326 protein-coding genes, 16 tRNA genes, 12 rRNA genes and 2 riboswitches (1 of these 356 only partly in view) are annotated in these 380,062 nt (G+C 55.8%); of the genes, 138 read left to right on the forward strand and 216 right to left on the reverse strand.

Annotation, left to right across the window (positions count from 1 at the left end; genetic code table 11):
- Positions 1-62, reverse strand: the start of a protein-coding gene (ecpA, locus tag MMW58_RS26890) for a common pilus major fimbrillin subunit EcpA (protein ID WP_133601235.1). The gene continues 523 nt to the left of window position 1, outside the view; the window shows 62 of its 585 coding nt (coding positions 1-62); it begins with the start codon at positions 60-62; the stop codon falls past the left edge of the window.
- A gap of 140 nt (positions 63-202) precedes the next feature.
- The gene (locus tag MMW58_RS26895) at positions 203-778 is read right to left on the reverse strand and encodes a LuxR C-terminal-related transcriptional regulator (protein ID WP_133601236.1); all 576 of its coding nucleotides are present in this window, start codon (positions 776-778) and stop codon (positions 203-205) included.
- 470 nt (positions 779-1,248) lie between these two features.
- Here MMW58_RS26895 and MMW58_RS26900 point away from each other — a divergent pair, with 470 nt between their 5' ends.
- A complete protein-coding gene (locus tag MMW58_RS26900; protein WP_241722461.1) occupies positions 1,249-2,127 on the forward strand; it encodes a winged helix-turn-helix domain-containing protein in 879 nt (292 codons plus the stop codon).
- A gap of 21 nt (positions 2,128-2,148) precedes the next feature.
- Positions 2,149-2,616 carry a hypothetical protein gene (locus tag MMW58_RS26905; protein WP_241722462.1) on the forward strand — a complete coding sequence of 156 codons (468 nt, stop codon included), beginning with the start codon at positions 2,149-2,151 and terminating at the stop codon, positions 2,614-2,616.
- An 11-nt stretch (positions 2,617-2,627) separates the two neighbouring features.
- Here MMW58_RS26905 and iraM read toward each other — a convergent pair whose 3' ends face one another.
- Together iraM and bamA are read right to left on the reverse strand one after the other, a co-directional pair.
- Positions 2,628-2,978 carry an anti-adapter protein IraM gene (gene iraM, locus MMW58_RS26910; protein ID WP_133601238.1) on the reverse strand — a complete coding sequence of 117 codons (351 nt, stop codon included), beginning with the start codon at positions 2,976-2,978 and terminating at the stop codon, positions 2,628-2,630.
- Between the two features lie 441 nt (positions 2,979-3,419).
- The gene (gene bamA, locus MMW58_RS26915; RefSeq protein ID WP_241722463.1) at positions 3,420-5,843 is read right to left on the reverse strand and encodes an outer membrane protein assembly factor BamA; all 2,424 of its coding nucleotides are present in this window, start codon (positions 5,841-5,843) and stop codon (positions 3,420-3,422) included.
- Positions 5,844-6,491: 648 nt separating this feature from the next.
- Here bamA and MMW58_RS26920 point away from each other — a divergent pair.
- Together MMW58_RS26920 and MMW58_RS26925 are read left to right on the forward strand one after the other, a co-directional pair.
- Positions 6,492-6,842, forward strand: coding sequence for a helix-turn-helix transcriptional regulator (locus tag MMW58_RS26920; RefSeq protein ID WP_115193780.1), 351 nt, complete (start codon positions 6,492-6,494; stop codon positions 6,840-6,842).
- A gap of 83 nt (positions 6,843-6,925) precedes the next feature.
- Positions 6,926-8,476, forward strand: a complete 1,551-nt coding sequence (locus tag MMW58_RS26925) for an MltF family protein (protein ID WP_241722464.1) — start codon at positions 6,926-6,928, stop codon at positions 8,474-8,476.
- A 69-nt stretch (positions 8,477-8,545) separates the two neighbouring features.
- On the opposite strand, the gene MMW58_RS26930 is transcribed toward MMW58_RS26925, so the two are convergent.
- Positions 8,546-9,448: an AraC family transcriptional regulator gene (locus MMW58_RS26930; RefSeq protein ID WP_241722465.1), complete on the reverse strand. Its 903-nt coding sequence runs from the start codon at positions 9,446-9,448 to the stop codon at positions 8,546-8,548.
- Between the two features lie 206 nt (positions 9,449-9,654).
- Here MMW58_RS26930 and MMW58_RS26935 point away from each other — a divergent pair, with 206 nt between their 5' ends.
- A complete protein-coding gene (locus MMW58_RS26935; RefSeq protein WP_241722466.1) occupies positions 9,655-10,464 on the forward strand; it encodes an SDR family oxidoreductase in 810 nt (269 codons plus the stop codon).
- Positions 10,465-10,504: 40 nt separating this feature from the next.
- Here MMW58_RS26935 and MMW58_RS26940 read toward each other — a convergent pair whose 3' ends face one another.
- The 3 genes from MMW58_RS26940 to MMW58_RS26950 form a co-directional block, all read right to left on the reverse strand.
- Positions 10,505-11,848, reverse strand: a complete 1,344-nt coding sequence (locus tag MMW58_RS26940; protein WP_241722467.1) for a carbohydrate porin — start codon at positions 11,846-11,848, stop codon at positions 10,505-10,507.
- A gap of 274 nt (positions 11,849-12,122) precedes the next feature.
- Positions 12,123-13,517 carry an MFS transporter gene (locus tag MMW58_RS26945; RefSeq protein ID WP_133601243.1) on the reverse strand — a complete coding sequence of 465 codons (1,395 nt, stop codon included), beginning with the start codon at positions 13,515-13,517 and terminating at the stop codon, positions 12,123-12,125.
- 45 nt (positions 13,518-13,562) lie between these two features.
- Positions 13,563-14,651, reverse strand: a complete 1,089-nt coding sequence (locus MMW58_RS26950; protein ID WP_241722468.1) for a cellulase family glycosylhydrolase — start codon at positions 14,649-14,651, stop codon at positions 13,563-13,565.
- Positions 14,652-14,721: 70 nt separating this feature from the next.
- Between MMW58_RS26950 and MMW58_RS26955 the strand changes: the two genes are divergently transcribed.
- Positions 14,722-15,069, forward strand: coding sequence for a hypothetical protein (locus tag MMW58_RS26955; RefSeq protein ID WP_241722469.1), 348 nt, complete (start codon positions 14,722-14,724; stop codon positions 15,067-15,069).
- Positions 15,070-15,448: 379 nt separating this feature from the next.
- Here MMW58_RS26955 and MMW58_RS26960 read toward each other — a convergent pair whose 3' ends face one another.
- The 4 genes from MMW58_RS26960 to MMW58_RS26975 form a co-directional block, all read right to left on the reverse strand.
- Positions 15,449-16,450, reverse strand: a complete 1,002-nt coding sequence (locus MMW58_RS26960) for a hypothetical protein (RefSeq protein WP_241722470.1) — start codon at positions 16,448-16,450, stop codon at positions 15,449-15,451.
- 15 nt (positions 16,451-16,465) lie between these two features.
- Positions 16,466-17,428 (reverse strand): hypothetical protein, encoded by a 963-nt coding sequence (locus MMW58_RS26965; protein WP_241722471.1) that lies wholly within the window; start codon positions 17,426-17,428, stop codon positions 16,466-16,468.
- Positions 17,429-17,741: 313 nt separating this feature from the next.
- Positions 17,742-17,987, reverse strand: a complete 246-nt coding sequence (locus tag MMW58_RS26970; RefSeq protein ID WP_241722472.1) for an AbrB/MazE/SpoVT family DNA-binding domain-containing protein — start codon at positions 17,985-17,987, stop codon at positions 17,742-17,744.
- A 656-nt stretch (positions 17,988-18,643) separates the two neighbouring features.
- A complete protein-coding gene (locus tag MMW58_RS26975) occupies positions 18,644-20,008 on the reverse strand; it encodes an anti-phage deoxyguanosine triphosphatase (protein ID WP_241722473.1) in 1,365 nt (454 codons plus the stop codon).
- 526 nt (positions 20,009-20,534) lie between these two features.
- Between MMW58_RS26975 and MMW58_RS26980 the strand changes: the two genes are divergently transcribed.
- Entirely contained in the window at positions 20,535-21,101 is a 567-nt protein-coding gene (locus tag MMW58_RS26980) for a DNA adenine methylase (protein ID WP_241722474.1), read from the forward strand.
- On the forward strand, positions 21,098-21,943 hold the full coding sequence (locus MMW58_RS26985; protein ID WP_241722475.1) for an 8-oxoguanine DNA glycosylase: 846 nt from the start codon (positions 21,098-21,100) through the stop codon (positions 21,941-21,943). The genes MMW58_RS26980 and MMW58_RS26985 overlap by 4 nt, the downstream gene beginning before the upstream one ends.
- Here MMW58_RS26985 and MMW58_RS26990 read toward each other — a convergent pair.
- From MMW58_RS26990 to ssb1, 14 genes are all read right to left on the reverse strand, one after another.
- Positions 21,887-22,561: a nitroreductase family protein gene (locus MMW58_RS26990; protein WP_241722476.1), complete on the reverse strand. Its 675-nt coding sequence runs from the start codon at positions 22,559-22,561 to the stop codon at positions 21,887-21,889. The genes MMW58_RS26985 and MMW58_RS26990 overlap by 57 nt on opposite strands.
- On the reverse strand, positions 22,539-23,144 hold the full coding sequence (locus MMW58_RS26995) for a 7-cyano-7-deazaguanine synthase (RefSeq protein ID WP_016236833.1): 606 nt from the start codon (positions 23,142-23,144) through the stop codon (positions 22,539-22,541). The genes MMW58_RS26990 and MMW58_RS26995 overlap by 23 nt, the downstream gene beginning before the upstream one ends.
- Positions 23,141-24,382: a PfkB family carbohydrate kinase gene (locus tag MMW58_RS27000; RefSeq protein ID WP_241722477.1), complete on the reverse strand. Its 1,242-nt coding sequence runs from the start codon at positions 24,380-24,382 to the stop codon at positions 23,141-23,143. Before MMW58_RS27000 ends, MMW58_RS26995 begins: the two co-directional genes overlap by 4 nt.
- A complete protein-coding gene (locus tag MMW58_RS27005) occupies positions 24,379-24,711 on the reverse strand; it encodes a hypothetical protein (RefSeq protein WP_001514826.1) in 333 nt (110 codons plus the stop codon). The genes MMW58_RS27000 and MMW58_RS27005 overlap by 4 nt, the downstream gene beginning before the upstream one ends.
- Positions 24,712-25,196: 485 nt before the next feature.
- Complete coding sequence (locus tag MMW58_RS30380; protein WP_371822955.1) at positions 25,197-25,316, reverse strand: IS1 family transposase; 120 nt, start codon at positions 25,314-25,316, stop codon at positions 25,197-25,199.
- Positions 25,317-25,471: 155 nt separating this feature from the next.
- Positions 25,472-26,644: a response regulator gene (locus tag MMW58_RS27010; RefSeq protein ID WP_001514825.1), complete on the reverse strand. Its 1,173-nt coding sequence runs from the start codon at positions 26,642-26,644 to the stop codon at positions 25,472-25,474.
- Positions 26,641-27,099: a response regulator gene (locus tag MMW58_RS27015; protein ID WP_001514824.1), complete on the reverse strand. Its 459-nt coding sequence runs from the start codon at positions 27,097-27,099 to the stop codon at positions 26,641-26,643. Before MMW58_RS27015 ends, MMW58_RS27010 begins: the two co-directional genes overlap by 4 nt.
- Positions 27,089-30,397, reverse strand: coding sequence for a hypothetical protein (locus MMW58_RS27020; RefSeq protein ID WP_241722478.1), 3,309 nt, complete (start codon positions 30,395-30,397; stop codon positions 27,089-27,091). Before MMW58_RS27020 ends, MMW58_RS27015 begins: the two co-directional genes overlap by 11 nt.
- Before the next feature lie 95 nt (positions 30,398-30,492).
- Entirely contained in the window at positions 30,493-30,912 is a 420-nt protein-coding gene (locus tag MMW58_RS27025; protein WP_032142156.1) for a hypothetical protein, read from the reverse strand.
- Complete coding sequence (locus tag MMW58_RS27030) at positions 30,905-32,746, reverse strand: integrase (RefSeq protein ID WP_241722479.1); 1,842 nt, start codon at positions 32,744-32,746, stop codon at positions 30,905-30,907. The genes MMW58_RS27025 and MMW58_RS27030 overlap by 8 nt, the downstream gene beginning before the upstream one ends.
- A gap of 103 nt (positions 32,747-32,849) precedes the next feature.
- Positions 32,850-33,970 (reverse strand): IS3 family transposase gene (locus tag MMW58_RS27035; RefSeq protein ID WP_241722119.1). Its coding sequence is split into 2 segments (ribosomal slippage): positions 32,850-33,712 and positions 33,712-33,970, totalling 1,122 coding nucleotides; the frame shifts between segments, so codons are not numbered across the junction.
- Between the two features lie 185 nt (positions 33,971-34,155).
- Positions 34,156-35,715 (reverse strand): site-specific integrase, encoded by a 1,560-nt coding sequence (locus MMW58_RS27040; protein WP_241722480.1) that lies wholly within the window; start codon positions 35,713-35,715, stop codon positions 34,156-34,158.
- Complete coding sequence (locus MMW58_RS27045) at positions 35,705-36,952, reverse strand: tyrosine-type recombinase/integrase (protein ID WP_241722481.1); 1,248 nt, start codon at positions 36,950-36,952, stop codon at positions 35,705-35,707. Before MMW58_RS27045 ends, MMW58_RS27040 begins: the two co-directional genes overlap by 11 nt.
- Positions 36,953-37,110: 158 nt before the next feature.
- Positions 37,111-37,647, reverse strand: a complete 537-nt coding sequence (gene ssb1 / locus MMW58_RS27050; protein WP_123709998.1) for a single-stranded DNA-binding protein SSB1 — start codon at positions 37,645-37,647, stop codon at positions 37,111-37,113.
- A gap of 252 nt (positions 37,648-37,899) precedes the next feature.
- Between ssb1 and uvrA the strand changes: the two genes are divergently transcribed.
- Entirely contained in the window at positions 37,900-40,725 is a 2,826-nt protein-coding gene (gene uvrA, locus MMW58_RS27055) for an excinuclease ABC subunit UvrA (RefSeq protein ID WP_159237609.1), read from the forward strand.
- Here uvrA and MMW58_RS27060 read toward each other — a convergent pair whose 3' ends face one another.
- From MMW58_RS27060 to dnaB, 5 genes are all read right to left on the reverse strand, one after another.
- Complete coding sequence (locus MMW58_RS27060) at positions 40,726-41,082, reverse strand: MmcQ/YjbR family DNA-binding protein (RefSeq protein ID WP_045853451.1); 357 nt, start codon at positions 41,080-41,082, stop codon at positions 40,726-40,728. It abuts the gene before it with no gap.
- 238 nt (positions 41,083-41,320) lie between these two features.
- Complete coding sequence (gene aphA / locus MMW58_RS27065; protein ID WP_241723785.1) at positions 41,321-42,034, reverse strand: acid phosphatase AphA; 714 nt, start codon at positions 42,032-42,034, stop codon at positions 41,321-41,323.
- Between the two features lie 288 nt (positions 42,035-42,322).
- Entirely contained in the window at positions 42,323-43,516 is a 1,194-nt protein-coding gene (gene tyrB, locus MMW58_RS27070) for an aromatic amino acid transaminase (RefSeq protein WP_159237608.1), read from the reverse strand.
- Positions 43,517-43,735: 219 nt separating this feature from the next.
- On the reverse strand, positions 43,736-44,815 hold the full coding sequence (alr, locus tag MMW58_RS27075; RefSeq protein WP_133601248.1) for an alanine racemase: 1,080 nt from the start codon (positions 44,813-44,815) through the stop codon (positions 43,736-43,738).
- Between the two features lie 143 nt (positions 44,816-44,958).
- On the reverse strand, positions 44,959-46,374 hold the full coding sequence (gene dnaB / locus MMW58_RS27080; RefSeq protein WP_241722482.1) for a replicative DNA helicase: 1,416 nt from the start codon (positions 46,372-46,374) through the stop codon (positions 44,959-44,961).
- Between the two features lie 63 nt (positions 46,375-46,437).
- Here dnaB and MMW58_RS27085 point away from each other — a divergent pair, with 63 nt between their 5' ends.
- A complete protein-coding gene (locus MMW58_RS27085) occupies positions 46,438-47,421 on the forward strand; it encodes a quinone oxidoreductase (protein WP_133601249.1) in 984 nt (327 codons plus the stop codon).
- Positions 47,422-47,761: 340 nt separating this feature from the next.
- Here MMW58_RS27085 and pspG read toward each other — a convergent pair whose 3' ends face one another.
- The 3 genes from pspG to MMW58_RS27100 all read right to left on the reverse strand — a co-directional run bounded on the left by pspG (position 47,762) and on the right by MMW58_RS27100 (position 49,731).
- Positions 47,762-48,004 (reverse strand): envelope stress response protein PspG, encoded by a 243-nt coding sequence (gene pspG / locus MMW58_RS27090; protein ID WP_041143599.1) that lies wholly within the window; start codon positions 48,002-48,004, stop codon positions 47,762-47,764.
- Between the two features lie 138 nt (positions 48,005-48,142).
- Positions 48,143-49,141, reverse strand: a complete 999-nt coding sequence (gene dusA, locus MMW58_RS27095; protein ID WP_115193785.1) for a tRNA dihydrouridine(20/20a) synthase DusA — start codon at positions 49,139-49,141, stop codon at positions 48,143-48,145.
- 101 nt (positions 49,142-49,242) lie between these two features.
- Complete coding sequence (locus MMW58_RS27100; RefSeq protein ID WP_045853456.1) at positions 49,243-49,731, reverse strand: cupin domain-containing protein; 489 nt, start codon at positions 49,729-49,731, stop codon at positions 49,243-49,245.
- A 114-nt stretch (positions 49,732-49,845) separates the two neighbouring features.
- On the opposite strand from MMW58_RS27100, the gene zur reads away from it, so the two are divergent.
- Entirely contained in the window at positions 49,846-50,361 is a 516-nt protein-coding gene (gene zur, locus MMW58_RS27105) for a zinc uptake transcriptional repressor Zur (protein WP_045853457.1), read from the forward strand.
- Between the two features lie 106 nt (positions 50,362-50,467).
- Here the strand turns inward: zur and MMW58_RS27110 are convergent, their stop codons facing one another.
- From MMW58_RS27110 to MMW58_RS27125, 4 genes are all read right to left on the reverse strand, one after another.
- A complete protein-coding gene (locus MMW58_RS27110; protein ID WP_041143596.1) occupies positions 50,468-50,677 on the reverse strand; it encodes a CsbD family protein in 210 nt (69 codons plus the stop codon).
- Positions 50,678-50,803: 126 nt separating this feature from the next.
- Positions 50,804-52,120: an MATE family efflux transporter DinF gene (dinF, locus tag MMW58_RS27115; RefSeq protein WP_241722483.1), complete on the reverse strand. Its 1,317-nt coding sequence runs from the start codon at positions 52,118-52,120 to the stop codon at positions 50,804-50,806.
- A 70-nt stretch (positions 52,121-52,190) separates the two neighbouring features.
- Positions 52,191-52,799 carry a transcriptional repressor LexA gene (gene lexA / locus MMW58_RS27120; protein WP_123710004.1) on the reverse strand — a complete coding sequence of 203 codons (609 nt, stop codon included), beginning with the start codon at positions 52,797-52,799 and terminating at the stop codon, positions 52,191-52,193.
- A gap of 255 nt (positions 52,800-53,054) precedes the next feature.
- Positions 53,055-53,423 carry a diacylglycerol kinase gene (locus MMW58_RS27125; protein ID WP_045853460.1) on the reverse strand — a complete coding sequence of 123 codons (369 nt, stop codon included), beginning with the start codon at positions 53,421-53,423 and terminating at the stop codon, positions 53,055-53,057.
- Positions 53,424-53,552: 129 nt separating this feature from the next.
- Between MMW58_RS27125 and plsB the strand changes: the two genes are divergently transcribed.
- Positions 53,553-55,976: a glycerol-3-phosphate 1-O-acyltransferase PlsB gene (gene plsB / locus MMW58_RS27130; protein WP_159237604.1), complete on the forward strand. Its 2,424-nt coding sequence runs from the start codon at positions 53,553-53,555 to the stop codon at positions 55,974-55,976.
- A gap of 63 nt (positions 55,977-56,039) precedes the next feature.
- Here the strand turns inward: plsB and ubiA are convergent, their stop codons facing one another.
- The 5 genes from ubiA to malK form a co-directional block, all read right to left on the reverse strand.
- Positions 56,040-56,909, reverse strand: coding sequence for a 4-hydroxybenzoate octaprenyltransferase (ubiA, locus tag MMW58_RS27135; RefSeq protein WP_041143591.1), 870 nt, complete (start codon positions 56,907-56,909; stop codon positions 56,040-56,042).
- A 12-nt stretch (positions 56,910-56,921) separates the two neighbouring features.
- Positions 56,922-57,419: a chorismate lyase gene (gene ubiC, locus MMW58_RS27140; RefSeq protein WP_133601254.1), complete on the reverse strand. Its 498-nt coding sequence runs from the start codon at positions 57,417-57,419 to the stop codon at positions 56,922-56,924.
- A 187-nt stretch (positions 57,420-57,606) separates the two neighbouring features.
- The gene (malM, locus tag MMW58_RS27145; protein WP_241722484.1) at positions 57,607-58,551 is read right to left on the reverse strand and encodes a maltose operon protein MalM; all 945 of its coding nucleotides are present in this window, start codon (positions 58,549-58,551) and stop codon (positions 57,607-57,609) included.
- 109 nt (positions 58,552-58,660) lie between these two features.
- The gene (locus MMW58_RS27150) at positions 58,661-59,971 is read right to left on the reverse strand and encodes a maltoporin (protein WP_133601256.1); all 1,311 of its coding nucleotides are present in this window, start codon (positions 59,969-59,971) and stop codon (positions 58,661-58,663) included.
- Between the two features lie 97 nt (positions 59,972-60,068).
- On the reverse strand, positions 60,069-61,178 hold the full coding sequence (gene malK, locus MMW58_RS27155) for a maltose/maltodextrin ABC transporter ATP-binding protein MalK (protein ID WP_133601257.1): 1,110 nt from the start codon (positions 61,176-61,178) through the stop codon (positions 60,069-60,071).
- Between the two features lie 369 nt (positions 61,179-61,547).
- Between malK and malE the strand changes: the two genes are divergently transcribed.
- The 3 genes from malE to malG all read left to right on the forward strand — a co-directional run bounded on the left by malE (position 61,548) and on the right by malG (position 65,453).
- Positions 61,548-62,738, forward strand: a complete 1,191-nt coding sequence (malE, locus tag MMW58_RS27160) for a maltose/maltodextrin ABC transporter substrate-binding protein MalE (RefSeq protein WP_123710012.1) — start codon at positions 61,548-61,550, stop codon at positions 62,736-62,738.
- Positions 62,739-62,861: 123 nt separating this feature from the next.
- Positions 62,862-64,406 carry a maltose ABC transporter permease MalF gene (gene malF, locus MMW58_RS27165; RefSeq protein ID WP_123710013.1) on the forward strand — a complete coding sequence of 515 codons (1,545 nt, stop codon included), beginning with the start codon at positions 62,862-62,864 and terminating at the stop codon, positions 64,404-64,406.
- Between the two features lie 156 nt (positions 64,407-64,562).
- On the forward strand, positions 64,563-65,453 hold the full coding sequence (gene malG, locus MMW58_RS27170; protein ID WP_041143584.1) for a maltose ABC transporter permease MalG: 891 nt from the start codon (positions 64,563-64,565) through the stop codon (positions 65,451-65,453).
- 194 nt (positions 65,454-65,647) lie between these two features.
- On the opposite strand, the gene psiE is transcribed toward malG, so the two are convergent.
- The gene (gene psiE / locus MMW58_RS27175; protein WP_045853514.1) at positions 65,648-66,058 is read right to left on the reverse strand and encodes a phosphate-starvation-inducible protein PsiE; all 411 of its coding nucleotides are present in this window, start codon (positions 66,056-66,058) and stop codon (positions 65,648-65,650) included.
- 145 nt (positions 66,059-66,203) lie between these two features.
- Here psiE and MMW58_RS27180 point away from each other — a divergent pair, with 145 nt between their 5' ends.
- Positions 66,204-66,722 (forward strand): GNAT family N-acetyltransferase, encoded by a 519-nt coding sequence (locus tag MMW58_RS27180; RefSeq protein ID WP_241722485.1) that lies wholly within the window; start codon positions 66,204-66,206, stop codon positions 66,720-66,722.
- Entirely contained in the window at positions 66,722-67,180 is a 459-nt protein-coding gene (locus MMW58_RS27185) for an acyltransferase (RefSeq protein ID WP_041143581.1), read from the forward strand. Before MMW58_RS27180 ends, MMW58_RS27185 begins: the two co-directional genes overlap by 1 nt.
- A 44-nt stretch (positions 67,181-67,224) precedes the next feature.
- Here MMW58_RS27185 and pgi read toward each other — a convergent pair whose 3' ends face one another.
- Positions 67,225-68,874: a glucose-6-phosphate isomerase gene (gene pgi / locus MMW58_RS27190; RefSeq protein WP_045853470.1), complete on the reverse strand. Its 1,650-nt coding sequence runs from the start codon at positions 68,872-68,874 to the stop codon at positions 67,225-67,227.
- 463 nt (positions 68,875-69,337) lie between these two features.
- Positions 69,338-69,570, forward strand: a riboswitch (Lysine riboswitch).
- A 173-nt stretch (positions 69,571-69,743) separates the two neighbouring features.
- Here pgi and lysC point away from each other — a divergent pair.
- From lysC to MMW58_RS27205, 3 genes are all read left to right on the forward strand, one after another.
- A complete protein-coding gene (gene lysC, locus MMW58_RS27195; RefSeq protein WP_241722486.1) occupies positions 69,744-71,093 on the forward strand; it encodes a lysine-sensitive aspartokinase 3 in 1,350 nt (449 codons plus the stop codon).
- A 144-nt stretch (positions 71,094-71,237) separates the two neighbouring features.
- Complete coding sequence (gene panS / locus MMW58_RS27200; RefSeq protein WP_133601261.1) at positions 71,238-72,161, forward strand: ketopantoate/pantoate/pantothenate transporter PanS; 924 nt, start codon at positions 71,238-71,240, stop codon at positions 72,159-72,161.
- A 145-nt stretch (positions 72,162-72,306) separates the two neighbouring features.
- Entirely contained in the window at positions 72,307-72,579 is a 273-nt protein-coding gene (locus MMW58_RS27205) for a YjbD family protein (protein ID WP_041143578.1), read from the forward strand.
- Here MMW58_RS27205 and rluF read toward each other — a convergent pair.
- Entirely contained in the window at positions 72,576-73,445 is an 870-nt protein-coding gene (gene rluF, locus MMW58_RS27210) for a 23S rRNA pseudouridine(2604) synthase RluF (RefSeq protein ID WP_041143577.1), read from the reverse strand. The two genes, MMW58_RS27205 and rluF, sit on opposite strands and share 4 nt — an antisense overlap.
- A gap of 469 nt (positions 73,446-73,914) precedes the next feature.
- On the opposite strand from rluF, the gene MMW58_RS27215 reads away from it, so the two are divergent.
- The 9 genes from MMW58_RS27215 to pepE all read left to right on the forward strand — a co-directional run bounded on the left by MMW58_RS27215 (position 73,915) and on the right by pepE (position 81,448).
- Entirely contained in the window at positions 73,915-74,868 is a 954-nt protein-coding gene (locus MMW58_RS27215; RefSeq protein ID WP_133601262.1) for a sugar-binding transcriptional regulator, read from the forward strand.
- 69 nt (positions 74,869-74,937) lie between these two features.
- Positions 74,938-75,741: an SDR family oxidoreductase gene (locus MMW58_RS27220; RefSeq protein ID WP_241722487.1), complete on the forward strand. Its 804-nt coding sequence runs from the start codon at positions 74,938-74,940 to the stop codon at positions 75,739-75,741.
- A 9-nt stretch (positions 75,742-75,750) separates the two neighbouring features.
- A complete protein-coding gene (locus tag MMW58_RS27225) occupies positions 75,751-76,158 on the forward strand; it encodes a mannose/fructose/sorbose PTS transporter subunit IIA (RefSeq protein WP_133601264.1) in 408 nt (135 codons plus the stop codon).
- Entirely contained in the window at positions 76,158-76,652 is a 495-nt protein-coding gene (locus MMW58_RS27230; RefSeq protein ID WP_241722488.1) for a PTS sugar transporter subunit IIB, read from the forward strand. Before MMW58_RS27225 ends, MMW58_RS27230 begins: the two co-directional genes overlap by 1 nt.
- A gap of 134 nt (positions 76,653-76,786) precedes the next feature.
- Entirely contained in the window at positions 76,787-77,584 is a 798-nt protein-coding gene (locus MMW58_RS27235; RefSeq protein ID WP_241722489.1) for a PTS mannose/fructose/sorbose transporter subunit IIC, read from the forward strand.
- 11 nt (positions 77,585-77,595) lie between these two features.
- Positions 77,596-78,420: a PTS system mannose/fructose/sorbose family transporter subunit IID gene (locus MMW58_RS27240; protein ID WP_041143571.1), complete on the forward strand. Its 825-nt coding sequence runs from the start codon at positions 77,596-77,598 to the stop codon at positions 78,418-78,420.
- 76 nt (positions 78,421-78,496) lie between these two features.
- Positions 78,497-79,726: an L-sorbose 1-phosphate reductase gene (sorE, locus tag MMW58_RS27245; RefSeq protein WP_241722490.1), complete on the forward strand. Its 1,230-nt coding sequence runs from the start codon at positions 78,497-78,499 to the stop codon at positions 79,724-79,726.
- Complete coding sequence (locus MMW58_RS27250; protein ID WP_241722491.1) at positions 79,719-80,531, forward strand: shikimate 5-dehydrogenase; 813 nt, start codon at positions 79,719-79,721, stop codon at positions 80,529-80,531. Before sorE ends, MMW58_RS27250 begins: the two co-directional genes overlap by 8 nt.
- Before the next feature lie 227 nt (positions 80,532-80,758).
- Complete coding sequence (gene pepE, locus MMW58_RS27255) at positions 80,759-81,448, forward strand: dipeptidase PepE (protein WP_241722492.1); 690 nt, start codon at positions 80,759-80,761, stop codon at positions 81,446-81,448.
- Positions 81,449-81,541: 93 nt separating this feature from the next.
- Here pepE and MMW58_RS27260 read toward each other — a convergent pair whose 3' ends face one another.
- Together MMW58_RS27260 and metH are read right to left on the reverse strand one after the other, a co-directional pair.
- Positions 81,542-83,173, reverse strand: coding sequence for a Na/Pi cotransporter family protein (locus MMW58_RS27260; protein ID WP_133601268.1), 1,632 nt, complete (start codon positions 83,171-83,173; stop codon positions 81,542-81,544).
- Positions 83,174-83,384: 211 nt separating this feature from the next.
- A complete protein-coding gene (gene metH, locus MMW58_RS27265; protein WP_133601269.1) occupies positions 83,385-87,068 on the reverse strand; it encodes a methionine synthase in 3,684 nt (1,227 codons plus the stop codon).
- 195 nt (positions 87,069-87,263) lie between these two features.
- Here metH and iclR point away from each other — a divergent pair, with 195 nt between their 5' ends.
- The 5 genes from iclR to MMW58_RS27290 all read left to right on the forward strand — a co-directional run bounded on the left by iclR (position 87,264) and on the right by MMW58_RS27290 (position 90,839).
- Positions 87,264-88,091, forward strand: coding sequence for a glyoxylate bypass operon transcriptional repressor IclR (gene iclR / locus MMW58_RS27270; RefSeq protein WP_045853483.1), 828 nt, complete (start codon positions 87,264-87,266; stop codon positions 88,089-88,091).
- A 10-nt stretch (positions 88,092-88,101) separates the two neighbouring features.
- On the forward strand, positions 88,102-88,521 hold the full coding sequence (locus MMW58_RS27275) for an ASCH domain-containing protein (RefSeq protein WP_159237628.1): 420 nt from the start codon (positions 88,102-88,104) through the stop codon (positions 88,519-88,521).
- 98 nt (positions 88,522-88,619) lie between these two features.
- On the forward strand, positions 88,620-89,282 hold the full coding sequence (locus MMW58_RS27280) for a CDP-alcohol phosphatidyltransferase family protein (protein WP_045853485.1): 663 nt from the start codon (positions 88,620-88,622) through the stop codon (positions 89,280-89,282).
- Complete coding sequence (locus MMW58_RS27285; RefSeq protein WP_133601270.1) at positions 89,279-89,914, forward strand: lysophospholipid acyltransferase family protein; 636 nt, start codon at positions 89,279-89,281, stop codon at positions 89,912-89,914. The genes MMW58_RS27280 and MMW58_RS27285 overlap by 4 nt, the downstream gene beginning before the upstream one ends.
- Positions 89,907-90,839, forward strand: a complete 933-nt coding sequence (locus MMW58_RS27290) for a phosphatidate cytidylyltransferase (RefSeq protein WP_045853487.1) — start codon at positions 89,907-89,909, stop codon at positions 90,837-90,839. The genes MMW58_RS27285 and MMW58_RS27290 overlap by 8 nt, the downstream gene beginning before the upstream one ends.
- A gap of 1 nt (position 90,840) precedes the next feature.
- Here the strand turns inward: MMW58_RS27290 and aceK are convergent, their stop codons facing one another.
- The 8 genes from aceK to MMW58_RS27330 all read right to left on the reverse strand — a co-directional run bounded on the left by aceK (position 90,841) and on the right by MMW58_RS27330 (position 102,391).
- Positions 90,841-92,583: a bifunctional isocitrate dehydrogenase kinase/phosphatase gene (gene aceK, locus MMW58_RS27295; RefSeq protein WP_241722493.1), complete on the reverse strand. Its 1,743-nt coding sequence runs from the start codon at positions 92,581-92,583 to the stop codon at positions 90,841-90,843.
- Between the two features lie 50 nt (positions 92,584-92,633).
- Entirely contained in the window at positions 92,634-93,938 is a 1,305-nt protein-coding gene (gene aceA / locus MMW58_RS27300; protein WP_095104812.1) for an isocitrate lyase, read from the reverse strand.
- A gap of 34 nt (positions 93,939-93,972) precedes the next feature.
- Positions 93,973-95,574 (reverse strand): malate synthase A, encoded by a 1,602-nt coding sequence (gene aceB, locus MMW58_RS27305; protein WP_045853490.1) that lies wholly within the window; start codon positions 95,572-95,574, stop codon positions 93,973-93,975.
- Between the two features lie 260 nt (positions 95,575-95,834).
- Complete coding sequence (gene metA, locus MMW58_RS27310) at positions 95,835-96,764, reverse strand: homoserine O-acetyltransferase MetA (protein ID WP_041143560.1); 930 nt, start codon at positions 96,762-96,764, stop codon at positions 95,835-95,837.
- Positions 96,765-97,352: 588 nt separating this feature from the next.
- Positions 97,353-97,468 (reverse strand): 5S ribosomal RNA (gene rrf, locus MMW58_RS27315).
- 96 nt (positions 97,469-97,564) lie between these two features.
- A 23S ribosomal RNA gene (locus tag MMW58_RS27320) occupies positions 97,565-100,472 on the reverse strand.
- A gap of 216 nt (positions 100,473-100,688) precedes the next feature.
- Positions 100,689-100,764, reverse strand: a tRNA-Glu gene (locus tag MMW58_RS27325).
- Between the two features lie 85 nt (positions 100,765-100,849).
- Positions 100,850-102,391: ribosomal RNA gene (locus MMW58_RS27330) — 16S ribosomal RNA — on the reverse strand.
- The 16S, 23S and 5S rRNA genes sit together here with 1 tRNA gene alongside, the layout of an rRNA operon.
- A gap of 626 nt (positions 102,392-103,017) precedes the next feature.
- On the opposite strand from MMW58_RS27330, the gene purH reads away from it, so the two are divergent.
- Together purH and purD are read left to right on the forward strand one after the other, a co-directional pair.
- Entirely contained in the window at positions 103,018-104,607 is a 1,590-nt protein-coding gene (gene purH / locus MMW58_RS27335) for a bifunctional phosphoribosylaminoimidazolecarboxamide formyltransferase/IMP cyclohydrolase (protein WP_045858039.1), read from the forward strand.
- 15 nt (positions 104,608-104,622) lie between these two features.
- Complete coding sequence (gene purD / locus MMW58_RS27340; protein WP_045858038.1) at positions 104,623-105,912, forward strand: phosphoribosylamine--glycine ligase; 1,290 nt, start codon at positions 104,623-104,625, stop codon at positions 105,910-105,912.
- A 172-nt stretch (positions 105,913-106,084) separates the two neighbouring features.
- Here the strand turns inward: purD and MMW58_RS27345 are convergent, their stop codons facing one another.
- From MMW58_RS27345 to nudC, 6 genes are all read right to left on the reverse strand, one after another.
- Positions 106,085-106,777 (reverse strand): DUF1481 domain-containing protein, encoded by a 693-nt coding sequence (locus MMW58_RS27345; RefSeq protein ID WP_045858041.1) that lies wholly within the window; start codon positions 106,775-106,777, stop codon positions 106,085-106,087.
- A gap of 12 nt (positions 106,778-106,789) precedes the next feature.
- Positions 106,790-107,062: a nucleoid-associated protein HU-alpha gene (gene hupA / locus MMW58_RS27350; RefSeq protein WP_004097675.1), complete on the reverse strand. Its 273-nt coding sequence runs from the start codon at positions 107,060-107,062 to the stop codon at positions 106,790-106,792.
- 185 nt (positions 107,063-107,247) lie between these two features.
- Positions 107,248-107,838 carry a YjaG family protein gene (locus tag MMW58_RS27355; protein WP_133601482.1) on the reverse strand — a complete coding sequence of 197 codons (591 nt, stop codon included), beginning with the start codon at positions 107,836-107,838 and terminating at the stop codon, positions 107,248-107,250.
- A 42-nt stretch (positions 107,839-107,880) separates the two neighbouring features.
- Positions 107,881-108,552: a deoxyribonuclease V gene (gene nfi / locus MMW58_RS27360; RefSeq protein WP_241722494.1), complete on the reverse strand. Its 672-nt coding sequence runs from the start codon at positions 108,550-108,552 to the stop codon at positions 107,881-107,883.
- A 9-nt stretch (positions 108,553-108,561) separates the two neighbouring features.
- A complete protein-coding gene (gene hemE / locus MMW58_RS27365; protein WP_241722495.1) occupies positions 108,562-109,626 on the reverse strand; it encodes a uroporphyrinogen decarboxylase in 1,065 nt (354 codons plus the stop codon).
- 41 nt (positions 109,627-109,667) lie between these two features.
- Positions 109,668-110,441, reverse strand: a complete 774-nt coding sequence (nudC, locus tag MMW58_RS27370) for an NAD(+) diphosphatase (RefSeq protein ID WP_133601479.1) — start codon at positions 110,439-110,441, stop codon at positions 109,668-109,670.
- 94 nt (positions 110,442-110,535) lie between these two features.
- Here nudC and rsd point away from each other — a divergent pair, with 94 nt between their 5' ends.
- The 10 genes from rsd (at position 110,536) to MMW58_RS27420 (ending at position 119,429) form a co-directional block, all read left to right on the forward strand.
- On the forward strand, positions 110,536-111,033 hold the full coding sequence (rsd, locus tag MMW58_RS27375; RefSeq protein WP_095105623.1) for a sigma D regulator: 498 nt from the start codon (positions 110,536-110,538) through the stop codon (positions 111,031-111,033).
- A 363-nt stretch (positions 111,034-111,396) separates the two neighbouring features.
- A complete protein-coding gene (thiC, locus tag MMW58_RS27380) occupies positions 111,397-113,292 on the forward strand; it encodes a phosphomethylpyrimidine synthase ThiC (protein WP_159237968.1) in 1,896 nt (631 codons plus the stop codon).
- Entirely contained in the window at positions 113,292-113,927 is a 636-nt protein-coding gene (thiE, locus tag MMW58_RS27385) for a thiamine phosphate synthase (RefSeq protein ID WP_241722496.1), read from the forward strand. The genes thiC and thiE overlap by 1 nt, the downstream gene beginning before the upstream one ends.
- Positions 113,920-114,675, forward strand: a complete 756-nt coding sequence (locus tag MMW58_RS27390) for a HesA/MoeB/ThiF family protein (protein ID WP_241722497.1) — start codon at positions 113,920-113,922, stop codon at positions 114,673-114,675. The genes thiE and MMW58_RS27390 overlap by 8 nt, the downstream gene beginning before the upstream one ends.
- Positions 114,659-114,859 (forward strand): sulfur carrier protein ThiS, encoded by a 201-nt coding sequence (gene thiS / locus MMW58_RS27395; protein WP_045858019.1) that lies wholly within the window; start codon positions 114,659-114,661, stop codon positions 114,857-114,859. The genes MMW58_RS27390 and thiS overlap by 17 nt, the downstream gene beginning before the upstream one ends.
- Before the next feature lies 1 nt (position 114,860).
- The gene (gene thiG / locus MMW58_RS27400) at positions 114,861-115,631 is read left to right on the forward strand and encodes a thiazole synthase (RefSeq protein WP_133601474.1); all 771 of its coding nucleotides are present in this window, start codon (positions 114,861-114,863) and stop codon (positions 115,629-115,631) included.
- Positions 115,628-116,761 carry a 2-iminoacetate synthase ThiH gene (gene thiH / locus MMW58_RS27405; protein ID WP_241722498.1) on the forward strand — a complete coding sequence of 378 codons (1,134 nt, stop codon included), beginning with the start codon at positions 115,628-115,630 and terminating at the stop codon, positions 116,759-116,761. The genes thiG and thiH overlap by 4 nt, the downstream gene beginning before the upstream one ends.
- Before the next feature lie 341 nt (positions 116,762-117,102).
- Positions 117,103-118,635, forward strand: coding sequence for a sensor domain-containing diguanylate cyclase (locus MMW58_RS27410; protein ID WP_241722499.1), 1,533 nt, complete (start codon positions 117,103-117,105; stop codon positions 118,633-118,635).
- A gap of 173 nt (positions 118,636-118,808) precedes the next feature.
- Positions 118,809-119,114: a PTS sugar transporter subunit IIB gene (locus MMW58_RS27415; protein ID WP_041143545.1), complete on the forward strand. Its 306-nt coding sequence runs from the start codon at positions 118,809-118,811 to the stop codon at positions 119,112-119,114.
- A 3-nt stretch (positions 119,115-119,117) separates the two neighbouring features.
- Positions 119,118-119,429, forward strand: coding sequence for a PTS lactose/cellobiose transporter subunit IIA (locus MMW58_RS27420; RefSeq protein WP_041143544.1), 312 nt, complete (start codon positions 119,118-119,120; stop codon positions 119,427-119,429).
- 49 nt (positions 119,430-119,478) lie between these two features.
- Here the strand turns inward: MMW58_RS27420 and MMW58_RS27425 are convergent, their stop codons facing one another.
- The 15 genes from MMW58_RS27425 to MMW58_RS27495 all read right to left on the reverse strand — a co-directional run bounded on the left by MMW58_RS27425 (position 119,479) and on the right by MMW58_RS27495 (position 135,804).
- Positions 119,479-120,819: an anaerobic C4-dicarboxylate transporter gene (locus MMW58_RS27425; RefSeq protein WP_241722500.1), complete on the reverse strand. Its 1,341-nt coding sequence runs from the start codon at positions 120,817-120,819 to the stop codon at positions 119,479-119,481.
- A 410-nt stretch (positions 120,820-121,229) separates the two neighbouring features.
- Positions 121,230-125,453 carry a DNA-directed RNA polymerase subunit beta' gene (gene rpoC, locus MMW58_RS27430; protein WP_123706644.1) on the reverse strand — a complete coding sequence of 1,408 codons (4,224 nt, stop codon included), beginning with the start codon at positions 125,451-125,453 and terminating at the stop codon, positions 121,230-121,232.
- A gap of 76 nt (positions 125,454-125,529) precedes the next feature.
- Positions 125,530-129,558, reverse strand: coding sequence for a DNA-directed RNA polymerase subunit beta (gene rpoB / locus MMW58_RS27435; protein WP_123706645.1), 4,029 nt, complete (start codon positions 129,556-129,558; stop codon positions 125,530-125,532).
- A 320-nt stretch (positions 129,559-129,878) separates the two neighbouring features.
- Complete coding sequence (gene rplL / locus MMW58_RS27440; protein ID WP_004118416.1) at positions 129,879-130,244, reverse strand: 50S ribosomal protein L7/L12; 366 nt, start codon at positions 130,242-130,244, stop codon at positions 129,879-129,881.
- Between the two features lie 66 nt (positions 130,245-130,310).
- Positions 130,311-130,808 carry a 50S ribosomal protein L10 gene (gene rplJ / locus MMW58_RS27445; RefSeq protein ID WP_241722501.1) on the reverse strand — a complete coding sequence of 166 codons (498 nt, stop codon included), beginning with the start codon at positions 130,806-130,808 and terminating at the stop codon, positions 130,311-130,313.
- A gap of 417 nt (positions 130,809-131,225) precedes the next feature.
- Entirely contained in the window at positions 131,226-131,930 is a 705-nt protein-coding gene (gene rplA / locus MMW58_RS27450) for a 50S ribosomal protein L1 (protein WP_133601470.1), read from the reverse strand.
- A 3-nt stretch (positions 131,931-131,933) separates the two neighbouring features.
- The gene (gene rplK, locus MMW58_RS27455) at positions 131,934-132,362 is read right to left on the reverse strand and encodes a 50S ribosomal protein L11 (protein WP_041143538.1); all 429 of its coding nucleotides are present in this window, start codon (positions 132,360-132,362) and stop codon (positions 131,934-131,936) included.
- A gap of 155 nt (positions 132,363-132,517) precedes the next feature.
- Positions 132,518-133,063 carry a transcription termination/antitermination protein NusG gene (gene nusG, locus MMW58_RS27460; RefSeq protein WP_041143537.1) on the reverse strand — a complete coding sequence of 182 codons (546 nt, stop codon included), beginning with the start codon at positions 133,061-133,063 and terminating at the stop codon, positions 132,518-132,520.
- A 1-nt stretch (position 133,064) separates the two neighbouring features.
- On the reverse strand, positions 133,065-133,448 hold the full coding sequence (gene secE, locus MMW58_RS27465; protein ID WP_041143536.1) for a preprotein translocase subunit SecE: 384 nt from the start codon (positions 133,446-133,448) through the stop codon (positions 133,065-133,067).
- Positions 133,449-133,677: 229 nt separating this feature from the next.
- The gene (tuf, locus tag MMW58_RS27470; protein ID WP_041142972.1) at positions 133,678-134,862 is read right to left on the reverse strand and encodes an elongation factor Tu; all 1,185 of its coding nucleotides are present in this window, start codon (positions 134,860-134,862) and stop codon (positions 133,678-133,680) included.
- Positions 134,863-134,978: 116 nt separating this feature from the next.
- Positions 134,979-135,054: transfer RNA gene (locus MMW58_RS27475), tRNA-Thr, on the reverse strand.
- A 5-nt stretch (positions 135,055-135,059) separates the two neighbouring features.
- Positions 135,060-135,134 (reverse strand) — tRNA-Gly (locus tag MMW58_RS27480).
- Positions 135,135-135,254: 120 nt separating this feature from the next.
- Positions 135,255-135,339 (reverse strand) — tRNA-Tyr (locus MMW58_RS27485).
- A 10-nt stretch (positions 135,340-135,349) separates the two neighbouring features.
- Positions 135,350-135,425: transfer RNA gene (locus MMW58_RS27490), tRNA-Thr, on the reverse strand.
- 85 nt (positions 135,426-135,510) lie between these two features.
- Positions 135,511-135,804: a hypothetical protein gene (locus MMW58_RS27495; RefSeq protein ID WP_241722502.1), complete on the reverse strand. Its 294-nt coding sequence runs from the start codon at positions 135,802-135,804 to the stop codon at positions 135,511-135,513.
- A 121-nt stretch (positions 135,805-135,925) separates the two neighbouring features.
- Here MMW58_RS27495 and coaA point away from each other — a divergent pair, with 121 nt between their 5' ends.
- Complete coding sequence (gene coaA / locus MMW58_RS27500) at positions 135,926-136,876, forward strand: type I pantothenate kinase (protein WP_128879336.1); 951 nt, start codon at positions 135,926-135,928, stop codon at positions 136,874-136,876.
- A 26-nt stretch (positions 136,877-136,902) separates the two neighbouring features.
- Here the strand turns inward: coaA and birA are convergent, their stop codons facing one another.
- The 11 genes from birA to pepQ form a co-directional block, all read right to left on the reverse strand.
- Positions 136,903-137,865, reverse strand: coding sequence for a bifunctional biotin--[acetyl-CoA-carboxylase] ligase/biotin operon repressor BirA (birA, locus tag MMW58_RS27505; RefSeq protein WP_041143533.1), 963 nt, complete (start codon positions 137,863-137,865; stop codon positions 136,903-136,905).
- On the reverse strand, positions 137,862-138,890 hold the full coding sequence (gene murB, locus MMW58_RS27510; RefSeq protein WP_241722503.1) for a UDP-N-acetylmuramate dehydrogenase: 1,029 nt from the start codon (positions 138,888-138,890) through the stop codon (positions 137,862-137,864). Before murB ends, birA begins: the two co-directional genes overlap by 4 nt.
- 368 nt (positions 138,891-139,258) lie before the next feature.
- Positions 139,259-139,374: ribosomal RNA gene (gene rrf / locus MMW58_RS27515) — 5S ribosomal RNA — on the reverse strand.
- A 96-nt stretch (positions 139,375-139,470) separates the two neighbouring features.
- Positions 139,471-142,378 (reverse strand): 23S ribosomal RNA (locus MMW58_RS27520).
- Positions 142,379-142,584: 206 nt separating this feature from the next.
- Positions 142,585-142,660, reverse strand: a tRNA-Ala gene (locus MMW58_RS27525).
- Between the two features lie 110 nt (positions 142,661-142,770).
- A tRNA-Ile gene (locus MMW58_RS27530) sits at positions 142,771-142,847 on the reverse strand.
- A gap of 70 nt (positions 142,848-142,917) precedes the next feature.
- A 16S ribosomal RNA gene (locus MMW58_RS27535) occupies positions 142,918-144,457 on the reverse strand.
- A gap of 403 nt (positions 144,458-144,860) precedes the next feature.
- Positions 144,861-145,394 (reverse strand): menaquinone-dependent protoporphyrinogen IX dehydrogenase, encoded by a 534-nt coding sequence (hemG, locus tag MMW58_RS27540; RefSeq protein WP_045853578.1) that lies wholly within the window; start codon positions 145,392-145,394, stop codon positions 144,861-144,863.
- Positions 145,395-145,405: 11 nt separating this feature from the next.
- Positions 145,406-146,857: a Trk system potassium transporter TrkH gene (gene trkH, locus MMW58_RS27545; protein ID WP_076948014.1), complete on the reverse strand. Its 1,452-nt coding sequence runs from the start codon at positions 146,855-146,857 to the stop codon at positions 145,406-145,408.
- A 40-nt stretch (positions 146,858-146,897) separates the two neighbouring features.
- Positions 146,898-147,512 (reverse strand): IMPACT family protein, encoded by a 615-nt coding sequence (locus tag MMW58_RS27550; RefSeq protein WP_133601404.1) that lies wholly within the window; start codon positions 147,510-147,512, stop codon positions 146,898-146,900.
- Positions 147,512-148,843 carry a Xaa-Pro dipeptidase gene (gene pepQ / locus MMW58_RS27555; protein ID WP_045853581.1) on the reverse strand — a complete coding sequence of 444 codons (1,332 nt, stop codon included), beginning with the start codon at positions 148,841-148,843 and terminating at the stop codon, positions 147,512-147,514. The genes MMW58_RS27550 and pepQ overlap by 1 nt, the downstream gene beginning before the upstream one ends.
- A gap of 192 nt (positions 148,844-149,035) precedes the next feature.
- Between pepQ and fadB the strand changes: the two genes are divergently transcribed.
- Positions 149,036-151,225, forward strand: a complete 2,190-nt coding sequence (gene fadB / locus MMW58_RS27560; RefSeq protein WP_159237874.1) for a fatty acid oxidation complex subunit alpha FadB — start codon at positions 149,036-149,038, stop codon at positions 151,223-151,225.
- 9 nt (positions 151,226-151,234) lie between these two features.
- On the forward strand, positions 151,235-152,398 hold the full coding sequence (gene fadA, locus MMW58_RS27565) for an acetyl-CoA C-acyltransferase FadA (protein WP_041143527.1): 1,164 nt from the start codon (positions 151,235-151,237) through the stop codon (positions 152,396-152,398).
- A 258-nt stretch (positions 152,399-152,656) separates the two neighbouring features.
- Here the strand turns inward: fadA and fre are convergent, their stop codons facing one another.
- Together fre and ubiD are read right to left on the reverse strand one after the other, a co-directional pair.
- Positions 152,657-153,358 (reverse strand): NAD(P)H-flavin reductase, encoded by a 702-nt coding sequence (gene fre, locus MMW58_RS27570; RefSeq protein ID WP_123710435.1) that lies wholly within the window; start codon positions 153,356-153,358, stop codon positions 152,657-152,659.
- 55 nt (positions 153,359-153,413) lie between these two features.
- A complete protein-coding gene (gene ubiD, locus MMW58_RS27575) occupies positions 153,414-154,883 on the reverse strand; it encodes a 4-hydroxy-3-polyprenylbenzoate decarboxylase (RefSeq protein ID WP_041143525.1) in 1,470 nt (489 codons plus the stop codon).
- A gap of 177 nt (positions 154,884-155,060) precedes the next feature.
- On the opposite strand from ubiD, the gene rfaH reads away from it, so the two are divergent.
- Positions 155,061-155,549, forward strand: a complete 489-nt coding sequence (gene rfaH / locus MMW58_RS27580; protein WP_041143524.1) for a transcription/translation regulatory transformer protein RfaH — start codon at positions 155,061-155,063, stop codon at positions 155,547-155,549.
- Between the two features lie 8 nt (positions 155,550-155,557).
- Here rfaH and tatD read toward each other — a convergent pair whose 3' ends face one another.
- From tatD to udp, 9 genes are all read right to left on the reverse strand, one after another.
- Positions 155,558-156,352, reverse strand: coding sequence for a 3'-5' ssDNA/RNA exonuclease TatD (tatD, locus tag MMW58_RS27585; RefSeq protein ID WP_241722504.1), 795 nt, complete (start codon positions 156,350-156,352; stop codon positions 155,558-155,560).
- Positions 156,353-156,379: 27 nt separating this feature from the next.
- A complete protein-coding gene (gene tatC, locus MMW58_RS27590; protein ID WP_045853586.1) occupies positions 156,380-157,153 on the reverse strand; it encodes a Sec-independent protein translocase subunit TatC in 774 nt (257 codons plus the stop codon).
- A gap of 2 nt (positions 157,154-157,155) precedes the next feature.
- Entirely contained in the window at positions 157,156-157,692 is a 537-nt protein-coding gene (gene tatB, locus MMW58_RS27595; protein WP_045853587.1) for a Sec-independent protein translocase protein TatB, read from the reverse strand.
- Positions 157,693-157,695: 3 nt separating this feature from the next.
- On the reverse strand, positions 157,696-157,947 hold the full coding sequence (gene tatA, locus MMW58_RS27600) for a Sec-independent protein translocase subunit TatA (RefSeq protein WP_041143520.1): 252 nt from the start codon (positions 157,945-157,947) through the stop codon (positions 157,696-157,698).
- Positions 157,948-158,078: 131 nt separating this feature from the next.
- Positions 158,079-159,719, reverse strand: coding sequence for a ubiquinone biosynthesis regulatory protein kinase UbiB (gene ubiB / locus MMW58_RS27605; RefSeq protein WP_076948006.1), 1,641 nt, complete (start codon positions 159,717-159,719; stop codon positions 158,079-158,081).
- On the reverse strand, positions 159,716-160,321 hold the full coding sequence (gene ubiJ, locus MMW58_RS27610; RefSeq protein ID WP_133601408.1) for a ubiquinone biosynthesis protein UbiJ: 606 nt from the start codon (positions 160,319-160,321) through the stop codon (positions 159,716-159,718). Before ubiJ ends, ubiB begins: the two co-directional genes overlap by 4 nt.
- A gap of 13 nt (positions 160,322-160,334) precedes the next feature.
- Positions 160,335-161,090, reverse strand: coding sequence for a bifunctional demethylmenaquinone methyltransferase/2-methoxy-6-polyprenyl-1,4-benzoquinol methylase UbiE (ubiE, locus tag MMW58_RS27615; RefSeq protein ID WP_041143517.1), 756 nt, complete (start codon positions 161,088-161,090; stop codon positions 160,335-160,337).
- 70 nt (positions 161,091-161,160) lie between these two features.
- Positions 161,161-162,606, reverse strand: coding sequence for a DNA recombination protein RmuC (gene rmuC / locus MMW58_RS27620; protein WP_241722505.1), 1,446 nt, complete (start codon positions 162,604-162,606; stop codon positions 161,161-161,163).
- Between the two features lie 141 nt (positions 162,607-162,747).
- Entirely contained in the window at positions 162,748-163,509 is a 762-nt protein-coding gene (gene udp, locus MMW58_RS27625) for a uridine phosphorylase (RefSeq protein WP_041143515.1), read from the reverse strand.
- Between the two features lie 267 nt (positions 163,510-163,776).
- Between udp and MMW58_RS27630 the strand changes: the two genes are divergently transcribed.
- Positions 163,777-164,592, forward strand: coding sequence for a dienelactone hydrolase family protein (locus MMW58_RS27630; RefSeq protein WP_123550846.1), 816 nt, complete (start codon positions 163,777-163,779; stop codon positions 164,590-164,592).
- 122 nt (positions 164,593-164,714) lie between these two features.
- Here the strand turns inward: MMW58_RS27630 and metE are convergent, their stop codons facing one another.
- Positions 164,715-166,979 (reverse strand): 5-methyltetrahydropteroyltriglutamate--homocysteine S-methyltransferase, encoded by a 2,265-nt coding sequence (gene metE / locus MMW58_RS27635; RefSeq protein ID WP_241722506.1) that lies wholly within the window; start codon positions 166,977-166,979, stop codon positions 164,715-164,717.
- A 232-nt stretch (positions 166,980-167,211) separates the two neighbouring features.
- On the opposite strand from metE, the gene metR reads away from it, so the two are divergent.
- Positions 167,212-168,165, forward strand: a complete 954-nt coding sequence (metR, locus tag MMW58_RS27640; RefSeq protein ID WP_133601411.1) for an HTH-type transcriptional regulator MetR — start codon at positions 167,212-167,214, stop codon at positions 168,163-168,165.
- Here the strand turns inward: metR and MMW58_RS27645 are convergent.
- The 3 genes from MMW58_RS27645 to pldB form a co-directional block, all read right to left on the reverse strand.
- A complete protein-coding gene (locus tag MMW58_RS27645; protein ID WP_133601412.1) occupies positions 168,053-168,952 on the reverse strand; it encodes a carboxylate/amino acid/amine transporter in 900 nt (299 codons plus the stop codon). The two genes, metR and MMW58_RS27645, sit on opposite strands and share 113 nt — an antisense overlap.
- Before the next feature lie 88 nt (positions 168,953-169,040).
- Complete coding sequence (gene yigL / locus MMW58_RS27650) at positions 169,041-169,841, reverse strand: sugar/pyridoxal phosphate phosphatase YigL (RefSeq protein WP_045853595.1); 801 nt, start codon at positions 169,839-169,841, stop codon at positions 169,041-169,043.
- A 191-nt stretch (positions 169,842-170,032) separates the two neighbouring features.
- Positions 170,033-171,025, reverse strand: a complete 993-nt coding sequence (gene pldB, locus MMW58_RS27655; RefSeq protein ID WP_133601414.1) for a lysophospholipase L2 — start codon at positions 171,023-171,025, stop codon at positions 170,033-170,035.
- A 109-nt stretch (positions 171,026-171,134) separates the two neighbouring features.
- Here pldB and rhtB point away from each other — a divergent pair, with 109 nt between their 5' ends.
- Entirely contained in the window at positions 171,135-171,755 is a 621-nt protein-coding gene (gene rhtB, locus MMW58_RS27660) for a homoserine/homoserine lactone efflux protein (protein ID WP_133601415.1), read from the forward strand.
- A 42-nt stretch (positions 171,756-171,797) separates the two neighbouring features.
- Here the strand turns inward: rhtB and rhtC are convergent, their stop codons facing one another.
- From rhtC to pldA, 3 genes are all read right to left on the reverse strand, one after another.
- Positions 171,798-172,418, reverse strand: coding sequence for a threonine export protein RhtC (gene rhtC / locus MMW58_RS27665; protein ID WP_045853598.1), 621 nt, complete (start codon positions 172,416-172,418; stop codon positions 171,798-171,800).
- Between the two features lie 160 nt (positions 172,419-172,578).
- Positions 172,579-174,405 (reverse strand): ATP-dependent DNA helicase RecQ, encoded by a 1,827-nt coding sequence (gene recQ, locus MMW58_RS27670; RefSeq protein WP_123710424.1) that lies wholly within the window; start codon positions 174,403-174,405, stop codon positions 172,579-172,581.
- 68 nt (positions 174,406-174,473) lie between these two features.
- Entirely contained in the window at positions 174,474-175,346 is an 873-nt protein-coding gene (gene pldA, locus MMW58_RS27675) for a phospholipase A (protein ID WP_133601416.1), read from the reverse strand.
- Positions 175,347-175,502: 156 nt separating this feature from the next.
- Here pldA and yigI point away from each other — a divergent pair, with 156 nt between their 5' ends.
- Positions 175,503-175,967: an acyl-CoA thioesterase YigI gene (yigI, locus tag MMW58_RS27680; RefSeq protein WP_041143499.1), complete on the forward strand. Its 465-nt coding sequence runs from the start codon at positions 175,503-175,505 to the stop codon at positions 175,965-175,967.
- A 49-nt stretch (positions 175,968-176,016) separates the two neighbouring features.
- Complete coding sequence (gene rarD, locus MMW58_RS27685) at positions 176,017-176,910, forward strand: EamA family transporter RarD (protein ID WP_133601417.1); 894 nt, start codon at positions 176,017-176,019, stop codon at positions 176,908-176,910.
- Positions 176,911-176,968: 58 nt separating this feature from the next.
- Here rarD and MMW58_RS27690 read toward each other — a convergent pair whose 3' ends face one another.
- The 9 genes from MMW58_RS27690 to lptM form a co-directional block, all read right to left on the reverse strand.
- Positions 176,969-177,871, reverse strand: a complete 903-nt coding sequence (locus tag MMW58_RS27690) for an endonuclease/exonuclease/phosphatase family protein (RefSeq protein ID WP_241722507.1) — start codon at positions 177,869-177,871, stop codon at positions 176,969-176,971.
- A gap of 216 nt (positions 177,872-178,087) precedes the next feature.
- The gene (gene corA / locus MMW58_RS27695) at positions 178,088-179,038 is read right to left on the reverse strand and encodes a magnesium/cobalt transporter CorA (protein ID WP_041143496.1); all 951 of its coding nucleotides are present in this window, start codon (positions 179,036-179,038) and stop codon (positions 178,088-178,090) included.
- Between the two features lie 148 nt (positions 179,039-179,186).
- Positions 179,187-179,243, reverse strand: coding sequence for a YsgD/CorL family protein (gene ysgD / locus MMW58_RS30385; RefSeq protein ID WP_350028775.1), 57 nt, complete (start codon positions 179,241-179,243; stop codon positions 179,187-179,189).
- A 148-nt stretch (positions 179,244-179,391) separates the two neighbouring features.
- A complete protein-coding gene (gene uvrD / locus MMW58_RS27700; protein WP_241722508.1) occupies positions 179,392-181,554 on the reverse strand; it encodes a DNA helicase II in 2,163 nt (720 codons plus the stop codon).
- A gap of 78 nt (positions 181,555-181,632) precedes the next feature.
- Entirely contained in the window at positions 181,633-182,349 is a 717-nt protein-coding gene (gene yigB, locus MMW58_RS27705) for a 5-amino-6-(5-phospho-D-ribitylamino)uracil phosphatase YigB (RefSeq protein WP_241722509.1), read from the reverse strand.
- On the reverse strand, positions 182,349-183,251 hold the full coding sequence (gene xerC, locus MMW58_RS27710) for a tyrosine recombinase XerC (protein ID WP_133601421.1): 903 nt from the start codon (positions 183,249-183,251) through the stop codon (positions 182,349-182,351). Before xerC ends, yigB begins: the two co-directional genes overlap by 1 nt.
- Complete coding sequence (locus MMW58_RS27715) at positions 183,248-183,955, reverse strand: DUF484 domain-containing protein (protein WP_241722510.1); 708 nt, start codon at positions 183,953-183,955, stop codon at positions 183,248-183,250. Before MMW58_RS27715 ends, xerC begins: the two co-directional genes overlap by 4 nt.
- Positions 183,952-184,776 carry a diaminopimelate epimerase gene (dapF, locus tag MMW58_RS27720; protein ID WP_123710446.1) on the reverse strand — a complete coding sequence of 275 codons (825 nt, stop codon included), beginning with the start codon at positions 184,774-184,776 and terminating at the stop codon, positions 183,952-183,954. Before dapF ends, MMW58_RS27715 begins: the two co-directional genes overlap by 4 nt.
- A gap of 64 nt (positions 184,777-184,840) precedes the next feature.
- A complete protein-coding gene (lptM, locus tag MMW58_RS27725; RefSeq protein WP_041143491.1) occupies positions 184,841-185,044 on the reverse strand; it encodes an LPS translocon maturation chaperone LptM in 204 nt (67 codons plus the stop codon).
- A gap of 138 nt (positions 185,045-185,182) precedes the next feature.
- On the opposite strand from lptM, the gene cyaY reads away from it, so the two are divergent.
- On the forward strand, positions 185,183-185,503 hold the full coding sequence (gene cyaY, locus MMW58_RS27730; protein ID WP_133601423.1) for an iron donor protein CyaY: 321 nt from the start codon (positions 185,183-185,185) through the stop codon (positions 185,501-185,503).
- A gap of 83 nt (positions 185,504-185,586) precedes the next feature.
- Here cyaY and cyaA read toward each other — a convergent pair whose 3' ends face one another.
- On the reverse strand, positions 185,587-188,139 hold the full coding sequence (gene cyaA / locus MMW58_RS27735; protein ID WP_045853607.1) for a class I adenylate cyclase: 2,553 nt from the start codon (positions 188,137-188,139) through the stop codon (positions 185,587-185,589).
- A gap of 348 nt (positions 188,140-188,487) precedes the next feature.
- Here cyaA and hemC point away from each other — a divergent pair, with 348 nt between their 5' ends.
- From hemC to hemY, 4 genes are read left to right on the forward strand one after another with little or no spacing between them, the layout of a single operon-like run.
- Positions 188,488-189,429: a hydroxymethylbilane synthase gene (gene hemC, locus MMW58_RS27740; protein WP_133601424.1), complete on the forward strand. Its 942-nt coding sequence runs from the start codon at positions 188,488-188,490 to the stop codon at positions 189,427-189,429.
- A complete protein-coding gene (gene hemD, locus MMW58_RS27745) occupies positions 189,426-190,166 on the forward strand; it encodes a uroporphyrinogen-III synthase (RefSeq protein WP_159237866.1) in 741 nt (246 codons plus the stop codon). Before hemC ends, hemD begins: the two co-directional genes overlap by 4 nt.
- A gap of 21 nt (positions 190,167-190,187) precedes the next feature.
- Complete coding sequence (gene hemX, locus MMW58_RS27750) at positions 190,188-191,375, forward strand: uroporphyrinogen-III C-methyltransferase (protein WP_241722511.1); 1,188 nt, start codon at positions 190,188-190,190, stop codon at positions 191,373-191,375.
- A 3-nt stretch (positions 191,376-191,378) separates the two neighbouring features.
- A complete protein-coding gene (gene hemY, locus MMW58_RS27755; RefSeq protein ID WP_133601427.1) occupies positions 191,379-192,575 on the forward strand; it encodes a protoheme IX biogenesis protein HemY in 1,197 nt (398 codons plus the stop codon).
- Between the two features lie 490 nt (positions 192,576-193,065).
- On the opposite strand, the gene MMW58_RS27760 is transcribed toward hemY, so the two are convergent.
- The 17 genes from MMW58_RS27760 to trxA all read right to left on the reverse strand — a co-directional run bounded on the left by MMW58_RS27760 (position 193,066) and on the right by trxA (position 208,419).
- A tRNA-Pro gene (locus MMW58_RS27760) sits at positions 193,066-193,142 on the reverse strand.
- Positions 193,143-193,184: 42 nt separating this feature from the next.
- Positions 193,185-193,270: transfer RNA gene (locus tag MMW58_RS27765), tRNA-Leu, on the reverse strand.
- A gap of 22 nt (positions 193,271-193,292) precedes the next feature.
- A tRNA-His gene (locus tag MMW58_RS27770) sits at positions 193,293-193,368 on the reverse strand.
- A 65-nt stretch (positions 193,369-193,433) separates the two neighbouring features.
- Positions 193,434-193,510, reverse strand: a tRNA-Arg gene (locus MMW58_RS27775).
- A 102-nt stretch (positions 193,511-193,612) separates the two neighbouring features.
- Positions 193,613-194,998, reverse strand: a complete 1,386-nt coding sequence (gene thrP / locus MMW58_RS27780; protein WP_133601428.1) for a bifunctional threonine/serine APC transporter ThrP — start codon at positions 194,996-194,998, stop codon at positions 193,613-193,615.
- Positions 194,999-195,335: 337 nt separating this feature from the next.
- The gene (gene wecG / locus MMW58_RS27785; RefSeq protein WP_133601429.1) at positions 195,336-196,076 is read right to left on the reverse strand and encodes a lipopolysaccharide N-acetylmannosaminouronosyltransferase; all 741 of its coding nucleotides are present in this window, start codon (positions 196,074-196,076) and stop codon (positions 195,336-195,338) included.
- Between the two features lie 11 nt (positions 196,077-196,087).
- Positions 196,088-197,434 carry an ECA oligosaccharide polymerase gene (wzyE, locus tag MMW58_RS27790; protein WP_241722512.1) on the reverse strand — a complete coding sequence of 449 codons (1,347 nt, stop codon included), beginning with the start codon at positions 197,432-197,434 and terminating at the stop codon, positions 196,088-196,090.
- Entirely contained in the window at positions 197,431-198,510 is a 1,080-nt protein-coding gene (locus MMW58_RS27795) for a TDP-N-acetylfucosamine:lipid II N-acetylfucosaminyltransferase (protein ID WP_241722513.1), read from the reverse strand. Before MMW58_RS27795 ends, wzyE begins: the two co-directional genes overlap by 4 nt.
- A complete protein-coding gene (wzxE, locus tag MMW58_RS27800) occupies positions 198,507-199,757 on the reverse strand; it encodes a lipid III flippase WzxE (protein ID WP_159237862.1) in 1,251 nt (416 codons plus the stop codon). The genes MMW58_RS27795 and wzxE overlap by 4 nt, the downstream gene beginning before the upstream one ends.
- 1 nt (position 199,758) lies before the next feature.
- Positions 199,759-200,889: a dTDP-4-amino-4,6-dideoxygalactose transaminase gene (rffA, locus tag MMW58_RS27805; RefSeq protein ID WP_133601442.1), complete on the reverse strand. Its 1,131-nt coding sequence runs from the start codon at positions 200,887-200,889 to the stop codon at positions 199,759-199,761.
- Between the two features lie 4 nt (positions 200,890-200,893).
- Positions 200,894-201,568 carry a dTDP-4-amino-4,6-dideoxy-D-galactose acyltransferase gene (gene rffC / locus MMW58_RS27810; protein ID WP_241723786.1) on the reverse strand — a complete coding sequence of 225 codons (675 nt, stop codon included), beginning with the start codon at positions 201,566-201,568 and terminating at the stop codon, positions 200,894-200,896.
- 78 nt (positions 201,569-201,646) lie between these two features.
- Positions 201,647-202,909, reverse strand: coding sequence for a UDP-N-acetyl-D-mannosamine dehydrogenase (gene wecC / locus MMW58_RS27815; RefSeq protein ID WP_241722514.1), 1,263 nt, complete (start codon positions 202,907-202,909; stop codon positions 201,647-201,649).
- Complete coding sequence (gene wecB / locus MMW58_RS27820) at positions 202,906-204,036, reverse strand: non-hydrolyzing UDP-N-acetylglucosamine 2-epimerase (protein ID WP_241722515.1); 1,131 nt, start codon at positions 204,034-204,036, stop codon at positions 202,906-202,908. Before wecB ends, wecC begins: the two co-directional genes overlap by 4 nt.
- Before the next feature lie 56 nt (positions 204,037-204,092).
- Entirely contained in the window at positions 204,093-205,139 is a 1,047-nt protein-coding gene (wzzE, locus tag MMW58_RS27825) for an ECA polysaccharide chain length modulation protein (protein WP_133601435.1), read from the reverse strand.
- A gap of 13 nt (positions 205,140-205,152) precedes the next feature.
- Complete coding sequence (wecA, locus tag MMW58_RS27830; protein ID WP_041143476.1) at positions 205,153-206,256, reverse strand: UDP-N-acetylglucosamine--undecaprenyl-phosphate N-acetylglucosaminephosphotransferase; 1,104 nt, start codon at positions 206,254-206,256, stop codon at positions 205,153-205,155.
- Positions 206,257-206,496: 240 nt separating this feature from the next.
- A complete protein-coding gene (gene rho / locus MMW58_RS27835; protein ID WP_002883293.1) occupies positions 206,497-207,756 on the reverse strand; it encodes a transcription termination factor Rho in 1,260 nt (419 codons plus the stop codon).
- Between the two features lie 333 nt (positions 207,757-208,089).
- Positions 208,090-208,419 carry a thioredoxin TrxA gene (gene trxA, locus MMW58_RS27840; RefSeq protein ID WP_045853623.1) on the reverse strand — a complete coding sequence of 110 codons (330 nt, stop codon included), beginning with the start codon at positions 208,417-208,419 and terminating at the stop codon, positions 208,090-208,092.
- 342 nt (positions 208,420-208,761) lie between these two features.
- On the opposite strand from trxA, the gene rhlB reads away from it, so the two are divergent.
- Together rhlB and gppA are read left to right on the forward strand one after the other, a co-directional pair.
- Positions 208,762-210,027: an ATP-dependent RNA helicase RhlB gene (rhlB, locus tag MMW58_RS27845; protein ID WP_041143474.1), complete on the forward strand. Its 1,266-nt coding sequence runs from the start codon at positions 208,762-208,764 to the stop codon at positions 210,025-210,027.
- A gap of 199 nt (positions 210,028-210,226) precedes the next feature.
- Positions 210,227-211,717, forward strand: a complete 1,491-nt coding sequence (gene gppA / locus MMW58_RS27850; RefSeq protein WP_166646245.1) for a guanosine-5'-triphosphate,3'-diphosphate diphosphatase — start codon at positions 210,227-210,229, stop codon at positions 211,715-211,717.
- A 14-nt stretch (positions 211,718-211,731) separates the two neighbouring features.
- On the opposite strand, the gene rep is transcribed toward gppA, so the two are convergent.
- Positions 211,732-213,753, reverse strand: a complete 2,022-nt coding sequence (gene rep, locus MMW58_RS27855; RefSeq protein ID WP_241722516.1) for a DNA helicase Rep — start codon at positions 213,751-213,753, stop codon at positions 211,732-211,734.
- A gap of 112 nt (positions 213,754-213,865) precedes the next feature.
- Here rep and ppiC (MMW58_RS27860) point away from each other — a divergent pair, with 112 nt between their 5' ends.
- Both ppiC (MMW58_RS27860) and ppiC (MMW58_RS27865) read left to right on the forward strand, forming a co-directional pair.
- On the forward strand, positions 213,866-214,147 hold the full coding sequence (gene ppiC / locus MMW58_RS27860) for a peptidylprolyl isomerase PpiC (RefSeq protein ID WP_045853627.1): 282 nt from the start codon (positions 213,866-213,868) through the stop codon (positions 214,145-214,147).
- A 50-nt stretch (positions 214,148-214,197) separates the two neighbouring features.
- On the forward strand, positions 214,198-214,479 hold the full coding sequence (ppiC, locus tag MMW58_RS27865; protein WP_024555327.1) for a peptidylprolyl isomerase PpiC: 282 nt from the start codon (positions 214,198-214,200) through the stop codon (positions 214,477-214,479).
- A 37-nt stretch (positions 214,480-214,516) separates the two neighbouring features.
- On the opposite strand, the gene MMW58_RS27870 is transcribed toward ppiC (MMW58_RS27865), so the two are convergent.
- Together MMW58_RS27870 and MMW58_RS27875 are read right to left on the reverse strand one after the other, a co-directional pair.
- Entirely contained in the window at positions 214,517-214,879 is a 363-nt protein-coding gene (locus MMW58_RS27870; protein ID WP_045853629.1) for a hypothetical protein, read from the reverse strand.
- Entirely contained in the window at positions 214,876-215,316 is a 441-nt protein-coding gene (locus MMW58_RS27875) for an Rrf2 family transcriptional regulator (protein WP_076947982.1), read from the reverse strand. Before MMW58_RS27875 ends, MMW58_RS27870 begins: the two co-directional genes overlap by 4 nt.
- 182 nt (positions 215,317-215,498) lie before the next feature.
- On the opposite strand from MMW58_RS27875, the gene MMW58_RS27880 reads away from it, so the two are divergent.
- Positions 215,499-216,122 carry a class I SAM-dependent methyltransferase gene (locus tag MMW58_RS27880; protein ID WP_241722517.1) on the forward strand — a complete coding sequence of 208 codons (624 nt, stop codon included), beginning with the start codon at positions 215,499-215,501 and terminating at the stop codon, positions 216,120-216,122.
- An 83-nt stretch (positions 216,123-216,205) separates the two neighbouring features.
- Here MMW58_RS27880 and ilvC read toward each other — a convergent pair whose 3' ends face one another.
- Positions 216,206-217,681: a ketol-acid reductoisomerase gene (gene ilvC, locus MMW58_RS27885; protein WP_123710403.1), complete on the reverse strand. Its 1,476-nt coding sequence runs from the start codon at positions 217,679-217,681 to the stop codon at positions 216,206-216,208.
- A gap of 149 nt (positions 217,682-217,830) precedes the next feature.
- On the opposite strand from ilvC, the gene ilvY reads away from it, so the two are divergent.
- Entirely contained in the window at positions 217,831-218,727 is an 897-nt protein-coding gene (gene ilvY, locus MMW58_RS27890) for an HTH-type transcriptional activator IlvY (protein ID WP_045853633.1), read from the forward strand.
- Here ilvY and ilvA read toward each other — a convergent pair.
- The 6 genes from ilvA to ilvL all read right to left on the reverse strand — a co-directional run bounded on the left by ilvA (position 218,724) and on the right by ilvL (position 225,377).
- Positions 218,724-220,268 carry a threonine ammonia-lyase, biosynthetic gene (gene ilvA, locus MMW58_RS27895; RefSeq protein WP_045853634.1) on the reverse strand — a complete coding sequence of 515 codons (1,545 nt, stop codon included), beginning with the start codon at positions 220,266-220,268 and terminating at the stop codon, positions 218,724-218,726. The genes ilvY and ilvA overlap by 4 nt on opposite strands.
- A 2-nt stretch (positions 220,269-220,270) precedes the next feature.
- Entirely contained in the window at positions 220,271-222,121 is a 1,851-nt protein-coding gene (gene ilvD / locus MMW58_RS27900) for a dihydroxy-acid dehydratase (protein ID WP_241722518.1), read from the reverse strand.
- 170 nt (positions 222,122-222,291) lie between these two features.
- On the reverse strand, positions 222,292-223,221 hold the full coding sequence (locus tag MMW58_RS27905) for a branched-chain amino acid transaminase (protein ID WP_041143466.1): 930 nt from the start codon (positions 223,219-223,221) through the stop codon (positions 222,292-222,294).
- 16 nt (positions 223,222-223,237) lie between these two features.
- Entirely contained in the window at positions 223,238-223,495 is a 258-nt protein-coding gene (gene ilvM, locus MMW58_RS27910) for an acetolactate synthase 2 small subunit (protein WP_041143465.1), read from the reverse strand.
- A complete protein-coding gene (ilvG, locus tag MMW58_RS27915; RefSeq protein ID WP_241722519.1) occupies positions 223,492-225,138 on the reverse strand; it encodes an acetolactate synthase 2 catalytic subunit in 1,647 nt (548 codons plus the stop codon). The genes ilvM and ilvG overlap by 4 nt, the downstream gene beginning before the upstream one ends.
- A gap of 140 nt (positions 225,139-225,278) precedes the next feature.
- Positions 225,279-225,377, reverse strand: coding sequence for an ilv operon leader peptide (ilvL, locus tag MMW58_RS27920; RefSeq protein ID WP_001311244.1), 99 nt, complete (start codon positions 225,375-225,377; stop codon positions 225,279-225,281).
- Positions 225,378-225,730: 353 nt separating this feature from the next.
- Here ilvL and MMW58_RS27925 point away from each other — a divergent pair, with 353 nt between their 5' ends.
- Complete coding sequence (locus MMW58_RS27925) at positions 225,731-227,251, forward strand: YifB family Mg chelatase-like AAA ATPase (RefSeq protein ID WP_241722520.1); 1,521 nt, start codon at positions 225,731-225,733, stop codon at positions 227,249-227,251.
- Positions 227,252-227,274: 23 nt separating this feature from the next.
- On the opposite strand, the gene MMW58_RS27930 is transcribed toward MMW58_RS27925, so the two are convergent.
- Complete coding sequence (locus tag MMW58_RS27930) at positions 227,275-227,613, reverse strand: MaoP family protein (RefSeq protein ID WP_041143462.1); 339 nt, start codon at positions 227,611-227,613, stop codon at positions 227,275-227,277.
- Positions 227,614-227,731: 118 nt separating this feature from the next.
- Here MMW58_RS27930 and hdfR point away from each other — a divergent pair, with 118 nt between their 5' ends.
- Positions 227,732-228,553: an HTH-type transcriptional regulator HdfR gene (hdfR, locus tag MMW58_RS27935; protein WP_133601441.1), complete on the forward strand. Its 822-nt coding sequence runs from the start codon at positions 227,732-227,734 to the stop codon at positions 228,551-228,553.
- Positions 228,554-228,647: 94 nt separating this feature from the next.
- Here hdfR and MMW58_RS27940 read toward each other — a convergent pair.
- From MMW58_RS27940 to btuB, 8 genes are all read right to left on the reverse strand, one after another.
- Positions 228,648-228,723, reverse strand: a tRNA-Trp gene (locus MMW58_RS27940).
- A gap of 54 nt (positions 228,724-228,777) precedes the next feature.
- A tRNA-Asp gene (locus MMW58_RS27945) sits at positions 228,778-228,854 on the reverse strand.
- A gap of 54 nt (positions 228,855-228,908) precedes the next feature.
- Positions 228,909-229,024: ribosomal RNA gene (gene rrf, locus MMW58_RS27950) — 5S ribosomal RNA — on the reverse strand.
- A 96-nt stretch (positions 229,025-229,120) separates the two neighbouring features.
- A 23S ribosomal RNA gene (locus MMW58_RS27955) occupies positions 229,121-232,028 on the reverse strand.
- 216 nt (positions 232,029-232,244) lie between these two features.
- Positions 232,245-232,320: transfer RNA gene (locus tag MMW58_RS27960), tRNA-Glu, on the reverse strand.
- Between the two features lie 85 nt (positions 232,321-232,405).
- Positions 232,406-233,947: ribosomal RNA gene (locus MMW58_RS27965) — 16S ribosomal RNA — on the reverse strand.
- Between the two features lie 380 nt (positions 233,948-234,327).
- Positions 234,328-235,179, reverse strand: coding sequence for a glutamate racemase (gene murI, locus MMW58_RS27970; RefSeq protein WP_241722521.1), 852 nt, complete (start codon positions 235,177-235,179; stop codon positions 234,328-234,330).
- Positions 235,124-236,992, reverse strand: coding sequence for a TonB-dependent vitamin B12 receptor BtuB (gene btuB / locus MMW58_RS27975; RefSeq protein WP_133601325.1), 1,869 nt, complete (start codon positions 236,990-236,992; stop codon positions 235,124-235,126). Before btuB ends, murI begins: the two co-directional genes overlap by 56 nt.
- A 67-nt stretch (positions 236,993-237,059) precedes the next feature.
- Positions 237,060-237,239: riboswitch (cobalamin riboswitch) on the reverse strand.
- A gap of 115 nt (positions 237,240-237,354) precedes the next feature.
- Between btuB and trmA the strand changes: the two genes are divergently transcribed.
- Complete coding sequence (gene trmA / locus MMW58_RS27980) at positions 237,355-238,455, forward strand: tRNA (uridine(54)-C5)-methyltransferase TrmA (protein WP_159237688.1); 1,101 nt, start codon at positions 237,355-237,357, stop codon at positions 238,453-238,455.
- A gap of 55 nt (positions 238,456-238,510) precedes the next feature.
- On the opposite strand, the gene MMW58_RS27985 is transcribed toward trmA, so the two are convergent.
- Positions 238,511-238,870: a YijD family membrane protein gene (locus MMW58_RS27985; RefSeq protein ID WP_128879367.1), complete on the reverse strand. Its 360-nt coding sequence runs from the start codon at positions 238,868-238,870 to the stop codon at positions 238,511-238,513.
- A gap of 15 nt (positions 238,871-238,885) precedes the next feature.
- Positions 238,886-239,521, reverse strand: coding sequence for an HTH-type transcriptional repressor FabR (fabR, locus tag MMW58_RS27990; protein WP_045853644.1), 636 nt, complete (start codon positions 239,519-239,521; stop codon positions 238,886-238,888).
- A 195-nt stretch (positions 239,522-239,716) separates the two neighbouring features.
- Here fabR and sthA point away from each other — a divergent pair, with 195 nt between their 5' ends.
- A complete protein-coding gene (sthA, locus tag MMW58_RS27995; protein ID WP_076947970.1) occupies positions 239,717-241,117 on the forward strand; it encodes a Si-specific NAD(P)(+) transhydrogenase in 1,401 nt (466 codons plus the stop codon).
- Here the strand turns inward: sthA and oxyR are convergent.
- From oxyR to argC, 4 genes are all read right to left on the reverse strand, one after another.
- Positions 241,100-242,017 carry a DNA-binding transcriptional regulator OxyR gene (gene oxyR, locus MMW58_RS28000; RefSeq protein WP_041143454.1) on the reverse strand — a complete coding sequence of 306 codons (918 nt, stop codon included), beginning with the start codon at positions 242,015-242,017 and terminating at the stop codon, positions 241,100-241,102. The two genes, sthA and oxyR, sit on opposite strands and share 18 nt — an antisense overlap.
- Positions 242,018-242,298: 281 nt before the next feature.
- Positions 242,299-243,672: an argininosuccinate lyase gene (argH, locus tag MMW58_RS28005; RefSeq protein WP_241722522.1), complete on the reverse strand. Its 1,374-nt coding sequence runs from the start codon at positions 243,670-243,672 to the stop codon at positions 242,299-242,301.
- A 70-nt stretch (positions 243,673-243,742) separates the two neighbouring features.
- Positions 243,743-244,519 carry an acetylglutamate kinase gene (gene argB / locus MMW58_RS28010; protein ID WP_133601322.1) on the reverse strand — a complete coding sequence of 259 codons (777 nt, stop codon included), beginning with the start codon at positions 244,517-244,519 and terminating at the stop codon, positions 243,743-243,745.
- A 6-nt stretch (positions 244,520-244,525) separates the two neighbouring features.
- A complete protein-coding gene (gene argC, locus MMW58_RS28015; protein ID WP_133601321.1) occupies positions 244,526-245,530 on the reverse strand; it encodes an N-acetyl-gamma-glutamyl-phosphate reductase in 1,005 nt (334 codons plus the stop codon).
- 179 nt (positions 245,531-245,709) lie between these two features.
- On the opposite strand from argC, the gene argE reads away from it, so the two are divergent.
- On the forward strand, positions 245,710-246,861 hold the full coding sequence (argE, locus tag MMW58_RS28020; RefSeq protein ID WP_045853649.1) for an acetylornithine deacetylase: 1,152 nt from the start codon (positions 245,710-245,712) through the stop codon (positions 246,859-246,861).
- A 255-nt stretch (positions 246,862-247,116) separates the two neighbouring features.
- Positions 247,117-249,768 carry a phosphoenolpyruvate carboxylase gene (gene ppc / locus MMW58_RS28025; RefSeq protein WP_045853650.1) on the forward strand — a complete coding sequence of 884 codons (2,652 nt, stop codon included), beginning with the start codon at positions 247,117-247,119 and terminating at the stop codon, positions 249,766-249,768.
- A gap of 62 nt (positions 249,769-249,830) precedes the next feature.
- Here the strand turns inward: ppc and zinT are convergent, their stop codons facing one another.
- Complete coding sequence (zinT, locus tag MMW58_RS28030) at positions 249,831-250,481, reverse strand: metal-binding protein ZinT (RefSeq protein WP_241722523.1); 651 nt, start codon at positions 250,479-250,481, stop codon at positions 249,831-249,833.
- A gap of 151 nt (positions 250,482-250,632) precedes the next feature.
- On the opposite strand from zinT, the gene MMW58_RS28035 reads away from it, so the two are divergent.
- From MMW58_RS28035 to gldA, 3 genes are all read left to right on the forward strand, one after another.
- Complete coding sequence (locus MMW58_RS28035) at positions 250,633-251,496, forward strand: helix-turn-helix transcriptional regulator (protein ID WP_241722524.1); 864 nt, start codon at positions 250,633-250,635, stop codon at positions 251,494-251,496.
- Positions 251,497-251,698: 202 nt separating this feature from the next.
- Positions 251,699-252,361 (forward strand): fructose-6-phosphate aldolase, encoded by a 663-nt coding sequence (gene fsa, locus MMW58_RS28040; RefSeq protein ID WP_041143446.1) that lies wholly within the window; start codon positions 251,699-251,701, stop codon positions 252,359-252,361.
- A 54-nt stretch (positions 252,362-252,415) separates the two neighbouring features.
- The gene (gldA, locus tag MMW58_RS28045; RefSeq protein WP_241722525.1) at positions 252,416-253,519 is read left to right on the forward strand and encodes a bifunctional L-1,2-propanediol dehydrogenase/glycerol dehydrogenase; all 1,104 of its coding nucleotides are present in this window, start codon (positions 252,416-252,418) and stop codon (positions 253,517-253,519) included.
- 31 nt (positions 253,520-253,550) lie between these two features.
- Here gldA and metF read toward each other — a convergent pair whose 3' ends face one another.
- Both metF and MMW58_RS28055 read right to left on the reverse strand, forming a co-directional pair.
- Positions 253,551-254,441, reverse strand: a complete 891-nt coding sequence (gene metF, locus MMW58_RS28050) for a methylenetetrahydrofolate reductase (protein WP_041143444.1) — start codon at positions 254,439-254,441, stop codon at positions 253,551-253,553.
- A gap of 188 nt (positions 254,442-254,629) precedes the next feature.
- Positions 254,630-255,535 carry a LysR family transcriptional regulator gene (locus MMW58_RS28055; RefSeq protein ID WP_241722526.1) on the reverse strand — a complete coding sequence of 302 codons (906 nt, stop codon included), beginning with the start codon at positions 255,533-255,535 and terminating at the stop codon, positions 254,630-254,632.
- Positions 255,536-255,623: 88 nt separating this feature from the next.
- Between MMW58_RS28055 and MMW58_RS28060 the strand changes: the two genes are divergently transcribed.
- A complete protein-coding gene (locus MMW58_RS28060; protein ID WP_241722527.1) occupies positions 255,624-256,031 on the forward strand; it encodes a carboxymuconolactone decarboxylase family protein in 408 nt (135 codons plus the stop codon).
- A gap of 8 nt (positions 256,032-256,039) precedes the next feature.
- On the opposite strand, the gene MMW58_RS28065 is transcribed toward MMW58_RS28060, so the two are convergent.
- Together MMW58_RS28065 and metB are read right to left on the reverse strand one after the other, a co-directional pair.
- Positions 256,040-258,472, reverse strand: a complete 2,433-nt coding sequence (locus tag MMW58_RS28065) for a bifunctional aspartate kinase/homoserine dehydrogenase II (protein ID WP_133601315.1) — start codon at positions 258,470-258,472, stop codon at positions 256,040-256,042.
- 2 nt (positions 258,473-258,474) lie between these two features.
- Positions 258,475-259,635 (reverse strand): cystathionine gamma-synthase, encoded by a 1,161-nt coding sequence (gene metB, locus MMW58_RS28070; RefSeq protein WP_041143440.1) that lies wholly within the window; start codon positions 259,633-259,635, stop codon positions 258,475-258,477.
- 268 nt (positions 259,636-259,903) lie between these two features.
- On the opposite strand from metB, the gene metJ reads away from it, so the two are divergent.
- A complete protein-coding gene (metJ, locus tag MMW58_RS28075; RefSeq protein ID WP_004869405.1) occupies positions 259,904-260,221 on the forward strand; it encodes a met regulon transcriptional regulator MetJ in 318 nt (105 codons plus the stop codon).
- A 114-nt stretch (positions 260,222-260,335) separates the two neighbouring features.
- Here the strand turns inward: metJ and rpmE are convergent, their stop codons facing one another.
- Positions 260,336-260,551, reverse strand: coding sequence for a 50S ribosomal protein L31 (gene rpmE / locus MMW58_RS28080; RefSeq protein WP_045853658.1), 216 nt, complete (start codon positions 260,549-260,551; stop codon positions 260,336-260,338).
- 246 nt (positions 260,552-260,797) lie between these two features.
- Between rpmE and priA the strand changes: the two genes are divergently transcribed.
- The 7 genes from priA to rraA all read left to right on the forward strand — a co-directional run bounded on the left by priA (position 260,798) and on the right by rraA (position 268,781).
- A complete protein-coding gene (gene priA, locus MMW58_RS28085; RefSeq protein WP_241722528.1) occupies positions 260,798-262,993 on the forward strand; it encodes a primosomal protein N' in 2,196 nt (731 codons plus the stop codon).
- A 151-nt stretch (positions 262,994-263,144) separates the two neighbouring features.
- Positions 263,145-264,173, forward strand: coding sequence for a DNA-binding transcriptional regulator CytR (gene cytR / locus MMW58_RS28090; RefSeq protein ID WP_041143437.1), 1,029 nt, complete (start codon positions 263,145-263,147; stop codon positions 264,171-264,173).
- 91 nt (positions 264,174-264,264) lie between these two features.
- Positions 264,265-265,242 (forward strand): cell division protein FtsN, encoded by a 978-nt coding sequence (gene ftsN, locus MMW58_RS28095; RefSeq protein ID WP_133601313.1) that lies wholly within the window; start codon positions 264,265-264,267, stop codon positions 265,240-265,242.
- Between the two features lie 91 nt (positions 265,243-265,333).
- Entirely contained in the window at positions 265,334-265,864 is a 531-nt protein-coding gene (gene hslV / locus MMW58_RS28100) for an ATP-dependent protease subunit HslV (RefSeq protein ID WP_041143435.1), read from the forward strand.
- Between the two features lie 9 nt (positions 265,865-265,873).
- Positions 265,874-267,208, forward strand: coding sequence for an HslU--HslV peptidase ATPase subunit (hslU, locus tag MMW58_RS28105; protein WP_041143434.1), 1,335 nt, complete (start codon positions 265,874-265,876; stop codon positions 267,206-267,208).
- A 68-nt stretch (positions 267,209-267,276) separates the two neighbouring features.
- Positions 267,277-268,203: a 1,4-dihydroxy-2-naphthoate polyprenyltransferase gene (gene menA / locus MMW58_RS28110; RefSeq protein WP_045853663.1), complete on the forward strand. Its 927-nt coding sequence runs from the start codon at positions 267,277-267,279 to the stop codon at positions 268,201-268,203.
- 92 nt (positions 268,204-268,295) lie between these two features.
- Positions 268,296-268,781, forward strand: coding sequence for a ribonuclease E activity regulator RraA (gene rraA / locus MMW58_RS28115; protein ID WP_041143432.1), 486 nt, complete (start codon positions 268,296-268,298; stop codon positions 268,779-268,781).
- Positions 268,782-268,838: 57 nt separating this feature from the next.
- Here the strand turns inward: rraA and pfkA are convergent, their stop codons facing one another.
- From pfkA to cpxP, 3 genes are all read right to left on the reverse strand, one after another.
- Entirely contained in the window at positions 268,839-269,801 is a 963-nt protein-coding gene (gene pfkA / locus MMW58_RS28120) for a 6-phosphofructokinase (protein WP_045853664.1), read from the reverse strand.
- A gap of 203 nt (positions 269,802-270,004) precedes the next feature.
- Complete coding sequence (fieF, locus tag MMW58_RS28125; RefSeq protein WP_133601312.1) at positions 270,005-270,901, reverse strand: CDF family cation-efflux transporter FieF; 897 nt, start codon at positions 270,899-270,901, stop codon at positions 270,005-270,007.
- Positions 270,902-271,059: 158 nt separating this feature from the next.
- Positions 271,060-271,563: a cell-envelope stress modulator CpxP gene (gene cpxP, locus MMW58_RS28130; protein ID WP_095105372.1), complete on the reverse strand. Its 504-nt coding sequence runs from the start codon at positions 271,561-271,563 to the stop codon at positions 271,060-271,062.
- A 149-nt stretch (positions 271,564-271,712) separates the two neighbouring features.
- On the opposite strand from cpxP, the gene cpxR reads away from it, so the two are divergent.
- Both cpxR and cpxA read left to right on the forward strand, forming a co-directional pair.
- Complete coding sequence (gene cpxR, locus MMW58_RS28135; RefSeq protein WP_004203671.1) at positions 271,713-272,411, forward strand: envelope stress response regulator transcription factor CpxR; 699 nt, start codon at positions 271,713-271,715, stop codon at positions 272,409-272,411.
- Positions 272,408-273,781 carry an envelope stress sensor histidine kinase CpxA gene (gene cpxA / locus MMW58_RS28140; RefSeq protein WP_041143428.1) on the forward strand — a complete coding sequence of 458 codons (1,374 nt, stop codon included), beginning with the start codon at positions 272,408-272,410 and terminating at the stop codon, positions 273,779-273,781. The genes cpxR and cpxA overlap by 4 nt, the downstream gene beginning before the upstream one ends.
- Before the next feature lie 39 nt (positions 273,782-273,820).
- Here the strand turns inward: cpxA and yiiM are convergent, their stop codons facing one another.
- Together yiiM and sodA are read right to left on the reverse strand one after the other, a co-directional pair.
- Entirely contained in the window at positions 273,821-274,495 is a 675-nt protein-coding gene (yiiM, locus tag MMW58_RS28145; RefSeq protein ID WP_133601311.1) for a 6-hydroxyaminopurine reductase, read from the reverse strand.
- A gap of 71 nt (positions 274,496-274,566) precedes the next feature.
- The gene (sodA, locus tag MMW58_RS28150; RefSeq protein ID WP_041143426.1) at positions 274,567-275,187 is read right to left on the reverse strand and encodes a superoxide dismutase [Mn]; all 621 of its coding nucleotides are present in this window, start codon (positions 275,185-275,187) and stop codon (positions 274,567-274,569) included.
- Between the two features lie 291 nt (positions 275,188-275,478).
- Here sodA and rhaT point away from each other — a divergent pair, with 291 nt between their 5' ends.
- Positions 275,479-276,513, forward strand: a complete 1,035-nt coding sequence (gene rhaT / locus MMW58_RS28155) for an L-rhamnose/proton symporter RhaT (protein ID WP_133601310.1) — start codon at positions 275,479-275,481, stop codon at positions 276,511-276,513.
- 4 nt (positions 276,514-276,517) lie between these two features.
- On the opposite strand, the gene rhaR is transcribed toward rhaT, so the two are convergent.
- Complete coding sequence (rhaR, locus tag MMW58_RS28160) at positions 276,518-277,366, reverse strand: HTH-type transcriptional activator RhaR (protein WP_208113329.1); 849 nt, start codon at positions 277,364-277,366, stop codon at positions 276,518-276,520.
- A gap of 73 nt (positions 277,367-277,439) precedes the next feature.
- Positions 277,440-278,276 carry an HTH-type transcriptional activator RhaS gene (rhaS, locus tag MMW58_RS28165; RefSeq protein ID WP_133601309.1) on the reverse strand — a complete coding sequence of 279 codons (837 nt, stop codon included), beginning with the start codon at positions 278,274-278,276 and terminating at the stop codon, positions 277,440-277,442.
- Between the two features lie 313 nt (positions 278,277-278,589).
- Between rhaS (MMW58_RS28165) and rhaB the strand changes: the two genes are divergently transcribed.
- The 9 genes from rhaB (at position 278,590) to rhaM (ending at position 288,423) form a co-directional block, all read left to right on the forward strand.
- Positions 278,590-280,056 (forward strand): rhamnulokinase, encoded by a 1,467-nt coding sequence (rhaB, locus tag MMW58_RS28170; RefSeq protein WP_241722529.1) that lies wholly within the window; start codon positions 278,590-278,592, stop codon positions 280,054-280,056.
- Positions 280,053-281,312: an L-rhamnose isomerase gene (gene rhaA / locus MMW58_RS28175; RefSeq protein WP_241722530.1), complete on the forward strand. Its 1,260-nt coding sequence runs from the start codon at positions 280,053-280,055 to the stop codon at positions 281,310-281,312. Before rhaB ends, rhaA begins: the two co-directional genes overlap by 4 nt.
- A gap of 77 nt (positions 281,313-281,389) precedes the next feature.
- The gene (gene rhaD / locus MMW58_RS28180; RefSeq protein WP_241722531.1) at positions 281,390-282,220 is read left to right on the forward strand and encodes a rhamnulose-1-phosphate aldolase; all 831 of its coding nucleotides are present in this window, start codon (positions 281,390-281,392) and stop codon (positions 282,218-282,220) included.
- A gap of 141 nt (positions 282,221-282,361) precedes the next feature.
- Positions 282,362-283,348 (forward strand): rhamnose ABC transporter substrate-binding protein, encoded by a 987-nt coding sequence (gene rhaS, locus MMW58_RS28185; RefSeq protein WP_123710466.1) that lies wholly within the window; start codon positions 282,362-282,364, stop codon positions 283,346-283,348.
- A 50-nt stretch (positions 283,349-283,398) separates the two neighbouring features.
- A complete protein-coding gene (locus MMW58_RS28190) occupies positions 283,399-284,910 on the forward strand; it encodes a sugar ABC transporter ATP-binding protein (RefSeq protein WP_241722532.1) in 1,512 nt (503 codons plus the stop codon).
- Positions 284,910-285,914, forward strand: a complete 1,005-nt coding sequence (locus tag MMW58_RS28195; protein WP_241722533.1) for an ABC transporter permease — start codon at positions 284,910-284,912, stop codon at positions 285,912-285,914. The genes MMW58_RS28190 and MMW58_RS28195 overlap by 1 nt, the downstream gene beginning before the upstream one ends.
- Positions 285,911-286,912, forward strand: coding sequence for an ABC transporter permease (locus MMW58_RS28200; protein WP_115193842.1), 1,002 nt, complete (start codon positions 285,911-285,913; stop codon positions 286,910-286,912). The genes MMW58_RS28195 and MMW58_RS28200 overlap by 4 nt, the downstream gene beginning before the upstream one ends.
- Before the next feature lie 51 nt (positions 286,913-286,963).
- Positions 286,964-288,112, forward strand: coding sequence for a lactaldehyde reductase (fucO, locus tag MMW58_RS28205; RefSeq protein WP_241722534.1), 1,149 nt, complete (start codon positions 286,964-286,966; stop codon positions 288,110-288,112).
- A complete protein-coding gene (gene rhaM, locus MMW58_RS28210; protein ID WP_241722535.1) occupies positions 288,109-288,423 on the forward strand; it encodes an L-rhamnose mutarotase in 315 nt (104 codons plus the stop codon). Before fucO ends, rhaM begins: the two co-directional genes overlap by 4 nt.
- A gap of 53 nt (positions 288,424-288,476) precedes the next feature.
- Here rhaM and MMW58_RS28215 read toward each other — a convergent pair whose 3' ends face one another.
- From MMW58_RS28215 to MMW58_RS28240, 6 genes are all read right to left on the reverse strand, one after another.
- Positions 288,477-289,856, reverse strand: coding sequence for a carbohydrate porin (locus MMW58_RS28215; protein ID WP_241722536.1), 1,380 nt, complete (start codon positions 289,854-289,856; stop codon positions 288,477-288,479).
- Between the two features lie 106 nt (positions 289,857-289,962).
- Entirely contained in the window at positions 289,963-290,556 is a 594-nt protein-coding gene (locus MMW58_RS28220; RefSeq protein ID WP_159237707.1) for a maltose acetyltransferase domain-containing protein, read from the reverse strand.
- 60 nt (positions 290,557-290,616) lie between these two features.
- Entirely contained in the window at positions 290,617-291,882 is a 1,266-nt protein-coding gene (locus MMW58_RS28225; RefSeq protein WP_241722537.1) for an MFS transporter, read from the reverse strand.
- Positions 291,883-291,923: 41 nt separating this feature from the next.
- On the reverse strand, positions 291,924-294,047 hold the full coding sequence (locus MMW58_RS28230) for an alpha-galactosidase (RefSeq protein ID WP_241722538.1): 2,124 nt from the start codon (positions 294,045-294,047) through the stop codon (positions 291,924-291,926).
- 113 nt (positions 294,048-294,160) lie between these two features.
- Positions 294,161-295,156 (reverse strand): substrate-binding domain-containing protein, encoded by a 996-nt coding sequence (locus MMW58_RS28235; RefSeq protein ID WP_095105332.1) that lies wholly within the window; start codon positions 295,154-295,156, stop codon positions 294,161-294,163.
- Between the two features lie 95 nt (positions 295,157-295,251).
- On the reverse strand, positions 295,252-295,800 hold the full coding sequence (locus MMW58_RS28240; protein WP_045853684.1) for a helix-turn-helix domain-containing protein: 549 nt from the start codon (positions 295,798-295,800) through the stop codon (positions 295,252-295,254).
- A 100-nt stretch (positions 295,801-295,900) separates the two neighbouring features.
- On the opposite strand from MMW58_RS28240, the gene MMW58_RS28245 reads away from it, so the two are divergent.
- Both MMW58_RS28245 and MMW58_RS28250 read left to right on the forward strand, forming a co-directional pair.
- Entirely contained in the window at positions 295,901-296,560 is a 660-nt protein-coding gene (locus MMW58_RS28245; protein ID WP_095105330.1) for an AzlC family ABC transporter permease, read from the forward strand.
- Positions 296,560-296,883: an AzlD domain-containing protein gene (locus tag MMW58_RS28250; protein ID WP_045853686.1), complete on the forward strand. Its 324-nt coding sequence runs from the start codon at positions 296,560-296,562 to the stop codon at positions 296,881-296,883. The genes MMW58_RS28245 and MMW58_RS28250 overlap by 1 nt, the downstream gene beginning before the upstream one ends.
- 41 nt (positions 296,884-296,924) lie before the next feature.
- Here MMW58_RS28250 and MMW58_RS28255 read toward each other — a convergent pair whose 3' ends face one another.
- Positions 296,925-297,137, reverse strand: a complete 213-nt coding sequence (locus tag MMW58_RS28255) for a YdgH/BhsA/McbA-like domain containing protein (RefSeq protein ID WP_237376354.1) — start codon at positions 297,135-297,137, stop codon at positions 296,925-296,927.
- Positions 297,138-297,366: 229 nt separating this feature from the next.
- Here MMW58_RS28255 and MMW58_RS28260 point away from each other — a divergent pair, with 229 nt between their 5' ends.
- Together MMW58_RS28260 and MMW58_RS28265 are read left to right on the forward strand one after the other, a co-directional pair.
- Positions 297,367-297,789, forward strand: a complete 423-nt coding sequence (locus tag MMW58_RS28260) for a Crp/Fnr family transcriptional regulator (protein ID WP_371823025.1) — start codon at positions 297,367-297,369, stop codon at positions 297,787-297,789.
- 58 nt (positions 297,790-297,847) lie between these two features.
- Entirely contained in the window at positions 297,848-298,354 is a 507-nt protein-coding gene (locus MMW58_RS28265) for a YgjV family protein (protein ID WP_045853689.1), read from the forward strand.
- Here MMW58_RS28265 and fdhD read toward each other — a convergent pair.
- The gene (gene fdhD, locus MMW58_RS28270; RefSeq protein ID WP_133601293.1) at positions 298,321-299,157 is read right to left on the reverse strand and encodes a formate dehydrogenase accessory sulfurtransferase FdhD; all 837 of its coding nucleotides are present in this window, start codon (positions 299,155-299,157) and stop codon (positions 298,321-298,323) included. The two genes, MMW58_RS28265 and fdhD, sit on opposite strands and share 34 nt — an antisense overlap.
- Positions 299,158-299,313: 156 nt before the next feature.
- Here fdhD and fdnG point away from each other — a divergent pair, with 156 nt between their 5' ends.
- The 5 genes from fdnG to MMW58_RS28295 all read left to right on the forward strand — a co-directional run bounded on the left by fdnG (position 299,314) and on the right by MMW58_RS28295 (position 305,947).
- Positions 299,314-302,364: a formate dehydrogenase-N subunit alpha gene (fdnG, locus tag MMW58_RS28275; RefSeq protein ID WP_133601292.1), complete on the forward strand. Its 3,051-nt coding sequence runs from the start codon at positions 299,314-299,316 to the stop codon at positions 302,362-302,364.
- A 12-nt stretch (positions 302,365-302,376) separates the two neighbouring features.
- Positions 302,377-303,279, forward strand: coding sequence for a formate dehydrogenase subunit beta (gene fdxH, locus MMW58_RS28280; protein ID WP_045853693.1), 903 nt, complete (start codon positions 302,377-302,379; stop codon positions 303,277-303,279).
- Positions 303,276-303,911 (forward strand): formate dehydrogenase cytochrome b556 subunit, encoded by a 636-nt coding sequence (gene fdoI / locus MMW58_RS28285; protein ID WP_133601291.1) that lies wholly within the window; start codon positions 303,276-303,278, stop codon positions 303,909-303,911. The genes fdxH and fdoI overlap by 4 nt, the downstream gene beginning before the upstream one ends.
- Complete coding sequence (gene fdhE, locus MMW58_RS28290; protein WP_045853695.1) at positions 303,908-304,837, forward strand: formate dehydrogenase accessory protein FdhE; 930 nt, start codon at positions 303,908-303,910, stop codon at positions 304,835-304,837. Before fdoI ends, fdhE begins: the two co-directional genes overlap by 4 nt.
- A 189-nt stretch (positions 304,838-305,026) precedes the next feature.
- Positions 305,027-305,947 carry an alpha/beta hydrolase gene (locus MMW58_RS28295; protein WP_241722540.1) on the forward strand — a complete coding sequence of 307 codons (921 nt, stop codon included), beginning with the start codon at positions 305,027-305,029 and terminating at the stop codon, positions 305,945-305,947.
- Between the two features lie 15 nt (positions 305,948-305,962).
- Here the strand turns inward: MMW58_RS28295 and fabY are convergent, their stop codons facing one another.
- From fabY to typA, 5 genes are all read right to left on the reverse strand, one after another.
- Positions 305,963-306,904, reverse strand: a complete 942-nt coding sequence (gene fabY / locus MMW58_RS28300; RefSeq protein WP_045853697.1) for a fatty acid biosynthesis protein FabY — start codon at positions 306,902-306,904, stop codon at positions 305,963-305,965.
- A 44-nt stretch (positions 306,905-306,948) separates the two neighbouring features.
- Positions 306,949-307,386 (reverse strand): D-aminoacyl-tRNA deacylase, encoded by a 438-nt coding sequence (gene dtd / locus MMW58_RS28305; protein ID WP_241722541.1) that lies wholly within the window; start codon positions 307,384-307,386, stop codon positions 306,949-306,951.
- Positions 307,383-308,243, reverse strand: coding sequence for a virulence factor BrkB family protein (locus MMW58_RS28310; RefSeq protein WP_133601287.1), 861 nt, complete (start codon positions 308,241-308,243; stop codon positions 307,383-307,385). The genes dtd and MMW58_RS28310 overlap by 4 nt, the downstream gene beginning before the upstream one ends.
- A gap of 2 nt (positions 308,244-308,245) precedes the next feature.
- Positions 308,246-308,836 carry a glucose-1-phosphatase gene (yihX, locus tag MMW58_RS28315; protein WP_041143389.1) on the reverse strand — a complete coding sequence of 197 codons (591 nt, stop codon included), beginning with the start codon at positions 308,834-308,836 and terminating at the stop codon, positions 308,246-308,248.
- 134 nt (positions 308,837-308,970) lie between these two features.
- The gene (typA, locus tag MMW58_RS28320; RefSeq protein ID WP_133601286.1) at positions 308,971-310,794 is read right to left on the reverse strand and encodes a ribosome-dependent GTPase TypA; all 1,824 of its coding nucleotides are present in this window, start codon (positions 310,792-310,794) and stop codon (positions 308,971-308,973) included.
- 379 nt (positions 310,795-311,173) lie between these two features.
- On the opposite strand from typA, the gene glnA reads away from it, so the two are divergent.
- The 3 genes from glnA to glnG all read left to right on the forward strand — a co-directional run bounded on the left by glnA (position 311,174) and on the right by glnG (position 315,238).
- Positions 311,174-312,583: a glutamate--ammonia ligase gene (gene glnA / locus MMW58_RS28325; protein WP_041143387.1), complete on the forward strand. Its 1,410-nt coding sequence runs from the start codon at positions 311,174-311,176 to the stop codon at positions 312,581-312,583.
- 187 nt (positions 312,584-312,770) lie between these two features.
- The gene (glnL, locus tag MMW58_RS28330) at positions 312,771-313,820 is read left to right on the forward strand and encodes a nitrogen regulation protein NR(II) (RefSeq protein WP_041143386.1); all 1,050 of its coding nucleotides are present in this window, start codon (positions 312,771-312,773) and stop codon (positions 313,818-313,820) included.
- An 8-nt stretch (positions 313,821-313,828) separates the two neighbouring features.
- Positions 313,829-315,238, forward strand: coding sequence for a nitrogen regulation protein NR(I) (glnG, locus tag MMW58_RS28335; RefSeq protein ID WP_041143385.1), 1,410 nt, complete (start codon positions 313,829-313,831; stop codon positions 315,236-315,238).
- A 69-nt stretch (positions 315,239-315,307) separates the two neighbouring features.
- Here glnG and hemN read toward each other — a convergent pair whose 3' ends face one another.
- Together hemN and yihI are read right to left on the reverse strand one after the other, a co-directional pair.
- Positions 315,308-316,681: an oxygen-independent coproporphyrinogen III oxidase gene (gene hemN, locus MMW58_RS28340; protein WP_159237712.1), complete on the reverse strand. Its 1,374-nt coding sequence runs from the start codon at positions 316,679-316,681 to the stop codon at positions 315,308-315,310.
- Positions 316,682-316,869: 188 nt separating this feature from the next.
- Positions 316,870-317,376 (reverse strand): Der GTPase-activating protein YihI, encoded by a 507-nt coding sequence (gene yihI / locus MMW58_RS28345; RefSeq protein WP_133601284.1) that lies wholly within the window; start codon positions 317,374-317,376, stop codon positions 316,870-316,872.
- 593 nt (positions 317,377-317,969) lie between these two features.
- Between yihI and yihA the strand changes: the two genes are divergently transcribed.
- Positions 317,970-318,602, forward strand: coding sequence for a ribosome biogenesis GTP-binding protein YihA/YsxC (gene yihA / locus MMW58_RS28350; RefSeq protein WP_041143382.1), 633 nt, complete (start codon positions 317,970-317,972; stop codon positions 318,600-318,602).
- Positions 318,603-318,749: 147 nt separating this feature from the next.
- Here yihA and spfP read toward each other — a convergent pair whose 3' ends face one another.
- Positions 318,750-318,797 (reverse strand): small protein SpfP, encoded by a 48-nt coding sequence (spfP, locus tag MMW58_RS30465; protein WP_071892919.1) that lies wholly within the window; start codon positions 318,795-318,797, stop codon positions 318,750-318,752.
- Between the two features lie 165 nt (positions 318,798-318,962).
- Complete coding sequence (polA, locus tag MMW58_RS28355) at positions 318,963-321,749, reverse strand: DNA polymerase I (RefSeq protein WP_133601283.1); 2,787 nt, start codon at positions 321,747-321,749, stop codon at positions 318,963-318,965.
- 395 nt (positions 321,750-322,144) lie between these two features.
- Here polA and MMW58_RS28360 point away from each other — a divergent pair, with 395 nt between their 5' ends.
- Complete coding sequence (locus tag MMW58_RS28360) at positions 322,145-323,044, forward strand: acyltransferase (protein WP_241722542.1); 900 nt, start codon at positions 322,145-322,147, stop codon at positions 323,042-323,044.
- A 51-nt stretch (positions 323,045-323,095) separates the two neighbouring features.
- On the opposite strand, the gene dsbA is transcribed toward MMW58_RS28360, so the two are convergent.
- The 3 genes from dsbA to MMW58_RS28375 form a co-directional block, all read right to left on the reverse strand.
- Positions 323,096-323,719, reverse strand: coding sequence for a thiol:disulfide interchange protein DsbA (gene dsbA / locus MMW58_RS28365; RefSeq protein ID WP_241722543.1), 624 nt, complete (start codon positions 323,717-323,719; stop codon positions 323,096-323,098).
- A 27-nt stretch (positions 323,720-323,746) separates the two neighbouring features.
- Entirely contained in the window at positions 323,747-324,733 is a 987-nt protein-coding gene (locus MMW58_RS28370; protein ID WP_241722544.1) for a serine/threonine protein kinase, read from the reverse strand.
- A 75-nt stretch (positions 324,734-324,808) separates the two neighbouring features.
- Positions 324,809-325,078 carry a YihD family protein gene (locus tag MMW58_RS28375; RefSeq protein ID WP_045853708.1) on the reverse strand — a complete coding sequence of 90 codons (270 nt, stop codon included), beginning with the start codon at positions 325,076-325,078 and terminating at the stop codon, positions 324,809-324,811.
- A 71-nt stretch (positions 325,079-325,149) separates the two neighbouring features.
- On the opposite strand from MMW58_RS28375, the gene mobA reads away from it, so the two are divergent.
- Both mobA and mobB read left to right on the forward strand, forming a co-directional pair.
- A complete protein-coding gene (gene mobA / locus MMW58_RS28380; protein ID WP_133601280.1) occupies positions 325,150-325,740 on the forward strand; it encodes a molybdenum cofactor guanylyltransferase MobA in 591 nt (196 codons plus the stop codon).
- Positions 325,737-326,249, forward strand: coding sequence for a molybdopterin-guanine dinucleotide biosynthesis protein MobB (gene mobB, locus MMW58_RS28385; protein WP_241722545.1), 513 nt, complete (start codon positions 325,737-325,739; stop codon positions 326,247-326,249). The genes mobA and mobB overlap by 4 nt, the downstream gene beginning before the upstream one ends.
- A 132-nt stretch (positions 326,250-326,381) precedes the next feature.
- Here the strand turns inward: mobB and rrf (MMW58_RS28390) are convergent.
- The 5 genes from rrf (MMW58_RS28390) to MMW58_RS28410 form a co-directional block, all read right to left on the reverse strand.
- Positions 326,382-326,497: ribosomal RNA gene (gene rrf, locus MMW58_RS28390) — 5S ribosomal RNA — on the reverse strand.
- 97 nt (positions 326,498-326,594) lie between these two features.
- Positions 326,595-329,502: ribosomal RNA gene (locus tag MMW58_RS28395) — 23S ribosomal RNA — on the reverse strand.
- A gap of 206 nt (positions 329,503-329,708) precedes the next feature.
- Positions 329,709-329,784 (reverse strand) — tRNA-Ala (locus MMW58_RS28400).
- A 110-nt stretch (positions 329,785-329,894) separates the two neighbouring features.
- Positions 329,895-329,971 (reverse strand) — tRNA-Ile (locus MMW58_RS28405).
- A 70-nt stretch (positions 329,972-330,041) separates the two neighbouring features.
- Positions 330,042-331,581 (reverse strand): 16S ribosomal RNA (locus MMW58_RS28410).
- 492 nt (positions 331,582-332,073) lie between these two features.
- Between MMW58_RS28410 and MMW58_RS28415 the strand changes: the two genes are divergently transcribed.
- Both MMW58_RS28415 and mdtD read left to right on the forward strand, forming a co-directional pair.
- On the forward strand, positions 332,074-332,775 hold the full coding sequence (locus tag MMW58_RS28415; RefSeq protein ID WP_241722546.1) for a FadR/GntR family transcriptional regulator: 702 nt from the start codon (positions 332,074-332,076) through the stop codon (positions 332,773-332,775).
- A 10-nt stretch (positions 332,776-332,785) separates the two neighbouring features.
- Positions 332,786-334,183, forward strand: a complete 1,398-nt coding sequence (gene mdtD / locus MMW58_RS28420) for a multidrug transporter subunit MdtD (protein WP_133600277.1) — start codon at positions 332,786-332,788, stop codon at positions 334,181-334,183.
- Here the strand turns inward: mdtD and rbsR are convergent.
- From rbsR to kup, 7 genes are all read right to left on the reverse strand, one after another.
- Entirely contained in the window at positions 334,180-335,163 is a 984-nt protein-coding gene (rbsR, locus tag MMW58_RS28425) for a ribose operon transcriptional repressor RbsR (protein WP_166646206.1), read from the reverse strand. The genes mdtD and rbsR overlap by 4 nt on opposite strands.
- 12 nt (positions 335,164-335,175) lie before the next feature.
- Complete coding sequence (gene rbsK / locus MMW58_RS28430; RefSeq protein WP_166646198.1) at positions 335,176-336,108, reverse strand: ribokinase; 933 nt, start codon at positions 336,106-336,108, stop codon at positions 335,176-335,178.
- Positions 336,109-336,210: 102 nt separating this feature from the next.
- Entirely contained in the window at positions 336,211-337,101 is an 891-nt protein-coding gene (rbsB, locus tag MMW58_RS28435; RefSeq protein WP_241722547.1) for a ribose ABC transporter substrate-binding protein RbsB, read from the reverse strand.
- A gap of 27 nt (positions 337,102-337,128) precedes the next feature.
- Positions 337,129-338,094, reverse strand: coding sequence for a ribose ABC transporter permease (gene rbsC, locus MMW58_RS28440; RefSeq protein WP_041143370.1), 966 nt, complete (start codon positions 338,092-338,094; stop codon positions 337,129-337,131).
- Positions 338,095-338,099: 5 nt separating this feature from the next.
- Positions 338,100-339,605 (reverse strand): ribose ABC transporter ATP-binding protein RbsA, encoded by a 1,506-nt coding sequence (gene rbsA, locus MMW58_RS28445; protein WP_133600275.1) that lies wholly within the window; start codon positions 339,603-339,605, stop codon positions 338,100-338,102.
- Between the two features lie 10 nt (positions 339,606-339,615).
- A complete protein-coding gene (gene rbsD / locus MMW58_RS28450) occupies positions 339,616-340,035 on the reverse strand; it encodes a D-ribose pyranase (protein ID WP_045853722.1) in 420 nt (139 codons plus the stop codon).
- Positions 340,036-340,220: 185 nt separating this feature from the next.
- Positions 340,221-342,089 carry a low affinity potassium transporter Kup gene (gene kup / locus MMW58_RS28455; protein WP_133600274.1) on the reverse strand — a complete coding sequence of 623 codons (1,869 nt, stop codon included), beginning with the start codon at positions 342,087-342,089 and terminating at the stop codon, positions 340,221-340,223.
- Between the two features lie 338 nt (positions 342,090-342,427).
- Here kup and ravA point away from each other — a divergent pair, with 338 nt between their 5' ends.
- Positions 342,428-343,927: an ATPase RavA gene (ravA, locus tag MMW58_RS28460; RefSeq protein ID WP_133600273.1), complete on the forward strand. Its 1,500-nt coding sequence runs from the start codon at positions 342,428-342,430 to the stop codon at positions 343,925-343,927.
- On the forward strand, positions 343,924-345,372 hold the full coding sequence (gene viaA / locus MMW58_RS28465; protein WP_241722548.1) for an ATPase RavA stimulator ViaA: 1,449 nt from the start codon (positions 343,924-343,926) through the stop codon (positions 345,370-345,372). Before ravA ends, viaA begins: the two co-directional genes overlap by 4 nt.
- Before the next feature lie 8 nt (positions 345,373-345,380).
- Here viaA and asnA read toward each other — a convergent pair whose 3' ends face one another.
- Entirely contained in the window at positions 345,381-346,373 is a 993-nt protein-coding gene (gene asnA / locus MMW58_RS28470) for an aspartate--ammonia ligase (protein WP_159236687.1), read from the reverse strand.
- 151 nt (positions 346,374-346,524) lie between these two features.
- Here asnA and asnC point away from each other — a divergent pair, with 151 nt between their 5' ends.
- The 14 genes from asnC (at position 346,525) to MMW58_RS30230 (ending at position 358,304) form a co-directional block, all read left to right on the forward strand.
- The gene (asnC, locus tag MMW58_RS28475) at positions 346,525-346,983 is read left to right on the forward strand and encodes a transcriptional regulator AsnC (protein ID WP_045853727.1); all 459 of its coding nucleotides are present in this window, start codon (positions 346,525-346,527) and stop codon (positions 346,981-346,983) included.
- A gap of 91 nt (positions 346,984-347,074) precedes the next feature.
- On the forward strand, positions 347,075-347,515 hold the full coding sequence (mioC, locus tag MMW58_RS28480; protein WP_133600271.1) for an FMN-binding protein MioC: 441 nt from the start codon (positions 347,075-347,077) through the stop codon (positions 347,513-347,515).
- A 381-nt stretch (positions 347,516-347,896) separates the two neighbouring features.
- On the forward strand, positions 347,897-349,786 hold the full coding sequence (gene mnmG, locus MMW58_RS28485; RefSeq protein WP_045853729.1) for a tRNA uridine-5-carboxymethylaminomethyl(34) synthesis enzyme MnmG: 1,890 nt from the start codon (positions 347,897-347,899) through the stop codon (positions 349,784-349,786).
- A 109-nt stretch (positions 349,787-349,895) separates the two neighbouring features.
- Positions 349,896-350,519, forward strand: a complete 624-nt coding sequence (gene rsmG / locus MMW58_RS28490; protein WP_241722549.1) for a 16S rRNA (guanine(527)-N(7))-methyltransferase RsmG — start codon at positions 349,896-349,898, stop codon at positions 350,517-350,519.
- Between the two features lie 616 nt (positions 350,520-351,135).
- Complete coding sequence (gene atpI, locus MMW58_RS28495; protein WP_133600269.1) at positions 351,136-351,516, forward strand: F0F1 ATP synthase subunit I; 381 nt, start codon at positions 351,136-351,138, stop codon at positions 351,514-351,516.
- An 8-nt stretch (positions 351,517-351,524) separates the two neighbouring features.
- Positions 351,525-352,340, forward strand: coding sequence for a F0F1 ATP synthase subunit A (gene atpB, locus MMW58_RS28500; protein WP_041143359.1), 816 nt, complete (start codon positions 351,525-351,527; stop codon positions 352,338-352,340).
- Positions 352,341-352,387: 47 nt separating this feature from the next.
- Positions 352,388-352,627, forward strand: a complete 240-nt coding sequence (gene atpE / locus MMW58_RS28505) for a F0F1 ATP synthase subunit C (protein WP_000429386.1) — start codon at positions 352,388-352,390, stop codon at positions 352,625-352,627.
- A 54-nt stretch (positions 352,628-352,681) separates the two neighbouring features.
- On the forward strand, positions 352,682-353,152 hold the full coding sequence (gene atpF, locus MMW58_RS28510) for a F0F1 ATP synthase subunit B (protein ID WP_041143358.1): 471 nt from the start codon (positions 352,682-352,684) through the stop codon (positions 353,150-353,152).
- A gap of 14 nt (positions 353,153-353,166) precedes the next feature.
- On the forward strand, positions 353,167-353,700 hold the full coding sequence (atpH, locus tag MMW58_RS28515; RefSeq protein WP_045853731.1) for a F0F1 ATP synthase subunit delta: 534 nt from the start codon (positions 353,167-353,169) through the stop codon (positions 353,698-353,700).
- A gap of 12 nt (positions 353,701-353,712) precedes the next feature.
- Positions 353,713-355,254, forward strand: coding sequence for a F0F1 ATP synthase subunit alpha (gene atpA / locus MMW58_RS28520; protein WP_041143356.1), 1,542 nt, complete (start codon positions 353,713-353,715; stop codon positions 355,252-355,254).
- Positions 355,255-355,304: 50 nt separating this feature from the next.
- Positions 355,305-356,168: a F0F1 ATP synthase subunit gamma gene (gene atpG / locus MMW58_RS28525; protein WP_041143355.1), complete on the forward strand. Its 864-nt coding sequence runs from the start codon at positions 355,305-355,307 to the stop codon at positions 356,166-356,168.
- 26 nt (positions 356,169-356,194) lie between these two features.
- Positions 356,195-357,577 carry a F0F1 ATP synthase subunit beta gene (gene atpD, locus MMW58_RS28530; protein WP_041143354.1) on the forward strand — a complete coding sequence of 461 codons (1,383 nt, stop codon included), beginning with the start codon at positions 356,195-356,197 and terminating at the stop codon, positions 357,575-357,577.
- Positions 357,578-357,597: 20 nt separating this feature from the next.
- Positions 357,598-358,017 carry a F0F1 ATP synthase subunit epsilon gene (locus tag MMW58_RS28535; RefSeq protein ID WP_041143353.1) on the forward strand — a complete coding sequence of 140 codons (420 nt, stop codon included), beginning with the start codon at positions 357,598-357,600 and terminating at the stop codon, positions 358,015-358,017.
- A 158-nt stretch (positions 358,018-358,175) separates the two neighbouring features.
- Entirely contained in the window at positions 358,176-358,304 is a 129-nt protein-coding gene (locus tag MMW58_RS30230) for a hypothetical protein (protein WP_256464594.1), read from the forward strand.
- Between the two features lie 123 nt (positions 358,305-358,427).
- Here MMW58_RS30230 and MMW58_RS28540 read toward each other — a convergent pair whose 3' ends face one another.
- Complete coding sequence (locus MMW58_RS28540; protein ID WP_241722550.1) at positions 358,428-360,611, reverse strand: right-handed parallel beta-helix repeat-containing protein; 2,184 nt, start codon at positions 360,609-360,611, stop codon at positions 358,428-358,430.
- Between the two features lie 346 nt (positions 360,612-360,957).
- Between MMW58_RS28540 and glmU the strand changes: the two genes are divergently transcribed.
- From glmU to phoU, 7 genes are all read left to right on the forward strand, one after another.
- Positions 360,958-362,328 carry a bifunctional UDP-N-acetylglucosamine diphosphorylase/glucosamine-1-phosphate N-acetyltransferase GlmU gene (glmU, locus tag MMW58_RS28545; RefSeq protein ID WP_241722551.1) on the forward strand — a complete coding sequence of 457 codons (1,371 nt, stop codon included), beginning with the start codon at positions 360,958-360,960 and terminating at the stop codon, positions 362,326-362,328.
- A gap of 205 nt (positions 362,329-362,533) precedes the next feature.
- Positions 362,534-364,363 (forward strand): glutamine--fructose-6-phosphate transaminase (isomerizing), encoded by a 1,830-nt coding sequence (glmS, locus tag MMW58_RS28550; RefSeq protein WP_159236680.1) that lies wholly within the window; start codon positions 362,534-362,536, stop codon positions 364,361-364,363.
- 337 nt (positions 364,364-364,700) lie between these two features.
- A complete protein-coding gene (pstS, locus tag MMW58_RS28555) occupies positions 364,701-365,741 on the forward strand; it encodes a phosphate ABC transporter substrate-binding protein PstS (protein ID WP_123709472.1) in 1,041 nt (346 codons plus the stop codon).
- 125 nt (positions 365,742-365,866) lie between these two features.
- The gene (gene pstC, locus MMW58_RS28560) at positions 365,867-366,826 is read left to right on the forward strand and encodes a phosphate ABC transporter permease PstC (protein ID WP_132512443.1); all 960 of its coding nucleotides are present in this window, start codon (positions 365,867-365,869) and stop codon (positions 366,824-366,826) included.
- Positions 366,826-367,716, forward strand: a complete 891-nt coding sequence (gene pstA / locus MMW58_RS28565; protein WP_045853737.1) for a phosphate ABC transporter permease PstA — start codon at positions 366,826-366,828, stop codon at positions 367,714-367,716. The genes pstC and pstA overlap by 1 nt, the downstream gene beginning before the upstream one ends.
- A gap of 46 nt (positions 367,717-367,762) precedes the next feature.
- A complete protein-coding gene (gene pstB / locus MMW58_RS28570; RefSeq protein WP_041143344.1) occupies positions 367,763-368,536 on the forward strand; it encodes a phosphate ABC transporter ATP-binding protein PstB in 774 nt (257 codons plus the stop codon).
- 137 nt (positions 368,537-368,673) lie between these two features.
- Complete coding sequence (phoU, locus tag MMW58_RS28575) at positions 368,674-369,399, forward strand: phosphate signaling complex protein PhoU (RefSeq protein WP_004107251.1); 726 nt, start codon at positions 368,674-368,676, stop codon at positions 369,397-369,399.
- 86 nt (positions 369,400-369,485) lie between these two features.
- On the opposite strand, the gene yieH is transcribed toward phoU, so the two are convergent.
- The gene (gene yieH / locus MMW58_RS28580) at positions 369,486-370,151 is read right to left on the reverse strand and encodes a 6-phosphogluconate phosphatase (RefSeq protein ID WP_133600266.1); all 666 of its coding nucleotides are present in this window, start codon (positions 370,149-370,151) and stop codon (positions 369,486-369,488) included.
- Positions 370,152-370,320: 169 nt separating this feature from the next.
- Between yieH and adeP the strand changes: the two genes are divergently transcribed.
- Positions 370,321-371,658 carry an adenine permease AdeP gene (gene adeP / locus MMW58_RS28585; RefSeq protein ID WP_133600265.1) on the forward strand — a complete coding sequence of 446 codons (1,338 nt, stop codon included), beginning with the start codon at positions 370,321-370,323 and terminating at the stop codon, positions 371,656-371,658.
- A 44-nt stretch (positions 371,659-371,702) separates the two neighbouring features.
- Here the strand turns inward: adeP and MMW58_RS28590 are convergent, their stop codons facing one another.
- From MMW58_RS28590 to MMW58_RS30470, 10 genes are all read right to left on the reverse strand, one after another.
- Positions 371,703-372,269 (reverse strand): NADPH-dependent FMN reductase, encoded by a 567-nt coding sequence (locus MMW58_RS28590; RefSeq protein WP_241722552.1) that lies wholly within the window; start codon positions 372,267-372,269, stop codon positions 371,703-371,705.
- A 37-nt stretch (positions 372,270-372,306) separates the two neighbouring features.
- On the reverse strand, positions 372,307-373,044 hold the full coding sequence (locus tag MMW58_RS28595; RefSeq protein ID WP_133600263.1) for a 4'-phosphopantetheinyl transferase family protein: 738 nt from the start codon (positions 373,042-373,044) through the stop codon (positions 372,307-372,309).
- A gap of 158 nt (positions 373,045-373,202) precedes the next feature.
- The gene (gene yidZ / locus MMW58_RS28600; protein WP_045855384.1) at positions 373,203-374,162 is read right to left on the reverse strand and encodes an HTH-type transcriptional regulator YidZ; all 960 of its coding nucleotides are present in this window, start codon (positions 374,160-374,162) and stop codon (positions 373,203-373,205) included.
- Complete coding sequence (locus MMW58_RS28605; RefSeq protein ID WP_159236677.1) at positions 374,131-375,315, reverse strand: MFS transporter; 1,185 nt, start codon at positions 375,313-375,315, stop codon at positions 374,131-374,133. The genes yidZ and MMW58_RS28605 overlap by 32 nt, the downstream gene beginning before the upstream one ends.
- Before the next feature lie 178 nt (positions 375,316-375,493).
- Complete coding sequence (gene mnmE, locus MMW58_RS28610; RefSeq protein ID WP_045853742.1) at positions 375,494-376,858, reverse strand: tRNA uridine-5-carboxymethylaminomethyl(34) synthesis GTPase MnmE; 1,365 nt, start codon at positions 376,856-376,858, stop codon at positions 375,494-375,496.
- A gap of 194 nt (positions 376,859-377,052) precedes the next feature.
- Positions 377,053-378,702 carry a membrane protein insertase YidC gene (yidC, locus tag MMW58_RS28615; RefSeq protein WP_041143337.1) on the reverse strand — a complete coding sequence of 550 codons (1,650 nt, stop codon included), beginning with the start codon at positions 378,700-378,702 and terminating at the stop codon, positions 377,053-377,055.
- A gap of 2 nt (positions 378,703-378,704) precedes the next feature.
- Positions 378,705-378,962, reverse strand: coding sequence for a membrane protein insertion efficiency factor YidD (yidD, locus tag MMW58_RS28620; RefSeq protein WP_071844869.1), 258 nt, complete (start codon positions 378,960-378,962; stop codon positions 378,705-378,707).
- Entirely contained in the window at positions 378,926-379,285 is a 360-nt protein-coding gene (gene rnpA / locus MMW58_RS28625; protein WP_071844868.1) for a ribonuclease P protein component, read from the reverse strand. Before rnpA ends, yidD begins: the two co-directional genes overlap by 37 nt.
- A 15-nt stretch (positions 379,286-379,300) precedes the next feature.
- Positions 379,301-379,441 carry a 50S ribosomal protein L34 gene (gene rpmH / locus MMW58_RS28630; protein ID WP_002220736.1) on the reverse strand — a complete coding sequence of 47 codons (141 nt, stop codon included), beginning with the start codon at positions 379,439-379,441 and terminating at the stop codon, positions 379,301-379,303.
- Between the two features lie 218 nt (positions 379,442-379,659).
- Positions 379,660-379,740 (reverse strand): hypothetical protein, encoded by an 81-nt coding sequence (locus MMW58_RS30470; RefSeq protein ID WP_421673008.1) that lies wholly within the window; start codon positions 379,738-379,740, stop codon positions 379,660-379,662.
- Between the last annotated feature and the right edge of the window lie 322 nt (positions 379,741-380,062).

Below are 380,062 nucleotides of genomic sequence, written 5' to 3' on the forward strand. Positions count from 1 at the left end.
GCCTGAACAGCGCCAACACAGAGAGTAGTCATCAGAGCTGCTGCCAACATTTTCAATTTCATATTTATCACCTGATAAAGATAAGAGGCTTTTTATGGCCCGTACTGTTCCATAGTTCTTTATGGAATGATCGCCTTTAAGAACCCTGAGTCCTTAAAAACAAATGCCTTAATAAATCGACAGAATGCGCTTCGGCGGCAGATTAAATAAGCCGCAGGCCGTTCTTTGATGCCGGCAGAATAAAACGCATCAGGGCCAACATCGTGATATTGTTATTATTGAGCAAACCAACTTTATTGCTGGTATTGCTTTTATGTAAACTGACCGTTTTAATGCTTAAGCCGAGCGTTTGCGAAATGTCATTAATTAAATTACCAATAATCATTAAGGACATTATTTTCTCTTCGCGCGGAGTCAGGCTTCGCTTTCTGATTTTATACTTTTTAAGCTTAAACATGTTCTCTACCGCCTTGACGCTGGCATTGGCCGAGAGAAAATAAATATCATTAATGTCCGAAACGTCGCTAACAAATTTTGCATCCGGAGCGACAACAACTTTCGCCTGGCTGTTAGACAGATAGTATCGGTAGAAACATAATATATGATCTAAATGTGCAAAATGGATAATCACATAGTCGTCAGCGCTCAGCGCCGCACACTGCCTGCGGGCCAACTCGCTATCAAAACTGCCGGCACAACCGATATAACAGAAGTCATCGGCCATATGGCTCAGGCCTTGTATAAAGAAATAATTATCAGTTACAATCAGTACAGCCATAATAACCAGCCTCTGTTCCATTGGGCCACCGGTCCGGAAAAAACACCTCCACGATGCCTTCGCTACTGATTATGACGAGGTGCGTAACAACAACCCGGCACGCCCCTGCCATTCATTAACATTGTTATCGCAGAACAACCACATCCTTTTATTAAGCTTGTTACGTCACGGCCGCAACATTTTGTGCAGCAATAATAATCGTAGTGCTCATATTTTATTACTCATAAAGTTATGAAGCGTAAAGAAATCACATTTGTTGATTTTATGTAAAATCATAACTCACTGAAATTACTGAGATAAACACATAAAAATTAACAAACAGAAGCCTTTTTACAACAAACATCTTATTGGATTAAGATAATTCTTAGTTATGAATGAATGCCGGGAGTAAGCTTTAATGCTAGTATCTCAATATCAAATCTTAGGCAAACTTTATTAGCGGTAACTATTCTCACGATAAGACACGATATATGGAAACTATTTACGTTATCGAGAACACGCTCAGGTTCAATCCTACGGCGCATACTCTCCATTCTATAGAAAGCAATGAGCGTATCACTCTGGCAATACCGGCAAGCCTTTGCTTTATTTTATTAATTAAAAACCACGGCAGAATAGTCACTCAGGCAGAGCTGTTGCATAATGCCTGGGGAGAAAGAGGGATGAACGTTACGCCAAATACTCTACACCAAAACATCTCCCTGCTGCGTAAATCATTAAATCGCCTGCACGTTAACGGCAGCATAATTCAAACGATCCCGAAACGGGGATTTATGATTGCCGACGACACCACCATTTTGGCCCGGCATATTGAAAGCGACCCGGGGTCCGAAAACGATAGTGGACCGAACGTTGAAGAAAATGTTAATAACCCGCATCAACCTCCGGCAGTAGAAAGTATCGCACCGCAGCAGCCAGACCCGGAACCGCCCAGGGATAACCTGTCGACGTCGCCGCCGGTGAACGAAGACCAGTTCACCCAGCGGATGCTTTCCGGCCTCAGGTTCGCTGGCAGTGAAAAAGGAACCTGTAGAGTTGCGGGTTTCGCCAGCCTGCTGGCGATCGTTCTGTTGGTCTATGTTTATTATTTTCCGCAGACCAGCGCGCCTTTCTCCTCTTACACCGAGCTGGCCGCGCCAGGTACCTGCAAGGTGTTTCGTAATGATGATTTAAGATTTGATGAATTTTTTATTAACTTTATGCAGGAGAAGCATATCAGCTGTTCCGATGGCCACACGGTATATATTACCAACCACTATCCGTCGAGCAGAACGTCGCTGATCGTTTGTCGCTATCCGATCACATCAAGCAAGAAATCATTCTGTACCTCCTCCTACTACTTAAAATAAAAGATAATATCGGCATATAAAATGAAGAAAATAATAACTCTCATCATCATTATTCTTATGATCGGCGGTGCTGTATATTACACTCACTTCCGCGAAGAGGATGATAGTATTGACTGTACGTCGGCCTTTTCGATTATCAATGATGACGAAGCCTTCTCGTTTTCAGTTACATTCTTCACTAAAAATGGCAATGGTCTAATGACCTTTACCGGCAATTCCGGAAATAATCAGGATAACATCAGCATTCGCAAATATTTCTCCTATACTAAAAACAAGAGCGATATTTTTATTTTTAAAAATAATGATTCCAACATGCGAACCAGTTCACCAGCATTCTCCGAAAAGTTCGATGACATTCTCCCACCGTTCTTTACTGAAATGAGCAAGGAAGATAACTTCATTATTAAAATAATCAAGATAAAAGCTGGCTCGTGGGTATTTATGTCGACAAACACGCCCTATTTTGTCTGTGAAAACACCCGTTCTTAACAGCCACTAGCTTAGCATAAAGCGTGGCGATGATAGCTGCCGGGGCATCGCTTAATGACGCAGTGCGGCTGGTAGCAGCACCCCTCTGCGGTGGTTGCGCTAAAGTCATGGGGGCAGGATGGCCGCTCTCTCAGCGACTCCCACTGCGTATCGCTATAGGTTGCAATATTGTAAACCTTAAAGAAATGATATTGATTATTTATCAGAACTTTAGATGAATACAGCTTCATTGATTCACCGGGAATCAACAGAATGTCCGCTTCATACCAGATGATAAACTTTAAAAAACGCAGCCCGCAGATACTGGAGAACGCGACGCCAGAATGCGGGCATATGATTGTATTAAGCACCGTCCATTTCATGTTTCATCCTTGTATCTCTGGCCAGCAATCATGACTTCAGAAATAGCAAATATTATAATTAACCGCAAGTCCTCAGCGCAATAATGTGATATGGGACAGCCATCGACCATATCCGTTCTAGCTATTTAGAAGTAATCGCCATAATATTTAATACGTATATTTCGCTCCTGAAAATACATATTTATATGTAAAGTCAAAAAAGCATAAAATAGCCCTGCATAACTTTACAAAAAAATATCGACGCGGAATTCAGATTAAACAACGACATAACGGCAAAATAGACTATTTTGCCGTCCATGCTCACGCTTCCCCCTGGCGGACAGCTCGCCGCCGGGGGTTATGGGAGTAGAAAGGCCTCGGCGCCCACGGCGTGAATGATAGATATCAAAGCGTCATCTCTCACGCGGCGACGCGGCGGTAATAGCGCGCTCTTGCCCCCGCTTACCAGGTTTTGCCGATATTAAACTGAAACTGCTCGGCCTTATCGCCATCGTACTTTTTAAAGGGCTCAGCCCAGGAGAAGACCAGCGGCCCCAGCGGCGACATCCACTGTACCGCAATCCCCGCCGACATTCGGATATGCAGCGGGTCGCTATAGTCCGGGATCCCCGCCGCCAGGGTTTGGGCGTTATTCTGCCACGAGGTGCTCCATACCGTGCCCGCATCAACAAAGAGCGAGGTCCGCAAACTGTCGGCATATTTGTCGCTAATAAACGGCGTAGGAATAATAAACTCGCTGTTCAGTACCGCCATCGCATTTCCTCCAACCGCGTCGGAAGAGCTCTCCAGCGGGCAGCCGCTATAGCTGCTTTCAGAGCCATTACAGCGATAGTAGGCCGCCTTCGGGCCGATAGTATTGGAAGAGAAGCCGCGCACCGATGACGATCCCCCGGCGTAGAAATTATCGTAAAAGGGCACCGTGCTCCCCTGCAGGCCGCCGGCATAGCCCGCTTTCAGATGCTCCATCCATACCCAGCTTTGGCCTTCATTTAGCGGCACATACTGGGTGCTATCAAGGGTGAGCTTGTAATAGCGGTTATCCGATCCCGGGACGGTCACTTTGCCGCTCAGGCTGCTTTTATTGCCGGAGCGGGGGAAAAATCCGCGATCGAGATCGTTATAGCTCCATCCGAGGCTGACAAAAAAATCGTTGGCGCTGTATTCCGCCCCGCTGTCGCCATCTTTGGTCACCACCTGCGGATAAATGCCTCGTGAGTTAAGGTAATTCCAGGTCGTGAGCTCCGGATCCATATTGGTCAGGCGGTTGTGGACATAATCAACGCCCAGATTCAGCGAATTATTTTCGCTAATCGGGAAGCCGAGATTGCTGCCAAGTCCGTAGCTTTGCTGGTTGTAGCTGCCGGAGTCGGCATCGGAGGCGTCGTAGCTGTTATAGAAAATCTTGCCGCCGAGGCTTACGCCGTCGACGGTGAAATAGGGGTTAGTCGCGCCGAGCTCAACGTAGGACTGATAGCTATTGCGGGTGCCGTTAAAGCTGACGCTGTTGCCGGTGCCCAGCCAGTTATCCTGGGTCACTCCCAGCTGGTAGCTGACGCCGCTATCGGTACCAAAGCCCAGGCCAACGTTAAATGAGCCGGTATTGCGCTCTTTCACCTTATAGACGACGTCAACCTGGTCCTGGCTGCCGGCAACCGGGGTTATCTCTTTATCAACGCTCTCGAAATAGCCCGTGCGGTCAAGACGCTCTTTTCCCTGCTGCACCTTTTCATCGTTGAGCCACGCGCCCTCCATTTGCCGCATTTCGCGGCGTAAAACGGCATCGCGCGAGGTATCGTTGCCGATAAAACGAATCTGGCGTACGGAGTAGCGGCGCCCGGCATCGACGCTAATGCGCAGCGTGGCGCTTTTCTGCCGATCGTCAATTTCGGCGTGCGTCGTCACCTGCGGCCAGGCATAGCCATATTTACCGAAGCGCTTTTTAATCGCATTTTCGACGGCGGTAATCTCGGCTCCGCTATACCACCTGCCGGACAGCGGCTGGGCCAGCGCCTCAATTTCCTGGCCATGCGTGGCCATCTCACCCGCCACCACGGTGCGGCTGACCTTGTAGCGTTCTCCCTCTGCAAGGTCGATCGTAAGATAGAGCGATTTTTTATCCGGGGTAATACTGACCTGGCTGGAATTAATGGCAAAACGCGCATAGCCGCGATCGAGATAATAGCTGCGCAGCGTTTCAAGATCCGCCGCCATTTTTTGTTTTTGATATTTTTTATCACCGATAACGTTCCACCACGGAACCCGGTCGCGGAGCTGAAGCTGGTCGAGCAGCGTTTCTTCGCTAAACGCTTTATTGCCAATAATATTAATCTGGGCAATGGTTGCCGACTTCCCTTCCTGAAAGACAAATTTTAAATCCACGCGGTTGCGCGGCAGCGGCGTCACCACCGCATGGACCGTGGCGCTATATTTTCCGACGCTGTAATAGAAATCCTGCAACCCCTTTTCTATTTCGCTGAGGGCGTTACGATCCAGCGCGCTACCCGCATCAACGCCGCTGGCGGTGAGGTTCTCTTTCAACATCTCGTCCTTCACCGATTTATTGCCGGCGAAGCTGATACTGGCAATAGTCGGGCGCTCTTTAACCTGCACCACCAGCGCACGGCCATCGCGCAGGATCTGCACGCTCTCAAAGTTGCCGCTGGCGTACAGGCCGCGTATCGCGTCGCTGATATCGTCGTTCGAGACCTCTTCTCCCGGATGAACGGGCATGTTCAACAGTGCTGCTCCTACGGTAACGCGCTGCAGGCCATCAAAGCGAATATCATTAATCGTGTACGAAGTCGCGGCATAAAGCGTTAAGGGTGAAATCAATAATCCGGCAATGATATTTGTTTTCTTTAGCATGGGCGTTTTATTTAAGAGAGATTTAGAAATAGCAGGAGTCTGCTGGGATTAACCTAAGCGAGGCGCAGAATTGCACTTAATTATGGTGAAACAATGGAGAAAAAATGGATCTTAAAGAACCGTAAATAAAAAAATTTATCGCCGGAACTTGAGCCTGTTTTTTCTGTCTGAGAGGGTCGAGAAGTAATATATAGCGTATTTTTAATTAATTAAAAAAACAAAAAGCCCCCTTTCGCATTGGTTGAAAGGGGGAAAGATCTTGTTAGGAATGATGCTCTCTGGGGTTGACCAGGAACACGCAAAAGTTAGCTTAAAATACCGCAGATAAAATGAAGAGATATTGAAAAAATTATGCAGAGAGACCATCACGTATGCGCAAAATATATCTGCAGGGATATTAATCCAGATTCTTCATATTTTCCTCAAAATGACAGGATATGGTCGCAGAGGCTTATGGGAGCATCATCGAAAGCCGATTGCGATATCTAAAAGCAAAGTAGTGGCGCCTTGCCAGGGACGGTAAGGCATTTTCCCGCGGCGGCGCTGGACACCGAGGCCCGGCAGAGAGCCATGCCGGGCGGCAACCTGACCGTGACGCACCCTCTGCCCGCGCCATGAAGCGACGGGCAGCATCGTTCTGGAACCGGCATGAATCAGCGTAAAAATGGGATCCAACAGGCCGTGCTGCACGAACTGGTGCGCTGGATAAAAAATAATCTTGAGAAAAAACTCACCGTCAATGCGCTAAGCGTTTTTTCCGGCTATTCAGAGTGGCACCTGTTTCGCCTCTTCCAGCAATACTTCCAGATGTCACCGATGGAATTCATCAGGCGGCAGCGGATGCTGCTGTGCCGGGATTTGCTGCAGATAAAGCCGGCCTTTCGCATCGTCGATATCTGCATCATGGCCGGCTATGAGGACATCAGCGCATTTAACCGGACCTTTAAAAAATACTATTCGGTCACGCCCAGCCAGTTCCGTAAAATTTCAGCGGCATAAAATCACAGTCCAGGCGCCTGGCCGACACGCTAACCCGGCAGAGTTGACTAAAATAAAAGGATGTCCCTGCGGAGCACCGCGCCATGAACATCCTCTGTTTGCCGCGATTATTTATCGCCTGGTCTACCTGCCTCCTCGCGATGCTGTTGGTTGGCTCCGTTTATGCCGCTTCCGCTGAGAAAAAACCGCCGGCGCCCGAGCCACGGGAGACCCTGGAGGTCAATACCGAAGAGATGCTAAAACCCTGGCAGGGGGATCTCTCCGGCATGCTCGACCGGCGGACCATCCGGGTTTTGACCACCTACAGCAAAACCTTTTTCTTTATCGATAAGGGCACCCAGCGCGGCGCCACCCACGACATTTTCATGGAGTACGAGCGCGACCTGAATCGTCAGCTGATGAAGGAGAAAAAGCTCCGGCACCGTCATCTCAAGGTGCGGATCGTTTTCGTTCCGGTGGCGCGCGACCAGCTGATCGAGGCGCTCAATGCCGGTAAGGGAGATATCGTCGCCGCGAACCTCACCATCACCCCCGAACGCCAGCAGCAGGTCGCCTTCAGCGCGCCGATTTATACCCGCGTTCAGGAGCTGCTGCTTTCGGGGCCGGGCTCTCCCGCGGTCGCCGACATCGACCAGCTTTCGGGCAAGACGGTGTTCGTGCGCCGCTCCTCAAGCTATTACCAGAGTCTGATCGCGCTAAACGCGCGCTTTATCAAAGAGTCGCGCCAGCCGGTGATCGTTGATGCCGCTCCGGAATCGCTTGAGGATGAGGACCTGATTGAGATGCTCAACGCCGGCCTTATCCCCCTGACCGTTGTCGATCGCCATAAGGCGCTGTTCTGGAAACAGGTATTCCCTAAAATCGAGGTACACCAGAATATCGTCCTGCGCGACGATGGCAGCATCGCCTGGGCGGTGCGCAAAGATAGCCCCCAGCTGCTCGCTTCGCTTAATCAGTTTGTGAAGACGAATAGCCAGGGCAGCAGGCTGGGGAATACCATCCTGCTGCGCTACCTGAAAGACGCTAAATATGTCAAAAATGCGGCGGCGAAAAAGGAGCGGCAGAAATTTTTAGCGATGGTGGAGATCTTCCGTAAGTACGGCGATCGCTATGACGTCGACTGGCTGCTGATGGCGGCCCAGGGCTATCAGGAGTCGCGCCTCAATCAGTCGGTGCGCAGCCACGTCGGGGCGATAGGTGTGATGCAGGTTATGCCGCGCACCGGTAAGGAGCTGAAGGTCGGTGATATCAGCAAGCTCGATCCCAACATCCACGCCGGGGTGAAGTATATGCACTGGATGATAGACCAGTACTACGGCGACGAGCCGATGACCCAGCTCGATAAGGCGCTGTTCTCCTTCGCCTCCTACAATGCCGGACCGGCGAGGATCGCCCGCCTGCGGGCTGAAACCAAAAAGCGCGGCTTTGACCCTAATATCTGGTTTGGTAACGTGGAGTACCTGGCCGCGGAGAAAATCGGCTCCGAGACCGTCACCTATGTCAGCAATATCTATAAGTACTACATCGCCTATCGGCTGATTATCGATGAGATGACGCGCAAGCAGAAGGCCACCGCCGACGCCCGGCGCGAGGAGACGCCGCTCAAGACGGGCGACGTCCCGGCGGCGCAGTAAGGCCGAACGGCGCGGTTTTCGTCAGCCGGGAGGCGGTCTGAGATCGGCTTCCTTCTCTCTCAATCTCGGCTACGATTCGCCCTGCTGAAGCAGCGCCGTGCGCATGTGCGCCACATCGCGCTTCGGCGGCGCGCCGAACATACGGGCATACTCCCGGCTGAACTGGGACGGACTCTCATAGCCGACGGAAAAGGCCGCGCGCTCGACATTCATATTTTCCAGAAACATCAGCCTGCGGGCCTCAAGCAGTCGGAGCTGCTTCTGATACTGAATCGGTGACAGGGAGGTGAGCGCCTTAAAGTGGCGGTGAAACGCTGAGGGGCTCATCCGCGCGCGTTCTGCCAGCTCGTCGAGCCGCATGGCATGACGGAAGTTCATTCTGAGGTGGTGCATTGCGGCGATAACGCTTTGCGATGGGTTAGCCAAAGCCAGGCGCGCGATTTCGCCGCCTTTTGGGCCGGCCAGCAGCCAATAGCACATCTCCCGCATGATGAGCGGGTAAAGCGTTGGAATGGCCCGCGGAGTATCCAGCAGGGCGACCAGCCGCAGCGCGCAGTTGGCCAACGGCCCTTCGATGTCCGCGACAAACACCCCGCAGCCCGGCTCGCCGACGGGCGCCGGCGGATCGTCAAGCTCTTCGACAACGCTGCGGATGACCCCAAGATCCAGCTCAAGGGCGAGAACTAAACAAGGCTTACCCGGGCTGGCCTCAAAAACCCGCCCCACGGACGGAGTTTCGACCCCCACCACCAGCGCCTGGCCGGTTTTATACTCCAGCTGGCGGGTTCCAAAGGTTGCCCATTTGGCGCCTTGCGCAACGATACATATGGCCGGACGCGTGATGATGTGCACGGGCGGCTTTGGGCGATCGGATCGCAAAATTGCCATGCCTTCGATCGCCGTCGGGATAATCCCCTCCCCGGCCATTCGCCCGGAGTAGCGCAGAAGTGCCGCGGCTAATAAATCGATCATTGCTCCGCCTGCTGCGTTGAATAAAAACTAAAAATTACCCTTTCAGCTGGGATCGGGCAAGAATTTGACCATTTTTGGCATTCACGCCCGGGGCCCGGCTCCCTATGCTGCAAACAAGAGGCTGGCACGCAGAAGCCCGGCTACCGCGCACGCTGGCCTCGGTGAAAAAGCGGCATGCGGGCTATATGGGAATATGGAGAAGCGCTGTGAATTTATCAGGTAACACAATACTTATCACCGGTGGGACCAGCGGGATAGGCCTCGCCCTTGCAAGAGCGCTGCTGGCCCGGGGCAACACCGTGCTGGTAACCGGTAGAGCGGAAGAGAGGCTTGCGGACGCCCGCAGGTCGGCGCCCGGTCTGCATACGTTTGTTTGCGATCAAAACGATCCGGCTTCGATTAAGCGTCTCTGCTTTGTCGTTACGCGAGACTTCCCGCAGGTTAATATTCTGATCAACAACGCCGGCATTGGCCGCAGGCTCGATCTGAACGATACTCGCGGCGATCTGGAAGATCTGGAAGATCTGGAAACAGAGATACGCACGAACCTTATCGGTCCCCTGCAGCTGATCGGGCAGCTTCTTCCGCACCTGAAACAGCAGGGCTCCGCCACCATCATCAACGTGACGTCTGGCCTGGCGTTCATTCCTCTCCCCCTGAAGCCGATCTACTGCGCGACCAAGGCCGCAATGCACTCCTACACCCAGTCGCTTCGGGTGCAGCTCAGGCAATCGAACATCAAGGTTATCGAGCTGGCGCCACCCGCAACGAGAACAAATTTCAACAAGGGGCAGGAGGAGATGAACACCGCCCGCCTCATGGACGTAGACAAGCTTGCCCAGGCTGCTCTTCGCGATCTGGAGCGCGATCGCGAGGAAATTCTGCCCGGAATGGCCTGGCTCCTTCGCTTGATCGGACGGCTCAACCCGCGCGCGACGCTGAGGCGCGCGGAGGCCGAAGAGATGGGCCGTCGCGCCCGCTCGTTGCCGTCCAGGCCTCCGCAGCAGCCGCGCTGACGACTGCGGCCCGGGAAATCCTCCCGGGCCGTTTTCCCTATCAGAAGAAGTATTTGAAACGCACCCGCGCGCCGTAGCGTTCATCGGTATTGCCGGTTTTGGCTGCCGACGAGTCCAGCCACGACGCGTAGGCCCCGAGGTAGATATTAAAGTTCGGCATATCCATGATATTCGGCAGCTGCCACGAGGTATGAAGGGTGTGAATGTCATAGCGTCCCGGCGCCAGAATCGCGCAGTCGCCGTCGCACTCCGCGCTCACGCCGGACATATTGAACTGGTCGATTTTGTTGTGCGCGTAGATATAGCCTAGCTCCACGCGATGCCATAGCGCATTAATACCGGCGCTAAAGTCCTTTTCGTCCGCCGCATCCAGATAGGCGCTGCTCAGATTGACCACCGCCCCATCCTGCGGATCGGCCTTCTGCGTATTCCAGCTGAGGGTCATACCGTAGCCGGTACGGCTGGACTGATCGACCCAGCGCCCCTCCTGGTTCTGGTAACCGTAGGCGTTATTCACGAGGTTGCTCTCCAGCGCCGCCGCGACCGACCAGGCGCCGGAACGCCACGCCGCCACCGGACGGACGTAAACCGCGTTTTTCCGATTATCCAGCGCATTGCCGTGATAGCTCTGGTCAACAAACAGCGAGCTGCCGTCCTCCACCAGCGTATTGACCTCAAAATACCAGTTATCGAGGGTTTTACTGAGCAGGAAGTTACCGCCGCTGCTGCTGCGCCCGCGCCCTTCTTTCATCATGTAGATATAGCCGTAGCCGTCGCTGTACAGGTCGTTGGCCGTGTTGCCGGAATATTCAATAAACGTATCCTGATTAAGCGGGAACATATCGTAGGCTTCGAAGCGACCAATTTTAATTTTCCAGTCATCCTCCTGACCAAAGAAGAACGCCGCGTCATCAAGATTCATTTTGCCGTTCATATCCGCCAGCGGCTGCACGCTAAACCCGGCGTATTTACCGTTAGCGCCTTTCCGCAACCCATCAAAGCCCAGAAGAATTCGTCCGTTAATATCCCAGCGCTCTTTATCTCCCGGAGCCCAGTTTTTATTGGCGCTGGTTTTTATCGAGGTCAGGCTGCCGGTGCGGCTGGCGCCGTCCATATTAAACTCAACGTCGCCGTAGAATTTGATATCGCCATAATCATTAAGCTGTAACGCGGGTTTGGCCGGCGCGGCGCTGGCGACCGCCGCCGGCGTATCCTGACGTTTTAACTCGTCGATCTCCGCCTCCGCGCTGGCCGCCCGCTGCTCGGTCGCCTTCAGCCGTTGTTCCATTTGTGCCAGACGCTCCTCAAGGGATAACGGCGCCTGCGCATTGACCACAGGGGTAAATAAAGACGTCAAAAAACAGCCGACCCAGAATTTATTCATCGGTAGAGCCTTTTATTATTTAATTAAATAGAGTTTATTTTTAGGGTTTATGAATAAAGCATGACGATGATGACAATAATAACCCGCCCATCGTCACGGACGGGTTATTAACAACAGTAGCAATATTATTCGCGCGACCGGACGGCGGCGCCAGCACCCCACGGCGATATAATCGCAGGACTATTCAGGCCTGCCGGTCTATTTTCTCCTGAGGATCTATCCCGCACAGGAGTATTCTCAATGATTCCCCGGACGGTATATTTTATCGGCGTAGCTAGTTTATCGGCAGCGGCTGCTTCAGATTGTCCTCACTATCGTTTTCCGGACGCGCAGCCTGTCGGCGCTCCGCCAGTAACGCACAAATCTCCGCGTGCTTATCTTCCGTAAAGGTGTAGCGTGACATACAGCCCATACGAATCAGCGAGCCAACTGCGGGCAGCAGGCAGATACCGAAGAACAGCCCGTTCAGCACGCTCTCGCTCTGGCTGGCCGCCTGCGGCACGTAGCCTATCAGGGTCAGAAATACGCCGATTAATCCGCCGCCGACGGCCACCGACATTTTGCCGGTAAACGTTTGTCCGGAGAAGGTAATCGCCGCGCAGCGTTTGTTGGTGTGATATTCGGCGTATTCAATGGTATCGGCAATCATTGACGAGGTCAGAATATTGGACATCATCACAAACAGCGTACTTAAACCCAGCAGAATAAAGAGCAACATCGCGTGCTGATAGCCGGCAAACCACATCACCACGCGCACCAGGATATCCAGCCCGCAAAGGATCATGAACAGCTTTCGCTTCTGCATTCTGCGCGTCAGCATCGGGGCGACGAGGCACAGCACCGCGGCGACGATCCCCATAATACCGATCGCCATCTGCAGCCCGCCGTCGCCCATATTGTAGATAAAGAAATAGATGTAAATCCCGCCGGCGACGTTGTGGAATATGCAGAAAAAGAACGACAGCAGGACAATAAATAGCGGCTTATTTTGCCGCAGATTATGGAAGGTATCGCGCATGGTGACCTTTTCCGGTCCGGCCTGCACGCGCTCTTTAATCTGGAAAAAGCCGTTAAGCATCAGCGGCAGGCCGACCATCATCATCACCAGCGCCGCCATAAAATAGCCCTTATCGTTGCTGTACTGAGCAAAGAAGGCCGCAAGCTTGGGGAAGAAGATATTGGCGCAGGCAATCCCGGCATTAACGCCGAGCATTGCCGCCGTCACCGCGCGGGTGCGCTGACCGGAGTCGTTGGTCATCACCGAGGACATCGACCAGAACGGAATATCCGATATCGCGTACAGCGTGCCCCACAGGATATAGGTCACCCCGGCGTAGATAATCATGGTGGTCATGTCGGCTTCGATTTTATAAAACGCCAGCAGCGTGACCCCGGTAATTAACAGCGGCGCAATCAGCAGGAAATGACGAAACTTGCCAAAGCGGCTGTTAATAGTATCCATGATACTGGCGAACAGCGGGTCGTGAACCGCATCCCACGCGCGTGCGATAAGGAAAATCGTACTCGCCGCCAGCGCCGATATTCCCAGCACATCGGTATAAAAATAGTTAATAAACGAGCCCACTAAACCAAAACTAAAACACTGACCTAAACCATAGCCAAAATAAGACCACAACTCGCGAGACGGTATTTTCATTGTCGTTGCCATAGTGCGTACCCTAATCCCGGCGGCGCACCGCCGGATATATTATTATTATGCCCGTGACGGCTGGGCAATGTGACGAAGCCTGCGCATAAGCGCAATCTCTTTGCGGGAGAACGGGATCCCATTCTCTTCAAAGACGTCGTGGAACCAGAGCCGGCAGTAATCGACAGACTCCTTCATCACCACCGGCCACGGCAGCCAGGTTTGGGTTTTACCGCGCACCAGGCCCCACTGGTAAGGTGCGACTTTCGCTATATACATCAGCGGCAGCTGCTCTTCGATGGTGCTGCCGACGTGGCGAGCCAGCCATTCGGTGCAAAAAAGCGGCCGCTCCAGCTGCTGGAGCTGCTGGATAATCGCCGTCATGCGGGCGGTATTGGTGTAGGCGTGATAGCTGATCACGTCCGAAAGCGCCAGCGCGGCCCGATCCAGCGGGTGCTGGTAGAATGTCTCTCCTTCAACTTCCTCCGGCAGGCGCCACGCGCAGACGGTGAGCGGCTGCGTCGGGTCCTCTTCCCTCGCCCAGCGGAAGGCAAGCTCCATCAGCTCCTGAGCATAGGTTTCCAGCTTTTCGTCGTACAGCACTTCAACCGTGCCGGTGGCAAAGATGCCGCGATTGCCCGGCTCGTTATAGAGATCCCAGAGCAGAACGCGCTTATCGTCGCGGAACTGGCGAATAACGTCGCGGATATAGCATTCGATCTGCGGCCAGCTGTCGCGGTCGCACACCTTGTCCCGCCCGGGGCTCGCCGCCGCCTGGCTGTTGTGCTTGCCGGGTACCGGCGGTTTTTGCGGCCCCAGATAGGGTTCGTCACCCGAAAAGCCGCAGTCGTCCATCAGCGTCAGCATGGTGCTAAAGCCGCGGCTATCCGCAATTGTCAGGAAACGCTCGATGCGCGCCATCAGGCCATCGCGATCGGCCTCCCAGACGATAAACGGCAGATTGATGCGCAGCGTGTTGTAGCCCGCCTCTGCCGCCCAGCCCAGTTCACGTTCGATGGTTGGCGCATCGAACGTCTCCTCCTGCCAGATATCGGTCCAGTTGACCGCCGTCGAAGGCAGATAGTTAAACCCGCAAAGCCAACCCTGCTGCTGATACCACGCCTGCGCCTGCTCTTTGCTCCACTGCTGTTTCATCACTGCTCCTTACCGCTGATAATAATTAGCTAATAAATATTAGTTACGGCATCAATGAGCAAATAGCGGCATGCAGAAAAGAGATAATCCTCACAAACCTGGCGCGCTGATATCGATGAAACGTGATCGACTGCGCAGAAGACGCTGGCCGGATAAGAAGGCTGTTTCGCAAGACGGTGAGCAGAGTACGGGAAAGCGGCTGAACGAAGATAGAATAGTTAATCCGTTGTTTATTAAACTAATTTATTTAAATATGGCGTCAGGCGCGGCGGTCTGTTCAGTCCGGAAATGGGAGCAGGAAGCAGAAGAAGAAGAAGAAGAAGAGGCAACGGGAAACGAGAAACGGGAAACGGAGAGCAGGAAGGCGAAAGGCGGGCCTCGCCAGGACAAAAAAACCCTGCCGAAGCAGGGTTTATGATTCCAGGACTACCGTTCTCAATACGTACTGATTAGAACGGTTCTGATTACCTGAGAATAAAAATCCAATAAAAAATATATTAAAATCATTATGTTAATTTATTTTTTTAATTTTTTTGTAATGTTTTTCAATGGATTTAATGCTGCAACATGGAGAAAACTTTACATTTTTGAACTGTAACTGGCGTTAATGGGATGGTTGCCCTCCCCCAATTGGCATCTGAGTGCCAAAGTGGTAAATGAAAGTTACCACTGATGAGAGAGGTGACGAATGGGGTACTTTTGAGATTTTTAGCATGTTAGAAATCTGCATAGCATCACATTAAGACAGTTACCCCACTTGTTCACACCTTCCCTAACTTCACAGGCTGATTCATACATTAGTAATCTGCGTGTTTCACGCTTTTCAAAAATGCTTTCATATTTGCATTAGGTTGCTCAATTCCGAAGTTACTACCATACCGCTCTTGTAATTTTGGCCATAAATCACTTAATAACTTTCTCCTACGATAAAATGGATGTATCCAAACAGTAGATAGGTACGGGAAGTTTACATTTGAATTGTTTATTGTGACTAGCCCAACTAAACATTGTCGCCGACCGCTATTATCTATTGACTGTATTTCCTCGATAAATGGATATGCGACTACATCAATCCAACCATCATCGGTTGTATCCCATTGCATTCCGTCATGGCATTCACTTGACTGATAGCGGCGTAAAGCTACACACGCGAGCTTCTGCCAATCTGGAGAGGTAATTGTGATCTCTTCATCAAATGATGCTCCTACTGGGGCGGGTATTGGTCTGATTAATCCAGCATGGCATTCATTATAGAACTTCATGCCTGCATCAAAAACGTTGGTTGCGTTGGTTTTCTCTATGTGCTCGACATTCAAAAATAGCTCTGGTAGTAGAGTATCTGCGCTGTACTCTTTTTTTATTATTGTCAGCTTAGAATTTTTCTTATTAAGGCCACGAGTAACGGTGTTTTGATCAATGCTAACAACATGGAATAATCCGTCGGGGAGGTTAGCGAACCACGATGGGGCATCTGCCCAGAATAGTATGCCTGTCATACGCCTTAAGAGTTTAATTAAGTTAATACAGGCTTCCTCACTAGTCCTACCATTAATGTGAAGAATATTAGGATTAAAATAAAATTTCTCTGTATTGGGGAACGCAGCTTCGCAAAATTGCTGTACAGAATTTAGTACTTGATCCCTACAGAAGTCATTATAGCTGGTAATAACCAAGGGGGTATCATCATCGTTAATATTATTTTCAATTATGCAATCAATTGCGAGGCTTACCGCCTTGCGGATCACTTCAGTTGAATGTAACGACTCTAAAAACATTGTCTTTCGTGTACGAATATCCATATATGACCTGCTCTATTAAAAATCATGAATGAACGATTTTTCATCTGATTGTAGCACGGTAATTTTATTCGTTGCTACATCTAAGCTGTTGTAGAGCGCATTTACTAGATTCAATGCATTCTCAATCAGCGTTTCAAGAGTCTGATCCGTTATCACTACTGGGTTTCCTTCTTTATCCTTTCCACCACGATGTACTAAGTGATTTCGATTGAGGGTTGCCAATTCAATAGCTTCTATCGGCCAGTCTTTTTGCACCTTGATGTCGAATGTAGCTTTATAGCGATCGATTACCTTTTTAGTGCTATGCCAGCTTGCACTGATCAAGTATTCCTTGATTGACCTGATTAGCTCTTCTCTTATTTTCTCGATGGATTCACCCTTGAAAGGCAACGCAGCAATCTCTTTGCTTACTCTAAATTCAGTCTTACCTTTCTCTATACAATCCGCTATGTAAACATCATCTTTCTCTATAGAGTTAATGAATAGTTCAACATAAAGCGTTTCCAAAGCTGTAATAACATTCGTGTAGAGCAAACTAAGCAAGTGGTCTTTTTGCTGTTGTTCAGTTTTATCTTTTGCAAGTTTTTTGATTTTATCGATATTGTCAATGAATTTCATATACGGATTGCCGGAAGAAGTTACAGCATTGTAGATATCATCATCATACCAATCATCTATATTATTTGAGTTTCCAGACCAGTCAAAGCATTGTATTTGTAATTCATCTACTAACTCCTCGATATACTCAAACTTGATGTATTGATCGAACATGGCTTGTAGTTCTTCGCTTGCATCATATGGCCCGCCATATATGTAAGCATAGCCACCTTCTCTACCATCATACGGACAAGAATTTGTCGGATCCTCGTAATTTGCAAAGAACCAGTTTCTCATTACTTCGAGCTGATTTTCTTTGCTTTTATATTTTAATGATTTTAGCGGGACTTTCTTTCCATTCACCTCAAAAACAATTTTCACGATGCAACGCCTCCTTGTATGAAATGCGCATCTATTGTACCACATCTAAATACAGGGCAACCGCATATATGCTCAGTTTTTGTTCGTACCATTGATACCAGCCAGTATGGCTTATTCCAGATAGGTGCTATTCATCACCGCAATCTTCTGCTTACGCTCGGTACTGGCCTTTTTACTGCAACATATTGAGCTCCATGTGCCGCACAGTCGCCAAATTCGGCATACCATTATTCTGGTAAATTGGTTTACCGTCTTCTCCCAGAGACGGCTCACCGCAACCATACCAACTTGCTGGAATTGGACTTGCAGAAAATCAGAGCAACTCTTTGCCTATTGGCGGCCTGAAGTCAACTCTGTTTTGAAGATTAATCTCAGAAATTCCCTCAATAAGATTTTCAAGGGAATATGTAACCAGTTCCGCTAGGAAAATAATGATGCAGCCATTTTTGACTTCAATATCAATAACATCACCGATACTGAAGCCAGCTTTTTCCATAATTTCTTCTGGTATTTTGAGTACCGGGCTATCCCCACATTTCTCAATAATTACCTGGATCATTAGAGTGCCTCCACATAGTACCATCATACATAATTCGATTATTATATATATCAAAAACTTGACCTGCAGGATTTCAAACCATTTAGTATGCATCATTCCACTAATCAGTATTAGTATAAATAATTCAACTATCTTTTATCACTAGATAATTGATACATCCCGCTACAGCACATCGTCCGAACCAAATAGTATCTAATTGATTAGAAATGATTTTAAGTTAAAACAGATGAAAAAAATCAGATGTGCTGTAGTGGGAAAATGATTTTTAATGGAGTGGCTTGCAGTGCCGAAACCTCCTGATCGATCACCATTTAACAAATGAAAATTTACACAAAATTACAGACAGGCTCAAAAATTTGTATATATAGCGCAGTTGAGGTTAGGATAATCAAAGCTTCCCGCCTCCGGGTTGCTACTTACCAAAAATACCAAAGCGGGGTGCTACCCCCGCTTTTTTTGCATCTGACACTTATTCAGTAACCGTGACTTTCCGGCCCAGTGACGCGCAGTATGCTGAGTTAGCAATGGAGCTTATGCTACCTCAAAAAAAGCCATAGAACCCGACAATACTGATAAGGATTGAGCCCCCTGAAAACAGGGCCAGTGCCAACTTCTAATGCATCGTGCTCACGGTTTTGCCATGTACAGGGGGAACATCAGAGTCTGTCAAAGATTGATCCTTTGCGCGGAACAAAGATTTTCTCATACATCCGGGTCGCGTACTCGTCCGTCATACCTGAAACATAGTCGCTGATGACCCGCATTTTTTTATCGTCAGCTTTTTCAGCTTCTCTATACTTCTTACACGTCTCTGCCGGGAGAAAACGTGTGGGGTCGCTTGCCAGCACATTGAACAGCTCTACAATCAACTTCTGGCCTTTGAACTCCAGTAGCTGAACGTTTTCGTGCCGGATAACCTTGTCCTCAACCAGACTGAAAATGGCCTCACGCAGGGCTTCGACTTCGGCAGGTAGTGCCACTTTATAGCGAAGCATTCCGCACTTGAAATCAGGATGCTGCACCTTAAGCGTGACACTTGTGATCATCAGATGAACCAGCGTTCCGATGCATTCCTTGCGAAGGTAGCTTCTGCCGAACAGCTTATCGGCTACGTCTTCAGCGGTCAGGTCAAACGAGCTACGTTGACATGCTTCAAACAGATGCGACTTGTCACTGAAGTAGTCCATCCACATGCTTTTGTCGATCATTCTCAGTGAAATCGCGTCCTCAAGATCATGGAGTGAGTAGGAGATCTCATCCGCTAAGTCCATGATCGTTGTGTCCAGCGCTTTATATTTCGTTTTCCTGTGCTCAACTGGCTCGGTGGTCTTTCTTCCGGATCTGAATAACAGCGCATCATCATTATCAAAAGGTTGGAGTGCGAAGCTGACAATATCCGCTTCGGAGTCCAGATAGCATTTCGGGGGCTTAAAGCCGGAGGATTTAAACAGCCATTCACGGCTTCCTGACTGTGACTGGCCGTAAGCGCTCTCGTTGACTACCTCAGAGTAGCTTGCCGGGTATTTCAGCACGCCTAGAATAAGCCTGCGCGTCGGATCCAGCCCGTTGGACTCGGTGTACTTATCCAGTTGGGTGAGTATACGCAGCGTCTGTCCGTTACCCTCAAAGCCTCCATAGGCTCTCATGCAGTAGTTAAGCGCAACTTCACCGCCATGACCGAAGGGGGGATGGCCGATATCGTGGGCAAGGCAGATAGCCTGCATAAGGCTTGGGTGAGGCAGGAATTCCGCCTCAGTCGCTACCCCAACGGGATAGCGTATATTCAGCTGAGACAGGATGCCGCTGCCAATCTGCGCTACCTCCATAGAGTGAGTCAGCCGTGTGCGGTAGAAGTCGCTCTCGCCCAGCCCCAGCACCTGTGTCTTCGACTGTAATCGCCTGAACGCGGAAGAGTGGATTAGTCGGGAAAGATCACGTTCGTATTCCGACCTTATTTCATCTGGCCTACGGGTATTGTTCCCCTGACGTTCAGACCAGAGCTGTTCTTTGCTGCGTGTCATACAGGCTCCTGTGGGCAGAATATAGCAATCAGCCTGCTTAAGCGCAGACGTGAGAAATGTAAACCCGGGGCTGAGATTCGTCCCTGTTATTCGGAATGAATCCTCTGTGCCAGCAAACTACCCAGGTTTTATCATCGTTAAAGAGTTCCGGGCGAGTGCTCGTCCGTGCTGCACCCTGGAAGTGAAAATGCATCCGTCGCATCCATCATTGAGCAGAATAAATTATCTATCGCATCTATTCCTGTAACGAGACAATATATTTTTTAAATCATCACGTTGCTATGCGTTAGTGCGAACAGCTATGCAATAGAGTTTACATAAAACGAACTATCAAGTTATTGATTATGTACCTTGTAGTAAAGGAGCGCGTACACCAATACCGATTGTAATTGACATCATCGTCAGAAATGACGATGATTAGCGCATGAGATATCCCGGTGGTAAAGGCAAGTGCTATCAGAGACTCATCAACCTGATGCCAGTGCACGAGACATATATTGAAACCCACCTTGGTGGAGGAGCTGTGATGCGCAACAAACGGCCAGCAGCCCGTAATATTGGAATCGATATTGACCAACAGGTTATTGATGTATGGCGCGGCGGGGATATTCCCTGCGAACTCATTCAGGATGACGCTATAGCGTATCTCAGTACGTTTCCGTATCAGGGTAGTGAACTGGTTTACGCCGACCCACCCTATGTTCATAGCACGCGTAAACGTAGCAAAATCTATCGTCATGAATATTCAGATGACGATCATCGCCGGTTGCTGCAAGTGCTTGCCAGGTTGCCCTGCATGGTCATGATATCCGGTTACGGAAATCCTATCTATGACGAAATGCTGAGCGGATGGCGCTGCGAGCGATTTAACGCCAAGACTCATACGAGCGTGCGTGAAGAATGCGTATGGATGAACTTTGATGTTCCTGACAGGTTGCATGACGCGCGATACATGGGCAGCAGTTATCGGGAAAGACAGACTCTGGCCCGCAGACGCACTCGGCTTTATGATCGCATAGAACGAATGGAACCCGCAGAGCGCAACGAACTGATCAACTGGCTGAACGAAACTTATGGTCTGGAGACTGTATGACGCAGCGCGGAGCGGTCTTCATTGGACCGACAATTATCAATCTTGACTTTCCAGCTCCGGAACAGGATATCCTGCCGGGTGTTCGGTGGGGAAGAATTGAGGCGTTCCCATCGCCAGCGTACTGGGCCTATCAAATACTCGCCCGTCGTCTGGAAGTCAATGCCGTCAATTTCAAGCTTGGGCGAACGCTCAAAGAGGAAGTGGGTGCCTGCCTGCTGGGTGGACACGGCATACCAGCTGCGATAGGCCTTGCCGCATTCAATAAGCTGAAGGATTGCGGTGCGTTTGATGCTCAGCCACCATCTGAAGCCACTCTTTACGAATGGCTATCAGAGCCCATTAAAACTGGTAACAAATCAGTGCGTTACCGCTTTGCTCGGCAAAAATCGCGCTATCTCTCGGTTGCACTAAACAGGCTGGATGTAGAGATGCCGCCGACGGATTCGGGCCGTGCTCTCAGAGACTGGCTGACCTCCATTCCCGGTATTGGTCATAAAACGGCATCATGGATAGCACGTAACTGGCTCTGTGCAGATGATGTCGCTATTCTGGACATTCACATCCTTAGGGCGGGATTACTTGCAGGTTTTTTCCCGGGAGACCTTACTGTTGAACGTGACTACCTGAAGCTGGAACAAATATTTCTGGAGTTCAGTGAAGCTATGGGCGTAAAAGCATCCGAGCTGGATGCGCTTATCTGGTATGAAATGCAGGCCTCTTCCAGTACGGTGTTCAGTCTCATCGAAAACATGCGCGGCCAGCCTCTTGCGAAATTGCGCCCTCGTTCATCGCGAGCCAAAAACCGCCAGTCCGGTACCAGCCAGACGACCTTCCAGTTTTAATCCGGAGCACCAGTCATGGCCTGTAATGCCCAGCGGGCAAAAATTGCATTCCAGCGCTTCGGCAACAAGCGCCATCTGCCCAACAAGAACACCAGAATCGCGCCAAACAAGGCTATCAGCATCTAAATATTTTGCTGACGTTTTTCCCGGCTCAGCGATAAGTCTGACAATAATTCCGCTCTGGATATCAATTACCGGCAAAAGCTCATCGCGTATTTCGAATCGGGTCTGCTCAGGGATCCGAAGCGGTGCCAGCGCGTGCATGTCAGGCAGATACAGCTGCCACCCATCCCGTTCAGGGAGGGAAAGAATAATGTGAATAGGATGTATGGCCCCAGCGGAGGGGACGGGGCGTTGAGTTAGTGGAAAGCCATAGCTTGAATGTCCCACAGCCATCACTCTGCCGGTTAGCCATAGCCAGTGAGATAGCTGGGCCTGACTGACGTGGCTGAAGTTTCGCTGTGTTCTACGGGTTTCGATCACATCATTCAATCCGGGAAGCACTGCATTCTCCGAAGGAGACGGCAGAAAAAACGGATCTCCGGCGGGCCAGTTAACGGGTTGATAGCTGAGTGGCTGTTCACGAGGAACAGGACTAGCGGGAACGGTCCAAGTCATATCCGACATCATCCAGAACCTGAAAATACTTATTGCACCCCCGGCAGTTGCCGCATGGGATGTTTGCCTTATGGCAGCTATGGGCCCAAGCGAGGCCACCTGGCGTAACATCTGAAATTCTGATCAACTCAGAGGTTGATAACGTAATTGCCGGAGCTTCGACAACCATGCCTCCTTCCTGAAACGACATAAGCTCACTGATTCTGCTGATAAAGCCTATGGTACCATCTAGATGCGTTTCATCTGACTTCACTGTGCCGATCCACAGGTGCGTGACGCCAAGCGTTATTGCCTTCATGGCCGCCAGCGAGATGAGCATCTGGTTACGATACGGCCACCAATCGCTCGATGGTGCATTCGGATCCATAGCGGTACCAGCCATATCCCCTGATCCCAGCGAACGGCAGTCAATGCGTATAATGTGATGCTCAATTCCAAGGGCCTCACAGGTGGCAGTGGCAGCTTTAATTTCGGCATTGGCGGCTTGCTGACCGTAGTCGAGTGTCAGTGCTATATCCGGGCGCTTCCACCAGGCAATAGCAATGGAGTCCATTCCGCCAGAAAGTAAAAGTGCGGTTTTCATTTTTGAGCGGCCACCCAGAGCGTTTTATAAATTGCTGTGACGTAATCTTTGCTCAAGATACATCCTGATCCTTCCATCATTTTCTGATCCTCTTCCGATTCGTTCTCGGCATAGAACACCACCGGGGTGCCTAGCGCCCGTGCGTAACCGACTTCATAGATGGTGCCGGAGTCGAGTGCATCACCTATTGCAAAAACGATGTCGGCCTGCCGTATCGCATCAAGATCCTTTTCGACTACTTCTTCTGCGGGTCCGTGTCCAACCATGTGGTAGGGGGAAAAAACGTCCAGCCCAAGATCGCTCAGGTTCCGTCGCGCTTGCTCAACAAGCCAGAGCTGTGCCAAGGTAAAGAAGGGGCCAGCCAGATAGACTTTTCTGTTGCCACCCTCAATGAACGCCTGAGAAAGCTTGATGGGGCTGGAACTGAAAGCAGCCAGCCCTTCTGCTGAAGGAAAAAGTCCGCTTTCGCAGTAGCATGCGGTGGCAAGTGAGGCATAATTCGCAGCATCGTGGGCTGTTTTTTTGTTCAGCATCCACTCACGGGAAAAATAGGCTACGAATGCGTCACCAGATCCAATTTTGTTGACCCGACTTGTCTCATAGGCAGGGATATAGGATATTTTCCCTTTATCGCAGATGAGTGCACCGGCTGGGCCCTGCTTGATAATGATGACTTCGGCATGACCACTTTCGTAGAGAAACTCTGCATGCTCTCTGTCGGATAATTCACTCTGACCACTAAGGGTCTTCGCCTCATAGCGATTAAGGATCAATGCGAGGTGCTTTGCTCTGGATCCGTTTGCTGTGAATGGCTCCGGATTGGTCACATTCTGGGGATCATATACTGCGTATTCCGCGTCGATTACAGCGGATCCCTCCAGCATTCCATAGCGTAGAATACAGGGCGCTTTCACTGTAATGGCCGGGTAAGGGGTGTCCGGGTAATTGAAAATTCGAGGTTCCGCCAGCCCATGCTCATAATGGAATATGACGGATTCACGTACTTCATTCGTATGAAGCGTGAAGTTTTCAAAACAGGCGCGTTCTCGAAGAACCGAATTGACTACTTCATCAGCGTAGGTGTACAAATCAACGTTTACACCGAGCGTTGCCAGTGCTGATGCCGCCCTTCCCGCTGAACCGTAAACCTGGTGATTTCCTGGATAAAGGATAATTTCATGATAGGTACCGCCTGCAATAGTTATGATCTCCGTACTGACCGTTTTGCTGTTGCTCATATCGCGTACACACTGACCCTGACCTGACCACCGTTAATGGCGGTCACTTTAGCAACATAGGTAGTACCATTACTCATACAGTCACGGAGGCGCTGGATGTAGGGAGAAGCGATACCCCCAGCCTGCATACCGTTGTGCATAGCAACCGTTAGCAGAGTCCCATTTGAATTGATTTGCATAATCCCCATAATCACGCCGATTGACAGCTGCGCTACGACATGCGGATCAGGCGAACTTAACTGAGTATCAATCGTAAGTTTTTCACAAGTCACTTCAAAATCATCCTGACCGAACTGGCCGCCAAAGCTACCCCCACCAGAGCCTGACATAGACACCTCATGTTACAATTATTAATATATTTGATATTTGTATATCAATAAATTTTGTCGGTGTATAGAAAAATTGTTTGCTTTATGTGCAGGTATCAGGTGCTATTTTTTTAACTAACATTAGTCATGATTTGTCTTGATAGTCATCTCGGTAGCGTCAGCCTAAGGTCCTTCGAGCAGACCTCGTCGTGAGGACAGAAAGTGTCCATAATTACGGCACCACCTCAATTAACGTATTGAATAAATTACCTATTACAGATAAAACAATCGTTCTTAGGGATAAAACTTCCGTTACCCTAATTAAACATGTACTTAAACATATACTCTACCTGGTTGGGCTTTTTCCAGCGAAAAAACGCGGAGTTAGCACACATGAAGCGGAAACACAGAGTATTCACCTCCCTTTCGCGACGTAAACGCCGCGCTAAAACCCGAGAAATCAAAAACCTTATCCACCGTGAACGGCATCACTGTGGTGGTATATTCTATGACGAGTGCGATATAGATGAGACATTTGCATGCGGAAATTGGAAGTGGAGCAACATACTTTTCTTGGGAACCTCATCAGAATCACAGCGGGGACAATGGATAGTTACAGTAGCCATGGGAATACCTCAAATGAGGGCAGGATATCATAAAATCCAACTATTCAGAGGCATCACCGCCTATTGATTAGTAGAACTCATTCTTTTTATAATCTTAATCGCATTCTAATTAACTCCACAGAAACATTAAGAACCGCGGAGTTAAATTGCGTAAATCATTTCATGCAAAAATAATAAAAACAAAAAAACAAGGCTGTGAGATATATTATACCCTTAACTTTCCCAAGCCCAGATGTAACTTTCTCAATAATACCAGAGGTAACAATACTGTCACATCTCTGATCTATCACTTCTATATTAGAATCGCCATAGAATAGAGGCAGCCAATATTTTTCCATGAATCCACTACCTTCATCAAAATAATGACTATGTCCACCTTTAAAAAATCTATTTACAAACCTTGCATTATTAAGCCCATAGAATCCTACCCTTCCTGCCATACCTGTATTTGGTACAAGCCCTTCAGAAAGAAGAAGAATTCTATCATCACAGCCACAATCGTTTATCAACTTCATATCTGTCAAAGTCATTATCTTATGAAAATCATAGTTTGATGGAAGAACGCTACCAGATAAAACCAGCATCTTGATATTGACTGTAGTTCCTTCGGACAATAATTTGGAGATAGCATTAACAGTAATATATGTCCCAAAGCTATGGCAAAATATAAAAATTTCTTTACCTTGAAGATTTATCCTTTTTAGTTCTTTACTGAATGAATTGACTTTTATCTGTCTTAAGAATGGTATCATAAAAGACAATACAGTAAAGTATCCATATTTGTAGCTTTCAAAACTGACCGTGTCAACATTGGACTCTACAATTTTCTTGAATTTTTGCTGCCACTCACCTCTGGTTCTTATTCCGTGAACGGATAAGCAGGTGACATTTCTTTCAGTAGTATACTTCGATATAAGTTTCGAGTTTTCAAATTTAACAGCTTGTAAAATCTTACCTTTCCAATCTTTTGAGCGAGTAGATGCTTCGATTAATACTTCACAATGAGAATCAAATTGTGTTCTAAAAGACTCAAGATCTTCAAATTGGGCTGTAATACCAACAATTTTACCAGGCTTTTTAATTGTAGGCCTTTTCTTAATATCATTTAATAGGGCAAGGCCAAATTCAGCACATGGTGGCTCATCTCTCTTTGGCAAAACCACATCTAAAATCAAGAAATCGAATCTAATACTTCTCATCAAAGTTTTAGCCGATTGTGTGTTATATGCTGTATAAATATCAGGCTCGCCAATTCCTAGTTCTTCTTGTAAAAGAGCCTTAACTTCTTCACATCTTGCAGCATTATCATCAACTATTAAAATTTTCACTTTTCTAACTCTTTTATTGACTTAACAAGTTCATCACGCCATTCACTTTTAGTATTACTGTAGAGTATGAAACCTAGGCAATTAGAACTGTACTTACACAATAGTTCTGACTTCAAATCGTCATAAGAATAAGAGTTAATATTATCACTAAAACTCTTATACTGCGTAATAAAAATAAACTTTGATTTTACATTTCTTTTTCCCATTTTCCGGGCTAACTCTTTCCCTCCAAAAATTCTAAAAACTCCTCCAGGGTCAGAGTCTGTTTTATCAAAAGTAGGCAAGCTCATATCTAATAAAATAACATCAAAAACATGTTCAGATATAAACTTCCAAGCTGAAGTAAAGGAGTATGATTCAGTCACAATGCAATCATTGAAATCAGATTTGATAACTTCAACAATTCGTTTCCGTTTGTATTCATTATCTTCAACAACAAGTATATCAATACCCATATGTAACCTCTACACAGAACTTATCATTAACAATCATTGGCTGCAAATTATATTTACTTGAAACAGTTTTCAACCCATGAAGTGATTTGTATAACCCTGAACCACCTTCTTTTGTTAGTAAATCATTATTGTCAGCATCTGCTAACTTACTTATCAAAAGATCAATTCCTCCATTCTGCAGATACTGCAACGTGCTATTACTTATCTCATTAAGTATTTTAATGGAAAAACACTTACTCTCTTCACCAGTGATTTCAACATATATATCTCTATTTTCACTTGAATATTTATATGAGTTATTAAAACAATTAAGGATACAAAACACAAGCGCATATAATTGACCGCCATCAATTTTATGATTCAAGTGCGATTCAACATGAATTTCAATATCACAACTATTAATTTGTTTGAAGCAACGCTCTGCTAATCGAATTAATTTATCTAATTCGATACTTTCGAAATCTACGGATTTTTTAAGGGAAAACCACTCGCATACAGTTCGTATATTCTCTTTAACCTCGGTATTTGCCAATCTGATTTCCTCCAACAAATAATTCATACCGGTTGTACTTTTCGCGGCATTTATATTATCGATAAGGTCAGTAAACAAATCATCCACCTGAGAAGCAAAAACCTCATTTAATTTTGACTTCATGGTATCAAGGCAACTTAGCAGCTTTTCATTAAATAAATGAAACATACTATTTGTAATTTCATCAACACTGACAGAGGCATCTGCCAGATCTCTTATCATATTAAATTCTTCAACAGTAAAGTTGAACACAAAAACTCTATCAGTATCATCACTGTTAAGAGATACTTTCATCCACTGTTCTGCTTTTTCTATAATTTGATTAAAATCCTCACTAAACTTAACTAACAAGGCATCAACTTTATTTAATATTTCTGAACTTATCATTTTATAGTATTCCAACCAATATTGATTGGATTTATATTTACCACTTCCATCTAATTCTGTAAGCAGGTGTCTGTTTTGAGGTCCTGAACAAATTAAATTACCAAAAAAACCATGTCTTATTTCTGAGCTTAAATTTTTATCCAAGCCGACCTCTTTATTATTAAAATATTCAACAAGAAGTATGTTCATCATTCTTGTTAGAATTTCATTTTTGCTGCCTTTAAGTATTGCCATAGATTCAATTTCATATTGTACATTGTCATTAACTTGATCCTCTTCTAAGCTATTTTTATACTTATGAAGTAACGACTCTATATCATTCTTTCTTTTATTTAAAATAGATCTAGTATCAATATATATTTTAGCATCATTAAATTTTGCTGCTTCATTTTCGATGAGAATGTCGTCTACGATCATTTTACATTCACCATCAACATTTGTTTGAGATAAAAAACCTGCGGACACGAGTTTATTTAAAATTTTCATCCTTTCTATTTTCAAATCATTATCATTATCGAAACAACCTAAATAATCCATTACGTCAATTTTAGAAATCTCATTTAAAAGTATTATTTCTTTTTTAGATAATTCACCAGTAACTAATTCACTTGGACGAAAAACATCGCGAGAAATTATATACTCTTCAAAAACCTCATTCAAAACAGAGCTGTTATCCTCTGATGAAAACTTATTATAATAATAGCTGCAAATTACAGAATCAATAGTATATAAGTTATTTTCGCTAACATAACCAACAATATCTTTCAAAGGCAAGCATATATTTGAGTTTGGATTTATAATCAATTCATTTGAAGCGTACTCAATTAACGATTTTTTATCACTGCATCGAATAAAGCATTCAACCATAAGCTCAATTGCATCTTTCTTAATAGGTGCAACCTCATAATAGTCTTTAACTTTATCCAACATTTTTTCATCATTATTTAAAACAGCAAAAATTGCAGTTTTCTTCCTTATTAAATGTTCGACATTTAAATCCAAGGAGTAGTTTTCATATAGTGAAGGTGATTCATCAAGGTGGCATGCAAGCGGGGTAAGCTGTTTTTCCAGAAACTTTAATTTAAAGATAATTCCATCTTTCTGCTGAGCTGAAAGGAAATACGGTGCAGATTTTAAAACACTTATCATTAAATGATCGGAAATATCTAGCACTGAATATTTTACAATCAACCCAACCTGCTGCATTATCGCCTGATTTGCATCCTTTAGAGAGTATATGCTAATGAGATTATTGATGACTTCATTCAGGAAAATAGGTAGCCCATTTGGTTTCCTATTCGAATGGATGTATGATTTAGCAAAAATATTAATTTTTGTTATAATATCATCAAGGCTATTTAGTCTTGTTTCCACTGCATCTATAACATATTTGTAATTTCCCTCGCTATAATTTAATATGATATCATCAGTTATTGGCAAAGTACTCTGAACCGAATTTTCTGAAGAAATTGCAGTTACTATCTCTCGTAAATCACGTAAGTTCAACTCCTTATTCAAGGATGCGAACAGATCTCTTAAAGAATTTTTTTCAATCTCACTTAGGCACCCATTACCCATTCCATATACTGTGATTTTTTTTACAGCATTAAATAAATCTATAGTAGGTAATAGTTGCAACCATTTCATACTATGCATTAAATCAACATCGTTGTAGAGTGGATAATGAAGACATGTAAGTGAATAAAATGCAGCTATAATAAAAGCATTTCCATCTATAAACTCTTTATTTGGCCTACGAACCATAGTTTCCATAATAAGACTAGGATCGACGCTTTGAGATTTCCATGCTATTACCCTTGCAATATCCCGTAGAAACTCATCATCTGTCTCACCTTTTATTTTTTCAAGATATTCAGTTATGGCACTATATTCTTTTCTAATTGTGTATATTGCAAACCTGACTTCCATTTCCCAAATGGAAAAGCCTAAATTTTCATTTAACTCATCCAGTATATTTATTGCTTGATTAAGGTCACCATGGACAAACAACTCTTCCACTTTTTGCTTAGCATCAATATATAATCTGAGACTATCAATTTTACTCAAAAGAATAGCATTATATAATTTTATTATTCGTGCATTACTAACATTATTCGCTGAAACAATAGTTCTAGAAAACGCCTCTTTAATAAATTTAACATTCTGATTTAACGCGTTTGATATTTCTTCATCCCGAAGGATTATATTTATAGCCCTGTTAAAGTCTTCATCATTTGAACGGCAGACAAAATCGCTAAAACAGGCCTTCTTTGCATCAATTTTACTACCTAAAAAGCGGCTTGGGTTCAAGACAGAACTTACAATTTCATGCGTTGGTTTTATTTTAAATCTTTTTTGTTTATTTAACAATTTAGTCACCAATTCGGATTTTTTAATTAGATAATGGTATAAAGCACAATAGTCATTATTCAGAAAAACTGTATCTAGTTTTTTAGCACCGCTAAGTTGAAAAGTTAACGTTTTTCACCATCAGTTCTCTCCCGGTCAATCTTCGTCAACTGCGCATTAAGTTGATGCTCCTTCATTCCATGTTTGTATGCATTGTATTGCCAGATCACAAACTGTTGTTTGTACATCCGGTTCTCTTCCTTCAGCTCTTCGATTTCGTTCTCAAGCTTCACAATCCTAGCGGCTGCAATGTTCAAACTAGCTGGACGCGGATTTTTGGGGCCACGGCCTTTAAGCGCTTCTTTCTTTGTTTGATAGGCAGTCACTATTGCCTCATGTGCATTAAGGGACTGTCTTGACGGCAACTTTCCGACCAATGGTTCTGCCGCCTCACAGATTGCTGACCAGGACAGTTTTGGTTCCTGCCATCCTCGAATTAGATTCACGATGGCGTTAATGTCTCGATTGTCCAGATGCTTAGCCAAGGCCCCCCCCTAACAAAGTTGTCAAATTATCTAACATCACAGCTTCTTCACTTTCTTTGCCTTTTTGCTCGATGGCCTCAATAGAAGTCTTTGCGACAACACGGCGAAGCTGGCTGAAATCATTGCCCAAGAGCTTAATCTGGGTACCATTTTCAATGTTTGGATCTTCTAAAATGGCGACTAGTTCCCGAAGCCTGGTAACGGTCTTCTTATGGTACTGATACCAGCGGTCAGCCCCCATCTCGCCGCTTGCCACAGCCGTTTCAGCAAGCGAAAATAATCGTTCCGACTTCACCAGCCGCTTTTTAATTCGGTCTGATTTTTCTGTATCATCGCCCTTGATACAAACCTGCTCAGTACAGTTGACGCAATCTCGGAACTTCTCACAAGGACTCATGGTGTAATCATGCACACAGTAGCCATACTCCGTCACATGGACTGCGGCATGCTCTAAGGTATTCAACTCCTGCATAGTCACGGGCAGATGCTTTGCCACTTCGCCAACAGGCCCAAATAGCGCTTTTGTGGGATCAAGGCGTTCAGCCATGCCAACCAGTTCGTATTCAGTCATGTGGTTGTAGGTTCGATTCTGCTTCACGTCTGCCCGTCCAGACCACTTGGCAATTTCCAAGTTTGACAGTCCTCCACGCTGGGCAATGGTGTTGAGCAGGTGTCGAGCCTGATGCGAGGTCAATTTGACCCGCTCTCCATTTTCAGTACGATAACCATGGCGATCAAAGATACTGGCATGTTTTCCTTCAATGGCCTCACGAGGCGTAAGATCATTGTTAAAAAAATTATGGGTTGGTTTGTGCAATTCAACCGGCAGGCAGCCTCGGTTTCCATGAAACTGATTAGCATTCAGTGCAAACAAAGCATTACTGTACATAATACCTTTGTCTTTATCGAACCACGGAAAACTATCAGGCAAACGCGCCAAAGTATGCTGCCACAAACTATTTAGCGTGTGCACACCATCTTTTTGGACTAGTCCTCGATTATAAAGAGAAGAATGACATTGCTTTTTGGATTCACAAGCAAGACCGAGAGCTATACAAGACTCCTCCATCGTTAATGGCTTATCATCAGCAACATCAGGACAGTCAATATGACGGTAAAACTTGTTAGGGTTATTCTCAATCCACTTGGCTAGGCTTCGGGCATTCTGTGATAGAGTTTTCACTCTGGCGATGGCAGTTTTGGCTACTTCGACCATAACGCTTGGTATCCACTTTATATCACCCTCGTAACCTTTCCCGGCAAAGAAACGCCAGCCATAACGTTCTATACCTTCGCGATCAGTTTCAAATACCTCGCAATCCGCAGGTAGAGCCAAAACTTCAGTAATGCGTGATGGTGCTGACATCAACATCGCAAACACCGATGATGTGAATATATCCCTCTCATTAATTGGATTAGTGGCAAAAATTTCGGCCAGCGCATTGAGAGCAATATCACAGGGCAGTTTCTCCTCTCTATTTTTCTTCGCCTCTCTGCCTGTTTTATTCTTATCACTAGCACGCTGAATTGGATTGACCCAATCTTGTATAGCGTTTGGTACAAGCTGGTTTTCAGCTACAAACTTAGCCAGCCGCTCAATCTCACGGCCGCAACTATATGCTGAGCCATCTGAGTAGTGCTGCCTTGCCAATTCAGCTGCTTCATCAAGCACAGTAATTGACAGGCCATCAATATTTGCACTCCCGTTTACTTGAAGCAAAGACGCCTCAACCGCTCGGAGGGCCTTACTTTCATTTTTTGTCCCCGTGGGATGATGCCCCTGCTGGTAACGGAAATAAGCTTTAGCGAAATCGATGAACTCTGGATCTTGCATCTCTTGGGGTTTTGGTTTGCGAGTAGTAACGCCCAACTTGGCGAACACAGTTATGTTTGGCCACACAGGCGCATTGACCTGCCCCCAGTATTAAACACAATCGTCAGTTAGTAATGTCGGTTTGTTTACCTTCAATTTTTCCATTTCGCCAGCCCGCTGCAAATTCCGCTGGCGTCCGATAATTCAGTGAGGAATGAGGCCGGCACTCGTTATAGTCCTGCCGCCAGTCGTTAATGATTTTCCTGGCGTGAACGATATCGCTGAACCAGTGCTCGTTCAGACACTCATCCCGAAATCGACCATTAAAGCTTTCGATAAACCCGTTCTGTGTCGGCTTACCCGGCTGAATAAGCCGAAGCTCAACGCCATGCTCAAAAGCCCACTGGTCCAGTGCCCGGCAGGTAAATTCTGGTCCCTGATCTGTTCTGATCGTTGCCGGATAGCCACGAAATAACGCAATACTGTCCAGAATGCGTGTGACCTGAGCTCCTGATATACCGAAGGCGGCAGTGACTGTCAGGCATTCCTTCGTGAAATCATCGATGCAGGTCAGGCACTTTATTCTGCGTCCGGTAGCCAGTGCGTCCATGACGAAATCCATCGACCACGTCAGGTTAGGAGCAGCCGGACGGAGCAGTGGCAGACGTTCTGTTGCCAGTCCTTTACGACGTCGTCTGCGCTTAACACCCAGGCCACTGAGGTGATAAAGGCGGTACACGCGCTTGTGATTAACATGCAGGCCTTCCCGACGCAGTAGTTGCCATATACGGCGGTAACCGAAACGCCTGCGCTCAAGCGCCAGCTCAGTGATGCGTCCGGATAAATGCACATCAGCCGCCGGACGCTGCGCCTCATAGCGGCAGGTCGACAGGGACAAACCAACCAGCCTGCAGGCTCGGCGTTGCGACAGACCCGTCGCTTCACACATCACTACAGCAGCTTCCCGCTTGTGGTCTGTCGTCAGTACTTTCGGCTCAACGCCACCTGTAACGCCTCCTTATCCAGCATGGCTTCTGCAAGCAACTTCTTGAGACGGGCGTTCTCTTCTTCAAGCGACTTAAGGCGTTTTACTTCCGGTACTTCCATGCCACCAAACTTCTTACGCCAGGTGTAAAAGGTCGCGTCAGAAATAGCATGCTTACGGCAAAGCTCACGGGCGGGAATGCCAGCCTCGGCCTCGCGGAGAATACTGATGATCTGTTCGTCGGAAAAACGCTTCTTCATGGGGATGTCCTCATGTGGCTTATGAAGACATTACTAGCATCGCAGTGTGTTAATCAACAGGGAGCAGGTCAGCATCCCAATTGAGTTCGGATCCGAATACAGTCAGTTGATCTCGGCACTTGGCTATGAATGCTCCAAGGTTTTCTGCTGCCGTCAGAATAGCCTTTGGCTTGAACTGGAAAATCTCAGCCATTGGTAATTAATCCCTCTTTACCAAGCTCTTCACGACGTTTAGCGCAACGCATAATCACATCTGCCACCGCGATGATGCTACGATCAAGCACGGCAGCAATCTGGATGTCGCCAGTTATCTCTTTCACCCGCTCACGCTCATTAAGCAAGCCCTGATAGACATCCTCATGTGGGCCATCCAGCCAAGGCTGGAAATGCATGCAGGTGTAACAAGGAATAGGAACATTGGCACCACAAAAGCCATGTTCTCCACAAGTACCAACGCCCTGTCCCATTTCGGTCCGAATACGACTAGTAGGGTCATTACCTCGATGCGCGTCCCTCTCTGAATCGACAAGTACCCCGACAAAAGCCTGAGCGTATGGTGCCAATTGGAAGCCAACCGCTTCATCCAGCTTTTTCACATGTTCGGGGATATTTTTGATATAAACGCCTGCGTTTTGGGTGTCCGTATGGTCGAGCAGTTCCGCAATCACCAACTCGCCAAAGCCCTCCCGAGCAGCTCGTGTGCCCGTGGTATAACGAAAACGACGAGCATTGATATGCAATAGCTCGCCGGTCCGTTCCGACCGGATATCGGACTTTTCTACGATGTACTGGAGTGTCTCGGTTATATCTGCTGCTGGTATGTGGAGTTTGTCAGTGGCAAGCAGTTGGCAGAATTCATAAGGGGATTGGATAGTCGCTAGCACATCAAGATCAGGAAATAGAGGGATCTGCTGCCGGTCAGCTTCCTGCAATTCAATCCCGAGACGATTCTCAACCAGAGTAACTGCATTTCTTGCCTGAGCACTCAGGACTGCCCATAGTTCGAGAGTCATAGCATAGGGTTTGAAGCTTTCGCGAAAAAAGCTGCTACGTTGCTTAGCTCGCGGCACATTCAACACATAGAAGGGTTCACCCTTTTCATTTTCTCCGCAGAGAATATCAACCACGCGCAGCTGCGAGATCTGGATTGAGCGACGTCCCGTATGACTGATGCTGAGAGCCATAGCCAACTGAGCGATGGTTATTACGCTCTTTTCATAAGCTCGTACAACCGCTTCGTTAAACGCTTGAAGTTCATTATCCGTCAGCGGCCCCTCTAGAGGATCCAATCGCTTAACCGCATCCCCCTTACGCCCCCCTTTTAATCTCCACCCCTCCAGCAAACACGCCACGTTCTTGCTAACACCGGGATAGCCCAGCTTGTGCCACTTTCGCAGTAGAACACTAACGCTGCCTAACTCATGCTCATGAGCCGCATCCAAAGAAGACCTGTATCCAATCAACATGATATCGTCAATACGAGTAGCTTTAGTTGCACGAATCATGTCTAAGAAACACAAGAAAATATGTCTCGTGTATCCCGCGGACAGGTTCCTGGCATAAAATGACAGGGTATGAAGAAACCCACTCAGAGTCTCAGGATCCAGAAGGTCATGTATCATACCAACCGAAATATTGTTGTTTTTATCTAATCTCCACATAGTTTCATGCAACATGAAAAAGTATCCATTTGATTTTGCAGGTATTTTATCGGTAGGCAATGCTGGTAAGATGTTATTCATCATCAATCTTCATGTCCTTTGGTAAGCGAGTGCCATTTCCCTCTTGTAAAGCCAAGGCGGCCTCAAAACCTTTTCGCTGAATGAAACGCTTGTTGTAAGTCGCTGCGGTTCCTGAGCCCGGTTTCCAACCTTGTAAGTACGCACGGATTTGCTCTTGTCGTTCTTCGCTGACTGGCTCATCCATGGCATCCATTCTTTCTGAAAACTTACGATTCCATGTATGGCGGAGCGAGTGTCCAGTCACTGTGTACAATTGCGGCGATACATCTTTGACCAAGGAAAATATTTTGTGATAACCCGCCTTGGAGATAGGGTTTCCGACAGTTGGCCCACGCTTGTAAGTCACAAACAGATAGTCATTTTTCTTTGCATTTTGGACTTTTCGGCGATCTTTGGTGATATAACTGTGCAGTTCTTGAGCTAAGGATTCAGCCAACGGTATGAGCCGTTCTCTGGTTTTGGCATTAGGCTCATTGGTTCTAGAATCAGCTCGTTCATCTGCTCGCCTAACGATACGGATCCTGTTAGAGCTAAAATCTATGTCCTGTATTCTGATGTTTAACAATTCGCCACCTCGGATGCCCAGATGATACAGAAGCAAGATCATCAGCCGATTGCGGCGCTGCACATCAATTGAAAAAGGATTCCACTCTGAATCGAGCTTGATCGTCTCAAATAGCACATCCAATTGAACATCACTCAAAGACCTGTCTTGCAATGTACTGTTTCTGCTCTTTTTAGACGGTCGGCGCACCTTTATTTGCGTCGCCATAGTCTTGATCTGTTCGACAACATCCTGCTCAGGCATCTTTAAGATATGCATAGCATACCAGCGTAAATAGTTGGCAAACGTTGTTAGGCGGGAATGTTGTGTTCCGTTATCCACGATATTGACCAACTCATCATCCAGCCAAGGGTTGGAGAACGCTTTTGATGGTATCCTGCCTTGCTTGCGCTGAGCAAAATCTCGCAGATCGTCCATCTCATGTGGCTTGAAGAAATCTTTGGTCAATAACCGTTCTTCAAGGTTAATGTCACGACTCTCTAGAAAGCGTAACAACAAGACTAGGTTGTTAGCAGCAGCTAGCGTCGTTGAGAAGGCATTGCCTTTATTGCGGATTTGGGTTGTTAAAAACAAAGTTGGATAATACATAGGAAGGCCAGAAGCACGATCCACTACCATGCAATAGCGCTCGCCACTATCCATGACAAATGTTGTAACTCTGTAGTTCTTTTCCATGCGCCCACAACCCATAAACATTACATAATTACAAGGTAGACTATATGTGAAAAATTACCAATTTATACAAGACACTTTTCCCGGCGCTAGAAACAAAAAACCCCTGAATTAACAGGGGCCTATATTTACATTCTTTACAGATAACTCTAAGGTCATCTTCAGAACGGGATGTCGTCGTCGAAATCCATCGGCGGTTCATTAGAAGGTGCTGCCGGAGCCTGCTGCTGCGGACGAGACTGCGCGCCGCCGCTGAACTGGTTGCCACCCTGCGGCTGCTGCTGTGGCTGCTGAGGCTGACCCCAACCGCCCTGCTGCTGGCCGCCGCCTGCCGGAGCGCCGCCGCCCTGACGGCCACCCAGCATCTGCATGGTGCCGCCAACGTTGACCACGATCTCAGTGGTGTACTTCTCAGTACCGGACTGATCGGTCCATTTGCGGGTACGCAGCTGGCCTTCGATATAAACCTGCGAACCTTTACGCAGGTATTCGCCGGCCACTTCAGCCAGCTTGCCGAACAGCACAACGCGGTGCCATTCGGTCTGTTCTTTCATTTCGCCGGTCTGCTTATCGCGCCAGGATTCGGAAGTCGCCAGCGTGAAGTTGGCGACGGCGCCGCCACTTGGCATGTAGCGTACTTCCGGGTCCTGCCCCAGATTACCGACGAGAATCACCTTGTTTACGCCTCTGCTGGCCATGATCGAATCTCCTGAATACGTTTCTTAATAAGTGTAAACCGGTAATTCTAACACCACAAAGGCCCTTTTAGATAGCTGGGACGTCGATTCCAGTAAACATCTTATCGCTATACAATTTTTCACCATCAACCCACGCTGCCATTCCAATACTGTATATTCAAACAGGTCGGATTGTGCCATAATTAGCCGTTTCCGCCGTTTGTTCTTCATACAAACCAGGCAATCCGTGTATCTACCTACCGGGAAAGGTGAATGGATAAGATCGAAGTTCGGGGCGCCCGCACCCATAATCTCAAAAACATCAACCTCGTTATCCCCCGCGACAAGCTGATTGTCGTCACCGGGCTTTCAGGGTCAGGCAAATCCTCACTGGCTTTCGACACGCTGTATGCCGAAGGGCAGCGCCGCTACGTTGAATCACTCTCCGCCTACGCGCGTCAGTTCCTGTCGCTGATGGAGAAGCCGGATGTCGACCATATCGAGGGGCTGTCGCCGGCGATTTCCATCGAACAGAAATCAACGTCCCATAACCCTCGCTCTACGGTAGGCACTATTACCGAAATTCACGACTATCTGCGTCTGCTTTACGCCCGCGTCGGCGAACCGCGCTGCCCGGACCACGACGTCCCGCTGGCGGCGCAAACCGTCAGCCAGATGGTCGATAACGTGCTTTCCCAGCCGGAAGGCCAGCGCCTGATGCTGCTGGCGCCGATTATCAAAGAGCGTAAAGGCGAGCATACCAAGACCCTGGAGAACCTGGCGAGCCAGGGCTATATCCGCGCGAGGATCGACGGCGAAGTTTGCGATCTCTCCGATCCGCCAAAGCTTGAGCTGCAGAAGAAACACACCATTGAAGTGGTTATCGATCGCTTCAAGGTGCGTGACGATCTCGCCCAGCGGCTGGCCGAATCGTTTGAAACGGCGCTGGATCTCTCCGGCGGAACCGCCGTTGTTGCCAATATGGACGACCCGAAAGCGGATGAGCTGCTGTTCTCCGCCAACTTCGCCTGTCCGATTTGCGGCTACAGCATGCGCGAACTGGAACCTCGCCTGTTCTCCTTCAACAACCCGGCCGGCGCCTGCCCCACCTGCGACGGCCTTGGCGTGCAGCAGTATTTCGATCCCGAACGCGTGATCCAAAACCCGGAGCTGTCGCTGGCGGGCGGGGCGATCCGCGGCTGGGATCGGCGTAACTTCTACTATTTCCAGATGCTGAAGTCGCTGGCCGAGCATTACCAGTTCGATATCGAAGCGCCCTGGGGCACCCTCAATGCCGACGTGCAGAAAGTCATTCTGTTCGGCTCCGGCAAAGAGAATATTGAATTCAAGTACATGAACGATCGCGGCGACACCTCCGTGCGCCGCCATCCGTTCGAAGGCGTTCTGCACAATATGGAACGCCGCTACAAAGAGACCGAATCCAGCGCGGTGCGCGAAGAGCTGGCGAAGTTTATCAGCAACCGCTCCTGTACCAGCTGTGATGGCACCCGTCTGCGCCGCGAAGCGCGCCACGTCTTCGTCGAAAATACGCCGCTGCCGACAATCTCCGATATGAGCATTGGCCATGCGATGGACTTCTTCACCAACCTGAAGCTCTCCGGCCAGCGGGCGCAAATCGCGGAAAAGGTGCTGAAGGAGATCGGCGATCGCCTGAAGTTCCTCGTCAACGTCGGCCTGAACTACCTGACGCTCTCGCGTTCGGCGGAGACGCTGTCCGGCGGCGAAGCCCAGCGTATTCGTCTGGCCAGCCAGATCGGCGCCGGGCTGGTCGGCGTCATGTACGTGCTCGACGAGCCGTCCATCGGCCTGCATCAGCGCGACAACGAACGCCTGCTTGGGACGCTGGTTCACCTGCGTAACCTGGGCAATACGGTCATTGTCGTTGAGCATGATGAGGACGCGATTCGCGCCGCTGACCACGTGATCGATATCGGCCCCGGCGCTGGCGTACACGGCGGGCAGGTGGTGGCTGAGGGCACGCTGCAGGATATTATGGCGGTGCCTGAATCCCTGACCGGGCAGTACATGAGCGGCAAGCGCAAGATTGCGGTGCCTGAGCAGCGCGTAGCCGCCGACCCGCAGAAGGTGCTGAAGCTGACCGGCGCGCGCGGTAACAACCTGAAGGACGTTACGCTGACGCTGCCAGTGGGCCTGTTTACCTGCATTACCGGCGTCTCCGGTTCCGGTAAATCAACGCTGATTAACGATACGCTGTTCCCGATAGCCCAGCGCCAGCTCAACGGCGCGACTATCGCCGAACCGGCGCCCTATCGCGACGTGCAGGGGCTGGAGCATTTCGATAAGGTTATCGATATCGACCAGAGCCCCATTGGCCGTACGCCGCGCTCTAACCCGGCAACCTATACCGGCGTGTTTACGCCGGTACGCGAACTGTTCGCCGGCGTGCCGGAATCACGTTCACGCGGCTACACGCCGGGGCGCTTTAGCTTTAACGTTCGCGGCGGCCGCTGCGAAGCCTGCCAGGGCGATGGCGTTATCAAGGTCGAGATGCACTTCCTGCCGGATATCTACGTGCCGTGCGACCAGTGCAAGGGCAAGCGCTATAACCGCGAAACGCTGGAGATTAAGTACAAGGGTAAGACTATCCATGAAGTGCTGGATATGACCATCGAAGAGGCGCGCGAGTTCTTTGACGCCGTCCCTGCGCTGGCGCGTAAGCTGCAAACCCTGATGGACGTAGGCCTGACCTATATCCGTCTTGGCCAGTCGGCGACCACGCTCTCCGGCGGCGAGGCTCAGCGCGTGAAGCTGGCGCGCGAGCTGTCGAAGCGCGGAACCGGCCAGACGCTGTATATTCTCGATGAGCCGACCACCGGTCTGCACTTCGCCGATATCCAGCAGCTGCTGGACGTTCTGCATCAGCTGCGCGATCAGGGCAACACCATCGTGGTCATTGAGCACAACCTGGACGTCATCAAAACTGCGGACTGGATTGTGGACCTCGGCCCGGAAGGCGGCAGCGGCGGCGGGGAAATTCTCGTCTCCGGGACCCCAGAGACGGTTGCCGAGTGCGAAGCCTCGCACACCGCGCATTTCCTCAAGCCGTTGCTGAGCTAATCACTGCGAAAGCTGCTGTCGGGTCGGCTCCGACAGCAGCCTAATCGCCTGCTGATAAGAGGCGTCGACCAGGTAGTAAATCTGCGAATCCGGCAGCGAACCGTCAAGGAATACCGTACTCCAGTGGGCCTTGTTCAAGTGCCGGCTAGGGCGCACGTCTACGTGCTGCTCCCGCAGAAGCTCGGCAAGTTCCGGGCTGGCCTTCAACGACACCGCGGGGCGCTTATCCTCCACCTCCTTGACCATCGCAAACAGCACGTCCGACACTTTAATCTGCGTCGCCTTCCAGTCGCTGTGTACGCTTTGCTCCGCGCCAGGCTTGGCCATGCAGTAGAGCAATAACTCCGAAATTGTCATCTAATATTCCCCCATGAGCGTCCCGACGCGATGGCGCGAACCGCCGTGAATGCGATATTCCGCGAGCCGCACCGCGGCCCGACTGTCGATGTCAGATAAGCCATTCATGCTGCGAATGAATCTTTCTAAGTGTGCAGCAATAAGCGAAAAGGTAAAACCTTCCGGAGCGGATTTTGTACAAAAAAACGGCAGCCCTCCGGCTGCCGCTGTTGCTGGCTGCTATTTCGCCCGCAGGCGATCAGTAATCGGAGTTCACAATAACCTCTTCCCCCTGGGCCCCGGCCATCGGTAAAGGCTTGTAAGAGGAGTTGGAGGCGCGCAGAACGCGAATGCCCCGCGCGCCCGCCTCTCGGGCGGCGGAAATATCGTTATCCGAGTCGCCGTAGAAGACCTTGATGTTTTTCTCCTGCAGCCACTGGGTTTTCGTGTTCTGTCCCGGCTTATCGCCGGCAAAAATGACCGGATTCATGTTTGCCGCGGGGATCAGGAAATCATCCTGCAGGGTTTTCGAGACCGTTTCGGTTTTGGTCTGACTGCGGCCGGTCACAAAATAGATGCTATCGCCGCGCTTAACGTGCATCGCAATCAGCTGACGTGCGACCTCTTTCGGCATGCTGAAATCATCCCAGCCGTTGTTCATTTTTTCCCAAAACTCGGGGTTTTTCAGGTAAGCATCGCTGCCGGGAGAGAATGTTTTCTGACCGCGCCAGAATCCAGGGCTGGAAAACAGCACGGTATCGTCAATATCAAAGCCCACCGCAATCGGCTGGCGCCCCAGCAGGCTATTTTCAATCTGCGCCACCGAGACCCAGTGAATCGGCGCCTGTTCAGCGAGCTTAGCGACGTTGGTTCCCGTCGAGAGGGGCTGCGGCGTCGAAGCGCGGGCAACGACGGCGCTATTAAGCGTGAACAGCAGGCAGACGGCCCCGAAGGCCAGGGTGATTTTGCGCATATTTATCCCTATAAACGTCATCATTCAAACGGCCTCTTTGACGGCTACGGTTAGCCGAACGCTCCCTGGGGCTGAGACGCATTTTGCATGATGGCGAGTGTAAATAACCGAATCATTATAATTTTCAATAATGTGGGTGCTTATAAATTCACCATGACCTTAACCCCGGCATCCGGTGATGAAAAGAGGTTTCTGCTCGAATGTCATAGAAAAAGAGAATGATCACACTTCAGGAAGGGAATTGCCCTCTCCTTTATACGTCGGAAAGGGCCAGATATTGCTGGGGGGTTATATCACTGCAGAAAATGCCTGCGCAACGCGCTGAACGTTGCCCGAGTTAAGGCCCGCCATGCACATCCTGCCGCTGGAAATCAGATAGACGCCAAACTCTTCGCGCAGGCGATCGACCTGAGCGGCGCTCAATCCCGTGTAGCTAAACATCCCGCGCTGCTTGAGCAGGTAGTCAAAGTTAACGCCGGGGACCGCCTCTTTCAGGACGTTCACCAGCTCCTGACGCATCGCCAGAATGCGCGTGCGCATCTCTTCGACTTCCGCCAGCCATGAGGCCTTCAGCTCCGCGTCGTTCAGCACGGTGGCAACCACCTGCGCCCCGAAGTTCGGCGGGCTGGAGTAGTTACGGCGTACGGTCGCCTTCAGCTGGCCGAGCACGCGTCCCGCCGTTTCGCTATCTTCGCAAACCACCGACAGGCCGCCCACGCGCTCGCCGTACAGGGAGAAGATTTTCGAGAAGGAGTTGCTGACCAGCATCGGCATCCCGGCGCTGGCAATCGTGCGAATTGCCCAGGCGTCATCTTCCATGCCCGCGCCATAACCCTGGTAGGCGATGTCGAGGAAAGGGATCAGGCTGCGCGCTTTCAGCACTTTTGCCACTTCATCCCACTGGTCATGGTTCAGATCGGCGCCGGTTGGGTTATGGCAGCACGGATGCAGCAGCACGATATCGCCTTCAGGGAGGGTGCGCAGCGTCTCGAGCAGCGCCTCAAAGCGCACGCCGTTGGTCTCATTATCAAACCAAGGGTAAGCACTTACTTCGAAGCCAGCCCCTTCAAAGATAGCGATGTGGTTTTCCCAGGTCGGATCGCTGACCCACACGCGCGCCTGCGGGAAGTAGCGCTTGAGGAAATCCGCCCCCACCTTCAGCGCGCCGGAACCGCCCAGCGTCTGAATGGAAGCCACGCGCTGCTGCTGCAGTACCGGGTGTTCGGCGCCAAACAGCAGCGGCGCAATGGCGCTACGGTAAGCATTCAGACCCTCCATCGGCAGATACAGCGAGGCGCCGTGCGGCTGCGCGTTAAGGCGCGCTTCCGCTTCCGCCACCGCCTTCAGCTGCGGGATAATTCCGGCTTCGTTGTAGTACAAACCAATGCTGAGGTTTACTTTGTCGCTGCGAGGATCTTCTTTGAAACGCTCCATTAAGGAGAGAATGGGGTCGCCAGCGTAGGCGTCAACTTTCTGAAACACGCGATGTTTCTCCAGGTTTACAAAAGGCAGGTCATAACACAATAAACCGGAAGCCGTGGCAGGTCGAGAGGATGTTAGCGGATTGCCGATGACGATCGCCCTATAGGGCGCCGGCGGGGCTTTTCCCGGCCGCAGCGCTGGCGCCGTAGCCGGGCTGTCGGGTAGCGCCCTGGCCCCGGCGGCCGCGACGCTGCCGGGGAATATTGCGGTAAATCGGGGCTAATCGACGTATTTCATCGAAACGCGTGAAGTCAGGCGCGTGATAAGTTCGTAAGCACTTACTTTTGTAATTTCTGCAATCCGTTCAACGGGTAAACCTTCTCCCCACAGCACCACCGGATCGCCGGACCTCTCCTGCGCCTCGGGGCCGAGGTCGACGCAGATCATATCCATCGCCACGCGGCCGACAATCGGCACTTCCCGACCGTTAACCAGCACCGGCGTACCGGACGGCGCAGCGCGCGGATAGCCATCGCCGTAGCCCATCGCCACTACGCCCAGCCGGGTATGGCGTTCGCTAATCCAGGTCCCGCCGTAGCCCACCGGCTCGCCCGCTTTATGCTCGCGAACGGCAATCAGACTCGAGGTCAGCGACATCACCGGCTGGCAGCCAAAGTCGGCGCCGGTGGATTGATTCTCTAACGGCGACACGCCGTAGAGAATAATGCCCGGCCGCACCCAGTCAAAATGCGACTGCGGCCACAGCAAAATCCCGCCGGAGGCGGCGATAGAGCGCAGGCCAGGCTTGCCATCGGTAAAGGTGGTGAAGATATCCAGCTGCCGCTCGGTGGCGCCGCACTCCGGCTCATCCGCGCGGGCAAAGTGGCTGACGACGTTCACCGGCTGGCGGACGTTTTTACAGCGGCTCAGGCGCTGGTAGAAAGCCTCCGCCTCTTCCGGCAGCACGCCCAGCCGATGCATGCCGGTATCGAGCTTCATCCAGACGCTGACCGGTTCGCTCAGCTCGGCGCTTTCCAGCGCGGCCAGCTGTTCGGGGCTATGCACCGCCGTTTGCAGGCGCTCGGCGGCAATCACCGGCAGATCGCTGGCCTCAAAAAAGCCTTCCAGCAGCAGGATCGGCTGCGTGATGCCGCCCGCCCGCAGGCGTAGGGCTTCTTCAAGCCGGGCGACGCCAAAGGCGTCGGCATCAGGGAGCGTTCGCGCGGTCTCGATAAGACCGTGTCCGTAAGCGTTCGCTTTCACGACTGCAACCAGCTTGCTGGCAGGCGCCAGTTCACGCAGACGTTGCAGGTTGTGTCGCAGAGCGCGGCGGTTAATGACTACAGTTGCCGCTTGCATTTAAGTTCCTTAATAAAAGAGTCGCCGGTATCCATCGCGCTGCGGGAAGGCGACAGGTCCGGGCGCCCCGGGAGCTTAACAGGCTAAGTGACCGAGGCGGGCGGGCGCGTCAACGTACCAGCGGCGTGAAGGACTACGGAGATTTACTCATCATCATACTGAGGGCCGGCATAGTTATCGAAGCGCGACCATTGCCCGTTAAACGTCAGACGTACCGTACCAATGGGGCCGTTACGCTGCTTACCAATAATAATTTCGGCGATGCCTTTCAGGTCGCTGTTCTCGTGATAAACCTCATCACGATAGATAAACATGATTAAGTCAGCATCCTGTTCAATAGAGCCTGATTCACGGAGATCGGAGTTTACCGGGCGCTTATCGGCGCGCTGCTCCAGGGAGCGGTTAAGCTGCGACAGGGCCACCACCGGCACCTGCAGCTCTTTGGCCAGCGCCTTCAGCGAGCGGGAGATTTCGGCGATCTCCAGGGTACGGTTATCGGAGAGCGACGGCACGCGCATCAGCTGCAGGTAGTCGATCATAATCAGGCCAATGCCGCCGTGCTCGCGGGCGATACGGCGGGCACGGGAGCGCACTTCCGTCGGCGTCAGGCCGGAGGAGTCATCGATATAGATATTGCGTTTTTCCAGCAGAATGCCCATGGTGCCCGAAATTCGCGCCCAGTCTTCGTCATCGAGCTGGCCGGTACGGATACGCGTCTGGTCGACGCGCGACAGCGAGGCCAGGGTACGCATCATAATCTGCTCAGAGGGCATCTCGAGGCTGAAAATCAGCACCGGCTTATCCTGCAGCATCGCCGCATTTTCGACGATGTTCATCGCAAACGTCGTTTTACCCATCGACGGACGCGCCGCGACGATGATCAAATCCGACGGCTGCAGACCCGCGGTCTTTTTATTCAGGTCGTCATAGCCGGTATTCACGCCGGTGACGCCGTCGTGCGGCTGCTGGAACAGCTGCTCGATACGCGCCACGGTCGCATCGAGCACTTCGGCGATATTTCTCGGACCTTCGTCTTTATTCGCGCGGCTCTCGGCGATCTTAAAGACCCGGGACTCCGCCAGATCGAGCAGGTCTTCGCTGGTGCGACCCTGGGGGTCGAAGCCCGCTTCGGCAATTTCGTTCGCCACCGAGATCATTTCGCGGACAACGGCTCGTTCGCGCACGATGTCGGCATAAGCGCTGATGTTCGCCGCGCTTGGCGTATTTTTTGAGAGTTCAGCCAGATAGGCGAAACCGCCTACGCTGTCCAGCTGCCCCTCGCGCTCAAGCGATTCCGCGAGCGTAATAAGGTCAATCGGGCTGCCGGTTTCCTGCAGGCGGGCCATTTCAATAAAGATATGACGGTGCGGACGCGTGTAAAAGTCTTCTGCAACAACGCGCTCGGCGACGTCGTCCCAGCGCTCGTTGTCCAGCATTAAACCGCCCAACACCGACTGTTCCGCTTCAATCGAGTGCGGCGGTACTTTCAGCCCGGCGACCTGCGGATCGCGAACTCGGGGTTCAGTCTGGGGTTTGTTGAAGGGTTTATTTCCTGCCATATTGAATGGAATTCCCGGAATAGAAATTGGCTCGAAAGGTTACCACATAGTTCAGGAGGAAGCATGGCAACACGTATTGAATTTCACAAGCACGGTGGCCCCGAAGTTCTGCAGGTGGTGGAGTTTGTGGCAGGGGATCCGGCAGAGCACGAGATACAGGTAGAGAACAAAGCTATTGGTATCAACTACATCGATACCTATATTCGCAGCGGCCTCTATCCGCCCCCTTCACTTCCGAGCGGATTAGGTACCGAAGCCGCCGGCGTGGTGACAAAGGTCGGGCGCGGCGTCACCCATATTAAAACCGGCGATCGCGTCGTCTACGCCCAGTCGGCGCTGGGCGCCTACAGCTCGGTGCATAACGTCCCCGCCGATAAGGCCGCTATTTTGCCTGCGGCCATCTCCTTCGAGCAGGCGGCGGCCTCCTTCCTTAAGGGGCTGACGGTCTATTATCTGCTGCGTAAAACCTACGAAATCAAAGCCGGTGAGGCGTTCCTGTTCCACGCCGCGGCCGGTGGCGTCGGGCTGATAGCCTGCCAGTGGGCGAAGGCGCTGGGGGCCAGGCTCATCGGCACCGTCGGCAGCGCGCAAAAAGCGCAGCGCGCGAAGCAGGCCGGAGCCTGGGAGACGATCAACTATCGTGAAGAGAATATCGCCGAGCGGCTAAAAGAGATTACCGAGGGTAAGAAGGTGCACGTAGTCTATGATTCCGTGGGCAAAGACACCTGGGAGGCCTCGCTTGACTGTCTGCAGCGTCGAGGGTTGATGGTCAGCTTCGGCAACTCCTCCGGTCCGGTTACCGGCGTTAATCTGGGGATCCTCAACCAGAAAGGTTCGCTGTACGTTACCCGCCCTTCTCTGCAGGGCTATATCACCAGCCGCGAAGAGCTGGTAGAAGCCAGTAACGAGCTCTTTTCGCTGATCGCCAGCGGCGTGATAAACGTCGACGTTGCCGAGAGTCAAAAATATCCGCTGGCCGACGCCCGACGCGCGCACGAGGTGCTCGAAAGCCGCGCCACCGAAGGCTCAAGCCTGCTGCTGCCGTAATAGTTAAACGCCCCTGCTGCCTGAAGTATGGCGGGAAACCTCCCTAAATAATTCGGGCTACAGGAAGGCGGCAAGATAGCGAATCCCCGGGAGCTTACTCCGGTAAGTGACCGGGGTGAGTTAACGCAGCCAACGCCCCTGTAGTCTGAAGTATGACGGGAGAGACGGGAGGGGGAAAAGTTTAGGGCTTCCAAATGGAAGCCCTTACTTTTTTTAGTTCGGCTGTATGTAGGGTACAGCGCGATGAATTCGTTAACGCGCTAATAGTGACAGATTTAATAAGCAAAACCTACGCCGTTTTATGCAAAATTCCTCAGGTTGTGACCTACCACTCACTCCCTTAATAACGCCAGCGGTTGTTGCTACGGTAGCGGGTGATTTTGGGCTTATTTATCGCCCGAATCACCCATACCACCGCAACGGCCAACAGCAGCCACGGCAGCAGTTTAATCATCATCGCAAACAGGCCGCCGACGAACATCAGCGCCGTCGCCGCGACAATCGCAGCAATAATGCCCAGCAGCGACACGCCGGTCACCAGCAGCATCACAAAAAACCCAATAATAAATAGCAGTTCCAGCATCGTCTTCTCTCCCCGGCAATAACCCTCTGTACTCAGGCATTACAAGAAGCGTGCCAATTATAATTTATTGAATTTAAAGCAAAACGCCCTGAAGTTAACTTCAGGGCGTGGCGTATTTGACTAAATTTTAGCGAAACGTTAACGCTTATCGGCTACCAGCTTCAGCGCGTGTTCCAGGACGTTAATATCCGCCCCGGCCTTGTGCGCGTTTTCACTCAGGTAGCGACGCCACTGGCGGGCGCCGGGGATCCCCTGGAACAGGCCCAGCATATGGCGGGTTACATGGCCAAGATAGGTCCCGTTGCTCAGCTCACGCTCAATATACGGATACATGGCGCGCACCACGGCAACCGGGTCAGCATCCGCGCCACTGGCCGCAAAAATCTCCCGGTCAACCGCGGTCAGCATGCCTGGATTCTGGTACGCCTCGCGGCCAACCATCACGCCGTCCATATGCTCAAGGTGCAGCTTCGCCTCTTCCAGCGAGCGGATCCCACCGTTGATCGCCATCGTCAGATGCGGAAAATCACGCTTTAGCTGATAGACGCGCGGGTAGTCCAGAGGCGGGATCTCGCGGTTCTCTTTCGGGCTCAGGCCGGAAAGCCAGGCTTTGCGGGCGTGGATGATAAACATATCGCATTCGCCTTTCCCGGATACGGTATCAATGAAATCACACAGGAACGCATAGCTATCCTGGTCATCAATGCCAATGCGCGTTTTTACCGTTACCGGAATCGAGACCACGTCGCGCATCGCCTTAATGCAGTCGGCAACCAGCTGCGCATTGCCCATCAGGCAGGCGCCGAACATCCCGTTCTGCACCCGGTCAGACGGGCAGCCGACGTTGAGGTTGATCTCATCGTAGCCGCGTGCTTGCGCCAGCTTCGCACACTGCGCCAGCGCAGCCGGATCGCTACCGCCCAGCTGTAGCGCAACGGGATGCTCCTCTTCGCTATAGGCCAGATAGTCGCCTTTACCGTGAATAATCGCCCCGGTGGTCACCATTTCGGTGTACAGCAGCGTATGGCGCGACAGCTGGCGCAGGAAGTAGCGGCAGTGCCTGTCGGTCCAGTCGAGCATCGGTGCGATGGAAAAACGGTGGGCAGCAAAAGCGGTAGAAGTTGATTCTGGCATCATGGCGAATAAACAGGCATCCGGGTAAAAAGGGGCGCTACTATAGCACAAAGATAAACCACAGGCGCATAGCGCCAATGGTCATATCCTGGGGTGGAAAAATGCTATTTCCTGCGCGGCTTGCCGTCGTGAGGACCGAAGAACTGCGGCGGATGGTCAACCCAGCGATCCTGGCGCGTCGCGGCGTAGCTGGGGTTAAGCGGATAGTAGATCCGGTTAAATTTTTTATTCGCTTCGCCGACCACCAGCAGGCACACCTCCTCCTCGGTGTTGTTCAGGAAGGTATGGCATACCCCGGTACCGGCGGGAAAACCAACGCTATCCCCGGGCTCGAGCTTCCACAGATAGCCGTTTATCCACACTTCCGGATACCCTTCCAGCACGTAGATAAACTCTTCTTCATCGCTTTCCGCATGCGGATAAGAGGTGCGACGCCCCGGCAGCAGGCGTTCATGATGGATCCCCAGCCGGTTTAGTCGTAAACCTCGGGCCAGCGGCGCGCCGATGGAAAAGAGCTCGTTGCTGTCAGGGTAGGTGGCATCATCCGGCCCCTCCAGCTCGCGCCAATGTCGAATGCAATCAGGTCGTTTCATCGTTTTCTCCCGAAAATGAGATGCATCAGGTATAGCACAAACCGTGGGTTCTCGGCGTTTTGCCTGGATCGTGATAAAGTAACAACTTCATCGTTACACAACCAGAGGATGCTCATGGATAAGTCCACTTCGCAAGACATGTTAGCGCATGCTGAAAAGCTCTGCGCGCAGCGGGGCGTGCGCCTGACTCCGCAGCGCCTGGAAGTGTTGCGCCTGATGAGTCTGCAGCAGGGGGCGATCAGCGCCTACGATTTGCTCGATCTCCTGCGCGGTAAAGAGCCGCAGGCCAAGCCGCCAACGGTCTACCGGGCGCTGGAGTTTCTGCTGGAGCAGGGTTTCGTGCACAAGGTGGAATCAACCAACAGCTACGTGCTGTGCCATCTGTTCGATCAGCCAACCCATAGCTCAGCGATGTTTATCTGCGATCGCTGCGGCGTGGTGAAAGAAGAGTGCGCGGAAGGCGTAGAGGACATCATGCATACGCTGGCGGCAAAAATGGGCTTCGCCCTGCGCCATAACGTGATTGAAGCGCACGGACTGTGCGCGGGCTGCGTCGAAGTAGAAGCCTGCAACACGCCGGGGCACTGCCACCACGACCACACCATCCAGATTAAAAAGAAAGCCCGCTGAGGCGTTAGCCGCAGCGGGAATCAGGGGATTTTAGTACATCCTTGTACCCTTCGGGCAGGCAATAACAATGCTTTAAAACAAAGGGTTAACGCTTTATGTCCGATCGCTACCAGCGATAGTCATTTTTGGTTTCCCAGTCAGACACTTCTTTCTCTGCCTGATCTTTAGCGTAGCCGTAACGCTCCTGGATTCTACCGACCAGCTGGTCGCGCTTGCCCTCGATGACGGTCATATCATCGTCGGTAAGCTTGCCCCATTGTTCTTTGGCCTTACCTTTTAACTGTTTCCAGTTACCGCCGATTTCGTCTTTATTCATAATTCAATCCTCATCGTTCGGTGAGTGAACAGCCCGCTGTGTGCCGGACATATGATTAACTATAGATGAGAATTCTGGGTTAATTTTATTATTCGGAATCTTTAACCACCTTTATGACAAAACACGTTATGAAAACCAGGTTCCGCGCCGCCAGTGCCGCCGCCAGATCAGCGCCAGCGACAGGCCCCGCAGGGCCAGGAACACCGCCAGCGCCAGCCACAGGCCGTGGTTACCGAGCACCGGTAGCGTCAGCAGGGTTAAGGCAAAGCCCACGGCGGCTACCGCCATGCTGTTACGCATTTCGCTGCCGCGCGTCGCGCCGATAAACATCCCGTCCAGCAGATAGCACCAGACGCCGATCGTCGGCAGAATCATCTGCCACCACAGATAGCGGTCGGCGAGCTGCTGGAGCGAGGGTATCGAGGTCAGCAGAGCGATAATCTGCTCTCCCGCCACGCTGTAGATCAGCGCAAAAGCCAGCGCGACCATGCCGGACTGCCGACAGGCCGCCCGCCATACCTCCAGCAGCTTGCTGCCGTCGCGCGCGCCGTAGGCCTGCCCGGAGTGGGCCTCCACGGCGTAGGCAAAGCCATCCAGCGCATAGGCGGTGAAGGTTAGCATGGTCATCAGAATGGCGTTCACCGCCACGATATCGCCTCCCAGACGCGCGCCGCAAACGGTCACCGCGCCAAAGCAGAGCTGCAGCAGCAGCGAACGCAGCATGATGTCGCGGTTGAGGGCCAGCAGCCGCCGGATGTCGCCGCGCCAGGCGCCCTTGAGCATAGCGAACGACACGCCGCGAAGCTTCAGCACGCGTTTCGCCATCAGCAGGCCAATGATAAAGGTGGCGTATTCGGCGCTCACCGTCGCCAGCGCCGCGCCCTGCACGTTCATATGCAGACCCATCACCAGCCACAGATCGAGGACAATATTCAGCAGGTTGCCGACAATCAGCAGGATCACCGGCGCGCGGGCATACTGGACGCCCAGCAGCCAGCCCAGCAGCACCAGGTTAGCTAACGATGCCGGAGCGCTCAGCCAGCGGATCTCGAGGAATCGCCGGGCCTGCTCCAGCACCGCTTCGCTGCCGCCGACGATATGCAGCGCGAGGTTAATGAGCGGAATACGAAACATAACGATCAGCAGACCGGCGGCCAGCGCCAGGGCAAGCGGCTGCACCAGCGCGCGCGCCAGGCGAACGGGATCCTTTGCGCCAAACGCCTGAGCCGTCAGGCCGGTGGTACTCATTCGCAGAAAGAGCAGCAGCATGAACAGGAAGCTGGTCGCCGTCGCTCCGACCGCCACGCCGCCGAGGTAAACCGGGCTATCAAGATGGCCAATGACCGCCGTATCCACCAGACCCAGCAGCGGGACGGTGATATTGGAGAAAATCATCGGTAGCGCCAGGCGCCACAGGGCCTTATCAGCAGCATTAAAAAGCATGGGGGGGAGCCTGAGCGAAGAGAGATAGCGCAGCATCATGCATCAGACGATGCTGCGTTAGAGAAGGCGCTTACAGCCACTCGCCGTTGCGGATGACGCCGACGGCCAGACCTTCAATGGTAAAGCTTTGCTCGCGTAGGTTCACCACGATCGGTGAAAACTCGCTGTTTTCCGGCAGAAGTTCGACGACGTTACCCTGCTTTTTAAGGCGTTTAACCGTCACTTCTTCATCGATGCGTGCGACCACAACCTGCCCGTTGCGCACGTCCTGCGTTTTGTGTACCGCCAGCAGATCGCCGTCCAGAATACCAATGTCTTTCATCGACATACCGCTGACGCGCAGCAGGAAGTCGGCGCTCGGCTTGAACATTGCCGGGTCGACCTGGAAGTGGCCTTCGATGTGCTGCTGCGCCAGCAGCGGCTCACCGGCAGCGACGCGGCCAATCAGCGGCAGGCCGGGCTCTTCTTCAGTTAGCAGACGAATACCGCGGGAGGCACCGGAAACGATCTCGATTGCGCCTTTACGCGCCAGCGCTTTCAGATGTTCTTCCGCCGCGTTTGGGGAACGGAACCCCAAGCGCTGAGCAATTTCCGCACGCGTCGGCGGCATGCCCGTCTGGCTGATATGATCCCTGATGAGATCAAACACCTCTTGCTGCCTGGTCGTTAACGCTTTCATTCCGCCCCCTGGGTGTATATACAGTTATGCTGTGAGTATATACAGCTAACGGTGATTTTGGAATCAAATTTCACACATAAATCAGGAGATTCTTTTGTTTTGATGCCCGCCGAAGCCGGTTAACGCAAAGGGGATAGTGGTGAGGCGCTGCGGCTCCACGCGGGACAAAAAAACGCGTGGAGAGAGGCTCGCCGGCCCGTGGACGCGAAACCGGGGCGGCGGACGGCAAAGCAAATAGCCTGATGCGACCGGCGCTTAGCGATAGTGCGCCCACAGCAGCGTAACCCAGACGATCAGCGCGATGGCGATCGCCAGAAATACCGCCGCAGAGCCCATATCCTTCGCCCGTCCGGAAAGCTCATGGTGCTCGGAGCCAATCCGGTCCACCACCGCCTCAATCGCGCTATTAAGAATTTCGACTATCATCACTAACAGGACCGAGCCTATCAGCAGCACGCGCGTAACGGCGTCAACATCCAACCAGCAGGCGATCGCAATGGCAATAACGGTGGCGATCCCTTCCTGACGAAAGGCGGCCTCATTTATCCATGCCGCACGAAAACCTTTCCAGGAATACCCTGCCGCTTTAATAATTCGGGTTAACCCGGTGGTATTATTGGCCATCAAAAGAACCTTTTTATGTAAATGACGTCAATGAGTGTACGCGTTTGCCGCGTGGCGACGGAAATTTTGCGCACTTTCTGTTATTCTTGCCGCGCATTTGCATGATTAACCAGAGGCTTCACATCGTTTATGTCCGGCTGGCAACGAATTTACTATAAATTACTTAATTTACCATTACGGCTGCTGGTAAAAAGCAAGTCTATTCCCGCAGAGCCTGCTCAGGAATTAGGGCTGGATACCTCGCGTCCGATTATGTACGTTCTGCCCTATAACTCGAAGGCAGACCTGCTGACGCTGCGCGCGCAGTGCCTGGAGCACGATTTAGCCGATCCGCTCGAGCCGCTCGAAATCGACGGCACCCTGCTGCCCCGCTACGTCTTTATCCACGGCGGCCCGCGCGTATTTACCTACTACACGCCGAAAGAAGAGTCCATCAAGCTGTTCCACGACTACCTGGATCTGCACCGCAACCACCCTGACCTCGATGTGCAAATGGTGCCGGTGTCGGTGATGTTTGGCCGTGCGCCCGGGCGCGAAAAAGGCGAGCTCAATCCGCCGCTGCGCATGCTTAATGGTATTCAGAAATTCTTCGCCGTGCTGTGGCTGGGCCGCGACAGCTTCGTGCGCTTCTCGCCGCCGGTGTCGCTACGCCGAATGGCGTCCGAGCACGGAACCGACAAAACCATCGCCCAGAAGCTGGCCCGCGTGGCGCGTATGCACTTCGCCCGCCAGCGCCTGGCCGCCGTCGGCCCGCGCCTGCCCGCCCGTCAGGATCTGTTCAACAAGCTGCTGGCGTCAAAAGCCATCGCCCGCGCGGTGGAAGACGAAGCCCGCAGCAAGAAAATCTCCCACGAGAAGGCGCAGCAAAACGCCATCGCGCTGATGGAAGAGATCGCCGCCAACTTCTCCTACGAGATGATTCGCCTGACCGACCGCGTGCTGGGCTTTACCTGGAACCGTCTGTATCAGGGCATAAACGTTCACAACGCCGAGCGCGTGCGGCAGCTGGCGCACGAAGGGCACGAGATCGTCTACGTTCCGTGCCACCGTAGCCATATGGACTACCTGCTGCTCTCCTACGTGCTCTACCACCAGGGGCTGGTACCGCCGCATATCGCCGCCGGCATCAACCTCAACTTCTGGCCGGCAGGGCCGATTTTCCGCCGCGGCGGCGCGTTCTTTATTCGCCGTACGTTTAAGGGCAACAAGCTCTACTCAACGGTATTCCGCGAATATCTTGGCGAACTGTTCAGCCGCGGCTACTCGGTAGAGTACTTCGTCGAGGGCGGACGCTCCCGTACCGGGCGCCTGCTGGACCCGAAAACCGGCACCCTGTCGATGACTATTCAGGCGATGCTGCGCGGCGGTACCCGGCCAATCACGCTGGTTCCTATCTACATCGGCTACGAGCACGTGATGGAAGTCGGAACCTACGCCAAAGAGCTGCGCGGCGCGACGAAAGAGAAAGAGAGCCTGCCGCAGATGCTGCGCGGCCTGAGCAAGCTGCGTAACCTCGGCCAGGGGTACGTTAACTTCGGCGAACCGCTGCCGCTGATGACCTGGCTCAACCAGCACGTACCGGAGTGGCGCGAATCTATCGATCCTATCGAAGCCATTCGCCCGTCCTGGCTGACGCCGTCGGTAAACAGCATCGCCGCCGATCTGATGGTCCGCATCAACAACGCCGCCGCGGCAAACGCCATGAACCTGTGCTGTACCGCGCTGCTGGCATCGCGCCAGCGTTCACTGACCCGCGAGCAGCTGACCCAGCAGCTGGAGTGCTATCTCGATCTGCTGCGTAACGTGCCCTACTCTCCGGACGCGACCACGCCGCCGGCTTCCGCCAGCGAGCTGATTGACCACGCGCTGAAGATGAATAAGTTCGAGGTCGAGAAGGACACCATCGGCGACATCATTATTCTGCCGCGCGAGCAGGCGGTGCTGATGACCTACTACCGCAACAACATCGCTCATATGCTGATGATGCCTTCGCTGCTGGCGGCTATTGTCACCCAGCATCGGCGGATCACCCGCGTGGAGGTGCTACGTCACGTCGAGATGTTCTATCCGCTGCTGAAGGCCGAGCTGTTCCTGCGCTGGGAAAAAGAGGAGCTGGCGAGCGTTATCGATGCGCTGACCGCTGAGATGCAGCGCCAGGGCCTGCTGGTACTGAGCGATGATGAGATAAGCATCAACCCGTCGCACTCCCGCCTGCTGCAGCTGCTGGCCGCCGGCGCGCGCGAAACGCTCCAGCGCTACGCCATCACCTTCTGGCTACTGAGCGCAAATCCTGCGATTAACCGCAGTTCGCTGGAGAAAGAGAGTCGCACGATGGCCCAGCGCCTGTCGGTTCTGCACGGGATCAACGCGCCGGAGTTCTTCGATAAGGCGGTATTCAGTACTCTGGTACTGACGCTGCGTGATGAAGGCTACATTAGCGATACCGGCGACGCCGAGCCGGAAGAGACGCTGAAGGTTTACCAGATGCTGGCGAACCTGATTACGTCGGATGTGCGTCTGACGATTGAAAGCGCCGCGCAGGATGAAGCGTAGCGCCTGAGACCTGCCCCGGCCTGCGCATCGCTGGCCGGGGAGTCATAACCAGGACTGGGGAAACTACGCCATGTAGCCCATCGCCAGGCCGAGGAACAGCACCAGCCCAACGTAGTTATTGTTTAAAAACGCTTTGAAGCAGTCGTCGCGTTCACGACGGAAAATCAGCTTCTGCTGCCAGAAAAACAGCCCCGCCGCGATAAACAGCGACCAGTAATATTCCCAGCCCAGGCCGTTCAGCCAGCCTACCGCCCCCATTAAGACCAGCACCGCAATCTGCAGCATGCCGATAATCAGGCGGTCGTTTTCACCGAACAAAATCGCCGTTGATTTGATGCCAATTTTAAGGTCATCGTCCCGGTCAACCATCGCATACTGGGTATCGTAGGCCACCGCCCACAGAATGTTGGCGAGGAACATCAGCCAGCAGCTCAGCGGCAGCGATTCGCTCACCGCGGAGAAGGCCATCGGAATCGACCAGCCAAACGCCGCGCCGAGCACCACCTGCGGCAGGTGGGTGTAGCGCTTCATAAATGGATAGACCCACGCCAGCGCCAACGCCGCCACCGACAGCAGAATGGTCATGGTGTTGAGGGTCAGCACCAGCAGGAACGAGAGCACCACCAGCACGGCAAACAGCACCCGGGCCTCTTTCTCCGTCACGTCGCCGCTGGGCAGCGGGCGACGCGCGGTGCGTTTAACGTGACCGTCAAACTTACGGTCGGCATAGTCGTTGACCACGCAGCCGGCGGCGCGCATCAGCCACACTCCGGCGACAAAAACGGCCAGAATCCACAGCGGCGGAATACCCGGCGTCGCTACCCATAGCGCCCACAGCGTCGGCCACAGCAGCAGCAGCGCGCCGATCGGTTTGTCAGTACGCATCAGGCGATGAAACGCCAACAGCTTATTCTGCGTCAGACTCCACTCCATTTTCTCTTCCTCTTAATACAGCGGCGATGCCGGCAGAAACAGTTCTGTCAGCAGCAGCGGTTTACCGCTCAGCCGAAGGCGGGAACGACGCCCCCAGAGCTCCGCATAGCGCCCAATTTCAATAAAATCACGGGTTAACGTCGAAGACGTGAACAAATAGCGGCCCAGCGGCGTCTGTCCAAGCTGCTGCAGCGCCAGTTCGGGGCCGCTCAGCGTCGATTCCGGAACGACGGTGCGCCCGGCCAGCCAGGGTTCATTATCGGCGCAGAGAATAATTTCCCGCAGCCAGTAACGCTCTTCATCCGGCAGCAGCGCTTCTTCGCCGACCAGCGCCTCGCGCCCGACGAACGCTTCGTTGACCAGCATAACGCTAACCTTTTTCCCCTGCTGCTCAAAGCGTTTGGTCATTGAGTCTTCCAGCAGCAGCCAGTCGCGCAGCGAGGGCTCCAGCGGGGGCATAGCGGCAAAATAGCGCAGCGCACGCAGTTGCGTAAGCGCAGGATGTGACATGCCTGATTCTCCGATACATAACGTGGAGGCATTGTATCGCAGAATAGGCCGATCGGGGCGGGCAAACATCAAGATACGATCTTCCGCGCAACAGCCATGCAACAGCAGCCGCGCGCGAGAAAAAAAGGTGCGTCCAGGCGGACGCACCTAAAGGCTGTGCCTAAACATCAGCATTGTGGGGAGACGATCACCCCTTGCCTTTTACACTGCTGATAAAGGTGGAACGGGCAGATTTCGAGCCAAGGCGTTCAGCTTCGTTCATCAATTTGAGGGCTTTGTCGATATCACCTTTCGCAACCGCCTGCTTGATGCCGTTGTTAAAGTAGGTTTCCGTATCGTCCAGCATCGGCTCGCTCTTCGCCGCAGGCGCGGCGACCGGCGCCGCAACCGGAGCGGCGGCCGGCGCGCTGTATACCGGCGCGGCCGTATTGCCGACGGTGACCGGACCCGGGCCGGAGGAGCCAAACAGCGGGCCAACCAGCACGCTGGAGCCGGAAGAGGTTTTCACCTTCAGACCCAGGGTACCTTCGGTGGTATGTTTAGCAATCGGGTCCGGAATATCCGGTACCGCGTTACCCGTACCTTTGGCGTAGGCCTTCGCCGGATCGATTAATTTGGTGGTCTGCTGCAGATCCTGCGGCGTGGTAAAGACCAGGACGTAAATCTTTTGCTGGCCCAGCGCCGGCGTCAGACGCATCACCCCTTCGAGGCGATCCGAGCTCATTACGCCCGGCTCGAGGTAGGTAAAGTAGCTGCTGGGGAAGTAGGCCGATGGCGTCATGTTCTGGTCAAGAATCAGCACGTTCGGTGCAAAAACGCTGGTTTGCTTGTTGACTTCGCTGGTCAGCGTAATGGTCAGCTCACCGATGTTCGCCGGGACGCTATAGGCGGCGACCGGCCCGGTGATGCCGGGAATATTCAGCGACTGTCCTGCCGTCGCGAGGTTGGTGACCTGAGATTTTGACTGATCGACCGGCGTCCAGGTTAACTGCTGTAGCGCGGAGGCGGGGATCGTCGGTGCGGCAGAGGTGTTCTGCGGCACAAAGTTCACATCGGCAAAACTGACTGCGGGTACGCTGGCCAACAGGCCGGCGGACAGGCAGAGGGCAACGAGACTTTTATTCATTTTCATTGTTATCACCTCAATTCCGATGGCCGAGCGGTAGCCAGGCAATAGCTCGCAGGGCCTAAGATAGAGAGGGGCTTGCGCCCCTCTTTTGGTCATGACAGGTCAGGCAGGATTACCACCAGATTTCCATCTGGGCACCGAAGGTCCACTCGTCGTTATCGCCACGGCTGAAGGTCTTCGCAGAGGTGTCGTTATACGCCACGCCGGAGGTGTAGCCAGTACCGGAGTCGCCGTTCGCATAGCCCCATTTCTCATCCCACTTGGCGTAGGTTGCGAATACGCGGATTGCCGGACGCGACCAGATGCTGTCGCCAGCCTGCCACTGCTGTGCCAGGGTGATTTTGTACTGGTTGTTGTTGTCGCCGGTTTTCTGCGATTCTACGTTGTCGTAGCCAACTTCCAGCAGGGTGCTCATGATCGGCGTCCATTTGTACATTGGACGTACGCCGACGGTCCACCATTTGGTGCCGTTGTTGTTGTCGAGGTTGATATCCTGGTACATACCGACGTACATCAGATCCCAGCTATCGCCCAGCGAGATCGCGCCGTGGTCAAGCACGCGCCACATGGTACCGTCGTTGTTGATGCTGCCGCCCTGCGGAACGCCTTTACCGTTGGAGGTCATTGCGTCGGTTGCGTACTGCAGCACAAACTTGTTGTAGCCCTTCAGCATGCTCTGGGTGTGTTCAGCGGTCAGCATCCAGCCGTCTTTAGACGCGTCCGGCTGCAGGTAGTAGTTATCCGGAACGTTGGTGTGACCGTAGTCAACGCCGAGCTCCAGGGTACCGCCTGGGTTGATTTCCATCTGCGCTAAACGCACGTCGAAGACGTCGTTCGGCACGATGTTGTCATAAATACGGTTGCCCAGCGCATCGCGGTCAGCGAAGGTGGCAGAACCGCCGGACTCAGAAGAACGGGTTGCCGCCATAGACAGCTTACCGAAGCCCAGATCGATGTTTTCGATACCAGCACCAGGACCTGAAATATCCCAGTAGTAGAAGTCGATCATATGAACGTCATGACGCTGGTAGAAACGCTTACCGGCCCAGATGGTGGAACCTGGCAGCCAGTCGATCAGGTTTTTACCCTGCACGTTGGCTTCACGGAATGCCGGGCTGGTTGATTCCCAGTCATTCTGCTGCGATACGGAGTACGCGACGTTGGTATCGAAGTAGAAGCTCTTATCACCTTCTTTCCATACTTCCTGGCCCAGTTTTAATTCCGCATAGGTTTCACATTCGTTACCAAGACGGTATTTACTTTGAGCACCGGTTGCCTGGAAGCACTGCTGTTCACCGCCGCTGCCGGTCCAGCCGATGCCGGAACGAGCATAGCCGTGGAAATCGACGGCCATCGCCTGGGCAGACATAACGCCTGCCGCGACGGCGACCGCCAGTGGAAGTTTGCGCAGAGTAATCATCATTCTATCTCCTGAGATCATTGCTTTTCTTTGAACACTTCGCCCGTCGTTCTGCCTGCTGCAGCGCTAAGGGGTTCGCGTTTTTTTTTAATGGGAAGCCTTACACGCCCGGCTCTTGATGCAACCGACGACACGCCGTGCCATCCTCACGGAATAAATGGCAACGTTCCGGTGGCAAACCGATAGCGAATGTGGCTCCCTCTTTTACCAACACCACGTCGTTCTGGCGGTAGACCAGGTTCTGACGGATGGCTGGGATCTGGATATGAATTTGCGTTTCGTGACCAAGCTGCTCAACCACCTGCACTTCCCCTTCGAGGGTCACGTCGGCGATATCGCTGGGCAGCAGATGTTCCGGGCGGATGCCTAAGGACATGTTTGCGCCAACCTGAACGCGGGCGCTGTCCACCGGCAGCCAAATTTGCTGGCGGTTTGGCAGCTCTACCTGAACCTGCTCAATGGCGGTTGCGGTGACTTTTACCGGCAGGAAGTTCATCTTCGGCGAGCCAATAAAGCCCGCAACGAAGCGATCGGCCGGGTAGTGATACAGCTCAAGCGGTCTCCCTACCTGCGCGACGCGACCTGCATCCAGCACCACAATCTTGTCGGCCAGGGTCATCGCTTCAACCTGATCGTGGGTCACGTAAATCATCGTGCGTCCCAGCCGCTTGTGCAGGCGGGAGATTTCGATACGCATCTGCACGCGCAGCGCGGCATCGAGGTTTGAAAGCGGTTCATCCAGCAGGAAGACGCGAGGCTCCGCCACCAGGGTACGACCGATGGCCACGCGCTGACGCTGGCCGCCGGAAAGCGCCTTTGGCTTACGCTCAAGCAGGTGCGCCAGCTGCAGCACTTCAGCCACCTGAGTGACGCGCTGGTTGATCACATCTTTTTTGGCGCCGGCCAGCTTCAGGCCGAAAGACATATTTTCCGCGACGGAGAGATGAGGGTAGAGCGCGTAAGACTGGAAGACCATGCCGATGCCGCGTTCTGCGGGTGGGATGTCGTTCATCCGGGTTTCGCCGATAAACAAATCACCGCTGGTTATGGTTTCCAGCCCGGCGATCATACGCAGCAGGGTAGATTTGCCGCAGCCCGATGGCCCGACAAACACCACGAACTCCCCTTCCTGGATGTCGAGATTGATATCTTTCGATACCACCACGTCGCCCCAGGCTTTCGTTATATTTCGCAGCTGTACGCTCGCCATGCCCATCTCCCTTCGTTACAACCTGTCACTTAAAGACACATTCAAGATGGGCTGACTATGCGGCATTCATTAACCTGGTGAATCCTCCACCCCCGGCTTTTTTATGGGGGAGGAGACGGGAGGATGAGAGATTGCCTCTCACTGCGGGGGATGGCACGCCAAAGTCAATTTCGTGACGCAGGTTGCAAAAATAGCCGCCTTTTTATGTGCTCCACGCCCCAATACCGGCGTTTCTGCAAGCCAGATCACACAAACTACGGGTGGGGCGTAGACATGGGGAGGATGGAAAGGGGTTGTTAAAAAAGGAAACTCATCACCGTTAAGCCACCTAAGTGTATCCACGAGCACATCACCAAAAAGGACTGGTATATGAAAATCAAAACCGGCGCCCGCATCCTCGCGCTGTCAGCACTGACCACGATGATGTTTTCCGCCTCTGCCCTCGCCAAAATTGAAGAAGGTAAGCTGGTAATCTGGATTAACGGCGACAAGGGCTATAACGGCCTCGCTGAAGTGGGCAAAAAGTTTGAAAAAGACACCGGGATTAAGGTCTCCATCGAGCACCCGGATAAGCTGGAAGAGAAATTCCCGCAGGTTGCGGCAACCGGCGATGGCCCGGATATTATCTTCTGGGCACACGACCGCTTCGGCGGCTACGCGCAGTCCGGTCTGCTGGCCGAGATCTCCCCGGACAAAGCTTTCCAGGACAAACTCTATCCGTTTACCTGGGACGCGGTACGCTATAACGGCAAGCTGATCGCTTACCCAATCGCGGTTGAAGCGCTGTCGCTGATTTACAACAAAGACCTGGTTCCGAATCCGCCGAAAACCTGGGAAGAGATCCCGGCGCTGGATAAAACGCTGAAGGCGAAAGGTAAGAGCGCGCTGATGTTCAACCTGCAGGAACCGTACTTCACCTGGCCGCTGATCGCCGCCGACGGTGGCTACGCCTTCAAGCTTGAAAACGGCAAATATGATGTGAAAGACGTCGGCGTGGACAGCGCTGGCGCGAAAGCGGGTCTGACCTTCCTGGTCGATCTGATCAAGAACAAACACATGAATGCTGATACCGATTACTCCATCGCTGAAGCGGCGTTCAACAAGGGCGATACCGCGATGACCATCAACGGTCCGTGGGCGTGGGCCAACATCGATAAGAGCAAAATCAACTACGGCGTAACGCTGCTGCCAACCTTCAAAGGCAAGGCGTCTAAACCGTTCGTCGGCGTACTGAGCGCCGGTATCAACGCCGCCAGCCCGAACAAAGAGCTGGCGAAAGAGTTCCTCGAAAACTACCTGCTGACCGATCAGGGTCTGGATGAAGTGAACAAGGATAAACCGCTGGGCGCCGTTGCGCTGAAATCCTTCCAGGAGAAACTGGAAAAAGATCCGCGTATCGCCGCCACCATGGCGAACGCCCAGAAAGGCGAAATCATGCCGAACGTTCCGCAGATGTCCGCCTTCTGGTATGCCGTACGCACCGCGGTTATCAACGCAGCTAGCGGTCGTCAGACCGTCGATGCCGCGCTGAAAGACGCACAGGCTCGTATCACTAAGTAACCTGCTAGTCCCCTCCCCCTTCTCGGGAGCGGGTCAGGATCCCGGCCGGCAGCCGCCGCCCGATCCGGGCCCTCTCTCCTGAGGGGAGAGGGAGAACAAAATACGTTGTAGAGGATGATCCCCATGGATGTCGTTAAAAAGAAACACTGGTGGCAAAGCCCGCAGCTGACATGGTCTGTGATTGGCTTGCTGTGCCTGCTGGTGGGTTACCTTGTTGTTTTGATGTACGCCCAGGGGGAGTACCTGTTTGCCATCCTGACGCTGATTTTAAGCTCGGCTGGTCTGTATATCTTTTCCAACCGCAAGGCCTATGCCTGGCGCTATGTCTATCCGGGTCTCGCCGGGATGGGGCTGTTCGTCCTGTTTCCGCTGATCTGCACCATTGCTATCGCCTTTACCAACTACAGCAGCACCAACCAGCTGACCTTCGAGCGCGCTCAGGAAGTGCTGATGGACCGCTCCTTCCAGGCCGGCAAAGCCTACAACTTTTCGCTGTACCCGGCGGGAGATGAGTGGAAGCTGGCGCTGACCGACGGCGACAGCGGCAAGAATTACGTTTCCGACGCCTTTAAGCTCGGCGGTGAGCAGAAGCTGGCCCTGAAAGAGGCCGATGCGCAGCCGGAAGGCGAGCGCGCCAACCTGCGCGCGATCACCCAGAACCGTACCGCGCTGAACCAGCTGACCGCCGTGCTGCCAGACGACAGCAAGGTCATCATGAGCTCGCTGCGTCAGTTCTCCGGCACCCAGCCGCTGTATACCCTGGCGGCCGACGGCGAGCTGACCAACAACCAGAGCGGCGTCAAATACCGGCCGAACAACAAAGTCGGCTTCTATCAGTCCATCAACGCCGACGGCAGCTGGAGCAGCGAGAAGCTCAGCCCGGGCTACACCGTGAGCATTGGCTGGGATAACTTCACCCGCGTCTTTACCGATGAAGGGATCCAGAAGCCGTTCTTCGCCATCTTCGTCTGGACGGTGGTCTTCTCAATACTGACCGTTATTCTGACCGTCGCGGTCGGCATGATCCTCGCCTGCCTCGTGCAGTGGGAGTCCCTGAAAGGGAAAGCGATTTATCGCGTCCTGCTGATTCTGCCCTACGCGGTACCGTCGTTTATCTCGATTCTGATTTTCAAAGGGCTGTTCAACCAGAGCTTCGGTGAGATCAACATGATGCTCAGCGCGCTGTTCGGCATTAAGCCGGCCTGGTTTAGCGACCCGACCACCGCGCGTTCGATGATTGTTATCGTCAATACCTGGCTGGGCTACCCGTACATGATGATCCTGTGCATGGGCCTGCTGAAAGCCATTCCTGACGACCTGTATGAAGCGTCGGCAATGGACGGCGCCGGTCCGTTCCAGAACTTCTTTAAAATTACGCTGCCGCTGCTGATCAAGCCGCTTACGCCGCTGATGATCGCCAGCTTCGCCTTTAACTTTAACAACTTCGTGCTGATTCAGCTGTTAACCAACGGCGGCCCGGATCGCCTCGGCACCACCACGCCGGCCGGCTATACCGACCTGCTGGTGAGCTACACCTACCGCATCGCCTTCGAAGGCGGCGGCGGTCAGGACTTCGGCCTCGCGGCGGCTATCGCTACGCTGATCTTCCTGCTGGTAGGCGTGCTGGCGATTGTTAACCTGAAAGCCACACGAATGAAATTCGACTAACTGGAATGGCCAGGCGTCATTGAAGCGGCCAGTTTAGGCCCGGCCAGCGCGCAAGAACCGGAGCGTACACGTAGTACGTGAGGATGATGAGCACTGCCCGGGTTCAAAATGGCAAGTGAGATAGCCTGGAGCGGTATCAAGGGGAATAAAAATATTATGGCTATGGTACAACCCAAATCTCAGAAGCTGCGTCTCTTCACCACGCACCTCCTGCTGCTCATTTTTATCGCGGCGATTATGTTCCCGCTGCTGATGGTTATCGCCATCTCCCTGCGCGAAGGTAACTTCGCCACCGGCAGCCTGATCCCGGATCAGATCTCCTGGGAACACTGGCGCCTGGCGCTCGGCTTTAGCGTTGAGCATGCGGACGGCCGCGTCACCCCGCCGCCGTTCCCGGTGCTGCTGTGGCTGTGGAACTCGGTGAAGGTTGCCGGGATCACCGCCATCGGTATCGTGGCGCTCTCCACTACCTGCGCCTACGCTTTCGCCCGTATGCGCTTCCCGGGCAAGGCCACCCTGCTGAAAGGGATGCTGATTTTCCAGATGTTCCCGGCGGTGCTGTCGCTGGTTGCCCTGTACGCCCTGTTTGACCGCCTCGGCCAGTATCTGCCGTTTGTCGGCCTCAACACCCACGGCGGCGTTATCTTCGCCTATATGGGCGGCATCGCGCTGCACGTCTGGACCATTAAAGGCTACTTCGAAACCATCGACGGTTCGCTGGAAGAAGCGGCCGCGCTGGACGGCGCGACGCCGTGGCAGGCCTTCCGTCTGGTTCTGCTGCCGCTGTCGGTGCCGATTCTGGCGGTGGTCTTTATTCTGTCGTTTATCGCCGCAATTACCGAAGTCCCGGTTGCGTCCCTGCTGCTGCGCGATGTGAACAGCTATACCCTGGCGGTTGGCATGCAGCAGTACCTCAACCCGCAGAACTACCTGTGGGGCGACTTTGCCGCGGCGGCGGTGCTCTCTGCTATCCCGATTACCGTGGTCTTCCTGCTGGCGCAGCGCTGGCTGGTGAACGGCCTGACGGCAGGCGGGGTGAAAGGTTAAGTTTCATCGTTATACCCGCCCCAAATTTCAGAGGAGGGACGGTGACTTAGTTGCCGTACACGAACCCCAACCGGGTACGGCAACTATCGCCCTCAGCTGAAAAAGTAAGGCAAATGCCACTGCTATCCTCAACTGGACCCTACATAAATTAAATTTGTGACTGTTGGTCAGCGGCCCTTAGAGGCCGCTTTTTTTTATTCGCGTTTCAGGCGATTGGAGTTACACAGCCACAGCGTAATCACCAGCAGCAGGATCGCCGCGGAGTAGATCAGCACCGCCATCGGCGACTCGTGGTCAACGATTATCAGGCGCACAATCGCGGTAATACCGATGTAGACGAAATAGCGCAGCGGGAAATGAAAGCCGGACTCAAAGTACTTCACAATCAGCGCGATAAACTCGAAATAGAGAAAATAGACCACCAGCCCTTCTACCAGCTTGTACTTGCTCACCGGCTCCGGGGTAAACAGCACGTGCGCCAGATGGAAGGTCTCCTTGCCGAGAAAGACCACCAGAATCACGCCCAGGCACAGCAGCGCCAGATTCAGAACGGCCTGCATGGCCTTCGCAACAAAATTCACCAGCGGACGATAGACCGACGGCATATTCACACCTCTTATATTCATTGTTCCTGCGATCTGTATAACGCAAAAACGTGATCCAGATCGATATTATTCGTTAACTTTTTGCGTCCGTTGCGCCAAATGTAACAATCACTTGCCACACTGGCGGGTTAAAAAGGAGACAACCATGCTGACAATACGTACGGCGCAGCGGGAGGACGCAACCCTGCTCGGTGAAATGGGCTACGCCAGCTATCGCCACCACTTCACCCACCTCTGGCACAGCGCCAGCGAGCTGGAGCACTTTCTCCAGCAGGAGTATGCCGCCGAAGCCCTGCAGCGCAGCCTGGCCGAGGCAAACTGCCGCTGGCTGATTGCCGAAGCGCAGCGCCCGGTAGGATTCGCCAAATACGCGCATCGCCAGCAAATTGAGCCCGATGGCCCGCAGGGCACCCTGCTGCATAAGCTCTATCTGCTGCCCGGCGAAACGGGGCATCGCTACGGCGAACGGCTTTTTAGCGCCGTCGAAGCGCGGGCCAAAGCCGAGGGCGAGCGCTGGCTGTGGCTGGAGGTGCTGGCCGCCAATAGCGGCGCCCGGCGCTTCTATGAGCGCCAGGGCATGCGGCATCTTAAAGACACCGTCTTTCGCTCCGCCACCCAGCAGAGCACCATTCATATTCTGGCTAAACGAATCGGAGAGGAATGATGCCTACGCTTCGTGATACCGGCGTTCGCAACGTCGAAAGCGGTGAAAATGTGGTGATCTACCAGCCCGCTAACCTGTACGACTGTCGCCTCGGCGATAACGTCTTCGTCGGCCCTTTCGTCGAGATTCAGGGCAATACGTCGGTTGGCGCGGACACCAAAATCCAGTCCCATACCTTTATCTGCGAGTATGTGACCCTCGGCGAGCGCTGTTTTATCGGCCACGGGGTGATGTTTGCCAACGATATGTTTCGCGACGGTAAGCCCAACGCCGATCGCGAGAGCTGGGGAAGAATCGTGGTGGGCAACGATGTCTCTATCGGCAGCGGAGCTACCATTCTGGCGGTCAGCATCTGCGACGGCGCGGTGATCGGCGCGGGCAGCGTGGTCACCCGGTCGATTACCGAGAAAGGCGTGTGGGCGGGGAATCCGGCGAAATTATTGCGCCGTCTGCCATAAAAAATGCCGGCCCTGAGGCCGGCATTGAAGCGGATTAACGCTGATTACGCGCGCCAGGATTTATAGCGGTTAATCAGACCGTTGGTCGAGCTATCGTGGCTGCTGACGTCCGCGCCATCTTTCAGCTCCGGCAGAATGCGGTTAGCCAGCTGTTTACCCAGCTCAACGCCCCACTGGTCGAAGGTGAAGATGTTGAGGATCGCGCCCTGGGTGAAGATCTTATGCTCATACAGCGCAATCAGCGCGCCGAGGCTGAACGGGGTGATTTCACGCAGCAGGATCGAGTTAGTCGGGCGGTTACCTTCGAAGACTTTGAACGGCACCACGTGATCCAGCGTTGCCGGATCTTTACCCTGATCGCGATACTCCTGCTCAACCACGTCGCGCGATTTGCCGAACGCCAGCGCTTCGGTCTGCGCGAAGAAGTTGGACAGCAGTTTCGGATGGTGGTCAGAGAGCGGGTTGTGCGTTACAGCTGGCGCGATGAAATCGCACGGCACCATTTTGGTTCCCTGGTGGATCAGCTGGTAGAACGCATGCTGGCCGTTGGTACCCGGCTCACCCCAGATAATCGGGCCGGTCTGGTAGTCCACGGCGTTACCGCTGCGGTCAACGTATTTGCCGTTAGATTCCATGTTGCCCTGCTGGAAGTAGGCAGCAAAGCGGTGCATATACTGGTCGTACGGCAGAATCGCTTCGGTTTCTGCGCCGAAGAAGTTGTTGTACCAGATCCCGATCAGCGCCAGCAGCACCGGCAGGTTTTGCTCCGCCGGCGTGGTGGAGAAGTGTTTATCCATCGCGTGCGCGCCGGACAGCAGCTCAACGAAGTTGTCAAAACCAACGGAGAGGATGATCGACAGGCCGATCGCTGACCACAGAGAGTAGCGGCCGCCAACCCAATCCCAGAATTCAAACATGTTGGCGGTGTCGATACCAAACTCGCCCACCGCTTTGCCGTTGGTGGAGAGCGCCGCGAAGTGTTTCGCCACGTGTTTGTCATCGCCAGCCGTTGCCAGGAACCAGTCGCGTGCGCTGTGGGCGTTGGTCATCGTTTCCTGGGTGGTAAAGGTTTTTGATGCCACCAGGAACAGCGTCGTTTCCGGGTTCACGCCTTTCAGCACTTCCGCAATGTGGGTGCCGTCGACGTTGGAAACAAAGTGCATATTGAGGTGGTTTTTGTACGGACGCAGCGCTTCGGTCACCATAAACGGACCGAGGTCGGAGCCGCCGATACCGATGTTAACCACGTCGGTAATCGCCTTGCCGGTATAGCCTTTCCAGCTGCCGGAGATGATGGCTTCAGAGAAGGTTTTCATCTTCTCCAGCACCGCGTTGACTTCCGGCATCACATCTTTGCCGTCAACGATGATTGGGGTATTGCTCCGGTTGCGCAGCGCGACGTGCAGCACGGCACGGTCTTCGGTACGGTTGATTTTCTCGCCGGAGAACATCGATTTGATCGCGCCTGCCAGATCGGTCTCTTTGGCCAGATCCTGCAGTTTCGCCAGCGTCTCTTCGGTAATGCGGTTTTTGGAGAAATCCACCAGCATCAGATCGTCGAACGTTGCGGAAAACTTAGTAAAACGATCGCTATCGTTAGCGAAAAGCTCGCTGATAGTGACGTCTTTCATTTCATCAAAGTGTTTCTGTAGCGCCTGCCAGGCAGATGTCTGCGTTGGGTTGATGTTTTTCATGAGCAATACTCTTCTGATTTGAGAATTGTGACTGCGGTCGATTGTAGCGCCGGAGGCAAAAAATTGTGATGATTTTTGTGTTATGCCGTTGACGCGCGTCAGGAACAGGGTCAGATCAGGGTAAAAAACACTACCAGTATAGACACAAACGCGGGCAAAACGTCCCGCGACAGCGCGCGCGGGGATCCGCCCACGGGCGCCGGGCAGAGCGGCAGACTTTCGGCCACCGGGCGGCGGCCCGCCGGAGTGCGTCCGGGCTCATCATAAGGCTTTTTGCTGTTAATCGCCCGCGCATGAAAAATCCGCATAACCGCAGCGTTGACATACCCCCTCCGAAGCCTTTATATAGCTGCACTGCCTGCGTATTACCAGGTATGTATTGCTCGCGCATTTCACGCTACAGCGAAAGGGTATTGCAGGGGTATCGTGACCAGCACCCCAGGCAAAGTGAAAGACGTCGGTAATTGCCAGAAGAGGTGCGTTGCCCAGGTAACCGTATTGGAGGAACCAGTCCGGGGAAAATACGTGAGGGGGAGCAACGCCGAGGTGAAAGAGCGTCTGGTACGTTCATCACCGGCCACAGGGGCTGAATCCCCTGGGTTGTCACCAGAAACGTTCGCAGTCGGGCGTTTCATACTCAGGAACTGACGCAAAAGGTCGGGGAACGGGTCTACAAGGTGGAGCACTTCTGGGTGACATCGTAGCTGTTTATCCCTCTGCGCCCACCCTGTTTTTCGCTCTTCCCTTGTGCCATGGCTGAATAATTTGGCCTGGCTTATTAAGACATTTTATGACTGTTAGGTTATGTCCAGCCCAAACCCAATCAGGAATCGTTTTAATAAGTCAGGCCCCCCTGACACGAGGTTGTTATGACAGATTTAGTTGTAGCCAAATTCGGCGGCACCAGCGTTGCCGATTTCGATGCCATGAACCGCAGCGTTGACGTTGCGATGATTGATGAAAATACTCGCGTAGTGGTGCTGTCCGCCTCTGCGGGTGTCACCAATCTTCTGGTTGCCTTAGCCGACGGGCTGGAACCCACCGAGCGTTTCGATAAGCTTGAGGCGCTGCGCCAGATTCAGTTCAATATTCTCGAACGCCTGCGCTACCCCAACGTGATTCGCGAAGAGATCGAGCGTCTGCTGGAGAACATCACCACCCTGGCGGAAGCCGCGGCGCTGGCAAGCTCGACGGCGCTGACCGATGAGCTGGTCAGCCACGGCGAACTGATGTCTACCCTGCTGTTTGTCGAAATCCTGCGCGAGCGCGGCATTGCCGCCCAGTGGTTTGACGTGCGTAAAGTGATGCGCACCAGCGATCGCTTCGGCCGCGCCGAGCCCGATATCGCCGCCCTGGCAGAGCTCACCCAGCTGCAGCTGACGCCGCGCCTTGCCGAAGGTCTGGTGGTCACCCAGGGCTTTATCGGTAGCGAAGCCAAAGGCCGCACCACCACCCTCGGCCGCGGAGGCAGTGATTACACCGCCGCCCTGCTGGGTGAAGCCCTCAACGCCAGCCGCGTCGATATCTGGACCGATGTCCCGGGCATCTACACCACCGACCCGCGCGTTGCCCCGGCGGCAAAACGGATCGACGTTATCGCCTTTGCCGAAGCCGCCGAGATGGCGACGTTTGGCGCTAAGGTGCTGCATCCGGCGACGCTGCTTCCCGCAGTGCGTAGCGATATTCCGGTCTTCGTGGGCTCCAGCAAAGAGCCGAAAGCCGGCGGCACCCTGGTGTGCAATAAAACCGAACACCCGCCGCTGTTCCGCGCGCTGGCGCTGCGCCGCCGCCAGACCCTGCTGACCCTGCACAGCCTGAATATGCTGCACTCCCGCGGCTTCCTCGCCGAAGTGTTCGGCATTCTGGCGCGCCATAATATCTCCGTGGATCTGATCACCACCTCAGAAGTCAGCATTGCCCTGACCATGGATACCACCGGCTCAACCTCCGCCACCGATACCCTGCTCACCCAGGCGCTGCTCACCGAGCTCTCCTCCCTGTGCCGCGTAGAGGTAGAGCAGGATCTGGCGCTGGTCGCCCTGATCGGCAACGATCTTTCGCGCGCCTGCGGCGTCGGCAAAGAGGTCTTCGGCGTGCTGGAGCCGTTCAACATTCGCATGATCTGCTACGGCGCATCCAGCCATAACCTCTGCTTCCTGGTGCCGGGCGCCGATGCTGAGAAGGTCGTGCAGAAGCTGCATCATAATTTGTTTGAATAATATTCCTCCACGCGATAAATATTACCTATAGCCGGGCTCGAACCCGGCTTTTTTATAACTATATCAACACAACCTACTCGCAATCGTTCAGGCAGCGGGCGCAGCCGGCCTGGAAGATGACGAGCCAATGGCAAGGAAAACAACATGCTCGCTATGCTGACACGGCTGTTCCCGCTCTGGGCGCTGCTGCTCTCCGTTCTGGCCTATTACACGCCGGGCACCTTTACCCCCATCGGCCCCTGGGTCACCACCCTGCTGATGCTCATCATGTTCGGGATGGGCGTCCACCTGAAGCTGGACGACTTTAAGCGCGTGCTGTCGCGCCCGGCGCCGGTTGCGGCGGGGATTTTTCTGCACTACCTGGTGATGCCGCTCGCCGCCTGGGCGCTGGCGCTGCTGTTCCGTATGCCGCCGGAGCTGTCGGCCGGGATGGTGCTGGTGGGCAGCGTTGCCAGCGGAACGGCGTCTAACGTGATGATCTACCTGGCGAAAGGCGATGTGGCGCTCTCGGTCACCATCTCTTCCGTCTCCACGCTGGTTGGCGTGGTGGCAACGCCGCTGCTGACGCGCCTGTACGTCGATGCGCATATTCAGGTCGACGTCGCGGGCATGCTGCTCAGCATTCTGCAAATCGTGGTTATCCCGATTGCGCTGGGGCTGATTATTCACCACCTGCTGCCGAAGGTGGTCAAGGCGGTCGAGCCGTTCCTGCCCGCGTTTTCCATGCTCTGCATTCTGGCGATCATCAGCGCCGTCGTCGCCGGCTCCGCTTCGCACATCGCCTCCGTAGGCCTGGTGGTGATTGTCGCGGTGATCCTGCATAACGCCATCGGGCTGCTCGGCGGCTACTGGGGCGGGCGTCTGTTTGGCTTTGATGAGTCGACCTGCCGCACGCTGGCCATTGAGGTGGGGATGCAAAACTCAGGACTGGCGGCGGCGCTGGGGAAAATCTACTTTGGTCCTCTTGCCGCCCTGCCCGGCGCGCTGTTCTCGGTCTGGCACAACCTTTCCGGATCGCTGCTGGCCGGCTACTGGTCCGCTAAGCCCACCGGGAAGAAAGAGAAGTAGCGCCCTGCCTTCACCGCCCGGACAGGCCGCTTGCCGCGCCTGTCCGGGCGTTTTCCCGTCCTCACTGCGCTTAGCGCGGTATCCAGACTGTCAGTCAACCCGGTATTGCCGTACACTGAATTATCGGCTGACTGAGGGTTCTACTATGGCACTTCCCCGCATTACGCAACAAGATATGACCGAACGCGAGCAGCGCGAGCTGAAAACGCTGCTTGACCGGGCGAGAATCGCGCACGGCCGTCTGCTGACCAACGCAGAAACCAACGCCGTAAAAAAAGAGTACATCGATAAGCTGATGGTGCTGCGCGAAGCTGAGGCAAAAAAGGCCCGCCAGTTAAAGAAAAAGCAGGCCTATAAACCCGACAGCGACGCGTCATTCTCCTGGTCGGCGAGCACGCCGACGCGCGGCAGACGCTAACGCCCCTTCTTTTTACGTCCCGGCTGGTTAAAACGTTTGCCGTTTGCCGCCGGGCGTCCTTTCTCGCTGCTCTTTTCCACGTTCACCACCGGGCGCTTGATGCCCGCCGTTTTCGGCTTCGCTTTCGCCTTCGGTTTGGCCTCAGAGGAGGAGTTCTCAATCAGCTTAAACAGCGCAACCAGCTCATCATCCGTCAGGTCGCGCCACTCGCCGAGGGGTAATCCCGACAGGCCGATATTCATAATTCGCGTGCGCTCAAGCTTCATGACCTCGTAGCCAAAGTGTTCGCACATCCGGCGAATCTGCCGGTTAAGCCCCTGAACCAGGGTAATGCGGAAGACGAACGGCGCTTCTTTTCTCACCTTGCACTTCTTCGTCACCGTGCCGAGAATCGGTACGCCCGCCCCCAGTCCGCGCACGAACTCGTCGGTCACCGGCTTATCGACGGTCACCAGGTACTCTTTTTCGTGATCGTTACCGGCGCGCAGGATCTTATTCACCAGATCGCCATGGTTGGTCAGGAAGATCAGTCCCTGAGAGTCCTTATCCAGTCGGCCGATCGGGAAAACGCGCTTGCTGTGGTTCACAAAATCGACGATGTTGTCGCGCTCGCTGTCCTCGGTGGTGCTGACGATCCCCACCGGTTTATTCAGCGCGATAAACACCAGATCTTCCGCCTCACGCGGCTCAATCAGCTGGCCGTTAACCTTCACGACATCGCCCGGGGCAACCTGATCGCCAATGGTCGCACGCTTGCCGTTGATGAAAACGTTGCCTTGTTCAATGTAGCGGTCCGCCTCGCGACGCGAGCAAATGCCGCTTTCACTGATGTATTTGTTGAGTCGGGTTGATGAGTCGGGCAGCATAACGTCTCCTAAAAACACTTCATCCTTCAAGTTGTCTCCGTATTGGCCACGCTCACGCATCCCGGCCACATAGATTGCTATGCTCCCGGGCGCTCGCTCTCCTGCCGCCTCGATAAAACTTGAATGCTTTTATGTGTAAAACGAGAAATATACCTCAGCCGGCGGGCAATCGAAAATAATCGCGCGCTGGCGCCCTGACGCAAAGTGAGATCTACCGCGTCTTTCGACACAAAAGTGTCCAGCGGAACCCTCTGCAATTTTGTCCGGCGAAAATAAACAGAATCAAGCGATTAGGTAATCTGGCACAAAGGTGCCGTCAGCCGGCGGGCTGACAATCAAATGTGCAATATAAACGCCCGACATCGCGCAATGAAATGGGGGAAAATTGCTTTGTAGTCGGCCGTTGATGGGGTTATATCAGATCAAGGCAGCAACAACGTGATTTGCACAAATGTGCAGGAGCCCGCAGATGACCACCGAAAATAGCGACGATATCCGCTTAATCGTGAAAATTGCCCAGCTCTACTACGAGCAGGACATGACCCAGGCACAGATCGCCCGCGAGCTGGGTATTTACCGCACCACGATCAGCCGTCTGCTAAAACGCGGCCGCGAGCAGGGTATCGTCACTATCGCCATCAACTATGACTACAACGAAAACCTGTGGCTGGAGCAGCAGCTGAAGCAAAAATTTGCCCTCAAGGAAGCGGTGGTGGCTTCCTGCAGCTCGGCGCAGGAGGAGGACCAGCTCAATACCGTCGGTCAGCATGGCGCTCAGTTGGTCGATCGGCTGCTGGAGCCCGGCGATATCATCGGCTTTTCCTGGGGACGAGCGGTGCGGGCGCTGGTCGAAACCCTACCGCAGGCCAGCCAGTCGCGCCAGGCGATCTGCGTGCCGATTATCGGCGGCCCCTCCGGTAAGCTGGAGAGCCGCTACCACGTCAATACCCTGACCTATAGCGCGGCGGCGAAGCTGAAGGCCGAGTCGCACCTCGCCGACTTCCCGGCGCTGCTGGAAAATACCCTGATCCGCAACGGTATCATGCAGTCCAGGCACTTTCAGACCATCTCATCCTACTGGGACAATCTGGATGTTGCGCTGGTAGGGATCGGCTCACCGGCAATCCGCGACGGCGCGAACTGGCACGCATTTTACGGCAGCGAAGAGAGCGACGATCTCAACGCCCGCCACGTCGCCGGCGATATTTGCTCGCGCTTTTACGATATTAACGGCGGGATCGTTGAAACTAATATGAATGAAAAAACGCTCTCTATTGATATCGCCAGGCTCAAGCACGCGCGCTATTCGGTGGGCATCGCCATCGGCGAAGAAAAATATAGCGGGATCCTCGGTGCCCTGAACGGCGGCTACATTAATTGTCTGGTGACTAACCGAGAAACGGCTGAGCTATTGTTGAAATAAAATAATAATATCCATTCCCGCAGCCCGCGCTGCGCGGACTCCCTTTATCTAAATAACGAGAAGACGATAATGAAAACATGGCTAAACCTCAAAGATAAAATAATTATTGTCACCGGCGGCGCCTCCGGAATCGGCCTGGCCATCGTCGATGAATTAATTGAGCAAGGTGCCAACGTGCAAATGACGGATATTCACGGCGGCGATAAATATCGTAACGGTGAGAACTATAGGTTCTGGCCCACCGATATTTCCCGCGCCGACGAGGTGAACCACAGCGTCGAGCAAATTATTCAGCGCTGCGGACGTATTGACGGCCTGGTGAATAACGCCGGGGTTAATTTCCCCCGCCTGTTAGTGGATGAAAAGGCGCCCGCCGGCCGCTATGAGCTGAACGAAGCGGCCTTTGAGAAAATGGTCAACATTAACCAAAAAGGCGTCTTTTTAATGTCCCAGGCGGTCGCCCGGCAGATGGTGAAGCAGCGCGAAGGGGCGATCGTTAACGTCTCGTCAGAAAGCGGGCTGGAAGGCTCTGAGGGCCAGAGCTGCTATGCGGCCACCAAGGCGGCGCTGAATAGCTTCACCCGCTCATGGTCGAAGGAGCTGGGCAAACACGGTATCCGCGTGGTGGGCGTCGCGCCGGGCATTCTGGAAAAAACCGGGCTGCGCACGCCGGAGTATGAAGAAGCGCTGGCCTGGACCCGCAGCATCAGCGTTGAACAGCTGCGCGAGGGCTATAGCAAAAACGCCATTCCCATCGGCCGCTCCGGGCGCCTGAGCGAGGTTGCGGACTACGTTTGCTACCTGCTTTCAGAGCGCGCGAGCTATATAACCGGAGTAACCACTAACATCGCTGGCGGTAAAACCCGCGGTTAAGGAGATCCTATGGTCAACGCTATTTTTTGCGCTCACGGCCAGCTTGCCTGCGCCATGCTGGACTCCGTTCGTATGGTCTATGGCGACGTCAACGTCAGCGCCGTGGAGTTTGTCCCGGGAGAAAATGCCGGCGACATCGCCGCTAAGCTGGAAGAGTTAGTAAGCACTCACAGCAATGATGAGTGGCTGATTGCCGTCGATTTACAGTGCGGCAGCCCGTGGAATGCCGCGGCAGGGCTGGCAATGAAAAACCCGCTGCTGCGGGTGATCAGCGGCCTCTCTTTACCGCTGGCGCTGGAGCTGGTGGATAACCAGCAGGCCATGAGCGCCGACGCCCTGTGCGACCATTTGACCGCGATTGCCAGCCAGTGCTGCGTGGTCTGGCGGCTCCCGCAAACCGTTGAGGAGGATTTCTGATGAACATTACGCTCGCCCGCATCGATGACCGGCTGATCCACGGCCAGGTGACCACCGTCTGGTCCAAAGTGGCCAACGCTCAGCGCATTATTATCTGCAACGACGATGTTTATAACGACGAAGTGCGCCGGACTCTGCTCCGCCAGGCCGCGCCGCCGGGGATGAAGGTTAACGTCGTGAATCTCGAAAAAGCGGTTGCCGTTTATCATAATCCGCAATATCAAAATGAATCCGTTTTTTATTTATTTACCAATCCGCAAGATGTTTTAACGATGGTGCAGCAAGGGGTCAAAATAGCCACGCTAAATATCGGCGGCATGGCCTGGCGACCGGGCAAGAAACAGCTCACTAAAGCCGTTTCATTAGATCAAACGGATATCGATGCATTTCGCCAGCTGGACCAGATCGGGGTTATTCTGGATTTACGCGTGGTGGCCTCCGATCCATCCATTAATATTCTCGACAAGCTCGCTCAGCAGTCCGTTACAGAATAAAGAACGCCTGTTTACTACCCTCCGTGGCGCAGGCGTTGCGGCGAAAAATAAATAAATCACCGTCAGCATAAATAACCACGTGACCGGTATGTGCCGTAACAGGCAGGGTTCCCTACACTTTAAAGGTTATAATTATGGAAATTAGTACCCTACAAATAATAGCCATATTTATTTTTTCCTGTATTGCCGGAATGGGCAGCGTGCTGGATGAATTCCAGACGCACCGCCCGTTAATCGCCTGTACGGTGATTGGTCTGATTCTCGGTGATTTAAAAACCGGAATTATGCTCGGGGGCACGCTGGAGCTGATCGCCCTCGGCTGGATGAACGTCGGCGCGGCGCAGTCTCCGGATTCAGCCTTAGCCAGCATCATTTCGGCCATTTTAGTCATCGTCGGCCATCAAAGCATCGCGACCGGTATCGCCATCGCGCTGCCGGTTGCCGCAGCCGGACAGGTGCTGACCGTCTTTGCCCGCACCATTACGGTGGTCTTCCAGCACGCGGCGGATAAAGCCGCCGAAGAGGCCCGCTTTCGCACCATCGATCTGCTGCACGTCTCGGCGCTTGGCGTTCAGGCATTACGCGTCGCCATTCCGGCGCTGGTGGTGTCGATGTTCGTCAGCGCCGATATGGTTAGCAGCATGCTGAATGCCATTCCGGAGTTCGTTACCCGCGGTCTGCAAATTGCCGGCGGTTTTATCGTCGTGGTCGGCTACGCCATGGTCCTGCGCATGATGGGCGTGAAATATCTGATGCCCTTCTTTTTCCTTGGTTTTCTTGCCGGCGGTTACCTCAACTTTAGCCTGCTGGCCTTCGGCGGCGTGGGGGTCATCATCGCGCTGATCTATATCCAGCTCAATCCGCAGTGGCGCAAGCCTGAACCCCAGGCTAGCGCCGCCTCTTCCACCGCCCTTGACCAACTTGACGACTAATGGAGCCGACCATGGAACAGAAAAAACTCACGCAAGGCGACCTGGTTAGCATGTTTCTGCGCTCCAACCTGCAGCAGGCCTCTTTTAACTTCGAACGTATTCATGGCCTGGGATTTTGCTACGACATGATCCCGGCGATCAAACGCCTCTACCCGCTGAAGGAGGATCAGGTTGCGGCCCTCAAGCGCCACCTGGTGTTCTTTAATACCACGCCCGCGGTTTGCGGACCGGTGCTGGGCGTCACCGCCGCGATGGAAGAGGCGCGCGCCAACGGCGCGGCGATTGACGATGGCGCGATTAACGGCATCAAGGTCGGGCTGATGGGGCCGCTGGCGGGGGTCGGCGACCCGCTGGTCTGGGGAACCCTGCGCCCGATTACCGCCGCGCTCGGCGCCTCGCTGGCGCTCTCCGGCAATATTCTTGGCCCGCTGCTGTTCTTCTTTATTTTCAACGCAGTACGTCTGGCTATGAAGTGGTACGGGCTGCAGCTTGGCTTCCGTAAAGGGGTCAATATCGTCAGCGATATGGGCGGCAACCTGCTGCAAAAACTCACCGAAGGCGCCTCAATCCTCGGCCTGTTTGTGATGGGCGTGCTGGTGACGAAGTGGACCACCATCAACGTGCCGCTGGTGGTTTCCCAAACCCCGGGCGCTGACGGCGCCACCGTCACCATGACCGTACAGAACATCCTCGACCAGCTTTGCCCGGGCCTGCTGGCGCTGGGGCTGACCCTGCTGATGGTGCGCCTGCTCAATAAGAAGGTGAACCCGGTCTGGCTCATCTTCGCCCTGTTCGGCCTCGGGATTATCGGTAACGCGCTGGGCTTCCTGTCCTGATCTTTCGCCCCGGCGCTGCCGTCGGGGCGGCTTCAATAAACTAACCCCGCAAGAGTAAGGGGATGAGGTGGTAAACATGAAAACTACGGCTCTACGTCTGTATGGTAAACGCGATCTGCGTCTGGAAACTTTCGAACTCCCGCCGATGGGGGATGATGAGATTCTCGCCCGGGTGGTCACCGACAGCCTGTGTCTCTCCTCATGGAAAGAGGCCAATCAGGGCGAAGACCACAAAAAGGTCCCGGACGACGTTGCGCTCAATCCGATCGTCATCGGGCATGAGTTTTGCGGCGAAATCCTCGCGGTCGGCAAAAAGTGGCAGCACAAATTCCACCCCGGCCAGCGCTACGTGATTCAGGCCAACCTGCAGCTGCCGGATCGCCCGGATTGTCCCGGCTACTCCTTCCAGTGGATCGGCGGCGAAGCCACCCACGTGGTGATCCCCGACGAGGTGATGACCCAGGACTGCCTGCTCCCCTGGGAGGGCGATACCTGGTTTGAAGGCTCGCTGGTCGAGCCGCTCTCCTGCGTTATTGGCGCCTTCAACGCCAACTATCACCTGCAGGAAGGCACCTATAACCATACGATGGGCATCCGGCCGCAGGGGCGCACCCTGATCCTCGGCGGCACCGGCCCGATGGGCCTGCTGGCCATTGACTATGCCCTGCACGGCCCGATCAACCCCTCTCTGCTGGTAGTCACCGACACCAATAAGCCCAAGCTGAGCTACGCCCGTCGGCACTATCCTTCAGAGCCGCAAACCCTGATCCACTACCTCGACGGCCATGACGCCAGTCGGGAGACGCTGATGGCGCTGACCGGCGGCCACGGGTTTGACGATATTTTCGTTTTCGTACCGAAAGAGGAGCTGATTACCCTGGCCTCCTCGCTGCTGGCCGCAGACGGCTGCCTGAACTTCTTCGCCGGCCCGCAGGATAAACAGTTTAGCGCGCCGGTTAACTTTTACGACGTCCACTACGCCTTTACCCACTACGTCGGCACCTCCGGGGGCAACACTGACGATATGCGCGCCGCCGTGGCGCTGATGCAGGAGAAAAAGGTGCAGACGGCGAAGGTGGTAACCCATATTCTTGGGCTCAACGCTGCGGGCGAAACCACCCTCGATTTACCGGCCGTCGGCGGCGGCAAGAAGCTGGTTTATACCGGAAAATCGATCCCGCTGACGCCGCTGGGCAGCATTGCCGATCCGGCGCTGGCGGCAATTATGGAGCGCCATAACGGGATCTGGTCCGGCGAAGCCGAGCAGTATCTGCTGGCCCACGCGGAGGATATTACCCATGATTAATCGCGATACTCAGCTCTGCATGTCGCTGGCCAGCCGCCCGGGCAACTTCGGCACCCGTTTTCATAACTACCTCTATGAAAAGCTGGGGCTAAACTACATCTACAAAGCCTTTACGACGCAGGATATTGCGGCGGCGGTGCGGGGCGTTCGGGCGTTGGGCATTCGCGGCTGCGCGGTATCCATGCCGTTCAAAGAGAGCTGCATGCCGTTTCTCGACGCTATCGACCCTTCTGCAAAGGTGATTGATTCAGTCAATACCATCGTCAACGATAGCGGCAGGCTGACCGGCCTCAACACCGACTATATCGCGGTGAAAAGCCTGATCGACAGCCACAGTCTGCCGCGCACGGCGAAGGTGATGATTCAGGGCAGCGGCGGCATGGCGAAGGCGGTCATCGCCGCGTTTCGCGACGCTGGCTTCCGCGATGTCATTATCGCCGCCCGCAATCGCGATAGCGGCCTGGCGCTGGCAAAACAGTACGGCTTCCAGTGGCAGCCGCAGCCTGAGGGGATCGCGGCGGCTATCCTGGTCAACGTCACCCCTCTCGGCATGGCGGGCGGAGAGTACGCCGAGACGCTGGCCTTCAGCCAGGCCATGGTGGAGGGTGCTGACGTGGTGTTCGACGTGGTGGCCCTGCCGCCGGAGACGCCGCTGATCCGCCTGGCGCAGCGGCTGGAAAAACGCACCATCAGCGGCGCGGAGGTGATTGCCCTACAGGCGGTAGAGCAGTTTGTGCTGTACACCGGCGTGCGCCCGGACGAGGCGCTGGTTAACGAAGCGGCGGCGTTTGCCCGCGCGGGCTAAATCGCCCGGATATAGCCGGGTCGTGATGCGCAGGTTGCGGCAGCGTGGCGTACCGCAACCTGACAACATCGTGAGCCACGTCAGCGAGCGCAGGGGCAAGCGGTGGTAGGATCGCCAGCCGACTTTGTCATTATGGCCAGACCATAGACGTTCAGGCGCAGCGGCGCGTTTTGCGGCTCTGCCGCCGCGCAAACGGCCTGAATGAAGGTGGTTATCACGGAGAAAAGATGGAACTACTGCTACTGAGTAACTCAACCCTGCCCGGCAAGGCATGGCTGGAACATGCGCTGCCGGTCATTTCCGGGCAGCTGAACGGCCGCCGTTCGGCGGTGTTTATCCCTTTCGCCGGCGTCACGCAGACCTGGGATGATTACACGGCAAAAACCGCCGCGGTCTTTGCCCCTCTGGGCGTGAGCGTCACGGGCATTCACAGCGTCGCGGATCCCATCGCGGCGATTGAGACCGCCGACGTGGTCATCGTCGGCGGCGGTAATACCTTCCAGCTGCTCAAAGAGTGCCGCACGCGCGGCCTGCTGGCGCCAATCGTTGACGTGGTCAGGCGCGGCGCGCTGTATATCGGCTGGAGCGCCGGCGCCAATCTCGCCTGCCCGACCATCCGCACCACCAACGATATGCCGATCGTTGACCCGCAGGGGTTTGACGCCCTGGGGCTGTTCCCGCTGCAGATTAACCCCCACTTCACCAACGCCCTGCCGGAAGGACACCAGGGCGAAACCCGCGAACAGCGGATCCGCGAGCTGCTGGTGGTGGCGCCGGAGCTGGTGATTATTGGTTTACCGGAAGGGAACTGGATTCAGGTTGCCGGCGGTCACGCCACCCTCGGTGGCCCAAACCCGACGCTGGTGTTTACTGCCGGAAAAGACGCGGCTTCCGTCGCCGCCGGCCACCGGTTTTAACCGCCTTCCCCTCTCCCCGGCGGGGAGCGGGCCAGGCTTGCGCAGCGCCTGCGGGATTTCACCGGGGCGCTGCGGCCGGCGCGGCCTTAGCGCTTAATAATCATCCCGCTCGTCATCTTCGTCAGGCTGCTCCATCACGCTGTAGGCGACCGAACAGAACAGCGAGTTGAGACGCTTCATATCGCCCAGCAGCCCCAGATGCAGCGAGCTGGTTTCAATGCTCTGCACGTTCTGCTGGTGCAGGCGGTCGACGTGCGCGTGCGCGTAGCGGCGGTTCATGATGCGGAAACGATGCTTGTTGCGGCGCAGGCGCCGGGCGCTCGGGACGTCGCTGGAGAAGAAGACCGACATCGCCAGCTGGAGGTTACTCAGCAGCTGATCGTACAGGCCGTCGAGCTCCTTCAACCCTTCAACGGAGAAGGCCCGCCGCGCGGCCAGCGACTTATCGGCGATTTCGCTGCCCATTCTCTCCACGATATCGGAAGCCTGCTCGAGGTTGAGCGCCATTTCGATAATCTCCGCCCAGCGGCGTGACTCCTCTTCGGCGAGCTCATCTTTCGGCATCCGCGCCAGATAGAGCTTGATAGCGGTATAGAGCACGTTGATGTCGTCCGCCAGCCGACGCAGCGCCTTCTCTTCCCGCGGCTCGCCGTGCATCACCTTGCGCAGGCCGTCCAGCATCTGCTCCATGGCGTCGCCAATGCGCAGCGTCTCACGCGCGGCGTTGGCCAGCGCCAGGGCCGGCGTATCCAGCGCCGAGGGATCCAGATGCTTCGGCTTCAGGTGCAGGTCCTGCTCGGGCTCTTCCTGAATCAGGCGCCGGCAGAGCCGGGCCATCGGCTCGGCGAACGGCACCATCGCCACGCAGCGGATCAGGTTGTAGAAGACGTGGAAGTAAATCACCAGCTCCGCTTCCGGCAAAGGCAGCTTGTGCATCGCATCCGCCAGCAGGTGGACAAAAGGCAGAATAATCAGGCTGCCCACCAGCTTAAACAGCAGGCTGCCCAGCGCAACGCGGCGCGCGGCGGCGTTGGCGGCGCTGTTGTTGATCATCGCCAGGATCCCGGAGCCGAGGTTCGCGCCGATAACCAGGCACAGCGCGACCGGGAACGAAATCACCCCGGTGGAGGTGAGCGTGGCGGTTAGCAGCACCGCCGCGAGGCTGGAGTAGCTCACTATCGCGAACATGGCGCCAATCAGCGCATCCAGCATGATATCGCCGGTCAGCGAGGCGAATATCACCTGCACGCCGTTGGCCTGGGTGATGGGGTGCACCGCCTGCACGATCAGCTCCAGCGCCAGTAAAATCAGCCCCAGCCCGATACCGACCCGTCCCAGCTGGCCCGCGCGGGTCTGCTTGCGGCCAAGGAAGAAAATCACGCCGATAAAAATCAGCAGCGGCGAGAGCCATGAGAGGTCGAAGGTCAGCACCCTCGCCATCAGCGCGGTCCCCACGTCGGCGCCCAGCACAATCACCAGCGCCGGGGCCAGCGCGACCAGGTCCTGGGCGACAAACGAGGTGACCAGCATGGTGGTCGCGTTGCTGCTCTGGACCAGAGCCGTAACGCCAATACCGGCGCAGAAGGCGAGCGGTTTTTTCTCGACGCTACTGCTGAGGACGGAACGCAGGCGTGCGCCATAGACGCGCATCACCCCGGTACGAACGATATGGGTGCCCCAAACCAGCAGGGCGACGGCAGAAAGCAGGTGCAGCAGAGTTAACACGGATTCTTGTTCTCCTTATTACCCGACGGATAACGACGGATAGCCCCGTCGGGAATTCTCCCGGCGGCGCTACGCTTAGCCGGGCTACATAGTCCGGGCGTTCTGAATCAATACTCCAGTATAAGGGTTTAGCCGCAATAAAGAGACAGGGCGCCCTCGGAGCGCCCTGTAAGTTGTAAGATAAGATGACAGATTTGTGACAGACTGCGGTCTAGTCCGCGTCGTAGCCCAGATTCGGCGCCAGCCAGCGCTCAACTTCCTCAGGAGTCATTCCTTTGCGCCGCGCGTAATCCTCAACCTGATCGCGCTGGATCTGCGCCACCGCGTAGTACTTGCTGTCCGGATGGCTGAAGTACCAGCCGGAGACCGAGGCGCCCGGCCACATGGCGAACGATTCGGTCAGCTGCATGCCGGTATGCGCCTCCACGTCCAGCAGCTCCCAGATCACGCCTTTTTCGGTGTGCTCCGGGCAGGCCGGATAGCCCGGCGCCGGACGAATCCCCTGATAGTTCTCGCGGATCAGCTCCTCGTTGCTCAGATTCTCGTTCGCGGCATAGCCCCAGTAAACCTTACGCACCCGCTCGTGCAGATATTCCGCAAACGCTTCGGCCAGACGATCGGCGATCGCTTTGACCATGATTTTATTGTAATCATCGTGCTGAGCGTCAAAGGCCTCGGCCAGCGCGTCCTCTTCCAGCCCGCCGGTCACCGCGAACGCGCCAAGATAGTCGGCCTTGCCGCTCAGCTTCGGCGCGACAAAATCGGCGAGGCAGTAGTTGGCAAATCCGACCTTCTCGGTCTGCTGGCGCAGGTGATGGCTGACGGTCAGAACGTGGGTGCGCGTCTCGTCGCGGTAGATTTCGATGTCGTCACCAACGCGGTTAGCCGGGAATAACCCCACCACCCCGCGCGGGTTCAGCGACTTCTCGGCACTCAGCTTATCCAGCAGGTCGTTGGCATCTTTAAACAGCCGCTGCGCCTCTTCGCCCACCACGTCATCCTCGAGGATGCGCGGGTATTTCCCGGCCAGCGACCAGGTCATAAAGAACGGCGTCCAGTCGATATAGTTACGCAGCGTTTCGATGCTGGCTTCGACCTCCTGCACGCCGAGGCGATGGGCCACCGGCGGCGTATAGCTCTCCCAGTCAAACGCCAGGTCGTTATCCCGGGCGGCCTCCAGGGTGACCGGCGGAGTGCGCGGCTTCTTGCGCCCATGCTGAATACGCACGGTTTCGTACTCTTTACGCGTGCGGGCAACGAAGTCATCGCGCTGGGTGTCGGAAAGCAGCGCCGCCACGACGCCAACGGTACGCGAGGCGTTCTGCACGTAGACCGTCGGGCCGCTGTAGTTCTGCTCGATTTTTACCGCCGTATGCGCTTTGGAGGTGGTCGCACCGCCAATCAGCAGCGGCAGGGTAAAGCCCTGGCGCTCCATCTCTTTCGCCACGTTGACCATTTCATCCAGCGACGGGGTGATCAGCCCGGAGAGGCCGATCAGGTCGGCATTCACTTCACGGGCGGTTTTGAGGATTTTATCCGCCGGAACCATCACCCCAAGATCGATGATTTCGTAGTTATTACACTGCAGCACCACGCCGACGATGTTTTTACCGATGTCGTGCACGTCGCCTTTGACGGTGGCGATCACCATCTTGCCGTTGCTGGAACCCTTCTCTTTGCTGGCCTCAATATAGGGCTCGAGATAGGCCACCGCCTGCTTCATCACGCGGGCCGATTTCACCACCTGCGGGAGGAACATTTTGCCCTCGCCGAACAGGTCGCCCACCACGTTCATGCCGTCCATCAGCGGGCCTTCAATCACCTCGATGGGGCGGGTCGACTGCTGACGCGCCTCTTCGGTGTCCAGCTCAATAAATTCGGTGATCCCTTTCACCAGCGAGTATTCAAGACGCTTTTTAACGTCCCAGCTGCGCCATTCCGCCTGTTGGGCGTTGGCGGAGTCGTCCGTTTTGCTGCCGCGATATTTTTCCGCCAGCTCCAGCAGGCGATCGGTGCCCTCGGCGTGACGGTTGAGGATCACGTCTTCGACGGCATCGCGCAGCTCGGCGGGCAGGTCGTCATAAATCGCCAGCTGCCCGGCGTTAACAATCCCCATATCCATGCCGTTACGAATGGCGTAGTAGAGGAAGACGGCGTGAATCGCCTCGCGTACCGGATCGTTGCCGCGGAAGGAGAACGAGACGTTGGAGACGCCGCCGGAAATCAGCGCATGCGGCAGCTCGCGTTTGATATCTTCACAGGCGCCGATAAAGTCCTGCGCATAGTTGTTGTGCTCTTCAATACCGGTCGCCACCGCAAAGATATTGGGGTCGAAGATAATATCTTCCGGCGGGAAGCCCACCTCTTCGGTCAGAATTTTGTACGCCCGGCGGCAAATCTCGATTTTGCGCGCGCGCGTATCGGCCTGGCCCTGCTCGTCGAAGGCCATCACCACCACGGCGGCACCGTAGCGGCGCACTTTTTTAGCGTGATGGATAAACGGCTCGATCCCCTCTTTCATTGAGATAGAGTTGACGATGCCTTTGCCCTGAATGCACTTCAGGCCTTTTTCGATGACTTCCCACTTCGAGGAGTCGATCATGATCGGCACGCGGGCAATATCGGGCTCGCCGGCAATCAGGTTGAGGAAACGCACCATCGCCGCTTCCGCGTCGAGCATCCCCTCATCCATGTTGATATCGATAATCTGCGCGCCGCTCTCGACCTGCTGGCGGGCAACGTCCAGCGCTTCATTATATTTTTCTTCTTTAATCAGCCGCTTGAACTTCGCAGAGCCGGTCACGTTGGTCCGTTCGCCGACGTTAACAAACAGGCTGTCGTCGCCGATATTCAGCGGCTCGAGGCCGGCAAGGCGGCAGGCCACCGGGATTTCCGGCAGCGCGCGCGGCGCCAGCCCGGCGACGGCGCGCGACATGGCCGCGATATGCTCCGGCGTCGTGCCGCAGCAGCCGCCGACGATATTCAGGAACCCGGATTCAGCCCATTCGCGAATTTGCGCGGCCATGGTATCGGCATCCAGATCGTATTCACCAAAGGCGTTCGGCAGGCCCGCATTGGGGTGCGCGGTGACGTAGCATTCGGCAATGCGCGAGAGCTCCTGCACGTACTGGCGCAGCTCGTCCGGACCCAGGGCGCAGTTGAGGCCGAAGGTGAGCGCATCGGCGTGGCGCAGCGAGTTGTAAAAGGCTTCGGTCGTTTGCCCGGAGAGCGTACGGCCGGAGGCATCGGTGATGGTGCCGGAAATCATGATCGGCAGATCGACGCCCAGCGCCTCAAGCTCCTCTTTGACCGCAAAGATTGCCGCTTTGGCGTTGAGGGTGTCGAATACCGTCTCAATCATAATCAGGTCGACGCCCCCTTCCACCAGCGCCTTCGTTGACTCACGGTAGGCTTCCACCAGCCCGTCGAAGGTGATGTTGCGGTAGGCCGGGTCGTTAACGTCAGGAGAGATAGAGGCGGTGCGGTTAGTCGGGCCGAGAACTCCCGCGACAAAGCGCGGCTTTTCCGGCGTGCGGGCGGTCCACTCGTCGGCGCTGGCGCGCGCCAGCCGCGCCGCGGCAAAGTTGATTTCCGCCGACAGGGATTCCATCTGGTAATCCGCCATCGCGATCGTCGTCGAGTTAAAGGTGTTGGTCTCAATGATGTCCGCGCCGGCCTCGAAATAGGCGTCGTGAATGGCACGGATCGCGTCCGGCCTGCTGAGCACCAGCAGGTCGTTATTGCCTTTCAGGTCGCAAGGCCAGTCGGCAAAGCGCGCGCCGCGGAACTCTTCTTCACTCAGACGATAGCCCTGGATCATGGTGCCCATGCCCCCATCCAGAACCAAAATACGTTTTTTTAACTGCTGATGCAGTTGCTCAACTTTGCTGCTCACACTCGCTCCCGACAACGCTCAACCAGACCAAAAAACTCAACGAACCATACTGGCATAAACCACAGGGACGGGAAAGGGAACGGCGGGCAATATGAGACATGTTCAGCTTCACTCATCCGATCAGTCCGGTTGTGATTGCAAAATGGGCAAATAAAACGAAAACTATTTCCACGATACAGAAAAAAGGAATCTGCGATGGCCACTCCCGTTCCCGCAAAGCGCGGCAGAAAACCCGCGACGCCCGCCGCCCCTCAGGCTGGCGGACAGGTTCAGTCGCTTACCCGTGGGCTAAAGTTACTCGAATGGATTTCTGAATCGCACGGCAGCGTCGCGTTAACCGAGCTGGCGCAGCAGGCCGGCCTGCCGAACTCGACAACCCACCGCCTGCTGACGACCATGCAGCAGCTGGGCTTCGTGCGCCAGGTGGGCGATCTCGGGCACTGGTCCGTCGGCGCCCACGCCTTTGTGGTCGGCAGCAGCTTTCTGCAAAGCCGCAACCTGCTGGCCATCGTGCACCCTATTCTGCGCCAGCTGATGGAGGACTCCGGCGAAACGGTCAACCTGGCGGTGCTGGATCAGGGCGACCACCAGGCGATTATCATCGACCAGGTGCAGTGTACGCAGCTGATGCGCATGTCGGCGCCGATTGGCGGCAAGCTGCCGATGCACGCCTCCGGAGCGGGTAAAGCCTTCCTTTCCCAGCTGAGCGAAGAGCAGGTCACCGGCCTTCTGCACCGCAAAGGGCTGCACGCCTACACCCACGCCACCCTGGTATCGCCGCTGCATCTGAAAGAGGACCTCGCCCAGACGCGCAAGCGCGGCTATTCTTTCGACGACGAAGAGCATGCCCTGGGCCTGCGCTGCGTCGCATCCTGCATCTATGACGAGCACCGCGAGCCGTTTGCGGCAATCTCCATCTCCGGGCCCATCTCGCGGATGACCGACGATCGCGTCACCGAGCTCGGCGCGCTGGCGATTAAAGCCGCCAAAGAGGTGACCCTGGCCTACGGCGGGGTTCGCTAAGATGAGCGATCTGAAATCCCTTTGGCAGCAGCGCTATCCCGGCGCCTTCTGCTGGTCATTTGGCGATTCCCCCGCGCTGGCCGACGAGCTGGCGGCGCTGGTTATCGCCGGCAAAAAGCGCGGCACCTGCGGCTCGCTTGCCAGCTATCGCCAGGAAAATCCGCCGGTGACCCCGGGCTCGTTGCACATCGTGCTCAACGGAGCGGGCGAGCCGGCGTGCGTCATCCGCACCCTGGCGCTCAGAATTATTCGCTTTAATGAGATGACCGCGGATCTTGCCGCGCTGGAGGGTGAAGGCGATTTGAGCCTGGGCTACTGGCAGCAGGCTCACCGGGCCTTCTTCGAGCGTGAAGGGAGCTGGTCGCCGGAGATGGAGCTGGTTTACGAGGAGTTCGCGCTGATCGACGTCGCCGATGCGCCGTTGCCCTGAACCGCGAGCGAGATGATCCTGGCCTACGGCGGTATGCGTTAATTTCCGCGAAAGCTGTATATAATATGTGCTCTTAAAACAAAAATGAGCACGCAACTATGGAAAAGGAAATCCAGGATCGCCGCCCCATCCGGGCACGCGAGACTCGCTGGGCCACCGCCGCCGCGCGGTATCTACGCCGTAAAGGCTGTACGCCGAACGGTATCTCTCTCTTCAGTATCGCCTTTGCCGCGCTCTCCGCCCTGTGCTATCTGGCCGCGTGGCGGGTTGAAGATCAAATCGGCCAGCGGATCCTCTTTATCGCCGCCGCCGTAGGTATTCAGGGACGGTTAATCTGCAACCTTCTTGACGGGATGGTCGCCGTCGAGGGCGGTCTGCGCAGCCCGGCTGGCGCCGTCTATAACGAACTTCCCGATCGCGTATCCGACACGCTGCTGCTGCTCGGCGTAGGCTACGGCCTGACGCTTTATCCGTCGGCGGTCGCGCTCGGCTGGGGCTGCGCGCTGCTGGCGGTCGCCACCGCCTATATCCGCCTGCTCGGGGGCACCTGCGGGCTGCCCCAGCGCTTCAGCGGACCGATGGCCAAACAGCATCGCATGGCGCTGCTGACCGCGGTCTCGGTGCTGGCCGCCGCGTTTCCGCAGTGGAGCCAGCAGGGCTTTGTGGCGGTTCTATGGCTGATTCTGGTCGGCGCCTTCTTTACCTGTATCAGCCGCGCGCGGCTCATTATCAAGGATCTTAACGCAGGAGAATCACCATGAGCTTTTCGCCGGATAAAACGCTGGTGCGGGCGCTGCTAGTTAGCGTATGCCGGCTGCTGACGGGCATTAAATCGCGCTGGAAAGCCACTCCGCAGCCAGGGCAGGCCACGCTCTACTTCGCCAACCACAGCAGCCATCTCGACGGGCTGGTGATCTGGGCCAGCCTGCCCACCGCGATGCGCGACAACGTCCACCCCGTTGCCGCCGCGGATTACTGGAAAAAGAGCCGCCTGCGCCGCTACCTGGCCTCCCGCATCTTCGGGGCGGTGCTGATTGAGCGTAAAGGGCGGGCGGCGTCCCCGAGCGAAGATCCCCTCGCGCCGCTGGTCGCCGTGCTGGAAAACAGCGAGTCGCTCATTTTCTTCCCCGAGGGCACGCGCGGCAGCGGCGACGAGCTGGGCGAGTTTAAAAGCGGCCTGTACCACCTGATGCTGCGCCACCCCGACGTTCGACTGGTGCCCGTCTGGCTGGAAAACCTGAACCGGGTGCTCCCGAAAGGTTCCAGGCTGGTGGTACCGATTATCTGCAGCGCCACCTTCGGCGAACCGCTGAATGGCCCGGCGGAAGGCGAAACAAAAGCGGCGTTTTTAGCCCGCGCGAAATCAGCGCTGGAGGCGCTATCCCATGCATAATATCGATCATCAGCTCCTGCTGCTGCTGGCGGGACTGTTTTCCCTGCTGGTTATTGCAAGCCTGATTGGCTATCTGCTGTCGCTCAGAAAACAGAACGAAACCATCGCCAATCTCAACGCCAGAATTCGCGCCTGGTGGGTCATGTGCATCATCTCGGTATTCGCCATGCTCATCGGCCCCATCGGCTCAGTGATTTTGTTCGCGCTGATGTCCTTCTATGCGCTGCGCGAATGCGTCACTCTGACCCCCACCCGCCGGGGCGACCACGAGGCGCTGTTCTGGTGCTTTTTCGTGATTCTCCCGCTGCAGTACCTGCTGGTGGGGATCGAGTGGTACAGCCTGTTCGTGATATTTATTCCGGTTTATGCATTCCTCTTTATTCCCGCCCGCATCGCGCTGGCCAGCGATACCACCCACTTCCTCGAGCGCAGCGCCAAGATTCAGTGGAGCCTGATGATTGCGGTGTACTGCGTCAGCCATGCGCCGGCGCTGCTAATGATCGATATTCCGGGATTTGCCGGCGAAAACATCAAGCTGGTGCTGTTCATGATGATCGTCGTGCAGATTTCTGACGTGCTGCAGTACGTGTTCGGCAAGCTGTGGGGCAAGCGCCCTATCGTGCCGAAGCTGAGCCCGAACAAAACGGTGGAAGGCTTCGTGGGCGGGATTCTGAGCGCCAGCCTGGTGGGCGCGGCCCTGTTCTGGGTTACGCCGTTCAGCATGATTCAGGCCTTCTTCATCTCTCTGCTGATCACCCTGCTGGGGTTCGCGGGCGGCCTGTGCATGTCGGCTATCAAGCGCGATCGGGGAGTGAAAGACTTTGGCGCCATGCTGGAAGGGCACGGCGGCATGATGGACAGGATTGATTCCCTCTGCTTCGCCGCGCCGGTATTCTTCCACGTGGTGCGCTACTTTTACACCTGACCTAGCCCGCCTGCTGCATCGCGCCGTAGCGGACGCAAAAACGCTGGCGGCGGCGGTAGGCGTAGACATCCTCCACGTGGCCGTTGCGGATGCGCGTCTGCAGCTCGCGCCAGTAGTCGGCCCGCAGCAGATCGGCGTGCATCTCCTCGAGCAGCGGCCCGATACGCGGGTCCGCGCAGAGCCAGTGGCGGAACTCTTCCGGGAAAACGTCCCCCGGCGACACGCTGTACCACGGCTCGCTCGCCAGCTCATCTTCCGGATAGCGCGGCGGCGGGATCTCGCGGAAGTTGACCTCCGTCATGTAGCAAATCTCATCGTAGTCGTAGAACACCACCCGACCATGGCGGGTCACGCCGAAGTTCTTAAATAGCATGTCGCCGGGGAAAATATTGGCGGCGGCCAGCTGGCGAATGGCGTTGCCGTACTCCTCAACCGCATCGCGCAGCGCCTGGCCGTCGACCTGCTCCAGCCAGATATTCAGCGGCACCATCCGCCGCTCGATATAGAGATGGCTGATGGCAATCCTCTCCCCGAGGTCGGTAATTTTAGCTCCGGCTTCCGACTGCAGCAGCGCCATCAGCTGCGGCGCGATTTGCCGCTTATCCAGCACGAAGTTTTCAAATTCCTGGGTATCGGCCATGCGCCCGACGCGATCGTGCTCTTTAACCAGCTGATAGCAGGCGCGGACGTGGGCGGCGGTCATCTCCTTTTGCGGTGCAAAGCGGTCCTTGATGACCTTAAATACCCGGTCGAAACCCGGCAGAGTAAAGACCAGCATCACCATGCCGCGGATGCCAGGCGCCTCGATAAACTGCTCGTCGCTGCGGGCAATATAGTGCAGATATTCACGGTAGCTTTCCGTTTTTGCGTGCTTCTGGCAGCCAATCGCCATGTACAGTTCGGCGGTGGTTTTCCCCGGCAGGATCTCGCGCAGCCACTCAACCAGTGCCCCGGGCAGCGGGGCGTAAACCATAAAATAGGAGCGCGCGAAGCCAAAGACGATACTCGCCTCCGCGTGGGTGGTCAGGCAGGCATCAATAAACAGCTCGCCTTCATCGCTGCGATGGACGGGCAGCAAAAAGGGCAGCGTCGCCACCGGCGTCACCAGTTTGCCGACCAGCCAGGCCGCCTTATTGCGATAAAAGAGTTCGTTGGCTATTTGCAGATGGGAGCGGGAGAGCATCTCGCTGCCGAGAGCCTCCACCAGGCTGGCCGTGATATAGCCGATATCCCGCGCTTTGTTTTGCCATGCCAGCCGCAGGGGAAGATCGGAGAGTACCTTGCTTAATAGCGTTTCCCAGCCGCGCTCGGGGAAAAACGTTTTCGCCAGCGGACGGGGAATTGAGCGGAAGCTGCGCTCCGGCTGCGAGCTGAAAATAAAGAGCCGCTCGGGAGTCAGCGAGCGGTGGTCAAACAACCGACAATAGACGGAATTGAAAAAGCTCTCCGCAATTTCGAAGCGAGGGTAATCCGGTAACAGGTGGGTGTAGTGCTCTTTCACCCGCAGTAAAAAATCGGCGTCGGTACTTTTGCCTTCGGTAATACAGCGCAGCTGTTCAACCACCAGGCCGACGTGATGGTCGTAGAGGTGAATACGCTGCTTCATCGCCTGCTGTACCGCGTGCCAGTCGGCGTGCTCAAAGCGCTGCTGCGCGCCCGAGGTCACTTCGAGAAAACGGCCATACTGGGCGTCAAAGCCCTGCAAAATAGTCTGTGCAATCAGTAGTTCCAGGCCACGCGTCATACCTTCCCCCTCACCCAACCCTCTCCCCGGCAGGGAGAGGGGGAAAACAGTCAGAACTGCTCTTCTTCCGTTGAGCCGGTCAGCGCGGTGACTGAGGAAGCGCCGCCCTGGATAATGGTGGTCACCTTATCGAAGTAGCCGGTGCCCACCTCCTGCTGGTGGGAAACGAAGGTGTATCCCTCCGCGGCGGCAGCAAACTCCGGCTGCTGCACCTTCTCAACGTAGTGTTTCATCCCCTCACCCTGCGCATAGGAGCGGGCGAGGTCGAACATGTTGAACCACATGCTGTGGATGCCCGCCAGGGTAATGAACTGATATTTGTAGCCCATGTCGGAGAGCGCCTGCTGGAAGCGAGCGATGGTGGCGTCATCGAGGTTTTTCTTCCAGTTAAACGACGGCGAGCAGTTGTAGGCCAGCAGCTTGCCCGGGAAGCGGGCGTGAATAGCATCCGCAAAGCGCTTAGCCTGCTCAAGGTCCGGCTTAGACGTTTCGCACCACACGAGGTCAGCGTACGGCGCATAGGCCAGGCCGCGGCTAATCGCCTGCTCAATGCCGGCATGAGTGCGGAAAAAACCTTCACTGGTGCGATCGCCGGTAATAAACTCGCGATCGTACGGATCGCAGTCAGAGGTGATCAGATCCGCAGCATCGGCGTCAGTTCGGGCGATGACCAGCGTCGGTACGCCCATGACGTCGGCCGCCAGGCGAGCGGCCACCAGTTTCTGGATAGCCTCCTGCGTCGGAACCAGCACCTTGCCGCCCATATGGCCGCATTTCTTTACCGACGCCAGCTGATCTTCAAAGTGAACCGCCGCTGCACCGGCCTCAATCATCGATTTCATCAGCTCAAACGCATTCAGCACGCCGCCGAAGCCGGCTTCAGCATCCGCCACGATCGGCAGGAAATAGTCGGTATAGCGCGGATCGTCGGATTCAATGCCGGCAGACCACTGGATCTGATCGGCGCGACGGAAGGTATTGTTGATCCGATCCACCACCGCCGGCACCGAGTTCGCCGGGTACAGCGATTGATCCGGATACATGCTGGAAGCCAGGTTGGCATCCGCCGCGACCTGCCAGCCGGAGAGATAAATCGCCTCGATCCCCGCCTTCGCCTGCTGCAGCGCCTGGCCACCGGTCAGCGCGCCAAGGCTGTTGATATAGCCCTTCTTCGAGCCGCCGTGCAGCAGCCGCCACATTTTGGCCGCGCCAAGCTGCGCCAGGGTACATTCCGGGTTGACCGAACCGCGTAATTTCACCACTTCTTCCGCGCTATACGGGCGGGTAATGCCTTCCCAACGCGGCTGTGTCCACTCTTTGTTTAATTCTTCGATTTGCTGAGTACGAGTTTTCATGTGCAGATGCTCCATAGGGTCACGAGTGGGTGAATTACGCCAGCAGGCGGTAGCCAGGCAACGTTAAGAAATCAATCAGTTCGTCTGAGGTAGTGATTTGTTCCATCAGCCGCGCGGCATCGTCAAAGCGGCCGCTGCTGTAGCGGTGCTCGCCCAGCTCCTCCTGAATAACCATCAGCTCTTCGCCAAGCCACTGGCGGAACAGCGCTTTGGTCACCGGCGTCCCGTCGCTCAGCGTCTTCTGATGGTGGATCCATTGCCAAATAGAGGTGCGCGAGATTTCGGCAGTCGCCGCATCTTCCATCAGGCCATAAATCGGTACGCAGCCGTTGCCGGAGATCCAGGCTTCGATGTACTGCACCGCCACGCGAATGTTGGCGCGCATCCCGGCTTCGGTACGCTCCCCGTCGCAGGGGGCCAGCAGCTGTTCGGCGGTAATCGGCGCATCCTCGTCCCGGCTGACGCCCAGCTGGTTGGTCCTTTCGCCCAGCACGCGGTTGAAAACCTCCATCGCCGTATCCGCAAGGCCCGGGTGAGCAATCCAGGTGCCGTCATGGCCGTTTTTAGCTTCCAGCTCTTTGTCGGCGGTAACTTTGCCGAGCACCTGGCGGTTGCGTTCAGCGTCTTTGCTGGGAATAAAGGCCGCCATGCCGCCCATCGCGAACGCGCCGCGCTTGTGGCAGGTTTTAATCAGCAGGCGTGAATAGGCGTTGAGGAACGGCTTGTCCATCGTCACCACCTGGCGGTCGGGTAAAACACGGTCAGCATGGTTTTTTAACGTTTTGATATAGCTGAAAATGTAGTCCCAACGTCCGCAGTTCAGGCCAACGATATGGTCCCGCAGCGCGTGGAGAATCTCATCCATCTGAAACACCGCCGGCAGCGTTTCAATCAGCAACGTCGCCTTGATGGTGCCGCGCGGCAGTTCAAAGCGATCTTCGGTGTAGCTGAAGACTTCGCTCCACCAGGCCGCTTCCTGCCATGCCTGGGTCTTCGGCAGATAGAAATAGGGGCCGCTTCCTTTCGCCAGCAGGGCCTGGTGGTTATGGAAGAAGTAGAGCGCGAAATCGAACAGGCTGCCGGGAATCGACTCCCCGCGCCAGGTGACGTGCTTTTCCGGCAGATGCAGGCCGCGCACCCGACAAACCAGCACCGCAGGATCGGGCTTCAGCTGGTAGATTTTCCCCGCTTCGTTGGTATAGCTGATGGTGCCGTTGACCGCATCGCGCAGGTTAATCTGACCGTCGATAACTTTGTTCCAGTCAGGCGCCAGCGAATCCTCAAAGTCAGCCATAAATACTTTCACGTTGGCATTCAGGGCGTTAATCACCATCTTGCGTTCAACGGGACCGGTGATCTCTACCCGGCGATCCTGTAAATCGGCCGGAATACCGCGAACCGTCCAGTCACCGTTACGAATGGAAGCCGTTTCCGAAATAAAGTCAGGCAGCTTACCGTCGTCGATATCCTGCTGCTGCTGGATACGTGCCGCCAGCAGCCTATTGCGCTCAGGCGTAAAGCGGCTCACCAGTTCCGCCAGGAACTCCACCGCCTCGGGCGTTAAGACCTGCTTTTCCTGCTCGCCATAGGGCTGGCCAAAGGCCAGTTCGTCAGTGATTGTCGCCTGTTGCGTCATTGTGCAGCTCCTCTTGGTTGATCCAGTTGGCGCGAGTGAAAGATCGTTGTCTGGTTTTCGCTCAACACAATTAAGACTACGCATTATTTTTCCAAAATCAAAAACAATTTCCATTTTAATTTTAATATCTATTCAACATATTGATAACATTAAAATTAAAGTTTATTTAGTACATGAATTGAATTTCGGAAACAAAAAAGGCACCCGAAGGTGCCAGAGGCAAAATGCTGAAACGCTTTAGGATCGCGTTGGCTGGAGGATTAATCCAAAGTCGGATTCATATGCCGCAGATCGTATGGCGTGATTTGGTAGACATAGTAGTTCAGCCAGTTGGCAAACAGCAGGTTTCCGTGACTTCTCCAGCTGGCCCGCGGTGTGTTTTGTGGGTCATCATGCGGGAAATAATTGGTCGGTACTTCCGGGCTGAGCCCCGCTTCCACATCGCGGAAAAACTCGCCCGCCAGGGTATTGGCATCGTATTCCGGATGTCCGGTGACGAAGGCAATGCGCTTATCTTTGCTGGCAAACAGATAGGCATCGCCCTCTTCGGTTTCTGCCAGGATCTCTAAATCGGTATAGTCGCGGATCAGTGCGGCCGGAAAATCGGCATAGCGCGAGTGCGGCGCGAGGAAGGTATCGTCGAAACCACGGGTCAGCAGCGCGTGCGGATGCAAAATATGGTGTTCAAAGACGCCGGAGATTTTTTCAGTGCGGGTTTGCTTGGGGATGCCATAAAGGATATTGAGCGCGGCCTGTACGGCCCAACAGACAAAAAGCGTTGAGGTGACGTGATCCTTTGCCCACTCCAGCACCTGCTTGATCTGCGGCCAGTAGGCCACGTCGTTGAATTCAACCAGTCCCAGCGGCGCACCGGTGACGATCAGGCCATCAAAGTTCTGGTCGCAGATGTCCTCAAAATTGCAGTAGAAGTTGTTCAGATGCTCGGTTGGCGTGTTGCGGGATTCACGCGCGTCGATGCGCAGCAGCTGGATATCAAGCTGGAGCGGAGAGTTCGATAGCAGCCGCAGGAACTGGTTTTCGGTCTCGATTTTCTTCGGCATCAGGTTGAGGATAAGCACCTTCAGCGGGCGAATTTCCTGGGTCGTTGCGCGCGTTGCCGTCATCACAAAGACGTTCTCACTACGCAAGAAATTGACGGCCGGTAGCTCGTCCTGCACCCGAATAGGCATAACTTTATTACCTCATAGCATACGTATAAACGTTTAGACATCCAGACAGCTAACAATAACCAGGAATAAGCAAAATGTCGAGTCTGCAAGCGGAAGGTGAGAAAGTTTCAACCACGCACGGGACAGAATACAGGGATTAATCGGCAGGGAGCATCATGAATATAGCGCCGCGCTAATCGGCAAAAAGCGGGCAACGGCTGAGAACAGGGTGCTATGTGGTGGGATAGTGCAGCATTTTAACGCTACGTTTCACCACAGCAGGGGCGGAAGAGAGAGTCCTTTTTCGGCGTTTTAGCGGCTGAAGGGTCAGGGATCGCGGCGCGCAGCGCCCGATCCGGGCGGCGTCCGGCCGTTTTTCCTTAAACCGCAGACAACAAAAAAACCCCATGCCTGCGCATGAGGTTTTTCTGTTTGTTTGATGCCTGGCCGTTGTATGCCGGGCCTCCTGCCCGCCACCCTCCGGGCAGCACGGCGTGCTGTGCAAATTCGTTCCCGACGAATTTGTCCTACTCAGGAGAGCGCTTACCGACAAACAACAGATAAAACAAAAGGCCCAGTCTTTCGACTGAGCCTTTCGTTTTATTTGATGCCTGGCAGTTCCCTACTCTCACATGGGGAGACCCCACACTACCATCGGCGCTACGGCGTTTCACTTCTGAGTTCGGCATGGGGTCAGGTGGGACCACCGCGCTGTTGCCGCCAGGCAAATTCTGTTTACCAACACGCCTTAAGGCATGTCAGTTAATCTGTATCAGCTGAAAATCTCTCAAATTCACCACACCAAACAGCTTTGGCGTTGTAAGGTTAAGCCTCACGGTTCATTAGTATCGGTTAGCTCAACGTATCGCTACGCTTACACACCCGACCTATCAACGTCGTCGTCTTCAACGTTCCTTCAGGACTCTCAAGGAGTCAGGGAGAACTCATCTCGGGGCAAGTTTCGTGCTTAGATGCTTTCAGCACTTATCTTTTCCGCATTTAGCTACCGGGCAATGCCATTGGCATGACAACCCGAACACCAGTGATGCGTCCACTCCGGTCCTCTCGTACTAGGAGCAGCCCCCCTCAATTCTCCAGCGCCCACGGCAGATAGGGACCGAACTGTCTCACGACGTTCTAAACCCAGCTCGCGTACCACTTTAAACGGCGAACAGCCGTACCCTTGGGACCTACTTCAGCCCCAGGATGTGATGAGCCGACATCGAGGTGCCAAACACCGCCGTCGATATGAACTCTTGGGCGGTATCAGCCTGTTATCCCCGGAGTACCTTTTATCCGTTGAGCGATGGCCCTTCCATTCAGAACCACCGGATCACTATGACCTGCTTTCGCACCTGCTCGCGCCGTCACGCTCGCAGTCAAGCTAGCTTATGCCATTGCACTAACCTCCTGATGTCCGACCAGGATTAGCTAACCTTCGTGCTCCTCCGTTACTCTTTGGGAGGAGACCGCCCCAGTCAAACTACCCACCAGACACTGTCCGCAACCCGGATCACGGGTCTACGTTAGAACATCAAACATTAAAGGGTGGTATTTCAAGGTTGGCTCCACGCAGACTGGCGTCCACGCTTCAAAGCCTCCCACCTATCCTACACATCAAGGCTCAATGTTCAGTGTCAAGCTATAGTAAAGGTTCACGGGGTCTTTCCGTCTTGCCGCGGGTACACTGCATCTTCACAGCGAGTTCAATTTCACTGAGTCTCGGGTGGAGACAGCCTGGCCATCATTACGCCATTCGTGCAGGTCGGAACTTACCCGACAAGGAATTTCGCTACCTTAGGACCGTTATAGTTACGGCCGCCGTTTACCGGGGCTTCGATCAAGAGCTTCTCCTTACGGATAACCCCATCAATTAACCTTCCGGCACCGGGCAGGCGTCACACCGTATACGTCCACTTTCGTGTTTGCACAGTGCTGTGTTTTTAATAAACAGTTGCAGCCAGCTGGTATCTTCGACTGATTTCAGCTCCACGAGCAAGTCGCTTCACTTACCATCAGCGTGCCTTCTCCCGAAGTTACGGCACCATTTTGCCTAGTTCCTTCACCCGAGTTCTCTCAAGCGCCTTGGTATTCTCTACCTGACCACCTGTGTCGGTTTGGGGTACGATTTGATGTTACCTGATGCTTAGAGGCTTTTCCTGGAAGCAGGGCATTTGTTACTTCAGCACCGTAGTGCCTCGTCGTCACACCTCAGCGTTAACAAGAGTCCGGATTTACCTAAACTCTCCGCCTACATGCTTAAACCGGGACAACCGTCGCCCGGCTAACATAGCCTTCTCCGTCCCCCCTTCGCAGTAACACCGAGTACAGGAATATTAACCTGTTTCCCATCGACTACGCCTTTCGGCCTCGCCTTAGGGGTCGACTCACCCTGCCCCGATTAACGTTGGACAGGAACCCTTGGTCTTCCGGCGAGCGGGCTTTTCACCCGCTTTATCGTTACTTATGTCAGCATTCGCACTTCTGATACCTCCAGCAACCCTCACAGGCCACCTTCAACGGCTTACAGAACGCTCCCCTACCCAACAACGCCTAAGCGTCGCTGCCGCAGCTTCGGTGCATGGTTTAGCCCCGTTACATCTTCCGCGCAGGCCGACTCGACCAGTGAGCTATTACGCTTTCTTTAAATGATGGCTGCTTCTAAGCCAACATCCTGGCTGTCTGTGCCTTCCCACATCGTTTCCCACTTAACCATGACTTTGGGACCTTAGCTGGCGGTCTGGGTTGTTTCCCTCTTCACGACGGACGTTAGCACCCGCCGTGTGTCTCCCGTGATAACATTCTTCGGTATTCGTAGTTTGCATCGGGTTGGTAAGTCGGGATGACCCCCTAGCCGAAACAGTGCTCTACCCCCGAAGATGAATTCACGAGGCGCTACCTAAATAGCTTTCGGGGAGAACCAGCTATCTCCCGGTTTGATTGGCCTTTCACCCCCAGCCACAAGTCATCCGCTAATTTTTCAACATTAGTCGGTTCGGTCCTCCAGTTAGTGTTACCCAACCTTCAACCTGCCCATGGCTAGATCACCGGGTTTCGGGTCTATACCCTGCAACTTAACGCCCAGTTAAGACTCGGTTTCCCTGCGGCTCCCCTATACGGTTAACCTTGCTACAGAATATAAGTCGCTGACCCATTATACAAAAGGTACGCAGTCACCTGACAAATCAGGCTCCCACTGCTTGTACGTACACGGTTTCAGGTTCTGTTTCACTCCCCTCGCCGGGGTTCTTTTCGCCTTTCCCTCACGGTACTGGTTCACTATCGGTCAGTCAGGAGTATTTAGCCTTGGAGGATGGTCCCCCCATATTCAGACAGGATACCACGTGTCCCGCCCTACTCTTCGAACTCACAGAATGTGCATTTTAGTGTACGGGAGTATCACCCTGTACCCTGCGACTTTCCAGACGCTTCCACTAACACACAAACTGATTCAGGTTCTGGGCTGCTCCCCGTTCGCTCGCCGCTACTGGGGGAATCTCGGTTGATTTCTTTTCCTCGGGGTACTTAGATGTTTCAGTTCCCCCGGTTCGCTTCGTTAAGCTATGTATTCACTTAACGATAGTGTGTCGAAACACACTGGGTTTCCCCATTCGGAAATCGCCGGTTATAACGGTTCATATCACCTTACCGACGCTTATCGCAGATTAGCACGTCCTTCATCGCCTCTGACTGCCAGGGCATCCACCGTGTACGCTTAGTCGCTTAACCTCACAACCCGAAGCTGTTTCGTAAAACAGGTCGTGTTGTGAAAATTTGAGAGACTCGAACACACCGTCTTTCCTTTCTTATTACGGAGAAAGGAAACAGTGTGTCGTTTCAATTTTCAGCTTGATCCAGATTTTTAAAGAGCAAATATCTCAAACGAGGTTCGAAAACCTGTTTTGAGATATTGAGGTCGGCGACTTTCACTCACAAACCAGCAAGTGGCGTCCCCTAGGGGATTCGAACCCCTGTTACCGCCGTGAAAGGGCGGTGTCCTGGGCCTCTAGACGAAGGGGACACTGAAGTCTCAATCGCAAGACGCCTTGCTATTTACTTTTCATCAGACAATCTGTGTGAGCACTACAAAGGCAGGTTCTTTCAGGTAAGGAGGTGATCCAACCGCAGGTTCCCCTACGGTTACCTTGTTACGACTTCACCCCAGTCATGAATCACAAAGTGGTAAGCGCCCTCCCGAAGGTTAAGCTACCTACTTCTTTTGCAACCCACTCCCATGGTGTGACGGGCGGTGTGTACAAGGCCCGGGAACGTATTCACCGTGGCATTCTGATCCACGATTACTAGCGATTCCGACTTCACGGAGTCGAGTTGCAGACTCCGATCCGGACTACGACATACTTTATGAGGTCCGCTTGCTCTCGCGAGGTCGCTTCTCTTTGTATATGCCATTGTAGCACGTGTGTAGCCCTACTCGTAAGGGCCATGATGACTTGACGTCATCCCCACCTTCCTCCAGTTTATCACTGGCAGTCTCCTTTGAGTTCCCGGCCGAACCGCTGGCAACAAAGGATAAGGGTTGCGCTCGTTGCGGGACTTAACCCAACATTTCACAACACGAGCTGACGACAGCCATGCAGCACCTGTCTCAGAGTTCCCGAAGGCACCAAAGCATCTCTGCTAAGTTCTCTGGATGTCAAGAGTAGGTAAGGTTCTTCGCGTTGCATCGAATTAAACCACATGCTCCACCGCTTGTGCGGGCCCCCGTCAATTCATTTGAGTTTTAACCTTGCGGCCGTACTCCCCAGGCGGTCGACTTAACGCGTTAGCTCCGGAAGCCACTCCTCAAGGGAACAACCTCCAAGTCGACATCGTTTACAGCGTGGACTACCAGGGTATCTAATCCTGTTTGCTCCCCACGCTTTCGCACCTGAGCGTCAGTCTTTGTCCAGGGGGCCGCCTTCGCCACCGGTATTCCTCCAGATCTCTACGCATTTCACCGCTACACCTGGAATTCTACCCCCCTCTACAAGACTCTAGCCTGCCAGTTTCGGATGCAGTTCCCAGGTTGAGCCCGGGGATTTCACATCCGACTTGACAGACCGCCTGCGTGCGCTTTACGCCCAGTAATTCCGATTAACGCTTGCACCCTCCGTATTACCGCGGCTGCTGGCACGGAGTTAGCCGGTGCTTCTTCTGCGAGTAACGTCAATCGACAAGGTTATTAACCTTATCGCCTTCCTCCTCGCTGAAAGTACTTTACAACCCGAAGGCCTTCTTCATACACGCGGCATGGCTGCATCAGGCTTGCGCCCATTGTGCAATATTCCCCACTGCTGCCTCCCGTAGGAGTCTGGACCGTGTCTCAGTTCCAGTGTGGCTGGTCATCCTCTCAGACCAGCTAGGGATCGTCGCCTAGGTGAGCCATTACCTCACCTACTAGCTAATCCCATCTGGGCACATCTGATGGCATGAGGCCCGAAGGTCCCCCACTTTGGTCTTGCGACGTTATGCGGTATTAGCTACCGTTTCCAGTAGTTATCCCCCTCCATCAGGCAGTTTCCCAGACATTACTCACCCGTCCGCCGCTCGTCACCCAAAGAGCAAGCTCTTCTGTGCTACCGCTCGACTTGCATGTGTTAGGCCTGCCGCCAGCGTTCAATCTGAGCCATGATCAAACTCTTCAATTTAAGTTTGATGCTCGTGAATTAAACTTCGTAATGAATTACGTATGTTCACTCAGAGACTTGGTATTCATTTTTCGTCCGAGGACGTTAAGAATCCATGTCACTTTGAGTGCCCACACAGATTGTCTGATAAATTGTTAAAGAGCAGTGCAACGCGGCTTTCGCTCACCGTTGCGAGGTGGCGTATATTACGCTTTCCTCTTTCAGAGTCAACCCCGTTTTCAGAAGTTTTCTCTTTCAACCCGGCGGCTTGTTTGCCGTTGTTCCGTGTCGATGGAGGCGCATTATAGGGAGTTCTCGAGCGCCCGCAATAGTTAAATTGCAGAAAAATGACTGACTGCTGCATTCCCCAGCAAAACCCCGGTTTATACCCTGTTACGCACAGAATTATCCACAGACCGTCGGCGTTCCTTCTCTATAAAGGCCGTCGCAGCGCCCTTCTATAAGGAGATATAAGGAAAGATTTCCCCCTGCAAAGAGAAAGATAAAAATTCGCGAGCGTTGCGCAAACGTTTTCGTTACAATGCCGCGCTATGACACGGACGCCCGGTTGGGTGCGTTAGGTGAGTTTTTAGGCAAAAACTCACCTAACGCTCTCTGTAATGTTCAAATCCTGGGGATTTAATACCATGCAACAACGTCGTCCAGTCCGCCGCGCCCTGCTCAGTGTTTCTGATAAGGCCGGTATCGTCGAATTCGCGCAGGCTCTTTCCGCTCGTGGTGTTGAGCTACTCTCTACGGGTGGTACCGCACGCCTGCTGGCGGAGAAAGGCCTGCCGGTAACCGAAGTCTCTGACTACACCGGTTTCCCGGAAATGATGGATGGACGCGTTAAGACCCTGCATCCGAAGGTGCACGGCGGCATTCTGGGTCGTCGCGGTCAGGATGATGAGATCATGGCGCAGCACGCTATCTCTCCTATTGATATGGTCGTCGTTAACCTCTACCCGTTTGCCCAGACCGTCGCCCGTGAAGGCTGCTCGCTGGAAGACGCGGTTGAAAACATCGATATCGGCGGCCCGACCATGGTGCGCTCCGCGGCCAAGAACCATAAAGATGTCGCTATCGTTGTTAAGAGCAGCGACTACGCCGCCATTATTAAAGAGATGGACGCCAACGAAGGCTCCCTGACTCTCGACACCCGTTTCGACCTCGCCATTAAAGCTTTTGAGCACACCGCCGCCTATGACAGCATGATTGCCAACTATTTCGGCAGCATGGTTCCGGCCTATCATGGTGAAACTCAGGAAGCTTCAGGCCGCTTCCCGCGTACCCTGAACCTGAACTTCATTAAGAAGCAGGATATGCGCTACGGTGAAAACAGCCATCAGCAGGCCGCCTTCTATATAGAAGAAGAAATTAAGGAAGCGTCCGTTGCCACCGCCCAGCAGCTGCAGGGCAAAGCGCTTTCCTACAACAACATTGCCGATACCGATGCGGCGCTGGAGTGCGTGAAAGAGTTCAGCGAGCCGGCATGCGTCATCGTCAAGCACGCCAACCCGTGCGGCGTTGCGGTAAGCGATTCCCTGCTGGATGCCTACGACCGCGCCTATAAAACCGACCCGACCTCAGCGTTCGGCGGCATTATTGCCTTCAACCGCGAGCTGGATGCCGAAACCGCGCAGGCTATTATCTCCCGCCAGTTTGTCGAAGTGATCATCGCCCCGTCCGCTAGCGAAGCGGCGCTGAAAATCACCGCGGCGAAACAGAACGTCCGCGTCCTGACCTGCGGCGAGTGGACCTCACGCGTGCCGGGCCTTGATTTCAAACGCGTTAACGGTGGGCTGCTGGTACAGGATCGCGATCTGGGCATGGTTACCAACGCTGAGCTGCGCGTGGTCAGCAAGCGCCAGCCAACCGAGCAGGAGCTGCGTGATGCGCTGTTCTGCTGGAAAGTCGCCAAGTTCGTCAAATCCAACGCCATCGTGTATGCCAAAGAGAATATGACCATCGGCATAGGCGCAGGCCAGATGAGCCGCGTTTACTCCGCCAAAATTGCCGGGATTAAAGCCGGCGACGAAGGCCTGGAAGTGAAAGGCTCAGCAATGGCATCCGACGCATTCTTCCCGTTCCGTGACGGCATTGATGCGGCCGCGGCAGTTGGCGTGAGCTGCGTGATCCAGCCGGGTGGCTCTATTCGCGACGAAGAGGTGATTGCCGCCGCCGACGAGCACGGTATCGCGATGATCTTCACCGACATGCGCCATTTCCGCCATTAATTCACGGAGTAACACATGAAAGTATTAGTGATTGGTAACGGCGGGCGCGAGCACGCGTTAGGCTGGAAAGCGGCGCAATCGCCGCTGGTTGATACCGTTTATGTGGCTCCGGGCAATGCCGGCACCGCCCTGGAGCCCGCGCTGCAGAATGTGGCTATCGGCGTGACCGACATTCCTGAACTGCTGAGCTTCGCACAGCGCGAAAATATCGATCTGACCATCGTCGGCCCGGAAGCGCCGCTGGTGATTGGCATCGTCGATGCCTTCCGCGCCGCCGGACTGAAAATCTTCGGCCCAACGGAAGGTGCCGCGCAGCTCGAGGGCTCTAAGGCCTTTACCAAAGATTTCCTCGCGCGCCACAAGATCCCCACCGCCGAGTACCAGAACTTTACCGAGGTTGAGCCTGCCCTTGCGTACCTGCGTGAGAAAGGCGCGCCGATCGTTATCAAAGCTGACGGCCTGGCGGCCGGGAAAGGCGTGATTGTCGCCATGACGCTCGAAGAGGCGGAAGCCGCCGTTAACGATATGCTGGCAGGCAACGCCTTCGGCGACGCCGGCCATCGTATCGTTATTGAAGAGTTCCTCGACGGCGAAGAGGCCAGCTTTATCGTGATGGTCGACGGCGAGCACGTGCTGCCGATGGCCACCAGCCAGGACCACAAACGCGTCGGTAACGGCGATACTGGCCCTAACACCGGCGGCATGGGCGCGTACTCACCGGCCCCGGTGGTCACGGATGAGGTTCATCAGCGCACCATGGAGCGTATTATTTGGCCAACGGTCAAAGGGATGGCGGCGGAAGGCAATACCTATACCGGCTTTCTCTACGCGGGTCTGATGATCGATAAGCAGGGCAACCCGAAGGTTATCGAGTTCAACTGCCGCTTCGGCGATCCGGAAACTCAGCCCATCATGCTGCGCATGAAGTCGGACATGGTGGAGCTGTGCCTCGCCGCCTGTGATGGCAAGCTGGATGAGAAAACGTCAGAGTGGGACAGCCGCGCTTCTCTCGGCGTGGTCGTGGCCGCGGGCGGCTATCCGGGCAGCTACAGCACCGGCGACGAGATCTTTGGCCTGCCGCAGGAAGAAGCGGCGGATGGCAAAGTGTTCCATGCGGGCACCCAGCTTTCTGCCGACCAGCGCGTGCTCACCAACGGCGGCCGCGTACTGTGCGTAACGGCGCTGGGCGATAGCGTGGCCCAGGCGCAGCAGCGTGCCTATGAGCTGCTTACCGATATCCGCTGGAACGGCAGCTTTAGCCGTGACGATATCGGCTGGCGCGCCATCGCTCGCGAGCAAAGCTAACGGCGTCGTTTCACCTGCCGGATTTACGCCCCCTTCTATATGAACGGGCGGCCTCATTAATTTGTGGCCGCCCGTTTTATTTGGCATGCGCGGAGTACGGATCTGCAAGGATCGTCCGGCAGGTGCGGTAACGCGGGTCGGGTGCAGCGGAGTATGAAGCGCAGGTATGGCGTTAGAAGGTTTTTTCCTGCGGTTGCCAGGTACAGAAGTCTTCGTTTGCCACCAGCAGCAGCTGCGAACCTTCAGAGGCTTCCAGCCACGCGACGCTGACCTCGACGGAGGAGTGATCCTGGCGGCGGGCGATATGGGCTAACGCCCGGGCATCGAGGTCGGGCTTAACGGTCTGCCCTTCACAGGTGGTGACGGTCCGATCGGCGTGCCAGCGTCCCTGACGCAGCACAACGCGGCCCTGACGCAACGCGTCGCTGGTCTGGCGGATCTGCGTCGCCCGGTAGCGGTAGAGCGCGACCTGGTCGCTGGAGAGCTGCTGCTTTTGCCCGTCAATTTCACGCTGCATAAAGCTCAGCTCGCCCTGGTCATCAAAGCGGGCGCGAATATGTTCCGTGGTCTTGCCGTAAACGTTGAGCTCAATCAGCGTCAGCCGATCGCCCTGCCAGCGGTACTCGCTGGTTGAAGTGTTGCCGTGACGCCACGGACTAAAAGCGGCGAGAAGGTGCACCTCGCCATTGGAATCCATGCGCCAGATACGCATCGCTCCCTGGTTGTCAGCATAGCCGCTGGCGGTAAAAGGCGGGAGCGAGGAATCATGGCTGCAGGCAGTGAGCAACAGTACGCCTGCCAGCGTCAGCGTGCGACGCCAGATAGACAAAAGGGGCTTAAAGGCCCCTTCGGTAAAACTGTACACTGCCACGCGGTCTTACTTAACTGCGTCTTTCAGTGCTTTGCCTGAAACAAACGCCGGCACGTTAGCAGCGGCAATTTTGATTTCATTACCGGTCTGCGGGTTGCGGCCAGTACGCTCAGCGCGGTGGTTCACTTTGAAGGTACCGAAACCAACCAGTTGGACAGCATCACCTTCTTTCAGAGACTCAGTAATTGCAGCCAGGGTAGATTCCAGGGCAGCTTTTGCCTGTGCTTTGGACAGGTCAGCTTTGTCCGCAATTACATCAATCAGTTGAGTCTTGTTCATAAGTTATCCTTACAATGTGTTTATCGCTTGCTAAGCACCGAGTGCGACGGAAATGCTGAAAAACACTCTCCTGCATACACGCACCGATAGCCACTTTTTTTCGCCCTCCAAATGTAGACCAGACGGGGGGCGGAATGGAAGCCTTCAGACGCTACAATTCAGGCGGTAAATCACGTTTTCTGGTCTCACTGCTGAAAATTTATACCAATATTGCTCTCGCCGGCTTCACGAAGGTCGGCGCGCAGTCCTTTTATCAGTTCAATATCGCGCTCTTCGCACTCGGCCAGCAGGCGGAAAATTTCCCACTGAATGTCCCATTCTTGTTCAACCGCCGGGTTTTCCTTGAGCTCTTCGTCGGTCATCTCACGACCTGCCTGGGTCATTTCCAGCATCGCGACGGTGGTAATGGAACTCTTACTCACCTCAATGGCGTGCTCGAGGGTTTCGCCGCTCAGGCGCGAGTGAATCAGCTCGCTTAACGCGACGCAGGCGTCGATCGCCGGATAGACGCCGTACATATCATAGTCGTCAGCCGCCGGGATCGCCTCTTCCAGCTTCTCCAGCTGGCTATCAAAATTCACCTTCGCGTCTTTGACCGTTAAGGTTTCCCAAATCAGATCGAGGATACGGCGATACAGCTGGCCATCGGCAAATTCGGTTTGCTGGCAAAACATGGCGTAATTGGGGTACATGCGCTCACACAAGCAGGCCATAAAAGTGACGTGCTGCCAGCTTTCCAGCTTCTCCAGGCGCAGATGAATCGGGTTTTGTAACATGATGAATTCTCGAAGTCAGAAATTAGCCGCAGTTTACCTGAATCAGCCGTGATTTGCTTGCCAACGGATAAACGCCGGGCGCTCTGATGCCACCGCATCCGCCCAGCGCGTCGGCTCCGGCAGGCGATAGCCTTTCATACAGCGTTCCACCCACATTAAGGCGCTATCCAGGCCAACCCGGTGGCCTGTGCTGATGAAGAGCGGGTTACAGCGCACCTTGCTGCGCAGCACCCACGCCAGCTGTTCGTTTTTATCCATCAGCGCCGCCAGCGCCCCCGGCTCATCGCCCGGGGAGTCGCATTTGCCGCACAGACGCTTTTTCGCCACGCCGATGGTGGGCACATCCACCAGCAGCCCGAAATGGCTGGCTACGCCAAGGCGTCGGGGATGGGAAATGCCGTGGCCGTCAACGAACAGCAGATCCGGTTTTTGCGAAAGCAGCTCCCACGCTGCCAGCAGCGCGGGGGTTTCACGAAAGGAGAGGAAGCCGGGAATATAGGGCATGGTGGTGGCAACGCGCGCCACCTGATATTCAACCAGCTCCAGCGAAGGCCAGGCCAGCAGTACCATCGCCGCTCGGGTGACTTCTCCTTCCTGCTCAAACCCTACATCCGCGCCGCCGATCAGCTGCGGCGGATCGCGATCCAGCCGATCTTCACGAATGACCGATTCTGCTAAATCCCGCTGCAGGGTACGGAGAGAAGCCAAATCCATAGTCGCTCCTTAGCGATGATACTGTGCTGACAGCCGATGTACCGCCTCCACAAACACGCCGGCATGCGCAGGATCCACGTCCTGATGAATGCCGTGTCCGAGGTTGAAGACGTGGCCTTCTCCCTGACCAAAGCCGGCAAGGATGGTCGCCACTTCTTCTTCAATGCGGGCTGCAGACGCGTAAAGCATGGAGGGATCCATATTGCCCTGCAGCGCGACCTTGTGGCCAACGCGACGACGCGCATCGGCGATATCGGTTGTCCAGTCGAGGCCCAGCGCGTCGCAGCCGGTTTCTGCAATCGCCTCCAGCCACTGTCCGCCGCCTTTGGTAAACAGGGTCACCGGCACGCGGCGGCCTTCATTTTCACGCAGCAGGCCGTCGACGATTTTATGCATGTAGTAGAGCGAGAACTGCTGATAATCACGGCCGGTCAGCACTCCGCCCCAGGTATCAAAAATCATCACCGACTGAGCGCCGGCTTTAATCTGGGCATTCAGGTACAGCGTGACGCTTTTAGCCAGCTTGTCGAGCAGCGCGTGCAGCGCCTTCGGCTCGGCGTACATCATCTTCTTAATCACGGTAAAGGCTTTGCTGCTACCGCCTTCAACCATATAGGTCGCCAGCGTCCACGGGCTGCCGGAGAAGCCAATCAGCGGAACCTCACCTTTGAGCTCGCGGCGGATGGTGCGCACCGCGTTCATAACATAGCCGAGCTCATCTTCCGGATCGGGGATCGGCAGTTTGTCGACGTCGGCTTTGCAGGTAACTGGCGAGGTAAAGCGCGGGCCTTCGCCGGCTTCGAAGTACAGCCCCAGGCCCATCGCGTCCGGAATGGTCAGAATGTCTGAAAAGAGGATCGCCGCGTCCAGCGCATAGCGGCGCAGCGGCTGCAGCGTCACTTCGCAGGCCAGCTCGGCATTTTTACACAGCGACATAAAGTCGCCCGCTTCGGCGCGAGTGGCCTTGTACTCCGGTAAATAGCGGCCAGCCTGGCGCATCATCCACACCGGGGTCACATCAACGGGCTGGCGCAGCAGCGCACGCAGATAACGATCGTTCTTCAGTTCGGTCATTTTGCAGTTCCTTCAATGCGTCAGGCCATCATTGTATCACGTCATTCATAGTCGGCCCGGCACATCGCCACCGTATCTTCAATCAGCCGGCGCGCCACGGTTCCCGGCGGTGGCAGAAGCGGTAAATCGTCGTAGCGATACCAGCCCGCCTCCAGCAGCTCTTTGCGATCGATGACAATCTCACCGCTGTCGTATTCCGCCATAAATGCGGTCATCAGCGACTGCGGGAACGGCCAGGGCTGAGAAGTCACGTAGCGCAGGTTTTTCACCTTAATACCGCACTCCTCCATCACCTCGCGCGCCACCGTCTGTTCGAGGGTCTCCCCGACCTCAACAAAGCCGGCCAGCACCGTATGCACGCCGTTGCGGTGGCGGGTATGCTGCGCCAGCAGAATGGTGTCATCCCGGCGAATGGCGACAATCATGCACGGTGCGATTTGCGGGTAGTAGCGCTCGCGGCAGTGGCTACACAGCATCGCCCATTCGGTTTTGCTCGGGTGCATCGGGTGCCCGCAGTAGCCGCAGAACTTATGCGAGCGATAAAACTCGGCCAGCTGAATACCGCGGCCCGCCAGCTGAAACAGGCCAGGATCCTGATCCAGCACCTGCCGCAGCGATCCCATATCCTGCCGACGATCCTGGCGTATCAGCCACACCGCCTCACCTTGCCATTCGCCAATATGCTGCGCGTGCTGGCCGACAAGATTAAAATTTACCGCTTCGCCGTGTGGTAATTCCCCGCCGGGTAACCATAATTTTTGTTCGTGACTGACGATCCACCAGCCGCGATCTAATTTTTCAATAATACGATCCATATCTATTGCACTACCTTCGTTTTACTGGCACTTTTAACATTATATTTACATTTTGGTGAGCAACGTTATTTTTCTTAATCTTGCGGAGTCAACCATGTTAAACCAGCTGGAAAACCTAACGGAACGTGTTGGAGGCAGTAATGAACTGGTCGATCGCTGGCTGCATGTACGTAAGCATTTGCTCGTGGCTTACTACAAGCTGGTTGGCCTGAAACCCGGCAAAGAGTCATTTATGCGGCTTAATGAAAAAGCGCTGGATAACTTTTGCCAAAGCCTGGTGGATTACCTCTCATCCGGTCATTTTAGTATTTATGAACGTATTATCGGGGAAATGGAAGGCGATACGCCACTTTTGGCCGCCACCAGGCTCTATCCACAGCTGGAAGCCAACACCCAGCAGATTATGGATTATTACGACTCCTGCCTCGAAAACGCTATCGATCACGATAACTATCTCGAGTTCCAGCAGGCGCTCTCGGATATCGGTGAAGCGCTGGAAGCGCGCTTCGCGCTTGAAGATAAGCTGATCGCCCTGGCCGTGACCTATAACCTGAAAGACAGCATCAGCGACAATATCGCGCCGACTGCTTGAGTTGTGAGCCGTTAACGAGTAGTTTACATACATTCTCCCTCTCCGGAGGGAGTTTTATCTTGTCGGAGTGCCCATTTTCCAAAAAGCATTCGCGATACCTCAGGGTGGCAGGTCAGTGAACCTCCAGGAACTTACATCAGTAAGTGACCGGAGCGAGCGGACGTAGCCAACGGAGAGGCAGCGCGAAGGATAAAGTGGAAAAGGCTGAGACCGTTAATTCGGGATCCGCGGAACCTGATCAGGCTAATACCTGCGAAGGGAACAAGAGTAAACTGCAAAGAGCGGTCGTCCCTCCAGGACCAAACGCATCTGTTACTCCATCCGTCGTCTGACAAGCCATCTCCTTTTCGTCTGGAATGAGCTATGTCTACAGAAAAACTGACCCGTCGACAGCAGCGCGAACGCGCCCAGCGCTTTATCGACACTCTTGAAGGTTCGGTCTTCCCCAACTCGCAGCGTATCTACATTCAGGGTTCGCAGGATAATATTCGCGTCCCGATGCGTGAAATCCAGCTCAGCCCCACGCTTATCGGCGGCGGCAAAGAAAATCCGCGCTATGAAGACAACGAAGCGATCCCGGTGTACGACACCTCCGGCCCCTACGGCGACCCCGATATTGCGATCGATGTCCATCAGGGTCTGGCAAAGCTGCGCCAGCCGTGGATTGACGCGCGTAACGATAGCGAGCCGCTCAGCCATCGCAGCTCCACCTATACCCAGCAGCGCCTGGCCGATGACGGCCTCGATGAGCTGCGCTTTAGCCGCCTGCTGACGCCAAAGCGGGCCGCCGCAGGCCGCCGCGTCACCCAGCTCCACTACGCCCGCCGGGGCCTCGTCACGCCGGAGATGGAGTTTATCGCCCTCCGCGAAAACATGGGCCGCGAGCGCATTCGTAGCGCAGTGCTGCGCCACCAGCACCCGGGTGAAGGGTTTGGCGCCCATCTGCCAGACAACATCACGCCGGAGTTTGTCCGTGACGAAGTGGCCGCCGGCCGCGCCATTATTCCCGCCAATATCAACCATCCCGAGTCGGAGCCGATGATTATTGGCCGTAATTTCCTGGTCAAAGTTAACGCCAATATCGGCAACTCTGCCATCACCTCGTCCATTGAGGAAGAGGTAGAAAAGCTGGTGTGGTCAACCCGCTGGGGCGCGGATACGGTGATGGACCTCTCCACCGGCCGCTATATCCACGAAACCCGCGAGTGGATCCTGCGCAACAGCCCGGTACCTATCGGTACGGTGCCCATCTACCAGGCGCTGGAAAAAGTGAACGGCATTGCCGAGGATCTGAACTGGGAAGCATTTCGCGACACCCTGCTGGAGCAGGCGGAGCAAGGCGTTGACTACTTCACCATCCACGCCGGCGTCCTGCTGCGCTACGTGCCGCTGACGGCTAAACGCCTCACCGGTATCGTCTCCCGCGGCGGTTCGATCATGGCGAAATGGTGCCTGTCGCACCATCAGGAAAACTTCCTCTATCAGCACTTCCGCGAAATTTGCGAAATCTGCGCCGCCTACGACGTCTCGCTCTCGCTGGGCGACGGTCTGCGCCCCGGCTCGATCCAGGACGCCAACGATGAAGCGCAGTTTGCCGAGCTGCGAACCTTAGGCGAGCTGACGAAAATCGCCTGGGAGTACGACGTGCAGGTGATGATTGAAGGCCCGGGCCACGTGCCGATGCAGATGATCCGCCGCAACATGACCGAAGAGCTGGAGCACTGTCACGAAGCGCCGTTCTATACCCTCGGGCCGTTAACCACCGATATCGCTCCGGGCTACGATCACTTCACTTCCGGCATTGGCGCCGCGATGATCGGCTGGTTTGGCTGCGCGATGCTCTGCTACGTGACGCCGAAAGAGCACCTCGGGCTGCCGAACAAAGAGGACGTGAAGCAGGGGCTGATAACCTACAAAATCGCCGCCCACGCCGCCGACCTTGCCAAAGGCCATCCCGGGGCGCAGATCCGCGATAACGCCATGTCCAAAGCGCGTTTTGAGTTCCGCTGGGAGGACCAGTTTAACCTCGCCCTCGACCCCTTCACCGCCCGCGCCTGGCACGATGAAACCCTGCCGCAGGAGTCGGGAAAAGTCGCCCACTTCTGCTCCATGTGCGGACCCAAATTCTGTTCAATGAAAATCAGCCAGGAAGTGCGCGACTACGCCGCCCGCCAGGATATCGAAAGCGGAATGGCCGATATGTCGCAGGACTTCCGCACCCGCGGCGGCGAAATCTATTTACGTAAGGAGCAAGCCTGATGTATCAACCCGATTTTCCACCCGTCCCTTTTCGTTTAGGACTCTACCCGGTCGTGGATAGCGTGGCGTGGATTGAACGTCTGCTGAAAGCGGGCGTGCGCACCATTCAGCTGCGAATCAAGGATAAGCGTGAGGCCGACGTTGAGGATGACGTTATCGCCGCTATCGCGCTCGGCCGTCAGCATCACGCCCGGCTGTTTATCAACGACTACTGGCAGCTGGCCATTAAGCATCAGGCCTACGGCGTGCACCTCGGCCAGGAGGACCTGGAGACGACGGACCTGAGCGCGATCCGCAACGCCGGGCTGCGCCTCGGCGTCTCGACGCATGATGATATGGAGATTGACGTCGCGCTGGCGGCACGCCCCTCCTACGTCGCATTAGGTCACGTTTTCCCGACGCAAACCAAGCAGATGCCCTCCGCACCGCAGGGGCTGGAGCAGCTGGCCCGGCATATCGGCCGTCTGCAGGACTACCCGACGGTGGCCATCGGCGGCATCAGCCTCGAACGCGCGCCGGCGGTTCTCGGCACCGGCGTTGGCAGCATTGCCGTGGTCAGCGCGATTACCCAGGCGGCGGACTGGCAGCAGGCCACCGCGCAGCTGCTGGAAATGGCGGGAGCACGCGATGAATGATAGCGATTTTATGCGCTACAGCCGCCAGCTGATGCTGGAGGATATCGCCATCGAAGGCCAGCAGAAGCTGCTGGCCAGTCGGGTGCTGATCGTCGGACTCGGCGGGCTCGGCTCCCCCGCGGCGCTCTATCTGGCGGGCGCCGGCGTCGGTACGCTGGTCCTCGCCGACGACGACGATGTCCACGTCAGCAACCTGCAGCGGCAGATTTTGTTCACCAGCGACGACATTGCCCGGCCGAAAGCGACGGCCGCCCGCCAGCGGCTGGCGCGGCTCAATCCGCAGATCGATATTATCCCCCTGCGGCAGCGGCTGAGCGGCGAAGCGCTGCTGGCTGAAGTGGCGCAGGCCGATCTGGTGCTGGACTGTACCGATAACATGGAGAGCCGCCAGGCCATCAACGCCACCTGCGTGACCCGCAAAACGCCGTTAATTACCGCCAGCGCCGTCGGGCTTGGCGGGCAGCTGATGGTCCTGACCCCGCCGTGGGAGCAGGGCTGCTATCGCTGCCTGTGGCCGGATACGGCCGAGCCCGAGCGCAGCTGCCGCACCGCGGGCATTATCGGGCCGGTGGTCGGCATGATGGGTACGCTGCAGGCGCTGGAGGCGATCAAGCTGCTCTCCGGCATGGTCACGCCGCGTAATACGCTGCGGCTGTTTGACGCCCGTACCAGCGCCTGGCGCAGCCTGGCGCTACAGCGGGCGCAGAGCTGTCCGGTATGCGGAGGACAACATGCAGATTTGGTTTAACGACGAGCCGCTCCGCTGCGCCGATGCGCTCACCGTCGCCGCCCTGCTCGCTCAGCTGGAACAGCAGCAGGCGGGCATCGCGCTGGCGCTCAATCAACAGGTTCTGCCGCGCGAGCGGTGGGACCACCATCTTCTGCAGGAAGGCGATCGGGTCCTGCTTTTTCAGGTTATCGCCGGAGGCTGACATGTTACGTATCGCAGACAAAACGTTCGACTCACACATTTTTACCGGTACCGGGAAATTCTCCGCGCCGGACCTTATGGTCGAGGCGATCCGTGCCTCGGGAAGCCAGCTGGTGACGCTGGCGATGAAGCGCGTCGATTTACGTCAGCACAATGATGCGATCCTCGCGCCTTTACTGGCCGCCGGCGTCAGCCTGCTGCCGAATACGTCGGGAGCGAAAACGGCGGAAGAAGCCGTGTTCGCCGCCCGCCTGGCGCGGGAAGCCCTGGGCACTCACTGGTTAAAGCTGGAGATTCATCCGGACGCGCGCTGGCTGCTGCCGGACCCCATCGAAACCCTGAAGGCGGCGGAGATCCTGGTACGGGAAGGTTTTGTGGTTCTGCCCTACTGCGGCGCCGACCCGGTGCTGTGTAAACGGCTGGAGGAGGCGGGCTGCGCGGCGGTGATGCCGCTCGGCGCCCCCATCGGATCAAATCAGGGGCTGGAAACCCGCGCCATGCTGGAAATCATTATCGCCCAGGCAACGGTACCGGTGGTCGTTGACGCCGGTATTGGCGTGCCCAGCCATGCGGCGCAGGCGCTGGAGATGGGCGCCGACGCGGTGCTGGTGAATACCGCAATCGCCGTCGCCGACGATCCGGTGACCATGGCGCGCGCGTTTCGTCTGGCGGTAGAAGCGGGCCTGCTGGCCCGTCAGGCCGGACCCGGCGCGCGCAGCGCCCAGGCGCAGGCCACCAGCCCGCTGACCGGTTTCCTGGAGGCGCTGGCATGAGCACCTTTAGCGACCGCTGGAAGCAGCTGGAGTGGGATGATATCCGCCTGCGCATCAACAGCAAAACGCCTGCCGACGTTGAGCGGGCGATAGCGGCAAAACAGCTGACTCGCGACGATATGATGGCCCTGCTCTCCCCCGCCGCCGCCGGTTATCTGGAGCCGCTGGCACAGCGCGCCCAGCGCCTGACCCGCCAGCGCTTTGGTAACACCGTCAGTTTCTATGTTCCCCTTTATCTCTCTAACCTGTGCGCGAACGACTGCACCTACTGCGGCTTTTCAATGAGCAACCGCATCAAGCGCAAGACGCTGGATAGCGATGAAATTACCCGCGAATGCGCCGCCATCCGCCAGATGGGCTTTGAGCATCTGCTGCTGGTCACCGGTGAACACCAGGGCAAAGTGGGGATGGACTATTTTCGCCAGCATCTGCCGGCGATCCGCAGCCGGTTCTCCTCGCTACAGATGGAAGTGCAGCCGCTGAGCACCGAAGAGTACGCCGAGCTGAAAACGCTCGGCCTGGACGGCGTGATGGTCTATCAGGAAACCTACCATGAAAGCATGTACGCCCAGCATCATCTGAAGGGGAAGAAGCAGGACTTCTTCTGGCGTCTGGATACGCCGGATCGCCTTGGCGAGGCGGGGATCGATAAGATCGGCCTGGGCGCGCTCATTGGCCTCTCCGATAGCTGGCGCGTGGATTGCTATATGGTTGCCGAGCATCTGCTGTGGCTCCAGCAGCATTACTGGCGCAGCCGCTACTCGGTCTCCTTCCCCCGGCTGCGGCCGTGCGCCGGCGGGATCGAACCGGCATCGCTGATGGACGAGCGCCAGCTGGTGCAGACCATCTGCGCCTTCCGCCTGCTGGCGCCGGAGGTTGAGCTGTCGCTTTCAACCCGCGAAGCCCCCGATTTCCGCGATCGGGTTATCCCGCTGGCCATTAACAACGTCAGCGCATTTTCCAAAACTCAGCCCGGCGGCTACGCCGATGATCACCCCGAGCTGGAGCAGTTTGCTCCTCACGACGGCCGCCGCCCCGAAGAGGTCGCCAGCGCGCTGGTCGCTCGCGGGCTGCAGCCGGTATGGAAAGACTGGGATAGCTGGCTGGGACGCGCTACGCAGTCGCCCTGAAGAGGAGTGTAACGGCCTGCGCAGTTTGCGAGCCTGAACGCGAGAACAAAAACGGCAGATTGCTTACCCTCTGCCGTTTTCCTATTCTGCTCCTGTCAGCAGCGGACGCTGACCAGGGCGATAATTTCTCTTCCTCATTTTCGCCCTGCCTCCTTAATGGATAACCGATACGGACAGCCGATGGAGAGCGGGCGAAACCCCGGCCCCGGTGAATTTAAATCCCTTGCCCTGGAAGGGCGTGGTTATAATTGACCAATAGTTACCTGATTCGCTCGGCAGGCATGCTGGCTAAACCTGCGTATTAACCTACGGTTTATACCTTCTGGAACGATTTACGACTCATGGCTCGTCACAACAGAAAACTCTCTTTTACTACGCCGATTCTGGTGGGGTTTGCGGGGATTTTACTCAGTTTTTTACTGCTCGCAGCGTTCGTCATTGCCACTCAGAAAAAGAATTTTCTTGAGGACTATCACCACGTTAATCGCAACTTCACCCATAATCTGGCCATTAACTACACCGAATCGCTGCTCCGCGAAAATGATTATATTCTCAGCCGCGCTACCACCTTTTTTTCCCGCAATGACGAGCTCAATAGCGCCGTTAATCTCGATCCGCAGAAAGGTTTACGCGCGCTGATGCAGCTTCAGGAGCTGATGCAAACCGTCTCTTCTATCTCGCTGGCGGATACCCAGGCGCACTACCTGCGCGCACCGGAGGTGCTGGAGACGGAAGATAGCCGGAAGTTCGATCCTGAATCTCGTCCGTGGTTTATCAAACAGGCGGAAGCCAGTACGTTCAGCCTCTACACCAGCCCCTACCTGGACTACTTTACCCATCGCCCCACCGTTACCCTCTATCGCCCGGTCATCTCCCCGGAAGGACGGCTCAAAGGCAGCCTCGCCTTCCATATGGATCTGACGTCGATGGGGTACGCGCTGCGGCAGATGGTGGCGCCGGTGCAGGGCGAGTTTTTTGTCGTGCAGCGCGACGGCAAAGTGGTGCTCCATCCGGATCCTGGCGCCCTGTTTAAGCCCTACGTCAGCAGCCGCCTGATGGATAACATGACCAGCGCTGAGGGGCAGCTATACGATATCGCCAGCGATAGCTGGTATTACTACTATTCGTTTACTAATCCCGACTGGTTCGTTATCTACCGCGTCAATAATTCCACCCTGCTCGACCTGACGCGCTATCAAACCGATATTGTCGCCTGGGGATTTGCCCTCGGCGCCATTGTCATTATCCTGTTCGGCCTCTACCTGCGCCACGCTTCGCGCACGGTGCTGATGAATATCATCAATGCCATTAAGACCGGCGACGCCCAGCGCGCCCCGCGGCTGGAAGCGATGCTGAGCAAGGCTATCGAAAGCAATAAGCAGCGCGAACTCACCTACGTGCGCCAGGCCACCATCGATGCCCTGACCGGCTGTAAAAACCGCCGCGCCTTCGATAGCGACATCGCGGCGCTAATGAACGATCATCAGCCGTTCGCCCTGGCGCTGGTCGACATCGATAACTTTAAATCAATTAACGACACCTGGGGCCACCTCAACGGCGATATCGTTCTGCGCAGCGTCGCCCGTGAAGGGCTGCAAATCCTGCAGCCGCTGCAGATTTCACTCTACCGCTACGGGGGAGAGGAGTTTGCCGTGGTATTTACCGCAGAGCATCTCACTCATGCCCATACGCTGCTCGAAAGCTGGCGGATTAAGATTGCCCAGCGCACCTGGCGTGAAGAGGGGCTAAGCGTAACCTTCAGCGCCGGCCTCGGCGAATGGAACATGGAGCCGCTGGATAAACTGGTGGTCAGCGTCGACGAAGCGCTCTATAAAGCGAAACAGCAGGGCAAGAATCAGATCGTCAGAACCTAAAGCCTCTCCCCTCGTAAAGCCCGCTTCGGCGGGCTTTTTTGTCTTTTCAGCCCGCAAACCGAAACCGGTTTCATTATTTTGTGATGCCTTACACACAATCGCTGCAAAGCGGTTGTTCCGTCACCCTGCCCGCGCTAAAGATGGTACATCAAGGAACATAAAGGCGACGAACTATGAAGAATATCGTTTTATGCTGTGCCGCAGGTATGTCCACCAGCATGCTGGTTCAACGTATGCAAGCTGCCGCGCAGCAGAAAGGGGTGGAAGTCTCGATTAAAGCCGTGCCGGTTGCTGAATTTAAAGACAATCTGGCCGCTGCCGATATTATCCTGCTGGGCCCTCAGGTGAAATACGAGCAGGCGAAACTACAGGCGCTGGCCGATCCGTTCGGTAAAAAAGTTGCCGTTATCGATATGATGGATTACGGCATGATGAAAGGCGATGCCGTTCTGGATAAAGCCCTGAAGTTGATGGAGTAAGAGATGGAAGATTTAGAAACGATCATTATGGAGCTGCTGGTTAACGCCGGTTCAGCGCGTAGCTCTGCATTAACCGCACTGCAGCTGGCGCGCAAAGGCGATTTTGCCGCCGCCGAACAGGCGATGGCAGAATCTCATGAATTTGTGAAGCACGCGCATAAAATCCAGACCCAGCTTATCGGTCTGGATGAAGGGTCCGGCAAGCTTCCGGTCAACCTGATTACCGTTCACTCTCAGGACCATCTGATGAACGCGATGGTCATCCAGGATCTGGCGACCGATATGATCGAACTGTATCGCCGTATTCCGCAGTAAATGAAACCGCTTTATGCAGCAGGTGCCCGTTCGGCACCTGCCTTTTTTATTACAGAAATCCGTATAGCGCGGCAAATATCCAGCCAAATACGCACGAGACGCTGACGCCAATCAACCCCGGCAAAATAAAGCTGTGGTTAATGACAAAGCGGCCGATTCGGGTCGTGCCCGAGCGGTCGAACTGAATAGCGGCCAGGTCGCTGGGATAGGTTGGCAGAATATAATAACCGTAGCACGCCGGCGCGGACGCCACGATATAGGCCGGGTCGACGCCAATCGCCAGCGCAACGGGGACAATCGCCGCCAGCGCCGCCGCCTGGGAGTTGACGAATTTGGAGACAATCAGCAGGACAATAGCGTAGGCCCACGGATACTCTTTTACCATCTCGCCCAGCACGCCCTTAATCTCCGACATGTGCGCACCAAACATGGTCTCCGCCATCCATGCAATGCCGTATACCGCCACAATGGCGATCATTCCCGAGCGAAATACCTCATTTTTAGAAATAGAGGCCGGATTGGTTTTGGTGATGATGATGATGAGCGCCCCGGAAAGCAGCATAAACATCTGGATAACCAGCACCATCGACAGCGGCTTGCCGTCGAAAGCGGGCCGCAGCTCGGAGAACGCGCCCAGCAGGGCTACCACGGCAATAGACGCCAGGAAGATCCACATCGCCACCCAGTTACTGATCGGCAGCTTGCGATCCAGCAGCGTCGCGGTATCGCCGTATACGTAGTGGCGGTTTTCCGGTGTGGCGATAAACGCCTGGAACTCTTCGTCTTTATCCAAATCCTTGCCGCGGAACCAGCTAAAAATACCGATCGCCAGAATTCCCAGCAGGGTTGACGGGATGGTGATCGCCAGCAGATCGAGAAACTCCAGGTGCTTGCCGTTAAACGTAAAGTTACCGAGCATTGCCACCAGCGAAACGACCGCAACGGAAACCGGGCTGGCGATAATACCCATCTGTGCGCCAATGGAGCTTGCCGCCATAGGACGCTCGGGACGAATATTATTCTTAATCGCGACGTCATAGATAATTGGCAGGATGGTATAGACCACGTGGCCGGTGCCGCAAAGGATAGTCAACGTACAGGTCACAAATGGCGCGACGATTGACACGTACTTTGGATTACGCCGCAGAAGCTTTTCGGCAATCTGCAGCATCACGTCTAACCCGCCGGAAGCCTGTAACGTCGCCGAGGCGGCTACTACCGCAATAATCACCAGCATGACATCAACCGGCGGTTTTCCCGGCTGAAGATGGAAGACAAAGACTAAAATAACCAGCCCGATGCCGCCTAAAAGGCCCAGCGCAATCCCGCCTTTTCGGGCTCCATAAAACAAACACACTAAGATAATGACGAGTTGTATAGCAAATTCCATGCATCCCCCAGAACCACTCTATTAGGTCGAAAACATCTATCGCGGTCGTCTCATTCTTATTTAGCGGCCTCCTCGATGGCGTTTTAAATAGACGAGGCGGCGCCTCAGCGGGTGAGAACTGAAAATAAGGAAAGGCGCAATCACCTGATTATCCGTATTTTTTGACTATACCTTTTTTGATTTTTAATTTTTTGATACGCGTAGAATTTTTACCCATATATTTACTATGGAATAAAAACAGGAGCAGCTGGTGGGATTTATATTAATAAAATAAGGCTCAATTGATACTTATCTATTAATGGAATGTAATCAAATATAGATTAAATAAAATCACGCGCTGATGCGGCAGCGCAGGAATAAAAAAAGCCAGTCAGGAGACCTGACTGGCTTTTTTAGCACAGCGTCAACGATTAATCGTTGTCTGAACCGCCCAGACCCGCGTTCAGCAGCTCTGCCAGGTTGGCAGAAGCTTCTTCAACGGTGACCTGCGGTGCAGCAGGCTGTTCGCCAGCTGCCTTGCGGCGCATACGATCCTGGTGGTACGCATAGCCGGTACCAGCCGGGATCAGACGACCCACGATAACGTTCTCTTTCAGGCCACGCAGTTCGTCGCGTTTGCCCGCAACGGCTGCTTCGGTCAGGACACGGGTAGTCTCCTGGAACGATGCCGCAGAGATGAACGATTCGGTTGCCAGAGACGCTTTGGTGATACCCAGCAGGTCGCGGGAGTAAGTTGCCGCAACTTTGCCATTCGCTTCCAGATCGCGGTTAGCAATCTTGACGCGGGAGTATTCAACCTGCTCGCCTTCCAGGAAGTCGGAGCTACCGGCACTGTCGATAGTCGCTTTACGCAGCATCTGACGAACGATAACTTCGATGTGCTTATCGTTAATCTTAACGCCTTGCAGACGGTAAACGTCCTGTACTTCGTTGGTGATATAACGCGTTACCGCGTGTACGCCACGAAGACGCAGAATGTCGTGCGGCGCTTCCGGACCGTCGGAAACCACGTCACCACGTTCTACACGTTCACCTTCAAACACGTTCAGCTGACGCCATTTCGGAATCATCTCTTCGTATGGATCGCTACCGTCTAACGGAGTGATGACCAGACGACGTTTACCTTTGGTTTCTTTACCGAAGGAGATGATACCGCTGATTTCTGCCAGAATTGCCGGCTCTTTCGGGCGACGCGCCTCGAACAGGTCAGCAACGCGCGGCAGACCACCGGTGATATCCTTGGTACCGCTGGATTCCTGAGGAATACGCGCCAGTGCGTCACCCGCACTGATCTGGATACCATCTTCCAGCTGGACGATCGCTTTACCCGGCAGGAAGTACTGCGCAGGCATATCGGTGCCAGGGATCAGAACGTCGTTACCGTTAGCATCAACGATTTTCAGGGCCGGACGCAGGTCTTTACCACCCGCCGTACGCTCTGCAGAATCCAGAACCACCAGCGAAGACAGACCGGTCAGCTCGTCGGTCTGACGAGTAATGGTCTGGCCGTCAATCATGTCAGTAAAGCGGATGAAACCACTTACTTCAGTGATAACCGGCATGGTGTGCGGATCCCAGTTTGCTACGGTTTCGCCGCCAGCAACCTGCTCACCATCACCTTTACCCATCACCGCACCGTAAGGAACTTTATAGCTCTCTTTGGTACGACCGAATTCGTCGATCAGCTTCAGCTCGGTGTTACGTGAGGTCACTACCAGCTTGCCGGCAGAGTTGACAACCGATTTAGCGTTGCTAAGACGGATGCTACCTTTGTTTTTCACCTGGATGCTGGATTCAGCAGCCGCACGAGATGCCGCACCACCGATGTGGAACGTACGCATCGTCAGCTGTGTACCCGGCTCACCGATGGACTGTGCTGCGATAACGCCGATAGCCTCACCTTTGTTGATGATGTGGCCACGCGCCAGGTCACGACCGTAGCAGTGCGCACATACACCAAAGTCGGTGTCACAGGATACGACGGAACGCACTTTGACGGAGTCAACGGAGTTCTCTTCCAACAGGTCACACCAGTGCTCGTGCAGCAGCGTGTTGCGTGGAACCAGAATATCCGCAGTACCCGGCTTCAGTACGTCTTCAGCGGTCACACGACCCAGTACGCGATCGCGCAGCGGCTCTTTAACATCACCACCCTCGATAACCGGGGTCATGGTAATGCCTTCCAGGGTGCCACAGTCGTCTTCAGTAACAACCAGGTCCTGTGCAACGTCAACCAGACGACGAGTCAGGTAACCGGAGTTCGCTGTTTTCAGTGCGGTATCCGCCAGACCTTTACGCGCACCGTGCGTGGAGATGAAGTACTGGAGTACGTTCAGACCTTCACGGAAGTTCGCGGTGATCGGCGTTTCGATGATGGAGCCATCCGGCTTCGCCATCAGACCACGCATACCAGCCAGCTGGCGAATCTGTGCCGCAGAACCACGCGCACCGGAGTCGGCCATCATGTAGATGCTGTTGAAGGAAACCTGCTGCTCTTCGACGCCGTCACGGTTAATAACGGTTTCGGTTTGCAGGTTATCCATCATCGCTTTGGATACACGATCGTTCGCCGCAGCCCAGATATCGATAACTTTGTTGTAGCGTTCGCCAGCGGTAACCAGACCGGACTGGAACTGTTCCTGGATTTCAGCAACTTCAGCTTCCGCTTCGCTGATGATCTCGTGTTTTTTCTCCGGGATGACCATGTCATCAATACCAACGGATGCACCTGAACGCGCTGCATAAGCAAAGCCGGTGTACATCGTCTGGTCCGCAAAAATAACGGTCGGTTTCAGGCCCAGAATACGGTAGCAGGTGTTCAGCATTTTGGAGATTGCTTTCTTACCCAGCGCCTGGTTCACGATAGTGAACGGCAGACCTTTAGGCACGATCATCCACAGAATCGCACGGCCAACGGTCGTGTCCTTCAGGCTGGTTTTCGCTACGAACTGGCCGTTTTCATCTTTTTCGTATTCGGTGATACGCACTTTAACGCGCGCATGCAGAGAGGCCAGGCCAGCGCGATAAATACGCTCAGCTTCTTTCGGGCCAGTCAGCACCATGCCTTCGCCTTTGGCGTTAACACAGTCACGGGTCATGTAGTACAGACCCAGTACAACGTCCTGAGACGGAACGATGATAGGCTCGCCGTTCGCCGGGGACAGGATGTTGTTGGTAGACATCATCAGCGCACGCGCTTCCAGCTGGGCTTCCAGCGTCAGCGGTACGTGAACAGCCATCTGGTCACCATCGAAGTCGGCGTTATATGCCGCACAGACCAGCGGGTGCAGCTGGATAGCTTTACCTTCGATCAGTACCGGCTCAAATGCCTGGATACCCAAACGGTGCAGGGTTGGTGCACGGTTCAGCAGTACCGGGTGTTCGCGGATAACTTCGTCCAGGATATCCCAAACGACGGCTTCTTCGCGCTCAACCATTTTCTTCGCAGCTTTAATGGTGGTAGCAAGACCACGCAGTTCCAGCTTGCCGTAGATGAACGGTTTGAACAGCTCCAGCGCCATTTTCTTCGGCAGACCGCACTGATGCAGACGCAGGTATGGACCTACGGTGATAACAGAACGACCGGAGTAGTCAACGCGTTTACCCAGCAGGTTCTGACGGAAACGACCCTGTTTACCTTTGATCATATCGGCCAAAGATTTCAGAGGACGTTTGTTCGAACCGGTGATAGCACGACCGCGACGACCGTTATCCAGCAGGGCGTCAACCGCTTCCTGCAGCATACGTTTTTCGTTGCGTACGATGATATCCGGCGCAGCCAGATCCAGCAGACGTTTCAGACGGTTGTTACGGTTAATGACGCGACGATACAGATCGTTCAGGTCAGAAGTCGCGAAACGACCACCATCCAGCGGAACCAGCGGACGCAGATCTGGCGGCAGAACCGGCAGAACGGTCAGGATCATCCACTCAGGCTTGTTGCCAGACTGAACGAAAGCTTCCAGCAGTTTGATACGCTTGGTCAGCTTTTTACGCTTGGTTTCGGAGTTGGTTTCGTTCAGCTCTTCACGCAGCTGCTCGCATTCCTGCTCCAGATCCATGCTCTTCAGCAGGGCCTGAATAGCTTCGGCGCCCATCTTCGCGTCGAACTCGTCGCCGAACTCTTCCAGCGCGTCCAGATACTGCTCTTCAGTCAGGATCTGGTTACGTTCGAGGTTCGTCATCCCGCCTTCGATAACCACATAGGATTCGAAGTACAGAACGCGTTCGATATCACGCAGCGGCATATCCAGCAGCAGGCCGATACGGGACGGCAGCGACTTCAGGAACCAAATGTGGGCGGTCGGAGACGCCAGCTCGATGTGGCCCATGCGCTCACGACGCACTTTAGTCTGGGTCACTTCAACGCCGCACTTCTCACAGATCACACCACGGTGTTTCAGGCGCTTGTACTTACCGCACAGGCACTCGTAGTCTTTTACTGGCCCGAAAATACGCGCACAGAAAAGGCCGTCACGTTCTGGTTTGAACGTACGGTAGTTAATGGTTTCCGGCTTTTTAACTTCACCGAAAGACCATGAACGGATCATGTCTGGCGAGGCCAGAGCAATTTTGATCGCATCAAACTCTTCGGTTTTAGTCTGCGCTTTCAGAAACTTTAATAAATCTTTCACGGATTTGCTCCCGTCGGAGTTAGCACAATCTGGCGCCGGGTATGACCCCGGCACCAGTGACCTGTTTGAGCGAGAGTTACTCGTCTTCCAGTTCGATGTTGATGCCCAGCGAGCGAATCTCTTTCAACAGTACGTTGAAGGATTCCGGCATGCCCGGTTCCATCTGATGGTTGCCGTCCACGATGTTTTTATACATCTTGGTACGACCGTTAACGTCATCAGACTTGACGGTAAGCATTTCCTGCAGGGTGTATGCCGCGCCGTAAGCTTCCAGCGCCCATACTTCCATCTCACCGAAGCGCTGACCACCGAACTGAGCCTTACCACCCAGCGGCTGCTGAGTAACCAGGCTGTAAGAACCGGTAGAACGCGCATGCATCTTGTCATCAACCAGGTGGTTCAGTTTCAGCATGTACATATAGCCGACGGTAACCTGGCGTTCGAACTGCTCGCCGGTACGACCGTCGAACAGGGTAATCTGACCGGAAGTCGGCAGGCCACCCAGCTGTAACAGTTCCTTGATTTCAGACTCTTTCGCACCGTCGAATACCGGCGTTGCGATCGGCATACCTTTTTTCAGGTTTTCAGCAAGACGCAGAACTTCATCATCGGTGAAGGTATTCAAATCAACCTTCTGGCGAACGTCTGTACCCAGATCGTACGCTTTCTGGATGAATTCGCGCAGCTTGGCGACTTCCTGCTGCTGTTTCAGCATGGCGTTGATTTTCTCGCCGATGCCTTTCGCAGCCATACCCAGGTGGGTTTCCAGAATCTGACCGATGTTCATACGAGACGGTACGCCCAGCGGGTTCAGTACGATGTCTACCGGCGTGCCGTTTTCATCGTAAGGCATATCTTCGATCGGGTTGATCTTAGAGATAACACCCTTGTTACCGTGACGGCCTGCCATTTTATCACCAGGCTGAATCTGACGTTTAACGGCCAGATACACTTTAACAATCTTCAGCACGCCAGGTGCCAGATCGTCGCCCTGAGTAATTTTACGGCGTTTCGCTTCGAGTTTTTTCTCGAACTCGTGTTTCAGTTCGTCGTACTGCTCAGCCAGCTGCTCCAGCTGATTTTGTTTCTCTTCGTCGGCCAGGCCCAGTTCCAGCCAGCGGTCACGCGGCAGCTTGTCGAGCTTCTCAGCTTCAACGCCGCCGGAGACCAGCACCGCGTAGATACGACCAAACAGGCCAGCTTCGAAGATCTGCAGTTCTTCAGACAGGTCTTTTTTCGCCTGCTTCAGCTGCATTTCTTCGATTTCCAGCGCACGTTTGTCTTTCTCAACGCCGTCGCGGGTAAAGACCTGAACGTCGATAACGGTACCGGAAACACCGTTTGGTACGCGCAGAGAAGAGTCTTTAACGTCAGACGCTTTCTCACCGAAGATCGCGCGCAGCAGTTTCTCTTCTGGCGTCAGCTGGGTTTCACCTTTCGGTGTGACCTTACCAACCAGAATGTCGCCGCCGGTCACTTCTGCACCGATGTAAACGATACCGGATTCGTCCAGTTTAGAGAGCGCAGCTTCACCCACGTTCGGGATATCAGCGGTGATCTCTTCCGGCCCCAGCTTGGTGTCACGGGACACGCACGCCAGTTCCTGGATATGAATCGTGGTGAAACGATCTTCCTGAACCACACGCTCGGAGACGAGGATGGAGTCTTCGAAGTTGTAGCCGTTCCACGGCATGAACGCTACGCGCATGTTCTGACCGAGAGCCAGTTCACCGAGGTCGGTGGACGGACCGTCTGCCAGCACGTCGCCGCGCTCAATTGGCTCACCCAGGGACACGCAAGGCATCTGGTTGATGCAGGTGTTCTGGTTAGAACGGGTGTACTTGGTCAGGTTATAGATGTCGATGCCGGCTTCGCCCGGGTACATCTCATCATCGTTAACTTTGATAACGATACGGGATGCATCCACGTACTGAACGGTACCGCCACGTTTAGCAACCGCAGTAACACCGGAGTCAACGGCAACAGCACGTTCCATACCGGTACCAACCAGCGGCTTATCAGCGCGCAGAGTCGGAACCGCCTGACGTTGCATGTTCGCACCCATCAATGCACGGTTGGCGTCATCGTGTTCCAGGAACGGGATCAGGGACGCACCGACGGAAACCACCTGCTGGGTGGATACGTCCATGTAGTCAACCTGGTCGCGGCTGAACAAGCTGGATTCGCCTTTACTACGGCACGTTACCAGGTCTTCTTCAAAGTGGCCTTCGTCATCCAGGTTGGAGTTCGCCTGAGCGATGACGTAGTTACCTTCTTCGATAGCAGAGAGGTAATGAATTTCGTCGGTGACAACGCCGTCAGTCACTTTACGATACGGAGTCTCAAGGAAGCCGTATTCGTTAGTCTGTGCGTACACGGACAGGGAGTTGATCAGACCGATGTTCGGGCCTTCAGGCGTTTCGATTGGACATACGCGACCGTAGTGAGTCGGGTGTACGTCTCGAACTTCAAAGCCTGCGCGTTCGCGGGTCAGACCACCTGGGCCGAGGGCAGAGATACGACGTTTGTGCGTAATCTCGGACAGCGGGTTGTTCTGGTCCATAAACTGAGACAGCTGGCTGGAACCAAAGAACTCTTTCACTGCTGCGGAAATCGGCTTGGCGTTGATCATATCCTGAGGCATCAGGGTATCCAGATCGCCCAGGGACAGACGCTCTTTAACCGCACGCTCTACGCGAACCAGGCCAACGCGGAACTGGTTTTCCGCCATTTCGCCAACGGAACGGATACGACGGTTGCCGAGGTGGTCGATATCATCGACTTCGCCAATACCGTTACGGATACCGATGAGCTTCTTCATCACCTGAATGATGTCGTCTTTGCTCAGGATACCGGAACCTTCAATTTCGTCACGCAGCAGAGAACGGTTGAACTTCATACGACCAACCGCGGACAGATCGTAGCGGTCTTCGGAGAAGAACAGGTTCTCAAACAGGTTTTCAGCCGCTTCACGAGTCGGCGGCTCACCCGGGCGCATCATGCGGTAGATTTCTACCAGCGCGCTCAGACGATCGTTGGTCGGGTCGACGCGTACGGTTTCAGAGATGTACGCACCGTGATCGAGATCGTTGGTGAACAGAGTTTCGATGCGCTTATGACCGGACTGGCTCAGTTTGGCCAGCAGATCAAGGCTCAGCTCCATGTTCGCCGGGCAGATCAGTTCGCCGGTCGCTGTATCGACATAGTCTTTAGCAGCAACTTTACCCGCAATGTATTCAACCGGAACTTCGATAAGCTTAATATCGTCTTTTTCCAGCTGGCGGATATGACGAGCGGTAATACGGCGTGCTTTTTCGACGTAGATCTTACCGTTAGCTTCGATGTCGAAGGACGCGGTTTCACCACGCAGACGCTCCGGAATCAGCTCCATCTGCAGCTTGTTGTCGCGAATTTCAAAGACCACTTTTTCGAAGAACAGGTCAAGGATCTGCTCAGTGGTGTAATTCAGCGCGCGCAGGATGATCGTTGCCGGCAGCTTACGACGACGGTCGATACGGACAAACAGGTTGTCTTTCGGATCGAACTCGAAGTCCAGCCAGGAACCGCGGTAAGGGATGATACGTGCGTTATACAGGACCTTACCGGAAGAGTGAGTCTTACCTTTGTCACTGTCAAAGAAGACGCCCGGGCTACGGTGCAGCTGAGAAACGATAACACGCTCGGTACCGTTGATAACAAAGGTACCGTTGTCGGTCATGAGCGGAATTTCGCCCATGTAGACTTCTTGTTCTTTGATGTCTTTAACGGTGCCTTCCGGCGCTTCACGCTCGTAGATCACCAGACGCAGTTTTACGCGCAGCGGTGCCGAATAGGTCACGCCACGGATCTGACACTCTTTAACATCAAATACTGGTTCGCCCAGGCGGTAGCTGACGTATTGCAGCTCGGAATTACCGCTGTAGCTTTTAATCGGGAACACGGAACGGAAGGCTGCTTCCAGACCATATTGCCCTTCAGGATCTTGCTCGATAAACTTCTGGAACGAATCAAGCTGGATAGAAAGGAGATAAGGTATGTCCAGAACCTGCGGACGTTTACCAAAATCCTTACGAATACGTTTTTTCTCGGTATAGGAGTAAACCATAGGGTTCCTCAGCTCGCTGACAAGTCGACCCGTCTGCCTCAGAAAGGCAGTTTTTTATGCAACACTATTTTGTGGACCGGAAAATGGAACACTTTCCGCAATACCTGTTGCTATCACGCTTAAACCATTTCGTCGCGATTTACACAGAGCGAGCACCCTGTCGCAGTATATTAAGTCGTCGATAGAAACATGCATTGTCAGGACAACCAGCAGTCAAACAGTGTGAAATGCTACTGGCACCTTACAGCGCAAAAAGGCTGGTGACTAAATAGTCACCAGCCATCAGCCTGATTACTCAGGCTGCAACCGGAAAGGTTGGCTTATTTGACTTCAACTTCAGCGCCAGCTTCTTCCAGAGATTTTTTCAGTGCTTCTGCGTCATCTTTGCTGATGCCTTCTTTCAGGGCAGCAGGTGCAGATTCTACCAGGTCTTTAGCTTCTTTCAGACCCAGGCCAGTTGCGCTACGTACTGCTTTGATTACAGCAACTTTGTTAGCGCCAGCAGCTTTCAGAATTACGTCGAATTCAGTTTTTTCTTCAGCAGCTTCAGCCGGGCCAGCAGCTACAGCTACAGCAGCAGCAGCGGAAACACCGAATTTTTCTTCCATTGCAGAGATCAGCTCAACAACGTCCATTACGGACATAGCGGATACTGCTTCAATGATTTGATCTTTAGTGATAGACATTTAAATTGTTCCTGAATATCAGAATAAGTTTATACGTAAGCGAGTGCTTTATAAAGAAATCTGCGATTAAGCAGCTTCTTTCGCATCGCGTACAGCAGCCAGAGTGCGAACCAGTTTGCCAGCCGAAGCTTCTTTCATGGTTGCCATCAGGCGTGCAATTGCTTCGTCGTAGGTCGGCAGAGTTGCCAGGCGGTCGATATTCGACGCCAGGATCAGCTCGCCTTCAAAGGCTGCGGCTTTAACCTCGAATTTTGCATTCGCTTTCGCGAACTCTTTGAACAGACGAGCGGCAGCGCCCGGGTGTTCCATAGAGTATGCAATCAGGGTCGGACCAACAAACGTGTCTTTCAGGCACTCGAACTGAGTACCTTCAACGACGCGGCGCAGCAGGGTGTTGCGGACAACACGCATGTAAACGCCAGCTTCACGACCTGCTTTACGCAGTTCAGTCATTTTATCTACAGTAACGCCACGGGAATCCGCAACTACTGCAGACAGCGCGCCATTGGCTACTTCGCTGACTTCAGCAACAATCGCTTGTTTGTCTTGAAGATTTAAAGCCATTAGCTTTGCTCCTGGATGTTTGCCAGAGCTCATGCTCTGGAACTCACTTCACTCTATTCAACGAATAGAGCGTCTTAATACGGTGAGCAGAAACAAGCCAGAGTATCCAAAAATAATCTTAGCGTTCTGTCACCGTCTACGCAGGGCATTAAGTTTCTTGCGAAACACCTGCGGTCTTCGACGGAGGCCTGGATAGGCCAGGCTCCAACGAACAAATTCTTTCTATGTCTTCGTTCTTCGAACCACAGCTGCGTTAGCTGCTTTCGCTCACACCGGTCACGTAGTCAACTACGCTCCCGGCGATTCACTCAATTGCCGCCTTGCTGCAATTCGAATAACTCGCATAGCCTCTGTTTATTTCAACAGAATCGTGGGGGTAGAATTGTAGACAAATCCACCGCCCACGTAAAGCTAATCTTAGTTCGCAGAAGCGCTCAGACCAGCCTGATCAACGGCAACGCCAGCACCCATGGTGGTGGAGAGGCTAACTTTCTTGATGAAAACGCCTTTTGCCTGAGTCGGTTTTGCTTTTTTCAGCGCAACCAGCAGGGCTTCCAGGTTTTCTTTCAGTTTGTCAGCGTCAAAGTCCACTTTACCGATGGTGGTGTGGATGATGCCGTTTTTGTCGTTACGATAGCGAACCTGACCTGCTTTAGCGTTCTTAACAGCTTCAGCAACGTTCGGAGTAACGGTACCCACTTTCGGGTTTGGCATCAGGCCGCGCGGCCCCAGAACCTGGCCCAGTTGGCCAACAACGCGCATTGCATCCGGGGAAGCAATAACAACGTCGAAGTTCATTTCGCCTTTTTTGATCTGGTCTGCCAGATCTTCCATACCTACCAGCTCGGCGCCTGCAGCTTTAGCAGCTTCAGCGTTCGGGCCCTGGGCAAATACGGCTACGCGAACGGAACGACCGGTACCGTTCGGCAGTACTGTTGCACCACGGACGTTCTGGTCAGATTTACGAGCGTCGATGCCGAGGTTAACGGCAACGTCTACGCTTTCGGTAAATTTAGCGGTGGCCAGCTCTTTCAGCAGAGCAATAGCTTCGTTGATGTCGTACTGTTTAGTCACATCAACTTTGTCACGGATCACGCGCATACGCTTGGTCAGTTTAGCCATTTCTTAATCCTCTACTACCAGGCCCATGGAACGTGCAGTACCTTCAATGGAGCGAGTCATCGCTTCAATGTCAGAACCAGTCATGTCGGCAGCTTTGGTCTGCGCGATTTCCTGCAGCTGAGCGCGGGAAATTTTACCTACTTTATCTTTGTTCGGCTTACCGGAACCAGACTTGATGCCTGCAGCTTTCTTCAGCAGAACGGCAGCCGGCGGGGTCTTGGTAACAAAGGTAAAGGAACGGTCAGCGTAAACGGTAATAACAACCGGAGTCGGCAGACCTTTTTCCAGAGATTCTGTTTTGGCGTTGAACGCTTTACAGAATTCCATGATGTTCACACCCTGCTGACCCAGTGCTGGACCAACCGGCGGGCTCGGGTTTGCCATACCAGCTGCAACCTGCAGCTTGACGTAGGCTTGTACTTTCTTAGCCATTTAAATTTCCTCGTTTGGGTATAACGCCTTTAGAAAGGCTCCCCGTTATCAATATCGTCTTACGGACACAGGGTCCATAAAAACAAAAGGCGCGAAATTGTATGTCAATTTCGCGCCTCATGCAACGATTAAATCGCTGCTTTTTTGATCGTCGCTTAGGCTTTTTCTACCTGAGCAAAGTCCAGCTCGACCGGAGTCGCACGGCCAAAGATCGAAACAGAAACCTTCAGGCGGGACTTCTCGTAGTCAACTTCTTCAACAACGCCGTTGAAGTCAGCAAACGGACCATCGCTGACGCGGACCATTTCGCCCGGCTCGAACAGCGTTTTAGGACGCGGCTTATCGCCAACCTGCTGAAGACGGTTCATGATCGCGTCGACTTCTTTGTCGCTGATCGGCGCAGGACGGTCGGATGTACCGCCGATAAAGCCCATCACACGCGGTACGCTGCGCACCAGGTGCCAGCTTGCGTCGTTCATCACCATCTGGACCAGAACGTAACCCGGGAAGAATTTGCGCTCGCTCTTGCGGCGCAGGCCACCACGGATTTCGACCACTTCTTCGGTCGGAACCATGACTTCGCCAAACAACTCTTCCATATTGTGTAATTTGATATGTTCACGCAACGAGGTAGCTACGCGACCTTCAAAACCGGAAAACGCCTGAACGACGTACCAGCGTTTTTTAGGAGCTTCAGACATCTCAGAACCTCAGGCCAGTGATAAAGGATACCAGGCGAACCAGAATACCATCCAGTCCCCACAGGATCAGTGACATTACCGCAGTTACCGCGGCAACAATCAGCGTGGTGTGCAACGTTTCCTGGCGAGTAGGCCAGATTACCTTGCGGACTTCGGTTCTCGCTTCACGGGCGAAAGCTACGGTCGCCTTACCTTTTGTGGTTAACAGCGCGACGCCACCGGCAGCAGCGATCAGAATCACCACGGCCAGCGCACGCACTGCCAGCATAATGTCACGATAAAGGAAGTTGCCTACGATGGCCACAATCAGCAGCACGGCAACGATCGTCCACTTCATCGCTTCCAGGCCGCGCCCGCTCCCTTGAGCTTCGGTATTCGCACTCATAAACCAACCTGTCACAAGAATTCAGACAAATAATTTTGCCCCGCGAGAGCGAGGCAACCAAACCGAAATGCTCTGCTGCGTTTCGGATTTAACGCCCTCTACAGAGCCTGTCTCAGCAATGATTATGACAAAAAAAATCACTGATGAGCCAGGTTCTGGTTCGAAAGCGTGCAAAAAGGGCATCAAATGATGCCCTTTTATTGCGCATTGCGTCAAATGTTATCAGCGATTAGCTGAGAACTTTAGCAACAACGCCCGCGCCAACGGTACGACCGCCTTCACGGATTGCGAAACGCAGACCGTCGTCCATCGCGATCGGGTGGATCAGGGTAACAACCATTTTGATGTTGTCGCCCGGCATTACCATCTCTACGCCTTCCGGCAGTTCGATGGTGCCAGTCACGTCAGTTGTACGGAAGTAGAACTGCGGACGGTAGCCTTTGAAGAACGGAGTATGACGGCCGCCTTCATCTTTGGACAGGATGTAAACTTCAGATTCGAATTTGGTGTGCGGCTTGATAGAACCCGGCTTAGCCAGTACCTGACCACGTTCGATTTCTTCACGTTTGATACCACGCAGCAGAACGCCAACGTTCTCACCAGCACGGCCTTCGTCCAGCAGTTTGCGGAACATTTCAACGCCGGTACAGGTAGACTTAGCGGTGTCTTTGATACCAACGATTTCAACTTCTTCGCCAACTTTAACGATACCGCGCTCTACACGACCGGTAACAACGGTACCACGGCCGGAGATGGAGAATACGTCTTCGATAGGCAGCAGGAACGGCTTGTCGATAGCACGTTCTGGTTCCGGGATGTAAGAATCCAGGTAGCCAGCCAGTTCAACGATCTTAGCTTCCCACTCTGCATCGCCTTCCAGCGCTTTCAGAGCAGAACCACGGATGATCGGAGTGTCGTCGCCCGGGAAATCGTACTGAGACAGCAGTTCACGAACTTCCATCTCTACCAGTTCCAGCAGCTCTTCGTCATCAACCATGTCGCATTTGTTCAGGAACACGATGATGTACGGAACGCCTACCTGACGACCCAGCAGGATGTGCTCACGAGTCTGCGGCATCGGGCCGTCAGTCGCAGCAACAACCAGGATCGCGCCATCCATCTGAGCAGCACCGGTGATCATGTTTTTAACATAGTCGGCGTGGCCCGGGCAGTCTACGTGTGCGTAGTGGCGAGTCGGGGTGTCATATTCAACGTGGGAAGTGTTGATGGTGATACCACGAGCTTTTTCTTCCGGTGCGTTATCGATCTGGTCGAATGCGCGCGCAGAACCACCGTAGGTTTTAGCCAGAACGGTAGTGATTGCAGCAGTCAGCGTTGTTTTACCATGGTCAACGTGGCCGATAGTACCGACGTTAACGTGCGGTTTTGTACGTTCAAACTTTTCTTTAGACATCGATTGTCCCTCTAAGACACGGATAAATCGGTGATATCACCACATCAACCAGGCAACATGCCCGACTTGTTGAATGCAATAGAATAGAGAGAAACAGGGAAGGAGAGATAAAGAAGTGGTGCTGATACCCAGAGTCGAACTGGGGACCTCACCCTTACCAAGGGTGCGCTCTACCAACTGAGCCATATCAGCACGTCTGGAGCGGGCAGCGGGAATCGAACCCGCATCATCAGCTTGGAAGGCTGAGGTAATAGCCATTATACGATGCCCGCATCCTGAAACTCGGCTACCCAGTTCTTTCTATAACAAAAAAAAGAGAGTTATCTCTTTTCTTTGTTTGAGCTGATTAGCTTAACCAATCAACTCTGGCTCCGCAAAGCGTTGCCGAAAGATGGTGGTGGGGGAAGGATTCGAACCTTCGAAGTCGATGACGGCAGATTTACAGTCTGCTCCCTTTGGCCGCTCGGGAACCCCACCAGGCACTTGATGGTGCCGACTACCGGAATCGAACTGGTGACCTACTGATTACAAGTCAGTTGCTCTACCTACTGAGCTAAGTCGGCATCAAGTAGCGCGCATTTTAGGGAGACCTGCGGATTCATGCAACTAAAAAATTGCATAAATCGTTCTATCGCTCATATTTTGCTCTCAAACACCAAAAAGCGGTGTAATTTCAATCGATGAAGAACAAAAAAACACCATTCCTCTCGCAATATTCCCATTCAAAGCCCGCTGCGGATAGGCAAGGGACGCATTTTGCCGCGTCCCCGGCACAATAAAGTCGCTTTGCTCTCTGCTATATAATGGATAGCTGATTGGCCTGAGCGACTCGTTGACTGCATCATCGGCGTTTACTGCCCGCCGCCGTTTGCCCCCGCATGAGCTTTGACGTCCTTTATTCACAAATTTCACTCTTGTGATGTTGGCGTGAGAAAGCATCATTCAATGCGTTTTTTTCTTATTATTCCCTGCAATCTGGTGTTACCCTCCTGCCCATTGTCCTGATTAACTTATGTGAAGCATCTGCGCCTGTCTTTAATTTGGCGATGGTAAGAAAATGCTTATGAGCAAAAAAGAGCAAACGTTAATGACACCTTATCTACAATTTAACCGCAACCAATGGGCTGCACTTCGTGATTCCGTCCCGATGACGCTAACAGAGGAAGAAATCACGCGGTTAAAAGGCATCAACGAAGATCTTTCGCTGGAGGAAGTCGCGGAAATTTATTTGCCGCTGTCGCGTTTGCTTAATTTCTATATCAGTTCCAACCTGCGTCGTCAGGCCGTACTGGAACAGTTTCTTGGTACTAACGGTCAGCGTATTCCGTATATCATCAGCATCGCCGGTAGCGTCGCGGTAGGTAAAAGTACAACCGCGCGCGTGCTGCAGGCGCTGCTTAGCCGCTGGCCAGAGCATCGGCACGTTGAACTGATCACCACCGATGGCTTCCTGCATCCTAATGCCGTATTGAAAGAACGCGGCCTGATGAAGAAGAAGGGCTTCCCGCAGTCTTATGATATGCACCGGCTGGTCAAGTTCGTCTCCGATCTGAAATCAGGCATCGCCAACGCTAAAGCCCCGGTCTATTCACACCTGATTTATGATGTTATTCCCGATGGCGATAAGACGGTTTCCCAGCCGGACATTTTAATTCTTGAAGGATTAAATGTTTTACAAAGCGGGATGGATTATCCACACGATCCGCATCATGTATTTGTTTCTGATTTCGTTGATTTTTCTATATATGTTGATGCGCCGGAAGAAATGCTGCGGAGCTGGTATATCAATCGTTTTCTAAAATTCCGTGAAGGCGCATTTACCGATCCTGACTCGTATTTCCATAATTACGCAAAGCTCTCGAAAGATGAAGCCGTCAATATAGCCACCTCGCTGTGGAATGAGATCAACTTACTGAATCTCAAAGAAAATATCCTGCCAACTCGTGAAAGAGCGAGTCTGATAATGACCAAGAGTGCCAACCATTCGGTCGACCAGGTCCGCTTGCGGAAATAAAAAAGGGAGCCTCGGCTCCCTGTTATTTATTCGGCGCTGCGTAGCGATATTTCACCGCCAACCCATGGTTTAATCACCCCATCCTGCTCAAGTAATAATGCTCCCTGAGTATCGATGCCACGGGAAATCCCGAAGATCTCTTTATCTCCGATAATAAGCTTAACCGGGCGATTGAGGAAATTATCTAATTTTTCCCAGCGCGACAGGTAAGGAGCCAGCCCTTCCTGTTCAAATAGCTGCAGTCCCGCCCGTAGCTCTTTAATCAGGCGCGCGGCCAGCGCATTACGGTCGATAGAGACTCCGGCTTCCTGCAGGCTAATCCAGCCCTGATTGACCACATCAGACTCCACGCGCCGCATCGCCAGGTTGATCCCTGCACCGCTCACTATCTGCGCCGCATCGCCCGTTTTTCCCGTCAACTCCACCAGGATGCCGGACAGCTTCCGGTCCTGAAGGTACAGATCGTTTGGCCACTTGACGCGAACCTTATCGGCGCCGAGGCTCTGAAGTACCTCAGCAATAACAATGCCAATCACCAGGCTCAAGCCTACCGCTGCGGCAGGTCCCTGCTCCAGTCGCCAGTAGATGGAAAGATAGAGATTCGCACCGAAGGGTGAGAACCACTTGCGCCCGCGGCGACCGCGCCCAGCCTGCTGATATTCCGCAACACAGGCATCGCCAGACTGAAGCTCGTTAAGCCTGTCCAATAAATACTGGTTTGTGGAATCAATCACCGACAGCACGGTGACGCGGCCCTGATCGATCTGTCCGGCAATCAGCTCTTCATTTAGTAATTGAACCGGTTCCGGAAGGCTGTAGCCTTTACCTGGGACGGTAAAGACATCAACTCCCCAGTCGCGCAGCGTCTGAATATGCTTATTGATTGCAGCCCGGCTCATTCCCAGACGTTCGCCAAGCTGCTCGCCGGAATGAAACTCGCCGTCAGCCAGAATAGATATCAGGGTCAGGGGAATGGTGTTGTCCCTCATGCAATCGCCTCCTCAGCGTTAACTTCACCGGTTGCGCCAATAAAGCGGACTTCGGGCTGCAGCCAGACGTTGAACATCTCGCCAACCCGCTGGCGGACGTAGTGAGCAAGATCGATCACATCATCGCTGGTTGCATGATGGTCATTGATTAATACCAGCGCCTGCTGGCGATGTACTGCCGCACCACCGATGGTTTTCCCTTTGAGCTGGCATTGATCGATAAGCCATCCAGCGGCCAGCTTGATGCTGCCATCCGCCTGCGGATAGTGCGGCGCATTTGGGAAAGCGGCCAGCAATTCATGCCCTTTCTCCGCGCTAATTACCGGGTTTTTAAAGAAGCTGCCGGCGTTACCATTTACCTTTGGATCGGGAAGCTTGGTCATTCGCATATGGCAAACAGCATCAAATACCTGTCGAGGCGTCACGGTATTTGGGTCAAGACGGGCCAAATCGCCATAGGTCAGCACCGGCTGCCAGACTTTAGGCAACCTGAGGCCAACGGCCACGATGGCATAGCGATCCTGATATTCATGTTTGAAGATACTATCCCGGTAGCCAAAACGGCACCCGTTGGCCGAAAGCCGCTGTTTGTGCCCGGTTGCCAGCTCAATACAGTCGACATACAGGCAGACACGCTGGAGCTCGACGCCATAAGCACCAATATTTTGAATGGGTGAAGAGCCAGCGCAGCCAGGGATCAAGGCAAGATTCTCCAGGCCCGGCATTTCTTTATCTAAAGTAAACTGCACCAGATGGTGCCAGTTCTCCCCTGCCCCAACGTGTAGATGCCAGGCTTCAGGCGTTTCTGTAACCTCAATCCCCAGGATGCGGTTGATAATGACCGTACCAGAATAATCCTTTAGAAAGAGCACGTTGCTTCCTTCCCCGAGGATTAAGACCGGCTGTTCCTCTGCGGTGGCATCCTGCCAGGCAGACAGTAGCTGTTGCTCATTTTCGGCGCGCACAATTGCTTTGGCTGTACGATCGATGCCAAAGGTATTCCAGGGTTTAAGGGAGTGATTCATAGTGGCTTCCTGATGCAAAATCTGCACTAGTTTACCGTATATGTCAGGGGAAGGCTTGTTCGGTTTGGTCGCTGGTCTCTGGATATTCCCGGATCGCGGCGCGCAGCGCCCGAACCGGGCGGCGTCCGGCCGCTTTTCCTTAAACCGCAGACAACAAAAAAACCCCATGCCTGCGCATGAGGTTTTTCTGTTTGTTTGATGCCTGGCCGTTGTATGCCGGGCCTCCTGCCCGCCACCCTCCGGGCAGCACGGCGTGCTGTGCAAATTCGTTCCCGACGAATTTGTCCTACTCAGGAGAGCGCTTACCGACAAACAACAGATAAAACAAAAGGCCCAGTCTTTCGACTGAGCCTTTCGTTTTATTTGATGCCTGGCAGTTCCCTACTCTCACATGGGGAGACCCCACACTACCATCGGCGCTACGGCGTTTCACTTCTGAGTTCGGCATGGGGTCAGGTGGGACCACCGCGCTGTTGCCGCCAGGCAAATTCTGTTTACCAACACGCCATCAAGGCCTGTCAGTTAATCTGTATCAGCTGAAAATCTCTCAAATCACCACACCAAACAGCTTTGGCGTTGTAAGGTTAAGCCTCACGGTTCATTAGTATCGGTTAGCTCAACGTATCGCTACGCTTACACACCCGACCTATCAACGTCGTCGTCTTCAACGTTCCTTCAGGACTCTCAAGGAGTCAGGGAGAACTCATCTCGGGGCAAGTTTCGTGCTTAGATGCTTTCAGCACTTATCTTTTCCGCATTTAGCTACCGGGCAATGCCATTGGCATGACAACCCGAACACCAGTGATGCGTCCACTCCGGTCCTCTCGTACTAGGAGCAGCCCCCCTCAATTCTCCAGCGCCCACGGCAGATAGGGACCGAACTGTCTCACGACGTTCTAAACCCAGCTCGCGTACCACTTTAAACGGCGAACAGCCGTACCCTTGGGACCTACTTCAGCCCCAGGATGTGATGAGCCGACATCGAGGTGCCAAACACCGCCGTCGATATGAACTCTTGGGCGGTATCAGCCTGTTATCCCCGGAGTACCTTTTATCCGTTGAGCGATGGCCCTTCCATTCAGAACCACCGGATCACTATGACCTGCTTTCGCACCTGCTCGCGCCGTCACGCTCGCAGTCAAGCTAGCTTATGCCATTGCACTAACCTCCTGATGTCCGACCAGGATTAGCTAACCTTCGTGCTCCTCCGTTACTCTTTGGGAGGAGACCGCCCCAGTCAAACTACCCACCAGACACTGTCCGCAACCCGGATCACGGGTCTACGTTAGAACATCAAACATTAAAGGGTGGTATTTCAAGGTTGGCTCCACGCAGACTGGCGTCCACGCTTCAAAGCCTCCCACCTATCCTACACATCAAGGCTCAATGTTCAGTGTCAAGCTATAGTAAAGGTTCACGGGGTCTTTCCGTCTTGCCGCGGGTACACTGCATCTTCACAGCGAGTTCAATTTCACTGAGTCTCGGGTGGAGACAGCCTGGCCATCATTACGCCATTCGTGCAGGTCGGAACTTACCCGACAAGGAATTTCGCTACCTTAGGACCGTTATAGTTACGGCCGCCGTTTACCGGGGCTTCGATCAAGAGCTTCTCCTTACGGATAACCCCATCAATTAACCTTCCGGCACCGGGCAGGCGTCACACCGTATACGTCCACTTTCGTGTTTGCACAGTGCTGTGTTTTTAATAAACAGTTGCAGCCAGCTGGTATCTTCGACTGATTTCAGCTCCACGAGCAAGTCGCTTCACTTACCATCAGCGTGCCTTCTCCCGAAGTTACGGCACCATTTTGCCTAGTTCCTTCACCCGAGTTCTCTCAAGCGCCTTGGTATTCTCTACCTGACCACCTGTGTCGGTTTGGGGTACGATTTGATGTTACCTGATGCTTAGAGGCTTTTCCTGGAAGCAGGGCATTTGTTACTTCAGCACCGTAGTGCCTCGTCGTCACACCTCAGCGTTAACAAGAGTCCGGATTTACCTAAACTCTCCGCCTACATGCTTAAACCGGGACAACCGTCGCCCGGCTAACATAGCCTTCTCCGTCCCCCCTTCGCAGTAACACCGAGTACAGGAATATTAACCTGTTTCCCATCGACTACGCCTTTCGGCCTCGCCTTAGGGGTCGACTCACCCTGCCCCGATTAACGTTGGACAGGAACCCTTGGTCTTCCGGCGAGCGGGCTTTTCACCCGCTTTATCGTTACTTATGTCAGCATTCGCACTTCTGATACCTCCAGCAACCCTCACAGGCCACCTTCAACGGCTTACAGAACGCTCCCCTACCCAACAACGCCTAAGCGTCGCTGCCGCAGCTTCGGTGCATGGTTTAGCCCCGTTACATCTTCCGCGCAGGCCGACTCGACCAGTGAGCTATTACGCTTTCTTTAAATGATGGCTGCTTCTAAGCCAACATCCTGGCTGTCTGTGCCTTCCCACATCGTTTCCCACTTAACCATGACTTTGGGACCTTAGCTGGCGGTCTGGGTTGTTTCCCTCTTCACGACGGACGTTAGCACCCGCCGTGTGTCTCCCGTGATAACATTCTTCGGTATTCGTAGTTTGCATCGGGTTGGTAAGTCGGGATGACCCCCTAGCCGAAACAGTGCTCTACCCCCGAAGATGAATTCACGAGGCGCTACCTAAATAGCTTTCGGGGAGAACCAGCTATCTCCCGGTTTGATTGGCCTTTCACCCCCAGCCACAAGTCATCCGCTAATTTTTCAACATTAGTCGGTTCGGTCCTCCAGTTAGTGTTACCCAACCTTCAACCTGCCCATGGCTAGATCACCGGGTTTCGGGTCTATACCCTGCAACTTAACGCCCAGTTAAGACTCGGTTTCCCTGCGGCTCCCCTATACGGTTAACCTTGCTACAGAATATAAGTCGCTGACCCATTATACAAAAGGTACGCAGTCACCTGACAAATCAGGCTCCCACTGCTTGTACGTACACGGTTTCAGGTTCTGTTTCACTCCCCTCGCCGGGGTTCTTTTCGCCTTTCCCTCACGGTACTGGTTCACTATCGGTCAGTCAGGAGTATTTAGCCTTGGAGGATGGTCCCCCCATATTCAGACAGGATACCACGTGTCCCGCCCTACTCTTCGAACTCACAGAATGTGCATTTTAGTGTACGGGAGTATCACCCTGTACCCTGCGACTTTCCAGACGCTTCCACTAACACACAAACTGATTCAGGTTCTGGGCTGCTCCCCGTTCGCTCGCCGCTACTGGGGGAATCTCGGTTGATTTCTTTTCCTCGGGGTACTTAGATGTTTCAGTTCCCCCGGTTCGCTTCGTTAAGCTATGTATTCACTTAACGATAGTGTGTCGAAACACACTGGGTTTCCCCATTCGGAAATCGCCGGTTATAACGGTTCATATCACCTTACCGACGCTTATCGCAGATTAGCACGTCCTTCATCGCCTCTGACTGCCAGGGCATCCACCGTGTACGCTTAGTCGCTTAACCTCACAACCCGAAGCTGTTTCGTAAAACAGGTCGTGTTGTGAAAATTTGAGAGACTCGAACACACCGTCTTTCCTTTCTTATTACGGAGAAAGGAAACAGTGTGTCGTTTCAATTTTCAGCTTGATCCAGATTTTTAAAGAGCAAAACTTCGCAGTGCACCTTTTCAGGAACACTCTGAAGTTTTCTTATTTTGTGCAGTAAAAGGATGGTGGAGCTATGCGGGATCGAACCGCAGACCTCCTGCGTGCAAGGCAGGCGCTCTCCCAGCTGAGCTATAACCCCATCGTAAAACTAATCTCTTGTACCGGTAATTCAGACTGAGACAAGGCGTGGGAGGACGAAGCATACTGAAGTATGCGAGTCGTTTCACAACGCAGTATTCAGGATGAATTTGGTAGGCCTGAGTGGACTTGAACCACCGACCTCACCCTTATCAGGGGTGCGCTCTAACCACCTGAGCTACAAGCCTGCAGAGATTTTTTACTGCTTATTTTTCATCAGACAATCTGTGTGAGCACTACAAAGGCAGGTTCTTCAGGTAAGGAGGTGATCCAACCGCAGGTTCCCCTACGGTTACCTTGTTACGACTTCACCCCAGTCATGAATCACAAAGTGGTAAGCGCCCTCCCGAAGGTTAAGCTACCTACTTCTTTTGCAACCCACTCCCATGGTGTGACGGGCGGTGTGTACAAGGCCCGGGAACGTATTCACCGTGGCATTCTGATCCACGATTACTAGCGATTCCGACTTCACGGAGTCGAGTTGCAGACTCCGATCCGGACTACGACATACTTTATGAGGTCCGCTTGCTCTCGCGAGGTCGCTTCTCTTTGTATATGCCATTGTAGCACGTGTGTAGCCCTACTCGTAAGGGCCATGATGACTTGACGTCATCCCCACCTTCCTCCAGTTTATCACTGGCAGTCTCCTTTGAGTTCCCGGCCGAACCGCTGGCAACAAAGGATAAGGGTTGCGCTCGTTGCGGGACTTAACCCAACATTTCACAACACGAGCTGACGACAGCCATGCAGCACCTGTCTCAGAGTTCCCGAAGGCACCAAAGCATCTCTGCTAAGTTCTCTGGATGTCAAGAGTAGGTAAGGTTCTTCGCGTTGCATCGAATTAAACCACATGCTCCACCGCTTGTGCGGGCCCCCGTCAATTCATTTGAGTTTTAACCTTGCGGCCGTACTCCCCAGGCGGTCGACTTAACGCGTTAGCTCCGGAAGCCACTCCTCAAGGGAACAACCTCCAAGTCGACATCGTTTACAGCGTGGACTACCAGGGTATCTAATCCTGTTTGCTCCCCACGCTTTCGCACCTGAGCGTCAGTCTTTGTCCAGGGGGCCGCCTTCGCCACCGGTATTCCTCCAGATCTCTACGCATTTCACCGCTACACCTGGAATTCTACCCCCCTCTACAAGACTCTAGCCTGCCAGTTTCGGATGCAGTTCCCAGGTTGAGCCCGGGGATTTCACATCCGACTTGACAGACCGCCTGCGTGCGCTTTACGCCCAGTAATTCCGATTAACGCTTGCACCCTCCGTATTACCGCGGCTGCTGGCACGGAGTTAGCCGGTGCTTCTTCTGCGAGTAACGTCAATCGACAAGGTTATTAACCTTATCGCCTTCCTCCTCGCTGAAAGTACTTTACAACCCGAAGGCCTTCTTCATACACGCGGCATGGCTGCATCAGGCTTGCGCCCATTGTGCAATATTCCCCACTGCTGCCTCCCGTAGGAGTCTGGACCGTGTCTCAGTTCCAGTGTGGCTGGTCATCCTCTCAGACCAGCTAGGGATCGTCGCCTAGGTGAGCCATTACCTCACCTACTAGCTAATCCCATCTGGGCACATCTGATGGCATGAGGCCCGAAGGTCCCCCACTTTGGTCTTGCGACGTTATGCGGTATTAGCTACCGTTTCCAGTAGTTATCCCCCTCCATCAGGCAGTTTCCCAGACATTACTCACCCGTCCGCCGCTCGTCACCCGAGAGCAAGCTCTCTGTGCTACCGCTCGACTTGCATGTGTTAGGCCTGCCGCCAGCGTTCAATCTGAGCCATGATCAAACTCTTCAATTTAAGTTTGATGCTCATGAATTAAACTTCGTAATGAATTACGTATGTTCACTCAGAGACTTGGTATTCATTTTTCGTCCGAGGACGTTAAGAATCCATGTCACTTTGAGTGCCCACACAGATTGTCTGATAAATTGTTAAAGAGCAGTTGCGACGCGCTTTAGCGCTCTGTCGCGAGGTCCCGTATATTACGTTTTCCTCATTCAGAGTCAAGCGTTTATTTTGCTTTTCTCTGTCGGCTTCCGCGGCTGATATTCAGCGCTGGAGCCTTCTGACCCGGCGGCCTGTAAGCCGTTGTTCCGTGTCAGTGGAGGCGCATTATAGGGAGTTCTCCGACGTTGACAAGCCCTGTTTGCAAAAAACTTTTCAACCGCTCAGTTTGCCATCACCACGGTGATTTTATCCGCTATTTGCTGCTCATTTGTGCGATCTCTCGCGCAAAATTAGCGACCTGCTGCCAGTCGGTATAGACCACTTCTTTACTGGTATCCGTTTCACCGCCGGTCATCTTCATAATCAGGCGGATCATTACGCGGTCGTACCAGCTATAGCGCGGATAGCGCAGCGCACCGGCAAACACCGCGCTACGCTGCGGCTGCCACGGTGAACCGAGCAGGAACTTGCGCGTATAGCTATTGGTTTGCGGAGTACGCTTCTCAGGTTTACGCGCCACGAGGTTAACCGAAAAAAACGCACCGGGCAGCGCGTTCAGCGACTGCAGGTGCTTCTTCACGAAGCGGTCAACCGCAGGATGGAAGTGGCCATAGCGAATGGATGCCCCAATCACCACGCGATCGTAGTCGTGCCATGCAACCGCATCGGCGCGGTTAAGGTTGAGGGTGTCCGCATCGACGCCCAGCTCTTTCAGCTCGGATGCCAGAAAGGAGGCAATTTCACGCGTCTGCCCATCACGGGTGGAAAATAGAATCAACGTTTTCACAAATACTCCAGCTATTCACGCCAGAAAGTGGGAGTAAACAGCACCAACAGGGTGAACACTTCCAGACGACCAAACAGCATATTAGCAATCAGGATCCATTTTGCGACCGGATTCATCGTCGCAAAGTTATCCGCCACGACGCCCAGGCCCGGCCCCAGGTTGTTTAATGTTGCGACGACCGAAGCAAATGCGGAGAAGTCATCGACGCCGGTAGCAATAATCGCCAGCATACTAATGATAAACACCAGCGCATAGGCGGAGAAGAATCCCCATACTGCTTCGAGGATGCGTTCCGGCAGCGCGCGGTTGCCCAGCTTAATGCTGTACACCGCGTTCGGGTGTACCAGGCGTTTCAGCTCGCGGTTCCCCTGCTTAAAGAGCAGCAGGATACGAATAACCTTCAGACCCCCCCCCGTCGAACCGGCACAGCCGCCGATAAATGCCGAGCACAGCAGCAGCACCGGAAGGAACAGCGGCCAGCGCGCAATGCTATCGGTGGTGAAGCCCGCCGTCGTGGCCATTGAGACAACCTGGAAGAAGGCCTGATTCAAGGTGGTTAACGCGGAGCTATAGACATCATGCAGCCACAGCACCAGCGTGCAAATCACCACCAGCGTCAGCTGTACGCCAATAAACATGCGGAATTCGGGGTCACGCCAGTACACCTTCAGGCTTCGTCCGCTAAGCAATGAAAAGTGCAGGCCGTAGTTACAGCCGGAGATCAGCAGAAAGACCGCAATAATCGAGTTAATCGTCGGACTGTCAAAGTAGCCGACGCTGGCGTCATGCGTGGAGAAGCCGCCAATAGCGATGGTCGAAAAGCTGTGACCGATGGCGTCAAACGCCGGCATCCCGGCAAACCACAGCGCCAGCGCGCAGGCGACGGTCAGCAGAACGTAGATGAGCCACAGCGTTTTTGCCGTTTCGGCGATTCGCGGGCGCATTTTGTTATCCTTCAGCGGCCCGGGCATCTCCGCCCGGTACAGCTGCATCCCACCGACGCCGAGTATCGGCAGGATTGCGACCGCCAGCACAATGATCCCCATACCGCCAAACCACTGCAGCATCTGGCGATAAAAAAGGATGGCATGAGGCAGCGAGTCGAGGCCAACCAGAGTGGTCGCGCCCGTGGTGGTGAGGCCAGAGAAGGATTCAAAAAACGCATCGGTTACCGTCAGGTTTGGCTGCTCGGCGAAGATAAACGGTAGCGCACCGACGCTGCCCAGCACGGTCCAGAAGAGGACGACGATCAGGAAGCCCTCGCGGGATTTCAGTTCACCCTTTTCACGGCGGTTCGGCCACCATAATAGAGAGCCAATAGCTAAAGCGGCGAAAAAGGTCTGGGTAAACGCCCGCCCGGCACCATCACGGTATATCAGGGCCACTAATCCCGGGAGGATCATGGTCCCCGAAAATAAAATGACCAGCAGTCCAACGATTCGGGTAATCGCGCGAAAATGCATCTCTGGCGCTTCCTTTGATATGCAAAAAATCAGGTGGGGATTATTCGTCAATCTTCAGTAATTGCAACGAGCCACGGCTAAAATCAGCCAGTTTTGCTGAAAATGACGCCACTTCAGCTTGAGGAAGCGCAACACGCAGCTGGACGAACGCCTGATATTCGCTTTCGACAATTTGCCCTGCGAACTGGGTCAACAGCGCCTCAACACCGGCTAATTGCCCGTATTCACACTGCAAAGTATATGCGGTCAGCGGCGTCTTGCGCTGCGTTGTCAGCTGAGCAAGCGCCTGGTGTACGCCACCGCCATAGGCCTTCACCAGACCACCGGTACCCAGTAGAATACCGCCGTAGTAACGCACTACGACGGCGGTTATCTCACCAACGCCGCTGCCCATAAGCTGTGCCAGCATCGGTTTACCCGCCGTTCCCGCCGGTTCGCCATCGTCGGAGAAACCCAGCTGCTGTGAATCATTCGGCGGCCCGGCCACCCACGCCACGCAGTGGTGGCGAGCATCCGGGTGATCCGCTCTTACTGATTCAACAAACGCCTTTGCCGCCATTACGCCATCGGTGTGCGCCAGTAGCGTAATAAACCGGCTCTTCTTAATCTCTTCGACAAAGCTCACCGGCGCGGCCGGTATCAACCAGCTGTCCATCAGGCCAGTTTCAGGTCACGCGTCATATTTTCGACACTGCTTTCATGGATAACGACGTTATCTTCGATACGAATGCCGCCAAACGGCTTCAGCGCTTCAATTTTCTGCCAGTCGAAGTGCTTGCTGAACTGCCCTTCGCGCCACGGCGCCAGCAGGGATTCAATAAAGTAGATACCCGGCTCGATGGTCAGCACCATACGCGGCTGGATCACGCGCGTGCAGCGCAGGTACGGATATTTAGACGGCGCCGCCAGATGGGTACCGGAATCATCCTGCATAAAGCCGGCGACATCATGCACCTGCAGGCCCAGCGGGTGGCCGATGCCGTGAGGCATAAACGGCCCGGTCAGGTCGTTTTCGACCATCGCCTCTTCGCTCATGTTGGTGACGATCTGATGTTTACGCAGCAGCTTAGCAATGCGCTGATGGAACTGGACGTGGTAATCCACGTAGCTGGTGCCGACTTTCAGCGTGCTAATCAGCGCCAGCTGCTCGTCATTAACGTCCTTAATCAGCTGGGCAAAGTCGCTATCGCCATGCGCGGCCCAGGTACGCGTGAGATCCGCTGCATAGCCGTTATATTCCGCACCGGCATCGAGCAGGAAGCTGCGCGCTTCCGCCGGCGCACGGTGATCCAGTTTGGTGTAGTGCAGCACGGAGGCGTGCTCATTGATCGCCACGATGTTGCTGTACGGTACGTCGGTATCGCGGTGGCCGGTCGCGGTCAGATAGGCCTGGTTGATATCGAACTCGCTCATCCCGGACAGGAAGGCTTCATGCGCCGCCCGATGACCGTTGATCGCTGATTTCTGCGCTTCGCGCATGCAGGCCAGCTCATAATCCGTTTTATAGGAGCGGTAGTAGTGCAGATAGTCGATAACCCCTTTCGGGTTGATTTTATCCGCGGCGATCTCTAACCCCAGCGCGCGCTCAGGGACCGGGCCGATATAGCCAATGTTGCCGCGCGCCGCCGGGAGCTGGCTACCGATACCATCCGCCTTCGGCAGCGCAATCACGTCCACCTCTTCGGTCCAGAATGAAGTCGGCAGCGGCTCAACGTTATGCCAGTAATCAACCGGCAGGTAGAACCACAGCTTCGGCTTATTGACGCCATCCACCAGCAGCCAGCAGTTAGGAACCTGCGTGACGGGCACCCACGCTTTAAACTGCGGATTGACCTTGAACGGGTACGGATGATCGTCAAGAAAAACGTTAACCAGCTCACCGGAGTGAATCAGTAAGGCATCGAGCTTAAAGCGAGATAAAACATCACGGGTACGTTCTTGTAGGGTAGCAATATGGTTTTTATAGAGCGCGGCTAGTGATTCCATCTATTTATCCTTTGATTTTATTAGATCGTGACTCTCCGCATCTTAGCACATCGGCTTCCGGCAGGGCGATTTCCGCCGGGTGTGATCCGACCAGCATTTATTTAAAGACTTGTTTGCAATTCTTTAACATAAATCCCACACTCCGTTTCATCTGGTACGACCAGATCATATTGCTGGACTCAGGAGACTGACATGCTCTACAAAGGCGACAACCTGTACCTCGACTGGCTGGAAGATGGCATTGCCGAACTGGTGTTCGATGCCCCCGGCTCGGTGAACAAGCTCGATACCGCAACCGTAGCCAGCCTCGGCCATGCGCTGGACGTGCTCGAAAAGCAAACAGATCTTAAAGGGCTGCTGCTGCGCTCTGAAAAAGCGGCCTTTATCGTCGGTGCCGACATAACCGAATTTCTCTCCCTGTTCCTGGTCCCGCAGGAGCAGCTGAGCCAATGGCTGCATTTTGCCAATAGCGTTTTCAACCGCCTCGAAGATTTACCGGTGCCCACCGTTTCAGCGGTCAACGGCTATGCGCTGGGCGGCGGCTGCGAGTGCGTGCTGGCGACGGACTATCGCCTGGCCACGCCGGACCTGCGCATCGGCCTGCCGGAAACTAAGCTGGGCATTATGCCGGGCTTCGGCGGTTCAGTGCGTATGCCGCGCCTGCTCGGCGCCGATAGCGCGCTGGAAATTATCGCCGCCGGCAAAGACGTCGGTGCGGATCAGGCGCTGAAAATCGGCCTCGTCGACGGCATCGTCAAGCCGGAGAAGCTGCGCGACGGCGCGCTCAGCATTTTACGCCAGGCCATTAGCGGCGATCTCGACTGGCAGGCGAAGCGCCAGCCGAAGCTGGAGCCGCTGAAGCTCAGCAAAATCGAAGCGACCATGAGCTTCACCATTGCGAAAGGCATGGTTGCCCAGACCGCCGGTAAACACTATCCGGCGCCGATGACCGCCGTCAAAACCATCGAAGCTGCCGCCCGACTCGGCCGCGATGAGGCGCTGAAGCTGGAAAATCAAAGCTTCGTCCCGCTGGCGCACACCAAAGAGGCCCGCGCGCTGGTCGGCATCTTCCTCAACGATCAGTACGTCAAAGGCAAAGCGAAGAAGCTCACCAAAGACGTTGAAACCCCAAAACAGGCCGCCGTGCTGGGCGCGGGGATTATGGGTGGCGGTATCGCCTATCAGTCTGCCTGGAAAGGCGTGCCGGTCATCATGAAGGATATTAACGACAAATCGCTGACGCTCGGCATGAACGAAGCCGCCAAGCTGCTTAACAAACAGCTTGAGCGCGGCAAGATTGACGGCCTGAAGCTGGCTGGCGTCATCGGCACCATTCACCCGACGCTGGACTACTCCGGCTTTGAGCGCGTGGACGTGGTCGTTGAAGCCGTTGTCGAAAACCCGAAAGTGAAAAAAGCGGTGCTGGCTGAGACCGAAGGCAAAGTGCGCCCGGATACGGTGCTGGCCTCCAACACCTCAACGATCCCGATCGGTGAACTGGCGGACGCTCTGCAGCGTCCGGAGAACTTCTGCGGCATGCACTTCTTTAACCCGGTGCACCGTATGCCGCTGGTTGAAGTGATTCGCGGCGAAAAAACCTCGGACGAGACGATTGCCAAAGTGGTGGCCTGGGCCAGCAAGATGGGCAAAACGCCGATCGTGGTTAACGACTGCCCCGGCTTCTTCGTCAACCGCGTGCTGTTCCCCTACTTCGCCGGCTTCAGCCAGCTGCTGCGCGATGGCGCGGACTTCCGCAAGGTCGATAAGGTCATGGAGAAGCTGTTCGGCTGGCCGATGGGCCCGGCGTACCTGCTCGACGTGGTCGGCATCGATACCGCTCACCACGCGCAGGCGGTGATGGCCGCCGGCTTCCCGCAGCGCATGCAGAAAGATTATCGCGATGCGATTGACGCCCTGTTCGACGCTACCCGCTTCGGCCAGAAAAACGGCCTTGGCTTCTGGCGCTATACCCAGGACAGCAAAGGCAAACCGAAGAAAGAAGAGGACGCGGCCGTTGAAGGCCTGCTGGCGGACGTGAGCCAGCCGAAGCGCGACTTCAGCGATGAAGAAATTATCGCCCGCATGATGATTCCCATGGTCAACGAAGTGGTGCGTTGCCTGGAAGAAGGCATTATCGCCAGCCCGGCGGAAGCGGATATGGCGCTGGTTTATGGCCTCGGCTTCCCTCCGTTCCACGGCGGCGCCTTCCGCTGGCTGGATACGCTGGGCAGCGCAAAATATCTCGATATGGCACAGCAGTATCAGCACCTCGGCCCGCTGTATGAGGTGCCGGAAGGTCTGCGCAGCAAAGCGCGCCATAACGAACCCTATTACCCCCCGGTTGAACCTGCCCGTCCGGTAGGCGAGCTGAAAACGGCTTAAGGAGTCACAATGGAACAGGTTGTCATTGTCGATGCAATTCGTACCCCGATGGGCCGTTCAAAAGGCGGCGCGTTTCGCCACGTGCGTGCGGAAGACCTCTCCGCGCACCTGATGCGTAGCCTGCTATCGCGTAATCCGGCGCTCGACGCGACCACGATCGACGATATCTACTGGGGCTGCGTACAGCAAACGCTGGAGCAGGGTTTCAACATCGCACGTAACGCTGCGCTGCTGGCGGAGATCCCGCACTCGGTGCCCGCGACGACGGTTAACCGCCTGTGCGGTTCATCGATGCAGGCGCTGCACGATGCGGCGCGCATGATCATGACCGGCGACGCCAGCGTATGCCTGATTGGTGGCGTGGAGCATATGGGCCACGTGCCGATGAGCCACGGCGTCGATTTCCACCCGGGCCTTAGCCGTAACGTCGCCAAAGCGGCCGGCATGATGGGCCTGACGGCAGAAATGCTGGCACGTCTTCACGGCATCAGCCGCGAAATGCAGGACCAGTTTGCCGCACGCTCCCACGCTCGCGCATGGGCTGCGACGCAATCCGGCGCCTTTAAAAATGAGATTGTCGCCACGGGCGGTCACGACGCCGACGGGGTACTGAAATCATTTAACTATGATGAAGTTATTCGCCCGGAAACCACCGTAGAGGCGCTGGCCGCGCTGCGCCCCGCCTTTGACCCGGTCACCGGCACCGTCACGGCGGGCACCTCTTCCGCCCTCTCCGACGGCGCTGCCGCCATGCTGCTCATGAGCGAGAGCCGCGCCCGGGAGCTGGGGCTGAAACCCCGTGCCCGCGTACGCTCAATGGCCGTTGTTGGCTGCGATCCGTCCATCATGGGCTACGGCCCGGTTCCGGCCTCAAAGCTGGCGCTGAAAAAGGCCGGACTGAGCGCCAGCGATATCGACGTTTTTGAAATGAACGAAGCGTTTGCCGCGCAGATCCTGCCGTGCATAAAAGATCTGGGCCTGATGGAGCAGATCGACGAAAAGATCAACCTTAACGGCGGAGCGATCGCCCTGGGCCACCCGCTGGGCTGCTCCGGCGCGCGTATCAGTACCACGTTAATTAATCAGATGGAGCGCAAAGACGCGCAGTTTGGGCTGGCCACCATGTGCATTGGTTTAGGTCAGGGGATTGCGACGGTATTTGAGCGGGTTTAATTGAAGGGGGTTCTCAACGCCACTGGACCCAGAACAGCCGAAGGATGCCTTCGGTGAGGGACACGGATGTCCCTTATTCATCCCGATGAGCTGACGCAAGTGAGTAATGCGGGTGAATGAGCGCCGCCAACGCAGTGATGGTAACAATGGCGAAGAGAGAAGGTTTAGTTGCCGTTCTTCCCGCCTATCAGGGGCGGGTTTTTTATTTCTGCAATCCACCATCAGCCGCCCCTTCCCGCAAGAACGGGGCGCCGATAATCAGATAAACGCGAAGGCGTCACCAAACAGACGATCTTCACGCGCCTGACGCTCATTACAGAACAGGTCGCGGGCAATTTTAGCCATTTCGAAGCGACCGGCGATGTAGATATCATGCTCCGCCAGGGTACCGTAATCCTGCAGCACCGCGGTCAGCACGGTTCCGGAACGTCCGCGCCAGTCTTCTTCCGGCTGTTCAACAACCGGCTCGATGCGCAGGCCAGGATGCTCAATGCTCAGCGCTTCCAGCTCAGACAGATCGTAGAGGTGCTTCGCCTCGCGGCCGCCCCAGTAGATGGCAATATCGCGATTCGGATTGCGGGCCAGAGCCGTTAACAAAATGGAACGCACGTATGAAAAACCGGTTCCCCCGGCAATGAGAATGAGCGGACGATCCTCATCTTCACGCAGCCAGGCTTCGCCATGCGGGATATCAACCTCAATCTCACGCTCTTTCAGGATGCGATCCATGACCGCCATCGCATACAGGTTTAGCTCAGAAGCGCCGATATGCAGTTCAATAAACTCCTGTTCCGCTGGCGTAGAGGCCATAGAGAACGGACGCTTATCGCGCTCATCCATTACCACCATCAAATACTGGCCGGCGCGGAAAGAGAAAGCCGCTTCTGGCACTAATCGAACGCGATACACGGTATCGGTAATCGCCTCCACCGAGGTCACTTTACAGCTTAAGGTTGTCATGCGTCCCCTCTGTCGGGTCTATAGAGCAAAACAGCGGCGTTAGCCCCGCTTACTGTTATTTAAAGATAGCCAGCTCGTCCCAGATGGCGTCGACGCGCGCCGTCACCTCAGGATCTTTTTTGATTGGGCGGCCCCATTCTCGCTGGGTTTCGCCTGGCCATTTGTTTGTGGCATCCAGCCCCATTTTTGAACCCAGGCCGGAAACCGGCGAGGCAAAATCCAGATAATCAATTGGCGTATTTTCTACCAGTACCGTATCACGAGCCGGGTCCATCCGGGTAGTAATCGCCCAGATCACATCGTTCCAGTCGCGCGCGTTAACGTCATCATCGCAGACAATAACGAATTTGGTGTACATAAACTGGCGCAGGAAGGACCATACGCCCATCATCACGCGTTTAGCATGTCCTGCGTACTGTTTCTTCATCGTGACTACCGCCAGGCGGTAAGAGCATCCTTCCGGCGGCAGGTAGAAATCGACAATTTCCGGGAACTGCTTTTGCAGAATCGGCACAAAGACTTCGTTGAGCGCCACGCCTAATACGGCAGGCTCATCGGGCGGTCTTCCGGTGTAGGTCGAATGGTAAATGGCATCTTCGCGTCGGGTAATATGGGTCACCGTAAACACCGGGAAGCTGTCCACTTCGTTGTAATAGCCGGTGTGATCGCCGTACGGCCCTTCCGGCGCCATTTCACCCGGTTCAATATACCCTTCCAGCACAATTTCAGCGCTGGCGGGTACTTCCAGATCGTTAGAAATACACTTCACGACTTCCGTTTTCGTTCCGCGCAGCAGGCCGGCAAAAGCGTACTCTGAAAGGGTATCGGGAACCGGCGTCACTGCCGCAAGAATAGTCGCCGGGTCGGCGCCGAGCGCCACGGAGACCGGGAAACGCTCTCCCGGATGCGCCGCACACCACTCCTGGAAATCCAGCGCGCCGCCGCGATGGGATAGCCAGCGCATAATCAGCTTATTTTTGCCAATCAGCTGCTGGCGATAGATACCCAGATTCTGCCGTTCCTTATGCGGGCCGCGGGTGACCGTCAGCCCCCAGGTAATCAGCGGCGCGGCATCATCCGGCCAGCAGGTCATAATCGGGATCTGCGTCAGGTCGACGCTCTCGCCTTCGATAATTTTCTGCTGACAGGGAGCGCCGCGCAGGCGCTTAGTCGGCATGTTCAGTACCTGCTTGAACTGCGGCAGCTTATCGAAGAGATCGCGAAAGCCTTTTGGCGGCTCGGGTTCTTTGAGGAAAGCTAACAGCTTGCCCACTTCCCGCAGCGAGCTAACGTCTTCCTGCCCCATGCCCATCGCCACGCGCTTAGGCGTGCCAAACAGATTACACAGCACCGGCATGGTGTAACCTTTAGGATTTTCGAATAGCAGAGCCGGGCCGCCGGCACGTAAAGTGCGATCGGCAATTTCGGTGATTTCCAGATGAGGATCGACCGGCAGGGATATCCTTTTCAGTTCCCCCTGCTGCTCCAGTAATGTCAGAAAGTCGCGTAGATCGTGGTATTTCATGGAGTTGTTATTGACCTCTATACAGGCGGCTGATTATACGGTGTTCGCCGGCGCCATGCTGTACTTTTGTTAAATTAGCGTGAAAGAATATAGAATTTTAGTTTTCACTTATAATGGCTTTCGCGATCGCTCCAGGCTTTTGTTATGCTTGCTACTAATCGAGTGGAAAGAGTTATTATGCAAGCCTGGTATTTACTGTATTGCAAGCGTGGGCAGCTTCAGCGCGCCCAGGAACATCTCGAACGGCAGGCGGTCAATTGCCTGATGCCGACGATCGCACTGGAAAAAATCGTCCGCGGTAAACGCACTACGGTCAGCGAACCCCTGTTCCCTAACTATCTGTTTATCGAATTCGATCCGGAAGTTATCCATACCACGACCATTAGCGCTACGCGCGGCGTGAACAGCTTCGTTCGTTTTGGCGCCCAGCCGGCTACCGTACCGTCGGCGGTTATCCATCAGCTCTCGATCTATAAACCGGAAGGCATTACGGATCCGGAAACGCCGCATGGCGGCGATAGCGTGCTGATTACCGACGGGGCGTTCGAAGGCCTGCAGGCGATCTTCAGCGAGCCGGATGGCGAAACTCGCTCTATGCTGCTGCTGAACCTGCTTAACAAGCAGGTGCTGCAGAGCGTCAAAAATACCGACTTCCATAAAATCTGACGGCGCGGTTAAAAGCGAACGCCAAAGAGCGTTCTGGCATTGGCGTCCGTCACCTCCTCCAGCCGCTGAGCCTCCTCTCCGCGCCAGCCCGCAACGCACGTCAGGATGTGCGGTAGGTGCACGGGCTCGTTGCGCCGGGAATTGGGTTTAGGGCTCAGGTCTCGCGGCAGTAGATAGGGCGCATCGGTCTCAATCAGAAGGCGATCGGCCGGAATTTCAGGCAGCAGATTGCGCAGCTCAAGGCCTCGACGCTCGTCGCATACCCAGCCGGTGATCCCGATATACAAACCTCTCTTCAGACACTCGTGCACTTCATCACGACTGCCGGTAAAGCAGTGCAGCACGGCTCCGGGCAGCTTATCCAGCCACGGCGAGAGCAGCGTCAAAAAGCGCTCGTGGGCGTCGCGGCAGTGCAAAAATACCGGCAGCGAAAGCTCGGCCGCCAGCGCCAGCTGGGCGCTAAACGCCGCTTCCTGCTCCGCCGGAGTCGAAAAGTTACGGTTGAAATCGAGGCCGCATTCACCGATTGCCACCACTTCCGGTCTGCGAGCCAGCTCGCCGATCGCCACCGCGACCGACTCCGTCCAGCTGCTGCTGTCATGCGGGTGCACGCCTGCGGTTGACCAGCAGCGGGAATAGCGCTGCGCCATCTGCTGCGCCTGTTCACTTTCATGGAGATTGGTGCCGGTCAGCAGCATGCCGGTCACGCCGGCCGCCTGAGCGCGGGCAACGACCTCGTCACGATCGCGAGAAAACTGTGAACTGGTCAGATTTACGCCAATATCAAACATCTCCCCTCCCATATGACAACCGCCCTGACGGGCGGTTAATTACTCTTCTTTACTGCCCGCCTCTTCGGCAGCGGCATCTTCATCGCGCGTCAGGCGTTTTCCGGTGTAGAAGCGGGCGAAGAAGACCCCAACTTCAAACAGGCAGTACATCGGAATCGCCAGCAGCGTTTGCGAGAATACGTCCGGCGGCGTCAGCAGCATACCCACAACGAAGGCACCAACCAGCACATAGGGCCGTTTCTTGCGCAGATCGTCCGGCGTGGTGACGCCCATCCAGCACAGCAGGACGATGGCCACCGGCACTTCAAACGAGACGCCAAAAGCGATAAATAGCGCCATGACGAAGTCGAGATAGCTGCGGATATCGGTGGAGACCTGCACGCCTTCCGGCGCCGCGTGCGTGAGGAAGCCAAACGCCAGCGGGAACACCACAAAGTAGGCGAAGGCCATACCGATGTAGAACAGCAGCGTGCTGGAGACCAGCAGCGGCATCACCAGCCGGCGTTCATGCTTATACAGGGCCGGCGCCACAAACGCCCAGACCTGATAAAGAATGACCGGCACCGACAAAATGATCGAGACCATAAATGTCAGCTTGATCGGCGTAAAGAAAGGAGAGGCTACGTCCGTGGCGATCATCGTCGCGCCAACCGGCATCTGCCGGATAAGCGGGGCCGAAACCAGCTGATAGATGTCGTTGGCAAAGTAAACCAACGCCAGAAAAATCACCAGAATCGCGAGAATGCTGTTGATCAGACGCTTACGCAGCTCAATCAGATGCGAAATTAGCGGTTGAGTATCGTCTACGCCCATTTTTACGGTTTATCACTCGATGCGGGGGAGGAATCGGTAGCTTTTACGGCAGCCTTTTCTTTGGCTTCAGGAAGCTCGGTCGACGGCGTCAGCGGCTCATCGACGGCGCTGGCTGGCGCATGAACCGGCGCGCTGGCCTGGCGTTCAGCCGTCGCCGGCGTGACGTCCTGGCGCTGTTCTTCGCTGCCTTTCACCACCGGGTTATGGATAGTGTTCGCTTCGTCGCTGGCTTTCTCAGGATCGTGCGCGGAATAGGAGCGTTTCATGGATTCGGCGGCTTCACGCAGCTCGTCCATTGAGGCCTTCAGCTCAGGCGTCAGGTTATCCAGGCTCGCCTTTTCGACTTTCTTCAGGCTTTCCTGAAACTCCTGCAGTTTTAGTTCCTGAGTGATCTCATTTTGCACGGTAGCCGCCAGCGACCGCAGCGTGCGGATCCAGCTAGCCACCGTTTTTACCGCTACAGGCAGTCGCTGTGGCCCCAGTACGATGAGGCCAATAACAAACACCAGCAGTAGTTCACTAAAACCGATATCGAACACGAATTACACCTGCTCTTTGTCGTGGCGTTTTGTCTCGTCTTTTTTCGCATCATCCTGCTTATCAGCGATAGATTTCGCCGCGAAATCCGCGTCCGGAGTCCCGTTTTCAGGTTTTTCATCATCACTCATGGCCTTTTTAAAGCCCTTGATTGATGCGCCTAAATCCGATCCCAGCGAGCTCAGCTTTTTTGTCCCAAAAAGCAGAACGACGATGACGACAACAATTAATAACTGCCAGATACTGATACCACCCATACACATTCCCCTATGACAGATGATGAATTAATGGGACGCATTATACACGTCATCCCGCGGGCCGCCTCTTCGTCAGGCTGCTCGCATGACTTCGCGCAACAACGAATGCGCCGTGATGGAGGCCATACCGCTTAGCGCGTTTTCCGCCAGCCAATCAGCCAGGTCACAACGCCACCGGCCATTAGCCAGCCGGGCATCAGGCCCCACTCCGGCCGGTGGATAAATAACAGCGTACCGCTGAGTAATAAAACGGCGCCTATACCAAACAGATAACGGGACTGTCCCTGGCGAGCGTGCCGCACCTGGATGTCGCGGACAATCGTATCAACGCTGTGCTGCAGCTGTTTGCTCTGCTGCAGGCTTTGGTACACCAGCTCCGGTATCTCCGGCATTCTTTCAATCCAGAACGGCGCTTTTTCTTTGAACGCGCGTACCAGCGCCGGAATACCGACCTGATCTTTAATCCACGACTCAAGGAAAGGCTTCGCCGTTTTCCACAAGTCTAACTGAGGATAGAGCTGGCGGCCTACCCCTTCTACGTAAAGTAATGTCTTCTGTAGCAATACCAGCTGCGGCTGAACTTCCATATTGAAGCGCCGGGCGGTATTGAACAGGTTCAGCAGAACATGCCCAAAGGAGATTTCAGCCAGCGGCTTTTCGAAGATAGGTTCGCAGACGGTGCGGATGGCAAACTCGAACTCTTCAACGTTTGTATCCGCAGGCACCCAGCCGGAATCGACGTGCAGCTCGGCGACTTTGCGATAGTCACGGTTGAAGAAGGCGATGAAGTTTTCCGCCAGATAGCGCTTATCTTCTTTATTCAGCGAGCCCACGATGCCGCAGTCAATGCCGATATATTTCGGGTTCTCCGGATGCTCATAGCTGACAAAAATATTGCCCGGATGCATGTCCGCGTGGAAGAAGCTATCGCGGAATACCTGGGTGAAAAACACCTGCACGCCCCGCTCTGCAAGCAGCTGCATGTTGGTACCCTGAGCTTCCAGCGCCTCGACATCGGAAACCGGGATGCCGTAAATCCGCTCCATCACCATCATGCCTTCGCTACAGTAATCGGAGTAAACCTCCGGAACGTAGAGCATCGGGCTATCTTCGAAATTGCGCCGCAGCTGAATGGCGTTTGCCGATTCGCGCAGCAGGTTGAGCTCGTCGAGCAGCGTCTTTTCATACTCGCGCACCACTTCCTGCGGGCGCAGGCGGCGGCCGTCGGGCAGCAGGCGAGGCACCCAGCGCGCCAGGCGATAGATAAGCTTCATATCCGCTTTGATAACCGGCACGATGTCCGGGCGGATAACCTTAATCACAATCTCTTTGCCGTTCTCTTTCAGGCGCGCGGTATGCACCTGTGCAATCGAGGCGGAGGCCAGCGGCTCAATCGAGAAATCATCAAACCAGGCATCAACCGGAAGACCGCCCATCGCCTGCTCGATCTGCTTTTTAGCCAGCTGGCCATCAAACGGCGCCACGCGATCCTGCAGGAGCGCGAGCTGATCGGCTATTTGCGGAGGAAAGAGATCGCGACGGGTTGACAGCATCTGGCCAAATTTGATCCACACGGGCCCCAGCTCCTGCAGCGCAAGGCGTAAGCGTTCACCGAGAGGTTTGTCTTTGTGACGATTTGGCATCCAGAACAGCGTACGCCGCCAGATACGCAGCGGCAGCGTGATACGCATTTTGGGGATCAGCTCATCGAGCCCGTAGCTCAAAAAGGTGCGGATAATAAGATACAGGCGCCGTAATTCTCCTGGCGTCATTTGCCCTCCAGCATTTCCAGCCGTTTTTCAAGCGCAGCCAGGGCGCGTTCCGCGGCGGCGGTCTCTTCCCCAAACCAGGCCATTTCCAGCGGGCCCGGCGCCAGACGCCACTCTTCGGTGAGCGTCTCAGCGATATACCGCTGCTGGCGCTGCGCGCCGTGCAGCAGAAAGCGAGCGCCGGTGCGGAATACTTTGCTGACGCCCTCGGCGACAATATCGCCGGTATACGGGGCCAGCAGCTCAGCGGGATCAAACTCCGCCAGATCGCACAGCGTCACCATATTCTGCACCACCTGCAGATCGCCCTGCACCTGCAGGTCACCGCTGCGGATAAGCGCGGTAAGCTGCTGACGATTGCGCAGCTGCGGCAGGACGCTCAGGCGGGTGATGACGGTACAGTCGGCTTCGCCTTCCCACGCGCCGAGCACATCGACCTGGCGCTCGCTAAAGGCCAGAACCACCGGCGTCGCCAGCTCCTGCAGCTCCACGCGCAGCACTTTCCCTGACAGACGCTGACGCGCCGGTTTTAAGGCTTTATCACGCCAGAGAAAGGTATTCAGAACCGTCTCAATACCCGCGGTTACCAGTGGTTTGAAAGGCATAGCGTCTCCCCTGTCAGAACTTATAACCGCGGTGTAACGCCACGATACCTGCCGTCAGGTTGTAGTAGTCGACGCTTTCAAAGCCCGCATCCTGCATCATGCCCTTCAGGGTGTCCTGATCGGGGTGCATGCGAATAGATTCCGCCAGATAGCGATAGCTTTCGCCGTCGCTGGCTACCAGTTCACCCACCCGCGGCAGGATATGGAAGGAGTAGGCGTCGTACGCTTTGCTCAGCGGTTCAATAATCGGTTTTGAAAACTCCAGCACCAGCAGGCGTCCGCCCGGCTTCAGAACCCGGTACATGGAGCGCAGCGCTTTTTCTTTATCGGTGACGTTGCGCAGGCCGAATGAAATAGTGATGCAGTCAAAGGTGTTATCGGCAAACGGCAGCGCTTCGGCATTGGCCTGAACGTACTCAACGTTGCCGACGATGCCGACGTTGCGCAGCTTTTCGCGGCCCATCTTCAGCATTGAATCGTTAATATCGGCCAGCATGACGCGGCCAGATTCACCGACCAGGCGGGAGAATTTTGCCGTCAGGTCACCGGTGCCGCCGGCCAGATCCAGCACGGTCTGCCCGCGACGCACGCCGCTGCAATCGATGGTGAAACGCTTCCACAAACGATGAATACCGAACGACATCAAATCGTTCATCACATCATATTTTGCGGCCACAGAATGGAATACATGCGCAACCATGTCCGCCTTCTGCTCTTTGGCAACCGTCTGAAAGCCAAAGTGCGTCGTTTCTTGTGAATCCTCAACCATCTCAATGCCTGCTTGCTTATCAAGAAAATGTTCGCCGAGTGTAACAGATTTAGCGCATTTCCCATACGGTTCAACGCGGCTGAGAACCCTCGCCCGACATCGATGAGGCGGAAGGTTCGGATGAAAAACCGTTATTTTCCGATAGGTTATCATCATCCAGCCGGTATTCATCGTCCTGGGCGGTTGCCTGTTCGACTAAGTCCGGATTAATCCCGCGCTTAACCTCCACCCCGAGGCCGCGAAAGGCTTCAGCCTGCACCAGCAGGTTGCCGCGACCGGAGGCCAGCTTTTTCATCGCCTGGCGGTAATTATCCTGCGCTTTGTCGAGGCTCTGGCCTATTGCGGACATGTCATCGACGAACAGCCGCATCTTGTCGTACAGGCGGCCCGCGCGTTCGGCAATTTTCTGCGCATTGCGGCTCTGATGCTCATAGCGCCAGAGGTTGGCGATAGTGCGTAACGCAACCAGCAGCGTGGTGGGGCTGACCAGCATAATATTGTGCTGCAGCGCTTCGCTGATAAGCTCTGGCTGGCGGTCTATCGCCAGCAGAAATGCGGGCTCAACGGGGATAAACATCAGAACGTAGTCGAGCGATCGCAGCCCCGGCAGCTGCTGATAGTCTTTCCTGCCAAGCAGGCGGATATGGCTGCGCACCGAGGCAATATGCTCCTGCAGCGCCGCCTCGCGGGCGTAATCATCTTCGGCGTTAAAGTAGCGTTCATAGGCCACCAGCGTCATTTTGGCATCAATGACCACGTCTTTTCCCTGCGGCAAACGGACGACCACGTCCGGCTGCATCCGCGAGCGGCTTTCCGTTTCGATGCTGACCTGGGTCTGGTACTCGTAGCCTTCCCGCAGCCCGGAAGCCTCCAGCACGCGGGTTAATACCACTTCCCCCCAGTTGCCCTGGGTTTTGTTATCGCCCTTAAGCGCGCGGGTCAGGTTGAGAGCCTCCTGCGCCATTCGGGTATTGAGCTGCTGTAAATTGCGGATTTCATGGGCCAGGGTGTGACGCTCTCGCGCCTCCTGACCGAAGCTATCCTGTACCTGGCGACGAAAGCCGTCCAGCTGTTCACGCAGCGGCGTCAGCAGGCCGTGCAGGCTTTGTCGGTTCTGCTCATCAACCCGTCGGTTGCTGTGCTCGAAAATGCGGTTAGCCAGATTTTCAAACTGCTCGCTGAGGCGCTGCTCGCTGTTCATCATCTGGCGAACTTTCTCTTCCGCATGTAGCCGGGTAGATTCAAGGCGGGTGGTGACTTCACGGAGGTCGGCCTCCAGCGAACTATTGATATCGCGCAGGCTGCGCAGCTCATTATTCAGCAGCTCGCACTCATCGCGCCAGTGGGCCGCCTGCACCACCTGCTGGCGGGCCGAGCTGAGCTCAATATCCAGCTCGCGCCGCTCTTCGATGAGGTCGGCACGCGTCCGATCGGCAGCGGCCTTCGTCGCCAGCCAGCCGACGACCAGCCCTACGACCAGCGCCGCGATGGCACTTATAATAATTGAGATATCCACAACGCCCCCTGCTACTGCAACCGCCTACGGCACAAAAATAGAATTGTGCTGTACAAACGTCCAGTTTAAAAGGAATTTCCTGCGAGGCGCAGCGCAAAAAAGAGAGGCCGGGCGAGCCGGCCTTCGCGATAAGGGGAGGAACTACAGCAGACGGCGGGCCGCTTCAACGACAATTTTCACCGCATGGCTTTCGGTTTGCTTCATGGTTTCGGCGTTAGGAATTTCCTGCTGGGTACGGTTAACGATAACCCCGGCAACCATCCCGGCGCGCAGGCCCTGGCTGGAGCACATGGTCAGCAGCGTGGCGGATTCCATTTCGTAGTTCATGACGCCCATCGCCTGCCACTCTGCCATCGAGCCTTTAAAACGGCTCACCACGCGACCGGAAACGGTGTCATAGCGCTCCTGGCCCGGATAGAAGGTGTCAGAAGAGGCGGTTACGCCGATATGGGTCGTTGCGCCGATTGATTTAGCCGCTTCCACCAGCGCGGTGGTGCAGGCAAAGTCAGCGACGGCCGGATATTCCATTGGCGCAAAGTGCAGGCTCGCGCCGTCGAGGCGCACGGATGCCGTGGTCACCAGAACGTCGCCAACGTTGATATTCGGCTGGATCGCGCCGGTGGTGCCGATACGCAGGAAGGTATTGATTCCCAGCTGAGCCAGTTCTTCAACGGCAATCGACGTCGACGGGCCGCCGATACCGGTAGAGCATACGATCACCGGCTTGCCGTCAAGCTCGGCGCGCCAGGAGGTAAATTCGCGGTGCGATGCCAGCTTGACCGGCTTATCCATCAGCGCGGCGATCTTTTCCACACGCTCCGGATCGCCAGGGACGATAGCCAGCGTAGCCCCTTGTAAATCGTTTTTGGTGAGGCCGAGATGAAAAACATCAGACTTAGACATAAAAAACTCCTCTGTGGGTCGAATTATCAGCAGAAGCAAAACGGTACTTTACAGAAGCCATCCGCTTAATTTTGTGACACCAATCACCATGAATGAAAATCATTGCAACAATATTCCATTAAATAGTGAGTTACGTCACATTAACAAGTTATATTCGCCGTGCCTGAACAAAAGATAGCCTGTTTCGGGCACTGTGGTTTGTTAACGTCCGGTCTTAAGAGTCTATAGTTATCGATGCGCTAATAAATTAAGGGTACGGAGAATACCATGACCACAACCAAGCAACCCGGCTTTGCACCTGCAGCCACCCCGCACGCTTCTACCGCCGTTTATACGCCGGAAGAGAGCATTACCGCTGGAGAAACCTCGATCCCTTCTCAGGGCGAGAACATGCCGGCGTACCATGCCCGGCCGAAAAATAGCGATGGCCCGCTTCCGGTGGTGATCGTGGTGCAGGAAATTTTCGGCGTCCATGAGCACATCCGCGACGTCTGCCGTCGTCTGGCGCTGGAAGGCTATCTGGCAATCGCTCCAGAGCTGTACTTTCGCCAGGGCGATCCAAACGAGTACACCGATATCCCGACGCTATTCCAGGAGCTGGTCAGCAAAGTCCCGGACTCGCAGGTGCTGGCAGACCTTGACCATGTCGCCAGCTGGGCGGGACGTCACGGGGGCGATGCTCATCGCCTGCTGATCACCGGTTTCTGCTGGGGTGGACGTATTACCTGGCTCTATGCCGCGCATAACCCGCAGCTGAAGGCCGCCGTCGCCTGGTACGGCAAGCTGGTCGGGCAGAAAACGCTGAACTCCGCGAAGCATCCGGTGGACGTCGCCGTCGATCTTAATGCTCCGGTGCTGGGACTCTACGGCGCGAAGGATGACAGCATCCCGCAGGACACGGTAGAAACCATGCGCCAGGCGCTACGCGCCGCCAACGCGACGGCAGAGATCGTGGTCTACCCGCAGGCCGGCCACGCGTTTAATGCCGACTATCGTGCCAGCTACCATGAAGAGTCGGCGCAGGATGGCTGGCAGCGCATGCTGGCGTGGTTTGCTCAGTATGGCGGGGGAAAGAAGGCTTAAATTTGCGCTCCCGATGAATATAAAAGAGGAGGCATCCGCCTCCTCTTTTTATTACCACACGATCAATTTATTACCGCACGATCAATTTCTGCGTTACCGCCGATTTTTACCGCGGCGGCTCTTTATGCGGATTCACGCAGGTTCTGCGCGGCTTTCACCATGTTCGCCAGCGCCGCACGGGTTTCCGGCCAGCCGCGAGTTTTCAGTCCGCAGTCCGGGTTAACCCACAGACGCTCCGCCGGTATGCGCTGAGCGGCTTTCTCCAGCAGGGCTTCAATCCACTCCACGCTCGGGACGTTAGGCGAATGGATGTCATACACGCCCGGCCCGATTTCGTTCGGATATTCGAACTCCTCGAACGACTCCAGCAGCTCCATGTCGGAACGCGAGGTCTCAATGGTAATCACGTCCGCATCCAGCGCCGCGATAGAATCCATGATGTCATTGAACTCGCAATAGCACATATGGGTATGGATCTGGGTATCATCCTGCGCCACGGCGGCGTTGATACGGAAGGCTTCCACGCCCCACTGCAGGTATGCATCCCAGTCGCTCCGCTTCAGGGGCAGGCCTTCTCGCAGCGCCGGTTCATCAATCTGGATGATACCGATACCGGCCGCTTCCAGATCCGCCACTTCGTCACGCAGCGCCAGCGCAATCTGCTTCGCGATGGTTTCGCGGCTGACGTCTTCGCGGGGGAATGACCAGCACAGAATCGTCACCGGACCGGTCAGCATGCCTTTCACCGGCTTGTCGGTAAGAGACTGCGCGTATTTCGCCCACTCAACGGTGATGGCTTCCGGGCGGCTGACGTCGCCGATCACCACCGGCGGCTTGACGCAGCGCGAACCGTAGCTCTGCACCCAGCCGTTTTGCGTAAAGATAAAGCCGTCGAGGTGCTCACCGAAATACTCCACCATGTCGTTACGCTCGGCTTCGCCGTGCACCAGCACGTCGAGGCCTAAGCGCTCCTGTTCAACGATCGCCTGCTTAATGTGCTCCGCGATGCCGGTACGGTAGTTATTAGCGTCGAGATTGCCTTTCTTGAAGTCCAGACGCAGGCCGCGAATTTCGGTGGTCTGCGGGAAAGAGCCGATGGTCGTGGTCGGCCACGCCGGCAGGTTAAAGCGGGCGCGCTGGGCCTGGGCACGCTCCGCGTACGGGCTGTTGCGCTGGCTGTCCCGGGCGGTAATGGCCGCCAGACGTTTTTCCACCGCGGCGTTGTGTACGCGGGTTGAGTGACGGCGGGCCTGAATCGGCGCGCTCCACGCCTCAATGGCGGCGGTATCGCCGCTGTTCAGCGCATCGCGCAGCAGCGCCAGCTCGGCGCATTTTTGCAGAGCGAAGGCAAACCAGCTTTTCACTTCCGCGTCCAGGCGGGTTTCCACGCTCAGATCGATCGGGCTGTGCAGCAGGGAGCAGGAGGAGGCGACCCACAGCTGACGTTTGCCGACGATCTCTTTAATTTGCGCATATTTCTCGGTGAGATCTGCGCGCCAGACGTTACGACCGTTGACCAGGCCCGCGGAGAGCAGCCAGCCTGACGGCAGGCGCGCATGCAGCCCGGCAACATCATCTTTACCGTGAACCAGGTCAACGTGCAGACCCTGTACCGGCAGCGCGACGATGGTATCGAGGTTGGCGCTCACCCCTTCAAAATAGGTAGTCAGCAGCAGCTTAACCTGGCCCTGCAGCGCGTCGTATGCCGGCTTAAAGGCATCCAGCCACGCCTGCGGCAGCTCCAGCACCAGCGCCGGCTCATCAATCTGCACCCACTCAACGCCGCGTTTTGCCAGCTCAGCCAGCACCTGCCGATAGACCGGCAGAATATCGTTCAGCAGATCCAGACGATCGAACTGCTCGCCTTTCACTTTACCCAGCCACAGATAAGTAACCGGGCCAAGCAGCACGGGCTTCACCTTATGGCCCAGCGCCAGCGCTTCGTCAACTTCGTCCAGCAGCTGGGTCCAGGTCAGTTTGAACGCCTGACCTTTCACAAACTCCGGCACCATGTAGTGATAGTTGGTGTTAAACCATTTGGTCATTTCCGCCGCTGCCGCCGGTTCACCGGTCGGCGCACGGCCGCGGCCAATGCGGAACAGCGTATCGATATCGACGGAGCCGTCTTTGTTCTGATGACGAGCCGGCACGTTGCCCAGAAGCAGGCTGGTGGTCAGAACATGGTCGTACCAGGCGAAATCGCCCACCGGCAGCAGATCGATACCCGCCTGCTTTTGCTGATCCCAGTGGCGGGCGCGCAGCTCACGGCCCGCTGCCAGCAGCTCTTCGCGGGTGGCGTTACCCGCCCAGTAGCTCTCTTGCGCTTTTTTCAGCTCGCGGCGAAGACCAACGCGAGGGAAACCGAGGGTGTGATTGATAATTGTCATTTTTTGAGCCTCATGATGTGCAAATCCTAAGGATTTTAAATTCAGAGAAGGCGGCAAACTTGCTCATCCCCGGGAGCTTACTGAAGTAAGTGACCGGGTGAGGAAGTGCGGCCAACGCACCATAAATTCGAAAGATAAAGGATTTAGACGTCCAGATGTTTACACATCCATAATTGGCGGTTACTGTATATTCCTCAAGCGCAAATTATTCATGCCGAAGTGAAGGACTTTCATGATCGAAATTAAACACCTGAAAACGCTGCTGGCGTTGCGGAATAGCGGTTCACTCGCGGGCGCTGCGGCGGCCCTGCACCAGACCCAATCCGCCCTGTCCCACCAGTTCAGCGATCTGGAACAGCGCCTTGGCTTCCGTCTGTTTGTGCGTAAAAGTCAGCCTTTGCGCTTCACCGCGCAGGGCGAGATTTTGCTGCAGCTGGCACACCAGGTGCTGCCGCAAATCACCCGCGCCCTGCAGGACTGTAACGAGCCGCAGCAAACCCGGCTGCGCATCGCCATTGAGTGCCATAGCTGCATTCAGTGGCTGACGCCGGCGCTGGAGAGCTTCCGCGCCAGCTGGCCGCACGTCGAGGTTGATTTCCAGTCCGGGGTGACCTTTGACCCGCAGCCCGCGCTCCAGCAGGGCGAGCTGGATCTGGTGATGACGTCCGATATTCTGCCGCGCAGCGGGCTGCACTATTCGCCGATGTTTGATTTTGAAGTGCGCCTGGTGCTGGCGCCGGATCATCCGCTGGCCTTGAAAACGCGGATTGTGCCGGAAGACCTGGCCGCAGAGCTGCTGCTGATTTACCCGGTGCAACGCAGTCGCCTGGATATCTGGCGCCACTTCCTGCAGCCGGCGGGTATCAGCCCGCAGCTGAAGAGCGTCGATAATACGCTGCTGCTCATTCAGATGGTTGCCGCGCGGATGGGCATCGCGGCGCTGCCGCACTGGGTGGTGGAGAATTTTGAACGCCAGGGTCTGGTGGTCACCAAAACCCTGGGTGAAGGCCTGTGGAGCCGGCTGTACGCCGCCGTGCGCGACGGCGAGCAGCGTCAGCCGGTTACCGAAGCATTTATTCGCTCAGCGCGGAACCACGCTTGCGATCATCTGCCGTTTGTCCGGAGTGCGGAGCGACCCAACGGCGATGGACCCACAGCGAGGCCAGGATCACCAGAGCCCCGATAATAAAGCTCGGCCAGTGGGGCTGTTCCTGCCAGATGGCAAGGTTAACCAGCAGCCCGGCTGGAACATGGACGTTATTCATGATGCCCAGCGTTCCGGCATCCACCTGCGTCGCCCCGTAGTTCCACATGAAGTACCCCAACCCTGAAGCCACCACGCCGAGCCATACCAGGATGCTCCACTGCACCGTGGTCGTCGGCAGCCTGTGCGGGTTGCCCAGCATAAGCCAGGCCGCAACCGCCACCAGCAGCGCCCCCATATAGAACCACGCAAAAGCGTTGTGCTGGGGCATCGGCCGTAGCTCCATCAGGCGTTTGTAGCCCACCATGCCGATGGCAAAGCAGATATTCGACAGCTGAACCAGCAGCAGACCGGTCCAGAAATGATCGCTCACTTTATCGTAGCGAATAATGGCCGCCCCCAGCACCGCCAGCCCGGCGCTGAGCAGGTAGCCCCAGCGCAGCTTACGCCCGCTGATCAGGTCATAAATCAGGGTGATATAGAGCGGCGTAAACACCGTGAACAGCAGGAATTCGGAGACCGTCAGGTAGAGGTAGGCGCGGAACGCCAGCAGATACATAATGCCAAGCTGCATGGCCCCTACCAGCATATACAGCACGATAGTTCGCGGCGACTGTCCGCGGGTGCGCAAAAACGGCAGGAACACCAGCGCCGCCAGCCCAACGCGCATCAGCACCGAAAAGTAGCTATCAACGCTGCCCGCCAGGTACTCGCCGATCAGGCTAAAGGAGAAGGCCCACAGGATGGTGGTAATAATCAGTAGCGCCACAATGAATGTCTCTCAGGAGGAAGAACGCTCATTGTAGCGAAGAGTCAGGTTGACAACTGGAGAATAAATCGCCAGTCGTCAATCTTTATCAGGAGAGATAGAGCCTGCGCAGATAGTGCGGCACCGCGTCGTCAGCGTTGCTGCCAATCACCTCCAGCTCGGGGTGAAGATCTTTCAGGCGCTGGTGCGCATTCAGCATAATGCAGCCCTTGCCCGCCATCGACAGCATCTCTGCATCGTTCATGCCGTCGCCAAAGGCGATGCAGTCCTTCAGGGCGTAGCCCTGCATTTTGGCAACCGCTTCGAGGGCATGACCTTTCGATACGCCGCCCGCCATCACTTCCAGGCAGGTCAGCGTTGAGAAGCTGACGTTCACGCGATCGCCCCAGCGGGCGTTGATCGCCTGCTCCAGCGGCAGCAGATGCTGATGATCCTCGCAGGTGAAAAACACCTTGCTGATCCCCTGGGAATCAAGCTCGCCGGGCTCGTACAGCTTGTAGTTAAACACCGCCTCTTTGAAAAAGCGCATCTCTTCCGGGCGGTGGCGGTTCATGTACCATTCGTCGTCGCGATAGACGTTGGTGACGACCAGCGGATCGCTGCGCATCATCTCAAACAGATCGCTGGCAATATCGCGATCGAGGTTATGGGCGAATATCTGATTGCCTTCGCTATCGTGCACGCGCGCGCCGTTGGAGGTGATCATGTAGGACTTAATGCCGAGATTATCGCGAATCTGCCCGACGTCGATGTAATGACGGCCGGTAGCAAAAACAAAGTTGATGCCGCGAGCGGTCAGCAGCTGCAGCGTCTCTTTCGCGTAGGGGGTTAAGTAGTGATCGGGAGAAAGCAGCGTGCCATCTAAGTCAGACGCAACAACCTGGTACATAAAAATTTTAACCTCTAAGCAGGGCGACGAGCGTTTTCGTCGGATTAAGAGCCTATCCCATCAGGCTATTTTATTTGCCATTTCGGACCTGGGCAGCGCTCACCATCCTCACGTACTACCTGTACGTTGCGGTGGTTCCGCGCTGTCCGTGCCCCACAGGCTGTAACAATTTACACCTGCCGGGAAAGGCTCTAATTGTGTCGAGTGAAAAAATCGACGATGGCATTTAGCGCGACTGAGCGCATGGCGTCCTTTTCAAAAAGGATCTCATGGTATGCCCCTTCTATGACAAGCGGCTTATTACCTTCGCAGGGGTGGCCCGCCGCAGCTCGCAGCTCGCAGTAGCGCTCGTGCATACGGTTGTCGACCACGCGTTCTTCTTCAGCCTGCAACAACAGCGTGGGGGTAATATCTTTTTCTACGCCAGCCAGCGCCTCTTCGCCCGCGAGGATCCCCTCGCGCACCCAGTGGTACGTTGGCCCGCCCACCCGCAGCTGGGGTTCGTCCGCATAGAAGCGCAGGTTGCGCCGGTAGCGCTGGCGGCTATGCGTCAGAACGTTGACCGAGAAGGGCAGCGCCCGCCAGCGGCCGGTGCCAATGGCGTACTCTTCCCGAATGCGCTGATAGCCCTCAGCCCAGTCGAGAATATGGCGCACCATCCAGTCCGGAAGACGCATAACGATCCCGAACATCGGCGCGCACAGCGCGATGGCATCACAATGCTGCTGGTGGCGTTGCAAAAATAAGGTCGCGATTGCACCGCCCATTGAGTGAGCCAGTATAAAGCGTTTTCGCCAGTGGCCTGGCGCAACTTCCTGCTGCCAAAGCGCAGCGAGATCGTCAACGTAATCGCTAAAGTTGACGACGTGACCACGGTGGCTGTCGGTTAATATGCGCCCCGATCGCCCCTGTCCGCGGTGATCGATAATCATCACATCAAAACCGCTGTGGAACAGATCGTAGGCCAACTCGGCGTACTTCACGTAGCTTTCGATACGCCCAGGGCAGATAACCACCACCCGGTCGTGTTGTTTGGCGCAGAAGCGTACAAAGCGGACCGGGATGCTGTCCACGCCCGTAAATTCCGCTTCTTCCCGCTGTCGCCAGAAATCGGTCAGAGGCCCCATAGTGAAAGCCGCAAACGCGTTTTCTCGTGTGTCCCAATCCTTTTGCTGCCAAAACATCGGGTTTACACCCCTGTTAACCGCCAGAAATCGTTTTTTTACCGTGTATCACACAAGGCTTACACAATAGCGTATTGTGGCATAAAAACAGACAATCAGGGAGTTTCTCATGACGTTCGAGTGGTGGTTCGCCTATCTGCTGACATCGATTATTCTCAGCCTGTCCCCGGGCTCAGGGGCGATTAATACCATGACCACCTCAATCAACCACGGCTACCGCGGGGCAACGGCCTCGATTGCCGGCCTGCAGACCGGGCTGGCGATTCACATCGTTCTGGTGGGTATTGGCCTGGGAACGCTGTTTTCCCGCTCGCTGCTGGCCTTTGAAGTGCTGAAATGGGCGGGTGCGGCCTATCTTATCTGGCTGGGCATTCAGCAGTGGCGGGCCGCGGGGGCAATCAATTTGACGACCCTCGCCAAAGCGCAAACCCAGGGGAAATTATACCAGCGGGCGGTTTTCGTTAATCTGACCAACCCAAAGAGCATCGTGTTCCTGGCGGCCCTGTTCCCGCAGTTTATCGTGCCGCATCAGCCCCAGGTGATGCAGTATCTCGTTCTGGGGGTCACCACCATTGTGGTCGATATCATCGTGATGATTGGCTATGCCACGCTGGCGCAGCGCATTGCGGTATGGATTAAGGGGCCAAAGCAGATGACGGCGTTGAACAAGATCTTTGGATCGCTGTTTATGCTGGTTGGCGCGCTGCTGGCTTCGGCACGCCACGCCTGAGGTGAATAACTCTGCCAGGCGCAGCCTGGCGGGTCTTCGGACTTAGCGTGAAATAATCAGGTGAATGCCAAAACCGGTGAACAGCGCGCCGGCCACGCCGTCAATCCACTTCGCCATCCGCTGGTAGCCGCGGCGCATCGCCGGCAGCGCAAACAGGCTGGCCACGACCGCAAACCACGCCAGCGTTTCCAGGACGATCAGCAGGAAAATACCCCAGCGCTCGCCTGCCCCGACGTTATCGCCAACAAACAGCGAGAAAACCGAGCCAAAATAGATAATCGCTTTCGGGTTAGCCAGGTTGGTGAGCAGCCCTTTGAGGAAACTGCGCCCGCTGCGGGCCAGTTCAACCTGCGGCTCCGCGGCGGGCGCTTCGCTTTTTTTCAGCGCGCCGCGCAGCATCTGATAGCCCATCCAGCACAGATAGAGCCCGCCGCCGACCATAATAATAGTGTGCAACCAGGCCATTTTTTCAATGATCAGGTGCAGGCCGAGCAGCGCTACGCCCGCCCAAACCATCACCCCGCAGGTGATCCCGAGTACGCCCATCATCGCCTCTTTGCGCGAGCGGCTGACGGCGGTTTGTGAAACGAAGAAGAAGTCCGGGCCCGGACTCATCAGCGCGATGATGTGCACCAGCGCGACGGTAAGGAAAAGCATCAGCATAGTTAACCCACTGGAATGGAGTGATCAAGATGCGTCAGGGTGACAAATGAGGACATTCCCAGGCGCGAAAAACAGCCGGCGACGAGGGTGAGTGAGCGCAGTCAACGCAGAGCAGCTTGAAGGATGAAGAGGATATCCTGACACCTTTTCGCCCGCCTGACTACTCCTCTTCACCATCAATATGCGCGCGGATCAGCGCCATAAACTCTTTGCCGAAGCGCTCCAGCTTGCGCGTACCGACGCCGTTGACGCTGAGCATCTCGCCGGCGGTAATTGGCGATTGCTCGGCCATTTCGATCAGCGTCGCATCGTTAAACACGACGTAGGGCGGGATATTCTCTTCGTCGGCAATGGCTTTACGCAGCTTGCGCAGCTTGGCAAACAGCTTGCGATCGTAGTTGCCGCCGAATGATTTTTGCATCGCTTTTGGCTTCAGCGCCACGATCCGCGGCACCGCCAGCTGTAGCGGAACTTCGCCGCGCAGTACCGGGCGAGCGGCTTCGGTGAGCTGCAGCGCCGAGTGCTGGGCGATATTCTGCGTCACCAGCCCGAGGTGGATCAGCTGGCGAATCACGCTCACCCAGTGCTCGTGGCTCTGATCGCGACCAATACCGTAAACCGGCAGCTTATCGTGGGCCATATCGCGAATACGCTGGTTATTGGCGCCGCGCAGAACCTCCACCACGTAGCCCATCCCGAACCGCTGGTTGACGCGATAAATCGTCGACAGCGCCTTGCGCGCATCCATTAACGCGTCGTACTGCTTCGGCGGGTCAAGGCAGATATCGCAGTTGCCGCACGGCTCCTGACGCCCTTCGCCAAAATAGTTCAGCAGCACCAGGCGGCGGCAGGTCTGCGCCTCGGCAAAGGCCCCCATGGCGTTCAGCTTATGGCGTTCAATATCCAGCAGCGGGCCGGCGGGCTTCTCCTCAAGGCAGCGGCGCAGCCACGCCATATCGGCCGGATCGTAAAACAGCATTGCCTCCGCCGGCAGGCCATCGCGCCCGGCGCGGCCGGTTTCCTGATAGTAGGACTCAATGTTACGGGGAATATCAAAATGCACCACAAAGCGGACGTTCGGCTTATTGATGCCCATTCCGAAGGCCACCGTCGCCACCACGATTTGTAGGTCATCGCGCTGGAACTTCTCCTGCACATCGGCACGAACCTGATGCTCCAGCCCGGCGTGGTAGGCTGCCGCGCTGACGCCGCGGCTTTGCAGGCGCGCGGCGGTATCTTCTACTTTCGAGCGGCTGTTGCAGTAAATAATGCCCGACTTGCCCCGCTGGTCCTGCACGTAGCGCATCAGCTGGTCCAGGGGCTTAAATTTTTCCATCAGCATATAGCGGATGTTGGGGCGATCGAAGCTGCTGACCTGAATCAGCGGGTCGTTCAGCCCCAGCAGGCGAACGATATCGCGACGGGTGGTGTCATCGGCGGTGGCGGTCAGCGCCATAAACGGGATTTGCGGCATCCGCTGACGCAGCTGCCCCAGGGCGGCGTATTCCGGACGGAAATCATGCCCCCACTGGGAAATGCAGTGCGCCTCATCCACCGCCAGCATCGACAAGTTCCAGTGGCTGAGATGCTCGAGGAAATTATCCAGCATCAGGCGTTCAGGGGCGATATAGAGCAGGCGAATCTGTCCGCTGCGGCAGCCGGCCATCACTTCCTGCTGCTGCTCGCGGCTCTGGGTTGAGTTCAGGCAGGCCGCCGACACGCCGTTCGCCAGCAGCTGATCGACCTGATCTTTCATCAGCGAGATCAGCGGCGATACCACCACCGTCAGGCCGCCCAGCACCAGCGCCGGCACCTGATAGCACAGCGATTTGCCGCCGCCGGTTGGCATCACGACCAGGCAATCACGCCCTTCCAACGCCGTGTCGATAATGGTTTCCTGACCCGGGCGGAACTGCTGGTAGCCGAAGGTTTCCTGTAAAACCTGCTTTGCCAGCAACGTTTGATTCAATACTTCCGCCTGTGCCACATTGACCCCGTCTGCCTGAAAAGAAAAACAGGCGCTATTTTCAGCGCCCGTGAGCCAGAGTGCAACGATTAAAACAGATCGTTGAGCGTCACGCCGACGCCGACGCGCGTCTGGTTAAAGTTATAGTCGATGAGCGACTCGCCATAGCCGCTGTAGACCTGAGTATAAAAACGCACGTGGCGGGTAATCGGATAGCTAACGCCAACCTCTGCGCCGCCGTAGCCGGTATTCCAGTTATATTGCCCCTGCGCGCTGAGTATGGCATCGCCTAGCTGATAGCCAACTTTCAGCCGGTAATAGCCCATATATTTGGTGATGTCCGGATTATCATCGGTGCTGCCGATAACGTACCAGGGCTTCACTTCCACCAGCCAGTTGCCGTTTTGCGCCATCAGGCGGGTATACAGGCGATTCCAGCTGCGGGAGGTGGGATCGGAGCGGCCGTTGGAGTCGTGGTTATAGCCTACCTCAATATCGCGCAGCGTCCAGCCGGCGAGCCGATAATCCGTCGCAAAGCCGAGGAACAGCTGCGGCTCATAGTTCGTTTCGCGAAATGGCGCAGACTCCTTGCTGTTTGAGAGCTGCCACCAGGATTTCTGCGTATAGGAGGCACCGAGCAGCGAATTATCGCCGAGGATCCCCCGCCACAGCGGGAAGGCGAGGCTGAGCTGGAATTTCACCTCATCCTTGCGGGCATTTTCGGCCCAGTCATAGCTGGAGATCGCTTCCTTGTTGATATCGCTGCTCCACGTATAGAGCAAGTAGTTGCTCTCATAGGGATAGAGCAGGAACGGATTATCATGATCCTGCAGCAGGTTAGCGATAATGCTGCCGCGCACCGCGGGCGTATCGTGGACCTGATGATTAATCGGCACGTCCTGCGCCAAAACGCCGGCCGGGAGCGCAAACAGCGCCAGCAGCCAGGCCAAAGAGATACGCATTACTGTTCTCCTGAAAGAGTGATTTTTATTTCTATTTTACACCGGGCTCATTTTACCTGTTTATGGACTCCCTGCTCGGTTATCCGTTCCGAAAGTGGAAATCAATATTTTAGAGGCATAAAATCAACATCTCATTAACGAATGGATACGCCTGCTATGTCTGAACTCACTTCCGAAGCCGCCCTAAAGCTGGTGGGCGAAATTTTTGTCAACCATATGCCGTTTAACCGCGCCTTAGGCCTGAAGCTGGAGCGTTACGAAAAAGAGTTCGCCCAGCTGAGCTTTAAAAACCAGCCTATGATGGTCGGCAACTGGGCGCAAAGCATTCTGCACGGCGGCGTGATCGCCTCGGCGCTGGACGTTGCCGCCGGCCTGGTGTGCGTCGGCAGTACGCTGACCCGCCATGAGACCATCAACGAAGAAGAGCTGCGCCAGCGCCTGTCGCGTATGGGCACCATCGATCTGCGCGTCGACTACCTGCGACCGGGCCGCGGAGAGCACTTCACCGCCACCAGCAGCCTGCTGCGCGCCGGGAATAAAGTGGCGGTCGCCCGCGTAGAATTACATAACGAAGATCAGGTTTATATCGCCAGCGCCACGGCGACGTATATGGTGGGTTGATCGGCGTAAATCGAGTAACATCGCTGTTTTGGCGTAACGGATTTTACCGATGGATGCAAAACAAACGCGGCTTGGCGTTATTCTGGCTCTTGCCGCCTATTTTATCTGGGGTATTGCACCCGCATATTTCAAGCTTATCTACTACGTTCCCGCAGATGAAATTCTGACTCACCGCGTGATCTGGTCCTTCTTCTTTATGCTGGCGCTTATTAGCTTTAGCCGCCAGTGGCCGCAGGTTAAAAAGCTGCTGCAGACGCCGAAAAAGGTGCTCCTGCTGGCGCTGTCGGCGGTGCTGATTGGCGGCAACTGGCTGCTTTTCATCTGGTCGGTGAATAACCACCATATGCTGGAAGCCAGCCTCGGCTACTTTATTAACCCGCTGGTCAACATTGTGCTGGGGATGCTTTTCCTCGGCGAGCGTTTTCGCCGCATGCAGTGGCTGGCGGTGCTGCTGGCGCTCTGCGGGGTGCTGGTGCAGCTATGGACCTTTGGTTCGCTGCCGGTAATTGGCCTCGGACTGGCGTTTAGCTTTGCCTTCTACGGGCTGGTGCGTAAGAAGATTGCCGTTGATGCCCAAACCGGGATGTTGTTTGAAACCCTGTGGCTGCTGCCGGTTGCCGCCCTTTACCTGTTCGGTATTGCCGATAGCCCCACCAGCCATATGGGCCAAAACCCGTGGTCGCTGAACCTGCTGCTGATGGCCGCCGGCGTCGTTACCACCATCCCGCTGCTGTGCTTTACCGGCGCGGCCACCCGCCTGCGCCTCTCCACGCTGGGCTTTTTCCAGTACATTGGCCCAACGCTGATGTTCCTGCTGGCGGTGCTGTTTTACGGGGAAGTTCCGGGGGCAGATAAGATGGTCACCTTCGCCTTTATCTGGGTCGCGCTGGCGGTGTTTATCGTCGATGCGCTGTACACCCAGCGCCGGCTGCGTCGGGCTTAGCGCCGTCGCGTCCGCCTCACGCGCCGGCCTCTCATCCGCAGAGGCCGGCGCGTTATTTTTACTGCTCGGTGAGCTCCAGCTCGGCAATCAGGGGTAAATGATCGCTGGCGGATGACCAGGCAAAGGCCGGCGAGTTATGCGGCACCTCGATTTTTTTCACATTCCATTTTTGCCCCTTGAAGGTAAAAATATGGTCAATATCTATTGCCGGGTTAACCGCGGGCCAGGTGCGGTAATCCGTCCCCTGCTTCACCACGGGGTTAAAGAAATAACCCACCTCTTTTAACGGCTGCTCATCGTGCGTGGAGTTAAAATCACCCGCGAGAATTTTGATCGATGAGGCGATATCTTTAAAGTCGGATGGGGCATCGCCGATGCTCACGTCCAGAAGATGGCGAACCTGCTCCACGCGCATCGTCGGATCCTTCTGCCAGTCGAGATGGGTCACCATCACCAGCACCGGGCTGTCAAAGCCGGGAACGGCGATTTGCGCCAGCAGCGCGATTCGCTGCTCGGCATCCCCCGACGGCAGCTTAATCACCTGGGTGTGGTCGATTTTATATTTGGACAGAATACCGAGACCATACTCACCGCCGTCGAAATCCAGCGCTTTGCCGAAGGCGTAGTGATAGCCGTTAGCGTTCGCGATGGTTTTTAGCTGATCGATTTTCTGGCTTCTGGCGGTTTTATTATCGACTTCCGGAACCGCAATAATATCGGCGCCGATGTTCTTAATCGCTAAATTGAGTGCAGTAAAATCCGCCACGTTATCGGACGCTTCATTCTTGCCGATGTTATAGGTCGCAATCTTCAGCTGAGGATAATTCTCGGCGTAGACTTTATCCGCAACGCCGCCTTTTTGAACCGCAAGAATTTCATTACCAGCAAGTTTTTCAACAGCTTGTGCATTAACGGAAAGGCAGGCAAGCGCCAGGAAGGGGAGTGTAAAGATACTTTTCATTATAAAATTTCACCTTTTTTTTATCGGGAATATTGCGATGGTAACAATTATCCCTCAGCCTTTATGTGACTTATGGCCCACACTTATGATGCGTAGAGAATTAAGTCACTCGCGATAATCAAAGCCTGTTTCCGTTCTCCGGCGCGGCGGCCGACATAAAGGCGAAAAAAAACCGGCCACCTTATAAGGCGGCCGGTTTTGATATAATTTATTGTTTTAAAGCCAGTTTTTACGCTTAAAGTAGAGATATGGCGCCAGGCCGGCCAGCATCATAAAGACGATCGCCCCCGGATAACCAAAGCTCCAGTGCAGCTCGGGCATAAACTCAAAGTTCATCCCATAGCTTGACGCCACCAGGGTTGGCGGCAGGAAGACTACGGAGACCACCGAGAAGATCTTGATGATGCGGTTCTGCTCGATGTTGATAAAGCCCATCGCCGCCTGCATCAGGAAGTTCACCTTCTGGAACAGCGATTCGTTATGCGGCAGCAGGGATTCGATATCTCGCAGGATCTCGCGCGCCTGCTCCAGCTGGCCCGCCGGCAGGCGCGCCTTACGCACGAGGAAGTTCAGCGCCCGCTGGGTATCCATCAGGCACAGGCGCACCTTCCAGCCGATATCTTCCTGTTCCGCCAGGGTAGAGAGCGCGTCATCGTACTCGTCGCCCTGCCGACCTTCCATAATCACCCGGCTCAGCTTTTCCAGGTCGCTGTAGATATTTTCAATCTCATCCGCCAGCTGTTCGATTTTTGTTTCGAACAGATCGAGCAGCAGCTCATAGGCATTACCATCAACCATAGACTGGTTGCGCACGCGCATGCGGTAGAGACGGAATGCGGGCAGCTCACGCTCGCGCAGGGTAAAAAGGCGCCCTTCGCGGATGGTAAACGCCACCGTGGAGTTGCCGGCGTGATCCTCTGCATCTTCAAAGAAGAAAAATGAGTGAATGTGTAAACCGTCTTCATCTTCGAAGAAACGCGCCGACGCTTCGATATCTTCCAGCTCCGGACGGGTTGCCAGGTTCTGACCCAGTTCCGTCTGCACGCGGCTACGTTCTTCATCGTCAGGCTCGACCAGATCGACCCACACCGAGCTGGCAAGGTGCTTGATCTCGTCGGCTTCGAGGCGCGTCAGACGATTATTTTCCAGTTGAAATGCGCTCAGCATGACCGGGACTCCCAATGCAAAAAAATTATCGGACAGTTCGGTGGGCACACAGAAACAAAAGGGGTTTCAGACCATTAAGCCTGACTCAGAGCGACGGGTATGACGGGTCGCTGACAACCGCTAAGGCTATCAGCATAAGAGGATAGCCTTAGGAGTTGTTCCTGACGGACAGGAAGTTGAGCCAGCATCTACTGGGTGTGTCCAAGGCGAATGTCCTCTTAGCGTAATCGTGCGCGCATGTTACGCCAGCGCAAAAACGGCGTCAACACGCAACGAAACGCTAAAGAGCAAATCCTGCCCTTTAGCATATAAGGCTAGCAGATTATTACAAAAAAACGATACTTTTCTTACTGTTACACTGTTTCCAGCCGCGCATAGGCCGCCACCAGCCATTTGATGCCCTGACCCTGGAAAGCCACCTGCAGACGGCTATGCTCGCCGCTGCCTTCCAGATTGACGATGGTGCCTTCGCCGAACTTCGGATGGCGCACGCGCTGGCCCAGTTTGTAGCCGGTATCGTTCTCCGCCATCGGCGTACCCATCCGCTGATGGCTCACCGGACGGCTCACCGTGGCGCGCAGGCGCACCTCTTCCACGCACGTCTCCGGCAGCTCGCCGATGAAGCGCGACGGACGATGGTAAACCTCTTTGCCGTACAGGCGACGGGTTTCGGCGTAGGTCAGGGTGAGCTTCTGCATCGCGCGGGTTACGCCCACGTAGGCAAGGCGGCGCTCCTCTTCCAGGCGCCCGCCCTCGTCGAGCGCCATCTGGCTCGGGAACATCCCCTCCTCCACGCCGACGATAAACACCTGCGGGAACTCCAGACCCTTCGCCGAGTGCAGGGTCATCAGCTGTACCGCATCCTGCCAGGTATCAGCCTGCCCTTCGCCCGCCTCCAGCGCGGCGTGAGAAAGGAACGCCTGCAGCGGCATTAAATCCTCATCTTCATCGTTGTAGCTGAACTGGCGCGTTGCCGTCACCAGCTCTTCTAAGTTCTCGATACGCGTCTGGCCTTTTTCGCCCTTCTCCTGCTCGTACATGATGCGCAGGCCGGAATCTTTAATCACCCGGTCGGTCTGGACGTGCAGCGGCATATCCGCCGTCTCCTGCGCCAGGGCGTCGATCAGCTCCATAAAGCGCTGCAGGGCGCTGGCGGCGCGGCCCGCGAGGGCTTTATCTTTCAGCAGCTCGCGGCACGCCTGCCACAGCGTCAGCTGGCGGTCGCGCGACGTTTGACGCACCACGTCCAGGGTGCGATCGCCGATGCCGCGGGTCGGCGTATTGACCACGCGCTCAAACGCCGCGTCATCGTTGCGATTGGCAATCAGGCGCAGGTAGGAGAGCGCATCTTTGATCTCCTGGCGTTCGAAGAAGCGCATGCCGCCGTAAATACGGTACGGCATGCTGGCCTGCAGCAGCGCCTCTTCCATCACGCGCGACTGGGCGTTGCTGCGGTAAAGGATGGCGCACTGCTCAAGCGCCCCGCCGTTTTCCTGCCAGGTTTTAATCCGGTTAACCACGAAACGCGCTTCGTCGAGATCGTTAAAGGCGCAGTACAGGGAGATCGGCTCGCCGTCGGCGCCGTCGGTCCACAGCTTCTTGCCCAGACGTCCGCTGTTATTTTCAATCAGGGCGTTGGCGGCGCTGAGGATATTGTTGGTTGAGCGGTAGTTCTGCTCCAGGCGAATGGTCTCGGCGCCGGGGAAATCGGTCAGGAAGCGCTGGATATTCTCAACCTGCGCGCCGCGCCAGCCGTAGATCGACTGGTCATCATCGCCGACGATCATCACCTTGCCGCTATCGCCCGCCAGCAGACGGATCCAGGCATACTGAATATTGTTGGTATCCTGGAATTCGTCGACGAGGATATTGGTAAAGCGTTCGCGGTAGTGCTGAAGAATATGCGGCTTGTTGAGCCACAGCTCGTGCGCGCGCAGCAGCAGCTCGGCAAAATCCACCAGCCCTGCGCGATCGCAGGCTTCCTGGTAGGCCTGATACACCTTCTGCCAGGTCTGCTCCACCGGATTACCGTAGCTCTGGATATGGTGCGGGCGCAGCCCCTCATCTTTTTGACTGTTGATGTACCACATCGCCTGACGCGGCGGCCACTGCTTCTCGTCGAGGTTCATCGCTTTGATCAGACGCTTCAGCAGGCGCAGCTGATCTTCGCTATCGAGGATCTGGAAATCCTGCGGCAGGTTGGCATCAAGATGGTGGGCGCGCAGCAGACGGTGCGCCAGGCCGTGGAAGGTGCCTACCCACATGCCGCCCTGGGTGGTGCCCATCAGTTGGCCGATACGATGGCGCATTTCCGCCGCCGCTTTGTTGGTAAAGGTCACCGCCATAATGGAGAACGGCGAACAGTTCTCTACGCTTATCAGCCAGGCAATGCGATGCACCAGTACGCGGGTCTTACCGCTGCCCGCTCCAGCCAGAACCAGCATATTGGTACGCGAGGCCGCGACGGCTTCACGCTGTTTATCATTAAGGCTGTCGAGCAGGTAAGAAACGTCCATTGGCACCGCCGGAAATGAGCCGCCCGGCAGCGCTTCGCCGACCGGGCATACTGTTAATATATACAGAACTAATGGTGATTATATCAGCGAGGTCAGAGATGCCAACCGCGAAATTTCAATGTGCGGCAGCAGCCGGCTGTCGGTGGTGTGCATCAGGTCAGCGCCCTGCGGCTTAATCCAGCAGGCCTGCATGCCGCAGCGGATGGAGCCCGCCACGTCGGTGGTCAGGTCATCGCCGACGTGGAGTATCTGCCCCAGCGGCAGCGCCAGGCGCTCCGCCGCCAGATGATACATATCGGCAAACGGCTTAGAACGCCCGTCAGGCCCGGCGCGCAGCACAAAGCGGAAATAGTCGCTCAGGCCGAATAGTTCCGGCTGCGCATTGCCGTTAGTCACCGCCACCAGCGGCCATTTTTCCGCCAGCGCGGCCAGGGTATCGTGGGTTTCCTGCGGTACGTCAATCAGGCTGCGCCAGTGGGCAAAGTTCGCCATCGCCGCATCGGCGCCGGATTCGGCCTGCGCGGCAGAGAGTCCGGCGTTCATCATTCCCAGCACCAGGGCCCGGCGTCGCCATTCGGTCACGTCGTGGTAAATATCCGGCTCGGTCTCCAGCAGCGTCTGGCGCAGCTGCTGCAGGTGATGGGCGTCGAACTGGCTCAGCGAAGGATGGTAGTTGCGCACGAAGGCCAGCGACTCGTGCAGCGTCCGGTCGATGACCGGGCGGTTGTCATAAAGGGTATCGTCCAGGTCAAACGTCAGGGCTGAAATCTGGCCCAGAGGTCGGTAAAAGCGCATTATTTCCCCCGTTTGGCGCGCGGATGCGCCGCATCGTACACCGAGGCAAGGTGTTGAAAGTCAAGATGGGTATAAATTTGGGTGGTGGAGAGGTTGGCATGGCCCAGCAGCTCCTGCACGCCGCGCAGATCGCCGCTCGATTCCAGCATATGCGTGGCAAAGGAGTGGCGCAGCTTGTGCGGATGAACGTGGCTGTTCAGCCCCTGCTTAATTCCCCACTCGGCAAAACGCTTTTGAACATTGCGCGCGGAGATGCGTTTGCCGAGCTTCGACAAAAACAGCGCGTCGTCATCGGTGCCGAACAGCCCGCGTAGATCCAGCCAGTGCTCGATCCACGCTACCGCGCTGCGGCCAATCGGCAGCCGACGCTCTTTACTGCCTTTCCCCATCACCCACACCTCTCCTGACTCCAGGTCGAGGTGCTTAATGTCGAGGTTCACCAGCTCAGAAAGACGCAGGCCCGCGCCGTACATCACTTCCAGCATCGCCCGGTCGCGTACCGCCAGCGGATCGTTCAGATCGATATCCAGCAGCCGGTTCACGTCATCAACGTCGATATTTTTCGGTAAATGGCGCGGTATTTTAGGCGCCGAAATCCCCTTTGCCGGGTTGGCGGTCAGCTCGCCCTGCGCCACCAGCCAGTCAAAGAAGCTGCGCAGCGCCGAGAGGCGCAGCGCCAGGCTTGCCGGGCCCAGCCCCTGTTTTCGACTCCGCACCGCCAGCCCGCGCACCTGGGCCGCATCGCACTGCTGCCAGCTTTTCAAGCCAGCGCTTTCAGCAAGCGCGATCAGCGCATCAAGCTGGCGTCGGTAGTTAAGCAGCGTAATCGGGCTAAGCTGACGCTCCACGCCAAGATAGCGCAGGAAACGGGCGACGGCGGCAAACAGAGGAGAGTCGGTCATGCGCGTTCAACCCAGCGCTCCAGCAGTCCTGGCAGCATCTGGGCTATTTCCTGCAGCAGCTGCGTGCCCTGTCCCTGCTGATAGTGCTGCGCATCGCGGCTGCTGAACAGCATAACGCCGGGCGCATCATCGCCGCCCAGCAGCGACATCGCCACCGAACCGATGGCTTTCGCTTCCGGCAGCACCACCAGCAGCTCCGGCCCGTTCAGCGGGCCGAGGTAGTGGCGCTCCTGCCTGAGACGCTGAATTCGCACGGGTTCAAAGGCCTGTCTGGTCAGCGCCAGGTGGGTGAATTTTGAGGGCACGCCGAGCCGCCAGCTGTCGGGGAACAGGCGCACCGTCGCGCCGGCCAGGCCGAGCTCGCGGGCCCAGCGATGAAAGCGATTGAGCATCTCATCGAGGCTGTCTGCCGCCGCCAGCCGCGTCTGCAGATGAAAGAGCCGCTGGAACAGGCTTTCGTTGGCCGTCGCCTGCTCCATCAGCAGCGTCATGTTCTCTTCCAGCACGTTGATATGATTACGCGCGCGGGCCATATGCCACTCGACCAGCGAAACCGTCCCCCGAACCGGGTGAGGAACCTGCATGTGCTCCACAAGAGCAGCATTACGAATAAAGAATTCAGGATGTTGCAACAGATAGTCCACCACCGCGCGGTCATCCAGCGCGCCGATCGTATCCTGCTGTTCTTCCCCGAGTTGTTTCATAGATGAATAAATCCGTCGTAGACGTGTGCCGCCGGGCCAGTCATAAACAACGGTTGGCCCGGGCCTTTCCAGGCGATATCAAGACGCCCGCCTGGTAATTCCACGCGCACTTCCTCGGCCAGCAGCCCCTGTTGGATACCGACCGCGACCGCCGCGCAGGCGCCGCTGCCGCAGGCCTGGGTCTCGCCCGCGCCGCGTTCATAGACCCGCAGGCGAATGCGATGACGCTCGACTATCTGCATAAAACCGATATTCGCGCGTTCCGGGAAGCGTTCGTGGCTTTCCATCACCGGGCCAAGCGTTTCCACCGCCGCGGTTTCCACGTCATCGACCTGGATGACGCAGTGCGGGTTCCCCATTGAGACCACGCCGCACAATACTGTCTGCTCAGCGACGCGCATAATATAGGTCTTTTCCGCTTTGTTTGCGCGGAACGGAACCTGGGACGGCTCAAAGTTCGGCTCGCCCATATTCACGCGCACCAGATCGTCTTCCGTTACGCTTAATACCATACGACCGTTCGCCGTGCTGACGCGGATATCACGTTTATTGGTCAGGCCTTTCAGACGTACAAACCGCGCAAAGCAGCGCGCGCCGTTGCCGCACTGCGACACTTCGCTGCCGTCAGCGTTAAAGATGCGGTAATGAAAATCCAGATCCGGATCGTAGGGCGGCTCGACAACCAGCAGCTGATCGAAGCCCACGCCAAGATGCCTGTCTGCCAGCCGGCGAATCAGCTCCGGAGAGAAAAAAACGTTCTGTGTTACCGCGTCAACGACCATAAAGTCGTTACCCAGGCCATGCATTTTAGAAAACTGCATCATCTGTACTCTAACTAATTTGCGTTTCAGGAGGACGGCAGGCCGTTCATCCCGGGGAGTATCGTCAGTAGTCTACCTGGGTCGGGCCACCGCTATCGCCGCGATCGTTACGATCCGGCGTCGCGCTCTGGATACCGCTATCGACCGGTTTGGTCGGCGGCGGCGCCGTTTTATCCGCCGGTGGGAAATAGAGCGGCCCCTTCAGACCACAGCCGGTGAGGCTGAAGATCGCCAGCAGAACGGCAAGCGTAGGAAAAACGTTTTTCATTGATAGTTGCCCGTGAGTCATTCTTTCTGCTTTCTATCATCGCAGGAGAAGACGTAAAAGCAAGCGTTTAGCATCCGACTGCGCGCGCTTTTGTTTCGCGCTATACTGCCGCCATCTTCAAAAAAGCAGGGTAGAACCATGAATGACAGTGAATTCCATCGCCTGGCTGACAGCCTGTGGATGACTATCGAAGAGCGCCTGGACGAGTGGGACGGCGATAGCGATATCGATTGTGAAATTAACGGCGGCGTGCTGACCATTAGCTTTGAAAACGGCAGCAAAATCATTATTAACCGTCAGGAACCGCTGCATCAGGTCTGGCTGGCTACCAAGCAGGGCGGCTACCATTTTGACCTCAAAGGCGATGAGTGGATCTGCGATCGCAGCGGCGAAGCCTTCTGGGATCTGCTGGAGCAGGCGGCAACGCATCAGGCAGGCGAAGCGGTAAGCTTCCGTTAAAGCGGGCTAGCTGGCTACGTTCATCGGTATCCCCGGTACGCTTCGCGCAGCCGGGGAGTACCTGGCGATATCAGGACGCGATATCAGGAGTAGTGCTGCTGGAGCATCGGCGACGCCGCGGCATCCTGATTGACCGGGGCCGTCACGGCGCCAATGGCCTGGCTACGGAAAGGAATGACCTGCGGCCGGCCGTCAACGTCAACGATCTGGTAGAACTGCGGCAGGTTGAAGTTGATAAAGCTGGAACCGTAGGTGAACCGATCGTGCGATGAGGAGTAGAAGCGGCTAACGTCGCGCACCAGCTCCTCTTTACTGCCTTCACAGTGATGGTAAACCTCGGCGCGGTTGCTCTCGTCGAGAATATAGATATTAAATCCGCTGTCGTTATCCGCCTCTTCAAAGAAGAACTGAATAATCCCTTCGCTGGCAAAACCATCCACCACCTGCGGCAGCCTGACGTGGTTGGTTTCTACCTGAACCGACAGGCCGTGCAGCTTGTTGTGCGAGATGGCGCCATAGAATTCAATGGCATTTTCCAGCTTCTGCACCGAGACGTTAAGACGTTCAAAGAACAGGCCCCACGTCTGTCCTGAGACGCGCAGCGCCTTGAAGCGGCCGGTGTCCTGACGGGTGCTGGAGAGGCGTAGCTCAACGCACTCGGAGACCAGCTGCTGCACGCGGGTGCGGATGAGCCCGCGCAGATGCTGGCTGTAGCAGAACACTTCAACGCTATCCGGCGGCGCGGCGTCCTGGTGCATTTTGCCCAGAATGGTCTTCAGCGCTTCGATCATCGCCTGCTCGCCGTTGAAGTGCAGGGTTCGCACTTCGTTCCACGAGTTGCGATACAGCAGGTCCACGCTGCCTATCAGGCACTTCTGCTCTTCGCCAAAGCTAAATACGTCCAGCTTGCGGAAGTCAAAATGCACCACCTGATTGCGGAACGCGGCGGTCGGATCGTACTCAAGGTTAACGATAATCGCCAGATGGCGGATTTCGCAGGGGCTATACAGCGCTTTCGGCGTAGGCGAAGGCAGACGCAGCGGGAAGTGGTGAGAAACATCGGCCACCATCTCCTGCAGCTTCGCCAGGTCGACAATGCCGTTGCCCTTAATAAACAGCCGGGTGCGCGACGTCAGCAGGCCGTTAAACCACGCCCATGCCACCAGCTTGTTCAGATAGCGGTTATATTCCAGCGGCTGATGGCTAACGATCGATTCCATATCCGGCGCGCGGTTATAGACGTACCAGCCGGTGCGGTTGGCGCGGCCCGGCGGCACGTGGATAAAGGTCAGATTCGGTTCGGAGAGATCCGGTGATATCTGCGGGTTCACCAGGGTCACTTTCCCCGGCAGCGCTTCAAACGCCGCGTACAGCTTGCGGGTCAGCACGCCAATATCCTGCGGGCTGGCGGAAACGCTGAGGTTGTTGCGACGCGCAAAACGAATCAGGTTGCGGTAGCTCTGCATCATCGCATCAAGCAGTTCGTTGTGCGCTTTGCGTACTTCGTCGATCTTCCAGTTGGCCCGGTTGTCCAGCATCGCCAGACGCTTTTCATCCCAGCCCCACTCTTTCACCAGGTGGCTCACCACCTCGCGACGCCAGCCCACGCAGGCGCGCTCGCGGCTCAGCTTTTCGCACACTTTGAGGTAGAAACATCGGCGTACCAGGTCGAGGCGCGTCTCGTCCTCGATGGCCTGCAGGTAGATCGTGACGCGTTCCAGCATCATGCAGTAGGGATCGAGACCGAAGGAAACGATCTCGCCGTCGTGCAGGCGCTGTTTAATATCTTTCGCCAGCAGGCGGTTATTGGGGTATTCCCAGGAATAGGCTTCCAGCAGCAGCGTTTTCAGCACCGCCTTATAAGGCGAATCAATGCTTTTATACAGCTGCCACAGGCTGGCGCCGAAATACTCTTCCGCCGACAGCGAGCTCAGGCCGCCGAGATCCAGCCATTCGTTCGGCGTCAGCACGCCCTGCGCGTAGAGGCTCATGACGTAATCGTCATAGTGCTCTTCTTCGTCGCACGGCACCATGTTCCACAGAATACGCTTGCCGGCAAGGCGCACGGCGGTGCGGTAGAATTCGTCCAGCAGCAGGATATGCTGCGTAGAGCCGCAGTCTTCGCCGCCCAGGCTGCCGCTTTCGTTATGGCGGAAGCGGTTCTCATCGATCAGGAAGAAGCTGACTTCCACGCCCAGCGACGCCGCCCAGCTCTCCAGCAGGCTGCATTTACGCTGCAGCAGCTGGCGTTCGTCGGTATCGAGCCAGGCCTGGTGGCAAACCCATATATCAAGGTCGGAAGAGCAGCTTTGGCCGACGGATGAGGTGCTGCCCATGGAGTAAACGCCGGTAATCGGCAGCTCGCCTTTCGGCGGCTCCTGCGTCAGCATGCCGCGGTTTAGCTCAAGCTCGTCAAGGTAGTGGCGTTGGGTTTCATCAGGCGTGTAAAGGCAAATGCCTCGGGGAACGTTACCGTCAAGGTAACCCGGCATCAACGGGTGATGATAATGTAGTAATGTCGGCAGTAGACTGTAAACCTGCTGAAAAGCGGGTCCCATGGCAGCAAGCGCGCGATCTACGCGCAGTTGGTTGATGGCATCCAGTCTCTGTTTCAGTGTCTCAATATAGAGGTACAAGACATATCGCCTGATGTTCAAAAACCCGACGTACCATAGCCAGTACCGGGTTTCAGTATTTCAACAAAAACCGTCACCATTCGTCGTCGGTGTGGTTGTGATGAACTGCTGACGGACAAATGGTTTAAAACGTGATCAATCTAACACCTTGCTGATTGACCGTAAAGAAAGATGCGCTACATACAAGTGTAGCACCGTTTACTGCGTGTAAATTCCTCTCTACGGTTCGGCAACCGGTATGCGCATAAAAGGCCAATAAAGAGATGGCCGAGGTCCTGCCCCACAAAACTGACATCCATAAGACAACAATGTTAGGATGGTTTGTGGTCGACAATGACGGTAACAAGCATGTTAGACAAAGTTTTGAAAATTGCCACAAGGCAAAGCCCACTTGCGCTATGGCAGGCGCATTATGTGAAAGAGCGCCTTGAGTCCTGCCATCCGCAGCTCAAGGTTGAACTGGTGCCAATGGTCACTCGCGGCGACGTGCTCCTTGATACACCCCTCGCAAAAGTGGGTGGCAAGGGCCTGTTTGTCAAAGAGTTAGAGCTTGCCATTATGGAAGGGCGCGCCGATATCGCCGTCCATTCTATGAAGGATGTTCCCGTCGAGTTTCCCGAGGGCCTCGGGCTGGTAACGATTTGTGAGCGAGAAGATCCGCGCGACGCTTTTGTCTCAAATCACTATGCCTCCATTGACGCGCTGCCTCAGGGCAGCATCGTTGGCACGTCAAGTTTACGCCGCCAGTGTCAGCTGGCCGCACGGCGCCCGGATCTGCAGATTCGCTCCCTGCGCGGTAACGTCGGTACCCGTTTGGGCAAACTGGATAGCGGTGAGTATGACGCGATTATTCTCGCCGCGGCGGGGCTGCTACGCCTCGGTCTCGAAGCGCGAATTCGCCAGCCGTTAAGCCCTGAACAGTCGCTGCCCGCCGTCGGCCAGGGCGCAGTCGGCATCGAGTGTCGGCTTGACGACGAATGGACGCAGGCGCTGCTGGCGCCGCTGAACCATGCGCCAACGGCAATACGTGTTCGCGCCGAGCGGGCGATGAACACCCGCCTTGAGGGCGGCTGTCAGGTGCCGATCGGCAGCTACGCCGAGCTTATTGACGGCGAGCTGTGGCTACGCGCGCTGGTCGGCGCGCCGGACGGTTCGCAGATGGTTCACGGCGAGCGCCGCGGACGCCCGGAAGACGCCGAGCGCCTTGGCGTCTCTCTGGCGGAAGAGCTGCTGGATAACGGTGCCCGGGAGATCCTGACCGCCGTTTATGCCGGAGAAGCGCCACGATGAGTATCCTGGTCACCCGTCCGCTGCCGCAGGGCGAAGAGCTGGTCAGCCGCCTGCGCGGGCTGGGACGCGTGGCCTGGAGCTTTCCACTGATTGAATTTACGCCCGGCCGCGAGCTGCACACGCTCGGCGACCGGCTGGCGGCCCTCTCCGCGGGCGATCTATTGTTCGCCCTCTCGCAGCACGCCGTGGAGTTTGCCCACGCTCGCCTGCAGCAGCAGGGCCTGCGCTGGCCGCTGGCTCCCGGCTATTTTGCCATTGGCCGCACCACGGCGCTGGCTCTGCATAAGGTCAGCGGCCACAATATTCGCTACCCATTAGATCGGGAAATCAGCGAAGTCTTGCTACAATTACCTGAATTACAAAACATTGCTGGTAAGAAGGCCCTCCTGCTTCGCGGCAATGGCGGCCGGGAACTACTCGGCGAAACGCTCCGCGAGCGCGGCGCTGATGTCACTTTTTGTGAGTGCTATCAACGTTGTGCAAAGCATTATGATGGTGCAGAAGAAGCAATGCGCTGGCAGTCTCGCGGCGTCTCCACGCTGGTCATTACCAGCGGTGAGATGCTGCAACAGCTTTGGACGCTGATCCCGCAATGGTATCGAGAACGGTGGCTCCTCCGCTGTCGCATTTTAGTTGTCAGCGAACGCCTGGCCCAGCAGGCACGGGAATTGGGCTGGCAGGATATCCAGGTTGCCGAAAGCGCCGACAACGATACGCTGCTACGCGCATTACAATAACTCTCAACATTGGAAGCCATAATGACGGAACAACAAAATCAATCCGCCGTGGTTGAAGAGACCAGGGAGGCCGTGGAAAAGACGCCACAGCCAGAGAAAACCGGGAAGGAAAAGGGCGGGAATAAAACCAGTCTTGTTTTGAGCGCGGTCGCTATCGCGATTGCCCTCGCCGCCGGCGTGGGTCTGTACAGCGTGCACAAGCAGCAGCTATCCCGACAGAACGCGGCCAGCTCAGCGTTATCCGCTCAGATTGCGGCCCTGCAAAAATCGCAGGAAGGCCAAAAAACCGAACTCGAAGGTATCATCAGGCAGCAGGCTGACCAGCTGACCGCGGCCAAAAGTCAGCAGGATGCGCTGGCGAAGCAGCTGGAAGAAGTGCAGCAGAAAGTGGCCGTTATCTCCGGCAGCGACGCTAAAACCTGGCTGCTGGCGCAGGCCGATTTCCTGGTGAAAGTTGCCGGACGCAAGCTGTGGAGCGATCAGGACGTCACCACCGCCGCCGCGCTGCTCAAAAGCGCCGATGCCAGCCTCGCCGACATGAACGACCCCAGCCTGATTGGCGCCCGCCGCGCCATCACCGACGATATCGCCTCGCTCTCGGCGGTAAGCCAGGTCGACTACGACGGCATCATTCTCAAAGTGAATCAGCTCGCTAATCAGATAGACAACCTGCGTCTGGCGGATAATAACGACGACGACTCGCCGATGGATTCCGACAGCGAAGAGCTGTCCAGCTCCATCGGCGAGTGGCGTATTAACCTGCAGAAAAGCTGGCAGAGTTTTATGGACAGCTTTATCACCATCCGCCGCCGCGATGAAACGGCAGTGCCGCTGCTGGCACCGAACCAGGACGTCTACCTGCGCGAGAATATTCGCTCCCGCCTGCTGGTCGCCGCGCAGGCGGTTCCGCGCCACCAGGAAGAGACCTACAAGCAGGCTCTGGAAAACGTATCGACCTGGGTTCGCGCCTATTACGATACTGACGATGCCACCACCAAAGCCTTCCTTGAGGAGGTCGATAAGCTGAGCCAGCAGAGCATCACCATGAGCGTACCGGAAAATCTGCAGAGTCAGGCAATACTCGAGAAACTGATGCAGACGCGAGTACGTAACCTGATGGCACAACCCGCCGTCGCGCAGAGCGGTGCTCCGGCTCCTGCCCCGACGCCAGCCGTGCCGGCACCAGCCCCTGCGCCACAAGGAGAGTAACGCATGTTGAAAATTCTCTTACTCTTCGCACTGCTGATCGCCGGGATCGTTATCGGTCCGATCATTTCCGGCCATCAGGGCTATGTGCTGATCCAAACCGATAACTACAACATTGAAACCAGCGTTACCGGCCTGGCGATCGTACTGATCCTCACAATGGTGGTGCTGTTTGCCATTGAATGGCTGCTGCGGCGTATTTTTCGCACCAGCGCCCATACCCGCGGCTGGTTCGTAGGTCGTAAACGCCGCCGCGCGCGCAAGCAAACCGAGCAGGCGCTGCTAAAACTGGCGGAAGGCGACTACCAGCAGGTTGAAAAGCTGATGGCCAAAAATGCCGATCACGCCGAGCAGCCGGTGGTTAACTATCTTCTGGCGGCGGAAGCGGCTCAGCAGCGCGGCGATGAAGCCCGCGCCAATCAGCATCTTGAGCGCGCAACGGAGCTGGCCGGAGACGATCTGATCCCGGTCGAGATTGCCCGCGTGCGCCTGCAGCTGGCGCGCAATGAAAATCATGCGGCGCGCCACGGTATTGATAAGCTGCTGGAAATCACTCCCCGACATCCTGAAGTCCTGCGTCTGGCGGAACAGGCCTACACCCGCACCGGCGCGTGGCACTCGCTGCTGGATATCATCCCGTCCATGGCAAAAGCCAACGTCAACGATGAAGAGCATCGCGCCGCGCTCGAGCAGCAGGCGTGGATCGGTTTAATGGATAAGACGCTGGCCGATCGGGGCAGCGAAGGCCTGCGCGAATGGTGGAAAAACCAAAGCCGTAAAACGCGTGGCCAGGTCGCGCTGCAGGTGGCGATGGCGAATCTGCTCATTGAGAGCGATGACCACGATACCGCGCAGCAGATTATTATCGACGGCCTGAAAAAGCAGTATGACGATCGTCTGGTGATGCTTATCCCGCGCCTGAAGACCAATAATCCGGAACAGCTGGAAAAAGTGCTGCGCCAGCAGATCAAAACCGTCGGCGATCGTCCGCTGCTGTGGAGTACGCTGGGGCAATCGCTGATGCGCCATGGCGAATGGCAGGAGGCCAGCATCGCGTTCCGCGCCGCCCTGAAGCAGCGCCCGGATGCGTTTGACTACGCCTGGCTGGCGGATACGCTCGACCGCCTGCACCAGCCGGAAGAGGCCGCCACTCTGCGCCGCGACGGCCTGCTGCTAACCCTGCAGAACAATACGCCGCAGTAGCCGTCCCAGCCGCTGTCGCCTCATCAGGGGCGACAGCGCTCTTCTCGCCGCGCCCCTTCTCTGTTTATCCCCTGCCCTTTTCTTACCGGTCCCTGAAAGAAAAAAACGCCCGCACTGATAATCAGGGCGGGCGTTAAAACAGGTCTGTTTGACAACAAATTGGGTGCTTCACTCAACGTCGTGTCCATGGTGTTTGATGAGACCAGATAATGGCGACATCTGTCAGTGGACGATAAGCACCGTAAACGGCTCTGCGTCATTCCTGAGTTTATGAGGCACTAAGGCGAACATAAGAGATGGAATGAGCATCTACCCGTTTATTATCGCACAGGTTCTGTGGAGATGACATCTCCCCCGATGGTGAATTGGGAGTTTTCTGGACAAATAATGGCGGTAGAAGCAGGGAGTTTTTATTTTTTAAATCAGGAAGATACGAGGATTTTTTGCAATATCAGAAAACAAAAAACCCCGCCGAAGCGGGGTTCAAAATTGGTCGGCGAGAGAGGATTCGAACCTCCGACCCACTGGTCCCAAACCAGTTGCGCTACCAAGCTGCGCTACTCGCCGATATACTGCTTTTTGAATTTTTAGTTCAATTCTTTAAAGTCGTGGTGCGAGGGGGGGGACTCGAACCCCCACATCCTAAGGACACTAACACCTGAAGCTAGCGCGTCTACCAATTCCGCCACCTTCGCAATTCACAACTCTATCAAATAATGGGGTGGCTAATGGGATTCGAACCCACGACAACTGGAATCACAATCCAGGGCTCTACCAACTGAGCTATAGCCACCACTACAAATCTTTTCACGCGGCAATGTCTAAAACATTCCACCGCAGCTCAAGCACCGGGTTAAATGGTGCGCCCGACAGGATTCGAACCTGAGACCTCTGCCTCCGGAGGGCAGCGCTCTATCCAGCTGAGCTACGGGCGCTTAGCGCCGTTGCGGGGTCGGATATTACGGACTTCCCCCCCCGCTGTCTAGTGCCTTTTTAAATAAAATTTCCGTTTGCTCACACTTTATGCGCTTTGCTGCTTATTCAGCCGCTTTATCGACATTTCCATGCCGCCCGAGGCCAAAAACCTTATAAATAAGGGTAACCAGGGCCAGAAAAAGAATTCCGACAAACAGCGACATCCGGGTATCTTCGTTAAAACCCATGCCGATCAGCACGCAAACCAGAAACGCCATCGTAATATAGTTCGCCCATGGGAAGAGCAGCGAGCGGAACGGGTGGCTGGCCATCGCCTCCTGATGCGCGCGGCGAAAACGCAGCTGGCTAATCAGGATCACAAACCACGGCACCATACCCGGCAGCACGCTGGCGCTGTAGACGTAGACGAACACCCGCTGCGGATTGGGAATAATATAGTTCAGGCAGGAGCCCACCAGCAGGATCAGGATCGACAGCGCGACGCCGACCGCCGGTACGCCGCTGCGGGAGACCTTGCCGACTGCCGCCGGCAGCTGGCGGTTTTTTGCCAGCGCGTAGAGCATGCGGCCACAGCTGTACATTCCGCTATTGCAGCCGGAAAGCGCGGCCGTCAGAACCACAAAGTTGATAATGCCCGCCGCAGCGGTGATGCCAATCTTCGCAAAGGTCAGTACGAACGGGCTGCCGCCGGAGCCAATCTGATTCCACGGGAAGATAGTCACAATGACGAAAATGGCGCCTACGTAAAAAATAAGGATACGCCACAGAACTTTGCCGACCGCGCTGCGCAGGGTCACCTGCGGATTCTTCGCTTCTCCGGCGGTAATACCGATAAGCTCAACGCCCTGGTAGGAGGCAACAACAATACAGAGCGCGGTCAGGAAGCCCTTCCAGCCGCCGGCAAAGAAGCCGCCGTGTTCGGTCAGGTTGCCAAAGCCGATAGAGTGCCCGCCGTTACCAAAGCCAAAGAAAATCACCCCCAGCCCGACCACAATCATCACGATGATGGTCGTGACCTTAATCATCGCAAACCAGAACTCGATCTCGCCGTACAGGCGTACCGCCGCCAGATTCGCCAACGCCACCAGCCCAACGGCAATCAGGGCCGGTATCCACTGCGCCATCTCAGGGAACCAGAACTGGACGTAAACCCCGATGGCCGTAATCTCCGATATCCCTACCGCCATCCACATAAACCAGTAGGACCAGGCGGTCAAATAGCCGAAGAACGGGCTCATATAGCGGTGAGCGTAAACGGCGAACGAGCCGGTTACCGGTTCGAGGAACAGCATCTCCCCCATCGAACGCATGATAAAGAAGACAAATAAGCCCGCAATAATATACGCCAGCAGGACCGACGGGCCGGCCCACTTCAGCGTACTCGCCGATCCCATAAATAAACCGACGCCAATCGTACCGCCAAGGGCGATTAGCTCAATGTGCCTGGCCTCCAGCCCGCGCTGAAGTTCCGCTTTTTTCTCAGTCATATACCCTCTTGTGTTTGCCCTGCTCCGGGTTTTACTCGTTCCCCGCCGAACGGCCTCGCTATTGGCAGCACGCACCCATCCCTCCGTCATCATGATGGATGTCGGAAAGTTAGCTGATAAGCCGCCTTGATGCCCTTCTGAAGGTCCCGCGCATATACCGGTTATTTTTATAAATGTGTGAAAGGAAATAGCCCTGCCTGCACGCCGGCAAAGAGTGCCGGCGCGCATTAAGCATGCGAATGGTTAATTAATTTTGCCGAAATGGCAAATAAAGTATCAGCCAGGTGAATACATTACACAGAATATGTGTGAAAACTCGCCGGTTTGCAGTGGAATATTAGAGCTGACCGGTATAATACCAACGTAAATATCGCAGCAGCCTGATCTGTCTTTTAATCCGGCTCGGCTGTGATATCAAACGATAGAACCACTCCAGCCCCATGTTCTGCCAGAACCTGGGGGCCCGGTGAACGTGGCCGGTAAATACGTCGTAGGTGCCGCCCACGCCCATATAGAGCGCCTGCGGATAAACCCGCCGGCAGTCGCGCATCAGGATCTCCTGGCGCGGTGAACCCATCGCCACGGTGACAATCCTGGCCCCGCTGTCGCGGACGCGCTCAAACAGCGCCTGGCGGTGGTCGGCGGAGAAATAGCCGTCCTGGCTGCCGACGATGTTAACATTCCAGCGCTGGCGCAGCTGCGTACAGGTCTGGGCCAGCACCTCCGGCTTGCCGCCGATCAGAAAGACCGGCGTGCCCTGGGCTCCGGCGCGCTCCATCAGGGCTTCCCACAGGTCGGCCCCCGCCACGCGCGATACCTGGGCCTGAGGATATTTTTTACGTAATGAACGCACCACGCTAATACCGTCGGCATATTTAAATTCTGCCGCTTCAATCAGCGCCCGAACCTCGGGATCGTCCTCGACTGCCAGCATCTTTTCGGCGTTGATCGCCACCAGCGTACCCTGACGAATGGCGCCGTCAGCGTAGAGAAAATCCAGTGCGTGCTGCATGTCGCGCCACCCGATGAGCTGTAAACCTCTCAGCAGATACAACGGCGCGGAAGTACTCTCAGACATGTTAATCCTTATCAGACCTGAGGTTGCGAAAGCGGTTTGGTCCGCTTATGAATCAGTCCTACGCTATCCAGGAACCAGTACAGCAACTTCGCCGCCAGCAGGCAGATACCAAAGATCACGAGGAAAAACACCACGCGAGAGCCGAAAGAATCCAGCCCTTCGCGTGCCAGCACGATCATATTGAAGATAGCGCCAAAACAGAAACTATGCAGAATGGCCGCCTTGTAGCGGTTGTTCTCCCGGTTGCCAAGCTCATACAGCCAGTCAAACCACTTAATAATCAGCCCGACCGCGACCGCCCCAAGCGGAACAAACCACACTCCGCCCATCACCACCAGCGAACCAATCAGCGTGGGCGAGATAGCCAGCCCGGAGTGATTATTCAGCACTTCCCAGGTGAAGTAGTTGGCAGTATTCAGAACCATCGAAGGCCGGCCGTGCCACATCCAGCTGGGGATAAAGACGTAGAAATCCCTGATCATCGGCGCCAGCCCCTGGAACGCTATCTTATCGTAGTTCTGCAGCAGCAGCGCCAGGTTCTCCCACGGCGAGAAGGTATCGCGGGTCAGGTACAGGAAGGTATAAAACGCCTCATCGCCGCTGACGTTCATCCCGTAACGCTTCAGGGCCAGCCAGAACATACCGACGATACCCAGCACGCCGGCCGCAGCCAGCATCCACAGGCTTATCCAGCCGCGAATAATGCCGATAAACAGGAAGATGGCGAAGGCGATAATGATGTTCGCCCGCGTGCCGCCGACGATAGCGTAGGTCAGCAGACCAAAGGCGGTGGTGCTGATAAGGAAGAAAATCCACGCCTTATAGTCCTGGCGCAGGAAGTAGACCACCAGCATCGCCGGAATAAAGAAATAGAAAAAGCGCTTCAGCGCCACGCCGGACACTTCGCTGGAGAAGATCTGGCTATAGGAGTTGAGCCTGAACAGCAGGAATCCGTTGTGGGCAAAGAAAATGCCGACGCACAGCAGCGCAACGGCCAGCAGAATCATCCATGCCAGATGGGTCTCCACGCGGTTCATGGTGAACAGCGGACGGCGCTGGCGATCGTGCGCGGACGAACGCAGCCGCGTTTTGTAGGTGACGTAATACACCGCGTAAAAGCACACCGACACCAGCAGGGTTTCCAGCAGCACTTCCGGCGGCGCAACGCTGACGTCAAAGCGGAAGACCAGAATGCTGGTCAGCGGGAAGCCGAAGAAGAAAGTCAGCAGAAACAGCAGCGAAAAGAAGACGTTGAAGTTAAAGCGCACCCGGCGAAACTCAAAATACGTGGCGGTGGCAATAAACAGCGACGACAGCAGCCAGACCACCAGCAGCCCGCTAAATTGCATTAATGTCATGCGCTCACCCCCGAGGCAATCTGCAATGCCCGCTGCCAGCCCGTCAGGTAGTTTGGCCGGAAGAAAGCAATCTGGTTCTTATCAACGTTCGCCAGCTGACGTTGGGCCTCGCGTACCACGGCAACATCCAGGGTATCGCCGGTAAACAGTACCGGAATATTCTGCTCCGTCATATCCTGCCAGAACGGATTCTCCCGATTCAGGACGCAGGGAATACCCGCCTGAATCAGCAGGCACAGCGTACCGATCCCCTGCTGGCGGGCAAAGAGAAAATAGCCCAGATCGCAGCGGCGCAGCAGCGCCAGGTAATCGTTGAATTCCAGCCTGTCGCTGAGCACCTGTAAATTCCCGGCGCTAAACAACGCCGCGCCCGCCGCGCGCACTTCGCTAATATATTCCGCATTGTTGGCCGGATAGCCCATCGGGACGATCACGTTTACCGTATCGCCAAACTGCTGATGAATAGCGCGCAGCGCCGCAATATGTTCATTGCTGCGATCGCCGGAGTTGCCTACCAGAATGGTCAGCGCTTCGGCGCGCGGGGCGCTATCCGCCAGCGTATTCAGCGCCGGATCCATCCGGGTCGGGAAATAGAGCAGCTCTCCCGCCACCTTTGGGTGGCGGCGGGCAAACCAGCTCAGGTCGCCGCGGGTGGCGAAAACGCGCCCCACGCGCCCCTGCGCCATACGGCGCAGCGGATAGAAAAGCCGGAACTTCAGGCTGGACGAATTCTCATACAGATCGGCGCCCCAGATATGCCAGTTGAACTGGGAAGGGCGAATTCCACCGCCGAGCAGCGCCAGCCACAGGCCGGTATTGAACTGACCGTGGAAGAAAAAGCGCTGGCGCCGATCCGCTTTCGCCGCGGAGATGACCGCCTGCGCCAGCGATTTCTTTCCGGGATAACAGGTGATGGATAGCGCCGGATACGCCTCGCGGACGCCCGCTGCTTCACCGACCACCATAAACCTGCGCGCCTGCTCGTCGCCGGCGGCCAGCTCGTCATTAAAGAACCGCAGAACGGTCTGATTGTGGTGCGGAATATCCGATCCCAGTACGTGTATCAGTGCTGTCATGCCCGTTTACGCCAAAGTAAAAACACGCCGCTACAAAGGGCGAAATAAACAATATACGTAGCCATATACGCCTGCGCTGCGCCAACTGCGCCGTGCGCCGGAATAAGCCAGTGTGAGAAGGCGGTCAACAGCGTGAACTGGCTGATTTCCGTCAGAATATAAAAACGCAGTGATGCTTTGGCGATCACCAGGTAGCCGTAAACATAGGCTCCGACCTTAAGGACGTCGCCCACCAGCTGCCAGGCAAACAGGTCACGCATCGCCGTAAAGCGTTCGGAAAACAGCAGCCAGATGGCAAAGTCGCGCAGTAGCCAGACGGTCAGGCTTGCCGCCGCCACCGCCGGCAGGACAAATTTTAACGATTTGCCGATCTCGCGGGTAATATCCGCTTTGGCGGTTAGCCGGGAGAGCGTAGGCAGCAAATAGACGCTGAACGACGCGGTAATGAACTGCAGATAGGCGTCGGAAATACTGCTCACCCCCTGCCAGATCCCCACCGCCTCCCAGCCGTAATGCTCCGCCAGCAGGTTACGCATCATCACGTAAGCGACCGGCAGCGTTACCGAGGTAATCAGCGCCATCAGGGTAAATTTTGACAGCTGCCCCGCCAGGCCGTTATCCCAGCGCGGGCGCAGCGCGCTAAGCGGGATACTCCCCCGCCGCCACAACACGATAGCCGCCGGAACCACCACCAGCGCGGGAACCAGCGCCAGCCCTAGCAGCGCACCCTGATAGCCGCCGAAATGGTAACAGGCATAGTATGCCACCACGCCGATCAGGCTACCGGCAATCAGCGATACCGCGTTCCCCGCCGCATCGCGGAAGCCTTTTATCAGCGCCAGCAGAAAGTTAGCCCAGGCAATGCCCATCTGCACCAGCGCTACCAGCCGCACCAGCCCCTGGTACTGCGTATGACCAAACAGCCCCTGGCTAATCGGCGCCGCGGCGAGTAAAAAGATAATCGCCAGCAGCGTCGAAAAGCCCAGCACCATCGAAGAGGAGGTGCCGACTACCTTATCCAACTGCCGGCGATCGTCATGATGCTGCGCCACCAGCTTGGTTACGCCGTTGAAAATACCGGCGCCGGCGAGGACGCCAAGCACGGTGACCAGCTGGCGAAAGTTACCGGCCTGACCTACGCCCGCCGGCCCGAAGGAGACGGCCAGCAGCTTAACCACCAGCAGTCCGGCACCGATTTTGACCAGGGTGGACGCCGCGGTCCACAGGGAAGCTTTTGCCAGCGACATATCAGGAGAAGTAGCTCAGCAGCGAGTTAATCACCGTCCGCTGGTTAACCGACGACAGATTGTAGAATAGCGGCAGACGCAGCAGGCGCTCGCTCTCCTGGGTGGTAAAACGGTCTTCGCCGCGGAACTCGCCGAAGTTCTCCCCTGCCGGGCAGCTGTGCAGCGGGATATAGTGGAAGACGGCGAGAATCTCGGCCTCTTTCAGCCACGCGATCAGCCTGCTGCGGTCGTCGATATCCCGCAGCTTGATATAGAACATATGCGCGTTGTGCCCGCAGTCAGCAGGGACAATCGGCAGCTCGATGCGCCCGGCGCGCGCCAGCGGCAGCAGCGCGTCGTAATAGCTCTGCCACAGCGTCAGGCGCTGCTGATTAATTTTCTCCGCCGCTTCCAGCTGCGCCCACAGATAGGCGGCCTGCAGGTCGGACATCAGATAGCTGGAGCCGATATCGCGCCAGGTGTACTTATCCACCAGTCCGCGGAAGAACTGGCTGCGGTTGGTGCCTTTTTCACGAATGATTTCCGCGCGCTCGACCAGCTGGCGATCGTTGATCAGCGTCGCCCCGCCTTCGCCGCCGGCGGTATAGTTTTTGGTTTCATGGAAGCTAAAGCAGCCGATGTGCCCGATGGTTCCGAGCGCGCGCCCTTTGTAGGTCGACATGACGCCCTGAGCGGCATCCTCCACCACGAACAGGTTGTGCCTGCTGGCAATGGCCATGATGGTGTCCATCTCGCAGGCAACGCCGGCATAGTGAACCGGCACAATCGCCCGGGTCTTCTCAGTAATGGCGGCTTCGATCAGCGTTTCATCGATATTCATGGTATCGCGGCGGATATCGACAAAGACAATTTTGGCTCCGCGCAGCACAAAGGCGTTGGCGGTAGAGACGAAGGTATAGCTCGGCATAATGACTTCGTCGCCCGGCTGGATATCCAGCAGCAGCGCCGCCATCTCCAGCGAAGCGGTACAGGACGGGGTCAGCAGCGCTTTTACCGTGCCGAAGCGCTGCTCCATCCACTGCTGGCAGCGGCGGGTAAATCCGCCGTCGCCGCACAGCTTGCCGCTGCCCATCGCAGACTGCATATAATCAAGCTCGGTTCCCACCACCGGCGGCGCGTTAAATGGAATCATCATGTCACCTGTATAACCAGTACGCGGTGTTTTCCACATTCGCACCGCTGAGAATATAACGTTTAAGCGCGGCGGTATTACCCATCTGGGTCGCCACCCGCAGTGTAGAGAGCCCGCGCGATCCGGCCCAGCTTCGCGCCGCCTGCATCAGCTCAGCGCCGGCGCCGCGACCGGCCAGCAGGCCGATCCGGGCGTCCGTGGCGTTGAGCTGACGCAGGGAGACAAAAGCGCGGATATCGCCGTCGGAGGTGCGGAAAATCAGGCACTGGTTATCAAAGGTCCCCAGCACCGCATTTTCAATCCATTGGGCGTAGAAACGACCGCTGGCATCAGCGGCATACCACGGCGCGCGAAAGCGGCTGAGGGCAAACGCCTGCGCCGCCAGCTCCCGCAGGCGCGGGATGTCCGCGGCGGTGGCGATTTCGCACCCGAGATCGTCTGCCGTCCCGGCCGGCAGCGCCAGATCGACTTCCCCTTCAACCAGCTGGAAGCCCAGCTGCTGTAGGGCGTCCAGCCGTTCGGTATCCTCCGCCGCAATCTTCGCCTGCAGACGCGACCAGCCGGTCAGCGCCTGGCTCGTCAGCGGCGGAGCGTCGTGTCGAAAGCGCACGATCGCGCTGTTAACGCCAAAGAAGCGATTTTCCCACTCCAGGGGTTCAATACTGGCGCGGACGGACACGGACGAGATCCAGTAAGTATTGGCCATAGCCGGAGCCAGGGATCGGGCCTTGGTTCATAGCGGTGACCAGAATCGTTCTCACCGCCATACCCCTTTGGTATCGACGATAAATGCCTGGGTTACGCTGTCGCCGCCGATCGCTTTGAACTCATGGTGATCGACCAGCATCACCAGTACATCGGCGTTTGCCAGAGCATCGCTCAGCGATGCCAGGGTGCACAGACCCTCGAGCTTCTTCGGCAGCTGGTGAATATTGGGTTCGACAACCAGCGTTTCACCGCTGTGCCAGGCCGCAATTTGCATGGCGATAGCCATCGCCGGGCTTTCGCGCAGATCGTCGATGTTCGGCTTGAAGGCTAGGCCAAAGCAGGCGATTTTCAGCTCGCTGGCGCGCCGGTTGCTGGCGGCAAGACACTCGGCCACCCGCGCCTTCGCCTGCTCGATAACCCATTCGGGCTTATGGTCGTTGACCTCCCGCGCGGTGCGGATCAGCCGCGCCTGCTGCGGATTTTGCGCCACGATAAACCACGGATCGACCGCGATACAGTGGCCGCCAACGCCCGGCCCCGGCTGCAGAATATTGACGCGCGGATGGCGGTTCGCCAGGCGAATCAGCTCCCAGACGTTAATTTCCTGCTCGGCGCAGATCAGCGACAGTTCGTTAGCAAAGGCGATATTGACGTCGCGGAAGCTATTTTCGGTCAGCTTGCACATCTCTGCGGTGCGGGAGTTGGTCACCACGCACTCGCCTTCGAGGAAAATTTTATACAGCTCGCTGGCGCGGGCAGAACAGACCGGGGACATACCGCCAATCACGCGGTCGTTTTTAATCAGCTCAACCATCACCTGGCCCGGCAGCACGCGTTCCGGGCAGTAGGCGATATTGACGTCCGCCGCTTCGCCTGCCTGCTGCGGGAAGCTCAGATCGGGGCGCAGCTCGGCCAGCCAGCTCGCCATCAACTCCGTCGCCCCGACGGGAGAGGTGGACTCAAGGATAACCAGCGCCCCCTTCTTCAGCACCGGCGCTATTGATTTTGCCGCCGACTCGACGAAGACCATATCCGGCTCGTGCAGATCCTTAAACGGCGTCGGTACGGCAATCAGATAGGCGTCCGCTTCCACCGGCACGGTGGTGGCGCTTAAATAGCCCTGCTCGACCGCGGTCTTAACCACGCTGGCCAAATCCGGTTCCACGATATGAATCTCGCCGCGGTTAATGGTCTCCACCGCGTGCTGATTAACATCAACGCCCACCACCCGCTTTTGCCGGGAGGCGAACGCGGCAGCGGTTGGCAAACCGATATACCCAAGGCCAATCACTGAAATGGTAGAAAAACTCATAGCGTTACCTGATTATTTTTAAGTGCGGTCACAATGCGGCTACATGCCTGCCCATCGCCGTAAGGGTTGTGCGCCCGGCTCATCGCCTGGTATGCGGCATCGTTGTTCAGCAGATTCGTGACTTCCGCGACGATGCGCTGGCTATCGGTACCGACCAGCGTAACGGTGCCTGCGGCTACCGCTTCCGGCCGTTCCGTCATCTCGCGCATCACCAGAACCGGTTTGCCCAGCGAAGGGGCTTCTTCCTGAATACCGCCGGAGTCAGTGAGGATCAGCCATGCGCGATCCATCAGCCAGACAAACGGCAGGTAATCCTGCGGTTCGATCAAAATCACGTTATCAACATGACCAAGAATGCGGTTTACCGGCTCGCTGACGTTTGGGTTCAGGTGCACCGGATAGACAATTTGTACATCGGGATGGCTGGCCGCAATTTCCGCCAGCGCGTGGCAGATCTGCTCAAACCCGCGGCCGAAGCTTTCGCGACGGTGGCCGGTGACCAGGATCATCTTCTTTCCGTTAGCCAGGAACGGATAGCGCTGCATCAGTTCGATGCGCAGCGCCTCATCGCCCAATACGCGATCGCGAACCCAGAACAGCGCATCGATAACCGTATTGCCGGTGACCGTGATATGACTATCGGCAACGTTCTCCCGCAGCAGGTTCTGCCGCGAGGTCTCCGTCGGCGCAAAATGCCAGGTTGCCAGCCGCCCGGTTAACGTCCGGTTACCCTCTTCCGGCCACGGCGAGCTGAGATCGCCGGTGCGCAGTCCCGCCTCAACGTGCCCCACCGGGATTCGCTGATAGAAAGCGGCGAGGCTCGCCGCCATCGTGGTGGTGGTATCGCCATGCACCAGCACAACGTCAGGCTTAAACGACTCGAGGACCGGCTTCAGCCCTTCAAGGATGCGGCAGGTAATCTCCGTCAGGCCCTGGCCCGGCTGCATGATATTCAGGTCGTAATCCGGAACAATAGCAAACAGCTTCAGCACCTGATCGAGCATCTCCCGGTGCTGCGCGGTTACGCACACTTTCGCCTCAAAATGAGGGTCTCTGGCCAGCGCATGAACCAGCGGTGCCATTTTGATGGCTTCGGGTCTTGTGCCAAATACAGTTAGTACTTTCACATCGATTCTCTTCGATTAGGTGATGAAGTCCGCATGACCTTCATCACAGGCCGCATTCACTGGATACGACGCCGCGATAACGCCACGCCTGCGCCGATGAGCGCGCCCACAATCCCCCACATCACCATCAGAAATACGCGGCGCGGGCTATCGCGTTTTACAGGTTCTTCCGGCGTACGCAAATACCGGTAAGTCTGAAAACGCGGATCTAAAGTCGGCCCAACGTTCAGGGTATTCAGCATCGCGCGGCTCTGGTCATAGTCAAGGTCGTATTCCGGACCTACCGCTTGCAGATTTTCTAACCGCGCCTGCAGCATCGGCCTGCCGAGTAAAAACAGCTCGGAATCCGGCAGCTGCTCGGCAGGAATATCGGTCTCACTGCGGGAAATATTATGCTGCTGGGCGATTTTCAGCGCCTGTTCCACGCTATGGGTACGGCGGTTGAAAATCTCACGCGCGACCTCTTCCTGACGCTTAACCTGCGCTTTCATCTGCACGGTACGTGCCGCCCAGGCGCCCTTGAGCTCGTCATTCAGGTGGCCCGCCGCGCGCTGGCTGGCAAACGCTACGTACTGACGCAGCAGATTATTGGCATCCGGCGCGGTCTCGGCCGTCAGCTTCACGCTATCGTTGGTATTCTTTACCGCATCACCCGGCATAAACTGAATATTGTTAATCAGATCGTCCAGCAGCGCGGCATCGGCGCGAGAATTACCCGACTGGCGCTGTTTGTAATAGTCGGTTTGCAGCCAGAAATCACGCCGGGTATCCCAGGACCCCTGCTGCATGATGAACTCTTTATAGGCGTCGTCCATTGCCGAAGGCTGATCGACCGAAGCCAGGTTGGCTTTGATATCGAGATTGCGTAAAAACTGCTGCTGCGAGTAGTAGCTGCCCAGCATATTTACGGTTGGCCGGTCGGTAATTGCCGTCGCGCTCCACTCCTGGCGAGCAAAAAAGGCATAAACCAGTACGATCAGCGCAAACAGCACGGCCATCCCTGCTATCCAAATTTTCCCTGCCCATAAGGCGCGAAACAGCCCGCGAATATCCAGCTCATTCTCAACGTTCACTGCTTGTGCTCCCGGTAATGGTTGAGTCATCACGTCCCCAGTTCTACTTGGTTAATTTTGGATTATTGCTGCTGTGTCGCCGTATTCTGCGTCTGATGCGCTTAACCAGGCGCGCCACTTTCCAGGCGCGTTTAATGCAGTAGCCGTAAAGGAAGAAGGCTAACAAAAAGAGTATTAACATCACCCATTCAGGAACGATACGGGTATATTCCGCCACCACCCCTACCAGCGCCAGTAAAGCGGCGGCCAGCGTGATCAGGACGAATGCCTGCCGGGAAGTAAACCCAGCGCGCATGATCAAATGATGAATGTGCTGGCGGTCCGGAGAGAACGGACTCATGCCCTTGCGCAGGCGACGATACATAATCGCCACCATATCCATCAACGGAATCGCAATAATCCACAGCGCGGTCACCGGGCTAATGGGATGCGTTTTACCCTGCGTGGTTTCCAGCAGGATCCAGATAATGGTGAAGCCAATCATGGTGCTGCCGGCATCGCCCATAAAGACCTTATAGCGACGGCCAAGCGCACCGAGGTTAAGTAAAATATAGGGCAGAATGGCGGCAATCATCGCAAAACACCACATTGCCAGGCTGTACTGGCCATCAAACCACAGGATGATGCCCGTTGCCGCAAAGGAGACCGATGACAGACCGCCGAGCAGGCCGTCGATGCCATCAACCATATTAAAGGCGTTAATTGCTGCCCAAACGGCAAAAAGAGTGAGGAAGAAACCGAAGGGGCCGAGCACCAGCTCCCATGAGCCAAAAATAAAACCGAGGCTGCTAAGATGCAGGTTTCCTGCCATCATCATGACGACGGCAATGGCGGCCTGCATAACCGCACGAATTTTTACGCTGATATCAAATCGGTCATCCAGCGCGCCGACCAGGACCAGAATACCGGCGCACGCCAGGTACAGCGAAGCATGGGGAATGTAATAATCCGCGATCGCAAATGTAAAACAAATACCCGCGTAAACTGAGATCCCACCCACTAACGGAACCAGACCCTGATGCCGTTTTCGATAGTTAGGCTTATCGACTAACCCAACCTTTTTTGCCGCCTTGCGAGCCACAAATATAAAAAGGGTAGTGAATAAGAAAATACTGATTAATTCAGTAATAGCAGTGAGTAAATTCACAACGCATGTGCTCTCAGCATGGTTAATCCGGGAAGTATAACGACGATGTCTCAACTCCTGAAGGGGTAATGCAGATCATTACAAATTTATTGTATAGATTTTAGTCTGTTAAAGTTATCTCTGCCAGGAGAGGCGCGTTCATCATACGATAATACCCGCTCCGATTTCCCTTTCTGGATCATACAAATCCCAAAAACAAAACGCCACGCGGTTGCGTGGCGTTTTTCAGCTTTTTTAAACTTACGAACGCTTCATCATGTCGAAGAAGTCATCGTTAGTTTTGGTCATAGCCAGCTTGTTGATGAGGAACTCCATCGCGTCGATTTCACCCATCGGATGGATGATTTTGCGCAGGATCCACATCTTCTGCAGCTCTTCCTGAGTGGTGAGCAGCTCTTCTTTACGCGTACCGGAACGGTTGTAATCGATAGCCGGGAAGACGCGTTTTTCTGCGATCTTACGCGAGAGGTGCAGCTCCATGTTACCGGTGCCTTTAAACTCTTCGTAGATAACTTCGTCCATCTTGGAGCCGGTGTCGATCAGCGCCGTAGCGATGATAGTCAGGCTGCCGCCCTCTTCGACGTTACGCGCAGCACCGAAGAAACGCTTCGGACGGTGCAGGGCGTTGGCATCCACACCACCGGTCAGAACTTTACCGGAAGCCGGTACGACGGTGTTGTAGGCGCGAGCCAGACGGGTGATGGAGTCGAGCAGAATGATAACGTCTTTCTTATGCTCAACCAGGCGCTTGGCCTTCTCGATAACCATCTCGGCAACCTGAACGTGACGGGATGCGGGTTCGTCAAAGGTAGAAGCAACAACTTCACCTTTAACCAGACGCTGCATCTCGGTCACTTCTTCCGGACGTTCGTCGATCAGCAGGACCATCAGCACGCAGTCAGGATGGTTGTAAGCGATGCTCTGCGCAATATTCTGCAGCAGCATCGTTTTACCGGCTTTCGGCGGAGCAACAATCAGACCACGCTGACCGCGACCGATCGGCGAAGCCAGATCCAGGACGCGAGCGGTTAAGTCTTCAGTCGAGCCGTTACCACGCTCCATACGCAGACGTGAGTTTGCGTGCAGCGGCGTTAAGTTCTCGAACAGGATCTTATTACGCGCGTTTTCCGGCTTGTCGTAGTTAACTTCGTTGACTTTCAACAGCGCAAAGTAACGCTCACCCTCTTTAGGAGGACGAATCTTACCGGAAATGGTGTCACCAGTGCGAAGGTTGAAACGGCGGATTTGGCTAGGGGATACGTAGATGTCGTCGGGACCGGCGAGATAGGAGCTGTCTGCAGAGCGGAGGAAACCAAATCCATCCTGCAGTATCTCCAGTACGCCATCGCCAAAGATATCTTCGCCACTCTTCGAATGCTGCTTGAGGATGGCAAAAATAATATCCTGCTTACGCATACGGGCCAGGTTTTCCAGCCCCATATTTTCGCCGAGAGTAATCAGCTCAGAAACCGGCGTATTCTTTAATTCGGTAAGATTCATAATGGTGTGGGTTCTTAAACTCGGGGTAGAACTCGAACTTCATGTTGTGAATGGTATGGCAGGAACATCCATGCCTGTTAGCGGCCTACATCTCGTGTCTGTACGTTGCCTGGTCACAGGAAAGAACGCAGAGCTGAAACGACAAAACGGAATGAGTGATAAGCCCGGAATTTTTAGCTTCACGCGCATTTCTGCGGGATGCTTCGGGTAAAGCAAGATTCAAACAATAAAGGTATGTTTAAAACGAAGTCTGAAGTTAACTTAGCACGACTCAAGCCGGGCGTCCAGAGTTCCGCAAAAAATAGGAATCCGGACGCCGGAATGGCAAACTGATTACGCCAGATTGGCGTCGAGGAAGTCTTTCAGCTGGCCTTTAGACAGTGCGCCAACTTTGGTTGCCGCCACTTCGCCGTTCTTAAACAGCAGCAGAGTCGGGATGCCGCGGATGCCGTATTTCGGCGCGGTGCCCGGGTTCTGATCGATGTTCAGTTTCGCAACGGTCAGCTTGCCCTCATACTCGCCAGCGATCTCATCCAGAATCGGGGCGATCATTTTGCACGGACCACACCACTCTGCCCAGAAATCGACGAGGATTAGCCCGTCAGCCTTGAGTACGTCCGTGTCAAAACTGTCGTCAGTCAGGTGAATAATTTTATCGCTCATATTTAACTCCACAGGAATAAGCCTGGTGTGCTGGTGTCGCAGACATCAACGACGCGTTAATGCTACGTTATACACGTTATCCTTCAGGATGCCTCTGTAACTGACAGCCTGTGCGACCCGGTCCATCATGGACCTCGCCGCGCAGGAGTCAAAGCAAACCGTGTTCAAACCGTTACCGGTAGATTATTCACCGCCGGTCCGCTTAGTAGTCTAAGCTTTCGAAGATTCATTCGGTTGCCGCAGAGCACCTTCAGTAATTTCGCGTATAGCCAACGAAAGGTTGACGTTATTTCAACGGATACGCTTTCTTAATGCAATAGTTAGCTGATATTCTACCACACTATGAGCAAAACACATTTAACAGAACAGAAGTTTTCCGACTTCGCCCTGCACCCGGCAGTTATCGAAGCCCTTGAAAAGAAAGGGTTTCATAATTGTACGCCCATTCAGGCACTCGCTCTTCCGCTAACGCTGGAAGGTCGAGACGTCGCCGGGCAGGCGCAAACCGGTACCGGTAAAACGATGGCGTTCCTGACGTCAACGTTTCATTATCTTCTCTCTCACCCTGCTATCGCTGAGCGCCAGGTTAACCAACCGCGTGCGCTGATCATGGCGCCAACGCGTGAGCTGGCTGTACAGATCCATGCTGACGCGGAACCGCTGGCGCAGGCCACCGGCCTGAAGCTCGGTCTGGCGTACGGCGGCGATGGCTACGACAAGCAGCTGAAAGTGCTGGAGAGCGGCGTCGACATTCTGATCGGGACTACCGGTCGTCTTATCGACTACGCCAAACAAAATCATATCAACCTTGGCGCTATTCAGGTTGTCGTCCTCGACGAAGCCGATCGCATGTACGATCTCGGCTTTATTAAAGATATCCGCTGGCTGTTCCGTCGTATGCCGCAGGCTAACCAGCGCCTGAACATGCTGTTCTCCGCCACCCTTTCCTACCGGGTACGCGAACTGGCGTTTGAGCAGATGAACAACGCCGAATACGTTGAAGTCGAACCAGAACAGAAAACGGGTCACCGTATTAAGGAAGAGCTGTTCTATCCTTCCAACGTAGAGAAAATGCGCCTGCTGCAGACGCTGATCGAAGAAGAGTGGCCGGATCGCGCCATTATCTTCGCCAACACCAAGCATCGCTGTGAAGATATCTGGGGCCACCTCGCCGCTGACGGTCATCGCGTTGGCCTGTTGACCGGCGACGTCGCGCAGAAAAAACGCCTGCGTATCCTCGAAGAGTTTACCCGTGGCGATATTGATATTCTGGTGGCAACGGACGTTGCGGCACGCGGTCTGCATATCCCGGCCGTCACCCACGTCTTTAACTTCGACCTGCCGGACGACTGCGAAGACTACGTACACCGCATTGGCCGTACCGGTCGTGCTGGCGCCAGCGGCCACTCCATCAGCCTGGCCTGTGAAGAGTACGCGCTGAACCTGCCGGCGATTGAAACCTATATCGGGCACTCAATCCCGGTAAGCAAGTACAACCCAGACGTGCTGATGACCGATCTGCCGCGGCCGCTGCGCCTGGCGCGTCCACGCACGGGCAACGGCCCGCGCCGCAACGGACCGCCTCGCAATCGCCGTCGTTCAGGCTAGTAAAGTATGTCATACACAAAATCGTTCGGGATGCATCAGGGCGCAAGGTTAGCGAATCCCGAATGACTTACTTTAGTAAGTGGTTCGGGTGACAAATCTGTGTCTGACGGATTTGAACGCTGCTTGCAGCGGCCCCATCGGGGTGAGTCCCTGGGATGGGCCGAATAAGCACGCTACTTTCGCAGAGGCAATTTGAAGGATGAAGTGTATGAGTTCCACCTCGCTTTATGCAGCTATAGATCTTGGCTCTAATAGCTTTCATATGTTGGTTGTTCGCGAGGTGGCCGGGAGCATTCAGACTCTCAGCCGTATCAAGCGCAAAGTGCGGCTTGCCGCGGGCCTGAATAGCGACAACGCGCTCTCCGCGGAGGCGATGGAGCGCGGCTGGCAGTGCTTACGGCTGTTCGCCGAGCGCCTGCAGGATATCCCCCCGGCGCAAATTCGTGTCGTCGCGACCGCAACGCTGCGTCTGGCGGTTAATGCCGATGAGTTTCTGGCTAAGGCCAGAGATATTCTCGGCTGCCCGGTGCAGGTCATTAGCGGCGAGGAAGAAGCGCGCCTGATTTATCAGGGCGTAGCGCATACCACCGGCGGTGAAGACCAGCGCCTGGTGGTCGATATCGGTGGGGCCAGTACCGAACTGGTCACCGGAACCGGCGCGCAAACCACCTCTCTTTTCAGCCTGCCAATGGGCTGCGTCACCTGGCTGGAACGCTACTTCGCCGATCGTAACCTCACGAAAGACAACTTCGAACTTGCTGAAAATGCGGCGCGCGAAGTCCTGCGGCCGATCACCGATACGCTGAACTATCACGGCTGGAAAGTGTGCGTCGGCGCCTCGGGTACCGTTCAGGCGCTGCAGGAAATCATGATGGCGCAGGGTATGGATGAGCGCATTACGCTGGCTAAACTCCAGCAGCTCAAGCAGCGGGCGATTCAGTGCGGGCGTCTGGAAGAGCTTGAAATAGAAGGCCTGACTCTCGAGCGAGCGTTAGTTTTCCCCAGCGGTTTAGCCATTCTCATCGCTATATTTAGCGAGCTAAATATTCGCTGCATGACTCTGGCCGGCGGCGCGCTGCGCGAAGGCCTGGTTTACGGCATGCTGCATCTGGCGGTCGATCAGGATATTCGTAGCCGGACGCTGCGTAATATTCAGCGCCGCTTTATGATCGATACCGAGCAGGCCCAGCGCGTCGCCCGCCTGGCGGCAGACCTGGTGAGCCAGCTGGATAGCTACTGGGAGCTGGAGCCGCTTAGCCGCGACCTGCTGGTGAGCGCCTGCGCCCTGCATGAGATTGGCCTGAGCGTTGATTTTAAGTCCGCTCCGCAGCACGCGGCCTACCTGGTGCGCAATCTCGATCTTCCCGGCTTCACGCCGGCGCAGAAAAAGCTGCTCGCCACGCTGTTGCTCAACCAAACCAACGCGGTCGATCTCTCTTCGCTCCACCAGCAGAACGCGGTCAAGCCTCGGGTTGCGGAGCATTTATGCCGCCTGCTGCGTCTGGCTATTCTGTTTGCCAGCCGCCGTCGGGACGATCTGCTGCCGTCCGTCACCCTGACCGCCGAGGATGAAAAGCTGATGCTGAGGCTGCCGGAAGGCTGGCTGGAAAACCATCCGCTGGGCAGCGAGATGGTTGAGCAGGAGTGCCAGTGGCAAAGCTATGTCCACTGGGCCTTAGAAGTCGTCTGAGATCGGGGCGAGCGCTACTTCTCCTTCGCCTTTGCCAGCATCGCCCGGATGTTGGCGACGTTGGCCTGTCCTTTGTGCATACGTTCTTCCGCCGAGATAACCTTGCGCGCCTGCTCCCAGATAAGATCGTCCTGCGGGAGCTCCAGCAGAAAACGGCTTGGCTCCGGACGCACCAGTTCGCCGTACTGGCGGCGCTCTTTACACAGCGTAAACGTCAGCTCTTTCTGCGCCCGGGTGATGCCCACGTACGCCAGCCGGCGCTCCTCATCGACGTTATCTTCTTCAATACTGCTCTGGTGCGGCAACAGCCCCTCTTCCATGCCAACCAGATAGACGTACGGAAATTCCAGCCCCTTCGAAGCGTGCAGGGTCATCAGCTGAACCTGATCCAGCTCCTCGTCTGATTCGCCGCGCTCCATCATATCGCGCAGGGTAAAGCGGGTGACCACCTGGGTGAGCGTCATCGGCTCATCGATATCGCTGCCTTCCAGCATCTCGGTCATCCAGCTGAACAGCTGGTTGACGTTTTTCATCCGCATTTCCGCGGCCTTCGGGCCGGGCGAGGTTTCATACAGCCAGGATTCATAGTCAATGCCGCGGATCAGATCGCGCACCGCAACAATCGGCTCGCTTTCCGCCAGCCGCTGGACTTCGGCCAGCCACTGCGTAAAGCCGGTGAGCGAATCATAGCCGCGTCCGGTCAGCGTCTGGGTGAGGCCCATATCAAAGCTGGCGGTAAACAGGCTTTTGTTACGGGTCATCGCCCACTCGCCGAGCTTTTGCAGCGTTGCCGGGCCAATCTCCCGCCGCGGCGTATTGACGATGCGCAGGAACGCGCTGTCATCGTCCGGGTTGGTCAACACCCGCAGGTAGGCCAGCAGGTCTTTGATCTCCGGACGGGAGAAGAATGAGGTGCCGCCTGAAATTTTGTAGGGGATGCGGTTTTGCATCAGCATTTTTTCAAACACCCGCGACTGATGGTTGCCGCGGTAGAGGATCGCATAATCCTTGTACTGGGTTTTATTGATAAAGTGGTGGGCAATTAGCTCCCCGGTCACCCGCTCCGCTTCGTGCTCTTCACTATTGGCGGAGAGAACTTTCAGCTCGGCGCCGTAGCCCAGCTCGGAAAAGAGGCGCTTCTCAAATACGTGCGGGTTATTGGCGATCAGAATATTTGCCGCTTTGAGTATCCGGCCGGAAGAGCGGTAGTTCTGCTCGAGTTTGATGACCTGCAGCGCCGGGAAATCCTGGCTCAGCAGAACCAGGTTCTGCGGCCGCGCGCCGCGCCATGAGTAGATCGACTGATCGTCATCGCCTACCACCGTAAAGCGCGCCCGCTGTCCCACCAGCAGCTTCACCAGCTCATACTGGCTGGTGTTGGTATCCTGATACTCATCCACCAGCAGGTAGCGGATCTTATTCTGCCAGCGTTCGCGGACCTCTTCATTACGCTGCAGCAGCAGGGTCGGCAGAAGGATCAGATCGTCGAAGTCCAGCACGTTGCAGGCTTTCATATGCGCGTCATACAGCGCATAGCAATGAGCAAAGATCCGATCCCGCTCGCCCTGCGCGCTTGCCGCCGCCTGCGCCGGCGTGCGCAGATCGTTTTTCCAGTTGGAGATCGTCGAGATCAGCAGCTGAAGCACCACCTTGTCGTCTTCGATCAGCCCTTCGGTCAGATCCTTAAGCAAACCCACCTGGTCGGTATCGTCGAACAGGGAAAAGTTGGATTTCATCCCCAGCGCGGCATATTCACGCTTAATAATGTCCAGCCCCAGCGTGTGGAAGGTGGAGATCATCAGGCCGCGAGCCTCTTTGCGCCCCAGCGTTTGCCCGACGCGCTCTTTCATTTCGCGCGCCGCTTTGTTGGTAAAGGTCACCGCCGCGATATGGCGCGCCTGATAGCCGCAGACGCGGATCAGGTGCGCGATTTTATTGGTGATAACGCGGGTCTTACCGGAACCGGCGCCCGCCAGCACCAGGCACGGTCCGGTAACGAATTCGACGGCTTGTTGTTGGCCAGGGTTTAAACGCATGGGAGTCTTGCTCAATCTTCGAACGGGGTGAGGATTGTAGCAGAAAGCCGGGAGGAGATTTACCGGCTAATGGTAAAGTGTTGGCCACACCCGTCATCCTGAGAGCGAAACCATGGCAAAGTCCGCAGCGGCCCTGCATATCCTGGTCAAAGAAGAGAAGCTGGCGCAGGAGATCCTCGCCAAACTGGAACGCGGCATCAGCTTCGATCACCTGGCGAAGCGCTATTCACGCTGCCCCTCCGGGCGCAACGGCGGCGACTTAGGCGAGTTCCAACAGGGCGCGATGGTTGGGCCGTTTGATAGCGCGGTCTTCTCCTGCCCGCTGCTAAAACCCTACGGCCCGGTCAAAACGCGCTTTGGCTACCACATCATTAAGGTGCTGTATCGCCGCTAACGCATGCTAATATTGCGCCCTGATTCATCGCAACCTATCAAGGCACAATCATGGCTAAAACAGCGGCAGCAATGCACATCCTGGTGAAAGAAGAGAAGCTGGCACTCGACCTGCTGGAACAAATTAAAAACGGCGGCGATTTCGAAAAGCTGGCGAAGAAACACTCCACCTGCCCGTCAGGTAAGAAAGGCGGTCACCTGGGCGAATTCCGCCAGGGTCAGATGGTGCCGGCGTTTGATAAAGTCGTCTTCTCCTGCCCGGTGCTGGAGCCGACCGGCCCGCTGCACACTCAGTTCGGTTACCACATCATTAAAGTGCTGTACCGTAACTAATACATTAAAGCCTCTCTGGCGCAGAGAGGCTTTTTCCTTATTTCGCCTGCAGCGTTTTTTGTGCTTCATGCTTCATGACATGCATGCCGATAGCTGCCTGGAATACCTTAAACATCAGTCCGCTAATCAGCGTCGCGAAGGTGATGGTGATAAACGCCGTCATTACCCAGTCAACCAGCGCAAAGCCGCTGTTTAACAGCGCCGGGCGATACACCGCCATCCCGCCAAAGACCACCCAGTGGCTTAAGCAGTAGAAGCACTGAAACAGATGCCCCACCAGCGCATTCTTTTTTGCCGTCCACTCGCGAAATGAAGCAAACAGCTCCGTCTGCGTCACCGTTATCGAAATACTGCTGGCCGCCAGGGCAATCATCAGGCAGGTCGTTAAGGTAGCAATCATGAGTTATGGCCTTTGTCATTGAAGTAGCTGATAAATTCGCCGCCGATATCCTGTAGCGTCAGGCTTTTAAAACGATCGAGGATCAGCGTTTGCGCATCGGCAAGCGTTGCCGACATCACCCGGTTGACCCCCTGCTCCACCAGGCATTGTGGGTTCTCGCTGCGGTTGCCCAGCGCAAACAGCGCCGGTTCACCTAACGCCATGTAGATATCGTAAAGCGTAATCTCCGTCACCGGCCGACATAGCCGCCAGCCGCCGTGGTGCCCCTTAGTGGCACAGACAATGTTTTTTTCCCTGAGGCCGGCAAGCAGCTTGCGGATGAACGCCGGATTACCGTCAATAAAGGCGGCCATCTGCTCCGACGTCAGGGGCTTATCCATCTGCTCAAGGTGCAGCAGGATGTGCAGCGTTGCTGAGAATGAGTTATTTGTTTTCATGTAATTTACGATATTACATAAACGCCATGCTGCGCAATTCCCTCCGGTGAAATAAAACCAGAAACTCACACAAAATGATGATAGTTAAGGTTTTTTATATTTTTACACTGTGTTATTGACCAAAATAAATCTTATGTTACTTTTAATATTACATGATTTATTACGTTAACGATGAGGTCGATATGCACAATCAGGAACAGACGCCGGAACAGTTTTGGGCATCGCATTACGACGCCATGTCTCCGCTCTCCAGTGGTATCCCCGGCAAAATTCTGCTGCGCTTTACCGAAGCATTAGCGCCGGGCAAAGCGCTGGAACTTGGCTGCGGGCGAGGAGACGATAGCGTCTGGCTGGCGAAAAAAGGCTGGCAGGTCACCGCCGTGGATTTATCCTCGCGGGCGCTGGAATACGCCTCAGGCAACGCCGAACGAGCCGCGGTCAGCGATCGTATTACCTTCACCCAATACGATCTCACCGAAGGTTTTCCTGAGGGTGAATTCGATCTGATTGCCGCCTCTTTTCTGGAATCACCGCTAACATTCGATCGTCATAGCATCTTCCGCGCCGCATTTGCCCACGTTGCGCCAGGAGGCATGCTGCTGATTACCTCCCATGCCAGGCCGCCGTCATGGTCAAAGCATGCCGATCGTCCGTTCCAGTCGGCAAAAGAAGCCCTCGCATCGCTTGAGCCGCTGCCTGAAGGTTGGGAGATCGTTTTCTGCGACGACGTTTCGCGCACGATGCGCGGGCCGGAAGGCGAGGAGGGAGAGGTATCGGATTCGGTGATTGCGCTAAGGCGCAAATAAACAGGCCCGGTAGCGCTTACGCTTACCGGGCCTTTAGAGGATTTGCCGGTCGATGCGGCCCGCGGGCCGCAGAACGACGGGGATTAACCTGCTACAGCAATACGTTTCATATCGGTCATGTAGCCGCGCAGCTTGTGGCCAACGCTTTCGATTGCGTGGCTGCGAATCGCTTCGTTCACATCGCGCAGCTGGGCGTTGTCTACGGCACCTTCGGCAATCGCCTTGCCCAGATCGCCGGTCTGCAGCGTGGTCATGAACTCTTTCAGCAGCGGTACGCAAGCGTAGGAGAACAGGTAGTTACCGTACTCGGCGGTATCGGAGATAACCACGTTCATTTCATACAGACGCTTACGCGCGATGGTGTTGGCAATCAGCGGCAGCTCGTGCAGCGACTCATAGTATGCGGACTCTTCGATAATGCCGGATGCAACCATGGTTTCAAACGCCAGCTCAACGCCCGCTTTCACCATCGCAATCATCAGAACGCCTTTGTCGAAGTACTCCTGCTCGCCAATTTTACCTTCAAACTGCTCAGCGGTTTCGAACGCGGTTGCGCCGGTCTCTTCACGCCAGGTCAGCAGTTTCTTATCGTCGTTAGCCCAGTCAGCCATCATGCCGGAGGAGAATTCGCCGGAGATGATGTCATCCATATGCTTCTGGAACAGCGGCGCCATGATCTCTTTCAGCTGCTCTGACAGCGCGTAAGCGCGCAGTTTCGCCGGGTTAGACAGACGGTCCATCATCAGGGTGATGCCGCCCTGCTTCAGCGCTTCGGTGATGGTTTCCCAGCCGAACTGAATCAGTTTTTCCGCGTATGCCGGATCGGTACCTTCCGCCACCAGCTTATCGAAGCACAGCAGGGAACCCGCCTGCAGCATGCCGCAGAGGATGGTCTGCTCGCCCATCAGGTCAGATTTTACTTCCGCCACGAAGGAGGATTCCAGCACGCCAGCACGGTGGCCACCGGTGGCCGCTGCCCACGCTTTCGCGATGGCCATGCCTTCACCTTTCGGGTCGTTTTCCGGGTGAACGGCGATCAGCGTAGGTACGCCGAAACCGCGTTTGTACTCTTCACGAACTTCGGTACCCGGGCACTTCGGCGCCACCATCACGACGGTGATGTCTTTGCGAACCTGCTCGCCAACTTCAACGATGTTAAAACCGTGGGAGTATCCCAGCGCCGCGCCGTCTTTCATCAGCGGCTGTACGGAACGAACAACGTCAGAGTGCTGTTTGTCCGGCGTCAGGTTAACAACCAGGTCGGCCTGCGGGATCAGATCTTCATAGGTGCCGACCGTAAAGCCGTTTTCGGTCGCTTTACGCCAGGAAGCGCGCTTTTCTGCAATCGCTTCTTTACGCAGAGCGTAGGAGATATCCAGGCCGGAGTCGCGCATGTTCAGGCCCTGGTTCAGACCCTGGGCGCCGCAGCCGACGATGACCACTTTTTTACCCTGAAGGTAGCTCGCGCCATCGGCGAATTCTTCGCGCGCCATAAAGCGACATTTGCCCAGCTGTGCCAGCTGCTGGCGCAGGTTCAGTGTATTAAAGTAGTTAGCCATGGTGATACTCCGTGATGTTGCGTGTCTTATTGTTCGGTTCGCTTTTGCGAGAATGAACTTACTATATGACAGGAAATACATTGCGGAAATTGATATATTCACAACGTAACGTTGCAATATTTGCAATGTAAAATCGTGGAGTGCGGCCCGTGGATTTACGCGATCTGAAAACCTTCCTGCACCTGGCCGAAAGCCGTCATTTTGGCCGCAGCGCGCGGGCCATGCACGTTAGCCCCTCGACTCTTTCACGGCAGATCCAGCGCCTGGAAGAGGACCTCGGTCAGCCGCTGTTCGTGCGCGATAACCGCACCGTAACGCTAACCGAAGCGGGCGAAGAGCTGCGCCTTTTCGCCCAGCAGACCCTGCTGCAGTATCAGCAGCTGCGCCACGCCATCGACCAGCAGGGACCCTCTCTCTCTGGCGAGCTGCATATCTTCTGCTCCGTGACCGCGGCCTATAGCCATCTGCCGCCGATTCTCGATCGCTTTCGCGCCGCCCATCCTTCGGTGGAGATCAAGCTCTCGACCGGCGATGCCGCCGACGCGATGGAGAAGGTCGTCACCGGCGAGGCGGACCTGGCCATTGCCGGGAAACCGGAAACGCTGCCCGGCTCGGTGGCCTTCTCGATGCTGGAAAATCTGGCGGTGGTGCTGATCGCCCCGGCCTTAGCCTGCCCGGTGCGTAACCAGGTCAGCCAGGAACAGCCCGACTGGTCGACCGTGCCGTTTATCATGGCCGATCAGGGGCCGGTACGTCGGCGCATTGAGCTGTGGTTCCGGCGGCATAAAATCAGCAACCCATCGATTTATGCCACCGTGGGCGGCCACGAGGCGATGGTTTCAATGGTCGCCCTCGGCTGCGGCGTCGCGCTCCTGCCTGAGGTGGTGCTGGAGAACAGTCCGGAACCGGTGCGCAACCGGGTGATGATTTTAGAGCGCAGCGATGAGAAAACGCCTTTTGAGCTCGGCGTGTGCGCACAAAAAAAGCGGCTATATGAGCCGCTTATCGATGCGTTCTGGTCGATTTTACCCAACCCAGGCCACTAGCCGGCGAGGAAAAAGCGGAATGCCGGATTGTGCGTTTCGTCGTGGCAATCGTAGCCCAGCTCATGCAGTCGGGTTTCAAAATCCGGCTCATGATCGCCCAGCTCAAAGCCCGCCAGTACCCGGCCATAGTCGGTGCCGTGGCTGCGGTAGTGGAACAGAGAGATGTTCCAGTGGGTACCCAGCGTATGCAGGAACTTGAGCAGCGCGCCCGGTGATTCCGGGAACTCGAAGCTAAACAGGCGCTCCTGCAGCGGCTTCGACGGACGCCCGCCGACCATATAGCGCACGTGGAGCTTGGCCATTTCGTCATCGGAGAGATCGACGACGCTATAGCCCCCCTCGTGCAGCAGGTCCAGAATCTCTTTACGCTCTTCCAGCCCGCGGCTCAGGCGAACGCCGACAAAAATGCAGGCATCTTTGGCATCCGCAAAGCGATAGTTGAACTCGGTAACCGAACGGCCGCCCAGCAGCTGGCAGAACTTCAGGAAGCTGCCCTTCTCTTCCGGGATAGTCACCGCCAGCAGCGCCTCGCGCTGCTCGCCCAGCTCACAGCGTTCGGAAACGTAGCGCAGGCCGTGGAAATTGACGTTAGCCCCGGACAAGATGTGCGCCAGCCGTTCGCCGCGAATATTGTGCTGCGCGATATATTTTTTCATCCCCGCCAGCGCCAGCGCGCCGGAAGGTTCAGCCACCGCGCGAACGTCTTCAAACAGGTCTTTCATCGCCGCACAGATCGCATCGCTGTCGACGGTGATGATATCGTCGAGATACTCCTGACAGACGCGGAAGGTCTCGTCGCCGATGCGCTTCACCGCGACGCCTTCAGCAAACAGCCCAACGCGCGGCAGGTCTACCGGATGGCCGGCCTCCAGCGCCGCCTTCAGGCAGGCTGAATCTTCGGCTTCAACCGCAATCACTTTGATCTGTGGCATCAGCTGCTTGATCAGTACCGCCACGCCCGCCGCCAGTCCGCCGCCGCCAACCGGCACAAAAACGCGGTCAAGATGAGCGTCCTGCTGCAGTAATTCGAGCGCCAGCGTGCCCTGCCCGGCAATGACCATCGGATGATCGAACGGCGGGACCCAGGTGAAATTCTGCTGCTGCGCCAGCTCGATAGCTTTCGCTTTCGCTTCGTCAAAATTAGCGCCGTGCAGCAGCACTTCGCCGCCAAACCCGCGCACGGCATCAACCTTGATGTCCGCCGTGGCGGTAGGCATAACAATCAGCGCCTTAACGCCGAGGCGAGAAGCGGAAAACGCCACGCCCTGGGCATGGTTGCCCGCGGAGGCGGTGATCACGCCGCGCGCTTTTTGCGCTTCATTCAGCCCCGCCATCATCGCGTAAGCCCCGCGGAGCTTGAAGCTATGGACCGGCTGCCGGTCTTCCCGCTTCACGAGGATGACGTTATCCAGCCGCGAGGAGATTTTTTCCATTTTTTGCAGCGGCGTAATCTGCGCCGCTTCATAGACCGGCGCACGCAGCACCGCTCTGAGATATTCCGCCCCCTCAGGGGCGGCGGACAGGGGTTGTGATTCGGCCATGATTAGCCCCCAAGTTTCGATTTATCGCGTACCGCGCCTTTATCAGCGCTCGTTGCCAGGCTGGCATACGCACGAAGGGCGAAGGAGACCTGACGATCGCGCGCTTTCGGCGTCCAGGCCCGATCGCCACGGGCTTCCTGCGCTTCACGACGAGCGGCAATGTCGGCGTCGCTCAGCTGCAGCTGAATACCGCGGTTCGGGATATCAATGGCAATCATATCGCCGTCTTCGATGATGGCGATATTGCCGCCGCTTGCCGCTTCCGGTGAAACGTGGCCAATCGACAGGCCGGAAGTACCGCCGGAGAAGCGGCCGTCGGTGATCAGCGCGCAGGCTTTACCGAGGCCCATTGATTTCAGGAACGTCGTCGGATAGAGCATTTCCTGCATGCCTGGACCGCCTTTCGGCCCTTCGTAGCGAATCACTACGACATCGCCCGCGACGACTTTGCCGCCGAGGATAGCTTCTACCGCATCATCCTGGCTTTCATACACTTTTGCCGGGCCGGTAAACTTGAGGATACTGTCATCAACGCCTGCAGTTTTTACGATACAGCCATTTTCAGCAAAATTGCCGTACAGAACGGCAAGGCCGCCGTCTTTGCTGTAGGCATGCTCCAGCGAACGAATACAGCCTTCAGCGCGATCGTCGTCCAGCGTATCCCAGCGGCAATCCTGAGAGAACGCCTGGGTGGTGCGGATACCCGCCGGGCCGGCGCGGAACATCTCTTTCACCGCGTCGTCTTTGGTCAGCATAATGTCGTAGCGATCGAGCGTTTGCGGCAGGGTCAGACCCAGCACGTTTTTCACCTCACGGTTCAGCAGACCGGCGCGATCCAGCTCGCCGAGGATCCCCAGCACGCCGCCGGCACGGTGAACGTCTTCCATATGGTATTTCTGCGTACTCGGCGCCACTTTGCACAGCTGCGGCACCTTGCGGGACAGCTTATCAATATCGCTCATGGTGAAGTCAATTTCAGCTTCCTGAGCGGCGGCCAGCAGGTGCAGTACGGTATTCGTGGAGCCGCCCATGGCGATATCCAGGGTCATGGCGTTTTCAAACGCCGCTTTGTTGGCGACGTTACGCGGCAGCGCGGAGGCATCGTCCTGCTCGTAGTAGCGCTTGGTCAGCTCAACGATGCGTTTTCCCGCATTGAGGAACAGCTGCTTACGATCGGCATGAGTAGCCAGCAGGGAGCCGTTGCCCGGCTGAGACAGGCCCAGCGCTTCCGTCAGGCAGTTCATTGAGTTGGCGGTAAACATCCCGGAACAGGAGCCGCAGGTTGGACAGGCGGAACGCTCAACCTGATCGCTCTGCTCGTCGGATACTTTCGGGTCCGCGCCCTGAATCATCGCATCGACCAGATCGAGCTTGATGATCTTGTCAGAAAGCTTGGTTTTACCCGCTTCCATCGGACCGCCGGAGACAAAGATCACCGGAATATTCAGGCGCAGGGAGGCCATCAGCATCCCCGGGGTGATTTTGTCGCAGTTGGAGATGCAGACCATGGCATCGGCACAGTGTGCGTTGACCATGTACTCTACCGAGTCGGCGATCAGCTCGCGGGATGGCAGTGAATAAAGCATGCCCCCGTGACCCATGGCGATCCCGTCATCCACCGCGATGGTGTTGAACTCTTTAGCAACGCCGCCAGAGGCTTCAATTTGCTCGGCGACCAGCTTGCCCAGATCGCGCAGGTGCACGTGGCCCGGGACGAATTGAGTAAAGGAGTTCACAACGGCGATAATCGGTTTACCGAAATCTGCGTCGGTCATCCCGGTTGCGCGCCACAGCGCGCGGGCACCCGCCATATTACGGCCATGAGTGGTGGTGGCGGAACGGTACTTAGGCATGCTTTTACTCCCAGTTTCTGTTAAACGGGGCGCTGCGTGTCGCCCCGTCTTTTATGCTTATCTACCCTAAATAGTCCAGGCTGCAGGAAGGCGGCAGGAGAAAGAATCTCCGGCCGGCTGCGGTAAACGAGCGCAGCCAAAGCACATGCAGCTTAAAATATGACGGATATTTACTGATTAACCTGATCCAACCAGCCCCATTTATCCTCGGTTTCACCGGTGAAGAGGCCAAAGAATGCTTGCTGAATGCGCTTAGTCACCGGGCCACAGCGGCCTTCGCCAACCTGGATACCATCAACGCTGCGCACCGGGGTAATTTCTGCTGCGGTACCGGACATAAAGACTTCATCCGCCAGGTACAGGGATTCGCGAGACAGGACCTGCTCACGAACTTCGATATTCAGATCTTTTGCCAGCTTAATAATGGCATCGCGGGTAATACCCGGCAGCGCGGAAGAGGTAAACGGCGGGGTAAACAGCACGCCATCTTTCACTTCAAACAGGTTCTCACCCGCCCCTTCGGAAATGTAGCCGTTAACGTCCAGCGCGATGCCTTCCTGGTAGCCATGTCGGCGCGCTTCGCTGCCGACCAGCAGGGAAGAAAGGTAGTTACCGCCGGCTTTTGCTGCGGTCGGGATCGTATTCGGCGCCACGCGGTTCCAGGAAGAGACCATGGCATCGATCCCCTGATCCAGCGCTTCAGCACCAAGATAGGCTCCCCACGGGAACGCCGCGATGATCACGTCAGTGGTATATCCTTCCGGCGGGTTTACGCCCATGCCCACGTCGCCAACGAATACCAGCGGACGAATATAGGCGCTGGTCAGGCCGTTTTTACGAATAACTTCACGACAGGCTTCCATCAGCTCATCAACGCTCTGCGAAACCGGGAAACGGTAGATTTTGGCTGAATCATGCAAACGCTGCATGTGTTCACGATGACGGAACACCACCGGTCCTTTGTGCGAGTCATAGCAGCGGATGCCTTCAAAAACGGAAGTACCGTAATGCAGGGCATGCGACATCACGTGGACCTTAGCCTCTCCCCAAGGAACCATCTCGCCGTTGAACCAAATGTAATCAGCTTTTTTCGTCGTCATTTTTCTTCCCTTGCGCCTATGCGCGGATTTGTTGTGATGTGGGTTGCTGGATTTCGACGCAGGCAACGTCCACCAGTTTGCTTAATTGACTAAACAGTAATTCGACGGGCCGCTGGCTGGCAACGGTCAATTCGATATTTATATTGCGGGTATCCGCGGCGGTCTCCATATTCATGGCGCAAATCTGAAAGCCACGATGGCGCACCACGCGCAGCACGCGCTCTAAGGTTTCCGGGTTGGAGCGGGCCTGCAGGGCGACCTGATGTTGCATCATGATAATTTCTCCAGCATTTCTGAGTTACTGGCGCCGGGCGGCACCAACGGCCAGACATTCTCAAGTTCATCAATTGAGACATGAAGCAGGTATGGCCCCTGGCTCGAAAGCATGGTGTCGAGAGCCGCTTCAACCTGGTCTTTACGGGTGATATGTTGGCCAGGAATGCCGAAAGCGCTGGCCAAAGTGACAAAATCGGGGTTATCGGTGAGGATCGTTTCGCTATAGCGCTCCTGGAAGAACAGCTGCTGCCACTGACGAACCATGCCTAAACGCTGATTATCCAGCAGCAGGATCTTCAGCGGCAGCTGCTTGCGTTTTACGGTGCCCAGCTCCTGAACATTCATCATGAAGGAGCCGTCACCGGAGATACAGATTACCGTATCGTTCGGACGCGCGACCTGGGCACCTACCGCCGCTGGCAGACCGAAGCCCATCGTACCTAAGCCGCTGGAGGTAATGAAATTCTCCGGGCGAGTGTAGGTCATATGCTGTGCAGACCACATCTGATGCTGGCCCACGTCGGTGGTCACCACGCTGTCAGAGGGTTTGCGATCGGAAAGCTGCTTGAGCAGCAGCGGGGCGTAAATGCCTTCACCAGGGTAGTCATAGCGCCATGCATGTTCGGCGCGCAGCTTCGCGTTGTGCTGACGCCAGGCGTCAATGGCCAGCGGCTGCTGCAGGGCCGGCAGCAGCGTATTGAGATCGCCGGTCAGGGCAACGTGCGCCTGACGCAGCTTGTTCAGCTCCGCCGGATCGATATCCATATGGATAACTTTGGCATGCGGAGCAAAGGTGTTCAGCTTGCCGGTTACGCGGTCGTCAAAACGCGCACCTATCGCAATCAGCAGGTCGCACTCCTGAACCGCCAGGTTAGCCGCCTTCGTCCCGTGCATACCCAGCATCCCAAGGTAATAGGCATAGTCAGCGTCAACCGCGCCCAGCCCCTTCAGCGTGCAGGTCGCCGGCATTTGCGTGGCCGCAATAAACTCGCGCAGGGCGGGAACCGCCTGCGCCATACCAACGCCGCCGCCGACGTACAGCATCGGCTTTTGCGACTGAGCCAGCATCTGCAGCGCTTGCTCAACCTCGGCGTGAGGGAAAGCAACGTCATCGGCTACCGTGGAAAAATAGGGTTCGAACTCACCTGTCGCCAGCTGGATATCTTTCGGAATATCGACCAGTACCGGGCCTGGGCGGCCTGAGTTCGCGACCAGGAAAGCTTCAGCAATGACGCGCGGCAGCTCTTCCAGCGACTGCACCAGGAAGCTATGTTTGGTGCAGGCCAGCGATAAGCCCAGTACGTCAATTTCCTGAAAAGCATCGGTACCGATAAGCGGTGCCGCCACCTGGCCGGTAATCGCGACAACGGGGATAGAGTCCAGCAGGGCGTCCGCCAGGCCGGTGATCAGGTTAGTCGCGCCAGGGCCGGAGGTCGCGATGCAAACGCCCGTTTTACCGGTTGCACGCGCATAGCCGATGGCCGCCATTGCTGCGCCCTGCTCGTGACGGCACAACAGGTGTTCCACGCCGCCGTCATACAACGCATCGTAAACCGGCATAATCGCGCCACCCGGGTAGCCGAAAACCGTCTCGACTCCCTGTGTCCGCAAAGCATGTACTACCCACTGCGCGCCATTCATAGTTACTTCCCCGTCATAGATCGGAAGAAACAGAATTTTATGCTGTTATTCATTCTCTGCTCCCCGTCTGTCATTTTTAAGTTATAAAAAAACCCCCGGACCTTTCGGTGCGGGGGTCTTAGTTCGTTAAGGCTTGATTTCTATGCCTTTCCTCGTCCAAGTGCTGCCCCGCACGGTGGGATAATAATCACCACCACGCTAATCACGACCAGGCTAATCACTCGTAGAAGGGCTGTCATTTTATGTACTTTCTGGCTTCTTGTTCGAAGGAATACCTAAAGAGGTACCACAGACGTCACGTTAAACACAAGATTTTTTTATGGCTCATTTTCTGATCACGCTAACAATTTCCAGTAAAACAATTGTTTTTAATGGGAAAAATATAAAGTGAAGATATTTCAATTTATCGCGTTGCCCTATGGCTTTTTACAACGAGCTGTCCTGCCCTTGCGGCAACGTGCGAGCCGGGTGCAATAACGAAAAGTATGTAACGATCTGCGGCGAATTATCTGGAACGTGACGCGTAAAATGCAGTTCCTGCGAGTGACTAATGGCAGGGTTGTCGACATGATGCCCACATTCAGGAGGCTCTATGTCACTCGCGATCGTCTACACGCGGGCCGCTCTCGGTATCAGCGCCCCGCTTATTACTATTGAGGTTCATATCAGCAGCGGCCTTCCCGGACTAACTATGGTTGGCCTGCCGGAAACAACCGTCAGGGAGGCGCGTGACCGGGTGCGCAGCGCAATCATTAACAGTGGCTATACCTTCCCGGCGAAAAAAATCACCATTAACCTCGCGCCTGCCGATTTGCCAAAAGAGGGAGGGCGGTACGATCTCCCTATCGCTCTCGCGCTTCTGGTCGCCTCCGAGCAGCTAGAGGCCCCCGGACTGAATCAATACGAGTTTATCGGCGAGCTCGCGCTTACAGGGGCCCTGCGCGGCGTTCCCGGCGCTATCTCCAGCGCCATGGAGGCCATCAGGGCCGGACGGCAGATTATTGTAGCCGAAGATAACGCTGCGGAAGTGGGGCTGATTGGCGGCGGCGACTGTCTTATCGCCGGACATCTGCAGGAGGTCTGCGCCTTTGTGGCGGGACAGCATCCGCTCTCCCCTCCCGTGGCCGCAGCAGAAGATCCGCAGGAAACACGCCACGATTTACGCGACGTCATTGGCCAACAGCAGGGCAAGCGTGCGCTGGAAATCGTCGCTGCCGGCGGGCATAACCTGCTGTTAATCGGCCCCCCAGGTACAGGAAAAACGATGCTTGCCAGCCGGTTACCGGGATTACTCCCCCCGCTAAGCAATCAGGAGGCGCTTGAAAGCGCTGCTATTCTCAGTCTGGTGAGCACCAACTACGCGACCACGCGCTGGCGCCACAGGCCGTTTCGCGCCCCGCATCACAGCGCCTCGGTCGCGGCTATGGTCGGCGGTGGTGCCATACCTGCGCCCGGCGAGATCTCACTGGCCCACAATGGGGTGCTGTTTCTTGACGAGCTGCCGGAGTTTGAACGCAGAGTGCTGGATGCCCTGCGCGAGCCAATTGAATCGGGAAAAATACATATTTCTCGCACCCGGGCCAAAATTGACTATCCGGCGCATTTCCAGCTGATTGCGGCCATGAATCCCAGTCCGACCGGACATTATCAGGGTCATCACAATCGCGCCTCTCCCGAGCAGACGCTGCGCTATCTGGGGAGGCTGTCCGGCCCCTTCCTTGACCGCTTCGATCTCTCTTTGGAAATACCGCTGCCGCCGCCCGGAGTACTCAGCCAGCAAGGTGGTGGTGGAGAGGACAGTGCGACGGTCCGCCGAAGGGTTCTTGCCGCGCGTGAGAGGCAGCTGGCCCGACAGAACAAGCTCAACGCTGATTTAGATAATAGTGAGATGAAAACCTGGTGTGCGTTGAATAAGAACGATGCCATCTGGCTTGAACAGACCCTGACGCAGCTAGGACTCTCAATACGGGCCTGGCAACGGCTGCTTAAGGTGGCGAGGACGATTGCCGATATAAAGGACGATCCGCGTATCGAACGCCATCATCTGCAGGAGGCGCTGGGCTATCGGGCGATAGACCGGATGTTGAACCATCTGCAAAAGCTTATGCCATAAAAAAAGGGCTTTCGCCCTTTTTCTTAATCATCGCTTTCTGTGTAATCTTCAGCGCCTTCTACCTGCGGTTTACCGCCGGAGAGCGTATGGAAACGCTTGGGCCGCTTAATTCGCGCCATGTACTTAATCCAGACGCGCTCTACTTCGGTTACCGGTTCACGTTCGCCGCGGCATACCGAAACAAACTGCTTTTCATCTTCAGTGACAGGTTCGCGTTTACCCAGTTCCAGTTCGTTAAAGGCATAACCATGCTGTTCCAGCAATTGCGCCTCTTTGATGGTGAAATCACCATGACGGGAGAACCCGCGCGGATAATTTTTATTATCGAAAAAACGATTAGTCGTCATAAAGCTTTCCGCCATCCTACACGCTCCTGATTCTTTGGCCGAGCTATTTATGGCGCGGAGTATTAGTTACGCTTGACAGAGTGTAAAACAAAAGATTTAAATCATTACGACAAATAATTTTGCGGAGAAGAGTGTGGATACGGAATTGCTCAAAACTTTCCTTGAGGTGAGCAGAACTCGCCACTTTGGGCGAGCAGCGGAGGCGCTTTACCTGACGCAGTCAGCAGTTAGCTTTCGTATTCGCCAGCTGGAAAATCAGCTTGGCGTTAACCTTTTTACCCGTCATCGCAACAATATCCGTTTGACCCCAGCCGGAGAGAAGTTGCTACCCTATGCTGAAACCCTGATGAATACCTGGCAGGCCGCGCGTAAAGAGGTTGCCAACTCCTCCCGACACAATGAGTTTTCGATTGGCGGCAGCGCATCTCTTTGGGAGTGCATGCTTAACGGATGGCTGGGGAAACTGTACAGGGAGCCCTACAACCTGCAGTTTGAGGCCCGTATTGCCCAGCGTCAGTCGCTGGTCAAACAGCTCCATGAACGGCAGCTTGATCTGCTGATCACGACAGAATCGCCGAAGATGGATGAGTTAAGCAGCCAGTTGCTCGGCAATTTCACCCTAACCCTTTATTGCGCTGCGCCGGTTAAAAACAAAAGCGAATTGAACTACCTGCGCCTGGAATGGGGTCCGGACTTTCAACAAAATGAAGTCGGGTTGATTGGCAGTGATGACGTACCGTTGCTCACCACCAGTTCCGCTGAGCTGGCGTATCAGCAGCTCGCCCCTCTCAATGGCTGCACGTGGCTACCAACGCACTGGGCAAAGGGAAAGAGCGCGCTTTACCCGGTAACGGATGGCACCACGCTTTCACGCCCGCTGTACGCCATCTGGTTGCAAAACAGTGATAAACAGGCGCAGATCCGTGAGATTCTAAAAACCAGCATTTTGGAATAAGCATACCTCTCCAGGGACGGAGAGCGTTGGGCGATCGTAACGCCAGGGAATTGCAGGCAAAAAAAATCCTTTGCCGAAGCAAAGGATTATTATATGGCAGGGGCGGAGAGACTCGAACTCGCGACACCCGGTTTTGGAGACCGGTGCTCTACCAACTGAGCTACGCCCCTAAATACTGCTTATTATTAAGCCTGCTAGTTAAGCAGGCTTAATTTTCTAATAAGTGGCGGAACGGACGGGACTCGAACCCGCGACCCCCTGCGTGACAGGCAGGTATTCTAACCGACTGAACTACCGCTCCACCGAATTTCTTTACAACAACCGGTTTATTGCCCCGGTTTACTGCTAATTTGATGCCTGGCAGTTCCCTACTCTCACATGGGGAGACCCCACACTACCATCGGCGCTACGGCGTTTCACTTCTGAGTTCGGCATGGGGTCAGGTGGGACCACCGCGCTGTTGCCGCCAGGCAAATTCTGTTTACCAACACGCCTTAAGGCATGTCAGTTAATCTGTATCAGCTGAAAATCTCTCAAATTCACCACACCAAACAGCTTTGGCGTTGTAAGGTTAAGCCTCACGGTTCATTAGTATCGGTTAGCTCAACGTATCGCTACGCTTACACACCCGACCTATCAACGTCGTCGTCTTCAACGTTCCTTCAGGACTCTCAAGGAGTCAGGGAGAACTCATCTCGGGGCAAGTTTCGTGCTTAGATGCTTTCAGCACTTATCTTTTCCGCATTTAGCTACCGGGCAATGCCATTGGCATGACAACCCGAACACCAGTGATGCGTCCACTCCGGTCCTCTCGTACTAGGAGCAGCCCCCCTCAATTCTCCAGCGCCCACGGCAGATAGGGACCGAACTGTCTCACGACGTTCTAAACCCAGCTCGCGTACCACTTTAAACGGCGAACAGCCGTACCCTTGGGACCTACTTCAGCCCCAGGATGTGATGAGCCGACATCGAGGTGCCAAACACCGCCGTCGATATGAACTCTTGGGCGGTATCAGCCTGTTATCCCCGGAGTACCTTTTATCCGTTGAGCGATGGCCCTTCCATTCAGAACCACCGGATCACTATGACCTGCTTTCGCACCTGCTCGCGCCGTCACGCTCGCAGTCAAGCTAGCTTATGCCATTGCACTAACCTCCTGATGTCCGACCAGGATTAGCTAACCTTCGTGCTCCTCCGTTACTCTTTGGGAGGAGACCGCCCCAGTCAAACTACCCACCAGACACTGTCCGCAACCCGGATCACGGGTCTACGTTAGAACATCAAACATTAAAGGGTGGTATTTCAAGGTTGGCTCCACGCAGACTGGCGTCCACGCTTCAAAGCCTCCCACCTATCCTACACATCAAGGCTCAATGTTCAGTGTCAAGCTATAGTAAAGGTTCACGGGGTCTTTCCGTCTTGCCGCGGGTACACTGCATCTTCACAGCGAGTTCAATTTCACTGAGTCTCGGGTGGAGACAGCCTGGCCATCATTACGCCATTCGTGCAGGTCGGAACTTACCCGACAAGGAATTTCGCTACCTTAGGACCGTTATAGTTACGGCCGCCGTTTACCGGGGCTTCGATCAAGAGCTTCTCCTTACGGATAACCCCATCAATTAACCTTCCGGCACCGGGCAGGCGTCACACCGTATACGTCCACTTTCGTGTTTGCACAGTGCTGTGTTTTTAATAAACAGTTGCAGCCAGCTGGTATCTTCGACTGATTTCAGCTCCACGAGCAAGTCGCTTCACTTACCATCAGCGTGCCTTCTCCCGAAGTTACGGCACCATTTTGCCTAGTTCCTTCACCCGAGTTCTCTCAAGCGCCTTGGTATTCTCTACCTGACCACCTGTGTCGGTTTGGGGTACGATTTGATGTTACCTGATGCTTAGAGGCTTTTCCTGGAAGCAGGGCATTTGTTACTTCAGCACCGTAGTGCCTCGTCGTCACACCTCAGCGTTAACAAGAGTCCGGATTTACCTAAACTCTCCGCCTACATGCTTAAACCGGGACAACCGTCGCCCGGCTAACATAGCCTTCTCCGTCCCCCCTTCGCAGTAACACCGAGTACAGGAATATTAACCTGTTTCCCATCGACTACGCCTTTCGGCCTCGCCTTAGGGGTCGACTCACCCTGCCCCGATTAACGTTGGACAGGAACCCTTGGTCTTCCGGCGAGCGGGCTTTTCACCCGCTTTATCGTTACTTATGTCAGCATTCGCACTTCTGATACCTCCAGCAACCCTCACAGGCCACCTTCAACGGCTTACAGAACGCTCCCCTACCCAACAACGCCTAAGCGTCGCTGCCGCAGCTTCGGTGCATGGTTTAGCCCCGTTACATCTTCCGCGCAGGCCGACTCGACCAGTGAGCTATTACGCTTTCTTTAAATGATGGCTGCTTCTAAGCCAACATCCTGGCTGTCTGTGCCTTCCCACATCGTTTCCCACTTAACCATGACTTTGGGACCTTAGCTGGCGGTCTGGGTTGTTTCCCTCTTCACGACGGACGTTAGCACCCGCCGTGTGTCTCCCGTGATAACATTCTTCGGTATTCGTAGTTTGCATCGGGTTGGTAAGTCGGGATGACCCCCTAGCCGAAACAGTGCTCTACCCCCGAAGATGAATTCACGAGGCGCTACCTAAATAGCTTTCGGGGAGAACCAGCTATCTCCCGGTTTGATTGGCCTTTCACCCCCAGCCACAAGTCATCCGCTAATTTTTCAACATTAGTCGGTTCGGTCCTCCAGTTAGTGTTACCCAACCTTCAACCTGCCCATGGCTAGATCACCGGGTTTCGGGTCTATACCCTGCAACTTAACGCCCAGTTAAGACTCGGTTTCCCTGCGGCTCCCCTATACGGTTAACCTTGCTACAGAATATAAGTCGCTGACCCATTATACAAAAGGTACGCAGTCACCTGACAAATCAGGCTCCCACTGCTTGTACGTACACGGTTTCAGGTTCTGTTTCACTCCCCTCGCCGGGGTTCTTTTCGCCTTTCCCTCACGGTACTGGTTCACTATCGGTCAGTCAGGAGTATTTAGCCTTGGAGGATGGTCCCCCCATATTCAGACAGGATACCACGTGTCCCGCCCTACTCTTCGAACTCACAGAATGTGCATTTTAGTGTACGGGAGTATCACCCTGTACCCTGCGACTTTCCAGACGCTTCCACTAACACACAAACTGATTCAGGTTCTGGGCTGCTCCCCGTTCGCTCGCCGCTACTGGGGGAATCTCGGTTGATTTCTTTTCCTCGGGGTACTTAGATGTTTCAGTTCCCCCGGTTCGCTTCGTTAAGCTATGTATTCACTTAACGATAGTGTGTCGAAACACACTGGGTTTCCCCATTCGGAAATCGCCGGTTATAACGGTTCATATCACCTTACCGACGCTTATCGCAGATTAGCACGTCCTTCATCGCCTCTGACTGCCAGGGCATCCACCGTGTACGCTTAGTCGCTTAACCTCACAACCCGAAGCTGTTTCGTAAAACAGGTCGTGTTGTGAAAATTTGAGAGACTCGAACACACCGTCTTTCCTTTCTTATTACGGAGAAAGGAAACAGTGTGTCGTTTCAATTTTCAGCTTGATCCAGATTTTTAAAGAGCAAATATCTCAAACGAGGTTCGAAAACCTGTTTTGAGATATTGAGGTCGGCGACTTTCACTCACAAACCAGCAAGTGGCGTCCCCTAGGGGATTCGAACCCCTGTTACCGCCGTGAAAGGGCGGTGTCCTGGGCCTCTAGACGAAGGGGACACTGAAGTCTCAATCGCAAGACGCCTTGCTATTTACTTTTCATCAGACAATCTGTGTGAGCACTACAAAGGCAGGTTCTTTCAGGTAAGGAGGTGATCCAACCGCAGGTTCCCCTACGGTTACCTTGTTACGACTTCACCCCAGTCATGAATCACAAAGTGGTAAGCGCCCTCCCGAAGGTTAAGCTACCTACTTCTTTTGCAACCCACTCCCATGGTGTGACGGGCGGTGTGTACAAGGCCCGGGAACGTATTCACCGTGGCATTCTGATCCACGATTACTAGCGATTCCGACTTCACGGAGTCGAGTTGCAGACTCCGATCCGGACTACGACATACTTTATGAGGTCCGCTTGCTCTCGCGAGGTCGCTTCTCTTTGTATATGCCATTGTAGCACGTGTGTAGCCCTACTCGTAAGGGCCATGATGACTTGACGTCATCCCCACCTTCCTCCAGTTTATCACTGGCAGTCTCCTTTGAGTTCCCGGCCGAACCGCTGGCAACAAAGGATAAGGGTTGCGCTCGTTGCGGGACTTAACCCAACATTTCACAACACGAGCTGACGACAGCCATGCAGCACCTGTCTCAGAGTTCCCGAAGGCACCAAAGCATCTCTGCTAAGTTCTCTGGATGTCAAGAGTAGGTAAGGTTCTTCGCGTTGCATCGAATTAAACCACATGCTCCACCGCTTGTGCGGGCCCCCGTCAATTCATTTGAGTTTTAACCTTGCGGCCGTACTCCCCAGGCGGTCGACTTAACGCGTTAGCTCCGGAAGCCACTCCTCAAGGGAACAACCTCCAAGTCGACATCGTTTACAGCGTGGACTACCAGGGTATCTAATCCTGTTTGCTCCCCACGCTTTCGCACCTGAGCGTCAGTCTTTGTCCAGGGGGCCGCCTTCGCCACCGGTATTCCTCCAGATCTCTACGCATTTCACCGCTACACCTGGAATTCTACCCCCCTCTACAAGACTCTAGCCTGCCAGTTTCGGATGCAGTTCCCAGGTTGAGCCCGGGGATTTCACATCCGACTTGACAGACCGCCTGCGTGCGCTTTACGCCCAGTAATTCCGATTAACGCTTGCACCCTCCGTATTACCGCGGCTGCTGGCACGGAGTTAGCCGGTGCTTCTTCTGCGAGTAACGTCAATCGACAAGGTTATTAACCTTATCGCCTTCCTCCTCGCTGAAAGTACTTTACAACCCGAAGGCCTTCTTCATACACGCGGCATGGCTGCATCAGGCTTGCGCCCATTGTGCAATATTCCCCACTGCTGCCTCCCGTAGGAGTCTGGACCGTGTCTCAGTTCCAGTGTGGCTGGTCATCCTCTCAGACCAGCTAGGGATCGTCGCCTAGGTGAGCCATTACCTCACCTACTAGCTAATCCCATCTGGGCACATCTGATGGCATGAGGCCCGAAGGTCCCCCACTTTGGTCTTGCGACGTTATGCGGTATTAGCTACCGTTTCCAGTAGTTATCCCCCTCCATCAGGCAGTTTCCCAGACATTACTCACCCGTCCGCCGCTCGTCACCCAAAGAGCAAGCTCTTCTGTGCTACCGCTCGACTTGCATGTGTTAGGCCTGCCGCCAGCGTTCAATCTGAGCCATGATCAAACTCTTCAATTTAAGTTTGATGCTCATGAATTAAACTTCGTAATGAATTACGTATGTTCACTCAGAGACTTGGTATTCATTTTTCGTCCGAGGACGTTAAGAATCCATGTCACTTTGAGTGCCCACACAGATTGTCTGATAAATTGTTAAAGAGCAGTTGCGACGCGCTTTAGCGCTCTGTCGCGAGGTCCCGTATATTACGTTTTCCTCATTCAGAGTCAAGCGTTTATTTTGCTTTTCTCTGTCGGCGTTCATCGCTGAACCCCGCTAACCCGGCGGCCTGTAAGCCGTTGTTCCGTGTCAGTGGAGGCGCATTATAGGGAGTTCTCCGACGTTGACAAGCCCTGTTTGCAAAAAACTTTTCAACCGCCTCTTTTTTCACCAAAACGTGCCTAAACTGGCAGTTTTTCCAGCGTTTCAAAGCCGTAGCGCTGTAAAACGGGTAAAAGCTGTTCAGTTTCCGGCGTCAGCGCCATGCAGTATGCCAGGTTTGGATCGCTGGATTTCTCATCCGGCGCCTCATGTTCCAGCAGCCAGACGGTGCGACGGGCGATGGCGGCACCGGAATCAATCATTCGCGTCCCTTCCGGCATCACCTGCTGCAGCTCTTCCTGTAATAGAGGGAAATGGGTGCAGCCCAGCACAACCGTATCAGGCGGTTCGGCCATTCTCAGCCACGGGCGAAGAATGCGTCGTAGCTCCTCCAGCGGAACCGGCTCACCGTGCAGCTTCGCTTCCGCCAGCTCAACCAGCTCTGCGGAGCCAAGCATCTCTATCTTGCATTCATTTGCAAAGCGGCTGATCAGCTCACGCGTATAGGGACGTTTGACCGTACCGCGCGTCGCCAGCAGGCCAACGACGCCGTTCGCCGTCAAACGGGCCGCAGGCTTAATCGCCGGAACCACGCCCACAACGGGGAAAGCAAAGCGGTCACGAAGGGCAGGAAGAGAAACGGTACTTGCGGTGTTGCAGGCAATGACGGCCAGTGCCAGCGGATAACGCCGTTGAACCGCGGTGACAATTTCGAGCACGCGCTCAACGATGAACTCTTCGCTCTTCTCCCCGTAAGGAAAAGCCACGTTATCGAAAGCGTAGATGTAATGCAGATTCGGCAGCAGCTGCCGAATCTCATTATAAACCGACAACCCACCGACACCGGAATCAAATACCAGCACGGTGGGGCGTGGATCAGAAGGTGTAGCTGCCAGACAAGTAGTATTCTCGTCCTGCAGTTTGGTAGCCATAAGCTGTCTCGTAATCTTTATCGAACAGGTTGGCTATTTTACCACGAACTGTCAGGCGATCGGTGATCGGATACGCGGCAGAAACATCAAGCGTGCTGTAGCTTGGCAAAATCCTCTGCGTATTATTGTACTGAGACGTGTTGTTATCGTAGCGCTTACCGTAATACTGCCACGACACATCCATATCGACGTTAAACATCGTCCAGTCCACCTGATACTTCGCCTGTCGCTTAGAACGTCGGGCAAGGACTTCACCGTTATCATCATTACGCGGGTCGACGTATTGCAACGTAACGCGATGGCTGAAAATACCGGTATCCACGCTTCCCGTCCATTCAACGCCCTTGATCGTCGCGGCGTTGATATTGTCATATTCGCCTTCAAAGGTGACAGGGTCTGAATAGTAGGTAATCAGGTTAGTAATCTTGTAGTGATACGCCGAGAGACGCCAGTCCAGCGGCCCGGTGAGCCCTTCAAGCCCGGCTTCCCACTGCTGCGACTCTTCAGGCTTCAGGTTTGGATTTGAGCTGATTCCAAAGCGGGTAGAACCAAACTGCTGTCCCAGCGAAGGAGCGAGGAAGCCAGTACCGTAGCCCAGAGTCACGCGATAGTTTTCGACAAACTCCCAGCCGGCAGTGGTCTGCCATGTTCCGTGCCAGCCAAACTGTTCGTCGTGATCTTCACGGCCGGAGGCTTCGAGGGTCACATCGCCAAACTGCTGCTGCCCGGTCAGATACAGGCCGGTGTTATCACGCTTGTAGGTGTCCGATAATACCGTATCCGAGGAGGTCAAACGCTGCTGCTGCCAGTCCACGCCAGCGCTCACTGAACCATGACCGACAATAAGGTTGTTACCCCACTGCAGATTACGCTGGGTCATTCGATCGAGCGTGGTGCCATCATTATAACGGCCATAGATGCTGCTGTAGTTGTAGTCTTTGACCTTCTGATAGCTGGCAACGAGCTGCGATGAGTAGATCCCGGAGCTGTACTTCAGTCCCGCGTCCCAGCTCTGATTATAGAGCTGCTCTTCATCTGCGCTGTAGGCTGGGGTGTACGGCGGGCTTCCCAAATCGTAGTCAGAGTTGTTGGTGTAGCTACGACCGCGGAAGAAGCCATCAAAGCTATCGTTAAATTTATGCTCCAGGCTGCCCCAGAACGCTTTGCTACGGAAGCCGTCACGATCCTGGTCGTGGTCCCAGGTTGAGCCTGGCTGGACGTTAAAACCTTTATTACCCTCATAAGAGCCGGCCACCGTGGCAACCGTATCGCCAAAGCGGTGACGCAGGGTGCCATCATATTGCTGATAGCCTTCAGAACCGACGCCGGCGGTGATCTTAGATTGTTCTTTATCGGAATGGGTAATGACGTTAATCACGCCCCCCATTGCGCCGGAACCATAAATAGCCGAACGCGGGCCGCGGATATATTCCACGCGCTGTACCAGCGACAGAGGAATTTGGTTCAGATCGGGGTTATTCGTAATACCCGGGCGGGACATGGGGATACCATCGACAAGCACCAGCACCTGCTTCGCCTCAGTACCGCGAATAAACAGGGAAGACGTCTGCCCCATTCCTCCGTTCTGCGCGACGTCAACGCCCGGCAGTCGACGCATGACGTCATTTAAATCCTTTGATTGCCAGCGATCGATATCTTCACGAGTCACCACATCGGTCGGCGCAAGGACCGTACTGACCGGCTGTTGAAAACGATTTGCTGTCACCACTAACGTGTCTGAATTGCTGTCTTGCGCCCAGCCGGAAAATGCCGTGACGGAGAGAGCCGTCATCAGCGAAGCTTTTTTAATCATTGTAAAAGCATCCGTAACATATAAAGGATGCCGCGGGTTTCATCAGTAGCACGCGATGATAGAAACCAAATGCGACGTATACCGGCAGGTCTTCGGGCTCGGGGCGTTTTATGGATGAGGACTTCCCACCAGATAGCGGCAGTGTCTGCACATTGCGTTCATCCCACCTTCCTTACCGCTGCGCGTCAGCCCCAGATTTACACTGGGTTCCCTTTTAACTCACAGGACCGGTTACACAATGCTATAATCAGAAACATATAGAAGTCCAGACTTCTATAATTATATTTGATCCCTCATCCGGGCTGGACTTCCCTGATGCTTTCCCTACAATCCCCGCGTACTTATTTTATTCAGGATGCATCATGACCCCCGAACACCTTCCAACCGAACAATATGAAGCGCAGCTGGCAGAGAAAGTCATTCGTTTACAAAAAATGATGGCGCCTTTTGCCGCACCGGTTCCGGAGGTATTTCGTTCGCCGGTCAGCCACTATCGTATGCGCGCAGAGTTCCGCCTGTGGCACGATGGGGACGATCTCTACCACATCATGTTTGACCAGCAGACCAAATCGCGAATTCGCGTCGATAGCTTCCCGGCGGCCAGCGAGCTTATCAATCAGCTGATGGTCGCCATCCTCGACGGCGTGCGCGATAACCCGGTTCTTCGCCATAAGCTGTTCCAGGTCGACTACCTGACGACCATGAGCAACCAGGCCGTGGTGTCGCTGCTGTATCACAAAAAGCTTGGTGACGAGTGGCGTCAGCAGGCGGAAGCATTGCGCGACGCGCTGCGCGCGCAAAATCTCAACGTGCACCTGATTGGCCGGGCAACCAAAACGAAAATCGAGCTCGATCGGGACTACATCGACGAACGTCTGCCGGTGGCCGGCCGTGAGATGATCTACCGTCAGGTTGAGAACAGCTTCACCCAGCCAAATGCGGCGATGAATATTCAGATGCTGGAGTGGGCGCTGGAGAGTACGCAAGGGGCAACCGGAGATCTGCTGGAGCTATACTGCGGCAACGGCAACTTCTCCCTGGCGCTGGCGCGTAATTTCGATCGCGTGCTGGCCACGGAAATCGCCAAACCTTCCGTCGCTGCGGCGCAGTACAACATTGCGGCCAACCATATCGATAACGTGCAGATTATCCGTATGGCGGCAGAGGAGTTTACTCAGGCAATGAACGGCGTGCGGGAGTTTAACCGCCTGCAGGGTATCGACCTGCAAAGCTACCGGTGTGAGACGATTTTTGTCGATCCGCCGCGCAGCGGGCTGGATAGCGAAACGGAGAAAATGGTGCAGGCGTATCCGCGAATTCTGTATATCTCCTGCAACCCGGAGACGCTGTGCCAGAACCTGGAAACCCTCAGCCAGACCCATGACATTACGCGTCTGGCGCTGTTCGATCAGTTCCCGTATACCCATCATATGGAGTGCGGCGTCTTATTAACCCGCAGGTAGGCGATTTTTACAGAACCCGGCACCGCGACGCCTGCCGGGTTCTGGCGTTAAGCTGTTACTCTGCCGCCGCATCCTTCCGATTACGCATCCGGTAGCCGATCCAGAATACCGTAATGACCGACAGCACGGCCGGGAAGAAGTTAGAGCCGATGTCCGGATATTCCGCGCGCACCACGGTGCTATATAGCAGAACCCCGAGAATGAAACAGGCAGCAGCCAGGCCCGGCAGCCCCACGGGCATACTCCGGTTCTGATAGCGCTGGTGCAGACAGTAGACCGTCAGCAGCAGAGACAGTATCGGGAAAATGGAAAAGGGAACAATCGAGCTGAACAGCGCGGCGAAGGTTCCGTTAATCGACAGGCCAGCGATCAGCGCCAGCAGCAGCGTACCTTTATCTTGAACTGAGTGTTTCATTGCTCGTCCTTCACGTTATTCGGAATGATTTGATATTTTTTCTTGTTCACGGCGATACCAGTAATACGCGCCTTTCGAGATCATTCTCAGCTGCAGCACCAGCCGTTCTTCCAGCTGTCGGCGCTGTTCAAGCCCGACGTCCAGCGCCTCAGCGCCGGCGCTAAATACGATAGTGACCATCGCTTCGGCCTGCGCTTCAGTAAAGGCGCGCGGCATGTGGTTTTCGATTTCTAAATAGTCGGCAAGTTCCGCAATGAAATGCTGAATCTCGCGCGCCACGGCGGCACGAAACGCCGCGGAAGTACCGGAGCGTTCGCGCAGCAGCAGGCGAAAAGCGTTCGGGTTATTGCCGATAAACTCCATAAAGGTGGAGACCGAGGTGCGAATCACGCTGCCGCCTTTGGCAATACGCTGGCGCGCCTGGCGCATCAGCTGGCGCAGCATCAGCCCGCTCTCATCGACCATGGTCAGACCGAGCTCATCGACATCGCGAAAATGACGATAAAAGGAGGTCGGTGCGATCCCCGCCTCACGCGCAACTTCACGCAGGCTTAAGCTGGCGAAACTCCGTTCGGCGCTAAGTTGGCTAAATGCCGCTTCTACCAGCGAACGCCGGGTTTTCTCTTTTTGTAGCGCTCTTACGCCCATCACGTTGTATGAATCCTTCCAATAGCCCTGCTGGCACTATACCAGAGATAAAACTAATCGGTTTACACTGGTTTGTGAAAGATTGTTTACGAGCCGATCATGCTTTTATGCCGCAAAAAAGCACAACGATAATTGGGTTAAACTGCGGCGAATGTTATCATCGTGTTTATTTTCTGTATAAAACAGGTGAGTAATGCCATGTCGCACTCTTGGGATTATGATGCAATAGTAATTGGTTCCGGCCCCGGCGGCGAAGGCGCTGCGATGGGACTGGTTAAGCAGGGAGCACGCGTTGCCGTTATTGAACGCTACCATAACGTCGGCGGTGGCTGTACCCACTGGGGAACCATCCCGTCGAAAGCGCTCCGCCACGCCGTCAGCCGTATTATCGAGTTTAACCAAAACCCTCTCTATAGCGACCACTCCCGTCTTCTTCGCTCCTCCTTCGCCGACATTCTTAACCATGCCGACAGCGTCATTAACCAGCAGACCCATATGCGTCAGGGGTTCTATGAGCGCAACCACTGCGAAATCCTGCAGGGCAACGCGCACTTCGTTGATGAACATACGCTGGCCCTGGAGTGTCACGACGGCACCGTTGAAACGGTCACCGCCGAAAAATTCGTTATCGCCTGCGGCTCCCGCCCGTACCACCCGGCAGATGTCGATTTTTCCCACCCGCGCGTGTACGACAGCGACTCCATCCTCAGCCTTCAGCACGAGCCGCGCCATGTGATCATCTACGGCGCAGGGGTCATCGGCTGCGAATACGCGTCAATCTTCCGCGGGATGGAAGTGAAGGTGGATCTGATCAACACCCGCGATCGGCTGCTGGCGTTCCTCGACCAGGAGATGTCCGACTCCCTCTCCTATCACTTCTGGAACAGCGGCGTGGTGATTCGTCACAACGAAGAGTACGAGAAGATTGAAGCCGTGGATGATGGCGTGATCATGCATCTGAAATCCGGCAAAAAGCTGAAGGCGGACTGCCTGCTGTATGCCAACGGCCGTACCGGTAATACCGACTCCCTGGCGCTGGAAAATATCGGTCTGCAGACCGACAGCCGCGGCCAGCTGAAGGTCAACAGCATGTACCAGACCGCTCTGCCGCATATCTATGCCGTTGGCGACGTCATTGGCTATCCGAGCCTGGCTTCTGCCGCTTACGATCAGGGGCGTATTGCCGCGCAGGCACTGATTAAAGGCGAGGCTTCGGCCCATCTGATTGAAGATATTCCGACCGGGATCTATACCATTCCGGAAATCAGCTCGGTGGGTAAAACCGAACAGCAGCTGACCGCCATGAAGGTCCCTTATGAAGTGGGCCGCGCGCAGTTCAAGCATCTGGCGCGCGCGCAGATCGTCGGCATGAGCGTGGGAACCCTGAAAATCCTGTTCCACAGGGAAACGAAAGAGATCCTTGGTATTCATTGCTTTGGCGAGCGCGCGGCCGAGATTATTCACATCGGCCAGGCGATTATGGAGCAGAAAGGTGGTGGTAACACCATTGAGTACTTCGTCAACACCACCTTTAACTACCCGACGATGGCGGAAGCCTATCGGGTAGCCGCGTTAAATGGCTTAAACCGCCTGTTTTAACGCTTCGTCGAAATGGCCATCCATGGTGCTACGGATGGCCTCCGCCAGATGTTCATAGCGGCTGCGCAGCGGCGAACCGGGGCGATAAACCAGCCCAATGGTGCGTCGCGGCTCGGGCTTAATGCACGGAATGTACACCACGCCATCGCGCCTTCTCTCCTGCGGCACCGCGAGCGCAGGCAGCAGGGTAATCCCGCTCCCGGCAGCAACCATGTTGCGCAGCGTTTCAAGACTGGTGGCGCGGAAATGGGTATCTTCATCGGCGCCGGCCTCAAAACAGAAGCCCATCGCCTGATCGCGCAGGCAGTGGCCATCTTCCAGCATCAGCAGCTTTTCCCCGGCTAAATCAGACATCGGCACGCGGTCGCGGTTGGCCCACGGGTGATCTTCATAGATAGCCAGCATCATCGGCTCATCAAACAGCGGCACCTCAATAAAGGCTTCGCTCTCTTTAACCAGCGCCAGGATAGCGCAGTCGAGCTTGCCGCTATCCAGCTGGGCCAGCAGCTGATGGGTTTGGGCTTCATGCAGATACATTTCCAGCTTGGGAAAAGTCTGGTGCAGCATTGGGATAATCTGCGGCAGCAGATACGGGCCAATCGTCGGGATCAGGCCAATATGCAGCGGCCCGGACATCGTCTCGCCCTGTTGGCTTGCCATTTCCTTGAGCACTTTTACTTCGCGCAACACCGTACGCGCCTGATCCACCAGCAGCAGCCCCGCCTGGGTAAACAGCACCTTACGGCTGGTACGCTCCAGCAGCATGACCCCAAGCTCATCCTCCAGCTTGCGGATTTGCCCGCTAAGCGTAGGTTGGCTGACGTGGCAAGAGTCCGCCGCGCGCCGGAAGTGGCGATGCTCGGCTAGCGCAACCAGGTATTCAAGATCGCGAATATTCATTATTCATCCTCCGTCGCCATGATAGTTCATGGCGATAGATAGCATAGCAACGAACGATTATCCCTATCAAGTTTTCTGTTCAATAATAAACCCAGAAACGAGGCAGGTATCAGAAAATCACCGTATAGCCTCAGCGCTTTCCCTAACCGAACAACTAAAGCCAACGTGAACTTTTGCGGACCTCGTGTCCGCTTTTTTTTTTGCATAAAAAAGCCCGAGCATCGCTCGAGCTTCTCATTTTCGTTGCCTGAGATAACGCTCAGGGCCAGCAGGCTACCGGTTTACGCCAGGCGCTGCTGCGCATCGGCGATCGCCTGCGCAACCTGCTTCGGCGAAACGCCGCCTTTGGCCGCGCGCTTATCCAGGCAGGACTGCAGCGACAGAATCGGGTAGACATCATCGGCAATCACGCTGCTAAATTTCTGCAGGTCGGCCAGCGCCAGCGCTTCCAGCGGCTTACCTTGCGCAATCGCCTCGACAACCGCTTCGCCGACAATATGGTGCGCTTCACGGAAAGGTACGCCTTTCGCCACCAGGTAATCCGCCAGCTCGGTCGCATTGGCGTAACCCTGCTGCGCCGCTTCTTCGCAACGCGGACGCTTCACCTGAATGCCGTCCAGCACCAGCGCGGCCATATGCAGGCAGTCAAGCCAGGTGTCGAGCGCGTCAAACAGCCCTTCTTTATCTTCCTGCATATCTTTGTTGTAGGCCAACGGCAGGCCTTTCAGCGTCATCATCATACCGGTCAGCGCGCCCTGAACGCGGCCGCACTTGCCGCGGATCAGCTCCAGCGCGTCCGGGTTTTTCTTCTGCGGCATCAGGGATGAGCCGGAGGTCACGCGATCGGAGAGCTCAATAAAGCCCGCTTCGCCGGTATTAAAGAAAATCAGGTCTTCAGCAAAACGCGACAGGTGCACCATCCCAATCGAGGCGCCGGAAAGCAGCTCCAGCACGTGGTCACGGTCGGAGACGCTATCGAGGCTATTGCGGGTCGCCGAGGCGAAGCCCAGCCAGCCGGCCAGCTGCTCGCGATCGATTTCATAGGCGGTCCCCGCCAGCGCGCCGCTGCCCAGCGGACTGACGTCGAGGCGCTTCAGGGAGTCCTGCAGGCGGCTTTCGTCGCGCGCCAGCATTTCCACATAGGCCAGACACCAGTGGGCGAACGTAACCGGCTGCGCGCGCTGCAGGTGGGTGTAGCCCGGCATCACGGCATCCTGATTATTCTGCGCCGTTTCCACTAACGCGCCCTGCAGCTGACGATTCGCAGAGAGCAGCTCGGCGATAGTATCCTTGCACCACAGCTTGAGGTCCGTCGCCACCTGATCGTTGCGGCTACGGCCGGTATGCAGCTTTTTACCCAGCTGGCCGACTTTGTCGATCAGCTTGCCTTCTACCCAGCTGTGAATATCTTCAGCATCGCTTTCAAGGATTTGCTGCGGGTTAGCCCGCACCTCTTCCAGCAGGATACCCAGCGCCTCTTCCAGCTCCAGCTGCTCGCTCGCGCTCAGCACGCCAACCGTCACCAGCGCTTTGGACCAGGCAACAGAGCCAATGATATCCTGCTCCGCCAGGCGATAGTCGAAGCGCAAAGAGTCGTTGAACTGTTTGAACCGCTGATCTGCTGCCTGAGTAAAACGCCCGCCCCAAAGTGCCATAATGTGCTTCCTTCAAATTTGTTTATTTCTGTCGGGAAGCCCTGCGCTCCCCGTCTGCAAATGTTTTCAATCAGGCCAGAATACGCGTGCCGATCGGCGTGCCGTTAAACAGCGCCGGCAGCTGCTCCGCGTGGCGCCAGGAGGCAATATCTACCGGGCGACCCAGCGCGCGTGCCGCATCCAGCGCGGCGTTCACTTTTACGATCATGCCGTCGGTAATAATACCCTGTTCAATCAGCTGCTCCGCCTTTTCCGCGGTCATCTCCGCGATGCGCTGACCTTTGCCATCCAGGATACCGCTGACGTCGGAAAGCAGGATCAGATCGGCGCCGAGCGTGGCCGCCAGCGCGGTCGCGGCCTGATCGGCGTTGACGTTCATCAGCTGCCCTTCATCGGTTACGCCGATAGAGCTCACCACCGGCAGGTAGCCGCCCGCCAGCAGGGTATTAATCAGTGCCGGCGAGCCCGGCTGGGCCAGGCCGACGTGCCCCAGATCTTCGGCAAGCTGGGTTACCTTAACGCTATCGCCATCGCCGAGGAACAGGCCAACGCTGCCAATGCCATGCTTTTTCGCCCATGCCAGCAGCGTTTTATTGGCGGTACCCGCCAGCGCGCCGGTAATAATGTCGATTTGATCCGCCGGCGTTACCCGCAGCCCATTTTTCTTGCTTACCGGCAGGTTAAGCTGCTTCATCAGCTCATCGACCACGCAGCCGCCGCCGTGCACGATAATCAGCGGACGCTGATGCGTTTCACGGTAGTTCACCAGCGCGGTAAACAGGCGCTCCAGCGCTTCTTCGCTATCCAGCAACACGCCGCCGAGTTTGATAATTAATGGGTTCATCATCACACCTTAAATAAGAGACTGCGTCTCAGCGAAGCCGAAACGAATATTCGCGCACTGTACTGCCTGCGCCGCTGCGCCTTTAAGCAGGTTATCTTCCGCCGCGACCACAATGATATGCTCATCCTGGACCGCAAAACCGATATCACAGAATGGCAGACCCACGACGTTTTTCAATGCCGGCAGCGCGTTATTGTATAAACGTACCAGCGGTTTATCGGCGTACGCCTGCTGGAAAACGGCGGCCACCTGCTCTTTGCTCACCCCGGGCTTCAGGCGACAGGTGATGGTTTCCAGAATGCCGCGCTTAAAGTTGCCCAGATGCGGGGTAAAAATAACCTCAGCACCAAGGTGAGTAGAGATTTCCGGGTGGTGACGATGGTTGAAGACGCCGTACGGCTGCAGGCTCACTTCACAGAAGCTGTTGCCGATCGCCGCCTTACGGCCCGCTCCGCTCACGCCGCTGGTCGCGTTGATCACCGGCCACTGAGTAAGATCCAGCAGCCCGGCATCGATCAGCGGTTTTAACGACAGCTGGGCCGCGGTCGGGTAGCAGCCAGGAACGGCGACTAAACTGGCCTCTTTCAGCCGCTCGACGCCCCACTCGGCCAGGCCATATACCGCCTGCTCAAGCAGCGCCGGATGCTGATGGGTAAAGCCGTAATATTTCTCGTAGAAGGCGCCGTCGTTCACGCGGAACGCGCCGGAGAGATCGAACACCACGCAGCCGGCGGCAAGAAACTGCGGCGCCAGGTCGTGGCTCACTTCATGGGCGGTCGCGAGGAAGACGATATCCACCCCGTCGCTAAATTCGCTGATATCTGACATTGGCTGCAGCGGCAGATCGACAATGCCTTTCAGCTGCGGATGTAAATCGGAAATTAATTTCCCTGCATCATTACTTTGCGAGGAGACCGTCAAAGCGGTTATGGTCATATGAGGATGGCGATTTACATAGGTCACTAGCTCTGCGCCGGCATAGCCGCTGGCACCCACTATCAGCGTATTCAACATTGGGGCTCTTCACCTTCTTACATCTGTTTGCCTGGGAAGACCGTTATCTTCCTCACCCTGTTGAGCCGTAAGAGTATTTCCTTACATTCGATGGGTTTTCTTACGCTCAACGATAATGTATTTTTATTCACAAATACTGCATGAATATTGATACTATCATGACCCGAGGTGTGTCAACAATGAAAAACAATTTACCGCCGTTCATCGAGATTTACCGCGCATTGATCGCCACACCTTCCATCAGCGCAACCGAAGAGTCGCTGGATCAGAGCAATGAGACTTTAATCAATTTGCTGGCAGGCTGGTTTCGCGAAATTGGCTTCAATGTCGAAGTTCAGCCGGTGCCGGATACGCGCAATAAATTTAATATGCTGGCCAGTACCGGCCAGGGCGCCGGCGGTCTGCTGCTTGCCGGGCATACCGATACCGTGCCGTTCGATGATGGCCGCTGGACCCGCGATCCGTTCGCCCTTACCGAGCACGACAACAAGCTTTACGGTCTCGGCACCGCCGATATGAAGGGATTCTTCGCCTTTATTCTTGATGCCCTGCGCGATGTTGACGTCAGTAAACTCAAAAAACCGCTCTATATTCTGGCCACTGCCGATGAAGAGACCAGCATGGCCGGGGCCCGCTACTTTGCCGAAACCACCCGGCTGCGCCCGGACTGCGCGATTATCGGCGAACCAACGTCCCTGCAGCCGGTGCGAGCGCACAAGGGCCATATCTCCACCGCCGTTCGCGTTCAGGGCCAGTCCGGCCACTCCAGCGATCCGGCGCGCGGGGTTAACGCCATTGAGCTCATGCACGACGCCATTGGCCGCATCATGCAGCTGCGCGATGTGCTGAAAGAGCGCTATCACTTTGCCGCCTTCACCGTACCCTATCCAACGCTCAACCTCGGATCGATTCACGGCGGCGACGCGTCTAACCGCATCTGCGCCTGCTGCGAGCTGCATATGGATATTCGTCCGCTGCCTGGCATGACGCTCAACGATCTCAACGGGCTGCTGGATGAAGCGCTGGCGCCGGTCAGCGAACGCTGGCCGGGTCGTTTAACCGTGAGCGAACTCCACCCGCCGATCCCCGGCTACGAGTGCCCGCCGGATCATCAGCTCGTGCAGGTGGTTGAAAAACTGCTCGGCGCACAAACTGAAGTCGTCAACTACTGTACCGAAGCGCCGTTTATCCAGACCATCTGTCCGACGCTGGTTCTCGGACCTGGCTCAATTAACCAGGCCCACCAGCCGGATGAATATCTGGAAACCCGGTTTATTAAGCCGACCCGCGAGCTGATAACCCAGGTCGTGCATCATTTCTGCTGGCACTAAAATCGCGCTTTTCCCGCCCCGTATCCAGGGGCGGGACAGTGACAATTGTCACATTCCCATAAGCAACGCTTATCAAGCGACCTCTGAGTTAAATTTCGCAAATTGCCGCCATTTATTCGTTTGCTGAAGCGATTTCGCAACAATTGACGTGGGGGTTTTTACGTGGCTTTATAAAAGACGGCTGCTTATCCGCGACTCATCGTTGCCGAGTCGTGGATATAACAAAATAAAATGAGATGGGGTGTCTGGGGTAACATGAACGAACAATATTCCGCTTTGCGTAGTAATGTCAGTATGCTCGGTAAAGTGCTGGGCGATACCATCAAGGATGCACTGGGAGAGAACATTCTTGATCGTGTCGAAACTATCCGTAAATTGTCCAAGTCTTCGCGTGCGGGCAATGAAGCCAATCGCCAGGAACTGCTCACCACGCTGCAAAACTTGTCCAACGACGAGCTGCTGCCGGTAGCGCGCGCCTTCAGCCAGTTTCTAAACCTGGCCAATACCGCTGAGCAGTACCACAGCATTTCGCCAAACGGCGAAGCGGCCAGCAATCCGGAAGTGATTGCCCGTACCCTGAGAAAGCTCAAAGGCCAATCCCATCTCAACGAAGACACCATTAAAAAAGCGGTGGAGTCCCTGTCGCTGGAGCTGGTATTAACCGCCCACCCGACCGAAATCACCCGCCGCACGCTGATCCACAAAATGGTGGAAGTGAATAACTGCCTGAAGCAGCTCGATAATAAAGAGATCGCTGACTACGAGCACCACCAGCTGATGCGCCGCCTGCGCCAGCTGATCGCCCAGTCATGGCATACCGATGAAATCCGTAAATATCGCCCGACGCCTGTTGACGAAGCGAAGTGGGGCTTTGCGGTCGTCGAAAACAGCCTGTGGGAAGGCGTGCCGAACTACCTGCGCGAGCTGAACGAACAGCTGGAAGAGAACCTCGGCTATCAGCTGCCGGTTGATTTCGTACCGGTGCGCTTCACCTCCTGGATGGGCGGTGACCGCGACGGTAACCCAAACGTGACCTCCGATATCACCCGTCACGTGCTGCTGCTCAGCCGCTGGAAAGCCACCGATCTGTTCCTCAAAGATATCCAGCTGCTGATTTCCGAGCTGTCGATGGTCGAGTGTACCGACGAGCTGCGCGAAATGGCCGGCGCCGAAGGGGCACAGGAGCCGTACCGCTATCTGATGAAAAAGCTGCGCACCCAGCTGATGGATACGCAGTCGTGGCTGGAAGCGCGCCTGAAAGGGCAGAAGCTGCCGAAACCTGCGGGCCTGATTACCCAGAACGAACAGCTGTGGGAGCCGCTTTACGCCTGCTATAAATCCCTGCAGGCCTGCGGCATGGGCATTATCGCCAACGGTGAGCTGCTCGATACCCTGCGCCGCGTGAAGTCGTTCGGCGTGCCGCTGGTACGTATCGACATCCGTCAGGAGAGCACCCGCCATACCGAAGCGCTGGGCGAAATGACCCGCTATCTCGGCATCGGCGATTATGAAAGCTGGTCAGAGGCCGACAAGCAGGCATTCCTGATCCGCGAGCTGAACTCCAAGCGTCCGCTGCTGCCGCGTCAGTGGGAGCCAAGCAATGAAACCCGCGAAGTTCTCGATACCTGCAAAGTGATCGCCGAAGCGCCGCACGGATCCATTGCCGCTTACGTGATCTCCATGGCGAAGACGCCGTCTGACGTGCTGGCCGTACACCTGCTGCTCAAAGAGGCCGGTATTGGCTTCGCGCTGCCGGTTGCTCCGCTGTTTGAAACCCTGGACGACCTGAATAACGCCAACGACGTGATGACCCAGCTGCTGAATATCGACTGGTACCGCGGCTTTATTCAGGGCAAACAGATGGTCATGATCGGCTACTCTGACTCGGCGAAAGATGCGGGCGTCATGGCCGCTTCCTGGGCGCAATACCAGGCTCAGGACGCGCTGATCAAAACCTGCGAAAAAGCCGGGATTGAGCTGACGCTGTTCCACGGTCGCGGCGGCTCCATCGGCCGCGGCGGCGCCCCGGCGCACGCGGCGCTGCTTTCCCAGCCTCCAGGCAGCCTGAAAGGCGGCCTGCGCGTCACCGAGCAGGGCGAGATGATCCGCTTCAAGTTCGGCCTGCCGGAAGTCACCATCAGCAGCCTGTCGCTGTATACCAGCGCGATTCTGGAAGCGAACCTGCTGCCGCCGCCGGAACCCAAACCGGAGTGGCGCGATATCATGGCCGAGCTGTCCGACATTTCTTGTGAAATGTACCGCGGCTACGTGCGTGAAAATAAAGACTTCGTACCCTACTTCCGCTCCGCCACCCCGGAGCAGGAGCTGGGCAAACTGCCGCTCGGCTCACGCCCGGCGAAACGCCGCGCTACCGGCGGGGTAGAGTCTCTGCGCGCGATCCCATGGATCTTCGCCTGGACGCAGAACCGCCTGATGCTGCCGGCCTGGCTCGGCGCCGGCGCCGCGCTGCAGAAAGTGGTGGAAGATGGCAAACAGAGCGAGCTGGAAACCATGTGTCGCGACTGGCCGTTCTTCTCAACCCGCCTTGGGATGCTAGAGATGGTGTTCTCGAAGGCCGACCTGTGGCTGGCGGAATATTACGATCAGCGCCTGGTGAAACCCGAGCTGTGGGGCCTCGGCAGCGAGCTGCGCGAGCTGCTGTCTTCAGGTATTAACGTGGTGCTCGATATCGCCAACGATTCTCATCTGATGGCCGACCTGCCGTGGATTGCCGAGTCTATCCAGCTGCGTAATATCTATACCGACCCGCTGAACGTCCTGCAGGCAGAGCTGCTGCACCGTTCGCGTCTGGCGGAAGAGCAGGGCCAGGATCCGGACCCGCGCGTTGAGCAGGCGCTGATGGTCACCATCGCCGGCGTGGCTGCGGGTATGCGTAACACCGGCTAACCTCCGCCCTTCGTCAGCATAAATCCCCGGATAGCGGCCCAGGCACTATCCGGGGATTTTTATTAATGGTGCAGCATCTCGTCGACAATCTGCTCTTTATGCAGCGCATAAGGGTAGTACGTCGGCCAGTTATCCATCTCTTTCAGCAGGGACTCCTGCGAATCATTGCCCATAAAGATATGGAAGTGCTGCGATTTTCTCGGGCCAATCGTGTGATCGCTAAACTGGACGAATTTCGGTGCTTTCGAGTCTGCCTGCTGGCACTCAAATAAATAGCGCACGCCCTTCTTGCCGGAAGCGTATTGCAGGATTTTATAGCCGGAATAGGCGTACCGACAGGCGTTAACCTCTTTCCCAACGTGGAACTCCATCACGTGGTCTTCAATCCCAATTTGGTCAACGTCGGTGGCATACCCCTTCTTATAATATTCCCGATACTCGGCGACGCTTTTCCCCCCCGCTTTTTTGGCCTTCTGCTCCAGCACCGGATCCAGGTCCCCATTAAGCAGATACGGATTCACCGATTGCCAGATTCCATCCCAGTCGCTTAACGGGCGATCCTTGACGTCTTTATCGGCGAAAATGCCTTCGCTCGCCTTAACTTCCGCCTCCGTCAATGCGGGGCCGTGGCTGTGGTGGCCGTGGGCAAAAGCCTGGCTACCGGCCAGCAGCATGCCGACGCCGAGCGCAAATACGGGTATCTTTCTGGTCATTACTCTCTCCTGAGTTAACTTTTGCAATCGATGGTTACGATATAACATAACATTTATATTGTGCAACATCTGATGCGCGGAGATCCGCCTGACTTTTGCCCCTCCCGCGATGTCGGGTATGATAAAAACGTGGGCTTTTTAAGGAGCAGGAATGGACGGCCATCTCAGTCAGCACATTGACGCTTTAATTAAAGGCCCGACGGCAATCAGGCAGGTTCGCTTTACCACCGAACATCGCCCGGCCTCGGCGCTGGCGCTGCAGGTCGATTTTCCGCGCCTCGACGTTATCCTCGAAGGCCAGCGTGGCGATCCCGGCATCAAGGCCGAGCCGGCGCTGCTTTGCCGCTATGATGTGCTGTATATTCCCGCAGGCGGCTGGGATCTTGCGCAGTGGCAGGCGCCCTGCACCGCGTTGAGCATTCAGTTTGGTAAGCAGCATCTGGAGTTCACCCTTCAGCGCTGGGACGGTGAGACGCTGCATATTGAAGAGAGAGTGCAGGCGCCGCGCCGCGGCCCTCGCGTGGGCTCCTTTCTGCTGCAGGCGCTCAATGAAATGCAGATGCAGCCGCAGGAGCAGCAAACCGCGCGCTACATCGCGATCGGCCTGCTCAGCCACTGCGCCGATCTCCTCGGCAGCCAGGTGCAAACCGCTTCCCGCAGCCAGGCGCTGTTTGAAGCCATCCGCAAATATATCGATGCCCGCTTCGCCGAACCCTTAACCCGCGAGTCGGTCGCCGAGGCGTTCTATCTCTCCCCCAACTATCTCTCTCATCTGTTCCAGAAATGCGGACCGATGGGCTTTAACGAATACCTGAACCACGTCCGTCTCGAGCAGGCCCGAATGCTGCTAAAAGGCCACGATATGAAGGTTAAGGATGTCGCCCACGCCTGCGGCTTTGCCGACAGTAACTACTTCTGCCGCCTGTTTCGTAAAAATACCGAACGCTCGCCGTCAGAATATCGTCGCCAGTATCATAGCCAGCTGACGGAAAAGCATCCGCCGACGGAAAACTAGATTTTTGTAAGTTCTTTATAGCAACCACGCCCCCGATTCTCTCCCGATATGCCAGGCAGCGACGAATAAACGTGATCTAAATCACTGTTACCCGCAATGCGTACATTTATCCAGTTTTTGGCAAATTTGTCATCTGGCGACCCGCCGGGCCCAGGCCGTATTCTTATCTCAACGTCACTGAATTGAGAATTGAGGAAAGGCTATGGAACTCTATCTGGACACCGCGAACGTAGCAGAAGTTGAACGCCTGGCGCGCATCTACCCGCTGGCCGGGGTAACCACCAATCCGAGCATCATCGCCGCGGGAAAAACGCCGGTTTGGGACGTGCTGCCCCGCCTGCAAAAAGCCGTTGGCCCGGATGGGATCCTCTTTGCTCAGACCATGAGCCGTGACGCGCAGGGCATGGTTGAAGAGGCAAAACGCCTGAGTAACGCCATACCCGGCATTGTGGTAAAAATCCCGGTTACCGCCGAAGGCCTCGCCGCAATAAAGCTGCTGAAAAAAGAGGGCATCACCACGCTCGGTACCGCGGTCTACAGCGCCTCTCAGGGTCTGCTGGCGGCGCTGGCCGGGGCAAAATACGTCGCGCCTTACGTCAACCGCGTTGACGCCCAGGGCGGCGACGGCATCCGCATGGTACAGGAGCTGCAAACCCTGCTGGAGCTGCACGCGCCGGGCAGCAAAGTGCTGGCGGCCAGCTTTAAAACTCCGCGTCAGGCGCTCGACTGCCTGCTGGCCGGATGTGAAGCTATCACCCTTCCTTTAGACGTAGCGCAACAAATGCTCGGCACGCCCGCGGTAGAGTCAGCAATAGAGAAGTTTGAGCAAGACTGGAATAGCGCTTTTGGAAATCTGAACCTGTAACCCGATCGGCGAACCGCCCGCGGGCGGTATCGCGATCATCCAGGAGGAATAGAAATGGATTGCATTATTCAATCGCCAGGCAAATACATTCAGGGTGCAAATGCTATCACCCGCCTCGGCGGCTATCTCAAACCGCTGGCCGAGCGCTGGCTTATCGTTGGCGACAAGTTTGTGCTGGGCTTTGCCGAAGAAAAGCTGCGTCAAAGCCTGACTGAAGCCGGCCTTGTCGCCGAAATCGCCCCGTTCGGTGGCGAATGCTCACATAATGAAATCAATCGCTTGCGTGATATAGCAGGCTCAGCCCGCTGCAATGCCGTACTGGGTATCGGCGGCGGAAAAACGCTGGATACCGCAAAAGCATTAGCACATTTTATGAATCTACCGGTGGTAATTGCCCCCACCATCGCCTCCACCGACGCCCCCTGCAGCGCGCTCTCGGTTATCTATACCGACGAGGGCGAGTTCGACAGCTATCTGATGCTGCCGCGCAACCCAAACATGGTTATTGTTGATACCCAGATTGTTGCCGGCGCTCCGCCACGCCTGCTGGCGGCCGGTATCGGCGACGCGCTGGCCACCTGGTTTGAAGCCCGCGCCTGTTCGCGCAGCGGCGCTACCACCATGGCCGGCGGCAAGTGCACCCAGGCGGCGCTGGCGCTGGCTGAACTGTGCTACCACACGCTGATTGAAGAGGGTGAAAAAGCGATGCTGGCGGCGGAGCAGCATGTTGTCACGCCGGCGCTGGAAAAAGTGATCGAGGCCAACACCTACCTCAGCGGCGTCGGCTTTGAAAGCGGCGGCCTGGCAGCCGCACATGCGATCCACAACGGCCTGACCGCCCTGCCGGACGCCCATCATTACTATCACGGTGAAAAGGTCGCCTTCGGCACGCTGACGCAGCTGGTGCTGGAAAACGCGCCGCTAGAAGAGATTGAAACCGCCGCCGCGCTGTGTCACAGCGTGGGCCTGCCGCTCACCCTGGCCCAGCTGGATATCAAAGAGGATATTCCGCGTAAAATGCGCATCGTCGCGGAAGCCGCCTGCGCCGAGGGAGAAACTATTCATAACATGCCTGGCGGGGCCACGGCGGATCAGGTCTACGCCGCGCTGCTGGTCGCCGACCAGTACGGTCAACGTTTCCTGGAGGAGTGGGAATAAATAAAAATGGCCCTCGAAGAGGGCCATTTTTTTACACCGCCGGCCGCACGCCCAGGGTGTGGCAAATTGCGTAGCTCATCTCCGCGCGGTTTAAGGTGTAAAAGTGGAAATCCTTCACCCCTTCGCGGCTTAAAATTTTGACCATGTCCATGGCGATATTCGCCCCCACCAGCTGGCGAGTTTCCGCATCATTATCCAGACCTTCAAACATTTTCGACATCCACGTTGGAATACGCACGTTGGTCATATCGGCAAATTTCTTCGCCTGCTTGAAGTTGGATACCGGCAGGATGCCCGGGATAATTTCGACATCAATCCCCGCGGAGACGCAGCGATCGCGAAAGCGCAGGTAGCTTTCAACATCAAAGAAGAACTGGGTGATCGCGCGGTTCGCACCGGCCTCAACCTTACGCTTCAGGTTCAGCAGATCCGCCTGGGCGCTTTTCGCTTCCGGGTGCACTTCCGGGTAGGCCGCCACGGAGATATCAAAATCGCCCACTTCTTTCAGCAGCGTCACCAGGTCCGCAGCGTACATATCCGGCTTACCGCTGCCCGGCGGCAGGTCGCCGCGCAGGGCGACGATATGGCGGATCCCGTTGTTCCAGTAATCCTGGGCAATCGTGCGCAGCTCGTCGCGGCTGGCGTCGATACAGGTCAGGTGCGGCGCCGCCTCAAGGCCGGTACGTTCTTTGATACCTTTGATGATACTGTGGGTACGGTCGCGTTCACCGGAATTAGCGCCGTAGGTCACTGAAACAAATTTTGGCTTCAGGCTGCTTAAGCGATCGATGGATTTCCACAGGGTTTGCTCCATTTCACTGGTCCGCGGCGGAAAGAATTCAAAAGACACATTAATCTGGCCCTGCACTTCTGCCAGGCTCTGATTCAGGGCTTCCCGCTGATTGGCGTGAAAAAAGCTCATACCTTACCTCATCAATCGCATTTTATTGTTTGTCGTGTTGCGAACTTCTATACGTTTAGACGTCCAGATGTAAAAATGACGGAAAAGAGCCCGGGCGTCAACAGAAAAATCAGCGTAAAGAGTGAGGAATATTCAGGGAAGATGAAATTGGTTCATTTCATTTCGGTTAAACGCCGTAGGATTTAGCGCTAAGCTAATGATTCTTCAAGCACAGGGATCAGCCACGCGCGCAAAGCGTCATTCTGCGGCAGCGTTACCACGCCCAACGCCAGCGGAAAATGCAGGCTGGTCTCATCCAGCGGATGAAATACCACCCCCTGACGCTGGATAGCGGCAAAGGATGCCGGCAGCAAAATCATCCCCTCTCCGCGCGCGATGCGGGCCAGCAGAACGTCATGTTCTACGGGCTCTTCCACGTAGGCAGGCGCATACCCCGCGCGTTCAAACATCCGTCGGGTGTAGTCAAAAAATGCCGGATTGCGCTCGCGTTTAAACCAAAACAGCGGCCGATGGTTAAAGTCCCTTAGGGCCAGTCCGGCGACGCTGGATTCCGGCCATGACGCCGGCAGCGCGGCGATCAGCGGCTCCTGATAAGGCAAGGGGGACAGAACCAGCCCGCTGGCATCAAGGGGGAGCGCCACCAGCGCCGCGTCCAGCCGGCCCTTGCGCACCTGCTGCGCCAGGGCCGGCGAGCCGTGACGGCTCATCTGCAAAGGGCGACCACTCTCCCTTAACGCGGCTTCGGCAGCGGTAAACACGCCCTGCTCAAAGGCGGTCGTCAGTCCGATCCGCAGCGGCGGCTGCCCGCTATCAGACAGCTGGCCCAGCGCGGTTAAGGTTTGCTCCTGTAGCGCCAGCAGAGGGCGAATGATATCCAGCACCCGCTGCCCCTCCTCCGTGAGGATCAGGCCCCGGGTATGGCGCACGAATAGCGCGGTTCCCAGCAGCTCTTCCAGGTGACGGATATGACGGCTAAGCGGCGGCTGCGAGATAAATAAGCGCTGCGCCGCCCGGCTAATATTGTTCTCCTCCGCTACCACGGCAAAATAGCGCAGCAGACGAAGATCCAGAGAATAGAGGCGTGAATTTGTCATACTGAAAAGGTATCACGAAAAGGGTATTACTCAAGTCCGGCAAACTTTCTTAATCTCCTCATCACACCCCACATGATGAGGAAAGATCGTGACTTCAGAACGTTTTACTACCGGTATGGAAATGCTGCAGCGCGTTGACGGTAAGGGCGGCGAAGCCGTCGTTAACAGCCTGAGCGACATCGCCCCTGATTTTGCCCGCTTTCTGGTTGAGTTCCCTTTTGGTGATATTTACGCCAGACCCGGGCTCGATTTGCGCAGTCGTGAAATCGCCACCATTGCCGCGCTGACCGCTTTAGGCAATGCGGCCCCGCAGCTAAAGGTGCACATCGCAGCCGGGCTGCACGTTGGCCTGACGCAGGAAGAGATCGTTGAAGCGATCATGCAGATGGCGGTGTATGCCGGATTCCCGGCCGCCCTGAACGGGCTGTTTGCCGCCAAAGAGGTGTTCGCCAGGCCTGGTGGGAAAAGAGACCGGACGAGCGTCCGGCCTCTCTGACAGGGAGATTACAGCAGCTGCGCCAGGCGATTAATATCCGATTGAATCGCACCGGCGGTAACATCGCGCCCGGCGCCCGGGCCGCGGATCACCAGCGGATTATCACGATACCAGCGGCTGTCGATAGCGAAGACGTTATCGCACGGCAGCAGCGCCGCCAGCGGATGCTCCTGGCGCACGGCTTCAACGCCAACGCGCGCCTTGCCGTTGGCGTCGAAACGCGCGACATAGCGCAGGACCAGGCCCATTTCACGGGCGGCCTCAAGGCGCTGCAGCATCTGCTCGTTCAGCTCTTCGCCATTCTCAAAGAAGTGATCGACGGAGCCTTCTTCGCAGTGCGCCGGCACCAGCGATTCCACGCGCACCTGGTCAGGCTCGATATCATAGCCCGCCTCACGGGCGAGGATCACCAGCTTGCGCATCACGTCTTTACCCGAAAGGTCAACGCGCGGATCCGGTTCAGTCAGCCCCTGCTGCCATGCCTGATCGACCAGGTCAGTAAACGGCACCGTCCCGTCAAACTGCAGGAACAGCCAGGAGAGCGTCCCGGAGAAAATACCGCTCAGCGCCAGAATGGTATCGCCGCTGTCGATCAGATCGCGCACCGTGTGGTTTACCGGCAGCCCGGCGCCAACGGTGGCGTTGTACAGCCAATGACGCCCCGTTTTCTCAAACGCGTCGTGGATCTGGCGGTACTTATCGCTGCTGCTGGCCCCGGCCAGCTTATTGGCGCTGATCACGTGGAAACCGTGGCTGGCAAAATCAAGATACTGATCGGCCAGCTGCGCGCTGGCGGTCACGTCCAGCACCACTAAATCATCATACGGGTGGGCACGCATCCACAGGAACAGCGATTCTTCATCCTGCTCAACGGCCTCATCATGGAAGAAGGCCAGCGCGCGGCTGGCGTCCAGCCCTTCGTAATTCAGCAGGCTGCGGCGGCTATCCACCACCCCGGCGAGAACAAACTCAAAGCCGGTGCGGGCGGAAAGCGTGGTTTGCTCGCGGGCAAACAGCTCCAGCCAGCGGGAACCGATGTTGCCTTTACCAAACAGCACCAGACCAATACGCTTTTCCGCGCGGAACAGCGACTGGTGCAGGCCCTGAATCAGGCTCTCGGTTGGGCCCGCGCGCAGCACGGCAACCAGGCTAATCCCCTCTTCAGATTGCCAGGTAAACTCAACCGGCTGCCCTTTCAGCTGCTGCCAGAAGCGGTGGCAGTGCAGCGGATTGCGGGTAACGCCCGCGCCAACCATCGCCACCAGCGCCAGCTTCTGGCGTAAACGCAGCTCGCCAGGCAAACCTGCTTCGTCGAGCAGCCGCAGCGCGCTGTCCGCCACTTCGGCGGTATAGCAGAACTGCAGCAGCTTGCGGTCGGCATGCACGCCAACGGCCAGCGGGCGCAGCTGGGCGCGTTTAAAGATCAGATCCAGCTCCTTGTGCGCCAGCTTGAAATCCTGACCTGCGGGCACCTGGAACTCAATCAGGCACACGTCATCATGGCTGGTGACAATTCGCGCCCCGGTCCCGGAGGCCAGAACGCGTTCAATACGCGTAGAACCCTGCTCAGGGGTGTAGCTACAGCGCAGCTGCAGGTCGATATCGCTGCCGGAGACCGGCTGGAGCGTACGCGCGTGCAGCACCGGCGCCGCCAGGCGAGCCAGCTCGCTGGCTTCATCCAGGCGCAGCAGCGGCAGCAGACAGGCATCCTTCACTTTACGCGGGTCGGCGCTATAGACGCCGGCGACGTCGCTCCAGATAGTGACGCGTGACGCGCCGGCAAGGGCACCAATTTGGGTCGCGGAATAGTCGGAGCCGTTACGCCCCAGCAGCACGGTTTCTCCGGCGTTGTTACGCGAGATAAAGCCGGTCACCACCAGACGTTTGTTCGGATGCTGCGCCATGAGCTGCTGCAGCAGCGGGTAGGATAAACCTTCATCCACCTGCGGCTGCGCCGAACGCTCGGCGCGCAGGAAGCTACGCGCATCAAGCCACGCGGCTTCCAGCCCCAGCTGATTGAGGACCGCAGCCATCAGGCGCGCGGACCAGACTTCGCCGTGGCCAACCACCTCAGCGTATACCGCATCGGTGACGCCGCTATCCAGCAGACCCGCCAGTCGTTCAAGGTCGTGAATAAAGGTCGTGATGAGCGTGTCGGCAGCGTCTGCCGACAGCAGGCCGGAGATCAGCTCCATCTGATAACGACGCAGCGACTGCTGTACCTGATGCGCAGAGAGGCGATCGGTCTGGCTGAGCTTCAGCCAGCTAATCAGCTGGTTGGTGGTGCTGCCGGCGGCGGAGACAACCATCATGTCGCCTGCCTGCGAGTATTCCGTCATGATCCCCGCGACGCGCAGGTAACATTTCGCATCCGCTAAACTACTCCCACCAAATTTGTGCAGCTGACGACCCTTCGCCCCTGCCTGCGCAATCACACTCATGTTTATTCCTCGTTTGCTGCCCGGAAGCCATTTTCCAGGTCGGCAATTAAATCTTCACCATCTTCAATACCGGTCGAAATACGCAGAAGCGTTTCTGAGATCCCCGCCGCCGCACGCGCTTCAGGCGCCATACCTGCGTGGGTCATCGTCGCAGCGTGAGAAATCAGACTTTCTACGCCTCCCAGCGACTCCGCCAGCGTAAATAGCGATAATCCGCTCAGGAAACGACGCAGCGTCTGCTCATCGCCATCCAGCTCGAAGCTTAGCATCGCACCAAAACCTTTTTGCTGACGCGCAGCAATCTCATGCCCCTGATTTTCCGGCAGAGATGGATGATACAGTTTTTTCACCAGCGGCTGGGTTTTCAGATAGTCGACGATCGCCTGCGCGTTGCGCTGGGCCACCTCCATACGCGGGGAAAGCGTACGTAGACCGCGCAGCAGCAGGTAGCTATCGAAGGCCCCGCCGGTGACGCCAATGTTATTCGCCCACCATGCCAGTTCGGTGACAGTCTGCGGATCTTTGGCAATCACCACGCCGGCGACGACGTCTGAATGGCCGTTCAGGTATTTGGTGCATGAATGCAACACCAGATCGGCTCCCAGCGCCAGCGGATTTTGCAGAGCCGGGCTCAGGAAGGTGTTATCCACCACGCTCACCGCACCCGCTTCACGCGCCAGCGTGCAGATTTTCGCAATATCCACCACTCTCAGCAATGGATTACTTGGGCTTTCAACCAATACCAGCTTCGGTTTTTCCGCCAGCGCGGCGCTCAGCGCCTGCTCATCGTTTTGATCGACAAACAGCACGCGGTAGCAGCCGCGTTTCGCCAGGCTATCAAACAGACGATAGCTGCCGCCGTAGCAGTCGTGCGGCGCCACCAGCAGATCGCCCGGCTTCAGGTAAACGGTGGTCACCAGCAGAATAGCCGACATGCCGGTGTTGGTCAGAACCGCGCCCGCGCCGCCTTCCAGCTCCGCCAGGGCGCGCTGTACCACGTCACGCGTTGGGTTACCGCGACGGGAGTAGTCATGGGCACGAGGTTCGTTAAAGCCGGTGAAGTTATAGGTGCTGGAAAGGTGGATCGGCGGGACAACGCAACCGTACTGTTCGTCGTCATTTAAACCGCTACGCACTGCGATGGTGGCCTGTTTACGCGTCATGTTGGGCAGTTCCTGGGCTGAATCGGTGAAATGTCAGACTCCAGAGTAATCATTGTCACAATAGACGTCAATACATCTGGACATCTAAACTTCTTTGCGTATAGATTGAGCAAACAGGAAATAGCCGTTAAAATTATATGCATTAGCGCACATCCGTATCGGCTTATCTCATGTCAGAAAGACGACTCATGCGGTAAACTACGCGCGATTATGGCCCGGACTCAAGATTCAGGCCCTTAACTAATGACTAGAGGATTAAAGGTATCTCATGGCTGAATGGAGCGGCGAATATATCAGCCCATACGCTGAGCACGGTAAGAAGAGTGAGCAAGTAAAAAAAATTACGGTTTCCATTCCTCTGAAGGTGTTAAAGATCCTCACAGATGAACGCACGCGTCGTCAGGTCAACAACCTGCGTCACGCCACCAACAGCGAGCTGCTGTGTGAAGCGTTCCTGCATGCATTTACCGGTCAACCGTTGCCTAACGATGAAGACCTGCGTAAAGAACGCAGTGATGAAATTCCGGAAGCGGCGAAACAGATTATGCGTGAGATGGGCATCGACCCGGATACGTGGGAATACTAAGCCAATAAAAAAGGGCAGAAGCTTTCTTCTGCCCTTTTTTATTTCTCCGCGTTTGACGGCGTGAGAAACAAAAAAGCCGCCCTGAGGCGGCTTTTTCTTCTGGCTTCCGGCAACTTACTTGCTGGTGCCCGGTACGCTGAAGCGCTTGTTGAAGCGGTCAACGCGGCCACCGGTAGCAACATCACGCTGCTTGCCAGTGTAGAACGGGTGGCATTTACCGCACACGTCGAGGTTCAGGTCGTGACCAACGGTAGAGCGGATTTTCATGACGTTACCGCAAGAGCAGTTAGCAGTAACTTCTTCGTATTTCGGGTGAATATCTTTTTTCATGGGAGAACCTCAGTTAAGGCCGCGTCGCTCTTCCAGCCCTAACGCCAGACACCACGCGATGTTAATAATTTCCCGTAGACTTTCCGCCGTGCGGAACTCATGGGTAATAGTATAGGCTTTGGCACTGCACGAAGCACACCAAAGGCGGCGAATCATACAGAATTTGACCGACGGATGCAAACTGATCCGCGAGCCCTTATCACAATGTGTATACTAACCGGCCAGATTTCAAGTCAGGAAGATGACATGCCCGTCGCCCACGTAGCCCTGCCCGTTCCGCTGCCCCGCACCTTTGACTATTTGCTCCCTGAAGGCATCACGGTCAAAGCGGGCTGTCGCGTGCGCGTGCCGTTCGGTAAACAGGAGCGCATCGGCATTGTCACCGCGATTAGCGAACGCAGCGAGCTGCCGCTGGACGGGCTCAAGCCGGTCGCCGAAGCGCTGGACGCCGAGCCGGTCTTTTCTTCCTCTATCTGGCGGCTGCTGCTGTGGGCGGCCGACTATTATCATCACCCGATTGGCGACGTGCTGTTTCACGCCCTCCCCATCGCCCTGCGCCAGGGAAAGCCGGCCAGCGCGACGCCGCAGTGGTACTGGTTCGCCACCGAGCAGGGCCACGCGGTAGACATCAACGGCCTCAAGCGTTCACCGAAGCAGCAGCAGGCCCTGGCCGCGCTGCGTCAGGGAAAAATATGGCGTCATCAGGTGGCGGAGCTGGAGTTCAGCGATGCGGCGCTGCAGGCGCTGCGCGGGAAAGGGCTCTGCGAGCTGGCAAACGAAGCGCCGGCCATCACCGACTGGCGGACGAGCTTCACCGTCCCCGGAGAGCGGCTGCGCCTGAATACCGAGCAGGCCACCGCCGTCGGCGCGATCCACAGCGCCGCTGACCGCTTTTCCACCTGGCTGCTGGCGGGGATCACCGGCTCGGGGAAAACCGAAGTTTATCTGAGCGTGCTGGAAAACGTGCTGGCGCAGGGTCGCCAGGCGCTGGTAATGGTGCCGGAAATCGGCCTGACGCCGCAAACCATCGCCCGCTTTCGCGAGCGCTTTAACGCTCCCGTTGAGGTCCTGCACTCCGGGCTTAACGATAGCGAACGCCTCTCGGCGTGGCTGAAAGCCAAAAACGGCGAGGCGGCGATAGTTATCGGCACCCGCTCGTCGCTATTTACCCCGTTTAAAGACCTCGGGGTGATCGTGATTGATGAAGAGCACGACAGCTCCTATAAGCAGCAGGAAGGCTGGCGCTATCACGCCCGCGACCTGGCGGTGTGGCGCGCCCATAGCGAGCAAATCCCGATTATTCTCGGCTCGGCAACCCCGGCGCTGGAGACGTTACACAACGTTCGCCAGGGCAAATATCGCCAGCTGAAGCTGACCCGGCGCGCGGGTAACGCCCGCCCGGCCCAGCAGCACGTGCTGGATTTAAAAGGCCAGCAGCTGCAGGCAGGGCTCTCTCCCGCGCTTATTGCCCGGATGCGCCAGCACCTGCAGGCCGATAATCAGGTCATCCTGTTTTTAAACCGTCGCGGCTTCGCCCCGGCGCTGCTGTGCCATGACTGCGGCTGGATTGCCGAATGCCCTCGCTGCGACAGCTATTACACCCTGCACCAGGCGCAGCATCATCTGCGCTGCCACCACTGCGACAGCCAGCGGCCTATACCGCGTCAGTGCCCTTCCTGCGGCTCGACGCATCTGGTGCCGGTAGGGCTCGGCACGGAGCAGCTGGAGCAGGCGCTGGCGCCGCTGTTTCCCGAAGTGCCAATATCCCGCGTTGACCGGGATACGACCAGCCGCAAAGGGGCGCTTGAGCAGCATCTCTCCGATATTCATCGCGGCGGGGCGCGTATTCTGATTGGCACCCAGATGCTGGCAAAAGGTCACCACTTTCCGGATGTCACCCTGGTCTCTCTGCTCGACGTCGACGGGGCGCTGTTTTCCGCCGATTTCCGCTCGGCGGAGCGCTTCGCCCAGCTCTACACCCAGGTATCCGGCCGCGCGGGCCGCGCCGGGAAACAGGGCGAGGTTATCCTCCAGACCCACCATCCTGAGCATCCGCTGCTGCAAACGCTGTTATATAAAGGCTATGACGCCTTCGCGGACCAGGCGCTCGCCGAACGTCAGGCGATGCAGCTGCCGCCATGGACCAGCCACGTGCTGATTCGTGCGGAAGACCATAACAACCAGCAGGCCCCGCTGTTCCTGCAGCAGCTGCGTAACCTGCTGCAGGCCAGCCCGCTGGCCGACGAGAAGCTGTGGGTGCTTGGCCCGGTTCCGGCGCTGGCGCCAAAGCGCGGAGGCCGCTGGCGCTGGCAGATCCTGCTGCAACACCCGTCGCGCACTCGACTGCAGCACATCGTCAGCGGTACGCTGGCCCTGATCAATACGCTGCCGGAAGCGCGCAAGGTGAAGTGGATGCTGGACGTCGATCCTATTGAAGGTTAAGCCTTCTCTTGCGAGGCGGATCGAAAAAATTCAATGCTCATCACGTTTTTCATGAAAATTCTGTAACTCTCTGCAGCGACTATCTGCTAAAAATGTTGTTGATGTCAGATCACAAGGGATGTGTCTGCGCCAGTCAGCGAGGAGAAAACAGGTGAAGCCCAAAAAACAGGTGGTTGCCGCCACGATGAAAGACGTCGCCCTGAAGGCTAACGTTTCAACGGCAACCGTATCCCGAGCGTTAATGAATCCCGATAAGGTTTCACAAACTACCCGTAATCGGGTGGAGCAGGCGGCGCTGGAAGTCGGCTATTTGCCGCAGTCGCTCGGGCGAAATATGAAACGCAACGAATCGCGCACGATTCTGGTGATTGTGCCGGATATTTGCGATCCCTTTTTCAGTGAAATCATCCGCGGTATCGAAATCACCGCGGCGGAACAGGGTTACCTGGTGCTGATCGGTGACTGCGCCCATCAAAACCGTCAGGAAAAAACCTTTATCGACCTGATTATTACCAAGCAGATCGACGGCATGCTGCTGCTCGGCTCCCGCCTGCCGTTCGATGCCGGCGTAGAGGAGCAGCGCAATCTGCCGCCAATGGTGATGGCAAACGAGTTTGCGCCAGAGCTCGAGCTGCCCACGGTGCATATCGACAACCTCACCGCCGCGTTCAACGCCGTCAACTACCTGCACGAGCTGGGGCACAAGCGTATTGGCTGTATCGCCGGCCCGGAAGAGATGCCGCTGTGTCACTACCGTCTGCAGGGCTACGTTCAGGCGCTGCGCCGCAGCGGGATAACCGTCGAGCCGCAGTATATTGCCCGCGGTAATTTTACCTATGAAGCCGGCTCTAACGCCCTTGAGCAGCTTTTATCGCTGCCCGTGCCGCCAACGGCCGTATTCTGCCATAGCGATATTATGGCGCTGGGGGCTCTGTCGCTGGCAAAACGCCGCGGCCTGAAAATTCCTGACGATTTGTCTATTATTGGTTTCGATAACATCTCTTTGTCTGAATTTTGCGATCCGCCATTGACGACCGTTGCGCAACCGCGCTTTGATATCGGCCGCGAAGCGATGCTGCTATTGCTGGACCAGCTGCACGGTCACAGCGTCAGCAGCGGCTCGCGACTGCTTGACTGCGAGCTGATCGTTCGTGGCAGTACGCGAAAAATCAGAGCATAACCATCAGGCTTTCGGGCCTGCTCTTCTGGTCAAAGGCCCGCCGCTTAAGTAACATGGCGGGCTGACGAATGAATAAGACAGCGAAACGATAGTGGCACAACGAGATTATGTACGCCGCAGCCAACCGGCTTCTTCGCGGCGCAAAAAGAGCAACACCCGAAGCTCAAGGAACAAGCAAAGCGGCCTTTCTGCTGTTTCACCTACTATGGTGGCAATCGCGGCGGCCGTGCTGGTGGCCTTTATCGGTGGACTGTACTTCATCACGCATCACAAAAAAGAAGAAGCTGAAGCGCTGCAAAACCGCCAGGCGGCAGGTAACGGCCTACCGCCGAAACCGGAAGAGCGCTGGCGCTATATTAAAGAGCTGGAAAGCCGTCAGCCTGGCGTACGTGCGCCAACCGAACCGACGGCCGGCGGCGAAGTGATGAAGCCTGAACAGCTGACCAACGAACAGCGCCAGCTGCTGGCACAGATGCAGGCCGATATGCGCCAGCAGCCGACTCAGCTGACCGAGGTGCCGTGGAACGAACAGACCCCGGCGCAGCGTCAGCAGACGCTGCAGCGTCAGCGCCTGGCTCAGCAGCAGGTACAGCAGCAGCAGTGGGCGCAAACCCAGCAGCAGGCGCCGGTGCAGCAGCCGCGCGTACAACAGCGGGTTGCAGAACAGCCTGTACAGCAGCCGAAGCCGGTACAGCAGCCGAAACAAACGGCGGCAGCGCCGCAGCCGTATCAGGATCTGCTGCAGACGCCAGCGCATACCGCAGCGGCACCTAAAACGCAGGCGGCCGCGCCGGTTGCGCGAGTTGAAGAGGCGCCAAAAGCCGCAGCCGAGAAGAAAGACGATCGCAGCTGGATGATCCAGTGCGGCTCCTTTAAAGGGGCTGAACAGGCGGAAACCGTCCGTGCTCAGCTGGCCTTTGAAGGCTTTGCCTCACACATCACCACCAACAACGGCTGGAATCGCGTGGTCATTGGGCCGCTGAAAGGCAAGGAAAATGCCAACGACATGATCGGTCGCCTGAAAATGGCCGGGCATGCAAACTGCATTCGTCTCGCCGCCAGGGGTTGAAACCCTCAAAATCCCCCCCATCTATAATTGCATTCCGCCCCGCGTAAAGCGCGGGGCCCCTATTCCGCTTTTGTAACCAAGGGGTCTGCTCGTGACAACAATAGTTAGTGTTCGCCGTAACGGCCATGTGGTTATTGCCGGCGATGGCCAGGCCACGCTGGGCAACACCGTAATGAAAGGCAACGTGAAAAAAGTCCGCCGTCTCTACAATGACAAAGTGATTGCGGGCTTCGCCGGCGGCACCGCAGACGCCTTTACGCTGTTTGAACTGTTTGAACGTAAACTGGAAATGCACCAGGGCCATCTGGTCAAAGCCGCCGTTGAGCTGGCGAAGGACTGGCGTACCGATCGCATGCTGCGCAAGCTGGAAGCGCTGCTGGCGGTTGCGGATGAGAACTCGTCCCTGATCATCACCGGTAACGGTGACGTGGTGCAGCCAGAAAATGATTTAATTGCTATCGGCTCCGGTGGTCCCTACGCCCAGGCCGCTGCTCGCGCTCTGCTGGAAAATACCGATTTGGGCGCTCGCGACATCGCAGAGAAGGCGTTGAATATTGCAGGCGATATCTGCATTTATACCAACCATTTCCACACCATCGAAGAATTAGCCTCTAAAGCGTAAGGATCTCCCATGTCTGAAATGACCCCACGCGAAATTGTCAGCGAACTGGACAAACATATTATTGGTCAGGACGCCGCTAAGCGTTCTGTCGCTATCGCCCTGCGTAACCGCTGGCGCCGCATGCAGCTTAGCGAAGAGCTGCGCCATGAAGTTACGCCGAAAAATATTCTGATGATCGGCCCAACCGGCGTCGGTAAAACCGAAATCGCGCGTCGCCTGGCAAAGCTGGCCAACGCGCCGTTCATCAAAGTGGAAGCGACCAAATTCACCGAAGTGGGCTATGTCGGTAAAGAAGTGGATTCCATCATCCGCGATCTGACCGATGCGGCGATCAAAATGGTCCGCATGCAGTCCATCGATAAAAACCGCTACCGTGCGGAAGAGCTGGCGGAAGAGCGCATTCTTGACGTGCTGATCCCACCGGCGAAAAATAACTGGGGCCAGGCTGAGCAAACTCAGGAGCCGTCCGCGGCGCGTCAGGCATTCCGCAAAAAGCTGCGCGAAGGCCAGCTCGACGATAAAGAAATCGAGATTGACCTTGCCGCTGCGCCGATGGGCGTAGAGATCATGTCCCCTCCGGGCATGGAAGAGATGACCAGCCAGCTGCAGTCCATGTTCCAGAACCTGGGCGGGCAGAAGCAGAAGCCGCGGAAGCTGAAAATCAAAGACGCGATGAAGCTGCTGATTGAAGAAGAAGCGGCCAAGCTGGTTAACCCGGAAGAGCTGAAGCAGGACGCTATCGATGCGGTCGAGCAGCACGGTATCGTGTTTATCGACGAGATCGACAAAATCTGTAAGCGCGGCGGCAATAGCTCCGGCCCGGACGTGTCTCGTGAAGGCGTCCAGCGCGATCTGCTGCCGCTGGTTGAAGGCTGTACCGTCTCAACCAAGCACGGCATGGTGAAAACTGACCACATCCTGTTTATCGCCTCCGGCGCATTCCAGGTGGCCAGTCCGTCAGATCTGATCCCTGAACTGCAGGGTCGTCTGCCGATTCGCGTCGAGCTGAAAGCGCTGACCACCGAAGATTTCGAGCGCATCCTGACCGAGCCGAACGCCTCGATTACCGTACAGTATAAGGCACTGATGGCCACCGAAGGCGTGAGCATTGAGTTTACGCAAGACGGCATCAAGCGTATCGCTCAGGCGGCATGGCAGGTCAACGAAACTACCGAGAACATCGGCGCGCGCCGTCTGCACACCGTTCTGGAGCGTCTGATTGAAGATATCTCCTACGATGCCAGCGAAATGAACGGCCAGAGCATCACCATTGATGCTGAATATGTCGGTAAACATCTCGATGTTCTGGTGGCAGATGAAGATCTGAGTCGTTTTATCCTATAATCCGGTTCAATGTATTTTCATCACAATCGATGGGGCTATATATAGCCCCATTTTTTTGGCCGGGAATTATGACTGAACAACCGATAAACCGCACCCAGGCCTGGCTGGAAAGCCTGCGCCCAAAAACGCTGCCTCTGGCCTTTGCCGCCATCGTTGTCGGCACGACGCTTGCCTGGCACCAGGGTCATTTCGATCCCTGGGTGGCTCTGCTGGCGCTGATTACCGCCGGTCTGCTGCAAATTTTATCTAATCTGGCGAACGATTACGGCGATGCGGTAAAGGGCAGCGACAAGCCCGATCGCATAGGCCCGCTGCGCGGTATGCAAAAAGGGGCGATCAGCCAGGCGCAGATGAAGCGTGCGCTCATCCTCACCGTGGTGCTGATTTGTCTTTCCGGACTGGCTCTGCTGTTTTCCGCCTGGCAAACCATGGCCGATTTTATTGGCTTTATGGTTCTGGGCAGCCTCGCCATCGTCGCGGCAATCACCTATACCGTCGGCACCCGCCCCTATGGCTATATCGGCCTTGGCGATATTTCGGTGCTGGTCTTCTTTGGCTGGCTGAGCGTGGCCGGAAGCTGGTACCTCCAGGCCCACACGATTGCCGCCAGCGTCTTCCTGCCGGCAACGGCCTGCGGCCTGCTCGCGGCGGCGGTGCTCAATATCAATAACCTGCGCGATATCGATAGCGACCGGGAGAACGGCAAAAACACCCTGGCCGTGCGCCTTGGTCCAATCAACGCCCGCCGCTACCACGCCTGCCTGTTAATCGGCGCTCCGCTGTGCCTGGCGCTGTTTAATCTGCTTTCTCTGCACAGTCCATGGGGCTGGCTGTTTATCCTCGCGATGCCGCTGCTGGTGAAGCAGGTGCGGTTTGTCATGCGCGAACGCGAGCCGGTGGCGATGCGCCCAATGCTGGAACGAACGGTAAAAGCGGCTCTGTTAACCAACCTGCTGTTTGTCATCGGGATTATTTGCAGCAAGCTGCTGGGTTAACTGACAAATATCAATTAACAATTGATGATTTTGCCAACAATGGGTTTCGCGAGATATACTAAAAACTCTCGCAGCAACTGAACGTTAAGCCTATGAAATACGATACTTCCGAGCTTTGTGACATCTACCAGGAGGATGTCAACGTAGTGGAACCTCTGTTCTCCAACTTTGGGGGACGGTCGTCGTTTGGTGGACAAATCATCACGGTGAAATGTTTCGAGGATAACGGGTTGCTATACGATATGCTCGAACAGAACGGCCGTGGTCATATTCTGCTGATCGATGGCGGCGGTTCCGTCCGACGGGCGCTAATTGACGCAGACCTGGCGCGTCTGGCGGTGCAGAATGAGTGGGAAGGACTGGTGGTTTACGGCGCGGTGCGTCAGGTAGACGATCTGGAAGAGCTGGATATCGGCATCCAGGCGCTGGCAGCCATTCCCGTAGGTGCCGCGGGTGAAGGCATCGGCGAAAGCGACGTCCGCGTCAACTTCGGCGGCGTGACCTTCTTCTCCGGCGATCATCTGTACGCCGATAATACCGGCATCATCCTCTCAGAGGATGCGCTGGATATCGAATAGCCCGCCCAATAAAAAAGGCCTTCTCTCTGAGAAGGCCTTTTTGTTTTACGCCGAAACTTAGTACAGTTTCTTCGCGCAATCCAGCCAGTCATTTTTGAACGGACGCTTCATGTTCTCGATAGCGTCGATGATGTCATGATGAACCAGCTTCTCGTTCTGAATACCCACGCAGCGGCCGCCGAAGCCCTGCAGCAGCAGGTCAATCGCGTAGGCGCCCATGCGGGATGCCAGGATACGGTCATAAGGAACCGGAGAGCCGCCGCGCTGAATGTGGCCCAGAACGGTTGCACGCGTTTCACGACCGGTCTCTTTCTCAATGTAGTCAGCCAGCTCGTGGACGTCGCACATGTGCTCTGTGATGGCCACAATCGCGTGTTTCTTACCTTTGGCGATACCCGCTTTGATTTCAGCAACCAAATCGTCGCGGCTGTAATCAACCTCAGGCACCATGACGAATTCACAGCCGCCGGAAATAGCAGCCGCCAGCGTCAGATCGCCACAATAGCGGCCCATCACTTCAACGACGGAAATACGCTGGTGTGAGGAAGAGGTATCACGCAGACGGTCAATCGCTTCAACGACGGTGCTCAGCGCGGTGAAGAAACCGATGGTGTAGTCGGTGCCTTTAATGTCGTTGTCGATGGTGCCCGGCAGACCGATGCACGGGAAGCCCATTTCGGTCAGGCGCATCGCCCCCATGTACGAACCATCACCGCCGATAACAACCAGCGCATCCAGACCGCGCTTTTTCATGTTCTCAAGGGCCACGGCGCGAACGTGCTCTTCGCGGAATTCCGGGAAACGTGCTGAACCCAGGAAGGTGCCGCCGCGGTTGATCATATCGGAAACGCTATAGCGGTCGAGCTGGACCATACGATCTTCATACAGCCCGAGGTAACCGTCATAGATTCCAAAAACTTCCAGACCTTCCGTTAATGCCGCGCGCACAACGCCGCGAATTGCCGCGTTCATGCCCGGCGCATCACCGCCACTTGTCAACACACCGATTTTCTTAATCATGACTACCTCTGAACTTAGGAAGCAAAAAATAATCCTGTTGCCTGAAGCGCTCCCTTATCAGGAGTGCACGACGATAATTGCAATAGTATATCAAACGCTTCTGGCTGAATTGATTCAGGTCAGACCAAACGGCGGTAATTTATACAAATAATGCCGGGCTGCCCCACATTTTTACATCGAGTTTACAGACTATAACTCAAAGCTTAAAAAACGCCCTGCCGCGCCAGCGGCACCACAGAACAGGGGTCCTGATGGATAATGACATCAGAACCCGGAAAACGGTGCAGAATCGCCTGCTCCACCTGGTCGGCAATGACGTGTGCCTGAACCAATGGCAGGTTATCTTCCATTTCCAAATGTATTTGAATAAAGCGAGTCGGCCCTGACTGCCGCGTCCGTAGATCGTGTGCCCCGCTGACGCCAGGCCATGCGGTCACGATATTGATAATGTCCTGACGTTCCTCATCAGGCAGCGCGCGGTCTAACAGCGACTGGACGGCCTCATAGGCCATGCGCAGCGCGCTATACAGAATATAGACGCCTATCCCTAACGCAAATAGCGCATCGGCACGATGCCAGCCGTACCAGGAGAGGCCCAGCGCCACCAGAATAGCGCCGTTCATCATAACATCAGACTGATAATGAAGCATATCTGCACGCACCGCCTGACTCTGCGTTTTTCTCACCACCCAGCGCTGGAAGGTCACCAGCACCAGCGTACTGAGCAGCGCAATCAAGGTCACAATCATCCCGACGCCCGCCGCCTGCATCGGTTCCGGGCGCGCCAGGTGCTGAATACCGGTTAAAAACAGGAACAGCGCCGACCCGGAGATAAACATACTTTGCGCCAGCGCCGCCAGCGACTCGGCCTTGCCATGGCCAAAGGTGTGCTCCTCATCGGCAGGTTGCAGCGAATAACGCACCACCAGGAGATTGGTTAACGAGGCGGCAATATCCACCAGCGAGTCCACCAGCGCAGCCAGAATACTCACAGAGCCGGTATACCACCACGCAAAAATTTTGATCAAAAGTAACGCGGAGGCCATCACCGTTGCCGCAACGGCCGCACGACTCACCAGCCGCCCATAAGATTGATTCATAAACGCTCCTTCACCCGCAATGCGCTTAGTATAACCCGATCTATTGTTACGACGGATGGCAAGCGGGAGGTCGTTTAGCTGAATGACAGGCAAAAAAAACCCCCACATCATGCGGGGGAAGACAGGGATGGTGTCTATGGCAAGGAAAACAGGGTTTGTTACTGGGGTTGCACGGTATTGCTACTACTTGAAAGCATCTTCGCTGAGCCTTTCTGCATCCTTACAACCTCACGCAACTGATCCATTCGCTGCTGGTGCTTAGCATTTAAAACCGCTTGCTGCTCTGGCGTTAACAGGTGGTACATCTGGTTGCGAACCTTCGCCATTTCGATCTGGCGGTCAACCTGTTCCTGCGCCATCTTATCGGCCTGAGCGCGCACAGCGTTTTCATCAAATTTTTCGGCGGTGACAAGGCTATGCATTGTCTCCATTTCGCTAACATTAACGGGTAACCTATCGTGGCGTGCCCGTTGCATAAGATCTCGTAACTGCTGTCGTTGCTGTTCGGTTAAACTTATGCCATCAAACATATGGCCCTGACTGCTGCGCTGCGCCCCGTCTTCTCCGGGGAGCCAGTTAACGCTGGTAACGACTTCAGCGGCCTGGCTATAAGCACTTAGCGCCAGCGTTGAGGCCATGACGGCAGCAATAACATTGCGCATCACATACTCCCAAAACGTTTGTGTCGCGATTCAACGAGAGACAGTTTACGATTCGGGCTGCAAACATGCGTCAGGGGGTGTAAAACAACGTAAAGTCATGGATTAGCGAGCCTTGATGACGTAATTTCTGCCTCGGAGGTATTTAAACAATGAACAAAATCCTGTTAGTTGATGATGACCGGGAGCTCACCTCCCTGTTAAAAGAGCTGCTCGATATGGAAGGCTTTAACGTGCTCGTAGCCCATGATGGGGAACAGGCGCTGGCTCTCCTGGACGACAGCATCGATTTACTTTTACTTGATGTGATGATGCCGAAGAAAAACGGTATCGATACGCTTAAAGAGTTGCGTCAGACACACCAGACTCCCGTTATCATGCTAACTGCCCGCGGTAGCGAGCTGGATCGCGTTCTCGGCCTTGAACTGGGCGCGGATGATTATCTGCCTAAGCCGTTTAACGATCGTGAGCTGGTGGCGCGCATACGCGCGATTCTGCGCCGCTCCCACTGGAGTGAGCAGCAGCAAACCACCGAAGCCGGCTCACCGACGCTGGAGGTTGACGCATTGAGCCTCAACCCGGGCCGTCAGGAAGCCAACTTTGATGGTCAAACGCTGGAGCTTACCGGAACGGAGTTCACCCTGCTGTACCTGCTGGCGCAGCATCTGGGCCAGGTGGTCTCTCGTGAACACCTGAGTCAGGAAGTTTTGGGAAAACGCCTGACGCCGTTCGACCGCGCCATCGATATGCATATTTCTAACCTGCGGCGTAAGCTGCCGGAGCGTAAAGACGGCCACCCGTGGTTTAAAACCCTGCGCGGGCGCGGCTATCTGATGGTCTCAGCTTCATGATTGGAAGTTTAACCGCACGCATCTTCGCTATTTTCTGGCTCACGCTGGCGCTGGTGTTGATGCTGGTTCTGATGCTGCCCAAGCTGGATTCGCGCCAGATGACCGAACTTCTGGAAAGCGAGCAACGCCAGGGCATCATGATTGAGCAGCACGTTGAGGCCGAGCTGGCGACCGATCCACCCAACGATTTGATGTGGTGGCGTCGTCTGTTTCGGGCGATAGATAAATGGGCTCCGCCGGGACAGCGCCTGCTGCTGGTCACCAGCGAAGGGCGCGTTATCGGCGCAGAACGCAACGAAATGCAGATTATTCGCAACTTTATCGGCCAGGCCGATAATGCCGATCATCCGCAGAAAAAACGCTATGGTCGTCTGGAAATGGTCGGCCCGTTTTCCGTCAGGGATGGTGAGGATAATTATCAGCTCTATCTGATCCGCCCCGCCAGCACGTCACAATCCGATTTCATCAACCTGCTGTTTGACCGTCCGCTGCTGCTGCTTATCGTCACCATGCTGGTCAGCGCTCCGCTGCTGCTATGGCTGGCGTGGAGTCTGGCAAAGCCGGCGCGTAAGCTGAAAAATGCGGCCGACGAGGTCGCCCAGGGGAACCTGCGCCAGCATCCTGAACTGGAAGCCGGCCCGCAGGAGTTTTTGGCCGCCGGGACCAGCTTTAACCAGATGGTCACCGCGCTGGAACGGATGATGACCAGCCAGCAGCGTCTGCTCTCCGATATCTCCCACGAGCTGCGCACGCCGCTTACGCGCCTGCAGCTGGGCACCGCGCTGCTGCGCCGTCGCAGCGGCGAGAGCAAAGAGCTGGAGCGTATTGAGATGGAGGCGCATCGGCTGGACAGCATGATCAACGATCTGCTGGTGATGTCGCGCAATCAGGCCAACAACGCGCTGGTCAGCGAGACGGTAAAAGCCAACCAGCTGTGGGGCGAGGTGCTCGATAACGCCGCCTTTGAGGCCGAGCAGGTAGGAAAATCGTTCACCGTGGAGTATCCGCCGGGACCGTGGCCGCTGTACGGCAACCCCAACGCGCTGGAAAGCGCGCTGGAGAATATCGTACGCAACGCGCTGCGCTACTCGCATACCCGAATTTCGGTGAGCTTCTCGGTGGATAAAGACGGCATCACGGTTAACGTCGATGATGACGGGCCGGGCGTCAGCCCTGAGGATCGCGAGCAGATTTTCCGCCCGTTCTACCGCACCGACGAAGCGCGCGATCGCGAGTCAGGCGGTACCGGTCTGGGACTGGCGATTGTCGAAGCCGCTATTCAGCAGCATCGCGGCTGGGTGAAGGCCGACGACAGCCCGCTGGGCGGCCTGCGGCTGACCATCTGGCTGCCGCTGTATAAGCGCACCTGACGCGGCATTCCCCGGTCTGCGCACGCAGCCGGGGGAGTCTCATTTCCCCCACAATCGGCGGGAACTATCTTCGATCTGCCCGCTTAAGCGCCGCTTCTGCATGGTGCGGCTCCAGCTTACCGATAGCCCTCCAGCAGAGAGCAGGCGATGATACTGCTCGTCATCAAACGGCATATGCCAGGCAATCGCGCCGGCCTCATGTACGCTGACATCGCTCACCCTGGAGACCAGCTCCAGCGGCGCGTCGCAGGACACAACGCCCCCCGCCACCACCCGATACAGCCAGCCGGTTTTACCGCTATTCTGCATGCGCTGGGCCATATCGCTGATGGCAAAATGGAAGTTGAGCTTAAAGCACGGCGATCGCGGCTGCGTTACCTGAATCAGCGCCTCGCCCCAGCGAAAGATATCGCCGATATAAACGTTTTTCTCGGTCATTCCTTCAGCAGAAAGGTTTTCGCCAAAGGCCGGCGCGCAGAAAAGGTCGGCCTGCTGGGGGAATTCGCGGATCCAGTCGGCGTAGTGCTCGCGCGGGTACTGGCATAGCGCGCGATCCGGGCCGCCATGAATTTTCTTTTCCGCCTGCTCATCGCCCTCCAGCCCCAGATCGCCGAGGGTTAACTCACCGTCGACCTGGATTTTCCCGATGGCGCTCGGACGGCTTCCTTCGTAATCCCTTATCTTGCCCACAAAGACGTTCACCGGATAATGCATCTGCTGCCCCCTGCTACAGGTATAAAAAAAGCGAGTCATCAGACTCGCTTCTCGTTCAGCACAATGCAACCTTATTTTTTGGCGGCAAAACGCGCTGCTGCTTCGTCCCAGTTAACCACGTTCCAGAACTCTTTGATGTAGTCCGGGCGGCGGTTCTGGAATTTCAGGTAGTAAGCGTGTTCCCACACGTCCAGGCCCAGGATCGGGAAACCGGAAGCGCCGGAGATAGCTTCACCCATCAGCGGGGAGTCCTGGTTCGCGGTAGAAACCACGGCCAGCTTGTCGCCTTTCAGTACCAGCCACGCCCAGCCGGAGCCGAAACGGGTGGCGGCAGCTTTTTCAAACTCAGCTTTGAAGTTATCAACGGAGCCGAAATCGCGCTCGATAGCCGCTTTCAGGTCGCCCTGCAGGGTGGTACCGGTTTTCAGGCCTTTCCAGAACAGGCTATGGTTAGCGTGGCCGCCCGCGTTGTTACGCAGAGGACCTTTTTTGTCAGCCGGCAGCTGATCCAGTTTAGTAATCAGCTCTTCAACAGACAGATCGGCGAATTCCGGCAGGCTTTCCAGCGCAGCGTTGGCGTTGTTAACGTAAGCCTGGTGGTGCTTAGTATGGTGGATTTCCATAGTCTGCTTGTCGAAGTGCGGTTCCAGGGCGTCATAAGCGTACGGCAGGGCTGGCAGTGTAAAACTCATAATCATCTCCATTATTGTCGAGCGGCTGCGAGTGTTAAGGCCGCGTAAGCAGTTGGTTCATTATAGTTAATTAAATGATATTGAAAACGCTTATCAATGCCGTATTTTTAATAAGGTTATAACAGAGTGTGATACCCGCGGTTTTGTGAGCTGGAACAAGTAATTAAGCTGTTGGTTGCCAGGGTTTTCCAACACGTGGCAACAGCCTGAAGGCGATAAAACTGACCGATTTTTACACTCATCGGGTCGGAAGAAGATTTATCCGATAAAAAATAGATGAGGATAAAATCAATGAATCACGCGATTACGATGGGTATTTTTTGGCATTTGATAGGTGCGGCCAGTGCAGCCTGTTTCTATGCTCCGTTCAAACAAGTTAAGCAGTGGTCATGGGAAACCATGTGGTCTATCGGCGGGATTGTCTCGTGGCTGATCCTGCCCTGGACTATCAGCGCCCTGCTGTTGCCTGATTTTTGGGCCTATTACAACTCCTTTAGCGCCTCGACTCTGCTGCCGGTCTTCCTGTTCGGCGCGATGTGGGGTATCGGCAATATCAACTACGGCCTGACCATGCGCTATCTCGGCATGTCGATGGGGATCGGTATCGCCATCGGCATTACCCTGATCGTCGGTACGCTAATGACCCCGATTCTCAACGGTCAGTTCGAGGTTTTAATCAATACCAAAGGCGGTCAGATGACGCTGCTCGGCGTGCTGGTCGCGGTGATTGGCGTCGCCATTGTGACCCGAGCGGGGCAGCTGAAAGAGCGCAAAATGGGCATTAAGGCCGAAGACTTTAACCTCAAAAAAGGCCTGCTGCTGGCGGTGATGTGCGGCATTTTCTCGGCGGGGATGTCGTTTGCGATGAACGCCGCCAAACCGATGCACGAAGCCGCCGCGGCGCTGGGGGTTGACCCGCTGTACACCGCCCTGCCTAGCTACGTGGTCATCATGGGCGGCGGCGCGCTGGTGAACCTCGGATTCTGCTTTATTCGGCTGGCAAAAGTGAAAAACCTGTCGATAAAAGCGGACTTCTCGCGGGCAAAACCGCTCATCATCGCCAATATTCTGCTTTCCGCTCTCGGCGGCCTGATGTGGTATCTGCAGTTCTTTTTCTACGCATGGGGCCACGCCAGCATTCCGGCGCAGTACGACTACATGAGCTGGATGCTGCATATGAGCTTCTACGTTCTTTGCGGCGGGCTGGTTGGTCTGGTGCTGAAGGAGTGGAAAAACGCCGGGCGGCGGCCGGTCGGCGTACTCAGCCTCGGCTGCGTGGTCATCATTATTGCCGCCAATATTGTCGGCCTGGGGATGGCGAACTAGGCGCCTAAGCGGCGACGCGACTGCGTTGCCGCCACTGCCCCGGCGTCATGCCGATCTCACGGTTAAAGACCACCGAAAAGTAGTTACTGTCTTCAAATCCGCACAGCATGGCGATTTCGCCAATCAGCCGCTCCGTATGCTGCAGCAGGTACTGCGCGTGGCAAATTCTCAGCTGACGTAAATAGTGGTTGACCGTCATACCCGTCTGCTGGCGAAACTGCTGGCGCAGGGCGCGCTCGCTGCACGCTTCCCGCGCGCAAAAGCGATCGAGGAAAAAGGGTCGATTCAGGCTGCCGGCCAGCTCGGTCAGCAGTTTATCGAGGAGGGCTTCGCTTTGGGTTGCCGCCAGGTTGTCGGTCGCGTAGCGATGTCGGTGCAGAATGAGCGCCAACTGGGCGAACAGCAGCTCGGCCATCTGATTGGCCTGGGGGTCGCTGCGGGTGCTCTCCTGTTCAAGCTGGGTAATCACCTGCCGCACCTGGGTCATACCGGAGCTGCCGATTCGCCAGTGCGGGAGCCACGGCGTACCAAAAAGCCCGGGAATATGGGCCGCCCAGTCAAAGTTGAGCCGCAGCCGGTCCGGGCAGTAGATGACGTTTTGCAGGACCAAATCGTTCACCGACGCGTAGGAGTGTTTGTCCTGCGCGCGGATATAGAACAGATCGCCGCGGGTAATGCGCCACGGGCGATCGTTAAGCACGTGCAGGCCGTTTCCCCGCCATACCAGCACCAGTTCGCAGAACTCATGGGTATGCTCGGCGAAGACGTTTTGCGGGTAGCGATCCGCTACCGCCACCGCCTGAGAAGGCGAGGCAAAAAACTCATCTTTGCGAAGAATCAACTGACCGGCCACCGCGACAACTCCAGGCGCAAATAACGTTTCATTATTCGCAATTTTGCTCGCTAAAACGTTGACTGCTCTCGCGTTACTGAAGAATGGCGTCGCGCCCCTGGCGGATATCACGTGGTGACCAGGAAAACTCGCGGCGAAAAAGCGTCGAAAAGTGGTTACTGTCGCCGAATCCGCAGTGATAGGCGATATCCGTGACGCTGTCATCGCTGTGCCGCAGCAGATGGCGCGCCTTCATCAGCCGCACCCGGTTCAGGTAGCGCTGCGGCGTCAGGCCGGTCTGCTGCTTGAGCTGGCGATGCAGCGTGCGCAGCGACAGCGAAAACTGGGCCGCCACCTCTTCCCAGCAAACATCCTCGGCAAAGTGATCTTCCAGCCACGCCATCAGATGATTGAGCCGCGCCTCGCTATCGGCGGCCCCTTCCGCGAGGCTGCTTTTGCGCAGCAGCACCAGCAGCTGCATAAACAGAATCTCCCGACTGGCAATAGTATGCACATCCGACTCAGCGCTGAGGCTTTCCATCTGGCTGACGATCTGTCGCACCTGCTGCAAAGCCCCCTGATTAACCCGCCAGTGCGAGAGATAGTTGCCCTCCTGCTCCTGCGGCAGCAGCTGGCTGACGCCGTTCAGAAAGCGAAACGCATCCGGCGCGCGATAGAGCACGTTGGTCAGGCACAGGTTATCGGTATGTTCATAAAGATGGCGATCGCGATCGCGAATAAAACAGACCGAGCCGCCGCTGATGGTATAGGGCTGGCCGTTGAAAACGTGGATCCCCGTCCCGTGCTCGACGATAACAATTTCATGGAAATCGTGGTGATGCTCCGGAAACGCCGACTGAGGGAGGCGTGGCTCAATGGCAACAGCAGAAGTACCGGACTTAAAGAAATCCACACTGTGCAATACGGTCATAGCAGCTCCCTCGAAATGAGAAATGTTATCGATCAGTGTCGCAAATAGTAATTAAGGACCGGCAATCCGGCCTTCAATTTTTGACCGCAAACGACGTAAAGCCTGCCGCTTTTTCAAGAAACAGCCGGAAAGATCGGGAACTGCGGAGAGCGTCACATCCCCCGCGTCGATAGCGACAGAATGAAATTGTGAGCTCTCTCACGGTCACCTTTGCTTTCTTGCCAGCGGAGAAATTTCCCTGTCCGTGGCAAGAAGGTGCGCGACCGGCGACTTTTTTAGACTGCTGGCAATGATTTTCAGAAGGATCTCTGCCATGAGTTTTCGACATTGTGTCGCCGTTGATTTAGGCGCCTCCAGCGGGCGGGTGATGCTCGCCAGCTATGAAAGCGGACAGCGTGCGCTGACGCTGCGTGAAATCCACCGTTTTACCAACAGCCTGCACCAGGTGGATGGCTACGACTGCTGGGATATCGATAGCCTGGAAGGCGAAATTCGCCGCGGGCTGGCGCTGGTGTGCGCGCAGGGCATCCTTATCGACAGCATCGGCATTGATACCTGGGGCGTGGATTATGTCCTGCTTGACGCCCAGGGCCAGCGCGTCGGCCTGCCGGTTTCCTATCGCGACGACCGCACCCACGGCCTGATGCAGCATGCCGAAGCGCAGATAGGCCGGGCGGATATCTATCGCCGCAGCGGCATTCAGTTTCTGCCGTTCAACACCCTGTACCAGCTGCGTGCCCTGGTTGAGCAGCAGCCTGAGCTGGTGAGCCAGGCCGCGCACGCGCTGCTGATCCCGGACTACTTCAGCTTCCGTCTGACCGGTCGGATGAACTGGGAATACACCAACGCCACCACTACCCAGCTGGTCAATATCAACAGCGATAGCTGGGACGAAGAGCTGCTGAACTGGAGCGGCGCGCCGCGCGAATGGTTCGGTACCCCGACCCATCCCGGCAACGTGATCGGCCACTGGATTTGCCCGCAGGGCAACGCGATCCCGGTGGTCGCCGTCGCCAGTCACGATACCGCCAGCGCGGTGATCGCTTCTCCGCTGGCCGGTAAAAATGCGGCCTATCTCTCCTCCGGCACCTGGTCGCTCATGGGCTTTGAAAGCAAAACCCCCTGCACCGGCGACGAGGCGCTGAAGGCCAATATCACCAACGAAGGCGGCGCCGAAGGCCGCTATCGGGTGCTGAAAAATATTATGGGCCTGTGGCTGCTGCAGCGGGTGCTGAAAGAGCAGAACGTCAGCGACCTGCCGGCGCTGATTGCCCATACCGCCGAACTCCCGGCCTGCCGCTCGGTGATTGACTGCAACGATGAGCGCTTTATCAACCCGGACAATATGAGCGCCGAGATTCAGGCCGCCTGCCGTGAATCCGGGCAGCCGGTGCCCAGCGGCGACGCCGAGCTGGCGCGCTGCATTTTTGACAGCCTGGCCCTGCTGTATGCCCGCGTGCTCGGCGAACTTGCCCGGCTGCGAGGCCAACCCTTCAGCCAGCTGCATATCGTCGGCGGCGGCTGTCAGAACGCGCTGCTCAATCAGCTGTGCGCGGACGCCTGCGGCATTACGGTCATCGCGGGTCCCGTCGAGGCCTCTACGCTCGGCAATATCGGCATCCAGCTGATGACGCTGGATGAGCTGAACAACGTCGATGATTTCCGTCAGGTGGTGCGCCACAACTACGCGCTCACCACGTTTATCCCTAATCCTGAAAATGAAATTGCCCGCTTCGTTGCGCAGTTTCAGCAACAACAGACCAAGGAGCTTTGCGCATGACCACTCAACTTGAACAAGCCTGGGAAATTGCCAAACAGCGCTACGCCGCCGTCGGTGTGGATGTCGAGGAGGCTCTGCGCCAGCTGGACCGGCTTCCCGTATCCATGCACTGCTGGCAGGGCGATGACGTCGCCGGTTTTGAAAACCCGGAAGGGAATTTAACCGGCGGGATTCAGGCCACCGGCAACTATCCGGGCAAAGCCCGCAACGCGGGCGAGCTGCGCGCCGACCTCGAGCAGGCGCTCAGCCTGATCCCCGGCCCGAAACGGCTGAATCTGCACGCTATCTATCTGGAGTCTGATACCCCGGTGGCGCGTAACGAAATCAAACCTGAGCACTTTAAAAACTGGGTTGAATGGGCCAAAAACAACGGCCTGGGGCTCGATTTTAACCCTTCCTGCTTCTCGCATCCGCTGAGCGCCGACGGTTTTACCCTCTCGCACGCCAACGATGAAATCCGCCAGTTCTGGATCGATCACTGCAAGGCCAGCCGCCGGGTTTCCGCCTATTTCGGCGAGCAGCTGGGCACCCCGTCGGTGATGAATATCTGGGTCCCCGACGGCATGAAGGACATTACCGTTGACCGTCTGGCGCCGCGCCAGCGCCTGCTGAACGCGCTGGACGAGGTTATCAGCGAGAAGTTCGACACGGCGCATCATATCGATGCCGTGGAGAGCAAGCTGTTCGGTATCGGCGCCGAAAGCTACACCGTCGGCTCCAATGAATTCTATATGGGCTATGCCGCCAGCCGTCAGACCACGCTGTGTCTGGACGCCGGGCACTTCCATCCAACGGAAGTTATCTCCGACAAAATCTCTGCCGCCATGCTCTACATTCCGCGCCTGCTGCTGCACGTCAGCCGCCCGGTACGCTGGGATAGCGATCACGTGGTGCTGCTGGATGACGAAACCCAGGCCATCGCCAGCGAAATCATCCGCCACAACCTGTTTGACCGGGTGCACATCGGCCTCGATTTCTTCGACGCCTCCATCAACCGCATCGCGGCGTGGGTGATTGGTACCCGCAACATGAAAAAAGCGCTGCTGCGCGCGCTGCTGGAACCTACGGAACAGCTGCGCCAGCTGGAAGCCGACGGCGATTACACCGCCCGTCTGGCGCTGCTGGAAGAGCAGAAATGCCTGCCGTGGCAGGCCATCTGGGAGATGTACTGCCAGCGTCACGATACCCCGGCGGGCAGCCAGTGGCTGGATAGCGTTCGCGGCTACGAGAAAGATGTGCTGAGCCAGCGCGGGTAGCCCGGCAGCCGACAGATACACAACCTATTCAGGGCGCGGGGTCAACCCCGCGCCGAATCAACAGGAAGCACAAGACTATGCACACTATTATCGACTCCTGGTTCGTCCAGGGCATGATTAAGGCCACCACCGACGCCTGGCTGAAGGGCTGGGATGAGCGCAACGGCGGCAACCTGACGCTGCGCCTCGACGAGGCCGATATCGAACCTTTCGCGGCGGATTTCCACGCCAAACCGCGCTATATCGCCCTGAGCCAGCCGATGCCGACGCTGGCCAACCAGCCGTTTATCGTCACCGGCTCCGGTAAATTCTTCCGCAACGTGCAGCTCGATCCGGCCGCCAACCTCGGCGTAGTCAAAGTGGACAGCGACGGCGCGGGATATCACATCCTGTGGGGCTTGACCCACGAGGCGGTGCCGACCTCCGAACTGCCGGCCCACTTCCTCTCCCACAGCGAACGCATCAGGCTGACCGGCGGCAAAGATCGCGTGATCATGCACTGCCACGCCACCAACCTGATCGCCCTGACCTACGTCCTCGATAATAACAGCGAGCTCTTCACCCGCAAGCTCTGGGAAGGCAGCACCGAATGCCTGGTGGTGTTCCCGGACGGCGTCGGCATTCTGCCGTGGATGGTGCCGGGTACCGACGAAATCGGCGGGGCCACCGCGCTGGAAATGCGTCAGCATTCGCTGGTGCTGTGGCCGTTCCACGGCGTCTTCGGCAGCGGGCCGACGCTGGATGAAACCTTTGGCCTGATCGATACCGCCGAGAAATCGGCTGAAGTGCTGGTGAAGGTTTACTCCATGGGTGGAATGAAGCAGACCATCACCCGCGAAGAGCTGATTGCCCTCGGCAAGCGCTTTGATGTGCAGCCTATGCAGTCCGCGTTAGACCTTTATCAATAATTACATCGCGCCCCGCTCACCGAGACGGGGCGAACTCTGTCACCTGCAAACCCTACCCTAACTCTTTCGCCCTGCGGCAGACCACGCATCGGCAGGATGAAAGATAAGGGGAAACTAACTCAATCATGTGGAGTAAAAGCAATGAAAATAAAGACAAGCTTGATCCTCACCGTTGCCGCCCTGGCGTTGTCCGGTTCCGCTTTAGCAGAAGTTAAAATTGCCCTCGTGGCAAAATCATTGGGAAATGGATTCTTCGAGGCAGCGAACGTCGGCGCGCAGGAAGCGGCGAAAGAGTTAGGCGATGTGAAAGTGATCTATACCGGCCCCACCACCACCACCGCCGAAGCGCAGATCGAAGTGCTGAACGGGCTGATCGCCCAGGGGGTGGATGCGATCGCCATTTCCGCCAACGATCCGGACGCCGTGGTGCCGGTGCTGAAAAAAGCGATGCAGCGCGGGATCAAAGTGGTCTCCTGGGATTCCGGCGTCGCGCCGGCGGGCCGCCAGATCCACCTGAATCCTTCCAATAACGCACTGATTGGCGAAACCAACGTCAGGCTCGCCGCGGACGCCCTGAAGGCGCTGAACGTCGAAAAAGGCGACGTGGCGATCCTCAGCGCGACCCCCACCTCAACCAACCAGAACATCTGGATCGAAGAGATGAAGAAGGTGCTGCCGAAGTACCCTTCCGTCAACCTGGTCACCGTTGCCTACGGGGACGATCTCTCCGACAAGAGCTACCGCGAAGCGGTCGGCCTGCTGAAATCGTATCCGAATCTGAAAGCGATCGTCTCGCCTTCATCGGTGGGGATCGTTGCCGCCGCCCAGGCGGTGAAGGATCAGGGCAAGATTGGCAAGGTGTACGTCACCGGGCTGGGGCTGCCGTCTGAAATGGCCGGGGCGATTAAATCCGGCGCCAGCAAAAGCTTTGCTATCTGGAACCCCATTGACCTCGGCTACGCCGCCACCTACCTCGCCGACGATTTAGTCAAAGGCACGGCAACCAAAACCGAAGCCAACATGGGCAGGCTCGGCAAGGTGAAGCTGGATGCCGACGGCAGCGGCGCGATGGCGGAGCCGTTCGTTTACGATGCCGGCAACATCGATAAGTTTTCCAAAATTTTCTAATCCTCAGCCCCCGTTTCGCCTGGAAACGGGGAAAAAAACGGAGACTTATCATGACGGCGTCCACCCCGCTGCTGTCGCTTAAGGGCATCACCAAGGTTTTCCCCGGTGTGCGTGCCCTTGAGAACGTACAGCTCGATCTCTGGCCCGGCAAAGTGACCGCCTTAATTGGCGAAAACGGTGCCGGCAAATCCACGCTGGTCAAAGTGATGACCGGCATTTATCAGCCCGAAGAGGGCGAAATCCTTTATAAAGCGATCCCGATTCAGCTGCCTCATCCGGAGTCGGCGCACCGGGTCGGGATCACCGCTATCCACCAGGAAACGGTGCTGTTTGACGAGCTCTCGGTGACGGAGAATATTTTTGTCGGCCAGTATCTGCATAAAGGCCTGCTGAAAAAGCTCGACTGGCCGGCAATGCACCAGAAAGCCGGGGAGATTCTCCGCCGCCTGGAAGTACAGATCGACCCGCGCGCGACGCTAAAAACGCTGGGCATCGCCCAGCGCCACATGGTGGCCATCGCCCGGGCGCTCTCCTTTGAGGCGCAGGTGGTTATCCTTGACGAGCCGACCGCCGCGCTCTCGCAGCACGAAATCCTGGAGTTTTATCAGATAGTCGAGCGCCTGAAGCAGGACGGGAAGGCCATCCTGTTTATCTCGCATAAGTTTGACGAAATCTTCGAGCTGGCGGATTACTACACCATTTTACGCGACGGCGTGTACGTGAGCTCCGGCGCCATCAACGAGATCACCGAAGAGCGGATGGTGTCGATGATGGTCGGGCGGGCCATTACCCAAACCTACCCGAAGGTGAGCTGCACCCCGGGAGAAACGGTGCTGGAGGTCAACAACCTCTGCCATCCCACCGAGTTCGCCAATATCAGCTTCACCCTGCGCAAAGGCGAGATCCTCGGCTTCTACGGCCTGGTCGGCGCCGGGCGCACCGAGCTCATGCAGGCGCTGTCCGGCGTATCGCAACCTTCCTCCGGCGAAATGGTGCTGAATGGCAAAGCGGTGCGCTTTCGCCAGCCGGCGGACGCCATTCAGGCCGGCATCGTCTGCGTGCCGGAAGAGCGGCAGAAGCAGGGGGCGATCGTCGCCCTGCCGATCGCGCAGAACATCAGCCTGCCCCAGCTCGCCAGGCTCAACCCCCGCGGCGTGCTGAACGACGCGCGCGAATGGCGGCTGGCCGATGAGTATGCCTCGCGCCTGCAGGTCAAGGCCTTCAGCTGGCAGCAGGCGGTAGAAACCCTCTCCGGCGGCAACCAGCAGAAGGTGGTGATCGGCAAATGGCTGGCTACCCATCCGCAGGCGATCATTCTCGATGAGCCGACGAAAGGCATCGATATCGGTTCAAAAGCGGCGGTACACCAGTTTATGTCCGAGCTGGTGAGCCAGGGGCTGGCGGTCATTATGGTCTCATCAGAGCTGCCGGAGGTCATGGGAATGGCCGACCGTATCATCGTGATGCACGAAGGGCTGATGGTGGCCGAATATCGCGCCGGCGAAGCGACGGCGGAAACTATCGTCAGCGCCGCCAGCGGCGCTGCCCGGGAGGCTGCGTAATGTGGCGACAACTGCTTAAAAACCGCGAAGCGCTGCTGGCGGCGGTCATTATCCTGATGATGGCGAGCATCGGCAGCCGGGTACCGTCGTTCATCGCGGCGGAAAACCTGGTTGAGATGTTTAACGACACCTCGATTCTTATCGTCCTCGCTCTCGGCCAGATGATGGTGCTGCTGACCAGGGGGATCGACCTGTCGATGGCCGCCAACCTGGCGCTGACCGGGATGATCGTCGCCCTGCTTAACGCCCACCACCCGGACATTCCGGTGTGGGCGCTGCTGATGCTGGCGACCCTGCTCGGCCTGCTGATGGGGGTGATTAACGGCCTGCTGGTCTGGCGTCTCGGCATCCCGGCGATCGTGGTCACCCTCGGCACCATGAGCATCTATCGCGGCATTATTTTCCTGCTCTCCGACGGCGGCTGGGTTAACTCGCATCAGATGAGCGCGGACTTCCTCGCCCTGCCGCGCGCCTCGCTGCTGGGGCTGCCGCTGCTGAGCTGGTGCGCCATCGCCGCCCTGCTGCTGGTGGGCTACTTCCTGCGCTATAGCCGCACCGGGCGGGCGCTGTACACCGCAGGCGGCAACGCCACCGCGGCGTACTACACCGGTATCAACGCCGGGAAAATGCAGTTCATCAGCTTCTGCCTTTCCGGGGCGCTGGCGGGGTTTTGCGGCTATCTGTGGATCTCCCGCTTTGCCGTCGCCTACGTTGACGTTGCCAACGGCTTCGAACTGCAGGTCGTGGCCGCCTGCGTCATCGGCGGCATCAGCACCATGGGCGGAACCGGACGCGTAGTCGGCTGCCTGTGCGGCGCGCTGTTCCTCGGGATTATCAACAACGCGCTGCCGGTCATCGGTATCTCCCCCTTCTGGCAGATGGCTATCTCCGGCGCGGTTATTGTCATCGCCGTGGTGCTTAACGAGCGCGGGAACAAACGTCAAGGACGGCTCATTCTGCGCAGCGCGGTGCTGGCTTCGCAAAAACAGACGGTGAAACCATGAGCAAAATAATGACCACTGACGAGATGACCGGCCGCCCGACGGCGCCGTCGCCGCTGCGCCGCCTGCTGTGCTGGGAAGGCTTCCTGCTGGCGGTGACCCTCGCCGTTTTTGCCGCCAACGCGCTGGCGTCGCCCTACTTCCTTAATATCTGGAACCTCTCTGACGCCACCTTCAACTTTACCGAGAAGGCGATTATCGTCCTGCCGATGGCGATGCTGATTATCGCCAGAGAGATTGACCTCTCGGTCGCCTCCACCATGGCGCTGAGCTCCACGGCGATGGGCTTTTGCGCGGCGGCGGGGATGGATACGCCGCTGCTGGTGGCCGTTGGGCTGGGGGTGGGCCTGCTGTGCGGCCTGTTTAACGGCATCCTGGTGACGCGCCTGAACCTGTCGTCGATCGTTATCACCATCGGCACCATGAGCCTCTACCGCGGCCTGACCTACATCCTGCTGGGCGATAAGGCGCTAAACCACTATCCCGACAGCTTCGCCTGGTTCGGCCAGGGCTACGTTTGGGGGGCGCTCTCGTTTGAGTTTGCGCTGTTCCTGCTGCTGGCGGCCGCCTTTACCTTCCTGCTGCATAAAACCAACTTTGGCCGCCGCACCTACGCGATTGGCAATAACCCGACCGGCGCCTGGTTTTCCGGGATCAACGTCAAGCGCCATAACCTGATCCTGTTTGCCCTGGTCGGGCTGATGGCGGGGCTGGCCGCGGTGCTGCTGACGTCACGGCTCGGCAGCACTCGTCCCTCTCTGGCGGTTGGCTGGGAGCTGGCGGTCGTGACGATGGCGGTGCTCGGCGGCGTCAATATCCTCGGCGGCTCCGGCAGCATGGTGGGGGTGATTATTGCCGCCTTCCTGATGGGGCTGGTGACCTTTGGCCTGAGCCTGCTCAACGTACCGGGCATCGTGATGTCGATAATCATCGGCGCCATGCTGATCGCGGTGATTTCGCTGCCGATTATCGCCCGGCGGGTGCTGCAGCGAAGACATTAGCCCTTCGCCTGACGGTGGGGGGAACGGGATTTCATTAACAGGAGAGTTATCATGAGCTTTATGTTGGCATTGCCGAAAATCAGCCTGCACGGCGCGGGCGCCATTGGCGATATGGTCAATCTGGTCGCCGCTAAACAGTGGGGCAAAGCGCTGATCGTCACCGATGGTCAGCTGGTGAAGCTGGGCCTGCTGGACAGCCTGTTTGCCGCGCTCGACGCGCACCAGATGTCCTGGCACCTGTTTGATGAGGTGTTCCCGAACCCCACCGAAGCGCTGGTGCATAAAGGCATTACCGCCTTCCACGATGCGCAGTGCGATTACATTATCGCCTTTGGCGGCGGCAGCCCCATCGATACCGCGAAAGCGGTTAAAATCCTCACCGCCAACCCGGCCCCTTCCACCGCCTATTCCGGCGTCGGTAAGGTGAAAAACGCCGGCGTCCCGCTGGTGGCAATAAACACCACCGCCGGAACGGCGGCGGAGATGACCAGCAATGCGGTCATCATCGATTCCGCGCGCCGGGTAAAAGAGGTGATCATCGATCCGAATATTATTCCGGACATCGCCGTCGATGACGCCAGCGTGATGCTGGACATCCCGGCCTCCATCACCGCGGCCACCGGAATGGACGCCCTGACCCACGCTATCGAAGCCTTTGTCTCAGTCGGCGCCCACCCGCTCACCGATGCCAACGCCCTGGAGGCCATTCGGCTGATTAATCTGTGGCTGCCGAAAGCCGTCGACGACGGGCACAACCTTGAGGCGCGCGAGCAGATGGCGTTTGGTCAGTATCTGGCGGGTATGGCGTTCAACAGCGCCGGTCTCGGCCTGGTCCATGCGCTGGCCCATCAGCCTGGCGCGACCCACAATCTGCCCCACGGCGTATGCAACGCCATCCTGCTGCCGATCATCGAAAACTTTAACCGCCCGAACGCCGTTGCCCGCTTTGCCCGCGTGGCGCAGGCGATGGGCGTCGAGACCCGCGACATGAGCGATGAAGCAGCCAGCATGGCGGCAATCGAGGCGATTCGCGCCCTGAGCAAACGCGTCGGCATTCCGCAGGGCTTCAGCCAGCTTGGGGTGACCAAAGCCGACATCGAAGGTTGGCTGGACAAGGCCCTCGCCGACCCGTGCGCGCCGTGCAACCCGCGAACCGCCAGCCGCGACGAAGTACGCGAGCTGTATCTGGAGGCGTTATGATCCGCAAGGCGTTTGTGATGCAGGTGAATCCCGATGCACACGAAGAGTATCAGCGTCGGCATTCGCCAATATGGCCAGAGCTGGAGGCGGTTCTGAAGGCACACGGCGCGCACCGCTACGCAATCTATCTCGATAAAGAGCGCAGCCTGCTGTTCGCCACGGTGGAAATTGAATCTGAAGCCCGCTGGGACGCAGTCGCCGGAACCGAGGTCTGTCAGCGCTGGTGGCGGCATATGCGCGACGTGATGCCCGCAAACGCCGATAACAGCCCGCTCAGCGCCGATCTGAAGTCGGTATTCTATCTGGATTAACCTCCTCGGCTGCCCCGCCGGGCTACGTTTCGCGGGGCAGCTTTTTACGGTTCTCAGAAGAAGTATTTAAAGCGCACGCGCGCGCCGTAGCGATCGTCGTCATCGCTCTTATTGGCCTGCACATCGCTATCAAGAATGGAGTAGTAGGCCCCGAGATAGATATTAAAGTTCTGCATGTTCATCACGTTCGGAATTTGATACGAGGCGTGGAAGGTATGAATATTGTAGGTCCCCTCATCCTTAATCCAGCAGTCGTTATCGCAAATCACCCCGGCATAGTCGTTGATTTTGTTATGGGCGTAGATATAGCCCAGCTCAAAGCGCTGCCACAGCGCGTTAACCCCGGCGGTGAAGTCTTTTTCATTGTTGGCATCCATATATGCGGTGTTCACATTCACCACCACGCCATCGGCAGGGTTGGTTTTCAGGCCATTCCACGTCATGGTCAGCCCATAGCCGGTACGATCGGACTGATCGACAAACTCTCCCCGCGCGTTGCTATAGCCGTAGGCATTTTTCACCACGTTTGACTCCATCGCCGCGGCGACGGAGAACTCATCCTTGGCCCACGAGACAACCGGACGCAGGTAGGCGACGTTCTTTTTCTGCTCCATGTCGCGGCCGTGGTAGTCACCCCCGTCATACAGAGAGGTGCCGTCCTCCAGCAGCGTATTCAGTTCGAAGTACCAGTTATCCAGCTGCTTGCTGAGCAGGAAGTTACCGCCCGCGTCGGATCGCCCGCGTCCCTCTTTCATCATGTAGATATAGCCGTGACCGTCGCTGTAGAGATCGTTGGCGGTATTACCCGAATGCTCGACGAAGGTGTCCTGGTTCAGCGGGAACATGTCATAGGCTTCGAAACGGCCGACCTTTATCTTCCAGTCCTTCTCCTGACCAAAGAAGAAGGCGGCATCATCAAGGTTCATGGAGCCGGTCATATCGGCCAGCGGTTGGATCGAGAATCCGGCAAAATAGCCGTTGCTCATGGTGCGGATGCCGTCAAAGCCCAGCAGAATGCGGCCGTTTAAATCCCAGTTATCGTAGGTCGGGTCGCTGCCAACATCGGCATTAGTCATCGCCAGCAGGCCGTGCTTGCTCTCCGCGTCCATATTGAACTCAACGTCACCGTAGATCTTCAGATCGCCATAGCCGGAGAGCTTAAGCTCCGGCGCGGTAATATTCTTTTTGCTCTCTTCGACCGCCGCGACGCTTTTTACCGCAACGGTCGGCTGTGCCAGCGCAATAGCAGCATTCTGCTTCGCCTGTAATTCCCGCACCTGGCCTTCCGCCACCGTAGCCCGGCTTTCAGCCGCGGCCAGCCGCGCTTCCAGCTGTTCCATACGCTGTTCAAGCGTCAGAGAATTATTTTTAGCAACTGCCGAACTTGCCATCACACATAAACTCATCGCTAAGGCTATCGTCTTTTTATTCATTTTTATTTTCCGGAGGTAACGGGGAGGTAAGGTGAGTGAATAACTCACCTTTCTATCTTCATTATTTTTATATGGGAACGAGCGCTAATTAATATGTGCCTTATATTTATTGGCCGGTATAAAGCTGATATTTATTTTTATCCTCATCGGTAATATCTCTTAATACCCGGCAGGGCACCCCGGCGGCAACAACGTTCGGTGGAATCGAGCGATTAACCACGCTGCCGGCGCCAATCACCGAGTTTTTGCCGATGGTAACGCCGGGATTAATAATCACGCCGGAGCCCAGCCAGACGCCATCCTCAATAATCACCGGCAGAGAGAACTGCTGCAGCGTATGGCGCAGATCCGGATGCACCGGATGACCGGCGGTAGAGATCGTCACATTCGGTGCGAACATCACGTTATTGCCGATAATAATCTCCGCGTCATCGACCAGCGTCAGGTTGAAGTTTGCGTAGAAGTTATCGCCAATAGTGGTGTGAATTCCGTAAGCAAGATTGATCGGCGGCTCAATCCAGCACTGTTTACCCACGCTCGCAAACATGCGCTGGATAATATCCTCTCTTAGCTCCTGACCGAATGGATGCGAGTGGTTATATTCATAGGCCCGCACCTTTGCCATTAGCCGCTCCTCCGGCAGACCGTGGCCGCCGTCGGTATATAATTCACCGCTATTCATTCTTTTTTTAATATCCATAGTCAATCCGTTCTCCCGTTTATTCAGCACATCCCTGTGAGCGTTTTCTTTGTTAATTTATTAAATGGTCATTGCTTTATTACTGACGCTGCCAGGCGCGGATTTCCCTGAAAGCGTAAAGGCCGATATTAAGGTGACGGACAGCGCAATACCGCCGAGGATCATATAGGTCTCCTGGAAACCAATCCGGTCATACATATTGCCGGCAAAGGCGGAGAGGAAAATCGCCGCCACCTGTTTGGAGAACTGGAAGCCCACCAGATAAATCGTCGCCGACAGCCGGACGTCAAACACGCCGGTAATATATTTAAACGCCCCCACCAGCAGGAACGGCACTTCCAGGGCGTGGAGCATCTTCAGCGCCACGACCTCAACCGCAGTGGTGGCGAAGGATGAGCCGATCATCCCTGCCGCCATCACCATCCCGGCAATCAGCAGGGTGTTCTTCGCACCGATGCGGTTAATAATCCACGGCGAGCTGAACATGATGATCGCGTTGCAAATCTCCCCGGCGGTGGTCGCAAAACCAAAGGCGCGGGTGCCCGATTCCGGCGTAGCGAAGAAGGATTTAAAGAAGGTGGCAAACTGCTGATCGAAGACGTCGTATACGCACGCCACGCCGACCACATACAGAATAAACATCCACATTTTGCGCTGACGGAACATCCGCAGGGCGGTTTTTAAATCCACCGATGGGCGATTCGCGCCCAAAGAATCCATGACCTGAGCGGCCTGGCTGGCCTGCGGTTTCGCGATAGCCACCAGCACCACCAGCAGCAGCGCGGCGGCCGAGCCCATCCAGAATACCCACTCGGGATTGACGCTAAACAGCATCCCCGCAGTCGTCGCGCACAGCGCCCAGCCAAGACAGCCAAAGGTACGCGCTTTACCGTACTCAAACCCGCTGTTGCGGCTGATGCGTTCGATATAGGCTTCCATCGCGCCGGCACCGGCGGAGAACACGAAACCAATATAGGCGCCCCCGCTTAATGCCCCCAGCCAGATATTGGTTTTCAGCAGCGGCGCAAAAACATAGAGGAAGAATGGCGCAATCAGCACCAGCAAAATCGTCACGATCCACATCAGGTGTTTTTTCAGCCCCAGCTTATCGGAGATCACCCCCAGAACGGGCTGGAAGCAGATCGCAAACAGGGAAAGGCTGGAGAAAACGATGCCGGTCTCGGTTTTATTCAGGCCAATAACGTCCGACAGCCAGATCGGCAGGAACGGGAAGCAGGTAGCCATAATGAAAAAGTAGAGAAAAAAGAACAAGCCGAAAATCCAGAAGTTAGGGTTGTTTTTGTGGGTACAGGCAGTCGGGTTCATTTTATATTCCTCAGTCAGGGCCGCCTGGCGGCCCGTCACCATTACACGCGTTGCAGGCCAATCAAAATGGCGCTTTCCGGATCGAGGATTGGCAGCGCCAGCCCCGCCTGCCGTAGCCACTCGCCGCTCACCGTTTGCGGGGTCACCATCCATTCCGGCAGCTTACGCATGGTATGACCGCCCTCTCCCGTAATCTGAATATCCGGGTGATCGAGCAGCGTAACCTGATAGCGGGCGCCCGCCTCCAGCCCCGCAACGCGCAGCGGCGCCATCAGGGTGTAATCCGGCATCGCCAGCTGGCTGACGAGGAAAATCGCCTGGCTCTTATCTTCACTGACCACGCCGTGCGCCAGCGTGGTGGCGTCCGGCATATCCATACGCCACTGCACGCCGTGATGAATGACATTGCGCCACTGCTTATGCAGCGCGGTATACTTGCGGTAGCCCGCGCGCTCCTGTTCGTCGGCGCTCACCGGATCCAGCTCCAGACCCATATGGCCAAACAGCGCGGTCAGGCCGCGGAAGGCGATGCTGTGCTGGCGGAAGGTGGCGTGGCAGTGGCGGTTGCCGATATGCGCGCCCATCACTTCCGGCGGGAAGAAGTAGCTCATGCCGCGCTGGATAGTGTTGCGCTCCAGGGCATCGTTGTTATCGGAAGCCCAAAAGCGATGGCTGCGTTTCAGCACCTCATAATCGATGCGTCCGCCGCCGGAGGAGCAGGATTCAAATTCGATATGCGGGAAGCGGGCAACCAGCGCGTCCAGCAGGCGATAAAACTGGCGGGTTTGCGCATCGGCGGCGGCTTTACCGTTATGTCCCGGCTGCACCAGCTCGCGGTTCATATCCCACTTCACATAATCCACGGCGTGCTCGCCCAGCAGCCAGCTCATCCGCTCCAGCAGATAGTCAAAGGCCTGCGGAATATTGAGGTTCAGGACGTACTGATGGCGGCCGGTCAGCGGCGTATAGCCCGGCAGGGCCAGCACCCAGTCAGGGTGGGCGCGGAAAAGGTCCGAATCCGGATTGATCATTTCCGGCTCAACCCAGATGCCGAACTCCATGCCCAGCGACTTTACGTGGTCGATAACCGGCGTCAGCCCGTTGGGGTACTTTTTCTCATCCAGATACCAGTCGCCGAGCGCCGCCCAGTCGTCGTTGCGCCCTTTGAACCAGCCGTCGTCAATGATGAAGCGCTCGACGCCAAGTTCCGCCGCCTCGTCCGCCATGCGCATGATGTACTGCGGGTCATGATTGAAATAGATCCCCTCCCAGGTATTGAGATGCACCGGGCGCGGTTTGTTATCCGGGAAGCGCACGATCTGCTCGCGCAGGTAGCGATGAAACTGCTGGCTCATGCCGTTCAGACCCTGCGCCGAATAGCTGGCGTACAGCGACGGCGTCCACAGGGTTTCGCCTTCGGCCAGCGCCATCTCCCCCGGTAAATAGAGCGCTTCCGCCTGCAGATAGCGGCGGCCATCGGTTTTTACCTCAGCGCGCAGGCGGTGGTTGCCGCTCCAGCCAAGGTGTACTCCCCACACTTCGCCCTGCATCTCGCTGAAGGCGGTGCTGCCGGTAATCAGCGCCGGAAAATGCTCGTGGGAGGTGCGCCCGCGGCGGTTTTCCAGCACGAAGCTGTCGTGATCGAGGACCAGCCGATGCGGCTGAAACTCGCGGATCCAGCGGCCATGAAAGGCCATCACTTCGCGGGCGCGTTCGGCAACCGGCAGCGTGACCGCAAGCCGGTCCACCTGCCAGGGCTGCGCGCGCAGGTTGGTCAGACCGTGGCGAACGCTGAGCACGCCGCTGCTATCGAGCACAATTTCGCTACGCAGGCGCAGCCCGGCGTGCGGGTCTTCGCTGATAATGGTTAGGCTTTGCCCAGCCTGTACGACCTCGGCGGTGGCGAACACCGGCGAGCCGTCCAGCCCCTGGCGGTGCCCTTCAATTCCAGGCGCGCCAAACAGACCATGACCCAGCTCGGCCATCAGCGTTACGGGGGAATCGACGTCCAGGCGACCGTTCGCCACCGGACGCGCCAGGCTGGCCGCATCCTGCGGCGAAAAATGGCTTAAATGCGGCCCCCAGTAGATAATTTCGGCAAACGGATGGGTTTTGATTACCACATCGGCCCCTGCGCTTTGCAGGCGTACAATCGAATCAGACATCAGACATCTCCACAACAAGGAATGCCTTACTGTTGATCCGAAACGTTTCGGGTGCCAACCAAAACGTTTCGGATTCGTGATCTAGTGCAGAAATTAGCGTGGCGGGAGGGGAATCAGGCGGTGTCGCCGGGGATAAATTCGGGCTGCCAGAGCACCTGCAGAGAAGTGAGATCGTCGCCGGCAATCAGCCGACGGACCATGCCGGCGATCTGGCGACCAACGCCCTGGCGAGTGGATTGGATCACCGCCGCCACCGGGGTTTCAATAATGCTGTCCTGCGGCAGTCCGTCGTAAACCACCAGCGACACGCGGTTATCGCCGGTCAGGCGCCCCAGCTGGGATAGCGCCATCGCCGCGCCGTCGCCGTGGGTATTACAGTCGGTCACGATCGCCGTGGGCGGTTCCGGCAAACGCAGCAGCTCCATCGTCGCCTGATAGCCGCCGCGGCGGGTTGGCGGCACGCTGCGCAGCCAGGTATCCGCTAATCCGGCCTCGCGCAGCGCCTGCAGATAGCCGTTACGGCGCTGGGTGATAAACGCCTGATTGTTATTTTCGCTCAGCAGCGCGATGCGCCGGTGCCCCTGGCTAATCAAATGGCGGGTCGCGCGCCAGGTTCCGGCCTGATTATCAAAATCAAACCAGGCATAGGGCTGCGGCAGCCGGCTGCGGCCAAGGGCGAGGAAAGGAAAACCGGAGGAAAGCAGCTGCGTCAGGCGGGGATCGTCATCCAGGGTATGAGCGACAATCAGCGCATCGACCCGCCGGCTTTGAACCATTCGCATATAGCCGTGCTTATCCGCCTGCTCATCGTCGGCAATCAGCAGTAAATCAATCTCATAGCGCGCCAGCTCGTGGCTAATTTCGCCGACCATGTCGAGAAATACGTTGTTATTCAGCGGGGCCGGGCTGATGGGAAAAACCAGACCCACGGCGTCAATTTTGCCCATCTTAAGGCGTCGCGCGAAGGTATTGGGCCGGTAGCCACGGCGCTGTGCTTCCGCCTCCACGCGGGCGCGCGTCTCCTGCGACACGTCGTCATAACCGTTCAGCGCGCGGCTGACGGTCGTTACCGAGATCCCAAGTTCTTTAGCAATAGCTTTCAGCGACATACGTATCCCAGTCGGCGGTGGAGGAAACGGCTAGTGTCCCGCAATACGGGCGGGACGTCCAGCGGGAGCGGCGCGGTCATCCCCGCAATAAAACGCTAGCTTTGCTCAGCCACCAGAATCGCCTGGGTATCCGGCTCCAGCGCCTGGAAGAGATGTTCGCGATCGGCGGGGTAACAGATGTAGTCCCCGGCGCCCAGCTCTTCCGGCGCTTCGGTCAGGCCCACGCGCGCGCGGCCCTGGGTGACAATAATATGCTCTATCGATCCCGGCGGGTGCGGGTGAGAAATACGGTCAGCCCCCGGCTGGGTCAGCAGTAAATAGATATCGCGGCGGGCGCCGGGCGGGCAGGCCGCCAGCAGAATAGCCTGATAGTGGGCCTGCTCAGCCACCACCTTCGTCCCTTCCCCGCGACGCAGCACCTGCGTTTTTTGCGCCTGCGGCTCCAGCAGCCGGGCAAACGGAATATCGAGCGCGACGCAAAGCGCCCAGAGCGTCTCGAGGCTGGGGTTGCCGTTGCCTGACTCCAGCTGCGATAGCGTCGATTTAGCAATACCGGCCCGGCGCGCGACTTCCGCCAGCGAGAGCCCGGTGCGCGAGCGCTCGCGTACCAGGCTCCGGGCAATCAGACTAATTGGCTGTGTCATACACGGCTCCGCGTTTTTTATATAGAACGATTCGTTCGACTTGAAAGTCGATGGGGTTGCGTTCATTATAATGGAAATTCGTTCGATATGGCTAAATAGTATGAAGCAGCACTTCTCCTGTCTCAAAGGGGACACAATAAAAGCGATAGTCTTAGTCTGCCTGGCCGTGGGCGTCGTCGGCCTCTCCTACGGTTCGCTGGCGATAGCCTACGGCTTCCCGGTGTGGGTGCCGTTCGTGCTGTCGGTTTGCGTGCTGGCGGGCGCCTCGGAGTTTATGTTTATCGGCATCGTCGCCAGCGGCGGCAACCCACTGGCCGCCGCCGCCGCGGGATTACTGGTCAACGCCCGCCACGTGCCGTTCGGCGTGACGGTTCGCGATCTGGTCGGCAGGCGCGGCGCCAGCCTGCTGGGCTGCCATATTATGAATGACGAAAGCGTGGTCTTCGGGCTGTCGCAGAAAACGCCGGAGCAGCGTAAAGCCGCCTACTGGCTGTGCGGACTCGGCGTGGCTATCATCTGGCCGCTGGGCGCACTGCTTGGGGCCCTGGTCGGCAAGATCCTGCCGGCCCCGGAAACCATCGGCCTCGACGCCGTCTTTCCCGCCATTCTGCTGGCGCTGGTCATTCCCGCGTTTAAAAACCGCACCACCTTAATCCGCGCCTGCAGCGGTGCGGCGTTATCCCTCGCAGCGGTCTCCTTTGCGCCAGCGGGCCTGCCGGTGCTGTTCTCCCTGTTCGGCCTGCTGGCGAGGAAAAAATAATGGGCAACATCACGCTGTTTATCATCGGAATCGCTATCCTGTCGGCAGGAACCTACCTGATGCGCCTCGGCGGCGCGAAGATCGGTAGCCGCCTGGCGCTTTCCGAGCGCTCTCAGGCGCTGCTCTCGGACGCCGCGACGGTACTGCTATTTTCCGTCGCCCTGGCGACCACATTTTATGAAAGCGAACATTTTGCCGGTATGGCGCGGGTGCTGGGGGTGGGCTTCGCGGTATTTCTCGCCTGGCGCAAGATGCCGCTGATCGTGGTGATTATCGCCGCGGCGGTGGTTACCGCCCTGCTGAGGCTGGCGGGCATAAACTAAAAAAGCGCCCCAGGGGCGCTCTTTCGACGGTAGTTCTTTTTTTATTTGTTCAGCTCTGCCGTCATATGCACGCGGTTACCGGTAAAGGCTTCGGTAATTTTATAAGATGATGCGCCAGCAGCCTGGGCCTGAGCGGCAATTTTCGCTTCAGCGCCGTCCATCGTTGCGGCGGTGGCGGTCACGCTTTCAGCGGCGAAAGAACTAAAAGAAGCGGCCAGAGCGATAACTGCAGCAAAAGTTTTGACGTTTTTCATGAGATAAATCCTTCAGGTAAGTTGTTTAGGTAAGGCGTTGTGCCTTGATGTGATAAATAATAGACCTCACACCCGGTAACGAAAAGCGGAAGGATTTGCTATTCTTATTCAAATTATTTGAGGCATAAAAATGACGTTCGATTGCGATCGAAAATTACCGTCAGGCGGCCGGAAAACAGTGCGGTCTGCCGGCAGCTGGTTACTTCGTCAGGGCGAACCTCAAACCCATATTTACTTTTTACATCATGGCGTTGTGCGCGCTGTTTATCACTCTCCCGCCGGCGCTGAGCGCGTTAAAGAGTTTTATTTTACGGGCGAATATTGCTTCCTTTATCTGAACTGGCTCACCAGGACGCCGGCAGATTACGGCCTGCAAACGATCTCCGCGGGTGAAACCAGCGAAATCCCCCTGGCCGCGCTTGATGCCCCCGAAAATCAGGAAATTAAGATACAGCTGCTCACCCGTCAGCTGATCTACAAAGAGAAAAAAGAGCAAATGCTGTTGCTCAATACGCCAGAGCAGCGCTATCAGTACGTGCAAACCCACTTTCCGGACTGGGAGGCGCAGCTCACTCAGCGCGATCTCGCCAGCTACATCGGCATTACTCCCGTTAGCCTGTCCCGCATTCGCCAGCGTCTTAACAAAGGTTAACGCATGACGCGTTTGCATCGCTTAATGTCCCGCCACTCCTCAGCAGATGGCAGACGCGATGAACGCCTTTATTTTCTCTCAGCTCCTGGCCGGTATGAGCTTTTTGCTCGATATTTCCGCCTTTCATTTTCAGCGCCGGGCCGCGACGCTGTCCCTGCTCGCAGGATCAACCGCCCTGCTGGCGCTTCATTTTTATCTTCTGGAACAACCCGGCGCGGCGGGATTAATGCTCATCGCAGCATGTCGCTACGCGGTAGCCATCGTGACGCTGAGCCGCCGGGCTATGTGGGGGTTTATGCTCGGGTCGCTGCTTTGTAGCGCCGGTCTGTGGCAAAGTCTGGAGAATATCCTGCCGCTTGCCGGGAGCCTGCTGATGACGCTGGCGTCGTTTCAGAAACAGAGCGAGAAATTACGCGGATACACATTGTGCGGCAGCCTTTGTTGGCTACTGAACAATGTGGTGGTCGGCTCGCCCGTTGCCGTGATGATGGAGCTGGCGTTTTCAGGAAGTATTTTGGCTGCCTGGTGGCGTCACTCCGCTGCCAGACGCTCGGGATGCGTATAAATCGTCGCTCTGCCCGGCTTGCAAAAACCGACCAGCGTCAGGTTGCAGCGTTCCGCGACCTCAACCGCCAGCGCGGTCGCGGCGGAGACCGCAAACAGGATTTCCACGCCGCACATGGCCGCCTTCTGCACCATCTCGTAGCTGGCCCGGCTGGAGACCAGCGCCGCGCCGTTCTGCCAGCCGCTTCCCTCCTCCACGCGCCGCCCGAGCAGCTTATCGAGAGCGACGTGACGGCCAACGTCTTCATGCCCGCCCGCCAGCTGGCCCGACGGACGAACCCAGGCAGCCGCGTGGGTGCACCCGGTGACGCGGCCGATGGGCTGTACGTCGTTAAGCTGCTCCAGCGCGCGATCGAGGTTCGCGAGGTTGAAGGTTTGCGTAAACGGCAGCGGACGCACCGGCCTGCCGATATCGTTTAGCTGCTCCACGCCGCATACTCCGCAGCCGGTGCGTCCCGCCAGCGCGCGGCGGCGCTCTTTCAGCCCCATAAACCGGCGGCTGGAGAGCTCAATTCTGACGGACAGGCCGTTGCATTCCTGCACCACGTCCATGCCGTAGATCTCGGAGCGATTTTCGATAATCCCTTCGGATAACGAAAAACCGACGGCGAACCGCTGCAGATCGCCCGGAGAGGCCATCATCACGACGTGGGAGATGCCGTTATAGACCAGGGCGACCGGCACCTCTTCAGCTAACTCGTCCGGCTGAGTATGTTGCAAATTATCGCGCTTCCACAGCGCGACCTGGCGGTAACCTGTGACAGTTGTCACATTTTTGATTTGTTCGGGAGGGTTCTTATTCACTTTGTCTTAACCGTATTGGAACAGGCATACACACAATGTGGTATTCTTTTCATACCCCTTCAAGCAAGAGGGTGATTGCCCCTAATTCTGAACCTTTGCGGTCCTTACCGCAAAGTAAATAACTATATGTGACAATGTCGATACAAGGAGTGAACCATGCAGGTCAGCAGAAGGCAGTTCTTTAAGATCTGCGCTGGCGGTATGGCAGGAACTACGGCAGCGGCGCTGGGCTTTGCCCCCGGCGCTGCGCTCGCGGAAACCCGGCAATATAAGCTGCTGCGTACCCGTGAAACCCGCAACACCTGTACGTACTGCTCCGTTGGCTGTGGGCTGTTAATGTATAGCCTCGGCGACGGCGCGAAAAACGCCAAAGCATCCATCTTTCATATCGAAGGTGACCCCGATCATCCGGTCAACCGTGGTGCACTCTGCCCGAAAGGGGCCGGCCTGGTGGACTTTATCCACTCCGAAAGCCGGCTGAAGTTCCCGGAATATCGCGCGCCTGGCTCCGATAAATGGCAGCAAATCAGCTGGGACGACGCGTTCGATCGTATCGCGAAGCTGATGAAAGAAGACCGTGATGCCAACTTTGTCGCCAAAAACGACGCCGGCACCACCGTCAACCGCTGGCTGACCACAGGTATGCTGTGCGCATCCGCCTCCAGCAACGAAACCGGCTATTTAACGCAGAAATTCACCCGCGCGCTCGGTATGCTCGCGGTCGACAACCAGGCGCGCGTCTGACACGGACCAACGGTAGCAAGTCTTGCTCCAACATTTGGTCGCGGTGCGATGACGAACCACTGGGTTGACATTAAAAACGCCAACCTCATTGTGGTCATGGGCGGTAACGCCGCTGAAGCGCACCCGGTAGGATTCCGCTGGGCGATGGAAGCCAAAATTCACAATGGCGCGAAGCTCATTGTTATCGACCCGCGCTTTACGCGCACCGCGTCGGTAGCCGACTTCTATACCCCGATTCGCTCTGGTACTGACATTACCTTCCTGTCAGGCGTCATCCTGTACCTGTTGAATAACGAAAAAATCAACCGCGAGTACACCGAAGCCTATACCAACGCCAGCCTGATCGTGCGTGAGGATTACAGCTTCGATGACGGCCTGTTTAGCGGCTACGACGCCGAAAAACGCAGCTACGATAAGACCAGCTGGAACTACGAGCTGGACGAAAACGGCTTTGCCAAACGCGATACCTCCCTACAGCATCCGCGCTGCGTCTGGAACCTGCTGAAACAGCACGTCTCCCGCTACACGCCGGACGTCGTGGAGAATATCTGCGGGACGCCAAAAGCCGACTTCCTCAAGGTTTGCGAATACATCGCCGAAACCAGCGCCCATGATAAAACCGCTTCGTTCCTCTATGCCCTTGGCTGGACGCAGCACTCTATCGGCGCGCAGAACATCCGCACCATGGCGATGATCCAGCTGCTGCTCGGCAATATGGGGATGGCGGGTGGCGGCGTGAACGCGCTGCGCGGCCACTCCAATATTCAGGGGCTAACCGACCTGGGGCTGCTCTCCACCAGCCTGCCGGGTTACATGAACCTGCCGAGCGAAAAACAGGCCGATATCCAGACTTACCTGGCCGCCAGCACGCCGAAACCGCTGCTGAAGGATCAGGTGAACTACTGGGGCAACTACCCGAAATTCTTCGTCTCAATGATGAAGGCCTTCTACGGCGATAAGGCAACGGCGGAGAACAGCTGGGGCTTTGACTGGCTGCCGAAGTGGGATAAAGGGTACGACGTTCTGCAGTACTTCGAGATGATGAACCAGGGCAAAGTGAACGGCTATCTGTGCCAGGGCTTTAACCCTGTGGCCTCGTTCCCGAATAAAAACAAGGTCGTCGCCTCACTGTCGAAGCTGAAGTTCCTGGTCACTATCGACCCGCTCAACACCGAAACGTCCACCTTCTGGCAAAACCACGGCGAGTCGAACGACGTCGATCCGGCGAAAATCCAGACTGAAGTCTTCCGCCTGCCGTCTACCTGCTTCGCCGAAGAGAACGGCTCGATCGTTAACTCCGGGCGCTGGCTGCAGTGGCACTGGAAGGGCGCGGACGCCCCGGGGATTGCCGTCACCGATGGCGAAATCCTCGCCGGTATCTTTATGCGCCTGCGGAAAATGTATGCCGAAGAAGGCGGCCCGACGCCGGAGCCGGTGTTGAACATGACCTGGGACTACTCCACCCCGCACGAGCCGGCTTCGGAAGAGGTGGCGATGGAGAGCAACGGCAAGGCGCTGGCGGATATTACCGACCCGGCCACCGGCGCGGTTATCGTCAAGAAAGGCCAGCAGCTCAGCTCCTTTGCGCAGCTGCGCGATGACGGTACCACCTCCAGCGGCTGCTGGATCTTCGCCGGCAGCTGGACGCCGGACGGCAACCAGATGGCGAGACGCGATAACGCCGACCCGTCGGGCCTCGGCAATACCCTGGGCTGGGCATGGGCGTGGCCGCTTAACCGCCGCATCCTGTATAACCGCGCGTCCGCAGACCCGCAGGGCAAGCCGTGGGATCCGAAGCGCCAGATCCTCAAATGGGATGGCGCAAAATGGGGCGGCATGGACATTCCGGACTACAGCGCCGCCGCGCCGGGCAGCGACGTCGGGCCGTTTATCATGCAGCCTGAAGGGATGGGCCGCCTGTTTGCTATCGACAAAATGGCGGAAGGACCGTTCCCTGAGCACTACGAACCGTTCGAAACGCCGCTGGGCACTAACCCGCTGCACCCCAACGTGGTCTCCAACCCGGCCGCCCGCGTCTTTAAGGGTGACCTGGAGCAGATGGGTAAAGCGGATAAGTTCCCGTACGTTGGCACCACCTATCGTCTCACCGAGCACTTCCACTACTGGACCAAGCACGCGTTGCTCAACGCCATCGCGCAGCCGGAACAGTTTGTTGAAATCGGCGAGAAGCTGGCGAATAAGCTCGGTATTGCCCACGGTGATACCGTCAGAGTCTCCTCCAACCGCGGCTATATCAAGGCCAAGGCGGTGGTGACCAAGCGTATTCGCACGCTGAAGGTGGACGGTAAGGATATCGATACTATCGGTATTCCAATCCACTGGGGCTATGAAGGCGTGGCGAAGAAGGGCTTTATCGCCAACACGCTAACGCCGTTCGTCGGTGATGCGAATACGCAGACGCCGGAGTTCAAAGCCTTCCTCGTGAACGTGGAAAAGGTGTAAGGGAGACGACTTATGGCTTATCAATCGCAAGACATTATTCGTCGTTCCGCGACTAACGGTTTCACCCCCGCGCCTCAGGCGCGGGACCACCAGCAGGAGGTGGCGAAGCTTATCGACGTCACCACCTGCATCGGCTGTAAAGCCTGTCAGGTGGCCTGTTCAGAGTGGAACGATATCCGTGATGAGGTCGGTCACAACGTCGGGGTGTACGACAACCCGGCGGATCTGACCGCCAAATCCTGGACGGTGATGCGCTTCTCGGAAGTGGAGCAAAACGACAAGCTGGAGTGGCTGATCCGTAAGGATGGCTGCATGCACTGCGCCGACCCGGGCTGCCTGAAGGCGTGTCCGTCGGAAGGGGCTATCATTCAGTATGCTAACGGCATCGTCGACTTCCAGTCCGAGCAGTGCATCGGCTGCGGCTACTGTATCGCCGGCTGCCCGTTCGACGTCCCGCGCCTGAACCCGGAAGACAACCGCGTCTACAAGTGTACGCTGTGCGTCGATCGCGTTACCGTCGGCCAGGAGCCGGCCTGCGTGAAAACCTGCCCGACCGGCGCTATCCACTTTGGTTCCAAAGAGGATATGAAAGTGCTGGCAGGCGAGCGCGTTGCCGAGCTGAAAACCCGCGGTTATGACAACGCGGGCCTATACGATCCGGCCGGCGTCGGCGGCACGCACGTGATGTACGTCCTGCATCATGCCGACAAGCCGAATCTGTACCACGGCCTGCCGGAAAACCCGGAAATCAGCGCCACCGTGAAGTTCTGGAAAGGCATCTGGAAACCGCTCGCGGCGGTGGGCTTTGCCGCGACCTTCGCCGCCAGCATCTTCCACTACGTCGGCGTCGGTCCGAACCGAGCGGAAGAGGAAGAAGACAACCTGCATGAAGAGAATGACGAGGTGCGCAAATGAAAAGACGTGACACCATCGTGCGCTACACGGCGCCGGAGCGAATCAACCACTGGGTGACCGCCTTCTGCTTTATGCTGGCGGCCATAAGCGGGCTGGGGTTCTTTTTCCCCTCCTTCAACTGGCTGATGCACGTCATGGGCACCCCGCAGCTGGCGCGAATTCTGCACCCGTTTGTCGGGGTTATCATGTTTGCCTCGTTCATCATCATGTTTTTCCGCTACTGGCATCACAACCTAATCAATCGGGATGATATCTTTTGGGCGAAGAATATTCGTAAGATCGTCGTCAACGAGGAGGTAGGTGACACCGGGCGCTATAACTTCGGCCAGAAATGCGTATTCTGGGCGGCGATTATTTTCCTGGTTCTGCTGCTGATAAGCGGCGTGATCATCTGGCGTCCGTATTTTGCGCCTGCGTTCTCAATCCCGGTGATCCGATTTGCGCTAATGCTGCATTCATTTGCCGCAGTGGCGTTAATTGTGGTTATCATGGTGCATATCTACGCCGCCCTGTGGGTGAAAGGCACCATTACCGCGATGGTGGAAGGTTGGGTTACCAAAACATGGGCGAAGAAACATCACCCGCGCTGGTATCGCGAAGTCCGCCAGAAACAGGAAAAAAAGACTGAATGAGTATTCGCATAATCCCGCAAGATGAGCTGGGTTCGAGCGAGAAACGCACGGCGGAATATATTCCGCCGCTACTGTTCCCCAGGCTAAAAAATCTTTATAACCGCCGCGCCGAGCGCCTGCGCAAGCTGGCGGAGAGCAACCCGCTGGGCGACTACCTGCGCTTTGCCGCGCTGATCGCCCACGCCCAGGAAGTGGTGCTGTACGACCATCCGCTGCAGATGGATTTGACGGCCCGCCTCAAAGAGGCGAATGCCCAGGGCAAACCGCCGCTGGATATTCACGTCCTGCCGCGCGATAAGCACTGGCACAAGCTGCTGCATTCGCTTATCGCCGAGCTGAAGCCGGAGATGAGCGGCCCGGCGCTGGCGGTCATCGAAAACCTGGAAAAAGCGTCCGAACAGGAGCTTGAGCTGATGGCGAGCGCGCTTTTCGCCTCCGACTTTGCTTTGGTCAGCAGCGATAAGGCCCCGTTTATCTGGGCCGCGCTGTCGCTCTACTGGGCGCAGATGGCGAGCCTGATCCCCGGTAAAGCCCACGCCGAGTACGGCGAGCAGCGTCAGCACTGCCCGGTTTGCGGCTCGATGCCGGTCTCCAGCATGGTGCAAATCGGTACCACTCAGGGGCTGCGCTACCTGCACTGCAATCTGTGCGAAACCGAATGGCACGTCGTGCGCGTAAAGTGCAGCAACTGCGAACAGAGCCGCGATCTGAACTACTGGTCGCTGGATAACGAGCAGGCGGCGATCAAGGCTGAAAGCTGCGGCGACTGCGGGACCTACCTGAAGATTATGTATCAGGAAAAAGATCCCAACGTCGAAGCCGTCGCTGACGATCTGGCCTCGCTGGTGCTGGACGCCCATATGGAGCAGGAAGGTTTTGCCCGCAGCTCTATCAACCCGTTTATGTTCCCGGGTGAAGGCGAGTAAAAAGTAGCTGATGGCCGGGTAGCTCAGGTTGCCCGGCCAGCCATCAGGCCGCACAGGCCGAAGCCTCACCGACGTTATCCGCGCCCTTTTGTACGCCATCTCCCCGCGCCAGCCCCAAATAATCCCGTGTTCATCCGTCATAAACCAGGCTATAAAGCTGTATATCCATACAGAATAAAGGAGTGAGAGATGACGCTGGAAAAAGGCATTAGCCGGCTGGTGGATGAGTTTATCGCGGCGGGCCGCCCCTCTTCGCGGGAGCAGAATATTGATGACCGGAGAGCGGGCTACGTGGCAAGCGCGGCGCTGGCCGGCGCGCCTGAAACCCGCGTGCAGGTCGAGGATATCGCCTTAGAAGGTATGACCTTTCGCGTGGTATCGCCGCTCGATGCCGAGGGCGTGCTTCCTACCGTTATTTACTATCACGGCGGCTGCTTTATCAGCGGCGGCTTTGCTACCCACGATCGGCAGCTTCGACAGCTGGCGTATGAGAGCCGCTGCCGGATCATCGCCGTGCAGTATCGGCTGGCGCCCGAACATACCTTCCCTGCCGCACATGACGATGCGCAGCACGGCGCCGAAATTATCCACCGCCACGCCGGGCGGCTGGGGGTCGATACCTCACGCATAACGCTTGCCGGAGACAGCGCCGGCGGCCATCTGGCCCTGGTTACCGCCCTGCGGCTGAAAGCCGCGGCAGAGTGGCAGCCCGCGCAGCTAATCCTGATTTACCCGATGCTCGACGCCGCCGCCCGCTCGGCAAGCTACGCCAGCAACGGCGAAGATTACATCATCACCCGGGATACGCTGCTGAGCGGCTACGAGATCTATCTCTCGTCGACCGACGTTTCCCACCCGGAGGCGAGCCCGCTGTGGCGAGAAGACTTCAGCGGCCTGCCGCCGGTGCATATTATTACCGCAGAGTACGACCCGCTGCGCGATGAGGGTGAAGCGTTATATCGCCGGCTGCTCGGGCAGAACGTCGAGTGCAGCGCTCAGCGCTACCTCGGGGTGATTCACGGCTTCTTTCAGCTTGGGGGGATAAGCCCGGCGGCACGGGATGCTATGCGGGATATCGCCTGGCGAAGCGGTTCACCAGGCGCCGCATAAGGCAGGAGCGGCGGGCTACTCTTCTTCGTTGCCGCCCTCTTCGTACGAGCCAAACGGCTTCGCGGGCAGAACGATATAAATGCCTTCAAAAACGGCCCCCAGATTCTCATCGCCAAACAGCTCAACCTGCAGCTGTACCCGCGCCTTTCGGCCGCGAGCGAGGCGGTCAAGATCGCCGCTTAAGGAGCCGAGGTCCGCCACCGCGCTCGGACGGCCGCTAATCGGCTGGCTGTAGCGGATATGCGCGTCGGCGAGGATAATCGTTCCGCCGAGGTGCCGCTCGCGCAGCATCAGCCAGATAAGCCCCCAGCCGGTGAGGGTTGCCAGGGAAAAGAGGCTCCCGGCAAACAGCGTGTGGTGCGGATTCTGGTTACCGGCTTCCGGCATGGTGGTGATGAATTTTTTCCCGGTGTACTGCTGAATGCGCACGCCCATTTTTTCGCTGAGCGGAATGTGCTGATACCAGGCCTGCTGCAGCTGTCCGCACCAGTCGCCGCGGTGAAGAATATCGTCCAGCGAGGCAATGGGCTTGATCATCAGGAAATGGCGGATGGGCGTGGTGGTTGGCGTGGTTATCTCGCCCTGGTTAACGAACCCCAGCTTGGCGAAGAAATCCACCGCGTCCTCGCGGGCGCTGCAGGTCACCCGCTTCACCCCTTCCTGGCGCGCCACCGACTCCAGGGTCATCGCCATTAAGGTCCCGAGCCCTTTATCCTGTACGGAAGGGTGCACCGCCATAAAGCGAATGGAGGCCTCATTTTCGGCGTTCACGTACAGCCGGCCCACGGCGACCAAATTGCCGTCCTCATCAACCACCATCTGGTGATGCGCCATGGCATCCCAGGCATCGCGCTCCGACCCTTTTGGCTGATGCAGGGGCTTACGCAGCATCTCCCAGCGGAACTGATAGTAGCTCTCTAACTCTTCTTCTGTTTGCGGTACACGAAGGTGATACATAGCTGTACTCTCTTTTGTTGCCCGCAGCCTTCCCGGAAGCTGACTCATACCTGTAACCAGAAGGTGACAGGGCCATCATTGACCAGCGAGACCTGCATATCTGCAGCGAATCTCCCGGTCTGTGTGTGCATTTCCTGCTGGCGGCAGCGCGCGACGAAATAGTCGTACAGCGCCTCAGCGGCATCGGGCGCGGCGCCTTTTGAGAAGCCCGGGCGCATGCCGCGCTCGGTATCCGCAGCCAGCGTAAACTGGGAAACCACCAGCACGCTGCCGCCAGCCTGCTGGACGTTAAGATTCATTTTGCCCTCAGCATCGCTAAAGATGCGGTAGCCGAGCACGCGTTCGCAGAGGCGGTTGGCCTTCTGCTCATCGTCATCTTTCTCGACCCCTAGCAGCACCAGAAGCCCCGGACCGATTTCGCCCGTCACCTCGCCCGCCACGGTAACGCTTGCACGGGATACGCGTTGAATTAATGCAATCATGGTTGTTCTGTTTCTTCTTTTTTTAGTTTGCGGTATTCCCCGAGAGTGACAGTAATTTCAGCCCCAAGCAAGACGATACACCACGTCCAGTAGACCCAAACAAACAAAAGAGGCACCACGGCTATGACGCCATAAATCAGCTGGTACGACGGAAAGGCGGTGATATACAGGGCAAACGCTTTTTTACCGGCCTCAAACAGCAGCGCGGCCACCAGCGAACCAATCAGCGCATCGCGGTTTCGCACCTGCGTCGTCGGGACAATGCTGTAAAGCAGCCAAAACGCCGCCCACGATAGAATCAGCGGGAAGATGCGCAGCACGTCATCAATGACGCTATTGAGCTCGCTGGCCCAGCGCAGCGACAGCAGGTATGAGCTGATCGCCAGGCTCGCCCCCGCCAGTAAGGGTCCGAGGGTAAGGATCATCCAGTAGACCGCAAAGGAGTAAATTTTTGGCCGGGCGCGCGGGCTGCGCCATATGGTATTCAGCGCGCTATCTATCGAATACATCAGCAGCAGCGAGGTCACGATCAGCCCGCAGGCGCCCACCGCCGTCATTCGGCTGGAGTTCGCGACAAACTGCTCGATATAGCGCTGAATGACGTCCCCCGTCGCCGGGATAAAGTTGGCAAAGATGAAGTGGCGTATCTGCCCGCTCACTTCAGAAAACATGGGAAAGGCGGAGAAAAGCGCGAACACCACGGCAATCAGCGGCACCAGCGCGAGTAACGACACGTAGGCAAGATTCCCTGCCAGCGTCGTCATATTGTCTTCATCAATCCGGCGCCACAGCAGCTTTAGCCAGGCCAGCAGCGGACGGCAGCGGCGCTTTGCTTTTTGATGAACGGTTTTTAACATAATCATTGCGCAAAGTAGTCGGGGATAGTCTCCTTTCCGGTCACCAAAATGCTGGTTATTCCCAGCCGGTTCGCGCCGGCAATATTCTCGGCATTATCGTCAAAGAAGACCGTATCGGCAGCGGAAAATCCCTCCTGCTGCAGAACGCTTTGGTAGATCCGCTCCTCGGGCTTACGCATCCCCATCTCCTGCGAAAGATAGATACGGTCGGCCGCGGCGCGCACCTGCGGATATTCATCTGGCCAGAAAGTGGTGTGCAGGCGGTTGGTATTCGACAGCACGACGACGCGGTGTCCCTGCTCGCGTAGCTTGTGCATAATCGCGATGACCTCCGGGCGGAGAGCCACAAATACGGCCTGCCAGCCGTGGGAAAACTGCTCATAGCTCAGCGCCATATTCATCTCATGACACATCGCTTCAGCGAAGGCTTCGTCGCTGATTTCACCGCGCTCGTGCTGGCGAAACGCCTCACCCATGGTGAAGTGCTGCTTCAGCGTCGCCAGCGGAATGCGGCTTAAATCACTCCACGTCCCGAGTACCCGGTTGAAGTCGATGTCGACAATCACATTACCTAAATCAAAGATATAGAGCATGGCCCTCTCCTTTTGCACCGTGGAAAATTAACTGTAGCGGGAAAGGCGAGGTTTGACTATGAGGTGGGGGCTTTGGAGACAAAAAAGAAACCCCGCCATTAAGGCGGGGTTTAGATATCAACGGACGGCGAGAATTAGTCTTCTTTCGCACCGCGCATGGCGCGTTTACGATCGTTCTCGGTCAGGTGACGTTTACGAATACGTACGGAAGCAGGCGTAACTTCTACCAGTTCGTCGTCATCGATGAACTCGAGAGCTTGCTCCAGAGACATCTTGATCGGCGGAACCAGAACCGTTGCTTCGTCAGTACCGGACGCACGCATGTTGGTCAGTTTCTTACCGGTCAGGCAGTTTACGGTCAGGTCGTTAGAACGACTGTGAATACCGATGATCTGGCCTTCGTAAACTTCAGCACCGTGGCCCAGGAACAGCTTGCCGCGGTCCTGCAGGCTGAACAGTGCGAACGCAACTGCTTTACCCTGACCGTTGGAGATCAGTACGCCGTTCTGACGCTGGCCAACATCGCCCGCACGAACATCATCGTAGTGGCTGAAGGTGGAGTACAGCAGACCGGTACCGGAGGTCATGGTCATGAACTCAGAACGGAAGCCAATCAGGCCACGGCTTGGGATCACGTAGTCGAGACGTACGCGGCCCTTGCCATCTGGATTCATGTTTTTCAGGTCGCCTTTACGCTCACCCAGAGCCTGCATCACGGAACCCTGATGCTGCTCTTCAACGTCCAGCGTGACGTTTTCGAACGGCTCTTGTTTGCGGCCGTCGATTTCGCGGAAGATAACTTTCGGACGGGAAACCGCCATTTCGAAACCTTCACGACGCATGTTCTCGATAAGAACGGACAGGTGCAGCTCGCCACGGCCAGAAACGCGGAATGCGTCCGCATCCGGAGTCTCTTCAACGCGCAGCGCCACGTTGTGTACCAGCTCTTTGTTCAGGCGATCGAGGATCTGGCGAGAAGTAACGTACTTACCTTCTTTACCACAGAACGGAGAGGTGTTAACGCAGAAGAACATAGAAACGGTCGGTTCATCAACGGACAGCGGCGGCAGCGCTTCGACGTTCTGCGGATCGCAGATGGTGTCGGAGATGTTCAGCTCGCCCAGACCGGTGATCGCGATGATATCGCCAGCTTCCGCGACGTCAGTCTCGATACGTTCCAGACCGAGGTGGCCCAGGACTTTACCGACTTTACCGTTACGGGTTTTGCCTTCGCTATCAATCAGAGTGACCTGCTGGTTCGGCTTCACTTTACCGCGCTTGATGCGACCGATGCCGATTACGCCAACGTAGTTGTTGTAATCAAGCTGGGAGATCTGCATCTGCAGCGGGCCATCACTATCAACGTCCGGAGCCGGTACGCGATCGATGATGGTCTGATACAGCGGAGTCATGTCTTCAGCCATATCTTCGTGGTCCAGACCCGCGATACCGTTCAGCGCAGATGCGTAAACGATAGGGAAGTCCAGCTGCTCATCAGTTGCGTCGAGGTTAACGAACAGATCGAAGACCTGATCGACAACCCAGTCAGGGCGTGCGCCCGGACGGTCAACTTTGTTGATGACCACAATCGGCTTCAGGCCGTGGGCAAAGGCTTTCTTGGTGACGAAGCGCGTTTGCGGCATCGGACCGTCAAAGGCATCAACCACCAGCAGCACAGAATCAACCATGGACATAACACGCTCAACCTCACCTCCGAAGTCGGCGTGCCCAGGGGTATCAACGATGTTGATACGGTAATCATTCCATTTGATTGCGGTGTTTTTCGCGAGGATGGTAATCCCACGCTCTTTCTCCAAATCGTTGGAGTCCATCACACGCTCTTGTGTTTCGGCACGTGCATCGAACGTACCGGATTGCTGGAGCAGCTTGTCGACCAGGGTAGTTTTACCATGGTCAACGTGCGCGATGATGGCGATGTTACGCAGATTTTCGATCACAAACTTTGCCTCAGGCATTAGAAATAGCGCGTTATTGTACACGTAATAAGCGAAGGACTGAACAGGATCACAAACATCCTCCGCAAACAAGTATTGCAGAGTTTCTTTGTGATCGCTTTCACGGAGCGATAAAAGGGCACCGTAACAAAAACTGCACCAAAATGGTGCTCAATGTTCACACTGAAGCACTATTTTGGTGCATTATTCCTATCATGGTGCAGTTCTTTTGCACTATGGTGCGCATGATACAGCGTTTTACATAGCATTTAAAAGTTGGCACAGATTTCGCTTTATCTATTTTAAGGCAACAACGCCACTTTAAGTAGTAAAAAAGTTTTCGTTACCACGACGACAATGACCAATCCGGGAGAGTTTAAGTATGTCCGCTGAACACGTTTTGACGATGCTGAACGAGCACGAAGTGAAGTTTGTCGATCTGCGCTTCACCGATACCAAAGGTAAAGAACAGCACGTCACAATTCCTTCTCATCAGGTTAATGCCGAATTCTTCGAAGAAGGCAAAATGTTTGATGGCTCCTCGATTGGTGGCTGGAAAGGTATTAACGAATCTGACATGGTTCTGATGCCGGATGCGACCACCGCGCTGATCGACCCGTTCTTCGAAGAACCGACGCTGATCATCCGCTGCGATATCCTGGAACCAGGCACCCTGCAGGGCTACGACCGTGACCCGCGCTCCATCGCTAAGCGCGCGGAAGAGTACCTGCGTTCTACCGGCCTGGCAGATACCGTACTCTTCGGGCCAGAGCCAGAGTTCTTCCTGTTTGACGACATCCGCTTTGGCGCTTCTATCTCCGGTTCCCACGTGGCTATCGACGATATCGAAGGCGCATGGAACTCCTCCACCAAATACGAAGGTGGCAACAAAGGTCACCGTCCTGGCGTGAAAGGCGGCTACTTCCCGGTTCCACCGGTTGACTCCTCTCAGGACATCCGCTCTACCATGTGTATGATCATGGAAGAGATGGGCCTGGTTGTTGAAGCTCACCACCACGAAGTCGCCACTGCTGGTCAGAACGAAATCGCTACCCGCTTCAACACCATGACCAAAAAAGCGGACGAAATTCAGATCTACAAATACGTTGTGCACAACGTTGCTCACCGCTTTGGTAAAACCGCGACCTTTATGCCAAAACCAATGTTTGGCGATAACGGTTCCGGCATGCACTGCCACATGTCCCTGTCCAAGAACGGCGTAAACCTGTTCTCTGGTGACAAATATGCTGGCCTGTCCGAGCAAGCTCTGTTCTACATCGGCGGCGTAATCAAACACGCTAAAGCGATTAACGCCCTGGCTAACCCGACCACCAACTCCTACAAGCGTCTGGTCCCGGGTTACGAAGCACCGGTTATGCTGGCTTACTCTGCCCGTAACCGTTCTGCCTCTATCCGTATTCCGGTGGTCACCTCTCCGAAAGCGCGTCGTATCGAAGTGCGCTTCCCGGACCCGGCTGCTAACCCGTACCTGTGCTTCGCTGCGCTGCTGATGGCTGGTCTTGACGGTATCAAGAACAAAATCCATCCGGGCGAAGCCATGGATAAAAACCTGTATGACCTGCCGCCGGAAGAAGCGAAAGAGATCCCACAGGTTGCAGGCTCTCTGGAAGAAGCACTGAACGCGCTGGACGCTGACCGTGAGTTCCTGACCGCGGGTGGCGTATTCACCAACGACGCTATCGATGCCTACATCGCCCTGCGTATTGAAGAAAACGACCGCGTACGCATGACTCCGCACCCGGTTGAGTTCGAGCTGTACTACAGCGTCTAATTTTGCTGTAAATCCTCGGTATTCCGTGTTGTGGCGTGGGGTACCAGGGATATTTTGTTGCCGTGGAAACTTTCAGCCCATCTCAGGATGGGCTTTTTTCTCCACCAACATGCTGATCTTATGCGCTTTTTACTTATAAAAAGCTATACTGCACTAAAATAGTGCACTCTTTTCAGGAGACTGTCAGATGGCAACAGGCACTCAGCCCGATGCTGGGCAGATCCTTAACTCTTTAATCAACAGCATCTTATTGGTCGATGACGACCTGGCGGTGCACTACGCGAACCCGGCGGCGCAGCAGCTGCTGGCCCAAAGTTCACGCAAGCTGTACGGCACGCCACTCCCCGAGCTGTTGAGCTACTTTTCGCTGAATATCGGTCTGATGCAGGAGAGCCTGCAGGCGGGCCAGGGCTTTACCGACAACGAAGTCACCCTGGTGATCGATGGCCGCTCGCATATCCTGTCCTTAACCGCACAGCGCCTGCCTGAAGGGCAAATCCTGCTGGAAATGGCGCCCATGGATAACCAGCGGCGTCTGAGCCAGGAGCAGCTGCAGCACGCGCAGCAAATCGCGGCTCGTGATTTAGTCCGCGGTCTGGCCCACGAGATTAAAAATCCGTTGGGCGGCCTGCGGGGTGCGGCGCAGCTGCTGAGTAAGGCGCTACCCGATCCGGCGCTGATGGAATACACCAACGTCATCATTGAGCAGGCCGACCGCTTGAGAAACCTGGTCGATCGCCTGCTGGGACCGCAGCATCCCGGAATGCACGTCACCGAAAGCATCCATAAAGTCGCTGAGCGGGTGGTGAAGCTGGTGTCGATGGAGCTGCCGGACAACGTCAAGCTTATCCGTGATTACGACCCTAGCCTGCCGGAGCTGGCGCACGACCCGGACCAAATTGAACAGGTCCTGCTGAATATCGTACGCAATGCGCTGCAGGCGCTGGGGCCAGAAGGCGGAGAAATTATTCTGCGCACCCGTACCGCCTTCCAGCTGACGCTGCATGGCGTACGCTACCGTCTCGCTGCGCGCATTGATGTGGAAGACAACGGCCCGGGAATTCCGTCCCATTTACAGGATACGCTTTTTTATCCCATGGTCAGCGGTCGCGAAGGCGGTACCGGTCTGGGGCTTTCCATTGCCCGCAGTCTTATCGACCGACACTCCGGCAAAATTGAATTTACCAGTTGGCCAGGGCATACCGAATTCTCGGTATTCCTGCCTATTCGGAAGTAGAGGTGTTTATGCAACGAGGGATAGCCTGGATCGTTGATGACGATAGCTCCATCCGTTGGGTGCTTGAACGCGCGCTCACCGGGGCAGGCTTGAGTTGTACAACGTTTGAAAGCGGCAACGAGGTGCTTGATGCACTCACCACCAAAACCCCGGATGTACTGCTGTCTGATATTCGGATGCCGGGGATGGATGGGCTCGCGCTGCTGAAACAAATTAAGCAACGCCATCCGATGCTTCCGGTCATCATAATGACCGCGCATTCGGATCTGGATGCGGCAGTAAGCGCCTATCAGCAGGGGGCCTTTGATTATCTGCCGAAACCTTTTGATATTGATGAAGCCGTGGCGCTGGTTGACCGCGCTATCAGCCACTATCAGGAGCAGCAGCAGCCGCGAAATGCGCCGATAAACAGCCCAACGGCCGATATCATCGGTGAAGCGCCGGCGATGCAGGATGTCTTTCGCATTATCGGCCGCCTGTCGCGCTCTTCTATTAGCGTGCTGATCAACGGTGAATCCGGTACCGGTAAAGAGCTGGTCGCCCACGCCCTGCACCGCCACAGCCCGCGGGCGAAGGCGCCGTTTATCGCGCTGAATATGGCCGCGATCCCAAAAGACCTGATCGAGTCCGAGCTGTTCGGTCACGAGAAAGGGGCATTTACCGGTGCTAACACCGTGCGCCAGGGCCGCTTTGAGCAGGCCGATGGCGGCACGCTGTTTCTCGATGAAATTGGCGATATGCCGCTGGACGTGCAGACGCGCCTGCTGCGCGTGCTGGCCGACGGTCAGTTCTATCGCGTTGGCGGCTATGCGCCGGTGAAGGTGGACGTCAGGATCATTGCCGCGACCCACCAAAACCTCGAACAGCGCGTCCAGGAAGGCAAATTCCGTGAGGACCTGTTCCACCGTCTGAACGTGATTCGCGTCCATCTGCCGCCGCTGCGCGAGCGCCGGGAGGATATTCCGCGCCTGGCTCGCCACTTCCTGCAGGTTGCGGCGCGCGAGCTGGGCGTTGAAGCTAAGCTGCTGCACCCGGAAACGGAAACGGCGCTCACGCGCCTGGCCTGGCCCGGCAACGTGCGTCAGCTCGAAAATACCTGCCGCTGGCTGACGGTGATGGCCGCCGGTCAGGAGGTGCTGACCCAGGATCTTCCCAGCGAGCTGTTTGAAACCTCGGTACCGGACAGCCCCACGCATATGCAGCCGGATAGCTGGGCGACGCTGCTGGGACAGTGGGCCGATCGCGCCCTGCGATCCGGTCATCAAAACCTGCTCTCTGAGGCTCAGCCGGAAATGGAGCGGACGCTGCTGACCACCGCCCTGCGCCATACGCAGGGGCACAAGCAGGAGGCTGCGCGCCTGCTGGGATGGGGACGAAACACGCTTACCCGTAAGCTGAAAGAGTTGGGAATGGAATAACGCGGTTCACGCTGGCCGCTCGGCCAGCCGCTTCATCACCCCGGTAACCCTGCGTCGCCGGGATTTTGCTTAAATAACCCGTGAGAACTGCTGCATCCGCGCTTTCTGGCGCAGATAGGTATCAAAACACATGCAGATGTTGCGGATCAGCAGGCGGCCTTTCGGCGTGACCTGAATCCCCTTTTCATCGACGTCCACCAGCCCATCTTTCGCCAGCGGTGCGAGCAGCTGCAAATCTTCGGCAAAATAGTGCTGACAATCGATGTCCCACTGGGCGGTGACGGCAGCAAAATCGAGACGGAAATTACAGATCAGCGATTTGATGACGTCCCGGCGTATGCAGTCATCGCGGGTCAGCGCAATGCCGCGCCACAGGGCGTTCCCGGTTTCATCAACCTGCTGATAGTAGTGCTTTAGTTCTTTCTGGTTCTGCGCGTAGCAGTCGCCAATCATGCTGATCGCAGAAACGCCCATCCCCAGCAGGTCGGTGTCGCCCTGGGTGGTGTAGCCCTGGAAGTTGCGATGCAGCACGCCTTCACGCTGGGCAATCGCCAGTTCGTCATCCGGGCGCGCAAAATGATCCATGCCGATAAACTGGTAGCCGGCATCGGTGAGCGAGCCAATCGTCTCCTGCAGGATATCCAGCTTCTGTTCCGCCGTAGGCAGGTCCGCATCCTTGATTTTACGCTGCGCGGCAAAGAGCGTGGGCAGATGCGCGTAGTTAAATACGCTCAGGCGATCGGGGTTGAGTTCGGCCACCTTCTGCAGCGTAAAGGCAAAACTTTCCGGCGTTTGCTTCGGCAGACCATAAATCAGATCGATATTGGTAGAGGTAAACCCAATATCACGCGCATGGTTGAGCAGAGCAAAGATAAAGTCTTCATCCTGCTCGCGGTTCACCAGACGCTGCACCTCTTTATTGAAGTCCTGCACGCCCATACTCAGGCGATTGAAGCCCTCAGCGCGCAGGTGGTCAAGCACGTCCAGCTCAATTTCCCGCGGATCGACTTCAATTGAAATCTCAGCATCGGCAATAAAATTGAAGTGGGTGCGCAGCAAATTCATCAGCCGGCTGATTTGTTCTTTATTCAGATAGGTTGGCGTTCCGCCGCCCCAGTGCAGCTGATGCACCTGGCGTTCGGTAAACAGCGGGGCCCGATGAATAATCTCCTGCTCGAGCACGTCCAGGTACTGGTCGGCCTTATGCTGCTGGCGGGTCACAATTTTATTGCAGCCGCAGAAATAGCAGAGCTTATGGCAAAACGGGATATGCACGTACAGCGATAGCGGGCGCTGCGGATAGCGGGCCACCGCCTCGTCGAACTCAGCGGCGCCAAATTCGGGAGAAAACTCCAGCGCGGTGGGGTACGAGGTATAACGCGGCCCGGAATAGTTATATTTTTGGATCAGGGCCAGATCCCAGTCGATTAACTGCACGGTCATGCTCACTCCTTCCGATGGTGCCGCCGGCGGGTACGCCGCCCCGGCCCAACCGCACTTCGGGTAATGAGCCGGTTGCGCAGCCATTTCTGACGCCGCGACAACCGTCGTAGTTTAGCGAATAACCACAGCAGATAACACATAACCAGAAGGGTTATAAGCAGGACCGGGAATCCGACTGAGTGCAAACGTTAGTTTCCACCCTTCAGCAGGCGCATCATATCTTCCTTGCGCTCTTCTTCTTCCTCATCTTCGTCGTCGTCGTAGGAGAGGCCGAGCTGCTGCATAAGCTCATCAATGCGATCGAGCTTGGCATCAACCCAGGTCTGTTCTTCAGCATTCAGGGAACCACCCTCTTCCAGACGTTCCAGCAGCGCGTCCAGGCGCTCATCGTTTTCCAGCAAATCCAGCTCAGCCTGCGGTGAAAGCATAGGTTTCTCGCTCTTCGGTTTGTGCTGCTTAGTAGCCGGGGTGCTCTCGGTCACGCCCAGCGGAATCGGTTTCTTGCTACCAATACGCGGATCTTGCTGCTGACCTGCTTTTTTGCCTGCCGAGGAGCCCTCTCCGCCGGTGGCGCGACTTCCTGCCGTATGACCGCGATGTTTCTTCTGACGCTTGCGATCGCGGGCTTCCTGATTCAATTCTTCACGCGTCTTACGCTGTGTTTTACCACGGGATACAGATGTCGGTTTTTTCATGGTGTGTAATCTTCAGATCGTTTTCTTCAGTATAGAATTGAGGCGGAATCTAGCAGAAAGCAAGCAAAGAAAAAAGGCGACAGATTACTCTGTCGCCTTTTTCCTCACGAACAACCCTTAAAGGGTTTCCACTTTCCATGTTAGCTAACGACAAACCCTGTCTTTCCCTTAGCTAATAACGTTCCTTGTTACATCCTTTTCCCTTTGAAAACGTCTCCAGACGCTGGTCATCCTGACAATCCCTGGTCTTCGCCTCCTGGCGCTCCCTGACCGCTCATCCTGAGCCCTGTTCCTGTTGGCATCCTCGCCTTGACCACTACTTTACCGGGTTAAAGGAATCCTACAACCAGGTACCGTGCAAAAAGGCAATTTTCGGAATTTTCTTCAAGATATAATGCATTGATAAATAATGACTTTAACCATTAAGCCACCAATCTTTTTCATGTATTTCCCATACCACGAATGGTCAATGTCTTACAAAGCATATGGTTTTAACCTACAGCGCCTTAATTTGAGGGATGCGGTAAAAACAGCCTTTTTCTGTTGTTCAGGTATAATCCCCGCCATAGCCTTATTTAACGGAGACGACAGTCTTGACCAACTGGAACTATCAACAGACGCATTTTGTCACCAGCGCACCGGATATCCGCCATCTTCCTTCCGATACCGGAATCGAAGTGGCGTTTGCCGGTCGCTCAAATGCCGGGAAATCCAGCGCCCTGAATACGCTGACTAATCAGAAAAGCCTGGCGCGTACCTCAAAAACGCCGGGGCGTACCCAGCTGATTAACCTGTTCGAAGTTGCCGACGGTAAACGCCTGGTCGATTTACCGGGCTACGGCTACGCTCAGGTTCCCGAGGAGATGAAGATCAAATGGCAGCGGGCGCTGGGTGAATACCTCGAAAAACGCCTGTGTCTGAAAGGGCTGGTTATTTTGATGGATATTCGCCATCCGCTGAAAGACCTCGACCAGCAGATGATCGAATGGGCCGTAGAAAGCGATATCCAGGTGCTGGTGCTGCTGACTAAGTCCGATAAGCTGGCCAGCGGAGCCCGTAAAGCGCAGCTCAATATGGTGCGTGAGGCGGTACTCGCCTTTAACGGTGATGTGCAGGTTGAGGCATTCTCTTCGCTGAAGAAATCAGGCGTCGATAAGCTGCGGCAGAAGCTCGATAGCTGGTTTAACGAAATCCCTCCTCAGGAAGAGATCGAAGACGGGGAGTAATCTCCGTCAGACTCCCCGGATAACGGCGCTTAGCGCCTTATTCGGGCGACAAAATCAGGCCAGCGCCCACCATTCCGGTCGATAAAAACTTTTCTTCCGCGCAATAAAAAACGCCCCGGTCATAAATGACCGGGGCGGCTAAAATATTCAGCCAAATCCGATTACGTGAAGTAAAAGGTCTGAAAGATAGAACATCTTACCTCTGTACCCTACGTCATTAACTCTACTCTTCTTTCAGTTAGGGAGAAAGCACTTTTTGTAGTTTTTTTTCACTCTTTACATAGCAAATTCGAATGATCGTCACAAAACGCTATAAGTTATGTTGCTTACTTACAGAAAAGCGCTCTCTCCACGAAATACTTAGTGCGCTTGATCCCAGTTTTCTCCGCTACCCACTTCCACCAGCAGCGGAACCGCCAGCGTGGTGCTGTTTTCCATTAATTCATGGACCTTTTTCGCCACGCTATCGAGGTCATCTTTATGCACTTCAAAGACCAGTTCATCGTGCACCTGCATGATCATCCGCACCCGCGGCTTCTCGGTCTGCAGCCACTCATCAACGGCAATCATTGCCCGTTTAATGATATCCGCCGCCGTCCCCTGCATTGGCGCGTTGATTGCCGCTCGCTCAGCGCCCGCACGACGTGCGCCGTTGCTGGATTTGATGTCCGGGAGATAGAGCCGACGACCGTCCAGGGTTTCAACATATCCCTGCTCTTTCGCCTGCGCGCGGGTACGCTCCATATAATCCAGCACGCCCGGATAGCGCTCGAAGTAGAGATCCATATACTTTTGCGCTTCTCTGCGCGGAATATTGAGCTGGCGCGCGAGGCCGAATGCGCTCATGCCGTAGATCAAACCAAAGTTGATCGCTTTAGCGCTACGACGCTGCTCGCTGCTGACGCTCTCCAGCGGCAGGCTAAAGACCTCCGCCGCCGTCGCCCGGTGGATATCTTTCCCTTCGGCAAAAGCGGTCAGCAGGCCATTATCGCGAGATAAATGGGCCATGATGCGCAGTTCAATCTGCGAGTAGTCGGCAGAGACGATGAGATAATCCTGCGGCGCGATAAACGCCTGGCGAATGCGTCGCCCTTCGTCGTTACGCACCGGTATATTTTGCAGGTTAGGGTCCGTGGAAGAGAGACGCCCGGTGGCGGTAACGGCCTGATGGTATGAGGTATGGACCCGGCCGGTTTTGGGGTTAATCATCAGCGGCAGCTTATCGGTATACGTCGACTTCAGCTTGGCCAGCCCGCGGTACTCAAGAATCACCTTCGGCAGCGGATAGTCCAGCGCCAGCTCTTCCAGCACCTCTTCCGAAGTCGACGGCGCGCCGCCTGGGGTTTTCTTCAGCGGTTTAATGCCCTGCTTTTCAAACAGAATCGTTTGCAGCTGCTTCGGTGAGGAGAGATTGAACTCTTCCCCGGCGATCTCATAGGCCTTCTGCTCCAGCTCAACCAGGCGCTTAGCGATCTCCTGAGAATGGGCATGCAGCACCGCCGGATCAATTTTAACCCCGTTGCGCTCAACGCGGGATAGCACCGGTACCAGCGGCATTTCGATATTTTTAAATACGTGTAGCGGCCCTTCGTGCTGCTGCAGCTTCGGCCACATCTTCAGGTGCAGCTGCAGAGTGACGTCGGCATCTTCAGCCGCATAGCGACCCGCTTCTTCCAACGCAATCTGGTTAAACGTAAGCTGATTCTTTCCTTTGCCGGCAATCTCTTCAAAGGTAATGGTTTTATGCTGAAGCCAGCGATCGGAGAGGCTATCCATGTCATGGCGCCCGGCCACGCTATCAAGGATGTAGGACTCCAGCATCGTATCGAAGGCAATGCCGCGGAGCTCAATGCCATAGTTCGCCAAAATCCCGCGGTCGTACTTCAGGTTTTGCCCAACTTTGAGGAGGCTGTTATCTTCCAGCAGCGGTTTGAGCAGCTCAAGCACGCGATCGCGCGGGATCTGATCCGGCGCATCGAGATAATCATGCGCAACCGGCACATAGGCCGCAACGCCGGGTTCGATAGCGAACGACAGGCCGACCATGTTGGCCGAAATGTTATCCAGGCTGTCCGTTTCCGTATCAAAAGCAAACAGCGGCGCTTTCTTGAGCTTCTCAATCCACGCCGTTAGCGTCTCTTCATCAAGAATGGTGACGTAGTTTTCGGCAGACAGCGTTGCCGCAGCTTCAACAACCTCTTCTTCAGCCACCGCCGCTTGCGCCGGTTTTGCCGCAGGCTTGCTCCCTTTTGCCTGCATCCATTTGCCGGACTCCACGTCGGTTATCCAGCGCTTGAATTCATACTTTTTGAACAGCGTCAGCAGATCGTCCGCCGCCGGTTCCACAACCAGCAGCTCTTCGCAGCTCAGATCCAGCTCCACGTCTGTTTTAATGGTTGCCAGCTGGTAGGAGAGGTACGCCACCTCTTTATTCTGCTCGAGCTTCGCCGCCATTGTTTTGGCGCCACGGAAGCTCAGGCCAGCGATTTTTTCCGCTTCGGCATACAGCGTATCAAGGCCACCCAATCCCTGTAGCAGGGCCTGAGCTGTTTTCTCTCCGACCCCCGGAACGCCTGGAATGTTATCCGAGGAGTCGCCCATCAGGGCGAGGAAATCGATGATCAGCTCTGGCGGAACGCCGTACTTCGTCACCACTTCATCCGGGCCGAGGATCGTATTGGTCATGGTGTTAATCAGGGTGATACCCGGAGTGACCAGCTGGGCCATGTCCTTATCGCCGGTACTGATCAATACCGGACGACCCGCTTTTTCAGCCTCACGCGCCAGGGTGCCAATCACATCGTCAGCCTCCACGCCCGGTACCGCCATCAGCGGCAGGCCCATCGCTTTCACCATCGTGTGCAGCGGCTCAATCTGCGCGCGCAGATCGTCTGGCATCGGCGGACGGTGGGATTTGTAGTGCTCAAACAGTTCGTCACGGAAAGTTTTTCCTTTGGCATCAAACACCACCACGGCATGGGTGGGCTGGTACTGCAGGATCAGGCTTCGCAGCATATTCAGCACGCCGTACATTGCGCCGGTCGGCTCGCCTGCGCTGTTGGTCAGCGGCGGGAATGCGTGATACGCCCGGTAAAGGTAAGAGGAGCCGTCAACGAGGATGAGGGGGTTTTCAGGGATCTGAACCATAATTTCCGTGCCTGTTTATCAGATTATGGATAAAGGATGCCACAGACAGGCATGAAAACCTGAATTTTTCCCACATTTCGCCGAAAAGATTCACCGATCCGGTCGATCCTGCGGTACGGCTATCTGTGGATAAGTTTGTGCATAGTTTTAGGCCGGTAGCCGGTGCGTGTGAAAAAAAACGCACATCACTATAATTAGTGTTTATTTATCATGATGTTATATATGTTTTATTGATTTAAAGCCGTCACTATGACTCAATGCTCCATGTGGATATAAGATCCGCCTGTTTTTCTGTTCTCGTTAGACCCGTCATTTGCTGCGTTTTCTGATAAAATCAGGCTCTTGCGCCGTTTAATCGCGCTCTTTCTCAGCCTAACTTTCTGAATAAAATAACTATGTCGAGATTACTCGCAGCGATAACGCTTCCTCTAAGTATCGCTCTTACCATCCTGGTTACCATTATTTGTTCCGTACCGATTATCATCGCCGGAGTCATTAAACTGCTGGTGCCGATCCCTGCGGTATGGCGCGCTATCTCTCATTTTTGTAATTTCATGATGTACTGCTGGTGCGAAGGGCTGGCGCTGCTGCTGTATCTCAACCCGGGGCTGAAGTGGGACGTGCAGGGTCTTGAAGGACTGAATAAAAAGAACTGGTATCTGCTCATTAGCAATCATCATAGCTGGGCAGATATCGTGGTGCTCTGCGTGCTGTTCCGCAAGCATATACCGATGAACAAATACTTCCTCAAGCAGCAGCTAGCCTGGGTGCCTTTTATCGGTCTTGCCTGCTGGGCGTTGGATATGCCCTTTATGCGCCGCTACTCGCGAGGCTATCTCATCCGCCACCCGGAGCGCCGCGGCAAAGATGTTGCAACGACCCGTCGCTCCTGCGAGAAATTCCGCGCTTACCCAACGACCATCGTTAACTTTGTCGAAGGGTCGCGTTTCACCGAGGAAAAGCAGCACCAGACCCGTTCGCCTTACGCCAATTTATTACCCCCAAAGGCGGCGGGCATTGCGATGGCGCTAAACGTACTGGGCAGTCAGTTCGATAAGCTGCTGGACGTGACGTTATGCTATCCACAGAATAACCGACGCCCCTTTTACGATATGCTTTGCGGCCGCCTCACGCGCATTACGGTGCAGGTTAATCTGATGCCCGTCGCTGAGGAGCTGCACGGTGATTACGTGAATGATAAGAACTTTAAACGTCGCTTTCAGCGCTGGCTGAACGAGTTATGGCAAGAAAAAGACGCCCGGCTGACGAAAATGCTACAACGGCAGGAAAAGTAACTTTATTGAGCCCGAAGACAACAACGCCGGTCAGTGACCGGCGTTATTTTTTTATTTCTTCTCAACCAGCTGCTTAACGGTATCAGCATACTGGGCGACAAATGCGTCCATATTACTGGTATCCATTCCCTGCGGGTTCAGCTGATACTTACCGTTAACATACATCGCCGGTACGCCCTGCAGCTGCAGGTCAGCCGCGGCTTTTTCCTGCTGGGCAACCAGAGATTTCACCACGAAGCTGTTCCAGGCCGCATCGTAATCTTCCCCCTTCACGCCGGCATCAATGAAGACTTTGCGAATATCGGCAACGGTCTGCACGGTTTGTGTTTTCTGCACCGCTTCAAACATCGGCACGGTGATCCGATCTTCAACGCCCAGCGCCATGGCCACCGCCCACGCCTGAGTTAAATCTTTGCCCAGCGGGCCAAGGAACTCAACGTGGTACTTGGTCATTTTGACGCCTTCCGGCAGCTTTTTCTTCACGTTGTCAGAAACGTGCAGCACTTCTTCAAACTGATAGCAGTGCGGGCAGTAGAACGAGAAGAATTCGAGCACCTGAGGCTCACCGGCAACCGGCTTCTCGAGGGTAATGTACTGCTTGCCGTCGGTTATCTGGGCAGCGGATGCACTAAAAGCCAGAATCATACCAGCCAGCGCCAGCCAAATTTTTTTCATTTTTAACTCTCTCCTGGAAATATCAGATTAATACATTGGCGTTAACTGAAGAGGGGGTTCCTGTAGAACCTTCACCTGCTCAAGAAAAGTTTTGGTCTGCCCGCGCCAGTAGTCTTCCCCGGTAAGCCATGGGAAGTTGATAGGGAAGGCAGGATCGTCCCAGCGTCGCAGCAACCACGCAAGGTAGTAGACTAAGCGCATGGCGCGTAAAGGTTCGATGAGGGCAATTTCGTCGGTGTTAAACGGGCTGAATTCTTCATAAGCTTCAACGATCGTCTCCAGCTGCATGCGCTGTTCGGCTTTATCACCGTTCAGCAGCATCCAGAGATCCTGGATAGCGGGGCCGTTGCGGGCATCATCCAGATCGACAAAAAGCGGGCCATCGCGCCAGAGAATATTTCCGGCATGGCAGTCGCCGTGCAGGCGCAGGATCTTAGCGCCGCCGTCCCATTTCGCCGTGACCGCCTCGATCAGCTTATCCACCGCAGCGAGAAAACGTCCCTTCAGGCCGGCCGGTATCAGCGTTGAGTGCTCAAAGACCGCGCGCGGCTCGAGTAAATATTCCTTAATGCCGATCTCTGGTCGGGCAACAAAGAGCTGCTTGCGCCCGGTTTGATGCAGGCGGCCAAGAAAACGCCCTACCCACTCCATCTGATCAAGGTTATCTGCTTCAAACTGACGCCCGCCAAGGCTTGGGAAAACGGCAAAGAAGAAGCCCTGGTGTTGATGAAGCGAGCGATCGTTGAAGCGCAGCGGCGCGGCGACGGGCACCTCATCCTGCTCTAGCTGGAAGGTAAACTGGTGTTCTTCGAGGATCTGTTCGGCAGACCAACGCTCAGGACGATAGAACTTCACCACATAGCGGCGGCGATCTTCGTCCTGAAACTGGTAAACGCGGTTTTCATAGCTATTTAGCGGAGTGAGACCTGAGTCTACCCGCATCCCCAGATCAAACAGGCCATCGATGATGGTATCCGGGTGAAGCGTCTGAAAATTGAAAGCCTTATCGTGCATCCTGACATCCGATAATCGTACGAATAGTTCAGGATATCATCTCATAACTCATTCTGTGGTCGCACTTACAACCTTTTACTCTTTAATCACGCCGCGAGCGCGCAGTAGCGCCGTTTTGAAATCTTCTTCGTAGTCTTTCTTAATCCCTGGAATAACGGCTTCTTTTGTCGAGTCACGCATCTTCAGATGGTAAATAAGAATATCGTCAGAAAGATCGGCGAGTTCCCCCTTATAACCGGCCTCTTTCGCCAATTTCTGCAAGAATTGAATCAGATTCAGTTCCGGCTCTTTTTGCCAGGCTGGCTGGAGGAGTTCAATAACTTCATTCAGACGTTTACATTTCATGGTCATGCTCCTTACTCTTGATAGGGACAAGTTAACAGGGTCAATCCCACAATGAAAGAGGCGATATTTCTATGCAAGGCGAGGCAATAACCGGCGTCGTGCTGGCCGGCGGAAAAGCCACGCGGATGGGCGGAGTGGATAAAGGACTGCAGCCGCTAAACGGGCAGCCGCTATGGCGCTATGTTACGGATGCGCTGCAACCGCAGGTGACCAGCCTGGCGATCAGCGCCAACCGTAATCTGCAAAGCTGGCAAGCGACGGGTTACCCAATCTATACCGATAGCCTTAGCGATTTTCCCGGACCGCTGGCCGGTATGCTGTCGGTGATGCAGCAGATAGAGTGTCCCTGGTTTGTGTTTTGCCCCTGCGACACGCCGTTTATTCCGCCGTTTCTGGTTGAGCGTTTGATGCAGCAGAAGCAGGCCTCACCGGTGGTCTGGGCGCACGATGGGGAGCGGGATCACCCCGCTATCGCCCTGATACATCGCCGGCTAATACCACAGCTGGAAGCCTATCTGGCGGCCGGCGAACGGCGAGTGATGGTCTTTATGCGCCAGGCAGGCGGGCATAGCGTCGATTTTAGCGACGTAAAGTCTGCGTTTATTAATGTGAATACGCTTGCTGACTTACAGCATATTCACGATATGCAGGAGCCGTTATGATCCCTGTTTTAGCAATTTCTGCCTGGAGCGGAACCGGTAAAACAACGTTATTAAAGCAGCTGATCCCGGCATTATGCGCCGAGGGGTTGCGCCCAGGTTTGATAAAGCATACCCATCACGATATGGATGTCGATAAGCCAGGGAAAGACAGCTATGAGCTGCGCAAAGCAGGTGCCGCGCAGACTATTGTCGCCAGTACGCAGCGCTGGGCGCTAATGACTGAAACTCCGGATCAAGAAGAAGTAGACCTGCGGTGGCTGGTTAGCCGGATGGATGCCTCAAAGCTGGACGTTGTGCTGGTAGAGGGTTTTAAGCATGAACCTGTAGCTAAGATCGTGCTTTTTCGGCAAAACGGCGGCCATCGTGTTGAGGATCTTGTTCTCGATAAGTACGTTATTGCGGTGGCCAGCGATGGGCCGGTGATAACTTCTTTGCCCCAGCTGGATTTAAATAATATTGCGCAGATCGCGGCATTTATTGTGCGCTGGTTAGAAGAACAGCGCAGGTGATGAGAGGCAAGATTAGCGGCTGAAGGGTTAGGGACGCGGCGCCCGATCCGGGCGGCGTCCGGCCGCTTTTCATGAACCGCAGACAACAAAAAAACCCCATGCTTTCGCATGAGGTTTTTCTGTTTGTTTGATGCCTGGCAGTTCCCTACTCTCACATGGGGAGACCCCACACTACCATCGGCGCTACGGCGTTTCACTTCTGAGTTCGGCATGGGGTCAGGTGGGACCACCGCGCTGTTGCCGCCAGGCAAATTCTGTTTACCAACACGCCATCAAGGCCTGTCAGTTAATCTGTATCAGCTGAAAATCTCTCAAATTCACCACACCAAACAGCTTTGGCGTTGTAAGGTTAAGCCTCACGGTTCATTAGTATCGGTTAGCTCAACGTATCGCTACGCTTACACACCCGACCTATCAACGTCGTCGTCTTCAACGTTCCTTCAGGACTCTCAAGGAGTCAGGGAGAACTCATCTCGGGGCAAGTTTCGTGCTTAGATGCTTTCAGCACTTATCTTTTCCGCATTTAGCTACCGGGCAATGCCATTGGCATGACAACCCGAACACCAGTGATGCGTCCACTCCGGTCCTCTCGTACTAGGAGCAGCCCCCCTCAATTCTCCAGCGCCCACGGCAGATAGGGACCGAACTGTCTCACGACGTTCTAAACCCAGCTCGCGTACCACTTTAAACGGCGAACAGCCGTACCCTTGGGACCTACTTCAGCCCCAGGATGTGATGAGCCGACATCGAGGTGCCAAACACCGCCGTCGATATGAACTCTTGGGCGGTATCAGCCTGTTATCCCCGGAGTACCTTTTATCCGTTGAGCGATGGCCCTTCCATTCAGAACCACCGGATCACTATGACCTGCTTTCGCACCTGCTCGCGCCGTCACGCTCGCAGTCAAGCTAGCTTATGCCATTGCACTAACCTCCTGATGTCCGACCAGGATTAGCTAACCTTCGTGCTCCTCCGTTACTCTTTGGGAGGAGACCGCCCCAGTCAAACTACCCACCAGACACTGTCCGCAACCCGGATCACGGGTCTACGTTAGAACATCAAACATTAAAGGGTGGTATTTCAAGGTTGGCTCCACGCAGACTGGCGTCCACGCTTCAAAGCCTCCCACCTATCCTACACATCAAGGCTCAATGTTCAGTGTCAAGCTATAGTAAAGGTTCACGGGGTCTTTCCGTCTTGCCGCGGGTACACTGCATCTTCACAGCGAGTTCAATTTCACTGAGTCTCGGGTGGAGACAGCCTGGCCATCATTACGCCATTCGTGCAGGTCGGAACTTACCCGACAAGGAATTTCGCTACCTTAGGACCGTTATAGTTACGGCCGCCGTTTACCGGGGCTTCGATCAAGAGCTTCTCCTTACGGATAACCCCATCAATTAACCTTCCGGCACCGGGCAGGCGTCACACCGTATACGTCCACTTTCGTGTTTGCACAGTGCTGTGTTTTTAATAAACAGTTGCAGCCAGCTGGTATCTTCGACTGATTTCAGCTCCACGAGCAAGTCGCTTCACTTACCATCAGCGTGCCTTCTCCCGAAGTTACGGCACCATTTTGCCTAGTTCCTTCACCCGAGTTCTCTCAAGCGCCTTGGTATTCTCTACCTGACCACCTGTGTCGGTTTGGGGTACGATTTGATGTTACCTGATGCTTAGAGGCTTTTCCTGGAAGCAGGGCATTTGTTACTTCAGCACCGTAGTGCCTCGTCGTCACACCTCAGCGTTAACAAGAGTCCGGATTTACCTAAACTCTCCGCCTACATGCTTAAACCGGGACAACCGTCGCCCGGCTAACATAGCCTTCTCCGTCCCCCCTTCGCAGTAACACCGAGTACAGGAATATTAACCTGTTTCCCATCGACTACGCCTTTCGGCCTCGCCTTAGGGGTCGACTCACCCTGCCCCGATTAACGTTGGACAGGAACCCTTGGTCTTCCGGCGAGCGGGCTTTTCACCCGCTTTATCGTTACTTATGTCAGCATTCGCACTTCTGATACCTCCAGCAACCCTCACAGGCCACCTTCAACGGCTTACAGAACGCTCCCCTACCCAACAACGCCTAAGCGTCGCTGCCGCAGCTTCGGTGCATGGTTTAGCCCCGTTACATCTTCCGCGCAGGCCGACTCGACCAGTGAGCTATTACGCTTTCTTTAAATGATGGCTGCTTCTAAGCCAACATCCTGGCTGTCTGTGCCTTCCCACATCGTTTCCCACTTAACCATGACTTTGGGACCTTAGCTGGCGGTCTGGGTTGTTTCCCTCTTCACGACGGACGTTAGCACCCGCCGTGTGTCTCCCGTGATAACATTCTTCGGTATTCGTAGTTTGCATCGGGTTGGTAAGTCGGGATGACCCCCTAGCCGAAACAGTGCTCTACCCCCGAAGATGAATTCACGAGGCGCTACCTAAATAGCTTTCGGGGAGAACCAGCTATCTCCCGGTTTGATTGGCCTTTCACCCCCAGCCACAAGTCATCCGCTAATTTTTCAACATTAGTCGGTTCGGTCCTCCAGTTAGTGTTACCCAACCTTCAACCTGCCCATGGCTAGATCACCGGGTTTCGGGTCTATACCCTGCAACTTAACGCCCAGTTAAGACTCGGTTTCCCTGCGGCTCCCCTATACGGTTAACCTTGCTACAGAATATAAGTCGCTGACCCATTATACAAAAGGTACGCAGTCACCTGACAAATCAGGCTCCCACTGCTTGTACGTACACGGTTTCAGGTTCTGTTTCACTCCCCTCGCCGGGGTTCTTTTCGCCTTTCCCTCACGGTACTGGTTCACTATCGGTCAGTCAGGAGTATTTAGCCTTGGAGGATGGTCCCCCCATATTCAGACAGGATACCACGTGTCCCGCCCTACTCTTCGAACTCACAGAATGTGCATTTTAGTGTACGGGAGTATCACCCTGTACCCTGCGACTTTCCAGACGCTTCCACTAACACACAAACTGATTCAGGTTCTGGGCTGCTCCCCGTTCGCTCGCCGCTACTGGGGGAATCTCGGTTGATTTCTTTTCCTCGGGGTACTTAGATGTTTCAGTTCCCCCGGTTCGCTTCGTTAAGCTATGTATTCACTTAACGATAGTGTGTCGAAACACACTGGGTTTCCCCATTCGGAAATCGCCGGTTATAACGGTTCATATCACCTTACCGACGCTTATCGCAGATTAGCACGTCCTTCATCGCCTCTGACTGCCAGGGCATCCACCGTGTACGCTTAGTCGCTTAACCTCACAACCCGAAGCTGTTTCGTAAAACAGGTCGTGTTGTGAAAATTTGAGAGACTCGAACACACCGTCTTTCCTTTCTTATTACGGAGAAAGGAAACAGTGTGTCGTTTCAATTTTCAGCTTGATCCAGATTTTTAAAGAGCAAAACTTCGCAGTGCACCTTTTCAGGAACACTCTGAAGTTTTCTTATTTTGTGCAGTAAAAGGATGGTGGAGCTATGCGGGATCGAACCGCAGACCTCCTGCGTGCAAGGCAGGCGCTCTCCCAGCTGAGCTATAACCCCATCGTAAAACTAATCTCTTGTACCGGTAATTCAGACTGAGACAAGGCGTGGGAGGACGAAGCATACTGAAGTATGCGAGTCGTTTCACAACGCAGTATTCAGGATGAATTTGGTAGGCCTGAGTGGACTTGAACCACCGACCTCACCCTTATCAGGGGTGCGCTCTAACCACCTGAGCTACAAGCCTGCAGAGATTTTTTACTGCTTATTTTTCATCAGACAATCTGTGTGGACACTACAAAGGCAGGTTCTTCAGGTAAGGAGGTGATCCAACCGCAGGTTCCCCTACGGTTACCTTGTTACGACTTCACCCCAGTCATGAATCACAAAGTGGTAAGCGCCCTCCCGAAGGTTAAGCTACCTACTTCTTTTGCAACCCACTCCCATGGTGTGACGGGCGGTGTGTACAAGGCCCGGGAACGTATTCACCGTGGCATTCTGATCCACGATTACTAGCGATTCCGACTTCACGGAGTCGAGTTGCAGACTCCGATCCGGACTACGACATACTTTATGAGGTCCGCTTGCTCTCGCGAGGTCGCTTCTCTTTGTATATGCCATTGTAGCACGTGTGTAGCCCTACTCGTAAGGGCCATGATGACTTGACGTCATCCCCACCTTCCTCCAGTTTATCACTGGCAGTCTCCTTTGAGTTCCCGGCCGAACCGCTGGCAACAAAGGATAAGGGTTGCGCTCGTTGCGGGACTTAACCCAACATTTCACAACACGAGCTGACGACAGCCATGCAGCACCTGTCTCAGAGTTCCCGAAGGCACCAAAGCATCTCTGCTAAGTTCTCTGGATGTCAAGAGTAGGTAAGGTTCTTCGCGTTGCATCGAATTAAACCACATGCTCCACCGCTTGTGCGGGCCCCCGTCAATTCATTTGAGTTTTAACCTTGCGGCCGTACTCCCCAGGCGGTCGACTTAACGCGTTAGCTCCGGAAGCCACTCCTCAAGGGAACAACCTCCAAGTCGACATCGTTTACAGCGTGGACTACCAGGGTATCTAATCCTGTTTGCTCCCCACGCTTTCGCACCTGAGCGTCAGTCTTTGTCCAGGGGGCCGCCTTCGCCACCGGTATTCCTCCAGATCTCTACGCATTTCACCGCTACACCTGGAATTCTACCCCCCTCTACAAGACTCTAGCCTGCCAGTTTCGGATGCAGTTCCCAGGTTGAGCCCGGGGATTTCACATCCGACTTGACAGACCGCCTGCGTGCGCTTTACGCCCAGTAATTCCGATTAACGCTTGCACCCTCCGTATTACCGCGGCTGCTGGCACGGAGTTAGCCGGTGCTTCTTCTGCGAGTAACGTCAATCGACAAGGTTATTAACCTTATCGCCTTCCTCCTCGCTGAAAGTACTTTACAACCCGAAGGCCTTCTTCATACACGCGGCATGGCTGCATCAGGCTTGCGCCCATTGTGCAATATTCCCCACTGCTGCCTCCCGTAGGAGTCTGGACCGTGTCTCAGTTCCAGTGTGGCTGGTCATCCTCTCAGACCAGCTAGGGATCGTCGCCTAGGTGAGCCATTACCTCACCTACTAGCTAATCCCATCTGGGCACATCTGATGGCATGAGGCCCGAAGGTCCCCCACTTTGGTCTTGCGACGTTATGCGGTATTAGCTACCGTTTCCAGTAGTTATCCCCCTCCATCAGGCAGTTTCCCAGACATTACTCACCCGTCCGCCGCTCGTCACCCGAGAGCAAGCTCTCTGTGCTACCGCTCGACTTGCATGTGTTAGGCCTGCCGCCAGCGTTCAATCTGAGCCATGATCAAACTCTTCAATTTAAGTTTGATGCTCATGAATTAAACTTCGTAATGAATTACGTATGTTCACTCAGAGACTTGGTATTCATTTTTCGTCCGAGGACGTTAAGAATCCATGTCACTTTGAGTGCCCACACAGATTGTCTGATAAATTGTTAAAGAGCAGTTGCGACGCGCTTTAGCGCTCTGTCGCGAGGTCCCGTATATTACGTTTTCCTCATTCAGAGTCAAGCGTTTATTTTGCTTTTCTCTGTCGGCTTCCGCGGCTGATATTCAGCGCTGGAGCCTTCTGACCCGGCGGCCTGTAAGCCGTTGTTCCGTGTCAGTGGAGGCGCATTATAGGGAGTTCTCCGACGTTGACAAGCCCTGTTTGCAAAAAACTTTTCAACCGCCTCTTTTTTCACCAAAACGGGTCGCGGAGTGGCAAAAAACCGGCGTTTTGCCGTTTTAAACAACGAAATGCCCCGCCTGGTGGCATACTGATAGAGTAGAAAAGAGAAAGGAACGGCATTTATGTCTTTAAGCGCACAGCAACTGGCGGCACAGAAAAACATCTCCTGGGTACTGGCGGAGAAACTGGCCCAAAAAATTCTGACCGGCGAATATCAGCCGGAAAGCATTCTCCCCGGCGAAATGGAGCTGGGCGAGCAGTTCGGCGTGAGCCGAACTGCGGTACGAGAGGCGGTCAAGACGCTGACAGCGAAAGGTATGCTCTTGCCGCGCCCGCGCATCGGTACCCGCGTTATGCCACGCAGTAGCTGGAACTTTCTCGACAAGGAGCTGCTCTCCTGGTGGTTAACGGAAGATAACTTCGAAGAGGTGGTGACCCACTTCCTCGTCATGCGCAGCAGCCTCGAGCCGCAGGCCTGCTTTCTGGCCGCCACCCACGGCTGCGCGGAGCAGAAGGCGCAGCTTAATAGCCTAATGGAAGATATGGGCGAGCTGAAAAGACGCTTCCAGCGCGAGCGCTGGATTGAAGTCGATATGGCCTGGCATGAGCACATCTATGAAATGAGCGGTAATCCCTTCCTTATCTCTTTCGCCTCGCTATTCCATTCGGTCTATCACACTTACTTCACTTCTATTACCCAGAATGAGGTGGTGAAGCTGGATCTCCATCAGGCAATTGTTGACGCTATTCTGAACAGCGACGGCCCGCGAGCGCTCAGCGCCTGCCAGGCCCTGCTGAGCGCACCAAACCATTCAGGTAAATAAAGGGTTCCGCATGACCGAGAAGAAAGGGCGTAGTATGGCCGGACTGCCGTGGATTGCGGCGATGGCCTTTTTTATGCAGGCGCTGGACGCCACCATTCTGAATACCGCCCTTCCGGCAATAGCCCATAGCCTCAACCGTTCGCCGCTGGCAATGCAGTCCGCGATCATCAGCTATACGCTAACGGTAGCAATGCTCATTCCGGTCAGCGGATGGCTGGCCGACCGCTTCGGCACGCGGAAAGTGTTTATTATTGCCGTCGGCCTGTTTACGCTCGGCTCCCTCGCCTGCGCGCTTTCCGGCTCCCTGATGGAGCTGGTCATCTTTCGCGTCATTCAAGGGGTTGGCGGCGCGATGATGATGCCGGTCGCGCGGCTGGCATTATTGCGGGCCTATCCACGCAGCGAGCTGCTGCCGGTGCTGAACTTCGTAACGATGCCGGGGCTTGTCGGCCCTATTCTTGGTCCCGTTCTCGGCGGCGTGCTGGTGACCTGGGCCAGCTGGCACTGGATTTTCCTGATCAATATTCCCATTGGCATTATTGGCATCCTTTATGCGCGTAAATGCATGCCGGACTTCACTACGCCACGCCGACGTTTCGATACCCGCGGATTTTTGCTCTTTGGGCTAAGCCTGGTGCTGTTCTCCAGCGGTATCGAACTGTTTGGCGAGAAAATCGTCGCCAGCTGGATCGCGCTGACGGTTATCGCCCTTAGCGTTCTTTTACTGCTGGCCTATATTCGCCATGCCCGCCGCCATCCAGCTCCGCTGATCTCGCTTTCTTTATTTAAGACCCGAACATTTTCAGTGGGTATCGCCGGTAATCTGGCAACGCGTCTGGGTACGGGCTGCGTGCCGTTCCTGATGCCGCTGATGCTGCAGGTCGGTTTTGGCTATTCGGCAATCATCGCCGGCTGCATGATAGCGCCAACCGCCGTCGGCTCTATTATCGCGAAATCTACCGTTACGCAGATCCTGCGCTGGCTCGGCTACCGGAAAACGCTGGTAGGGGTAACGATATTTATCGGCCTGATGATCGCCCAGTTCTCGTTCCAGTCGCCCGCGATGCCCGTCTGGATGCTGCTGCTGCCGCTCTTCGTTCTGGGGATGGCAATGTCCACTCAGTTCACCTCAATGAACACCATTACGCTTGCCGACCTCACCGATGATAACGCCAGCGGCGGCAACAGCCTGCTCGCGGTCACGCAGCAGCTATCAATCAGTCTCGGGGTGGCGATTAGCGCGGCGGTACTGCGCTTTTATGAAGGGTTCGACAGCGCCAGTACCGTGGAGCAGTTTCACTACACCTTTATTACGATGGGCGCGATCACCGTCGTATCCGCGCTGGTGTTTATGCTGTTAAAGGCGAAGGATGGCCGCAACCTGATAAAGGAACGGCACAAACGCTAGGCTGAACCGCGAACGATAAGCTCAGGGGTGAGCTGCACGCGCTGCTGCTGCTGTCCGGGATCGGCCATCCGGTGAATCAGCACATCAATCGCCAGCTCGCCCAGCTCATCCTTTGGCTGATGGATAGTTGTCAGCGGCGGCGTCATATAGCGGGCCAGCTCGATATCGTCATAGCCCACCAGCGCCATATCCTGCGGAATACGCAGCCCGGCCTGGTAAAGCGACTGATATGCCCCAAACGCCATGGCGTCGTTGCCGACAAATACCGCCTGCGGGCGTTCCGATAAGGTCAGCAGCTCCTGCATCGCGCTGAATCCACCGCCAAATTCAAAGTCGCTGGTAATCACGTATCCCTCAGCCACTTCCAGCCCGGCGCGGGACATCGCGGCGTGATAGCCCTCCAGGCGCAGCCGCGACGGCGTTTTATCCAGCGGGCCGGCGATACAGGCAATCCGGGTATACCCCTGGTCTATCAGGTACTGGGTCGCCATATCGCCCCCCAGCAGCGAGTTATCCTGAATCAGATCGCTGTCGCCATCAAACGGCGCCCAGTCCATCATCACCGTTGGCACCGAAGGATAGCGCTGCATAATTTCTGGCGAAGGCTGATGCGTCTCGGTACAGAGCAGCAGTAAGCCATCGACGCGCTTTTGCATCAGCGTTTCGAGATTACTGTTCATGCGCTGCTCGTCACCTTCCGTATTGCACAGCACCAGGCTATAGCCGCGTTCAAAACAGCTACGCTCTACGCCGCGCACCAGCTCAGAATAAAACGGGTTGGTACTGGCGGTAATCAGCATACCGATGGTGCGGGTTTGATTGAGCTTGAGGCTACGCGCCAGAGCGGACGGCGCGTAGTTAAGGTTTTTGATCGCCGCGTCCACTTTGGCGGTAACCGCCTCGCTGACGAAACGATCTTTATTAATGACGTGGGAAACCGTCGAGGTGGAAACGCCCGCCTCGCGGGCCACATCCTTCATGGTAGCCAAGCGTTACCCCTGTTGACGTAAAAATTCGTCGATTTCTTTTCGCCACGGCACTGAAGGCTGCGCGCCTTTGCGGGTAACGGCAATGGCGGCGGCGGCATGGGCAAAGCGGATGGCCTCTGCCAGCGCGGTCCCTTCCAGTAATGCGGTGACCAGGGCGCCGTTAAAGGTATCGCCCGCGGCAATGGTATCGATGGCCTGAACCTTAAAGCCCGGGACCCGGCGGCCTTCGCCATCGTGGCTCACCCAGACGCCGCGGCTGCCGAGCGTAATAATAACGGTACCGATACCTTTTTTATGGAGCGCGTTAGCCGCTTTGGCCGCATCGTCATCGTTTTCGACGCGAATACCGGTCAGCTTCTCCGCTTCCGTTTCGTTAGGGGTGATGATATCCACCAGCGCCAGCAGTTCATCCGACAGCTCGCGCGCCGGGGCCGGATTCAGCACCACGCTTGTTTGATGCTGATGGGCGATTTTGGCCGCCGCCAGCACGCTCTCCAGCGGCGACTCCAGCTGCATCAGCAGCGCATCGGCGTCGGCAATACGCGCCTTCTCAGCCTCAACCTGAGCGACCGAAAGGGCGGCATTGGCGCCGGCATGAATGCCGATGACATTCTCACCTTCGCCGTTAACAAAAATAAGCGCCACGCCGGTTGATTCATCTTTTACCGCGCGCACCGGCGCGATGTCGATGTTATCGCTCGCCAGCTGGCGGCGAACGCGCTCGCCGGTATCGTCATCGCCGGTACAGGCGATAAACGCAATGTTTGCCCCGCTGCGCCCGGCGGCAACGGCCTGGTTGGCGCCTTTACCGCCGAAAGCCACCTGATAGTGGCTGCCGGTGACGGTTTCGCCCGGCGTCGGGAAAGATTTAAGGTTAAGAATGTGATCGGCATTGATGCTGCCAAGGACGACAAGTTTGCCTGCGGTTTTCATCATTTGAGTTCCCGGGAAAGCGCGCCACCGGACTCCGGTGGCGCATGCCCTGCTTTTCTTTTTTATGTTGTCCCTCGGACCGTTGCCGGCCCGAATCGCATATTACTACTGCTTAATGACCAGTTTCAGCTCAACCGGATAGCTGGCATCCACTTTTTCACCCTTCAGCACTTTATCGGCAGTCTCGACGCCTTTCACGCCGATCTGCTCAGGCAGCTGGGCGATTGTCGCAGCTAGTTTGCCACTATTTACCGCTTTTTCGCCATCCGGAGTGCCGTCAAATCCAACCACCATCACATCGGATTTACCCGCCGTTTGTAAAGCGCGCAGTGCGCCCAGCGCCATTTCGTCGTTCTGAGCAAATACCGCCTGCACGTCCGGATGAGCCGTCAGCAGGTTCTGCATGACGTTCAGGCCCTTGGTACGGTCGAAATCTGCCGGCTGGCTCGCCAGCACGTTAAATTTGTGCGCCGCGACGGCCTGCTTAAAGCCTTCGCCACGCTCGCGCGCCGCGGATGTCCCTGCGATACCCTGCAGCTCAATAACCTTAGCGTTCTCACCCGCTTTCTTCGCAATATAGTCGCCGGCCATTTTGCCGCCGAGCACGTTATCAGAAGCAATATGGCTAACCACGTCGCCTTTCGCCGCCTGACGGTCAAGGGTAATAACCGGGATCTTCGCCTGATTAGCCATCTTCACGGCGTTACCTACCGCATCAGAGTCGGTCGGGTTGATCAGCAGCAGCTTAGCGCCACGCACCGTCAAATCCTGCACGTTGGCCAGCTCTTTTGCCGGGTTATTTTGTGAATCCAGCACCACCAGGTTGTAGCCCAGCTTGTCGGCTTCTTTCTGGGCGCCATCTTTCAGGGAGACAAAGAACGGGTTGTTAAGGGTCGAGATAACCAGGGCAATGGTATCTTTCGCCATCGCGTTGGCGCTCACGGTCGCGCTTAAAGCAACAGCAGATACCAGGGTCGCCAGTTTTTTCATATTCATAGTTAAGATGTCCTGTAGAGTTCTTAGTTACTGCTTTTTGTTATCTACCAGCACCGCCAGCAAAATGACCACCGCTTTAACGATCATCTGGTAATAGGAAGAAACGCCTAATAGGTTCAATCCGTTATTCAGGAAGCCGAGGATCAGTGCCCCAATCAGGGTACCGACGATGCGCCCCTTGCCGCCGGCCAGGCTGGTACCGCCCAGCACCACCGCCGCAATGGCATCCAGCTCATAGCCGGTCCCCGCCGTCGGCTGCGCGGAGGAGAGACGCGCCACTTCGATAATGCCCGCCAGCGAAGCCAGCAGGCCACACAGAGAATAGACGATGATTTTAACTTTATTCACGCTGATACCGGACAGGCGCGTGGCCGCTTCGTTGCCGCCCAGCGCGTAGATATAGCGGCCCAGGCGCGTGTGGTGCAGCATGTACCAGGCGGCAAGGAAGACGATCGCCATAATCCACACCGGCGTCGGGATCCCCAGCGGACGGCCGATACCAAACCAGCCAAACAGATCGGCATTATCCGTAAACCCGGTATTCACCGGGCTGCCGTTGGTGTAGACCATCGTCACCCCGCGCAGCAGCAGCATCATCACCAGCGTGGCAATAAAGGCCTGCACGCGCCCTTTCGCTACAATCACCCCGGTCACCGCACCGATGGCCGCGCCCAGCGCCAGCGCGCCGGCAATCGCCACCAGCGCATTAACCTCAAGGCCGACAATCGACGCGGCAACCGCGCCGGTCAGCGCCAGCAGGGAGCCCACCGACAGGTCGATCCCCGAAGTGAGAATAACCAGCGTCATTCCCACCGCCATAATGGCGTTAACCGAAGTCTGCTGCAGGATATTGAACAGGTTATTGACGGTAAAAAAGTTGGGGCTCATGGTCGAGACAATCGCTATCAGCACCAGCAGGGCAATCAGCGATTTTTGCTCCATCAGCCATGCTTTAGTGAAATAGCGGCGACCAGCAGCAGCCTGGGTTGTCATCTTTTTTACTCCTGATTCACACGGTTAAGCTTGCCCACAGCGGCAGCCATCAATACTTCCTGGGTGGCCTGCTCGCGTGTAAATTCACCGCCGAGATGCCCTTCATGCATCACAATGATGCGATCGCTCATGCCCAACACTTCCGGCATCTCCGAAGAGACCAGAATGATGCTCAGACCATCGGCCTTAAACTGGTTAATCAGCTGGTAGATCTCTTTCTTCGCCCCAACGTCCACGCCGCGGGTAGGCTCATCAAGGATCAGGACCTTCGGGCGGGTCATCAGCCCGCGGGCGATGGCCACCTTCTGCTGGTTACCGCCGGAGAGCAGGCCGATCGCCTGCTCCATCGATGGCGTTTTGACATTGAACAGGCGGATGAAATCGCCCACCGCCTGCTGTTCATCTTTATGCTTCAGCCGGCCGCCGGCGTGGCTGAAGTAGCGCAGCGCGGTCAGAGACATGTTTTCCTTCACCGACATGCCGAGGACTAAGCCATCGCGCTTGCGGTCTTCGGAGATATAAACGATGCCGTTCGCCAGGCCATCCTGCGGGGAGCGGGTGACCACTTCGTGCCCGTCGAGGGTGACGGAGCCGCTGCTGCGCACCAGCGCGCCGTACAGGACCTTCATCAGCTCCGTGCGCCCGGCGCCCATCAGCCCGGCGACGCCGAGAATCTCCCCCTGTCGCAGGGTAAAGGAGACGTTTTCCACGCCCGGCCCGCACAGGTTATCGACCTTGAGACGCACGGCACCCGGCGCTTTATCCAGGCGCGGATACTGGTCTTCCAGCTTGCGGCCGACCATCATCTCAATCAGCAGGTCTTCATCCAGGCTCGCCACCTCGCGCTCGGCGATAAACTGCCCGTCGCGAAAGACGGTAACATCGTCGCAAATCTCGAAGATCTCTTTCATGCGGTGGGAGATATAGACGATCCCGCGCCCCTGAGATTTCAGCTCGCGGATAACGCGGAACAGGGAGGCCGTTTCGGTGTCGGTCAGGGCGTCCGTCGGCTCATCCATAATGATGACCTTCGACTCAAAGCTCAGCACCTTGGCAATTTCAACCATCTGCTGATCGCCAATCGACAAATCGCCCACCAGCTTTTGGCTGTTAAAACGTAAATTCAGCTTCGCCAGCAGCTTGTCCGCTTCGGCATACATCGTTTTCCAGTCGATTTTGCCAAACCGGTTCACGAACTCACGGCCGAGGAAAATATTCTCCGCGATCGTCAGCTGGGGGATGAGGTTGAGTTCCTGGTGGATAATACCGATCCCGGCTTCCTGAGAGGATTTCGGTCCGTTGAAGGTGGTCTCTTTTCCTAACCACGTTAAGGAGCCGGCGTCGCGGGCGTAGATCCCGGTCAGCACCTTCATCATGGTGGACTTACCGGCACCGTTTTCGCCAACCAGCGCCATTACCCGGCCGGCATAGACGTTGAGCGCGGCGCCGGAGAGCGCTTTGACGCCTGGGAACGCTTTATCGATCCCTTTTAACTGCAATAAGGCTTCCATATCGGCGACCTCAGAACGTGACGCCGGCACAGAGAATGACGTTCGCAAACGGGGAGCACTCCCCGCTGCGAATCACCGCCTGACTATCCGCGGTTTGTTTTTTAAACTGCTCATGACTGGTGTAACGAATTTCAATGGTGTTTCCCTGGTATTGCTGCAGCAGCTCAAGGTGAGTGAGCAACGTCGCATGGAGCTGCGGATTATGAGTTTTAATCTCTTCCGCAAGGATCGCCGCTTCAACCTGCATTTCCGCCGTTACCACCTCCAGAACCTGCATAAAGGAGGGAACGCCCTGGGTTAATGCCATATCAATACGCGCGCTGCTGCGGGGAACCGGCAACCCGGCATCGCAGACCACCAGCGTATCGGTATGGCCCAGGCGGGAGATAACCGAGGAAATATCAGCGTTAAGTACGGTGCCCTTTTTCATTTTTCTCTTCTGCTCCAGTAGCGAAACGTTTCGCTGAACAGAGTATTGTCAAAATACGCGCAGAAAACCACCGCCAAAAGAGAGAAATGTGATCGCCATCGAAACGTTTCGCAAGCGTGGGGAGAGAAAAGTGAGCGCAGGCAAAAAACAATAAAAAGCCCTTCGCAAGGAAGGGCTTCGGAACATCAAATTTCGACCTGGGTACCCAGCTCAATGACCCGGTTAGGCGGGATCTCAAACTGATCCGGCGCCCGCAGGGCGTTGCGCTGCAGCAGGAGATAGAGCTTGCCGCGCAGCCGCAGATACCACGGCCGTTTGCCGATAATCAGCGATTCATGCGACATGAAGAATGAGGTTTCCATCATCCGACAGCTCAGCCCTTCCAGCCCGCAGCGGTGGAAAACTTCTTCCACATTCGGCGTTTCGCGCCAGCCGTAGCTCGCCACCACGCGCCAGAACGACGGTGAGATTTGCTCGATCTGCACCCGGCGAACGTTGTGCACGTAAGGCGCATCTTCGGTCCGCAGCGTCAGCAGGATCACCCGCTCATGCAGCACCTTGTTGTGCTTGAGGTTGTGCAGCAGGGCAAACGGGATAACGTTTAGGGCGCGGGACATATAGACCGCCGTGCCCGGCACGCGGACCGGCGGCGATTTCTCCAGCGAAGAGATCATTGCTTCCAGCGAGTTGCCGTGTTCATGCATCCGGCGCAGCAGGCGGAAACGCTCGCTCTTCCAGGTGGTCATCACGGTGAACATCACCAGGCCAAGGGTCAGCGGCAGCCAGCCGCCGGAGACGATTTTATCCAGGTTGGCCGAGAACAGCGGCAGGTCGATGCACATAAAGGCGATAAACAGCAGCGCCACGAGGAATTTATTCCAGTGCCAGTTTTGACGCGCCACGGTGGTGAACAGGATAGTGGTCAGCACCATGGTGCCGGTCACCGCGATACCGTACGCCGCCGCCAGGTTGGAGGAGTGCTCGAAGCTGATAATCACAATGACCACCGAAACGTACAGCAGCCAGTTGATGAACGGGATATAAATCTGCCCGGACTCCATCTCGGAGGTATGGATGATGCGCATTGGCGACAGGTATCCCAGGCGCACCGCCTGGCGGGTCAACGAGAAGACCCCGGAAATAACCGCCTGGGAGGCAATTACCGTCGCCAGAGCGGCGATAATCAGCATCGGGATCAGCGCCCATTCAGGCGCCAGCAGGAAGAACGGGTTTTTGATCGCCTCAGGATGTTTGAGCAGCAGCGCCCCCTGGCCGAAGTAGTTCAGCACCAGCGAAGGCAGCACCACGGAGAACCACGCTAAGCGGATAGGCAATTTACCGAAGTGGCCCATATCGGCATACAGCGCCTCAACGCCGGTAATGGACAGCACCACCGCCCCGAGGGCGACAAAAGAGACGGTCTTATATTCGAGGAAGAAGTGCACCGCCCAGTACGGGTTCAGCGCCTGCAAGACTTCCGGATTATCAATGATGCTGCGCGCACCAAGCACCGCCAGCAGCAGGAACCAAATCAGCATAATCGGCGCAAACAGCTTACCCACCATACTGGTGCCGTGCTTCTGGATGGCAAACAGCAGCGTCAGCACAATAATGGATATCGGAACAACCCAAGTATCCAGATTGGGCGCAATAATTTCCAGCCCCTCAATCGCCGACATCACCGAGATCGCCGGGGTGATGACCACCTCGCCATAGAAGAAGCTGCCGCCAATCAGCCCAAGGATAACCAGCACCGACGTCATTCGCGCGGACGTATTGCGTCCCGCTAGCGACATTAGCGTCAGGATGCCCCCCTCTCCGGCGTTGTCCGCCCGCATTACGAAGGTGATATATTTGAGTGATACGGTAAAAATTAACAGCCAGAAAATTAGCGACAGAAAGCCAAAAACGGCATCACGTTCAACGCCAAACCCAAACTGACCTGACAGACATTCACGCAGTGTATACAGCGGGCTGGTGCCAATATCGCCGTATACCACGCCGATTGCCGCCAGCGTTACTGCCGGAAGCGATTGCTTATTATCAGAGCTCATAGACTAGTCTTTTCGTTTATACATATCATTTTTCAAGCTGCTTCTGCGCAGGTGGCGTCCAGAAATCCCGCTCACATAGCCGTGCGCCAGGGGATTTCATCCCTTGCTGCCTTGCCGCATCCTGAATGTTTTTGTGTATATAAAACAAATGTGTTCCCGGTCCTCAGGCTCACAAAAAGCGCACAGTATGCACGATTCTTTGCTGAATCGTACCCCTAACGGACACCATATTAACCTGGCTCAAAGAAAATAAATCGAATCTTCAGGCTATTACCACACCTAATCAAACATCTATACTCGACTCAATAACGACACATGAAAAAGCACGCAACTCAATTATGGCTCAATCACATTTACTGGCAGAAAGAATTTCCCGGCTCAGCGCGGCGCTGGAAAAAGGTTTGTTTGAACGCAGTCATGCGATACGGCTCTGTCTGCTGGCCGCGCTCAGCGGCGAGAGCGTGTTTTTGCTCGGTCCGCCGGGCATCGCCAAGAGCCTGATCGCCCGCCGTCTCAAATTCGCCTTCCAGCAGGCTCGCGCCTTTGAATACCTGATGACCCGCTTCTCTACCCCGGAAGAGGTTTTTGGTCCGCTGTCGATCCAGGCCCTGAAGGATGAAGGCCGTTACGAGCGCTTAACCGCAGGCTACCTGCCGGAAGCGGAGATCGTCTTCCTCGATGAGATCTGGAAAGCCGGTCCGGCTATCCTTAATACCCTGCTGACCGCCATTAACGAACGCCACTTCCGCAACGGCGCCACCGAGGAGAAAATCCCGATGCGCCTACTGGTGGCGGCGTCCAATGAACTCCCGGAAGCGGATAGCAGCCTGGAAGCACTGTATGACCGAATGCTGATCCGCCTGTGGCTCGATAAGGTACAGGATAAAACCAACTTCCGCTCCATGCTGCTCAGCCAGCAGGATGAAAACAGTAATCCGGTGCCGGTTGCCCTGCAGGTCAGTAGCGAAGAGTTTGCGCAGTGGCAGCAGGATATCAGCGGCGTGAAGCTGACGGATAGCGTATTCGAGCTTGTCTATCAGCTGCGCCAGCAGCTGGAGACGCAGCCCAAGGCGCCCTACGTTTCGGACCGCCGCTGGAAAAAGGCCATTCGCCTGCTGCAGGCCAGCGCCTTCTTCAGCGGCCGCGATAGCATCGCGCCCATCGACCTGATTCTGCTGAAAGACTGCCTGTGGCACGACGTCGAAAGCATGAACCTGATGTCACAGCTGCTGGAAACCCTGATGACCAACCACGCCTGGCAGCAGCAGGCGATGCTGACGCGCCTCGGGGCGATCACCCAAAGGCGTATTCAGATCCAACAGCAGCACAGCGACAAAACCGCGCTGAAGGTTACGCGTCTCGGCGGCATGTTCAGCCGGAAAGCGCACTATGAGCTTCCCGCTGACGTAGAAGGGACAACGCTCCTTCTGCTGCTTCAGCAGCCGCTTAAGCTACACGATATGCAGGTTATCCATATTACGTTTACCCGTGAGGAGCTCTCCCACTGGCTGGAGAAGGGCGGCGAGATCCGCGGTAAGCTCAACGGCATTGGTTTTGCCCAGCCGCTAGATATGGACGTCGATACCAGCCAGCATCTGGTGGTGCGCGACGTCAGCCTGCAGGGCTCGCGGCTGGCTCTTCCCGGCAGCGAATCGCAGGAAAATATGCCTGCGGAAATTCGCCAGCAGCTGGAAGCTCTCGATGACGAGTGGCATCAGCAGCACAACCGCTTTAGCGAACAGCAAAAATGTCTGTTCATTCCCGGTGACTGGCTGGGACGTATCGAAGCCAGCCTGCAGGACGTCGGGGCGCAGATTAAACAGGCTCGTCAGCCATGACGCTGGATATGCTGAATGTCATGCTGGCAGTCAGCGAAGAGGGGATGATCGAAGAGATGCTGCTGGCGCTGCTGGCCTCCCCGCAGCTTGCCGTTTTCTTTGAAAAATTCCCGCGGCTGAAGAACATTATCGCCGCCGATATCCCGCGCTGGCGCGAAGCCGTCAGGGCCAGGCTAAAAGAGACGCATATCCCGCCAGAGCTCGATGCAGAAGTGCAGAACTATCAGCGGTCGCAGCTCCTTTCGACCTCTCAGTTCATCGTTCAGCTGCCGCAAATTCTTACGCAGCTGCACAGGCTCGAATCCCCTTTTGCCGCCCAGGCCCAGCAGCTGGCGGATGATAACCCGCACTTTACGCCCGCGCTGCACACCCTGTTCCTGCAGCGCTGGCGCCTGAGCCTGGTGGTGCAGGCCACCACTCTCAATCAGCAGCTGCTGGATGAAGAGCGCGATCGGCTGCTCAACACGATGCAGGAGCGGATGACCCTCAGCGGCCAGCTCGAGCCGGTGCTGGTGGAAAACGATAACTCCGCAGGGCGCCTGTGGGATATGAGCGCAGGCGAGCTGAAGCGCGGCGATTATCAGCTGATCGTTCGCTACGGCGATTTTCTGACGCAGCAGCCGGAGCTGATGCAGCTGGCTGAACAGCTCGGGCGCTCGCGGGAAGCAAAATCGGTCCCCAAAAAGGATGCGCCGATGGAGGCCTTTCGCAGCCTCGTGCGCGAACCGGCAACGGTACCGGAACAGGTTGATGGCCTGCAGCAAAGCGACGATATTCTGCGCCTGCTTCCGCCGGAGCTGGCCACCCTTGGGATCACCGAGCTGGAGTTCGAGTTCTACCGCAAGCTGGTGGAAAAGCAGCTGCTGACCTACCGGCTGCACGGCGACGCATGGCGGGAAAAAATCACCGAACGACCGGTTACCCGGCAGGATTTTGACGAGCAGCCGCGCGGGCCATTTATCGTCTGCGTCGATACTTCAGGCTCAATGGGCGGTTTTAACGAACAGTGCGCCAAGGCGTTTTGCCTGGCGTTAATGCGGATCGCCCTGGCGGACAACCGGCGCTGCTTTATTATGCTGTTTTCCAGCGAAGTGGTGCATTACGAGCTCACCGGCCCACAGGGGCTGGAGCAGGCAATTCGTTTCCTCAGCCAGCGCTTTCGCGGCGGTACCGATCTGGCCAGCTGTTTTCGGGCCATTATTGAGCGCATGCAAAACCCGCAGTGGGTGGATGCCGATGCGGTGGTCATTTCTGATTTTATCGCCCAGCGCCTGCCGGATGAGGTGATCAATAAGGTGGGAGAACTTCAGCGCAGTCACCAGCATCGCTTTCACGCGGTGGCGATGTCGATGCATGGCAAACCCGGGATCATGCGCATCTTCGATCATATCTGGCGCTTTGATACCGGGCTGCGTAGCCGCCTGCTGAGGCGCTGGCGGCGTTAAGGCGCGGATTAAAGCAGGGCAGCGACGCTTTCACGGACCTGTGCAGGCCATACGCCGCACTGGACCTGTCCGATGTGGTCGAGCTGCAGCAGCAGCATCGTCAAGCGCGACTGACCGATACCGCCGCCGATGGTCTGCGGCATTTCGCCGCGCAGCAGCGCCTGGTGCCACTCCAGCTTCAGGCGATCTTCATCACCGGTGATCGCCAGCTGACGCTTCAGAGCCTCGGCATCGACGCGGATCCCCATAGAAGAAAGCTCGAAGGCATCTTCCAGAACCGGGTTCCACACCAGAATATCGCCGTTCAGGCCGGCAAAGCCTTCGGCAACCTCGGTGCTCCAGTCATCATAATCCGGCGCACGCACGTCGTGGCGCTGGCCATCGGTCAGCTTGCCGCCAATCCCGATAAGAAATACGGCGCCCAGCTCTTTGGCAATCGCCCGCTCGCGCCCTTTAGCGTCGAGATCCGGGTAGCGGCTCAGCAGATCCTGGCTATGAACAAACTGGATCTGCTCCGGCAGGAACGGCGTCAGGCCAAACTCTTTGCTGACGGCGGCTTCGGTCGCTTTGATCCCGGCATAGATGGCTTCTACGGTGGATTTCAGCGTCCCGTCGTGGCGTTCATCGTCGCCCATCACGCGCTCCCAGTCCCACTGGTCAACGTAAACGGAGTGGATGGCGGTCAGACGGTCTTCATCGGGGCGAAGGGCCTTCATGTGCGTGTACAGCCCTTCGCCAGCGCTGAAGTCGTGTTGTCCCAGCGTTTGACGCTTCCATTTAGCCAGTGAGTGAACGACTTCAAACTGGGCATCCGGCAGCGTTTTCACTTTTACCTGAACCGCCTTCTCGCAGCCAGACAGGTTATCCTGAGTCCCGTCCCCTACGCGGCTTAAAATGGGAGCCTGGACTTCGATCAGGCCCAGTTTGTCTTCCAGCTGGCGGGAAAAGTGAGACTTAACGAAGCTGATCTGGCGTTGTTTTGCGATGTATGCGGTTTTCATTTTTATAACTCCTGCGTCCTGTTGCTATTGATTAAGCAACAAACCAGGCCATCAATTCAATAATCAAACAACAAAAAGGTCAATACACTTTTGATTCATTAAAATATAAGGCTAATATAGAAAGAATCATCAAACATCATAAGAAAAACCAATGGAAAATTATCAGATCGACAATCTGGACCGCGGCATCCTTGAAGCGTTAATGGCCAATGCGCGCACCGCCTACGCCGAACTGGCCAAACAGTTTGGCGTCAGCCCGGGGACTATCCACGTCCGCGTGGAGAAGATGAAGCAGGCGGGCATTATTACCGGCGCGCGGATCGACGTGAATCCGAAGCAGCTCGGCTACGACGTGTGCTGCTTTATCGGCATTATCCTGAAAAGCGCTAAAGACTACCCTTCGGCGCTGGCCCGGCTTGAAAGCCTGGATGAGGTGACCGAGGCCTACTACACCACCGGCCACTACAGCATCTTTATTAAGGTGATGTGCCGCTCGATCGACGCCCTTCAGCAGGTACTTATCAACAAGATCCAAACAATCGATGAAATTCAGTCCACCGAGACGCTGATCTCCCTGCAAAACCCGATTATGCGTACCATCCGCCCGTGATCGGGCTTTTTTAATCCCACATTTTCCACAGGTAGATCCCAGCTCACACACAGCGTACAATGTGCCACACTGAATAAATGAGCGGACGATCATGGCAGACATTACTCTTATCAGCGGCAGCACCTTAGGCAGTGCGGAATATGTAGCAGAGCATCTGGCGGAAAAGCTGGAAGAAGCGGGCTACAGCAGCGAAATCCAGCACGGCCCACTGATTGAAGATCTGCCGACGGACGGGATCTGGCTGGTTATCTCCTCAACGCACGGTGCCGGCGATATTCCTGACAACCTGCTGCCTTTCTATGAGGCGCTGCAGGAGCAGAAGGCGGACCTTTCAGCCGTACGCTTTGGCTCAGTCGGGATCGGCAGCCGTGAATATGACACCTTCTGCGGCGCAATCGACAAGATTGACGATGCGTTGAAGGCATGCGGAGCGAAACAGATCGGCGAAACGCTGAAGATTAACGTCCTCGATCATGAGATTCCGGAAGATCCGGCCGAGATTTGGCTGGGATCCTGGAAAAATTTGATCTAATTTTTGTAAAGATCGCCCGATCATCTGTGGATAACTATGCTTAAAACCACTGATCAACCGGTAGTTATCCAAAGCATAAGCGTTGACTGCTTTTTGAGCTGTGCATAACCCTTCATTTTGATCCCAGCTTATACGGAACAGGATCACCGATCATTCACAGAAAGTGATCCTCCTTAACCGATTGATCTTAAAACGCGGATCCGGCTTATCCACAGAAAGGTCCGATCCTAATAAGAGATCACAATAAAACAGATCTCTAAATAAAAGATCTTCTTTTAAATACTCAAGATCCCGGAGCTTTCTCGGAAGTCGAAAGTTGAGTAGAATCCACGGCCCGGGCTTCAATCCATTTTCAAACCGCTTTATGCGAGGCATACCACCATGTTTTATCAGGATCCTTTTGACGTCATCATCATTGGCGGGGGTCATGCAGGCACTGAGGCCGCAATGGCCGCAGCGCGTATGGGTCAGCAGACCCTGCTTTTGACACACAATATCGACACTCTGGGGCAGATGAGCTGCAACCCGGCGATTGGCGGCATTGGGAAAGGACACCTGGTAAAAGAAGTGGATGCTCTTGGCGGCCTGATGGCGAAAGCGATCGACCATGCGGGCATTCAGTTTAGGATACTAAACGCCAGCAAAGGCCCGGCGGTACGCGCTACTCGGGCTCAGGCAGACCGCGTGCTCTACCGCCAGGCGGTACGGACGGCGCTGGAAAACCAGCCCAATCTGATGATCTTCCAGCAGGCGGTTGAGGATCTGATTGTCGAAAACGATCGCGTTGTCGGCGCAGTGACCCAGATGGGGCTGAAGTTCCGCGCCAAAGCGGTTGTCCTGACCGTCGGAACCTTCCTTGACGGCAAGATCCACATCGGACTGGATAACTACAGCGGCGGTCGTGCAGGCGATCCGCCGGCGATCTCGCTCTCCCGCCGCTTACGCGAACTGCCGCTGCGCGTCAGCCGTTTGAAAACCGGTACTCCGCCGCGTATTGACGCGCGCACCATCGATTTCAGCGTCCTGGCACAGCAGCATGGCGATGACCCAATGCCGGTATTCTCGTTCATGGGATCTGCGGATCAGCATCCGCGTCAGGTGCCGTGCTACATCACCCACACCAACGAGAAAACGCACGACGTCATCCGCAATAACCTCGATCGCAGCCCGATGTACGCCGGGGTGATTGAAGGTATCGGCCCGCGCTACTGCCCGTCGATCGAAGATAAGGTGATGCGCTTTGCCGATCGCAACCAGCATCAGATCTTCCTCGAGCCGGAAGGCCTGACCTCTAACGAAATTTATCCGAACGGCATCTCCACCAGCCTGCCGTTCGATGTCCAGATGCAGATTGTTCGCTCAATGCAGGGTATGGAGAACGCCAAAATCGTTCGCCCTGGCTACGCCATTGAGTATGATTTCTTCGATCCGCGCGACCTGAAGCCGACGCTGGAAAGCAAATATATCCAGGGTCTGTTCTTCGCCGGCCAGATTAACGGCACCACCGGCTACGAAGAAGCCGCGGCCCAGGGCCTGCTTGCCGGTCTGAACGCCGGTCGCTTCTCTGCCGAAAAAGAGGGCTGGGCGCCGGGTCGCTCTCAGGCCTACCTTGGCGTGCTGGTAGACGATCTGTGCACCCTCGGTACCAAAGAACCGTACCGCATGTTTACCTCCCGCGCGGAGTATCGCCTGATGCTGCGCGAAGATAACGCCGATCTGCGCCTGACCGAACAGGGTCGCGAGCTGGGTCTGGTGGATGACGAGCGCTGGGCGCGCTTCAATCAGAAGCTGGAAAGCATCGAACTTGAGCGTCAGCGACTGAAAACGAGCTGGGTCAACCCGCAGGCCGCAGGCGTCGAAGAAGTGAATGCTCACCTCACCGCGCCGCTCTCACGCGAAGCCAGCGGCGAGGATCTGCTCCGTCGTCCGGAGATGACCTATCAACAGCTGGTGCAGCTGTCGCCTTTCGCTCCGGGTCTGCAGGACCCGCAGGCGGCTGAGCAGGTTGAGATCCAGGTTAAGTATGAAGGCTATATCGCTCGTCAGCAGGATGAGATCGAAAGACACCAGCGCAATGAAAACACCTTGCTGCCTGCTACGCTTGATTATCGTCAGGTCATTGGGCTCTCCAATGAGGTGATTGCCAAGCTGAACGATCATAAACCGTCTTCAATCGGCCAGGCATCGCGCATTTCTGGCGTGACGCCTGCGGCGATCTCCATTCTGCTGGTCTGGCTGAAAAAGCAGGGGATGCTGCGCCGCAGCGCCTGATCCTCAGACAGGTTTTTTGGCGGATTGCGTCCCGTTTTCCGCCTCGTTGTTCATCAGCCCGGTAAGCGTTTTCGCCTCCGGGCTCATTATTTTTAGACAGGTACCGACCGTGCTCAACAAACTTTCTCGTCTACTGGATGAAGCGGCTATTACGCTCACCGATCATCAGAAAAATCAGCTGGTAGCGTATGTTGGACTGCTGGATAAGTGGAACAAAGCCTACAACCTGACCTCCGTTCGCGACCCGAATGAGATGCTGGTGCGGCATATTCTCGACAGCATCGTCGTTGCACCCTATCTTCAAGGAAGCCGTTTTATCGATGTCGGCACCGGTCCAGGACTGCCCGGTATTCCGCTGGCCATCGTACGCCCTGAATCCCATTTCACCCTGCTGGACAGCCTTGGCAAGCGCGTGCGCTTTCTCCGTCAGGTTCAGCATGAGCTGAAGCTTGAGAACGTGACGCCGGTGCAGAGTAGGGTAGAGGCGTTCCCGGCCGAGCCGCCGTTTGATGGCGTGATCAGCCGCGCGTTCGCCTCGCTGAATGATATGGTGAGCTGGTGCCACCATTTGCCGGCAGAAGAGGGGCATTTTTACGCGCTTAAGGGCGTGGCTCAGGCAGAGGAGCTCACCGATTTGCCTGCCGGATACGCGGTGAGCGAGGTGATTAAACTGCGAGTCCCTCAGCTGGAAGGGGAGCGCCACCTGGTGGTTATTAAATCAAAAAAGATTTAATTTTTACCAAAAAATGTGGAAAAAATGTCACCTGCGGATGTTACAAAAATGAACATAACGCCGGGGTATTATCGGGAGGCATTTAACCATATTTTCACTATGGCTTTTCTGGCGATTAACTTTTGCTGATTCATTTACCAGAACAATAGTCAACTTTGAAAATATCAGCTCGCTACAAATCAAGGCGCTGAACAGGCATATGGTTGTTAAATATTTATTATAAATGTCAATAAAACGTTTTTAATGTATGTAGGGTTGTTTTGGAAAAAGTCCCTGGTTTTTATGTTGAATATCAAAAGGATGAAAATTCATGATTTATGAACAAAATTAATTCAGCAAAACCCTAAATGTTTATAATGTGATCTAATGCACGCTTTATAGGCCGTGTTTTCTCGGTATTTGCAGTTTTGCATGATCGCTCACAGATTGGCAAAATGCAGGAAAAGTTGCCTGTCAGAAAATAATTAAACATTTATTCACTATTTTGCTACTTATTGTTTGAATTCACGGGTTGTCACCGTATAATTTGTCCGCTTTTTGATGCTTGACTCTTCGCCTCAAAGGACGTTTTATACGACACGCGACATACCTCGAAGGGAGCAGGAGTAAAAACGTGATGTCTGTGTCGCTCTTGAGTCGAAACGTTGCTCGTAAGCTTCTGTTTATTCAGTTACTGGCAGTAATAGCAAGTGGACTGCTGTTCAGCCTCAAAGACCCCTTCTGGGGCATCTCTGCACTATGCGGAGGTTTGGCGGTGGTTGTGCCAAACATAATGTTTATGATTTTTGCCTGGCGTCATCAGGCGCATACACCAGCTAAAGGCCGAATGGCCTGGACCTTCGCTATCGGTGAAGCTTCCAAGGTGTTGCTGACCTTCGCCCTCCTCGTGATGGCGCTGGCCGTTTTCAAAGTGGTATTTTTACCGCTGATCGTGACGTGGGTTTTGGTGCTGGTGGTACAAATTCTGGCACCAGCTGTAATTAACAACAAAGGGTAAAAGGCATCATGGCTGCAGAAAATATGACGCCGCAGGAATACATAGGACACCATCTGAATAACCTTCAGCTGGACCTGCGTACTTTCTCGCTGGTGGATCCGCACAACCCCCCGGCCACCTTCTGGACGCTCAACATTGACTCCATGTTCTTCTCAGTGGTGCTCGGTCTGTTGTTCCTTACCATTTTCCGTAGCGTTGCGAAGAAAGCGACCAGCGGAGTACCGGGTAAACTCCAGACGGCTATCGAGATGACCATTGGCTTCGTCCATGGCAGCGTTAAAGATATGTATCATGGCAAGAGCAAGCTGATTGCTCCGCTGGCCCTCACCGTGTTCGTCTGGGTATTCCTGATGAACCTGATGGACCTGCTGCCAATCGACCTGATTCCTTACATCGGTGAACACATTTTCGGCCTGCCTGCACTGCGCGTGGTTCCGTCTGCGGACGTTAACATCACCCTGTCGATGGCGCTTGGCGTGTTTATCCTGATTCTTTTCTACAGCATCAAAATGAAAGGCGTGGGTGGGTTCGTTAAAGAACTGACGCTGCAGCCGTTCAATCACTGGGCGTTCATTCCTGTCAACTTAATCCTTGAAGGGGTAAGCCTGCTGTCCAAACCTGTATCTCTGGGTCTGCGACTGTTCGGCAACATGTATGCCGGTGAGCTGATTTTCATTCTGATTGCTGGCCTGCTGCCGTGGTGGTCACAGTGGATTCTGAATGTGCCATGGGCCATTTTCCACATCCTGATTATTACGCTGCAAGCCTTCATCTTCATGGTTCTGACGATCGTCTATCTGTCGATGGCATCCGAAGAGCATTGATTTTTACCAACATACTACGTTTTTATTGAAACAAACTGGAGACTGTCATGGAAAACCTGAATATGGATCTGCTGTACATGGCTGCCGCTGTGATGATGGGTCTGGCGGCGATCGGTGCTGCGATCGGTATCGGCATCCTCGGGGGCAAATTCCTGGAAGGCGCAGCGCGTCAACCGGATCTGATTCCTCTGCTGCGTACTCAGTTCTTTATCGTTATGGGTCTGGTGGATGCAATCCCGATGATCGCTGTAGGTCTGGGTCTGTACGTGATGTTTGCTGTCGCGTAGTAAGTTGTACGTAAGAAACCTAAGCCACAGAGTTAATTTAAGAGGTATTGTGCTGTGAACATGAACGCAACAATCCTCGGCCAGGCCATCGCGTTTGTTCTTTTCGTATGGTTCTGCATGAAGTACGTATGGCCGCCTTTAATGGCTGCCATCGAAAAGCGGCAGAAAGAGATTTCTGACGGCTTAGCTTCTGCAGAACGCGCTAAGAAGGATTTGGACCTTGCACAGGCCAACGCGACCGACCAGCTGAAAAAAGCGAAAGCGGAAGCCCAGGTAATCATCGAGCAGGCGAACAAGCGTCGCGCTCAGATTCTGGATGAAACTAAAGCTGAAGCAGAACAGGAACGCACCAAAATCGTCGCACAGGCGCAGGCTGAAATTGATGCCGAACGTAAACGTGCTCGTGAGGAGCTGCGTAAGCAGGTCGCAATCCTGGCTGTTGCTGGCGCCGAGAAGATCATCGAACGTTCCGTGGATGAAGCTGCTAACAGCGACATCGTGGATAAACTTGTCGCTGAACTGTAAGGAGGGAGGGGCTGATGTCTGAATTTGTAACGGTAGCTCGCCCCTACGCCAAAGCAGCTTTTGACTTTGCCGTCGAACACAAAGGTGTTGAGCGCTGGCAGGATATGCTGGCGTTTGCCGCTGAAGTGACTAAAAACGAACAAATGGCAGAGCTTCTGTCCGGTGCTCTGGCGCCGGAAACGCTCTCTGAAGCGTTCATCGCGGTCTGCGGCGAGCAGCTGGACGACAGCGGCCAGAACCTGATTCGGGTTATGGCTGAAAACGGTCGTCTGAAGGTGCTCCCGGATGTTCTTGAGCAGTTCATTCACCTGCGCGCTGCCAGTGAGGCAACCGCAGAGGTAGATGTTATTTCTGCCACCCAACTGAGTGAAGAACAGCTCGCGAAGATTGCCGACGCGATGGAAAAACGTTTGTCACGCAAAGTTAAGCTGAATTGCAAAATCGATAAGTCTGTACTGGCAGGTGTTATCATCCGTGCGGGTGATATGGTCATTGATGGCAGCGTACGCGGCCGTCTTGATCGCCTTGCAGACGTCTTGCAGTCTTAAGGGGACTGGAGCATGCAACTGAATTCCACCGAAATCAGCGAACTGATCAAGCAGCGCATTGCTCAGTTCAATGTTGTGAGCGAGGCTCACAACGAAGGTACTATCGTTTCCGTCAGTGACGGCGTTATCCGCATCCACGGCCTGGCCGATTGTATGCAGGGTGAGATGATCTCTCTGCCGGGTAACCGTTTCGCTATCGCCCTGAACCTGGAGCGCGACTCCGTAGGTGCGGTAGTGATGGGTCCGTACGCTGACCTTGCCGAAGGCATGAAGGTTAAGTGTACCGGTCGTATCCTGGAAGTTCCTGTCGGTCGTGGCCTGCTGGGCCGCGTGGTGAACACCCTGGGTGCACCCATTGACGGTAAAGGTCCGGTTGAACACGATGGCTTCTCGCCAATCGAAGTTATCGCACCGGGCGTAATCGAACGTCAGTCCGTCGACCAGCCGGTACAGACCGGTTATAAATCCGTCGATGCAATGATCCCAATCGGCCGTGGCCAGCGTGAGCTGATCATCGGTGACCGTCAGACCGGTAAAACCGCGATGGCAATCGATGCGATCATCAACCAGCGTGATTCCGGCATTAAGTGCGTCTACGTGGCTATCGGCCAGAAAGCGTCCACCATCTCTAACGTGGTACGTAAACTGGAAGAACACGGCGCGCTGTCCAACACCATCGTTGTTGTGGCGACCGCTTCTGAATCCGCTGCGCTGCAGTACCTGGCTCCGTATGCCGGTTGCGCAATGGGTGAATACTTCCGCGACCGCGGCGAAGATGCGCTGATCGTATACGATGACCTGTCTAAACAGGCCGTTGCTTACCGTCAGGTGTCCCTGCTGCTCCGCCGTCCGCCAGGACGTGAAGCATTCCCAGGCGACGTGTTCTACCTCCACTCCCGTCTGCTGGAGCGCGCATCCCGCGTTAACGCTGAATACGTTGAGAACTTCACCAAAGGTGAAGTGAAAGGTAAAACAGGTTCCCTGACCGCGCTGCCGATTATCGAAACTCAGGCTGGTGACGTTTCCGCATTCGTTCCGACTAACGTAATTTCCATTACCGATGGTCAGATCTTCCTGGAAACCAACCTGTTTAACTCCGGTATTCGTCCGGCGGTCAACCCGGGTATCTCCGTATCCCGTGTTGGTGGTGCTGCTCAGACCAAGATCATCAAGAAACTGTCCGGTGGTATTCGTACCGCTCTGGCACAGTATCGTGAACTGGCTGCGTTCTCTCAGTTCGCATCCGATCTGGACGAAGCAACCCGTAAACAGCTGAGCCATGGTCAGAAAGTAACCGAGCTGCTGAAACAGAAACAGTATGCGCCGATGTCTGTAGCACAGCAGGGCCTGGTCCTGTTTGCTGCTGAACGCGGTTACCTCGAAGATGTGGAACTGGCGAAAATCGGTAGCTTCGAAGCCGCTCTGCTGGCTTACGTTGACCGTGACCACGCTCCGCTGATGCAAGAGATTAACCAGACCGGTGGCTATAACGACGAGATCGAAGGCAAGCTGAAAGGCATCCTCGACTCCTTCAAAGCAACCCAGTCCTGGTAAAGTCTGGCGGCTTGTCTTAGGGCAAGCCGCACGGCATTGAGGAGAAGTTCATGGCCGGCGCAAAAGAGATACGTAGTAAGATCGCAAGCGTCCAGAACACGCAGAAGATCACTAAAGCGATGGAAATGGTCGCCGCTTCCAAAATGCGTAAATCGCAGGATCGCATGGCGGCCAGCCGTCCTTATGCAGAGACCATGCGCAAAGTGATTGGTCACCTTGCGAACGGTAATCTGGAATATAAGCACCCTTACCTGGAAGAACGCGACGTTAAGCGCGTAGGCTACCTGGTGGTGTCGACCGACCGTGGTCTGTGCGGTGGCTTGAACATTAACCTGTTCAAAAAGCTGCTGGCGGATATGAAAGTCTGGTCCGATAAAGGCGTTCAGTGCGATATCGCAATGATCGGCTCTAAAGGCGTTTCTTTCTTTAATTCCGTGGGCGGCAATATTGTCGCTCAGGTGACCGGCATGGGTGATAATCCGTCCCTGTCCGAACTGATCGGTCCGGTAAAAGTGATGTTGCAGGCCTATGATGAAGGCCGTCTGGACAAGCTGTACGTTGTCAGCAACAAATTTATTAATACCATGTCTCAGGCTCCGACCATTACTCAGCTGCTGCCGCTACCGGCGTCAGACGATGCTGATCTGAAGCGTAAATCCTGGGATTACCTGTATGAGCCAGATCCAAAAGCGCTGCTGGATACCCTCCTGCGTCGCTACGTTGAGTCTCAGGTTTATCAGGGCGTGGTAGAAAACCTGGCCAGCGAGCAGGCCGCACGTATGGTGGCGATGAAAGCCGCTACCGATAATGGCGGCAGCCTGATTAAAGAGCTGCAGTTGGTATACAACAAAGCTCGTCAGGCCAGCATTACTCAGGAACTCACCGAAATCGTCGGTGGTGCATCCGCGGTATAACCAGGTTAATTCGTAGAGGATTCAAGATGGCTACTGGAAAAATTGTCCAGGTAATCGGCGCCGTGGTTGACGTCGAATTCCCTCAGGATGCCGTACCGCGCGTGTACGATGCTCTTGAGGTACAAAATGGTAACGAGAGTCTGGTGCTGGAAGTTCAGCAGCAGCTCGGCGGTGGTATCGTACGTGCTATCGCCATGGGTTCTTCCGACGGTCTGCGTCGTGGTCTGGAAGTTAAAGACCTCGAGCACCCGATCGAAGTCCCGGTTGGTAAAGCAACGCTGGGTCGTATCATGAACGTGCTGGGTCAGCCGATCGATATGAAAGGCGACATCGGTGAAGAAGACCGTTGGGCTATCCACCGCGCGGCACCTTCCTACGAAGAGCTGTCAAGCTCTCAGGAACTGCTGGAAACCGGCATCAAAGTAATCGACCTGATGTGTCCGTTCGCTAAGGGCGGTAAAGTCGGTCTGTTCGGCGGTGCGGGCGTGGGTAAAACCGTAAACATGATGGAGCTGATCCGTAACATCGCGATCGAGCACTCCGGTTACTCCGTGTTTGCGGGCGTAGGTGAACGTACTCGTGAGGGTAACGACTTCTACCACGAGATGACCGACTCCAACGTTCTGGATAAAGTATCCCTGGTTTACGGCCAGATGAACGAGCCGCCGGGAAACCGTCTGCGCGTTGCGCTGACCGGTCTGACCATGGCTGAGAAATTCCGTGACGAAGGTCGTGACGTACTGCTGTTCGTCGATAACATCTATCGTTATACCCTGGCCGGTACGGAAGTATCCGCACTGCTGGGCCGTATGCCTTCAGCGGTAGGTTATCAGCCGACTCTGGCGGAAGAGATGGGCGTTCTGCAGGAACGTATCACCTCCACCAAAACCGGTTCTATCACTTCCGTGCAGGCGGTATACGTCCCTGCGGATGACTTGACTGACCCATCCCCAGCAACCACCTTTGCTCACTTAGATGCAACCGTGGTACTGAGCCGTCAGATCGCGTCTCTGGGTATCTACCCGGCCGTTGACCCGCTGGACTCCACCAGCCGTCAGCTGGATCCGCTGGTTGTTGGTCAGGAACACTACGACACCGCGCGTGGCGTACAGTCTCTGCTGCAACGTTATCAGGAACTGAAAGACATCATCGCCATCCTCGGTATGGATGAGCTGTCTGAAGAAGATAAACTGGTGGTAGCTCGCGCGCGTAAGATCCAGCGCTTCCTGTCCCAGCCGTTCTTCGTGGCAGAAGTATTTACCGGTTCACCGGGCAAATACGTCTCCCTGAAAGACACCATCCGTGGCTTTAAAGGCATCATGGAAGGCGAATACGATCACCTGCCGGAGCAGGCGTTCTACATGGTTGGTTCCATCGACGAAGCCGTGGAAAAAGCCAAAAAACTTTAACGCCTTAATCGGAGGGTGATATGGCAATGACTTACCACCTGGACGTCGTCAGCGCAGAGAAGCAAATGTTCTCTGGTCTGGTCGAGAAAATCCAGGTAACGGGTAGTGAAGGTGAGCTGGGTATTTTCCCGGGTCACGCCCCGCTGCTCACCGCCATTAAGCCTGGTATGATTCGCATCGTTAAACAGCACGGTCATGAAGAGTTTATCTATCTGTCCGGCGGCATTCTTGAAGTGCAGCCTGGCAGCGTGACCGTACTGGCTGATACGGCAATTCGTGGCCAGGATCTCGACGAAGCACGAGCCCTGGAATCGAAGCGTAAAGCGGAAGAGCACATTAACAGCTCTCACGGCGACGTAGATTACGCTCAGGCGTCTGCGGAACTGGCCAAAGCGATCGCCAAACTGCGCGTTATCGAATTGACCAAAAAAGCGATGTAACACCGGCTTGAAAGTTAAAAAGCCAGTCTGGTTTCCAGGCTGGCTTTTTTTATGGTTTCGTTTCAGTAATTTCAAAACTAAAAAGACATTTTAAAAATTTTGTGATGATGATCTCATTTTTGTTGATCGCTCAAAAAATGAGGCGTAGACTTCTTTTTGTGATGTACATCACAAAAAATAATTTATCAAAACGTCTCTCTATTCAGGAAGTCATCATGAAACTGCTCAATAAAATCATCGCCTTCTTCAGCACTATGAACGTGACCTTCGGTACCTTCAATAACTAAGAAGCCCGCTCTCCGGCCTGCATTTGCGCTGTACCGCTAACTAAAACGACAACACATGCGGTGTGAAGCAGGAAAGAAAGTAAAAGGTCGCCCGCGGGCGACCTTTGTATTTTAGGGCCAGTATCAGGAACGAGGCTGGCTACGGCTGAGGAAATCGCCGGTATTGAAACGGCCATCCGCATGGCGCAGCAGCGGGTCCGGCAGCGCCAGCGTTTGATAGTCGTCGCTCTTAATGCTCTTTCCCTGGGCGTTGATGCTCTTACCGTCGTGGATAAAATAGTTGCTGTCGTCGATATTGCCGACCACGGCATCATCATATTTTCCAGGCTGGCTGCGCAGGGAGATATTGTCGCTAAACGAGCCCTGAGTCTCGGGTTTACCGTACGGGCTGGCGCGGAAGATGTAGTTAAAGCGCTGATTATCCACCGCCACGTTGTTGACCACCACCAGCCTGCCGGGGTTGAAGTTATCCGTAAAACCGTCCAGATGATTGCCAATCGCAATGCTGTTGCGCACTTCATGCGCCACCGGCTGCCCTTCCCCACCCAGCTTAAAACCATTGCTGGTGTTATTACGGGCAATTGAATTCTCGATCACCACAACGCCATTGGCGCCATCTTCAATCTTGTTGAACAGGTCAAATCCGTCGTCGATATTATCGTAGGAGTAGCACCCTTCGAGCCGGTTTCCCTCGCCCACCCGCATTTTTACCGCAAAACCATCGGCGTTAATCTTGCCCGGATCTTCATTACTGAACGATTCGGAGTTGACCACCCGGTTGTAGCTGGCCCACAGCGGGCGCCCCACGTCCGGCGGAGAGGAAATTTGAATCCCGGTATCATCGTTGCGATAAGCGGTGACGTTCTCAATCAGATTATGACTGCCCTGCACGCGCAGGCTTTTATCGGTGACGGCGATCCCCTTGATGTGCCAGTAGCTGGCGTCGAGCTGCAGGCCGTGAATGACCGCCTTTCCGTCGGCCCGCAGCGTCTTGGGTTGCCCTTTGAGCCCGCTGGCGCTGAGCGGGATCTGCGTTTGCGGATAGTCTCCGGCGGCTAAGATAAGCGTGCCGCCAGCCGGCAGTAGCTCCACGCCGCGGGAGAGAGTGAGCGGAGCGTCAGCCGTTCCGCTGGCGTTCGCCTGCCCTTGCGCAGAAACGTAGAGGGTACGGCCTTCGACGCCGACGCTGCGTTCAACCGTCAGCGTTTGCGCCACCGGCTTGCCGCTGGTGGCCGGCGTAAACAGCACCTCGAAGGTGTTCCTGTCTTTGAGCGTGGCGGGTTGCGTAAACATCTCCCCGGCTTTGACGGCGATGTCCTTGCCGATGATGACTTCGTCCTGGCGGACGGTGAAGCGCCCGTCATAGTTAGCCCGCGCCTGCAGAATATACTCCGCGCTCTGGCTTTGGGCGCCAGAGGCAATCTGCATCACAACCGGCCAGGCTTTCGCAATATAGGGCGGAGAAGCCTGCGTCCTGGCTGCTGAAGTCGTCAGCGAGGCGTTGCTGATGGTGATTTTGGCATTACGCGAGGCGAAAAAGCCGACGTAGTAATGGTCTTTATCCTGCTGGGCAATCGTGTCGCTGCGGGGAACCTTCTTGCTTACCCATTCGCTGCTGCCCGTCGGCGCCCATGAGGTGATGAAACCGTCGTTAGTGCGTTCCAGCTTGAGCTGAAAGGCTGGGGTTTGCCGGAGATCGATATTCTCTTTGTAGCTCTGCCTGGTAATAGAAGAACCGGCATTGCCCCAGGGCTGGGAAATTCCTTCCCGGCCGATCGCCTGCAGTTTTATATGCGCATGATCTTTCTTATCCTGGGTCACGATCGCGTTCATGAGCATATTCGATGCTGCTGGAAACTCTTCATAGCCCACCTTTAAAGGCTGCTGGCGCGGCAGACCGATAACATCACGCACCAGCAGCCCGGCGCCTTCCTGCGCTGCTGGAAGGGCGCCGTTCTCCGGGCCGAACTGATCCACCGTGACCGTCGCCTGCAGGACAAAGTTTTGGCTAACCGGCAGCATGGTATAAAAGAAGGTCAGGCCATCATGCGAATTCGCGATCTTGCCTCCCCGACTCTCAATGGTGACGGGAGCGCTGAGATCGGCAGTATCCTGGGGCGTCAGCTTTTTACCTGCTATCGTAACGTCATTCACCCCGATTTTTTCCGGCAGGACGTTGGAGGAGAAATTAACGTCGGTTGATTGACCAAAAGCGATACCTCGCCAGACATGAGCCTCGCCAGCGTGCAGCGGCAATGCGATAATTGCGCTACAAAGGGCTAATGCCAAAGGGATTTTTTTATTCATTTTTTTCTCCAGAGTAAATAATGAGCAGCATTATCATCGTAATGAAACGGTGTTTCTATTTACCGCGTCACAATAAATGAATAATAAAACCATGTTTTAATTTTGTGTTTTCGCTTTATTCAGGCGTCGAAAAAACAGAAAAAGCAGAGGGATAGCAAATATTCATCTCTCTTAGCGGGTTTTTTCGGAGATAAACTGATTTGCAGTGACTAAAAATAGCGCCATAAAATGGTGTATAGCGTTGAGCCTGAGCGTTTTATCCTCGTCTCGTTTCATGATGAAAAATATGTAGTAATTTCAACGTGAAAGGCTTTTACTTTTCGTTCTAACAGCTGTCAGGATGCGTATGTCAAACAGTGCGATGAGCGTGGTTGTCCTTGCCGCAGGCAAAGGGACCCGCATGTATTCCGATCTTCCCAAGGTGCTGCACGCTCTGGCTGGGAAGCCAATGGTTCAGCATGTCATTGATGCTACTAAAGATTTAGGCGCCTCTTCCGTACACCTTGTGTATGGCCACGGCGGCGATCTGCTGCGTCAAACGCTGCATGAAGACAACCTTAACTGGGTTCTGCAGGCGGAACAGCTGGGAACCGGCCATGCGATGCAGCAGGCGGCACCTTTCTTTGCCGATGATGAAGACATCATGATGCTGTACGGCGACGTCCCGCTGATCTCCGTCGATACCCTGCAGCGCCTGCGCGCCGCCAAACCGCAGGGCGGGATTGGTCTGCTGACGGTAAAGCTGGACGATCCGAGCGGCTATGGACGCATCACCCGTGAAAACGGCCGGGTAAGCGGCATCGTTGAGCATAAAGATGCCAGCGAAGCGCAGCGTCAAATTCAGGAAATTAACACCGGGATCCTCATCGCCGGCGGCGCGGATTTAAAACGCTGGCTGGCGAAGCTGACGAATAACAACGTCCAGGGCGAATACTACATTACCGATATCATCGCCATGGCGTATCAGGAAGGCCGGGAAATCGTTGCCGTCCACCCGCAGCGTTTAAGCGAAGTTGAAGGCGTCAACAACCGCCTGCAGCTCTCCCGCCTCGAGCGCGTCTATCAGTCTGAACAGGCGAAAAAACTGCTGCTGGCGGGCGTGATGCTGCGCGATCCGGCTCGTTTTGATCTCCGCGGCACCCTGACGCACGGGCGCGACGTTGAGATTGATACTAACGTTATCCTTGAGGGCAACGTGGTGCTGGGCGAACGGGTGAAAATTGGTACCGGCTGCGTGATTAAGAACAGCACCATCGGCGATGACTGCGAAATCAGCCCGTACTCGGTGGTGGAAGATGCCCACCTGCAGGCTGCCTGCACTATCGGACCTTTTGCTCGTCTGCGTCCGGGGGCGGAGCTGCTGGAAGGCGCCCACGTCGGCAACTTTGTCGAAATGAAGAAAGCGCGGCTGGGTAAAGGCTCGAAGGCGGGGCACCTCTCCTACCTTGGCGATGCGGAAATCGGCGATAACGTCAATATCGGTGCAGGTACCATCACCTGTAACTATGACGGTGCCAATAAATTTAAAACCATTATCGGCAACGACGTGTTTGTCGGCTCGGACAGCCAGCTGGTGGCGCCCGTCACCGTAGGCAACGGCGCGACGATTGCCGCCGGTACGACGGTAACCCGCGATATCGCTGATAATGAATTGGTATTAAGCCGCGTGCCGCAGGTCCACAAGCAGGGCTGGCAGCGTCCGGTGAAGAAAAAGTAGGTCATTTATCCCTCGTCCTTTTGGGATGAGGGCCGGGGTGAGAGGATAAAATAATCCTCCCCCCACGGCAGTAACCATAAAAATAGCCCCACTCTCTACAAGGCTCGGGGCGCCCGAAAAGGGCATTACCCAACGGCAAATGCGTTGGGTAAAACACAGGTCAGCGACAACGCATGGCATAACGCCATTATCAGGAAATTTAACTATGTGTGGAATTGTTGGCGCAGTCGCGCAGCGTGATATTGCTGAAATCCTTATCGAAGGTTTACGTCGTCTGGAATACCGTGGCTATGACTCTGCCGGTCTGGCAGTGGTTGATAACGAAGGACATATGTCCCGCGTTCGTCGGCTCGGTAAGGTACAGATGCTGGCTCAGGCGGTAGAAGAGCAGCCGTTGCACGGCGGTACGGGGATTGCCCATACCCGCTGGGCGACCCACGGCGAGCCGTCGGAGAGCAATGCGCATCCGCATGTTTCTGAACATATTGTGGTGGTCCACAACGGAATCATCGAAAACCATGAACCGCTGCGCGAGCTGCTGCAGTCGCGCGGCTATGTTTTCGTATCAGAGACTGATACGGAAGTGATTGCTCACCTGGTGCACTGGGAGCTGGAGCAAGGCGGCACTCTGCGGGAAGCCGTTCTGCGCACTATCCCACAGCTGCGCGGCGCTTACGGTACCGTGATCGTGGATACCCGCGATCCGGGCACCCTGCTGGCCGCTCGCTCAGGCAGCCCGCTGGTTATCGGTCTGGGCATGGGGGAGAACTTCATCGCCTCCGATCAGCTGGCGCTGCTGCCGGTGACCCGCCGCTTTATCTTCCTCGAAGAGGGCGATATCGCGGAAGTTTCCCGCCGCTCGGTGGTGGTGTTTGATAAGTCAGGCGCGGAGGTTAAACGCCCGGATATCGAATCCAACCTGCAGTACGACGCGGGCGATAAGGGCATCTACCGCCACTACATGCAAAAAGAGATCTACGAACAGCCGAACGCAATCAAGAACACCCTCTCCGGGCGCATTAGCCACGGAGAAGTCGATCTGAGCGAGCTGGGCGTTAACGCCAACGAGATGCTGTCTCAGGTTGAGCATATCCAGATTGTCGCCTGCGGCACTTCGTATAACTCCGGGATGGTTTCTCGCTACTGGTTTGAAGCGCTGGCCGGCGTGCCGTGCGATGTCGAAATTGCCTCTGAATTCCGCTATCGCAAATCGGCTGTACGCCGCAACAGCCTGATGATCACGCTCTCCCAGTCCGGCGAGACGGCGGATACTCTGGCCGCTCTGCGCCTGTCGAAAGAGCTGGGATATCTTGGCTCTCTGGCTATTTGCAACGTCCCTGGCTCGTCGCTGGTTCGCGAGTCCGATCTGTCGCTGATGACCAAAGCGGGCACCGAAATCGGCGTGGCTTCCACCAAAGCCTTCACCACTCAGCTGACCGTGCTGCTGATGCTGGTGGCGAAGCTGGCGCGTCTGAAGGGCCAGGATGCGGCGATTGAGCACGATATCGTGCACGGTCTGCAGGCGTTACCGAGCCGAATCGAACAGATGCTGTCGCAGGACAAGCGTATTGAAGCGCTGGCGGAAAGCTTCTCTGATAAGCACCACGCGCTGTTCCTCGGACGTGGCGATCAGTACCCTATTGCCCTTGAAGGGGCGCTGAAGCTGAAAGAGATCTCGTATATCCACGCGGAAGCCTACGCTGCCGGCGAGCTGAAGCACGGTCCTCTGGCCCTGATTGACGCCGAGATGCCGGTTATTGTGGTCGCACCGAACAACGAACTACTGGAGAAGCTCAAATCCAACATTGAAGAAGTTCGCGCCCGCGGCGGCCAGCTGTACGTCTTTGCCGACGGTGATGCTGGCTTTAGCAGCAGCGACAATATGCACATCATCCAGATGCCGCATGTTGAAGAGGCGATCGCGCCAATCTTCTACACCGTGCCGCTGCAGCTGCTGGCCTATCACGTGGCGCTGATTAAAGGCACCGACGTTGACCAGCCGCGTAACCTGGCCAAATCGGTAACCGTAGAATAGAGTACAGCTCACCTTACAAGGGCTGCCATTCGGTGGCCCTTTTTGTTACCCGCCGATCGTTTTTTATCGCAGCGTAAAAAATTTGGCGACGCTGGTTTATGACAAACTGTCATCTTTGACGACGATTTTGGCTGTCAAAAAAATAAAATATTCCCGCAAAATTCCCGTCACTTAAATAATTAACACCATGATTTATAGTGTTTTTATTTTATTCTGTTTCGCACCTTTTTGCCTGTCATAAAACTGTAATAATTCGTACATTTTACTGTCACCTCTTTGTCCTATTTTGCTCACCATAGCCTCGAAACAACGATTTACGAATCCAGCAGGAGACATTATGAACGTTATGCGTACCACCGTCGCAACAGTTGTCGCCGCGACCTTATCTATGAGCGCTTTTTCTGCATTTGCAGCAGCAAGTCTGACGGGCGCAGGCGCAACTTTCCCTGCGCCGGTGTATGCCAAATGGGCTGATACCTATCAGAAAGAGACCGGCAATAAAGTGAACTACCAGGGCATCGGCTCTTCCGGTGGTGTAAAACAGATTATTGCCAACACCGTTGATTTCGGTGCTTCTGATGCTCCTCTGGCTGACGACAAGCTGGCTCAGGAAGGTTTGTTCCAGTTCCCAACCGTTATCGGCGGCGTGGTGCTGGCCGTTAACCTGCCAGGCGTGAAGTCCGGTGAGCTGGTGCTGGACGGTAAAACGCTGGGCGACATCTACCTGGGCAAAATTAAGAAGTGGGATGACGAAGCGATTGCCAAACTCAACCCAGGCAAGAAGCTGCCGGCACAGAATATTGCCGTGGTTCGTCGTGCTGATGGCTCCGGTACCTCCTTCGTCTTCACCAGCTACCTGGCGAAAGTGAACGAAGAGTGGAAATCCAAAATCGGCGCAGGTTCTACCGTTAACTGGCCGACCGGTCTGGGCGGTAAAGGTAACGACGGTATCGCCGCTTTCGTTCAGCGTCTGCCGGGTTCCATTGGCTACGTTGAGTACGCCTATGCGAAACAAAACAACCTCGCCTACACCAAGCTGCTGTCTGCTGACGGCAAGCCGGTTAGCCCAACCGAAGATAACTTCGCGAACGCCGCGAAAGGTATCGACTGGAGCAAGTCCTTTGCTCAGGACCTGACTAACCAGAAAGGTGAAAATGCATGGCCGATCACCTCAACCACCTTTATCCTGGTGCACAAGGCTTCCAGCAAGCCTGAGCAGACGGCTGAAGTGCTGAAGTTCTTCGACTGGGCGTATAAAAACGGCGGTAAAGAAGCTAACGCGCTGGATTACGCAACGCTGCCGGAAAGCGTGGTTGAGCAGGTTCGCGCTGCATGGAAAACCAACGTGAAAGACAGCAGCGGTAAAGCGCTGTACTAATACTCGCTATACTTCGCGCTGCAGGCCAGGTTGCTGCGGCGCGAATTATTTTGGGTATAGCATTACCTTTGTCTAACAGGTCAGTAATATAGCGGCCTTTCGGACCCGAACTTAAAGAGTAACCTATGGCTGCAACCAAGCCGGCATTCAACCCTCCGGGGAAAAAGGGTGACATAATTTTCGGCGTGCTGGTCAAACTGGCGGCGCTGATTGTGCTATTGATGCTGGGCGGCATCATCGTTTCCCTGATTATCTCTTCGTGGCCAAGCATTCAAAAGTTTGGTTTTTCCTTTTTGTGGACTAAAGAGTGGGATGCGCCGAACGAAGTCTTCGGGGCGCTGGTTCCGATCTACGGTACGCTGGTTACCTCATTTATCGCGCTGCTGATTGCCGTTCCGGTGAGCTTCGGCATTGCGCTGTTCCTGACCGAACTCTCTCCCGCCTGGCTTAAGCGTCCTCTCGGTATTGCGATCGAACTGCTGGCGGCTATTCCGAGTATCGTGTACGGCATGTGGGGCCTGTTTATCTTTGCGCCGCTGTTCGCCACCTACTTCCAGGAGCCGGTTGGCAACATCATGTCGACCATTCCTTTCGTCGGCGCCCTGTTTGCGGGACCGGCGTTTGGTATCGGTATTCTGGCGGCCGGCGTCATTCTGGCCATCATGATCATCCCTTATATTGCCGCGGTTATGCGTGATGTGTTCGAGCAGACGCCGGTGATGATGAAAGAGTCAGCCTACGGCATCGGCTGCACCACCTGGGAGGTTATCTGGCGCATTGTGCTGCCCTTTACCCGCAACGGGGTGATAGGCGGGGTGATGCTCGGTCTGGGGCGCGCGCTGGGGGAAACTATGGCGGTGACCTTTATTATCGGTAACACCTACCAGCTGGATAGCGCTTCGCTGTATATGCCGGGCAACAGTATCACCTCCGCGCTGGCGAACGAGTTTGCCGAAGCCGAGTCCGGCCTGCACGTTGCCGCGCTGATGGAGCTGGGTCTGATTCTGTTCGTTATTACCTTTATTGTTCTGGCCGCATCTAAGTTCATGGTGATGCGTCTGGCGAAGAATGAGGGAGCGCGCTAATGGCGACGATTGAGCTACAAACCACCGCCGAGCTGGCGGAGTCCCGCCGTAAAATGCAGGCTAAGCGGCGCCTGAAAAACCGGATCGCGCTGGGTCTCTCAATGGGGACGATGGTATTTGGTCTGTTCTGGCTTATCTGGATCCTGATGGCCACGGTGACCCGCGGCATTGACGGCATGAGCCTGGCGCTGTTCACCGAAATGACCCCGCCGCCGAACACCGCTGGCGGCGGCCTGGCTAACGCCCTCGCGGGCAGCGGCCTGCTGATCCTGTGGTCAACGATCTTCGGCACGCCGCTGGGCATCATGGCGGGGATTTATCTGGCGGAATATGGCCGTAAATCCGCGCTGGCGGAAGTGATTCGTTTTATTAACGATATCCTGCTCTCCGCCCCGTCTATCGTGGTGGGCCTGTTCGTTTACACCATCGTGGTCGCACAGATGCAGCACTTCTCCGGCTGGGCGGGCGTTATTGCGCTGGCGCTGCTGCAGGTGCCGATCGTGATTCGTACCACCGAGAATATGCTGAAGCTGGTGCCGGACAGCCTGCGTGAAGCGGCTTACGCCCTGGGGACGCCGAAATGGCGCATGATTTCCGCGATCACCCTGAAAGCCTCGGTTTCCGGCATCATGACGGGCATCCTGCTGGCTATCGCGCGTATCGCCGGGGAAACGGCGCCGCTGCTGTTTACCGCGCTCTCCAACCAGTTCTGGAGTACCGACATGATGCAGCCGATCGCCAACCTGCCGGTAACGATTTTCAAATTTGCCATGAGTCCGTTTGCGGAGTGGCAGCAACTGGCATGGGCCGGGGTATTGATTATCACCCTGTGCGTACTGCTGCTGAACGTTCTGGCGCGCGTGGTTTTCGCGAAGAATAAACACGGTTAATTTTTTGCAGCGCGGCGAAACGCGGCGCTGAATGAGGAAGAGATTGATGAGTATGGTGAATACTATCCCGGGTAAGCTTTCAGTTCGTAACCTGAACTTCTACTACGGAAAATTCCATGCCCTGAAAAACATCAACCTGGATATTTCCAAAAACCAGGTTACGGCGTTTATCGGCCCGTCAGGCTGCGGTAAGTCGACCCTGCTGCGGACGTTCAACAAAATGTTTGAGCTGTATCCGGAGCAGCGCGCGGAAGGCGAAATTTTGCTGGATGGCGATAATATTCTGACCAACACTCAGGATATCGCCCTGCTGCGCGCCAAGGTCGGGATGGTCTTCCAGAAGCCGACGCCGTTCCCGATGTCGATTTATGACAATATCGCCTTTGGCGTTCGCCTGTTTGAAAAGCTGTCGCGCACCGATATGGACGAGCGCGTGCAGTGGGCGCTGACCAAGGCCGCATTGTGGAACGAAACCAAAGATAAGCTCCATCAGAGCGGCTACTCTCTCTCCGGCGGCCAGCAGCAGCGTTTGTGCATTGCGCGCGGTATCGCGATTCGCCCGGAAGTGCTATTGCTCGATGAACCGTGCTCCGCGCTGGATCCGATTTCCACCGGGCGCATTGAAGAGCTGATCACCGAGCTGAAGCAGGATTACACCGTCGTTATCGTTACTCACAACATGCAGCAGGCTGCGCGTTGTTCTGACCATACGGCATTTATGTATCTTGGCGAGCTGATTGAATTCAGCAACACGGACGATCTGTTTACGAAGCCCGCTAAGAAGCAAACTGAAGATTACATTACCGGCCGCTACGGTTGATATGCTCCTCAGCTTTCAGGCTGTACCCGCGCTGGCTGCCTTTGCTCACCCCGGTTACGTAGCGCTCTACGCGACCGGGGATTTGCGCTCTTGCCGCCTCGCTATGGCCAGAAATCTTTTGGGCATCTGGAGGAACGATGGATAACCTAAATCTCAATAAACATATTTCCGGCCAGTTCAACGCTGAACTGGAGTATATCCGCACCCAGGTGATGACGATGGGTGGGCTGGTGGAGCAGCAGCTTTCTGATGCGATCACCGCGATGCACAACCAGGACAGCGAGCTGGCCAAGCGCGTTATCGATGGTGATAAGCAGGTCAATATGATGGAAGTGGCCATCGATGAAGCCTGCGTGCGCATCATTGCCAAACGTCAGCCGACCGCCAGCGACCTGCGCTTAGTGATGGCGATTATCAAAACCATCGCCGAGCTGGAACGTATCGGTGACGTGGCGGATAAAATTTGCCGCACGGCGCTGGAGAAGTTCTCCCAGCAGCATCAGCCGTTGCTGGTGAGCCTGGAGTCGCTCGGCCGCCACACCGTGCAGATGCTGCACGATGTGCTCGACGCCTTTGCGCGAATGGATCTGGACGAAGCCGTGCGTATCTATCGTGAAGATAAGAAAGTGGATCAGGAGTATGAGGGCATCGTGCGTCAGCTGATGACCTATATGATGGAAGATTCACGTACGATTCCGAGCGTGCTGACCGCCCTGTTCTGCGCCCGCTCGATTGAGCGCATCGGCGACCGCTGCCAGAACATCTGCGAATATATCTTCTACTTCGTCAAAGGCCAGGACTTCCGCCACGTTGGCGGCGATGAGCTGGATAAGCTGCTGGCGGGTAAAGATCCGAAAGAGTAACCACCGCTCCCCGGCCGCGCGACGCTGGCCGGGGCAACGGGATCTCGCGCAACCCTGGCCCGGCCGAGCGCAGCGACGCCGGGAGCTTAACGGGTCACTTCCCAGCCCCGCGCTTTCCACAGCGCCGGAAGCTGCGCTAAATCGGTAAACATCGTCACTTTCGGATGCACGATCGGCGGGTTGTGCGGATCGGCGCAGAAGTAGAACACCTCCATTCCGGCATCAATTCCCGACCGGGCACCGGCGCTGGAGTCATCCACCAGAATGCAGTTTTCGACGTTAACGTTCATCGCCTTCGCCGCGTGGAACATCAGCGCCGGATCGGGCTTCCAGCGCTGAATATCGTAGCCGCTGTACAGCCTGTCGGGGAAATGGTGCAACATGCCGGTTCTGCCGAGCGAGTGCTGCATTTTGCTGACCGGGCCGTTCGAGACCACGCACTGGGGAACGGTCACCGCGTCCAGCAGCGCTTGCGCGCCGGCGATAGCCTCCAGCTCTGAATCAAACAGGCGCGCCACCTCGTCACGATAGACCGGCTCAAGCGTCGCCTTTTGCAGGCTAACGCCGTACTCCTCGTTTATGGTATCGATGATTTCGTAGAGCTTTACGCCTTTGAAGCGCTTAAAGATCTCTTCTAAATCCAGCGTAATGCCGAACTCTTTGAACATGTGAACATAGGCGCGGGAACAGATTACTTCGCTGTCGACCAGCGTGCCGTCACAGTCGAAAAACAGGGCTTCTATTGGGGACATGCTGTTTCCATTTTAACAAGTTTAACGTTTTCGTAATGCAGATTTGCGGGACGCAATCGTTGCCGTATAAGCAAAAGCAATGAAAAAAAATTAACACACAACTGCACCAGGTGTCGCATTTTGGTATAGGATAGCCTCGAATTTTCCCTCCTTTGTTCGGAAACCGATAATGAGTCAACAACAAACCAGCCAGTCTTCTGGCCAGGGTCTGCTGGAGCGCGTGTTCAAGCTGCGTGAACACGGCACGACGGCACGCACCGAAGCGATCGCAGGTTTCACCACCTTCCTGACGATGGTCTACATTGTTTTCGTTAACCCACAGATTCTCGGCGTGGCGGGTATGGATACCAGCGCCGTGTTTGTGACGACCTGCCTGATCGCGGCATTCGGCAGTATTATGATGGGGCTGTTTGCTAACCTGCCCGTCGCCCTGGCGCCGGCAATGGGCCTCAACGCCTTCTTCGCCTTTGTGGTGGTTCAGGCAATGGGCCTGCCGTGGCAGGTGGGGATGGGGGCTATTTTCTGGGGCGCCGTCGGCCTGCTGCTGCTGACGATTTTCCGCGTACGCTACTGGATGATTGCCAATATTCCGGTAAGCCTGCGGGTGGGCATCACCAGCGGGATTGGCCTGTTCATCGGTATGATGGGGCTGAAAAATGCGGGCGTAATTGTTGCCAACCAGGACACGCTGGTCAGCATCGGTAACCTGACCTCCCACAGCGTGCTGCTGGGGATCCTCGGCTTCTTTATCATCGCCATTCTGGCGTCGCGTAACATCCACGCGGCGGTCCTGGTTTCTATCGTAGTGACAACGCTGCTGGGCTGGATGCTGGGTGATGTTCACTACACCGGCATCGTTTCTGCGCCGCCGAGCGTGATGACGGTTGTCGGTCATGTTGATTTAGCCGGTTCGTTTAATCTTGGCCTGGCCGGCGTTATCTTCTCCTTTATGCTGGTCAACCTGTTTGACTCCTCCGGTACCCTGATTGGGGTGACGGATAAAGCCGGTCTTGCTGATGAGAAAGGTAAATTCCCGCGCATGAAGCAGGCGCTGTTCGTGGACAGCGTCTCTTCCGTCGCGGGCTCCTTTATCGGCACCTCGTCGGTCACGGCCTATATCGAATCCTCCTCCGGCGTCTCCGTCGGCGGACGTACCGGCCTGACGGCGGTCGTTGTCGGCATTCTGTTCCTGCTGGTTATTTTCCTGTCGCCGCTGGCGGGAATGGTGCCAGCCTACGCTGCCGCCGGTGCGTTAATCTACGTCGGCGTGCTGATGACCTCCAGCCTGGCGCGCGTGAAGTGGGACGATCTGACGGAAGCGGTACCGGCGTTCATTACCGCGGTGATGATGCCGTTTAGCTTCTCGATCACCGAAGGTATCGCCCTGGGCTTTATCTCCTACTGCGTGATGAAGATTGGCACCGGCCGCCTGCGCGACCTCAGCCCGTGCGTGATTATCGTATCCCTGCTGTTCGTGCTGAAAATTGTGTTTATCGACGCCCACTGATTTACCCGCACTTAACCCTCTCCCAACAGGGAGAGGGCTGTCACTTAGGCTTTAACGCGCTGAATATAGTCGCCAAAGGTGCTCAGCTGGCCGCTGAGATGATCGAGCGTGCTCTGATCGACCACTTCTCCCGACTGCGGATCGACCTTGTTCTGAATAACCCCACCCATAAACTCAGGCTTGTTCATCACCATCGCGTCGAGGAACACCAGAATCTGCCGCAGGTGATACTGGCAGCGCGCGCCGCCGATAGCGCCCATCGAGCTGGTTTGGATCAGTACCGGCTTCCCTGAGAGGGGCTGTTCAGGCAGGCGAGATAGCCAGTCAATCGCATTTTTCAGGCCGCCGGGAACCGAGTAGTTATACTCCGGCGTCACGATGACCACCCCATCCGCTTCGCGAATCTGGCGGGCAATCTCCAGCACGCTTTGCGGGAATCCCTCTTCCTGCTGAACATCCGCATCGTATAGCGGAATGTCGCCAATCGACGGCAGCGCGGAGATCGCCATCCCCGCAGGCGCGATGCCCGGCAGGGTGCGTGCAACCATGCCATTAAACGACTCTTTGCGCAGACTTCCGAGTAACGTAACAACTTTCAACGTATCAGACATGATTGCTCCTTTGCATCATGATGGCCGGACGAACCGGTCAGTTGAGGGAGAGTGCTTTTTCCACCGGCAGGCTGGTGAAGCGCATCAGGCGGGCTGCGGGCTCTTTCGCACGCGCCTGGGCGTCCGGCAGGGTACGCCAGCCGTCGCTCCCCGCGTATTCCCAGACCTTAAGCTGGCCGATACCCGGCGTAGCGGCAATGGACCAGACCAGCACCGACTCGGCGTCGCAGAGCGCCTCTATAGGCTGCATGTTGGCGGTACGCAGCCGACCTGCGCCTGGCAGCAGCTGCAGGCGCACGGGCGCTTCGCCGGTGAGCTTGAGGACGCTGCGGCGCAGCGCGACCAGCTGGGCGCGAGCTTCATCAGGATCGTACTGGTTGTTAATCCAGAGATTTTCGTTGCTGTTGAAAACATACCGATTGGCGTCGTGCAGCGGATGCACGCCGCGAGAAGCGTGCTGCAGCTCCATGTCCAGGCCGCAGTCGCCTTCCGTTGTCAGCGTGACGCCAACGATATTTCCGGCATATGAAATGGAAAAGCGGGGAAGGTGGCTGTCGCGAAAGACCGGCCTGCCGTCGGCTTCTCTGATGATTTCGGGAAGCTCGCTAATGCCGTACAGCATAAACAGCAGCTCTGCGAGCAGCGACCGCGATGCGCGGTAGCGGGTTTGTCGGTACTCCGGCAAACTTTGGGCGGTTTGATGACAGGCCGCCGACAGGCGTGTCGATAGCGGCTCCCTTGCGCTTAGTATCCCTCTTGCAAAATGCGTTGCCATTCGTCGCTCCGTGATTAATGGGCAGAGATAAAAATTGAGAATTACATTATCGCCTGGAATTGATAGGTTTTAATGCGGAAATCATCCCTTGAAAAGGGGGATTATGTGAATTTTACAAATTCTTGCGTAACAAAGAGAGGGTGATACGTATAACGTCGCTATAGCGGATCCGTATAGAGTCGTTTCAGGGTTTCCCTGAGCCAGACGATTTTGGGGTTGTAGCTGTTACGCTTATGCCACAGCAGGACGAACGGCACCCGGACTTTTTCCAGCAGCTGGGGCTCCAGCGGGAGAGGCCGGGACACCAGCGGCAGCTGGTGCTGGCGGTTATAGTGGTGGCAGTAGCGCGGTGCCGTCGCCAGCATGTGGTGATCCGGCTGGGCGGCCATAAACAGCGATTGCTCAAAGCCCGGCAGGGTCAGGGCGACGGTGCGCTTGTGCCCCAAATCCTGCAATACGTCGTCCAGCGCCCAGGTATCGATTTGTTCCCAGCTGATATTGATATGCGGGTAGCGTAAAAATGTCTCCAGATTCCACTCTTCGCTGAGGGCCGGATGATCCGCGCGCAGCCACACCTGCGGCAGGTCGGTAAACAGCACCTCAAAATCGATATACCACGGCAGCTGGCTCAGCTGTTCGCGTGAACGCGGGTGCGTTTCCCGCCCGCAAAATCCAATATCAACCTCGCCGCGAATAATGGCGTCCAGCGAATCATAGTCCCAGCCGCGCAGGCGGATCAGCGCCTGGGGATAGCGCTGGTAGATCTGCCGGGCAAGGGTATCAAAGAGGATCATCATCAGCGGCATTTCCGCCGCCAGCTCGAACTTCAGGCCGCTGGGCGTGGCGTGATGCGGCTTATCGAGGATCTGGTTGCCCATCTGCATCCAGTCCGCCAGATCCTGCTCCATGCTGGTCATCAGCGGGGTTGGCGTCAGGCCGAGAGGCGTTTTAACGAATAGCGGATCGTCGAACCAGGCGCGGAGCTTGGCCAGCGACTTGCTTACCGCCGACGGCGAAACGTTCATTCGTTTCGCCGTGCGGGTGACGCTGAGCTCCTGGGTTAAGAGCTGCAGGCAGAGTAATAAATTAAGATCGAGACTCGACAGGGGTTTCTTCATAAGTTTGCGCGGCCCGTGCGGGGGCAGCGGCCACAATCAGCACAATGCTGACTATGCTACAGCCAATGAGGATCCCGATCAGCATATTCATTGCGCTTAAGCCAACGATAGCGGCCAGCCAAATCCATAGCGAAGAGCCGCAGACCTGAGCGATACCCAGGGCGGAGCTGGCGACGCCGGCGCGCAGGGTAAACGGCCCCAGCGCCTGGCTCATTGCCACGCCGAAGCCGACGGAGAAGCCCGCGCAAATCAGCGCCAGCCCCAGCATGGTCACCGTTTGGCTGGTGGCGAGGCTGAGCAGCACCCCGGCAATAAAGAACATCCCCTGCGAGGTCAGCATCAGGGTGCGCGGCTTAAACAGGGTGAGCGCAAACGGCGTGGAAAACGAGACGGCCATGCTAATCAGCGCCATCAGGGCCATCGCCATCGAATATTTGCCGCGGTCGAAGCCCATCTCCTCCATCATCAGCACCGGCGAGACGTTCACGTAGGTCAGGATGGCGGTGACGCTAAGGGTGGTGACGATCACCCGGCTGAGGAAAAAGCGGTTCAGCAGCGACTCGGAGCCGGCGGGTTGCTGAGCGGCCTCGTTTGGCAGCGCGGTTGGGCGCGTTTCCCGCAGCACGAAGATTGACAGCAGGCCGACCATCACGCCCATGCCGGTCATGGTGTAAAACAGGCTTTGCCACGGATACTTAAGCATAATCAGATGGCCCAGCACCGGCGCCAGCACCGGAATAATGCAGGTAATACCGTTGAGGAGCGACAGCACCCTGGCGCGCCGCCGATCATCAAGGGTATCGCGCAGCACCGCAAAAGCCACCACGTAGCAGCTGCCGGCGCCGATGCCCTGAATAAAGCGTCCGATCAGGAAAAGGGTGCTGGTATGCGCCAGCGAGCAGAGCAGGGAGGCCAGAATAAAGATAAAGGCGCCAAATATAGCGACCGGCTTGCGTCCGGACCTGTCGGCAATGCGCCCGGCAAACAGCATCGCGGTGGCCATACCCGCCAGGTAGACCGAGAAGGCAATATGCAGCTGCGCCTCGCTGGCCCCCAAATCCTGCGCAATTTTCGGCAGACCAACCAAATACATATCAATGCCGGATGGATAGAGCAAAACCAGCGCAAAACCACAGATCAGAAAGCGTGCCATAGAACCCCTCGCGATAATAGTGCCATACAGAGTAATGGTGAATGCCTGCCAGTACGAGTTGCCATTTGGACAACAATGATTTCCTGGGAGGAAAAATGGGGGGCTTAAAAAGTAAAAACCCGCATCAACAGCCGGTTAATGCGGGTTAGTGAACGTTTACGAACTACGCGAGGCGCGGTTACTTACCAATACAGAAGCTGGAGAAAATGCGCCCCAGCAGATCGTCAGAGGTAAATTCGCCGGTAATTTCGCTTAAGGCCTGCTGTGAGAGCCGCAGCTCTTCAGCCAGCAGCTCGCCGGCCCATGCGCCAAGCAGCTGGGCTTTACCCTGCTGCAGATGGTTAGCCGCTGCTTCCAGCGCCTGCAGGTGGCGACGGCGGGCGAGGAAGCCGCCCTCCATATTGGTCTCGAAGCCCATGCTCTGCTTAAGATGATTGCGCAGCGCCTCAACGCCCTCGCCGGTACGCGCCGACAGGCGAATAAGCGAGTGACCATTTACTTCACTCAGGCCCAGCGTTTCGCCGGTGACGTCGGCTTTATTGCGCACCACGGTAATCGGCAGCTTTGCCGGCAGGCGTTCGATAAAGTCCGGCCAGATCTCGGCGGGGTCGACGGCGTCGGTAGTGGTGCCATCCACCATAAACAGCACCCGGTCGGCCTGGGCGATTTCCTGCCACGCGCGCTCGATACCGATGCGTTCAACCTCATCGTTGGCGTCGCGCAGACCGGCAGTATCGATGATGTGCAGCGGCATGCCGTCGATGTGGATATGCTCGCGAAGCACGTCGCGGGTGGTACCGGCGATATCTGTCACAATCGCGGCTTCACGCCCGGCCAGCGCGTTCAGCAGGCTCGATTTCCCGGCGTTAGGGCGCCCGGCGATCACCACCTTCATTCCTTCACGCAGCAGGCTGCCCTGACGGGCCTCGGCGCGAACCGCGTCGAGATCGGCCATCACGTCGTTAAGCTGGGCCTCTATTTTGCCGTCGGAGAGAAAATCAATTTCCTCATCCGGGAAGTCGATAGCCGCTTCGACGTAGATACGCAGGTGCGTCAGCGCTTCCACAAGGTGGTTTACGCGCGCGGAGAAGGCGCCCTGCAGCGAGTTCAGCGCCGAACGCGCCGCCTGCTCGGAGCTGGCGTCAATCAGATCGGCAATCGCCTCGGCCTGAGCCAGGTCGAGCTTATCGTTGAGAAACGCGCGTTCGGAGAACTCTCCCGGGTGAGCAATGCGCAGGCCCGGAAGGGTCAGGATGCGTTTGAGCAGCAGATCGAGAATGACCGGGCCGCCGTGCCCCTGCAGCTCGAGGACGTCTTCGCCGGTAAAGGAGTTTGGCCCCGGGAACCACAGGGCGATACCCTGATCCAGCGCCGTTCCGTTAACGTCCTTGAACGGCAGGTAGTCGGCGTAGCGCGGTTTTGGCAGCTTGCCGAGTACCGCCTCTGCGACCTCGCGCGCCTTCAGGCCAGAGATGCGCAGAATGCCCACCCCACCGCGTCCCGGTGGGGTGGCCTGGGCGACGATAGTGTCGTTATGGCTCATGATGACTCTCTATGTAAATGTAAAAAAGGCGGTCTATTGACCGCCTTCTCTGGCATTAACTTTACCGTATATTCTCGAAATAGTTCAAGTTGCAGGAAGGCGTCAAGTTAGAGAGGCCCCAGGAGCTTACTGAAGTAAGTGACTGGGGCGAACTAACGAAGCCAACGCATCTGCGGCTTGAAGAATGAAGAGAATCAGGATTTTTTCTTCTCGCGGCTATGCAGGCCACGTTTCTCCAGACCACGGTAAATCAGCTGCTGCTGGATAATGGTTACCAGGTTGCTGACGATGTAGTAAACCACCAGGCCAGACGGGAACCACAGGAAGAACACCGTGAAGATGACCGGCATAAAGGTCATGATCTTCTGCTGCATCGGGTCGGTCACGGTCGTCGGCGACATCTTCTGAATGAAGAACATCGTTGCGCCCATGATAATCGGCAGGATGTAGTACGGGTCTTGTGCAGACAGGTCGTGGATCCACAGGATAAACGGCGCATGACGCAGTTCAACCGAGGCGCTCAGCATGTAGTACAGCGCAAGGAAGATTGGCATCTGGATAATCAGCGGGAAGCAGCCGCCCAGCGGGTTAACCTTCTCCGCTTTATACAGGGCCATCATTTCCTGGCTTTGACGCTGTTTGTCATCGCCCAGACGCTCACGCATGGCCTGAATCTTCGGCTGCAGCATACGCATCTTCGCCATGGAGGTGTACTGCGCTTTAGTCAGCGGGTACATGATGCCACGAACGATAAAGGTAATAACGATGATCGAGAAGCCCCAGTTGCCGAGGAAGCTATGGATCCATTTCAGCAGCTTGAACAGCGGCTGAGAAATAAACCACAGCCAGCCATAGTCAACGGTCAGATCCAGGTGCGGCGCAACGGCAGCCATTTTGTCCTGAATTGCCGGGCCGACCCACAGCACGCTTTCCAGCTTATCAACCTGACCTGGCTGTACCAGAACCGGCTGAGATTTGTAGCCAATAGCGACGATACCGTTACCGAGGTTGGCGGTGTAGAAGCTGTTGGTGCCGCTATTCTGCGGAACCCATGCGGTAGTAAAGTACTGCTGCAGCATGGCGACCCAACCGTCTTTGGTGCTGACGTTCAGGTTTTCGTTATCGACGATGGTATCGAATTTATATTTTTCGTACTTCGTATCTGCGGTTGAATACGCGGCACCGCGGAAGGTGTGCATCGTAGACAGGCCACCGGTTTGCGTATCGCGTGCGGTTGGCAGGTTAGCAGACTGTTTCAGCTGACCGAAGGTGGAGATCTCCAACGGTTTTTCGCCGACGTTCTGTACGTTGTAGCCTACGTTCACCGCATACTCACCACGTTTCAGGGTGAACGTTTTGGTGAATACGTTGCCGGCTTTGTCGGTGTACGTCAGCGGAATGACGATTTCGTTCTGGCCATCGGCCAGCACAAACGCATCTTTATCGACGTTATACAGCGGACGAGAGCCATTCGCCGGGTTATCCGGGCCATCACGACCGGTTAAACCGCTCTGAGCCTGATAGATAAACTGCGGAGTGGTCTCCAGTAGCTGGAACGGTTCGGTAGACTTAAGCGCTTTCGGGTAAGCCGGAAGCAGCGCCTGCTCAACATCACCACCGCGGGTGTTGATGGTCAGATCAAGCACGTCTGTTTTAACCGTAATCAGTTTCCCCTGGCCACTGGCCGGTACGCCCTGGTCGGCGGCGCTACCCGCTGCGGTGGTCGTTGTCTGCGTGGTCTGCTGCTGCTGGGCTTGCGGATTGTTATCCTGCTCCCAGGCTTGCCAGATCATGAAAGACACGAACAACAAAGCGATGATAAGAAGATTGCGTTGCGAATCCATCGTTAGTGTTCTCTGGTATCAAATGGTCCAGGCGGGACGGGATCGTCACCACCAGGGTGTAAAGGGTGGCATTTTAATACGCGTTTCACTGTCAACCAACTGCCTTTTACCACCCCAAACCTGCGCAATGCCTCAATTCCATAGCTTGAGCAGGTTGGAGTGAAACGACAATGCGGCCCGAGTAGCGGACTAATCAGGCGCTGATAGACCCGTATAAGGCCTATCAGGACCCGGGAGCCAGGCGACAATGGCGGCGCCATAATTTTTCCAACGCTTCCGAGAGAGCACGGTTATCGAGTTCGGCAACCCCTTTCTTTGCCACCACCACGAAATCCATTGGCGGGAGTTCATGCTGACGTAAACGGAAGCTTTCACGCGTCAGACGTTTAATCCGATTGCGTTCATGCGCGCGTTTGACGTTTTTCTTGGCGACAGTAAGACCGATGCGGGGATGCCCCAGCGAATTCAGGCGGCCGAGGATGGTGATTTGCGGCGTGCCAGCCCGTTGTGGCTGCTGGAAGACGAAAGTGAAATGACTGGGAGTTAACAAACGTAACTCCCTGGGAAATGCTAGCTTAACCACGCAGGGTTAGCTTTATTACTTGGAAACGGTCAGACGGGAACGGCTTTTAGCACGACGACGTGCCAGAACCTGACGACCATTTTTAGTAGCCATACGTGCACGGAAGCCGTGAGAACGGTTGCGCTTCAGTACAGACGGTTGAAAAGTGCGTTTCATGGCGGTTTCTACCTAAACTTGAATTATTTCACTGACTTTTGCGTATACCCGAACGAACTTCGAACGACTAACGCCTCAGCGATGGTGATTAAAGAGGCCGGATTGTAATAATTGTACACTCCGGAGTCAATTCTCTTTCCTTATTTCTCACACCTTGCCGCACAAAAAATGAGCTGAGACAGGCTGCGGAAAACGGGCATTACGCACCGGGTGGAGGATTATACGGCCTGACGGGTAAAGCGCAAGGATCGCAGGGGATCTTTGTTAGATCGTTTAGGCCCAAAACCGGCATAGCTCATTAATTTTTCCAATATGCGGGCGAAATCGTGTCCCACCCTTCCCAGGATCGATTACACTTACCCGGCTTCGATCCTTCCTGTGGATAAAACGGGAAGAATCTGTTGAGAAACACAAGATATCTTTTTCAGTTTAGGCTATGATCCCCGGTCCCGATCGCGATCCCCGGATCCGCATCGGACAAAAACCGCAGATAGCGGTTCGCACGTCACCCCTTTTGTGCAGGGGCTTTTCGGCTTATGCAGGGTCTGGTCGACGTGTGCCAACAATCACGATTGTTTCTTTTTTTCTTTATATCGATTTTATGTTCGAGTGGAGTCCGCC

Origin of the sequence: Klebsiella sp. HC6, assembly GCF_022605325.1 — a bacterium.
Lineage (GTDB): Bacteria > Pseudomonadota > Gammaproteobacteria > Enterobacterales > Enterobacteriaceae > Klebsiella > Klebsiella terrigena.

Bases quoted from the DNA above. Each gene is read 5' to 3' on its own strand.
- MMW58_RS26895 (WP_133601236.1), bottom strand. From the start codon at position 778: ATGGCTGTACTGATTGTAACTGATAATTATTTCTTTATACAAGGCCTG.
- MMW58_RS26900 (WP_241722461.1), top strand. From the start codon at position 1,249: ATGGAAACTATTTACGTTATCGAGAACACGCTCAGGTTCAATCCTACG.
- MMW58_RS26905 (WP_241722462.1), top strand. From the start codon at position 2,149: ATGAAGAAAATAATAACTCTCATCATCATTATTCTTATGATCGGCGGT.
- iraM (WP_133601238.1), bottom strand. From the start codon at position 2,978: ATGAAATGGACGGTGCTTAATACAATCATATGCCCGCATTCTGGCGTC.
- bamA (WP_241722463.1), bottom strand. From the start codon at position 5,843: ATGCTAAAGAAAACAAATATCATTGCCGGATTATTGATTTCACCCTTA.
- MMW58_RS26920 (WP_115193780.1), top strand. From the start codon at position 6,492: ATGAATCAGCGTAAAAATGGGATCCAACAGGCCGTGCTGCACGAACTG.
- MMW58_RS26925 (WP_241722464.1), top strand. From the start codon at position 6,926: ATGAACATCCTCTGTTTGCCGCGATTATTTATCGCCTGGTCTACCTGC.
- MMW58_RS26930 (WP_241722465.1), bottom strand. From the start codon at position 9,448: ATGATCGATTTATTAGCCGCGGCACTTCTGCGCTACTCCGGGCGAATG.
- MMW58_RS26940 (WP_241722467.1), bottom strand. From the start codon at position 11,848: ATGAATAAATTCTGGGTCGGCTGTTTTTTGACGTCTTTATTTACCCCT.
- MMW58_RS26945 (WP_133601243.1), bottom strand. From the start codon at position 13,517: ATGGCAACGACAATGAAAATACCGTCTCGCGAGTTGTGGTCTTATTTT.
- MMW58_RS26950 (WP_241722468.1), bottom strand. From the start codon at position 14,651: ATGAAACAGCAGTGGAGCAAAGAGCAGGCGCAGGCGTGGTATCAGCAG.
- MMW58_RS26955 (WP_241722469.1), top strand. From the start codon at position 14,722: ATGCAGAAAAGAGATAATCCTCACAAACCTGGCGCGCTGATATCGATG.
- MMW58_RS26960 (WP_241722470.1), bottom strand. From the start codon at position 16,450: ATGGATATTCGTACACGAAAGACAATGTTTTTAGAGTCGTTACATTCA.
- MMW58_RS26970 (WP_241722472.1), bottom strand. From the start codon at position 17,987: ATGATCCAGGTAATTATTGAGAAATGTGGGGATAGCCCGGTACTCAAA.
- MMW58_RS26975 (WP_241722473.1), bottom strand. From the start codon at position 20,008: ATGACACGCAGCAAAGAACAGCTCTGGTCTGAACGTCAGGGGAACAAT.
- MMW58_RS26980 (WP_241722474.1), top strand. From the start codon at position 20,535: ATGCGCAACAAACGGCCAGCAGCCCGTAATATTGGAATCGATATTGAC.
- MMW58_RS26985 (WP_241722475.1), top strand. From the start codon at position 21,098: ATGACGCAGCGCGGAGCGGTCTTCATTGGACCGACAATTATCAATCTT.
- MMW58_RS26990 (WP_241722476.1), bottom strand. From the start codon at position 22,561: ATGACTTGGACCGTTCCCGCTAGTCCTGTTCCTCGTGAACAGCCACTC.
- MMW58_RS26995 (WP_016236833.1), bottom strand. From the start codon at position 23,144: ATGAAAACCGCACTTTTACTTTCTGGCGGAATGGACTCCATTGCTATT.
- MMW58_RS27000 (WP_241722477.1), bottom strand. From the start codon at position 24,382: ATGAGCAACAGCAAAACGGTCAGTACGGAGATCATAACTATTGCAGGC.
- MMW58_RS27005 (WP_001514826.1), bottom strand. From the start codon at position 24,711: ATGTCAGGCTCTGGTGGGGGTAGCTTTGGCGGCCAGTTCGGTCAGGAT.
- MMW58_RS30380 (WP_371822955.1), bottom strand. From the start codon at position 25,316: ATGGCTACTGTAACTATCCATTGTCCCCGCTGTGATTCTGATGAGGTT.
- MMW58_RS27015 (WP_001514824.1), bottom strand. From the start codon at position 27,099: ATGGGTATTGATATACTTGTTGTTGAAGATAATGAATACAAACGGAAA.
- MMW58_RS27030 (WP_241722479.1), bottom strand. From the start codon at position 32,746: ATGCAAGATCCAGAGTTCATCGATTTCGCTAAAGCTTATTTCCGTTAC.
- MMW58_RS27040 (WP_241722480.1), bottom strand. From the start codon at position 35,715: ATGATGAATAACATCTTACCAGCATTGCCTACCGATAAAATACCTGCA.
- MMW58_RS27045 (WP_241722481.1), bottom strand. From the start codon at position 36,952: ATGGAAAAGAACTACAGAGTTACAACATTTGTCATGGATAGTGGCGAG.
- ssb1 (WP_123709998.1), bottom strand. From the start codon at position 37,647: ATGGCCAGCAGAGGCGTAAACAAGGTGATTCTCGTCGGTAATCTGGGG.
- uvrA (WP_159237609.1), top strand. From the start codon at position 37,900: ATGGATAAGATCGAAGTTCGGGGCGCCCGCACCCATAATCTCAAAAAC.
- MMW58_RS27060 (WP_045853451.1), bottom strand. From the start codon at position 41,082: ATGACAATTTCGGAGTTATTGCTCTACTGCATGGCCAAGCCTGGCGCG.
- aphA (WP_241723785.1), bottom strand. From the start codon at position 42,034: ATGCGCAAAATCACCCTGGCCTTCGGGGCCGTCTGCCTGCTGTTCACG.
- alr (WP_133601248.1), bottom strand. From the start codon at position 44,815: ATGCAAGCGGCAACTGTAGTCATTAACCGCCGCGCTCTGCGACACAAC.
- dnaB (WP_241722482.1), bottom strand. From the start codon at position 46,374: ATGGCAGGAAATAAACCCTTCAACAAACCCCAGACTGAACCCCGAGTT.
- MMW58_RS27085 (WP_133601249.1), top strand. From the start codon at position 46,438: ATGGCAACACGTATTGAATTTCACAAGCACGGTGGCCCCGAAGTTCTG.
- pspG (WP_041143599.1), bottom strand. From the start codon at position 48,004: ATGCTGGAACTGCTATTTATTATTGGGTTTTTTGTGATGCTGCTGGTG.
- dusA (WP_115193785.1), bottom strand. From the start codon at position 49,141: ATGATGCCAGAATCAACTTCTACCGCTTTTGCTGCCCACCGTTTTTCC.
- MMW58_RS27100 (WP_045853456.1), bottom strand. From the start codon at position 49,731: ATGAAACGACCTGATTGCATTCGACATTGGCGCGAGCTGGAGGGGCCG.
- zur (WP_045853457.1), top strand. From the start codon at position 49,846: ATGGATAAGTCCACTTCGCAAGACATGTTAGCGCATGCTGAAAAGCTC.
- MMW58_RS27110 (WP_041143596.1), bottom strand. From the start codon at position 50,677: ATGAATAAAGACGAAATCGGCGGTAACTGGAAACAGTTAAAAGGTAAG.
- dinF (WP_241722483.1), bottom strand. From the start codon at position 52,120: ATGCTTTTTAATGCTGCTGATAAGGCCCTGTGGCGCCTGGCGCTACCG.
- lexA (WP_123710004.1), bottom strand. From the start codon at position 52,799: ATGAAAGCGTTAACGACCAGGCAGCAAGAGGTGTTTGATCTCATCAGG.
- MMW58_RS27125 (WP_045853460.1), bottom strand. From the start codon at position 53,423: ATGGCCAATAATACCACCGGGTTAACCCGAATTATTAAAGCGGCAGGG.
- plsB (WP_159237604.1), top strand. From the start codon at position 53,553: ATGTCCGGCTGGCAACGAATTTACTATAAATTACTTAATTTACCATTA.
- ubiA (WP_041143591.1), bottom strand. From the start codon at position 56,909: ATGGAGTGGAGTCTGACGCAGAATAAGCTGTTGGCGTTTCATCGCCTG.
- ubiC (WP_133601254.1), bottom strand. From the start codon at position 57,419: ATGTCACATCCTGCGCTTACGCAACTGCGTGCGCTGCGCTATTTTGCC.
- malM (WP_241722484.1), bottom strand. From the start codon at position 58,551: ATGAAAATGAATAAAAGTCTCGTTGCCCTCTGCCTGTCCGCCGGCCTG.
- MMW58_RS27150 (WP_133601256.1), bottom strand. From the start codon at position 59,971: ATGATGATTACTCTGCGCAAACTTCCACTGGCGGTCGCCGTCGCGGCA.
- malK (WP_133601257.1), bottom strand. From the start codon at position 61,178: ATGGCGAGCGTACAGCTGCGAAATATAACGAAAGCCTGGGGCGACGTG.
- malE (WP_123710012.1), top strand. From the start codon at position 61,548: ATGAAAATCAAAACCGGCGCCCGCATCCTCGCGCTGTCAGCACTGACC.
- malF (WP_123710013.1), top strand. From the start codon at position 62,862: ATGGATGTCGTTAAAAAGAAACACTGGTGGCAAAGCCCGCAGCTGACA.
- malG (WP_041143584.1), top strand. From the start codon at position 64,563: ATGGCTATGGTACAACCCAAATCTCAGAAGCTGCGTCTCTTCACCACG.
- psiE (WP_045853514.1), bottom strand. From the start codon at position 66,058: ATGCCGTCGGTCTATCGTCCGCTGGTGAATTTTGTTGCGAAGGCCATG.
- MMW58_RS27180 (WP_241722485.1), top strand. From the start codon at position 66,204: ATGCTGACAATACGTACGGCGCAGCGGGAGGACGCAACCCTGCTCGGT.
- MMW58_RS27185 (WP_041143581.1), top strand. From the start codon at position 66,722: ATGCCTACGCTTCGTGATACCGGCGTTCGCAACGTCGAAAGCGGTGAA.
- pgi (WP_045853470.1), bottom strand. From the start codon at position 68,874: ATGAAAAACATCAACCCAACGCAGACATCTGCCTGGCAGGCGCTACAG.
- lysC (WP_241722486.1), top strand. From the start codon at position 69,744: ATGACAGATTTAGTTGTAGCCAAATTCGGCGGCACCAGCGTTGCCGAT.
- panS (WP_133601261.1), top strand. From the start codon at position 71,238: ATGCTCGCTATGCTGACACGGCTGTTCCCGCTCTGGGCGCTGCTGCTC.
- MMW58_RS27205 (WP_041143578.1), top strand. From the start codon at position 72,307: ATGGCACTTCCCCGCATTACGCAACAAGATATGACCGAACGCGAGCAG.
- rluF (WP_041143577.1), bottom strand. From the start codon at position 73,445: ATGCTGCCCGACTCATCAACCCGACTCAACAAATACATCAGTGAAAGC.
- MMW58_RS27215 (WP_133601262.1), top strand. From the start codon at position 73,915: ATGACCACCGAAAATAGCGACGATATCCGCTTAATCGTGAAAATTGCC.
- MMW58_RS27220 (WP_241722487.1), top strand. From the start codon at position 74,938: ATGAAAACATGGCTAAACCTCAAAGATAAAATAATTATTGTCACCGGC.
- MMW58_RS27225 (WP_133601264.1), top strand. From the start codon at position 75,751: ATGGTCAACGCTATTTTTTGCGCTCACGGCCAGCTTGCCTGCGCCATG.
- MMW58_RS27230 (WP_241722488.1), top strand. From the start codon at position 76,158: ATGAACATTACGCTCGCCCGCATCGATGACCGGCTGATCCACGGCCAG.
- MMW58_RS27235 (WP_241722489.1), top strand. From the start codon at position 76,787: ATGGAAATTAGTACCCTACAAATAATAGCCATATTTATTTTTTCCTGT.
- MMW58_RS27240 (WP_041143571.1), top strand. From the start codon at position 77,596: ATGGAACAGAAAAAACTCACGCAAGGCGACCTGGTTAGCATGTTTCTG.
- sorE (WP_241722490.1), top strand. From the start codon at position 78,497: ATGAAAACTACGGCTCTACGTCTGTATGGTAAACGCGATCTGCGTCTG.
- MMW58_RS27250 (WP_241722491.1), top strand. From the start codon at position 79,719: ATGATTAATCGCGATACTCAGCTCTGCATGTCGCTGGCCAGCCGCCCG.
- pepE (WP_241722492.1), top strand. From the start codon at position 80,759: ATGGAACTACTGCTACTGAGTAACTCAACCCTGCCCGGCAAGGCATGG.
- iclR (WP_045853483.1), top strand. From the start codon at position 87,264: ATGGCCACTCCCGTTCCCGCAAAGCGCGGCAGAAAACCCGCGACGCCC.
- MMW58_RS27280 (WP_045853485.1), top strand. From the start codon at position 88,620: ATGGAAAAGGAAATCCAGGATCGCCGCCCCATCCGGGCACGCGAGACT.
- MMW58_RS27285 (WP_133601270.1), top strand. From the start codon at position 89,279: ATGAGCTTTTCGCCGGATAAAACGCTGGTGCGGGCGCTGCTAGTTAGC.
- MMW58_RS27290 (WP_045853487.1), top strand. From the start codon at position 89,907: ATGCATAATATCGATCATCAGCTCCTGCTGCTGCTGGCGGGACTGTTT.
- aceK (WP_241722493.1), bottom strand. From the start codon at position 92,583: ATGACGCGTGGCCTGGAACTACTGATTGCACAGACTATTTTGCAGGGC.
- aceA (WP_095104812.1), bottom strand. From the start codon at position 93,938: ATGAAAACTCGTACTCAGCAAATCGAAGAATTAAACAAAGAGTGGACA.
- aceB (WP_045853490.1), bottom strand. From the start codon at position 95,574: ATGACGCAACAGGCGACAATCACTGACGAACTGGCCTTTGGCCAGCCC.
- metA (WP_041143560.1), bottom strand. From the start codon at position 96,764: ATGCCTATTCGGGTGCAGGACGAGCTACCGGCCGTCAATTTCTTGCGT.
- purH (WP_045858039.1), top strand. From the start codon at position 103,018: ATGCAACAACGTCGTCCAGTCCGCCGCGCCCTGCTCAGTGTTTCTGAT.
- purD (WP_045858038.1), top strand. From the start codon at position 104,623: ATGAAAGTATTAGTGATTGGTAACGGCGGGCGCGAGCACGCGTTAGGC.
- hupA (WP_004097675.1), bottom strand. From the start codon at position 107,062: ATGAACAAGACTCAACTGATTGATGTAATTGCGGACAAAGCTGACCTG.
- MMW58_RS27355 (WP_133601482.1), bottom strand. From the start codon at position 107,838: ATGTTACAAAACCCGATTCATCTGCGCCTGGAGAAGCTGGAAAGCTGG.
- nfi (WP_241722494.1), bottom strand. From the start codon at position 108,552: ATGGATTTGGCTTCTCTCCGTACCCTGCAGCGGGATTTAGCAGAATCG.
- hemE (WP_241722495.1), bottom strand. From the start codon at position 109,626: ATGACCGAACTGAAGAACGATCGTTATCTGCGTGCGCTGCTGCGCCAG.
- nudC (WP_133601479.1), bottom strand. From the start codon at position 110,441: ATGGATCGTATTATTGAAAAATTAGATCGCGGCTGGTGGATCGTCAGT.
- rsd (WP_095105623.1), top strand. From the start codon at position 110,536: ATGTTAAACCAGCTGGAAAACCTAACGGAACGTGTTGGAGGCAGTAAT.
- thiC (WP_159237968.1), top strand. From the start codon at position 111,397: ATGTCTACAGAAAAACTGACCCGTCGACAGCAGCGCGAACGCGCCCAG.
- thiE (WP_241722496.1), top strand. From the start codon at position 113,292: ATGTATCAACCCGATTTTCCACCCGTCCCTTTTCGTTTAGGACTCTAC.
- MMW58_RS27390 (WP_241722497.1), top strand. From the start codon at position 113,920: ATGAATGATAGCGATTTTATGCGCTACAGCCGCCAGCTGATGCTGGAG.
- thiS (WP_045858019.1), top strand. From the start codon at position 114,659: ATGCAGATTTGGTTTAACGACGAGCCGCTCCGCTGCGCCGATGCGCTC.
- thiG (WP_133601474.1), top strand. From the start codon at position 114,861: ATGTTACGTATCGCAGACAAAACGTTCGACTCACACATTTTTACCGGT.
- thiH (WP_241722498.1), top strand. From the start codon at position 115,628: ATGAGCACCTTTAGCGACCGCTGGAAGCAGCTGGAGTGGGATGATATC.
- MMW58_RS27410 (WP_241722499.1), top strand. From the start codon at position 117,103: ATGGCTCGTCACAACAGAAAACTCTCTTTTACTACGCCGATTCTGGTG.
- MMW58_RS27415 (WP_041143545.1), top strand. From the start codon at position 118,809: ATGAAGAATATCGTTTTATGCTGTGCCGCAGGTATGTCCACCAGCATG.
- MMW58_RS27420 (WP_041143544.1), top strand. From the start codon at position 119,118: ATGGAAGATTTAGAAACGATCATTATGGAGCTGCTGGTTAACGCCGGT.
- MMW58_RS27425 (WP_241722500.1), bottom strand. From the start codon at position 120,819: ATGGAATTTGCTATACAACTCGTCATTATCTTAGTGTGTTTGTTTTAT.
- rpoB (WP_123706645.1), bottom strand. From the start codon at position 129,558: ATGGTTTACTCCTATACCGAGAAAAAACGTATTCGTAAGGATTTTGGT.
- rplL (WP_004118416.1), bottom strand. From the start codon at position 130,244: ATGTCTATCACTAAAGATCAAATCATTGAAGCAGTATCCGCTATGTCC.
- rplJ (WP_241722501.1), bottom strand. From the start codon at position 130,808: ATGGCTTTAAATCTTCAAGACAAACAAGCGATTGTTGCTGAAGTCAGC.
- rplA (WP_133601470.1), bottom strand. From the start codon at position 131,930: ATGGCTAAACTGACCAAGCGTATGCGCGTGATCCGTGACAAAGTTGAT.
- rplK (WP_041143538.1), bottom strand. From the start codon at position 132,362: ATGGCTAAGAAAGTACAAGCCTACGTCAAGCTGCAGGTTGCAGCTGGT.
- nusG (WP_041143537.1), bottom strand. From the start codon at position 133,063: ATGTCTGAAGCTCCTAAAAAACGCTGGTACGTCGTTCAGGCGTTTTCC.
- secE (WP_041143536.1), bottom strand. From the start codon at position 133,448: ATGAGTGCGAATACCGAAGCTCAAGGGAGCGGGCGCGGCCTGGAAGCG.
- tuf (WP_041142972.1), bottom strand. From the start codon at position 134,862: ATGTCTAAAGAAAAGTTTGAACGTACAAAACCGCACGTTAACGTCGGT.
- MMW58_RS27495 (WP_241722502.1), bottom strand. From the start codon at position 135,804: ATGATGCTTTCTCACGCCAACATCACAAGAGTGAAATTTGTGAATAAA.
- coaA (WP_128879336.1), top strand. From the start codon at position 135,926: ATGAGCAAAAAAGAGCAAACGTTAATGACACCTTATCTACAATTTAAC.
- birA (WP_041143533.1), bottom strand. From the start codon at position 137,865: ATGAGGGACAACACCATTCCCCTGACCCTGATATCTATTCTGGCTGAC.
- murB (WP_241722503.1), bottom strand. From the start codon at position 138,890: ATGAATCACTCCCTTAAACCCTGGAATACCTTTGGCATCGATCGTACA.
- trkH (WP_076948014.1), bottom strand. From the start codon at position 146,857: ATGCATTTTCGCGCGATTACCCGAATCGTTGGACTGCTGGTCATTTTA.
- MMW58_RS27550 (WP_133601404.1), bottom strand. From the start codon at position 147,512: ATGGACAGCTGGTTGATACCGGCCGCGCCGGTGAGCTTTGTCGAAGAG.
- pepQ (WP_045853581.1), bottom strand. From the start codon at position 148,843: ATGGAATCACTAGCCGCGCTCTATAAAAACCATATTGCTACCCTACAA.
- fadB (WP_159237874.1), top strand. From the start codon at position 149,036: ATGCTCTACAAAGGCGACAACCTGTACCTCGACTGGCTGGAAGATGGC.
- fadA (WP_041143527.1), top strand. From the start codon at position 151,235: ATGGAACAGGTTGTCATTGTCGATGCAATTCGTACCCCGATGGGCCGT.
- fre (WP_123710435.1), bottom strand. From the start codon at position 153,358: ATGACAACCTTAAGCTGTAAAGTGACCTCGGTGGAGGCGATTACCGAT.
- ubiD (WP_041143525.1), bottom strand. From the start codon at position 154,883: ATGAAATACCACGATCTACGCGACTTTCTGACATTACTGGAGCAGCAG.
- rfaH (WP_041143524.1), top strand. From the start codon at position 155,061: ATGCAAGCCTGGTATTTACTGTATTGCAAGCGTGGGCAGCTTCAGCGC.
- tatD (WP_241722504.1), bottom strand. From the start codon at position 156,352: ATGGGAGGGGAGATGTTTGATATTGGCGTAAATCTGACCAGTTCACAG.
- tatC (WP_045853586.1), bottom strand. From the start codon at position 157,153: ATGGGCGTAGACGATACTCAACCGCTAATTTCGCATCTGATTGAGCTG.
- tatA (WP_041143520.1), bottom strand. From the start codon at position 157,947: ATGGGTGGTATCAGTATCTGGCAGTTATTAATTGTTGTCGTCATCGTC.
- ubiB (WP_076948006.1), bottom strand. From the start codon at position 159,719: ATGACGCCAGGAGAATTACGGCGCCTGTATCTTATTATCCGCACCTTT.
- ubiJ (WP_133601408.1), bottom strand. From the start codon at position 160,321: ATGCCTTTCAAACCACTGGTAACCGCGGGTATTGAGACGGTTCTGAAT.
- ubiE (WP_041143517.1), bottom strand. From the start codon at position 161,090: ATGGTTGAGGATTCACAAGAAACGACGCACTTTGGCTTTCAGACGGTT.
- udp (WP_041143515.1), bottom strand. From the start codon at position 163,509: ATGTCTAAGTCTGATGTTTTTCATCTCGGCCTCACCAAAAACGATTTA.
- MMW58_RS27630 (WP_123550846.1), top strand. From the start codon at position 163,777: ATGACCACAACCAAGCAACCCGGCTTTGCACCTGCAGCCACCCCGCAC.
- metE (WP_241722506.1), bottom strand. From the start codon at position 166,979: ATGACAATTATCAATCACACCCTCGGTTTCCCTCGCGTTGGTCTTCGC.
- metR (WP_133601411.1), top strand. From the start codon at position 167,212: ATGATCGAAATTAAACACCTGAAAACGCTGCTGGCGTTGCGGAATAGC.
- yigL (WP_045853595.1), bottom strand. From the start codon at position 169,841: ATGTACCAGGTTGTTGCGTCTGACTTAGATGGCACGCTGCTTTCTCCC.
- pldB (WP_133601414.1), bottom strand. From the start codon at position 171,025: ATGTTTTGGCAGCAAAAGGATTGGGACACACGAGAAAACGCGTTTGCG.
- rhtB (WP_133601415.1), top strand. From the start codon at position 171,135: ATGACGTTCGAGTGGTGGTTCGCCTATCTGCTGACATCGATTATTCTC.
- rhtC (WP_045853598.1), bottom strand. From the start codon at position 172,418: ATGCTGATGCTTTTCCTTACCGTCGCGCTGGTGCACATCATCGCGCTG.
- pldA (WP_133601416.1), bottom strand. From the start codon at position 175,346: ATGCGTATCTCTTTGGCCTGGCTGCTGGCGCTGTTTGCGCTCCCGGCC.
- yigI (WP_041143499.1), top strand. From the start codon at position 175,503: ATGTCTGAACTCACTTCCGAAGCCGCCCTAAAGCTGGTGGGCGAAATT.
- rarD (WP_133601417.1), top strand. From the start codon at position 176,017: ATGGATGCAAAACAAACGCGGCTTGGCGTTATTCTGGCTCTTGCCGCC.
- MMW58_RS27690 (WP_241722507.1), bottom strand. From the start codon at position 177,871: ATGAAAAGTATCTTTACACTCCCCTTCCTGGCGCTTGCCTGCCTTTCC.
- corA (WP_041143496.1), bottom strand. From the start codon at position 179,038: ATGCTGAGCGCATTTCAACTGGAAAATAATCGTCTGACGCGCCTCGAA.
- uvrD (WP_241722508.1), bottom strand. From the start codon at position 181,554: ATGGACGTTTCTTACCTGCTCGACAGCCTTAATGATAAACAGCGTGAA.
- yigB (WP_241722509.1), bottom strand. From the start codon at position 182,349: ATGCGCTTTTACCGACCTCTGGGCCAGATTTCAGCCCTGACGTTTGAC.
- xerC (WP_133601421.1), bottom strand. From the start codon at position 183,251: ATGACCGACTCTCCTCTGTTTGCCGCCGTCGCCCGTTTCCTGCGCTAT.
- MMW58_RS27715 (WP_241722510.1), bottom strand. From the start codon at position 183,955: ATGAAACAACTCGGGGAAGAACAGCAGGATACGATCGGCGCGCTGGAT.
- dapF (WP_123710446.1), bottom strand. From the start codon at position 184,776: ATGCAGTTTTCTAAAATGCATGGCCTGGGTAACGACTTTATGGTCGTT.
- lptM (WP_041143491.1), bottom strand. From the start codon at position 185,044: ATGAAAAACGTTTTTCCTACGCTTGCCGTTCTGCTGGCGATCTTCAGC.
- cyaY (WP_133601423.1), top strand. From the start codon at position 185,183: ATGAATGACAGTGAATTCCATCGCCTGGCTGACAGCCTGTGGATGACT.
- hemC (WP_133601424.1), top strand. From the start codon at position 188,488: ATGTTAGACAAAGTTTTGAAAATTGCCACAAGGCAAAGCCCACTTGCG.
- hemD (WP_159237866.1), top strand. From the start codon at position 189,426: ATGAGTATCCTGGTCACCCGTCCGCTGCCGCAGGGCGAAGAGCTGGTC.
- hemX (WP_241722511.1), top strand. From the start codon at position 190,188: ATGACGGAACAACAAAATCAATCCGCCGTGGTTGAAGAGACCAGGGAG.
- hemY (WP_133601427.1), top strand. From the start codon at position 191,379: ATGTTGAAAATTCTCTTACTCTTCGCACTGCTGATCGCCGGGATCGTT.
- thrP (WP_133601428.1), bottom strand. From the start codon at position 194,998: ATGACTGAGAAAAAAGCGGAACTTCAGCGCGGGCTGGAGGCCAGGCAC.
- wecG (WP_133601429.1), bottom strand. From the start codon at position 196,076: ATGTCTGAGAGTACTTCCGCGCCGTTGTATCTGCTGAGAGGTTTACAG.
- wzyE (WP_241722512.1), bottom strand. From the start codon at position 197,434: ATGACATTAATGCAATTTAGCGGGCTGCTGGTGGTCTGGCTGCTGTCG.
- MMW58_RS27795 (WP_241722513.1), bottom strand. From the start codon at position 198,510: ATGACAGCACTGATACACGTACTGGGATCGGATATTCCGCACCACAAT.
- wzxE (WP_159237862.1), bottom strand. From the start codon at position 199,757: ATGTCGCTGGCAAAAGCTTCCCTGTGGACCGCGGCGTCCACCCTGGTC.
- rffA (WP_133601442.1), bottom strand. From the start codon at position 200,889: ATGATTCCATTTAACGCGCCGCCGGTGGTGGGAACCGAGCTTGATTAT.
- wecC (WP_241722514.1), bottom strand. From the start codon at position 202,909: ATGAGTTTTTCTACCATTTCAGTGATTGGCCTTGGGTATATCGGTTTG.
- wzzE (WP_133601435.1), bottom strand. From the start codon at position 205,139: ATGACTCAACCATTACCGGGAGCACAAGCAGTGAACGTTGAGAATGAG.
- rho (WP_002883293.1), bottom strand. From the start codon at position 207,756: ATGAATCTTACCGAATTAAAGAATACGCCGGTTTCTGAGCTGATTACT.
- trxA (WP_045853623.1), bottom strand. From the start codon at position 208,419: ATGAGCGATAAAATTATTCACCTGACTGACGACAGTTTTGACACGGAC.
- rhlB (WP_041143474.1), top strand. From the start codon at position 208,762: ATGAGCAAAACACATTTAACAGAACAGAAGTTTTCCGACTTCGCCCTG.
- gppA (WP_166646245.1), top strand. From the start codon at position 210,227: ATGAAGTGTATGAGTTCCACCTCGCTTTATGCAGCTATAGATCTTGGC.
- rep (WP_241722516.1), bottom strand. From the start codon at position 213,753: ATGCGTTTAAACCCTGGCCAACAACAAGCCGTCGAATTCGTTACCGGA.
- ppiC (WP_045853627.1), top strand. From the start codon at position 213,866: ATGGCAAAGTCCGCAGCGGCCCTGCATATCCTGGTCAAAGAAGAGAAG.
- ppiC (WP_024555327.1), top strand. From the start codon at position 214,198: ATGGCTAAAACAGCGGCAGCAATGCACATCCTGGTGAAAGAAGAGAAG.
- MMW58_RS27870 (WP_045853629.1), bottom strand. From the start codon at position 214,879: ATGATTGCTACCTTAACGACCTGCCTGATGATTGCCCTGGCGGCCAGC.
- MMW58_RS27875 (WP_076947982.1), bottom strand. From the start codon at position 215,316: ATGAAAACAAATAACTCATTCTCAGCAACGCTGCACATCCTGCTGCAC.
- MMW58_RS27880 (WP_241722517.1), top strand. From the start codon at position 215,499: ATGCACAATCAGGAACAGACGCCGGAACAGTTTTGGGCATCGCATTAC.
- ilvC (WP_123710403.1), bottom strand. From the start codon at position 217,681: ATGGCTAACTACTTTAATACACTGAACCTGCGCCAGCAGCTGGCACAG.
- ilvA (WP_045853634.1), bottom strand. From the start codon at position 220,268: ATGGCCGAATCACAACCCCTGTCCGCCGCCCCTGAGGGGGCGGAATAT.
- ilvD (WP_241722518.1), bottom strand. From the start codon at position 222,121: ATGCCTAAGTACCGTTCCGCCACCACCACTCATGGCCGTAATATGGCG.
- MMW58_RS27905 (WP_041143466.1), bottom strand. From the start codon at position 223,221: ATGACGACGAAAAAAGCTGATTACATTTGGTTCAACGGCGAGATGGTT.
- ilvM (WP_041143465.1), bottom strand. From the start codon at position 223,495: ATGATGCAACATCAGGTCGCCCTGCAGGCCCGCTCCAACCCGGAAACC.
- ilvG (WP_241722519.1), bottom strand. From the start codon at position 225,138: ATGAATGGCGCGCAGTGGGTAGTACATGCTTTGCGGACACAGGGAGTC.
- ilvL (WP_001311244.1), bottom strand. From the start codon at position 225,377: ATGACAGCCCTTCTACGAGTGATTAGCCTGGTCGTGATTAGCGTGGTG.
- MMW58_RS27925 (WP_241722520.1), top strand. From the start codon at position 225,731: ATGTCACTCGCGATCGTCTACACGCGGGCCGCTCTCGGTATCAGCGCC.
- MMW58_RS27930 (WP_041143462.1), bottom strand. From the start codon at position 227,613: ATGGCGGAAAGCTTTATGACGACTAATCGTTTTTTCGATAATAAAAAT.
- murI (WP_241722521.1), bottom strand. From the start codon at position 235,179: ATGGCTACCAAACTGCAGGACGAGAATACTACTTGTCTGGCAGCTACA.
- btuB (WP_133601325.1), bottom strand. From the start codon at position 236,992: ATGATTAAAAAAGCTTCGCTGATGACGGCTCTCTCCGTCACGGCATTT.
- trmA (WP_159237688.1), top strand. From the start codon at position 237,355: ATGACCCCCGAACACCTTCCAACCGAACAATATGAAGCGCAGCTGGCA.
- MMW58_RS27985 (WP_128879367.1), bottom strand. From the start codon at position 238,870: ATGAAACACTCAGTTCAAGATAAAGGTACGCTGCTGCTGGCGCTGATC.
- sthA (WP_076947970.1), top strand. From the start codon at position 239,717: ATGTCGCACTCTTGGGATTATGATGCAATAGTAATTGGTTCCGGCCCC.
- oxyR (WP_041143454.1), bottom strand. From the start codon at position 242,017: ATGAATATTCGCGATCTTGAATACCTGGTTGCGCTAGCCGAGCATCGC.
- argH (WP_241722522.1), bottom strand. From the start codon at position 243,672: ATGGCACTTTGGGGCGGGCGTTTTACTCAGGCAGCAGATCAGCGGTTC.
- argB (WP_133601322.1), bottom strand. From the start codon at position 244,519: ATGATGAACCCATTAATTATCAAACTCGGCGGCGTGTTGCTGGATAGC.
- argC (WP_133601321.1), bottom strand. From the start codon at position 245,530: ATGTTGAATACGCTGATAGTGGGTGCCAGCGGCTATGCCGGCGCAGAG.
- argE (WP_045853649.1), top strand. From the start codon at position 245,710: ATGAAAAACAATTTACCGCCGTTCATCGAGATTTACCGCGCATTGATC.
- ppc (WP_045853650.1), top strand. From the start codon at position 247,117: ATGAACGAACAATATTCCGCTTTGCGTAGTAATGTCAGTATGCTCGGT.
- zinT (WP_241722523.1), bottom strand. From the start codon at position 250,481: ATGACCAGAAAGATACCCGTATTTGCGCTCGGCGTCGGCATGCTGCTG.
- MMW58_RS28035 (WP_241722524.1), top strand. From the start codon at position 250,633: ATGGACGGCCATCTCAGTCAGCACATTGACGCTTTAATTAAAGGCCCG.
- fsa (WP_041143446.1), top strand. From the start codon at position 251,699: ATGGAACTCTATCTGGACACCGCGAACGTAGCAGAAGTTGAACGCCTG.
- gldA (WP_241722525.1), top strand. From the start codon at position 252,416: ATGGATTGCATTATTCAATCGCCAGGCAAATACATTCAGGGTGCAAAT.
- metF (WP_041143444.1), bottom strand. From the start codon at position 254,441: ATGAGCTTTTTTCACGCCAATCAGCGGGAAGCCCTGAATCAGAGCCTG.
- MMW58_RS28055 (WP_241722526.1), bottom strand. From the start codon at position 255,535: ATGACAAATTCACGCCTCTATTCTCTGGATCTTCGTCTGCTGCGCTAT.
- MMW58_RS28065 (WP_133601315.1), bottom strand. From the start codon at position 258,472: ATGAGTGTGATTGCGCAGGCAGGGGCGAAGGGTCGTCAGCTGCACAAA.
- metB (WP_041143440.1), bottom strand. From the start codon at position 259,635: ATGACGCGTAAACAGGCCACCATCGCAGTGCGTAGCGGTTTAAATGAC.
- metJ (WP_004869405.1), top strand. From the start codon at position 259,904: ATGGCTGAATGGAGCGGCGAATATATCAGCCCATACGCTGAGCACGGT.
- rpmE (WP_045853658.1), bottom strand. From the start codon at position 260,551: ATGAAAAAAGATATTCACCCGAAATACGAAGAAGTTACTGCTAACTGC.
- priA (WP_241722528.1), top strand. From the start codon at position 260,798: ATGCCCGTCGCCCACGTAGCCCTGCCCGTTCCGCTGCCCCGCACCTTT.
- hslU (WP_041143434.1), top strand. From the start codon at position 265,874: ATGTCTGAAATGACCCCACGCGAAATTGTCAGCGAACTGGACAAACAT.
- menA (WP_045853663.1), top strand. From the start codon at position 267,277: ATGACTGAACAACCGATAAACCGCACCCAGGCCTGGCTGGAAAGCCTG.
- rraA (WP_041143432.1), top strand. From the start codon at position 268,296: ATGAAATACGATACTTCCGAGCTTTGTGACATCTACCAGGAGGATGTC.
- pfkA (WP_045853664.1), bottom strand. From the start codon at position 269,801: ATGATTAAGAAAATCGGTGTGTTGACAAGTGGCGGTGATGCGCCGGGC.
- fieF (WP_133601312.1), bottom strand. From the start codon at position 270,901: ATGAATCAATCTTATGGGCGGCTGGTGAGTCGTGCGGCCGTTGCGGCA.
- cpxP (WP_095105372.1), bottom strand. From the start codon at position 271,563: ATGCGCAATGTTATTGCTGCCGTCATGGCCTCAACGCTGGCGCTAAGT.
- cpxR (WP_004203671.1), top strand. From the start codon at position 271,713: ATGAACAAAATCCTGTTAGTTGATGATGACCGGGAGCTCACCTCCCTG.
- cpxA (WP_041143428.1), top strand. From the start codon at position 272,408: ATGATTGGAAGTTTAACCGCACGCATCTTCGCTATTTTCTGGCTCACG.
- yiiM (WP_133601311.1), bottom strand. From the start codon at position 274,495: ATGCATTATCCGGTGAACGTCTTTGTGGGCAAGATAAGGGATTACGAA.
- sodA (WP_041143426.1), bottom strand. From the start codon at position 275,187: ATGAGTTTTACACTGCCAGCCCTGCCGTACGCTTATGACGCCCTGGAA.
- rhaT (WP_133601310.1), top strand. From the start codon at position 275,479: ATGAATCACGCGATTACGATGGGTATTTTTTGGCATTTGATAGGTGCG.
- rhaS (WP_133601309.1), bottom strand. From the start codon at position 278,276: ATGACCGTATTGCACAGTGTGGATTTCTTTAAGTCCGGTACTTCTGCT.
- rhaB (WP_241722529.1), top strand. From the start codon at position 278,590: ATGAGTTTTCGACATTGTGTCGCCGTTGATTTAGGCGCCTCCAGCGGG.
- rhaA (WP_241722530.1), top strand. From the start codon at position 280,053: ATGACCACTCAACTTGAACAAGCCTGGGAAATTGCCAAACAGCGCTAC.
- rhaD (WP_241722531.1), top strand. From the start codon at position 281,390: ATGCACACTATTATCGACTCCTGGTTCGTCCAGGGCATGATTAAGGCC.
- rhaS (WP_123710466.1), top strand. From the start codon at position 282,362: ATGAAAATAAAGACAAGCTTGATCCTCACCGTTGCCGCCCTGGCGTTG.
- MMW58_RS28190 (WP_241722532.1), top strand. From the start codon at position 283,399: ATGACGGCGTCCACCCCGCTGCTGTCGCTTAAGGGCATCACCAAGGTT.
- MMW58_RS28195 (WP_241722533.1), top strand. From the start codon at position 284,910: ATGTGGCGACAACTGCTTAAAAACCGCGAAGCGCTGCTGGCGGCGGTC.
- MMW58_RS28200 (WP_115193842.1), top strand. From the start codon at position 285,911: ATGAGCAAAATAATGACCACTGACGAGATGACCGGCCGCCCGACGGCG.
- fucO (WP_241722534.1), top strand. From the start codon at position 286,964: ATGAGCTTTATGTTGGCATTGCCGAAAATCAGCCTGCACGGCGCGGGC.
- rhaM (WP_241722535.1), top strand. From the start codon at position 288,109: ATGATCCGCAAGGCGTTTGTGATGCAGGTGAATCCCGATGCACACGAA.
- MMW58_RS28215 (WP_241722536.1), bottom strand. From the start codon at position 289,856: ATGAATAAAAAGACGATAGCCTTAGCGATGAGTTTATGTGTGATGGCA.
- MMW58_RS28220 (WP_159237707.1), bottom strand. From the start codon at position 290,556: ATGGATATTAAAAAAAGAATGAATAGCGGTGAATTATATACCGACGGC.
- MMW58_RS28225 (WP_241722537.1), bottom strand. From the start codon at position 291,882: ATGAACCCGACTGCCTGTACCCACAAAAACAACCCTAACTTCTGGATT.
- MMW58_RS28230 (WP_241722538.1), bottom strand. From the start codon at position 294,047: ATGTCTGATTCGATTGTACGCCTGCAAAGCGCAGGGGCCGATGTGGTA.
- MMW58_RS28235 (WP_095105332.1), bottom strand. From the start codon at position 295,156: ATGTCGCTGAAAGCTATTGCTAAAGAACTTGGGATCTCGGTAACGACC.
- MMW58_RS28240 (WP_045853684.1), bottom strand. From the start codon at position 295,800: ATGACACAGCCAATTAGTCTGATTGCCCGGAGCCTGGTACGCGAGCGC.
- MMW58_RS28245 (WP_095105330.1), top strand. From the start codon at position 295,901: ATGAAGCAGCACTTCTCCTGTCTCAAAGGGGACACAATAAAAGCGATA.
- MMW58_RS28250 (WP_045853686.1), top strand. From the start codon at position 296,560: ATGGGCAACATCACGCTGTTTATCATCGGAATCGCTATCCTGTCGGCA.
- MMW58_RS28255 (WP_237376354.1), bottom strand. From the start codon at position 297,137: ATGAAAAACGTCAAAACTTTTGCTGCAGTTATCGCTCTGGCCGCTTCT.
- MMW58_RS28265 (WP_045853689.1), top strand. From the start codon at position 297,848: ATGAACGCCTTTATTTTCTCTCAGCTCCTGGCCGGTATGAGCTTTTTG.
- fdxH (WP_045853693.1), top strand. From the start codon at position 302,377: ATGGCTTATCAATCGCAAGACATTATTCGTCGTTCCGCGACTAACGGT.
- fdoI (WP_133601291.1), top strand. From the start codon at position 303,276: ATGAAAAGACGTGACACCATCGTGCGCTACACGGCGCCGGAGCGAATC.
- fdhE (WP_045853695.1), top strand. From the start codon at position 303,908: ATGAGTATTCGCATAATCCCGCAAGATGAGCTGGGTTCGAGCGAGAAA.
- MMW58_RS28295 (WP_241722540.1), top strand. From the start codon at position 305,027: ATGACGCTGGAAAAAGGCATTAGCCGGCTGGTGGATGAGTTTATCGCG.
- fabY (WP_045853697.1), bottom strand. From the start codon at position 306,904: ATGTATCACCTTCGTGTACCGCAAACAGAAGAAGAGTTAGAGAGCTAC.
- dtd (WP_241722541.1), bottom strand. From the start codon at position 307,386: ATGATTGCATTAATTCAACGCGTATCCCGTGCAAGCGTTACCGTGGCG.
- MMW58_RS28310 (WP_133601287.1), bottom strand. From the start codon at position 308,243: ATGTTAAAAACCGTTCATCAAAAAGCAAAGCGCCGCTGCCGTCCGCTG.
- yihX (WP_041143389.1), bottom strand. From the start codon at position 308,836: ATGCTCTATATCTTTGATTTAGGTAATGTGATTGTCGACATCGACTTC.
- glnA (WP_041143387.1), top strand. From the start codon at position 311,174: ATGTCCGCTGAACACGTTTTGACGATGCTGAACGAGCACGAAGTGAAG.
- glnL (WP_041143386.1), top strand. From the start codon at position 312,771: ATGGCAACAGGCACTCAGCCCGATGCTGGGCAGATCCTTAACTCTTTA.
- glnG (WP_041143385.1), top strand. From the start codon at position 313,829: ATGCAACGAGGGATAGCCTGGATCGTTGATGACGATAGCTCCATCCGT.
- hemN (WP_159237712.1), bottom strand. From the start codon at position 316,681: ATGACCGTGCAGTTAATCGACTGGGATCTGGCCCTGATCCAAAAATAT.
- yihI (WP_133601284.1), bottom strand. From the start codon at position 317,376: ATGAAAAAACCGACATCTGTATCCCGTGGTAAAACACAGCGTAAGACG.
- polA (WP_133601283.1), bottom strand. From the start codon at position 321,749: ATGGTTCAGATCCCTGAAAACCCCCTCATCCTCGTTGACGGCTCCTCT.
- MMW58_RS28360 (WP_241722542.1), top strand. From the start codon at position 322,145: ATGTCGAGATTACTCGCAGCGATAACGCTTCCTCTAAGTATCGCTCTT.
- dsbA (WP_241722543.1), bottom strand. From the start codon at position 323,719: ATGAAAAAAATTTGGCTGGCGCTGGCTGGTATGATTCTGGCTTTTAGT.
- MMW58_RS28370 (WP_241722544.1), bottom strand. From the start codon at position 324,733: ATGCACGATAAGGCTTTCAATTTTCAGACGCTTCACCCGGATACCATC.
- MMW58_RS28375 (WP_045853708.1), bottom strand. From the start codon at position 325,078: ATGAAATGTAAACGTCTGAATGAAGTTATTGAACTCCTCCAGCCAGCC.
- mobA (WP_133601280.1), top strand. From the start codon at position 325,150: ATGCAAGGCGAGGCAATAACCGGCGTCGTGCTGGCCGGCGGAAAAGCC.
- mobB (WP_241722545.1), top strand. From the start codon at position 325,737: ATGATCCCTGTTTTAGCAATTTCTGCCTGGAGCGGAACCGGTAAAACA.
- MMW58_RS28415 (WP_241722546.1), top strand. From the start codon at position 332,074: ATGTCTTTAAGCGCACAGCAACTGGCGGCACAGAAAAACATCTCCTGG.
- mdtD (WP_133600277.1), top strand. From the start codon at position 332,786: ATGACCGAGAAGAAAGGGCGTAGTATGGCCGGACTGCCGTGGATTGCG.
- rbsR (WP_166646206.1), bottom strand. From the start codon at position 335,163: ATGAAGGATGTGGCCCGCGAGGCGGGCGTTTCCACCTCGACGGTTTCC.
- rbsK (WP_166646198.1), bottom strand. From the start codon at position 336,108: ATGATGAAAACCGCAGGCAAACTTGTCGTCCTTGGCAGCATCAATGCC.
- rbsB (WP_241722547.1), bottom strand. From the start codon at position 337,101: ATGAATATGAAAAAACTGGCGACCCTGGTATCTGCTGTTGCTTTAAGC.
- rbsC (WP_041143370.1), bottom strand. From the start codon at position 338,094: ATGACAACCCAGGCTGCTGCTGGTCGCCGCTATTTCACTAAAGCATGG.
- rbsA (WP_133600275.1), bottom strand. From the start codon at position 339,605: ATGGAAGCCTTATTGCAGTTAAAAGGGATCGATAAAGCGTTCCCAGGC.
- rbsD (WP_045853722.1), bottom strand. From the start codon at position 340,035: ATGAAAAAGGGCACCGTACTTAACGCTGATATTTCCTCGGTTATCTCC.
- kup (WP_133600274.1), bottom strand. From the start codon at position 342,089: ATGAGCTCTGATAATAAGCAATCGCTTCCGGCAGTAACGCTGGCGGCA.
- ravA (WP_133600273.1), top strand. From the start codon at position 342,428: ATGGCTCAATCACATTTACTGGCAGAAAGAATTTCCCGGCTCAGCGCG.
- viaA (WP_241722548.1), top strand. From the start codon at position 343,924: ATGACGCTGGATATGCTGAATGTCATGCTGGCAGTCAGCGAAGAGGGG.
- asnA (WP_159236687.1), bottom strand. From the start codon at position 346,373: ATGAAAACCGCATACATCGCAAAACAACGCCAGATCAGCTTCGTTAAG.
- asnC (WP_045853727.1), top strand. From the start codon at position 346,525: ATGGAAAATTATCAGATCGACAATCTGGACCGCGGCATCCTTGAAGCG.
- mioC (WP_133600271.1), top strand. From the start codon at position 347,075: ATGGCAGACATTACTCTTATCAGCGGCAGCACCTTAGGCAGTGCGGAA.
- mnmG (WP_045853729.1), top strand. From the start codon at position 347,897: ATGTTTTATCAGGATCCTTTTGACGTCATCATCATTGGCGGGGGTCAT.
- atpI (WP_133600269.1), top strand. From the start codon at position 351,136: ATGTCTGTGTCGCTCTTGAGTCGAAACGTTGCTCGTAAGCTTCTGTTT.
- atpB (WP_041143359.1), top strand. From the start codon at position 351,525: ATGGCTGCAGAAAATATGACGCCGCAGGAATACATAGGACACCATCTG.
- atpE (WP_000429386.1), top strand. From the start codon at position 352,388: ATGGAAAACCTGAATATGGATCTGCTGTACATGGCTGCCGCTGTGATG.
- atpH (WP_045853731.1), top strand. From the start codon at position 353,167: ATGTCTGAATTTGTAACGGTAGCTCGCCCCTACGCCAAAGCAGCTTTT.
- atpA (WP_041143356.1), top strand. From the start codon at position 353,713: ATGCAACTGAATTCCACCGAAATCAGCGAACTGATCAAGCAGCGCATT.
- atpG (WP_041143355.1), top strand. From the start codon at position 355,305: ATGGCCGGCGCAAAAGAGATACGTAGTAAGATCGCAAGCGTCCAGAAC.
- atpD (WP_041143354.1), top strand. From the start codon at position 356,195: ATGGCTACTGGAAAAATTGTCCAGGTAATCGGCGCCGTGGTTGACGTC.
- MMW58_RS28535 (WP_041143353.1), top strand. From the start codon at position 357,598: ATGGCAATGACTTACCACCTGGACGTCGTCAGCGCAGAGAAGCAAATG.
- MMW58_RS28540 (WP_241722550.1), bottom strand. From the start codon at position 360,611: ATGAATAAAAAAATCCCTTTGGCATTAGCCCTTTGTAGCGCAATTATC.
- glmU (WP_241722551.1), top strand. From the start codon at position 360,958: ATGTCAAACAGTGCGATGAGCGTGGTTGTCCTTGCCGCAGGCAAAGGG.
- glmS (WP_159236680.1), top strand. From the start codon at position 362,534: ATGTGTGGAATTGTTGGCGCAGTCGCGCAGCGTGATATTGCTGAAATC.
- pstS (WP_123709472.1), top strand. From the start codon at position 364,701: ATGAACGTTATGCGTACCACCGTCGCAACAGTTGTCGCCGCGACCTTA.
- pstC (WP_132512443.1), top strand. From the start codon at position 365,867: ATGGCTGCAACCAAGCCGGCATTCAACCCTCCGGGGAAAAAGGGTGAC.
- pstA (WP_045853737.1), top strand. From the start codon at position 366,826: ATGGCGACGATTGAGCTACAAACCACCGCCGAGCTGGCGGAGTCCCGC.
- pstB (WP_041143344.1), top strand. From the start codon at position 367,763: ATGAGTATGGTGAATACTATCCCGGGTAAGCTTTCAGTTCGTAACCTG.
- phoU (WP_004107251.1), top strand. From the start codon at position 368,674: ATGGATAACCTAAATCTCAATAAACATATTTCCGGCCAGTTCAACGCT.
- yieH (WP_133600266.1), bottom strand. From the start codon at position 370,151: ATGTCCCCAATAGAAGCCCTGTTTTTCGACTGTGACGGCACGCTGGTC.
- adeP (WP_133600265.1), top strand. From the start codon at position 370,321: ATGAGTCAACAACAAACCAGCCAGTCTTCTGGCCAGGGTCTGCTGGAG.
- MMW58_RS28590 (WP_241722552.1), bottom strand. From the start codon at position 372,269: ATGTCTGATACGTTGAAAGTTGTTACGTTACTCGGAAGTCTGCGCAAA.
- MMW58_RS28595 (WP_133600263.1), bottom strand. From the start codon at position 373,044: ATGGCAACGCATTTTGCAAGAGGGATACTAAGCGCAAGGGAGCCGCTA.
- yidZ (WP_045855384.1), bottom strand. From the start codon at position 374,162: ATGAAGAAACCCCTGTCGAGTCTCGATCTTAATTTATTACTCTGCCTG.
- MMW58_RS28605 (WP_159236677.1), bottom strand. From the start codon at position 375,315: ATGGCACGCTTTCTGATCTGTGGTTTTGCGCTGGTTTTGCTCTATCCA.
- mnmE (WP_045853742.1), bottom strand. From the start codon at position 376,858: ATGAGCCATAACGACACTATCGTCGCCCAGGCCACCCCACCGGGACGC.
- yidC (WP_041143337.1), bottom strand. From the start codon at position 378,702: ATGGATTCGCAACGCAATCTTCTTATCATCGCTTTGTTGTTCGTGTCT.
- yidD (WP_071844869.1), bottom strand. From the start codon at position 378,962: ATGGCGCCGCCATTGTCGCCTGGCTCCCGGGTCCTGATAGGCCTTATA.
- rpmH (WP_002220736.1), bottom strand. From the start codon at position 379,441: ATGAAACGCACTTTTCAACCGTCTGTACTGAAGCGCAACCGTTCTCAC.
- MMW58_RS30470 (WP_421673008.1), bottom strand. From the start codon at position 379,740: ATGAGCTATGCCGGTTTTGGGCCTAAACGATCTAACAAAGATCCCCTG.